Origin of the sequence: Aliisedimentitalea scapharcae (genome assembly GCF_045277565.1) — a bacterium.
GTDB lineage: Bacteria > Pseudomonadota > Alphaproteobacteria > Rhodobacterales > Rhodobacteraceae > Aliisedimentitalea > Aliisedimentitalea scapharcae.
Genome location: NZ_CP123584.1, coordinates 2700208 through 3161580 on the forward strand (window position 1 = coordinate 2700208; position 461373 = coordinate 3161580).

The window sequence follows — 461373 nt, forward strand, 5'->3', positions numbered from 1 at the left end:
AACACTGGCTAAGCTGCACTTGCGCTATACATTTACCTTCAATTAACGTGGGCCGATGAGGTTTTTTTGATGACATCTGCTTCCGGCTATATATTTGGTGTTTTTTCTTTCGAAGTCGGCGATGGGCATGTGACGGTGTTTCCCGACGCTACTGAACCTCAGAATGTACTCGACCTTACCGGTTTCTCATCGACAGACTTTACGGACCTCGGCCATGGACAAGTACTGCTTGATCCGACCTATCCGAATCATGCTACTTTCAGTTTAGGCGGTGACAGTCTGAGTATTGTCGACTTTGGCAGCTACGATCAGATACATTTTGCAGATCAGTCGTTTGACAACAACGCGGACGACACTGACGGCTCACTGAATTTTGTGACCTTCGTTGCAAGCCATGGGATCCAGACCCAAATAATTTTTGCGGGCACGACAGGCAACGACACCTTTTCTTCTAGTGCCGTTGATGAACATTTTGCACTGGCGGGGGGCACAAATGACCAGCTAGTTTTCAATGTCTCTCAAATCGGTGACGACGGTGTCAGCACACTACAAGAGATCACCACAGGATATAACATTACGATAGATTTCACCGGTATTGTTGCCGATGCGATTCTTGAACAATCCATTACCCTTTCGGTGTCGCCATTTGATCCTAATGATCTAGTGATCACAATTGTCCATGAAGACAATTCGTTGAGCGCACCAGTAGCCGGCATCGGTCGCACGGAAGAAACGATCACGCTGACGAATGGGTTGGGGCAATTCGGCGGGGTTGATACGATCAGCATCATCCGTGAATATGGCATCGATACCGTAACAACAGCAGATATCCGTCAGATTGTCTTAGACGCGCAAACCACTGCCGGTGCTGATTGCATTATCGGTTATTTTGACGAAAACAGCCTTTTCGGCGGGGCTGGGGATGACACGCTAGATGGCGGTGGTGGCAACGATACCCTAGACGGGGGCGAAGGTAATAATGTTCTTGCTGGCGGTGAAGGTGCTGACACGTTTGTTCTTCGTCTAGAGGGTGGTGGTCAAAACATAATCACCGATTTTGTGATTGGGGTCGACTTTCTCGATACCTCAAACTTGACCACTGCGGAGTTACAAAATGCCGTCTTTTCCAGAGATGTTGATGGCAATCGTACAATCACCTTTGCAGATGGGACATCGTACACACTAGAAGGCGTTCTCAACATTGCGCCAACAGGTGCTCCGGTAGTTCAGGGAGACCCAAGCATTGGGTCGACGCTTGCCATTGAAATTTCAGGTATTTCTGACCTCGACGGGCTTGGTCCGTTCACCTTTCAGTGGATCCGGGGTGAAACGCCGATTCCAGGTATGACGGGCGGTTCGTATCAAATCCAACCCGGAGACGTCGGGAGTGCCATCACGGTTCAAGTAACTTATGTTGACGGGTTTGGGACGCTTGAGCAGATCGAAAGCGCCGAAGGCGAAGCTGTGATCGTAGACGACAGTGACGTCGTTGCGCCTGTGGTGCCTCCGCCATCACCACTGGAAGACGGCCGTCACGAAGACGATACTGCGACGTTTCCTGAACACTCTGACGGTCGGGCTGGGGGTGCGGTGCCAGGTCCTGTTGTTCCTCCAAACAATAGCGGCGGAACTAACGATGTCGGCGATGATGACGCCGATGACCTGGATGCACCAGTTCTACCAGAAACTGAAAACAACGAACCTATACTGGGTGACGGACGCCTTGTGGATGCAACGCCCGGCACTCCGATTCCGCCGTCTGCCCCCGGAACCCCGCCGGATGCTGGTGAAAACGACCTTGATGATCACAATGCGGCACCAGTTGAGCCAACCGAACGCTCGGACAGCGATTTTGAGGCCGAAACTGAAGGCCGCGATATTGTTCTCCCGGCGGTTGTAGCTGTGCAGCTAGGGCCACAAGCCGGAGGCGATGATCACGATAGCGCAGTTTCTGCTGCTTCCTTCGTCACAGGCTCAAGGCTGGAGTATGATCGGGTCGTTGTGGTCAATGGTTCACAAGAAACTCTGGTTGCGCAGCGCGGTCTTGCCGATCAGTTCATTTTCAATGATCTAGGCGGTGTCGATGTTGCGATTTGGGGTTTCAGTTCCGAGGAAGGTGACAGCCTTGAAATCTCGCAGCTCTTGGTTGGTTTCGATCCGCTGACAGACACACTCGACGAATTCGTCAGCCTTACAACCTCAGGCTCAGCCCTTGTAGTCGGTATAGATGAAAACGGAGGCGGTGATGAATTTGTGCAGGTGGCGACGATGGTCGATAGTGTTTTGCCGCATGATTTAGCCCATCTTATTGATATTGGCGCGCTGGATATAGGTTGATTAGGAAAGTTAAGAGAAAGTGCATTGTGCCCCTGACTCGCCAACAGATGCGAAAACCGTCAGTGTCCCGGTGTTTTGTCCGCGACCCAGTCATTGCCGAGGTGGAAATGCTGCGCTGTGCATGAACGGCAGCAATGCGAAAGCTGCGCCGCAGCGATTGACGACATGGTAGAAGTCTGGTCTGGGCCGCAAGCAGACCTCACCGCCTTGATGGCTCTCAACTGACCAGAAGGTCCGTCCTCTGATGGGTATCGAAGGCGGTTATGCGCAGAAAGAGCGCTTTGCAGAACTCTGCCAATCACACCGGATCGCCACCCGACGCGACTAAGACTTACGCGCAACAATATAGCGGCTTGTAAACATCCCGATTTTATCCGTTTTCTCAACGATATCGAAACCTACGCCGTTCATTTTTCGCTCAAGGGTTTCCGCAGTTATAAAGTCAACAAACGGCGCCTTTCCAATGGCCTGCATAAAAGGGATCGCAACTTTACTAATCATTGCGTATTTGAAGCCGCCGTGCTCTGGGGCGCAAACGGTTTTTGAGATAAAAAGTCCACCTGGTTTTATCAGTGAAGATATGTATTCAAGAGCGCTATCGAGCGCTGGTAAAAGGTGAAGCAAATTGTGCGCTAGGACCGCATCGTAAGATACGTCGTCAGAAGAATGGTCTAAAACTTCAGCCACTTTGAATGTGACGTTTCCAACACTTTCGCGTACGAGTTTTTCATTGGCGATCTCGATCATTCCTAAAGAGAGGTCTGTAGCCGTGATGTGGGCTACATGTGGTGCGATCAGCAGTGCTGTCGAACCTGTGCCGCAGCCAATTTCCAGCACTTTATCTTCGGACTTCAAGTGGGATTTTGTGCGCTCAAGGGTCATCAGATACCCGTCCATGTCCCGGATTGGACTTGCGGCATACTTGCGAGAAATTTTGCTCCAGAACGCGACGTCTTTGGATAGTGCAGCCATTGAGAGTTTCTTTCTTATCACGCGATTTTAGTACTTGTATGATCAAACGAATTTGAAGGGAATTGCCTTTATCTGCAGAAGCATTATGCATAAACGCATGAACTGGAAAGCTATCAACTTTGACTGGAACCAGGTGCGCTCCTTCCTAGCGACGGCCGAAAAGGGGTCGTTCTCGGCAGCTGCACGTGTGCTTGAGCAAACCCAGCCGACGGTGGGCCGCCAAGTTGCGGCACTGGAGCGGTCACTTGGAATAACTCTTTTTGAGCGGGTTGGAAAATCACTGAACCTGACCAGCGCCGGAGCAGATTTGTTGGTACATGTGCAGGAGATGGCTGAAGTTGCGAACCGAATTTCACTAACCGCGACAAGCCAGTCAAATACCATTGACGGGCAAGTCAAGATTACCGCATCAGATGTTATGTCCGCCTATCAACTTCCGCCCATCCTTAAGCAAATTCGTTTGGCGGCTCCACGCTTGGAGATCGATGTCGTCGCAACGAATGATCTTCGCGACATACAAAGGCGCGAGGCTGACATTGCCATCAGACATGTGCGCCCAACTCAACCGAACCTGATAGCGAAACTGGTGGCCGAAGCGACGGCCCATTTTTACGCGACCCCTTCGTACCTCGACCAGGTCGGGCGCCCCAAAACGGAAACTGAACTCGCAAAGCTGGATTTTGTTAGTTTTGGAGACGTGGCTACGATAATTGGCTTTCTCAATCCAGCGGGCATTCCGGTCACCGCGCAGAACTTTCGGATAGGGTCAAAATCCGGGATCGTTTCATGGGAGATGGTGCGGCAAGGCTTGGGGGTGAGTGTTATGTCTGACGATGTCGCTGCGATGACCCCCGGCGTTGAAAGGGTGCTTCCCGGTCGAGAGCCGTTCAAATTTCCGATCTGGCTCGCCACGCATTCGGAGCTGCATACTGCACGAAGGATCCGGTTGGTGTTTGACCAGCTTGCAGAGCAATTGAGCGCTCCAAGTAGGGTTCCTCAACGGTAGGCTCGAAGGTCTGCTTTGACGAACTATGCAAGGTTTTCAGCGGACATAGCGATAGTCCGATTTTCGTCCGACTTGCCGAAACGTTATGTCTGCTTGGGGTTGGGAGCCGACCTCCGCTGCGTCTGTCTTGAATGACTGCTGTGGGCGGTTCGTGTAACTTTGCAAACTCCGTTATCTGCGCACAGCAGAAGCCCGCCTAGGGCGCAGTAAGCTTTCGCCCGCTGCCCAAATGCAAGCCATTCGTATCTACTATGGGCCGGGGTCACGTTTTCGCCTTTGAGTGCCGCTGAGCTAGCCTAGAAACCGGGCTGCATCGAACCGTGACGCATGTGTATATCGGGATGATCTGCGGCCCGCCCCGTGACAAGCGGTTTCGGGCCGCGCGCACCGCTTGGCGGCAATAGGAAAACCCGCACGATGCCGGTGCAGCCTGGCACGGTTTGGGTTGCGGGTGAAGACCGATCCGGTCGCAAACACAACACACGTATGGGGAATAATGGCGCACCCAGAAGGATTCGAACCTTCGACCTTCGCCTTCGGAGGGCGACACTCTATCCAGCTGAGCTATGGGTGCGCTCTTGTTATTCTAGACACTGACCGGACACTGGAAGCCGTTTAGTCAATGTATTCAGTACCTTAACCAAGCCTGAGTCCGCCTTCGGAGGGCAGCGCTCTATCCAGCTGAGCTACAGGTGCCTGTGGCAAGGGCTATAGAATAAACCCCGGTGTGCCGCAATCGGAAAAACCGAGGTTTGTCGGGAAAATTCCAGTTACCCAAACAGATCGTGTGCCAATTCCAGCGCATCGACCAGCGTGTCCACCTCTTGTTTGGTGTTATACAGACCAAAAGAGGCGCGACAGGTAGCCGTGACTCCCAGATGATCCATCAACGGGCCTGCACAATGATGCCCCGCCCGCACTGCGACACCCTTTTTGTCCAAGATGGTCGAAATGTCATGGGCATGGGCTGCGCCTTCGAGGGTAAAGGAGAAAATCGCGGCCTTACCCGCGGCAGTGCCCTGCACGTTCAACCAATTGATGCCGGTCAGACGTTCCAATGCGTAATCGCGCAAAGACGCCTCATGCGCGGCGATATTGTCCATCCCCAACGCCATCATGTACTCCAGAGCCACCCCCAGACCAATGGTCTGGACGATCCCCGGTGTACCGGCTTCGAATTTCATCGGAGGATCGTTATAGATGACCTGATCCTTGCTGACTTCCTTGATCATGTCACCCCCCCCGATAAAGGGACGCATTTCGGCCATGCGTTCAGGGCGAATATAGATCGCACCGGACCCGGACGGACCATACAGCTTGTGACCCGTGATCGCATAGAAATCACACCCGATATCCTGCACGTCGACGGGCATATGCACCGCCCCCTGCGAGCCATCAACCAATACCGGGACGCCCTTGGCATGGGCCCCTTGGGTAATGGATTTGACGTCAACGACAGTGCCTAGAACATTGGAGCATTGGGTGACCGCGACCAGTTTGGTTCTGGGGCCGATCGCGTCAAGAACCGCTTGCGGATCCAGGCTGCCATCATCAGAAACATCCACCCATTTCAACACCACCCCCTGACGTTCACGCAGGAAATGCCAGGGGACGATATTGGCGTGGTGTTCCATCACCGACAACACGATCTCATCGCCCGCCTCGAACCGAGGCATAGCCCAGCCGTACGCCACCAGATTGATGCCCTCGGTGGTGCCGGAATTGAGGACAATGTGATCCTCATCTGCTGCATTCAGGAATTTGGCAATCGTGCCACGCACCGCCTCGTATCGTTCTGTTGATAGATTAGAAAGATAGTGCAACCCACGGTGAACATTGGAATACTCTTCGCCGTAGGCCCGTGTGATTGCGTCAATCACCACCTGCGGTTTTTGGGCCGATGCACCATTGTCCAAATAGGTCAGCGGCTTGCCATGCACCTGTCGCGACAGGATGGGGAAATCGGAGCGGATCTTGTCGATGTCATACATGAGACATTCCAATCAGTAGCGCCCGGTCAGGGCGACGAGAAGAGAAAGCGCAACAGCCAGAACAACCAGTGTCATGCTCAGAACGGCAGCAGCCCGTCCCATTGATTTCAACTGATGCGCCTGATCAATGAAATGCACCAGAATGTAAAGCCCGTAGACCACCCCCGCCATATGCAGGATCACGGCCAACGGCGGCGCAAACAGTGACAATCCAACGACGATTGCCTGGGCTGCGACCTGCAGCAGTTGCAACCAGACCATCAGCGCCATGACCTGGTTCAAGGAGCCGGTGCCCCTGAACATCCCGCCGACCAGATACAGCGCGTAAATGAACAATACCTGCCCGCCGGCCACAATGGCGAAATAGACACCAGGCGAGGCAAACATGATCGGCAGATCCGCATCCGCACCAGGGTCCATGATCATCTTTTGAAAGGTCAGAAAGAAGGTGTTGACCACAGCTGCAAGAAACAGGGCTGTCCACAGCACTTCGCGACCCAGGTTCATCAACAGGATCTGTTGCGCCGCCGCCGCCGGGCTGCGCAGGGTCAAAACGATCAGGTTTCGGATGTCCTGCGGTGTCATGAGTTGGCCGTCCAATACCCTTGGATCATGCCGCTGACCCAGAACCAGAAAAAGAATGCCGCCCACAGGATGCCCACGGCCTGTTGTCCCGGTCCAGGGCCAATGAAGCCTGCGATCAGCCCATGCAACAGCGCCAAAGGGCTGGCCGCCAGCAAAGCCCAGAACAGCGCCAGGCGGGCATGGTGCGAAGCCCCCTTGCCGCCGATCAATCGCACCAGCACATGGGTGATCCATGCGAGGAAATACAGGATCAGCGGCAACATGAACACCAGGGCCAGCAAAGCGCTGCCCATCAGCATGTTCTTGTCGGTGCCCTCCAGATGGGCTTCGCGCGCCAAAGCCGGAAGGCGCGCAAAGAACAGCAGCACACAGCCGCCCATCACAAAAGCCAACAGGCGATCTTCGCGCTGTCCCATGCCCAGCAGCCGCGCCACAACCCGGCGCGGCCCGCGGTACGTCGCGGTGATATCCGATGTAACCGGCATCAGCGCCGCCTGGTCAACCAGCCTTCGAGGCGGTCCACAATATCAGCGGCCAGAGCACGGTCTTCGATCTCTTCCACAGCCTCGGCCAGGAATGCTAGGGTCAGAAGATCGGTGGCTTCCTTGTGGGGAACCCCGCGTGACCGCAGATAGAACAGCGCCGTGTCGTCAATCGCACCCGAGGTCGAGCCATGCGAACAGGCCACGTCGTCGGCATAGATTTCCAGTTCGGGTTTGGCCAGGAACTGGCTGTCATCATCCAACAGCAGTGATTGGCTGATCTGATACCCATCGGTCTTCTGTGCGCCTTCCTTGACCAGGATCTTACCCTGGAACACGCCGGTCGCACCGTTGCGCAGTACTTTCTTGAAAACCTGACGGCTTTCACAATTCACGGCATCATGGGTGATGAACACCGTGTCGTCATGCAGAAAATCACCATCTCCGACACAAGCGCCAGCAATGTGGGCAATGGCATCGTCACCGGTCAGTTCAATGACCGCTTCGTTGCGGGTCAATTGGCCGTTGACGGTCAGGGTAAAGGATTTGAACACGGATTCCCGACCCAGACGCGCAAACAGGTGCGTTGCAGCGCGACGTTCGTGGTCCCTGCCCTGTGCGCGGACCAAATGCAATTTGCCTGTATCGGCAATGTCGATTTCCATGCATTTGTTGAACCGCGATGCAGCGGGGCCATTCTCCAGAATGGTCGCTTCGGCACCGGCTTCGACCCGGATCACGTGATGCAGGATCGCGTCCGATTTTTCATCTTCGTGGACATAGATCAGGCTGATCGGTTTGGACGGAGACCCGGTCACATGGATCGCAACCCCATCCGTGGCAAAGGCCGTGTTCAAGGCCGCCAGTGGACGTTCCACCGGCGATTGGCCACGCGCTTCGAGCACACCATAGATGTCTTTTGCCCAATGGATATCCTTGCAACAGATATCTTCGAGACGGTCGATCCGCACACCTTCCAGGGCCAGATCATCGGACTGTTCCGGATCAAAGACACCATCGACAAATACGATACGCAAACGTTCTAAATCGTTGAACATTGGCGCTTCGTCATTGTCGAAAACCGCGGCCGGGATCACATCGGGCTGAACCAATGTGTCGGGACGGGTGTATTTCCAGTATTCGTCGCGACGCGACGGCAACCCCATGGTCTGCACCCGCGACAGCGCGGCCTGACGGGCGGCGTTCAGGCATCCCCCCTGGGGCAGCGCCAATGCGTTCAACCGCGCATCCGTCGCGGATTGTTTCAGTTCGGGCAAAGCCATTTACGCCACCTCGGCCAGAATGTCGGCATAGCCGTTGTTTTCAACTTCCAGAGCCAGTTCAGGACCGCCGGATTTGACAATCCGGCCATTGGCCATGATGTGCACCACATCCGGTTTAATGTGGTCCAGAAGGCGCTGATAGTGGGTGATCACCAGAAACCCGCGCCCTTCGTCACGCAACGCGTTCACACCTTCCGCTACCAGCTTCATCGCGTCCACATCCAGACCCGAGTCGGTTTCGTCCAGAATGCACATCTTTGGCTGAAGCATCGCCATCTGCAGGATTTCATTACGCTTTTTCTCGCCACCCGAGAACCCCACATTGACAGGGCGTTTCAGCATATCGGCGTCGATCTTCAAGGTCTTGGCCTTGGCGCGCACTTCCTTGAGAAAATCTGCGGCAGAAAGTTCGTCTTCGCCGCGCGCCTTGCGCTGTGCGTTTACCGCAGTGCGCAGAAACGTCATGTTGCCGACGCCGGGAATTTCCACCGGGTATTGAAACGCCAGAAACAGACCGGCCGCTGCGCGCTCTTCCGCTTCCAGTTCCAACAGGTCGACACCACTCAGCGAGGCTTCGCCTTCTGTGACCTCATAGCCGCCGCGCCCGGACAGAACATAGGACAAGGTTGATTTCCCCGATCCGTTCGGCCCCATGATGGCATGGACTTTGCCTGCCTCGACCTTCAGGTCGACACCCTTCAGGATTTGCTTGTCTTCTTCTTCAAGTTTGACGTGCAGGTTTTTGATTTCCAGCATTTTTTCCTCGTCTCTTATCTCTTGTGTCGCGCGCCGGTTCAGGTCGCGCCCGCATAGGTGGAGGTGCGCATTTGCACCGGAAAACTATTGTGAAGTGCTGCCTGCGCGCGCTTGATACCGGCCGCATAAGACAGCGGGCCGCGCGCGGGCAAGGTGTTCAGGTGGTCCGGGATTGTGTCCCAATCTATTGGTGCAATCATCGCGCGCCCGACCGAGGCCGCGTAATCGTGGTATTTCAGATGGGATTCTTCGCCCGGGTCGGCCCAGGTTGACGGGACCCCATAGGCATCTGCCGTGATCAACCCATGCAGCGAGGACGCAAAGACATGATGGCAGCGCGCGATTTGTTGGCAGACTGTCGCCGCGTCCGCGCGCACGTCGATCAAATCGACCTGATCATGGTCGTGCACCAAACGCGCAAAGATCGGATCATCCACCTGTTTGTGATGCGGCACCAATCCGATACGATCCGTCGGTTGCGGAGCCTCCCCCAAAGCCTCTGCAATCAACAGACCGGGATCGCCGAACTGATCGGTCTTCAACCCCAACAGCGCCGCCGTAATCGGGCCGCGTACCAGAGCCACATCAACATGTTCCAGAAAATCCTTGGGTGTGGGATGCAACACCCCGCTGCCCCAGATGACCGGGCGACCGGTACCGCCATTGGCGAATTTGCGGCGCACGATCTGGATGATCGACCCCACCGCAACCAGGTCGGCCCCGCCGATACCGGAATGGACAACATCGCGGCCCGATGCATGCGCCACAACAATCTGGCTCAGGGCGTCGCCAAAATTGGCCACACCTTTCCACCAGAACAGCCGTAACGGCGTGTTATGTCCAGCCACCGCATCCATGATCAGCCCAGAACCACCGCAGTTCCGCTGGCCGACACCATCAGCATCGACTGACCGACCACTTCGTAATCCAGATCTACTCCGACCACTGCATTCGCCCCCTTGGAACGGGCACGGTCCTCCAGTTCTGCCAACGCGGTTTCGCGGGCATCTTCGAGCTTGCTTTCATAGGCTCCGGACCGCCCACCAACGATATCAGTGATCGACGCAAATACGTCCCGCACCACATTGGCCCCCATAATGGCTTCGCCCACGACGATGCCTTTGTACTCGGCAATCTGATAGCCTTCGACGGATGGGGTGGTTGTAATGATCATGTCAGTTCTCCGCAAACATCCAAGGAGGTAATTTGTCCAGAAATTGGCCAGGTGCCTGGGGATCCACAACTTCGCGGTCCACCAGCGCATCAAGACAGAAAACGGTCAGATCAAAGCTTCCAAAGACACAGGCCGACGCCATGGCCAGCTGTTTGATCTGTTCGTCGCTCCAATCGTCAATGGTTTCGGGATTGCGAATGTATACGGCGTCGCCATCTATCAATTGGTTCCGGAACACGGCGTTTTTCATCCGCTTGCGCTGTGAGTTTTGAACAACAGTGGATTTGGCGAAGACCAATTTATGCAACACATAGCCTTGATCGTGCAGCTCGACATCCACAGGACCCCACAAGGGTTCTCCTTCATACATGCGATAGAACCGCACTTCGGGAATGACACTGACAGCTTGGGACATCTTTTGACGCCCGGATTGAAAAACATCCAACTCTCCGCCCTGGATATCAATTTTCAAAACATCCGGCTTGGGAAGCTCTTCATCACTGAGATCATCCAGTGCAGTTAACGCAATCTCGATGCCGTCCACATCCCCCTTGTGCCACCCGGGTTTGCCCAGAAACGAGACGGACTCTTGCCGGATCGGATACAAGGACCCCAGCCCAGATTGCGGATGCGGATAGAATGTACCCTGGCCGGTCCGCCCGATAGCCCGTTGCAGATAGTGGGTGTTGGGCACCGGATCCTGGGTCAGGGCATCAAAGGCGGATTGCTCGGGCTCAAAGCCCCAGACCTCGCAGCCCCCGAGTTTCAGCAGACCGTCATAATCTGGTGTATTGATCGGATTTGCGCCAACGTCGGCAATCCGCAGTCTCCGCTGGGGAGACATGACCGATTGCAAAAACTCCACCCGGCGTGCCAGCATCTTCTGGCTACGGGGTTGCGGCGCTTCCCGGTTCATGCGCTTGACCTCATGTTTTTGGCCATCCTGTCACCGCACTCGGCCGATCAGATTGACAACAATCCGCGACACAAGCCATCCAGCGATGGCCCCAATACCAATCCATAGAACCGGGTTATTGAACTCTTTTGGCGTCAGATTCACATAGACAACCCCCAGAACCCCACCAAGAACCGGCAGGGCAAAGGGCGCAAAAGAAACAATTTTCTGCGACAAGAGTTGTTTCGTGGTCTTGGCCATGGGACTTTCTTTTCATTCTTGGTTCGCCCGGCCAACAGGGCCGGACGCATGGGTGGTCACGTCGGGGTCAGCCCACCGACCCTTCCAGAGAAATGGCAACCAACTGCTGGGCCTCCATGGCGAACTCCATCGGCAATGCCTGCAGCACTTCCTTGCAGAACCCATTCACAACCAGCGCGACGGCTTCTTCTTCGTCCATCCCGCGTGACCGGCAGTAGAACAGCTGGTCATCATCCACCTTGGATGTGGTCGCTTCGTGTTCAACCCGGGCCGAATTGTTCCTGACTTCGATGTAGGGCACTGTGTGGGCCCCGCATTTGTCGCCGATCAACAGGCTGTCACATTGGGTATAGTTACGCCCGTTCTGCGCCTTGGGGTGCATGGATACCAGACCACGATAAGTGTTCTGGGCCTTGCCCGCGCTGATACCTTTGGAAACGATGCGCGATTTGGTGTTCTTGCCCAGATGCACCATTTTGGTGCCGGTATCGGCCTGCTGCATGTTGTTGGCGATGGCGATCGAATAGAATTCGCCCTGGCTGTCGTCGCCGCGCAGGATGCAGGACGGATATTTCCAGGTCACGGCGGATCCGGTTTCCACCTGGGTCCACATCACCTTGGACCGGTCGCCCCGGCAATCGGCGCGTTTGGTGACAAAGTTGTAAATCCCGCCCTTGCCGTTTTCATCGCCCGGATACCAGTTCTGGACAGTTGAATATTTCACCTCGGCGTCTTCTTCGATGATGATCTCGACAACAGCGGCGTGCAGCTGCGCAATGTCACGGGCGGGCGCGGTACAGCCTTCCAGATAAGAGACATAACTGCCCTTGTCCGCGATGATCAACGTGCGTTCGAATTGGCCGGTGTTTTCCGCATTGATGCGGAAATAGGTGCTCAGCTCCATCGGGCAACGCACGCCTGGCGGCACATAAACGAATGACCCGTCCGAGAACACGGCCGTGTTCAACGTGGCATAATAATTGTCGCTGACCGGTACAACGGTGCCAAGGTATTTGCGCACCAGATCCGGGTATTCGCGGATTGCCTCGGAGATCGAACAGAAGATCACACCGGCCTTTTTCAATTCGGCCTGAAATGTGGTGCCGACAGAGACGGAATCAAACACCGCATCCACCGCGACCTTGCGCCCTTCGGCAGGTGCATTTTCTGCGCCTTCGACCCCGGCCAGGATCATCTGTTCCTTCAGCGGAATACCCAGCTTTTCATAGGTCGCCAACAATTTGGGATCGACCTCGTCCAGAGACTTGGGTTTGACCTCCATGGATTTTGGGCGGGCATAGTAATACTGATCCTGGAAATCGATTTCCGGATAGTCGACCATCGCCCAGGTCGGCTCTTCTTTTTGCAGCCAGCGTTCATAGGCCGCCAGCCGCCATTCGGTCATCCATTCGGGTTCTTCGTTCTTTTCGGAAATCAGCTTGACGATATCCGGAGACAACCCCTTGGGGGCGTACTCCATCTCGATTTCGGTTTCCCAGCCGTATTTATAGGCTCCGCCAACTTCGCGCACGGCATCGACGGTATCCTGGTCAACGCCGTCTTTCACTTGTGTCTGGTCCAAAGCGGCCATGTTCGTCTCCTGCACTCACGCCACGCGGGCGCGATGTTTCTTTTCCTTGGCGCGCCACGCATCCGCAAAGCGCAGCACATCATCATTCGAAATACCCGGCCCCAGCGATACGCGGATCGCGCTTGAGGCCGTCGTCATGTCATATCCCATAGCAGTCAGCACCGTGCTGGCCCGGACCTTGCCGCTGGAACAGGCGGATCCTGCGCTGATCGCAAATCCTGCCAGATCCATCTGCATCACCTGGGTTTCGCCCTTCCATCCCGGCGTGGCAAAGCACGAGGTGTTGGGGAGCCGTGGCTGATCTTTCCCGACAAAAATAGTCTGATCAGCGCCAGCCACAAGGGCATTCTCCATATTATCGCGGATCTGCGCCACTTCTTCCCAGACACCATTGGCCAGGTCCTGGGCGGCCGCCTCGGCCGCAGCGCCAAAGCCGGCGATCCCGATCAGGTTTTCTGTGCCAGAGCGGCGCCCCATTTCCTGTCCGCCACCGCGAATCTGTGCGGCAAGATCAGTGCCCCGTTTGATGACGACCGCACCAATTCCCTTGGGCCCACCCAACTTGTGCGCAGAAATCAACGCCATCTCGGCACCCAACCAATTGAATGCCACAGGCAGCTTGCCAAAGGCTTGGGTTGCGTCCGTCACGGCCAACCCATTGGGCAGCGTCTGAATGATGCCGGTTTCCGAATTGGCCAGTTGCACCGTGGATTGGCTGGGAACAGACACCTCAACAGATCCGTTCGGTGAAACGGATAAACTTTCATCAATCCATGCTCTTACAGCGTCATGTTCAACCTGGGATCCCTGCAGATTTCGCCCAGACAAGGCCAAAGATGCGCCTTCGGTTGACCCGGACACAAACACCACATCCGCACCATCGGCCCCAAAAGCGGCCGCGATCTGCGCGCGGGCGCGTTCGATGACACCCTTGGCCTGACGCCCTTCGGCATGCACCGAAGATGGGTTGCCTACCACGTCCATGGCCGCATTCATTGCCGCGCGCGCCTCTGGGCGCAGCGGAGCCGTGGCGTTATGATCCAGGTAAACACGTTTCATGGATGCATCTTTTTCATCAGCCCAAAGTTACACGCATCAGCCAAAGTCAGTTGCGTCATTTAATCATCCACCACCGAAAACAGGGTTGGCACGGCTGGACAGGGAACCAGATCATTCTTGATCACATCCGACAGGCGGGTCTGATGCAGAAACACATATACATGCGCGCTCAACCCTTCCCACAGACGGTTGGTCAACGATTGCGCCCGGCTGCCAGACAAAGCTCCGGTCGCCCCCGCCCCCTTGTGCATCGCATCCACAGTTTCATCGACCGCCGATAGAATCTCGACAACCCGAATTTCGGATGGAGACCGCGCCAATCGGTACCCCCCACCGGGACCACGAACGGATTCAACCAATTCGGCCCGCCGAAGTTTGACAAACAACTGCTCAAGATAGGGCAGCGAAATGTCCTGCCGCCTGGAGATTTCGCCCAGTGCTACAAGATGATCCTGTGGCTGCAAGGCGATATCAGCCAGCGCCACCATGGCATAGCGACCTTTTGTCGACAGCTTCATCTTGTTTTCCTTTAGAACCCGGTATTTTGCGCGAAAACATTGACCTCACGCCCATCAGTGCGTATCTCACCCTGACGGGCCGATATCAATCGGTAACGGCTCCATTTAGAAACGTTCTAAGGTGTCTTAGGGTATTCGTCAAGAATGTCCCGCACACCTCCCGAAAAAGAGACAGGACCCACCGCCCCATGCCCGAGGTCATCTTTCCCGGACCCGAAGGCCGCCTTGAAGGCCGCTATCATCCGCAAAAAGAAAAAGACGCCCCCATTGCAATCGTGCTGCACCCGCATCCGCAGTTCGGCGGAACGATGAACAACAAGGTCGTCTACAATCTGCATTATGCGTTTTACAACATGGGCTTTACCGTGTTGCGGTTCAATTTTCGCGGCGTGGGCCGCAGCCAGGGTGAATATGACCAGGGCATTGGTGAATTGTCCGACGCAGCGTCGGCGCTGGATTACCTCCAGTCGATGAACAGCAATTCCAAACATTGCTGGGTGGCCGGGTTTTCATTCGGAGCCTGGATCGGTATGCAACTGTTGATGCGCCGCCCTGAGATCACTGGCTTTATCAGCGTGTCACCCCCGGCCAACATGTACGACTTTTCGTTCCTGGCACCCTGCCCCAGCTCGGGTCTGATCATCAATGGTGCGGCCGATCGGGTGGCCCCGCCCGCCGATACCGTGTCGCTGGTCAACAAGCTGCATGAACAAAAGGGCATCACCATCACGCACCAGGAAATCGAAGCCGCCGACCACTTCTTTCAGGGAGATCACATGGATACGATGGTGGGCAATGTGACGTCCTACGTCAAACAGCGCTTGACCGAAAACACCCGCTGATTCCATGGGCACAATCGAAACGCTGGCCGCCAAACTGGCCGAAGACACCGTCAAGGTGATGGACGCCACCGGCGAAGATCGCCTGTATGTCGAAGTCGGCGACGTTCTGGCAGCCGCGTCTCAATCGCTCGAAGAGGCCTATCTGACCGAAATTCGGGTTCGATTGGCCGAGCGCACCGCCCGGCGTTTCCTGAACAAGAAAATCGCCGCGGCCAAAGCATCCGTCGCCAACAAGGGACAGCCGTGACTGCGCGGCTGGACGCCCAGGTCGCTTTTTTGCTGGAATGCGACCGCCTGAAATCGGTGGACCGCGCCAATCTTCTGCTGGATGGATCTCGCAGGGAAAACTCGGCCGAACACAGCTGGCACCTGGCGCTTTACGCCCTGATCCTGGCCCCCTTTTCTGGCGATGCCGTTGATGCCCTGCGGGCCATGCGCATGTTGTTATTGCATGATCTGGTGGAAATCGACGTTGGGGATCACCCAATCCATCTGGACACGGATTGGAGCGCTGTTCAACAGGCAGAACAACAGGCGGCGGATCGTCTCTTTGGGCTCTTGCCATCGGAACAGGGGGCCAACCTGCGGGCCCTGTGGCAGGAATTCGAGGATGACCGGACCGACACTGCCCGATTTGCAAAGACGCTGGACCGCTGCCAGCCCATCTTTCAAACGCTCTGCGCCGACTCTCCCCCCTCAGATCATGTCGCCATTGTACGTGACAATCTGACCAGCGGGCGCGCGGCAAATCTTTGTCAGGAATTCCCGGCCGCCCATGCCCATGCGTGTCGATTGCTCGGAACACACCCCTCCGGGGCCGCGGCACCGCGCGACGAACCATTTGGCAGGCGACTGGACTTCCTCAACGAAGCGGATCAATTGAAACAGATCTACCGTGCTTCGCGGCTTGCGGATGGGTCGCGGCGTGAAAACTCGGGCGAACACAGCTGGCACATCATGATCTATGCGTGGGTTTTGCAGGAATATGCCGCCCCCAATGTAAATCACGATCGCGTACTGCAAATGCTCCTGATTCACGACATTGTCGAAATCGACGCCGGGGATAACCCGATCCACGGACAGGTCGATCACGATGCGGTTGCGGCCCTTGAACAGGCCGCAGCGGATCGTCTGCTCGGGTTGCTGCCAGACGACCAGGAACAGCAACTGCGCGCGCTCTGGGATGAATTCGAAGCAGCGCAAACGGCGGATGCACAATTCGCCAAGGCCGTTGACCGGTTTCAGGTGCCCGTATTGAACCTGAACAACGGTGGCGGTACCTGGCGCGATTACAAGGTAACGCTGACGCAAATGGAACACCGTGTTGGTGTCCCAGTCATACGCGGCGCGCCTGCGCTTTGGGAGTGGCTGTACCCGCAACTGGGTCCGGCCCTGGCCGATCTGTAACCCGACCCGGCTTCTTTCTGGTTAAAAATACCGCGGGGGAGACGCGCGTTTCGCGCGGCGGGGGCAGCGCCCCCACCTCGACCTGACGCTATCCGACACTGAAACGAAAAAGGCCGGGCGAAACACCCGGCCTTTTGCAATCTGTTCCAGAACCGGATCAGGCGCGACGGCGACGCCCACCGGCGCGTCCACCGCGACCCCGGGTTTCTTCGCCCTCTTTGGCAGGGGCCTTGTTGAATTTGATCCACTCACCCCCATGCGGGTCATTGTTGGTCAGGAAATTCGCTGCACGGATGGCTTCCATTTCCTTGCCAGCGCGCGATTTGGTGGAGCCCAGACCGAACATCTGGCAGAATGTCTCGTCGTCCATGTCCGCAGGCAGGATGATACCCGATGCTTCCACTTCGGCGCGTTTCTCAGCGATCTTCTTGGGACCGGTTGGCAAAGCGACCGGGTTCATGATCGCGGATGTCATGCCCGCGCCCATGGCCATCGGCAGGAAGGCGTTGTTGATGCCGTGACGATTCGGCAGACCGAAAGAAATGTTGGACGCACCACAGGTGGTGTTCACACCCAGTTCCTCGCGCAGGCGGCGCACCAGCGCAAACACCTGCAAACCGGCTGTCCCCATGGCACCAACCGGCATCACCAGCGGGTCGACCACGATATCATGGGCCGGGATTCCAAAATCGGCCGCACGCTGCACGATCTTCTTCGCGACTTCAAAACGGACATCGGGATCTTCCGAGATACCGGTGTCGTCGTTCGAGATTGCCACGACGGGAACATTGTACTTCTTGACCAGCGGCAGAACCAGCTCCAGGCGGTCTTCTTCGCCTGTGACCGAGTTCAACAGAGGACGACCTTCGGCAGCGGCCAGGCCAGCTTCCAGTGCGCCAGGAACCGAGCTGTCGATACACAGCGGAACGTCAACCAGCCCCTGCACCATTTCGACGATCCTGGTCATCAGCGGCGGTTCGGTTTCATTGGGGTTCGGGTTCGAGTTATACACCACACCCGCATTGATATCGAGAATGGTCGCCCCGGCAGCAACCTGGGCCAGCGCATCTTTTTCCACGGTGGAGAAGTCACCGGCTTCCAGCTCGGCAGCCAGCTTCTTACGGCCGGTCGGGTTGATCCGTTCACCGATCACACAGAACGGCTCGTCAAAGCCCAGGACCGCTGTTTTTGTTTTTGATTCTACGACTGTACGGGTCATTATTGATCCTCAGGAATTGACCGGCTTTGCCGAAGCGCCGCCATTGTTGATTGCCCAGTTGGCGTTGGTTTTGATGCCACCCAACGGGAAGAAGTGGACATTGGTGATGTTAAAGTCCGGGTTGGCGGCCTTGTGGGCTGCCAGTTCGGTCAGAACATCTGTCGGCTCATAGGGCAGGAGCAGCTTGGACACGTCCATCGCGCGCTTTTGCAGAACCTTCAGTGACGGGCCAACACCACAGGCGATGGCGAATTTGATCAGGGTCTGCAGTTTTGCCGGGCCCGCGATACCGATGTGGATCGGAATATCGACGCCTGCGGCTTTGACTGCATTGGCCCATTCAATGATTGGTCCAGCTTCAAAGGCGAACTGGGTTGCCAGTGCCATCTTGGCATCGGTGCGCTCGGAGAACTGCTGTTTCCACTGCAGTGCTTCGGCAACGTTTTTGGTCGATCCATCAGGGTCGATGTCCTTGTTGCCTTCGGGGTGTCCCGCCACATGCAGGTTTTCAAACCCTGCCTTGTCGAACAGGCCGGTTTCCAACAGCTGCATCGAGCTGTGAAACGCACCATGCGGGTTGGCAACACCGCCTGCCAGCAGCAACGCCTGCTTGACGTCGGCTTCGCCCTGATAGCGGTTGATCCAATCGGCCAGTATGGCCTGGTCCTTGATGATGCGCGCGGGGAAATGCGGCATCACCGGGTAACCCTCGGCATTCAGGCGCTTGGCCGTGTCCACCATTTCTTCGATCGGGGTGCCTTCGATATGGGCGATGTAAACCCGCGTGCCTTCGGGCAGCAGGTCACGGAAGCTGTCAACCTTGGCCGCGGTCCGGGGCATGACTTCGATCGAATACCCCTGCAAAAGGGCTTCGACCTGCGGGTTGACGGGCTGTGCGCCAGCGGCGTCACGTTTCTTGAAGTTCAACAAAGCCATTGCGGCCTCCCAAAAAGATGTCAGGCTCATGCCCATCCGTCATTCGCGATCAGCACCTTGAGGCGATCCTGATCATATTCCGTTTCCAGGCGGACAGCTTCAGCCTCTGCCACTTCGGCGGGATCTCCCTCGACCGAAACTGGCGCGGCCTTGCGCCATTCTGCCAAATAGGCATCCGCGTCCTTGGCGTTGACCTTCATCGCCGCTCGGTCGATCGCCTGTTCAAAGCGTTCTTCCAATTGACGCTTGGCTCCGCGGCGTCCCTTGCCCACGATGACCTGGGCTGGAATGTCGCGCCAATATACGATTGTGACGTCGGGCATTGCTGGAATCCGTCCTCTTTAGCTGGTGGTCCGGTTCTAATGCGGTGCGCACAGTTTCAATGGTCGAATTTCGACAACACAGTCCTTGAGAGCGACCTTTTGTATGCGGTGGTGTTTTATTCGCATCCTGAATGGATGGCCACCGGGTGCCGGGATCATTCTGTTCAACATGATGATGAGTCTGACAGCACTGTCACCCGCCCCCCTATTTTTGCCCGGTGGGGCACGGGACAGGGAATGTTGACAATCGAAATGGGACAGGAAAAACTGTCGAAAAATGAGCAGGACAAATGGTAATTTCGGTAGAAAAGTTCGGGGTGGTCTATGCGGCCGTCCCAAAGGCCGGGTGTTCGTCGGTCAAAGCGATGCTTGCGGATCTGGTTCCCGAAGCGGTTTCAGATCAAGGCGGTGCAGACAGGGAAGCCGCCCATCACGCTGCCTTTCAAACCCGACGGTGGCGGGGCGACAAACTTCTTGCGCTTCCTGACGCGTTTCGGTTCACGGTCGTACGCGACCCGGTCAAACGGCTGATGTCAGTTTACACGGATCGCGTTGTCGGCAGGAACGATCTGTACAACAGCCGTCGATTGCGCCGTCAAAGCGAATTGCCGCTGGATCCGGACCCTGACATGTTTTTTGGAAATATCCAACGGTACGCATCCTTGTCTTCGGTCATCAAGCACCACGTTTTTCCCACCTCTATGTTTACCGGCGTTGATCTGAGCCTGTATGACAAGGTCTATCGAACCAACGAGATGGCCCAAGTGGCGCTGGACCTCAGCGCCCATACCGGGATTTCGCTCTCCTCCAAACACGCCAACAAAAGCAAAGCAAAACTGGATTTCAACGACCTAAAGCCCGAGACACAAGATCAGGTGCGGGCTTTTCTGGCCGAGGATTACGATCTTCTCTCTGACTATTTCGACAATCCGTTCGCCTGAGGCCTACACAGCTTGCGGTCTGGGATTGCCGTGCCTATTGTCAAAGGTAACACGATAATCGGAGGGCGTGAATCATGGCGCCCAAGCGTCCCAAAGGTGCGGGCGCATTCCCCAGAGCGGTCGAGAGCCCCGCGCCAAAACAGCCCGACCCCGACGCGCTTTACGCGGCGTTGGATCTGGGTACGAACAGTTGCCGAATGCTGATTGCCCAACCCAAGGGCAGCGGCTTTCATGTGGTGGACAGCTTCTCCAAATCGGTGCAGCTGGGTGCCGGGTTGGAACGAACGGGCCGCTTGTCCCGTTCGTCGATGGCGCGCACCGTTCAGGCGCTGCGCATCTGTCAGCAGAAACTGAAACGCAACCGGGTGCGCCGGATGCGCCTGGTCACCACAGAAGCCTGCCGTCGGGCCCGCAATTCCCGTGAATTCATTCGCCAGGTAAAACGCGAAACCGGTTTGACGCTCGAGGTTATCCAACCCGAGGAAGAAGCCCGTCTGGCAGTGATCTCTTGTGCACCACTGGTCAGCACCAAGACCGAGCAGCTATTGGTGGTGGATATCGGTGGTGGGTCGACGGAATTGGTGTGGATCGACATTTCGTCTGTGCCGCGGCGCGACCGCCCATCAGCGATCATGCGGCTGCACGCCGGGTTTCACCCCGCCGAAAGCCCGTTTCCCGCCGCCAAGGTGGTCGATTGGATTTCGGTGCCCTTGGGGGTTGCCACCCTGCGTGATCAGTTCAATGACGTCGAAGACGATTCTGCACGCTTTGCGTTGATGAGTTGGTTCTTTGAAGAAAACCTGGCCGATTTTGCACCCTACAAGGACGAACAGGCCCGCGCCGGGTTCCAGATCGTCGGCACGTCAGGCACGGTGACAACGGTTGCGGCAACGCATCTTGGGCTGAAACGGTATGACCGAACCAAAGTGGACGGGCTGCGCATGACCAGCGATCAGATCGACAAGGTCATCCGCGGCTATCTGGATCTGGGTCCCCTGGGGCGACGCAAGGATCCGCGGATCGGCGAAGACCGGCAGGCGTTGATCATGTCTGGTTCTGCGATCCTTCAGGCGCTATTGAGGTGCTGGCCGACAGATCGTCTGTCCGTGGCAGATCGGGGACTGCGCGAGGGTTTACTCTATGCCCAAATGAGCGCAGATGGCGTTCTGGAAGACGGGCCCTTCTGAAAGCTCGCCACATTCTCTATATATGCGGGACCGATACCTCGATCTCCGGCCCAGACGACGACACAGGTGACAGACCATGGCAAAGACTCCCAGCGGCAAGAACAATTCCGGTCGCGGATTGCGTGACCTGACGGTCAAGGTCAAAACCGCCCGTGGGCGCACGCTCAGCTCGACCCGGTGGCTGCAACGACAATTGAACGACCCCTATGTCAAACGTGCCCAGGTCGAAGGGTATCGTGGTCGCGCGGCATTCAAGATTATGGAGGTGGACGACAAGTTCCGCTTTTTGGTTCCAGGTGCCCGTGTGGTCGATTTGGGTTGCGCCCCGGGCGGCTGGTGTCAGGTCGCTGTCAAACGGGTCAACACCTTGGGCGAAAAGCCCGGTAAAAAGGTAGGCACCATTTTAGGCGTCGATCTGCAAGAGGTTGAACCGCTGGCCGGTGCCGAATTCCATGTTCTGGATTTCATGGCCGATGACGCCGATTTGCAAGTCAAGGAATGGCTGGGTGGCAAGGCCGATGTGGTGATGTCCGACATGGCAGCTGCCAGCTCCGGACACAAACAGACCGACCATTTGCGGATCATCGCCCTGTGCGAGGCGGCCGCCTATTTCGCCTTTGATGTGCTCGAAGAGGGCGGCACCTTTGTTGCCAAGGTCCTGGCTGGTGGGGCCGAAGGCGAGCTGCAAAAGCTCCTGAAACAGAAATTCACCAAGGTCGGCTATATGAAACCGCCCTCGTCGCGGTCGGACAGTTCCGAAAAATTCGTTGTCGCCATGGGATATCGCGGCTGACCTGTGTTTCGTCTCGGTCTCAGGACGGTCGGGGCGGACCCCACGACTGATTGGCGCGCTCCAGGAACTGGCGGTGTGTCTGACTGACCGGACTTCTTCGACGTTTCTTGAACTTCAACCGCGATGAAATCCGGTCCGACAGGTTTTCCTGTCGGATCAGTTCGAACAATTGCGCATGACGTGGTGGCGCAGTCTCATCAAAATTGGCAGCTGGCATGACAGTCTTTCCTCGGCAGCGGCAGACAGGTTAGCCCACAGCCGTAAACAAAGACTTTGCGCCAGCCATGACGCGAAAAAGGCAATTTGTTGCCGGTCAGGCCGACTCCTGGTTCGGGTCTTCCTGTAACAACGCACCGTTGAATTCCGCCCCCAGGATCAAGATCGCCGCATTCAGGTACAGGAAAATCAATGCCGCCATCGCCCCGGCCAACCCGGCATAGGTGGCGGAATAGCTGGCGAACTGCGCGATATAATAGGCAAACCCCCAACCGGCCAGCACCCAGAGCACAACAGTGAGGATCACACCCGGAAAAATCTCCCGGATTGTATGGCTGTGACCCGGCAGCCAGCGATGACACGCCAGAACAGCCAAAATCGGCGTGATCGCAATCATGCCTCGGCTCAGGTTGTCTGATGAAAACACCTCTGTGACCTCATCAGGAAAGGCGGCATTCAGCAGGCTGGTATACAATGGCAAAGCCAGTTCCAGCACGGCAATAGCCAGAACCCCTGCCCCGCCGGCCATGACAAACCCCATGCACACCAACCGCGACCGCCAAAAGGGGCGCGTATCGTCTTCGTGATAGGCCTGTGTCATGGCAACACGAACCGCATCCACCCCGTTTGAGGCAAAATACAAAGTCAAAATCCCACCAATCGTCATCAGCTTCGACCCCGAAGCGGACAGCACCGCATTCAGTTCCGACACGATTGGTTCGGAAATCTGGTCCGGCCAGGCACCGAACACCAGATTGATCATGTCCGCGCGCTGGACGTCCGTGGACCACATTTCCGCGACCGCCCCGGACAGCGCCACGGTGAACAGGACAAAGGGAAACAAGGCCAACATCATCGACATCGCAACATGGCTGCTCATTACCCAGCCGTTCTTGCGGTTGAACCGGCCAAGCGCCGAAATCAGCGCACGCCAATAGACCGACGGGTCATTTGTGGTCATGTTCATGGTCTCCTGACCCTATGTGCATGGTCTGGCGCAGGGCCTGCCCCAAGACGGCCACCAGAAAGGCGGTGCTGATTCCAAAGGCCAACAGGCCGGTAACGGCGGAAAAGCCGCCAAAGATCCTGAGCCCCGGCCCCAGGACAACATCGCCATACCCCAATGCGGTATAAGAGATCAGCGAGAAATAGACCGCCGTATTCCAATCCGGCAAGGCTCCGCTGAAAACAAACGCCACAGCCCAGACCCAGACCTGTAATGAATGTGCCAACAGGATGAAGGCCAGAGAGGTCAGCAAAAGCACCGCGTTATGGCCGATGGTCATTATCCCCAGCAAACGCTTGCCCAGCCACTGAAGAACAGAAATGCACACCAGCAACAGGGTGCCTTCAATCAGCAAGCAGATGCACAGATATAGAGATCCCCACAACAGTTGATGGAGCAAAGTCATGTTGGGCCTCCGGATTGGCCTGAATGTGTATCGGGGTTGCGGACGTCGCGACACCATGGCGGCAATGGTCACTGGACAGAAACGCATTTGAACCTATTGATGTAAAGGACCATTTCTTTGCAGGATCCGCAAGTCGGTGAAGGAAAGCCCCAATGTTGTTGTCGGTTCGAAATGTGACCAAGACCTATTCCGGCCAGAACATGGGGCGGGCGGTTCTGAGGGATGTTTCGCTGGATCTCGCGGCCGGAGATACGCTGGCCCTGACTGGCGAAAGCGGGTCCGGGAAATCGACCCTGCTGCATCTGGTCGGAGCATTGGACACATTTGACAGCGGCGAGATTACTTTGATGGGCCAGACCTATGGCGCGTTGGGCGACACAGGGCGTGCGGCACTGCGTCGACAGAGTCTGGCGCTGGTGTTTCAACAGTTCAATCTGATCCCGTCGCTAAGCGTTCTTCAGAATGTCACCTTTCAGGCGCGGCTGGCCGGGCAGCATGATCAGGCCTGGGTCAATCAGCTGATCGACCGATTGGGGTTGTCCGACCTGACCGACCGTTTCCCCGAACAATTGTCCGGCGGCCAACAACAGCGGGTCGCCATCGGGCGGGCCTTGGCCCCCCGGCCACAGTTGCTTTTGGCTGACGAGCCAACCGGAAACCTGGATGAAACGTCCAGCCAGGCCGTGCTGGATCTGATGCTGGATCTGGTTGCTGACAGCGGTACAGCCCTGTTTCTTGTCACCCATTCACAGCAGATCGCGAACCGGCTGAACCGCAGGCTGCATCTGTCTGGCGGCCATCTACAATGATCCGGGTTACGCTCCTGGGCTGGCTGTCCTTGTGGCGCCGCCACCCCGGTCAGCTGGTGCTGCTGATTCTGGGCATGGCCCTGGCGACGTCGCTCTGGTCGGCGGTACAGGCCATCAATGGCGAGGCAAGGTCAAACTATGACCGGGCCATGTCCCAATTGGGCAGCGTGGATCTGGCGGCGCTTGTGCCCAAGGCCGGAACATTGCCCCTGTCGCAGTATGTGGCATTGCGCAGGACCGGGTGGAAACTGGCTCCGGTGCTCGAAGGGCGATGGCGGCTGAACCGGGACAGTTATAACCTGATCGGTGTGGATCTGTTGACGCACCCGCTCTTGCCGGTGCTTGCAATGGAATCATCCACCGGACCGGCCAATCCCGGCTCTGCCTTGGATATCCTTCGCCCACCCGGGCGGCTGTTTGCCGGACCCGATCTTGAACAGGAATTGTCAGGCATCCCGAATATACCTCCGGTCACATTCAGCGATCGGGTTCCAGCCGGAACCATTCTGGGTGATATCGGGCTGGTCGAAGACCTGCTTTCCAAACCTGGAGAGATCTCGCGGGTGCTGATCCTGCCGGATCAAATCCCTGGCCTGCCGTCGCTGGAGCAACTGGCCCCGGATCTGAAGCGGATCGAACCGGACCAGGTGGGAGCTGCGGCGCGGCTGACTGACAGCTTTCACCTGAATCTCAGCGCCTTTGGGCTGCTGTCGTTTGCCGTCGGGCTGTTCATCGTCCATGCCACCATCGGGTTGGTGTTTGAACAGCGGCGTGGATTGGTACGCAGCCTGCGCGCCATGGGTGTGCCTTTGCGCGGTCTTGTCCTGTGCGCTTTGGGCGAACTTCTGGTGCTGGCACTGGTCTCCGGGGGATTGGGGCTGGTCCTGGGGTATCTGATCGCAGCGGCATTGTTGCCAGATGTCGCCGCCACCCTGCGCGGATTGTATGGCGCGCCGGTTCAGGGCGGGTTGACCCTGCGCCCGTCGTGGGTGGCATCGGGATTGGCCATGGCGCTGGGGGGCACGGTGATTGCCAGCGCCCAAGCCTTGTGGAAGCTCGCCCATTTGCCGTTGTTGTCGGCTCCCGGTCAACAGGCCTGGGCGCGAGTATCTGGTGTAACGCGGCGCTGGCAGGCCAATTCAGGTGTTGCGCTGGCAGCCGCAGGAGTGGCCGTGTTCATGTTGTTTGACGGATTGATCGCCGGGTTCGCTTTGTTGGGTGGCACGATGCTGGGCACCGCGCTCCTGTTGCCGCCTGTGCTGTCTGGCGCGTTGCGTGTTGGGTCGCGCAGTGCCAAATCCGCGCTGATGGAATGGGTCTGGGCCGACACACGGGCTCAGGTACCTGCCCTGTCGTTGGCATTGATGGCGCTGTTGCTGGCGCTGGCCACCAACATTGGGGTCGGCTCTATGGTGTCCAGCTTTCGTCTGACCTTTCTCGGCTGGATGGATCAGAGATTATCAGCCGAAATTTACGTGACCGCCCGAACCGATGCCCAAGGTCATGCCCTGCACCGGTGGTTTGACGACCAACAGGTCACCGCGCTGCCAATTCGCTGGTCCGAAACGGCCGTGATGGGTGAGCTGGTGCGCATTTATGGCGTGGTCGACGACCCGAGTTACCGTGAAAATTGGCCGATCCTGACTGCAAACGACGCGGCCTGGGACAGGGTGATGGCGGACAACGGCGTTCTGGTCAACGAACAGTTGGCGCGCAAGCACGGGCTGTGGCCAGGGGCCGATCTGAAGCTGGGTCCCGACTGGATGGTACCCGTGGTCGGGGTATACTCCGATTACGGCAATCCCAATGGCCAGGTCATCGCCGCGCTGGAGCGTCTGTTGGAAGAGTCTCCGGACCTCCCGATCCGCCAGTTTGGACTGCGCCTGCCCCAATCTCAGGTGGCAGGAATGATCCAACGCATCCGATCCGAGTTTGACCTCCCGGCGGGCGCGTTGGTCGATCAGGCCCAAATAAAATCCAGGTCGCTCGCGATCTTTGACAAGACCTTTGTGGTGACGGGGGCCTTGAACGTCCTGACTTTGGGCGTGGCCTGTTTCGCAATGTTGACCAGCCTGTTGACCGTCTGGCGCCAGCGCCAGCCACAGCTGGCTCCGGTTTGGGCCATGGGCGTGACCCGCCCCGTTCTGGCCCGGATCGAAATCTTGCGCAGTGTCCTGTTGGCCGCGCTGACGTCGATCATTGCGTTGCCGTTGGGGCTGGTGCTGGCCTGGGTGTTGTTGACGATCATCAATGTACAAGCCTTTGGCTGGGCCTTGCCAATGTATCTGTTTCCCGGCGATTGGCTGCGGTTGTTCGGATTGACGATTTTGTCGGCGATCCTCGCAGCTGCGTGGCCTGCGTTAAAATTGTTGCGCATCGCACCGGTCGATCTGCTCAAGGTGTTCGCCAATGAACGTTAAGCTGATGCGCCTTCTGGTGACCTGTCTGGCGTTCCTGATGCCACTGGCGGCCCTGGCCCAAGGGTTCGCTGGTCTTGGCACACAGGCGGACGGCTTTGCCATACCGGATCGCAGCACGGTTCTGAGGTTTCCACAGGATCACGGAGCACATCCGCAATATCGCATTGAATGGTGGTATCTGACCGCGAACCTGCGGGATGATACGGGCCAGGCGTATGGCGTGCAGTGGACCCTGTTCCGGTCTGCCCTGCGCCCGGATGACACGCCGGGATGGAAGAACGGTCAGCTCTGGATGGGCCATGCCGCGCTGACCACTTCTGACCAGCACTATGTGGCAGAACGGTTGGCCCGTGGTGGCATCGGGCAGGCCGGTGTCACGGCAGTTCCGTTTTCGGCCTGGATCGACGAATGGCAGATGGCCGGAGCGACCTTGGACAACGTATCTTTGCGGGCCAGCGGGTCAGAGTTTTCCTATGATCTGTCCCTGCAGGCACGCGGGCCATTGGTATTGCACGGCACGCACGGCTATTCGGTCAAATCCGCGTCGGGACAGGCCAGCCATTACTATTCACAACCGCGCTATGAGATTACGGGCACTGTGACCACACCACGCGGGCCGGTTGCCGTGTCAGGTCAGGGGTGGTTTGACCGCGAATGGTCCAGCCAGCCATTGGATCAGGACCAAACCGGCTGGGACTGGTTTTCGCTCAGTCTGGAGGACGGCAATAAACTGATGGGGTTTCGGCTGCGCGGACAGGACTCTGTGTTCACATCGGGCACCTGGATCGGAGCAGACGGCACCACGGTTCCCCTGCTCCCCGGACAGTTTCAGGCCCGGCCATTGAACTCTGTCCAAACCGCAGGCCGGTCCCTTGCGACCTCCTGGCAGGTCACGGTGGAGACTCGAAACCTGGATCTCAGAATTGACGCTCTGAATCCTGATGCCTGGATGGACACGTCCTTTCCGTATTGGGAGGGACCGGTCCAGATCAGCGGCAGCCACAGCGGAAGCGGGTACCTGGAAATGACCGGATATGAATGAAAATCTGGCCATTCAGACAGATGTTTCCCGATTTCCTTGGACACCTCACCATCCATGGGATGCGCAGATTTTTTGAACCGGTGTGGAAAACGTCCAAAAGATGTCGCCTTTAGATGGACGCGCCTTCGTCCTTCCCCTAACCTCACGCCTCGAAGCCGTCGCAAGACAACAAATCGCAAGCCGAGGTTCGTGAATGGATTACCATACCCCAGCCAGTTTCAAGGACGCAGTCGAGCTGGCCGCCAACAGTGACGGGATCACCCGTTTTCTGGCCGGTGGCACCGACGTTCTGGTGCAATTGCGCGCCGATATCGTCACCCCTGATACCCTGATCGACGTCAAACATATCCCCGGTGTGCATGACATTACCCGTGCTGCAGATGGCGGTTGGACCATCGGTGTAGCGACCCCGGGTGCCGAAATGTCCGAACACCCGGAACTGGGACAGGATTGGCCCGGTGTGGTCGAAGGCATGGACCTGATCGGATCGACCCAGGTTCAGGGCCGTGCCACATTGGTTGGCAACCTGTGCAATGGATCGCCTGCTGCGGATTCGGTCCCGGCCCTGGTCGCCGCAGGGGCCACCGTTTCGGTGACCGGACCCAACGGTGACCGTACGGTTGCTGTCGAAGACATTCCAACAGGCCCGGGTCGCACATCGCTGGCCAAGGGTGAGCTGGTGAACGCCGTTCATCTGCCGGCCCGTGGCGACAACGGCGGTGACGCCTATCTGCGGTTCATTCCGCGCACCGAAATGGATATTGCCGTTGTGGGCTGTGGCGTGAACCTGCGCCTGGACGGGGATACCATTGTCGAAGCGCGCGTGTCGCTGGGTGCCGTCGCCCCCACCGTGCTGCTGGTGCAGGACTGCGCCGATGCGATCATTGGCACGACGCTGGATGACGCCGCATTGGACAAACTGGCCGCGGCTGCATCCGCCGCCTGCAATCCGATCACCGACAAACGCGGAACCATTGAATTCCGCACCCATGTGGCAGGTGTTCTGGCCCGCCGCACCGCCAAGATCGCCTATGATCGCGCAAAGGGAGCCGCAAAATGAGCAAGATCCACGTCAGCGCCACAGTGAATGGCGACTCCGTAGAATACCTGTGCGACCCACGTGAAACCCTGTTGGACGTGCTGCGCGACCGCCTGAACCTGACCGGAGCCAAGGAAGGCTGTGGCACCGGCGACTGCGGAGCCTGTTCGGTGACGCTGGACGGCCGTCTGGTCTGTTCCTGTCTGGTGCTGGGTGCCGAAGCCGAGGGCAAGGAGATTGCCACCGTCGAAGGAATAGCCGATGGCGACGTCCTGCACCCGTTGCAGCAGAAATTCATCGACCACGCGGCCCTCCAATGTGGCGTCTGCACACCGGGCATTCTGGTGGCGGCCAAATCGCTGCTCGAAAAGAACCCCGACCCCACCGAAACCGAGGTCCGGTACTGGCTGGCCGGCAACCTGTGTCGCTGCACCGGATACGACAAAATCATTCGTGCCGTCATGGAAACGGCAGCAGACATGCGGGAGGCTTCGTAATATGGCTTTGGACGAATACAAACCCCAAACCGGCGGTGCCGAGTTTGATGAAAATGCCAAAGACTTCAACCACGTTGGCACGACTCCCAACCGTCCCGACGGGTTGGACAAGGTCACCGGCCGCGCCCGTTTTGGTGCCGACACCCAGGCACCGGGCATGTTGTTCGCGTCAATCGTGCGGTCGCCCCATGCCCACGCGCGTATCGTCAAGATCAACACCGACAAGGCCGAAGCACTGGAAGGCGTCAAAGCCATCGTGACCCGTGCGGATTTTGCCACCGGTCTGACCGGTGAATATGGCTATGTCCTCGAAAACGTCATGGCGGGCGAAAAAGCCCTGTATGACGGGCACGCAGTTGCAGCCGTCGCCGCCACATCGGCGCTGGCAGCACGCGATGCCGCCAAATTGATCGAGGTCGAATACGAAATCCTGCCGCATGTGACCGATGTCGACGCCGCCATGCAGGATGGCGCGCCGGTGATCAATGCCGACTACGCCGATGAATCAGTGCCCGCAGGCATGCATCCCAATGTGGTCCGCACCCACGAAAGCGGCCATGGCGATGTCGATACCGGTTTTGCCGAAGCGGATCTGGTGGTCGAGGATCATTTCACAACCGAGGCCACCCACCAGGGGTATATCGAACCCCACGCCTGCCTGGCGTCGCTGGGGATGGATGGCAAGGGCGAGCTGTGGTGCTGTACCCAAGGCCATTGGTATGTGCAGAAACATTGCGCCGCGCTGCTGGGGTTGGAAACCTCGCAATTGCGGGTGACTGCGTCCGAGATCGGCGGCGGTTTTGGCGGCAAGACCACCGTGTTCATCGAACCCGTCGCTCTGGCGCTCAGCCGCAAGGCCAACCGCCCGGTGAAACTGGTGATGAACCGTTCTGAGGTGTTCCGCGCCACTGGCCCGACGTCGTCAACCTCGATGGACGTCAAGATCGGCATGAAAAAGGACGGCACCATCACGGCTGCCCAGGGCGTCTTTCGCCTACAGGGTGGCGCGTTCCCCGGTGCGCCGATGGAATTCACCGCGATGTGTGCCTTTGCACCATATGACCTGAAAAACGTCAGTCAGCTGGGCTATGACGTGGTCAGCAACCGCCCGAAACAGGCCGCTTACCGCGCGCCCGGATCACCTATGGCGGCCTTTGCCGTTGAATCCGTGATTGACGAACTGTGCAACCAATTGGGGTTGGACCCGGTCGAAACCCGCCTGAAAAACGCGGCCAAAGAGGGCACCAAAGCCTCTTACGGACCACGGTTTGATCGGATCGGCTTGGTGGAAACACTGGAAGCGGCCAAGGCCCATCCGCATTACTCCGCCCCGTTGAAACCGGGTCAGGGTCGAGGAATTTCCTGTGGGTTCTGGTTTAACCACGGCGGAGAAACCTCTGTTTCTCTTTCACTTTCCGAAGATGGCACCGCACAGGTTTCGGTTGGCACCCCCGACATCGGCGGCTCGCGCGCCTCGATGGCGTTGATGGCGGCCGAAGTTCTGGGCATCCCGTACGAAAACATCCGGGTGACCATCGCCGATACCGCCACACTGGGCTATAATGACGTCAGCCATGGCTCACGCGTGACCTATGCCAGCGGTCTTGCCACCATCAAGGCAGCCCGGGCAGCCGTTGAAAAAATGTGCCAGCGCGCTGCGCAGCATTGGGGCATCCCCGAAGATGCAGTGAAATGGGAAGACGGCTGTGCCGTTCCATCGGGTCCAAACGCAGGTGACTTCGATCCCCTGCCCCTGGCCGATATCACCGCCACCATGGGCCAGACCGGCGGTCCGATTTCGGGTCATTTCGAAGCCACGCCCGAAGGAGCTGGTGTTTCCTTTGCCACCCATATCGTGGATGCCGAGGTCGATCCGGAAACCGGAAAGACCAGCGTCAGCCGCTATACGGTGATCCAGGACGCAGGCAAGGCCATCCACCCCACCTATGTGGAAGGTCAGTATCAGGGCGGTGCCGCACAAGGTATCGGTTGGGCGCTGAACGAAGAGTACATCTATGGTGAAGATGGCCGGTTGCAGAACTCGGTGTTTCTTGACTATCGGATCCCTGTCGCTTCGGACCTGCCGATGATCGACACGGTCATTGTCGAAGTTCCAAACCCAGGCCACCCGTTCGGTGTGCGCGGTGTTGGTGAAACCTCGATCTGCCCACCACTGGCGGCCATTGCCAATGCGGTGTCGGCTGCTGCTGGTGTGCGCCTGCGGTCGCTTCCGATGTCGCCGCCAAAGATCCTGTCCGCGCTTGGCACCCATGACGCCTAAGGTTCAGGTCCATCTGTGGTCGGCTCTGCGCAGACACACAGATGGGCAGGAAATTGTGGAGGTTACGGCCTCCACCACCGGTCAGATGTTGACGGCACTGCGGTCCGAATACCCGGGGCTGGGTCCTGTCATCGATGCAGGGGTATCTGTGGCAATAGACGGTCGGATCTATGCCACCAGCCTGACCCAGACGGTTGGGCCAGAGAATGAAATCTATCTGATGCAGCGGCTAAAAGGCGGGTAGCGTCACGGGGTCTTGCCCCGGTGCCAATGGCAGCTCGGCCGGGAAATTCCCCCCGAACATTTAGGTCAGAGAACGCTGGGATCGCCTGTTCAAAAACAATTTGAGTTCGCGAAATCCGCCCCACCTTATGAACAGGCAGGGCGGATTTTTTTATGTCAGCTTTGCCGCGCCTTTAAGACGTTCGCGCACACCCTGCATCAGGGCATATAGCACTGGTACCACAATCACCCCGATCACTGTGGCAAACAGCATTCCGCCAAACACCGCAAAGCCGATGGCCTTTTGACTGGCTGCACCAGCACCAGAAGCCACCAGCAACGGGATTACCCCCAGCAGGAAGGACAACGCCGTCATCATCACGGCTCGGAAGCGTTGGAAAGCCGCTTCGATTGCGGCCTCGCGGATGGTTTTACCGGCATTATGCTGTTCAATCGCAAATTCAACGATCAGAATCGCGTTTTTCGAGGCCAGACCAATCAACATTATCATCCCGATCTGGGTGTAGAGGTTGATGTCGCTGCCGATTGCCGACACCGTGACCACCGCGCCAAACAGGGCCACGATCACCGACAACAAAATTGCGACCGGCATCGTCCAGCTTTCGTATTGCGCCACCAGGAACAGATACCCAAACAGGATTGCCATCACCAGGATCACCTGTACGAGACCCGCGCTGTCCTGTTGTTGCTGCGCCGTGCCGGTCCATTCAAAGGCATAGCCGGGCGGCAAGGATTCGGCAGCGGATTCCTCCATCACGCGGATCGCGTCACCCGTCGACAACCCCGGTGCCGGGGTGGCCGTGACAGTGGCCGAGCGGAACATATTGTGACGCTTCAGCAGAACCGGCCCCAGGATGTTTTCGACATCCACCAGGGTCGACAGTGGAACCATTTCTCCTGTGGTCGAGCGGACATAGAGATTGCCGATATCTTCGACCTTGTCCCGATACGACCCATCCGCCTGGATCATCACCCGATAGACACGGCCGTACAGGTTGAAGTCATTGACATAGTAGGACCCCAATTGGGCCTGAAGGGTTTGAAAGACTTCGGAAATGGCAACCTGCAGGGTTTTGGTCTTTTCCCTGTCCAGATCAACAAAGACCTGAGGCACATTGGCCCGAAAGGTGGTAAAGGCGCGTTCGATCTCGGGGCGTTGATTGGCCGCATATACCAGCGACCCCAAGGCCGCCGACAGATCCTGGGGCGTGCCACCCCCTGTCTGTTGCACTTGCAGTTCGACGCCCGCGCTCATCCCCAGGCCGGAAATCGGTGGCGGGTTGAAGGCAACGATACTGGCCGCCGCTTCGCTATTGGCGATTCCATAGATCTGAGCCAGGATTGCATCGGCGCTCTGCGCGTCGTCAGTCCGGTCATCCCAGGGATCCAGGGTTACGATGATCATGGCACCATTGGGCAGACCACCGTTCAACATGCTGAAACCATTGACCAGAACCGTATGTTCGACACCGGGCACCTGTTTCAGTTGATCCCGCAACCGGGCGGCGACCTGCTCGGTTCGCCCCAACGCAGCCGCATCCGGCAGTTGAACATCCACGAACAGATAGCCGTTGTCTTCGAGCGGAATGAACCCTTTGGGTGTGATGGAAAACAGGCCGCCCAGACCTGCCCCCATCCCCAATACAATAGCCAACCCGATGATCGGCAGGCGGACCAGACGACGAACGATACCGACATACCCGGTACGGACGCCACCGATCACCCCTTCGAACACAGCCAGCAGGCCACGCGGCGGGCCGGACCGCGGTTTGAGCACCAAGGCGCAAAGCGCGGGAGACAGGGTCAGTGCGTTGATGGACGAGATGATGACCGCTATCGAAATTGTCACGGCAAACTGCGAATACAACCGCCCCGTAATCCCGGGCATGAAGGTCACCGGCACGAAGACTGCCAACAACACCAGGGTCGTCGCAATCACCGGGCCTGAAATCTGCCCCATCGCCTTGCGGGTGGCATCCGGGGCACTCAACCCTTCGTCCGCAATCAACCGTTCAACATTCTCGACCACGACGATCGCATCATCCACCACGATGCCGATGGCCAGCACCAGCGCGAACAACGAGATCGTGTTCAATGTCATGCCAAAGGCCAGCAGAAAAGCAAATGTCCCGATCAGCGACACGGGAATGGCGATCATCGGGATCAACGTGGCGCGGAAATTGCCAAGAAAGACAAAGACAACCGACACAACCAGCGCAAAGGTCATCATCAACGTGCTGATCACATCCTTGAGCGATTGTTCGACGAATTTCGTCGAGTCAAAGGGGATCGCGTATTCGACATCATCAGGGAACGTCAACGACAGACGGTCCAATTCGGCGCGAACCTGTTCAGCCACCGCCAGCGCATTGGCTCCGGGAGCCTGATACACCGCCAGAATGGACGCCGGTCCGTCATCCAGAAAACCTGAATTGTTATAGGTCCGTGCCCCCAGTTCGACCCGGGCGATATCACGAACCCGCACCTGATTTCCTTCTGAACCGGAGCGGATCACAATGTCTTCGAATTCGCGGGTGGTTGCCAGACGACCACGGGATTTGATCGTGTATTGAAACGTCTGATCCCCCGGCACCGGAGGCGATCCGATCTGACCTGCGGACACTTCGAGGTTTTGTTCGCGGACCGCGTTTATGACGTCCCCGGGCGTCACGCCCAGTCCGGCCATCTTGTTGGGGTCCAGCCAGAGCCGCATGGCATATTCCAGATCGGTCAGAACATCGGCATTGCCGACCCCATTGATCCGGCTCAGTGCATCCTTGATATTGATGGACGAATAATTGGACAGGAACACATCGTCATACGTCCCGTTTGGCGAGGTCAGCGCCGTCACGAGCAACATGTTGGACGATGCCTTTTGCGTCACAACCCCGGAACTGGTGACCTCGGCTGGCAAGGATGCCATGGCCTGGGCCACGCGGTTCTGCACGTTGACCGACGCGATATCCGGGTCGGTGCCAACCTCAAAGGTGACGGACAGGCTGTAGGATCCATTGTCTGAAGAGGTGGAGGACATATAGATCATGCCATCCACACCGTTCACCTGCGCTTCGATTGGAGCGGCGACGCTGGTTTCCACGGTCTCTGCGTTGGCACCGGTGTAATTGGCGTTCACCGTGACAACCGGAGGCGTGATTTCAGGGAATTGGGCCACGGGCAACGCCATGTAGCCGATCAACCCCAAAACAGTCAGCACCAGCGAAATGACAATCGCGAATTTCGGGCGCGAGATAAAAAAGGAGGAGAACATGTGTTACTCTCCAGCCTGGCCGCTCAGGACCGCATCGACTTTGACACCGGGGCGCACACGCTGCAGCCCCTCGACAATCACGCTTTCCCCTTCGCGCAACCCGTCTTCGACGATCACCGCGGTTTCGACCTGGTCACCGCTGGTGATATAACGCTGTTCCACAGTGTTCTGCGCGCCGACGACCAGAACAAAATCACCCCGTTGATCCCTTTGAATGGCGGCTTGTGGTATCAAAACCCGTTCCACGGGCTCCAGCGCTTCGATCCCTACGCTGACAAAGGCACCGTCAATCAGAAAACCGCGCGTGTTGGCAAATCTCGCGCGCAATGTGATCGTTCCCGTTGTCGGGTCAATGCGGTTGTCGGCAAAGGCAATTTCGCCCACTTCGTCCAATCGCCGTCCATTTGGCAGATCAACATAGACCTTGGGTTTGCGGTCACTGTCCGAGAGTTCGTTTGCAGCCACGTCCAATTTTTCCAGAACGTTGACAAATTCCTTTTCGTTCAGGGCAAAGGACACAAAGATCGGTGCCTCGCGCACCAGCGTGACCAGCGCCGCCCCATCAGGTGAGACCACATCGCCCCGGGAGACCTGGACCGCCCCGATCCGACCGTCAAAGGGCGCGTCGATATTGGTGTAGCTCAGGTTCAGTTCAGCCTGGCGCACGGCTGCCTTGGCCGAGCGGACTTCGGCTTCGGCGACTTTTTCATTGGCCTTGGCCGTATCTCGTTCGGCTGCCGGCACCGAGCCGCGCTGAAACAGCTCTTCCTTGCGCGCATACTCTACGATCTTGAGTTCCAGATTGGCTTCGGCCTTGGCCAGATTGGCCTTTTGGGCATCCAAAGTGGCCTCATAGGCGCTGCGTTCAATCTTGAACAACAATTCGCCTTCGGACACTTCGGCACCATTGTTGACCAGCCGCTCTTCAAGGAACCCGTTGACGCGCGCCCGGATATCGACCTTGTCGATGGCCTGTCCCCGTCCAATAAAGGTCGCCTGATCCGAAATCATCTGCGTATAAGCGGCGGCCACTGACACCTTGGGCGCAGCCGGTGTCTGCGCCATCGTGGCACTGCCCAAACCTATCGCAATCGTCAGGGCGAGAGGTCCTAGCAGGGAACGGGGAAGTACCGACAGCATATCGTATCCTTTTTCTCGACAACCTGTTTGTTCTCCGGGGGTAACAGATCAATATGTCTCGCCCGGCTCAGGAAAATTCAGTATGAATTGGCGACTATTGTGTCGCAGGTATAAGCGTTTCTCAATACTAGCCTCTCCTTACCGTACGACAATCTGATCAGCCACCGTCGAGATTCAGAAAAAACTCTCGGAAACTGAAAATTTCGGTCTGGACGCACCCCAAAACCCAAGCTATAGAACGCGCACCGTTCCGGCGTAGCTCAGCGGTAGAGCAGTTGACTGTTAATCAATTGGTCGTAGGTTCGATCCCTACCGCCGGAGCCAATTTCACCTAACCAAACCAAAACGTTAGTCGATTTTGGCAGGTACTGCGCAGGGTCCGCTTGCCGTGTACCAGCGGTGTGAAACACCGTGTGTCGACCCACATAGGTACGTGTCACCGGCTTGACCCCACGCCCAGACCCCCGCCAGGTCGGCCATTAGTCTCTGGTCCAACACATGCGTGTGCTGTGACATACGATGCGAAGAACAAGCGGCATTGGGGCACGCGTGCAGCCTGGCGCATTCGACGAACTCATCCGACAGTGGCGGGATCGTTCCGGCCGCCCTTGGGCCGAGCCGGAATTAACGCGAATGCCGCCGTCTTTTACACTTTGCGCAAAGCGATAACCGCATTCAGACCGCCAAAGGCAAACGCGTTGCTCAATGCTACGGAAACTGAGGCGTCACGGGCTTCGTTCGGCACCACATCCAGCGCACATTCCGGATCCGGCTCCTGATACCCAATGGTCGGTGCGATCACCCCATCGCGCACGGCCATGATACAGGCCAAAAGCTCGACCGCGCCTGTGCCGCCGATCAGATGCCCATGCATGGATTTGGTTGACGAAATCATCAGATTGTCTGCGTGTGGGCCAAACACATCCGCGACTGCGGCGCATTCTGTTTTGTCGTTTGCGGCTGTGCCCGTGCCATGCGCGTTGATATATCCAACGGCATCCGCAGAGATGCCAGCATCTCTGAGCGCCCCCGAAATCGCCCGCGCTGCGCCCTGTTTTGACGGCATAACGATATCGGACGCGTCCGATGACATCGCCCAGCCCACAACTTCGCACAGGATGTCGGCACCGCGCGCACGCGCATGGTCATAGTCTTCGAAAACAAAGATCCCGGCCCCTTCGCCCTGGACCATACCGTTGCGATTGGCGCTGAAGGGTCGACAGGCATCCTTGGACATGACACGCAGACCTTCCCAGGCCTTGACCCCGCCAAAACACAGCATGGATTCAGATCCGCCCGTCACCATGGCAGGCGCCATGCCCGATCGCACCATCTGGAACGCCTGCGCCATGGCGTGATTGGACGACGCGCAGGCGGTGGACACAGTAAAAGAAGGTCCTTTGAGGTTGTACTCCATCGACACATGGCTGGCGGCGGCATTGTTCATCAGTTTGGGCACCACAAAGGGGTGCACCCTGTTTTTGCCCTCTTCATAGACCGCGCGGTAATTGTCATCCCACGTGCTGACGCCGCCCCCGGCAGTTCCCAGAACCACACCCGAGCGCGCAGAGAGGTCTCCATGAAACTCGAGCCCCGATTGGGTGATTGCTTCCTTGGCTGCCGTCAAAGTGAATTGGGTGAAACGATCATAAAGGCTGATCTGTTGGCGGTTAAATCGACCCTCTGCTTCGAATCCACGAACTTGACCGCCGATCCGAATTGCCAGTCGCTCCACGTCGCGAAATGCCAGATCACCGATCCCACAGCGACCTTCGCGCATGGCCTCCATCGTGTCGGGAACCGAATGCCCCAGCGCATTGATGGTCCCTGCCCCGGTGATCACAACGCGTTTCATCTGAATCCCTATGGCCTCCGCCCGGCTGTCCGCACCCTGATCACCCTTTTTCAGCAATCAGCTTTTCGATACCTGAAATTATTGCAGCGACATTCGAGATGTCGAAATCGCTGGCGCTAGGGTCGTTTGCATTGAACGGGATCGATATGTCGAATTCCTCTTCAATGGCGAAAATGCTCTCGACCAACCCCAGACTGTCAATCCCCAGATCCTCCAGCGTGCTGTCGGGTGTCACATCTGCAGGCTCCAAGACAGCCTGTTCAGCGATAATTGCAGTGACCTTGTCCTGAATGCTCATGTCAGACCCCTGATCCAATGTGATGGGGTTGATTTAAGACTTCGCATCCGGTTTGGAAACCGCCTTTTTCAGCGCCTCAATGTCGCGCATCACCCGGGGTAGCCGGCGCTGTGCCTTGTACATGTCGGTGTGCAGTTCCATCTTGACCGCTGGATAGCCCATCAAGACCCGCCCCGCGGGCACGTTGGACAGGATCTTGCTGCCACCGGCTGCAATGACACCGTCGCCGATAAAGATATTGTCGACTGCCCCGCATTGGCCGCCCAGCACAACATTGTTGCCAATTTCGACTGAACCGGAGATTCCGCATTGGCCGCACAACAGGCAGTCCTTGCCGATACGGGTGTTGTGGCCGATGTGCACCTGATTGTCCAATTTGGTGCCATCGCCGATTTCCGTATCGCGAATGGTTCCATTGTCGATCGTGCAATTTGTGCCGATCTCGACATCATCGCCGATCAGAACGGCGCCCAAAGAATGGATCCTGAGCCAGCTTTGCGCCTTGGCGTCGCCCTGGTCCCCCAGCGTCTTGCGCACGTTTTCGGCACCGGACACTTCGGGCGTCACAAAGGAAAACCCGTCGCCACCTATGCGCGCTCCGGGCTGTGTCCGGAAACGATCTCCAATCCGGACCCGGGCCCCGATCGAATTTGAATCGCGCATCAAGGCATCCACGCCAATCACCACATCCGCACCAATCACACAATTAGGCCCAATGATCGAATTCGCCCCGATCCGGGTTCGCGGACCGATCACGGTGAATGGCCCGACAGACACATTTTCCCCCAGCACGGCAGTGGGATCAATGGCCGACATCGGGTGACGACCTGGGCCAAAGGATTGCCCCGGATCCATCATCGACGTGACACCCGCCATAGCCATCCGTGGGCGCGACACAAAGATCGCCGCCTTCAGCCCCATTGATTGCCAATCAGCGCCATCCCAAACCAACGCCGCCCGCGCCTGACCCTGTGCCAGCGACTCGGCGTATTTGGGTGCCATCGCCAATGCCAGGTCATCCGCGCCCGCCAAAGCAGGTTCATTCGCTCCGGTTATCTCTAGCGCGACATCACCCGCGACCTCGGCACCCAGAGACTGGGCAATCTGTTGAACTGTAAAGCGCATTTTCGGGGCCTCACTAAGAATTCCGTGGCCCCTTGCTTACCCCTGAACGCTGGGCAGTGCCACCCCCACACGTTCCAGGGCGTCCCAAATCTTGGCATCCCGTCCATAGATGTCGCGACGATATTCAGTGCGCCCCTTTGGGGTCACGACGGCGGTGCGATAGATCAGGTGAACCGGTACTTTCTGTTCCAGGACAACCTTGGTCTCCTTGCCCGTGTTCAGAACCCGATGAAAGAACTCCTTGGGCGACTCTTCCTGAAGTGCCAGCAACGCATAGGCAAATTCAAACGGTTGCGCCAACCGGATACACCCATGGGAATAGGCGCGGACTTCGCGGGAGAACAGGTGTTTTTGAGGCGTGTCGTGCAGATAGATGTTGTGTTTGTTGGGGAACATGAATTTGACCAGCCCCAGCGCATTGCGTTTGGATGGGGGTTGGCGCATCGCATAGGGAAAGCTGCGCGACGAATATTTGGAAAAATCAACTGCACCACGGTTCACACGTCGCCCCCGGCTGTCGGTGATTTCCAAATGGCTGACAGCATGTGGGTTTGCCCGCAGTTTCGGAAGATATTCCTTGGTGATGATCGAACGCGGCACATACCAGCTGGGGTTGATGACCATATGCTCCATCTCATCCGAAAACTCGGGTGTCCGCCGGTCCCCGGTGTTTTTACCCACGACGGACCGGGTCACAAAGGTGACTTTGCCATCGTCGATGATCTTGGCCGTAAAATCTGTCTGGTTGACCAGAACGTGACGCGGGCCCCGGTCCCGGTTCATCCAGCGTTCGCGCTCCATCGCGACAATGATCGATTTCAGACGCTGACGCACCGGGATGTTGATCTGTTGGACGGTTTCCTTGCCAGCAACGCCATCCGCCTCGAGTCCATGTTCCAACTGGAATTGTTGAACAGCCGCCTGCATGGTCGTGTCATATTTGCGTGACGGCGTTGGCCGCATGTACCCCATTCGGATCATCCGGTTGCGCAGCGAAACAACATTGTCACCCGTTTCACCAGGTTCGATCTTGCGGTTTGGAACCTTTTCACCCCACCCACCGCTGGCCATCAGCCGTTCCAAACGCAGCTTTTCCTTCATCAAACCGCGATATTCGGGCGTATCCGGAGCCAAGGATCGCATCGCAGCGGACGGAGCGGTGGTGTTCAATTGCGTCAGATAGGCACTGCGGTCCCGTTCGGGCCGGTCGCGCACAATGCCGCTGTCCACCTTTGACGGGGTGACCTGACCGATTTGCACATCGGTGGCATAATCCACATAGGCCCGGCTCAGTGCGACTTCGACCAATCCCAAATCCCGGGTAGTGCGCACATCCGCCATCTGCGCAATCAGCGCATCAGCCTTGGCTGTCAGATCCGGCAATCCATGCAAACGTGCCATCTTCAGCGTATCCAACAGAGCCGCGCGGCGCGCCCGCGCCTGATCCGTATCCCCCGTCCAGATGGGTTCGTAATTTCCCGCGCGATAGAATTTTGCAACGGCATCATCGGCTGATGCGGCTTCAGCGATCGCCTGTTTAAAGGCCGTAACCTGCGCCTCGGCCATCCCCGACATCAGGCCAAGCGCGACACTGAACGCCCCGGCGGCAACAGTTCGGGCGAAAAAGGATCGGCAGGTCAAATACATACGGTGTACATCCTTGCTGGGAAATGGGTTGGAACATATTGCGTACCTCAAATTCTGGGAAAAACCAGCATGCAAAGTCTATTCACGATTACTTCATCCAAAAATTCCCCCTAAATCTGATGCGATTTTGACGCCCGAAACCCGAGGTTCCATCAAATCGTAACGGTTTAGTCAGAGTTTGCGCAAAAAATCGCCGAAAATTCCCACTAATTACAACTTGCAACAATCCTCACTTGGCACACGATTCGGACTATGCAATAGGTTTTGCATCTGGGGATGGATGAACACATAGCGCACGTAACATCGTGTGCAGGCAGGAATATAGCGTACGGGACGACGCAGACACCATGAGCAATAGCATCAGTTCAACGGGCATGACCCGTCGGGCCCTCCTAGGGGCATTCGCAGCAACCACTCTTGCAGCGACACCAACCTACTCCAAGGCAGCAGGATTTCTGCGCGGCGGTGGCGACATCCGACGCATCCGCATGTATTCGGGCCGTACCGGCGAACGGATCGACATGATCTATTGGATCGACGGAAAATACATCAAGGACGCGGTGAAGGAGGTCAATTACTTCATGCGCGACTGGCGGACGGACCAGACCAAATCCATGGATCTTCGCACCATTGATATCATGGCTGCGTCGCATAATCTGTTGGACGTCAATGAACCCTATATGCTGTTGTCGGGCTATCGCAGCCCTCAGACCAACGCAATGTTGCGCCGCCGGTCCCGTGGTGTCGCCAAAAATTCGCTGCACATGAAAGGTCAGGCTGCTGACCTGCGCCTCTCTTCGCGATCTGTCAGCCAAATCTCGCGGGCCGCGATTTCGTGCCGTGCTGGCGGCGTTGGAAAATATCACCGCTCGAACTTTGTGCACATGGACTGTGGCGTGGTTCGCAATTGGGGCGGTTAAACCCCAGTCAAATCTCGTTCCGTCAGGGCCCGCTGCTGTAGCATGTGGGCCTTTTTTGTGTCATGTGAACAGTCGTTCGAACCGGGTTGGTGTTCAAACCTGTTGGTGGACGCCCGCCCTCTGAGCCGCACAGCAAAAGCGAAACACCGAACAGGTCGACTTTGATTTTCGAACAAAGCCGGGCCACTGTGCGGTTTGTTTCGGCAACTCTCACAATGATGGCCCAATTGCACCGCCACGAGGAAAAGCTTTTGACTGTCGGCACAAAGCCTTAACAATTTGCTACATATCTTTTGAAACCGCCGATCACACAAACCCAATACGCGGACCATCACAACAGGAACGGTTACACGCTATGTCAGAGATACGTGAACATACGAAGGTCAAAGTCGGCTCTGACCGATCCTTTGGATTGGTGTTTGCCGGGGTGTTTACCATCATTGCCTTATTCCCCCTCTTGGGTGAAGGCAGCATCCGTTTTTGGGCGCTGGGGGCCGCGGCCGTATTTGGCGGGTTGGCGCTGATAGCACCAGAGCTGTTAAACAATGCCAACAAATTATGGTTCCGGTTTGGGATGGTGTTGGGCGCGATTGTGTCCCCCATCGTTATGGGCATTCTGTTTTTCGGGACCGTTACACCCACCGGATTGATCCGCCGCGCGTTGGGGGCGGATCCGTTGAACCGTTCGTTCGATCCCGAAGCGGATAGCTATTGGATCGAAATTCCGCCACGCTCATCCGGCGAAAGCTCGATGAAGAACCAATTCTGAGCAACACGAGACGAGAGAACGAATGGACATTTTTGTTGAACTTTGGCGTTTCATGCTGATCAGAAAGAAATTCTGGCTGGCCCCGATCATCCTGATGATGGTTCTGCTGGGCGGTCTTTTGGTGGTGACCCAGGGGTCTGCCATCGCACCATTCATCTACACGTTGTTCTGATATGGTCGCCATTCTGGGCATTTCCGCGTTTTATCACGACAGCGCAGCGGCGTTGGTGGTCGACGGTCATATCGTTGCCGCCGCCCAGGAGGAACGTTTCACGCGGATCAAACATGACGCGGGGTTTCCCCACAATGCGGTCGAATACGTGTTGGACGAGGCCGGTTTGACACTGGATCAGATCGACCACATTGCGTTCTATGACAAACCCCTCCTGAAATTTGAACGGCTTCTGGAGACCTATGTTGCCAATGCACCGCGTGGGTTCAAATCCTTTCGCACCGCAATCCCGATCTGGCTCAAGGAAAAACTGTTTCAAAAGAGCCTGTTGCAGAATGAACTAAAGGAAATTTCCCCGGGCACCAAAACCAGGGACAAATTGCTGTTCGCTGAACATCACTTCAGTCACGCGGCGAGCGCCTTTTATCCGTCCCCCTTTGAAGAGGCCGTGGTCCTGACATTGGACGGTGTAGGGGAATGGGCAACGACCACTGTGGCTATCGGGCGGGGCAGCCAGTTGGACATCGTCAAGGAGCTGCATTTCCCGCACTCTCTGGGGCTGCTGTACTCTGCCTTTACCTATTACACCGGTTTCCGGGTCAACAGCGGCGAATACAAGCTGATGGGGCTGGCCCCCTATGGCACGCCGAAATACAAGGATTTGATCCTGGACACGGTGATTGACGTCAAGGCCGACGGCACCTACCGGCTGGATCAAAGCTATTTTGATTATGCCACCGGTCTGCGCATGACCAACGACAAATTTGCGGCCGTATTTGGTCGCCCGGTGCGCCAACCCGATACTGACCAGTTGGACCAGTTCCATATGGATATCGCGGCCTCCATTCAGGCCGTAACCGAAAACGTAGTGCTGCGCATGACCCGCGCCCTGGCCGCTGAATACGACATTCCCAACCTGTGCATGGCGGGCGGTGTCGCGTTGAACTGTGTCGCCAACGGCCACATTCTGCGCGATGGTGCCTTTAAAAACCTGTGGATTCAGCCCGCTGCCGGAGACGCCGGTGGGGCATTGGGTGCCGCTCAGGCCGCTTATCACAAGGAATTGGGACATCCCAGAATTGTAGACAACACCAAACGCGATGCCATGCGAGGGGCCTATCTGGGACCAATGTTCGAACAATCCGACATCGACGCCCGCCTGACCCGATCTGGTGCGGTGTTTGAAACGTTGCAGGATGATGAGGTCGTTGAACAGACGGCTGATGCCCTGGCCCAGGGCAAGGCAGTAGGTTGGTTCAACGGACGGATGGAATTCGGACCGCGGGCTTTGGGCGGGCGCTCCATTCTGGGAGACCCAAGATCACCATCCATGCAAAAGCTGCTGAATTTAAAAGTTAAATTCAGAGAAAGCTTTCGCCCATTTGCGCCCTCGGTCCTGCGTGAGGATGTCGGGGAATGGTTCGATCTGGACGATGACAGCCCCTATATGCTGTTGGTTGATCAGGTGCGCGACGCCCGGCAACGCGAAATGAGCGAGGGTGAGAAAGCCCTGTTTGGCATCGAAAAGCTGAACGTTGTTCGTTCGGAAATCCCGGCCGTCACCCATATTGATTACTCAGCCCGGATCCAAACCGTTCATGCCGACACCAACCCGCGCTATCATCAACTGATCTCTGCCTTTAAACAGCGCACTGGCTGCCCCCTGGTGGTCAACACGTCCTTTAACGTGCGCGGCGAACCCATCGTCTGCACCCCCGAAGACGCGTTTCATTGTTTTATGGGCACCGATATCGAATGGTTGGTGGTGGGCAATGCGGTTCTGCGCAAGGAACAACAGGACCCGGCCCTGGCCGAAGATTACAAAAACAAATACGAATTGGATTGACAGGACACACCCGATGGCGCGCATTCTCCTGATCAACCTGGCGATCATGGCCGTTGTGCTGATCGGACTCGAGCTGGTCTTTGGCACCTGGTTTTCGCGCGAACACGCATTGTATCAGTTCACCCAGATCCGTGATCAGGTCATTGTCCGGGACAATCCGTTGCCGCCTGAAATTGGCGGCGGCAAACCGACGATCACCTATTCCCGCGATAGCTATGGGTTTCGTGGATTGGATGGCCCGGTGTCCGAGGTCGACATTCTGACGGTGGGCGGCAGCACCACGGACCAACGCTGGGTCGATGACAGCCAGACCTATCAGGCCATTTTGCAGGATCTATTGGCTGTGCAGGGGTATGATGTCGATGTTGTAAACGCCGGAATTGATGGGCAATCCACCTTTGGTCACATCCAGAATTTCCCGTCCTGGTTTGACAAGATCCCAGACCTAAAGGCCGATTACATTCTGTATTATGTGGGCATCAACGACATGCTCAAGATCAACCCGGAAGACATCTTTGACCGTATGGAGCAGCCCAGCACCATCGCCATGCTAAAGGGCTTCATCAAGGAACATTCGATCTTTTACCAACTCTACCGCGTTGTTCAGGGTTTGTTGGCCGACAAACCCGTGCAACACGAACTGACCCGAACAAACATCGCCGAAAACGGCCCGTTTGTGGATCAACCAGTGATCTCTGATCCCTTGCCCCCCGTCATGGCCGCCTCGCTGCAAGGGCTGCAACGCCGAATTGGCGAGCTGGACCGTTTGACACGGGATTTTGGGGCTGTGCCGATTTTTGTCACACAGCGCAGCGCCCGATGGCTGCGGGTGAATGGCAAGCCCTGGGGAATTCCCGAATATGAACCGGATTTCTTTGAAAGTGTTCGCAAACATCTCCCCCCCGAATACGCGCATTTGAACGGCGTTGATTTTTTTCGGTTCGAACAGGCAACGGCGCGGATCATCATGGACGAATGCATGGCGCGCAACGCAATCTGTTTCGATCTGATGAACGAACTTGATTTTGACAATGCAGTCGACTTTTACGACGCGATCCACACCACACCATCTGGCTCAGATCGCATAGCGGATTATTTGGCAAAGAAAATTTCAGACGAAATTTTTCTGAATTAGAATTAGTTTCAATATCTTGCGGTGCTAAGCTCAAGTTTTCTTGCCACGCTTGTACCGTCTGTTCCAGCCACCGGTGTTATCACGCTGACGGCAATGATGGAGGTCGGTGATGGCCCAGGCAAATCCCTGTGCCGCTTGTTGCAAGGATATGTCGCTTCCTTGCAAGCCTATGCTCTGATGCCTGCGCGTAAGTCGCAAGAGACCTTGCATGGTCACACTCAAGGAAAACTCATGGACCCACTTCTTACACCATTCCAGCTGCGCCACCTGACCCTGCGCAATCGCATCATCAGCACCGCACATGCGCCATCATTTCAGGAAGACGGCCATCCCAGGGACCGGTATCGGTTGTATCATGAAGAAAAGGCCAAGGGCGGCGTCGGTCTGACCATCGTTGGCGGATCTACCAACATTGCTCCAGACAGCCCATCTGTGTTTGGACAATTATACGCAGGTGATGACAGCATCATTCCCTGGTTTCAAAAACTGACATCCGGCGTACGCGCTCACGGTGCCGCGATCATGTGCCAGATCACCCACATGGGGCGGCGCACCGCATGGGACGACGGGCATTGGCTCCCTGTCATGGGGCCATCGGGCACCCGCGAACGCGCACATCGCTCCTGTGTGAAACCGATGGAACCCGAAGACATCACCCGCGTTGTCCAGGACTTTGCACAGGCCGCGAAACGGTGTCAGGAGGGCGGATTTGACGGCATAGAACTGTTGTCGCATTCGCATCTGATGGGACAATTCCTGTCCCCGCTGATCAACCGGCGCCACGATGAATATGGCGGCGCATTGGACAACCGGCTGCGCCTGACGCTGCAGGTGATTGACGCGGTGCGGGCGGCCGTCGGGCCCGACATGATCCTGGGGCTGCGACTGACGGGGGATGAATTGATCCAGGGCGGGATGGACGCGGATGACTGCGTAGAAATTGCCCGCAGGCTTGCCAACACCGGGGACGTCGATTTTTTGAATGTTCTGGCCGGTGCGCCCTATGACGATCTGGGCCTGGCCGGGTGGGTTGCGCCCATGGGGCAGCCAGCTGCACCGCATTTGAATGTTGCTGGCCGGATCCGCGAGGCGGTCGACATCCCGGTAATTCATGCGGGCGGCGTCGCAGATATTGCAACCGCACGGCACGCGTTGACCGCGGGGTGTGTGGATCTGATTGGCATGACCCGCGCCCAGATGGCGGATCCGTATCTGGTGCACAAACTGTCCCGTGACCAAGAAGACCGCATCAGACCCTGCGTCGGGTTGGGCTATTGCGTGGATCGGGTCAATCAAGGCAAACCTGCAGTCTGCGGGCACAACGCCGCCACAGGGCGCGAGGCGACGATGCCCCATGTCCTGGGCACGGCCGCCAGATCCCGCAGGGTCGTTGTGGTCGGTGGTGGTCCGGGCGGGTTGGAAGCGGCCCGTATCTGCGCCACCCGTGGACACGATGTGGTCCTGTTCGAAGCCAGCGACCGGTTGGGCGGTCAAATCAACCTGGCCGCCAGGGGGATGACGCGCCGACAGATTTGGGGGGTGGCCGATTGGCTGATAACCGAAACACGTCACTTGGGGGTGGATATTCGGCTCAACTCGCTGGCCGAGCCGGATGACATTCTCGCCGAAACGCCCGATGCTGTCATCATCGCCACCGGAGGCTGGCCCGAGCCGCTGGCGTGTGCCGGACAGCAATGGCAAGCATCGACATGGGACATAATGAATGGCGAATCCCGGGTGTCCGGCACAGTGCTTTTGGTGGACGACATGGGCGACCACCCTGCCCTTGTCTGCGCCGACGTTCTGTCCCGGTCGGGGTGCACAGTCTCTTTGGTCACGCCCGATCGCAGTGTTGCCCATGATCTGGGACCGACCAATTCGGCTGTCGTCCTCCGGGATCTGACCCGGCAAGGTGTTACATTCAGTTGTTTTCAGGATCTCGTCGAAATCACGCTGGTCGGCAATCGCAAACAGGCCACGCTGTGCAATGTCTTGACCGGTCAAACCGAAGTCAGGCTGGTGGATCATGTCGTGGTAGAGAACGGGATCGTTCCCAATGACGCCTTGTATCACGCGCTCAAAGCCGGCTCCCGTAACCTCGGCCAATTGGACCAGACAGCGATGATCGCCGGGACCTCTCCCTTTGTCGCGCACAATCCAAATGGACATTATCATCTGGCACGGATCGGGGATGCGGTGGCCGGTCGCAATATCCACGCAGCACTCTACGATGCGTTGAGGGTGTGCAAGGATCTATGACCCGTCTGGCGTTCGACCCTGGCCAGACGGCCAGGCGTCCTTCAACCTCTGCGCCAGAATTGTTGTGAACAATGGGCGGCTTTGCCCCTGAAAATGAAACCCGACGTGGCCCCCCCGTGGGGTCAGAACAACCTGCAAGGGGCCACCGGCTCTGGATAACAGTCGGTGATAGTCATCCGCCGGTATCCACGGATCATCCTTTGCATGCAGCATCGTGACCGGCGTTGAGATATCCATCAGCCTCTGGACGGGCGAACTTTGCCGGTAATAATCCATCCCGTCGGAAAATCCATGACGCGGGGCCGTGATCTCGTCGTCATACCCCCGGAGGCTATTGGGTCGCGGCAACGGTGTGTCCGGCGACAATGTCCCGTTCTTGCGCATGGCAACTTCCATCCGCATCAGGCTGTGCAACAACGATCTTTGATAGACGAAGTTACGCGGACGATGCAGCCTGTCGGCGCTTGCGACCAGATCCAGCGGAGCCGAGATCGTCATCGCACCCAGAATTCCGGGGAGCCGGATTTGGGACGCCAAAAGGTTCAACAGGATCGTTCCGCCCATCGAAAAGCCGACCAGAAAAACACCCTGATCAACCAGCTTTCCAGGCAGAAGATTAAGGACAGCCGCAACATCAGCGGTGCCCATGCAATGATAGGTGCGCGAACACCATGCCAGCGACGACCCGGCCCCGCGATGATTCAATCGCAGAACCGTCCACCCCTGTCGAACCAGATGCAGGGCGGTGTCCCACAGATAGACACTGTCTTCGCATCCCGTCACGCCGTGCATCAACACCACCAATGGCTTGCCTTGGCCAGGGTCGTGCAACGTTCCGGTCATGACATCCCCGGTGCCATCCATCATGGGGAACTTCAGACTCCGGCTGGGACCCGGGATCGGGTGTCTTCGAAAATCGATCCGATGCGCCAAAGTCTGAAGGTCACCGCCGATCCAGGGGCGCTTCTGGCGCAGGTGATAGACATCCGGCACCGATGCCCCGGCACTTGGCTGGGCTGGGGCGCGGTCTGGCCAAGCGTTTTCGAAATCCATGAAAATGCTCCCTGACCTTGAACGCAGCTCCGCGCACGCAACGGGTATTGCGTGGAACTGTGTTCAAATCTGGCAAGAAGATCACAGGGATGCAACCGGGGCGCTCAGCGCCCCGGAGGATGACATCACGTCATAGGGTCAGGCGAGCACTTCAATGCGTGCCCCTGGGAATTGGTTGACCAGGGTCTGAGCCTGTTCTGGGCCCACCAGACACAACGCAGTCGACAGCCCATCAGCCACCGCCGCAGACGGTGCCGAAACCGAAGCCAGAGAATGCGTTGCCGGCTGTCCGTTGGGATGCAAGATGTGGCTGTGATTGTGCAAAGTCATGCCCAACGGAGCAGAGGTGGCCAGTGCCCGGTCTGTCAGGCTGATCCGCTGATGGATCTGTCCGGACGGGTCGGCTATTCCGGCCTGCCACGGCGTTCCATCCACCCTGGTGCCCAAGGCCGCTACTTCGCCCATATTCACCAACACGTCCCGCATCCCATGGTGGCGCAACACCGCCGATATCCGGTCGGTGATCGCCCCCTGGGCAATCCCGTTCAGCGTCAATGCCTGTCCCGGTGTGTCACCGACAAACCGGACAATCGTCGTGTCAAACCGCACGGCGTCAAATCCAACAGCGGCGCGCGCCTGATCCAATGCCTGTCCTGTTTCGCCGCGGGCCATGGCGGCCCAGAGCGGCTGTACCGATGGGTCAAAAACGCCTCCGCTGGCCCTGTGCAGGGTCGAACACACAGACAGCACGTTCAACAGCTCTGCCGAGGGCGCTGACAATGATCCGTCGCGATTCAGACGGCTCAGTTCCGAGTCGGTGCGATACAGGCTAAAAATGGTCTCCAACCGGTTCAATTCCTGCTCAACAGCGGCAAACACTGGCGCAGCCTGTCTTTCGCTCACGCCTGCAATCTGCATCGAAGTCTGCGCTCCCAATGCCACACCGCGCCACCGGGCGGTCACATTGGCCAGGGCCCCGGTCGGGATCGCGGCCCCGGCTGCGGCAATTGTCAGGAAACGGCGACGGGAAAGGCTGCTCATGCAGGTGTCTCCAATGCGAGGTCCAGATCGACAGGGCCCAATGCCGCGTCGTCGGGGATATCGGTCAAAGGCACGGCGTTGCCGCCGTATCGGCTTATGAATTCTCCGGCCCCTTCGGCATCACCAAAGGGGACGATTTCAGGCGCACCCATGCCACCCGCGACGTTGGAACCGACGACGAATGTCGCCCCATCCGCGGCAATCCAGTTGGAAATGCCGGGGTTTTGCCAAGTCGGCGCGACGCTCATATCGCTGACATAGATAGCGGTGATGTCGGCGTCACGTTCAGGGCTTTTGACATAGGCCACCAGATCGCGCACCTGAGCAAAAAAGATCGGTGCCGGGTAGCCTTTTAGATGGATCTGCCCCTTTGGACCGCCATGTTCCGAGACGTTCATCTGGCAGAAATAGCTGAGCGCCACTTCGGTCAGGTCAACGGGATCGGGGGCCTGGACCTGCTCTTCCTTGCAGGCCGCCAGGGCCAGCGGGGTCAGCAATGCAATCAGGATCAGCGGCTTCATGGCTCAACCCTCCGAAAGGCCAAGCGGGCCAGCGTGAACCCGATCAACGGCCACAGCATCAGCGACAGCGGTGCCGCCCATTCGGGCAAGGCCTGGGCCGCGCCCGCCATGCCGGATGTCATCGCAACCCCTTCGGAGCTTGCCATATTCCAGACACGAAAAGCGTCAGCCGGGTTGGCCACCATCACCCAAGGAAAGACGGATTGGGTGAAGCTGCCGCTTTTGTCCATGACCACTGCGCCCAGCAATCCCAGGTCATAGAGAACGACAAAAATGAGCCAAAGCCCGGCTGACAAACCTGCCGCTGCCGTGGCTCCCCTCGAGACGGCAGACAGCAGATACCCAAGGGCGAGGAACACCGCGCCCAAGAGGATCGACGTAAGAATAAGGCGGATCAGCGCAACCAGACTGTCGGGGCCAGCACCACCAAACCAGGCGGCCACTGCTCCGGCGGATCCGAACCCGATGGTCATGGCGAATGCCAGCGCGGCCAGGTGGGCGGCAAATTTGCCCAGCAGGATTTCGCCGCGCCCCGCCGGATAGGTCAGCATCAAGGCCAGGCTGCCGCGATCTGCTTCGCCCGCGATGGCGTCAAACGAAATCATCAACGCCAGCAAGGGGGCCAAATAGACCGACAATGTGGTCATCGACGCGACCGAGATGGTCAGCATATCCACACCTAGAGTGCCGGTTGGGGCGCTGCCTGCGAATGTCAGGGCCAGGGCGAACAGAACCATGATCAGCGTGGCCATGAACAGCCAGCGATTGCGCCGCAGGATCAGCATTTCGGCGGTTGCGATTGCCAGAAAACGGGTCATTTAACGTCCTCCTTGGCGTAGTGGCGATACAGGTCTTCCAGACGCGGTGGTGTCATTTCCAGATCGGCAATCGCGTCGCCCATGGCGGCGATCCGTTGCAACGCCTGCATTTTCTGATCCGGGGAACACAGGATTTCAACAGAGGCCCCGTTGATCCGTGTGCCCCCCATTTCGGCGGCCAGCGCATCGGCGTTTTGGGACGCCTGCACCCGCAATTTGATCGGTAGACCCGCGCGTTCCGACAGGCTGGCCAATGTATCATCGGCCACCAGAACGCCCTTGCGCAGGATCGCAATCCGGTCGGTGCGGGCTTCGACCTCGGTCAAGGCGTGGCTGGCGATCAGCACGGCGGTGCCCTGCCCGGCCAGCTCATCAATGATGGCATAGAGATCATGGCGCGAAATCGGATCGAGCCCCGATGTGGGTTCATCCAGCAGCGCCACCTTGGGCCGTCCCAACAACACCTGGGCCAACCCCAGCCGCTGGCGCATCCCTTTGGAATAAGCGCCGATCTTGCGGTCGATGGCCTCGGACAGGCCAACACGCGCCAGAAGGCCGGGAATGTCGGCCTTTTCGCCGGACAGGCGCGCGAACAGGGTCAATTGTTCGCGTCCCGTCAAGGCGGGATGAAAGGACACGGCTTCGGGCAGGAAAGCCGTGGCACGACGCGCCGCGCCGCTGCCCGGTTTGGCAGTGCCGATATGGATCGCGCCACCTTCGATCGGGATCAACCCAAGGATGGATTTGATCAGGGTGGATTTGCCTGCGCCGTTATGGCCCAGCAGCGCCACGCGCTCGCCGGGTTGCATCGACAGGGTCACATCGTGCAGAACACGGGTCGCCCCGCGGTCCTTGTTCACGTTTTCAATGGTCAGGGCCTTATCCGTCATGAGGCACCTTTTTAATTTGTGTCAAACACCGCCAGGGATCTGGCTTCCGGTTCAACGGGTTGCATGAGAGGATGGCTGTCCATAACGCCGCCGGGGAGCAAAGCAGGGAAAGCCGATTGAGACCACCGTACCAGCTGCACCGCGGGGGAGCCGAGCAGCAGTTTGGCGGCGGGTTGGGTCCACAGCACATGGTCCATACTGTCATTTGGGCGATAGGGCGTGTCAGCAATACCATTGCCGTCCACGTCATAAGCGGCAAAATCGGACCAGTAATTGCCCCGCCCATCCTGAGACCACTCCACCCATTTGGTGGACACGTATTTCACCTGGGTCCGATTGCCGACAAAGGCATTGCCAACGATGCGGTTGCCTTCGGACCCGGCAGTAAAATGGATACCGATGCCACAGCCTTCGAACCAATTGTCGGTGAATTCGTTTTTGTTGGCATTATAGAGGAAGGTGCATTTTTCCTGTGCCCCTTTCACCACATTGCCGGAAATCACGCTGCGATTGGCATAGTTCAGCATGACGCCATGTTCGCGGTCATTGATCGACACATTGTTCAGCACCTTGACCCGGCTGGTGAACATCACCGCATAGCCCAGATCGTTGCCGATCGAGACATTGCCCGACACTTCGGAGTCATCGGCATACATGTAATGCACGGCAAAGCGCAGATCACGGAAGGTGTTGTTGATGAATTTGTTGCGTTTCGAGGAGTTCACGAAAACCCCGTCACGGCCAAATTGGACGTCGTTTCCGTCCACAACAGTACCGGGGGCATTCCAGACATAGATGCCATTGCCGCGTTCATTCATCCGGCGGTCCAGCCGCCCCTTGATCACATTGCGCGCGACCAGTGCATCCTTGGCCCCGTGAATGTCGATGCCATACAGGTTGCCTTCGACCCGGTTGTCCAGCACCTGGGCGCGATCAGCGGTTTTGGTCAGCTTGATACCACTGTCGATTTCGCCATGGTCGGACCCGGACCCGACAACAATCAATCCCTGGACGGTCACATCAGGACCGGTGACCGTAATCACGCTGCCCTGCCCCTGACCGTCCAAGGTCGCCTGACCAACCCCGTCCAGGGAGATGGGTCGGTCAAGAACGAGTGTTTCGTTATAAATTCCGGGCGCCAGGCGGAGAGTGTCCCCATCCGCCGCCTGTGCCAGCGTTTCTGCAATGGCTCCCGCCCGGTTGGGCACGTCCCAATCAGCCGCCCAGGTCGGGCTGCTCAGCAGGAGCGATATGAGCGGGAGCCAACGCATGATCTTACGCTCCGCGCGGTTCGACGAGCATCCGGCCGCGCATTTCCATGTGCAGCGCGTGGCAGAACCACTGGCAGTAGAACCAGTGCACGCCTGGACGTTCAGCGATAAAGGTGACCGAAGCGGTGGCCTGCGGGCCGACTTCCATGGCGACACCAAAGTTGGCCATGCAGAACCCGTGGGTCACGTCGTCCACGTCATCCAGGTTGGTCACAAACACGGTGACTTCGTCGCCCTGTTTGACGGTGAACTTCTCGATTGTGAAGTTCGGCGCCTGGCTGGACATATACACGCGAACCTTGTCGCCATCGCGGATGATGGTGTCCTGATAGTCGTCCAGGTCAACACCGTCGGCCTCGGCCTGTTTGCGCGCTTCTGCCCACATCGGATCCTGACGATCCCAAACGTTGACCGGGTTCACTTTGGACCGGTGCACAACAATCGAATCGTGGGGTTCAGCAAAGGTCGGACCATCGTGGACCACCTTCATCTTGTCACCCGAGATGTCGATCAGCTGTTCATTTTCAGGCTTCAGCGGACCCACGTTCAGGAAGCGGTCCTTCGAGAACTTATTCATCGAAATCAGCCACTTGCCGTCGGCTTCGGCCGTTTCACCCATCGAAGTCGAGTTGTGACCTGGCTGGTAATGCACGTCCACTTTGTCCAGGATCGGATCAACGTCGGCACCGCCATAGGCTTCGATTGCTTTTGCGATGTTCCATTTCACCACCTGGCTGTCCAGGAACAGGGTGGTATAGGCGTTGCCCTTGTTGTCGAACGCGGTGTGGAGCGGGCCAAGACCCAGCTGCGGTTCCGCCACAACGGCCGAGCGTTCGTCAGCACCGTCAAAGATGGCATCGACTTTTTCAACGTCGATCACCGAAACGGTTGGCGACAGTTTACCGTTGATGCAGATGTGTTTCTTGTCCGGAGCCGCGTTCACGCCGTGGGGCGAATTCGGGATCGGGATATAACGGGTGTAGTTCTTGTTCTGACCTTTACGGCCATCAATCACTTTGACGCCCTTCAGTTCCTGATAGTCACCCGCAGCGATCCCTGCTTCGATTTCTTTCAGGTTGAACACGACAACGTGGTCCAGTTCGCTCTCGGTCATCTCGGTCAGGTTCATACCCATTTCCGAGTTGTAGGAGGTCGAAAAGGCGTATTTGCCCTGATAGTCACAGTCGGTATTGTCGAGGTTCCCCGACACGATCACCTGCCATGCAACTTCCATCGAGTCGCCGTCGATCGCTGTGAAAATGTTCACATATTCCGAAGGTTCATCCAGGATCTTGCCGTCGTTGACCAGCGGTGCTTCGTGTTCGCCGTTCGCAAAGACATAACCGGTGCGCGGGAATTTCTGCGGGCGCAGGCCGTGGATGTCATGCGCGTTGGGGATCTCGATGATCTTGTCGCACTTCATCACGTCACAACGCACACGGGCCACACGGGTGTTGGCCTTGTCGTTCATGAACAGGAAACGACCGTCATAGGTGCCGTCGGTGAACGACATATGCGGGTGGTGAAGGTCGCCGTTGTCATAGGTAACCTTGCCGTTTGCGGCCAGGAATTCCTTGGTTTCGGGCAACAGGCCTTCGGTCAGGATTTTCAGCGATTCATTGGTCTGACCCCAGCCGGTGGCAGAGCAGCGGTTGAACACAGGCACCCGCATCAGTTCGCGCATGGACGGCATGCCCAGAATACGCAGCTCGCCCGTCTGACCCGAGGACCAGAAGCCGTAATATTCGTCCAGCTCACCGGGTTCCATGCTGACCTTGGCGGCGGCAGAGGCCTCCTTGGCGGTCATCAGGGTCGAGCCAAACCCGGCCGCAGCGGCAACCGCACCGGTTGCAGTTGCGCCCAACAGGCCACGGCGTGTCACGCTTAGGTTTTTATCGTGTTCCGACATTTTCATTCCTCCTTTAGGAAGCTTTTGATTTGGCGTTCGGATGGTTCGCCGGGGGTTCCCCGAGAGGCATCTTCAGGTCGGCGGAACCCACCTTGGCACGGCGTTTCAATTGCTTGATCACGACCGGGCATTTGCTCTCGGATTGGTAGAGAACCTGACAGTGCAGGCAGTCAACGCACTCGTTCGGGTTGATCTCACCGGTGGGGTGGATCGCCTGAACGGGGCATTCGTTGGCGCAGGTCTGACACGGAGAGCCACATTCCTTGTAGCGGCGCAGCCAGTCGAACATGCGAATTCTTGCAGGGATCGCCAGCGCCCCACCCAGCGGGCAGAGATAGCGGCAGTAAAACCGTTCCACGAACAACCCCGCGACCAGCAGCGACACTGCAAAGATCACAAACGGCCATTCACGCACGAACTTCAGAATGATCGCGGTTTTGAACGGTTCGATTTCGGCATAGGTTTCAGCCATCTGGATCGACACCATGGATAGGCCGAACAAACCCAGAAAGATCATGTATTTCAGCGGCCACAGGCGTTCATGCAGACCCCAAGGCAGCGTCCATTGTGGGATTTTCAACGCGCGGGCTGCCTTGTTCAACAGCTCCTGCAGAGCACCAAACGGGCACAGCCAACCACAATACGCTCCCCGCCCCCAGAACAGCAGAGCGGCAGCAATGGCAAACCATTGGATAAACACCAGCGGATCCAGCAGGAAGGCATCCCAAGTAAACCCGCTGCGCAAAGACCCTGCCAGCGCCATCAGGTTGACAACGGACAGCTGCGCATTGGCGTACCAGCCGAGGAACACCAGCGTAAAGCTGAGGTACCCGATGCGGAACCAATAGAACGCGCGTGCATTCATGGTCACCTGGAACTGGAAGAAAAACACGCCTGTCAGCACCAGCAGCATCACGCCCAGAATGCCGATCTCGACAGTCTTGTCCTTCCAGATCCGCTGCCACAGCGCAGATTTGGCGGCGGCTTCGCTGGTGGCGTCTTCGATCACGGTCGGGGCGGCAACAGGCAACAGGTATTTCTCGGGCAGCTTGTAGCCCAGATCAAAAGTCAGAAAGATCTTCTCAACGGCACCAACAGCACGTTGTGCCAGCAGTTGCAGACGGAAGGGTTCCGCCGGATCAAATTCGGCGTCAGCGGGGATCTTGAAGATATCAAGTTCGACGAATGACGGTGCACCATCGGCGGCTACTTCACCCAGGCGGCGTTGCTGACGATCAAAGAACCGTACGGCATTGTCTCCCTGGATCAGCTGGATCCGATCAAAGATTCCACCGCGCACATAGCCCGAGCCCTTGAAACTGTACGCCCCACGTCCCAACACCAACAGCGCCTGTTCACCTGGTTCCAGCCATTCAATCAAGTTGTTGTATTCGGCCGCGCCCAACAGTGATTTCCCGATCGATGGCACCGACACGATGGCCATATGCATGTCGATAAAGGTGTCACCGGGTTCGCCGGGTTCGGGACGTTTGATCGCCTGTTTGTTGCCGGTTTCCTCAAACGCGGCATTGATCTGACCAATGTCCAATGTCAGACGCCGCACCGATCCGTCTCCGGAGAGGGTTAGCCAGTCGGACACGTCTTCTTTGGCCATGTCGATTTCGCGTTTTGGCCCATCGGCCTGCACCGGCGACAATCCCCCCAGCCCCATGGCGCGGGAGACCTTGATCCCGGCGCGCACCAGACTGTCGTCGATGACCATGATGGTCACGGTCGCGCCCGAAATGATGTCCAGATCATGCGCATCCCCGCCCGAGGCAGCTTCGGCCTTGAGATCCAGACCGGCGTAGCCTTCGGTCAGTTTGACCATTTTCGAATTGGGAATACCGATCAGAACAATGGGTTCGGAGTGTTTGACCAGTTTCACACCAGTCAGCACCGCGTCGGCGTCAATCGCCGCAACCACATGAATGGGTTTGCCGGAATAACCGGTGGTGCCCACGAAATCCGATGTCAGAAAAGCCCAGGCAATGGTCTTGTTACCCTTGAGAACCGGGGCGACCTTGACGTCATCGCGCACAGGACCAAAGGCATCAGCGCCTGGGGCCAGCTCGGACGGGGTAATGTCGGGCAGAAATGAAGCGAGGCTGTCGGCCTTCGCAGGGGCTGTGGCCAGAGTTGCTACAATAAATGCAAGAATGGTCAGGCAGGATCTGAGGGCGCGTGTCATGTCCACCGCACACCTCCTGTATTGGAAGTTAAAGCCATGGACGCGCGCCGGGCGCGTTCGATTATGTCTTGGGGTGCGACCGGAGGCCCCCGCAATTGGGACCAGAATTGCGCCGGGTTGGACACAGAAATTTCAGCCGGGCCAACCGGGCCTAGGCCAACGGCAATCGGATCGGTTTGCACAGCCAGGGTCTGCACCATCGTTGCTGCCCCGGATACCGCGCACATCACGCAGTCGTCGCAGTCCGGGCAAGGATCGTTCTGAACCGGCGCCCCGGTGTCAGGGTCGATCTCGATCAGAACCGCGCCGACATCGGAACAGATTTCAATCCATTCACCTTCAGCGGCAAAAGAAAAAGAGGGCACCAGCAACTGAAAGATCAGCGCCAGCACCCCCAGGTATCCGGTCAAGACCTGCCCCAGCACCGACCGCCGGCAAGCAGCCGGTGTATCTGATTTAGGCAAAGGGAAACGCACGTTCATGGTTCAGACCGGTTAGGTAAGTTGTGTGTGAGTCTTAGGTGTCGCGGCCCTGTGGAAACTTGACATATGTCAGGGCATCGCCGAATTTCTCGCTTTCCTCTCCAAATTCAAGTCATTGAATTTATTGCGCAGCCATCGGAATGCGCGCGATCTGACACCGCTGCCAAAGAGCCGACAAAGCTCCGATCAGATGGGCAATGTCAGCATCCGAATGCACCGGGGATGGGGTAATTCTCAGCCGCTCTGTTCCCTTGGGAACGGTCGGATAATTGATCGGCTGGATGTAGATCCCATATTCTTCCAACAGGGTGTCCGAGATGAATTTGCATTTCACCGGATCACCCACCATCACCGGAATGATGTGGCTGGGGTTGGGGATATGCGGGATGCCTTCGGCGTCCAGCAGAGCCCGCACCTGTGCCACCCGCTCCTTTTGGGTGTCGCGTTCAGCTGCCGATTCCTTGAGATGGCGAATCGAGGCTGCCGCCCCGGCCGCAATTGCTGGTGGCAACGCAGTGGTAAAGATGAAACCGCTGGCAAAACTGCGCACAAAATCGCACAACGCCGCCGAGGCCGCGATATAGCCGCCAACCACGCCAAACGCCTTGCCCAGGGTGCCTTCGATCACGGTGAGCCGGTCCATCAGACCTTCGCGTTCCGCTATCCCGCCGCCGCGTGGACCATACAATCCCACGGCATGCACCTCGTCCAGATAGGTCATCGCGCCGTATGTGTCGGCGAGATCACAGATCTCCTTGATCGGGGCGATGTCTCCATCCATCGAATAGACCGACTCAAATGCAATCAATTTGGGCGCATCCGCCGGGGCAGCGGCCAATTTGGCCTCCAGATCCTCCAGATCATTGTGTTTCCAGATCACCTTTTGAGCCCGTGAGTGGCGCACACCTTCGATCATGGAGGCGTGGTTGAGCGCATCTGAAAACACGATGCATCCGGGAATTTTGGACGCCAATGTCCCCAGGGCGGCCCAGTTGGACACATAGCCAGAGGTAAACAACAGCGCGGCTTCCTTGCCGTGCAGGTCGGCCAATTCGGCCTCGAGCAGCACGTGGTCGTGGGTTGTACCTGAAATATTGCGGGTGCCCCCCGCACCGGCACCGCATCGGTCCAGCCCGTCATGCATGGCCGCCAGCACCGAAGGGTGCTGACCCATGCCCAGATAATCATTGGAACACCAAACAGTTACATCTCTTTGGGTGTCCGCGTCGGTCTGGGCCGCGCTGGGAAAGGAGCCGCAGCGACGTTGCAAATCGACGAACACACGATAGTTGCCCTCATCGCGCAGGTCGTCCAGTTGCTGGGTAAAGAAGCGTTCGAAATTCATCACGGTCTCCCGGGCTGATACGTTGGAAAGACCATAAAAGCCGGGCACACCGCCATACATGACAATAGTCAAGAGCCAGACCGGAAATCCAAATCGCACATGACGTGACAGGTCGGTTTCGAAAAGACGGGTGCGTTCGGATTGAAACTTCGTTAATTTGGGGAAACGACCGCAAAAGAGCGGCAACTGATGCGGGGCCAACACCGCATCTCAAAAAGGGGACAAGATTGGCTCACGAAAAGGAAAAGGCGATTGCGCGGCAGTCGATGTTGATACGGTCCTTGCCAGACCAGCACATCGAAACGCTGCTAAGCAAGGCGCATTGGCGACATTATGACAGGGGCGAGACCCTGTTTTTGCAGGACGAAGATGCCACCGCAATCCACGTGGTTCTGGACGGATGGGTAAAGCTGTTCCGAATGGCTCCGAATGGCTCCGAAGCCGTGGTCAGCGTCTTTACACGTGGCGAAAGCTTTGGCGAAGCGGTCGCGCTTCGCGCCACGCCGTATCCGGTGTCGGCCGAAGCCGTGACAGCGGCGGAAGTCATGCATATTCCGGCGACGGTCCTGACGTCGATCATGAAAGATGATCCACAAATCTGCATCACCATTCTGGCCTCGACCTTTACCCATCTGCATTCGCTGGTGGAACAATTGGAACAGCTGAAGGCCCAGACCGGAGCGCAGCGGGTCGCGGAATTCCTGTTGCATCTGTGTCACGTGCAGGAAGGCCCCTGCGAAGTGATCCTCCCCTACGACAAGGTGCTGATCGCCGGACGTCTGGGGATGAAACCCGAAAGCCTGAGCCGCGCCTTTGCCAGATTGAAACCCGCCGGGGTCAAGATCAAGAAAAACCACGCGGTGATCGACGATGTCGATACGTTACGCGACTATGCCGACAGTGATCCGGCAGAGAGTTGGAGCAGATAATGACAGATCGTTTACAGGCGACACTGGACGCGATTGACGCGACCAACAGCCATGACCCGCGACAGGACGAAGGCCAGCCAGAGGCGCTTTTGTATGGGCAACGGATGAGCCAGGAGTTGGCCCGTTTGTTTCCCGATGCCGCGCCCGAATTGCAGATTGCCGCGCGCGCCCAGCATGTGGAGCGCTGGACCTTGCCACGCGCGTCCTTCCCCGAGGGGCGGACCGGTTATCTGACCTGGCGCAAACAGCTGGCCGTGCATCACGCACAGGTCGCGGGACGGATCATGGCCGACACCGGATATGAAGACGCGCAGGTCGAAACGGTTGGGCGGATGTTGCGCAAGGAAGGGATCAAACGTCATGCGGATACGCAGCAATTGGAAGATGTTATCTGTTTCGTATTCCTGAAATGGTATTTTGCACCCTTTGCCGCCAAACATTCTCCCGAAAAGATCCAGCGCATTGTCGAGAAAACCGCCCGCAAGATTTCGGACGATGCGCGCGCGCGGGTATTGGACGAATTTGATCTGCCCGAAGAACTGGCGGCTGCATTTCGCCTTTGATCCTGATTGGCACCAGAGCACGGGGCGCTCCCGCCCGGTTTCGCTGTTTCCTGCGGAAACCTCTCAACCCGTTGGGCTAGGCCGCGCCGCCCGCTGGGCGGCCCGGCAGCCCATCCCCCAGTGGCCTCAGATCAACGACAGCCCAAACAGGATCAGCGTGAACAGAGTCACGCTGAGGCTGAAACCGCGCAGCCAGCCCGGCGCATGCGCCAGATCCAGGTACCGCGCCAGGATGATCCGCGATTTCACCAAAGCCAACAGCAGGATCGCACCGCCCACAACTCTGGGTGGCAGGGCCAATGCCGTGAGTGCCGCCGAACTGAGACTCAGAGCAATCAAAAGGCCCCAGGCCTGGGTCAGAGCGCGGGTTTCCAGCGTATTTTCAGATGGGTCGGCCATGACAGATCACCCCAGCAGATAGATCACGGGAAACAGCAAGATCCACACCAGATCCACCATGTGCCAGAATTGGGCTCCGGCCTCGATGTTGCGGGGGTTGTCGCGCCAGGCCACCAGCAGCAAAATACCGACCCCGGCCAGAACATGTGCCGCATGAAACCCGGTCAGCAAATAGTAGAACATGAAGAAGGGGTGGGTGTCGGTCCCGATCCCCTGAGCGGCCTTGCCTGCGTATTCCGCTCCTTTGATGACCAGAAACACCACCCCCAACGCCGCGGCCCCGATCAGGGCCACGCGCGCCCGCAGACGATGCCTCTGTCGGCGCCAGTTCAGCGCCAGCGCCGCCAGATAGCCCGAGGACACAAGAACAACCGTGTTCAACGCCGCGCCTGTGCGATCGAGATAGGATTGCGCCTCGGCAAATCCGACAGGGTCAGTCAAACGCACCCCCATGAACGCAATCAATCCGGCACCAAAGACCAGAAGTTCCGAAATGATCAGAACCCACATCATCAATTCGCCGGGCAATTCGTCAATCAGACTGCCCTGCTCCACGGTCTGTTCGTTCATGCCCCCACCAGTTGGCGATAGATCTGGGGCAAGGCCATGGTCAGACGCGCGGGGTCGGGAATGACGGCAAAGCCGCCCTGCCCGAACATCCGCGCGAACCAGCTTTTGGCTTGTTTGTCGATGGTCACACCAAAGACCGACTGGCCCAAACGGCGGGCCTCGCGCACGGCCATGGCGGTGTCTTCGATACCGTGGCGGCCCTCATAGTGGTCCAGGTCGTTGGGTTTGCCGTCGGTGATCACCAACAACAGGCGCCGTTTGCGCGACTGGACGGCCAGATCTGCCGAGGTATGGCGGATCGCAGCACCCAGACGGGTGTAGAAACCGGGACGCAAGGACCCGATGCGCTGTTCGATCAGGCCGCTCATGGGTTCATCAAAACCTTTGCATTTCTGCACGTATACACGCGATCGTTTCAGCGAACTGAAGGCGTGGATTGCAAAGTCGTCGCCGCAGGCATTCAGCCCCCAGGCCAACGCCGCCAGCGCTTCGCGTTCCACATCGATCACGGCCCGGTCACCCACGGCGCTTTCGGTGGATCTGGAGACATCCAGCAGAATTGATACGGCCAAATCACGGGCTTCGGGGCGCGATTGCATCCAGACCCGTTCATTGCCCTCGCCGCTTGCCTGGCGGTCCACCTGCGCACGCACGGCGGCTTCGATGTCCAACACATCCCCGTCCAGATGCCCGCGGGTCATGACACGGCCCGGTCGCAACGCTTCGAACTGGCGTTTGACGGCGCGGATACGGCGCGCTGTGGCCGGGTCTTTGGCGAATTCGGATGCGTCCTCGCGGATTTCGGCATCCGAGGTCAGAACATTGACGTGATCAGGCAGATAGGCATTGGTGCGCACATCCCATTCCGGATACAGCACCCGACCGGACAGGCGTTCGCGATCCACGTCTTCGGGGGCCAGATCCAGGTGCAGCTTTAACCGGGTCGGCGGGGCCTTGGAAATCTGACCCAGCCCGATTTCATCCTGATCATCGGCGGCCTTTTTGGCGTTGTCGGGATCGTCGTCATCAATCCGGCGGTTCAGGTTCAGGAACTCGGCCCAGCTGAGGATCGCTTCGAATTTGTGCAGGATAAAGCTGTCACTACGTTCTGCCTGATCCGATTTGCGGCGTCGGGCACGGTGGGTTTTCTCACCGCTTTCTTCGGGGGGACCATCGGTATCGCGGCTTTCGACGTCCATGTGTTCAGAGCGGGATACTTCGCGCAGATCGGGCCACAGCGGGACCGGACGAAACGGTTGATAACCGCGCGGAGCCTCAAGGTTGTCCAGCGCCTCCGTAGACATCGCCTGCCACAACGGTTGGGCCTGGGCGGGCAAATCCGCACCCAGCATATGGCGGATCACAGCTTCGACCTGGGCCTCTACGGGCGGCAGATTGGAAACCTGGCGTTGGTGCAGCACACCATCGCACAGCGCCGCATAAAGCGTGCGCATACCCGGTGCGTTGTCCAGGGTATCGTCAACCATATGTTGGGCCGCCGCCAGCGCGCGCAGGTCCGCACGCAGGGGGTCTTCTTCTTCGATCCGGGTTCCGGCAAATGCGGCCGTCGCGGCCAGCCAGACATAGAGCGCGCCATTGGCCTCGCGCGTGGGAAAGACCGCCAGCCGATCCGGCAGGCGTAGAATTTCACCATCAAAACTGGCGCGCGGCAGCAGCTCGGCTTCGGTGCCCAAGCGGCGCCGCCAGCTGAGTCGATGGTGCGAAACCTCGGGGGAAACGGGGCGCAGCTCAACAGCTGGGCTGCCCCCCAGTCCCCGAAAGAGGACTGCCAGCCGCCCCCCGACCTCACTGAGGTCGACAACGGCTCCCTCATGCGCCTCAGGCGCATCGAGACGGCTGGCAAGGGTGTGCCATAGTTTCCCGACAGTTTCTTCGGGTTCCCATGGCTCAAAGTCGATCTTTACCATCTGTCGGCCTCACCCAAAGACGGCAGTGACAAGATCGAGGAGCCCGCGCTTTATGTCTTCGTCGTCTGTCAACGGTTCGATCATCGCCGCACGGATGGCGCGATCGGTATTCATTCCTTGTGCAATCAGGGTTGCGGCATAGACCACCAGACGGGTCGAAACCCCTTCTTCCAGGTCCTGCCCCTTGAGGCCCCTCAGTTTTCCGGCCAGACGCACCAGCGCCTTGCAGCGGTCAACGTCCAATCCGCTTTCTTCGGCCACGATCTTGGTTTCCAGCTCTTGCGCAGGAAAATCGAATTCGACCGAGATGAACCGCTGACGGGTGGAGGGTTTCAGCGTCTTGAGAATATTCTGATAGCCTGGGTTATAAGAGGCCACGAGCATAAAGCCGGGTGCGGCTTCGAGTTCTTCACCGGTGCGATCAATCGGCAGGATACGCCGGTCATCGGTCAGCGGGTGCAGCACGACGGTGACGTCCTTGCGGGCTTCGACCACTTCGTCGAGATAACAGATCGCCCCTTCGCGCACCGCGCGGGTCAACGGACCATCGACCCAGACGGTTTCGCCGCCCTTCAGAAGGTAACGCCCGATCAGGTCGGCTGCGGCCAGGTCATCGTGACAGGCAACAGTATACAATGGGCGGCCCAGATTGGCGGCCATGTGGGCCACAAATCGGGTTTTGCCGCAGCCAGTCGGACCTTTGAGCAGGACCGGCAGGCCATTTTCATGCGCGGCGGTGAAGACTTCGCGTTCATCGCCCTGCGGGAGGTAGAAGGGGGCGTCAGCCGCCCCCATTCCGAGGTTCATATTTCCGTCCATATCCATTACTCAGCCGGAGTTTCGACAGCGCGTTCGATGATTTCCTTGCGCGGGACCCACATCGCATAGATGAAGAGCACAGCCCCAAGAACAACCACGATACCCGATCCAAAGCGCATCCAGTAGAAGATGGCCAATTGATCCTGCACGTCCATGAAGTAGTCGCCCAGAACTCGCTGCAGGTGGGTTTGAATGGTCCCTGCAAAGGTTAGAACAAAGGTCATGAACACCATACCGGATGTCATCATCCAGAAGGATACCATGTTGAGAACCTGGTTATAGGGATCACGTCCCCGCAGGATCGGCATGGCATAGCTGAAGATCGCCAGGTTCAGAGCCACATAGGCCCCAAAGAACGCCAGGTGACCGTGGGCTGCAGTGATCTGCGTGCCGTGGGTGTAATAGTTCACACCGTGCAGCGTGTGCAGGAAGCCCCAGATGCCAGCGCCAAAGAAGGCAAGTGTCGCACAGCCCAGGGACCACAGCAAAGCGGCCTTGTTGGGGTGATCACGACGGCCCTTCCAGACCATGACAAAGGCGAAGGACATCATCGCAAAGAACGGGATGACTTCGAGCGAGCTGAAGATGGATCCGATCCACTGCCAGTACGCAGGCGCACCGATCCAGTAGTAGTGGTGTCCGGTGCCAAGGATCCCCGAGAACAGGGCCGCGGCAACGATGACATAGAGCCATTTTTCAACGATCTCACGGTCAACACCGGTCAGTTTCAGCATCAGATAGGCCAGGATCGAGGCCATAATCAGTTCCCAGACGCCTTCCACCCACAGGTGAACGATGTACCACCAGAACATTTTGTCCAGTGCCAGGTTTTCGGGGTTGTAGAAGCTGAACAGGAACAGCAGCGCCAAACCCCAGAGCCCCAGAAGCAGGATATTGGTGATGGCGGTCTTCTTGCCCTTCAGAACGGTCATGGACACGTTGTAAAGGAACAGAAGGGCAGCAACCACAATACCGGCTTTGACCCATTTGGGTTGTTCGATGAACTCGCGGCCTTCTTTACCCAGCAGCCAGTGACCTTCGAACAGGTTGAACACATAAGTGACAACCACGCCCAGTGTACCGATGACCAGAATGGCCAGCTGCAGATAGGCGATTTTCTCTGAATGGATTTCCCGTTCCGCCTCTTCGGGGATCAGGAAATAAGCGGCTCCGAAGAAGCCGGTAATCAGCCACACAATCAATGAATTGGTGTGCAGCATGCGTACGGTGTTGAACGGAAGAAGTTCAGACAGCGTGTTTGGCGCCACATAGATCCAGCCGGCGAGCAGACCGCCCAGCACCTGGACTGCGAACAGGCCCATGGCCACTGCAAAGTAGACCAGAGCAACTCTTTGAGATTTGTATTTCATTTTCTCAAGTCTCCTTAGCCCGCATCATTCGGCGGCCAGCCCTGAGCATCGATCGTATTGGTCCAGATCAGGAAGTCGCTGAGGTTGCGGATTTCTTCGTCGCTCAGATTGAAGTTTGGCATCTGACGACGGCCTTCGATGCCGGTGGGCTGGGATTCCATCCATCCTTTGAGAGTCTCAAAGGCATCTTCAGGATCTTCAAGAACGCCCCAGCGTTCCATCACATTTGCCAGCTCAGGGGCAAAATAGGCGCCTTCCCCAAGAAGGGAGTGGCAGTTGATACAAGTTTTATCTTCCCAGACCTTTTTACCTGCGGCCACGCTGTGGGTCAGCGTCTCCACATTGGTCGAAGTGGTGACCATGTATCGTGCCGTGTGGAACGATAGAGCCAGAAAGATGATGATGAAGAACAATGACCCGCCATAGAATATATTTCGGGCCATGCTTTTGGTCATGACTTCGCGCATTGCGCTCTCCTTTGCGCCGCGTTTACGGTCTGTCGGTTATCGGCGGAGGGCCGCTTATCTGCCTTAACAAAAGTCAAGCTATTGTGAGTTGCTGATATTTGTTTGGAATATATTGGGTTTTGCGGCCCTGATGGCAGACGCAAAACGGGCGCACCCCGGCTGGGGCACGCCCAAAACTCAGGTCACCCGGTTGAAACTCAGGACATTGACCCCAGACGTGGCTGGGTCAGCGCAGGCCACATCGCCACGACATACAGCGCAAAGGCCAGAACCCAGAGAAACCCTGTGATCATCATCGACGGCAGGAACAGGCTGTCCGACAGCATCGGCCCCACCCATCGCATGGCCGCGGCAAGAGCAATGACAAAATATCCCAAGGCAATCGGCGTTGGCGCGATCAATGGCCGCCCCGAATGGCCCAGCCCTGCCCGGCTCATCACCGCGAGCGTCATGCCTCCGACACAGCCGATTCCCAGAACATGAAGTGCCGCGATTTCATCCCCGATCTGCAGCCCGGCCAGCCCCCACAGGATCAAACCCAGCGCCAGCATGGCCAACCCCATATGCAGGGCCAGAAGGATGGGTTGTTTCAGGCACCAGCCCCCGCCCCATTTGGACAGCCGGATCAGCTGGACCACCCCGAATACGATCGCGATTGCCCCGGAAAAGACCCCGGGCACCTGCGCCAGCACCAACACCGGGAGCAGGATCGCCAAAACAATTGTCGCGCGTTCGATGACCGGTACACTGCGTGGCCAGCGCGCCTCGGGAACCCCGTCACGCTTCATGGCATTGCGGGTAAAGGCCGGCGTCACCCGTCCGCCCAGAATGGCGATCAGAGAACACAAGACAATGACCCCGCCCCGCATTCCGGCATAGGCCGTGTCATCCGTGACCCCGATCCATTCCAGATGGACCATCAGGTTAGACACCCACAGCAACGCCAGGAAGATCATGAACATCATGTTTTGTGGTTTGGGCCGTTTTAGCAGCTGGCTCAGGATCTTGGCCGCCAGAATGGGCACGAATATCAGATCCAGCCCCGCCACCGCCAATGGGGGCAATGCCGCCGAATACCAAACGGCCAGGCGTCCGGCAAACCACAAGCCTGACACCACGGCGATATACCCCTGGCGTGCGCCGGGTGCGTTGGTCCAATTGGGCACTGCTGTCAGGAAAAACCCGCCGATGGCCGCTGTGGCATAGCCAAAAATCATTTCGTGCGCGTGCCACAGATGGGGTGCAAACGCCTGAGAGGGTGTGTCAATCACCCCGCCCAGCCACAGGGTCCAAACCAGACCGGTAAAGATCCCATAAATCCCAGCTGCCAAAAAGAAGACACGAAACCCTTCGCTGAAAACCCGGTTCACTGTCGCCATCATCAATTATCTCCCTGCCCGTCCGGACGGACGCCTGCGTTCGGATAGGGAATGCCCCTGCTCCGGGTCATCGGCACAACCTGGCAGCAAGCTGGGACACCGATATCCTATATGTAGGAGTAAGGAATGCGGGACGCCTCGGACTTAACAAAAATCAACTGACAGCAAATTCTCTCACGCGTGCGTGCCTATTCCTTGTGCCGACAGCGTGCGCACCTGCGACCCTTTGGACCGCCTCACGAAATCGCGAGATCCGTTGACTTTTGTCAAGGAGACCCCAGCGGCCCAGGCGCATGTTCGCACCTGCCTCACCACCCAACTGGAGAGTGATCATGTCACTTGGAATCACCTACAAGAAAACTTCTCGCGCTCTCGGCGTTGGCATTGCGATGCTGCTGGGCAGCGCCGCTGCGCCCGCGTTCGCAAATGAACCCACCCTGAGCGATGAAGCATTTGAAGCATCCAAACAGCTGTACTTTGAACAGTGTGCGGGCTGTCACGGCGTTCTGCGCAAAGGCGCAACAGGTAAAAACCTGGAACCGCATTGGAAGAAAACCGCAGCAGACGGCACCGTCACCGAAGGTGGCACGCTGAAGCTGGGCCAGGAACGTCTTGAAAAGATTATCGCCTGGGGTACCGAAGGCGGTATGAACAACTTCTCGGACATCATGACCGAGCAAGAAATCAAAGACATGTCCACATACATCATGATGGACCCACCTAAACCGCCAGAAATGTCGCTGGCCCAGATGATGGAAACCCGCAAGGTTTACGTCGAAGAAGCCGACTATCCGACCGAGCCGATGCACGGCCGCAACTGGGAAAACTTCTTTGTCGTCATCGAGCGTGACGCCGGTAAAGTGGCCGTTGTCGACGGCGACACCAAAGAAGTGCTGGTTCACATCCCCACCGGTTATGCGGTGCACGTTCTGAAAGCGTCCGAGCACCACAAGATCACCGAGCCTGAAAACCCCGGTCGCTTCTGGTACACCATGGGCCGTGACGGCAAGATGACCAAGATCGACCTGTGGCAGACACCGGACAAGATGTTGGTTTCCGAAGTCAAAATCGCCTATGACGCCCGCGACGTGGCCGTGTCCGGCGACGGCAAATACGTGATTGGTGGCGGTTACTGGCCTCCGCACTTTGCCATCGTTGATGCGCAGACCATGGAACCGGTCAAAGTCGTTTCGACCCGCGGTGTGAACGTCGACGGCGAATATGTCGAAGAAGCCCGTGTTGCTGCGATCTATACCACACCCAACGAACCCACATGGATCGTTGCCGTGAAAGAGCTGGGTCAGCTGTGGCAGGTGGATTACACCGACCTCGACAACCTGAAGATCGACAAGATCGACAGCGCCAAATTCCTGCACGACGGGTTCTTTGACCCAACAGGACGGTACTTCCAGATCGCCGCAAACGCGTCGAACAAAATGGTTGTCGTTGACACCCAGACCCACAAGCTGGAAGCCATGATCGACACCGCAGCTCTGCCGCACCCTGGCCCTGGTGCCAACTGGATCGACCCGAACTGTGGCCCTGTTGCGGGCACCACCCACCTGGGTGTCGGGACTGTGACCGTCTGGGGCAACGACCCTGCAAACAATCCCGACAATGCGTGGAAGGTTTGCTACGAAGTTGAAACCGACGGCCCCGGCCTGTTCGTGCGGACACACCCGAATTCGGATTACATTTGGGCTGACCAGACCAAACACCCGGAGCCGGAAATTCAGCAGTCCGTTCAGGTCATCTCGAAAGAGACCGGCGAGATCGTGAAAACCATCCAGGTTACCGATGTCGAAGGCAGCGCCGCTGTGCACTTTGAGTTCAACGCAGACGGCACTGAAGTTTGGGTCTCCAAATGGAACCTGTCTGACTCGCTGGAGCCAAATGGTGAAATCGTGATCTACGACGCCAAGACGCTGGAAGAAATCGGCCGCGTCAAAGGGCTTTATGCTCCGACCGGCAAATTCAACGTCTACAACCGTTCGAACCACGTCACCTGATGTGACCGGATAGTCCAAATAGAGGGGCGGGCCAGGCGCCCGCCCCTTTTTGCTACTGACATGACAAATGGCGGTGTCGGGATTGCGACGACCGGGGGACACCCGGGCAGGTCAAGAAACACCCGGAATTCACCCCCCGCTCCTTGCAATCCAACACGTAATCCAATGCGCAATCCAACACATGGCGGTCACGCAAATCACCGCCCAATAGAGAGCCAAGATGGAGCCTGGATATGACCCAGACCACCGGTGCTGAACCGAAAAAACCGATCTGGAAGCGGTATTTCCTATGGGGAATGCCGATCGCCGGAATTGCCGGGGCCTTTGTTGCCGGCATCATCTTCTGGGGCGGCTTCAACACCGCCATGGAAGCCACAAACACCAAGGACTTCTGTATCTCGTGCCATGAGATGGAGAATTTCGTCTATCAGGAATACCAGGGCACGATTCACGATGTGAACCGGTCAGGGGTCGGCGCGGTCTGTTCCGACTGCCACGTCCCCAAGGACTGGACCCACAAAATGATCCGCAAGATCAAGGCGTCCAAGGAAGTCTGGGGCAAGATCACAGGCAAGATCAACACCCCCGAGAAATTCGACAAACACCGCCTGCAACTGGCGATGAACGAATGGGAACGAATGAAGGCCACGGATTCGGTGGAATGTCGCAATTGTCACGATTTTGAATCGATGATGCCCGAATTCCAACGCCCCCGTGCCCGCGCGCAGCACATGAACGCGATGAAGACCGGTCAGACCTGTATCGACTGTCACAAGGGGATCGCGCACAAGAATGTGCGTGACCGCGCCGAGGACGAATACCTCGAAGCGTTGGAGGCCCCAGACCCGAAATTCGTGCGGGAAGTGCCACAGGAATACCTGGACAGCCTCGCCCGCGTGGAAGCCAAGGAAGCCGCCGAAGCCGAAGCCGCCAAAGTTGCGAAACAGACCGAAAATGAAGCCATTCAGGCCCGGATCGCGGCTGCCGTCGATGCCGCGCGCGAAGAAGAACGCGCATTGGCAGCAGGCGAGGCCAAGGACGATAGCGCCTCGGGCGCAGATGTTGCCCCGGGTGTGGACTGGAACGCTGTGGCGGCAACCGATCTGACCCTGTTCTACCCCGGTCAGGCGTCGTTTGAATGGGTCCAGAACGGTAAACAGCACGGTGGTGCCCGTCCGTTGACCAAAGGTGGCGATCAATGCACCACCTGTCACGCCAAGGAGCTGGAAACCATCGGCAACAAGGTTGTTGCAGGCGGCGGCGGCAAAAACGATGAAGTCGAGCCCACCCCGATTCCGGGCAAACGCGGCATCATCAATGCAACCGTTCAGGCCGCTCATGATGCAGACAACCTGTATGTGCGGATGCAATGGCCGGATGCGGGCCACTTCCCCGCCCCCTTTGTCGAAGGTGGCAAGATGGACCCGGACAACCAGGTCAAGGTCGCGATGATGATCACCGGCACAGGCATCGAATTGGGTGATCAGGTCGGCTGTTGGGCCACCTGCCACGCGGACAACACCTATATGCCGTTCGATCCGGGTGCAGAGGCGATTGCCGCCAATGGCGATGTGGCCGCTCAGCTGCAAGCCAATGACACGATCACCAAATACCTGTCCGAAAGCCGGACCAAGGTCGAAGTCAAAGGCCGCCGTGGTAAGGCCCAGGGTGGTTGGGACAAGCTGAAAACCCCCGAAGAGCTCGAGCAGCTGCTGGCTGATGGGACCTATATGGACCTGCTGCGTGTCTATGCCGATGGCAGCGCCAGCAATGGGTATCTGCTGGACCGCCGGGTGCAGAATGACGGTGAAATCGCCGCCCAGGCCAGCCTGTCGGCCGGGATCTGGACCGTGGTCTTCTCGCGTCCTCTGAACTCTGGTGCTGTGGGGGATGTGCCGCTGGAAGCAGGCAAAACCTATACTGTCGGCTTTGCCATACACGATGACTATGCTGCTGCCCGTTTCCACCATGTAACGCTGAACACCAGCTTTGCATTGGATAGCGCAGACGCCATGATAAATGTGGTCGGTCAGTAAACGCCCATAAAAAAACAGGCGGCCGGATCTTCCGGCCGCCCTTCCTATTTTATTTGGCAAGGAGATCCGCCAATGCGTCCGCCCCGTCTTCTTTCCCCCGTTCTACTGAGTGCTGCGATCTCTAGTGCGGCAGCGTTTTCCGTTTCCGCCAAAGACGTCGACAAGGCCGCCCTGTGCGCCGAGGCCGAAGAGCGCTATGTCGAGATGTTCGCGGCCCCCTCATCCGAGGCCGAAGGCGTGACAGTTGTCACCATGTACAAATACAACTTCTGCCCGGCGCAGATCACCGTTCCTGTCGGCACAACCGTGCGCTGGGTCAATGTTGACAAGCGCACCAGCCACAGCGTTTTATCTCCCGATGCAGGTATGGTGGAATCCGACCGCGCCTTTCCCGAAGAACATGTGGAATTCACGTTTCTGACCCCGGGCGATCAGAATTACCTCTGCGGCCCACACTGGGAAACGCAAAACATGATCGGCATGGTCACCGTCACCCCGTAAGGGCCGAATTTGGGGGCTCTGCCCCCGCAGCCCTTGGCTGCTCCCCCGAGGTATTTCGAACCAGAAAGAAGACAGTCCTCCCGAGTTTTCAGGGAGGTGTCACGCCACGCGGCATGAGACGCTGTTCCCCGAGCCGCGAGACCGGGTCTCTGACATCGCATAAACCCTGGGTGCCTGTCACGGCCGCGTCCTGGTTCGGAAAAGATGACCCAATTGCGCGAATTTTGACGTGCCTTGCCTTTTGTCAAGGCAGCCCGCCCCGGCCCGTCCCATTCTGCCTTCATGAAACACCCGGCCCCTATTCTGAAGATTTGCGCCCCTGCGGCGACTGCCCGCTTGGGGTCACATCTTTGGACAAAGGCGGCTGCCAGCCAGATTCAAGACGAGCGAGATTTGACATGACCGGTATAGTGTACCTCATCGGCGCAGGCCCTGGAGACCCCGAGATGCTGACCCTGCGGGCCTTGCGGATGCTCAAGGATGCGGATGTTGTCGTCTATGACCGTCTGGTCAGTGAAGACATTTTGGCAATGTCCCCCGATGGCGTGGAAATGATTGCTGTGGGCAAGGCCCCCAAATGTCATTTGGCAACCCAGGATCAAATCAACGACATCCTTGTGGAACAGGCCGGAAAAGGCCGCAAGGTTGCCCGCCTCAAAGGGGGGGATCCGATGATCTTTGGTCGTGGGTCCGAAGAGGCCGCCTATCTCGTGGCGCGCGGCATTGCAGTCGAATACGCGCCCGGGATCACGGCTGCGCAGGGTGCCAGTTGTGTCACCGGTGTGCCGTTGACGCATCGCGGTTTGGCCACCGGTGTTCAATATGTCACCGGGCATCGTCAGGCCGACAAGGTTTTGGATCTGGATTGGAAACGACTGGCCAATCCTGACACGACCCTGGTTGTCTATATGGGTGTCGCCAATATCGGTCAGATTGCCATGGGGCTGATGACTGAAAAGCTGCCGGGATCGACACCGGTCATGGCCGTGGGCCGCGCCACCACCCCCGACGAACGCCGTCTGGTGTCACGGTTGGACAGCATTGCAACAGATGTTCGCAAAGCCGAGCTTTCTGCTCCGACCCTGTTCATCATTGGCCGCGTTGTGTCGCTCTATGCCAAAGAACCCATCACGGAAATCGCGAGGGATCTGATGCAGGTCGGTGGTCATGCCTAGGATCATCGCCCCCAGTTTGGTGTCCCTGTGTCTTGGACTTGGCATCGCACAGGCCAGTGAAACGGTCGATACCGATGCGTTGACCCGGCTGGTGCATCAGGATTGTGGCTCTTGCCATGGGCTTGCGCTCAAAGGTGGGTTGGGCCCGGACCTTCGATCCGAAAACCTGACACATCACAGCCCCGAATCCCTGAAATCCGTGATCCTGGACGGGATCCCGGACACCCCGATGCCACCCTGGCGTCCTCTGATGACGGACGCAGAGGCAGACTGGGTGGCGCGCTATTTGTTGAAACCGGAGGTAGAATGAAACCCCTCACCCTCTCTCTCCTCACCGCCTTGTTTGTCGCGGCCAGCCCGCTCCAGGCCGATACGATCGCGACTGGCGATCTGGGGTTGATCATCGAGCGGGCCAAAGGGTCCGTTCTGTTGGTGGATCAATCCGAACGGGCAACATTGGCCCGCATCGAAGGGCTGGGGGATCTTTCCCATGCCTCGTTGGTTTATTCGCCGGACGAACGGTTTGCTTATGTGTTCGGCCGCGACGGTGGGTTGACCAAAGTCGATATCGTAACCCGCACCATCGCAAACCGCGTCGTACAGGCCGGCAATGCCATCGGCGGTGCCATCTCGGACGATGGCCAACTGGTGGCGGTGTCTAACTATGAACCCGGTGGCGTGCGGATTTTTGACGCTGACACGCTGAAACTGGTGGCGGACATCCCCACCGACAGCAAAACCATCGGTCTGGTTGATGCACCGGGGCGCCGGTTCGTATTCACCATGTGGGACACGGGTGAGACCTGGATCGCAGATCTGTCACAGCCCGACATGCAAATCACCAAGATCACCGACATGGGCGACCGTCCCTATGACGCGCTGATCACCGCCAATGGGCGCACTTATATCACCGGGTTGTTCGGCGAAGACGGTCTGACCGCGCTGGATTTGTGGGACGAGACCCCGGAACCGATCCGGGTGTTGCCGAATTATGGCCGCGGTCAACAGGAAATGCCCGTCTACAAGATGCCCCACCTGGAAGGTTGGGCGTTGACCGGGTCGGAATTCGTGTTGCCTGCCGTGGGCCATCACGAGGTTCTGTGGGTCGATGCCGATACCTTGCAGGAAACCGGGCGCACACAAACCTATGGCCAGCCCGTCTTTGCCATGGCACGCCCCGATGGGCGGCAGGTCTGGGTCAATTTTGCCCATCCCCTGAATGATACGATCCAGGTGATCGACAGTGTCAGCAAAGACATCATCCACGAATTCAAACCCGGCCCCGCCGTGTTGCACATGGAATTCACACCACGTGGGCATGAGGTCTGGCTGAGCGTGCGAGATGCCGGGAAAGTCATGATCTATGACACCCGAACCTTTGAGAAGCTGCGCGAAATCGACGCCGACAGCCCGTCCGGAATCTTCTTTACCGCGCGCGCGCACAGAACAGGGCTCTAAGTCATGCACCACGTAACCGACCCGATTGATCAGACGCTGTTGAATGACTGGCAGCGGGACTTTCCGCTTGTCGACCGTCCCTTTGCCACGCTGGGCCGCGCGGTGGATATCACCGAGGACGAAGTGATCACCCGCCTGTCGCGGATGCGTAAATCCGGACGCATCACCCGCGTTGGCGCCACGATCACGCCCGGAACCGTTTCGGCCAGCACTCTGGCTGCCGTGGCCACACCGCCCGAACAGATCGAAGAGATCGCGGCATTGATCGACGCGGAGCCCGGAGTGAATCACAATTACCTGCGCGAAGATCACTGGAACCTGTGGTTTGTTGCCACCGGCCCGGACACCGATCATGTCGAGGCCACGTTGGCCCGCATTGAACGACGCACCGGGTTGAAGGTCATGGACCTGCGGTTGGTCCGGCCGTTCAATGTGGATCTGGGGTTCTGTATGCGCGGCGACACCCGCGTCGTTCCCAAACCCCGCACAGCTGATACCAGCGTCATGCAACCGGGTGACAAACAAGTGTTGCAGGTGCTGACCCGGGGATTGCCGATCACGTCTGAACCTTTTGCAGAAATTGCCGCACAACTGAACCGCGACGTCACCGAAGTGATGCATCGGATCGACATCCTGACCCGGGCTGCGATCATCTCGCGTTTGGGGGTCATTGTGCGTCATCGGGCGCTGGGTTGGTCTGCCAATGCCATGGTGGTCTGGAACCTGTCGCCGGACCAGATCGACCTGGCCGGACCAGCGCTGGCCGCGCATCCTGGCGTGTCGCTGTGTTATGAACGCCGCCCGGTCGAGGGGCATTGGCCCTATCGGTTGTATTCGATGATCCACGCGCGTTCACGCTCCGAGGCTCTTGCAACTTTGCAAAATGCCACCACGCTGCCCGAACTGGCGGATGTTGAACACAAGGTTCTGTTTTCAACCCGGTGCTTCAAACAGACCGGCGCAATGATCACCCAACGAGAGGTCGCGGCATGACCCAGATCGATACCACCGACCGTTTGATCCTGAACCGGATGCAAGATGATCTCCCTTTGGTTTCAGATCCTTATGCCGTCGTTGCACAGGAACTGGGACTGACCGAAGCCGACCTGTTGTTTCGGCTCAACCGAATGAAGGAAAACCGGGTGATTACCCGGTTTGGTCCCTTCTTTGACGCCGCTGCAATGGGGGGCGCGTTTTGCCTGTGTGCCATGGCGGTCCCAGCCGATCAGTTCGAAGATGTCCTGACCAAAGTCAATGCCCACCCGGAGGTGGCGCATAACTATGAACGCACGCACCGGCTGAACATGTGGTTCGTCCTGGCAACCGAAACGCCCGAGGGGATCGGGGAAAGCGCCGATGCAATCGAACGGGAAACGGGGGTCCCAGTCCTCCGTTTCCCCAAACTTCAGGAATTTTTCATCGGGTTCAGGGTCGCAGCATGACAACGGAAATTTCAGACCGCGAGATCATCGAAGCGCTCCAGGGCGGTCTGCCATTGGTGTCCGCACCTTTTGCAGAAATTGCCGGACGGTTGGACATGCCCGAAGCCGATCTTGTCGCCCGTATCGACGCGATGAAGCAATCTGGTGTTATCCGTCGCATCGCCGCAGCACCCAATCACTACAAACTGGGCATGACGTCAAACGGCATGACCGTCTGGAATGTCGCCGACGACCAGATTGCCAAACTGGGGGCCAAGATCGGGGCCCTGCCCTTTGTCACCCATTGTTATGAACGCCCCCGCGCCCTGCCCGATTGGCCCTATAATCTGTTTGCCATGGTGCACGGTAGCTCACCTGCCGAAGTCGAAGAAAAACGGGAGCAGATCAAAGCGCTGCTGGGCGAAGCCTGTACAAGCAGCGACATTCTTTATTCCACGCGCATCCTGAAAAAGACCGGGCTGCGCCTGCGCAAGAAAGGCTGAGACCTATGTTCCGCCTCACCGAATACATGCACCAGCTGGTCGATCCGACCCCGGTACGCACCCGCCGTGGGTCCGGCCCTGTCAAACCCGTCGTCATCTGGAACCTGACCCGCCAGTGCAATCTGAAATGCCGCCATTGTTATACCGTGTCGGCAGATGTCAAATTCCCCGGCGAACTGTCCCACGACCAGGCGATGACCACGCTCGAGGATCTGGGAGACTTCAAGGTACCGGCCCTCATCCTGTCGGGTGGCGAGCCATTGGACCGCGACGATTGGCACACCATCGCCACCCGCGCACGCAAATTGGTTCGGATGCTGGCCCTGTCGACCAATGGCACCAAGATCCATGGTGAAAACGCCGACAAGATCGCCGACATCGGGTTCAATTATGTAGGTATCTCGCTGGACGGTATTGGCGAGACCAACGATTGGTTCCGCGGTGTCGATGGTGCCTTTGGCGATGCGTTGCGCGGTGTGCGCGAATGCAAAAAACGTGGTATCAAGGTGGGCTTGCGCTTTTGCCTGACCGAAGGCACCAAACATTGCCTGCCTGATCTTCTGAAACTGTGTGATGACGAAGGGGTCGACAAATTCTATCTCTCGCATCTGGTCTATGCCGGGCGCGGCGACAAGAACCGCGGTGAAGACGCCGAACACCAGATGACCCGCTGGGGTCAGGATCTGCTGCTTGAACGCGCCTGGGAGGCGGCATCGGGTGGCAAACCGTTGGACATCGTCACCGGCAATAATGACGCCGACGCCGGTTATTTTCTGCAATGGGCCGCCGAGCGGTTTGACGCAGACAAAGTCGCCCATGTGCGCGATCACCTGTCTGCCTGGGGGGGGAACTCCAGCGGACTGGGCGTGGCCAATATCGACAACTTGGGCCGGATACATCCAGATACCTATTGGTCTGATTACACCGTCGGCAACGTGAAACAGACACCATTTTCCGAACTTTGGACAGGCGACGATCCGATGCTGGCAATGCTGCGCACCCGTCCCCGCCCGCTCAAAGGGCGCTGTGGCGTCTGCAAATTGCAGGATGTGTGCGGAGGCAATACCCGCATTCGTGCCCTGCAGGTGACCGGGGATCCCTGGGCCGAGGACCCGGCCTGCTATCTCGGCGATGACGAGATCGGCGTTGAAGGCAGTGAACGCCTGATCGTGACCCCCTTTCGAGGAAAAAGCCATGACCCGGCGCATAAATTCTTTTGATACGATGGTAGATAGAGCTGCAACACCTGCGCCAGTGGCACGTGAGGGAGCCTCCGGCGGGAGTTTCTTGAGCAAGATGAAAAGAGCAGGTTCCGCTATCTCGCTCGGGCTGTTCTTTGTCGCAAACAGCGCCATGGCCGACCCATCAGCGCATTACACCGAGTTCTGCGCTGATTGCCATGGTGCCAACCGTTTGGGCGGTGTCGGGCCAGCCCTGATCCCCCAGACATTGAAACGCATGCGCGGCCCCAAGGTCGAAGCCGTGATCCGGGACGGCCGCGTGGCCACACAGATGCCGGGGTTCTCCGAAAACCTGGATGACGTGGCCGTGGCTGAACTGGCCAACTATCTTAAAACCCCACTGGCCCAGGTCCCGGCCTGGGGCGAAGCCGAGATCATGGCCAGCCGCACCCTGGACGCGGACTATGTCGCCGCGGACGCGCCAGTCTGGTCTTCGGACCCGATGAACATCACACTGGCCGTGGAAACCGGAGATCACCATGTTTCGGTTCTGGATGGCGATACGTTTGAAGTTCTGGACCGCTTCGCCACGCCATTTGCCGTGCATGGGGGCCCCAAGTTTGACCCTACCGGGCGCTATGTTTTCATCATGTCGCGCGATGGCTGGGTACAGAAATACGACATCTGGTCCCTGAAGCAGGTGGGCCGCATCCGCGCCGGCCTGAACAGCCGAAATATCGCCATGTCCAGCGATGGTAAATGGGTGGCCATCGCCAACTATCTGCCCAATACGCTCACCATCCTGTCGACCGACGACCTGTCGGTGGCGAAGGTTGTCGAGATCAAGGGAAAAAAGGGCATCCCGAGCCGCGTTTCAGCCGTCTATCAGGCCCCCCCCCGCGAAAGCTTCGTCCTCGCGCTCAAAGACGTGCCCGAGATCTGGGAGGTCTTTTATGGCAAAAACCCACCTCAGTTTGGGTTCGCACATGATTACCGCATCGAAGGCCCGATCAAGAATCCCGATCCCTTCCCGGTGCGCAAAATCACAACACCGGATTACCTCGACGATTTCTTCTTTGATCAGACCTATGAATACGTCATGGGAGCCAGCCGCGACGGCAAGGGCGGTCAGGTCATCGACTTGGTGATCGGCCACAAGATTGCCGACCTGGATCTGCCCGGCATGCCGCACCTGGGATCTGGCATCACCTGGAAATACGGCGACTCCACCGTCATGGCCACACCGCATCTGACCGATGGTGTGGTATCGGTGATCGACATGAAAACCTGGGAAACCGTCAAACGGATCGAAACCGAAGGCCCCGGTTTTTTCATGCGCAGCCACGAAAAAACCCCCTATGTCTGGGTTGATGTGTTCTTTGGCCCCAACAAGGACGCCATGCATGTGATCGACAAGCAGAGCCTTGAAATCGTCAAGACCCTGCGCCCGGCACCGGGCAAAACCGTGGCCCATGTGGAATTCACCCGCGATGGTTCATACGCTTTGGTGTCGATCTGGGAAGAAGACGGTGCGGTGATCATCTATGACGCCACAACCCTGCAAGAGGTCCGCCGCCTGCCGATGCGCAAACCATCCGGGAAATACAACGTCTGGAACAAGATCACCTTTTCCGAAGGAACCAGCCATTGACCAAAAAGGATGACACCTCAGGGCGTTGGCCGGTGTGGAAATTGTCGGTCATGATGTACCCCTTTGCCGCTGGCACCGTGGCGATCAACCTCTACTTCATCGGGTTGATCAGCCATATCAGCGGCTACGCGGCCATCGATCCGATCACAGCGCTGGTTTGGTCCATCCCGCTGGGTGTTCCCGCAGGTTGGCTGTTTGGCCGTTGGGCTCGCAAGCTGATGGATCAGGCGGACGGCCATATCGATTGAGCCCGTCTGTTTCTTTCTAGTTCCAAATACCTCAGGGGGTCCGGGGGACAGCGTCCCCCGTTGCCCCTACGGAAGGCATGGCGCACATCATTCCACAATATCGCCGCGCAGAAACGCATCTGCCTGCGGCCTGCGCGGCCCATCAAAGAAATCCCCAGCCGCGCTGAATTCATGGATCCGCCCATTCAGCACAAAAGCAACCTCGCTGGCCAGCCGCCGTGCCTGCCCCATGTTGTGCGTCGACATGATCAACCGCGTTCCTGCCGCCGCTGCGCCCAGCAAAATCTCTTCGATCTCGCGCGTCGCGCGCCCGTCCAGCGCCGCACAGGGTTCGTCCAGAAACAACACTTCCGGTGCCCGGATCAACGCCCGCGCCAGCGCCAGCTTCTGACGCTCTCCCCCTGACAGCATCAGCGCCGAACGGGCCATGGCATACTGCAGACCGACCCGTTCGGCCCACTCTTCGGCACGCGCGCGGGCCTGTTTTTTGGGGATACCGATCAATTGCAATGGATAGGCAATGTTGTCGCGCACCGAACGGCGCATCATTACCGGGGTCTGAAACACAAACGCTTGTCTCTGCTGGGCCGCGTCTGGAGGGCAATTCCATCGCACTGACCCCGCCGACAAACGGGCAATACCGTGCAGCATCCGCAACAACGTGGTCTTGCCTGCACCATTGGGCCCGATCACTGCCGTGACCCCCTCTGCTTGGAGAGTCAGATCAACGGGACCGACCAGAACCTTGCCCCGGCGACGCACCACCGCGTCCTTGGCAATCAGGGGAAACAGACCGCTCACCACCGGCCCTCCTGTTCTGTGCGCGTCAACCAATGGATCGCAAGGTTCACCGCAATGGCCATTCCGATCAGGATGAACCCCAGGGCCAGCGCCAGACCAAAATCGCCCTTGCCGGTTTCCAGCGCAATGGCCGTGGTCAGCACCCGGGTCACGTGGTCAATATTGCCGCCCACCACCATGATGGCCCCGACTTCGCCAATGGCGCGGCCAAACCCGGCAAGCGAAGCGGTCAGCAAAGCACGACGCCCATCCCACAACAGCGCCTTGATCCGTTGGAAATAGGTCGTGTGCATGGAGATCAGCAGGTCATGGTAGTCCGACCACAGCTCGCGCAGCGACTGATGGGCGATTGATGCGATCAACGGAACGATAATGATCACCTGCGCAATGATCATCGCTGTTGGCGTATACAACAACCCCAACACCCCAAACGGGCCCGAGCGGCTGAGAAAGACATAAACCACCAGCCCGACAACGACCGGCGGCAGCCCCATCAGCGCGTTCAGCACGGCAATCGTGGTGCGGCGGAACCGGAACCGGCGCACCGCCAACAATGCACCAAACGGCAAGGCAATAGCTGATGCGATGGCCAGCGCGCTCAGCGTCACCTGAAGGGAACGCAAAGTGATTTCGACCAGATCCGAATCCAGCGATATCAGCAAAAAGAAAGCCTGGGACACGCCGTCCCACAGATCCAACATCGTCTTTTTGCCCTCGCGCGCGCAAATTTGTTCCGGGTATACTCGGAAAAACCACGTCTGATGCGATCAGGGAAGCCCAAAAACCACCGGGTCGCGGCCCGTCTGCGTCACTTTGGCGGGTCTGGCGGTGTTTTTGCCCCGGAAACCGCCGCTGTCAGGTGTAATTTCGGTTACGCGACATCTTGCCAATGCCGGGGTTCATGGAATTGGTGGGGTCGATGGACTGGTAAAAGTCGGCCAGATCGGGTTTGGCGGCATAGAGATGACCGACATTATGTTCGGCCGGATACTCTGCACCGCGTTTGTCCAGCAGCTCGAGCATCGCAGCCTTGAGCGCCTTGGGATCACAGCCTTTTTTGACGATATAGTCCTGATGCAACACATGGCACATGAAATGGCCATAATACAGCCTGCCGACCAGCTGATTGGATATCTCGGTTGGCAGATCCTCGAACCAATCGCGGTCATTGCGGCGCAGCGCGATGTCCAGAGCAATGATGTCCTCGACCTGTTTTTTGTGGACAGCCATATAGCGCACCGCTGCACCGGCAGCAGCAAAACGCAACAAACCCGCCATTTTGGCCTCGCGCGCATCGCATTCAAAAAACGCCAATGCGCCCTGCCCGGCCAATTCACTCAGCAAAGTCCGGGCCTCGTCTATGCCGCCATCGCGCATCTTCAGGATCAAATGATGCGGATGCTCCTGACGATATTGGCGCATCCGGCGTGGCAGGATGTCGGGCCACAGCCGAGACACGAACTGCATGAAACGGTCCGTAAACCGGGCCATCCCCGGGATACCGGCCAGCCGCGCATCCATGGCACCCTTCATGGCAAAGAACATCGGCAGCCGGTCTGTGCCCAGCTTGTCGATCATCACCATTGTGTCCTTGCCGTAGGTATCGGAAATGTCGAACACGTCCCGATGCAGGTATTCGGCACTGACCGGCAGGGTCTGAAATCCGGACAGGATGCGACGGCGCAGCTCGCTTAGCGCGCCGGTATCCCCGGTCCCGATATAGAATGTGCGCTCGTCCTCGTTGACCGGATAGGTGTCCAGCCGAACGGCAAACACCGCCAACTTCCCCGCACAGCCCGCTGCTTCGTACAGACGCGACTTGTCGGCATTGAACCGCGCCGGGCTGGGTGCATCCACATCGCGCACCCGCTGGGCATAGTCCGACGAAGACGCCTTGCGGTTGTCGGTTTCGATGTCCTGTGGGCCATAGTCGCCCGCCTCCAGCCGAGACAGGATCTCTTCGGGGGTGGTGCCCAGGGCGATACCCAGATGGTTGACCAGTTCCAATGTGCCGTCCGTCGTGATCCTGGCGAACAGGGAAAGTTCGGTATAGGACGGCCCGCGTTCGACCAAAGACCCGCCGGAATTATTACACACGCCCCCCACGATGGACGCCCCAATACAAGAGGACCCGATCACCGAATGCGGTTGCCGCCCGATTGGGGCCAACAGCTTTTCAAGCGCAAACAGGGTCGAGCCGGGAAAACCGATCACCTGTTTGCCCTCGTTGATCAGCTGCAACTGATCCATCCGCCGTGTGTTGATCAACACCACATCCCGATCATAGCGGCCTTTGGGCGTTGATCCTTCGGTCAGGCCGGTGTTGGCCGCCTGCATGATCACAATCTTGTCCGCCGCGACACAGGCCTGCAGCACGCGCCATTGCTCCGTGAGTGTGGCAGGCTGAACAACGGCCAGCGCTTCCCCCTCGCCCGAGCGAAAACCCTTGCGAAAGCGTAGCGTCTGTTTGGCACCAGTCAGCGTGTGGCGCGACCCCACAATGCTGCGCAGCTGGCGGACAAGATCCTGATCGGTCATGGGCTCTGTCTCCTCTGGCTTAGTAAGCCACTGACGGCAGCCAGGTCGCAAGAGCAGGCCACAGGAACACAAAGGCCAGACCGGTCAGCTGCAGGATCACAAACGGGATGATGCCTTTGTAGATATCGGTCAACCTGATCTCAGGTGGACAGACGCCCTTGAGATAGAACAGCGCGAACCCCACTGGCGGCGTCAGGAACGACGTCTGTAACGTCACGGCCACCAGGATTACAAACCACACCAGCGCGGGTTCGTCGATGGCACCAAAACCGGGAATATCCAACCCCAACCCGTTCACGATCGGGCGCATCAACGGCAGCACGATCAAAGTGATTTCAATCCAGTCCAACACAAACCCCAGAAGGAAGACGATGAACAGGATCATGATCACGGTGCCCGTGGCACCAAACCCAGTGCCGCCGATCATATCTTCGATCAACGCATCCCCACCCAATTCACGCAGAACATAGGAGAACACCGTCGCCCCCAGGAAAATGGCAAAGATATAGGCCGTGGTGTTGAACGTCGCCTTGAGCACATTGACCAGTTTGGCCAGCGTCAGCTTGCGATACCCCAGCGCCAGGACCGTCGCGCCCAATGCCCCCACGCCCGAGGCTTCGGTCGGTGTGGTCACACCGGCAAAGATCGACCCCAGAACCGCCAGGATCAGACCCAGCGTCGGCAGCACCGCGATCAACACGTCCTTGACCGCGTTCCAATCCGGGCGTTTCGCACCGGCAGGCACAGGGGCCACATCGCGTTTGATCAGGGCGATAACAAAGATATAGGTCAGATACAGCGCCCCGATGATGACCCCCGGGAATACCGCAGCCATGAACAGATCACCAACGGACAGCGCCATCTGATCCGCCATGATCACCAACATGATCGACGGTGGGATCAGGATACCCAATGTGCCAGAGGCAGACACAACACCGGCGGCCAGCGATGGCGAATATTTCTGTTCCATCATCGACGGCAGCGACAGCACGCCCAACAGCACCACGGACGCGCCGATGATTCCGGTCGAGGCCGCAAGGATGATGCCGATCATGGTCACGGTGATCGCCAGACCGCCACGCACCGTACCGAACAGACGTTGCATCGACGTCATCAACCGTTCGGCCACTCCGGATTCATCCAGCATCAGCCCCATGAAAATGAACATCGGCAACGCCACCAGAACCGCATTGGACATGGTGGCATAAACCCGGTTCACCACCGCGCCCAGCGTCAGGTAATCAAGACCGGTCAGCGTCTCTTCCAACCCGGTCCAGTTCATCATGCCGTTGTCGAACAGATAGGCCAGCCCACAATAGGCGACCCCAACACCGGCCAGCGTCCAGGCCACCGGGAACCCGGTGAACAACAACGCGATGAATGTCAGGAACATCGCAATGACCAGCTTTTCCTCGGTGCTGTGCACCAGGAAGGTCAGCGCCACGGCCACCACACCAAAGCCCAGCAGCGCCCAGACGATCAGGCGCAGGCCCTTGCCCTCGCGCTCTTCGGCGAGATTGGTAAACAAGGCGTGGCCATCATGGATCAAGCGCGCCAAAGCTGCCAAAGCCAGCAAGACAAAGCTGATCGGGATCACGGCCTTGAGCGCCCAGCGGGCTGGCAGGCCGGTGGGGCTGCTGGAGCGTTCGTTCACCCGCCAGCTTTCGTAGAAATAGTCATACCCCTGATCAATCATCAGATAGATGAACGGGACAATCAGAGCCAGAATTCCGATCACTTCGATGATCCGCTGTGCGCGACGCGACAGCTGCATATGCAACAGGTCAACACGGACATGGCTGTCCGTGACCAGAGCATAGGAAATGCCGATCATCGTGACCAGCCCGTAGAAATGCCACTGGATTTCGTCCAGTTTGGGATAGTTCTGGTTCAACAGATATCGCATCGACACCTGGGACACGATGGCCGCCACCAGCAGCAAATTGGCCCACATGACGACATTGCCGATGCCTTTGACGGTTTTGTCCAGCGCGACGGCAACGGTCTGCCGGTCCTGATCGTCATGTTCAAGAATGTGTTCGTAAACTTCGATCGGATCGTCCGATGCCCGGTTCTGCGTCCGGTCAAGTCCAGCGTCGCGGGGGTGGGTATTATCGGCCATTTTCTCCTCCTCAGGGTCCTGGCAGTGCGGCTCGTGGGGGGCGAAAACGTGCCCGCGGCAAATTTGGAAAATGTCGAAAATCAGCAAATGGACAGGAGCAGCCGGGGTGGACTGGCCGCCCCTGTCCGGGGCGCAAGTGAAATTACTTGCGCGGGAGGAAGGCGTTTTCCTTCCACACGGCATACCCGTCGCGGAAGCCATTCATGTCACCCAGAACCTTGGCAAAGAATTCGTTGTTGGCGGCCTCTTCGGCGGCAACGTCGTCCCAGGTGCTGCGGAACGTGGCGAGCATTTCGTCGTTCCACTGTTTGATCTGCACACCGTTGTTTTCAACGTTGTCGATCAGGGCGGCGTGTTGGATCGCTTCGCCTTCGGCAAAGCTGTCGGTCATCGACGCCTTGCAGGCGTTTTCGATGATGGCACGGTGCTGTTCGGATGCACCGTTCCAAACGTCCTTGTTCACAAGCAGTTCAAACACGGTCGCCTGCTGGTGCCAGCCGGGGAAGTAGTTGAATTTGACCAGCTTGTGAAAGCCCAGACGCGCGTCGATTGCGGGCATCGAGAATTCGGTGGCGTCAATTGCGCCTTTTTCCAGCGCAGGGAAAATTTCACCACCAGGCAGCAGCGACGTGGCCACGCCCAGTTTCTGCATCACTTTGCCACCCAGACCAAAGAAGCGCATTTTCAGGCCCTGCAGGTCATCGGGGCTGTTGATTTCCTTGGCGAACCAACCCGACGTTTCCGGGGCAATCACGGCACAGGGCAAAACATGCACATTGTACCCGGCCTGATCATACATCTCCTGATACAGGCTCATCCCGTTGCCGTAATACAGCCACGCCATGTATTCGCCCGCCTCGGGGCCAAACGGCACGGCGGAAAACAGCGGTGCGGCCGGGATTTTGCCCGCCCAATATCCGGCAGTGGTATAGCCCGAGTTGATCTTGCCCGAAGACACAGCATCCAGGATTTCAAACGGCGGAACCAGTTTGCCCGGTTCATACACCTTCATTTTTAGTGTGCCACCCGACATCAGATCCAACTGTTCGGCCACCCGCGGAATGGGCGAACCCAGACCCGGCAGCGACGTGGAAAACGCGATCGGGGTTTTCAGCAGCATCTTGTCTGCAGCCATGGCAGCCGGTGCGGTCAACAGCGACGCGGCAACGGCCAATGTGGTCAGGGTCTTTTTCATGTCATCTCCTCCAGAGTGCGTGTCAGCCGTCCCCACGGCCGTCTTGGGCACCACATTGCGTGGCATGCTTGGTAAATATTGTTGACCACGCATTTTGGTCAACAACTTTATTTACCACCAATGTCATTCACTGGATCAAAATCTCGCATATTCTCAGAACAGAAATTTCAGGAAATATTTCCCGATTTTTGGAAGTTTTGTTTTTTAACATAAGATTAGTTCACCCCAACCTCTACGTAGTTCTGGGTATTCCCTGCTTGCAATGCAGCTATGCAGTGGTAAAATAAAAAGACGACCAAAAAAATTGTCGCGCGAACCAAAAGGCCCAAAACCGATGACCGACACCAGCCCATTCGACCCCGTCGGACACGAATCAGTGGCCATCGCGGTGGTCGATCAAATCGAATCGATGATCGTTGACGGCATCCTCAAGGAGGGGCGCAAGCTCCCCTCGGAACGGGAACTGTCCGATGCCATGGGCGTGTCGCGCCCCAAATTGCGCGAAGCCCTGCAGATCCTGGAGGAACGCGGGCTGATCCATGTGCGCCATGGCGAAGGCAGCTTTGTCGCGCAGCTGACCGGTCGGGCCATGTCCCCCGCTCTGTTGTCGCTATACGCGCGCCATGGCAATGCGTTCTACGACTATCTCGAATACCGGCGCGAACAAGAAGCCTTTGCCGCCCGCATGGCAGCCGACCGGGCCACACAATCCGACAAGGACCGGATCCGCGAAATCATTCGCGACATGCAGGTGGCCTGGGAACAGGATGATTCAGACGCGAGCCAAGAGGCCGATTTGCGCCTGCACGTCGCGGTCGTAGATGCCAGCCAGAACACCACGCTCATCCATATGATGGCTTCGATCTATGATCTGACGCGCCAGGGCGTCTTTTATAACCGTGAATTCCTGCGCACCATGGATGGCACGGGCAAGGCGCTGCTGGATCAGCATATTGAAATTGCCGATGCGATCCTGAATGGAGATCCGGACCGGGCGGAAACTGCTGCCCGCGTTCATATGGATTTTGTCGAAAACTCATTCCGCAAGGGTCAGGAACAATTGGAACGAGAGGCACGGGCTGCAAAACGGCGCAAACTGTCTTTCTGACCCAACGTCGTACACTGTGATTACAGAAGTATGGCCGCCGGATGCCGCACAGGTGACGCATCTGGGACTGTCGCCACAGGAAAATTTCCGCTACTCGGGTACAACGCCCGTCCCCTGACAGGCCCATTCAATTGTGGAGAGGCCGCCCATGCCGGTACAATACCTGTATCTTTTCATTGCTGTTGCTGCCGAAACCATTGGCACCACGGCCTTGCAGGCCAGCCAACAATTCTCTCGGCTGGGGCCATCGCTGATTGTCATCGTGGCCTATGCGTTTTCGTTCTATATGATGGGTTTGACGCTCAAACTGATGCCGGTGGGAATTGTTTATGCCATCTGGTCCGGACTGGGGATTGTCCTGATCGCAGCCATCGGTTTTGTCGTCTTCGGACAAAAGCTGGACCTGCCGGCCGTTCTGGGCATGGTCATGATCGTTCTGGGCATTCTGGTGATACACCTGTTTTCCAACAGTTCGACCCACTAGAGCCCCAAAATCCGCCATTAATGCCGCAAAGATGCATTTTCTCTGGCCTTCACCAGAGCAACGGGCTATGCGCGCGGCAACTCCCTTGAAAAGGCTTTCCACATGGACCTGCGCAATATTGCGATCATCGCTCATGTTGACCACGGAAAAACAACTCTGGTTGACGAACTGCTGAAACAATCCGGTACCTACCGCGAAAACCAGGCCACCACTGAACGGGCCATGGACAGCAACGATCTGGAACGCGAACGCGGCATTACCATTTTCGCCAAACCGACGTCGGTGGAATGGAAAGGCACCCGGATCAATATCGTTGACACCCCCGGACACGCCGATTTTGGCGGCGAAGTCGAACGTATCCTGTCGATGGTAGACGGTGTTGTTCTGCTGGTGGACGCAGCCGAAGGCCCGATGCCCCAGACCAAATTCGTGACCTCCAAGGCTCTGGCTCTGGGTCTGCGCCCCATCGTGGTCCTGAACAAGGTCGACAAACCCGACGCAGAACCCGATCGTGCGCTGGACGAATGTTTTGACCTGTTTGCCAACCTTGGTGCCAATGATGATCAGCTGGATTTCCCGCATATGTATGCGTCGGGTCGTAATGGCTGGGCTGACGCTGACCTGAATGGTCCGCGCAAGGATTTGCACGCGCTGTTCAACCTGATCGTGAACCATGTTCCCGAACCGCGCCAGATCAAGAAACAGGATGACGATTTCCGCATGCTGGCCACCACATTGGGCAGCGACCCGTTTGTGGGCCGCATCCTGACCGGCCGCGTCGAAAGCGGCAAGCTCAAGGTCGGGGCAACCGTGCAGGCCCTGTCCCGCATCGGCCAAAAGATCGAACAGTTCCGCGTGACCAAAATCCAGGCGTTCCGCGGATTGAGCACCCAGGACATCGAAGAAGCACAGGCCGGTGACATCGTATCCATTGCCGGCATGTCCAAGGCCACCGTGGCGGACACCATCTGTGCGTTGGCCGTTGACGACGCGCTGGACGCCCAGCCAATTGATCCGCCCACCATCACAGTGACCTTTGGCATCAACGACAGCCCCCTGGCCGGTCGTGACGGCAAAAAGGTTCAGTCCCGCGTCATTCGTGACCGCCTGATGAAAGAGGCCGAATCCAACGTCGCAATCAAAATCACCGACACACCCGGCGGTGACGCGTTTGAAGTTGCCGGTCGCGGCGAATTGCAGATGGGCGTTCTGATCGAAAACATGCGCCGCGAAGGGTTCGAACTGTCGATTTCGCGCCCGCAGGTTCTGTTCCGCGAAGAAAACGGCGTCCGTATGGAGCCAATCGAAGAAGCCACCATTGACGTGGATGACGAATACTCTGGTGCCGTGATCGAAAAGATCACCGGCCACCGCAAGGGCGAGCTGGTCGAAATGAAACCGGCCGGTGCTGGTAAAACCCGCATTATCGCCCACGTGCCGTCGCGCGGCCTGATTGGGTATCACGGTGAATTCCTGACCGATACCCGCGGTACTGGCGTGTTGAACCGCGTATTCCACGGCTGGGCCCCACACAAAGGGTCCATTCCGGGCCGTCGTTCGGGTGTTCTGATCTCGATGGAAAACGGCACATCCGTTGCCTTTGCATTGTGGAACCTCGAAGAGCGCGGCAAGATGATGATCGGTGCCCAGGCCGACGTTTATACCGGTATGATCATCGGCGAACATTCGCGGAACAACGATTTGGAAGTGAACCCGTTGAAAGGCAAGAAGCTGACCAACGTGCGCGCCTCTGGCACCGACGACGCGGTGCGCCTGACCACACCAATGACCCTGTCGCTGGAAGAGGCGATTGCCTATATCAACGACGACGAACTGGTCGAAGTGACGCCCAACAACGTGCGCCTGCGCAAACGCTATCTGGACCCGCATGAACGCAAGCGGATGGCCCGCGCCGACGGCTGATACCGTCTGTCCATCGACAACCCGATAGGCAACGCCCGGGCCCCTCAGGGTCCGGGCGTTTTCGTTGGGCTGTATGCAATCGAAACTTGATATGCATAATGGAGTGTTCAGCAACTTGCTTGATTGGGAACCCCGGTTGAAATCAGTCCGTCTGCGCCTGTTGATCCTTGCTCTACTGCCATTGGTGGTCCTCTTGCCACTGATGCTGTTGCTGGGTCTGACGCGCTGGACCGCGGAATACGACGACATCCTGATCGCCAATGTCGAAAGCGATCTGCGCATCGCTGAACAATATCTGGGGCAGATCCTGATGCGCACCGGCGCGGATGTCCAAGGGGTGGCGGATTCGGCGGCGTTTCTGGATCAGCTGCACGCCGACCGGGCAGAGTTCGACCAGTTCCTGAAGCAAAAGCAAAACACGCTGGAACTGGACTTTCTCTATTACCTGTCCCCCACGGCCCAACCGGATGCGATCGGCAGATGGCCCGTTGTGCAATCGGCACGAACCGGCAAACTGGCCTCGGAGATCGATCTGTTCTCGCCTCAGGATCTGTCGGCTATCTCGGCGGATCTGGCCCTGCGTGCCCGTGTTCCATTGATTGAAACAGTTGCCGCAGTGCCCACGGATCGCACCATCGAAGAACGCGGCATGGTGGTTCATACGGCCAGCCCGGTTGGTACGGCAGGCAGCCTAGGCGTTCTGATCGGAGGGATCCTGTTGAACCGGAACCTCGATTTCATCGACACCATCAACTCACTTGTCTATCTGAACGCCGCCACCGGCGGTGACCGTCAGGGCACCGCGACCCTGTTTCTGGACGATGTGCGCGTCTCCACCAATGTGCGCCTGTTTGAAGACGTCCGCGCGTTGGGAACGCGCGTGTCTGCGGTGGTGCGCGGTGCGGTTCTGGACCAGGGCCAGAAATGGTTGAATCGGGCATTTGTGGTAAATGATTGGTATATCTCGGGCTATCTGCCGATCACCGACAGCTTTGGGGATCGGGTCGGCATGTTGTATGTCGGATTTCTCGAGGCCCCTTTTGTTGCCGTCAAGCGCGAAGCCTATTGGGCGCTTCTGATTGCCGTTCTGGCCCTGTTGGCCCTGTCCGTCCCGTTTTTCCTGCGCATGGCCAAAGGCATCTTTTCGCCGCTGGAAAAGATGATCCAAACCATGTCGCGGGTTGAACGTGGCGATCTGGCGGCGCGCAATGGAGACATACAGGCCCGAGACGAGATCGGCCATGTCGCCCGCCATCTCGACACATTGCTGGATCAGGTTCAAGAACGCGACCAAGCCCTGCGCGCCTGGGCCGACGAGCTGAACGAACGCGTTGAAAACCGAACAGCAGAGCTGAAACAGGCCAATCAAAAACTGGAAGAGACATTCAAGCAACTGGTGATGTCCGAAAAATTGGCCTCGATCGGAGAAATCACGGCTGGCGTCGCCCATGAAATCAACAACCCTGTCGCCGTCATTCAAGGAAATGTGGACGTGATCCGGCTGACATTAAACGAACGCGCCCGCGACGTCGAAACCGAACTCAACCTGGTGGATCGCCAGGTCCAACGGATTTCGACCATCGTGGACAAGCTGTTGCAATTCGCCCGTCCGACGGAATTTGGCACCTACGAAGAAAGCGTCGATATCGCTTTGGTGGTGAAGGATTGCCTGGTTCTGGTTGAACATGTTCTGTCCCAGACAAATATCATCGTCGAAACCGACCTGAAAAAAGCACCACTGGTCCGGATCAACCCCGGAGAGTTGCAGCAGGTCATCGTTAACCTTCTGGTCAACGCGGCACAGGCCATGGGAAATGACGGCGTGCTGTCGGTGTCTTTGTCTCAGACAGAAGACAAGGGACAGGCCGGTGCCTGTCTCTGTATTGGCGACACCGGGCCCGGTATTCCGGACGACAATCTCGACAATCTGTTCGACCCGTTTTTCACCACAAAGCCGGCAGAGGGAACGGGGCTGGGCCTGTCGATCAGCCAAACGCTGATCCGACGCGAAGGCGGCCACATCCGCGCCCGCAACCGTAACAGCGGCGGTGCCGCGTTTTCAATCTGGCTGCCCGAAGTGCTGGTGGACTGAACCCGTTATGCGGGGCGTATCACACGTTCCAGGTCGCGCATTTCCGGTCCACAGTCTTGCGTGATACACCCAATCGGCGGGCCGCTTCTGCGCGGTTCCCATTGCATTGATCCAAAATGTGCATGATGTGTCGCTGCATGACCAGGTCCAGGGATTCAACCGCGCGACTGCCGGTGATCTGCCCATCCCCTGAAAACTTGTCCGGAAATTCCCCCAATATTACAGATCGTTCGATCAGGTTCTTCAACTCTCTGACATTTCCCGGCCATTCATATCGGGTGAATTTCATCAGGACTTCTTCGTTCAGTTCCAGTGCCGGCAACCCCAGGGTTCGCGAAAACTGTTGAATGAACAATGACGCCAATTCGACGATATCTTCGGATCTGGTTCTGAGCGGCGGCATATCGACGGTCAACACATTGATCCGATGAAAGAGATCCGCCCGGAATTCCCCCTGCGCGACCACCTTTTCCAAATTCGCGTTGGTCGCGAACAGGAATCTCAGGTTCAACGGAATATCACGTTCGGCACCAACCGGGCGGACCCGGTGATCTTCGAGCACGCGCAACAATGCGGCCTGGACTTGTTCAGGCATCTGCACGATTTCATCCAGAAACAGAGTGCCGCCTTCGGCGTGCAGGAACAGCCCATCACGGCGATTGTCCGAATTATCAATCAAACCGAACAGCTCATGCGCAATGCGATCCGGCGAAATCGTCGCGCAATTGACCGCGACAAACGGTTTGCCAGCCCGGTCCGACATCGAATGCAGGGTGCGCGCGGCCACCTCCTTGCCGGTGCCGGTGGCCCCCGTGAACAACACCGGTGTTGGATGAGGGGCGATCCGCTCCAAAAGGTCGCGCACCTCGCAGATGGCAACAGAACTGCCCAACAGGCGCCCGCGCCCCAGGCCCCCTTCCCCTTCCAGTTCATGTTTGAGCAGGTAGTTTTCGCGCCGCAGGTTCTGCCGGTCCAGCGCCCGCGCCGCAGCGTTCAGAATCTGATTGGCGCGAAATGGCTTTAGTACAAAATCGGCCACCCCGGTCTGCACCGCCTTGATTGCGGTTTCCAGGTCGGCATAGGCCGTCATCAGGATGGTTTCGGAAAACAACCCGACAAAGCGCTGTTCATGCAACCAGTCCAACCCTGTCTTGCGCGGCATGATATTGTCGAGGATCACCAGGTCAAAATAGGCCCCGTCCAGCTTGCTGGTGGCTTCGGCTGCAGATGCGGCCTGTTCAACCCGTTTGCAGCGCGGGCTCAGGATCTTGGATAGAAAATTGCGCATCCCTGGTTCGTCATCGACCACCAGAATCGAAGCATTTGCCAGGCTGTCGCCATATTCATTGATCGTTGCGGTTTGCATCTGGTTCCTTAATCCAACCTGACCGCGGTGCCCGAGTGCACATCCTGTGCAGAGAACCCGGCCCTCTCCAATCCAAAATTGGCTGCTATCGCGATTAGAACGATTGCTGCAAAGCTGGTCAACATCGCTTTCATTTGTACGGTTCCTTGCTATGGGTTCGCGCTTTCAGATAGTCGATCAGATCCTGACGGTCGCGGGATCTGGCAATCACCTGCATAGGCATCTTGGACCCCGGGACAAAATGGTCCGGGCCCTGATGGAACAGCTGATCAATTGTGGTTTCATCCCAGACGATTTTCGACCCCGACAAGGTTCTGGAATAGGAATAACCGGGCACGGTTCCGGCCTTGCGCCCCAACACGCCGAACAATGTCGGCCCCGCTTTGCGGGAATTGCTGGGCTCCAGCGCATGACAGATCGAACATTTTCGCATGAACTGACGCTCTCCATTGCTCATCTCTGCGGCGTCCCGCAGGAACGTTCGGTCCTGGCCCTGGGCCGGGGTCAGCTGGTTCATCAGCGCCACGGGCCATGCATAGATCACATCATCCAGCCCCCCGGCATAGACCAGCGCGCCATCGGGAGAAAACGCCAAGGCCCAGACCGGCCCTTGGCGGGTTGCGCGGAAATCGCCCCGGATCTTCCAGTCATCGGTGTTCACGGTCATGATGTAGCCATGCCCGTCCGCAACGGCCAACGCGGCGTTCTGCGGATCATGGGCCATGGCAAGGATCGGTTTCCGGTCCAGCGTAAAATCCGCGATGGCTTCGCCGCTGTGGGCATTCACGATCCGGGTGCCGCCATCCACCGCTCCATAGGCCAACCAATTGCCCGACGGGGACAGGATCAGCGTGTTGACGCCAAACCCGTGTCTCACCAGCGGAAATGGGGCGGATGGCTCTGACATGTCATACCGCAGGACCGCTCCCTTGGTCGTCGCCACATAGATCTGCGCCCCGTCAGGAGAGAACACCACATCATTGATGCCCGCGTCAGGTGGGTAAAGTGCCTCTGCATCCCCCCCAGTCAACGACCACAAGCCGACCGATCCATCCCAGCTGGCCGTGGCGACCAGCGACTGGTCAGGGGACACTGTGACCGCCATCACCTTGCCCTTGTGGCGCCCCAGCAGGTGGCTGGTCTTTCCGTCCCACAATCGCACGGCAAAGTCATCTCCCCCGGACACCAACCGCCCGTCGTCCAGAAACGCAACTGTGTTTACGGCCGCGTCATGTCCGTCGAGCCAGACCGGTTTTCGCCCGACCCACAGCCCCACCGAATTGTCAAAGCTGGCCGAAGCCACCTGCCCGTCCCGCGCCACGTCCAGTCCCTTGATGGGGCCACCGTGCCCCTTGAGAGTTGTAAAGTCCTGGGCCGCCAGCAGGCCTGGCGCAATCATCAAGGTGACAAGAGATATCAGACCCAGACCAAACCGCATCGGTTATTCCGCCGGAGCGGTCTCGCTGGTGTTGGTCGTGTCCTTGGCACCGGTTTCCTTCATCTCGGCCAGCCAGATCGAATGATGCTGTTCGGCCCAGGCTTCGTCCACCTCACCACTGCCCATGGCGTCATAGGCACCTTCCATCCCCACCGAACCGATATAGATATGGGCCAGAATGATGGCCATCAGCAGAAACGCCATGATGGCGTGCCATCCTTGGGCATATTGCATCTCTTCCTGCGGTGACAGTTGCGCCGGCAGCTCTCCGAGCACCGGCAAGGAGGTGACCCCCATTCCGTTCAGGGCTGAAAACGTCTTGGCAAACAGCGGCAATTCGTAGGGGAACAACAAAGAGACCCCAGAAACGGCAATAGAGCCGCCAAAAAGGATCACCGACCAGAAGATCAGCTTTTGCCCGGCATTGAACTTTTTCGCCGGAGGATGGCTGTTTCCAATGATCCCGCCGAACTGACGTAGCCATGTGATGTCTGACCGGCTGGGAATATTGTGAACCACCCACATTACAAAGATCATGACCAGCCCCAGAATAAAGGCCCAGGCCACATTGTTGTGCACCCATTTGGACGCAATCAGCAGCGTTGCGTTAAATTCCTTGCCCATTAAGGGCGCAATGAGGGTTCGGCCAAACAGGGTAAACAGCCCTGTCACCCCCAGCAGGATGAACGATCCCGCCAACAGCCAATGCCCAAACCGTTCAATGGTCTTGAACCGGGTCACAGTGCGCCCAGTCGTGTCTCCATCAATCCTGATCCGACCACGCAACAGGAAAAACAGGGCCAACGCGCCAAGCGTGCCGATCAACAGCCAGGCCCCGACCCGGCTCAGCTGACCGCTACGCCAACTCAGCCAACGCATGCCTCCATCCTGCATCAGGACAGTGGCGACCGTGCCCCCGGCGGACACATTGGTCTCTGCCGACCCATAGCGCACAGCGCGCCAGATTTCGGGATCCGAAAGACCTCCCAACGTGCCCAGTTGCGGAACCGGAGCCTGTGCCCGGGACGGATCTCCGGTATTCTCACGGCGGAAACCGTCATCAACAGTCTCGCCGCGTTGACGCGCCAAAATATCTTCAAGAGTTTGAGCGCCACCCGTGGCGCTGCGATCAGGGGTTTCCTGCGACAGTGCTGGCAGGCCAAGCAGGATCGACAGGGCGAGTGCGAGTGCCACGCGAAGCATGGGCCCACCTCCAATTCTAATTCAGATCATCAGGGGTCTGCTGGTGGCCCGAAAACCGGGCCACCGCGTGATGTACAGTGTCAGAGGCGGTCAGCCGCCCTTCTGATCATAGGCGGTGCCCCATCCCCAGGCACCCGAGCCAAAGCCACGGGCAACCACGCGTTCGCGGTAGATGGCGGACACAACGTCTCCATCCCCGGCCAACAGCGCCTTAGTCGAACACATCTCGGCACAAATCGGCAACTTGCCTTCCGCGATCCGGTTGCGTCCATATTTGGCGAACTCGGCGGTCGAATGGGTTTCTTCGGGGCCACCGGCACAGAAGGTACATTTGTCCATCTTGCCACGGCTGCCGAAATTGCCCGCCTGCGGATATTGCGGCGCGCCAAACGGGCACGCATAGAAACAATAGCCACAGCCGATACACAGGTCCTTGGAGTGCAGGACAACGCCTTCTTCGTTCTGATAGAAGCAGTCGACCGGACACACCGCCATACAGGGCGCATCGGAACAATGCATACAGGCCACCGACAGCGAACGTTCGCCCGGTTTGCCGTCGTTCAGGGTCACCACACGACGGCGGTTGATGCCCCACGGCACTTCGTGCTCGTTCTTGCAGGCCGTGACGCAGGCGTTGCATTCAATGCAGCGTTCGGCGTCACAGAGGAACTTGGATCTTGCCATTTCTCTTTCTCCTTATGCTGCTGAGATCTTGCAGAGGGTCGTCTTGGACTCCTGCATCTGGGTGACAGAGTCATAGCCATAGGTCTGGGCGGTGTTCGAAGATTCCCCCAACACATATGGATCTGCACCGGACGGGTATTTGTCCCGTAGATCCTTGCCCTGGAAATGACCGCCAAAGTGGAACGGCATAAAGGCCACGCCTTCGCCGACCCGTTCGGTCACCATCGCCATGACTTTGACCTTGCCGCCTTCGGGCCCTTCGACCCAGACCTGTGCGCCGTCCCGCAGTCCCAGATTATTGGCGTCCCGCGGATTGATTTCGACAAACATGTCCTGTTGCAGTTCGGCCAGCCACGGGTTCGAACGGCTCTCCTCGCCGCCACCCTCGTATTCGACCAGACGGCCGGAGGTGAGAATGATCGGGTAATCCTTGGAGAAATCGTTCTTCTGGATCGAGGCATACATGGTCGGCAGACGATAGAACTTGCGGTCCTCGTATGTCGGGTAATCCTCAACCAGATCACGACGCGGCGTGTACAATGGTTCGCGATGCAGCGGCACCGGATCCGGGAAGGTCCACACCACGGCCCGGGCTTTGGCATTTCCGAAGGGCGCGCATTCGTGCTGAATCGCCACCCGTTGGATGCCGCCGGACAGGTCGGTTTTCCAGTTGGTCTTGGGACCCGCCACCGCGTCGATCGACGCGCGTTCTGCGTCGGTCAGGTCGCTGTCCCACCCCAGATCCATCAGCATCTGCATGGTGAATTCGGGATAACCATCCTGAATGTCCGAATTCGCGGAATAGACGCCTTCGGCCAACAGGTTGTCCCCATCCCGTTCCACACCAAATCGGGCGCGGAAAGTCAGACCACCTTCGGACACGGGTTTGGACATGTCATAGAGGTTCGGCGTTCCGGGATGTCCCATTTCAGCCGTGCCCCAGCAAGGCCATGGCAAGCCGTAATAATCCCCATCTGCGGGACCACCAATGGCCTGCAAGGTCGTGCGATCAAAGGTATGCTGGTTCGCCATATGCAGTTTCAGCCGCTCCGGCGATTGCCCGGTATAACCGATGGTCCACAATCCTTTGTTGAATTCGCGGGTTACACTCTCAACATTGGGGGTGTTTTCATCCTCCATCTCGATATTGCGGAAGAACCGGTCCGCCCAGCCGAACTTGTTGGCGAACATCCCCATGATCTCGTGGTCGGTTTTGGATTCAAACAGCGGATCCACGACCTTGTCGCGCCACTGGAACGACCGGTTTGACGCCGTGACAGACCCCCGGGTTTCGAACTGGGTACAGGCCGGCAGCAGATAGCAGCCATCCGTGCGATCATGCAAAACGGCGGAAACGGTGGGATACGGGTCAACCACGACCAGCATGTCCAATTTTTCCATCGCGGTCTTCATCTCTGGCCCGCGCGTTTGCGAGTTCGGCGCGTGTCCCCAAAGAACCATGGCCCGCACATTGTTGGGCTGATCCATGTTGTCCTTTTCTTCCAGAACACCATCAATCCAGCGCGACACCGGGATACCGGTCAGATTCTGCAGGCTCTTGTCCTTGCCGTCCTTGTCGACAATCTTGTCGAATTGACCGGCCAGCCATTCGGGGTCTTCCTCCCAGACGCGCGCCCAATGGGCCCAGGCCCCTTTGGACAGGCCATAATACCCTGGCAGGGTGTGGGACAGAACGCCCAGGTCAGTTGCACCCTGCACATTGTCATGGCCGCGGAAGATGTTGGTACCACCACCGCTGGCACCCATGTTGCCCAGAGCAAGCTGCAGGATGCAATAAGCGCGAGTGTTGTTGTTGCCATTGGTGTGCTGGGTCCCGCCCATACACCAGATCACGGTTCCGGGTCGGTTGTTGGCCATTGTGCGGGCCACACGTTTCAGCTGGGATCCGGGTGTGCCGGTGACACGTTCGACCTCTTCGGGAGTCCATTTGCGGACCTCCTCGCGGATCTGATCCATCCCCCATACGCGCGTACGGATGAACTCTTTGTCCTCCCAGCCGTTTTCGAAGATATGGTAGAGAATCCCCCAGACCAGCGCCACATCCGAACCCGGACGGAACCGCACGTATTCGTCGGCATGGGCCGCCGTGCGGGTGAACCGAGGGTCACACACGATCAAGGGCGCGTTGTTCTGTTCCTTGGCCTTGAGCACATGCAACAGCGAAACCGGGTGCGCTTCGGCCGGGTTGCCGCCAATGATGAAAATGGCCTTGGAGTTGTGGATGTCATTGTACGAATTGGTCATCGCACCATAGCCCCAGGTGTTGGCAACACCGGCAACTGTGGTCGAATGACAGATCCGGGCCTGGTGATCCACGTTGTTCGTGCCCCAATAGGCAGCGAATTTGCGGAACAGATAGGCCTGTTCGTTGTTGTGTTTGGCCGAACCCAACCAATAGACGCTGTCAGGTCCGCTTTCGTCGCGGATCTGCATCATGCCGTCGCCGATCTCGTTGATCGCCTGTTCCCAGCTGATGCGCTTCCATTCCCCGCCTTCTTTCTTCATCGGGTATTTCAGGCGGCGTTCGCCATGGGCGTGCTCGCGTACCGAGGCCCCTTTGGCGCAATGAGCCCCCAGATTGAACGGGCTGTCCCAGCCGGGCTCTTGCCCGATCCAGACACCGTTTTGAACTTCGGCGACCACGGTACAGCCGACCGAACAATGGGTGCAGACCGATTTAATCGCTTCGACGGCCCCGGCAGCAGCGGATGCTGCGTTGGCCTGTGTCACCGTTCCACCGGTGGCGCTGATCGCGGCCAGGCCCCCAATGGCCAGTCCGCTGCCACGCAAAAACGCGCGGCGGTCGACGGATTTTTCCGCAACCTCAGACAGGATACTTGTCCGCTGGGGGCGTCTCGCAACCCCGTTGGTCTTTTTCCTAAGCATATTTTCCTCCCTCGCAGCCCAAGTGTGGGCCTGGCTAGGTTAACGAAAACCGCAGGCAGTCGGGCGTCACGCAACCAGTCGCCTTTGGTCAAATGACAATGTCCGCTTCAGAAGCGGGCGCTGTCGTAATAGGCGCGGGTATGCGCTGTATCCTGCATCTTTTCCGATGACAGGTCGGGGTCTGCGGCCTCGGCCGTCGTTCCCGTCGTCGCAACCGCGACGGCGGCAACCGGCGCTGTGGTCGCAGCCAGTTTCAGAAAATCGCGGCGGCTTTGCGCCTCCTCGTTTTTCTTTGCCATGTGAGAGTCCTCCCCTCTGGTTACAGGCGGTTTCCCGCCTCTTCATGCGGATTACTCCGCGCTCATCCGGAAGCCTTCAGTCTCGATCTCCAGGAACGCACGTCCAACGCTGCCGACGGCCGCGTAAAAGACCGAGTTCTGCGCCGCTTCCAAATCTGAAAAGAAATGCCCCGCCCAGGGCGCGACATGACGGTTAAAGAAGACCTTTTGGTCTGCCATGTCCGACACGGTACCAAACCGACCGACAATCAGCGCACCCATCATTTCCATGAGCGACGCGATATTGTCTTCGGGTTCATAGACATTCTCTGCGCGCGACATCCCGCGCACCATCATGTCACGGCGCAAGGCCGCCAGTGGTTTTTCGTTCAGGAACCCGGTGAGGTAATAGCTGGCATAGGGCAACAATTCGCCCCGTCCCAATCCAATGAACAGCTTGTTGAACTCACTGTTGACCTTTTTGGGTTTGCTCAACTGGGCGATCTTGGCCAGCGTATTTATCGCCCCCCCCAACGGGCTGTCATCCCCGCTCAGACCCGCGCTTTGGGCCAACAGCAATTCATCCGGAGGACCAGCCAGCAGCAACCCCAGGAAATTGTACAGATCCGCCCGCAGGCGATCTTCGGGTTGCACGTCGGCGGGCTGTTGCGCCGGGATCTGTTCTGCTGATGCAGACATCTGGGTCTCCTTGATCATATGTCTTGCCCGTCATCTACGAAAGAAAACCGCATACGCCGGGGCAACATTGGCGCGGCCTCTGTGTCGACGGCAGTCGCAACAGCAGGCGGGGACGCCATAACTGGGACAACAAGGGCAGCGTGCGGGTCTATCTCGGGCGCATCCCGGTCCTGGGTCTGGTCCAAGGGAAGGGTCGCCGGCCCGGCCACGGATGCGAGGTCCGATTGGATCTCTTCCTGGTTCTCATCGCCGATGTCTTCCTGGATCTCTTCGTCGCTGTCTGTGTCCTGTGCCGGTTGGTCCTGGGCGACTTCAGTCGCCTCTTCCTGTGCCTGCCGGATCAACTCATCGACGTGGGCCTTCATGCCCTTGCCAACCTGATAGGCCGTCTGGATGATCTCTGGCACCATGGCAGCGTCGGTAAAATCCTCGCCGTAATCGACCAGCCCATCAACATTGGCCAATACCGGGTTCGTCATCCACAACCGGCGCAGGGCACGTTTGCGCAGATAGCCCGGAACCTTGTCAGTCAGGAAAACCTTGAAATCATCGCCTGCACCCAGTGTGTCGGGATCCGGCAACCCCAGGTCCTGCAGAACGTCTGCTTCGGGGCGGGCGGCCAATTCGGCGTCGCGCTCGGCGGTCTCTGCTTCGATCAATGCCCGCTCCGAAGCCTGTGCTTCGGCGGCGACGGCGGCCCGGCGGCGGGACCAGAAATCATCGCGCGTCATTGCAGGCGCTCCTTCTTGGCCGATACGGGCGACCGATAGACATCTACCAGCTGCTTGATCCGGGGATCCCCCACCCCGTCCTCGACGCGGGTGACATCCTTCTTGTCACGTTTGCGTTTCTTGAAGACCTCTTCGGTGTGGTATCTGGTCACAAAATCGCGCACCCACGCTTTTACCACCTCCGGCATCACGATCTTTTCCACGACGTCCTCGCCGCTGTCGCAATAATCCTGCGCCTCATAGGGCGACGCGGTGACCAGAACCACATCAAAGGGGCGCTGGTCGTCCTCGGTCGCGCGCATCACCACATAAAGACAGGGCAATTGCGCGTGCAGCCCGTGCAGATAGGATTCGGTATCCGCCCCATGCAGCTCCATGGTGTGTGTCGCTGCATGAAATTCGCTGACATCGCCATCCTGGCGCAACAGGACCCAATCCGCCGACCCGGCCCCCGGCAGCGCTGCAACCGCCCGCCACGACCAGCGCGCCCACTGGGTCACCCCCGGGCTACGCCGTAACACGACACCGATTTGCATAGTTTCATATTTTTCAGGGTGGCGGATCACACGCAGCGGAGCCTTTGTTGTTTGCCTTAAAAAAGTGCCCCAACCCACGGCATCGACCAAGCCTGATCTCGCTCTCCAGTCAGCTAAGCCAGCTTTGCGGACAATTTGGGCAACCCAGAATACCACTGCATACCCGCAGGGACTAAATGTCTAATCCGACTAAAAGAATTGGGTAATTCCACACACCAACGATGGGCCCGAATCAGCCCGATGATTCGCCATGTCCAACACAGGTTCCGTTCCAAAAACGCGGTTTACGGCTCATCAGAATCATGCCTAGTTTGAAGTCGAACCGGGAATGATCCCGGGTCCGGAAACACAGAAATCCACGCGAGGTAATGATGTCTAAAACGTTGATTTTATGTGACTGTTGCAACTCGAACCCAATTGACCCGCAGGCCCTGTCCCAGGCAACTGGGATGGCCTGTTCCCAGGTGCATTCCGCCCTGTGCACAACCCAATCAGAACAGGCTGCCCAAGCCATTGCAGCAGGCGATGCAATTTTTTGCTGCGCTCAGGAAACCGCCTTTTTTGATGAGCTGGCAGACAGCCTGAACACCCCGTCACCCGCCTATCTGGACCTGCGCGATCGGGCAGGATGGAGCACAGACACCGGACCAAAACTGCCCAAATTGGCCGCATTGGTTGCCGAAGCCAGCCTGCAGGTTCCCGCGACCAAATCCCTGGACGTGATGTCCGAAGGCATTTGCCTGATCCTGGGGCGCGATGAAACGGCGTTGGACGTCGCTGATATGCTCAAGGATTTCCTAAGCGTGACAGTCCTGTTGCCCGACATGCAGGATACGCCAATGACCCGCGCCTATGACGTCGTGCTGGGAAACCTGAAATCGGCCACAGGATCGCTGGGTCAATTCAAGGTCAGGATCGACGCCCTGCGCCAGCTCAATCCGGCGGGCCCCGGAGCCATGACCTTTGGCTCGCCGCGCGATGGTGGGATCTCCCACTGTGATGTGATCCTGGATCTGCGGGGGACAATGCCACTGTTTCCCGCCCCGCAAAAGCGGGACGGTTACGTGCAAGCGGATCCGAACAGCCCCAAAACGGTCGCAGCCGCCGTCTTGCAGGTCTCGCATATGGTCGGCACATTCGAAAAGCCGCTATACGTGCGTACCGAGCCGCTGTTGTGCGCTCATTCGCGCGCCACTCAGACCGGGTGCACCCGCTGTCTGGACGCCTGCCCGACCGGGGCCATTTCGCCAAACGGCGACCATGTACAGGTGGATCCGATGGTCTGTGCCGGTTGCGGTGCCTGCGCATCGCTGTGCCCGTCCGGTGCGATCAACTATGATGCGCCTCCGACAGACTTTACCTTTCGCAGGATCCAGACCTTGGCCAAGGCCTGTCTGGACGCAGGTGGCAAGGCACCGGGCCTATTGGTGGTCAACGCCGAAGGGAGCGAGATAATCGGCATGGCGGCCCGCTATGGGCGCGGCCTGCCGGCAGACGTGATCCCAATGGAGGTTGAGGCGCTCAATACCATCGGACACGCAGAAATGGTGGCTGCGATGGCGGCAGGGTTCGGGAAAGTCAGCATTCTGGTAACGCCCGGCACCGACCGGGACGTCATGCACAGCGAAATCAACCTGGCCCTTGCGCTGGTCGGTGGATGTATCACCATGATCGAAACCCCAGACCCGGATCGCCTCTCGGACATCCTGTATGGCACCACGGCCTCCCTGACCGTTGAAACGCCTGTGCGCCCCATGGGCACCCGACGCCAGATCACCCGAACAGCGGTCAAGGCGCTGCACGGTGGCGACGCGATCCTGCCCCTGCCCGACGGCGCACCCTATGGCGCTGTTCTGGTCGATACGGACAGCTGTACGCTGTGCTTGTCTTGCATTTCGCTGTGCCCCTCGGGCGCATTGGGCGACAACCCGGACAGCCCTCAGCTGCTGTTTCAGGAAGATGCCTGTTTGCAGTGTGGATTATGCTCCAACGTCTGCCCTGAAAACGCGATCACCTATGCCCCCCGAATGAATCTGGGCAATGATGCGCTGTCACAGGTGGTGCTGAATGAAGAAGAACCGTTTGCCTGCGTCGAATGTGGGGCCCTGTTCGGGGTCAAATCCACCATCGAAAAAATCTCGGAGAAGCTGGCTGGACACCATGGCATGTTCCAGACCCCGGAAGCGGCCCGCATGATCCAGATGTGTAGCGATTGCAGGGTAAACGCCCAATACCATTCGGAAAACAATCCGTTCGCAGACAAGGAACGTCCGCGTCCGCGCACCACCGAAGACTATCTCAGCAAGCGTCGCGATCACTGATGTTCCAACGGTGCCCCCAAATCCGCCGGTTCCAGCGATGCCACATAGGCCAGCACGGATTCAAGGTCGCTGATCGTAATGCGGACAGGTACAATTGGCGACGGACGGTCGCTGGGAAAGGGCGGCGTCACCTCATCGACCTGAGTGAAGGCGGGATGCGGGTTGAGCGTATAGAAGGCTGCAAAACGTTCGTCCCAATCCGGCAGGCTGCGCAGGGCAAAGAACGACGGGGTCGACCCGATGGCATTCATCCGCTCGCTGGCGATGACCACATGACATCGTCCGCATTTCTGCCGCGAGATATCCTGGCCGGCGGTTGCGTCCCCATCCATCTGCACCGCGACCTCCTGAACTGTCTCGGCTTCGGGCAAGGTGAATTGCTGAACCCCATCCACGACAAAGGACGCAATGGTACGTTGACCGATTTCGGATGTGATCCAGTCCGAAAACTTTTGAACCCCCACATGATCTGGCACATGCACCAGCGCCCGCCATTTGCCCCCCGCCCCATCGAACACCGGAAAACCAACCGTTCCCAGGCTGACTTCGGCGACGGCATCGACATCAACCACGCTGATCTTGACCTGGGTTTTGAGAGAAAATCGGGGCAGCAGATGTTTCAACAGCCCGCTTTCGACAATCTCTGCTGGTACCGCAAGCCGAAATTGTCGTTCATTCGCAACAGATTGGGCGTTCGAAAACACCAGAAATATGCCGGTTAGAATGGACATGCGAAGCCAGAAAGCCATAGATGATGTTAGGAAATCGCGGCTTGTGTCGTCAATACTGGCGGCATTGCCCACACTGGTTCGGCAGGGCGGACCCCGTATCCACCCGCCCCAGTCCCCCGTGCGCCAACATATGTTGGCCAATCAAATGAGAGAGCGCATGACCCAGATCGTACTACCACCGCTGATGTCGGGCTATGCCGTTCAGGGCGACGACGACCCGTTCGTCACCGCCTGCATGAAGGCCGCCGTGGGATGTGATGCGGGGTTGGTGGTTTACAATCTGTCGACCGATGTGCTGCGTGCCGCGCTTGTATTTGCGCCAGAAGTCCCGCTGGAGGACGCGATGACCATGCTGCCGCTATGCGCTGTTGGGTTTCAAAATGCGCTGGGGGCCCTGGCCCCACCCGAGGTCGCCGTACATCTGGAATGGGCCGGAGGACTGCGGGTGAATGGTGCAAAATGCGGTCACATGCGGATTGCTGCCAACACCCAGGACCCGACACACATCCCCGACTGGCTGGTTGTCGGGTTTGATCTGCCCCTGTGGCCGACAGGCGACGATCCCGGCACAACGCCTGATGAAACTGCGCTTTTTTCCGAAGGCTGCGCCGATGTCAAAGCCCCGGATCTGCTGGAAAGCTGGGCTCGTCACACGTTGAACTGGATCAGCCGCTGGGAGGACGAAGGGGCCAAGCCGCTGCATGGTGAATGGCGCGGGCTGGCCTATGGTATGGGCGAAGACATCACCCAATCCGAACAGTCCGGGACCTTTCTGGGGGTGGACGAACGGTTTGGAATGTTGTTGCGCCAGGGCGATACGACCCGGTTGATTGCGCTAAGCACATTGTTGGAGGATCTGTCATGAAACTGGCCCGCGCCATTCATTTTGACGAAAGCGACACGCGCGTCTTCCCGGTGTCTGCACGCACCGGCGAATGGTGCATCTCCGGTGGGTTCGAATTCTCCAACTGGACCGAGGAAGATCTGACCGGCAAGGCCCGCCAGTCCTTTTCCAACGGCTGGCTCGGCATCGAAACCGCAGGGCGTGTGACATTTGTGGCTGTCACCCAGATTGAACCCGAAGAGGTTGATACGATCACCGATGCTTTGGCCCAACATTTCGTAACCCACTATGGCGCGCCAGACATATATGCGGCCCGTCCTGTCGCCTCCGAAGAAATCCAGCATATGCTGGATCTATGCGACGATCACGACGCCAACACATTGTTGACCGTGTCGCGGGAATTATCCGCGTCCGGGGTGCTCGAATCGTTTCGTGTGATCGAACCCCAGGCTGCCGGGTTGGATCAATTTGCGATCCACGGGGACATGTCCTGATAAATTTAAAGAATTCAAATTCCTACTGCCGAAACTTAATGCACTTGGTGTCCCGATATCCGGAACTCGGCGCTCCCGAAACGTGGTCCGCGATGGATGTGATGACTGGAAGCCACCCGAACCGCCATCGTCGGCCTGCCCCCTGAGCCGTTGGCCCGAGGCTTCCACCCGTTTCTCATATTGCGATCAACCGGGACACACCGCCCAACATGGGTACCGAACCGACACGCGCAGGGTCGCACACAGGTGTCGCGAAATCCCGTTGACGAATCCGACGATACTGGTCGACCCATCGGAACCAAACGCATAGCTCGCGCAGCGTTGCCCCGAAAACAGCGGCGGCACTTCCCGTGTCAAAAACTGGTGATTTGGTACCGCCTCCCTGGCTTGAACAGGGGACCTCTGGATCCACAATCCAGCGCTCTAACCTACTGAGCTAAGGCGGCACTTGGGGCTCATTTAGCCAACCAAAAGACCGAGTGCAAGAGGATTATAACAGAACTTTCCAAGTTTGTTCGACCAGATCAACGCCAAATGAATGGACTGGCCTGCTATCGACAAGCTGCCAGCCAAAGGCGGCATAAAGCGCACAGGCAGCCCGATGACTTTCATGCGTCCAGAGCGTCATTTCGCTGTATCCGGCAGTCTTGGCGTATGCCATGCACCGCTGTAGCAACTGTTTCCCAACGCCACGCCCCCGCGCTTCGGGTGTCAACAGGAACAGGCGCAGCTTGGCAATCGTGTCGGTATGGCGCACACAAAAGATACAGCCGATCCGTTGACCTTGTGTTTCCGCAATCCATCCCTGTTCACAAAGCGGGTCATGCGACCGACAGAAGTCGGCAATGATTTCCCCGACGACAGCGCCAAAGGTGTCATCGAATCCTTCATCGCGCGCATAAAGGTCTGCGTGACGGGCGACGACCCATTGCGCATCCGTGGGGACGAATCGGCGAAAGCTGATTTCCGACATACTGACAACGTAAGTCAGCTTCACTTTGCTGAACAGGGCCATCCCCCTGCGCTTGATTTTCGCCCGCAAGCGCTGTAGCCACCCTGAAATATCAGGGGAGAACTGAAATGAGCATCAATACCGAACGCGAAATCCAGGCCAACATGCAAATCGGCCCAACCGATCAGGGCATGGTACGGATCTTCATCGAAGCGGATGGTGTTGAAATTCCGATGGATTTTGATCCCGAGGAAGCCGAGGAAATTGCTGACGAAATTCGCGCCGCCGCCATGGCCGCCCGGATGGTCAACGAATGATCAGCTCTGTGTTTGCGTAACCTCGATTGTGTCGGACAAGAACACCCCATCCTTCCCCGGTCGGGGGTCCCGCAGGCTGTGCAACCGGCGCGCAGCATCAGTTGCGAATTTATGCACCAGCTTTTTGCGCCGCGCCGGGGCCAGTTTGTCTTCGCCCGGCATCCGGATCAGTTCTGCGTCATAAGCATCCGCAATGATCAGCCCGGTTTCCGGGGGCAACAGTTCGGTTGGAAATTCCAAATCCACAGCCCAGAAAAACCGGTCACACCAATCCAGATACCCCTGCCATTTTGAATCTGTCTGGAAATCGACACGACTGGATTTGCATTCGACAATCCAGATGTCGCCCTTGGGCCCCAACGCAATCACATCCACCCTCAATCCCCGTTCGGGCACAAATTCCTCGAGCGTCGCATAGCCAAGCGCCCGCATGTGGCGCGCCACGCCACGGGCCAATTTCTGTCCAGGTTGCAAGCCCTGTGGCACAGGTTGGGTCGCGATATGGGTCATGGCAGATAGGGTGAACAATTCATGAACAAATTTCAAGTGGAAATCGCTTCTTGACATGATACCTTTTGGTATCTAATTATTCATGAAACCAAACGGTATCACAAATGAGGCACCTCATGTCCGACATGGCGCAAATGGCGTTTCGAGCCCTCTCAGACCCGTCCCGGCGGGACATTCTATACATGCTGGGCGACCGGGATCTGACCGTTGCCGAAGTATCCGCGCAGTTCGACATGACCCGGGCGGCGGTAAAAAAGCACCTCGTCGTTCTCGAGGAAGGCGGGCTGATCCGCTCGTACCCCCGCGGGCGCGAACGGATCAACAGCCTGCACCCCGAAGGGTTGCGCCCGGTGCTGAACTGGCTGGTCTGGTTCGACCAGTTCTGGGACGACAAGCTGTCCGGCCTGAAAGCCACCATTGAACAAAAAGGACTTTCCGATGACTGACCCAATCCTACAGAAATCCGTTTATCTCAAGGCCGACCCGCAAACGGTCTGGGACCACCTGACCCAGGCCACATTGATGGGAAAATGGTTTCATCCTGCAACCGAGGATCTGAGCCAGGGTGCAGATTTCACGCTGACCGATGGACCCGGCGGGGACCGCATGTGCTGGGGGCGGGTCGAAGACATGCAACCGACCCACTATATGCGTTGGAGCTTTACGGTTGGCCCGTTGGATGGGGTGATGACCACGGTAGAATGGCGGCTGGAACCGGCGATTGGCGGAACCCGTCTGAGCCTGGAACATTCGGGCCTGCCCGCCGGCGCGGATGGATTCGGTTTGGTGCTTGCGCTCGACAAGGGCTGGCATGGGTTCCTGCTTCGGATGCACGAACTTTGAAATAAACCGGCACTCCCCTTGCCCCCGACGGTCTCACCCCCTAACTAAGACCAGTGACGGGTTCTGCCCTTCTTGTGGACGGGTACATTCCGGTGGCCTTAAGCAATTCCGAGGGAGCTGGCTCTGCCTGGATCCTGGTCCAGTTACCTGGCGCCCACCTGTACATACAGGTCCTCGGGGATAAACACCGCACGGTTGTCTGGTGGTCCCGTCACACTTTTCTCCCAACCACCGCAAACCTGCGCGTGTGTTGGGCTTGGGCCAGATCTGACCCGAACCCTGCCAGCCGCACAGCCCTGCCTTATTCGGTCTCAGATCAATGCCGGCGGTCAATTTCACCTTTATCGCAACAAAAAACCGCCAACACAGGGTCGGCGGTTTCGATGTGGAAAATGCCCCGTCTCAGCGACGGTTCAGGTGTCTGTCCTGCCCGGATTTATGCGCCTCGGCCTGCACAGGGATCGGTTCAAACTGATGCGCGATCGGTGTGCCGCCGCGCGGTCCGGTGCTCTTTTCGGCCAGCGACATGATGGCATAGGCGAATTGCACCCCGGCAAACACGATGCCGTTCATGAACCACAGAATGAACACGGCCAGCGCTCCCTGATCAGAGGTCGACACCAGCGACCACAGGTTCATCACATTGAACCACAACAGCATCGCCACAAACGCGGCGGCTATGGCAAAACCAATCAACACATTTCGGATATAAAGCTTGATCAACGCGGGCATTTCTTATGTCTCCAAGGATCGTTGCCAAAAGGGTAGCACTCTGCGGCCTCGCGTCCAGTGCCAACCGAGAGGAAACACTATGTTTTGCGCCATTTTCTGCCGACGGGCCCATCCTATGTGCAACGGGCAATACAGACATGCAGTCGGGGGGCTGGCGTCCTGTGACTTTCCAGCGCAGGATCGCAGCATGACACATTTTGCAGATCTCAGAACCGCCCTGGTTGCGTTGGCCCTTTTGAGTCCGACCGCCGCCGTCGCCCAAGATTATCGGACAATCGAAACCGCGGCGGATTTTGCCGCCCATGTGGTTGGGAAGACCCTGCGCTGGTCGACCGGTGAAACACGCATTCTGGCGGATGGAACCACGCGTGGAGAAATGCAGAACATCGGCCAGTATCACGGCAGCTGGACCTGGGAGGATGGATATTACTGTCGTAGCCTGATCGTGAACGAAACCAAAAGCGACCAGAAATGCCTGCTGATCGAAATCGCCGGTGACCGGTTGCGTATGAGCTATGGCAAGGGCGACGGTCGGTCGCTCGAACTGGAGATCGGTTCCGAATAGACCCCCGGCGCCATTGGGTGCCCAATTGGCGGCTGCCAGCACCGCCCTTTGCATACACCAGGGGCCACCTTGTTCCAGGGGGCGTCAGATACGACAGAGCTGGTGCAAATTACAGGCAGCCAAAAGCCGGATCAAAAGGCGTCCGGCTTGGCTTCGCGTCCCATGTGATCCAGCACGGCGTTGACAAATTTGGACTCTTTGCCATCGGGATAAAATGCGCTGGCAATATCCACGAACTCCGAAATCACCACCTTGGGCGGTGTTGCAGATTGCGTCAATTCCGCCCCCGCAGCGCGAAACAGCGCGCGCAGGGTGGAATCAATGCGCCCGATGGGCCATTTTGCCACCAGAGCCCGGTCGGTCATCTGGTCAACAACCGCCTGATAGTTCACGGCATCGCCCACCAGTTTGCGAAACAGGTCAACGTCGCCTTCCTGCATCTCGTCGTCCTCGTAAACAGCGCCAAAGCGGTGATCCAGAAACTCGACAATGACCCGGTCCATGGTCTGGCCCCCTTGTTCCATCTGGAACAAGGCCTGCACGGCATAAAGCCGCGCCGCCGATTTCATCTTGCGTTTCTGATTGCCCGAAAGGGGCGCGCTCTGGCTGCCTGAGGTGGTCATGCGGTGGTGGGTCCGTTATCTGAAGTGGCCAGTTGAATGGCCTCGCTGGGTGCCTTGAAACCAACACCCTTGGTCTGGGCGCCCCACTTACGCCCCAAAGCAATCAGATGCAAGGCCGCAGCAGCCGCGCCGCCACCTTTGTTCATCTCGCCAGGATCTGCGCGCACTTCGGCCTGAGGCCGGTTTTCCACGGTCAGGATGCCGTTGCCGATGTACAGGCCTTGCAGTCCCATCAACTGGATGGCGCGGCTGCTGTCGTTGCAAACAGTGTCATAGTGGGTGGTTTCACCGCGAATGACACAGCCAAGGGCAACAAACCCGTCGAAATTCGACGTCCGATCCGCAATCGAAATCGCGGTGGGCACTTCCAAGGCACCCGGCACTTCGACCAGTTCCCAGGTTCCGCCTGCCGCTTCGATTTCGGCCTTGGCTCCGGCGACCAGATTGTCTGCGATATCCTTGTAATACGGCGCGACAACGATCAACAGCTTGACCGGTTTGTCGAATTCCGCGCGTGGCAGCGTGTAATGGGTTTCAGATCCAGCCATGTCTTAGTCCTCCGACAGGATGGGACGCGTGCCGGAGATGGTCAGCCCAAAGGCGTCCAGTCCCAGATAGCGTGTTTCAGGGGAATCAGTCAGAAGCTCCAGCTCATGCAGGCCCATCTTGGACAGGATTTGAGCACCCAGGCCGGTCTGCTTGATGGTGCGCGGGCCTTCGTCGTCCGGCGCATACAGCGAATGGCGGGGTTCACGGAACAGACAGACCACGCCGCGTCCCTCTGCGCCGATCAACTCCATTGCCCGGGGCAATTCACGGGCCGATTTCGGGCCCAGCCCCAAGATATCGCTGGCTTCGTGCAGCGCATGGGTCCGACACAGTACCGGTTCTGGTGTGGTGATGTCGCCTTTGACCAGCACAACATGTTCAACACCGTGGGTCTGATCGGTAAAGATCCGCATTTCCCATTCGCCGCCGAATTCGGAATTGACAGAGCTGCGGCCCGTTTCCACCACCAGGTTGTCGTTGCGCGACCGATAGGTGATCAGGTCAGAGATGGTGCCGATTTTCAGGTCATGTTTGGCTGCATATTCCAGCAGATCCGGCAGACGTGCCATCGTGCCGTCTTCCTTCATGATCTCGCAAATCACCGACGACGGGTAATGCCCGGCCAAACGCGCCACATCACAGCCCGCTTCGGTGTGACCGGCCCGGACCAGAACACCGCCACGACGGGCGCGCAGCGGGAACACATGGCCCGGCGTTGCAATATCGGCGGATGTGTTTTGGGGGTTGATGGCGGTGGCAACAGTCAGAGCCCGGTCAGCGGCGGAAATCCCTGTACTGACGCCCTCGCGGGCCTCGATCGACACGGTGAATGCGGTTTCATGGCGCGATGAATTGTTCATCGCCATCATTGGCAGGCCCAGCTCTTCGATCCGTTCCGCCGGCAGGGTCAGACAGATCAGCCCACGCCCATGGGTCGCCATGAAGTTGATTGCATCCGGTGTCGCACAGCTGGACGGGATCACCAGATCGCCTTCATTCTCGCGGTCTTCGTGATCGACCAGAATGAACATCTTACCTTGGCGGGCGTCCTCGATAACCTCTTCAATGGGGCTGATCTCGGCACGCAGACCGGCTTCGACAGGACCGGGGGTTTCAAAGCTCATGAGGGCAGCCTTTCGCTGAGCGGTTGCGGGGGCAAGTTTCACCCGCCGGGATAGACCAAGCCGCACGCAAATGCCAGCCCTGCAAACGGCACCCGGGGGGCTAGACGCGGCGTTCGAGTCATGGCTCACTTGGGCGCAACACTTTACCCCTGTTCGAAAGGAACACCCATGCGCATCTCTCGCATGATTCAGGCCGTCGAGGCCCACGCCGAAGGCGAACCGGGCCGCGTCATCACTGGCGGCATGCCGCATCTGCGCGGCAACAGCGTCTTTGCAAAAATGCAGGACATGGCGCGAAATCACGACGATATCCGCCTGCAAATGCTGCGAGAGCCACGCGGCAATCCCGGGCTGTGCTGTAATGCCATCGTCCCCCCCTGCCATCCCGAGGCCGACATGGGGTTCATCATATTCGAGCAAACAGAATACCCGCCCATGTCGGGGTCCAACACGATCTGTGTTGTGACCGTGTTGCTGGAAACCGGGGTGCTGCCGATGATCGAGCCGGTGACAGACCTGACGCTCGAAGCTCCCGCCGGGCTGATCAAGGTGCGCGCCACCTGTCAGGACGGCAAGGTCACCCGCGTCGAATTTCTCAATGTCCCGGCCTTTGCCGTGCATCTGGACGCTGTGGTCGAGGTTCCTGGGCTGGGCAGCGTGACAGTCGATGTGGCCTGGGGCGGCATGTTCTTTGTCCTGACGGATGCGGATCGGATCGGCGTGTCGCTAGAGGCCAACAATGGTAGCGAAATTGTACGCATATCCGAGGCGATCCGCCATGCTGCGGCCGAACAACTGCCCGTGCGCCACCCCGACAATCCCGATATCACCGGCCCGACCATCACCAATATGTACGGCGCACCCGTGGCGACCGGCACACATGGGCGCGGTGCCATCACCATTTCAACCGGCGATTTCGACCCGGCCCGCCCACAGGAGGCCTCGGGCATTCTCGACCGGTCCCCCTGTGGGACAGGAACCTGCGCCAAGATGGCGGTGCTGCACGCGCGCGGCCAACTTGGGGTCGGTCAGGACTATGTCAACGCCGGCCCGCTGGGCACCACCTTCACCGGACGTATTGTCGAAACCACCAACGTGGGCCCCTACCCGGCCATTGTCCCCACCCTTTCCGGTCAGGGCTGGATCCATGGCACCGCAAACTGGACGCTCGACCCGACAGACCCGTTTCCCCATGGCTATACGGTTGGGGATATGTGGTGACGCCTTTGGCGTTGCCCGCGCCTCTGCGTGGGCAACGCCAAAGGCGCGCGGCCCAACGCAAAACACCGCATCTCGGATGCGGTGTTTTGGGGCGGGAGCCCCGCCGGTCCTGTCCTGACGATTGCCCGGTGTTATCCAGCTTCGGCCAGGCGCGCCACATAGCGGGCCAGCGTGTCGATTTCCAGATTGATCCGATCGCCAATCTGCACGGACCCCCAGGTGGTCACATCCTTGGTATGGGGAATGAAATTGATACCAAAATCACATCCGTCCACCTCGTTCACCGTCAACGAGGTGCCATTCAGGGCCACCGATCCCTTGGGCGCGATGAACCGCGCCAGATCGGCGGGCGCGCGCAGGGTCACTCTGGTGCTATCGCCTTCGTCACGCATGGCGACCACCTCGGCGACACCGTCCACGTGGCCCGACACGATATGACCGCCCAGCTCGTCGCCGACCTTTAACGCACGTTCCAGGTTGACCCGCTTGCCAACACTCCAGTCGTTCAGATTGGTCTTGGACACGGTTTCGGCGCTGATCTGCACATCATACCAATCCTCCCCCAATGAGATCACCGTCAGACAAACACCGTCCGACGCAATCGACGCGCCCAAATCAATGCCGTTGGTGTCATATCCGGTTTGGATCCGCGCCCGCAGATCGCCGGCCTGTTCCAGCTCAACAAGTGTACCGATATCGGTGATGATGCCCGTGAACATGGTCGCGCCCTTTCCAGTCGTAAAATCTCTTCTGCCCACAGGTATCCAGCCCCGACGCCAGCGACAAGCCCTGATCGCGTCCAGAGCCCCGCTGCCCGATCCCCCCACATCGTCCTGCGATCCTGGGCGGGTCATAGTTTTGCCCAACTGGTGAATTAATAAAATCACAAGTAAACTTGTCTCATTATGAGTGACCCTATGACCAGCCAATCGCAAACCTCCCGGGTCTTCCTGTTCCTGCAAGGCCCCCACGGACCGTATTTTCACGGTCTGGCCAAACAGTTACAGGCTGCGGGATGTCAGGTTTGGCGTGTGGGTTTCAATGCCGGGGATCGGGCCTTTTGGTTCACCCCGTCCACATATATTCCCTATCGCGGTACGCTGGAAGACTGGCCTCACACCGTGGCAGAGCTCTACAATCAACGCCATGTCACCGATATTGTTCTCTATGGCGACACCCGGCCCATCCACGCCCAGGCAATCGAGATCGCCCGCGCGCGCGGCATTCGTGTTCATGTCTTCGAAGAGGGGTACATGCGTCCCTATTGGGTGACCTACGAACGCGACGGCAGCAACGGCAACTCGCGGCTGATGGGCATGTCCGTCGATGAAATGCGCACCGCGCTTGAGCTTTCGGACATGGAAGCCCCCATGCCCCCGTCCCATTGGGGCGATATGCGCCACCACGTTTTTTATGGGGCTCTGTATCATTGGTTTGTCATGTTCCGAAACGGCGACTACAAGAATTTCCGCCCTCACCGTGCGCTGACCGTAACCAAGGAATTCAAACTGTACCTGCAACGGTTGCTGCTGATGCCCGCCCAGGCCATCGACCGCCGGCTGGCGACGTGGCGCATTCGAAATGGCGGGTTTCCCTATCATCTGGCGCTGTTGCAACTTGAACATGACAGCTCGTTTCAGATGCATTCCCCCTTTGCCTCCATGACCGATTTTCTGGCGGAAATCTTTGAAGGGTTTGCCAATGGAGCTCCCCGCCATCATCATCTGGTGGTCAAGGCACATCCGCTGGAAGATGGCCGCGTGCCGGTGCGCAGCGAAGTCAAACGCCTGGCCCGTCAGCATGGGCTGGTCGGACGGGTCCACTATGTGCGTGGCGGCAAGCTGGCAGCCCTGTTGAACGAAGCCCGCACCGCCGTCACCGTCAATTCCACAGCCGGACAACAGGTGTTGTGGCGCGGCATCCCGCTAAAAACCTTCGGCGCGGCCGTTTACAGCAAGCCCGAATTTGTCTCGGCTCAGGCCCTCCGGGACTTTTTTGCCGGTGCCAATCGCCCAGATGCACGCGCTTACAAGGATTACCGCCGCTATTTGCTCGAAACCAGCCAGGTGCCCGGCGGTTTCTATTCCCGCAGCGGGCGGCGGCAATTGTTGCGCCAGGTCGTGGACATGATGCTGTCGGATGATGACCCCTATGATGCGCTGAAATCAGGCACAGCAGCACCACGGCAACAGTTGCGCGTGATCAACTAAAGGGAACCGGCACAAAGACTGGATTTTCCCGGATATTTCAGCTAGCTTACCTGAAAAACAGGCAGAACAATAACAGGTCGAGGAGACCGAGCAGTGAATTCCGTTAGACATCGGTGGGTGCGTCCCATCGCTTTTCTGGCTGCGCTGAGCATCGCGGCCTCTTGTGGGTTGCCTCGCGTTGGCCCGAACAAACGCGAGATCTTTGCAGGATCCGTACAAAAGGAAGGCGACGCATTTGTCGTTGCCGTCAATGATCGCGTAACCCGCGCCACGGCGGTTGTCCCGGCGCTGGGGTTTTCGGACTCGTTCAAGAGCGCCAGCCGACTGGCCGCTGACCTGATCCGCCCCGGCGACATCCTGGGGCTGACAATCTGGGAAAACGTCGATGATGGGCTGTTGACCCGCGAAACTCCCAATTCGGTGTTGGAAGTTCAGGTGGACGACGCCGGGTATATCTTTGTGCCCTACGCCGGGCGTCTGCGTGCCGCGGGCAACACCCCGAACCAACTGCGCGAGATGATCACCACCAAGCTCGAAGATCAGACACCCGACCCACAGGTCGAAGTGCGTCGGTCTGCCGGTGACGGTGCGACCGTCAGCCTGACAGGTGCCATCGGAATACAAGGCAACCTGCCAATCGAACGCCCGACGCGGACCTTGGCCACGATGCTGGCTCAGGCCGGAGGCGTGACGATTGCACCCGAAATTGCACAGGTCACCGTGACCCGTGGCGACCAGCAGGGCAAGATCTGGTTCCAGGATCTCTTTGATCACCCGGAACTCGACATCGCCTTGCGCAATGGTGACCGGATTTTGGTCGAACAGGACACCCGGTCGTTCACCTCGCTGGGTGCCACAAGCACGCAGTCGGTCGTCCCGTTTGAATCCCAGGACCTGTCGGCACTGGAAGCCATCGCACAGGTTGGCGGATTGCTGTCGCTGTCGTCGGATCCGACGGGCGTGTTCATCTTTCGCAACGAAGCCGCAGAAATCGCCGGTCAGGTGTTGGGACGTGATGACCTTCAGGGGGCACAACGTCTGATCTATGTGCTGAATCTGACCGAACCCAATGGCCTGTTTCTGGCCCGTGATTTTGTGATCCGCGACGACGACACATTGTATGTGACCGAAGCGCCCTATGCACAGTGGACCAAGACGCTGTCGCTTGTCACAGGTACTCTGACGCCATTGTCCAACGTTGCAACACTCTCTGGCAGCTGATCCATGACCGACCCTATGCGTCGGCCAAATGACACACCGGGAGCCGGGCGCCACGGCTCCCGGCTTTTTGTTTATAACGGCGGTTTTTTGACCCAACGCCGGGCGCGTCGGATCCTCGCCCTGTCCGGCTACAAGATTTCTTTGGGTTTGCCCCAACAGGATGATCTGGTCGGTATCTGGGGCAACAGCCCCACTGCGCATCGCGGATTGGCCGTCGCCTCCAAACGCAACGCCTCCCTGCTCAGGGTCGAAGATGCGTTCTTGCGCTCCCTGCATCCCGGTCGCGCCGGCGAACCGCCGCTTGGCCTGTTGCTGGACACATCCGGGGTGCATTTCGACCCGGCACACCCGTCGGATCTGGAACGGCTTCTGGCCTCTCACCCGCTGGACGACGCTGTCCTGCTCAATCGCGCGCGGGCCGGAATCGAACGGATCCGCGAGGCACATCTGAGCAAGTATTCCGGCTTTGATCCCGATCTGCCTGCGCCTGAACCGGGGTATGTTCTGGTGGTTGACCAGACTTTTGGCGATGCGTCGGTGCGCGCCAGCAAGGCGGATCGCGGTCGTTTTCTGGAAATGCTGGTCTTTGCCCAGGAAGAACACCCAGGTACCCCGATCGTGATCAAAACCCACCCCGAAAGCCAACAGGGCTATCGCCACGGGTATTTTGAAACCACGGACCAAAATGACCGGGTGTTCTTCCTCAGCGATCCCATCAGCCCCTGGGCTCTAATGGACGGCGCAGTCGGGGTGTATACCGTTTCGTCACAAATGGGGTTCGAAGCCATTCTGGCCGGCCACAAGCCCCGGGTGTTCGGACAACCGTTTTATGCGGGATGGGGGCTGACCCAGGACGAGTTCCCCCTGACCAGACGCCAAAGATCGCTGACCCGCGCACAATTGTTCGCAGCCGCGATGATCCTGTATCCGCAATGGTATGACCCCCATGATGACCGGTTGGGCACCTTTGAACAGGCTCTGGGCGCATTGGAAAGCCAGGCCCGCGCATGGCGACAGGACCACAGGGGATGGACAGCCAGCGGTATGCGCCTGTGGAAGCGCAAGCCACTGCAAACGTTCTTTGGCCGCAACAAACGCATAGCGTTCACCGAAAACCCGCCTACGACCACGGACATCCCGCATATGGTCTGGGCAGGAAAGGCTGATGGTCAGCCCACCGGGACTGTCCAGGTCGAAGACGGTTTTTTGCGGTCGCGCGGTTTGGGTGCCGAACTGGTTCCCCCGTTGTCACTGGTGACAGACTCCCAGGGGATCTATTATGACCCAACCTGTCCCAGCGATCTCGAACGCTGGATCATCCGGCGCGCCACTCTGTCCGCCAGCCAACAGGCGCGGGCAGACCAGTTGATCCACATTCTGACCTCAGCACAATTGAGCAAATACAATCTGGGCGGCGACCTGCCCGATTTGCCAACCGGCCATCGCATTCTTGTCCCCGGCCAAGTCGAAGATGACGCGTCGATCAAAACCGGAACCACGGATATCTGCACCAATCTGGGGCTGCTCCAAGCCGTGCGCACAGCCAACCCGGATGCCATTCTGATCTATAAACCTCACCCAGACGTCGAAGCCGGGTTGAGAACAGGCGCAATTGATGCCCGGGACCTGGCAGATGTCGTTGCCACACACAGCGACCCGGTTTCGCTGTTGGAACAGGTCGACGAAGTGTGGACGATGACGTCGCTTATCGGGTTCGAAGCGCTGCTGCGCGGGATCAAGGTCACCACATTGGGTGTGCCATTCTATGCGGGTTGGGGATTGACGCGGGATTACAGCGAAACGCCCGACAGACGCCGCGCGCACCCAACGCTGGCCGGATTGGTACACGCTGCATTGATTGACTATCCGCGCTATTTGGATCCGGTGACCGGCCTGCCCTGTACAGTCGAAGTCGCCATCGACCGCCTGCAACAGGGCAAAATCCCCCACCCCGGTTGGATCAACCGCAGCCTGTCGAAACTTCAGGGCCTGTTCGCGACCTATGCCCACCTCTGGCGGTGACGCGCAGCCGCGCTTAGCGCAGCTTGCGTGTCCAGCGGTGCATGACGTCCCCGCCCAAATTCCGTGTCTCGACCAGATCAAACCGCGGTGCCTCGGCCAACCGCCCCAAACCCAGCGCACCGATCCCGGGCAGCCCTTCGGCACCGATGGCGACACCGGCGGTAAAACCGATCAACTCATCAACCAGATCATTGGCCAGCAGCGACGCAGCCAACGCACCACCGCCTTCGCAGAAGACACGGGTCATGCCCACCTGCCCCAATTGTTGCAACACATCCACCGGGTTCAGCTGTACGCCCCGCACACCGCAGGGCACCAGAGTCGCGCCCAAACCTTCCCAGGCCCGCAGGCGTTCGACATCGGCCCCTGCCCCATGGCACAGCCACAGGGGAACGTCCCGGGCTGTCCGGGCCAGTTGGCTCATCAGAGGCAAGTCCAGATGCCGCGAGACCACAACGCGATGCGGTTGGCGATCAACACCCATATCCCGCACGGTCAATGACGGATCATCCGCCCGCACCGTACCGGCTCCAACCATCACCGCATCATGGCGGGCCCGCATGGCGTGAACCGTGCGCCGGGCCTGTGGTCCGGTGATCCATTTGCTTTCTCCGGTTCCGGTCGCGATCCGACCATCAAAGCTGGTTGCGAGCTTGAGCGTGACCAACGGGCGGCCTTGTTCTGTCTTGAAGAAAAATCCGGCGTGATCCCGCGCGGCCTGATCCGCCATTACACCTGCATTGACCTCGATCCCATGCCTGCGCAGCATCTCGAATCCCTGACCAGCAACGCGCGGATCACTGTCTTCGATGGCGGCCACGACGCGGGCCACCCCTGCTTCAATCAAAGCCTGCACACAGGGGGGTGTCTGTCCCTGGTGCGAACAGGGTTCCAATGTGACATAGACAGTCGCCCCACGCGCTTGTTCCCCGGCCTGGGCCAGCGCCATTGGTTCGGCATGTGGGCGTCCGCCGGGTTGGGTCCAGCCCCGCCCAACAATGCAGCCATCTTTAACAATGACGCAACCAACAGCCGGATTAGGCCAACAATTGCCTTGGCCGCGCCGCCCCAAGGACAGCGCCAAAGCCATAAAACGTGTATCCAAGGAAGTTACTCTTCGGGTTGATTGGAAGGCGGACGCAATTCGTGCACAAAGTCTTCGAAATCATCTGCTTCCTGGAAGTTCTTGTAAACACTCGCAAACCGAACATAGGCAACTGTGTCGATCCGGGCCAGAGCCTCCATCACGATTTCACCAATACGGTTTGACGGTATGTCGGTGTCCCCCATACTTTCCAGTCGGCGCACAATACCAGAAATCATCTGGTCGATGCGTTCGGGATCAATGGGGCGTTTCTGCATGGATATCCGGATCGAGCGTTCCAGCTTGTCCCGGTCGAAATCTTCCCGACGGCCGTTCGTCTTGACCACGACCAGATCGCGCAACTGGACCCGTTCATACGTGGTGAAACGTCCGCCGCAGGCCGGACAGAACCGGCGCCGCCGGATCGAAACATGATCCTCTGCCGGACGAGAATCCTTGACCTGAGTGTCGATATTTCCGCAAAACGGACAGCGCATCTGCCGTCTCCCTTGTTCCTGAACCGCCGCAATTTGTGGGATCTGTCGCCCATTTATCCACAACTATAGGCTAGCCTCAACCCTTTGGGTAGAGGGGAATTGCAACCGCTAGATAAAGGTGGTCAGCCCAGATGTGCGGCAACGCGGCGGGTGTGGGGGGCTGTGCGGTGTTCAAACAGATAGATGCCCTGCCAGGTTCCCAAAACCATCCGGCCCTGCGCAACCGGTATCGACAGGCTGACCGGCATCAGTGTCGCCTTGATATGGGCGGGCATGTCATCGGGACCCTCATAGGTATGGCGCAGATAGGACATCGACGCATGGGTGCTTGGCGGGACCAGCCGGTCAAAAAATGCCCGTAAATCACTCTGGACCTCGGGGTCGGCATTCTCCTGAATGATCAGCGAACATGACGTATGCCGCACGAACAACGTCAACAGACCATCGCGCGGCCCATCCACAGCGCTCAGCCAACGCGCCACATCCTGGGTGAATTCATACAGGCCAGCGCCGGATGTGCGCAGAGAGAATTCATGGGTCATCGTACTGTCCTGCCCTGCTTCATCTACCGGTTTCAGACAAGCCCACCTCTCCCGAGGCTGGTACTCAAAAGAACCGGTCCCGCCTGTAGTTGCCAAAACAATACTGTCGGGCCATGCCGACGCTCAGGTTTTCCCCCACACGTTTTATCGACAGGGAATAGGATTGCCCCGTGTCGGCATTGGCGGGTTTGGTAAATCCGAACCGGACGGATTTGTAATTCGACCGGGTCGCGGACGGCCCCATCGGGGCGACCAGATAGACCCTATCCTTGGTCGGGACCCGGGCTTGGCGCACCGCATAATCTCCGATCGCGCACCAGAAATCCGTCGTGGCCGACCCCGCACGGGACAACACTTCGATGGTGCCGTCGCTCAGCGCAAAAACTTCGAGACCACTGCTTGCGCGCCACGCCATGGCCGGGGCCCCCATGTGAGGCAACGCCACAGTTGCTGCCAGAGCCAATTTATACATCATACGCATGGCTTCAGAACCTGTCCGGAATTGCCGAGCAATACAGATTGGCCTGCTGAACGCTCATGCTTTCACCAGGCTTTAACGAATTCAACCGAACCGAATTGTTTTCGATCGGCGTTATTCCGGCCGCCTGCGGAGACATGGTGAACTGAACCGCGGATCTGCGGTTTGTCGTGACGCTTTGGCCCCGACCCTGAACCAGATATACGCGATCGGTCCATCCGGCATTCAATGCGCGGCGGGCATATTCCGACGCGGCGCACCAGAATTGCTGGGCAGACGAGGCGGTGCTGCGCCCGATCACCTCAAAGACCACATCATTCACCTGGTTGACCCGGGCACCATCGCGGGTCGAAAATGCGCTGGCCGAGGTCGCCATGGTCATCCCGATCAGACCAACACTGAAAACACGTAAGACTTGGGCAATCATTTTTGAGGCCTCCAAATTAGGCTAAGCGGCCCGACATTCCGAACCAATTTTTCAATCAATGTAAGCTGGTCGAAATGCGTTTCCAACAGGCAGGCGCAAATATCGCGGTATCGTGCGACGGCGTGAAAAAGGCGCCCCCGGATGGGGACGCCTCAGACTGAATTTCATGTGGCTTACTGGTCCAGGAAGCTGCGCAGTTTGCGCGATCTGCTGGGGTGCTTCAGTTTGCGCAGGGCCTTGGCTTCGATCTGGCGAATCCGTTCGCGGGTCACGCTGAACTGCTGCCCCACTTCTTCCAGCGTATGATCGGTGTTCATACCAATGCCAAAACGCATCCGCAGAACCCGTTCTTCGCGCGGTGTGAGCGAAGCCAGAACCCGAGTGGTTGTTTCCTTGAGATTTTCCTGAATGGCACTGTCCAGCGGCAGCACTGCATTCTTGTCCTCGATGAAATCGCCCAACTGGCTGTCTTCTTCGTCCCCGATCGGAGTTTCGAGCGAAATTGGCTCCTTGGCGATTTTCATCACCTTGCGAACCTTTTCCAGCGGCATCTGCAGCTTTTCGGCCAATTCTTCGGGCGTCGGTTCACGGCCGATTTCGTGCAGCATCTGCCGACCGGTCCGGACCAGCTTGTTGATCGTTTCGATCATGTGCACCGGAATTCGGATGGTACGGGCCTGATCCGCGATGGACCGCGTGATCGCCTGACGGATCCACCAGGTCGCATAGGTCGAGAACTTGTAGCCCCGGCGATATTCGAATTTGTCGACCGCCTTCATCAGGCCGATGTTCCCTTCCTGAATGAGATCCAGGAACTGTAGGCCGCGGTTGGTGTATTTTTTGGCAATCGAAATCACCAGACGCAGGTTGGCTTCCACCATTTCCTTTTTGGCCTGGCGCGCTTCTTTTTCACCCTTTTGCACCTGCTGCACGATGCGGCGGAATTCGCTGATGTCCAGACCCACATAGGTACCGACCTGGGCCATGTCTGCGCGCAGTTCCTCGACCTTCTCAGAGGAGCGCTCAAAGAACATCTGCCAGCCACGACCGGGCTTTTCGCCCATGTCCGTCAACCAGTTCGGGTCCAGTTCGCGCCCACGATAGGCTTCGACAAATTCGCGACGGTTGATGCGGGCCTGGTCGGCCAGTTTCACCATCTGCCCGTCGATCTGCATGACGCGTTTGTTGATGCCGTACAGCTGGTCGATCAGCGCTTCGATCCGGTTGTTATGCAGATGCAGGCCGTTCACCAGCTCAACGATTTCGGACCGCAGGGACTGATAGGTGGCTTCGTCCTTGGCGCTGAACGTGCCGTCTTCGTTCAGAGTTGCCGAAATCCGGCTGTCCTGCATTTCCGACAACATAGCAAAGTCGGTCGAGATCCGTTCCAGTGTGGTCAGCACCTGATCTTTCAACGCGGCTTCCATTGCGGCCAGCGACATGTTGGCCTGTTCGTCCTCGTCGTCATCATCATCCGCGGCGATCGGATTGCCATCGGCGTCCAGTTCGGGACCTTTTTCTTCGGTCTTGGTCGCAGCCACAGCCGAAGTATCAACGACGGGTTCTTCTTCCTCTTCGTCATCCAGCTGGTTGCCGAACGTGGCTTCCAGATCGATAACGTCGCGCAGAAGAATGTCTTCGGACAACAGTTCGTCGTGCCAGATGGTAATCGCCTGGAAGGTCAGCGGGCTTTCGCACAGCCCCAGGATCATGGTGTTGCGACCGGCCTCGATCCGTTTGGCAATCGCGATTTCGCCTTCACGGCTCAACAGCTCGACACTGCCCATTTCGCGCAGGTACATGCGAACTGGATCGTCGGTGCGGTCCAGTTTTTCGGACGCGGCACCGGCCAGCGTCACTTCACGCGGCCCGTCGGTTGTCACCAGATCGGTCGGCCCCTTGTTCTGGGCGTCGTCGTCTTCGGCTTCTTCGTCTTCGATAATGTTGATGCCCATTTCCGAGAGCATCGACATCACGTCTTCGATCTGTTCCGAACTCACCTGATCAGGCGGCAAAACCTGGTTCAGCTGGTCATAGGTGATATAGCCCTTCTCCCGGGCTTCCGCGATCATCTTCTTGACGGCGGCCTGGCTCATGTCCAGCGAGATTTCGGCGTCCTGTTCTTCAGGCTTGCGGTCGTCGGTGTCTTTGGCGGCCATTCATTGCTCCTGCAGGTGCTGGGGGCGATTCGGTTTGGACGAATCATTAGCGGGATCTGATGATTCGTCACCCCGTTTATCGAATTTTCTTTCGGTCTTCCTTACCAAAACGACTCAACGTCGTTTCTTGGCAAAGTCGATGTTCTTGGTCAGCGCATCAAAAAGGCTGCGTTCTTCGCGGTTCAACTGAACCCCATTGTCGGCAACTTCGTATTCGGCTTTGTCCTCACTCTCGCTGCGCACAGCCTTGTTCCGCGCCTCGGCGGCCTGGCGCAACCGCCAGGTCAAAGCCTCATCCGCCAGATCCGTCAGGTCCTGTTCGGCTTCGGCAATTTCTGCATCCAGTCCTCGCAATGCGTCGAGTTTCGCGAATTCTTCGGTCAGCGTCAGACGTGCCATTTCGATATCGCCGGGTTTGCGCAAGCAGGGGCTAATAGCCACATGGCGCAGCGCATACAGGTTTTCAAGAGCTTGGGGCCCAATTCTGTATTCGATTTCTTCACCCAGCCGTTCTGGTGCGTTGATCCCACAGCTCAGAATAATGTCACGCAATTGGGCGTATTCCTGATCCGAACAGATCATCCCATCGAATTTGGTTTCAAAGTCAGCGATCACTTGGGGGGTGGCGATGGCAATGGCCAGAATGACCGCTTCGCGCATTTGCTGGCTCGCCTTGTCGCCAGCAGCCGCCAGCAGCGAACTCTTGGTTCCGGGCATCGGCACCGGTGGTGCCCCACGCGGGCGCCATTGGGATTTTCCGCCACCATAGGTGTTCGACCGCGATTGTGGGCGCCGTCCCTGACGAAACAGCTCCCAGCGCATCTCCTTGATGTCTTCGCCATAGTGGGTCCGAATCGACGGATCGCGAATCAGTTTGATCTTGTTGCGCAGCACCTTGTCGAGCGCGGCCTTGCGTTCCGGGCTGTCAAAGACCTTGCCCGCAGTTTCACGTTGCCACAACAGGCGCACCATCGGGATCGCCTGATCCAGCACCTTTTGCACCGCAGCCGGACCTTCGGCCTTGAGCAGATCATCGGGATCCTTGCCGTCCGGCATCAAAGCAAAGCGCAGGGATTTGCCCGCCTCCAACAGCGGCAGGGCCAGGTCGATCAATCGCATCGCCGCGCGCAAACCTGCGGTGTCGCCATCCAACGCGATGATCGGTTCATCCGAGATGCGCCACATCAGTTGCAATTGGTTTTCTGTGACGGCCGTGCCCAATGGCGCCACCGATGCCTCGAACCCGGCCTCGGCCAGGGCAATCACATCCATGTATCCTTCGGCCACGATCAGCGGCAGCCCCTTGCCCGCCGCGACCCGTGATGGTGCGTGGTTATACAGGCTGCGCCCCTTGTCGAACAATTCGGTCTCGGGCGAATTCAGGTATTTTGCATTGTCCGTCGGATCCATGGCCCGCCCGCCAAAGGCGATGCATCGCCCCCGCGCGTCCCGAATGGGGAACATGACCCGGTTGCGAAACGTGTCATAGGGTTTGCCGCCCTTGGTCGATGGTTTGGCCAGCCCGGCCCCCATGATCAGATCTTCGGGAACGCCTTTGCCCCGCAGATGATCCCACAAATGCTGCCATCCCTCCGGAGCAAAGCCGATCTCCCAACGCTCCTGCGCCCGCGGATCCAGACCACGCCCCAGCACGTATTCGCGCGCTGCGCGCCCTGCCCCGGTGCTCAGCTGTAGCCGGAAGAACTGGACCGCCTGTTCCATGACCTCGGCCAACAACACGCGGCGGTCCTGTTTTTGTTGTGCCTTGGGGTCACGTGCGGGCATTTCCATCCCGGCTTCCTGCGCCAGGATCTCAACCGCTTCCATGAAACCGACGTTCTCGGTCTCTTGAATAAAGCTCAGCGCGTCGCCCTTTTGATGACAGCCAAAGCAGTAATAATAGCCTTTGCGGTCATCGACATGGAAGGAGGCGGTCTTTTCGTGGTGGAATGGGCATGGGGCCCACATGTCGCCCTTGCCCTGGTTCGATTTGCGCTGATCCCACATGACTTTGCGCCCCACAACCTGAGACAGGCTGGTTCGGTTGCGCAGTTCATCAAGAAATCCGGGGGGCAAGGACATGGGGCGATTGTGTCAGAGTGGCAGGGCGACGCCAAGAGGCGCGCCAACAAAAGCAGAGAGATCCCGAATAATGGGCGCGACGCGTGGTGAGATCAAACCATGCGATCAATCCACGCAATCAGGGCTGTTTCAAACACATTTCACGCCAGATCGCGCCCAGGTCCTCGGTGCGGATGGCTTTCATCTTTTGTTCATACACCCAAGGCGCGATCAATGGCACGGCGTTGTTGAAACTCTCCGGCCAGCTCGGGTTGGTCGCCGCCACGGCTTCGGGAACCTTGCGTTCGCTGACTCGGTCCAGCCGGGCCTGCTGAACGGCGGCCACAACATCCGCCTGATACCCACAGCTTTCCTCCTTGCTCAATTGCTGAGCAAAGGCGGGGCCCGTGGCGAGAACGGTGATCAGGGTCAAGCGGGTCAACATCAGGGCAGCTCCGGAATCAGGTCAGGTCCCGGTGATCTTACCCCCGTGCGGCGACAGCTTCCATGGCTGACTTGAGATCATGTATCAAAGTCTGCGCCATGGATCGGAATACCATGATCTGAAACGCCCCATCCGACAGCCGGGTTATGGAGGCTGCCATATGCGCCAATTCGGTGCGCAGCGTCTGTCCCGGATCAAATTGGCCAGGCCGCAGATCCACCGGCACCAGGCGTGCCAGAACCTCTTCGGCCCCCACCCCAGCCAGACGCACAACCGCCCAGGCATCGCCTTGATCTGTCAAAGCCGCGAGCGTGGACAATTTTTCATCCGGTGCCGCACCCAACAAAACCGCCAGATTGCGCCCAAACCAGATCACCTGCCCGCCATCACCGAACAGTGCCTGACCTGGGTCCGGAAACCCGACCCCATGGGCCGCGCGCAAATGATCCGACACCGCCTGTCCCTTGCCGATATAGGGCGCGACGGACGTCATCACCTCAACCTGCATTTCGCTCAGCGTGATCGCCCCGATGGTTGTCGGGACCAGCCCGTCACAGGGTGTTTTTGCACTCAATTCAACCACGCAACCGCCCTCCTTCAGGGTCAAAGAACACTGGGTTCACCACTTCACACAGGGTATCTACACCGCGCAGATGATCGACCAGCCTGACCTGCTGGCCCATTCGCTCGGGTCCGTTTTTCAGGAACCCCAGCGCAATCATGTGACCCAGGGTCGGCGAATGCCCTACCGAAGTCACATATCCCTGATCATTCACCCGCTCGACCGTGTCACCGGGGGTGAACAAATGTGCTCCGGCGGTCAGCTCTCCCCCCGACTCTACAGGTTTCAGCCCGACCAACCGTTCGCGGTCGGCCTCTGACAATCCGGGGCGCTGCGCCATCGGTTTTCCCAAGCACTCTTTTTTCTTGGACACCATCCCCTGCATGCCGACGTCAAACGCGGTGGTGCGCCCGTGAATTTCGGCATGGGTGATGAATCCTTTTTCGATCCGCAGCACGTTCAGCGCCTCCATCCCGTAGGGACCGCCACCGATGGCTTCGGCCCGGGATGTCAGTTCGCGAAACAGGCTGTCACCAAACCGGGACGGCACCGCGATTTCATAGGCATGTTCGCCCGAAAACGATATTCGGAACAGCCGCGCGTTGACACCGCCAATGGCGACTGCCCCGCAGGACATGTACGGAAAGCTGTCGTTGTCGATTGTCGTATCCATCAAATCGTTCAACACATCGCGCGCCTTGGGCCCGGCAACAGCAAACTGCGCCCATTGTTCGGTGACCGACGTGAACCGCACATCCCATTCTGGTCGCAGCGCCTGGGTGATATACTCCAGGTGCTTCATGACTTCGCCCGCAGCGGCTGTGGTCGTGGTCATCACATAATGATGCTCTCCCAACCGCGCCGTGGTGCCATCGTCCATGACAAACCCGTCTTCGCGCAGCATCAGCCCATAGCGCACGCGCCCGATCTTGAGTGTACTGAACATGTTGGTATAGGCATAATCCAACAGCTTGCCCGCGTCCGGCCCCTGAATGTCGATCTTGCCCAGCGTGGACACATCACAGACCCCGACGGCGTTGCGCACCATGTTGACTTCGCGATTGCAACTCTGCTGCCAGGTGGCTTCACCGGATTGCGGAAAATAGCTGGGGCGATACCACAGCCCGGCCTCGATGAACGGCGCACCACGGGCAACGGTGGCGGCATGCGAGGTGGTGAACCGCTCTGGTTTGAACCCTTTGCCTTCGGCCCCTGCCCCCATCGCCGCGAGCGACACCGGGTTGAACGGAGGACGGAATGTGGTTGTTCCGGTTTCGGGAATGGCGCGTCCCGTGGCATCCGCCAAAACCGCCAGCGCACCCATGTTCGAAGACTTCCCCTGATCGGTGGCCATACCCAGCGTGGTATAGCGCTTCATGTGCTCGACCGAGCGAAAGTTTTCCATCGCGGCCTGTTTCACATCCTTGACCGTGACGTCGTTCTGAAAATCCAGCCACGCCCGGCCTTTGCCCGGCACCGCCCAAAGCGGGCTCATGGCATAGGGCGCGTCCTCTGCCCGGGGCAAAGTGATCTCGGGCACCGAATACCCCAGATCATCCAGGGCGGTCCGCGCCGCCGCAACGCCCTCGCCCAGACAGGCGGCGGTGCTGAAGGTGCCGTTGGCCGCACCTGCCGCGCTCAACCCCGGGATCATCCCGGGCTTGGGCACAAAGGCAGCAATGTCCGCGCGCCATATCGGGCGTCCGTTCTGGTGACAGGTCAGATGCACATTCGGGTTCCATCCGCCAGACATCGCCAGACAATCGGTGAGGATTTTTTCCGTCCCGCTGACCGTACGCACCGTGATCGATTCAACCCGTTTGCGCCCGCCCGCATCACAAACCTGCGCCCCGCGATACACCGGGAACATGTTGGACTGAGGAGCATCATGGCGGCTGTCTATCAGAGCGGCCACATGCACACCTGCAGCCACCAGATCCTGCGCTGTGCGATGGGCCTGATCATTGTTTGCAAAAACGGTGACCCGCCTGCCAGGTGCCACGCCCCATCGGTTCAAATAGGCTCGCACGGCCCCGGCGGTCATGATCCCCGGCCGGTCGTTGTTGCGAAAAGCCACCGGGCGCTCGATGGCCCCGGCGGCCAGAACGGCACGTTTTGCGACAATCCGCCAAAAGCATTCCAGAGGGGCTTTGCCGGTGCGCGCTTTGTGGTGGGTCACCTTTTCCAGCGCCGCATACGTCCCCTGATCATAAGCACCCACAACGGATGTGCGCGTCATCAGCCGTACATTGTCCATGCTGCGCAATTCGGCCAGGATACTCTCGGCCCAGTCTGAACCAGCCATGTCATCAACGGTTTCGCTCTCTGCCAACAACCGCCCGCCCATGCGCGAATCTTCGTCTGCCAGAATCACATCCGCCCCGGCCCGACCTGCGGCCAGCGCCGCCATCAACCCCGTGGGTCCCGCCCCAATCACCAGCAGATCGCAAAAGGCATAGGCTTTTTCATAGCGATCCGAATCTGCTTCCCCCGACAGCGCGCCCAGACCGGCAGCCCGCCGGATCATCGGCTCATAGATTTTCTCCCAGAATGCAGCTGGCCACATGAAGGTCTTGTAATAGAACCCCGCGCCAAAGAACGGGGCCGCAAGATCATTCACCGACATCACGTCCAGATCCAACGACGGCCAACGGTTCTGGCTCGACGCCTCCAACCCTTCAAAAATCTCCTGCACCGTGGCGCGCATGTTGGGCTCGCGATTGGTGCCCGATCCAATGGTCACCAACGCGTTGGGCTCTTCGCTCCCCGCACTCAACACACCGCGCGGGCGGTGGTATTTGAACGACCGCCCCATCAGATGCACATCATTGGCCAACAGTGCCGACGCCAGAGTGTCCCCCTCCAGGCCCATATAATCACGCCCGTCAAAGCGGAACGAAACGCTCGCCGCACCGGCGGTCAGCCCCTTGCCTGCAATTCTCATCGCGGACCTCCCAGATCGGCGTCTTGGGCCAATTGCGACCCCAGCATTTCATGGGTCGCGACATTGCGCTCCACAACAACCCAGGACCCACATCCCATCTCGTGATACCACAGCTCCGTGAGCGGGCCCGCCGGATTGTCCCGCAGATTCACATATTCATGCCATTGCTCTATCGGTGCATCCGCGGCCGGGCGCTGCAACGCAGCACCTTGATAATAGAACTCGCGGCGATCACGCTCACCGCAAACTGGACAGGTGACCCTCATGCGCCGCGCTCCTTCTTCATCTCGCCACAAAAACTCCGGGAGTGAGGCCGCATGGCCGAGGGGGCAGCGCCCCCCGCCCCGGTCGCGTCACATCGATCAATGCAGGTTATGTTGTGCACCGGTCCCCTCCTCATCCATCAGGTCATAGCCGGTCTCGAACCGGTCCAACTTGAATTTTGTGGCCGCGTCATGCGGCCGGTCCGTGGCGATCAGATGGGCAAAGCAATGGCCAGACGCCGGGGTCGCCTTGAACCCGCCATAACACCAGCCGGCGTTCAGATAGAGCCCGTCGATATGCGTTTTGTCGATGATCGGTGAGCCGTCCGGCGTCATGTCCATGATCCCACCCCAACTGCGCAGCAAACGCGCCTTGGCCACGGCCGGTACCATGGCAACACAGGTCTCCATCGTGTGCTCGACCATCGGCAAATTGCCCCGCGCCGCATAGGAGCTGTAGAAATCCAGGTAGGAACCGAACACCAACCCGCCCTTGTCCGACTGACTGATATACAGATGCCCTTCGGCAAAGGTGATCACATGGTCGATGATCGGTTTCAGCCCCTCAGACACAAACGCCTGCAACACATGGCTTTCGACAGGCAGGCGCATCCCCGCCATGGCCGCCACCTGACCGGATCGACCCGCCGCAGCCATGGCGACCTTTTTGGCCCGGATCGGCCCGCGTGAGGTCTGCACCCCGACGACTTTGCCGTTTTCAATGTCGATGCCGGTGACTTCGCAGTTCTGGATCAGGTCCACCCCACGTTGATCGGCACCACGGGCAAAACCCCAGGCCACCGCATCATGGCGCGCGGTGCCAGCCCGGCGCTGCAAAAGCGCACCCATGATCGGAAACCGGTTGTTGTCATAATTCAGGAACGGCACCATCTCCCGCAGCTGTTCGCGGCTGACCAGTTCAGCATCATCGCCTTGGTTGACGATGGCATTGCCGCGGCGCACCGCCCCGTCACGTTGGCCATCATTGTGATACAGGTTCAAAATCCCGCGCTGGGACATCATCGCGTTATAGTTCAGGTCCTGTTCCAACCCTTCCCACAGCTTCAGGGAATGGGAATAGAATTCGGAATTGCCCGGCAAAAAGTAGTTGGCCCGCACAATCGTGGTGTTGCGCCCGACGTTACCGCCCCCCAGATACCCTTTTTCCAGGACCGCGATGTTGGTCAGCCCGTGTTCCTTGGCCAGATAATATGCCGTGGCCAAACCATGGCCACCGCCACCGATGATCACTGCGTCGTATTCCGCCTTGGGCTGCGGATCACGCCAATGGGGTTTCCACCCCTTGTTGCCGGTCAACCCTTCTTTGAAAACACGCCAGCCTGAAAACCGCATGATCACTCTCCCCTTCGAACCCGAACCCCCAAGAGCGCGCGACGCGCCCGGTTCGCCCTCAACCTGTTGTCCCCCACCCATACCGGTCAGAGCAAGTAGATTTCGACGTCGACGTCACACGAACTAACCACATATGTCTAGTGCTAATTCCGTCACAGCATGTCGCAAAATAATCATGGTGACAAATTTCGGGAAACAGACGGGCCGCTGTAGTCGGATCTGGAGCAAGTTGCACATCTGGATGGATGAGGAACTGCTGGATGGTTGGGCCGGCTTCGTCACCAACAGCAGAATCGGGGATGCGCCCAGGCGACCCGATGTATTGAACCAAATCCCGCCGCCTAAGAATGCACAGACCTGGAACCCGACAGACGACGGAACCTGTGCCCGCAATGGCTCGGTCAATGCGTTGCAATATCCGGGCCGCAGCTGTGGCAACGTTGGGGCGGATGCCACCGCCACAGCCGCGTTGAACCGAAGATGCACTGTCTGAAACTCCTTGGCCAATCAAGGATGGCCAGGGGGTTTGAAAAGAAGGTCGCGGAAATCCAGATCCGCATCGCAGTCCTGAACCGCAGGTACGGATTTTGATATACCCATCACTGAGCCCGAAGGCTAAATCCGTCTGGGTTATGGGAGAGACCGAACATCACCCGAAGTGCGCAGCAAAGCCCCCGCAGCTGAACCACAAAGATCCCGCCCAAATGGTCCGTGCAAAACGCGCCCTGTGTTGCAATGGTCCCGCAGCGGGACCGGAGCCGTGGCAGCCTTGGGCATCTCCGACCTGTCGCGCCAAGAGACAATCCCGCAGGAGGCATTCAAGATGATGGAGCGACCGGTGGACCCGCGAGTTTTGGGAACCACGCGCGCATTATGGGCGGTTGGCAGCAGTGGGTAAGCGATCTGTGGATGATCTTTTAACCAGGAAAAAGATCGGGCTTGTCAGGTGGTCTTCAGGCCGAAACACCCCAGGCCGATCGCCTCCTTTTGTGGGACACTTTTCCTTTGTCCCAGCAGCGCTTGCGCGCCAGATGGCAGATTTGAGGATCACAGTGGCTGCGCGCGCCCGATCACGAAACTCTTAACTACGAAACTCTGTCAGCCACCTTTTCAAGGATCTGCAAAGAACATGGCAGAAACCCGACGAGAAAAGGCTATCCCGAAATGTGGCAGCATTGGCCGCGGCCAATCGGACGGGCCTAATCAGGATACCATGAGCACCATTGCCCAAGCCGCAGGGGCGGGCTCGTAAGAAGGTTTCAGTTTGGAAATCGAAACCGGCGCACCAGAAATCCTGCGCGCCGGTTTCCTATCGTTGTTTTCAGGCTTACAGCCCTTTGGCCCGGTAGCTCTTGGCCACCTTGTCGATGGACACCAGATAGGCGGCGGTGCGCAGGTCGGTGACATCGGCCCGGCTGTGCCAGACCTCGCGCATCGATTGATAGGCGATCCGCATCGTATCATCGAGCCCGGAGCGCACCAGCTCCAGCTCTCCTGCGCCGCGAAGGTATTTCTGTTTGAAATCCGGCGAAGGGGACCAAGCCTTGCCCATGGCATCGCTCAGGCTCTCCAGTTGATCCACCACCAACTGATGACGCGCCTCTTCCTGGCGGCGCTGCATCCGGCCAAAGCGGATATGGCTGAGGTTCTTGACCCATTCGAAATAGGACACCGTCACACCGCCGGCATTGGCGTACATGTCCGGAATGATCACAGTGCCTTTCTGGCGCAGGATATCATCCGCCCCTGCAGTCACCGGGCCATTTGCTGCTTCGATAATCAGGGGGGCCTTGATCCGGTCCGCGTTGGACAGATTGATCACCCCTTCCAGAGCCGCCGGAATCAGAATGTCGCATTCTTCCTCCAAAACGGCCGCGCCTTCGGCGGAATGGGTCGCATCCGGGAATCCTGAGACCCCGCCATGTTTGACGATCCAGTTGCGCACCCCTTCGACGTCCAGCCCATCGGGATTAAACAACGCACCATCGCGTTCGATAATGCCGGTCACCCTGCACCCATCTTCTTCGCTCAGGAATTTGGCGGCGTGATACCCCACATTGCCCAACCCCTGAACAATGACCCGCTTGCCATCCAGCGTGCCGGTCAGTCCGGCCTTTTCCATGTCGCGCGCGTCACGAAAGAACTCATGTAGGGCGTATTGCACCCCGCGCCCTGTCGCTTCGGTCCGGCCCTGGATCCCGCCGGCATTGATCGGCTTGCCCGTGACACAGGCGCGCCCGTTGATGTCCGTCGTGTTCATGCGCATGTATTGATCCGAGATCCACGCCATTTCCCGTTCCCCTGTCCCCATGTCGGGTGCAGGCACGTTTTGCGAGGGATGGATGAGATCCCGTTTGATCAGCTCATAGGCAAACCGGCGGGTGATCTGTTCCAGTTCATGTTCATCATATTGGCGCGGATCAATGCACAATCCGCCTTTGGACCCGCCAAAGGGTGCCTCGACCAGGGAACATTTATAGGTCATCAGCGCCGCCAGCGCTTCGACCTCGTCCTGGTTGACGGAGGGGGCGAAACGAATTCCGCCCTTGACCGGTTCCATATGTTCCGAATGCACGGATCGATACCCGGTAAACGTCTGGATCTGCCCCCGCAGGCGCACCCCGAACCGCACGGTATAGGTCGCATTACAAACCCGGATTTTCTCTTCCAAACCTGGTGGCAAATCCATCAGGGCAACCGCCCGATTGAACATCAAATCCACGCTCTCGCGGAAACTCGGTTCGTTGGCTCGCTGCATTCGGCAATTCTCCGTTGTTGAGGGGCAGGTCTCTTCTCAGAATGATTTTGTTCGACTCGGACCTTGTTCAGAATGTCTGTCCTACTATGACAACTTTCTTAAGAAGTGCGACCAATTTAGGCATTCCAAAAACTGAAAGTAAGACTTTGGACGCTCCCAAGACGCTGAATACCAGCGATTCGACCCTTCTGTCCCCGAACCGGAAACAGCAGACTGTCGATGTGCGGAATGTAAATTAAACACCCGGTAATTCACCACATTTCGCACAGATTTTGCCCAAATTCGGCCATGTTCCACAGGCAAAAAGTCGGAGACTAAGTGTATCTATTGCTTGCTTGCCCGATGCGGGTGGAAGAGGTCCCGATGTGTGTCCGTTACCTATTTGAAAAGGGGAATTCTGTGCGTCCACGCACCAGATTTCTCAACAAAATATCGGCTCACGGCAAACGCTTTGCGCGTGAAGAAGACGGAACTCTGCTGATTTTCGGCGTCTATGTGTTCCTGATGATTCTCATGATGGGCGGCATCGGAATTGACATGATGCGGTTCGAACGTGACCGCACCAATCTGCAATATACGCTGGACCGCGCGGTGTTGGCCGCGGCGGACCTTGATCAGACATTGGACCCGACCGATGTGGTCAACGACTATTTTGCCAAGGCGGGTTTGTCCGAATACCTATCTGGCGTGACCGTCTCAGAAGGTTTGGGATTCCGGAATGTGAACGCCACCGCCTCGGCCGACATCAAAACCCAGTTCATGCATATGGCCGGCGTCGATACGCTGTCTGCTCCTGCAACCAGCACAGCCGAAGAAAGCATCGGCAGCGTCGAAATCTCCCTGGTACTGGATGTGTCCGGGTCGATGAATTCGAACAGCCGTCTGACCAACCTCAAAAGCGCAGCGCGGGATTTCGTTGATCAGATGGTCGACAACACCGAAGACGGCAAGCTGTCGATGTCCATTGTTCCCTATGCCACCCAGGTGTCTTTGCCCGCAGAGTTCCTGGACCGGTTCAACGTCACCACCGAACACAGCTATTCCCATTGCGTGAATTTTGACGCTGTCGATTTCGACACCACCGAAATTGACGACAGCGTTGCGTTGGAACGCACCATGCATTTCGATATCTGGACACGTGGCAATTACAGCAGCCACGACCGGCGCCCCTATGGCGGCACAGTGAGTTACCCGATCTGCGAAGACTCCGGTGCCCGAGAGGCGTTGATCATGCAAAAGGATCGAAACGAGCTCAAGAATTACATCACAAACCTGTCGGCGCGTGGCAATACGTCCATCGACCTGGGGATGAAGTGGGGCACTGCCCTGCTGGATCCCAGTGTGCGCAGCGCCACCAATGCGATGATCGGTGACGGCCTTGTCCCCTCTGATTTTGCCGCCCGTCCCAGCGCCTTTAACGACTCGGATACGCTGAAGATCATCGTGTTGATGACAGATGGGCAGAATACGTCGCAATACTATGTGGATGACGATTATCGCACGGGCGGTTCCACAGTCTGGTGGAATGAAACAGCCCAAAGATATTCCGTCAGAAACCCGGCAAACGGTTTGTACTACTGGAAAAACGCAACGGACAGAGGCGACTCCGGAGATCTGGAAGCCGTTTCAAATTGGCAAGACCATCCGTATGGTAACGGCACATATACCAAATGTACTAGCTATCATTATTACTATGGATGCTATGACACCGAAGACGACCAACCCGAAAGCGGTTCATCGTATGAGTTGAGTTTTGCCGAACTCTGGGCCCGTACACCGGTCCAATTTGTCTGGAAAAGTATCATGGATCCGTGGATGGGCTATTATGACGCCCGCGACGAATGGTATTACGATGTGCGCCGCTATGTGAATTCCAGCACCAAGAATTCCCGCACCAAAGACATCTGTGATACGGCCAAGGACGCTGGGGCGATCGTGTTCACCATCGGTTTCGAAGCCCCCTATTCCGGCCAGGCCGTGCTGGCAGATTGTGCCAGCTCGGACGCCCATTACTTTGATGTGGACGGGTTGGAGATCTCCGAGGCCTTTTCGTCGATCGCATCGTCAATCCGCAAGTTGAGGTTGACCCAATGAGTATTGGTAAAAAGTTGCTGTCACGCCTCCCGCTCGGGCGGTTCGCCCGCGCCGAAGATGGCTCGGCTACCGTTGAATTTGCGATCACGTTTCCGGCGATGCTGTTTTTCCTGCTGTCGGGTGTGGAACTGGGGTTTGTCACCTTGCACCACGCCAGCCTTGAACGGGCGCTGGACATGACGGTGCGGGACATTCGCCTGGGCACCGGGTCAGCCCCCCAGCACGATGAGATCAAGGATCTGATCTGTGTTCGGGCCGGGTTCATCGAAAACTGTAGTGCGAACCTGAAGCTGGAAATGGTGTCGATGGATCCGTTCAACTGGACCGGGTTGGACACGGACGCCGATTGTACCGATGCATCCGAAGAAGTGGCTCCGGTGCGCAGTTTCGTCAACGGCCAGTCAAATGAACTGATGATTTTGCGCGCCTGCGCCAAAATTGATCCAATTTTCCCGACAACGGGTTTGGGTCAGAACATGGTCAAGGACGCCGCCGGGCAATACGCTCTGGTGTCGACCTCGGCCTTTGTTCAGGAACCGAGGTGATCTGATGTTGAAACGGCTCCTACAACGGCTCAGGGATTTTGCCCAACGCACCGACGGGAATGTGTCCGTGGAGTTCGTCCTGGCCATGCCCATGGTGTTCTGGTCCTTTATGGCCGTCTATGTCTTTTTTGACGGATACCGCCAGAGCACGGTGAATCTGAAATCCGCCTATACGATCAGCGATTTGCTGTCGCGTGAAACCAATGCGGTGGATGACGATTACATCGACAGCATGTATTCGCTGCTGCAGGTTCTGACACGGTCGCGTTCCGTGAGCAGGCTTCGCGTGACCGTCGTCCGCTGGGACGAAGATGACGCGCGCTACTATGTCGATTGGTCCGAAGCGCGTGGCTATGAAACCGTTCTGACCAATGCCACAATCAGCGGCTTTGAAGACGATCTGCCAATCATGCCAGACAACGAACGGGTCATTCTGGTCGAAACCCGCAATGTCTTTGTGCCATTGTTCAATGTCGGCATGGAAGACAAGAACCTGGATAACTTTGTCTTTTCACGCCCCAGATTTGCCCCCAAGCTGGACTTTGACGGACCATTGTCAGGCGGCGATGACCACGATGATTTGACCGGCGGGGACGTTTGACGTCACCCGAAACCGATACGACGGCGGGTCACCTTGGCAGTGGCCCGTTTTCTTTTTGATACAGTATCGCCGCGAGAATTTCGGCCATGGCCTTGCCCTGGGCACCCGGCGTCACCCCACCGACGCCGATCCGTCGCCCCATACGCCACCACAACCCGGGTTGCCAGACACGACCGTTCGATGATCGGGTCCGCACCAAAAACCCATGCGATGGTTTGAACGCAAAGAACCCGCGATCAATCCCGTCGATATCCTCAATCTCGGCAATCAGGGTTCCGTCCGAGCAGCGCAATTGCGTGTGCGTCAGCTCGATGGAATGTTCCGTCGCCTGCCACATCCGGACCGCGCTCCACAGCGCACCAACCCCGACCACCAGCAGAAACACCAGCCATTCGGGTTCAGGCGGCGAGGAAAGCGCCACATAAAGCACGGCGCTGCCCACCGACCCCAGCATCCCGACCCCCATGATCCGGCGCGGCGCAGATGCTTTCATTGTTGCCAGTATTTCGTCCGACATGTCCCTGCTCCCGGTCATATTCTGTTGTCACATACCGGGGCCATACCGCGAAACCGCCGGGACGAACAGCCCCGGCGCAGGATCCATTGGGGCAGTCCCGCAGGAATGCCCGACAGACGCGGGTGCCTATTCGGCCGCCGCACGCCGGATCTTGACCTCGTATCCCGGCTCTTCTGGTTCATCGTCAATCAGTTCCGTCGGAAACCCCGGCGCGGTAATCGACAGGCCCGTGGCCTCCTCCAGCCGTTCGATCATCCGATCGGATTGGGCGCGCTCGCCATAGCGACGTTGGCCGTCCTTCATCATCTCGATCATCACCGGAGACAATTCCAGCGGTACGTTGTTGCGATCCGCCAGGGTCTGGAACAGGCCAATGTCCTTCATCACCAGATCCATGGTGAAATTCACATCCCGCGATCCGGACAGGATCAGCTGGCTTTCGGTCTCATGCGCGAATGAATTCCCTGACGACATGGCAATCGCTTCGTAGGTCATTCCCAGATCCATGCCGCAGGCCTTCATTACCGTCAGCGCCTCGCAGACCGACAACAGGTTAATATTGGCCAGATAGTTGGTCATCACCTTGAGAATGCTGGAATTCCCAATCTCACCCACATGCAGAATCCGGCGACCCATCTTGGTCAGCAGCGGCAGGATCCGGTCAAAGGTTTCGCGTTCGCACCCGGCATAGATCGAGATATTTCCTGTATCTGCTCGGTGGCATCCCCCTGACACCGGACAGTCCACCGGATGACCGCCCCGTTCAGTGACCAACGCACCAAGACGTTTGACCTCGGCCACATCCGTGGTCGACATCTCCATCCAGATTTTGCCCGCCGTGACTTCCGGCAGCATCTCCTGCACCACTGCATCCGACGCCGCAGGCGACGGCAGGCATGTGATGACCGCATCACAGTCGCGCATCATCTGTGCCGGGCTTCCTCCGGCCTTGGCCCCCCGATCAACAAAGCTCTGCACCAGGTCCGCATCCAAATCGTGGACACATAGATCCACGCCATTGCGCAACAGCGATCCAGAGAGCTTGCCGCCTACATTGCCCAGGCCGATGAAGCCAACTTTCAGATCGGTACCCATCGCGTTCTCCTCATATCCGCGGGATTTCTTTATTACACCGGGCTAACTTGACCTTCGTTAAAAGAAAAACGAATAATAAAGCGATCTGACCCCTAAATTATTTGTGACATATGTCCGATCTTCCCAATCTTATCTGGCTGCGTGCCTTCGAAGCTTCGGCCCGGTTGCGCAGTTTTACCGCCGCAGCTGATGAGCTGGGCCTGACCCAGGCCGCCGTCAGCCACCAGATCCGCAGTCTCGAAAAGAACTTTGGCGTGACTCTTTTCATCCGGCGGGCCCGGCATCTGGAACTGACCGAAATCGGCCACGCGTATTACCCATCCATTTCCCAGGCCTTGGATGACATTGCCTATTCAACGCGCGGGCTGATTGGTCCCGGATCCGCGCCGGCCGTTACCTTGCGGGTGCCGATTTCGACGGCTGTTTTGTGTGTTGCGCCGCGATTGGGCGCTTTTCACGCGACGCATCCCAACATACGGGTCCGGCTGGTCTCGGCCGTCTGGGCCGACAGCACATCCGATACCGAGGTGGATATTGACGTGCGATTGGGACCATCCAGCTGGTTTGATCGTCGGGCGCATCTGCTGTCGACCGAAACCGTCATCCCGGTGGCCAGCCCCACCCAGGCCCCACAGCTGACTCGACTGACAGACCTGTTTTCGCAAACCCTGATTCACATACATGGCAACCAGGATCACTGGTTGCGCCTGTCCAAACACCAGAACATACCCTTGGAGGACCGGAAAACCGCGCTTTTTGTCGACACGACACTGGCCGCGATCGAGCTGGCTGCATCAGGAGCAGGCGCAGCAATGGTCATGCGGCGATACGCAGAAATGCCGTTTGCGCAAAACCGGCTGGCACAGGTCGGAGCGGCTGAGATCCCCATGGGTCAGGGGCATTATCTGATGCCCACCGTTGGCGAGAGACCAAAAACCAACGAAGTCACCCTTGTAAGGGATTGGATCACGTCGGTCTTTGAAGCATGAAATACATCTCTTGCGCCCAGTATTTTCCCCCGATACGGTCACCACATGGCATGGCCCCAGAACACTCCTCCACACCGCGATGACGATGCCCGCGCCGGGATCGACGTCACCGATGATTTCGAACGATTTTCTCAACGCAACGACGTTTTTACCCGGGCGTTCTGGGATGATCGGGTAAAATCCAAACACACCAAAAAATTCTTTTCTTCCTACCGGATGGAAGCCGCGCCACGCCGCGGTGACGGGTTCACCCAACGCGACTTTGCCCTGCGCAATGCCGCTTGGCTGATTTCAGACATTGTTTCCAATCGCAAAGCATCCGAGGGGCTGCGCGAAGGGTTTCAGGCACCGATCCAACCCGACACTCCGGTGGCCTCGGACGCGCTGGAGATCGACGATCCGGCCAAGATGTCGGTGGAAATCAAACGGATTTCCAAATTCTTTGGTGCCGACCTCTGTGGCATTACAGACTTTGATGAACGCTGGCTCTACAGCGCCCGGGTTGACGCACGCGATTTCTCCGAAGCGCCGCATGAACTGCCCCAAGGATTGAATTCCGTCATCGTGCTGGGCCACGAAATGGACAAGGATCTGGTGGCCACCTACCCATCCGCCCTGGCAGGAGCGGCAACCGGTCGGGAATACAGTCACGAAGCTGCGATCGTGATGCAGCTTGCTGCCTACATTCGAAACCTCGGCTACGAAGCGGTGCCCTCGATGAACGACACCGGCCTGGTGATTCCCTATGCGGTCAAGGCGGGTCTAGGGGAATACGCCCGCAACCAGATGGTGATAACACCCGAATTCGGACCTCGGTTGCGGTTTTCAAAAATCTTCACCAATCTGCCGCTTTCTCATGATGTTGCTCAACCGCGTGGCGTAAAGTCCTTTTGTGACATCTGCACCAAATGCGCAGACGCCTGCCCGGTCAAGGCGTTGCCCTTTGGTCCCCCAGAGGTGGGCGGGCACAATGTGTCAGCCATCAAAGGCGTCCGAAAATGGACGTCGGACGCTGAAAAGTGCTTCTCCTTTTGGGCCAAAATGGCCTCGGATTGCGCAATCTGCATGCGGGTTTGCCCTTTTAACCGGGACTATGACCGCCTGCGGGATAGATTATGGTTGAAGCTGGCCTTGTCTCCGCTGCGCAAGCTGGCGCTGCGGTTGAGCAAAGGGCATGGAGCCCGGACCAAACCGGGAGACTGGTGGGCTCCGGCCAACCGCTCCCCAAAACGCGACCAAGAGTTTTAGAAAAAACTCTTGGCAAATTTCTTAGATAAGAAATTTGCGCCTGGGACGACCGAAGGCGCGACGGATCAAACCGCATAGACAATTTCAAGCTGGCTCAGCCCCTTTAACCGATGGGCCCCACAGCTTCGTCCGGGTATCCGCAACCGGGTTCTGAACTGCGAAAACACCAGCAAAGGTTCGTCCAGGCTGCTGCAAAGCCCTGCCAATCGTGCGACCAAATTCACGTCCCGGCCAATCACCGTGTAATCCAGCCGCATTCCGGCCCCGACATTTCCAAAGGCCACCTCGCCAGCATGAAGGGCGATTCCGACGTCGAAGGTGGGTTCTCCGCTGCGCTGTCTCACTCGGGCCAATACTTCCCGGGCCGCGACCAGCGCACGTTCACAGGCATCCTCTTCGCCGTCCTGGACCCGAAAAATGGCCAGCACACCGTCCCCCATGAATTTCAAGACCTCACCGCCCGCCTCTTCGACAGGTGGCACAACACAATCAAAATAGGCGTTCAACAGATCGGTGGCCGCGCGGGCGCTCATCTCGGCCGTCAGTTCTGTAAACCTGCGCATGTCGGCCAACAGGATCACCGCACGGATGTGCATGACGTCGCCGCGATGCACGTCGCCAGACAGGATGCGCCTGTGCGGTTCCTCCCCTACATAGATCCGCAACACCTCTTGCATGGAGCGTGAGGTCGCCAGAATATCCTGACAGGCCGCCAGCGCCGGGAAAACCGCGCGCAAGAAGGCCAGATCCGTTTTTGAAAATCCCTCAGGTGCACGGGTGGCAAAACTGAAAGTGCCGTTGCGCCCCATCTTCATAAAGACAGGGGCCATCACATATTGGGTGTACCCGTCCTGTTTCAGTTCGGCCACGATCCCATATCTATCATCTGGCGTTTCCGGCAGCCACAAATCGACCCATTGGCCTGTGCGGTGCACGTCTGCGGCCGGAGAATGCGCATAGCCTTCGCCGCTATCGTCTGAGTATGGAAACAGAAAACTGCGTGTCCCCTTGCCCAGCTCCCAGAACCGGGCGCTTGCCACGGCTTCGGCATGCAGGAGCGACACAATGGACGTGGCTCGTTCCAACGGAACCCCTGCGGCGCGGATGCGTTCGGACATGGCAATCAGCACATCATCGGCATCTGCCAGGAGCAGGGCTTCGCCCAGCATGAAATCAATCAACTCCAAGGCTGCCACCAACGTGTCAGACGGCAAACTGGCCAGAATTTCCGATGAACGGGTCATGCCTCCAGGATACCCTGATGTCATCCAACCCGACAAGGGACCTGTGCAAACCTGCACACAGCCCCTGCCCGCGGGACTGTTGTTTCGGACCAACGCAGCGATACGTATAGAACAACCACAGTCACAGGAGACACCACCATGTCCATCCGCCCCGTTCTGGAAACACGCCCGGCCCACCCCACGCTCGAAGGGGCTGGCGTCAAGCTGCACCGCGCGTTCGGCTTTCAGGATCCGACCGAATTGGATCCCTTCCTGTTGTTTGACGATTTTCGCAATGACCGCCCCGAGGATTTTGCCAAAGGCTTTCCGTGGCACCCCCATCGCGGCATTGAAACGATCACATATGTGTTGTCAGGCAGCGTCACCCATGAGGATTCTCTAGGCAACACCGGAGCCCTGGGTGCAGGAGACGTTCAGTGGATGACTGCTGGTTCCGGAATCATGCACCAGGAAATGCCAACGGCCAGCGCGACCGGCCAGATGCATGGCTTTCAGCTCTGGGGCAATTTACCCGCAGCGCAAAAAATGACCGACCCGCGGTATCAGGACGTCCAGGCCAAAGAGATTCCGCATGTCATTGATGACGACGGTACATTGGTCAAAATCATCGTGGGATCCTTCTGGGGCAAGACTGGCCCGGTCGACGGAATCGCGGCCGATCCACAATATTTGGACGTGACCATCCCGGCAGGGGTGCGCAAGACGCTGCCCATCGACACCTATCGCCGCGCTTTTGCCTATGTGTTCGAAGGGGCCGGTGCCTTTGTCGATGCCGCACGCCCGACCGGTGTGTTGTTGGAAAAGGAAGTCCTGGGGCAAGAGCTCAACATCCGAGACATGTCCGGGAACCGCACATTGGTGCGATTTGGCAGCGGGGATGAGATCACTGTTCAGGCCGGACCAGAGGGGGTGCGGTTTCTGCTGATCACCGGTGCCCCGATCCAGGAACCTGTGGCCTGGCACGGCCCCATCGTGATGAACACCCGCGACGAATTGAAGACTGCCATGCAGGACTTGCGCAATGGGACTTTTATCAAGGCTGCTCACTGAACCCAGGTGCGCCCCGGACGTTCAGTTCGGGGCGACCACCTTGTGCACCATGTCCCAATAGATCGCTTCGACCTGATCCAGCGACAAACGCCCGCCCGCCCGATACCAGGTATTGACCCCGTTCAGCATCGCGATCACCGCCAAGGTGGCGATTTTTGTGTCGGGCACATGGAACACACCCTGATCGACCCCCGCCTTCAGGATCATCTCCAGCGCGTCTTCATATTGACCACGCAGGGTTTCGATTTCTGTGAAATTCTCCGGCGACAGGTTGCGCAGCTCCATATAGGCGATGAACACCGCATCGGCGCGTTCCAAATGGAACCGGATGTGAAACCCCGTGAACACGCGCAGTTGCTCCATCGCATCTACCGGCAGATCCTGACCGCGCCACGTGGCAAGAAGGTCCTGCATGTGGCCCCGCATCAGCCCAAACAACATGCTTTGTTTGTCGGGCGTGTAATTGTACAACGCGCCCGCTTGCACACCGACCTCTTTGGCGATCTGGCGCATGGATACCGCAGCATAGCCATGCTGAGCAAACAACCTGAGCGCCGCTGTCTGGATACGCGGTCCGGTGATATCGGAATGGGAACCTTGGGTACGTGCCATGGCGTCACGCTATCTGAACAGATGTTCAGAAAAAACCCCTGCTTGCGCCTTTTGTCTCAAAAGGGCATCAAGATCCCGAGAAACGAGGAAACAAACGTCATGCATTCTGGTCGCCTGCCCGCCACTTTGGTGCTTGCCTGCACTGTTGCCATGATCGGATGCACCCGCGTGCCCGAAATCGAAGAACGGGTTTCCGACGACATGAGAAATGCCGATTATCCTGAATTGGTGACACTGGACAGCGCGCTGGAAACGCTTCCGCGCCCAAATCAGGCCGGGCAGGAATTGGAACAGGCTCTAGCGGCACGCAGTGCCCGATTACAGCGACGCGCCGATCAGCTGCGCAGCACGACCCAATAAACGCCTGATGATCTCCCGTTGACTTCTTATGGCCACGGTTGCTGAAAAATCGCGGTTTCCCACCCCCTGCCCCGACCCGCGACGTTGCACCCATGCGTCGAACCCGCTAAGGCGGTTCCAAGACCCGGTTCAGGCCGAATACGGTCCCCTAATCAACTACTCATAAGGACTTTCCACCATGTCTCAGCCCCTTCGTCTTGGTATTGCAGGTTTGGGCACGGTCGGCGTCGGCGTCGTCAAGATTGTCCGCCGTCAGGCTGCCATGCTGGAGGCCCGAACTGGCCGGTCCGTTCAAATTGTGGCGGTGAGCGCCCGCGACGCCTCCAAGGACCGCGGTGTGGGTCTGGGCGGATATGCCTGGGAAACCGACCCGGTCGCACTGGCCAAACGTGATGACATCGACGTGTTCGTCGAACTGATGGGGGGCCACGAAGGCGCGGCCAAGGACGCGACCGAGGCCGCATTGGCAACTGGCAAGGATGTGGTCACCGCCAACAAGGCGTTGCTGGCCCATCATGGCCAGGCGTTGGCCGAACAGGCCGAAGCTGCTGGCCGGGTGATCCGGTTCGAAGCCGCCGTCGCCGGTGGCATCCCTGTGATCAAATCCCTGACCGAAGGGCTGGCAGGGAACGAAATAACCCGCGTCATGGGCGTGATGAATGGCACCTGCAACTATATCCTCACCCGGATGCAGGACGCGGGGCTGCCCTATGACGACGTATTCGAAGAAGCCAACCAACTGGGCTATCTCGAAGCCGATCCGACACTGGACGTTGGCGGCATTGACGCAGGGCACAAGCTGTCGCTGCTATCGTCGATCGCATTTGGTGCCAAGGTGAACTTTGACGGGGTCGAGCTGGAAGGCATCCAGAGGATTTCGATCGAAGACATCGACCAGGCTGCCAGCATGGGTTTCAAGATCAAACTGCTGGGCGTGGCGCAGTTGTCGGGCCGTGGCCTGGAACAGCGCATGTCGCCATGTCTGGTGCCCGCCGACAGCCCACTGGGTCAGCTGAAGGGCGGCACCAACATGGTGGTGATCGAAGGCGACGCAGTGGAACAGATTGTTCTACGCGGACCCGGTGCCGGCGAGGGCCCCACGGCCAGCGCCGTGATGGGTGACATCTGCGACCTTGCGCGCGGGTTTCGGGTCGCGACCTTTGGTCAGCCCGCCGAAACGCTCAAGGACATCGAAGCTGCCAGTTCGAACTCCCCTGCTCCCTATTATGTCCGTCTGCTGCTCGAAGATCGCCCCGGTGCCATGGCCAAAGTCGCCACCGCCCTGGGGGATGCAGGTGTCAGCATCGACCGGATGCGTCAGACCCAACACGACGACCAGCAGGCCCCTGTGATCATCGTCACCCACAAGACCCAACGTCGCGATCTGGACGCGGCGCTGGAAGCCATGCACGGCACCGGCGTCATGGCCGGGGACCCTGTGGCCCTGCGGATCGAAACCGTCTGACCGCGCAATATTCCCTGTGGCAGGCTGGTTTCTGCCACAGGAACCGTCATTTCACCGCGTGAACCATCAGTTTTGCGCAAACATGCTTGAGAATCCCGGCCCGCTTGCGCTAGAGGGGCTGGAACCCAATCTGCAAGGACTTTTCTATGTCTCCCCAAGCCGAATTTCATGACCGCATGCTTTCCCTTGGCCTGGCCCGTGTGGCTGAACAGGCTGCCCTGGCATCTGCCAAACTGGTGGGGCGTGGAGACGAGAAAGCCGCCGATCAGGCCGCGGTCAACGCCATGCGCGAACAGTTGAACCTGCTGGACATCGCAGGAGTCGTGGTCATCGGCGAAGGCGAACGGGACGAAGCACCGATGCTGTTCATCGGCGAAGAAGTGGGCACCGGCAACGGTCCCGGCGTCGATATCGCCCTGGACCCGTTGGAAGGCACCACGCTGACCGCCAAGGACATGCCCAATGCGCTGACCGTCATCGCCATGGGCCCACGCGGGTCGATGTTGCACGCGCCGGACACCTATATGGACAAACTGGCCATCGGCCCCGGTTATGCCGACGGCGTCGTATCCCTGGACATGACGCCCGCCGAACGGGTTCAGGCGCTGGCGGCTGCCAAGGGTTGTGACGCCTCGGACATCACCGTCTGTATTCTGGAACGCCCCCGCCACGAAGAAATGATCGCCGAAGTGCGCTCTACGGGTGCCGCAATCCGCCTGATCACCGATGGCGACGTCGCAGGCGTCATGCACTGCGCCGAAAGCGATGTGACCGGCATCGACATGTACATGGGCCAAGGCGGCGCACCTGAAGGTGTTCTGGCCGCGGCAGCGCTGAAATGCATGGGCGGGCAGATCTATTGCCGCCTGGTGTTCCGCAATGACGACGAACGCGGCCGTGCCGCCAAGGCCGGGATCACCGACCTGGACCGGATTTATTCGCGCGACGAAATGGTCACCCAAGATGTGATCTTTGCCGCGACCGGTGTCACCGGCGGTACCTTGGTGCCTGGCATCAAACGCGAACCCGGATGGGTGGAAACCACCACATTGCTGATGCGTTCAAAAACCGGATCCGTGCGTCGCATGAGCTATCGCACACCGGTTTGATCCCTGATCACGCGGGAAAGCGGCTTGCGCCGCTGCCTCTGGCAGGGATATTTTTGGCCAGATGAAGGGTCGGATCCGCGAGAGGGTCCGGCCTTTTTACGATGCGGATGGGGGAGCAGGCATGAGTTTTCTAGGTGTGGAGCAATCGCTGAGTGGACGGCGATGGGTGGGACCGGGCGTGGATGTCGAACGGGCGGCCGAAGCCATGGTACAGCAGACCACCCTGCCTCAGGCGGTGTGCCAGGTGCTGGCGCGTCGCGGCGTGCCTGCGATGGAAGCCCAGGGGTTCCTGACCCCGCAGCTCAAGGAGCTGCTGCCCGACCCACGTCGGATGAAAGACATGGACAAGGCCGCCGCGCGGTTCGTACAGGCGGTGCAGCGGCGCGAGCGCATTGCGGTCTTTGCCGATTATGACGTGGATGGCGGCAGCTCGGCAGCGTTGTTGCTGGTGTGGCTGCGCGACATGGGCCATTCCGCAACACTGTATGTGCCGGATCGGATCGACGAAGGGTACGGACCCAACGAGGTCGCAATGCAGGCTCTGGCGCGCGATCACGACCTGATCGTCTGTGTCGATTGCGGCACCTTGAGCCACGGGCCTATCGCCGCCGCCACAGGCGCGGATGTGGTGGTGTTGGACCACCACCTGGGGGGAGAAACCCTGCCCGTTTGTGTTGCGGTGGTGAACCCCAACCGTCAGGACGAAGATGGCGATCTTGGCTATTTCTGCGCTGCGGGCGTGGTGTTCCTGATGTTGGTCGAGGTTCGGCGTCAGATGCGCGAAGCAGGCTTGGGCACTGGTCCGGACCTGATGGCGCTGTTGGATCTGGTGGCGTTGGCCACGGTGGCCGATGTGGCCCCTTTGATTGGGGCCAACCGGGCGCTGGTCCGTCAGGGGCTGAAAGTGATGGCTGCCCGGCAACGACCTGGTCTGGTGGCGCTGGCGGATGTGTCGCGCATGGATTCCAGCCCCAGCCCCTATCATCTCGGGTTCCTGCTGGGCCCTCGGGTGAACGCCGGCGGGCGCATCGGCAAGGCCGATCTGGGCGCGCGATTGCTGGCCTGTGACAACCCGCATGAAGCCGCCGCCATGGCGGAACGGCTGGACCAGCTGAACACCGAACGGCGCGAGATCGAAAACGCAGTGCGCGCCGCCGCTATGGAACAGGCCGAAGAGCGCGGTCTGGACGCCCCTTTGGTCTGGGCTGCTGGCGAAGGTTGGCACCCTGGCGTTGTCGGCATCGTAGCCTCGCGGCTCAAGGAAGCCGCCAACCGCCCCGCCATCGTCATCGGTCTGGATGGGACCGAAGGCAAAGGGTCCGGACGTTCGGTCAGCGGCATCGACCTGGGGGCTGCCATCCAACGCATGGCCAACGACGGTCTGTTGCTAAAGGGAGGCGGTCACAAGATGGCCGCAGGGTTGACCGTGGCACGCGACCAATTGGAACCGGCGATGGCGCGCCTGACGGAATTGCTGGCCAAACAGGGCGCAGATACATTGGGCGCTGCTGATCTGAAGCTGGACGGGGTGATCATGCCCCGTGCTGCCACAATTGATCTGATCGAACAGATCGAACAGGCAGGCCCTTTTGGTGCCGGGGCACCTGCGCCGCGCTATGCGTTGCCTTCGTTGTCGGTGCGTTTTGCCAGGCGTGTGGGCGAAAGCCATCTCAAGCTCAGCCTCGCAGACGGGACAGGCGGCGGGATTGATGCCATTGCGTTCGGTGCCTTTGACACAGCGTTGGGTCCACGGCTCATCGACCATGGTGGTGCCCGGTTTCATTTTGCCGGGCGCATGGAAATCAACACTTGGGGGGGGCGTCAAACCGTGCAACTGCGGCTGGATGATGCGGCACCGGCCTGATGCGGACCGCTTTCAAATTATTTGGATCCAAACTCACTTTTTGCCTTGCGGCACAGACTTGGATTGCCTAAAGAACCGCACACACAGTGGCCCGTTCGTCTATCGGTTAGGACGCCAGGTTTTCAACCTGGAAAGAGGGGTTCGATTCCCCTACGGGCTGCCACTTCTCCCCTGATTGTTATAATTCTGTAGAGCTGCTCTTGGGGCGGTGCGCCATGTTTCTGGGGCCGACTGACACCTGCGCCTAAATTGGCATTTCTCGGACATTCTGCGGCTTGCAGCCCAAGCTGCGCGCGCACGATTTATCTGGTGCAGATAGCGTTGGGTGTCATCGCTGTACGACAGCCTGGGCACCACGTCCGAGATGCGACCATCCTGCCCGCCTGCCAGGCGATCTCATTGGCGCATGCGGTCGGACTCTCATGTCGGGATCTGAGAGATTTTTGAACCTCCCTGCCTCTGGCATTTGCCAGCGATGGCGACGAACTGTGAATGGGTCTGTCCGCCCGTTGGCGCAGATACCTATATGGCTGCGCCAATTGCGGGTGTTGGGACCGTTCCGGCGTGCGGCGTCGCTGTTCGCCAAACCGGCCGATTGCGCGCAACGCAGCACTGTGGGACAGCCTCATCACGTCTGTGCGAAAACATCGCGACCTGGGCTTGCCTTGATCAACGACACCTGTTCACGGAGGTTTTCGTATGACACTTGATCCAACCGACACGGGTGAAGGCCCGGTGACGCAACCAGAAGCGTCGCCTGTGCGATAGGGTCGAAATCGGCGCGAAAATGAGCCGTGCTTTTTACGACGATCAGACGTGCGTCCGATAAATCCAGCCCAAAGTGTTCGAGCAATGCGCAGTCAAGACATTGAAACCTTTGTTCGGAGACGACTACAAAAATCGCATTGGAAGGTCCGACAATTTTCAACAGCGCCGTACGTCCGATGTCGACGGCAATTCCCTTGTACATTTCACCTGTGCAAAGGATGGGAACATCACACAAACGTACAACCTCGAAGGTTGCTGTCTTGCGGGTCAGTCCCGGAATTTGAGTATTTTGACCAACAACATGGTCAAAGTGGTCTCCAACTCCAGCTGACCAAGCCTTTTGGATACAGGCCAGATCGGCAAAAATACCCATGACAGCCGGAGCAAGATCCAGTTCAATCAGCGCCTGCAACAGGCCGGTTGTGTCGCTGGTCCCGCCTGCGCCTGGGTTGTCTTGGACGTCGGCCAGCACCACCGGGCGTGCGGATGTCTGCAACAATTCGACCCCTTTCTGGATCGCCTGGCGTTCCGAAAGCAAGCTTTTGGTCAGTTGCTGCTCTGCTTCAAGAAACCGGCCCAAAAGAATGTCTGCGGCCTGCTGGGCTGCGGGTTCTTTGGTGCAATAGGCCAAAACAGATGGACCGCAGTTGGGAATGTCAGCGGCCGGAAACCCGGATGCGGCATCAGCGCTGATCAGACCGGGAACCGGCAGATCATCAAACCCGGAAAAAATATGTGCGAACGGTTCCTGACCGGTTGCCTGATCCGAGAGCGGAATAAGAAATGGCACCTGCAAGAACGCTCTTGAAAAGGGGTGGCCCAGAATCAGGCGCTGGCGCATCAGACGCGCGGCCCGAACACCAGTTTGCGCCATGTCGAGATGCGGATATTCCCGATAGATCGCAATGGCATCGCAGAGTGCGACAAAAGCAGGAGAGATATTGGCGTGAAAGTCGAGGGCCACCACCACCGGGATATCCCCGACCACCGCACGCACGCGGCGCAGGATTTCAAGTTCACCGTCAAAATGATCTTCGGTAACCATTGCACCGTGCAGATCCAGCAGCACGCCATCCAGTGGTGCGTGCTGTTTCAACCCGGCGCAGATTTCACCACAGTACGTGTCAAAAGCGTCCCTGCAAACATGTCCAGCAGGTTCAGCGGCACACCATAGAATGGGGCGGAGATCAAAATCCTGCCCCTCCTGAATGAAGCCGCCGATTCCAATATTCAGACCAGGGAATACCTCTAAAATGTCCTGCCCACGGGTTGCAGCTGGCCAGCCATCGGCGCGTTCAAACTCGGAAACTGGTGTAAGATTTGGGTTGAACGTGTTGGTTTCATGTTGAAAACCGGCAATCGCAATCTTGGCCCTGGTCATGCGCTGACTTTCTGATCGGATATTTGAGATGTCTGGAAAACCAACTGGCCACGACGGATTGTTTGAACCAATTTTGTGTCAGCCAATTGTTCCGGTGCGGTCAAAGGATTGCGGGACAGGATGGCAAAATCAGCAAGTTTACCGACCTCGATCGAACCGCGCCTGTCTTCCTGAAACACCTGCCAGGCGGCATCAATTGTCTGTGCACGCAATGCAGACAGGACCGAGACTTTCTGGTCCGCACCCAGTTGACGCCCCGACGCAGTCAGCCGATTGACCGCGCAGTGTGCCAAATGAATGGGCCGCGTGGGTGTCACCGATGCGTCATTGTGGATCGTATACCGCACCCCGTATTTTTCTGCGGACGCTGCCGGAGAAATTCGCATCGCACGCTCGGGGCCCAGAAACGTGTCATAGTGGCGGTCGCCCCAGAAATGGATATGGGCCGAAAAGAAGCTGATCGTGACCCCCAGACGGACCATGCGCTCCAATTGGTCATCGCGCGTGGTCTGGCCATGGATCACTGTATGTCGGTGATCGCTTCGTGGATTTGCCGTTTGCGCGGCCTCGACAGCATCCAGAAACAGATCCAACCCGGCGTCGCCATTGCAGTGGCAGTGTATTTGAAACCCCATGTCATGCAGTTTCTTCACCTGAGCGTGATGCTCGTCGGCATCGACATAGGTCATCCCACAGGGCGCACCCGGATTGGCGGGCTTATGGTATGGCTCGGACAAATACGCCGTTTGCAGCTGAAAGGCCCCGTCGGTGAACAGTTTGCGCGGGCCCAGGGTGAAGTGAGGATTGCCCGGCCATTGCGCCGCGCCCAGGTTCTGGCTGAACTGTGGTTCCATCTCTCCGACGGGCAGGATTTCTATGTCGATACCCGGATCGACATTTGCCGGAAGGGACGCAAAATGCGCGATCATATCGGGCGAGGACCAGGCGTTTTGTGCATAGGTGACGCCATGTTCAAGATATTCGTCACGGCATGCGTCAAACCCCTGCCAGAAACGATCCCGGTCGATCAGGAAATTGGTATCTCCCATTGCGCCCATTGCAGAGATACCTTCGATCACCCCTGTCAGCGCCCCAGTTTCTGGATCCCGGCCAAATCGCCCGCCCACCGGATCAGGCGTGTCTCGATTGACCCCATGACGTTCGAGCGCCATCGAATTGGCAGTACCATTATGGCCCGAAGCATGAAGCACCCAAATCGGATGATCTGTAGACACAGAATCCAACTCTGCGCGGGTTGGCATCCGCTGCTCCGCGATGGCCGTATTGTCAAACGACACCCCCATCACCCAATCTCCCGGCGGAGTTTCGGCCGTTTTCGCCCGCATTCGCTCCAATGCGGTGGCCATGCCTGGACAATCTCCGCGCGGCGCAGAGGCCAGATCAACCCGGAACAACCGAATGAATCCGGGATCGGGAAAATGCCCGTGCGGGTCGATAAAGGCCGGCAACATGGTCTTGCCCTGCAAATCGACCTCGGTCGCACTCGATGACAGCTGTGCGCGCAGGTCGGTTTCGGCACCTGCCGCAACGATGGTATCCGCCTCGGTCAAAACGGCTTCGACAACGTTGTTTTTATCATCCATCGTCAGGATAGGACCATTGAAATACAGTGTTTGGTTCATCTCAAATTACCCTTGTGAAACCGTATAGTCGCCGCGGACGGTTCCATGTTGCGCCCGATGCGTTCCGTTGCATCCGGTAATCTTCTAAAGCAGTGCCAATAATCGGCACCATTTTTGGTTCATGGGTCTTCAAGCTGCTGCCCCCACGATGCGGGGGGTCAAACACCGGATGCCGTGGCCATTTTCGACCTCCCATTGGGGAACCTGCGTGCAGACTTCAGAGGCCATTGGGCAGCGTTCGCGGAACTCGCATCCCGACGGCCGTTTGATCAGGCTCGGAGGCTCGCCCTTCAACGCGATACGCTCCAGTCGCGCATCCGGGTCGGGTTCGGGGTTCGCGCTGAGCAGACAATGCGTGTATGGGTGGCGCGGATCGGCGAAAACCGTCTCGGACGGGCCTTCTTCGACCAGCCTTCCAAGGTAGAGAATCCCCATCCGATCAGCCACATGGCGTACCACATTCAAGTTATGGGTGATGATCACCATCGACAGACCAAGCCGTTCACGCAGATCATTGAGCAGGTTCAAAAGCTCACCCTGCACCGACACATCCAACCCGGCTGTGGGTTCATCAGCCAGGATCAGTTTTGGCTCCAACGCCAGTGCCCGCGCAACGCCAACACGACGCGCCTGTCCCCCCGACAGCTGATAAGGATAGCGATCCGCAAAATGCGACGGCAGGTTGACCAGCTCCAGCAACCGTTTGGCTTCGGCATCCAGATCACGATCCTTCATCCCCTGAATGCGATAGGGTTCGGTGATCAGGTTGCGAATGGTCAGGCGCGGCGACAGTGATCCGACCGGATCCTGAAACATCATCGCAATATCCTTGCGCAGAGGGCGAAAAGCACGTTCCGAAATGCCGCGAATTTCCTGCCCCATGAATTTGACCGATCCGGATTGCGCCGGGGCCAGCCCGGCAATGGCCCGGATCACCGTGGTCTTGCCCGACCCGCTTTCGCCAACCATTGCATAGGTCTGACCGGCCTCGACGTTAAAGCTGACACCGGCCAGAACATTGACGGGGCCGAAATTGGTTTTCAGGTCCTTGACCTCCAGGATCGGGCTCATGCGACTGCCTCCTCATGGTTCAACCAGCAGGCCGCAAAGTGCCCCTCTTTGAGTTTGGTCAACGCAGGTACTTGTGCACAGCGTTCATTGGCCTGTTCGCAACGATCACGAAAGATGCAGCCAGTCGGCAGATTGGCCAGATCGGGCACTTCACCGGGAATGGTGGGCAACACACGGGCACGGGCTTTGATGTGTCCGGGATCACATTCGATCAAACGACGGGTGTAAGGATGCCTTGGGTGATGAAAGATCTCGCGCACATCGCCGCTTTCCACAACGGCACCCGCATACATCACCACCACCCGGTCACATAGTTCGGCAATCACACCCAGGTGGTGCGAGATGAACAGGATCGAACAGCCGAAGTCCTTTTGCAGATCTTGCAGGCGTTCAATGATTTGAACTTCCAGCGTGGCGTCCAATGCTGTGGTCGGCTCATCCGCGATCAACAGATCAGGCTCGCTCATCAACGCCATTGCAATGGCAATCCGCTGGCGCATCCCGCCGGAAAACTCGTGCGGGAATTGCTTTAGCCGCGCCTCTGGATCGGGTATGCCAACAGCCCCCAGCATTTTTGCCGCCAACGCAATTTTTTCCTGTTTCGAGATCTTTGCACGATGCTGGATATCCACCATCTGTTGCCCGATCGAGATCACGGGATTGAGGGTCTGCATCGGGTCTTGGAACACGATCGAGATGTCCGAGCCGCGCAGATCACGCATCTGACGTTCCGACTGTGTTAACAGGTCTTTCCCATGAAAGCGCACCTCGCCCTTGCGAAACCGGGTGTTCGGCGCGGTTAACCGCAGGATCGACGAAATCAGCGTGGATTTGCCACACCCACTTTCACCGACAATCCCAACAATTTCGCCTTTGCGCACATCAAAACTGATATTTCGCAGCGCCTTGAGATCCCCACGTGCGGTTTCATAATCCACACTCAGGTCGTCAATCTCCAAAAGTACGTCAGTCATCGCTGTTTCCTCAGTTTGGGATCGACCACGTCGCGCAGGCTTTCCCCCAGAAAGGTAAAACCAAGGGTCGCCAGAATGATCGGCAGGCCACCACCAATCACCAACCACGGGGTTTGCCGGATCAGCGCATAGCCATCTTTCAACAAGGCACCCCAGCTTGGCGTCGGAGGTTTCACACCAAGGCCGAGAAACGACAGCCCGGCCTCAAGCGCGATCACAGTCGGGATATCCATTGCCGCCAACACCGCCAGAACGCCAATGATATTGGGCAGCATATGCACCCCGAGAATGCGCTTCATGGTGGCCCCCATGGCCCGTTCGGCCAGTATGAATTCCGAATTGCGCAGAGTCAGAGTTTGGGTACGGGCCACCCGCCCATAGGTCGGGATCGACGTTGCCATGACCACAAACACCACGGTTTGCAGGCTTGGCCCCACCAGCGCCACAACGGCCAGGGCGAACATCACGGTTGGAAAGGACCGGATGGTGTCAAAAAACAGCATCAACAGGTTATCCAGCCATTTTGGCCCATAGCCCGCGATCATCCCCAGCGTGAGGCCAATGGCCATTGCGCCAAACACCGCGGGCAGTGCAACCTTCAATGCGACCCTGCCACCCATCACAACACGCGAAAATGTATCGCGCCCTAGCTGATCGGTGCCCAGAAAATGCGCCCAGGACGGCCCCTGCATCCGGTCCGGGATATTCATCGCAATAGGATCATAGGGCACAATCCAAGGTGCGAACAACGCGGCCAAAACAATGGCCCCAACGATGATCAACCCCATCAGACCCAGCGGCTCTCGTGCGACGCCAGTTATGATATTCATCAATTCAGAGCGTGGTTTTTGGGGTGTCGAAGTAATATAAGCCATGGTCCCCTCCCTCAGTTTTCGGTGCGGGCACGCGGATCAAGCACCGCGTTGATGATGTCCGCCAGTGCGGTTGAAACAACAAACAAACCGGTCGAGACCAACACCGCCCCCATCACGATGGGATAGTTGCGGGTGGTGATGCTATCGATGACAAGTTTGCCCAATCCCGGACGTGCAAACACGATCTCGGTGAAGACAGCGCCGCTCAGAAGGAAGCCCATGCCAACACCAATCACGGTGACAACCGGCAAGATGGCTATCCGCAGCGCGTAGGCTCCAATGATACGCCGTTCGCTCAGACCAAAGGCGCGGGCGGTTCGGATGTGGCTTTCGCCCAGAACTTCCAGCATCGAAGCCCGAACCAGACGCGCCACATAGCCGACCCAGGACAACCCCATCGCAAAAGCGGGCAATACCAGATGATAGAGAACATCCCAGAACCCTTCGCCAGCGCCAATTGCAGGAAACCAGCGAAGATAAACGGCGAACAAAAGCAACGACAACAGGGCAACAACAAAGGCAGGAGCAGCCACGAAACTGACCGATAAAGTTGCCACAACGCGATCTGCCAGTGTGTTGGGATGCGCAGCCGCATAGGCACCAATCGCAACACCCAAAATGGCCGACCAACCGATGGACAGGAAGATCAAGTGAAGTGTGTAGGGCAGCTGTTCGAAGACAATATCGGTAACGGAGCGCCCGGAAAAGACATCAACGCCCAGGTCGCCGCGCAGCAATCCACCATAGAACAGAGCCAGCTGCCGCCACATCGGTTGATCCAGAGCCAGTTCGGACGTCAATTTGGCCTGCAATTCCGGTGTGGCGCGCGGTCCCAGCATAATCTCTACAGGGTTGCCCGGCACAGCACGGATCATCAGGAACATGACAGTAACCGCCACGACCAAAATCAACGCCGCAAGCGCGAAGCGTTTGAGGGTGTAAGACAACATGTGCAGCCACCTTTGATTTGATAGTCAGTGCGGCGTGATCACCTGACTAGGGATGGTCACGCCGCGCCTGAGAGGAGATCAGGCTTTGTCAAAATACCGCAGGAGCGACAGGCCATCCGGCCGCAGCGCCGGCACCACATCGGCCGAGTGGATCACGGGCGTCGCCTCATGGGTGATGAACCGATAGGCTCCACTTTCTTCCATGATGCTCTGCGCCTGCTGGTACATTTCGTCCCGCTTGGCGGTATCGGTTTCGCGGAACGCTGCCTCGTGCAGAGCGTCATACTCGGGATTCTTGTGGCGCTCCCAGTTCCAGATACCGGCCTGCTCGGTGGTGAACCACGAGGTCGCGTAATAGGGGTCCGGGGTCATGGAATAGCGGTTGAGCACCAGCTGCAGGTTCTCATTGTCACCGCTGGCCCAAAACGCACCGGACTCCAACAGGTTGATCTCGACCGAGATACCAATCTGCGCCAGCGTGGCCTGAATGATCTGTGCAGTGGTCGCAAAGGTGGTTTTGTTCAGGACATCCAGTGTGAGCGACACATTGGTCTCTCCACTTTCGGCCAACAACGCTGCCGCCTTTTCAAAATTCGCCTCGGGCGGGATCATTCCGGTTTTTCGATTGCCAGCCAATCCCGGAGCGATTATGCCTGTCGATGGTTCGACAGCGCCAAAATACGCCGCCTGGAGGATGCTTGGAACATCAATGGCGTGTTGGATCGCCTGGCGCAGTTTCTTGTTTTGCAGTTTGGGATGATCCATGTTCATGCCCAGCCAGACATAATACAGCGATGGGTTTTCGATCAGTGTACCGCCATTGGGGACACCGCCGCGATACCGTTCAACCGAGCCCAAAGAGACACGGGTAAAGTCGATCTCACCTGCTTCAAAAGCAATCTCGGCCGTGTTTTCATCATCAATCGGCAGGATTTCGATTGTGTCCCAAGCTGGCGCAGCTCCCTTCCAGTCTGGGTTCCGCTTCAACACGGTTTTTGACTTTGGGCTCCAGCTGTCACGAAGGTATGGGCCGGATTCGGCAACCGGGTCCGTCCCAATGATACCACCTGCCGCTTCCACGGCCTTTTTCGAAACGATATTGCCGGTCTGATATGGCAACGCGATGCTCCAGAGCGGGGCAAAGGGATCTTTCAGAACAATGGTGCCTTCACGCTCGCCAGTCACCTCGACATGGCTCAGCGTGCCCATATCCGGTTTGTTGGTTGCTTCTGTCGCGGGATCAATCACCCGTTCAAACGAGAATTTCACGTCTTCGGCCGTCATCGCGCCAAACCCGTTGGTAAAACCGATGTCATCACGCAGCGCAAATTTGATGTGGGTCGGGTCGACCTGTTCAATCATGCTGGCGGCATCCAATTGCCACCCCCATTCCCTGCCCGGTTTGTACTGGATCAGCTTGTTATAAGTGGCCGCCATGACCTCTTCTTCGTTCACTGACAGGATTTTTGCAGGATCCATGGTCTGCGTGTCGCCATAAGCCCGTATGCGCAGAACACCATCTGTGCCCGCAGCCGCCCGTGATCCAAAGCCCATCGGTACCGCCGTGACCGCGCCCAAAGCCGTCGCCCCTCGCAGAAAGTTCCGCCGCCCCATAGGGGCCTTTGTCCATTCGATTTTCATGTTATCCTCCCGTGGATTGGTTCAAAGAAGTCCGCGCGGGATGGTCTTTGACCAGTCCCGTGACAGAATTTCGGTTTTGTTCGCGCCTTCGGTGGCGCAGACTTTTCTGTGCAGATAGAAATTTGCCGCATCGCACGTCATGGCGTTCTCGGTGTCGATTTCGACCTGCCAATCGCCGCGCTCAAATGTGAAATTCCACTTTTCCCAAAAGCAGGCCGTGGCCGGGTCATCAGGATGAATGGAAACCTGCAGTGAGACATCGCTGCCGACGGCCAGGCCGTGATGCGGGTCGCGGGTTTTGCCAAAGTCATCCCGGGTCTCGCGCACAACCACGCCGTCCTCTCGGATAAACCGCTCGGACGTGCTGGTTGGGGCACGAAGCTCTTGGGTCTCGAGCTGTGGAAACTCTTGTACAGGTCCGGGGTTGGCTGGGGTGATCTCTGTCGCGACCTGCCGCACAGGTAGTTTCAGCGTGGTTTTTGCCAGATCCAGCGTGATCGCGGCCTGTTTTGGCGCAGGCCAGACAAGCGGCCAATAGCTGCTGGACAAGGCAAGCCGCAGCCGCTGCCCGACCCGCAAGTGATGCGCACATTCGTTCAGCTCTATCTGCGCAGTATACGTTTTCCCCGGCACGAGCGCCTCTGGGGTCTCGAAACTCTCATGGGCACTCAGGTTCAACGGCCGATAGCTGATACGGAACGATTGCCCGTCAGGTGCAACGTCACACAACCGCACAACCAGCTGTGCAACGGGGCGATCAACAGTGAAGGAAAATTCGAATACGGCGCGGCCAAGAAGCTCAAGAGGATCTTGCAAAGGGGCTGTGTCGAAACAGACAGACAGCGCATCATCTTCTTGCTGATCACCGGCCAATTCGTTGTCATTGCGCATGCCGGGGCAGAAATAACCGCTGGCCTGGCCAATGTGCGCCAACGTAGAGACTGTCACCTGCCCCGCCTGAGGCTCCTCGACCAACGCGCCCGTGTCCAAATACATGTTGCGAACAGAAATATTCGGTGACGGCCAATTCTGTTCTGCGATCCATCGGCCTTGGCGGGGGCTGTTGTGTTCAGTCGGCGGAAAATGCTCCTGCATGAACGCACGATAATCAGGCAGATCTTCAGCGCCGTTGAGCTCGCCCTTTAGCCAGCGATCAAACCAGCCGATCACCTCGGAATGGAAATCCGCGGGTGCCAATTTGGAAATATGCGCATAGCGATGCTCCCAGGGCCCAATCATCGCCTTGGAGGCGGAATTCAGGTTCGCGACCAGAGCCGTCGGTGCATTGACATATGCGTCTGCCCAGCCCGTCATCCCCAGGACAGGTATTTTGATCGCAGACCAATCTTCGCAGACCGATCCATGTTTCCAGAACGCGTCTCGGGTCGGATGGGCCAACCAATCGGCGGCCAGAAAAGGAGACTTGTCGAGCCTTTCGATCCACTCTTCCCGCCAGTCGGGGCGCAGAAGCGGATCAAGCGGGCGTGTTTGATAGGCAAACATCTGGCTTGACCAATTGATATTGTCGCTGAGCAGACAGCCCCCCATAAAGTGAATGTCGTCCGCGTATCGATCCACAGTCGAGGCAACGCTGATCACAGCCTTCAAGGCTTCGGGCTGACGGCTTGCCAGCTGCAACCCGTTGAAACCGCCCCAGGAAATGCCAATGATGCCAACATTGCCATCGCTCCAGCCCTGATCCGCGATCCACGCTAGAACGTCTTCACCATCGCTTAGCTCTTGCTCGGAATATTCATCATCGAACACCCCATCGCTATCGCCGGTTCCGGAAATATCCACCCGAACACAAACATATCCCGCGCGGGCAAAAACCGGATGGGTGGTTTCATCCCGCGGTGCCGTGCCATCGCGTTTGCGATACGGAAGATACTCCAAAATGGAGGGGAACGGCCCGTCCCCCTTGGGCATCCAGAGTCGCGCAGCCAGCCTTCGCCCGTCTGAGAGAGGGATCCATTGGTTTTCTATTATTTCGATTTGATCAGCCATGGCGCGAACATGGACAAAGCACTTGCCCCAAACAAGTTAGCGAGTATTGTGTTCCTTTAGCTACTTTTAGCTAAGGTGCAAAAAGGTGATAACGTCCGATGTCCCGAAATGAAATTTTTTCGAAAAATCTAAAACACCTCTGCGCCGAACGGGTCTCGATTGCGCAGATTTGTCGGGACATAGGAATCAACCAGCAGCAATTCAGCCGATATCTGAATGGTGCCGGCATGCCTTCTGCGCATAATCTGCGCAAAATCTGCCTGAACTTTGGTTTGCAGGAGCAGCATCTTTTTACGGACCCGGTTGAATTCATGGCGCAACGACGCGAAGCGACCCGGAATGCTTCGCCCGTTTCCCAGGACCCTTTTGCCCACGCCTTTCCGGGGGACATCGCCCGGTTGCGAAAATATATCGGGAGCTACCACATTCATTTTTTCACGCCTTCGTGGCCGGGCAACGTCATGGTGGGGTTCACGGAACTGTACGAACAGAGTGGGCAAGTGTTGGCCAGAACTGTTGAACGCGGAAAAAACCCGGAACACGGCACCATCAACCGGACGCGATATAACGGCAAGTCGAGCTATCTGGGGGGGCGCATTTTTGTAATGGAATTTGAAAGCGATCAGGAAGGGTCAATCACCGAGACAGTGCTTTATCCGGCGCATCGCCAGCAACGCACCTATTTGCGTGGCATGACGCTGGGGCTTGCTTGGCGACCGCGCCGCTCTCCCTATGCATCCAGATCCATTTGGAAACGGATCGAGGCGTCACAGTCTCTCCGCAGCTCGCTCTCCAAATGCGGGATATATCCGATGGAACATCGTTTCATCACGCCAACTGTACGGGATTTTCTGCTCGAAAAGACACGAATGACTGGTGAGGTAAATGTTTCCTGACACCGGTTTGGCTTAGAAGTCAGCTCAAGATAGGGAATTGGGAAACTGGGCTGAACCAGGTCCCACTTGCCCCGTGACGCGCATCTTCCCAGTTGTGGCAACCGCCGCGCCCGAAGGAGTCCCCACCGATATGATGACTTTATGGAGTGTCGCATCAAACATCAAAGGTCGGTCAAACCCAGCGTGATCACAGAGGGGCACCCGCTTCTGACCAAGACCCAAGCCGCGCTGGGACGTTGGAAGGGTTCAGACCGAAGTGGAGCGCTAGGTGGTGGGCAGCCCGGCAATCTCGAGGCCCGAAGCGATACGCTGCCAATCATCGGCGCACCGCCACATCCTTTTGAACCCGCCTGCCAGCGACGCAACACTGTCCCTTTCCACGACTATGCCACGGCCAAGCAATTCCTGACGACGATGGGAAATGAACAATTTCAACGCCTCCCTGGCATCATTTTCGCGACCTGAATGGGCATAGGCAGCCACCAGAAAAGCATGGGCCAGCGAATTCAAGAGAGCTTCACCAATCAGAAACCCAACGGCCTGATCATAGTGACCCAGGTGGAAATGTATTTGTCCGAGGATCCAGTCCAGCGCTGGCGGGTGCAGCGGATCAAGGCGAACGGCTTCATCGACGACCTCCTGTGCCTTCTGAGGTTGTCCCAACAAGAGAAAGCCATACCCACACCAGGCCATGGATTCCGCTTCGTTGACGATTTGGGACAGCGTCTTTTGGAACTGCACATCGGCTTCACACCACAAACCGGCGCACAGATAGGCATAGCCAAGCTGGTCCTGAATAAAGACGTCATTGTTATCCAGTGACGCGCCCTTGCGGGCTATGGTCAATGCATGTTTGGGGGCATCATCGTCGGCCAGCCCCAACCACAAATCCACCACATATGTATCTGCCAGATACATGTAGACCCGTGCATAGTTTGGATCCAACTCCAACGCCTTTTGGAACAGAATCCGGGCCTTGGCCGTGTCGGTCGCATTCAAACCATCCCGCAGCGCCTTGCCTTGCAGGAGGAGTTCATACGCCTTCATGTTTTCGGTTGGCTTTTGGGCGATGCGATCGGCCACATCGTGTTGAACCCGCCCCGGCAGCACCGCAATAATGGCCCGGGCGACTTCGTCCTGAACTGCAAAAATATCCTCAAGTTCACGATCATAGCGATCGGCCCAGATGTGTTTCCCGGTGTCGGAATCGATCAGCTGCGCCGAGATGCGGACCCGGTTGCCGGACTTGCGCACGCTGCCTTCCAACAAATACTGAACCCCCAATTTTGATCCGATTTCGCTGGTTTCCAGGTTCTGCCCCTTGAAACTGAAGGACGAATTGCGCGCCACGATAAACAGCGTCCGAAATCTGGACAGCCCGGTAATGATATCTTCTGAAATCCCGTCACTGAAATAATCCTGCTCAGGGTCGCCGCTCATGTTGGTAAAGGGGAGAACCGCCACAGAGGGTTTGTCCCGCGTCGCGTAGACCGGGGCGCGCGCGGCCTCGGCGGGCATCCCCGCCTTCAGAAGCCCCTGTCTGATACGGTCGCGATCCGCCGATCTGCGATACGACAGACCGTTGACATACGCCTCGACAGAGAACTTGGGCTCGAATTCAAAGATCCGGGCTATCGCGTCCGCGGCATCCGCTGGTCGCCCCAATTCGCCCAGGGCCGAAACGAGATTGACATAGGGTGCGAGATATCCGCTTTCGCGCTGCAAAGACTCGCGGTAACAGCTGACCGCTTCTTCGAGCCGGCCAGCAAGCCGATAGTTGTTCCCAAGGGCGCGCAGCAACCCGGGTCTGTAAACAGGCGACAGACGCATGGCTTTGCGGACCAATTCGGCACCGCGTTCAGGGTATCCCGATTTTCGCATTACGGCCGAGGCGACCCCGCCCAGGATTTCGGCATTGTTGGGGGCCAAAGCAATCGCTGTTTCGGTCAACTCCATCGCCTTATCATGATCGCCAGCGTTCAGATGGGCCAGCGCAAGAATGGCGTGGGCTTCGGCGCAATCGCGATCCAAGGCAAGTGCCCGATGCGCACAGTCAAAGGTCAATGCCTGGGCCTCGTCGAACCTTTTCCTGTCGACAATGCCGCCCCCCACATCGGCCTCTCCGAAATAAAGCCATGCACGCATACACCAGGCAAACGCATAGTCTGGATCCAGGGTCAAAGCCCGATCTATACGTTCAATGGCCTTGGGGCGGTCCTGAACAGATCCGCTCAGAACAGCGTCTGTGGCCAAACGTGTGCATTCCCACGCCTCGAGATTGTCTGTACCCCTGGACCAGATGCGATGCTGCTCGCCTTCTCGCAACTCCACATCCATGGCCACGACAATCTCGCGGGTGATGTCGTCCTGCACGGCAAAGATGTCCTGCATTTTCCGATCATATCGTTCGGCCCACAGATGGAGCCCGCTGGTTGCATCTATGAGCTGGGCTGTGACCCGCACACGCCCTGCCGAACTGCGCACGCTGCCTTCCAACACATAGCGCACTCCCTGTTCGCGGCTGACCTGCTTCACATCGACCGCGCATCCTTTGTAAACAAAGGTCGAATTGCGCGCGACAACCAGCAATCTGCTGATCTTGGACAGCGCTGTGATTATGTCCTCTGTGATGCCGTCGGCAAAATGATCCTGTTCCGGATCGGAGCTCATGACAGTGAAAGGCAAAACCGCAATTGAGGGCAGTTCGGGAATGGTGAAATCCAATCCGATGGATTCCGCGAATGCCTTGGGTGTTTTTTGATATTGTTCGCGTTCGGACAGAATACGAAAGGCGTGAACTGGCTCAGAGATGTTTTTGACGGTCTGCTCACCTAGGTCCTCCCACACAAGCGGCAGGACATTGTGGACTTCACGATACACCCCTTCGGAAACACAGACACCACCCGGTTCGGCAAGACCTTCGAGCCGCGCGGCCATGTTTACGCCATTCCCAAAGATATCATCGTTCTGGATGATGATGTCGCCAAGATTGACGCCGATACGAAACTGAAATCCACCGCTGTGGTCAAGCAGCAGTGTCTGCCATGCCGTCGCACAGCTGACCGCATCCACAACGCTTGCGAATTCTGCCAGAATGCCGTCGCCCATCAGCTTCACGATCCGGCCATGATGCTCGGCAACCAGAGGGCGCAGCGTGGTTTCTATCAGGCTGGAGACCGCCAAAAGCGTTTTGGTCTCGTCACGTTCCATGAGCGTCGAATAGCCCACCAGATCAGCGGCAAGGATTGCTGCGAGTCTGCGTTCCAATGAGGCCCCTCCCAGCTTGTTACATAACGGTCATGCCCAAACGTACCCACAAATGGCACCGTCGTGGAACACAAAATCGAACCGCCCGCGGGTAATGTCACAGGAACGCGGCACACCCTGTGTTGATGCCATGGTCCAGTACAGCGACCACAGCCCCGGAAACCACGGGGCCTTCCGCCAAGTCAGTGCAGGAAGTCAGTGCAAGAGGTCAATGGCAAGGCCGTGCGCTCAGGCCCGGAATTCATCCATATCCACCTTGCGCCGTGCCATGGCGTGGAAGTTTTCCATGCTGAATTCCACCTGTTCGCCAGAGGTCCAGTCAAACAAAGACCGTTTGATCCGTGTCAGCGGTCCTTCATAGACATGGATCGCGCAACTTTGTTCATCCCCGTCCGCCGTTATCGCATGGATCGCCTCGGGCCCAAGACGCACGACATCCCCCGCCTGTACCAAGGTATTGCCGCCATGGCGCAGCTGACCAGGCTCGCGTTTATAGAGAACTTCGACCTCGGTGCCGCGATAAACGGCGATATGAACGCTCATACAATGTTCATGCGGCGCAAAAACGATGTCCGGTGCGTAGCGACAGGTCCAGATCGAACAGGTCTCGTCCTCGAACATCATCACTTCGTCTTCCTCCAGATCCGCGATGGCATCGGCCAGATCCTGTTTGCGGCTTTGACTGTCGGTCAAGAGTTCACGCAACGCCAAAGAACGCTCAGGGGATCCGGCGGCTTCCCGAATCTGGTGGACGAGGTCTTCCAGTTTAGCCTGTGGCATGGTCATTTATCCCAATTTCGATGTCCGTCATCTTCCGATCCAAGACCAGAATGCCGAGGCATACTTGCCGATTTGCGACCCCTGCAACATCACGGCCAGCTCAACATGATCCGTTGCCAATGTTTTTCGGTAACCAACCCATCAGTGACACCGGATGTCTCAACCCGCTGTCCTCACATGGGCCCAAAGGGCCCAAGGGGCTCAATCCGTCAATGCCTGTGCCACACGTGCAAGCCGATCGTTTGCATCGACAACCAGCCCGGCAAGCGCAGGGTCGGCATTCCCCGTCCCACCGTGCATCAACTCTGCCGCATCCGGAAGACGCACCAGCGCGCCGGACGTGGTGTTTTCGACAACCACGTTGCACGGAAGAAGAAGCCCGATCTCCGGGTTCGCCAGCAACGCCTGATGGGCCAGAACCGGGTTACAGGCCCCCAATATGGTATAGTTCCTGAATTCCACTCCCAGTTTCTCGGCCAACGTTTTATGCATGTCGATGCGGGTTATGACGCCGAACCCCTGTTCAGCCAGCGACGCTGTCACCTTGTCCAAAGCGTCTTCAAATGAACATGTCAATTTGATCTGTGCGTGCATATCCGGGTTCTCCCATGTGGCATCTGTTCAAAAAGTTCTTCTATGCAATTTGGGGCGACCGGGGGCCACCCGTGCCGGTTCTCTGTCAATTGGAACAGAGCCCCCTGCACCATACCAAAACTCAGCTGCTCTGCTCATGTGAACAATTGACGCTTGCCACACCCGTCACCCAATCGTCCCCATCAAAGATACGACAGGCAGCGTCACGCGGGTTCTGTCACGCGCCCAATGCTCAACACTTCGCCGCCCAAGGCCCGAAACGCACGCTGTCGGCAGGAAAACACAATAATCTGAAGATCTTGGGCCTGACGGGTCAAAGCATTGAACATCTGTTCGATCCGGTCATCATCCGTATAGACAATCGCATCATCCAGCACCACGGGAGCCGGGCGACCGTCAGCCGCCAGAATTTTGGCAAAGGCCAGACGCACCAGCAGAGAAATCTGCTCTTGTGTGCCGCCGGACAGAACGTCGAAATCCTCGGCGATTTCACGTCGGGTCAGGTGGGTGATCAGCCCGGTTTCGGCATCAATCACCGGATCCGCATCCGGCCAGATCATCCGCAACAGTGGCAGCAATTCCCGATGTACTGCAGCGACATAATTTTCGCGCGACCTGTCTTGGGCTGTCTTCAGCGCCTGGTCCAGCCGTTGATTGACCGCAATTTCGAACTGGACTTGGTCCAGACGGCTCTGGGCCTGGGTCAGCTGTTCGTGGGTCAGGGCCAGCTCTTCTTCGACAGCGGCCGATGACAGCACCGAAATCCGAGTGTCGAGCGCCGCCCGTTCTTCTCTCAGACGGGCAATCGTCGTAGCGGCGGCATCGGCCACGGATTGCGCCCGTTTCATCGTTGCTTCGGCCCCGGCCAGATCCGGGGCGTCCTTTTGCAACTCGGCCAACGCCGCGTGGGCCGCCGCGGTCTCTTGCACCGCCTTTGTGGCCGCTTGCTGCAAATGGGCCAGCTGTGCCTCGGGGGCGTCGATACCTGCCAGCGCTGTCTCGGCACGCAACAGCCGTTCCTGTGCCGTTTGCAGCACCCCTTCGCTGCGGTTCAGCGTCTCGCGCCGGGTTTGATCCAGGCTTCGCGCGGCTTCCAGCGCTTCGGCTGCCGTGTCGCGGGCCCGACGGGCTGCTTGCTCCTCAGCTTCGGCAGTGGCGGCATCCGGGATTTCCTGATCGGGATCGACCGGTGCAGGCAGACCGGCGATTTCGGCGCGCAACTCTGCCAGCCCCTTGGGGGCCAAGGCTTTGAGGTCGGCCTGCGCCTCGCGCAGCCCGGCCTCTGCCAAGGCCCGCGCCGCATCCGAACACCGCGCACTGTCCACCGTCTCCTGCCCCAGTTGGTTCAATGCAGCAGCCACGGCGGTTTTGGCCTGTTCAACGCCGGTATCGTTCTCGGCTTCGGCCGGGTAAATGGACAATTGCCCAACCCCTGCTATGTCCAGATGAACGCCATCGGGCACCGCGTGGCGTTCGTCACCCGAGATCGGCGTTCCATCGCGCAGAACCTTGCCAGCTCCGCCTGCGGCGTAGGTCACAGAAAATGACGCGGCGGCATTGTCGCGGCTGCGTTGCGCCAGAACCAGGTCCGCAACCAACCGATCCAGGGCCTTCATATCCGCTGACGAAACTTCAATCGCGATTTCAGCCGCAAGGCCTTCGATCCGGTGCCGCAGTGTTTCGGCACTGGCCAGCCGGGACTGCAACTCCTTGCGTCGGATTTTCGCCGCCTGTGCCTGTTCGGCCCGCAGTGCCAGCCGTGTGGTTTGGGCGCTCAGATCCGCTGTCGCAGCGGCCGATTTATGGGACTGGCTGGCCGCATCAAACGCCTGCCGGGCCTCCTCGCAAAGCGCCCGCCCCGTCTCCACATCGGCCTGAGCCGCCGCCATCGAAGATTGCGCCTGTCCCTGTTCGGCGACCGCATCCTGCAACGCATCCATCTGTGCCGCACATCTTTCGGCTTGTGCCACCAGCCGGGCGACCTGACCATTGGCCAGCTGCACTTTCTGATCATGGGCCCTGGCCAAAGCCAGCCCCGCCTCTGCATTGCGCCGCAGATCGGCCCGGTCCTGATGTGCGCCCGGAGATTCCAGTTCGCCCAGTTCGCGCCGTACCTGGCGACGCCGATCCAGGTCATCCTGCAGGCGTCGTGCCTCGTCGGCCAACCGGTCACGTTCCTGTTGCAGATGGGCGACTTCTGTCTCGATTTTACCCAACCCGCCGCCAACCCTGGTCCGCCCGGTCCCGGTCAGGTGCAGATCCAGAAACGCCCGACACGCCTGACGCGCGGTTTCCATGCGCCGTCCCCCGGTCATGGCCTCGACCTCGCCTGCGACAGAGGTCATGATATCGCGGCGGGCCTGCTGCTCTTCACCACCGCTTTGCAGTTCGGTGACCCCCTGACGCACCCACAGCAACCCCGCAGGTCCCCCGTCCGCAGGGGCCTTGAGCAACGTCGACAACAGGGCTTCGGCCTCGGCCTTTTGCGCAGTCAGAACCCCATCGCGCCACAGTTTGGCATCCTTGCGGCTGGCGCTGGAGCTCCAGCATTTGCTCAGCCGCCAATGCGTCCCGTCGATGTCGAACCCAACCGTGACTTCGGGATCACCACCGACCCGGGGCACCAGCGGTTTCACAGTCTTGTCAAACGAACGATGGCTGACAAAGAACACCGCGTGCAACGCATCAAAGAAGGTGGATTTACCATGTTCATTGGGGGCGCTCAGAACATTCAGACCGGGGCCAATTCCGGTGATCGCGACCGGGTCAACAAACCGGCGTACATTCTTCAACTGGACCGAGGTAATCTTCATCTCTTACCCCTCCCGGACCAGCGACCACAACCGGTTCAAAGCCGCCTGTGCCACCCGCATGTCGTCAGATGACCCACCCTGCCCCTGGGCCTCGAGATGCAATTCTTCGGCAGCAGCGCGCAAGGCACCACCCGTGGCGATCAGATCCAGATCCTCGGTCTCGTACTCGGTGGACAGATCGCCGTCACGCAGCCCCAAATGGGCATAATCCGGTCGGGCCTTGGCGATCTCTTCATCCAGCTGCCCCCGTTCGGCCATCCGCAAAAACCCACTGACCCGCACCTGCAACAGAATGTCCCGGCGTGCCGCGCGGTCGGCAGTCAGGATCCGCGCGCATTCTGCCGCGATGTCCATGCCCGGGCTCAGCCTCAGATCGGGTGCGCGCCATTCAAATCGCCCGACATCCAACGGGGTAACGTCAGGTACCGCACCCGGACCGTTCAATGTGACGGCCAAACAGACACCGCGCCCGTCGTGTTTGAACCTGTCCCGTTCAGGCGTACCACAATACCAGGTGCGATCCGTCACCCTGAGCTGGCCATGCCAATCCCCCATCGCCAAATAGTCCAGCCCGGCAGTCTCGGCCCGATCCGGTGCAATCACCGCCGATCCATCAAAATTCTCTCCAAAAGACACGACGCCCCCATGCGCCAACCCGATCCTCAGCGCATCCGGGGGCGTTTCGGCCCCAACCATCCAACCCGTCAGATCGCTCCCCGGAAACTGACGTGGCAACGGAGCAGGCAACAATTGCACCCCTTGGGCCATTTCCACTGGCGAGGGGTCGCGCAAAAGATGCACATTTTCACCTGTTTCCTGGTCGAACGCGCGCCACAGCTCCTCGGCGCGCAGGGAATCGTGATTGCCAGGTATGATCCACCATTGGATATCCTGCGCCGCGCTCATTGCGGTAGCAGCCTGTCTGCGCACTTCGGACGACGGCCCGATTGTGTCAAACATATCTCCTGCTACCAGCACATGCGCCGCGCGGTGCGTGCGGGCCGCATCGGCCAAACGTCCAATCACTTCGTGGCGTGCTTCGATCAACCGCCCCCGCAGCGAATCCGGCAGGGTGCCAAAGCCCTTTCCCAAGTGCAGGTCAGACGTATGAATCAAACGAAATTCAGTCATCACATTCCTCGGAAACCTGCCACCCAACAGCGTGAAATGCTGCACTCTGACTCTGTCATCTGGCAGAGTATTGCAGAAGCCTCCAGGGCACACCAGACGAGGTCGCCCCGATTTCCTGTTTTCCTGACCAGACCCAGGATCTGAGGCCGTGTTTCGCTGTCATGCACCGGCCTTGACCTTGCCTGCTTGGGTGCTCAAGAGTCCCAGAACGCGGTATTTTTGTTCCGGCGATGCAGCATCGCCGGAACAAAAGATCAAAAACACGTCGCAAAACATTGAAAAACAACAAAAGACCAGGGGGAAAGATGCGCAAAAGGATCACGAGGTTCCCGATCACCTTTAGCCTGTTTGCCGTCATTCTGGGTGTGGCCCTGGTGCTGGCAGTGCCATTGGCGATTTACTCGCATGTCACCCACAAGAATTCGACCATGATCACTGCCAGCGAGATCATGGAGCGGTCTGCCGACATTCTGCGGCTCAAGATTGACGATCTGATCAAACCGGCGGAAGCCGTGGCCCAGGTGTTGGCGATCTGGCCCAACGTCGGACACCTGCCCCACGAAGAGGGCCATTCAGCCGAGCTTTTCCTCAGCAGGCAATTGACCCGCTTGCCTTATCTGGCCTCGATCAACATCGGGTTCGATGATGGTTCCTTTTACCTGATCGGGCTTGCAGCGTCCCGCCCCCCCGAACGCCTGGTCGAATTGGCAGCGCCAGAAGGAACGGTTTTCCTGACGCAATCAATCTTTCGCAACGCATCCGGACACAGGGTCTCGGTGCGCCGGTTTCTGGACCATCAGGGCGAGTTGTTGGCTGCATCGCAAACATTGGACCCGGAATACGATCCCAGGGTGCGCCCGTGGTTCAAATCAGCAACCGACGACAAAAGCGTCAGCCGGACCAAATTGTACAAATTCACCGGCACCGGCCTGCCCGGCCTGACCATCAGTCGCCGCCATCCTGGCGGCACAGTGGGCGTTGATGTCACATTGGCTCAAATCGAAGAATTCCTGGGGTCCGAGCCTCAGGCCGAAAGCGGCCTGCTTACGATCTTTGGCTCTGACGGGACCGTCCTGGCCAGCACCGCCCACGATGCCGAAGACGAACTGGTCCAGACCGACCTGATTATGAGGATCCAGCAAGAACCGGGATTTCGTGCTGGGTTGATCGACGCCCAAGGCGATCCCTGGGTGGCCCATGTGGTCAAGGCATCCTCTCGGTTCGAAGCCGATGAAATACTCGCACTGGCCATGCCGGTGTCCACCATTGCCGCGCCGGTCAACCGGGTAACACGCAATACCTTTTTGGTTTCGGCCCTGATCCTGTTGTCCAGCATCCCGATCGTCTGGCTGGTATCGCGCGGCCTGTCACGGCCGCTGATCGGCCTGGCGACAGATGCCGACGCCATCCGCCGGTTCGATCTGGATGCCCCGCGCTCCGGCACGTCGGTTGTCGAAGAGATCTTTCAACTCCAATCGGCAATGGACCGCATGCGCACCAGCCTGGGTGTTTTTGGCCAATATGTCCCCAAGGCGCTAGTACAAAAGCTGATTCAGCAGAATGAAATCCCGCATCTGGGCGGCACCCGTCGCGAGCTAACCGTGCTGTTCATGGATATGGAAAATTTCACCGCAATGTCCGCGGACCTAGACCCTGACGACGTCATGAACCGGATGTCGCATTACTTCGAAGCCGTCACGCAAGTTCTGTTGGCGCATGGGGCAACCATCGACAAATACATCGGGGATGCGGTCATGGCCTTCTGGAACGCGCCCGAGGACACACCCGACCATGCGGCTCTTGCCTGTCAGGCCGCGCTCGCGGTCAAGGAGGCCGCTGCGCAGGTAACAAACAGCTGGCAAGACATTGAAATGCCCGTGCGCACCCGGATCGGAGTCCACACAGGCCCCGCGACCGTGGGCAATGTCGGCAGCTCGGACAGGATGAACTATACGGCATTCGGAGCCACCGTGAATCTTGCGGCGCGTTTGGAAGGGCTGAACCGGGATCTGAAAACCGACATATTGGTCAGCACCCAACTGGCCAAAGTCTGTGCCGGGCGGTTTGAGTTCCAGTCGGCAGGACACAGCAGGTTGAAAGGCTTTGCCGAGCCCGTCGAAGTATTCACCCTGACCAAAAACCAAGACACCATGACCGGCAAAGTAGAATAAAGACACACACTTTATGCACCCATCCAACTCTAGTTGCCCGCTGTACGACCGCTCATAGCACTCTCTGGCGGGTCGTCCGCGACCGTCAGATGCGGCCCTTTCAGCGCGTCAATCGCCTGACCCTCGGCCTCAAGGCAGGGACTGCCCGGTGGCCAGACCGCCCAAGCCTTCGTGCAAGGCCAGCTGCCACATCGCCAACCGTCACGCGTCGTTGAATGTCGGGTCCGCAAAGACCGTCTACGCGTCCAGGCGTTTGATCTGGGTGTGTGGCCCGGGATTTTGGTCTGTGCGTTTGGCATTGGTGATTAGATGCGCTCGCGATATCCTTGTTTTCCTATGCGTTCTCGCGTTTCTGTGCAGAGCCGAGCCAATCCTCTGGATCAATTTTCATCCCTGCGTAACACACTCGAAACCGATCAGGCGTTTTTAAACACTGATCCTTCACTTCCTCCTTGGCGTGTATTAAATATAAACCGCAGGACCAATACAAAGACTGTATTTTACAACCAATTCTTAGGGCACGAAAAACATGACCAATCAATTGCTGATCACCCAAACGCTGGACGCAACGGATGCTCCGGAGTTCTCTCCGGAAACTGAGAGCTCCCGAGCAAGCGTGCAGGAAAGCAGCATTTTGGTTATGGATGACGGCTCCATGCTGAGCCTGGATTACGCCAGCGGGATTGCAGCTGTTTTTCAGGGGTTAAGCGGATCATTTCCTTTCCCCATGTTGGAATATCAAGCCCGCCATATCGGCACCGACGGATCCTTGATCTCAGAAACGGTGCTGATGACGCATGTAGAGTCAGGCACTGACATAACCAGACCCTCCCCGTTCTTACAGTTTCAATTGGATGCGAATGGAAACCCGTACATTTACGCAAATATGGACAGACTTTTGGGTTTTCGAGTCGGTGATGACTCTTACGGTTCTGAAATAAACATATTTTCAATTTCATCCACAGGTGAAGTTAGTGATCCCGTAGACCCCAGGGCTGAATTCAGCCGAATTGGGACAGATATGCCCTTGAGTGATGGAACAAGTGTTCGGCTGGCATTTCCGCAACCGGACCTATTTTTTGACTCGTGGGATTTTGCCTTGGAGATGCAGGTTTTTGATGCTGATGGCGAGCCGATTGGGGATGCGGTCAGCCCTGCGGGGGGGCTCCCGCGGGGCAACACCCATGGTGCCAGGGTCGACGAGGACGGCAATATCGTGATTTTGCGGTCCAGCCCGTCTGCCAGATTGATCGAATATGTCGTGGATACCAGTGGGGCGCTGATATCCAACGCGCTTGTTTATGCCCCGAAAGACGATCCATCGGCACATCAAATCAGCAACAATTCAAGTCGGGTTTTCCGCCCAGATGGTGGATATGTCGCCCTCAGCGGATCCATACTGCAGAACTACACCGCAGATGGCCGCCCCGACGGATTGGCAATCGATCTTGGTTATCCGTCGGGGTCGTCCATGTCACAAATGGCCCTTGGCAAAGGTGGTGATTTTTGGGTCCGATGGAACAGCCGGACAGCTGACAGCACTGATCAGGAGTTTACCGGGGGGTATGCCGCGTTCGAGATTATCATTCCGCGCAGTTTGACGGACGAGGCAGATCTGGAATTCCTGTCATCACCCGAGGCCGTTGATGGTGGCGCGGGCAATGATGTCATCCTGGGCAGCGACGGTGTCGACAGGCTGTTGGGGTCTGACGGAGACGACGTTCTGATGGGCGGCGCAGGCGATGATCTCATGCGTGGCGATGCAGGCAACGATATGTTGATTGGCGGCGACGGTGCCGCCGATACCGCGTTTTACCAGGGAGGCTGGCAGGACTACGATGTATTGGCAGAAGATGAACTGGTCTATATTTCCGGCACCGGTGCCGCGTCTGGTGACGGAACGGACAGGCTGTCAGGGATCGAACGTATCGTTTTCTCCGACATGGACGTCGAAGTTTCAGATTTCGTGACCCAATTTGGCACAGCGTTTTCCGGGACCGACGCAGATGATACATTTCATGGGACCAGCGGGAACAACCTTCTGTCCGGGCTGGCAGGTGATGACACCCTGAATGGCCGCGATGGCGTCGATACATTGTACGGTGGCGACGGCAATGACGTTTTGACCGGCGGCAGGTCGCCTGATGATCTGCACGACGAGATTCATGGCCAGGCTGGGAATGACATTCTTCGGGGCGGCTATGGCAATGACTTGGTTCTTGGCGGGGACGGAAACGACACAATAGACGGCGGCCGAGGCGTCGATACTGTGGCGGGTGGTACCGGGAATGACGCAGACCACGCGGAGCGCGTGGATCAGGAACCGAAGCAGGTCGGCCGGACCCGGATTGGGACGGCCGAACTGCCGATCGCAGGGCGTTCCACTCTGGGAAACGCAATCCTGTCCGGCGACGCAATGAATTTTGGTACGGGCGGTGGGAATCGAACCCACACGGGCTTTCGCCCCACGGATTTTCTTACCCGCTACGGTTTTCACCGCCACCCCGGTTTGGGGCGTTTGGGGTCTGGACTATCCCTTCACCATCACCGGATACGTCCGGTTTTAGGTGCTGCCCGTCTAGTCTCTACACCTTCCCCGGTTGGGGCTTGGCTCGGGATTGCCATTTGACAGGTTTCCCCGAATTTGAGCAGTTCTACGTCCGGCGTTTCCCCCGGCGCACTCAATGATCTAAGTCCGATGCGTCTACCGTTCCGCCACGCCCGCACACTGGTTTCACGTATACGGAGCCCGCGTCTGGCTGCAAGCAGAAATCCGAATTTTCCGGGGAAAACAAACACCACTGCGACCGGGGTCCGCGACACGAACCCAATGTGGCCTGGGTCACAGATCCGTGCCCTTGGGGGCCAGTGGACCGCCTGGCGCAGCCAAGCCCCGCTCGGGGAGCCAGGGGTTCATCTCCAATGCGCGTCCCAACGCATCACGGGCTGCATCCAATTGCCCAAGCGCATAGAGCGAGAGTGCCTTGCCACTGAGCGCCGCGATGTGATCCGGCGACAATTGCAGTGCGCGATCCAAATCCACCACAGCTGTCCTGAAATCCTGTCGCAGGTAATTTACAAAGGCCCGCTGATTGTACCCTTCGGCGTATTCTGGGCAGTAATCAACGAGGATATCGAACTCCTGCAAGGCCCCAGCCAAATCAAATGCTGCCCGTTTCTGCATCCCGCGATCCAGAATGGCCTGGGCCTGTTCATTGGGTGCATCGGCCCAGAATTCCCACATCTGATTAGAGATCACGCGCGCATCGCCTTCGTTGTCGGCCGCCTGAACCTGTTCAATCAACCCCTGAACGGATTGGCTGTGATCCGGGGGCGGCGGACAGGTCTCGGCCTCCACGACGGACGCCGAAACGGCAGACAGGATGAGCGGGGCATATGCAAAACGAAACCAGGCCATACCCCGATCCTGTGCCATATGGCACAGTAATCAAATCACGTTTTCGAGCGCCCCCAGCGCCCCATCTTCCTTGACCGCCTGCATCGCCACAAATGTCGACGTTGATGCAACATGTGGCAGCGATGAAATCCGTTCGGCCAATACCGCGCGATAGGCCGCCATCGACCGGGTCCGTACCTTGAGCAGATAGTCGAAATTCGATGCAATCATATGGGCTTGCTCGATCTCTGGCACCTTGATGATCGCCGCATTGAACGCCGACAACGCGGCTTCGCGGGTGTCGTCCAGCTTGACCTCGACAAAGGCCACGTGATCCAGCCCCATTCGGATCGGATCAATCAACGCCCGATATCCCGTGATCACGCCATCAGCCTCAAGGCGGCGCAACCGGGTTTGGGTCGGGGATTTTGAAAGACCAATGCGCCGTGCCAGATCGGCAATCGAAATTCGCCCGTCCTCGGCCAGAATCTCCAGAATCGCACGATCAAAACGGTCCAGATCAGAAATGCCCATTTGGCCTCCAAATTGCAAAAACTTCGGTCGATTGTCCCGAGATTACGCTTCTTTTGGCCGATTGTCCCGAGATTTTCCCGGTATTCTTCTCAAAACACGCATCCTGCAAGGACGACCTCAGATGACCGACACATTGCGCCACCGGATTGACGCCGGAACCTATGGGGACCAAAGCACGCTGCTGGCCCAGCTGATCGCAACCGCTAATCTGTCTGACAACGACCGCGGCACAATTTGTAGCGCCGCGGCCGCGCTGGTGCGCGACATTCGCGATCACACCGCCCCGGGCATGATGGAGGTGTTCCTGGCCGAATATGGCCTGTCGACCGACGAGGGCATTGCCCTGATGTGCCTGGCCGAAGCGCTGCTGCGGGTGCCCGATGCCGATACGATCGACGCGCTGATCGAAGACAAGATCGCCCCGTCGGATTGGGGCAAACATCTGGGACATTCCTCCTCTTCGTTGGTCAATGCCTCGACCTGGGCGTTGATGCTGACCGGCAAGGTTCTGGATGAAGCAAAACCGTCACCGGTCAGCGCCCTGCGCAACGCCATCAAACGGGTGGGTGAACCTGTGATCCGTACCGCCGTCAGCCGCGCAATGAAGGAAATGGGTCGCCAGTTCGTTCTGGGGGAAACCATTACCGCAGCGATGACGCGCGCCAAGGGGATGGAGGCCAAAGGCTATACCTATTCCTACGACATGCTGGGCGAAGCCGCCCGCACCGAAGCCGACGCCGCCCGCTATCACCTGTCCTATTCCCGCGCGATTTCGTCGATTGCCGATGGCTGTGTACATAAAGATATTCGTGCAAACCCCGGTATTTCCGTAAAACTCTCGGCATTGCATCCGCGATATGAGCTGGCACAAGAGGCCCGGGTCATGGACGAACTGGTCCCGCGGTTGCGCGCGCTGGCATTGCTGGCCAAAGCGGCGGGCATGGGGTTGAACATCGATGCCGAAGAGGCAGATCGCCTGTCGCTGTCGCTGGATGTGATCAATGCCGTCATCGGAGATCCCGCGCTGAAAGGGTGGGACGGATTGGGCGTAGTGGTTCAGGCCTATGGGCCCCGCGCCGGGCTGACGATTGATGCGCTGTATGACATGGCCACACGGTTTGATCGCAAGATCATGGTGCGACTGGTCAAAGGAGCCTATTGGGACACCGAAATCAAACGCGCTCAGGTCGAAGGCATGGATGCCTTTCCCGTCTTTACCTCCAAGGCGGTAACAGACGTGTCCTATATCGCCAACGCGCGCAAGTTGCTGGACCGAACCGACCGGATTTACCCCCAATTCGCAACGCATAACGCCCACACCGTCAGCGCCATCCTGCATATGGCCAAGGACGGGCAACCCTTTGAATTCCAGCGCCTGCATGGAATGGGGGAAACGCTGCACCAGATGGTGCTGGAGCGCAACAAGACGCGCTGTCGGATCTATGCCCCTGTTGGCGCTCATCGTGACCTGCTGGCCTATCTGGTGCGTCGCCTGCTGGAAAATGGTGCCAACAGTTCGTTTGTGAACCAGATTGTCGACGAAGATGTCTCGCCCCAGATCGTCGCGGCCGATCCCTTTGTCACGGCGCTGGCCCCCGCCCCCGAGATACCGACAGGCACCGACCTGTTTGCTCCGGAACGCCCCAACTCCAAAGGCTTTGACCTTAAGCACACGCCCACGCTCGAAACGATTGACTCCGCCCGGACCCCATGGCGGACCGACATCTGGCAGGCCTCTCCACGGTTGGCCGAGGCCGCCTCGCCCGAGGCTGCGGTGGTCGTGAGCAACCCAGCTGACGGCACCCTCGTGGGCCAGGCCGCCCAGGCGAGCCTTGCCGATGTCGAAGTCGCGCTGGCGTCGGCCCAACCCTGGGACGCACCAGCGTCCGAACGCGCCGCTGCCTTGAACCGCGCGGCCGACCTCTACGAGGAGAACTTTGGCCAGATCTTTGCCCTGTTGGCGCGCGAGGCCGGAAAATCCCAGATGGACGCCGTAGCCGAGCTGCGCGAAGCGGTGGATTTTCTCCGCTACTACGCGGCCCGCATCCCGGATGCCAATCCAGCGGGCGTGTTCACCTGCATTTCCCCCTGGAATTTCCCTTTGGCAATCTTTTCGGGTCAGATCGCTGCTGCGCTGGCCACAGGCAATGCAGTGCTGGCCAAACCCGCGCCGCAAACGCCGCTGATTGCCGATTTTGCCATCTCGCTACTGCATCAGGCCGGTGTCCCGCGTGACGCCTTGCAGCTGCTGCCCGGCGGACCACAAGTGGGTGCCGCGCTGACGTCGGATTCGCGTGTGAATGGCGTTGCCTTTACCGGCTCCACTGCCACAGCAATGAAAATCCGGGCCGCCATGGCTGAAAATCTGCGCCCCGGCTCACCGCTGATTGCCGAGACTGGCGGGCTCAACGCGATGATCGTCGATTCCACGGCGCTGCCCGAACAGGCTGTGCAATCCATCGTGGAAAGCGCCTTTCAATCCGCTGGCCAGCGCTGTTCAGCGCTGCGCTGTCTCTATCTTCAGGAAGACATCGCCGAAGACGTTCTGGAAATGCTCCAGGGTGCCATGGATGCGCTGGTCATTGGCGATCCCTGGCATCTGTCGACGGATGTGGGGCCGGTGATTGATGAAGCTGCGCGCGCAGGCATCGCCGCCCATATCGATGCTGCCCGCGCCGATGGACGCCTGTTAAAGCAGATGGCCATCCCAGAGACCGGGACCTTTGTTGCACCAACCCTGATCGGAGTTCCCGGCATCACCGCGCTGGACCGTGAAATCTTTGGTCCGGTGCTGCATGTGGCCCGTTTCAAGTCGCACGAACTGGATCAGGTGATCGCCGACATCAATGCCACCGGCTATGGGCTGACCTTTGGTTTGCACACCCGGATCGATGATCGGGTCCAACATGTAACCGAGGCCGTGCATGCAGGGAACCTCTATGTGAACCGCAACCAGATTGGTGCCATTGTCGGATCTCAACCTTTTGGCGGAGAGGGGCTTTCCGGTACTGGACCAAAGGCCGGCGGACCCAATTATCTGGCCCGTTTCTGCGCCCCGGATCGGCAAAAAGCAGACGAGGATTGGGCCGGTGCCCTTGCCGAACTGCCAGGCGAAACCGGCACTCCGGCCCGGCCGCACACCCAATCGCTGCCCGGACCAACAGGCGAATCCAACCGTCTGACTGTGTCACCCCGCGCACCGCTGTTATGCCTTGGCCCTGGCCCCAAAGCTGTCAGTGCCCAGGCCCATGCGGTGCTGGGCCACGGCGGCACCGCCATTCAGGCGGCGGGGATGTTTGATCTGCACCGGTTGGAGCATATCCAGGGCATCTCTGGCGTCCTGTGGTGGGGAGACGCAGCGACAGGGCGTGAAATCGAACAGATTTTGGCCCGGCGTCCCGGGCCGATCCTTCCGATGATCCCCGGTCTACCGGACCGGGCACGTGTCCTGGCAGAACGCCATACCTGCGTCGATACCACCGCGGCCGGTGGCAATGCCGCGCTGTTGGGCGGTTTGGACTGACAGAATCGGGGCACTCCCGCCCGTCGAACCGGCTTTGAAAAAGCCCGCTCGCCCGTTGGGCCACGCCGCGCGCAGGTATACCTGCGCGCGGCGGTTGTCCTCTTGACCTCCTTCAGAAATCAGATCAGCGTCGGGGCATGTTTCCAATTCGCGATCACAACCCGTCCGGGCGAACGCCCTATGTTGTCTACACCCTGATGGCGGCCAATATTCTGGCCTTTGTCGGCTATTTTGGGCTGTCCGACGATGCCCGTCTGCTGAACCAGTTCTATTTCGACTATGCCATCATTCCTGCCCGCATCACGGATGGTGGCGGGTTCGAAACCCTCTTTACGTCGGTCTTTATCCACGGCGGGATCATGCATCTGGCAGGGAACATGCTGTTTCTGTGGATCTTTGGCGATAATATGGAAGACGAGATGGGACATGTGCCCTTTCTTGTCTTTTACCTGGTCTCCGGTCTGGGGGCCGGATTACTGCATGTCGCAGCTGCCCCATTATCGACAGTACCAACAGTCGGAGCCTCGGGCGCGATAGCCGGTGTGATGGGGGGCTATCTGTTGCTGTTCCCCAAGGCCAAAGTCGATATTCTGATCATCCTGATCGTCTTCTTTCGCATCATTCCAATCCCGGCTTGGGTCATGTTGGGGCTATGGTTGGGGATGCAGTTCATTGGCGGGCTGGGCTCGGACCCGGATACGGGTGGCGTTGCCTATTGGGCCCATGCCGGTGGATTTGCGGTCGGGCTGATCCTGACCGTTCCCCTGTGGCTGAAACGCGGCGGCCCCGCTTTTTGGAGCGAGACCCACGGGCATCCGCCCCACCCCGAACCCAACTATCGGCTCAACGCGACACGTATTCCCCGGATAGGGCGCAGATCCGAACGCAAGCCAGGTCCCTGGGGGCGATAGATGCAAGTGCAGCCATCAGGATTTGGTTGCGAGGTTCATCACCATGCAGGTGGTCGACCCGGTTGCATACAGCTTGCCATCCGACACTCCGCGGATTTCGCCATGGGCCACGCCGGTTGATCGCCCCACGTGATCGACCACACCGACACAGTCTATTTCAGTCCCAAGCGGGATCGAACGCAGGATATTAATCTTGTATTCCAATGTCGTATAGGCCGATCCTCGGGGAACACCGGTCATCACAGCACAGGCCATGGCGCTATCCAACAGCGTTCCATACCAACCGCCGTGAACCGTGCCCATCGGGTTCGTCACATCAAATTCCGGGGTGCCTCGGAACACCACCCGCCCCGCGTCAACCGCATGCAAACGATATCCCATGACCCGCGAAATCGGCGGGGCCGGCAGCCGCCCCTCCAGAATTCCCTGCATGAATTCCAACCCCGACAGTTTCAGGACATCGTCCATCTTGAGAAGGTCATCAGGTGATTTGGCGTCCAGCATAGGTCAGTCCCTTTGAGATCAATTCAAAGGGACCGTAAAAACCGCTCGGAACCGGAACAAGCCTTACGCCACGTTCTCGAGAGAAACCTGAGGCACCACACCCAGCGCATGACAGACATCGCGGGTCAGTTCGGGCCGGTTCAACGTATAAAAATGCAACTTGTCGACGCCCCCTTCGATCAGGTCACTGCACAATTCCGTGCACAACGCCGTCGCCAACAGATCTTCGCGATTGTCGCGGACCGCCTTGCCAAAGGCTTCTTCGACCCAGGACGGAATGACTGTCCCGCAGCGGATCGCAAAATTGCGCGCCCCCTTCCAGTTTTCGATCGGCAGAATGCCCGGCGTTATCGCATGATCAATCCCGGCCTTGGCACATTTGTCGCGGAACCGGAAATAGGTCTCGGCTTCGAAAAAGAACTGGGTCAAAGCCTCGGTCGCCCCAGCATCAATCTTGCGTTTCAGCCAATCGACATCCGCGCTCTGGCTGGCGGCCTCGGGGTGGCGATCCGGATACGCACCAACCTTGATATTGAAGCGTCCGGTTGCGGCCAGAGCCTCGATCAGCGCGACCGAATTGGCGAACCCCTCGGGATGCGGCTGAAAGGCCCCCTGCCCCTTGGGTGGATCACCGCGCAAAGCGACAATGTCGCTCACGCCAGCCTGAGCAAATTGATCTGCGATGGCCAAGGTTTCGGCCTTGGACGCATTCACACAGGTCAGATGTGCCGCAACATTCAACCCCGATGACTTATGCAGTGTCGCCACCGCATCACGAGTCAGATCCCGCGTGGTGCCGCCTGCCCCATACGTGACCGACACAAACCGCGGATCCATCGGCGCCAGAACCTGTACCGTGTCCCACAGGCGGAACGACGCTTCCAGGTTTTGCGGCGGAAAGAACTCGAACGAAATCTGCGGCGTACGCATCGGATGGATCTCCTGATTAGATTTCAGCCCTTGTTGCACACGCAGCATTGTGAAACAATTTCATAATATTCAAGAACAACATGAGCGAACCTAAAGGATGCATATCGAATTCCGTCACCTCCGGACGATCAAGGCCATTCACGAAGCCGGTGGTCTGGCCCGGGCGGCAGATCAGCTGAACATCACCCAAAGCGCGTTGAGCCATCAGATCAAAGGGCTGGAAGATCAGGCAGGTGTGGAATTGTTCCTGCGTCGCTCCAAACCGATGAAACTGTCACCAGCCGGGTTGCGGCTGTTGCGACTGGCAGATCAGGTGTTGCCCCAGGTCGAAGCCATGCAAGCCGAATTCACGTCGCTGCGCGATGGCAACACGGGTCGGATGCATATTGCCATCGAATGCCATGCCTGTTTCGAATGGCTGTTCCCCGTGCTCGAGGCCTTTCGCAAGAATTGGATCGATGTGGATGTGGACATCCGCCCCGGCCTGGCCTTTGACGCGCTGCCAGCGCTTCAGAAAGAGGAAGTGGATCTGGTCGTTTCCTCCGATCCAATCGACCTCCCGGGTGTTTCCTTTATTGAACTCTTTGACTATGCGCCGGTTTTTGTGGCGGCGTCACAGCACCCGCTGGCCGCCAAACCCTATGTTGATGCGGCTGACTTTGCCGGGGAAACACTGATCACTTACCCCGTGGAAAAGAGCCGGCTGGATGTCTTCAGTCAGTTGCTGACCCCGGCAGGGGTCGAGCCGGGTGCAATCCGGCAGGTGGAACTGACAGCGGTGATCCTGCTGCTGGTGGCCTCCAACCGTGGTGTGTCCGTGTTGCCGGACTGGGTGGTGCGCGAGATCAAATACAGCTCTGATTATGTCACCCGACCGCTCACCGAAACCGGGATCACCCGGCGTCTCTATGCGGCGATCAGGTCCGACGATCTGGAAAAGCCTTACATGCAAGAATTGATGCGACTGGCCAAGATCGAAGCGCGCAAACTGCAAAAAAAGTAAAGTCGGATCTCACAATGGTAGGTGCCCCCACCCCCTCTACTGCATGTGGACCGGCTCGTCCGTTTTGAAACATGCAAGGCGGGTGGTGGGTGCTTGTCCCCACCACCCAACCGGCTAGCGTTTAGACAAGCTTGACGATCTGTTTGCCGGTATTGCCACCGGTCAACATCGACATGAAGGCCGCAGGCGCATTCTCCAGGCCCTCCGCAATATCCTCCAGGAACCGAACTTCGCCCTTTGCGACCATCGGCCCGACCTCTTTCAGAAACTCCGGATAGCGGTCAAAGTGGTTCGAGATGATGAATCCGTTCACCGAGAGGTATTTCACCAGAATGTTGCGCCAAATCGCGGGGGCCGGCATCACCCCGTCGGTGGCATCGGCACCCAGCCCGCCGGCGTTATACCAGCTGATCATGCCACAAATCGGAATCCGACCAAATGGGTTCATCAGCGGCATGATCGCCTCCAGAACCTTGCCGCCAACATTTTCAAAATAGATGTCGATCCCATCCGGGCAGGCATCCTTGAGGGCAACCCGCAGATCCCGCGCCGTGTCATAGGCCCTGTGATCAAGACAGGCATCAAACCCGAATGTCTCAACCGCCAACGCACATTTTTCTGCGCCCCCGGCGATACCGACAACGCGCAATCCTGCGTGTTTCGCCAACTGCCCGACCATCGACCCAACCGGGCCCGTTGCGGCAGCGACCACCAGCGTTTCACCCGCCTTGGGTCGGCCATACGCGTTCAAGCCATGCCACCCGGTAAACCCCGGCATGCCCATAACGCCGAGCGCAGCAGTAATGGGCCCCATTTTTGGATCCAGCTTTTGCAACTGGTTGGCCGGCAGAACCCCATGAGAGGCCCAGCCGAACATACCAAAGGCAAAATCACCCGGTTCAAAGGCAGAGCTCTTTGACGCGATCACCTGGCCCACTGCCCCGCCTTCCATTGGCCCCCCGACCGGCACGGGTGCAGCATAGGATTTGGCATCATCCATCCGGCCGCGCATATAGGGATCCAGCGACATATAATGCACTTTTACCAGAACCTCGCCGTCTGCCGGTGTCGGCATCGCCACCTGTTCTAGACGAAAGTTCTCGGCCACCGGTGCCCCATCCGGGCGGCTCGCCAGAACAATGTGCTGCATCTGTTCACTCATCAGGTTCTCCATTCGCGACTTTGATCAACGGGTTCTTTTCCAACTCAATCTGAACTGTGTAGTTCAGTTGTCGCTTTGGCAAGAGCAAGGCCAGAGTGACCAAACGGCACGACCCCCGGCACAGTCTGACACAACCCCCCTTGGCAAGCGCGAGAGTGCGGCGTATATGCGCCCCTTGACCGAACAGGAGCCCCCAAATGATTGGCAGTGCGAATCTCAACATCATGATCAAGGCCGCCCGCAAAGCAGGCCGGTCCCTGGTCAAAGATTTCCGCGAAGTGGAAAATCTGCAGGTGTCGACCAAGGGGGCTGGCGACTTTGTCACAAAAGCCGATATTGCCGCGGAAAAAATCCTGCGCGACGAATTGTTGAACGCGCGCCCGACCTATGGCTGGATTGCCGAGGAAGGTGGCGAGATCGCGGGCAAGGACCCGACCCGGCGCTGGATCGTTGATCCGCTGGATGGCACCACCAATTTCCTGCACGGGCTGCCCCATTGGGCGGTGTCCATCGCGTTGGAACACAAGGGCCAGATCGTGGCCGGTGTGGTTTTTGACGCGGCCAAGGACGAAATGTATTTTGCCGAAAAGGGCGCTGGTGCCTGGATGAACGAATCCCGGATCCGGGTTTCAGGTCGCCACCGGATGATCGAGAGCATTTTTGCAACCGGTCTGCCCTTTGCCGGACGTGCCGATCTGCCGTTGACGCTCCAGGATCTGGCCCGTTTGATGCCCGCCTGTGCCGGTGTGCGTCGCTGGGGCTCTGCGGCGCTGGACATGGCTTATGTGGCGGCTGGTCGTTACGAAGGTTTCTGGGAACGCCGCCTGAATTCCTGGGATCTGGCGGCCGGGGTCATCATCGTGCGCGAAGCCGGTGGTCTGGTTCAGCCGTTGGATACCAATGGCGACATTCTCACGGATGGCGAAGTGATCTGCGCCAACGAACCGGTTTTTGAAACCTTCGCCAAGATCATTCGCGGCTGACAGCTTTTTCATCCCGAAAACTGAACAGGGCGCACCAAACGGTTGCGCCCTTTTGTTTGTCATCTGCTCAGACCTCCCACCCGGTTAAGGCTGATCGTTGGCTTGTAAGCCAGTCGATCCTGGGTGCGATTTCGCTTTGCGAAACATGTACCGGGTCGGGGGGTACCGCGGTCCCCGTCGCAGCGAACACCGACCATGACAGGGTCGTTTCAGGCACCATTTGATCTGGCAAACGGCAAGGACCAGCTTTTGCTTTCGGCCGGTTCCGGAACCGTGTCATGAAAACACTCGCTTGGTGTTGCACCAACCTTTCGCTTTTTGCGCATCAAAAAGATCTTGCCCCATCCCTGCCATGTGCCGACAGACGGTGCCTTTGGATCTACGGCATAGCGGTCCCGCCACCCCGTGGGCAACGGCAGGCCGCAGGTTTCCGCCTTGTCCAGCATCCAAACCAATGAGACGTTCGACAAGGGCCGGGCCGCTTCAAACCCGCTCAGCTGACCGCCAACATCGCCATGCGCGCCGGGGAACCACATTTGTTCAACACGCCCGACCCAACCTTCGGGGCAATCCCACAGGACCGGATCGAACACTTCGCGCGTCTCATCCAAGGCCAATGCGTGATATCCCGCCTTGATCGACGGGCCCAGCATGTGATTGTGAAAAGCGTGTCGCAGTTCGGCCCAGCGCCACAGCACCGGAAGCCGCAGGCCCAGCGCCTTGACCGTATCCCAGACCCCGATCATTTCGATCTCGATCTGGTCGTGGCAATATGCTTGCGCAAATTCACGGGCATAGTGCCCTTCGGGTGCGCATTCGTAATGGCGGTAAGCCGTGCGGATGTTGCGCACGGTTGCATGTTCCGCGCGTACCAGCCCCACCATGTCGATCACCCCAGCCAGAGATCGCACCGCATAGGCACCCCGCGAATACCCCATTAGGTAGATTCTGTCGCCGGGCCGATACCGAGATGCAAGGTAACCATAGGCGCGGCGGATCTGTCGGTTCAATCCGCGCCCCATCAACACATCCAGCGTCGAGCGCCAGTCGGTCCATTGGATCCCGGCCTCGTAAAACACTGACACCTGCGGTCCCATTTCGCACAGCAGTCGATAGGTCTGCCCGGCGTGGGTTTCATGCCCGGGCTCCAGCGTCGACATGGTCCCATCCAATATGATCACATGGGTCAGCGGCCCGCGCACTTTGACTTCGGGGGAATGTTCGGACCGCAACGGTCGCCCAAGCCATCCCAGAAAACGTTTAGCCAGCCGCGGTATCTGCATCCCTCAACAATTCCCAAACTCTGAGCGGAGTGAACGGCATATCGGCCTGCCGGACCCCGCGGGTCCAAAGAGCATCCTGAACCGCGTTGGCGACAGCAGCCAGCGCGCCAACTGTCCCGGCTTCGCCGCAGCCTTTCATGCCCATCGGATTGGTGGTCGAGGGCACCGGTTCGGATATAAAATCAATCATGGGGGCGTCGCTCGCACGCGGCAAGGCATAGTCCATGAACGATGCCGTGAGCAATTGTCCCGTCTCATCGAAGACCACATGCTCCATCATCGCCTGACCCAGCCCCTGAACAACCCCGCCGTGCACCTGCCCCTCGGCAAGCAACGGGTTGATAAGATTACCAAAATCATCAACCACAGTATACCGATCCACACGGGAATGTCCAGTTTCGGGATCAATCACAACCTCTGTGATGTGGGCACCGTTGGGATAAGAGCGCCCGGGCAGCTTGGCCCGCGCCGCATGGGACAACAGATCGCTGCGTCCCCGTGTACGGGCCAGGTCGGCGGCCTCGATCAGTGTGGGGGTCAGATTCGACCCCGGTGCCCGGAATGTTTCGCCATCAAAACGGATCTCGCTGTCCGCGACCCCCATCTCGTCAGCCAGAAACGGGGTAAAGGCGGCAATCATCACATCCACCGCCGCCAATGTCGCATGGGTCTGAACCGTGACTGACCGCGATCCACCGGTGCCGCCGCCCTGTTCAATCCGGTCACTGTCGCCCTGAACCACGTGGATCAGGTGGGCGGGGATGCCGGTCTGGTCGCTCAGGAACTGGGCATAGACTGTTTCATGCCCCTGTCCGTTGCTTTGGGTCCCAACATAGATGCTCACTGTGCCATCCTCGTGAAATTCGACGGTCGCGCCTTCCGAAGGATCGCCCAGAATACTTTCAATATAGTAACAGCTGCCAATCCCCCGCATCAGGCCACGGTCTGCATCGGCGTCCCGCCGCGCGGCAAACCCTGCCAGGTCGGCCGTGTCGGTGATCCGTGTCACCAGCCGATCAAAATCACCCACGTCATAGCTCTCTCCCGTGGCTGTGGCATAGGGGAACGCCTCGGGGCGGATGAAATTGCGCTGCCTCAGCTCCCAGGGATCAATCCCCAATTCACGCGCAGCCCGGTCCATTGCGCGTTCCAGCACATAGATCGCTTCGGGCCGCCCAGCGCCGCGATAGGCGTCCACCTGTGTGGTGTTGGTGTAGATACCGCTTACCTGCATCCATGTGGTCTGAATGTCATAGACCCCGGTCAGAACCCGGCTGAACAGCTGGGTCTGTATGGCCTGGGCAAAATGCGAATTATAGGCTCCCATATTGGCCCTTGTACTAACCCGATAGGCGGTGATCTTCAGATCCGCATCAAAGGCCAGTTCGGCCAACGACACCAGATCACGTCCACCATTGTCGCTGAGCATCGCTTCGGAGCGATCCGACATCCAGCGTACCGGCCTGCCCAGCGCGCGGGCAGCATGAGCGACACAGAAGTATTCAGGATAGGGCATCGCCTTCATGCCAAAGCCGCCCCCCACATCGGGCGTCATGACATGCAGAGCCTCGGGCTTCAGCCCCAATTTCTCGGACAGTTGCGTCTTCATTCCCCAGACGCCTTGCCCGCCATACGTAAAGTGCAGCCGGTCCCCATCCCAATCAGCAAAACAGCCGCGCGGCTCCATTGCGTTTACGATGATCCTGTTGTCCCCGACCTCCAACGCAACCCGATGCGTGGCCATATCAAAGGCAGCCTGCGTGGCCCCTTCGTCTCCCAACCCCCAGTCAAAGGCGATATTGCCGGGCGCTTCGGGATGAATGACGTCGCCGCCGCCCATCAGGTCCAGCTTGACCGGCAGATCCTCTATGTCCAGCCAGATCAGCTCGGCCGCATCCCGCGCCTGGTCCAGGGTCTCGGCGATGACCATCACGATGGGTTCCCCGACATAACGCACCCGATCCCGCGCCAGCATCGGCCGTTCCGGTGCCGCGCCCTTTGATCCATCCCGGTTCTTGACCGTTGTGCCGCTCATCCCCACGTCAATCCCCGCCGCCTCCAGATCTGCGAGGGTCAGGATCATCTGAACGCCATCGGCCTGCCGGGCATCGTCCAAATCCAGTGCGGTAATCACCCCATGTGCCACGGGGCTGCGCAGCACATGGGCATATAACGCCTTTGCCGGAGCAACATCATCCACATAGCGCCCCTGCCCAGTCAGAAACCGCGTGTCTTCGACCCGTGTGACCGGCTGGCTCTTGCCGAATTTTTCCATGCTGCGCTCCTGATTGCGGGAAACCGTCGCATGGGACGTTAGTCTTCGGTCAATGGATGTCTAGGGGGCGGCGCAATAATCCTGACACCACGCCCCGGCACAGCAAAAGGGCACCCCGCAAAGAGACGCCCTTTTTTCTTAGTGACTTGTTGTGCGCCCCGCGGGTCAGCCGCCCTGATTGCGCTGCAGGCTCTCGAGCACCTGGTCAATCGAGAAGCTCGCTGGTTTGGAGCGCGGCGGGTAGTCCTTGAAGGTTGCCAGGAACTGGGCAACAAATGCCTGCGCCGGTACCAGAAGATAGGTCCGCTCAATGCGCCACTGGCCATAGTTCATCGCCTCGTGCTGGGCCCGCTCGAACGGGTCGCTGTACAGATCCATGATCTTTGGCAGACGCAGGAACGTAAAGGGTTCCTCCCAGACATCGAACCCTTCTGCGCGCTGTTCGGCAAACACGACTTTCCAACGGCCATACCGCAAATTCAGCAAATCGCCCCCATCCGAGAAATACAGGAACTCCTTGCGCGGTCCTTCGTCGGTGTCGCCGCGGAAATAAGGCATGAAATCATACCCATCCAGATGGACCGGCTCGTTCTCCTCGCCGAACGGAGCCTCGGTCAGCATCCGCTCCTTCATGTCCGGATCGCCCAGCGCCGACATGAACGTCGGGAACCAATCCAGATGGCTGATGATCTGGTGGGACTTGCGCCCCGGTTCAATCACACCCGGCCATTTGATCATCATCGGAACGCGATAGCCGCCTTCCCAGTTGTCGTTCTTTTCGCCCTTGAACGGTGTGGTACCGCCATCAGGCCAGGTGAACACTTCGGCACCGTTATCGGTGGAATACATCACCACTGTATTGTCGGCGATGCCCAGGTCGTCCAGCTTGTCGAGCAGCTGCCCCACCATGCCATCATGTTCGACCATGCCATCGGGATACACTCCCAGCCCCGTCACCCCCTGGCTTTCGGGTTTGAGGTGCGTGTTGATATGCATCCGCGTCGAGTTGTACCACAGAAAGAATGGTTTTTCCTGCTCTACCGCACGGTCGATGAAATCAAGCGCTCCGGCAGTAACCTCTTCGTCAATGGTTTCCATACGCTTTTTGGTCAGCGGTCCGGTGTCTTCGACCTGACCATCCGACGACGATCGGATCACCCCGCGTGGGCCAAATTTCTCGCGGAATTCCGGGTTCTTGGGGTAATCGACATTCTCGGGCTCTTCTTCGGCATTGAGATGGTACAGATTGCCGAAAAATTCATCAAACCCGTGATTGGTCGGCAACATGCTGTCGAGATCACCCAGATGGTTCTTGCCGTATTGTCCCGTCATGTACCCTTTGGACTTCATGTATTCGGCAATGGTCGGATCCTTGACGTTCATGCCTTCCTTGGCACCCGGCAGCCCCACCTTTAGCAACCCGGTCCGGAAACCCGATTGCCCCATGACGAACGAGGCACGCCCGGCCGTACAGGATTGTTCGCCATAGCCATGCGTGAACAACATGCCTTCCTGGGCAATCCGGTCGATATTGGGTGTTTCATACCCCATCATGCCCTGATTATACGCACTGACGTTCCACATGCCGATGTCATCGCCCCAGATCACCAGAACGTTTGGTCGATCCTCTTGTGCTGTGGCCCCGGTCGAAAGCGCGACAGCGCTGGTTGCGGCAAAAGCCAGCACCACGCCTGCGCGCCGCAATAAGCCAAAACTCATGATCTATTTCCTCCATACAAAATATCCCAAACCGCCAATCCTGGCAGTTCCCGTGAAAATCAGCTCTTCAAGTACAAAAATCCGATCTCGCCAGACCGTGTAAGAAATTGTCTGGCACGCGCGGCCGCTGATATCCACAAATGTGGCAATGCAACCAATCTATCAAAATCCGCTTAAATTGTGCAGGGGAAGTTTGCAGACATTGAATCCCAAACCCCGCGTCGGCGAAAACTGCCCTGTCTCAACGTGCCCAACCTGCGCCTTCGCGCGACATCAGGCAAGTCGCACTGAGTTCAGGTGGGCTGCTGGGCAACCACGTCATCGCCGACAAAATCCATGACCCAGGTCCGAAACGCACGCGCCGCCGGGCGCAAGGCACCCCGATCCGGGTAAACCAGATGATACGCCTCCTGCCCCGGCACGCGAATGTCCGGCAGACAGGGCACCAACCCGGCCCGGCACATCGCCAGATCGCTGGCCGGGGCACGGGCCAAGGCAATCCCCCCCCCCTGTGCGGCCAATTCAGCCGCCAACAGCGAATTATCCGCAAAGAAATACCGCGCCTGACCATGCGGCAGCCGCAGGTGTTCAAACAGATGCGGCCAACTGGCGCGGTGGGTCGAGACCTCAATCAGCGTATAATCCAGCAGGTCCGAGACCGCCGTGATCTGTGCGGCGATTTCGGGTGTGGCCACAGGATACAGGACCTCGCCCATCAACCGGTCCCCTTCGGCCCCGAACAGCGCCGGATTGCCAAAGACAATCTGCAAATCCGTAAACTGATTGGCGAAATCCGCGACCATATTACCGGTGCTGAGCGCCAGGTTAATTTGTGGGTGTGCCGCCTGAAACGCGGGCACCCCGCGCGCCAGCAAACCATGGGCAAACAGCAGCACCGACTGCACGAACAGCCGCTGTTCCCGGCTTTTACCGAACAGTCCCGTGGTTGCCGTCTCCAATCGCAAAAGAGATTGCCGGACTGACGGCAGATAAGCGCGCCCGGCCTCGGTCAATGTCACTGCATGGGCATGTCGATGAAACAACGGAGTACCCAATTGGGTTTCCAGAGCTTTGACCTGCTGGCTGACGGCAGCCGCAGACATGTTCAGCTGGGCCGCCGCACGGGCAAAGCTCTCGGTGCGGGCCGCGGCCTCGAACACACGCAACCAATTGAGAGAGGGAAGACGGGTAACCATTCCGAAGGCTAAGCATAGCTTAGCCTATCCGGCAAGTCTTACCGTTCTGAATTCTTTTCACCCCACTGTACCTTGTCCCTTGCGAACACATCATCCGCCCCATGCGGTCCCCAATCAGATGAGAGACGAGACATGACCAGTCCCGCCCCCACCCAGTCCCCGCGCCCCAAACGCAAAATCTGGAATTTCACCCCTGAGCTGCCGATCCAGACCGCCCCCTATTGGAGATGGCCAATGCGCCCGCTGGCCGCGCTGCGTTATCTGCTGCGCAGCTGGAACCCGCTGGCGCTGCGCGCTTTGCTGCTGGGCTTTGCGATCTTCACATGGACGTTCCTTACCCCATCGCTGGAGCGGGTTGCCACATTCAGCTGGGATTGGGTGTTCGAAATCTGGGTCCGCAACCTATGCATCCTGTTGGTCGTGGCCGGTGGGTTGCATCTGGCCCTGTGGAAATTCCGCACCCAGAACGACGATTACCGCTATGACATGCGCCCCATGATGAAGGGGGCCAAGGTCTTTACATTCAAGAACCAGGTCTGGGACAACATGTTTTGGAGCTTGGGTCCCGCCCTGACCTTCTGGACCTTCTGGGAGAGCTTTATCCTGTTTGCCTATGCCAATGGCTGGGTGCGGATGATCACGCTGGACAGCAATCCAGTCTGGTTCATCGTCATGACCGTGTTCATCCCGATCTGGGCCGGGTTTCATTTCTACTGGCTGCATCGGCTGCTGCATGTGGGTCCGTTCTACACCAAAGTGCACGCCTGGCATCACCGCAACATCAACACCGGCCCCTGGTCCGGGTTGGCGATGCATCCGGTCGAAAGCTTTTTCCTGATGTTTGACACGATGATCTTCTTCCTGCTGCCGTCCCATCCAGTGCATGCCCTGTTCCTGCTGTTCCACCACGGCATCGGCGCGCCCACATCGCACGCCGGGTTCGAGCACCTGAAACTCGGGAAGTCGGGCAGATTCTTGGTCGGCGACTTCTTTCACCAACTGCATCACAGGTTCTTTGACTGCAATTATGGCACCTGGGAAACACCCTGGGACGAATGGTTCAACACCTTTCACGACGGCACCGACGAAGGCAATGAAATGGTCAAAGAACGCCGCCGCAAGATTTGGGCCGCCGAGTAAGTTCCCAGCCTCCCCCAACCCGCCGGGCCCATTGCGGCCCGGCACGCGCTTTTGCAAGGAAACGCCATGAAAAACATCTACACATTCGGCCGTCGCCCGGCCCAGCGCAACTATACCGTTCGCGACCTGCTTAACCTGAAACAGACCGGTGAACGTTTGACGATGTGCAACCCGGCCAACGAGGCGGAAATCCAGGCCTGTGTTGATGCGGGCATCGACTTGCTGACCCTATGGGACGTGCATCTGGACATGGCCCGCGAAATCGCCCCCACCCATTTCGCGGGAACCGCAATGAACTGGGGGCAATTTGCCACCAATGACGAGATCATGCGCCACGCGATCGATTGCATGGAAAATGGCGCGGATATGTATTTCACCAACCGCTCATTTGAGGTGGTGGAAATGTTGGCGCGCGAAAGTATCCCTGTGCAGGTGCATATGGGGCTCGTGCCCTCGCTCAGCCATTGGTCCGGCGGCCTGCGTGCCTTTGGCCGCAGCGCACAAGAGGCGATGCAGATCTTTGATACCTTCAAACGCTATGAGAACGCCGGTGCCTTTGCCTGTGAAATCGAATGCGTCGCCGAAGACACTCTGCGGCTGTTGAATGATCGCACATCAATCGTCACCATTTCGCTGGGGTCCGGCAATGCAGGCGACGTGATATTTCTGTTCATGGCCGATATCTGCGGCGAGGCAGATGCCCCACCACGTCATGCCCATGCCTTTGGTGATCTGGGTCGGCTGCACAGACAGATGTATTGCGAACGGGTTTCCGCGCTGCAAGCCTTCCAATCCGAAGTCCGCGCCAAAGCGTTTCCTTACCCGGATCAGTCGATATCCATGCATGACGGAGAGTTGGACAAACTGCACGAGGCGCTCGACAAGCTCTAGGCGTTTCAATGGGGGCGTTGCCCCCGCAGCCGCTGGCTGCTCCCCCAAGGTGTTTCGGACCAGAAAGAAGCAGCAGCGAAGCGCCCCTGACGCTTGGGCCGTCCATTCTCGCAAGGAACACTCCTGCGCAAACCCCAAGGGCAGCTTCTTCCTGGTGCGGTCATCGGCTCCTCAGCCTGTACCGCCTCAACAGAGTGCCGCGATTCTGGTTAACGAATCCTTTCCGCTTCTTTCTGGTTAAAAATACCTGAAACCCGCCTGTTCCGCCCGCGCAAGCGGTGGAATGGCAAGAAATCCCCATTGCCGCCTTCCCCTTGGCGTCGCCATTGGGTAATTGATCCGGCAACTGCATGAGGGATCAAGACGCATGGCGATGGAAAAGACGTTCAACGCGGCCCAGGCCGAGGCCCGTATCTACAAAGCCTGGGAAGACGCAGGCGCGTTCAAGGCCGGCGCGAACCGGTCGCGCGACGAAAGTTTTACCATCATGATCCCGCCGCCCAACGTCACCGGCGCGCTGCACGTGGGGCATGCGTTCAACAACACCCTGCAGGACATCCTGATCCGCTGGCACCGCATGCGCGGCTTTGACACCCTGTGGCAGCCCGGTCAGGACCACGCAGGTATCGCCACCCAGATGCAGGTGGAAAAGATGCTGGCCAACACGCAGCAACCTGGCCGCCGCGAGTTGGGCCGCGAGAAATTCCTGGAAAAGGTCTGGGAATGGAAGGGCGAATACGGCGGTACCATTGTTGAACAGCTGAAACGTCTGGGCAGCAGCTGTGACTGGGACCGCAACGCCTTTACCATGGCCGGTGCCGCGGGTGATCCCCGCGTGGGCCACGAAAACTCGCCCAATTTCCATGATGCGGTGATCAAGGTCTTTGTTGAGATGTACAACAAGGGCCTGATTTATCGCGGCAAGCGACTGGTGAATTGGGACCCGCATTTTGAGACCGCCATCTCCGATCTCGAGGTCGAAAACATCGAGACTCCGGGCCACATGTGGCACTTCAAATACCCGCTGGCGAATGGCGCGACCTACACCTATGTGGAAAAGGACGAGGACGGCAACGTCACTCTGACCGAAGAACGCGACTATATCTCCATCGCCACCACCCGCCCGGAAACCATGCTGGGCGACGGCGCGGTTGCGGTGCACCCCTCGGACGAACGTTATGCGCCCATTGTTGGCCAGCTGTGTGAAATCCCGGTCGGCCCCAAGGAACACCGCCGCCAGATCCCGATCATCACAGACGAATATCCGGACAAGGATTTTGGCTCGGGTGCCGTGAAGATCACCGGCGCGCATGATTTCAACGACAACATGGTGGCCAAACGCGGCGGCATCCCGATGTACCGCCTGATGGACACCCGCGGCGCGATGCGGGCCGATGGCGCGCCCTACGCCGAAGAGGCAGGCAAAGCGCAGGAATACGCGCGCGGCAAAGCCTTCACCGAAACCGAAATCGACGCCATCAACCTGATCCCTGATCACCTGCGCGGTCTGGACCGGTTCGAAGCGCGCGCCCGCGTGGTCGAAGAGATTACCGCCGACGGTCTGGCCGTGATGACCCGCGCCGATAACCCGGCTCTGGGCACCAAGCTGGGCGAAGACGATGACGCGGGTGCCCTGGTCCCGCTGGTCGAGGCCAAGCCGATCATGCAGCCTTTTGGCGACCGTTCGAAAGTGGTCATTGAACCGATGTTCACCGACCAGTGGTTTGTGGACGCCGAAAAGGTTGTTGGCCCGGCGTTGGATGCGGTCAAGGACGGCACGGTCAAGATCATCCCCGAGAGCGGCGAGAAGACCTATTACCACTGGCTGGAGAACATCGAACCCTGGTGCATCTCGCGTCAGCTGTGGTGGGGCCACCAGATCCCGGTCTGGTACGGTCTGAACCTGTCGGCGGAGGATTTCAAATCGGATGCAGACACCGGCGCGCTGGATCTGGTTGAACTGGGGCAGTTACTGAACGCAGGCGGCATGTTGCACCGGGGCGATGTGCACCATTGCGCCGCCTCGTTTGAGGACGTGCAAAACCGCTTCCTGGATGACAACGCCAATATCCCCAGCCCGCTGAGCCACGCCACCATTGTCGAGGCCGAAGACAAACACGACGCGATCCACAAATTCGCCGAAAGCCTCGCGCAATACGCCTTGGATCAGGATCCGACCAAGCTGATCTTTCCGGTGTGGCGCGACCCCGATGTGCTGGACACCTGGTTTTCCTCCGGCCTCTGGCCCATCGGCACGCTCGGCTGGCCTGCGGACACCGAGGAAATGCAGCGTTACTTCCCCACCGATGTGTTGATCACCGGTTTCGACATCCTGTTCTTCTGGGTGGCGCGGATGATGATGATGCAGCTGGCGGTGGTCGACAACATCCCCTTCCACACCGTCTATCTGCATCAGCTGGTGCGCGACGAGAAGGGCAAAAAGATGTCCAAGACCACCGGCAACGTCATTGACCCGCTGGAGATCGTGGACGAATTCGGTGCCGACGCGCTGCGGTTTACCAATGCGTCGATGGCGGCGATCGGCGGCGTGTTGAAACTGTCCAAGGACCGCATCACCGGCGCGCGCAATTTTGGCACCAAACTGTGGAACGCCTTCAGCTTTGCCGAGCATTACGAGATCCCCTATGCCAGCGGCAGCGAACGACCGACGCCGACGTTGACCCTGAACAAATGGATCATCGGCGAAACCGCCCGCGTGCGCGAAGAGGTGGACGCTGCGCTGGAAAGCTATCGGTTCAACGATGCCGCCAACGGGCTTTATGCCTTTGTCTGGGGCAAGGTCTGTGACTGGTATCTGGAATTCTCCAAACCGATCCTGCAGGGCGAAGACGAAGCCGCCAAGGCGGAAACCCAGGCCACGTTGCGCTGGGTGTTGGACCAGTGCCTGATCCTGATGCACCCGATCACGCCGTTTATCACCGAAGAGCTGTGGGGGTTGGACGACGCACGTGCCAAAATGTTGGTGCACGCCGACTGGCCGACCTATACGGCTGCTGAATTGGGTGATTCAGATGCGGATCGCGAAATGAACTGGGTGATTTCAGTGATCGAAAACACCCGCTCGGCGCGCTCGCAGATGCGGGTGCCGGCAGGGCTGTATGTGCCGATGCTGGTCAGTGAAATCGACGCCCATGGGCAAGCCGCCTGGGACCGCAACCAGGCGCTGATCAAACGTCTGGCGCGAATCGAGAGCCTGACCCAGATTGACGCTTTGCCAAAGGGCACCATTTCGATCTCTGCCCCCGGCGCGGCCTTTGGCCTGCCGCTGGCGGACATCATCGACGTGGACGCCGAAAAGGCACGTCTGGAAAAAGCCAAGGGCAAGTTGGCCAAGGAATTGGGTGGCCTGCGTGGTCGGTTGAACAATCCCAAATTCATCGCCTCGGCACCGGACGACGTGGTCGCAGAGGCCAAGGCCAATCTGGCCACCCGCGAAGAGGAAGACAGTCGGATCGACGAAGCATTGGCCCGCCTGGCCGAAATCGCCTGACCAGAACAGCCCCCGTCCGCCACGGGCGGGGGCTGTAGCGAGGCTCTGCCTCGCGCTCCGGGATATTTTTGGCCAGATGAACAAGGGAATCTCGGGTGCTTTTGCATGGGATCACGACATCCCAGCCCGAATTTCGACGGGGCGCAGTCCAATTGCTGTTGCGGTTATTGCGCCCCCGACGGAAATGAGATCCCGCGGTACGGGGCAGAGTAACTGGCTTTTTGACACCTGATCGTTTCGCTTAAGGACCAGAGGATTGGTCCGGGCGTGGCAACAGGCATTTGGATCCTGGTCCCCGGGCTGGTGACAAAATGCAGGAGGTCATGAACCAAGAGGTCGTGATCGACGAAACGCGGGCGGTTGCGCATGGCAAACTGGCGCGATTGGGCGCTTTGAACCCGCGCGAATTTGCCATGGCTCGCGCGGCGGATCTGGACATGCGCTACAATATGGCGCGGAATGCGGGCAAATCCTTCGTCCGTTAGCGCAACACCCGTGTTGTTTCCGGTTCGATTCACGCTATAGACACCTCCAAGACATCCATATTCTTCGGAGAGTGACGCATTATGGCAAAAGACGCTTCCATCCAGCAGCAGCAATTCGACCGCATCGCCAGTGGCAAAGGCTTTATCGCCGCCTTGGACCAATCCGGCGGCTCCACCCCCAAGGCGCTGGCGCTTTATGGTGTGATGGAAGACGCCTATTCCAATGATGACGAAATGTTCGGGGAAATCCAGAAGATGCGCGCCCGCATCATCACCGCGCCCGATTTCGGCAGCGACAAGATCCTGGGGGCCATCCTGTTCGAAAAAACCATGGACAACGCCATCGACGGTATCCAGGTTCCGGTCTACCTGTGGGAAAAATGCGGTGTTGTGCCGTTCCTGAAGGTCGACAAAGGTCTGGCGGATGAGGCCAACGGTGCCCAAGTGATGAAACCGATGCCCGATCTGGACGCCCTGTTGGCACGCGCCAATGAGGCCGGAATTTTTGGCACCAAAATGCGTTCGGTCGTCAAAGAGGCCAATGCCGACGGGATCAAGGCGGTTGTCGCCCAGCAGTTCGAAGTGGGCCAGCAGATCGTCAATGCCGGTCTGGTGCCGATCATCGAGCCCGAAGTTGACATCCATTCCGCCACCAAGGCCGAAGCCGAGGACATCCTGAAGGGTGAAATCCTGACCGCGCTGAACGCCCTGCCCGCCGACAGCAAGGTCGCGTTGAAGCTGACCATTCCAAACCAGGCGGGTTTGTATGGTGACCTGGCCGATCACCCCAATGTTGTGCGCGTCGTGGCCCTGTCGGGTGGCTATTCCACCGATGATGCTTGTGAGAAGTTGGCGCAGAACACCAAGATGATCGCATCGTTCTCTCGCGCGTTGACCGAAGGTCTGAATGTCGCGATGAGCGCGGATGAATACAACGCCGCTTTGGGATCAAACATCGACAAGATTTATCAAGCGTCTTTGTGAGACCACATATTCCTGTCGCTGGTAAAAACGCCAGCGACAGGAATGTGTCAGGATATACAATCTTCGCCTACCGCAGAAATTCTGCGGTAGGCGTTTCTTATTGATCAGAGGCAGCGCCTATCGCAACAGATGATGCGGGCTGCCTTACTTGATAAATGCCCGGATCGCTGCGGTGTATTCATCAGGGGCCTGAAAAGACGCAAAATGGCTGGTCTTCTCAAGGATCAGGAATTCGGCGGATGGAATGAGATCAGCAATCATTTTGGAATGATCCATCAGGATTGCTTCGTCAAATTCGCTCTGCACGACCAACGTTGGCACAGTCACTGATTTCAACGCCTCTGTCCCGCCGGGTTTTGAGGTGCCCCACATGGTCACAACACCACCCAGAAAAGCCTCAAATCCATCGGGTGTTGGCGACATCGCAGCATAATCCGCAGCCATCAACCCGACATAACCACCAAACAGTTCATTGGTTTCGACTGTTGGATCAACCCCATCCAAAGTGACGTTACCAGCATGCGCAAAATGGCTGGCGAGCCGATCCGGGTGAGTCTGTGAAATCGCGTATCCGATATTGGCACCATCGGACCATCCCACCAGATGCACCTTGTCGACGCCCAGATGATCCAAGAGCGCCAGATAATCGGCGGCCAACAACCCATAACTATAGTCGCTGCCATCATTTGTGGACCGGCCATGTCCGCGGGTGTCGGCGACGATGACCTTGTGATCTCGCATCAGATCAGCAACCTGAGCCCCCCAGATGTCACCATGGGCCAACCCTCCGTGGATCATCAGGATCGGGGTACCATCGTCCGCCCCATAAGTGGCGTGATACATCTCGATCCCATTGACCGACACGGTGCCCGAGGATGCGGCTTGGGGCATTGCCGGAGTATCTGGAATCGACATCCAACGGTCATCGGCCTGAACCGCAGTGGCCGTGAAAATCGCCGCAGCAGCGAGAATTTTTGCAAACATTTTGCTCTCCCTTTTATTGTGTGCCCTAATGGACCTGCCCCAAGTCTAGTGAGAAACCGGCCAAGACCGTTATGCAGCAAACGCAGATTTCAGCAGGAGCGTATCCTTGAAAAACAGAGCGATATCAACGCGCTGGTTTCCCGCATACGGGTTTTGCGAAGGTCAATCCGGACTATTTGACAACGTGTTCACGGATTTCGATCAGCAGGCAGAGCAGCTGGCCGGACACGATCAGAGTTACCTACAACTGACGCCGGGGGCCTTTCATGGGCGGTTTTTGTCAGCCTTTTTTGGGCCGGATGTTTCCATTCATCTGGAATACTGCAATCAGGCGCTTGAACAGGAAGTCATCGGGTCGCCCGACCATTTCACCTTTGGTGTGACCCTTGATGCGGCGACCGGGTTCACGAGCAAGGGCCGCCCCCTGTCGGAGGATCATTTCTTTCTGCTGCCGCCGTCCGGGAACCTGCATGTGATCAGCCCCAACCACGGGGTCGTGATGGCAATCGCGATCCGGAGTGACGCTTTTCTCAAACATCCCGTGCTGTCACCCGAGATCATGGAATGGGTCATGGCGCTGGAGGATGACATCGGCATCCTCCGCGCACCCAGATTTGCCTATCGAATGCGCGAAGACGCAATTTCCGCGGTCGAAGGGCTGGCACAAGACAACGGGTCGGCGTCCTCGGCATTAATCGGGCAGGCCCTGATCGCGGGCATCATGTCCAAACTGGCGTTGGAGTGGAGCACTACAGCCGGAAGGCGCGCAGATGGTGCAACCCCGGTATTCAATCGGTTCGATCATTGCCGGTTTTGGCTTCGGTCTCGTGACGCCACACGGATCACCACGGATGACATCGCTCAATTTGCCAAAAGCTCGCGGCGATCTGTGGAGCAATCGTTTTCCGACAACGTATCGATGGGGCCGTTGACATATATGCGGGTGGTCAGGCTGCATGATGTGCGACGCACGATGCTGGACCCGTCGTTTCGGGATCATTCGATCGGGGATATCGCGGCCCGGCATGGGTTCTGGGATTGGAGCCGTTTCTCAAATCAATACCGTCGCCATTTTGGTGAATTACCATCGGCAACACGCAAATCCCGGGCAAACCGGTGCTAGGGTCAGGGGGCTTTAAACCCGCGCTGCCTGTTCGATCTCCTGGGAGGATAGATCGTATTTCTGGGTAAATGTTTCGCGGGCCGACATCAGGCGTGGATCATCTGGTTTCAATCCCAGTGTACGGATAAATTCAATGCGTTGCTGATCGCGCAGGGCATCCCGCGCAATTGCGGTCCCCATTGCCCGGTCGATCACCTCGCCCCCGGGTGACACATGGAACCATTTGGAAAAATCCCGGAAATGATGCTGGTTGTGCAAGGTGGTGACATGACGTTCGACCCGTGTTTTACGTACCGGCAAATGTGCGGTCATGTGAAACCATTCGTACCCCAAAAAGGTCGAAACACCCCCAACCAGCACTACAGCGGCGGCAATCATCATCGCATCTGCAGGTAGAACAACACGCGCCGCCCCCCAAACCAGCCCAAAATTGACAACCAGCATGGGCAGGGACACCCAGATCGGGGCAAAGAACAGCTTGGGTTTGGTCGGAAAATCATGGTGCCCATAATGCGCCTGATACAAAAGGTTGAATGCCCATTGGCTGCGCGGTGGGTTCAGGTGAAACACATGCCTGTGCAATCCGTATTCATTCAGCATCTGCGCCGGGATCCCCAACAGGATCAGCGTCCACTGCCATGTCGCGCCCTGCCAGATTAGGACCCCCACCCCCAACGCAACAGCGGCAATCATCGGTGGGATAGAATTGTGGTGAAACAGCAATGGCAGTCGGTGCACGGCTTCCCTCATTGAACTGAACAGTGACCGGACAGGCACGACGGCCCCGTCGCGGTGGTTCATGTGCCTATTTAAAGACCGGTTTGCGACCTTGCATCTGCGCCGCAATCACTTCCATCTGTTCAGGCTTGCCGATCAGGTCCACCTGTTCCCGGCTTTCCTGCAATAGAACATCCGCCTGGGACGCCCCCGCTTCGGCGAACCCAATCAGACGCTTTGCCGCGCGGATGGCGTTGGGCCCCTTGTCGGCGATCTCGGCTGCCAGGTCCTGCGCAGCGCGCAGCGGATTTTCACAGACCTGGGTTACCAATCCCCAGCGTTCGGCCTGATCCGCCGTGATGGGGCGGGCAGTATAGGTTAGCTGGCGCAAAACGTCCGAGCGTACCAGCTGTGGCAACAAGGCCATGCCCCCCATGTCCGGCACGATACCCCATTTCATTTCCATAACCGCCAGCTTTGCATCCGGCCCGGCAATCCGGATATCGGCCCCCAGCGCCAGTTGCAGACCACCGCCATACACCACCCCATGCAGGGCCGCGATCACCGGAACAGGCACCCGACGCCAGACCATTGCCACTTCCTGCATTTCGTTGGCGTCTTCGTGGCTGCGCTCCATCAACCAGGCCTTGGGATCGATCTTCCCCATCTGGGCAAAGCTCATCAGATCCAGACCGGCACAGAACCCCTTGCCCTCTCCCGACAGGACGACTGCACGCGCATCCGAAGCCGCGACCTCCTGGCCTGCAGCAAGGATTGCCTTGACCATGGCATCATCCAGCGCATTCACCTTGTCGCCTCGTGTGAGGGTCACATGAGCGATATTGTCAGCATATGTCACTGATACCCGTGCCATCGCAGATCTCCTTGTCCCGGTTTCTCCAAAGATTGCCCTGATCCCGCTTGGCATGCCACTGCAACGTGGCGGAACCCTGCCCCCGAGGCACTGCCTGCGCCACAGGCAAGAATTTTAAAAAATTCTTGGCAAAATTCTTGCTAAGAATTTTCCACCGCCATCGGAGGCCTTCTCCCCTCTTGCGGCACCGGGCCGAGCCTGTTTATCTGCCCTCATGACCCATACTCGTTTCACGCCCCTCGCCGCCTCTCTGCCCTCGACCGTTCCGTTTGTCGGACCCGAAACCCAGGAAAGGGCGCGCGGGTCGGTTTTTGAGGCCCGGCTAGGTGCCAATGAGAATGTTTTTGGCCCCTCACCAAGAGCAATTGCCGCAATGCAAGCAACAGCTGGGGACGTCTGGATGTACGGCGACCCCGAAAATCATGACCTACGTCAGGCTTTGGCCGCCCATCACGGCGTGCGTGCCGACAACATCATGGTAGGTGAAGGCATCGACGGATTGCTGGGGTACCTCGCCCGATTGCTGGTGGCCCCCGGCGATAGCGTGGTCACGTCACAGGGTGCTTATCCTACGTTCAACTATCATGTGGCTGGGTTTGGTGGCCAAGTGCACACGGTCCCCTATACCAAAGACCACGAAGACCCGGCCGCTTTGTTTGCCAAGGCCGCCGAGGTCGATGCCAAGATTGTGTATTTGGCCAATCCCGACAACCCGATGGGCAGTTGGCATTCCGGGGCTGACATTGTCGCTTCGCTGTCGGATCTCCCCGACGGCACGCTGTTGTTGCTGGACGAAGCTTATGTGGAATGCGCCCCTCCGGGGACCGCGGCACCTGTCGCGGCAGATGATCCCCGTGTCATTCGAATGCGCACGTTTTCCAAGGCGTATGGCATGGCGGGGGCCCGCGTTGGGTATGCGCTGGCGCATCCGGATCTGATTCAGGCCTTTCACAAGGTGCGCAACCATTTTGGGATGAACCGCATGGCTCAGGCCGGTGCTCTTGCAGCATTGCAGGACACAGAGTGGCTGACCCATGTTCTGCGCGAAGTCGACACGGCCCGGACCCGGATCGCGGAAATCGCGGCAGAAAACGGATTGTCTGCGCTTGCCTCGGCCACCAATTTCGTGGCCATTGATTGCGGGAAAGACGGCGAATTCGCCAAATCGGTTCTGGACGGATTGATCGCGCGGGGTATCTTTGCCCGGATGCCTTTTGCTGCTCCGCAGAACCGATGCATCCGGATCAGCTGTGGACCAGAAATCATGTTGGATGCTTTTGCCGCAGCCCTGCCCGCAGCGCTGAAAGACGCCAGAGGCTGACGCTCGCAATAGATTTACCAGACATTCACCACCTGTGCGCTATACTTTTCGCTCAGGAGGTATGGCAAAATGTCGGACAGTCATGAACGACCAAGGGCCCCTGACTACACCAATGCAGCCATTACAATGCTGGGTGTGAATCTGATGTGGATCTTTTTTGTGATCTGGGTGCTGTTTGGCGTCGTCCCGGTTCTGTTGTTGGCGCTTCTGATCAACCACGGCATTGACCGGTACGCGGCGGTTCGAAACTGAACCAGCCCGGAAGTCCATCATGGATGGTCATCCCACACGTTCGGTGAGCGGGTGGCGCATTTCGCATGTGGCGGAGTACCCGTTGCCACATATACCAGCGATCATCACAGCGCGATTCGACACGTGTTCCGTCGACTTGGATGCACCAGATCGTGGATGTGCCTTCAACGTGCCCCGTTAAACCTGTCCCGGAAATTTGCGCCCCGGTATTGATGAGCCCCCTAAGGCCGAGTTTGCCCCAAGCCATTTGTCGCCCGGCGAACGCCACCAACGGGTGCGATGACCAGCCCCCAGGGGACGCCTATCCTCGTCGCTGGACTCCCTTCGTGGAACACCTGATGACGAAACATCCTCAATCAGTGGAATCGTGCTGGGCCAGAACTCTTGCAGCCGCTTCGATCGCTCCGCCCCCATGTGGAATATCCAACGCCGTTAACCCAGTTTGAACACCTCCGAGCAACCCCATGATCATCTGCCCGTTCACATGTCCCATATGCCCGAACCGGAACACGCCGTCGCCCGCGGGGTCGCCGTCCGAGGCCATTCCCAAACCGATACCCAACGTCAATCCCAGATGACGCTCCACCCAGGATCGCAACCGGGTGCCATCCGGGGAGTCCAGCTTTAACGCCGTCACCGCATGCGATCGTAGCTCTGGTCGGGAAACGTTCAGCGCAAACGACCCACCCTGCCCCCAGGCTTCGCTCGCCGCCCAGATCGCCTGTGCCAAGACCGCGTGACGCGCCCAGACGTGCTCCATGCCTTCTTCCAGGATCATGTCCAGCGCGACCCGCAGGCCATAAAGATGATGCGTCGGCGCGGTGCCGGCAAAATACTGAAAATAAGCTTCTGGATTCGCCCGTGGGGCCCAGTCCCAATACCGAGACACACGGGGCAAACTGCGCCGCCTGTCTTCGGCCTTGGGGTTGAAAAACACAAAGCCCAGACCGGGCGGAACCATCAAACCCTTTTGGCTGGCTGTAACCGCCACATCCACACCCCAGGCATCCATTTCAAACCGGTCGCACCCCATCGACGCAATGCAATCGGCCATCAACAGGGCCGGATGGTCCAGCTCATCCAGAACCGCCCGCAGTGCCCGAATGTCATTGCGGATCGAACTGGAGGTATCAACGTGAACGGCCAACACCGCTTTGATCTGATGCGCTGTATCGGCATGCAGCACATCAGCGATCCGGGCAATATCCCAACCGTTCGTGCGTCCAAAATCCAGAATTCGGGCCTGTGCCCCGATCCCCTCGGCCATTTCCGCCCACCCCATTGCAAAGCGACCAGAGGCAGGAACCAGAACCGTTTCGCCGGGTGCCACAGTGTTGGACAGCGCGGCTTCCCAGGCAGCATGTCCATTCCCGATGTAGATCGCGGCCTGATGTCTGGTGCGTGCCACTTTGCACAGATCCGGGATCAACCCATGGGTCATCTCGACGAGTTCGCCGTTGTAGATATTGGGCGACGCCCGATGCATCGCCCGCAAAACCGCATCCGGCATTACCGATGGGCCCGGGATCGCCAGATAACTGCGCCCCTGCGCGAGGGTTCTTGCCTGTTTGCCTGCCATGACAGCCTCTCCTGAACCCGAACGAACACGGTCTTGATCACACCGCGATCACCCCGCGTTCATCCGGATGAAATTCCGTAATTTTGGGCCACCTTAGCGGCGCGCCGACCAGCGTCAATCTGGGATGTTTCACAAAGCATCACGAACGCGCCTGACCCTCCCCCCCCGGGCAAAGCTTGCACCCGCCGACACAGCTGCTTAAATGGCCCGGGCATAAAACCCGAGGTCACCGCATAGTGCGGCGCTTGCCCTCTTCCCAACAGATGGAGCCATCTATATGAGCCGTAAACCTGCCTCCTCTGCCGGGTTGATGCGCTGGGTCTGGACCGGGTACCTGCATCGCCATCTGGGACTTCTGGGTGTTGCGCTCATGTTCATGCTGCTCGAAGGCAGCATGGTCGGGGCCGTCAGCTATATGATGCAGCCGATGTTTGACGAGATTTTCGTCAAGGGAAACACCGGATCTCTGGGTTGGGTCAGCCTGGCGTTTCTGATCATCTTCACCCTGCGGGGGCTGGCTGGTGGTGGTCAAAAAGTGCTTCTGGCCCGGATTTCCCAGGAAACCGCTGCCCATCTGCGCATGGATATTCTGAATCGCACGATCCGCCAGGACCCGTCGTTTCACCAGACCCACCCGCCGGGCTTTTTGATTCAACGAATCCAAAGCGATGTGTCTGCCGTGAACCAGGTCTGGCAAGTGATCATCACCGGTGCCGGTCGCGATGCTGTGTCTCTGGTCGTTCTGATGGCCGTTGCGATCAATGTGGACTGGGCCTGGACCGCGGTGATGATGGGCGGTTTGCCGTTGCTGCTGCTGCCGATTGCCGTCGCCCAGCGGTATGTACGCAAAAAGGCGGCTCAGGCCCGCGATCTGGGAGCCACGCTGGCCACCCGGTTGGACGAGATCTTTCATGGGATTGTCCCGGTCAAGCTGAACAATCTGGAAGAATATCAAGCCGGACGGTTCAACACCCACATGAATGGGTTTGTCCGCTCGGAAGTGCGGGTGATCTTTGGAGCGGCGTCTCTCACAGCGATGATTGATTTCATGGCCGGGCTCGGGTTCATGGGGGTGCTGCTGTATGGCGGCTCAGAAATCATTCAGGGCGAAAAATCAGTTGGCCAGTTCATGAGTTTTTTCACCGCCATTGGTCTGGCCTTTGATCCCATGCGTCGGCTCGCCTCGGTCAGCGGCACCTGGCAGGTCGCCGCCGCGGCGCTGGAACGGATCAAGGAGCTTATGGATGCGCCAATCACGCTGACCTCTCCGGAAAATCCCGTTGCGGCCCCGACTGGCCTGCCCGACATCCGGTTGGACAATGTGACCCTGAAATACGGTGACTCAACAGTACTGAACAATTTGAGCCTGACCGCGGAGCCGGGAAAAACGGTCGCGTTGGTTGGCGCATCCGGTGCCGGTAAATCGACGATTTTCAACCTGTTGACACGTCTTGTCGATCCACAGGAAGGCCGCGTGAGCGTTGGCGGTGTGGCCGTGGCGGACATGGATCTGGGAGAGCTGCGCAACCTCTATTCAGTGGTCACGCAGGAGGCGCTATTGTTTGACGAAACTCTGCGCGAAAATATTCTGTTGGGACGCACGGACGTCAGCGATGCGACGTTAAAAAAGGTGCTGGACGCCGCCCATGTCAGTGATTTCCTCCCCAAGCTGGCCGATGGGTTGGACACCCAAGTCGGCCCGCGCGGGTCCGCCCTTTCGGGGGGGCAACGTCAGCGGGTGGTGATTGCACGCGCGCTTTTGCGGGACACGCCGATCTTGCTGTTGGATGAAGCGACTTCGGCTTTGGACGCGCAATCTGAGAAGGTGGTGCAGGAAGCCCTGGACCGGCTGTCCGGTGGGCGCACCACATTGGTCATTGCACACCGCCTGTCGACGATCCGGTCCGCAGATCTGATCGTCGTCATGGAACGCGGTGAGGTGGTCGACCAGGGCACGCATGACGAACTGTTGGCCCGAGGTGGTATCTATGCCGACCTCTATCGGTTGCAGTTCCAGGACGGCAAGACGCTGGTGGACCCGGAAGGCGTCGCCGCCCAGATCCGCGACGATCCTGCAGAGGCCCGGCCAAGAAGCCACTGGCTGCGACGCCTGACCACGCGGATGTTCGGCATCTGACACCTGCGGCACCAAAACCGCCGGAGTGCTCCCGCCCGCTGTGCCAGCATCAAAGATGCAGACACAGCCGTTGGGCCGGGCAGTGCTGCGCACTGCCGTCCCAAACTGTCCCGTCCCGTATTATTCAGGCCGGTTCAAAGCGGGTGCGCCCCCCCCCCCCCCCCCAGGCCCGAACCAAGCTGCCCCAAGACATCCAAAAAGATTGCAAAAGCTTGGCCAGCCTGTGCGAGTCGCGTGGGCATCGACGCACCGCAGTGCGCAAAGCGCACTGCCCGGCCCAACGGGCAAGGGGCATGAAATGCACTGATGCCGGGCGGGAGCCCTGAGTCATGGTTTGCGGTAGCTGTCTGCCAACACCTGCGGGTCAGCGCCGCAGAGATACCGGATCAGGGTCCACAGGTTGCGTCCCCCCCGTTTGAACCAGCCGGCGGCCTGATACCGCTGGGCACCCGTGCAGGCGGCGAACGGGAGCATGATCGCTCGCGGCAGGTTTCGGATCAGCGCAACATCTTCCATCAATGGCTGATCCGGGTAGCCACCAGCTTTCTCGTAGACCTCGCGAGAGACCAGCAGCCCCTGGTCGCCATAGGGCAACCCGAACACTCTGGTGCGTATATTCGCCCACCCCGCGACCCAGGCTGCACCAAAACCGGTGGCGCGAAATCGCAGCCGGAAACAGGCCGGCTCACTTGCACCGCGGTTCAGATGTTCGGCAACCGAAACGGACCATCCGTCCTCCAACCGCGTATCCGCATGCAAAATCAACAGCCACGGCCGCCGGGCGCGCGCGCAGCCGCGGCGCAGTTGCCCGCCACGCGATGCTGGGCCGCCAACAATCTTGGCTCCGACCTCTTCTGCAATGGTCAATGTCGCATCCCGCGACCCGCCATCCGTTATGATCACGTCGTGGATCAACCCCGCATGCAGCCCCTCCATCAAGGCCTCGAGGCAGCCCGGCAGTTCCGCCTCGGCATTCAAGGTTGGGATGATCACCGAAATCTCAGCAGGCATGGGGGTGGTTTGTCCTGTTCTTTTGCACCTGTGTTCCTATATCACCTAGACACAGCTGACCATCGAAACCGAGGGTACTCATGACCACGCGCCGCATTCTGCGTCTGACCGGAACAGACACCAGGGACTTCCTGCAAGGGCTTGTCACCAATGACGTCACCAAGCTGAACGACGGATTGGTCTATGCGGCGTTGTTGACACCACAGGGCAAATATCTGGCGGACTTCTTTCTGGTGCCGGATGGCGATGCGGTATTGCTGGATGTGGCCACGGATCTGGCCGATGGCCTGGTCAAGCGGTTGAGCATGTACCGGCTGCGGGCCGATGTTCAGATCGAGGTGACCGACCTGGGGGTGACACGCGGCACCGGGCCGGCACCCCAATCTGCTTTTGCCGATCCGCGCCACACGGATCTGGGCTGGCGCCTGTATGGCAGTGCAACGGGGACCGATGACAGCGATTGGGACGCCATCCGGGTGGCCCATTGCATCCCTGAAACCGGCATTGAACTGACTGCGGACAGCTATATCCTGGAAGCGGGCTTTGAACGCTTGAACGGGGTTGATTTCCGCAAGGGCTGTTATGTCGGCCAAGAGGTCACCGCCCGGATGAAGCACAAAACCGAATTGCGCAAGGGCCTGCGCCAGATTCGCATTCAGGGCGACGCCGATGTTGGAACCGAAATCCTGTCAGAGGGCAAAGTCGCAGGCACATTGTTCACCCACACAGACACGGTCGGGATTGCATATCTGCGGTTTGACCGGGCCCGACCCGGCATGACGGCAGGGGATGCCCGGATCGACTTGCCGGACGCGTGACCCACGGCGATCTGCGACTGACAGTTGAAACACTGCTCGACACCAAGGTGACGGGCCTACGTCCCCTGCACGGGGGTAATCTGTCGATCGTCACCGAGGTCGAGCTGGGCGATGGCAGGCACATCGTTGCCAAAACCGGCACTCTTGTGGATCGCGAGGCCCGAATGTTGGATGCTATGGCGGCAGCCGGTGCGCGGGTGCCACAAGTGTTGAAGGTGTCACCAGGGCTGATCCTCATGGAGCGGCTGGAAGAAATTCCTGCCAATTCTTTGGGCTGGCAGGATTTGGGGCATATGCTACGTCACCTGCATACGCCTCGACAGCGCGCCTTTGGCTGGCAATACGACTATGCCTTTGGCCCCGTCACCATCGCGAATACACAAACTACGAATTGGCCCCGGTTCTGGTGTGAAAATCGCCTGCTGGCCGGGTTGGACACCCTGCCCCTGGACCTAAGCCGCCGCGTGGAACACCTGGCACACCAGCTCGTTGATCATCTGCCTGAGTCGCCGCCTGTGTCCCTGTTGCACGGGGACCTTTGGGTGGGAAACATCCTCTTTTCGACAGGACCATCTGCGTGGTTAATTGACCCGGCCTGCTATCATGGGCACGCCGAAGTCGATCTGGCCATGTTGTCGTTGTTTGCCAAACCGGACCCTGCCTTTTTTGTGGCCTATGGCCCCCTTGCTCCGGGGTATGCTAGACGTGAAGCGATCTATCAGCTGTGGCCCGCGCTGGTGCATCTGCGCCTATTCGGGTCCGGCTATCGTCCCATGGTCGAAACGCGGCTGAACCGGCTGGGTGTCTGACCCGCGCCGGAGCAATTATTGCAGCGGAAGTCCCTGACGGTTGAATTTGACGTTTTCGGTACTGAGGTCGTCATAGGTCACATGCACTTCGACCAGAGCCACCTGCCCCAACCCAAAATTGCGGTACGGCAACCCGTCGCTTTCCTTGATCGCATTTGGTGTTGGGTCATTCAGATGACAGGGGGGCAATGGCCAGGGCTGTGGGGAGTCGCCGTTCACGCCCACCTTGACCTCCAGCAATCCACAGCGCCAGGACCACAGATGGGTCACATACAACAGGTCTTCACCGTTGAATTCCCGCACCGAAATCCAGTTTGCCTTGGTCATGGACAGGATCGGTTTGACTTCTACCGCGGTGGTAAACCGCCCGCTGGGCACCTGTGGTTCGGCCTGCAAAGCTGCGGGTGCCGCACCAGATGCTGCGCCAGATGCCGTACCGGATGCTGCACTGCCCAGAAAGGCCGTGGCCGGAGCCGGTTCACCGGCAGGTGCTGCTGGCGCGCTGCCCAGAAACGATGGCGTCGCCGGCTGTTCGGCCTGGGATTGGTCGCCCGATTGCGCGGGTGCCAGGAACATGGGAGTGGCGGCAACCTCAGCTTCAGCCTGCGCCGTCACCATTGTGTCCTGATCTCCGGCAACCTGCGTGCCGGCCCCAGAATCGCCTACAGGTACCGATTGCACGATGACCGCGACGACAAACGCCAGAAATTCAAACATGATCCCAATCCTCCTGCTCCGGCCGGAGCCTTGTCCGGGGTATCCCCAAAAAATTCACATCCGGGGCTACGCGGGGTTTTGGACTGCGCACTCCCGTCTTATACTGCCTGCCAGAGCAGGGACCGCATCGCAAAACAGCGGCTGGTAATCAGTATGGCAAGAAAACAGGCTACGCGCCAATCCTTCAATATCCTGATTGTCGGGCAATCCGGGCGGCTACAATATGAAGCCATCCTGTTTGCAGCCTCGTTGCGCCAGTATTCCCCGGGCTTTCAGGGCCGGTTGTTTGTGGCTGTCCCACAACCTGGCCCCCTGTGGGACACTGACCCGTCAATCCGCAGCAAAGAGGTGTTGGGGATTTTGGAGGCTCTGGGGGCCGAGATTCTGCCGTTCAAGAACAAGGTTTTTGGCAAACCCTATCCCAATGGCAACAAGATCGAAGCGCTGATGTCGATGCCAGAACGCGAACCCTTCGTGTTCTTTGACACCGACACGCTGATCACCGGCGAGCTGAGCGACGTGCCCTTTGACTTCAAACGCCCGGGAGCCTCGCTGCGCCGCGAAGGCACCTGGCCCAAGCCGACGCTTTATGGTCCAGGATACCACGGCATCTGGCAGTCGCTGTATCAGCGTTTTGGGCTGGATTTCGAATCCAGCCTCGATCTGAGCCAACCGGATGAATATTGGCGACGGTACCTGTATTTCAATGCGGGCTATTTCTTCGGGGCCTGCCCGCGCGCGTTTGGCAAACGATTTCTGGTGTATGCCCAATCGATCCTGACCACCCCCCCGATCGAACTGGTGGGGCAAACGTTGGACCCCTGGTTGGATCAGGTGGCGCTGCCGCTGGTCATTCACTCCTTTGGTGGCGGGCGCGACGCATTGCCTGATGGGTATTTGGATGGCACCGTGAGTTGTCATTACCGGCATCTACCGCTGCTTTATGCGCGCGAGAGCGATCATGTTGTCGACGTGCTGGAAACCATTACGGCGCCCAATCGGATCAAGAAGGTGCTCAAATCCTATGACCCGATCAAACGCATGATCTTTCAGGGGCGCGGCCACAAGGTCCGGGCGATGTTCGATCAGGACAATCTGCCCCGACGGGAACAGGCCATTCGCAACAGGATCAAATCCAACGGATTCTGGATGCGATGAAATCGGGGGCTCTGCCCCCCGACACAGCCTGCGGCTGTGTCTCCCCCCGAGGTATTTCAACCAGAAAGAAGCAGATCCCCACAGCACGAAAAACGAATGTTCCCAATGCAGCTGTGATGTCAGACAAATATTCCTGTTTGCACTGATTGTGTTGTGTCCGAAAATCGGGTGTCCTACACCGAATTCACCATTTTCATAGGGAGATACTTCGCATGACCGACGGACCCACCCACGGTTTTGATACATTGCAAATTCACGCCGGGGCCCGCCCTGACCCGGCCACCGGTGCCCGCCAGACACCCATCTATCAGACCACAGCCTATGTGTTCCGGGATGCCGATCATGCGGCGGCGTTGTTCAACCTTCAGGAAGTCGGGTTCATCTATTCCCGCCTGACCAACCCGACCGTGGCGGTTTTGCAGGAACGGATTGCCACCCTGGAAGGTGGTGTTGGTGCTGTCTGCTGTTCATCAGGTCATGCGGCGCAGATCATGGCGCTGTTTCCGCTGATGCAGCCCGGCTGCAACGTCGTGGCCTCGACCCGTCTGTATGGTGGCACCGTCACGCAGCTGAGCCAGACGATCAAGCGGTTCGGCTGGTCGGCGAAATTCGTCGATACCGATGATCTGGACGCGGTGCGCGATGCCATCGATGAAAACACACGCGCTGTGTTCTGTGAATCCATCGCCAACCCGGGTGGGTATGTGACCGACATTCGCGCGGTGGCTGATGTAACGGACGCAGCAGGCATTCCGCTGATCGTCGACAACACGTCGGCCACACCCTATCTGTGCCGCCCGATCGAACAGGGCGCCACCCTGGTGGTGCATTCGACCACCAAATATCTGACCGGAAACGGCACAGTCACCGGGGGCTGTGTGGTGGATTCTGGCAACTTTGACTGGTCGGCCAACGACAAGTTCCCGTCGCTGAGCGCGCCGGAACCGGCCTATCACGGGTTGAAGTTTCACGAAACCTTTGGCGGTTTGGCGTTCACCTTTCACGGTATTGCCATCGGGTTGCGCGATCTGGGCATGACCATGAACCCCCAGGCAGCGCATTATACATTGATGGGGATTGAAACCCTGTCGTTGCGGATGCAGCGCCATTGTGAAAACGCCAAAACGGTCGCCTCCTGGTTGGAAGCCGATGACCGGGTCGACTATGTCACCTATGCCGGGCTGGACTCTTCGCCCTACGCCGAGCGTGCCAAGACCTGTTATCCCAAAGGCACCGGGGGATTGTTCACTTTTGCGGTCAAGGGCGGTTATGACGCCTGTGTCAAACTGGTCAATGCGCTGGAGATCTTTAGCCACGTGGCCAACCTGGGCGACACGCGGTCATTGATCATCCATTCGGCATCGACCACGCACCGGCAACTGACCCCGGAACAGCAGGAGGCCGCCGGCGCAGGTGCCAATGTGGTGCGGGTGTCGATCGGGATCGAAAACGCCGAAGATCTGATCGCGGATCTGGATCAGGCATTGACCCAAGCCTGCAGCTGATCTGGTCCCTGACTTGATTGAAAAGGCCGGGCTGGGTGCTGACGCATGCCGACCAGTGGAACACATCCACCATCATGCCTGCCGCGGAAACGCGGCAGGCTGTTGATTTATTATGAGATTTAGTCGCCCCCGGATTACTGCATTTGAAACAAGGGCGCGGAAATAGTTTCGTACGCATCAGGCAGCATTCAGCCCAAAGAAAAACACCCAGACCTCGCGCCGGACCAGATGGTGACCGCCGCCAAGTATCGTCCAGGTGCATACCCGCGAGGGAAGGTATGCGAGAGCGATTTCTCGCCCGTATCGCCCGCGCCTCTCGATCAGGAGGTCGAGCGGCGCGGGCGATGATGCTGGTATTCTCGGCGGCCCCGCCTGTGGTGCCTGTGGCACGCGCTTTCTTGCGGCTCCGAACGAGGTCTCGCCGAATGGCACACATCAGCGGACCCGGGACAGCAAAGGCAAGGCCACCGGGAAGAAGGCAACACCGGCACCGTCCGCGCCCTGCACACGCCTTGCAAGGGCAAGAAAGGTGCCCGATCTTCGATCTCGCTTTTACACGCCGGGCAAAAAACCACCTCGGACAACCGGCGCGCACCTTCATGCACGTGCCATGGGACCGCCTCGGCCGGGCGGTCAGAGCTGGTAGCAGAGGCACCCGGGTTGGGTTCAGGGAGCTCTGTTCAATCCCGCGATGTTGATCTCGATCCTCAACATCTTCCGGATCAACCACAACGTCTTCGAACCGAAGAGGATCTACGGTGCCATACAATGAAATCGACAACATTGGGAAAGCTGCAAAACTGATGCCGCGCTCCCTCCGCTTCCCGGGAACAGTCGAGTGTATCCAGATACCGCGTCTTGCACGACGTTCACCGCAGACCCGCACGCCCGCAAGCAAAGCGGAAATCCCATCGACGGATCAATTGGAAATCGTCGCCCCGCCCCCGGAAGTCGTCGCGATTCCCGATATATTGATCGTACCGCACAACTTGCAATCCAATCAGGAGCCGGAGCCGGGTCAAACCCGATCCCGCCAGAACTCATCTTGTTGTACGGCGCGTATTTCACATCACAAGAGTGGCTGCGATGAAACTCATCGCGGCCACTCATTGCCTGGGTGGCCTTTATGCTGTGCGTCCCACCAGCCGGAATACGCCAGCATGGTGGTCGGCCTTTTTGGTTAGATCCGGGGACAGGGTCATTCCAGATCCAGAATGTCGAACACCATATTGACGCTGACGCTGACAGACATTTCACCTGCAGCGATGGCGGTGCCAGCTTTGCGGGCTGACATGGCTGCCTGCATTGGCAGGACACGCCCGTCAAAGCCTTCGGTGATTGACGAAACCAATCCCAGCGCAACCCCAGAGGCCTCGGCCAGTTCCCGTGCCTTGACCTGTGCATCCCGCACGGCCAAAGCACGGGCCTGCGATTCCAGCGGTCCTGGGTCTTGAATTCCGAACTGCAACCCATTGAATTCATTTGCACCCGAGCCGACAACCGCATCCAGAACCGGCCCCAACCGCTCCAGATCCAGAACTCGGACAGATACCGCGTTTGAGGCGGCAAACCCGGTGATCTCGGGCGGGCTGTCAGTGTCGCGGCGTTGGTTGGACCAGATCGGGTGCAGCGTCACCCGGCTGGTCTGTATCTGACGCGGCTCAAGCCCCAGATCCTGCAGCTGTTGCAACATCTCACCCATGGCAGCCGAAACCTCAGCCATCGCCTGTCCGGCGTCCTGATGATCGTGGGTCACGCCCAGAGTAATGGTGGCCATATCCGGAGCAGCTTCGACCTGGCCCTGACCCGAAACGGTGATCACGCGGGGGCTGTCGCCTGCCATCGCTGGTGTCATTGCTGCCGCAGTCAGAGCCGCAGTCAAAGCTCCGGTCAGAGCCGTTGCCATCAATGTTTTCTGTATCACTTGGATCAATCTCCTGTTGTGCCTTCAACACATGGGGGCGGTCCCCCGCCTTCGGCAAGAGTTGCGACCGTGTTTTCCTTTTCCTCGGCAAACTCCTGCTTTATGATTGCGCAACAGGTGACACTGGTTTGCAAAAACCGATTGGATAAGCTGGTTTGGACGGTTTGGATCATAACATGAGACCGGGTTTTGCCCTGTCGCTTTCCTTTGACGGGATTTCGTTGCTGCATCGGGCGGCAGGCGGATGGCGCTTGGTTGGCGAGGTCGGGCTGGACACTGAGGATCTGGCCAACGATCTGGCGCAATTGCGCACAGATGCCGAGCGGCTGGAACCGGGGCGTATTACCTGCAAGGTCATCATCCCCAACGAGCAGATCAAATACCTGTCGGTGCCCACTGGGGATCTGGACCGGTCTGCGCGCGAAGACATGGTTTTGGCAGCGCTCGAAGGGGCAACCCCCTATGCCGTTTCCGATCTGGCGTTTGATTTGTCTCAGGATGGCGATCAGACCCATGTGGCTGCCGTCGCCCGTGAAACCCTGGACGAGGCCGAAGCTTTTGCTGTCGAGCACGGGTTCAACCCGACGTCCTTTGTTGCCGTGCCCGCAGAGAATTCGTATCTGGGCGAACCGCATTTTGGGTCGTCCCAACATGTCGGCAGCCATCAAGTCGATCCTGATGGAATTGCCGTCGTGGTTATTGGACCGGCCATCTATCCCCAGGATCCGCCGGAGAACGACGAAACCGAGCTGCCGAAAATCGACACCCAATCTGATGCCGGGTCACCTGCCCCGGTTGCAGAGTCACCAGCCCCTGCGCTGGACAGCGCTCAGACGACACCGGCACAACCGGCCACAGATGAACCCGCTTCCGCGCCTGCGGTGGGCTTTACCAGCCGTCGCAAGAAGCCGGATCAAGGCGCGGCACCATCGCTGCAAGGCGTCGCGCGCACTTCGGCGGCTCCCGCCCCCACTGTGGCGCAACCGGTTGCTCCGCCCGTTGCTCCACCCGAGAAACCGGCTCTGCGCCCTGCCCCGACACCACCACCTGTAACACCACCCAGCGTCGGAATTTCATCACCCGATCTGGATGTCCCGCCCGAAGTTGATCCCAAATCCGATGCCCCGGCACAAAATCTGTCCGGGTTCCACAGTCGGCGCAACACCCCTGTCGACATGTTGCCCGCTCAGGACAACCAACCCAAAGCCTATCCGGTCGCCGACGCCCCTCCCGGGGCCACACCGCGCCAGGAGGCAACCAGCGAAACCGAACGCATGACCCTGTTCGGGGCACGCGATCAGATCAGGGTTGGCGGCAAACCGAAATACCTTGGACTGGTCCTGACCGCTGTTCTTGTGCTGTTTCTGGCCGTAATCGCCGCATGGGCCACGTTCTTTTCCACAGGTCGCTTGGGTGAATTGTTTGAAGCCCAGCCTGATCCGGCCACACAGTCACCGCCACAGGTCACACCGGATCCCACCGAGACGGCCCCGGTTGAGCCGGCGATTGCGCCACTGGGTGAACCCACAGAGCCCGTTGCGGCACCCGCGCCAGCGCTGCCTGATATCGCCAATCTGCCGGCTCCGACCGAAGTGCCCTTGCCCGGGCTGACAGACACTGACACGGCCGTTCTGGATGCGCTGAGCGATCCGGAACAGGACGCACAGAAAGAAACACCGGACGAAACACTGGGCGAAACACTGGACGAAACTACCACCACCGAGCAACCGTTCCAGCCGTCTGCCAATGTGGCACGGTATGCAGCCACCGGCATCTGGGCCGACGCGCCGACGCAGCCCGAAACCCCTTCGGTGATTGGGTTGGATGATCTGTTCATCGCGTCCATCGACCGCACGGATCTGTCACAGGATTCGGTCGCCTTGCCTGACGCGGCCAGCCTGAATACGGATATTTCCCTGGCTTCGGTCGGATCACCGGCAGCCCAAGGAACCAGCTTCAGATTGAACGATCAAGGGTTGGTGGATCCCACGCCCGAAGGGACGCTGAGCCCGGATGGGGTTCTGGTGTTTCTGGGAACCCCGCCTGTTCGCCCACCGCAAACCCCGACCCGTTTCGAAGAGGAACCCGAAACTGATGCGAACCGGGAGCGCCTTGCCGGTTTGCGCCCCCAACTGCGTCCCGAAGACCTGACCGAACAAGCCGAACGCGCACAGCTGGGCGGGCTCAGCCGGTCCGAGCTGGCCGGTGTACGTCCTAAGCTGCGTCCCGAAAGCATTCAGCGGCAGGCTGAAGCATTGGCACAGACTCAGCCCGAACCCGAAACCCCCGCCACGCCCGAAGAAGCAACCGAAATCGTTGGCACAAAGTTGGCTGTGGCTGCGACCGTCAAGCCCAGAACACGCCCATCGAATATGGCTGCTTTGGTCAAAAAGGCCAGCCGCAACGACCAGTCACAAGCCGCCACAATTGCCCCGGCCACCGTCTCGCCCAAGATTCCATCTTCGGCCTCGGTGGCGCGCCAAGCCACCTTTCAAAACGCGCTCAACCTGAAACAGGTCAATTTGATCGGCGTCTACGGTTCCCCGTCTGATCGCCGGGCTCTGGTGCGGTTGCCCAGCGGCCGCTACAAAAAGGTCAAGGTGGGTGACAATGTGGACGGGGGCAAGGTCGTCGCCATCGGAGACAGCGAACTGCGATACCAAAAACGCGGCCGAAACCTGACATTGCGCATCCCCAACGGGTGATCTGCGCATAATCTGATCCTGTCGCCCGGCCCTCGTCCGGACAGAAAAAACCACCGCAAGATCGCGCTTGCGGTGGCTTCATTTCGTCAGCAGTCTTGCCCAGATTACGCAGCTTCGATCTCGCCGCTTTCGATCTGTTCCCGTTCGATGGATTCGAACAGCGCCTTGAAGTTGCCTTCGCCAAATCCGTCATCACCCTTGCGCTGGATGAATTCGAAAAAGATCGGGCCGATTACGGTTTTCGAAAAGATCTGCAACAGGATCCGGGTTTCTCCACCATCCACAACGCCCTCGCCATCAATCAGGATGCCGTGTTTCATCAGCTTGTCTTTGGGTTCGTCGTGACCCGACACCCGGTCATAGGACATGTCATAATAGGCCTCGTTCGGGCCGGGCATGAATTTGAGCCCTTTTTCGGCGATTGCATCGGTTGCCGAATAGATGTCATCGCTACCGACCGCGATATGCTGGATGCCTTCGCCGTTGTATTTCTTCAAATAGGCAACAATCTGGCCGGTCTCGCCGCGATCTTCGTTGATCGGAATGCGAATGCGGCCACAGGGCGACGTCAGCGCACGGCTGAACAGCCCGGTGAATTTACCCTGAATATCAAAGAAACGGATTTCCTTGAAGTTGAACAGGGACTCGTAGAAATTGAACCACTTGTCCATGTTGCCCTTGAACACATTGTGGGTCAGATGGTCGAGATAATAGAACCCGTCCCCTGCAGGCTTTGACTGGGTCAGCCATTCGAATTCTTCATTGTAGGGCGAAGTATCTGAGTATTGGTCGACGAAATACAGCAGCGAGCCGCCGATGCCCTTGATCGCTGGCACGTTCATTGTCTTGTCGGCCGCGTCATAGGGTTCCGCCCCCTTGGACACCGCATGATCATAAGCCGCCTGGGCATCCACAACACGCCACCCCATCGCAGGCGCGCAGGGGCCGTGCTCTTGGACAAATCGCGCGGCAAAGCTGTCGGTATCGGCATTCAGGATATATGTCACATCTCCCTGCTGCCACAGCTCGACATTCTTGGATTTGTGACGACCCGTCAGCGCAAACCCCATGCGGGTAAAGAGATCGCGCAATTCCTGTGGTTCCGGGTGGGCAAATTCGACGAATTCAAACCCATCCGTACCAGCCGGATTTTCGGCGGAAATGACAGATTTCGGTGCGGTATGCGGGAAAGGACCCATGGGCGCGGTCTCCTAATTGGACATTTCGATTATCTGACTCAAAAATACCCCATTCTCGATGCAGGTTTTGCGCAAAGTGACGCATGTTTCATTACCAATGTGCGGAGTTTTTGTGATATATCATCAGAAACTGCGGAGATTACGCATGCTGGACGCTACAGATACCAAACTTCTCGCAGCTTTGCAGAAAAATGCACATCTCACCGCGCACGAGCTGGGAGAGAGGCTGAACCTTTCGGCCAGTCAGGCCGGGAGACGACGGCAACGATTGGAAACCGAAGGCTATATTCAAGGGTATTCCGCCCGCTTGGATCCGTCCAAGTTGGGCTTGCATGTGCAGGGGTTTGTGCAGGTACATCTGAACAGCCATGGCCCGGAACAATCGGCCAGCTTTGCCCGACTGGTGAGCACCCGGTCAGAAATCACCAGCGCCTGGACCATGACAGGCGACGCCGATTACCTGTTGCGGGTCTATTGCGCCGATCTGCCCGGGCTGAATCGGCTGCTGCACGAAGTCCTGCTCCCCCACCCTGCGGTCGCCCGGGTGCAAAGCCAGATCGTCATGGACCAATTGAAACGCGACGCGCCGCTACCGACCTGAGCTGTCTGGGGGGAAATAATGGCAGTGGGTCGATTTCCTGCGCCAAACGGGCGTGAATTTTCACATTCCATGCATATGTAAGGACCACAATAGACCACCTGCATCACGAATCCCTACAGACGCAATAATTCCTGTATTATCGGTTGAGTTTCCGACGCATTGCATCGGATGATCAGACCGAAACTGGCGAACACCAACTGGACCCCTCATGGATGAATTCCTTTATCAGGCTTCAATTTACCTCGCTGCGGCAGTGATTGCAGTCCCGTTTGCGTCGCGATTGGGTTTGGGGTCCGTTCTGGGATATCTGGCGGCCGGGATCATCATTGGCCCGGTTCTGGGCATGGTCGGTGCCGAAACCGAAGATTTGCAGCATTTTGCCGAGTTTGGCGTGGTGATGATGTTGTTCCTGATCGGGTTGGAGCTGGAGCCGCGCGCGCTCTGGGATATGCGACACCGACTGATCGGGCTGGGCGGTTTGCAAATCCTGTTCAGTACGCTGGCTCTGATGGGGGCGGCGATGGCAACCGGGCAGCCCTGGCAGGCGTCCCTGGCGATTGGCCTGGCGCTGTCTTTGTCGTCAACCGCGATTGTGCTGCAAACCCTGTCGGAAAAGGGGTTGATGCAAACCAGCGGCGGACGATCCGCGTTTTCGGTTCTGTTGACCCAGGATATTGCGGTGATCCCGATCCTGGCCTTCTTGCCGCTGTTGGCGGTTGCCCCGGACTTGCAGTTTACCACCGATGGATCCATTCAGCGCGCAGTCGATGGCGCGGCGCAGCACGGTTCTGGCCATGGCGGCGGTCTGTCCTTGGTCGCGGGATTGCCGGGATGGGCGGTGACGCTTGTCACCATCGGCGCGGTCGCCTTTATCATTCTGGCTGGAATCTATCTGACCCGACCGCTGTTTCGATATATCCATGCGGCCAACCTGCGCGAGATGTATACCGCGCTGGCGCTGTTGATAGTTGTGGGCATCTCCTTCCTGATGACATTGGTGGGGCTATCCCCGGCCCTGGGGGCGTTTCTGGCCGGCGTGGTTCTGGCCAACAGCGAATTCCGGCACGAATTGGAAAGCGACCTCACGCCCTTCAAAGGGTTATTGCTGGGTCTGTTTTTCATCACAGTCGGGGCAGGCATCAACTACAAGGCGTTTCTGGAAGATCCAGGCGACATGATCGGATTGGCCCTGCTGATTATCGTGGCCAAAGGAACCGTGCTATATTTTGTTGGTCGTGCCTTTGGGTTGCGGCGGCGGGCCCAATGGTTGTTCACGCTCAGCCTGGCCCAGTCTGGAGAATTTGGCTTTGTTCTCCTGGCCTTCTCGGTTCAACTTAATGTACTTCCTCAAGTTCTTTCTGAAAAACTGTTGCTGATCGTAGCCCTGTCGATGCTGATCACGCCGCTGTTGTTCATCCTGTATGATCTCATGTCCAAACGGATCTCCGATCAGAAACCGGAACAGGAACCGGACGAAATCGACGAACAGGGTCCAGTGATCATTGCAGGCATTGGTCGATTTGGGCAGATCGTCAACCGCCTGGTCCGCGCCAGCGGGTTTCAAACCATTGTTTTGGACAACAATATGGAAGCCATACAATTGATGCGGCGGTTTGGTGTAAAAGGTTTTCTGGGAGATCCCACCCGCCCCGAGCTGTTGCGCGCCGCAGGTTTGAGCAAGGCCAAAGTGCTGGTCGCCGCCATGGATCAGGCGGAGGAGGTCACAAAGCTGGTCGCCTATGCGCGCCGGCAGCGTCCCGATATTCACATCATCGCCCGCGCTTTTGACCGCAATCACGTATACGAATTGTACAAGGCCGGAGCGGATGACATCGTGCGAGAGATGTTTGACAGCTCGCTGCGCGCGGGACGCTATGTGCTGGAAAATGCCGGACTAAGCGAATATGAGGCCGCCCGCGCCGAACAGACGTTTTACGCCCATGACCGCAGAACCATGCGAGAGCTTGCACAGCTTTGGCAACCCGGGGTTCATGCCCGCGACAACCCGGCCTATATTGCGCGATCCAACGAACTGGAACGGGATCTGGAAACTGCCCTGTTGCAGTTGGCCGAAGAGGAAAGCGATCGCAAATCCGCCTGACCATCTTCCTGACACGGAAACGCGTTCTGGCGACAACATGCGCCCACAACCATCTGTTTTATAATGAAAAAGGCAGGGCTAGACCGCCCTGCCTTTAACCGTATGCCCCGGAGTCACACGAATGTAGCTGCCCCGCCCGGGGAAACCCGCAGACCCAGGTTAATGGGTCAGCAGATGTGCTTCGTGTTTCTTCAGCGACCGGCGCGCAGACTGATAGGATTCCAGCCCTTCGCGGGTACGCAGCTCTGGGAACAGCTCAAAGATCTCGTTGCGCTGTGCGTTTCCCAGACCGTCCATGGTCTGATCACCCGGCTGGAAGCTTTCGGTCCAGGCCCCATCCGACAACACCACTTCGTGCTGGTCGAACATGAAGTGGATGTAGGTCACTGTCGAAACCTCGACCACATCGACCCCTTCGAGACCGGTCAGATGTTTGGCCGCGACCAGAACTTCGCGCTCTTCGAAATACAGCGTCGTCTTGTCGTTGGCCACCAGAACCCGGTGGTTGGGGCTGACCATCATGTCACGTTCCGGCAGACCATTGCCCAAGGCTCCTTCGCGGATCAGAACCGGGTTCAGGTGTTCCGCACGTGCCAGCTCTTTGCCTTGCATCGTCCGCGACCCCAACCAACGAATTGCCTGGATACCATTGTCGCGGGTGATGACGCGATCACCGATCTGAAGGTCCTCGACACGCCGTTCCCCTTTGGGGGTCGCAATCAAGGTTCCAGGTGTGAAGCAGGGAACAGGTGGTGGTGGTGGTGGTGGTGGTGGTGGGACAGGATCGAAAACATCCTCGATTTCTGTAAAGACAGTGCTCCCTGTTTCTGCGCCCGATGAGTCAAAGAAACGGACTGTCCCGGCTTCGGGATCGGTCGGGTCGTATTCAACCGTCAACGAGCCGCCCGGATTGGCTGCCTCGGCAGCACCGGTCAGGTCCAGCGTATCAATGTCCAGACCGTCGGCATCTTCGCCGCCTGCAATGACTTCGCCCTGACCGACGTTGTTGAACGTGTCGTCACCCAGTCCCCCCAGCAACAGGTCGCCGCCGTCATCGGGGTCGTCATTGCCACCCGAAATGACATCGTCACCTTCACCGCCGAACAGAATGTCGCGACCTGCACCACCATCGATGGTGTCATCGCCAGCGCCACCATCAATCGCGTCGCCGCCGCCGTCGCCATACAGCTCGTCGTTGCCTTCGCCACCAAAGATGACATCGGTATCATCGCGGCCATGCACGGTGTCGTCACCGTCACCAGCAACGATAACGTCCTGTTCATCAACCAGCGGGGGCACGGCATCGTCATTGTCGACGCGGTCCAGTTCCGGATCACCCAGATACCCCAGGTCGATATCGTCATCGCCAGATGTGCCTTCAACCACACCATCAATCGCCGTGGTCCCGGGACCACCTGGAGCGCCTGGCCCGCCCGGTGTAGTCGTCGTAGCAGTCCCGATAACCAGCGCATTTTCAATCTCGCTGAATTCGGCCGTTCCGGCGACAGTCAGATCGTCATTATAAAAGGTTACGATCCCGGATTCCGTCGATGGATCGTCATCGGTATATGCAATCGTAGCAAGCCCTTGGGCGATCATTGTGTCGAGGTCATCGCCGCCTTCGCCGCCGATGATCACATCCCCAATGCCAGCACCGATGATGTCGCGGTCATCGCCCCCGTCCAGGGTATCCGCGCCTTCGCCACCCAGCAGGGTGTCATCGCCGGTCCCGCCGTCAATGGTATCATTGCCCTGACGTCCCAGCAGCAGGTCGTCGCCTGCATCACCGTGGATTTCGTCTTCGTCGATGCCACCGTCTACGTAGTCATTGCCAGCACCACCAGACAGGACATCGTCGTCGTCCTGACCAAAGATGACGTCATCGCCGTCTCCGCCGTCAATCACGTCCATACCATTGGTTGGATCTGGATCCGCCAGCGCTCCGGGCAGGTCATCGACGATGTTCAGGGCATCCGGGAACACCGGGTCCAGACCACCATAGATGGTATCGGCACCGGTTCCGCCGTCGATGGTATCAGCCCCTTCGCCGCCAATGATGACGTCATCATCTGCACCGCCATCAATGAGGTCGTCGTCGATCCCACCATCAATCGAGTCATTGCCTGCCCCGCCGTCGATCACATCGTTATCGTCACCGGTCAGAATGGTGTCATTTCCGTCGCCACCGCTGACAGTGTCACGGTCGTCAAAAATGTCACCGTCGGCCGGGACGAACGGAATGTTCGGCGTCGTGCCGGCATAACCGGCAAATCCGCGGTCGGGCAGCGGCACTGGTTCATTGCCCCGCGTATCGATCATGTCGTCGCCGTCGCCGCCATCAACGCTGTCAGACCCGTCGCCACCGATCAGGTCATCATCACCGCCATTGCCGACAATGGTGTCATCGCCATCGCCGCCATCAATCGTGTCATCGCCGTCGACGCCGGTGCTGGGTGTTGCGACATCAAAGAATACATCGGTGACCGTGATGATCGTGGGTTCCACACCCACCTGAGCGTGGTCGATTTCGATTTTGGACACCGGCCCGGAAATTGTCACCAGCAACGAATAATCCGGCAAGCTCGCGCCAGCATATCCCCCTTGGCTGGTGCCTGTATCGTCGCCCGGCACTGCATCATCATCGCTGAGCGTGACGCGGGGGCCATTCCCCAGAACAACTGTGATCGGATCACCGGCCTCGTCAAAGGCGCGGACGCTCACCTGTCCATGCCCGTCAATGTCATTGATACGGAACGACACATTGGAAACAGACTCGGAGAATTCCAGACAATGCACGGCTTCGTCGCCGTCATTGTTCAGATAGGATGCCATCGCGCTGCCGGAATTGGCCGGGGCACCGCCGGTATCAATATTGCCAGTGGCCTGCTCTTCGGTCGTGAACGTCGCATCAGATCCCGTCGGTGCAACCGTATTGGTATAGGTCACGTTTACCGAACCGGTATCCTGTGTCAGACCACCGCCCAGGTCGTCGCCTTCGCTATAGACCGTGGCATCGCCCTGCGTTGTACCTTCGTTCCACAACAGCGCTTCGCGAACGGAACCACCGGCACCGCCACCGGGGGCACTCTGGTCTCCATACAGCGCGTCGTCGCCTTCTTCGCCGTGCAGCTCGTCACTGCCGCCGCCGCCATAAACTTCGTCATCGCCAACTCCGGCATAGACGGTGTCATCACCATCGCCTGCATCCACGATATCATCATTGGGGGCCTGCCCCGGCAGGATCGCATCATCGTTGTCGATCATGTCCCCTTCGGGGTCACCGGTATAAGCCAGATCAATTTCATCGTCGCCAGGGGTACCATCAACAATGCCATTGCCCTGCCCCAGAACCGGCTTGTCCAGAACCGCAACATAATCCACGGCACCGGCAAAATGCTGGTCAAAATCATCATCGGTCGCCTCGCGGGCACCAATGGCAAAACTCTGTTCACCGCTTTCGGTGATGTTCAGCGTCATTCCCGACTGGTCGCTCGACGCGATTTCGGTCGTACCGGTGGTATCATTGACCACCTTCATCACGACGCCATCTTCCTCCCAGGAGTAGGTGACGCGGATGGTATCATTTGTTCCGGCAAAGCCTTCGGATGTGCTCAGTTCGACAGTATTGCCATCATCTGTGTGATAGACCTGAACCGTCCCGTTTTCGGTGACGCGCACCTCAAAGTAACCGGTGTCAGAGGATCCCTCGGCTCCACCGTCGGCCCCAGCTGATTCAAACACACCGCGGCTAACGACCGTGTTGGTTCCACCACCTGCCGGAACGTAGGCGCGAAATTCGGTTTCGATGGTTCCCTCGGTGAGGTCAAAGGCCCCGTCGTTGCCATCATCGACATTCATCTGTTGGCCCGAGCCATCCAGGTTCATCCAGCCTGCGCCGAAAACGGGCCCACCGACGGATGTCCCATCTTGCGCTACGCCATCCCCTAGACCCGTATCGTTTTCTTCAAAACCATCCCGGAAGTCCCACAAACCAATGACTTTTGCCTCATACAGGTTGTCAAAGTTTCTCGCCATAACTTTCTCCTCATCGGCACTTCCAGAATGCCAAACCCGCAAACAGCGGATACAAAATGCAACCCTACAGACCGATGTCGACCGGTTCCGGCGACCGACACGGCAACAGCCAAGTAACAAGCAAGGGAGAGAAGGCAGCGCACCGTTGCAGAAACGGGCACCGTGCACAGACCAAATGATCCGTACTATTTCATGTCACCAGCAGTGCAAGACACCACCACGCGACACGCTCTCACTTGCATCGTTTTGGATGCAACAAGTGCGGTCGCCCCCGTGACCAACAGACATCGCCCCCCAGTTGGGCTGTCTTATTGATACCGGAGCGCGGGATAGCCACAAAGGAAAAAACCGGATTTTGTGATCATCCCGCCTGGCCCCCGCGCCCGCGATTTTCCGTAAACCTGCATATTCCGCGGATATATTGTTTCTGGATGGCCAGGTTTTGCGCCCGGCAAAAAGTTAAAATTTTACTAATTTCCCCTATTTATTGGGGGAATTTGCCCACCCCGCACAATCCATTGTTTCCAAACAGAGAACACTGGCAAACAGGGCGGCAAAGCGGGCCAGCCGGCACATTGAGGTCATAATCACGACAAAATTGATGAACAATCTGGAACCAATTTCGCAATTTTCGAAAGATTGTAAATCAATTGTCGCGAAATAGAGCCGTTGTTGCTTCGAATCATTCTCAAATTTGACGCGTCGGGGCCTGTCGCCACATTCCCGCCCCTTTTCAGTCAGCGCACCCGGCAGAGGCGGATGGCTTGCCTCTTGGGGCCAGCCATACCATATCAGAGTCATGCTCAGATTAACCCCCATCCTGCTGGCCGTTCTGTATGCCGTCATTATGTACCGCTTCTCGGTGTGGCGAACCCACCGCGATCTTGATACGCGCTCGACAGAACTGGTTGACCCCAAGCTCAAGCGGCTGACCGACAAATTGGCGGCCGCTTTGGATCTGCCCCGGATCAAAGTGTTCATTTACGAAATCGACCCGGTCAATGGATTGGCGGCACCGGACGGGCGCATTTTCATCACCCGTGGGTTTTACCGCAAATTTCAAACCGGCGAGGTCTCGGGCGAGGAAATTTCATCTGTCATCGCGCATGAATTGGGTCATGTGGCCCTGGGGCACGCGCGCAAGCGCATGATTGATTTTTCGGGGCAGAATGCCCTGCGTACGGTTCTCGCACTCGTGCTCAGCCGGATCATTCCGGGTGTGGGAGTGTGGATTGCCAACGGGCTGACCACGCTGTTGGCTGCCCGTCTGTCACGCAATGACGAATACGAAGCCGACGAATATGCCGCCGCATTGCTGACAAAAGCCGGAATTGGCATCGGTCCGCAAAAATCACTGTTTTTGAAACTCGAAGAGCTGACTCAGGCCCGTGCTGGCGCAGCGCCAGCCTGGTTGATGAGCCACCCCAAGACCGAAGAGCGTATCGTCGCGCTGGAAAAACTGGAAAAACGCTGGCAGAACGCCTGAGCGTTCAGGACAACGCCTTGGCCAAACGCGGCAGGCGCGCCTTTTTTAGCAGCGGCCGCATGGCCCAGCCGCCCCCGGCCAGACGGTTGGCCGTGTTCAGCACATCCTCCCCAACCTTTTGCAGACCTTTTGGATCGCGCAGCCACAGGTCATAGAGTAATCCATCCGGGTCCAAACGATTCAGCCCCTCTTCGGCCAGCAGGTGTTTTGGGAAATCCTTGCGGTTCACGGTCACAATGCCATCCGCCGAACCGGCAACCGCAGCTGCCAGAACATGCACATCGGCAGCATCCGGCAACCACAACCGCGACTCGATGCCCGGGCTGGCGGCAACCTGGGACTGGGGCCATGCGACCCCCAGCAGTGCGATTTCGGATTGCGCCTGTGCTGCGCCTTCAGGGCCCAGTTTGACCGCAGCTCTGGACCATTCCTCGAGGATGCGCGCCGACCACAGCGGCTGGAAATGTCCCAGCCGCGCCGCGCCCAACAGCATCTCCCGCATCACGGTGGGATACAGAACGCAGGTATCAAGAACCAGTTTCACCGATCCAGCGATCACAGCCGGAAGAATACGGATTTCAGATATCCGCTTTCGGCCAGTTGTGGCAGTTGTGGGTGATCTGGCCCGGCATAACCGGTGTACAGCAATTGCCCGGACCGCCCTGCCCGTCCAATCCCGCGCGCCGATGCCCCCCGGAATCGGGACAGATCCGCCGCATGGGAACAGGAACACAGCCCCAGATATCCACCAGGTTTGACCAGCGGTGCAGCCAGCCGGGCAATCCGTTCATAGGCCCGCAGGCCAGCCTCCAGTGCTGGTTTCGACGGAGCAAAGGCCGGTGGGTCACAAATCACCACGTCAAATTGGGCCCCTTCTTCGGCGAGGGCCGCCAGCACGTCAAAGGCATCGCCCTGACGGGTTTCAAACCGATCTGCCACCCCCGAGGCCGCCGCCCCCTGTTCTGCCAGCGCCAATGCGGCCGCCGACCCATCAACCGACACCGCCCGGCCCGCACCTGCTGCCAGCATCGCCAGCGAGAACCCGCCCACATGCGAAAACACGTCCAGAACTTCGGTTCCCGGAGCGGCCAGTTGCGCAGCAAAGGCATGGTTGGGACGTTGGTCATAAAACAGGCCGGTTTTCTGCCCACCGGTCAGATCCGCCATATAGGTGGCACCATTCATCGGCACCTGCACCGGGGCGTCAGGGGCGGTTCCATGCAACACCCCGCTCACATCGTCCAACCCTTCCAGGTTGCGGGTTCGACCCGATGCGTTCTTGAGCACGGTGTCAACGCCGGTGACTTCGACCAGAGCCTGGGTCAGAAGGTCCAGATGCGCCTCGGCCCAGGCGGCGTTGGGTTGCACCACGCAAATCGCACCAAAGCGATCGATCACAATTCCGGGCAGCGCGTCAGCTTCGGCATGGACCAGGCGATAGAATGGCGCATCATACAGCCGGTCCCGCAACTGCAATGCACGGGACAGGCGGTCCACAAACCATGCCTTGTCCAAAACCGCTTCGGGATTGCGATCCAACATCCGGCAAAAAATCCTGGACCCCGGATTGACCGTGACCAGGCCCATGGGCGTCAGCGCCTCGTCCTGCAACACCGCCAATGCACCTGGAGCCAGCTTTTTGGTGCGCCGGTCTGTCACTATTTCGTTGTCATAGGCCCAGGGAAAGCCATGCCGGATGGCACGGGCGTTGGCCTTGGGTTTCATGCGTACAACAGGACGATCAGTCATTTTGGGGATCCGGACAAAAGAAAAAGGGCGCTGGTTTCAGCGCCCTGATACTTGCATTCCGATCCGGGGGGAAGGCTCAGAGATTATTCATCAGCTGATAGATCCCCAATTGTGCGTTCCTATAGCCTTCCTTGTTGGTCAGCTCCTGACGAATGACCTCGGCCAGATGGTTGGTGATCCGCACCTTTTGGGTCAGACCGCGCGCTTCGGCCAGAATGGCCTGCTGGCCACCAAAGGCATCCAGATCGGCGCGAACAGTGCGGACCGGGACGATCAACTGGCCGGTTTCGGCCTGGGTGATTTTCAGATCAAAGGTGATCGAATGAACACCACCTGTGGTGTACCGGGCCTTTTCGGTCAAAGCATGGAAACGGGTCACCAGAACATCGACATTGACGTTGACCGGTCCTGCCAGAGGCGTGACACCCCGGATAATCGAATCCTGAACGATCTTTTGCACTTGTGCGTGACGGTCCCCGATTGGGTCACCGCGCCACACGATGTCGCCGCGGGGCAAATAGCTGTTGCGCTCGGACACTTTCAACGACCGCGGCACACGCACCACGACATTGGCCACCGAAACCGGCGACTGACCGGCGGTGATCAGGGGCGACTGCGACGGTTCCCCGACGACGGCCAGATCCTGATGCAGGGCCTTGGCGACTGATTCTGCGGGCGGATAGTTCATCGCCAGCGGCTGGGCCTGATATCCATCGGGGGTGTCCAGAACCGTGCTTGGCAATTGTTCAAATGGAGCGTTCCGCGTGGGGACGTCGACTGCAGCACAGGCCGAAACGCCGAGTCCCAACCCGATCAGCAGCATGGTGCGTACAATTTTCATCGTCTCTCTCCTTGGTTGCCCCTGACATCTGCCGCCAGGAGGCCTGATTTCTCAAACCAAGAGATGCCCCTGAATTGAGGCGCAATTTAGACAAAAATTGTTCGAATTCGCGGTAATTGGGTATAGTTCGCCTAAAAATTGCGACCAACCCAATCGGCCTATATTGGTACAGTAATTCAGTAGAATAGGAAGAATAATGACCAAATACGCCATTTTCCCACCGGGATCCCATCAAATTTCGAAACAAATCAAGCTTTCGCCTGGGATTGTCTCGGGAAACCACGTTTTCCTAACAGGTATGACCGGAAGTCGTCCCGACGGAACCATGCCATCAGATGCATCAGCACAGTTCCGAAGCGCGTTTGACAAAATTGGCACGGTCTTGGCTGAGGTCGGCCTGACCCATGCGTCAATTGTTGAAATGACCACCTATCACGTGGGGCTCGACACGCATTTTGATCTGTTCAACGACATTCGGGCCGACTATGTGAGCGACCCATTTCCTGCCTGGACCGCAGTTGAGGTCGCCGGGTTGCGCCGTCCGGGTGCGATGGTAGAAATCCGGGTGATTGCCAGCCTAGAGGCATAGCCAGCCCCCAAACCTAAGACCTGCGGTCAGGTCCAATCCCGTTCACGGCTGCGCCAACCACCGCGGCGTTTGGGTTTGGCCATGGTTTCCATGCCCTGACGCAGAACGGCCGTCATCGGATGGTCAGGGGCCTGCGTACCATAGCGCTCCAGATACATTTCGATGGCGTCACGGCTGTCGTGTCCGGCAGGCAGGCTGAGCGCCCAATCCAGAAAGATCGAGCGACATTGGGCATCGCTGATCCCTTCGATAGTATAGGAATCCTGCATCAACCCTTTTGGGTCCAGTGGATCACCGTATTTCATCACCCAACTCCCGTTTCAGGGCCCCGTTGATCAGAGCCGCACATTGGGCATAGCGCCCCTCCAGTTCGGCCTGCAGCGCCTCCAACGTGTGATGGCCAGTGCTGCGACACAGGAAAGCAGCCCCTCCCTCACCCAGATGCGCCGCATCAATGGCGCGCCCGGACAACAGCCGCGCTGCGGCCTGTACGGACCAGAATAGGTTGTAGCTGTCGGTCAACGCCTTGCGTTCCGCGACATTCAGCCATCCAGTAGCGACCGCTCCGGCCAGCCCCGCCGGTACATCGCGCGCGCTGAGACCTGCCAAAAGCGCACCGGTCTGCGCCACCAGCTCAACATCCATCATCCGTCCCGCCCCCGGTTTGGCGTCCCAGACCCCGGCCGGGCTTTTGGCCGCTGACAGCCTGTTGCGCATTTCTGACATCTCTTTCAGCACCAGCCCCCGCTCTCGTGGCCTGGACAGGAAATTCGATCGGAAGGTTTCGATATCAGCACACAGATCGGGGCTGCCTGCGACAACCCTGGCGCGGGTCAGCGCCAAATGTTCCCACACCCAGGCCTCGTTCTCCTGATAGTGGGTAAAGCTGGCCCAACTGGTCGCAACCGGTCCCTGTGTTCCCGATGGGCGCAACCGCATATCGACCTCATACAACCGCCCCTGCGCCATAGGAGCCGTCAAGGCCGTGACCAAAGCCTGCGTCAGGCGCGCATAATAGGGCCGCACCAAAAGCGGGCGTTTGCCGTCAGACATTTCTGCATCCAGCGGATCATAGATCACGATCAGGTCCAAATCGGATGTCGCGTTCAACCGTTCGGACCCCAACGACCCCATGCCCAGAACTGCGGCTCCGCGACCAGGCATCGGGCCGTGTTTGGCCGTGAACTGCCCAACGACATAGGGCATCAGGGCCACAATGACTGCATCGGCCAGTTCCGCATACTGGCGCCCTGCATCTTCGGCATCAATGAGCCCGCGCAAATGATGCACACCGATCCGGAAATGCCACTCCTTGCACCAGCGTCGGCAGGCATCCAGGCGCGTTTCATAGTCGGCTTCTGCCTCCAGCAAGCTTTCCAGTTCATGCCTCAGAATTTCGCGTCCCGGCCACTGCGCAAAGAAAGACCCACCGATCACAGCATCAAATACAGCCGAATTGCGCGACAGATGTTCTCCCAATGCGCGCGAAGTTCCAACCACATCGACCAACAGATCAATGAGATGGGGGTTGGCCTCGAACAGGGAAAACAACTGTACCCCTGCAGGCAGACCCGCCAGGAACCCATCCAATGCGGTCAGGGCCTGGGCCGGATTCGCCATCCGGGCGATGCGCGACAACAGCTCTGGCTTGAGACGTTCAAACACCTGCGCCCCCCGCGCCGAGCGCAAGGCGGGATAGGTGGGCCAGCGTGCCAGAATGGACGCATCCAGTTCTTGGGGCACTTCGACCTGGGGACGCGCCTGTGCATCGGGCGCAAAAAAGCCTTCGGTCAGTTCATGGACCTCGTCCAGTCGATCACGAATGTCCGACTGCATCTGCACGGTATCAACCCCCATCAAACAGGCAATCCGTTCCAACCCATCGTCGGATTTTGGCATGCGATGGGTCTGGGCGTCGTGAATCATCTGAATCCGATGTTCGACCTCGCGGTGCGCGCGATAGTGACCGGTCAGCTTTTCAGCAACTTCGGGGGGAACCCAGTTTTTGGCCGCCAGCGCCGCCAGACCATCCACAGTTCCACGCACACGCAATGCCGCATCGCGCCCACCTGCGATCAACTGTCGGGTCTGGGTAAAAAACTCGATCTCACGAATGCCACCACGGCCCAGTTTCATGTCGTGACCCGGCACCCTGATGGCACCGCCGGTGCCCTTGTTCTCGCGAATGCGCAGGCGCATGTCGTGGGCATCCTGAATAGCAGCAAAATCCAGATGCCGCCGCCAGACAAAGGGGCGCAGGGTTTTGAGAAATTTCTCGCCAGCTTGCAGATCTCCGGCGCAGGGGCGTGCCTTGATATAGGCGGCGCGTTCCCAGGTCCGCCCTAGGCTTTCGTAATAGCGTTCCGCAGCCTCCATCGCCATGGCCACCGGCGTGACCGCCGGATCGGGGCGCAGGCGCAAATCCGTCCGGAATACATAGCCGTCGGCGGTTTTCTCGCTCAGCGCGCTGCACATGTTTCGAGTGGCCCGCACCATGCCCTGACGGGCTTCGTAAAAATCATCCGGGTCAAACCTGGTTTCATCAAACAGACAAATCAGGTCGATATCCGAACTGTAGTTCAGCTCATAGGCACCCATCTTGCCCATCGCCAGGATGGTCATGCCGCCGGCTGTTTCGACGTCATCCGGGGTCAAGCCGGGCAGCTTTTTACGCCGGATCAGGGTGGCGATCTCGGCTTTGATTGCCACGTCAGCGGCCAGGGCTCCGAAATCGGTTAACGCGCCCGTCACTTTCTCCAGCGACCAGACACCGGCGATATCGGCCAAAGCCGTCAACAGAGCCAGGCGCCGTTTGGCCTGTCGCAGGCCAGGTTTGATCCGATCGGGGGGCAATGCGCGAGCTTCAGCAAACACCTGACTCAGTGCAGCATCCGGATCGTCAAAAGCAGGCGCGATCCAGGCCGCTTCGTGGGTGATCAGTTCACCCAAATAGGGGCTGCTCCCGGCCGCTCCGGCAATCAGAGCCGTCAAATCGGTCGACAGCCCCGGCACTTTGGCCGCGGCATCCGCCCCCAGATCGACATCAAATGGGCGGGGCAAGCGGGTGATTTCAAACGTGTTCGACATGGGCGCAGACTGTGCCTTGTACCCGGGGGCGTCAATGCGGCATCCCGTGTACAACAACGGATATCCCGCAAAAATTGTTGGTGCCTCGGTACAAATTGGGATTGACTGAGGCACGGATCAACACGGAACAGGTGACACCATCATGAGCAAAAGCCTGAAACGGGTGCGCGCCGCGCTGGACACCGCGGGCCTGACCCCCACGATTGTTGAAACTCGGCAATCGCGCACTGCCGTCGAGGCCGCACACTCCGTGGATTGCGAGGTGGATCAAATCGTCAAATCCATCGTGTTCAAGGGAGAAACCAGCCAGCAGGCCATCCTGTTCCTGACTGCCGGTGGCAATCAAATTGATGCGGCCAAGGCGACGGCGTTGGCCGGGGAGCCTCTGGTCAAGGCGGATGCTGCGTTGATCCGCAGTCAGACCGGGTTTGCGATTGGCGGGGTCTCACCGATCGGACATCTGAACCCGATCCGTGTCTTTATGGACCCACGGCTGAATGATTTTTCCACCATATGGGCTGCAGCAGGTACGCCGCGACATGTGTTTTCCGCCGCGCCGGACGAAATCCGGACATCAAGCGGTGCGGTCTTGGCGAATTTCGTGATGAACGGCTAAGACACACACGTCCCAAAAATGTGGCGAGCGCACCATCCTGATGCGTTTTGACACGTCCTTAGGTACGTTTCGAGGCATCAAAGGCGTTTCAACTGGGTATCAGCCACCCAGAAATTGCCAACCGGCCCGCAGGATCGGGACCCATAACAGGACACCCGCCGCCACGCCGGGCAAGATCCACCATCCATCCGTAAATTGTACCATTTCGCTGCTGCCTGACTGCGGGTTCATGGTTCCCTCTCATGTCCCGGGGTTTAGCCTAGAAAATCGAAAAAGTGTTTACAGAACCTTAACGACGCATCCCAGTGGCTGAAAATCGCCTATAACGGGTAATGTAAAAAACTTTCACATCGCCCCTTGCAGGACCGGGACCGGAACCCAATATGAGTAATGTGAAAGACATTTACATACCCAACCCGGAGAAAGCGAAATGAACACCCTGACCGACACCCACCCTGTACAGACCAACGCTGGTTGGTTTGCACGCAGCGAAGCCTGGCTGGACAGCAAGGGCAAAGGTGCCTGGATTGCCGCGATGGTTCTGGGCTTTGTGTTCTTCTGGCCGGTTGGCCTGGCCCTTCTGTTTTACATGATCTGGAGCAAACGCATGTTTTCGAAATCCTGCACCACACGGAAATCCTGGTCTCGCCATGGTATGTCCGCGATGTCCACAACCGGCAACAGCGCCTTTGACAGCTACAAGGCGGATACCCTGCAGCGTCTGGAACAGGAACAGCGCGATTTTGAAGCCTTTCTGGAACGTCTGCGCGAAGCCAAGGACAAATCCGAATTTGACGACTTTATGGACGAACGCGCCCGCGCTGCCGGTGCCGACGGCGAAAAATAAACCGATCCCTCCCGTCGCCCCCACATTGGGGGCGGCACCCTTTTCCAATTACAGGACCAGATGATGACCGCCTTGCCCGACCCACACAGCCACCCGCAGTTCTACGACTCGGTCCCTGCCAAACGCCTGTTTGCCTGGGTCGTTGATTCGTTGGTGATTTTGGCCATCTCCTTTGTGGTCGTTTTGTTCACGGCCTTTATCGGCCTCTTTATCTGGCCGTTGCTGTATCTGGTGGTCGGATTCGCCTATCGGGTCGTGACCCTGTCAAACGGGTCTGCAACCTGGGGGATGCGGGTGGCCGGTGTCGAACTGCGCGATGCGCAAGGCGACCGTCTGGACGGGTCGATGGCCCTGTTTCATACTGCGGGCTATACGATCTCGTTGGCCTTTCCGCTGATTCAGGTGGTGTCGATCATAATGATGCTGACCGGTGCCAGAGGCCAGGGCCTGACCGATGCCTTTCTGGGCACTGTCGCGCTGAACCGCAGGGCGTGACGTCAAAAAGGCCCAAATTCACGCCTCTCAAACCATGAGCTGCCAATGCCACTTGGCGGCTCAAACAGCGGTTGCTATCATCCCCTAACCCGAATGAACAACCCATGAGCCCCGTATGCGTCACACGCTGCCGATCGCGCCGCAATTCTATGTCACCGCTCCGCAGCCTTGTCCTTATCTCGAGGGCAGGATGGAGCGGAAGTTGTTCACGGCTCTTCAGGGGGACAATGCCGAACAATTGAACAACAGCTTGTCACAACAGGGATTTCGGCGCTCGCAGAATGTCCTGTATCGCCCATCCTGTGCCGAATGCAGCGCCTGTCTGTCGGCCCGTATCAATGTTGCCCAGTTCAAAATCACCCGCAGCCAGAAGCGCACGATGAAACGTAACGCGCATCTGAACCGGCGTGCCACATCCCCCTGGGCCACCGAAGATCAGTTTGCCCTGTTTCGACGCTATTTGGACACCCGTCACGCAGATGGGGGCATGGCCGACATGGACGTCTTTGAATTCGCCGCCATGATTGAAGAAACGCCGATCCGCAGCCGTGTGGTGGAATATGTGGACCGCGACACCGGCGGGCTGACCGCGGCATCGCTGACGGATGTGCTCGATGATGGGCTGAGCATGGTCTATTCCTTTTATGCCCCTGATCTGCCCCAGCAATCGTTGGGCACGCATATGATTCTGGATCACATCGACATCGCCCGCGAGGCCGGGCTGCCATATGTCTATCTGGGCTATTGGGTGCCCGGCAGTTCCAAAATGGGCTACAAGGCGGGATTCTCCGGGCTGGAGATCTATCATGGGCGCAAATGGCAACCAATGACGGACCCAGCCGCTTTTGCATCGGCGGCAAAAACGCTGACCGCCGATCCGATTGCCGAACAGGTTGCAAATATCCAATTGCCCGACCGGCGCATAACCAAGAGCTGAAGTACCCATCGTAGATACGCCAAGCGCGTCCTGCCGATTTCAGTCGGCCAGGATGGTTGCAACGTCAAATCTCTCGCCGTTAACATAATCGGCGACTGGCCGCTCTCAGGGGGAATGCATGTTGCACCAGCGGTTCATGACAACGGACATGGCCCCTGCCAAAGCACCACCATAATCTTTCGCGGCGCAGTACCAGAGTGAGCCACCCCCTCGCACGAGGGGCTGCACATGAAAAAGGGGGCCGATTGGCCCCCTTTTTTGCTTTGTCTGCGATCTCAGGATCAATTCGGGATCAAATCCGGCACGATGGTGACGATCGACGGGAACAGCCACAACAACGCCAGCCCCCCGACCTGAATCAACACAAATGGCAAAATCCCACGATAGATGTGACCTGTCGTGACTTCCTTGGGTGCCACGCCGCGCAGATAGAACAGAGCAAATCCAAAGGGCGGCGTCAGGAACGAGGTCTGCAAGTTCACAGCCACCATGATGGTCACCCATTTCGGATCAAACGACCCGCCATAGATCACCGGGCCCACAATGGGAATCACGATGTAGATGATTTCCAGGAAATCGAGCACAAAGCCCAGCACAAAGAGTACCAGCATCACGATCAAGAAGACCGTGAGTTCATTGTCGAAGCTCTTGAGGAACTGCTGGATATAGTGTTCGCCGCCAAAGGAGATCACCACCAGGTTCAGCAATTGCGACCCGATCAGAATGGTAAAGACCATCGACGTTACCTTGGCCGTTTCGCGGACCACCGGGCTCAGAACTCCGCCCGAGAACAGCACCCAGCAGCCATACAGCAAACCAAACAGCGCATAGAGATAGGCACCATAGGCACCCAGGAACGCGATCCAGCTTTCGACGCTGACGCCACCCTGGTTGATCCGCAGGTCAAAGTTCACACCGATCAGGATACAGATGATCACGGCAAATGTGGTCATGATGATCACCTGACCGGATCTGCCTTCGTCCTGAAGCTTGCGATAGGCTGCAAGCATGATGGCCCCACCAGCCCCCAGCGCCGCAGCAGGCGTCGGGTTGGTGATACCTCCCAGGATTGATCCAAGAACGGCGATGATCAGAACCAAAGGCGGGAAAACCACCCGGATCAGGTCATTCTTGGTTGCGCGCAGGGCCGCTTCCTTGCAGCCATAGATCGCCAATGCCGCCGGCAAGGCCAGCATCAAAACAGTGCCCCCCGGCGAGGTGGTCGGTGCAACCAGAAACGCATCGACCAACGCCATCAGACCCACACCGGCTGCGCCGATAATCAGCGGCTTGGGATCACCCGAAGGCGAGATCCCCCGACCCAGCATCAGGGTTAGCCCCAGCAACACCATGATCACCGAAACCCCAACACCAATCGGAGCCGCGGCAGCGATCTTGGCCGTGCGGGCCGCGACCAGTTCGTCTTCGGTCAGTTTCGCAGCCTGAGTGACACCGCCGGCGGCGTCGATTGCCTCCTGTTCGGCGATGGCTTCGTCCCATGCCAATTGGCCGTGCAACTCAATCATCGAGGCGCGGCACTCGTCCCCCACATTGGTTCGCAGGCTGGCCGATTTGGAACTGTCCGAAAAGGCCGAGACATCAATATTCTGGCTGCCAATCACGCCAATGCTGCCCATCATGAACACACCGACCAACAGCGCGGCGGGGGCAAACAGGAACCAGGTCAGACCTTCGCCACGGGTGATGGGTTCATTGTCGGTTGGTTCTGGTGGGACGGCCGGGGCCTTGTCCGGATTCAGCAACGCATAGACAAAGGCATAAACCGCATAGAGCACCGCCAGCATGATCCCCGGCAGCAGCGCCGCCTGAAACAGGGTACCAACCGAAACCACGGCCGGTTCGCCCAAATAGGTCAACGCGTCCGAACACCCGGCTTCTTGAGCGCGGTTTTCCTGGGCCGTGGAATACAGGTCCCCGGCCAGGGTCCCCAGCAAAACGATCACGATGGACGGCGGAATGATCTGCCCCAAAGTACCTGATGCCGCAATAACCCCTGTGGCCAGCTCGGGCGAATAATTGTTGCGCAGCATGGTCGGCAATGCCAGCAGACCCATGGTGACCACTGTGGCCCCCACGATGCCCGTCGATGCCGCCAGGAATGCCCCCACCACAACGATAGACACGGCCAGACCGCCGGGCAGCGGGCCAAACACGCGCGCCATGGTAGTCAGCAGATCGTTGGCAATTTTCGAACGTTCCAGGGTGATCCCCATCAGAACGAACATCAGCACCGCCAACAGGGTTTCGATTGACTGGCCCGCCAGAACCCGTTCATTCATGCGGTTGACGATGAACGACACGTTGCGATCCAGCGCGACTTCCCAGCCGCGTGGAAAAACAGGTTCGGCAATCCGTGGCAATTCCGGGTATCGAAACACCGAAATCACATCCGGTTTGATGCCGGAATTCACCAGATCCCGATAAGTTTGCGATGAAGTATCTATCGCCTGGTGGATCAGCAACCCGGCGCTGTCCAACGATGCAATGATACCAAACGAGATGATGCCCGCCCCCCCGATGGCAAACGCCACGGGAAAGCCCGACAAAATGCCTCCGAAGAGACAGAAAAACACGATCAGCAGGCCGATTTCGACGCCATCAAGACCGAATAGCATAGTCATAGTCCTCGTTCTTAATGGGTGCCTTCATAGGCTTCTTCACCTTCGCCAAGACTATCCTTGTCGAGGTATTTGTTTTCACTTCCTTCGCCTTCGACGAACTCCAGAAAGGAGCGATAGAAGAATGCGATGGCGTGCAGGAAAACCATGCCAGCAAAACAGATCAGCAGGATTTTGAACAGGAAATAGCCGTTGAACCCATTTGGACTGAACCCGATGGTTTCCACGTTCCAACGCAGCGCGCGCGATTTCATGACCAACCGTTCAATGGTGTCACTGGCCGAGGGTTTCGGCACGATCAGATGACGCCACATGAAGAACCAGCCATACATCCAGATCAGGACAGCAGCCGGCATCATGAAGAACAGCGACCCGAACATGTCGATCACTTTCTTTGTGCGGAAACTGACACCGGAATAGATCAGGTCCACCCGCACATGCCCGCCCTGCACAAAGGTGTAGGTGGCACACAGGCAGACGACCATGGCATTATACAGCTTCAGCTCTTCGGCGAACCAGCTGATGTCCATCTGCAACGGGATGCCAAAGCCGAACGACATGTCCGGCCGGGCAAAGACGCGCTGAATAAACACGATCACGATCTGCTGGATCACCATCAGCAACCCGGCCCATGCAAAAAACCGCCCGACTGTATTGGCAAACCCTTCGAGCCCGCGCACCACTGCCCACATGATCTGATGACGCATCATCCCCACGATGGTCACAATCAGAAAGGCGGTAAAGACGACAAAGAAAAACTCGACCGATCCACCATAATAGACGAACCGCATGATCGACTGTTTGTCCGACCAATCCAGCCACAGCTGAGGATTGGCGACCGCATAGCCCAAATTGTAAAAGGCAAGACCGATATTCTGGAACATCCATCCCAGCCCTTCGGTCAGGGCACCGATCGTATCGGCAAAGGAAAGACCACGTTCTTCCTGCATTCAATCCCCCGGTATGTCCTTGCAGTCATATGGTCAGCGCCCTGGCGCGCTCCGTTGCTGCAATTGGAAATGGATCCCCCACCCACCCGGTGGAGGATCCCAATGTGATGGTCTTGGACAGATCAGCCCAGAACGCGATCACGCTGTGCGCGATAAACGCCTTCGGATTTGACCAGCCAACCGGAGGACGCCGCCATGGAAGCTTCGACGCTGTTGCGGATACGCGCAAACAATTCGTCGCCCATGTTTTCGTCCAAGGTTTCCTTGGATGCCTTGCCGAATGCATCCCAGACACTGTCAGGGAATTCCATGACCTTGACGCCACCTGACTGCAGACGCTGCAGTGCTGCACCGTTGTTGTTCAGGAATTGTGCCAGGTTCCACTGGTGCGCTTCTGCCGAAGCGATTTCGATAATCTTCTGATGCGCGGGGCTCAGGCTATCAAAAACGTCCCGGTTGGTCGCAACCGACAGACCTGCACCAGGCTCGTGGAAGCCCGCAGTATAATAGGTCTTGGTGATTTCCTGGAAACCAGCCTTTTCATCCGCCCAGGGACCGATCCATTCGGTGCCGTCGATCGCACCCGACGCCAACGCCTGATACACTTCCGATCCCGGAATATTCTGAACCGAAGCGCCCAGTTTACCCAGCGCCTTGCCACCCAGACCCGGCATACGGAATTTCAGACCGTTGAAATCTTCGGGGCCATTGATTTCCTTGGAGAACCAACCGCCCGCCTGCGCGCCGGTGTTGCCGGCCAGGAACGATTTCAGGCCAAAGATCTGACCCAGTTCGTCATGCATCGCCATGCCATCGCCATGGTAATACCAGTTCACCAGTTCCTGCGCTGTCATGCCAAATGGCACAGCCGTAAAGAAGGCATAGCCCGGGTGCTGGCCAACAAAGTAGTAGTCGGCACCGTGATACATGTCCGCCTGGCCCGAAGACACAGCGTCAAACACTTCAAACGCACCCACCAGTTCCCCGGCGGCCTTGATGTCCACTGTCAGTTCGCCACCCGACATTGCGCCGATATTATCGGCAACACGCTGTGCTGCGTCGAACACACCGGCCAGGCCACGGCCCCATGTGGTTACCATGGTCAAGGTCCGCTTGCCCTGTGCATAGGCCGGCGCGGCCAGCGTGGTTGCAGCAGCGGCTGTGCCGCCCAGTGCAGAAGTCTTCAAAAAAGAACGACGATCCATCAGAGTATTTCCTCCCCTATTATTGCGTACAGCCTGAACTTTCGCCCAAGCGGATCGTTGCAAGTGGCGTTAGCCTAGCGACGGAGGAAATGTTGTGAATACCTAGTACTACGTAGAAACCGCGTTTTTTGACCTATTCAAAAGTGATGTTGCGTAATTTCGAGTTCACAGGGAGGATTGTAACAGGTCATTTTGCCCAATCTGGACCGCAGGCTTTGATTTTCGGGTCTCGATTGCGTAACGATTCGCCACATGTCCGTGTTCAACCGTGTTTTTCGCCCAACCTATGGGCAAATGATGTCTCTGCTGGCAACGCTGCCGTTGATCGTGGCGGTTGCAGCGATTGCAGTTCTGGTGGCTTATCAGTCCCGTGCTTTGGCTGAGCGCGAGATACAGGCACTGGAGCAGCAGTTGCTGGCCGCCAAAAAGGCCGAGCTGCGCAACTACGTCACCCAGGCACGCAACGGGTTTTCCCATATCTACGGTCGCGCCGCGCCTGATGATCAGTCCGCCAAAGACAAGGTCACCCAAATTCTGGCCGCGATGATCTATGGCCAGGACGGGTTCTTTTTTGTCTATGACTATGACGGCACCAATCTGGTCAGCCCGCGTCAGACCGAATTTATCAACCGCAATTGGGAAGGGTTAACCGACAGCAGCGGCACGCCGGTGGTCGATGAATTCATCAATCTGGCCCGCCAAGGTGCCGGGTGGCACTCCTTTATGTGGGAAAAGCCATCAACCGGACAGGAGGCGCAGATGGTGGCCTATGTTGTGGGGCTTCAGGATTGGCGATGGGCCGTGGGAACCGGTGTATTCATTGACGATGTGCTGGGCTCGGTTGCGGCGGCGCGGGCCGAAGTCGAAGCCCGTGTTCAACGGACATTTGTCTATATCGGTGCGATTGCGTTGGTGGCGTTGTTGGTGGTGTTCGGGTCGGGGATGTTTCTGAACCTGCGCGAACGCCGTCTGGCGGATGCCAAGCTCAAGGAACTGACACAACGGGTATTTGACGCCCAAGAGGAAGAACGCGGACGTGTGGCGCGCGAATTGCATGATGGCATCAGCCAGATCCTGGTGGGGGTACGGTATGCGCTGGACAATGCCCGGCGACGGTTGAGCCGGGGCGAACGTGACGCAGCCCAGGCCCCCCTGGATAAGGGGATCGACAACCTGGGCACCGCCATTACCGAGGTCCGCCGGATCAGCCGCGACCTGCGCCCCGGGGTGCTGGACGATCTGGGGCTGGGCCCGGCGCTCAAGGCGCTGACGGATGATTTTGCCGACCGCACCGGTATCGAAACCGAATTCAATACCGTGGTGTTCCGCAACCGGTTGGATCAGGACAGCAAGATCGCGTTGTATCGGATCGCGCAGGAGGCATTGACCAATATCGAACGCCACTCTGGTGCCACACGGGTCACCATCGACCTGCGCGGTCATGCCAAGGGCGCAACCATGCGGATCGCGGACAATGGCAGCGGGCTCAGGAAATCTGCCTCTCCGACCGGGACCGGGCTGGGTCTGCGCAACATGCAGGAGCGGATCGAACAGCTTGACGGAGACTTGCGAATTCTGGCATCACGCGGGGCACAAAGCGGCACGGTCATCGAAGTCCGGCTGCCGCTCAGCCATCTGCTGCCCCCAGGTGACGAGGCCGGTTCGAAACGGGTCTCGTGAGAGGAAAGGGAAACGGCATGTCGAGCCCGATACGTATCCTGATCGTGGATGACCACCCGATGGTCGCCGAAGGAATCCAGTCGATCCTGGAGAGCTATGACGACATCATGGTCGTTGGCACGCTGAGCGATGGACAGGCAGCGGTGGATCAGGCAGCGGCATTGGCACCGGATGTTGTATTGATGGATCTGAACATGCCGGGGTTGGGTGGTTTGAGCGCCACGGAAATCCTGCTGGAACGCCTCCCTGCGCTGCGGATCCTGATCCTGTCGATGCATGACAGCCCTGAATATATCTCGACTGCGCTCAGCCATGGGGCCATGGGCTATGTTCTGAAAGATGTTCCCACGGATGAAATCAAGCTGGCCATTGATACGGTGATGCGCGGCGAACAATACCTGTGCACCGGTGCCAAAGGGTCGCTGAAACCCAAGGCCGGAGAGACGCGCGAAGCGCTGACCGGGCGAGAACAGACCATCCTGCTGGAGCTGGCCCAAGGCAAATCCAACAAGGAAGTGGCACAGACTCTGGATATTTCGGTGCGTACTGTTGAAACCCACCGCAAGAATATCAAGCGAAAGCTGGGGATATCATCGACCGCCGGGCTGACCCGCTATGCGTTGGAACATGGGGTTCTGCAAGGTACCGGTGTCGGGTTATAGCGTCAACTTTCGGCCTGCCCCCCGCACAGCAGGGCTCCCGCCCGGCATCACAGCTTTTTTCAAAAGCGGCTCTGCCCGTTGGGCCAGGCAGCACCCGCAGCCATTGGCTGCGGGTGCTGTGGGATCGACCTCAAAGCGTTCACGGTCAGACAGCGGATCGCAGAGTGTCCAGGATTCCCTTGTTGCGACAATAGTCAGGTGTTTGTGTCGCGGTGCCGTCCTGTGCGGCGACCCAGCCTTTGCAGGCTTCAACCTGGGTGCACCGGGTACAGCGGAACACCAAGTCCCGGTACGGGAAGAACCGCAGTTCATCCCTGAGAACAGCCTTGCCCATATCCACCCCGATAGAGTTGGCCATGGATTGCATCAGTTCCGAATGCTGTTCGTATTTCTCGGCGAGCTGTTTCTGCACAGGGATCATACGGTTCTCCTCCTCGTTTGGTCTTTGGGAATGCAAAAGGCGCGCGGGGTTGCCCGCAAAATCTGAGCCAGATTTGGGTCCAGCGTCTCTTGTTGAACATGATCCAGATCAACTGAGGGTAAATATTTATCTCATAAAGAAAATCACCCTACTTGATGCGGAAGCCCATCCACAGAGTTTCAAACCCAAGATTTGCACGCCCATCCTGGATCAATCGCGCAGCGTATCGACCCGCAGCCCTGCCCGTTCCAGATGATGCGGCAACACCCTGCCGTATAGCTGCCGGGTGCGTTCCACGCTGCCGCACATGTTCGCCGTTTCAGCAAAGGAGAATATCCCGACATAGCGTTTGCGCGCACCACGAACCGGCGTCACACGATGCAAAGAATAGCGCCCCCGAAAGATCTGTAGATCTCCGGGCTGCAATTCCAACTGACGCACCTGAGCATTGTTACCTGCCAAAACCCGCGCCACCGCATCATAGTTTTCGTTGGTCGGGCTGCGCACCATTGGGGCGTATTCAAACTGCCCGCCCTCTTCGGCATTTTGAATCGCCAGGGTCACAGTGAAATTGTTGGTGTCGAAATGCCAAGGAAACCCATCGCCGGTTTCGACCATATTGATGATCACATCTGCCAAAGGGTCGTCATAGCGAAAAAACCGATCCTGGGGTTCGTCCAGAGCATCGCGGATGAACGCCATGAAATGGGGAAATTCATAGATCCGCCGCAGCGGGCTGTCGGCTCCAAAATTATCCGCGGGAATAAAGGCGTTGGACCGGTCGTAGAATTGGCGCGCCGGATGATCCAGGGGCAGATTGGGGTCTTCCGTCCCGAAATAGGCATTGGTGCGGGTAAAGGAGCGATGCCCCATCGGGGCCACTTGATCGGCTTCGGCGACCAGATGGGTGGTCCCTTGGTCATGAACGAACCCCGGCAGCACGGCACAGCCGTCCTCCTCCAGGTCGCGCCGCACATCTGCTATCATGCGCTGATATGCCGGAGATCCCGGGCGATCCATCGGATAGCGACCCAAATCGACAAGATCACAAATCTGGCTCATCCCCCACCCTCTTTCGTCGCCTATTACAGAGGTCATGGTGAGCATGATTTTCACCAGCTTCTGTGCCATTTCAGACATCGCCATGGCGGTTTTTGACCAAACTCAAAGATTTTCCCGGCTCAATTTCGCGGAAATTTCGTCGCACCCCCCTATGCACGCAAGAAAATGTCCCAAACCGCCCCAATTTCGCACCGATTGGCGGTTGACGCCTCTGCCTGTCGCCCATAATGTCCCGCCCAAGCATAAAGGAGCCTAAGGCCATGATGAGCCTAGTCGTAATCGTAGGAACAATGCGCATGGGCCGGTAACGGTACACCATAATCGAACCCATGCGCCTCCGATCAAAATCGGGGGCTTTTTTTATGCACAAGACGATGTCGCGGATGGAGCAAGCAGATGACACGTGAAATGACCGGCGCAAAGATGATCGTCCAGGCCCTCAAGGACCAGGGTGTGGACACCGTATTCGGGTATCCCGGCGGCGCCGTACTGCCGATTTATGACGAAATCTTTCTGCAAAATGACATCCGCCACATTCTGGTGCGTCACGAACAGGGCGCGGTCCACGCCGCCGAAGGGTATGCGCGTTCGACCGGCAAACCCGGTGTTGTGCTGGTGACATCCGGCCCTGGTGCGACCAATGCGGTAACCGGGTTGACCGACGCACTGCTGGATTCGATCCCATTGGTGGTTCTGACAGGTCAGGTTCCGACCTTTATGATCGGCTCGGATGCGTTCCAGGAGGCGGATACCGTGGGTATCACCCGCCCCTGCACCAAACACAATTGGCTGGTCAAAGACACCGACAAGCTGGCCAGCACGCTGCACGAAGCATTCCACGTTGCCATGTCGGGCCGTCCGGGTCCGGTTCTGGTGGACATCCCCAAGGACGTGCAATTTGCAACGGGTGATTACCAGAGCCCCAAACCGTCCGTGTCCCATTACCAGCCCCGGGTCAAAGGCGACCTGGAGGAAATCACCGAACTGGTGGCCGCAATCGAAACCGCGGAACGTCCGGTATTCTATACCGGCGGCGGCGTGATCAATTCCGGCCCGGCAGCCAGCCAACTGCTGCGCGAACTGGTCGAAGCAACTGGCATTCCGATCACCTCCACGCTGATGGGCCTGGGTGCCTATCCGGCGTCCGGCAAACATTGGCTGGGCATGTTGGGAATGCATGGTCTGTACGAGGCCAACATGGCCATGCATGACTGTGACCTGATGATCAACATCGGTGCCCGCTTTGACGACCGGATCACCGGATTGATTTCGGCATTCTCGCCGAATTCGAAAAAGGCGCATATCGACATTGACCCATCGTCGATCAACAAGGTGATCCCGGTCGATATTCCGATTGTGGGTGATGTGGGCCATGTGCTCGAAGATATGCTCAAGATCTGGAAATCGCGCGGCCGCAAAACCAACAAGGAAGCATTGGTCAAATGGCAGGCCCAGGTTGGAGAATGGCGCAAGATCAACTGCTTGGCCTACACCAACTCGGAAAGCACCATCAAACCGCAATATGCGCTGCAGCGGCTCGAAGAGCTGACCAAGGGGCATGACCGCTACATCACCACCGAAGTGGGCCAGCACCAGATGTGGGCGGCGCAGTTTCTGAATTTTGACGACCCGAACCGTTGGATGACATCCGGCGGACTGGGCACAATGGGCTATGGGTTCCCGGCGTCGATCGGTGCGCAAATGGCGCATCCGGATTCTCTGGTGATCAATGTTGCAGGCGAAGCATCCTGGCTGATGAACATGCAGGAAATGGGCACCGCTATTCAGTACCGCCTGCCCGTGAAACAGTTCATCCTGAACAACGAACGTCTTGGCATGGTGCGCCAATGGCAGGAGCTGCTCCATGGGGAGCGGTATTCGCACAGCTGGTCCGAGGCCCTGCCCGATTTCGTAAAGCTCGCCGAAGCCTTTGGTGCCAAGGGTATCCTGTGCACCGACCCCAAGGATCTGGACGACGCGATCATGGAGATGATCGAATATGATGGTCCGGTAATCTTTGATTGCCTGGTCGAAAAGCACGAAAACTGCTTTCCGATGATCCCGTCGGGCAAGGCCCATAACGAAATGCTTCTGGGCGAGGCCGAAACCCAGGGTGTCATCCAATCCAGCGGTGCGGTTATGGTTTGACGACCGCGTTTTCCTGAACAGAAAACGGCCCGAGCGTCCTGGAACATCTCGGGCCGGAAATTTCCAAATTTTCCGGCAACGGAAAACCCGTGAGGAAGGCAACGACAATGTCTGCACTACACATCAAAAAAGGCTCCACCAGCCATTCCGCCTATAACCTGCGTCCAAATTTCTCGGACGTGTCCGAACGCCATACCATTGCCCTGCTGGTCGAAAACGAACCTGGTGTTCTGGCACGGGTGATTGGACTGTTTTCCGGGCGTGGGTACAACATCGAAAGCCTGACCGTGGCCGAAGTCGATCACACAGGCCATTTGTCACGCATTACCATCGTGACCACCGGGACCCCTCAGGTCATCGAACAGATCAAAACCCAGCTGGGTCGGATTGTTCCGGTGCACGAAGTCCACGATCTGACCGTCGAAGGCCCCGCTGTCGAGCGGGAATTGGCCATCATGAAGGTTGTTGGAGATGGGGAAAAGCGGGTCGAAGCCCTGCGCCTGGCCGATATCTTTCGGGCCAATGTGGTCGACAGCACCCTGAGCAGCTTTATCTTTGAGATCACTGGCGCGCCGGAAAAAATCGACGCCTTTGCCGATCTGATGCGCCCGTTGGGTCTGGTTGAAATTGCACGTACCGGTGTCGCCGCACTGTTGCGCGGCGATTGATCACGCGTTCACCTCAGTCAGGCGAGAATTCTGGCAACGCTGCTATCGGTGGCGTTGCGTCGTTTCTGCGCAGCCGCAAACGGGATGATTTTTGCCGATCCTGTTTCCAATTCCTGCGCTGCAGGTTGAACCGGAGCAAGCTCCTGTTCGGCCCCCAGAACATCCGCCAATCCAGAGCATAACCCCTCTGACACCAGCCGTGGGTTGTGCGCATACCGCATGTGACGTTCCATCGTCAGATCGAATTGCACCCAATCTCCCGCGTCCAAAGGCAGTTCGGGTTCCTGATCATTCTGTTTGTAAAACGCGAGATCCCCATGGTCCTCGCACCAAATGACGGCCTTGCGTTCGTCAGTGTCGCTCCAAAGTACTACGCCAAACATCTTCTGTCCCGTTTTTCCCTATGTGTTAACTGTGTGATAAATTGGGGCATTCAAACATGGTAAATTGCGCGTCTTGGGCTTGCAATTTGTGTCTGAGACGGTAGCCTCCTGATCTACTTGAGCGTCAGCGTTGACGCCAACCAGTATCAGTTTGAGTAAAGCAAGCCGGGATTCCGATCAGAGATCTCTTTTCCGGCTACAGGTTCACGACAAAGGAACATCAACACTGGGGCAAAAATGTCCAAACCTACGCGCTCACCGGCCGAACTTCGCAACATGTTCGGCTCAAATCTGCGAATCCTCGCCCGAAAGTATCCGTCCATATCGGATCTATCGCGTCGGCTTGGCATCAACCGGACACAATTCAATAGATATTTGTCGGGAGAAAGCTTCCCGCGACCCGATGTGCTGGATCGAATTTGCGACTTTTTCGAAATGGATGCCCGCATCCTGCTCGAACCCGTCGATAATCTGACCGAACGTGGTCAGATCCTGACCGGGCCAATCCTGTCTGATTTTCTGGGGAGGGGCGTCAACAATTTGCCCGAAGACGTCTTTCCGTCAGGGTTCTACCGCTTCTCCCGCCGCAGCTTTGTCAGCGATGAACTGTATATCGTCGGCATCGTTTATGTGTTCCGCGACAGCGACAACGCCTATGTGCGCGGGTTCGAAGCCAAGGAAGCCATGCGCCAGCAAGGCCTGCCTGTAGACGTCAAAACCCGTGAATTCCGCGGCTATGTCACCCGGCAGGAAGATGGCGTCGCCCTGGTGATCTCTCGGCGCAACTCCATGACCTGCTCGTTCAACTATCTGGCCCAGGTTGCCTCGTTCGAAAACAACTTTTGGGTGGGGTATGTCACCCGGACTGTGCGTGAAAGCGCCAGCGGAACCCGTGCCGCCCGCATGGTCTATGAACATCTGGGGCGCGATAAGGCCGGTGTTTGGGAAGCAGCCCGCACACAGGGGTTCAAGACCGAAGACGAGCTGATGCCATTTCACCGGCGTCTTTTGCAAATCGGCGATCCATTCCGTTAACCGCTTTGCTGCACATCGGCAGACATCAAAGTTAACGCATCGACAAAAACGTGAAAAAACCGCGCCTGAGAGCGCGGTTTTTTTGTACCCCGTGATCCGCTGTTTGAAATGCGCTGTCCGTATGTCGCTGGCTGGCGATCTTCGTCGGAATCCGACAAGTATCGACACATGTGTCGAGTAAATCTTGACGCAACGAACAAGGAGCGCGCCATGACATTTGTATCCGAGGAACTCAACGCCGTACGCCAGCCGATCACCCGGGCCAATGGGTTGTCCAATGCCCATTACATCGATCCGCACGTACACGCCGAAGAGAACAAACATGTCCTGCTGAACCAATGGGCCGGTTTGGCCGTTACGGCGGATGTCCCCGATGTGGGCGATGCCAAACCGATCACCTTTTTGCAGATCCCCCTGTTGCTGGTCCGCGACCGGGCGGGAACCGTGCGGGTCTTTCAGAACACCTGTCGCCATCGTGGCATGATTCTGGTCGAAGAACCCCGCAAGATCGAAGGTGCCATCCGCTGTGCCTATCACAGCTGGTGTTACGGCACGGACGGACGCCTGGTTTCGACACCGCATGTGGGCGGCCCTGGTCAGAACACCCATGAAGACGTGGACAAGAGCCTTTTGGGTCTGATCGAAGTCAGGTCGCACATCTGGCGGGATGTCATCTGGATCAACGTCTCGGGCACGGCTCCGGACTTCACCGAAGCCATGGGGGATGTCATGGCCCGCTGGGCCGAGTTCGACCAGCCCCTGTACCACGGTGGAGAAGACAGCCGGTTCGACCTGACGGTGAATTGCAACTGGAAGCTGGCAGTCGAAAATTACTGCGAGAGCTATCACCTGCCCTGGGTCCACCCTGGCCTCAACAGCTATTCCCGCCTCGAAGACCATTACCACATCGAAGAACCCGGCAAATACTCGGGTCAGGGCACATTGGTCTATCGCCAGCTCAAAGGGGACAATGGCGACGTTTTCCCCGATTTCGACGGGCTGAACCAAAAATGGGACGAAGCCGCGGAATACATCGCCGCCTTTCCCAATGTTCTACTGGGCGTCCACCGGGACCATGCCTTTGCCATCATTCTACTCCCGCAGGCCACCGACAAGACAGTCGAACACATCCACCTGTACTATGCGAGCCCTGAAACAAGCGACCAGATGCGCGCCAAGAATACAGCCCTATGGCAGGAGGTGTTCAAGGAGGACGTTTTTGTCGTCGAAGGCATGCAGCGGGGCCGCTTTGCGCCCGGGTTTGACGGCGGTCGGTTTTCGCCTGCGATGGATGGCCCCACGCATCTGTTCCACGACTGGGTTGCGCGCAAACTGCAAGAGGGTGAGGCCGCCCTAGCCGCCGAATGAGCAACCTAGATGCACGATTGCTGGACGCCCATGCCGCAAAGGATGAATGGGCGCTGGTCCGCCTCTATTGCGAAGCGGCGGACTCTGCGACAGACGAAGATGCAGCGTGGTTCTTTCTGACCCAGGCCTATGTATTCGCGTTGGAACAGAACCACCCGGATCTCGAGCCGCTCAGGGCCCGTTTGGTGGCTGGAGGGCGCGAGAGCACATAGTCATTCTGAACAGGGCCGCGACATGCGCGGCCCTGTTCATGGAGCTACGCGGGATCCACACCTTGATGCAGGATCACCCCGTCTTCGTTCTCTTTGATCGCAACCAGTTGGTAGACATGCCAGCTGGTGTGCCCCATCAACGGCAACACCACAAACAACCCCAAGAAACCCGGAAGCAGCGCGGCAAAGGTCAGCGCCGCGATAAACACGGCCCAGGCCAGCATCGGCACCGGGTTCCCAAGCACGTATTGAAAGCTGGCAATCATCGCGGTGACAAAGTCGACTTCACGATCCAGCAACAGCGGCAATGCAATCACCGTGATCATATACAGCAGCAGCGCAAACAGCGCCCCCACGGCGGATCCGACGGCCAGCATGGTTACCCCGTTCAGGCTTAGGAACACTTCGACGGAGGACGAGATATTGGTCATGGTCGACAGGCCCAGAAACAAAGCAAAGATCATGTGCCCCAGGAAAAACCAGAACAGAAACACCACAACGATAATGGCGCAGATCGACGGCAGCTGGCGCCGCCCCTGATACAGAACCACGCCAAAAATCGCCGGCAAATCCAGCGGCTCGCCCTGGCTGAGCCTGTGCGAGACCTCGTAACATCCAACTGCTGCAAACGGGCCGATCAATGGAAACCCGATAGCAGCAAGGACCAGCCAAAAGGTGGTGCCCGTGCTGGCCGTGACCCACAGCATCAACCATCCGACCAGAATGTAAAACCCGGCAAAAATCAGACCGTACAGCGGGGCTGCGCGGAAATCGGCCATTCCCTGGCGCAGTGCCTGGCGTAGAATGGCGGGGGTCATGGGGCGAAATGCGGGCACCCCAAATGCTTTCTCCATACTCGTGTTCTCCTCCCTCTTGTTGTTCTTGTCTCAGACCGGATCGGTCGGGGGGGCCTTTTGCGGCCATTGGGTATGTGCGTGATATGCCGCACCCAATGAAAGAATCCGGCGGTCTCCTCCAAGCCTGCCGAATATCTGCACCCCCATCGGTAGCCCATCGGCACCAAATCCAGCCGGAACCGCCAGGCTGGGCAGCCCCAACAGGCTGACCGGTATGACCACTTCCATCCAGCGGTGATAGGTGTCCATTTCCTGGCCGGCGATTTGTTTGGGATAGGGCTGTTCGATCGGGAACGGCCAGACCTGCGCCGACGGCAGAATCAACGCGTCATAGGTTTCAAACAACTGCGCGCAAGCCCGAAACCACTCGGAACGGAACTCGGAGGCGATTTGGATCTGTGCCGCAGTCAGCGCCATCCCCCGTTCCATTTCCCAGACCGCCGTGTCCTTGAGCTCGGCCCCCTGCTGTTGCAGATCAAACAACTCGCCCGCGACGGCCCAGGATCGAAGGGTGACCCAGCTCTCCCATATTTTTTCCCGGGGAAAGGGCGCTGGCAGATGATCGACGTGACAGCCCATGTCCGAAAACGCACCCAGCGCACGTTCGCACAGTGCCATGATGCCGTTTTCCATCGGGAACGCCCCGCCCCAATCCCCCAGCCAACCAATGCGCATCCCCGAACATTCGGTTGCGGGCAGCGGTGCCATCTCTTCCCGAGGCAAGGCCAATGGGATCTGCGGGTGCGGCCCGGCCAGAACATCCAGCAACAAGGCAATGTCCTCGGGTGATCGGGCCATCGGGCCCAGCGTGGACAGCTGATGCAGGTACATGTCGCCGCTCGCACCGGAAGGCACCCGCCCCCAGCTGGGGCGGAAACCATAGACATTGTTCCAGGCCGCCGGGTTGCGCAGGCTGCCCATCATGTCGGATCCATCCGCCAGCGCCACCATTCCAGTCGCCAGAGCCACCGCAGCGCCGCCGGACGACCCCCCGCAACTGCGCGACATGTCATAGGGATTTGCAGTCGCGCCGTAGACGCGGTTGAACGTGTGCGACCCCAGCCCCATTTCCGGCACGTTGGTCTTGCCGATCAGGATCGCCCCGGCCGCGCGCAGCCGAGCGGCCAACAGATCATCTTCGGTGGGGACAAAGTCCTTTTTGATCAGCACCCCACCGGTTGACCGGACACCGCGCACGTTGACCAGATCCTTGACCGCCATCGGCAGCCCGTGCAGCGGTCCACGCGGGGCATTTTTATCCGCCGCCCGTGCCTCCTGCATCAATTCCTCTTCGTCCCGCAGACCCACAATGGCATTCACCGCGCCATTAACCTGTGCAATCCGGTCCAGCGTCTGGCGCATCACGTCCTCAGCGGTCAACCGACCTGCTGACAGATCCGTCAGAATTTCAGTAGCGCTTCGCATAGGCTGCGACATGTTCAAATATCCCGATGTATCTTTTGATCAGCCTAACCGGGGGAATTTTGTAAAAAAACCCACAGATGAAAAACATCTTATCCAAACCGTCAAAAAATAACGCGGGCTTGCCTGCGATGGCGCGGTCCACAAATATGACGACCGCATGGATCAGCGGACCTGGCGCGAGCACATTGAACCTGGGCATCTTTGCAGACATGAAAAAGGCCGGACAAATCCGGCCTTGCACAATCAATCCATTGGTTTGGGCACCGGTTAGTCGCCCTGCGCCTCAGAGCGGCTCTTGCCAGACACATTCAATGCCAACGTCGCCGCCATGAAACCGTCCAGATCACCATCCAGCACACCTTTGGTGTCCGAGGTTTCATGGTTGGTGCGCAGGTCCTTGACCATCTGGTAAGGTTGCAGCACGTAAGACCGGATCTGGTTGCCCCACCCCGCATCCCCGGCGTTTTCATGCGCCTCGTTGACCAGCGCAGACCGCTTGTCCAGCTCCATCTGATACAGCCGTGATTTCAGGGCCTTCATCGCGATATCCCGGTTCTGGTGCTGCGACTTTTCCGAAGAGGTCACAACGATCCCAGTGGGATGGTGGGTGATCCGCACGGCGGAGTCGGTGGTGTTGACGTGCTGACCGCCTGCCCCCGACGACCGGTAGGTGTCGATACGAATATCGGCCGGGTTCACCTCGATTTCGATATTGTCATCCACCACCGGGTACACTTTGACCGAAGTGAAAGACGTATGGCGTTTGGCCGCGCTGTCAAAGGGCGAAATCCGCACCAGCCGGTGCACACCGCTTTCCGATTTTAACCACCCATAGGCGTTGTGGCCGGAAATCTTGTAAGCGGCGGATTTGATCCCGGCTTCTTCCCCGGCACTTTCGGACTGCAATTCCACCTTATAGCCCTTTTTTTCGGCCCATCGGATGTACATCCGCGCCAGCATCGACGCCCAGTCACAGCTTTCGGTTCCACCCGCACCCGAGTTGATCTCCAGAAAGGTGTCGTTGCCGTCGGCTTCACCGTCCAGCAGCGCCTCCAGTTCCTTTTCACCGGCCTTGATCTTGAGCGTCTTGATCGCCTCTTCGGCGTCTTTGATAACCTCTTCGTCCTCTTCCATCTCACCCAGTTCAATGAGCTCGATATTGTCCGACAGATCCTGTTTGATCCCGGTGTAAGTTCCCATGGCATCAACCAGGTTCTGACGTTCGCGCATCAACTTCTGGGCCGCCTCGGGGTCATCCCACAGGTTCGGGTCTTCGACACGCGCATCAAATTCCTCGAGCCGATGCGGCGCGGTTTCCCAGTCCAACCGCTGAGCTAAAAGCTCAAGCGACTTTTCGATCTCGGCCACGATGTTCTGGGTCTCGGCGCGCATTGGAATTTCCTGACAACTGTTGCGACTTGCCTGATAGCAAGGGCTGGCGAACTTCTCAAGCTGACCGGGGCGGTTGATTGCATTGAGTTGGCGTTCGCACTGAAAAAACTGCGCCATCGCAGTTCAAATCGACCAACGGCATCTCAGGTGGCAACAGCGCCACCTGAAAGCAGATCAATACAATCCCCCCGAACTGATCGTCCCCGAACTTGCCTTGGGACCAACCACGGCGGTTTCGCCGGTCGAGGTGGTGACCTGGCGTCCGCTTTGGGACACTTCTTCAAACAGCGGAAGGTTCGACCCCAGAGCAAATCCGCCATCATAGGTCAGGCCAAAAATCGGCTCGGCTCCATCCCGGAAGTATTCGGCCACCACATATTCGCCGCTGGCATTGTCCGCCAGTCGCGCCCCGGTAAAGCGATCGATCTTGATGAAATGCCCACCGGGAGGGACTGCAAATCGACCGCCGCCGAATTTCTCGGTCGCCTTGGTCATGAATTGTTGGAACACCGGCCCGCACATGCCGCCCCCCGACGCCCCCCGCCCCAGAGGACGCGGTTGATCGTATCCGATATAGCATCCGGCCACGATGTTCGACGTAAACCCGATGAACCAGACATCCCGGGCTTCGTTCGTGGTCCCGGTCTTGCCAGCGGTCGGCACCCCCAGTTTCACACGGCCCGAGGCCGTACCGCGTTCGACGACGCCACGCATCATTGAAGTCAGCTGATAGGCCGTGATCGGGTCCATGACCTGGGCCCGACTGGTCACGATCTGCGGCGCTGCCCCGTCGCGCAGGTTCGGGATCGCGCAGTCTATGCAATCACGATCGTCATGTCGGTAGATGGTCTTCCCCTTGCGGTCCTGAATCCGATCGACCAAGGTCGGTTCGATACGCTCCCCACCGTTGGCGAACATCGCATAGGCGGTCACCATCTTGAACAACGTGGTTTCCTCGGATCCCAGAGAATTGGCCAGATACGGCCCCATATCCTCGTACACGCCAAACCGTTCCGCATAGGATGCCACCACCGGCATCCCGATCTCCTGGGCCAGACGGATCGTCATCAGGTTCCGAGACCGTTCAATCCCGGTGCGCAACGGTGTTGGCCCATAGAATTTATGCGACGCGTTCTTGGGCCGCCACAGCCCCTGCGGTGTGTTGATTTCAATCGGGGCGTCCACCACGATGGTTGCCGGGCTATACCCGCTGTCCAACGCCGCTGCATAGACAAAAGGCTTAAAGCTGGAACCCGGCTGACGCTGGGCCTGCGTTGCCCTGTTGAACACAGAATCCTGATAGGAAAATCCACCCTGCATCGCAATGACGCGACCGGTATTGACATCCATTGCAACAAAACCGCCCTGCACTTCGGGAACCTGGCGCAGCGACCATTGCCCGGCGTCTTCGCCAGCCCGAACCAGAACCACATCCCCAACGGCAAAATTATCGCTGAAGTTGCCCTTCATCCATTTGATGTCCGAACGCGGAACCGTGCCGGTCCCTTCGGTGTTTTCAATACCGACTGTCAAAGCCTTGTCTGCGATTCCCAGCACAACAGCCGGACGCCATTTGCCGCCGAAATCAACGTCACGCGACACATCCGCATTTCCCAGCGCCGCGCGCCAGTCCTCTTCGGTGGCCAGCGCTTCGGGCGGGAGTTTCACGCCGGTGCCCCGCCATCTCTGTCGAGACCGGTCATATTTTTCCAAGGCATTACGCAGCGCATTTGCCGCCTCGACCTGCATTTCCTCGTCGATGGTGGCGCGGACTGCAAAGCCCCCGGTAAAAAACTCGCCCTCGCCAAAATCGCGGCTCAACTGACGCCTGATTTCATCGGTGAAATAATCCCGGGGTGGCAGCGCTGTGCGGAAGCTGGCGAAATCGCCATTCTGAACGGACCGCAACGGCAAATCGACTTCAACGTCGTATGTCGCCTGATCGATATAGCCATTTTCCATCATTTCCTTGAGCACAAAATTACGCCGCGCCAGCAGGCGATCCTTGCGTCGTACAGGATGATAATCGGACGGTGCCTTGGGCAGCGACGCCAGGAAGGCCGCCTCATGCGGGGCCAGTTCACTCAGCGTCTTGTTGAAATAGGTCTGCGCAGCCGCCGTCACACCATATGAGTTTTGACCCAGAAAGATCTCGTTCAGGTACAGTTCGAGGATCGCTTCCTTGTCCAGCGTCTCTTCGAGCCGCGACGCCAGGATTATTTCCTTGATCTTGCGCTCGGCCTTGCGGTCCCCCGACAGCAAAAAGTTCTTCATCACCTGCTGGGTGATGGTCGATGCCCCCCGCACATTGGCCCCGCGCGACTGTACGGCCTCAAACGCGGCGGCTGCGATCCCGCGGGTGTCATACCCCTTGTGGTGATAAAAATTCTTGTCCTCGGCGCTGATGAACGCCTGTTTGATCATGTCCGGGATATCCTCGGACGGGGTGAACAATCGCCGCTCTTTGGCGAATTCGTCAATCAAAGTCCCCTTGCCGGAATAGATTCGGCTGATGGTGGGGGGTTGATACTGCGCCAAGGATTCATGGCTGGGCAGATCGCGCCCATACATCCAGAAAATACCACCGATGGTTATGGCCACCATGGCAATGCCCAGCGTCACAGTGCTGAAGATCGAGCCGAAGAAAGATAGAATGAACCTGAGCACAGTGAGGCCTCTTTTGAGCGGTAGCGTTTATATAGGGGCGCAAGCGCATGGGGTCAAAACCAGATACGGCGGATATATGCCGGATCAGAGCAGAAATTCACGGCTGTATTGCGGCACCACCGGTTTCATAGGGACAGAACTGCAAATCCTGCACCGTCACTTGGCCGGTTTCGACAGACACAACCCCCAAACCGGGTGCCTCGGCCGGTGGTGTGAAGCTATCCCAGTCCCAACGCGGCACAGGGGCTGGGGCCTGATACAGAACTGCGCGCTGGGTCCGAAACCCGATCCCGCGCACGACACCAGAAATCGGCCTGTGCACATGCCCTGCCAGGATCTGCACAACGTTGGGGAATTTTTCCAGCAAATCCAACAACTGGATGCCGTTCTTCAAATTGTCGGGATCCAGCATGTCCAGCCCCAGCGCCAGGGGCGGATGATGCATCGCAACAACCACAGGACGCCCCGCCGCCCTGTGCAATTGCGCCTCCAGCCACGCCAGACGGGCGTCACACAAAAATCCGGCCGCCTCTCCCGGGATCAGTGTGTCCAGGCAGATCAGCACTACATCTCCGACCTCAACCGCATATTGCACGAACGCGTCCATGACCTGCCCCGGCAACGCAAACGCAGCGCGCAACATTGATCGGTCATCATGATTGCCAACCATCGGACAGACCGGCATCGGCAATTCGGCCAATAGCGTCCTTAGGGCCTGGTATTCGTCTGGCTGTGCCAGCTCGACCATATCTCCGGAAATCAGGCACAGGTCGCCATCTGCCAGGTGATCACAGACAAACCTGATCGCCTGTTGAACCCGCACACGTGGGTCATGTCCCACCACCAATCCGCGGCGGGCAAAATGCAGATCCGTCATCCAGATTAATTTGGCCAAGCTTCTGCTCCTTCATCTTGCCCGAAAAACTCCGGGGAGTGCGAGGGGCTGGCCCCTCGCTCCTGACCGCGCCGCAGCCAGCAAACACTCTCTATTGGCGCACCAAAGCCCGTCGCGCCGCGTCAGCATCGCGCCACTCCTGCAATCCGCTGCGAATGGCACCCGCCATCGCTGCGCGCCACGCTGGATCGGTCAGATTCTTGAGATCCCGAGGGCTCGACAAAAATCCAAGCTCGATCAACACCGACGGAATATCGGCAGACTTCAGCACAGAAAACCCGGCCTTGCGCAGCGGGCGCCGGTTCATGGGTCCCCCCGTCTGCGCCATGGCCTCGACCAGCGCCGACGCCAGCGCATAGGTGCGCGGGCGGGTTTCCTGACGCGCCAGATCCAGCAACACATCCGTCACCTGATCATCCACCGTGCTCAGGTCCGCTCCCGCCAACAGATCCTCGCGGTCGTGGCGTTCCGCCAGTTTGGCCGACGCCACATCCGACGCTTCGTCCGACAGCATGTACACCGTCGCTCCATGGGCCAGACCTTCGGAGAGCGCATCGGCGTGCAACGAAAGAAACACATCCGCCTGCGCCTGATGCGCCAAAGCCACCCGGCGCTCCAACGACACGAAATGGTCCCCGTCACGCAGCAGCAGAACGTCAAACCCGCCCGCCCGCACCAGCACATCGCGCAATTCGCGGGCAAACCGCAGCATCAGGTGTTTTTCAATCACCTGACCGACTTCTGCCCCTGGGTCGATACCACCATGTCCCGCGTCCAGGACCACGCGCAAGGGTGCATCAGGATCGCGGTCAACACCCCCGACCAGATCCTCAGCTGCGGGCAAGTCCCAGCGGGGGTCATGTGGCGGGCCTGCCTGTGCGTCGAACACGTCCATTTCGACGGGGTGCAGGGTCAAGGTCAATTGGGCTCCGGCCGTAACGTCATCCACCTGCATGGCTGCCTGTCCAACCTGCATCGGCCCGTTCAGCTGTACAACCATCCGGGTCCATCCTGGTACATAGGTGCCAAATTTGACCTGCGCGATGCGATCAGTCCCCACCAATGTGTCCGCATCCAGCCCGGTCCAATCGACTTCCTGGAAGTCCAGGACCAGACGTTCGGGGTCTGCCAAGGTAAACAGCCGAAAAGGCACGCCCTGGCTCAGCGACAGCTGGATGGAAACCCCGTCGCGCCCGTGGTCCGTGATCCGACTGTCCTGCGGAAGAATCCGGGCCAAGGCACTAAAATCCTGAGCCCAGCCGGCAGGCACCAAAACCACCAGCCAGATCGCGGCCGCCCACACAGAAAGGAACCTGCTCATCACTCTTATCCTGTCATCCGGGTCATACCGTTTGCGCGCAGGATACGCATCAGGCGATGTGTTGCAAACCGCCCGTGCCTGATCCTGCGCGTTTTTCACGCTGGGCTCAGCTTCGGTTCGCCATGAAGGTCGCGAGCCGCGACAGACCTTCGCGAATGTCCGCCGTTGCGCGTGCATAGGAAAACCGCAAGGTCGTCGCGCCGCGGACCGGATCAAAATCCAACCCCGGCGTAACGGCGACCCCGGCCTTTTCCAGGATCTCGGCGGCAAAGGCACGGCTGTCCTGGGTCAGATCGGACACATCGGCATAGACATAAAACGCCCCATCCGGCGGCGCGATTTTGCTGAACCCGGCTTTGGGCAACCCATCAAGCATCAGTGCGCGGTTTGCCTTGTAAACATCCAGATTGGCCTGCAATTCCGCGTCACATTCCATTGCGGCCAGGGCGGCAACCTGGCTGGCATGTGGCGCACAGATAAACATGTTCTGCGCAATCCGTTCGACCACACGAACCTGATCTTCGGGAACCACCATCCAGCCAACGCGCCAACCCGTCATCGAGAAGTACTTGGAGAAGGAATTGATGACATAGCATTCGTCCGTCACCTCCAGCGCCGTGACGGCCTTGGCCTCATACTCCAGCCCATGATAAATCTCGTCGCTTATAAAGCTGGCATTTTGTGCAGCGGCTGCATCCACCAAGGACGCCATAGAATCGCGATCCAGCATCGTACCCGTTGGATTCGCAGGCGAGGCCACCATCAGCCCTGCCAGATCCAATCCCCCCAGGTCAGCCGCCACCGGTTGCAGGCGATTTTCCGCCGCTGTCTGAATGTCCACCGGCACCAGCCCCAATGCGCTCAGGATCTGACGGTACGACGGATATCCGGGTGCCCCGATGCCAACCCGGTCACCGCTGTCAAACAGGGCTGTAAAGGCCAGCAGAAACGCCCCCGAGGACCCCGGCGTGACAATCACCCGATCCGGGTTCAGGTCCACATCATACCACTCTCCATAGAGTTTCGCGATCCGTTGGCGCAATGCAGGCAACCCAAGCGCCACGGTATAGCCCAAAGCCTCGGTCTCCAGAACCTGCGACAGCGCCTGCGTCGCCTGTTTGGGTGCTCCTGTTCCAGGCTGGCCGACTTCCATATGGATAATATGACGCCCGTCCTCTTCGGCCTGGCGGGCGGCTTCCATAACATCCATCACAATAAAGGGATCGACCTGTGACCGGGTTGAGTTTCGCATGTGCTTCTCCCATGGTGCGCGCATGGCTTTTGAACGTGTATCTCGTGTGGCGTCAATCCCGGCAATGGTGCTGACGGCAGTGTTGACGGTGGTCTCTGCGCTGCCTGCCGCGGCCGTATCGCTGCTGCGCGACCCCGATATCGAACACGCGCTGCGTCAGATCGCCTCTCCGGTTCTGCGGGCCTCGGGCCTGAGCCAGTCGCGGACCCATATTCTGCTGGTGGACGACCCGGCCTTCAACGCCTTTGTTCTCGACAATCAGGCCATTTTTCTGAACTACGGGTTGATCCTCAAGGTCGATAGCGCCGGAATGTTGCAGGCGGTGATTGCCCATGAGGCTGCCCATATCACCAATGGGCATCTGGCCCGCCGGACTGCCAATCTGCAATCGGCCCGTACCGCTGCCGGATTGGGTCTGGCGCTGGCCGCGTTGGCCGCAGCAGCAGGTGGAGGCGAGGCAGCCGGCGGCATCGCCATCGGCACACAAAGCGCCGCCCAGCGGGTATTTTTGTCCCACACCCGCGCCGAAGAGGCGTCAGCGGATCGATCTGCTGCCTCCTATCTGACGTCGGCTGGCGTATCGCCACAGGCGCTTGTCGATCTGCACCAGGCCTTTGCCGGACAGGAAGTGCTGAGCGTCAGTCGTCAGGATCCCTATACCCGGTCCCACCCGCTGACCCGCGACCGGCTGCGCGCCGCCCAGGCCTATGTCGCAGCCCACGGTGGCAAGGAAACCGCCAACCCCGATACCGCCTATTGGTTCGCACGGGCGCGTGGCAAGGTTTCGGCCTTTACCCGGTCCCCAAAATGGACCCTGCGTCGGGTGGCCGAAGAGAAATACAAGGACGTGCGCCTGATGCGCGAAGCGATTGCGCATCACCGCCAAGGCAAATTCGAGAAAAGTATAAGCGCGCTGAACAAAGCATTGGCGCTGCGTCCCAGCGATCCCTTCTATCTCGAGCTCAAAGGCCAGATCTATATGGAGAACCGGCGTTGGAACGAGGCGCTGAACGCCTATGGACAGGCGGTCAGCCAGGCCCCCCAAAACGCCCAGATCCTCAGCGGTTATGGCCGGGCCCAATTGGCCGCCGGTCAGCCCAAATCCGCCATTCAAACCCTTGAAAAGGCACGATCGCGGGATTGGCGGGATGCGCGCCTGCTGCGGGATATGTCCGTCGCCTATGCCAAGACCGGGCAATCTGGTATGGCCGCCGTGGTAACCGCCGAAAGATACGCCTTGCAGGGCCGCCTGAATGACGCGGGTCTGCACGCCAAACGGGCCAGCGCGCTCTTGCCGCGTGGGTCTGCTGCCTGGCGTCGGGCACAAGACGTGCTGATAGCCTCCGAACGTTTCGCAAAAGGAAAAAAGAAACGATGATCCGACTGACACATTCCCTGCGGACCGTGCGGGCCGCAGCCGCCGCACTGACCCTTTTGGCCGCTCCGGCAACCGCCCTGGACCTCCAGGCCATGTCCGATGAAGACCGCGCTGCCTTTCGCGCCGAAATCCGTGCCTACCTGTTGGACAACCCCCAGGTGATCCTGGAAGCCGTCGAACTTCTGGAACAGCGTCAAGCCCAGGCCGAGGCCCAGGCGGATGTTGAGCTGGTTGCCGAGAACAAACAGGAGTTGGTCAACGACGGGTATTCCTGGGTGGGTGGCAACCCTGACGGAGACATCACCGTGGTCGAATTCATGGATTACCGCTGTGGCTATTGCCGCCGCGCCGTTCCCGAAATCGCACAGCTGTTGAAGCAGGATGGTAATATCCGTCTGGTGATCAAGGAATTCCCGATATTGGGCGAAGCGTCGGTTCTGTCCTCCCGCTTTGCCGTGGCCGTCAAACATGTTGCGGGCAATGACGCTTACAAGCAGGTTCATGATGCCCTGATCGAATTCAGCGGCGAACCCAACGAAGTGTCATTGCGTCGGTTGGCCGAAGGTCTGGGACTGGACGCGGATGCCGTCATGGACGGCATGAACGCCCCCGAGGTGTCTCAGGAGCTCCAACAGACCCGGGCCCTGGCACAGCGTCTCAAGATTTCGGGCACGCCGACCTTTGTCGTCGAAGATGAACTGCTGCGCGGCTTCCTGCCTGCTGACCAGATGGCCTTGGTTGTCGCCGAACAACGCGGCTGATCAGACCGTGACGCGGATGGGATAGCCACACCATCGGCCCTCATCGCTTTGTCGCTTCAAATAAACAAAGGGCGGGGAATTCCCCGCCCTTTGTCCGCTCTTAGATTACCGCATTACTTTGAAATGTCGTCGCCTTGGGCATGGGCCGCTTCCAGTTCGGCGGCCTTGCGTTCGACCTGTTCGACGATGTGGTCCACCATCTGATCATTGTCGAGCTTGTGGCTGGACTTGCCCGCCAGATAGACCATACCGGACCCTGCCCCGCCGCCGGTAAACCCGACATCGGTCATCAGCGCCTCGCCGGGGCCATTCACCACGCAGCCAATGATCGACAGGCTCATAGGGGTGTGAATATGGGCCAGACGCTCTTCCAGCTGTTCAACGGTCTTGATCACGTTGAACCCCTGGCGCGCACAGGACGGGCAAGAGATGATATTGACGCCGCGGTGGCGCAGACCCAGCGATTTCAGGATTTCAAAGCCAACTTTGACCTCTTCAACCGGATCGGCAGACAGCGACACCCGGATCGTGTCACCAATGCCCATCCACAGCAGCTGTCCCAGCCCAATCGCTGATTTGATGGTGCCGGACACAAACCCACCCGCTTCGGTGATGCCCAGGTGGATGGGCGCGTCGGTGGCTTCGGCCAGCATCTGATACGCGGCGGCCGACATGAATACATCCGACGCCTTGACGCTGATTTTATAGTCGTGAAAATCATGGTCTTGCAGAATACGGATATGTTCCAACCCGCTTTCCACCATCGCGTCCGGGCAGGGTTCGCCGTATTTCTCCAACAGGTGCTTTTCCAGCGACCCGGCATTCACCCCGATGCGCATGGAACAGCCGTGATCGCGCGCAGCGGAAATGACTTCGCGCACCCGCTCTTTGCTGCCGATGTTGCCCGGATTGATGCGCAGACAGGCGGCCCCTGCCTCGGCGGCCTCGATCCCGCGGCGGTAATGGAAATGAATGTCGGCGATGATCGGCACCGGGCTCTCGGCGACGATCTCCTTCAGCGCTTTGGCGGACGCTTCGTCCGGAACCGAAACCCGCACCAGATCGGCGCCGGCCTCGGCTGCCGCCTGAACCTGTGCAATTGTGGCGGCCACATCGGTGGTCAGCGTGTTGGTCATGGTCTGCACGGCAATCGGCGCATCCCCACCAACAGGCACATTACCCACCATGATCTGGCGGCTTTTGCGACGCGCGATATCACGCCATGGACGGATGGGATTGTGAGACATGGGATCGGGATTCCGGCTGTGGCTAAGACTATAGCGCATAGATAAGCCGGTCATGGGTCCGTGACAATGCCACCCCGCCATCGTCTACGGATTAACCGCACATCAGATTTGGGATCAGTCGGTTGTTGCGCCCGTAGTCGGCACAGCCAAGGATTTGGCCTCAACATAGCGCTTCAACTCAATGTTGCTGTCCTGCTCCAGATCGGCAACGGCGAATTGATCCGAGATCAGGTCTTTTGACATCGCAAAATTCTTGGTGACCCGTCCTCGCCCGCCAAGAGGGCCGTAGTGCTGGCCATCCATTGCAAAATATATCGCACCGGATTCGCCGGCCCGCAAAACTGGCGGCTCTTCGGTCAGCGGAATCTCGTAGGTATCGCCGGGCGCCATTGTCGCCTCGTAGATGACCGAGCCATCAGCCGCCCGCACCCTGACCCACGACGTCCGAACGGCAACCATCACCATGTTCTCGGACACCGGTTCGAGCACCTGCGGGATCGCCTGTGCGATGGCATTGTCCACTGATTGCTGCAATCCCAGCGGTCCGGTCGCTCCGGCCAATTGAACCTGTGGCAGCGACGGTGCCCTAAAGCTCCCAACACTGCGCGGATCCAAGGTCGAAATCGGCGCATCACGCGCAACCAGAACCGGCACATCCAGCGCCTGCGGGCGATAAAGCCGGTCCAGCGCGTCCGTTGTCGTGGCTTCGACACTGCGGGACGCACCGTCCAACGGGTCCAGATCCGACAGAACGGTCGGCGTCTGTTCCACCGGCGCAAACTGCACCTGCTGGACTTCCTTCAGAACCGACCAGCCGCCATAGCCAATGCCACCGATCAGGGCCAATAGAACAAAGGTTGATCCAATGGCCCGCGGTTCAATATGGCTGAAGACACTTTCGTTCACAGGCGCAAACGGCATGTTCGGCGAGGCAAATGGATCGCGCGCCCGCGGAGCCCCTGAAACGATTCCGGGGGCGTCTTTCTTTTGGCTGGAAGCCTGTTCGGACATCCCATGGGCGACGGCAAAGCCACTTTCGGAACAGAAAGTGCCATAGGCCTGATCAGGGTCCATGTTCAGATAACGGGCATAAGAGCGAACATACCCGGCAATGAAGCCAGGTGTATCAAAGACGGAGGGATCTGAGTTTTCGATGGCGGCAATGTAGCTGGCTTTGATCTTGAGCTCTCGTTGCACGTCAAGCAACGATTTCCCCATCGTGGCCCGCTCGCCCCGCATGACATCTCCAAGACGCAACTCAAAGTCGTCAAACCCTTTGGGTTCTACAACCTCTTCGGTCTTGGCCCTGCGCTGTCTGATGCGCCCAATCATTCTTGCCGTCCTACGTTCTGCCTGCCGCATTCGCCCCAAGATACCGATGAATCCCTGCAACGATTCGATGGCACCTTTTCATTAACAGAACCGTAGCATACCCGAAGAATTATTGCACGGGTATGAAGGTTAACCTGCTAATTCGGCACGATTCAGCGCACAATGGGACCAAAGAGCGTCCATTGCACGCACCAGTGCATCGATTTCAGACGGACCGTGTACCGGAGACGGGGTGAACCGCAGGCGTTCGGTGCCGCGTGGGACGGTCGGGTAATTGATCGGCTGGACATAGATGCCGTGGTCTTCCAACAGCATGTCGCTCAACTTTTTGGTGTGGACCGGGTCACCCACGATCACGGGCACGATGTGGCTGCCATGATCAATAATCGGCAGACCCAACCCCTTGAGCCGCAGTTTCAGAACCTTGGCCCGGTCATGATGCGTGTCGCGCAGGTCCTGCGCCGTTTTCAGATGCGCCACAGACGCGGCTGCACCGGCGGCAACTGCAGGCGGCAGCGACGTGGTAAAGATGAAGCCCGGCGCATAAGAGCGGATGGCATCACACATTTTTGCGCTGGCGGCGATATATCCACCCATCACGCCATAGGCCTTGGCCAGCGTGCCGTTGATGATGTCGATGCGATGGGCCAGGTTGTCACGCTCGGTGACCCCGCCACCGCGCGGACCATACATGCCCACAGCGTGGACTTCGTCGATATAGGTCAGCGCGCCGAATTCGTCGGCCAGATCGCAGAGCTCTTTGATCGGGCCAAAATCGCCGTCCATCGAATAAACCGATTCAAAGGCGATCAACTTGGGCGCAGCCGGGTCATCAGCTTCGAGCAGCTCGCGCAGATGCGCCACATCATTGTGACGGAAAATCCGTTTGGCCCCGCCATTGCGACGCACGCCTTCGATCATCGAGGCGTGGTTCAATGCATCCGAATAGATGATCAGACCTGGAAACAGTTTCGGCAGCGTGCTCAGCGTCGCGTCATTGGCGATATAGGCGCTGGTGAACAGCAGGGATGCTTCCTTGCCGTGCAGATCGGCCAGCTCGGCCTCGAGCCGTTTGTGATAGACCGTGGTACCCGAAATATTGCGGGTCCCGCCCGATCCGGCGCCGGTCGATTCAATCGCTTCCTGCATCGCGTCCAGAACAACGGGGTGCTGCCCCATGCCCAGATAATCATTGCCACACCAGACGGTGATGTCTGTTTCGCTGCCATCCGGACGGGTCCAGACCGCATGCGGGAAATGTCCCTTGCGCCGTTCGATATCGATGAAGGTCCGGTAACGCCCCTCTTCGTGTAGCTTTTCAATGGCTGCGTCGAGTTTCGCGGTATAGTCCACCGAGGTCTCCAATTCATCGTCCGACCCCGGATAGGGCCTAGTTTCGCATGACACGAGATATTCACATCCGTGAATGAATATCTGTCTCGCATCTTTCGATCAACTGCCTACATCCGGGCCTGATGTCGCAGCTTTGACATGGGTCAATAGCCTCAGCACAAAATCCGAACAAGAGGCAGAGCGGCCTGAAAGCGCGTGAAAACGGCACAGATCATCACGTTTTGGCATCCATGTTTCTGATAAAGGACGATCCGCGCGCAATGTAGCATCACTTTGATAACGCCTCTCGCCGCTGTTTTGTGGTCCGCTGACAGTGGTCCGAGAGTCGGAAACATTGTAGCAGTCGCCATATGACGCTGTCCAAACTGACCGATTTCGACACCCTCTCCTATTACCAGACAGCCGCGCCCGTATACCTGGGAAGCGGCCCAGAGGGTACCAATCGATTTTTGAAAGACTTTCTTGATCATCTGCCGCCCGGTGCCAGGATTCTGGATCTGGGGTGTGGTGGCGGACATGACAGCGGTGAAATGATCCGTCGCGGGTTTGATGTCACCGCCTGTGATGGATCCACCACCATTGCCCGCCAGGCCGAAAGCCGGATCGGACAGACTGTACAGGTGCTGCGGTTTCAGGATCTCGCATTTGACCAGACATTTGATGCCATCTGGGCCAGCGCCAGCCTGCTGCATGTCCCCCGCCCTGCGCTGACTCAGATTCTGACCCGTGTGCATCGCGCCCTGCGTCCGGGGGGATGGCATCTGGCAACCTACAAGGCCCAAGGCACAGAGGGTCGTGATTCCGCGGGGCGCTATTTCAATCATCTAACCGTGGATGACGCCCACCATCGCTATCAGACCGCCGCCGCATGGCAGGATCTGTCCGTTACCTCCTATTCAGGTGGCGGATACGAAAACGCCACATCAGGACCCTGGATCTGTGTCCGGGCCCGCGCCGCCGGTTAGCACCGCATCGGGCACAAAAGCAGTTTCCCCCCGGCGCAATGCACACTAGGCTCCGCGCCAAAGATGACCCTCGACAAAGGAACAGATGATGTCGCTTGATGACGTTCTCGCCCGAATTGACACCGACCTGCCCGCCGCGATGGAGCGGTTGATGGATCTGCTGCGAATCCAGTCGATTTCCACCGACCCCGCGTTCAAATCCGATTGTGATAAAGCCGCCGATTGGCTGGTGTCTGACCTGAACAGCATGGGGATCACGGCCGAAAAACGCCCCACGCCCGGTCACCCCATGGTGGTTGGCCATGTGGGCCAGGATCTGGGCGATGATGTGCCCCACGTTCTGTTTTATGGCCATTATGACGTCCAGCCCGTCGACCCGCTGAACCTGTGGAACACCCCACCGTTCGAGCCTCAGATCGAAGATACCCCCAATGGACAGGTAATCCGGGGCCGCGGCGCGTCGGATGACAAGGGACAGCTGATGACCTTTGTCGAAGCCTGCCGCGCCTGGAAAGAGGTCCACGGATCCCTGCCCTGCCGCATCACCTTCTTCTTTGAGGGCGAAGAGGAATCCGGCTCGCCCTCGCTGATCCCCTTCATGCAGGACAACGCGGACGAGCTGAAGGCCGATCTGGCGTTGATTTGTGACACTTCGATGGTGTCGCGCGGGGTGCCGTCGATTGCCTCGCAGCTGCGCGGCATGCTCAAGGATGAATTCACAATCACCGGCCCCCGGATCGACCTGCATTCCGGCCATTACGGTGGTCCCGGCCTGAACCCGCTGCGGGAAATGTCGAAAATCATCGCCTCTTTCCATGACGAAGACACCGGCGCGGTCACAGTGGATGGCTTCTACGAAGGCGTGCACGAAGTCTCCGCCGAACAGCTGCGCCAGTGGCAGAATTGCGGATTTGACGAAGCTGAATATTTGAACTCGGTTGGATACAGCCAACCCCACGGGGAAAAGGCCTATTCGACCCTGGAACAGCAATGGGCCCGCCCAACGTTGGAGATCAACGGATTGTGGGGCGGCTACAACGGGGCCGGGTCCAAAACCGTGATCCCGTCTGAGGCCCACTGCAAGATCACCTGCCGTTTGGTGGGGGACATGGATCCCGACGCGCTGCGCGACAAGATCCGCGCCCATGTGCAACAGCGCCTGTCCCCTGACGCCACCGTCACCTGGGACAATGACCTCGAAGGCTCGCCCGCACCGGTGATGAACATCGCACGCCCTGAATTCGAAGCCGCCCGCGGCGCGCTGTCGGACGAATGGGACCGCGAGGCCGTGTTTACCGGCATGGGCGGGTCAATCCCAATTGCCGGGTTCTTCAAATCTGTGCTGGACATGGATGCGATGCTGGTCGGCTATGCCAATGACGATGACGCGATTCACTCCCCAAATGAAAAATATGACGTGAAGAGCTTTCACAAAGGCATCCGCTCCTGGGCGCGCATCCTCGATGCCCTGACCCGCACCTGAACACCCCAAGGAGCGCACGCTCTTCGGGCTCCGCCCGTTCAACCCTGAAACGCTCCCCCGGAGCGTTTCCTGGACGGGTCTCACTCCACAAAGGCATCCGCTCCTGGGCGCGCATCCTCGATGCCCTGACCCGCACCTGAACACCCCAAGGAGCGCACGCTCTTCGGGCTCCGCCCGTTCAACCCTGAAACGCTCCCCCGGAGCGTTTCCTGGACGGGTCTCACTCCACAAAGGCATCCGCTCCTGGGCGCGCATCCTCGATGCCCTGACCCGCACCTGAACACCCCAAGGAGCGCACGCTCTTCGGGCTCCGCCCGTTCAACCCTGAAACGCTCCCCCGGAGCGTTTCCTGGACGGGTCTCACTCCACAAAGGCATCCGCTCCTGGGCGCGCATCCTCGATGCCCTGACCCGCACCTGAACACCCCAAGGAGCGCACGCTCTTCGGGCGCTGCCCGCCGGTCACGCCCAGACCACAGGCCAAACACAGGATCCTTTGCCGACCAATTGTTGTCTACAAGGTCCATAAAGATGGTCACGCTCACCTAACCGAAGCGGTACACCTTGGGAAAATCATCCGATGCATCGCCCCTGAGGCTTTTGTCAGGGTTCGGCCGCGCCCCCGCTTGGCTCTCGGGTCAACAGGCACCCGGTACGCGCTGCCGCGCCTGGCAGATCTCCCTCGTCCCATCCCAATGGCTCCGATTTGATGGCCTGCCCCTCGTCGACATCCCCCAGACCACAGGGACCGCCTGCTCCACGTGTCGGTGCGCCCTGCTTCTTTCTGGTCCGAAATACCTCGGGGTTTGGGGCAGAGCCCCAATGGTTAGGAGCGGCAGAGCCCCAATAAGCAAGAAAGTTTGCGATGAGACCCCGATGCGACGGGCGCGAACACAGCCGTTAATCCAGCCCTCCGCCCAACCGGGCGGTCAAAGCAACCCGGAGAATCGCTCAGGCAGCAAATATTGCGTGTGATACTCAGGGCGATCGAACTCGAAAAAACCGGTTTCCCCCCGCGCCCGGAATGTGCGGCGCATCTTGCGACGCAGCGGTTCCAGATTGAACTCCTCCTGCATCTCCAACCCCTCAAAGGCTTCAAAAACCGCACGGTCTTCACCGCGTGCTTCAGCAAACCAGTGACGCCCGATCGCAGCTTCCTTGATTGTGGCTCCAGTGGCTGCCGACACATGGTTGCGGCGATCCATGGTCGCGGCGTAATTGCCCAGATCACAGTATTTCAGATGAAACAGAAACAGCTCATCCGGCGCGTGCAGTTTGCCGTATTGGGTGAAATGCCCACCCCGGGCAATCTTGGTCCCGGTCGAGATAATGCAGGGCTTGGAATAATGTGGGGCCGGTCGCACATGACGCCGTGGCCCCAGGATAGGTCCGGCGATCGTCTCGTGTTCCATGTCAATCCGGTGGATCACTTCCAACCCCAGCGGCGTCAGAACCCTGTTGGCCGGGACCGTTTCCAACCATTGCCGCAGATCCATACCCGTTGCCGGATCCACCACGACCAGTTCGTCCACATCGCCGACGATGACATGGTTGTAATAACACCGCAGCGCCATGACGAAATTGTTCAGCATCCGCCATCGTTTCATGTCGAAACTCTTGTGCGGGTCTCCGGGGATGCCAATGATGTTGCAGCCCTGGGCAAGATCGGCGACCTCGGTGCCACGCCCGTGGTTGACCACATAACAGTTTTCGCGCCCCAGCATCTCGCCATAGTGGCGCAACCAGGCCTCGAGAAAGAACGCATCGTCCCGCACCATCGTCAATGCAGCAACTGTTTGCATGATCTGCCCTGCCCTCGCCTTTTTCTTTGCTCCATTCTTAGCGAACATATGCCGACAAGAGAATCATAAAATCGAGCGCCCATGCCCCCTTTTGATGCCCTTCCCACAGATTTTGCCGAAACCGGCATCGCAATCCACCTGAAACCGGCAACCACCTTAACCCGGTTTCAAGTTATCGGAGAGCGGGCCTCGGGTACCAACCTGACCAACCGGCTTTTGGGGCGAAATTCCCCGATGAAATCATCGGATGTCCTGGGCTGGAAACACGGGTTTCCCCATGCAATGGCGATCCCGGATGATCTTGTGGTTGTCGGTCTGGTCCGCGACGCGACATCCTGGGTTCGGTCATTGCACGCCAAACCCTGGCATTCGACCCCCGACATTCAGAGGCTGACCTTTTCCGAGTTTCTGCGCACGCCCTGGCACAGCGAGATCGACCGCGAGGATTACTTCAAAAACTCAGGCCCTTTGGGTGTTGTCGGACAGGCGCTGCAACATGATCGCCATCCGCTTACCGGCCGCCATTTTGAAACGGTTCTCGATATGCGCACAGCCAAGCTTCAGGCGCTGCTGAGCTATTTCGAACGCAACTGCAATTTCATCCTGATCCGGGCCGAAGTCGTGCAAGCCGATCCAATGGCTGCGACCCATGCGCTCCTGGATGCGTTGTCCTTTGCTCGTCCCGACATGTTTCGAGGCGTTCACCGGCGCGTCGGCTCAAAATTCAAAAGCCGCGTCGGTCCGCGCCCCCCCACGCCAGAAATCCTGAGCCAGCCGGATCTCGAATTCCTCAGGGCACGATTGGATTGCGCTCTGGAACGTCGTCTTGGCTATGACTACTGAAAGCCCCGGAAACGCGCCATCCATCCCGATCCCCGCCCTGTCAGAACGCAACCACAGACCGCGGCAGGTGGGAAGGGTGCCACCAGCTATCCTCACGTCGAAACGCTGAATAAGATTGATTGTTTTGAGAAAAGTGGCGCGGTTGACGGGGCTCGAACCCGCGACCCCCGGCGTGACAGGCCGGTACTCTAACCAACTGAGCTACAACCGCGCATGACCTTTTCGGCCTATGTTGCCCATCCGGGCCGGACCCATTTTCCATTTCTGGACCCCGGGTCGGGGCTGACAGCAGTGGCGCGGTTGACGGGGCTCGAACCCGCGACCCCCGGCGTGACAGGCCGGTACTCTAACCAACTGAGCTACAACCGCCCGCTGTCTGTTCAGCGTGTCTTGCTGAACGTTTGGGTGTATTATGGCCCAGCCCCGATATCGTCAAGCAGTGTTTCGCGTTTTTCTGCTGTTTGGTGGGAATTATTTTTGGTTTCCCAACTAACCCCTTGTGAGACAAGGCTTCGTCACGATCCTTCACCCGTCGGCGCATTCCCGGCGCTGCCCGCCCGACACCGGCAAGCCAGCGGACAGGCACGCCAATGTGCGATCCGCCACGCATTGGCAGATTTGAGCCCCCATCTATCACGGTTACAGGAAATCTGCCTGCTGGTTTCGCGCTCCAATATGCCCTGGAAAGTCGGAACAGACGCAGGCCTTCGTCGCCGCAAGAACGTTTCGGACCACTTCCCTCATTTCCGAGGGGCCCGAGAACACGAAACAACAGCAGATCTGAAGTCGCAGCCAAAAATGTGAAGCTGAAAGAACACCGGGCATAGTTTTCGCCCGCCCCTGGACGGCGCTGGCATCACCGACGGACGTTTCCATGAATAATCGTGCAATCTGAGCTCGTTTCGGCAATTGTTCTTTATGACTGCTCGGGAGACCTGTCTTGACTGAGAATAGAGTAGAACGTCGACTTGCAGCGATTCTCGCCGCCGACGTGGTGGGCTATTCCTCATTGATCGAGAATGATGAAACTGGCACCCGCGCGCTTTTGAACGCGGCATTCGACGAGATCATCGCCCCGGCCCTTGAACGCCATCGCGGGCGATTGTTCAAGACGATGGGTGATGGGTATTTGGCCGAATTTGCCTCCGTCGTCGAAGCTGTCGAATGCGCAGCCGCCATCCAAAAGAACCTTGCTGACCACAGCACGCTGACCTTGCGGATCGGGATAAACTTGGGTGACGTCATCGTCGAAGGCGATGATCTCCATGGAGATGGCATAAATGTTGCAGCGCGGATCGAGGCATTGGCGGACCCCGGTGGCATCGCAATCTCGCGGTCGGCGCGCGATCAGATCCGGGACAAGTTGAACGTGACTCTGCATGACCTTGGCGAAATCCAGGTCAAGAATATCGCCCGCCCAGTGCGTGTGTTCAATGTGGTCGACCCGAGTATACCTTCTGATGCGGCGACGACGTCACGGCCCCAAACGTTCGTTTGGAAATTTGGTGCGGCGGGCGTGGCGCTGCTGGTGTTGGCATTTGTTGGCATGCTGGCCTGGGACCGTTTGCGTCCCCAGGACGTGGAAGCCGCATCTCTTGCGAGGATGCAACTGGCGTTGCCAGACAAGCCCTCCGTCGCGGTGCTCCCGTTCAAGACACAGTCCGGCACCCAGGAAGAAGCACTGCTGGCAAGGGCCGTGGGCGAAGATCTCACGCGCAGCCTGGCGCGAGTCGATGGCCTGTTCGTCATTGCGAGCAGTTCGACGGAACGATACCGCGACCAGAGGGTGAGCCCCGCAAAGGTGGCAGAAGAGCTGGGCGTGGCTCATATCGTGCGAGGCACATTGCGGCGGTCTGGCGAACAAGTGCGCGTCGACACCGAGCTGATCGAAACACTGTCAGGACGCATAATTTGGAGCGACCGTATCGAACGTGCGTCCAAGGACGTGTTTGAATTGCAGGACTCGCTTGTCACCCATCTCGCGCAGCAGTTTTCCGAAGATTTGGAGCGCGTGCAGGACCGGCATCGCTTCACAGAGAACCCAGAGGCCTTTCTGCTGTGGGCGCGTGCGGACGAGGCAAGCTGGGTGAATACTCCCATCTCCTACCAGCGCGCGCGCGTACTGGCGCAAGAGGCGTTGGCGCTGGATCCCGAATTCGTGAGAGCCACGGCGTTGCTCGGATTTGTCGAAACCCAGACCGGCTATTTCCGGGTTGCGAACGATCCCAGACTTGCGCTTGAAAATGGTCTTGAAATTGCACGAGAGGTCGTGCGTCTCGAACCGGATGACTGGTATTCACGTCAGGTTCTTGCACAATCGCTTCTGAATTTGCGCGACTACGAAGGCGCGCTTGACGAGTTCAGGCGTGCAATGGAGCTCGAACCCGCCCATCCGAATCTGCTGACCCGGTCAGCATTGGCGCTGATCTTTCTTGGCCGCGGGTCTGAGGCCGAGGAATTGCTGCGCCTTTCGGTTCGGTTGAACCCATTTCACAATTGGCTCGCCGACCAGTTGCTGGGTCAGGCAATCTATCTTCAGGGTCGATATGGCGAAGCACTGGAACATCTTGAGACTGCGCGCTCAAAGAACCCGCGCTTTATTGGAAATCTGTGGTGGCGCGCTGCTGCTTATGGACAACTTGGCGACGACACCAAAGCAAGTCAGACGGTCAAAGCCATCATAGAACGTATGCCCAATGCGAGCATTTCCACAAGCTTCATCCAGATCACTGATCCTATTGGTCAGACACGTTTTAAAGAGGGGCTGCGTGCGGCTGGGCTTCCTGAGTAATCCATGCGTCAGGCTGCCTGCGGTCTCTTCATACCCAAATCCGGTGCCCAGTGGCTCCCGGCCCGCAACAGGGTCTCCCCAACACGCAGGCATTCACACGATCATTGCTCAGCGGCCACCCTGTCCCATCACCGCATTACGATTTGCCTTGTGAGTCTGATAGTCTTGGTAGGCTTGAGTGCCGGGCTCCGGCACACAAGCTGTAAGGCCCAAGGTGGCCCCAATCAGGATCAGGCATTGAATACGTGCCAGCATGTGTTCGTCCTTTGAAAACTGCGCTCAACCCAAAGAATAGACCGATTCACCCCAGAGTCACTGAGTAGCCAGGAGGCTGGCTTGAACTCGGATCTGCCTCGGCTGCAACGACATCCAGACGGTGCCATGGGCGATCATTGCACGAGGCGCTGATGCGGTGCCCCCGATCCGCCACAACGGCCGCGCCCGGCAAACAGACTGTGCAGCTGCCGTCGCGTGGAACAAAACCCTGCGGGCACCCCGGCCCCTGGGTCGGGCGCTGTGGAACAATCGGCGCTCTACCATGCTCCAAGCAGGGCCGTGATCAAGGCCGTCACCCGAACTCAAACGCGAAACGGCCAACTCACGCCAAGGAGCGCTTTGCGCAACAGCCTTGTTATCAGATCCGACAAAGAACAGGTCATCTCCGGGCGCGCCATAAATGGCATCGCTGGAGTTTGCTCCGCTAGGTGTGCCATTCCTATTTGTGTTTCTGATGCTCATGAATTCACACGATCGTTTTCGACATCTGATTCATTACACGCCCCTCGATATTACCTTGGTGAGTTTTTATCAAAACGATACATGCTGAATATTCGAGGGAAGTCTAGGTTATGAATTGTGATTGCGAATTTATGCGAGAAGATCGAATGCTTCACCGCCAATTTGAATATTAATTTCGGATTGATCTTCACCATCGACCAGCGCCCAAATGATTTGCCCCGTCGGTTTGTAGATCACAAATCCCTCCCTGATTGTATCTTCGCCGGAACGGTCCCCTGATGCATACGACGCATGGGCAAAATTGACCTGGAAATCGTCCGCCATCGCGGGGCCACCACCCCAGAGCAGAACATCGCCGTCTGCCGCCGTGTAATCCTGAATCCAGTCCGAACCATGACCTTCGGCCCCGGCATGAAAGAACCGATCCGCGCCGTATCCACCATTCAGCCGGTCATGACCAAACCCGCCGTTGATAAAATCCGCGCCAGAATTGCCAAAAATCACGTCACTCAGCGCCGAGCCGGTCAGAACATCATGGCCTTCGCCACCGATCAGCGTATCGGCACCAAACCCGCCCAGCAGAGTGTCATTGCCGGTCTGACCCCACAGCTCGTCATTGCCGAAACCGCCATCGGCATAGTCATTGCCGTATCCGGCCAGAATGCGGTCGGCCAGATCACCCTCGGACGGGCCGTCCATCAGACCACCGTAGATAACATCGTCGCCTTCGCCGCCAATCAGCGCATCAAGGCCCAACCCGCCTATCAGCGTGTCGCCTCCGGCATCGCCCGAGAGCGTGTCATTATAGCGGCTGCCGGTGATATGATCGTCACCTTCAAGCCCGTCAAAACGATTGCCAGCAGTACCTGCCGTGTCATCCAGAACGTCGTTCGCTTCGGTTCCGAACAGGTAATAATTGCCTCTATGAATGTCCCAACCAAAATCATTCTGTAGCGTGTTGACGACCTTTTGATCCGAGTAAAAAAGGCCCTCCGCCCCAAGTCTAATACCAGTTGGAATGCGAACCTCACCGGGATCAAGACGTGCCCAACCAGCCAGTGTGGCGTCGAAATTTTCCATGCTCATGCCCGAGCCGGAGAACATGTCGAAGGCCCTAGTTAAAGAGGAGATATCCCAAGCGCCCAGGTTCTGGTCAAAGGAGGCGGCATTTTGGAACATGCGCCCGAAGCTCGTGACATTGCTGGTATTCCAGGCGCTCAGGTCCTGGTCAAAGGAAACGGCATCTTGGAACATGCGCCCGAAGTTCGTGACATTGCTGGTATCCCAGGAACCCAGGTCCTGGTCAAAGGAAACGGCATTTTGGAACATGCGCCCGAAGTTCGTGACATTGCTGGTATCCCAGGAGCTCAAGTCCTGATTGAATGATGAAGCGTTGTAAAACATGCTGCTGAAGGAGGTGGAGCTGCTGGTGTCCCAGGAACTCAGGTCTTGATTGAAGGCCGAAGCACTCCGGAACATGCCTCCAAAAGTGATGACGCTGCCAGTATCCCAAGTTCCAATGTTTTGGTCAAATGCAAGTGCGTCGGAAAACATATGCGACATGTCCGTCACATTTCCGGTATCCCACCCGCCAATATCCTGATTGAACGCAGGGACGTCATAGAACATCCAGCTCATGTGCGTCACTTTTCCGGTGTCCCACGCCCCGATATCCTGATTGAACGCCGCGGCATCATAGAACATCCGGCTCATATCCGTGACATTTCCGGTATTCCAATCCCCGATATCCTGATTGAACGCCGCGGCGTTTCTGAACATCTGATGCATATTGGTGACGCTGCCGGTGTCCCACCCGCCAATGTCCTGATTGAACACGGTCGCGTTTAGGAACATGTCGCTCATGTCTGTTACGTTCTGGGTGTTCCAGTTGCCAATGTTCAGGTTCATCGGGTTTGAAAACCCAAAATAGGCACCAAACATCTCTGACATATCGGTGACAGCGCTTGTGTCCCAGTCCACAATTTCGTCAGGGACCCGACCGTTGTTGCTTATGTCTCCCAGTTGGCCATGTTCATCGACATAGAAGTAAGAGCTCAGATCAGTGCTGGGGGCCGGTATCATGTCAAATTCGTCCACTTACTTGGGCGCAATAAGCGCGATATTAAATGAGGTATCACCCTATGAACGCAACGGAACACTTTTTTCAGAACGCACTCCGTTGGTCTTGCCTATTATTCGACGCACTACACCCAAATCAGCGTCAATAAAACCCTATACGTGCATCATACTTTTTATAATACAACCTTAATGGGGAACTTGCAGAGCAGCTCGTTTCGGCAAGCTATGTGTCCTCTTGCGGGAGCCCACCTCCTGGGCAGAGTTGTCATCAGAAGCGACCTCGGCGAAGGACTGGCATCCGCCGCTCTGCGTTAACCGATCCTGCCTTCTTTGGACTGAAAGCGCCTTTTAATCACGTCAAACATGGGCTTTGCGTTACCAACGGTTATCCACGTTGTTCCCCAGACGACCAGCGCACGGCCGCCGATGCTGTCGACGTCCCGCAGATTCGAGTTGTGAGGAAAGCGAACACTTAGGATCACGGAACCAGGGGACACTTCAAAACATCGCATCTCTTATTTCAAAAGCGAATTATTTTCAAAGAGATGGATGGTGGGTGATGAGAGGCTCGAACTCCCGACATCTTCGGTGTAAACGAAGCGCTCTACCAACTGAGCTAATCACCCGCGCTGGTGGATTTAGCCAAAGCTGAGCCCACGCGCAAGAGGCTTGTTGAGCATTTTTTCCTTCTGAATGATTTTTTTTCGTCCCCGATCCACACGACTGGGTTCAAAGATCAAAGCGCCGGTGGTGTCGTATGCGATCACATCGCCATAGGGTCTGTTTGACGGCGACCGCGGACCACCCGGACTGCGACCAATGTTGGACGGACCTGAGACCCACGGCCGAAACCGTCAGCGCAAAACGGTTTCGGTTCCGTTTTCCAGCAGATAGACACAGCCCTGTTCATTCGGCAAAACAGCCATGTCCCTGCGTTCCAACCCCAGAACGAGGCCACGAATGACCTGCCCCAGCAACCCATGTGCAACCACCACCGATGGCCCGCGAAGGTGCGTCATGAAATCACTGATACGGGCAAGAAAACTGGCATACCCTTCGCCATCCGGTGCCTCACAGAATAAATCCAGAGAATTGGGATTGGCGGCAATGATCCCCGGCCATCGGGAATCGGCCTCGGGCCGGGTCAGCCCCTGAAGTGCCCCGGCATAGGCTTCGGCCAACCGTTGATCGGTCGTAAAACTGCGCCCACCCAGGGCGATCTGTGCGGTTTGCTGGGCGCGCCCCAACGGAGACACAAAACAGGCGGGATTGGCGGCGAGCACAGGAGCCATGATCCGGGCCTGAGCCTGGGCCTGCTCTTTGCCCAACGCCGTCAGGTCAGATTCCAACTGCCCCTGAATGCGCCCTTGGGCGTTCCAATGGGTTTCACCGTGCCGCAGCAGCCAGATTTTCGGAAAGCCAACCATGCTCTAACCACCCTCGTTTTGGTCGGCTCACCCTGTCGCGAAGCCTGGCCAATGTCCAGCCGCAAACCCGCCGGTGTCCAGCCCGGAATCCCCCGTGCCGATGTCCCGATTCAGCGACGGCATTCAGCTGAGCAAAACCGGCAATCAGATCGCGTACACCTCCAGATCCTCGACGATCCCCGCGGGGCCTTTGAAATGCTCGGCCAGCTCGGCGTTGGCGCTGGCATGCCCCTCTGCACTGTCCATGTGGATCCGGAAATGGGTGATCAGCAAACGCTTTACCCGCGCCGCCTGCGCCGCCTTTGCAATTTCCGCAGGGGTGGGCGAAAACTCGGCAATGGCGGGATGAACGCTGTCGATGGACAGCCGATAACACCAATGGATCAACAGGTCGGCATCGCGCTGCAACGCCGACAGTTTCGGACAGATCCCGGCATCCCCGGAATAGACGAATTTCTTGCCCCGAGATACGACCGAAAAGGCCATGCAATCAAACGCGGGCTGCGCGTGGGGCACCTCACAGCTATTGAGCACCCAGCCGTCCCCTTCCACGGTAAACCCCGGCTTGACCTCGGTGACATCCGGCGCGGGCCAGGCGCGCGGCAGTGATCCGCCACGGGCAACCCAGACCTGTTGGCTGGGGGCCAGTTCGGTGCGCGCAATCAGATCCGGCGACAGCACCCCGTCGCGGCCAAACAGAAGTTCGGTCTGACGGGCAATCGGTGCGGGCCCCCACACCTTGAGCGGTGGGGCTCCTTCGTCCCATGCCGCATGCACCAGACGGGCATAATCCATCATGTGATCCGTGTGCAGGTGGGTAAAGAACAGATGCGTGATGTCGCTGGGCAACCGCCCCGAGCGCACCAGGTTGTCAAACACCCCGCCTCCGCAATCAAACAGGATTTTGTCGTCACCGATTTCCAGCAGATAGCCGGTCGAGGCGCGTCGCGCATATGCTTCGGGCGAACCCGATCCGAGGATGGTCAATTTCATGAGTCAGTTTCCAATACTGGGGGCGGCGTCGCACCAGGAGCGCCAAGCGCCAGCGCAGCCTCTCGTCCACCATGTCGCGTGATAAGATCGGCCTGATCAGCAAAGGCCTGGGCGTCGGTCTGGTCCGGATCACAAATGGCCCGCAGGGCCTGTTCCATCATCGCCACAACCGGCGCATGACCCGGATCAGACGCCAGATCAGTGGTTTCTTCGGGGTCGGTTTCCAGATCGAACAGTTCAGGCGCGAAGCCGATGTAATGATGGTATTTCCAACGCCCCTGTCGCAGCATGAACGCGCCAGACACCGCGCCTGCAGCGTGGTATTCCGAAAAAATCGGCCGGTCAGGATCGGGAGGTTCGGCTATGACATCGGCTAGGGAACGCAGCCCTGTAGTTCCGTCTATGTCCGCCCCGAAATGTGTGCCGATCGTATGTGACAGATCAACCAGGCTGACCGGCGTGTCACAGATGCCCCGGGGCACATCCGGACCTGCCAGGATCAATGGAACTTCTACGCTTTCGCGATAAAGATTGGATTTGCCCCACAATCCACGCGCACCCAGATTGTCCCCATGGTCCGAGGTATAAACAATCGTTGTATTGTCCCCGTATCCGGCCGCGCCCAGCGCCGCCAGGATTTCCCCGACATTGTGATCCAGCCAGGAACATAATCCCAGATAGCTGGCGATCGCCACCTTGCGCTCGTCTTCGCTGGTGAATTTGGCCTCGCTGTCCATAAAGGCGTTCTGCTTTTCCACCCAGGGGTGGCGCTGGTGCCCGTCGCGCGGGTGCAGCTTGGACGGAGGCAGCCTGTCCAGCGCATAGAGATCATAGAATTCCTGTGGCACGACCAGCGGAAAATGGGGGGCCACCAACCCGACGTACAGACACCACGGCCGATCATCGCCGCTGGCCGCCCGATCCTGAAACCACTGTCGTGTGCGGGCCGTTACCGCGGCATCATACTCGGTGTATTTGCTTTGACCCGGCCCGATATGGTCGCCCAGCATTCGGCCCTTTCCGATGATGCGCTCGTCTTCCTTGCGGATCGAGGCCCAGACCATACCGACGCCATCGGCCACCATCATCGGAAGGTGTTCAACATCGAATCCGGCCGGATCCTCGGCGCTGCGATAGTGCAGTTTACCGATGCTTTCGACCGGTACCCCCTGCCCTTGCAGCGCATGTCCCCACCCCGGAATCGCCCCGTCATAGGGCATGGCATTGTCCCACAGTCGCGTCTGATGCGCATAGCGGCCCGTGGCAAAGCTGGCCCGCGCAGGCACACAGATCGGAGATGGGGTATAGGCATTGGTGAACCGGGTGCCCCGGCCAGCCAAGGCATCCAGATGCGGCGTCTGCACAAGCGGATGTCCGGCACAGCCCAACGCACGGGCCTGATGTTCGTCGGACATGAGGATCAACAGGTTCGATGTCATATGTCGTTCTCCAGGTCCTCAACTGCCGAATCCAGCTTGGCCAGAGCGTCAAACAGCGCCCCGCGTTCATCATCGGTCAATGAATTCAACAACCGCGCCTGACGATGGCGCATGTGTGGGCGGGCCTGTTGAAAGACCTCGAACCCTTTGGCGGTGAATTCCAGCACATGGGCGCGCTGATCCGATTCGCTGGGTTCGCTGGTTAGCAGGCCATCGGCCACCATGCTTTTGATCGTGCGGCTCAACTGGGATTTATCCAGGTCTGTCCGACGCACGATCTCGGCAGGTGTAATCCGGCCTTCGACCTCCAGCATGACAAACACCCGCCACTGCATCAGCGAGATCCCCGATGTTTTCTTAAGCAGCTGAGCGGCTTGCGCGCTCAACCGAGCATGGGTGCGCGAGATGCGAAAGGTCACCATCTCCTGCAAGGGGATGTCCAATACGGCGTTGTCCAACTCATCCTGTGTCACGGTTCACACTCCCTTTGGCTGACTTCAGTGTGGCGGGATAAAGTGGACAGGTCAACTTTTTTGTTGACTGGTCAACTAAATTCGTCGCAGGCTTGATAAACCGTCGCGTTCAGGGAGGACGACATGAAACGCATGATCAAATCAGGGATTGCCGCGCTCAGTGTGGCTGTGATGGCAACCGGTGCCTGGGCGGCTGACTGGACCCCACCCGGCCCCATCAAACTGATGATCGGGTTCAGGGCCGGCGGTGGCGCTGACACCCAGGCCCGGCTGATCGCAGAAGAGCTGGAAGCCAGATTGGGGTGGAAATTCATCCCCGAACAGGTCACCGGCAAGGGCGGTCTGAACCTGGCCAACACGCTAAAGAATGCGCCAAACGACGGCACCGCGATCGGGCTGGCTGTGACCGAAACCTTTGGCTACAACATGGCCGCTGCCAATGCGGGCATGACGCCGGATGATTTCACCGGCCTGACAACCACCGCCGGATTCCAGATGGGCGTGGTGGCCCAAACCGCCAAAGGCTGGACATCCTTTGACGAGATGGTCGCTGCCGCCAAGGGCGGCCAGGACATCCGCTTTGGCGTGATGAGCCCCAAGCTGGCGGATCTGGCCTATTTGCTGGGCAAGGCACAGGGCGTCGACTTCAACATCGTCAGCGTCAAGGGCGGCAAAGGTGTGATGAATGGCGTCAACGCCGGGGATCTGGACGTCGGCTTCATGGCAGGCATCCAGGCCAAGGGCGTCGACTCCGGGGATCTGGTGAACCTGGCCTCGGCCATGACGACCCCGTTGACCCAATCACCTGATGCCCCCACATTTGCTGATCTTGGGGTCGGTTTTGCCGCCGACGGCCATTTTGTCTTTGTCGGCCCTGCAGACATGCCAGATGACGCCCGCAGCGCCATTTCCCAGGCGATTGCCGATGTGGTGTCCGATGATACCACAAAGGCGGGCGGACTGATCAAAAAGGTCTTTGGCGGGGCCGCCACAATTACAGGTGACGACCTGACCGCCCTGCTGGCCAAGGATTTTTCAGAAGCTGAGGCCTTGATGGACGCAGCTTCAGACTGAACACTCCCCCCTGGCCGGGGTCTCATCCCAGATGGTGAAACCCCGGTCTCATTTGGCCTGTGTCGGGAGTCATGATGATACGCGCACCCAAAAGCAATCTGATCCTCGGGCTGGTCATGGTGATATTTGCCGCAATCCTGTTGAGCCTGTGGATCCCGCTGGACACCCAGACAGGGCTGATTGAAAAGATCCGCCGTCAGGTGGTGATCGGTGACGCGCTTGCCCCCACGGTTGCGGCGCTGTTCCTGTTGGTCGGCGGCGGGCTGCTGGTTGTTGTTGATCGCACGGCTGACGGCCAGCCCAAACCGTCCCTGCGTGGATTGGGGTTCACGGCGTCATTGATCGCCGTGATCTGTATCAGCCTGGTGGTGATGCGCCATGCCGGACCTCTGAGTGTGTGGCTCATCAATACCCTGCACGGCGATACCCTGGAATATCGCCTGCTGCGCGACAGCGCGCCCTGGAAATACATCGGGTATCTCCTGGGCGGAACCCTGATGATTTCCGGCATGATTGCCCTGGTCGAAGGACGCATTCGCATCCGCGCCGTTCTGGTGGCGTTGCTCGCCGTTCTGATCATGATCGCGCTCTATGATCTGCCATTCAAAGACCTGCTGTTGCCTCCGAATGGGGACGTATGATGGGAACGCTTGACTACATCTGGATGGGTGTTCTGGCCGTCTTTCAGGGACCCGAGCTGTTTTCGCTCTTTGGCCTGCCGGTTTCGGCGACATTGCTCATGATCCTGGCCGGGTTTCTGGTGGGGATTGCCGTCGGTGCCACACCCGGCCTTGCCGGTCCCATCGCGATGGCAATCGCCTTGCCGATTCTGATTTCCGTGTTCGGATATACCCCGGATGCCCTGTTGCCGGTCATGGGCTTTTTGATCGGCGTGATGAAAGGGGCAACCATTGGCGGAGCGGTGCCGGCGATCTTGTTCAACACACCCGGCACCCCGGATGCCTTCATGACCACGCTGGATGGCTATCCCATGACAAAACGCGGCAAAGCCCAAAAGGCGCTGCGGGTGGCTCATTTTTCCTCGGCTTCCGGGGATACGTTTTCGGACATCGTGCTGTTTGTCTGCGCCCCCTTTCTGGCAATCATGGTCGAGGCCTATCTGGATCTTCCGGAAAAAACTGCGCTGCTGATCCTGTCGCTCAGCTTTATCGCGGCCGTGATTGGGGGATCCGCTGCCAAGGGGCTGATTTCGACCGGGCTGGGGCTGCTCGCGGCCTATGTCGGCACCGGGGAGGATTTTTATCCCCGCTTGTCCCTGGACAGCCCGATGTTGGCCCAGGGGTTTCCGATCACCACCGCCGTTCTGGGCGTTCTGATCATCGGCGCGGTGCTGAAAGAGCTCGAAGACCTGTGGCGCACAAAACAGGCACGCGGCACCATCGCCCCACATCGCGATACGGGCGACCAGCGGCTGCATTGGGCCGACATCCGGCGGCTCCTTCCGGTTATCGGCCGGTCGGCGCTGATTGGAACCTGCATCGGTGCCCTGCCCGGCATCGGTTCGACGCTGGCGGCGACGTTGGGGTATTCTGTCGGCCGGGCGCACCATGCGCGTGTCAAACGTCCTGACGCACCGGAATTCGGCAAAGGCGCAGCCGAAGGCATTGCGGCGACCGAGGCCGCCAATTCTTCGGTTTCGGGTGCCAACCTGATCCCGGTGCTCAGCCTCGGTATCCCTGGCAATGCAGCCGCCGTGTTCCTGATCCTCGCTGCTGAAAGCATCGGTGGTTTCAATCCCGGCCCGTCCGTTTTCCGCTTTACCGCCGACGCGGTGAACCCCGAACTGGTCATCGCCTTTGGCCTGTTCACTGCAATGATGATTGCCAATGTGCTGAACTGGACCATTGGTGGGCTGTTCATGCGATCCATGGGGATCATGATCCACATCCCAAAGCACATTCTGCTGCCCTGCGTGCTATTGCTGACCCTGACCGCCATCTACGTTCAGGAAACCCGGATGGAGGTGATCTGGTTTGCGCTGGGGTTCGGGGTTCTGGGATACCTGATGCGCGTGGTCGCGATTTCACCGCTGCCCTTTGTCATCGCCTTCATTCTGGGGGGCAAGCTGGAAGAAACCGCCCGTCAGGCCTTTGCCGCCACGGGCAGCGATCCCTGGTTTCTGATCAATCGCCCCGTGGCCGCAGCATTCATCCTGCTTTCGGTTCTCGTCATTCTTTACTCTGCCCGCAAACCGAAAGCAAAATCATGACCGTTGCCTTTGCCGATATCGCCGTTCCCACCCGCGACGCCAAGCCCCGCACAAAGGGTCCCACCATGATGATCGACTGAGGCATTCCGCTGGCCCAGAAACGCGATACCCTCCAGGCTCAGGGGCATCTGGTGGACAAGGCCAAGATCAATGCCGCCTTCCCGGCCGAATCTCTGATCTATGAATTGCCGGTTGATATCCGGCCCGGGGAATTGCCGGTTGATATCCGGCCCGGGTTCACCGCATCGATGAAACACAAGATGGCTTTGCAGATGGTCGCGACGCTTGGCACCCATGTGAATCTGGCCAATGTGGAACACCGCGAAGTCTATCTGTTGGAATGCCTGCGGTGCGGTATCAGTGGAGAAACCAACCACCCGCATGGCGATGGCTTCAGCAGCCGGTTGCCCCTCAGCCCGGCGCGGCAAATCTGGCGCGCGTCCGGTTGGCAAAGGCCACCAGTGACAGCATCACTGGAACTTCGACCAGAACGCCGACCACAGTGGCCAGCGCCGCGCCGGAATGCAGGCCGAACAGGCTGATCGCCACCGCGACGGCCAGCTCAAAGAAGTTCGAGGTCCCGATCATGGCACAGGGTGCGGCGATCTTGTGAGGCACCTTCAGCACATACGCCGCCCCATAGGCCACAGCAAAGATGCCGTAGCTCTGGATCAGGATCGGCACAGCAATCAGCACGATCACCAGCGGTCGGGACAGGATCACCTCGCCTTGCAGGCCAAACAGAATGACAACGGTGGCAATCAATCCGATGACCGACCAGGGTTTGACCCGCGCGGTAAAGGCGTCGATGGCCTCGGGAGATCCTAGAATACGTCGGGTGAGCAATCCGGCCAGCAACGGCAGAACCACATAGAGCACTGTGGCCAGAACCAGGGTTTCCCAGGGCACCGAAATCTCGGTCACGCCCAGCAGAAAGGCAACGATCGGAGCAAAGGCCACCACCATGATCAGGTCGTTCACGGACACCTGCACCAGCGTATAGGTCGCGTCCCCCCGGGTCAGCTGTGACCAGACAAACACCATCGCTGTACAGGGCGCTGCGCCCAGCAAAATCAGACCGGCAGTATATTGCGCCGCATCCTCAGGCGCGATCCAGGGCGCAAACACATAGTCAAAGAACAGCACGGCCAGCAAAGCCATGGTAAAGGGCTTGATCAACCAGTTGACCGTCAATGTCACCAGCAGCCCCCTGGGCTGGCGCGCGACACCCGCCACAGCGCCAAAATCGACGCCCACCATCATCGGATAGACCATGGCCCAAATCAGAACGGCGACCACCAGGTTGATCGAGGCGACTTCGGCGGCGGCCACCGCATTGACCAACCCGGGTGCAAAGACACCAATTGCCACGCCCGCAATCATGGCCAGCGCCACCCAGATCGTCAGGTAGCGTTCGAAAAAGCCGATGGCGTTTTCAGGCGACGTCGAGAGGTCAGACATGGTGTTGGTCCCTTTTGGCTGTGCGCCCAGTGATAGTGCCCCGTTGTGGTGCCCCCTGTCCGACCGATCGGTACCACCGATCAGTCGGTTACAATCCAGACTTCCACACTTCGGCAATTACCGAATTGAATGCGACATACGAGAGCGCGGCAACGCTTGTCAAGATTCGTTAATTCGGCTAGCACCGAAATATGAACCAGGACACAGCCATCGATATCTTTGCCGCCCTCGCCCAGCCATCACGATTGGCGATCTACCGCATGCTGGTCAATGTGGGCCCCCAAGGGTTGACCGCCACAGCAATTTCCAAACGCCAAGAGATCGTGCCCTCGACCCTGTCCGGTCATCTGGCGGTTCTGAAACGCGCCGGGTTGTTGTCCGCCACCCGACAGTCACGCGAAATTCACTATGCCGCGAACCTGGCAACGATGAATGCATTGGTGTCTTTCATGTTGTCGGACTGTTGTGGCGGACAGGTCGAAAACTGTTCAGAGATCTTGACCCTGTTGGATCATCAGCCCGGATAGGCCCGCACGCCCCGGACGCGGAGATCAGGGCACAGGGATCAGGGCGCGGTGATCGGCGGCGGCTTGCGCCGTTTGCCCGAAATCGCATTGCCGACGATCGCCAGCAACAGAATTGCCCCCCCGATCAATGTATTGACTGTGGCGATCTCCCCCAGAAACAGCCAAACCCAAAGCGGCCCCAACAGAACTTCGGCCAGGGACAGCAGAGTCAGCTCTGCCGCCGGCAGGCTGCGCGATCCCAACGTATACAGGATCAGACCGGCTCCAACTTGAAACACGCCCATTCCCATTGCGATACTGCCGTCCCGGATCGACAGGGCCACGGGCAATCCCAAGGCCACGCAGATAGCCAATGTGATCGCGATGGCAAAGATCCCCGAAAGGAATACTGACGGCAACATTTCTCCGGACTTTCCCCACCGCAGGGCCACCGTGAACACCGCGAACCCCAACGCCGATCCCAATGCCGCAAGGCTGCCCTTTATGGCCACCGCGCCGGATTGATCACCTACCATAATGGCAATGCCGATCAGCGCCACGGTTATTGCCCCCCAGGTCGCCAGCCGCACGGGTTCGCGCAACACCATCCACCCCAGCACCGCAGCCAGGAACGGAGCCGTGGCAAACAACAGCATGGCATTGGCAACTGACGTGACCTGAATCGCGTAGATCCCACCGGAATACGCGGCGACCAATGACAGTCCGGCAATCACCGACGGAAACCCGGCACGACGCAATTGGACAAAAGCGCTCTCGCCAGATCGGAGACGGATCACGATGTACAGGAACACACTCAGGCTGATCGAACGATACAACAGAATCTGCCAGACCACCGCGTCATCTATCAGCCGAATGCCCAGGCCCACCGTCGACCACAGCACACCCGCAGCAAAGACAAACAGCACCCCATGGCCGCGCCCCTGCAAGGGGGTCGATCCTTGGATTATCTCGGTCATCAGGCCATCCGTTCGCAAAGGTTCAGCGGTCAGCCTAAGAGACTAAAAACGTCATGCTCTCCTGTTCACGACATCGCTGTCGCACCAACACTGGCACTGACACAGCCACGGGCACCAACACTGGCACCAGAACTACCCGACCCGTCCGGCTCAGGGCGCGGGAGGGCACGGCACTGCCCCAGTCAGGATGCGAAGCGCGGAGCGCAGAGTTTGACACACGCGCCGAAATTGCCTCTGAATGACGTGGATGATGCTCAGTCGCCTTCGGCCACGCCTTCGGCGCGGGCTTTCGCACGTCTGGCGCGATAGCTTGGCAAGACGATCAGAAGTGCTGCAACAACCAGAAGCGCCAGCGTCATCGGCCGCTCCCAGATGAAGCCAATACCGTCATACAGCTGCATGGACCGGGAAAAGTTGTCTTCCATCATGCCGCCCAGAATAAAGCCGATCAACAACGGTGCGAGCGGGTAGTCGGCAAATTTCAGCGCTGTGGCACAGATACCAAAGCCCACCAGCAGCAAAAGCTCGGTTGCGTTGTTCTGACCGATATAGGCCCCCATCAGTGTGAAAAACAGAATGAATGGGATCAGATAAGTGCGAGGAACCGAAAGCACTTTGGCGATATAGGGAATGAGCGGCAAGTTGAGGATCAACAGCACAAGGTTGCCGATAAACATCGACATGATGACCGCCCAAAAAATCTGGGGGTTGTCAATCATCAGGCGTGGGCCGGGGGTGACGTTGAGCGCGATCAGCGCCCCCAACAGAATAGCCGTGGTCCCGGAGCCCGGAATGCCCAATGTCAGCAGCGGAACAAAAGAGCCGGTGCAGGCCGCGTTATTGGCGGTTTCCGGTGCAGCAAGGCCTTTGATCGACCCTTTGCCAAATTCGTCCTGTTCATGTTTTGGTGCGATATTGCGTTCAACCGCATAGCCCAGAAAGCTGGCAATCGTTGCACCGGCTCCCGGCAGGACACCGATGAAAAACCCCTGAAGAGATTGCCGCCCGATCACGGGAGCAATGGCTTTTGCTTCCGCGCCGGTGATGCGTAAATCTGTGATTTCCCCATCATCGCCCTGCAGGTTTTTGGGCTTCAGCACCAGAAACAGGGCCTCGGGCAGAGCAAACATGGCCATGGCCAGGGTGATAAAGCCAAAGCCGGATTGCAGATCCATGATGCCCATGGTGAAACGTGGCAAATTGAACAGAGCACCTTCGCCCACCGTGGCCATGATCAGGCCCAGAAGGGTCATGATCATCGCCTTGGCCACCTGTCCGGTGCCGGCAAAGGCCGCGATGGCCGAGAGCCCGACAACCATCAGCGCAAAATACTCAGCCGAATGAAAGAGGAGCGCCACAGACGACAGTGCCGGCGCAAATACCATCAACAAAAGCGCCCCGATCGAGCCCCCTGCAAAACTGGAAATGGCAGCAATCGTCAGCGCTTTGCCCGCCTTGCCCTGCTGAGCCATGGGGTAACCGTCAAAACTCGACGCCACGGTGCCCGCGACGCCGGGCGCATTGAGCAGGATCGACGAGGTCGAACCGCCAAAAATTGCACCGTAATAGACCCCTGCAAGCAGGATCAGAGCAGCCGCAGGATCCCCCATCGAGATGGCGACAGGGATCATGATCGCAATAATCGACATCGGCCCCAGACCGGGCAACATACCGATGAACGTTCCGATCAGACAGCCGCCGATCACCATCAGCAGGTTTTGAAACGAAAGCGCCGTTTGCAGGCCAATAAGCAATCCTTCAAGCATGTCAGCCTCCGATAAAGCCCGGCAACGGGCGCATGTAGATGCCCAACACTTCCTGTACCAGGTACCAGACGCCAAACGTGGCACTCACGGCCACGGGCACCATGATGTGCCATTTGCGCTCACCCAAGGTGAGCGAACCAAGTATGAGAAAGGCCGAGGTGGAAAACAGAAAGCCCAATGGGCGCAGGCACAGCGCATAGGCCACCATGAGAGCAAGGAGCAACAGCGCCTGACCAAGATGATATTCATGCAAGCGCCGGTAATCGATCTCGGCGTCCTTGGGCGCAGCTTTCTCGATACCCAAAAGGATGATCAACGTTGCGAATATGCCGAGAACGGACAGAACTTTCGGGAAGGTGCTGGGCCAGATCGGATTGCGCCGCATGAAGGGGGCAAGATTGCCATCCATCGTGAACCAGGCAGCATAGCCATAGGCCAGACATATACCCAGCAACACGAGCGCGACCCAACGATCCAAAGCCATAATTTTCCCTCCCGGAAACGTCTTCAAGTGCAGCAAAGCGTTGGCTGCTTTGCTGCATGATTTGATCAGAGGAAGCCGAGCTTCTTCATCAGGTCACCAATGGCCTTTTCCTGCGCTTCCAGGAACGTCAGGAAGTCATCACCCGAATTGTGGATGTTCACCCAGCCATTGCGGCCGCGGACCTCTTCCCACTCAGCTGTGTCATACATCTTGGTGAGCGCATCCTGATATATCGCCAGCGTGTCAGCAGGCAATCCGGGAGCCCCAAAGAAACCGCGCCAATTCACAAATTCGGTGTCGATCCCCTGTTCTTTCATGGTCATGGCGTCCGGCGCGGCGTCAACCCGTTCGGCGGATGTTACACCGATGATCTTGACCTCACCTGCGTTGGACAGATCGACCGCTTCGGAAAATCCAGTGGACAGCGCGGCAATCTCGCCTGACAAAAGCGCAGCCATCGCCTTGCCGCCCGCGTCATAGGGGATGTATTTGACGCCAAGCGCATCTTTGCCTGCCGCTTCCATCACCATGGCGGCGACCAGGTGGTCCATCCCCCCCGGAACAGAACCGCCACCGATGGCCGTTTTCGATGGATCGGCATCATAGGCAGCGAGCAGATCTGCCATCGAATTGATTGGGCTGTCCTTGCCAACAACGATGGCGGCATAATCGCCAATCGTACCCGCAACCAGCGTCAGATCCCGAAAGTTGTGAGGGAAGACGCCGGTCAGCGAGCGGATCACGATCGGCGTCGAGTTGACCATCAAGGTGCCGTGATTGCTGTCTGCGTTTTCGATCATATAGCCGATGGCCTTTCCGCCACCGCCGCCGGACATGTTTTCGTAGGTGGCGTTGCCGACAAGACCCGCTTTGGTGAGCGCTTCACCCGTTCCGCGTGCGGTTCCGTCCCAACCACCGCCGGCACCGCCGGGGATCAGAAAATGGATGCTGTCAACAACCTTGTGCCCGTCAGCCAGCCCAGGACCGGCCAGACCAAGCGCTGCTACTGCCGCGATAAAGGTGCGGCGACCTATTTCAAAATTCGACATATTGTCCTCCCAATTGACAACTCTCCGCATCGCGGGTCAGTTGAAGAGACTAAAACACGCCAACCTGACACAAACCTGTCACACGCCGGAAAAGAGCCACGCAGTCGAATGAAGTTCCTGCTGATCGAAGACAACCAAGAGCTGGCCAATGCTGTCAGTTCTCGCATGCGCCTTGATGGTCATGTTGTTGATCACGCGGCGAATTTGGATGATGCGTCGGGGTTTGTTGCCGCAGGAGAATATGACCTTATCCTGCTGGATATCATGCTCCCTGATGGCGATGGGCGGGACTTTCTCAAACGCCACAGGGCAAGTGATCTTGATACGCCGGTCATCGTTTTGACTGCGCGAAGTCAGGTGTCAGACCGAATCGGGTCGCTTGATCTTGGGGCGGACGACTATGTCACCAAACCTTTCGATCATGCCGAGCTCGAGGCCCGTTGCCGTGCTGTTTTGCGCCGCAGGACCGGCAATGCAAAGACCACAATCGAGATGGGCGGGATCGTCTTTGATCCAGTTGCGGGCCGTTTGACCGTCGCAGGCATGCTGGTGAACTTGCGCAACCGCGAGCTGCGTCTGCTCGAGATATTCCTGAATGCGCCCGGACAAATTTTTTCCAAGAGCAAGCTCGCCGATCGACTGTTTTCCTATGATGACGATGTCTCTGAGAATGCGATAGAGGTTTATATCGGTCGCCTGCGCAAACTTCTGTCAGCGTCGGACATTGAGATCACGACATTGCGTGGCCTGGGGTATCGGCTGGACCATGACGGATAGCACCGCAGTTTCAGGATCGCTCAGAAACCGACTGATGCTGGCGTTGATCGGCGGGGCAGCCGCCCTCGCCCTGCTCTTGTTCTTTGCGGTGCGCAGTTATGCTGTGCAGGTCGCACAGCAAGGTCAGGACAGCATTCTGCAGGCCTCGGTCACATCGATGCTGGATGCGGCTGCCTTTCGGGATGGCAAAGTCCAGCTCGATCTACCGTATTCAGCGTTTTCGATGCTAGGGACAGCTGCGGACGACCGGGTGTTTTATGCGGTTTATCAGGATGGAAGTTTCCTGTCCGGTTACGAAGACCTCGCGTTCTCGCACACGGCTCCCTTTCAATTCGGCCAGATGCGGGGATCTCACGTGCGCATGGTCAGCGCAGCGCGCACCTTGATTGGAGAGGGCCGTCGCACGGACATCCAGATTGTCCTTGCTCAAACGCAGGACTCGCTCTCCGAAACGCTCAGCCAGATTTCGCGCAATGCGGCCATGCTGGGCCTAAGCTTTTTTGTCCTAACGGCCGCGCTGTCCTTTTGGGCGACCTCGGCCACGATCGGTCAGTTGGCCAAGTTGACAACATCCGTCACGCGTCGGGGGCCGCAGGATCTCAGCCCGTTCACCAAACCGGTCCCGCGCGAAATGGCTCCTTTGGTCACGTCGCTGAATTCCTTGATGGGAAGACTCGATCATTCATTGAGCCAGTCAGAAGACTTTATCGCCGAGGCTGCGCATCGGGTCCGCACCCCGCTTGCTACCGTTCGCTCCTATGCCGAGGCCACATTGCAGCGGGTCGACAAACCGGAAAACCGCGAGGCCATGCGTTCAATGGTCAAGGCCATCGACGAAAGTTCGCGCGCAGCAGGGCAGCTTCTGGATCATGCGATGATCACCTTCCGCGCGGATCATCTGGAGCGGGAGAACATCGACCTTGTCGATTTGGTGGGTGATTTGGTGCAGCGGATGACACCCATTGCAGAAATGAAGGATATGGTATTGGTGCTGCGCGGAGATCCAAGGGTTCCGTTTTCGGGGGATCCAATCCTGCTGCAGAATGCCGTGCGCAACCTGATAGATAACGCAATGAAATACGGTCCTGCCGAAAGTGCGATCGACATTTCTGTCTCGGCAATCCCCAGACCACAGATCATCGTCTGCGATTGCGGACCCGGTTTTCCGGAATCGGAAATGGCGTCCCTGACCACGCGGTTTCAGCGCGGCGCAAATGCGACGGATACCATCGGATCCGGGCTGGGGCTGACCATCGCGCGCGATGTTGCCTTGGCACATGGAGGCACGGTCACATTGAAGAACAAGCCGGAGGGCGGCGCGTGCGTATTTATCTCTCTTTAATCTTTGTTTTCCTGTGCCATGCCGGTTGGGCCCAGGACTGGGAAGACCAGGAAACGTTTTCCGGCACGCAAGCCACGACCACCCTAACGATCATTTCGAGCACGGATACCGACCTGTTTGCCCCTTTGGTCCGGGCCTTTATCGCGCAAAATCAGGATATTGCGATAGAGTATCTGGTCACGGGCACAGCGGATATCGACAAGCGTTTTCGCCAGACACCCAACGCCTTTGATATCGCGATTTCAAGCGCCATGGACTTGCAGTTCAAGCTGGCCAATGATGGCTATGCACGGACCCTGGACGATATTTCATACCCACGGTGGGCCCAATGGCGCCAAAGCCTGTTTGCCTTTACGTCCGAACCGGCGGCGATTGTCATCAACCGCGCCGCTTTCGAAGGTCGGCCAATCCCGCAATCACGCCAGGACCTCATCGAAGCTCTCCGCGCGCGCCCGGACTTTTTCCGCAACCGCGTCGGAACCTATGACGTGCATCAATCGGGGCTTGGCTATCTCTTTGCCACGCAGGACGCGCGGTCGTCCGAGACCTTTTGGCGGCTGATGGAAGTCATGGGAAGCCTGGGCGTTCGCCTCTATTGCTGTTCAGGTGATATGATCGACGACCTGAGCGATGGGACAATCGTGGTCGCCTACAACGTCCTTGGCAGCTATGCCAAGGCGCACGCCGACAGTCAGGACGTCCTGGAGATTGTTCTGCCATCTGACTTCCCCACGACGATGATGCGGACTGCGTTGGTGTCGCGGGCCTCTGGGGAATGGCTGGCCGCCGAGCGTTTCATCCAGTTCCTGGTCACCTATCAATCAAATCCGATCGAAGGCGTGCGAACGCTGCCCCCGCTCAACGACGGAAAAAGTGGTGTCGATCGGGCGACGATCGCGCTGGACCCTGCCCTGATGACATTTCTTGATACGCTAAAGCGAAACAAGTTTCTGTCCGAATGGGAAAGCGCCTTGATCCAGAATTGATGTCTTCAAACCTTCTTCGCCAGACGGTCTTGCACCACGCTGCATAGGCTATGGGGGGCTCACCGGTTCGCGGCGAATGGGCAATGCCGGCGAACACGCGGGAGATTCAAGAATTGGAAACCCGACGTTTGTTCTCTAAGCTTCCAACCATAATCTCTCAAACCCCATTCAAGACCTGATACTCCCCGAAACACGCGCGAGATATCATATGAACAAGTTTCGTTACCTCAACTTTGCCGCCTTGGTCATCGCGGGCCTGTCTTGCACATTGGTCCCGGCACCGCTCGCCTCACAGGAAGCACCACCGATCACCTACGGGCTCGAGGCGGGTGTGGTCTATGGCAAGGGCCTGGTAACGAAGGAAGGAAAACAGGTCTCCCGCGATCTGTGGATGGATGTCTACTCTCCGGTGGAGACGTCATCTGAGCCGCGCCCGGCGGTCATCCTCACCTTTGGCGGCGCATTTCATCGCGGCAGTCCACGCATTACCTTTCAGTCCGGGGGTGCTCAGGACACATCCATGGGCAATTACTGCCGCCGATTTGCCGCGAGAGGCTATACGTGTTTCGCAATTTAATACCGGCTAACCCCCGAAGCTCCTGTGCTGTCAGGAGAGGGCTATCAAGACGACTGGATAGACGCCAACAGCCTGTTGCCGCTCCTGCCCCAAGCCAACCATATTCGGCAGACGATGAACCTGCCGCCAATCGATTTCGACATTCCCGAACAAAGGAAGGCAATCGTTGACGGCGTGATCGCGGCCGCTGAGGATTTGCGGCTGGCTGTCCTTCATATCCGCGACTTCGCTGCGCGGTATGAAATCGACCCGGAACGCATCGTGCTTGGCGGTTTTTCGGCGGGCGCGGTAACATCTTGGAACGTTGCGCATGGCATGGGTGTTCCTGTCTCTGGTGTCTTTATTGCTGTCCGGATCCGACGCCGGTTTCGACGTCAAGAAAACTGTTACGGCCTCGTCCCAGAGACCACCGATCCTCATGTTCATGGGGCAGTATGATCTTCCCGGTGCGTTGACCACGGTGCCCTCACTATTGGCCCACTACACAGAGGTCGGCGTTGAGCACGAATTCGCATGGGTGCCAGGTTTCGGCCATTTCTATCCCGCTGGCTCTGCCAGTTTAGGGGGGATGCAGTAAGCATGTCCGTGGAAGGGCGGATTGCAGCGTTCCTTGAGCATGCGATTGGAAGTGGTCGTTGAGAGTTTGTATTTTACGAATGCGCTGAACCCCAAACACCATAGAGAAACACATCCACGCTACATTAGATTTTGACGATATTATTCCCTGTTTGAAAGGAACCGAGACATGAAAACCCCGTTGATCGGCGCTCTGGCGCCCTGAGCCTTTGTCCTGTTCACGCCTTCGCGGAGGACAAAGATCTGCCAAGAGTGGCAATGGACAACATACCTGTGCCGGCGCAGGCCCAGGTGACCAAGGGCAACTGGACAACTCCGCCATTCAACGAATGGGCCTTTCGCAACATGGGTCTTCACCCAAGTTTGATGGTGCCGCGCTCCGGCGCAATTGTCCCCATCCCCGAAGCGCTGAACCCCAGCATTGCCGAGATTGAGTTCGACTATGGCGGGCAGCGTTACACCGTCCGGGATGCCATGACCGGCGACAACACTGATGGCTACATCGTGCTTCATGGCGGCAAGGTCCTGCACGAAGAGTATTTCAACGGATTCACGCAACGCGACCATCATATGTGGGCCTCCAGCACCAAATCACTGGTCGGTCAGGCCATGGGATTGCTGGTTGAACAGGGCAAGGTGGACGTCAACGCCAAAACGGAAAGCTATATTCCAGAACTCGAGGGAACGCTTTTTGGCGCGCGTACCGTGCGCGAAGTGCTGAATATGGTGACCGCCCTGAATTATACCGAAGACTATGTGAACATGGTGCCCGGAGCGGTCAGCACCGAATATTTCCGCCGCATGGGATTCATTCCCGCCTATGATCTGATGGCGATTGATCCGACCAAGGATGATACACCGCGCGGATTGCTGGAATTTGCCCCGCTGTTTGTTCAAAACCCGGATCTCGAACCTTCGTACAAATTCGAATACCACTCCCCGAACGTGGATGTCGTTGGCTGGATCATCAATCGGGTGTCCGGAGTGCCGCTGCAAACCTTTATTGCAGATAATTTCTGGAGCAAGCTGGGTGTTGAACATGATGCCATGATGATGGCCGACATGACATTTACCCCCATCGCCACCGGTGGCTTCAACACCACATTGCGCGATTTTGCCCGAGTAGGCCTCGCTATGGTGAACAACGGCAAATACAACGGCGCGCAGGTTTTCTCTGAGGCTTGGGTCAAAGACACATTCACGCTGAGCGAGGAAGAAAAACTCCATGGCGCGCGCAGCAGCTACCGCGATGATCCCAATTCGGCGTCCTATGACGAGTGGTTTGAAGGCTATAAAAACTACCTCTGGGTCCATGACAGCGAGAAAAAGATCGCCACCTACCGCGGTGTCTTTGGACAGCATCTCTACATCAACCAAGAGCAAGATCTGGTGATCGCGACCTTCTCATCCGCGCTGAGCGCATCCAATGCGATGCGGGAAACCAATCGCCCCCGTTTGGCTGCGTTCGAAGCGATTGCTGGCCATCTGGGGAACAACTGAGGCTACAAAGTAGGTAAACCAATACTCCCAGATCAGAATGCCCGCGTCGGGCTCCAGGCTGTCTTGCACCGCATTTGATGCGACCCCCGGCAACCAGCCATGGCGAACGGCGCGGTCATTCGCACCTGACGTGTCACAAGGGCATACCGGCAGCTTCCATGGCCTCGAGCCAGCGGTCCGCAGCACCCGGGGCTGTCCACATGCCTGTGATGATCCCCCTTTCCCGCGACACGGTCCAGTTCGGGTTTTCTGCAACGAAGTCAGCCATTGACTGAACCGCCTTGTCCTGATTCCCAAGGCAATGATGAATGGCCGCAAGCGTTTTATTGGCAGCAACCGGCATCGTCGGTGCCGACTGGAATGTCGCAAGCGCCTGATCGCAGTTCTCCATCTGCCATTGGATCTTGGATTTCTCCCACTGAACGTCATGCCCATATAGCGGGTCAATGCGCTCTGATTCAGCGATCACCGCCAGGGCCTCCTCCGTTTCTCCGACATAGTTCAGTGCCTGCGCCAGCGCGTTGCGCGAAAAGAAGGCCGACGGGTTCAATTCGACTGCGCGACGGAATGCGACGGCCGCGGCCTCGACATCGCGGTTGAACATCAGGGCCCGACCCAATGCGTGATAGGCCATGAAGTTGTTTGGGTCGATTTCAACGCCCCGGCGCGCAAGATCGTACATCCTCTTTCGAGTCGCCTCTTCATCGCCTTCTATCCAACCAAAGCGTAATCCGATTCGAAGTGAGAGTGCCTGACCGAGATAGCCCCAGGCAGAGTCAGGATAATCCCTTAAAGATTGTTCCTGTTCCTCGATGTTTATCAAAAGGTTCTCGCGGTTGAAGTTCCGCACGATCCGGCTTTGTGCGGCGTTCGCGATCATCAACGCGCTGACGTCGCCTGCGGTCATCCGTGCTTCGGCCAAATCGACGACTCTGGCCCCAACCGCATTAGCGATTTTCCGGCTGATCAAACTGTTTGTCTTCAGCAACGCGTCAAGCGGAACGTCGAATTCGTCGGCCCAGATATGCGCCTCTGTGGATCCGTCAATCAATTGGGCCGTCGTTCGCAATCGCGTCCCGTCATATTGCTGGCTGCCTTCCAGAATAAAGTCAGCCCCAAGCTTGTCGGCAATTTCGGATATGCCAAGTCCGGAGTCGCGGAACTGGAAGCTTGAGCGCTGTGAAATCACCGATAGTTGCGGGTATCGAGCCAACGATGTGATGATATTCCCACTGACCGCGTCACTCAGATAGCCCTGGTGCGGTGGGGCACTAAAGTCTTCGAACGGAAGCACCGCGATCACCGGGGGCGTTGCATCGCTTGACCGGAATTGGAGCGCTAAAACAACCAAACCAATCACAATTGCCCCAGCGAGCAGCGTCCAAATTGTCATTCTTTCCAGTCGCGGTTTCCTTGATGGCGGTGTGGCTGACGCAGCAGTATCTGTGGCCAGCGACTGAGACCGTTCGTCTAGTTCCACCTTGAAAACATCCACTGGGACCGGAATATTTTTTAACTGCTGCGCCCCCATTGGCTCGAAACCCAGATCGAGCTTGCCTGTCACGTGATCAAAAACGGTTTGAGATACGCAAATTCCACCCGGTTCAGCCAGTCCTTCGATCCGCGCAGCAACATTGACGCCATCGCCATAAATGTCATCCCCATCGACCATGACATCGCCGACATTGATCCCGACGCGGAATCGAAGGCGCTCGTGTTCAGGTTCATTTTCTTGTGAAGCGGCAAGCGCGATCTGGACGTCTACAGCGAAGCTTACAGCATCAACCACACTCGCAAACTCAACAAGACTCCCGTCTCCCATTAGCTTGATGGTGCGACCATGGTGGGCTTTGATTCGCGGGTCGATCAAACTCCGACGAAGTTCTTTGAGCCTCGTCAGCGTTCCGCTCTCGTCCTTGCTCATGAGTTGGGCGTATCCAACAACATCAGCTGAAAGGATCGTCGTCAGTTTGCGTTCTTGATGGTCTTCATCCAATACACTGATCTCCGTTGCAACGAGCTTATCTCAAAGGACAGCAGCGCGTCGAGAGCGCAGGAGATCGCCCGACGGGTTGGGGTGACCTGACACAAGGGTGATGTCTGGACTGGGCTCTCAGCAAACTTTCGCCCTGCCAGAAAGGCATGGCGGCTGAATGCCCTTCACCCGCACTCCAAGTCAGGGCTTTGACCATGGAAGACGTATTGCCAGCGGCAAGCGCGGTGACGATCCAGAGTGGTTTCCCGATATAATTGGGCGTCTCAACGGGTAAGGTGTGTGAGGGGGTGTCCCGGTGACGCCCTGCCCATTTTGCAATCGGAACTGGAAAATACCCGTAGCATCTTGAACGGGAATCAGGTTTCTGAGGTTCGAATGCCCGTCATTGGACCAGGCCACGAGAGTCCCGCCGCGCCTTAGGCACGTTTTTCCCAGACCAATAGCGCAAAGCCGCCATGTGGTCGACTTCACGCAGATTCGAGCCCCGGAGAAAGGCGGCGATTGGGTTTACGGAACCAGGGGGCACTTCAAAACACCATACGGCCTTCCAGAAAAACTCATATTTTCAAAAGGAAGAAATGGTGGGTGATAAGAGATTTGAACTCCTGACATCTTCGATGTGAACGAAGCGCTCTACCACTGAGCTAATCACCCGTTGACAGGGCTAATACCGTTACTCCCCATCGTCCGCAAGGGGGCCGTTTGAAAGAATTTCTTCGGAACCCGTGCTTTGACGGACTTTGCAAATGATGACCTTGGTCTTGCCATTGTCGGCGGTGCGGTTGATCTTGACTTTGCCCAGCGGCGGCAGGTTCAATTCCCGCCCATCGGCCAATGTTTCGCCCAGGATTGCCAGTGCGGCTTCGATGGCCGGTTTGGCATCCCGTTTCTTCACGCCGGAGCGCTCGACAGCCAGGTCGACCAATTCCTTCTTTTTCATGTCCGGGTCGCTGACGATCGGATCGACCAGCTTGACAACTTTGGGTTCAATTTCTGGCGCGGCCTTGGGTACGGTACTGGCAGCTACGGCCGCCTTTGGGGCCTTTGTAGTGGCTGTTTTACGCGGTGCAGCGCGCTTTTTGCTTGTGGTCGTCATGCCTGCTCCTCAAGTTTTTTGATAGTTTCTATTTTTGAAACAGCCTACCCAAATTCCGCTCTCAAGTCCAATGGCGTTTCACAACATCCGGGTGCCAACGAAAAACGGGCGACCAGATCTGGTCGCCCGCCGTTCATATTTCAATCAGCCAAGGCAGCCGAAATATCAGTGTGCCGTTGCCCCGGCACCTTTGGTGCCACCTTCCAGAGACGCTTTGGCTGCGGCCGCTTCTTCCTCGGCCAGTTCATCCCATTCGATGGGTTCGGGCGTTTGGGTCAAAGCGTGCTTGAGAACCTCGGACACATGCGAGACAGGGATGATCTCCAGCCCTTCCTTTACATTGTCCGGGATCTCGGGGAGATCCTTTTCGTTCTCTGCCGGGATCAGAACGGTCTTGATCCCCCCCCGCAACGCGGCCAGCAGTTTTTCCTTGAGCCCGCCAATGGCGCTGGCATTGCCACGCAGGGTAACCTCGCCGGTCATGGCGATATCCTTGCGCACCGGAATGCCGGTCAGCACCGACACGATCGCCGTCACCATGGCCAAGCCAGCCGACGGCCCATCCTTGGGCGTGGCCCCATCGGGCACATGCACGTGAATGTCCAGCTTGTCGAACTTGGGCGGTTTGACCCCGATCTGGGGTGAAATCGACCGGACATAAGAGGATGCTGCCTCGATCGACTCCTTCATCACATCGCCCAGCTTGCCGGTGGTCTTCATCCGACCCTTGCCCGGCAGGCGCAGGGCTTCGATGCTCAGCAATTCGCCACCCACGCTGGTATAGGCCAGACCGGTCACAACACCGACCTGATCTTCCTTTTCGGCCAATCCATACCGGAACTTTTTGACGCCCAGGAATTCATCCAGATTGTCCGGCGTCACGGTGACCGCGTCCGTCTCTTTCTTGATGATCTTGGTCAGCGATTTACGCGCCACCTTGGCGATTTCGCGTTCCAGATTCCGCACGCCCGCCTCGCGGGTATAGGTGCGGATCATCTCGGACAGCGCCTCTTCGGTCAGTTCAAATTCCTTGGACTTCAGCCCGTGGTTTTTGACCTGTTTGGAAATCAGGTGCTGTTTGGCGATCTCGCGCTTTTCGTCCTCGGTATACCCAGCCAGCGGGATGATCTCCATCCGGTCCAGCAACGGGCCAGGCATGTTATAGCTGTTCGACGTGGTCAGGAACATCACATTGGACAGGTCATATTCGACCTCCAGATAGTGATCCATGAACGTGTTGTTCTGTTCCGGATCCAGCACCTCGAGCATGGCCGACGACGGATCGCCGCGGAAATCCTGACCCATCTTGTCAATCTCATCGAGCAGGATCAGCGGGTTCGTGGTTTTGGCCTTTTTCAGCGCCTGGATGATCTTGCCCGGCATCGACCCGATATAGGTCCGACGGTGACCGCGAATTTCGGATTCGTCACGCACTCCACCCAACGAAATGCGGATGAATTCACGCCCCGTGGCACGCGCCACGGATTTGCCCAAACTGGTCTTGCCCACACCGGGAGGGCCCACGAGACACAGGATCGGTCCCTTGAGCTTCTTCGAGCGCTGCTGAACGGCCAGATATTCGACGATGCGTTCCTTGACCTTTTCCAGACCATAGTGATCGGCATCCAGGATCTCCTGGGCCTTGTTCAGGTCCTTTTTCACGCGGGATTTGGTGCCCCATGGGATCGACAGCATCCAGTCCAGATAGTTGCGAACAACAGTGGCCTCGGCGCTCATCGGGCTCATGTTCTTGAGCTTTTTCAGCTCGCCTTCGGCCTTTTCGCGGGCCTCCTTGCTCAGCTTGGTCTCGGCAATCTTGGCTTCAAGTTCTGCAACTTCGTTGCCGCCCTCTTCGCCATCACCCAGCTCCTTCTGAATGGCCTTCATCTGCTCATTCAGGTAATATTCACGCTGGGTCTTTTCCATCTGCGTCTTGACACGGGTCTTGATCTTTTTCTCGACCTGCAGAACCGACATTTCGCCCTGCATCAGGCCATAGACCTTTTCCAGCCGTTCGCTGATGCTCAGGGTTTCCAGCAATTCCTGCTTGCGGTCGACTTCGATACCAATATGCCCTGCCACCAGATCGGCCAGCTTGGCCGGTTCTGTGGATTCCCCGACAGCGGCCAATGCCTCTTCGGGGATGTTCTTGCGCACCTTGGCATAGCGTTCGAATTCATCTGCAACCGTGCGCAGCAACGCTTCGGTCGTGGTGACATCACCCGGCATTTCGCTCAGAAATTCCGCACGTGCTTCAAAGAATCCGTCATTTTCCAGGAATTCGGTGATTTCGACCCGGGCCTGGCCTTCGACCAGAACCTTGACCGTGCCATCGGGCAGTTTCAACAGTTGCAGCACATTGGCCAAAACCCCGATCCGGTAAATCCCGTCGGCTGTGGGATCATCTTCGGAGGGGTCAATCTGGCTGGACAGCAGGATCTGCTTGTCATCGGCCATTACTTCTTCCAATGCACGCACCGATTTTTCCCGGCCCACAAAAAGCGGCACGATCATGTGCGGGAACACGACGATGTCGCGCAGCGGCAGCACGGGATAGGAGGCGTTGAGTGTCTCTTGCATACTCGGTCCTTGTCTTTGGCAGAACGATCCGGCCCCACATGTGCGGCAACCTGGTTCGTCCCCATTTTGGAACTTTTTATCTGGGGTGTTTCCGGCAGGTTTCAACCGGGCTCCCTTGGGTCGGCACCCACATTGACGTGTGATGCAGATGATCACAAGGGATGAAATCGCAACAGCACCCGTGTTTGGCACATGGGTACGGTTTCACCTTTCCCGGTTCATCCCCCCTGTCAGGCACGAAAACGTGGACAGGTCCGCCACGCCCGCACCGGGACGGGTCCCACTGGTGAACCCCACGCACCTTTGGCCCCCTGAACCTGTGGCGTTGCAGGCCTGCGGTCAGACGGCGCATGGCCCCCGGCGACCGCTCAGACAGGGTCTATATCGCCCTGCGCACGCCCCGCATGAAACTCTGCTTGCCACGCCTCAAAGGTTCCGGCCGCAATTGCATCACGCATTCCGGCCATAATATCCTGAAAATATTGCAGGTTATGCCAGGTCAACAACATACCGCTGATCATTTCATTGCTGCGGAACACATGATTCAGATAGGCGCGGGAATAGTTCTGACAGGCCGGGCAGCTACAGTTTTCGTCCAATGGGCGCGGGTCATCCATGTGGCGCGCATTCTTGATGTTGACCACACCGCGACGGGTGAACACTTGTCCTGTCCGGCCTGACCGGCTGGGCAGGACACAGTCCATCATGTCGACTCCGCGCGCAACCGCCCCCACGATGTCATCAGGCTTGCCCACGCCCATCAAATAGCGCGGCTTGTCCTGTGGCAAAAAGTCGGGGGCGTAATCCAGGCATTCAAACATGGCCTCCTGCCCTTCTCCGACCGCCAGCCCGCCAATGGCATACCCTTCGAATCCGATGTCGGTCAGCGCCTTGGCACTTTCTTCGCGCAGGTCCCGCTCCAACCCGCCCTGCATGATGCCGAACAGCGCGTGCCCCGGACGCTCCCCGAATGCCGCGCGGGACCGCTCGGCCCACCGCATCGACAGGCGCATGCTTTCGACGATGCGGTCACGATCCGCCGGCAGCGCGGGGCATTCGTCGAAACACATGACGATATCGCTGCCCAACAGTCGTTGAATTTCCATTGACCGTTCCGGCGACAGTTCGTGTTTGGATCCATCAATATGGGATTTAAAGGTGACCCCCTGTTCGGTCAGCTTGCGCAACCCGGCCAGCGACATCACCTGGAACCCGCCGCTGTCGGTCAGAATCGGGCGGTCCCAATTCATGAATTTGTGCAACCCGCCCAGACGGTCGATGCGTTCGGCCGTTGGGCGCAACATCAGATGATAGGTATTGCCCAACAGAATATCGGCCCCGGTCGACCGCACGCTCTCGGGCATCATCGCCTTGACCGTCGCTGCCGTGCCGACCGGCATGAAGGCCGGTGTGCGGATGTCGCCACGCGGTGTATGGATGACCCCGGTGCGGGCCTTGCCATCAGTGGCCTTGAGGTCAAAAGAAAAACGATTGGTCATGCTGGTGTCTCCGGAGCTTCGGACCGCGCGGGTTTGCCGCAAAGAGCCACACATTGCAAGCCATGCGACGCAAACACCGTTTCCCAGCCCCCCGACCGCACATCAGCCTTGAACATCCGGGCATTCCCCACCAAGTATATGGCATTACGTGTTTATTTTTGGAGCCCCTCATGACCGAAGAGCAGCTGATCGCGCTCGTTTCACAAAACGCCATTTACCTGCTGGGCGCAGTGTTTGTGATTGTTCTGGTTCTGGCCGGGGTGAAAATCGTCCCACAGTCCGAAAAATACGTCATTCAGCGGCTGGGACGCCTGCATTCCGTATTGGGGCCGGGGATCAATTTCATCGTGCCTTTGCTGGACAAGGCCGCGCATAAGATTTCCATTCTCGAACGACAGCTGCCCACAGCCAGCCAGGACGCCATCACCCGCGACAACGTTCTGGTTCAGGTCGATACGTCGGTATTCTATCGCATCACCGAACCTGAAAAGACCGTCTACCGAATCCGGGACGTGGATGCCGCCATCAAGACAACCGTGGCCGGGATCGTGCGGGCCGAAATCGGCAAGATGGATCTGGATGAAGTGCAGTCCAACCGCTCTCAGTTGATTTCGACCATCAAGTCCCTGGTCGAAGATGCCGTCGATGATTGGGGGATCGAAGTCACACGGGCTGAGATTCTGGACGTCAACCTGGATCAGGCCACCCGCCAGGCGATGCTGCAACAGCTGAATGCCGAACGCGCCCGACGCGCCCAGGTCACCGAAGCCGAGGGCGCAAAACGGTCGGTCGAACTGAACGCAGATGCCGAATTATATGCGGCCGAGCAAACCGCCAAAGCCCGCCGCATTCAGGCAGACGCCGAAGCCTATGCCACCCAGGTTGTTGCCAGGGCGATCAGCGAACACGGAATCGAGGCCGCCCAATATCAGGTCGCCCTGAAACAGGTCGAAGCGCTGAACACGTTGGGAGAGGGAAGCGGGTCGCAGACCATATTGGTCCCGGCCAATGCCCTGGAAGCCTTTGGTGACGCCTTTCGCATGCTGAAAGGAAACAAATGATGGATGTACCATTGTGGTCCGAATGGTGGCTGTGGGGGAGCGCTGCGCTAGTGCTGGGCATTCTCGAGATCCTCGCCCCGGGCTATATTTTTCTGGGGTTTGCGGCCGGGGCCTTGGCAGTCTGCGTGATGCTTCTGGCAGTTGGCCTTCAGGTTGGCCTGCCGATCCTGTTGCTGATCTTTGCCATTCTGTCGCTGATTGCCTGGCTGGTCATGAGACGCCTGTTTTCGCTGAAAAAGGGTCAGGTCAAATCCTTTGATCGCGACATTAACGACTGATGTCTGGACGTCCCCCAACCATTTCCCTATATAAACGCTCAGGAAACGTGAGTCCGAGGCCCGAATGACCAACTCCCCCGAACCGCTCGAAGGGACGCCGCTGATTGCGCCGTCTTCTGTGCACCACCCGCTGTATGAACAGGTGGTCGAGGCCTGCCGCACGGTGTATGACCCGGAAATCCCGGTCAACATCTTTGAGCTGGGTCTGATCTATACGATTGAGATCAATGATGAAAATGACGTCAACGTCGTGATGACCCTGACCGCGCCGGGATGTCCGGTTGCTGGGGAAATGCCGGGCTGGATTCAGGACGCGATCGAGCCTGTCGCTGGTGTGAAATCAGTGGATATCGCTTTGGTTTGGGAACCGCCCTGGGGCATGGAAATGATGTCCGACGAAGCCCGCCTGGAACTGGGATTCATGTGATCGGATGGATCGGATCCCGCACGCCAGCGTCATACCGGTGACAAACTGGTGACAAACCGGCCACGGAAATCCGTATCTGGCATGTATATTTTGCTGCGGCGCGTCACTGGGACTTGAGCCTGCCCCCTTGGGCTCCTAAATTGATCCTGAACAGGAGATCAACATGTTTGGCATTCCCGGCAAACAAGCCGTCACCATCACGCCGCGCGCGGCAGCCCAGATCTGCAAGCTGATGACCAAGGGCGGCCATGCCGGGCTGCGCATTGGTGTGAAAAAAGGCGGCTGTGCCGGCATGGAATACACCATGGAATATGTCGACCAGCCAGATCCGCACGATGAGATCGTGGAACAGGACGACGCGCGGGTCATGATTGCACCGATGGCACAAATGTTCCTGTTCGGTACAGAAATCGACTATGAAGTCTCGTTGCTGGAGGCCGGGTTCAAGTTCAACAACCCCAATGTCGCAGATGCCTGCGGATGCGGGGAATCGATCAGTTTCAAGGATGTCGCGCAGGGCTGATGCCGCTGCCCATCTCCGCTCCTGCTCCCCGCTCCATTCCCATATCCGCGCAGGCGGTACTCCCGCCCGTCGTCCAGCCTCCCAAAGGAGGCTTTCCTCCCGTTGGGCGTGGCGCTGCGCATCTTGCGCAGCGCCACGCCCACAGATGCAAGGGGCATTGGCGACAGCCAATGCATCGCAGCATCCCGGGAGCGTTTCGAACACCGCGCCTGCGACATGCAATTGCGCGTGCGCGCATCGAATGTTACCAGACATCAGGACTTCAGAAAGAGGCAGGATATGCGGCGTAAACTGGCGGCTGGAAATTGGAAGATGAATGGCGAGAGCACGGCCTTGGGCGAGCTCGAAAAACTGGCCACCGCCCACTCGGCACCAGGCGTGGATATCCTGATTTGCCCGCCCGCGACCTTGTTGCATCGTGCCGCCCAAACCGTTTCGGACAGTGCGATCGCAATTGGCGGACAGGATTGCCACCCCGCCCAGTCCGGAGCGCATACCGGTGACATCAGTGCCGATATGTTGCTGGATGCCGGTGCAACAGCTGTCATTGTCGGGCATTCGGAACGCCGCGAAAATCATGATGAAGGCGATGAACACGTACGAGCCAAAGCCCGAGCTGCGATAGACGCCGGTCTGCTCGCAATCATCTGTGTTGGTGAGAGCCTGGCCGAACGAGAGGCAGCCAATACGCTCGACATTATTGCCGGTCAATTGGCTGGATCCATCCCAGATATCGTCACGGGCGAAAACCTGGTCATTGCCTATGAACCGATCTGGGCCATTGGCACTGGCAAGGTGCCTACATTGGAACAGATCGGCGAAGTGCACGATTTCATCCGCGCCCGTCTGGAACGCCGGTTCGGTACCGGAGTTGGGCGGTCCGTGCGTCTGCTCTATGGCGGGTCGGTCAAGCCTGGAAATGCTGCCGATATATTTGCCGTTTCCAATGTGGACGGTGCCTTGGTCGGTGGCGCCAGTTTGAAGGCCGGAGATTTTTCCCCAATCATTCAGGCCCTTGAAACCATCGGTGCCTGACCCCTTCGAAGGCCAGGGGCACAAGAAAATTAGATAATTTTCTTGTCAAATTTCTTTCCAAGAAATTTGCACCACCAAAAGAAAACCGCTGCCCGGGAGACCCGGACAGCGGTTTTCTTTTTGACCTCGCCTTTGATCAATGGGTTATGATCTCAGGCCCCATCACGGCGTTGGGCAACACTGTGGATAGCCAAGGCACATAGGTCACCAGGATCAGGAAGACAAACAGCACCGCCAGGAACGGCAAAGCTGCGCGCACAACACTCATCATCGGCATCCCTGCGACCCCCGACGTCACGAACAGGTTCAAACCAACCGGCGGTGTGATCATTCCGATCTCCATGTTCACCACCATGATGATGCCCAGGTGAATGGGATCAATGCCCAATTCAATGGCGATCGGAAACACCAACGGTGCGACAATGACCAACAATCCCGACGGTTCCATGAACTGACCACCGATCAACAGGATCACATTGACAATCACCAGGAACATCACCGGACCAAAGCCCGCTGACAACATCGCATTGGCAATGGTCTGCGGCACCTGTTCATCGGTCAGAACATGCTTCAGGATCAGCGCGTTGGCGATGACAAACAACAAGGTCACCGTCAGCTTGCCCGCCTCAAACAGCGTGTGTTTGGTGTCGGGGTCAAAAAATGCAGTGATCAGCGCTTTGGGCTTCTTGATCAGCGGGATCTTGGGCTGACCTTCACCATTCGAAAGCGGCCCCATGTCCTTGTAGACGAAACACGCGATCACAAAGGAATAGACAGCCGCCACAGCCGCGGCTTCGGTCGGGGTAAAGATGCCCCCATAGATCCCGCCCAGGATGATCACGATCAGGAACAATCCCCAACCGGCTTCACGCGCCGAGGTGAAGATTTCTCCCCAGCCCAACCATTCGCCTTTCGGCAGATTCTTGACCTTGGCCATGATAAAGATGGTCACCATCAACATGACACCTGCAAGCAGACCGGGGATCACGCCTGCCAGGAACATCCGGCCCACTGACACTTCGACCGCAGCCGCGTAAACAACCATCACGATCGATGGCGGGATCAGGATGCCCAATGTGCCCGCGTTACAGATGACACCAGCGGCAAATTCCTTGGAATACCCGACCTGACGCATGCCCGCGATCACGATTGACCCGATGGCCACCACGGTTGCCGGGGACGACCCGGACAGCGCCGCGAACATCATGCAGGCAAAGACCCCTGCAATGGCCAGACCGCCGGGCAGATGCCCGACACAGGCGATGGAGAACCGGATGATCCGCCGTGCCACACCACCAGTGGTCATGAACGAAGAGGCAAGGATAAAGAACGGGATCGCCAGGAGGGTAAAGTGGCCCTCGAATGCTTCGAACAATGTTCCCGCGACCGAGGCCAACGAACTGTCCGAATAGATCAGCAGAAACAGGGTCGAACTGAGCCCCAGAGCCACAGCGATCGGCACCCCGATCAGCAGGAGGCCAATCACCATTGAAAATAGGAGGACGACATCCATCAGTTTTTCCCCTCATTCTGGGACCGGATTTCCTCCAGTTCATCTTCGACTTCGTGGCTGGCCACCATGCGATCCGTTTCGCCGCGCAGGATCTGCAGGGCCACCTGGCCAAAGCGGAACACCAACAGCAGCATCGACACCGGCAGCACCAGATACGGCACCACCTTGGGCAGCTTTTCATAGGCGTCGCCATAGTTGATCAGATCTTCGAGAAACCGCAGGAAACCAACCATGGGCACGTCCTGCACCTCGTAAAAACTCTGGCTGCGGGCCTTGAGATCCAGTCCAGTCGGGAACCAGCGCCCCGAGGTGGGCGGCAGGTCTGCAAACACCGCCCAATAGTCATAGGCCCCTTTCAGCAACAGCAGCGAAAACACCAGACAGCAGGTGACTGAAATCAACGCCAATACCCGGCGCGGTCCTGGTGTCAACATGTTCAGGATCGCATCGACCCCCAGATGGGCATGGGTCTTGACCGCATAGGATGCGCCCAAAAGCACCAGCCAGGCAAACAGGAACACGGTCAGTTCCAGGGCCCACAGAATGTTTGAATTGAAGGCGAAACGCGCCACGACATTGGCGAATGTGATAATTGTCATCAGGCCGATCAGCCCGGCGATCACCGTCTCTTCGATATGATTAATAAACCCGGACGGGCCGGTTTTTGCCCCCGACATCGCACGTGTCCCCGCTTGTTGATTGTCTGGAAAAGGTGGCACCTGTCGCAGGTGCCAAAGTGCACAGAGCGCGCCCAAGTTGCGCGCTCTGTGTCATCGGCGGGTTCAGAGGCCCGCGTTGATGGCCTGAGCGGCGTCGATATTGTCCTGGCCGACATCGCCCGAGAACTGCTCCCAGACCGGGCGCATGGTATCGACCCATTCCTGGCGCTGCTCGCCGTTCAGTTGACGGATTTCACCACCGGCTTCGACGATCGACTGTTTGGCGGCTTCGTTCACAGCAGTGGATTCGGCATTCCGCACCTGGGTGACTTCGCCCAGAATGGTCAGGAACTGGTCACGTACGGCCGGATCCAGGCTGTCGAGCCAGTCAACGCTGGTCACCACTAGGTAATCAATGATGCCGTGGTTGGTTTCGGTCACGCCGTCCTGCACTTCAAAGAACTTCTTGCCGTAGATGTTGGACCAGGTGTTTTCCTGTCCATCGACAACGCCCTGCTGCAGGGCACCATAGACTTCGGAAAACGCCATTTTCTGCGGGCTGCCCCCGATGGCTTCCATCTGTGCAACCAGCACATCAGACGATTGGACCCGGAATTTCAATCCATTGGCATCCGACGGAGACACCAGCGGCTTGTTGGCCGACATCTGTTTCATGCCATTGTGCCAATAGGCCAGACCCTGCAGGCCACGGCGCTGCATGCTGTCCAGCAGGGCCTGCCCGCTGTCCGACGCCTGAAAGGCATCGACGGCATCGACGTTCTTGAACATGAATGGCAGATCGAACAGACGGAACTGCTTGGTGAATTTCTCGAATTTCGACAGGCTGGGCGCGGCCAGTTGCACATCGCCCTGCAACATGGCTTCGAGCACCTTGTTATCATTGTACAACGTCGAGTTCGGGAACACCTCCATACAGGCGGTGCCGTTCATCTCTTCGTTGATGCGGGTCTCCAACAGCGATGCTGCGATCCCTTTGGGGTGTTTGTCTGTGTTGGTAACGTGGCTGAACTTGATCACGATCTCGCCGTCATCACAGGCGGCCTGTGCGGTGCCTGCAGTGATGGTCAATGCGGTTGCGATAGCCGTAGCAGTAAGAAATTTCATGGTTGCTCCTCCCAGAAGTGTCATGGTCGTCCCCTTGCCAGGCGGCAAAGGGCCTCGCCACCAAAATCACGATTTAGCGAGAACCGCTCAAGCTTCGATCCGCATTATCCCGAAATGGATGGAAAACCATTTATTTACAGCGATCTACCGGAATCCGAAAGAAGCGGGGCACATGCATGATACCGGGCCTGTGTGAAAATCCGCACAGGTGTTTTGCAGCTTGTGCGGATTTTCGCACAGGCCACTTCCTGCCCCCGGTCTGTCAGAATCACCACATCTCGCCTTTGGCCTGGCTGTCCTTGGCCACGGGCCGCCAGGCCCAAGGCCCATGGGGCCGCATCTGTTGATGCGGCGTCGGGGTGCCGGAGGCCCCGGCGACCTGCCGCGTCAGCGCCGATAGTCCTCGGGGCGAATGCCATACCGGGCCAGCTTGTCATAAAAGGTCTTGCGCGGCAGTTTCAGCGCCTCGGCGGCCGCAGTCGCCCGACCATTCTGGCGCCCCAGAGCCGCGATCAACAACGAGCGTTCCACCTGGGCCATCTGTTCCGACAGCCCCAGATCCTGCGCCTGTCCGACTTCCTCGGGCATCCCCAGCACAAACCGCATCGCTGCCGACATCAGCGACCGTGCATTGCCCGGCCACTCCTGCGCCATCAAAGCGACCAGATGGTCGGGTGTGACTTCTGGTGTATCAATCCCTGCCTGTTCGGCGGCCTGCGCCACATAGTGGCGAAAAATCACCGGGATATCCTCGCGCCGCTCTGCCAGCGACGGGATCCGCACCCGCATCACATCCAGCCGATAAAACAGCTCGGCATGAAAACCGCCCTGTGCAACCAGCTCGGACAGATCCGTGGTGGTACCGGCAATAACCCGGGTGCCCGCCCCCCGCTCCAGTCGCTCCAACACCGTGTATTGCGTCGCCGTTGGCATTGCCGAAACATCGTCCAGAAACACCGACCCGCCCGCGCCTTCCTCACACAGGGCGGCAAACCCCTTGTCCGTCATCCCTGCCGCAGAGCGTTTGACAAACGGCCCCTGCCCCACGGGCGACATCAGATGAACCACCTCTGCCACCTTTGAAATACCGCTGCCCGAGGGGCCGATCACCAAAACCTCTGCCCCGGTCGGGGCGACGCTGCGCACCCGCGCCCGCAGGTCATCGGCCTGTTGCGAAACCCCGAACAACAGCCGCGCCGCCGGATCCCCGCTTTCCAGCTGACGTTTCAACTGGCGGTTTTCCAACACCAGCGACCGGGTCTTGAGCGCGCGTTCCAGAACCGCCAACAGATCCGCAGACGCGCAGGGTTTTTCCAGAAAATCAAACGCCCCCTGCCCCATGGCCCGCACCGCCATCGGAATGTCGCCCTCGCCGGTCAACAGGATCACCGGCAGCTCTGCATCCTGAGCATGGGCATACTCCAGCAAATGGAACCCGTCCCGCCCCGGCATCCGGATATCGGACACGATCACCCCGTCAAACCCCGACGTGATCAAATCCTTGGCCGCCACAAACGACCCGCTGGTGATCGCTTCCAGATCGGCCAATTCCAGCGTCTGGCCCAATGCCTCGCGGATATCGGCGTCATCATCCACCACCAGAACCTTGCGCGTCATGCGGCTTTCTCCTCGGACCAGTATTCCAATTCGACGGTGAACACCGCCCCGCCTCCGGGCGCGTTTACGCCGCCAATCTTGCCGCCAAAGCTTTGCACCAACCCATAAGAGATCGACAGCCCCAAACCCATGCCTTCCGATGATCCCACCGCCCGCGTCGTATAGAACGGCTCAAAGATCTTCTCCGGATCGGCAATACCGGGACCCGTGTCGCGCACGGTCACGCTCAGCCGGTCACCCGTGTCCAGTGTCACGCTGATGCGTTTGTCCGCCCGCCCCACCATGGCGTCGGCGGCATTGTTGATCAGATTGACAAACACCTGCACCAGACGCACATCGCCGCCCCAGGCAAACACCGGGCCCATTGGCGGTGTCCACTCCAGCGTCACCGCGTCACTGCGCAGCCGCGCTTCGGTCAATTCCGTGGCTGTGGCAATCACCTGCACCAGATCCACCTTGCCCATGGGTTCGCTTTCATTTCGGGCAAAGGCACGCAGGTTTTTAATAATCCGCGCCATCCGTGCGGCCATTTCGGATATCCGCCCCAGATTTTCGCCTGCCTTGCCGGTCTTGCCCCGCTGCATGAACGCCATGCCATTGTCTGCAAACTGTTGAATTGCCATCAACGGCTGGTTCAGCTCATGGCTGATCCCGGCCGACATTTGACCCAACGCGCTCAATTTGCCCGCCTGGACCAATTCGGCCTGGGCCTGTTTCAGGGCGGCTTCGGCCTCCCTGCGTTCGCCAATCTCGCGGCGCAGCTGTTCGTTGGCCACCGACAGGGCCCGTGTGCGCTCATGCACTCTCCCCTCCAGCGCGGCATTGACCTCGGCCAATGCCCGGCGTCGCTCCGTGGTCATGTATAACATCGCACCAAAGGCCAGAAACACAGCGCCCAGCGCGGCAGCCTGCAACCAGGCGATCCGACGCGCCGGCGCAACATCGACCAGGATTTCGCCCACCATGCCGATCACCGGCAGATCGACCGCCTGATGCAACCCGGTCCGGGGCAGATAGGGTCCCCACCCGAGCTGCCAGATCTCATGCCCTCCAACACGCCAAGCGCGAAATTCCGGGGGCTCACCATCACCGGGAACCAATCCCCCTCCTGCCTGCGGGCGGTGCCAAAACAGCAATTCCGACCGGTTCGAGATGAACACTTCGTTCCGGTCATCGGTAAAAAACACGGCAGGCAACGACCCACGCCATGTCTGTTCCACGTCTTCGACATCCGCCGTCACAACCACAACGCCGCGCACCGCGCCGTCCGGTTCAAACACCGGCGACGCATAGACATAGGCGCGCCGACCCGGCGACCCAAAGATCCCGTGTTCGCTCCCCAGTGCCCCGTGCATCGCCCGTTGGAACGCAATGGATCGCGACACATCCGCCCCTGACACCTGTTGCGCGGCGACCAGAACCCGCCCCTGCGCGTTGGCAAACGCCACATCCAGCGCGCCGGTCTTGTCCGCAACTTCCACCAACAGGGCCTGCGCCGTTGCACGCCGGGCCACATCGTCTTGCAGGCCTTGCAGGCCCGGATGATCCGCCATCAAAACGGCCAGTTCCTGATACACCTGCAACTGGGTCGACAACCGGTCACTGGCCAGCGCCAGATCCGCCTCGGCCTGCAACGCCAGTTGATCCAGCGCCTGGCGATACCCATAGGACCAGACAGCGCCGGTTATGCCCGCCATGATCAGGGCGAACCCCAGAACGATCCATCGTCTATGCCATCGAAAATCAGTCATGGATCGAACCGTACCAAAGCCGCCCTTGCATTGACCAGTGCGTCCGCGCAAATGTCGCGCCATGAAAACCATACGCCAATCCCCGCTTGATCCTGAATTCGTCCAGAATCCCTATCCGTTCTATGCGGCGACACGGGCGCAGGGGGGACTGCAGTTTTGGGAAGATTACGGGATGCCGGCCGCCTTCAAACATGCCGCCGTGCATGTTTTGTTGCGGGACCGGCGGCTGGGGCGCGAAGTTCCGCCCGAACTCAGACAAGCTGCCCCCGATCACCTCAAACCGTTCTATGACGTCGAAGACCACTCGATGCTCGAACTGGAGCCTCCCAGCCACACACGATTGCGCAAACTGGTGCTGCGTGCCTTTACCTCGCGCGAAGTCGAAGCGCTGAAGCCGGGGCTCGAATCCCTGTGCCACCAGTTGATAGATCAATTTTCTGATGCCCCCTTTGATCTGCTGGATGCCTATTGCGTTCAGATCCCCGTCATCGCCGTCTGCCGCCTCTTGGGCGTGCCCGAAACCATGGCCCCGCAGGTTCTGGAGTGGTCGCACGCCATGGTGGCGATGTATCAGGCGCGCCGCTCTGAGGCGATCGAACACCAGGCCGGACAGGCGGCAGCGGCATTTTCCGGCTATTTGCGCGACTATATTGAACAGCGTCGCACAGACCCGCGCGATGACCTGATCACCCGCCTGATCGCAGCCACAGAAGACGGTGACCGGTTGTCCACGGACGAATTGATCTCGACCTGCATCCTGCTGCTGAATGCCGGGCACGAGGCGTCGGTTCATGGCTTGGGCAATGGCGTCAAAACCCTTCTGGAACATGGTCCGGACCCGGTCTGGCTGACCCCCGAAGCAATAGAGAACACGGTCGAGGAAATCCTGCGCTTTGATCCGCCCCTGCATATGTTCACCCGCTATGCCTATGAGGACGTCGACATCTTTGGCCACACGTTGAAACGCGGCGATCAGGTGGCTCTGCTGCTGGGCGCGGCCAATCGCGACCCGGCCGTCTGCGACGATCCGGATGACTTTGACCCGACCCGCCGCGCCAAAACCAATGTTGCCTTTGGTGGCGGATTGCATTTTTGTGTCGGGGCACCGCTGGCCCGTCTCGAACTGCAGGTCGCCCTGCCGATCCTGTTTGACCGCTGCCCCGGTCTGCGTCTCGCCGCCGCCCCCCGTTACAGCAACACCTATCACTTTCACGGACTGTCCCGGCTGATGGTTTCAACCACATAATTCTTGGGCGGTGCCTCGGTGCAGCTTGAACAACAGCATGCGCAAGCACACCGCTGGGTCGCGCCCGCCTCTTGGGTCTCGGGGCAGCCTCGGCAGGGTCAGGCTTCGATGGGCAGCATGGTTGTGGATTTGATTTCCTCCATCGACAACAACGCGGTGACATTATGCACCCGCACCTCGGAAATCAGCGCCTGATAGAATTTGTCATAGGCCCGCGCGTTCTGCACCCGCACCTTGAGGATATAGTCGATATCCCCCGCCAACCGGTGTGCTTCCTGGACCTCGGGTCGGTCACGCAACGCTTTGAGAAACCGCGACTGCCAATCCGCCTCATGTTCCGATGTTCGGATCAGAACAAAGAAACAGGCCTCGAATCCCAACGCCTCGGCATCCAGCACCACAGTCTGCTGTCCAATCACCCCGCCATCGCGCAATTTGCGGATTCTGTTCCACACCGGGGTCTTGGAAGACCCCACCTGTTTGGCGATTTCGTCCAGCGATTGCCCCGCATCGCGTTGCAGCTCCGCCAAAATTTTCCGATCCGTGGCGTCGATCCGTACCGTCATTCTCGTATTCCTCAGTTTTCAGGACCAACCCATCCGATTTTCCAATCACCTGGAACAATCATCCTTATTTGGATCGGCATATAGCGATTTGGTGGGAATATTTCCTATATAGTACCGCAAGTCAAACACAGGAATCGGAGCATGGCCATGACCGCCACAGGAACAGACATTTCGACAACCGCGCCGACCCGGGCCGGATTGTCCTGTCTGTGTGCCGGTCAGGTCGCGTTTGTCGGCTCTGGCCCCGGTGATCCGGATCTGCTGACCGTCAAGGCGCTGCGCGCGCTTCAGGACGCGGATGTGATCCTGTTTGATCGTCTGGTCAGCGACGAGATCCTGGCCCTGGCCGGACCGGACGCGGCGTTGGAAAATGTCGGCAAGGAGGGGTTTGGCCCCCAGATCAGCCAGGACGACATCTGTGCCCGCCTGGTGGTTCATGCCCTGGCCGGCAAAAAGGTCGTGCGTCTGAAGTCGGGCGACCCCACCATCTTTGGCCGTCTGGACGAAGAGCTCACCGCGGTCGAAGCCGCCGGGATCGGGTTCACGATCGTGCCCGGCATCACCGCCGCATCGGCTGCCGTGGCCGGGATTGGTCAAAGCCTGACCCAACGTGGGCGCAATTCATCCGTGCGGTTCCTGACCGGCCATGATGTCCAGGGCTTTGCCGATCACGATTGGGTCGCGCTGGCGCGTCCGGGCGCAGTTGCCGCCATCTACATGGGCAAGAAATCCGCCCGCTTCGTTCAGGGCCGCCTGATCATGCATGGCGGTGATCGCACCACGCCTGTGACCGTGATCGAAAACGCATCTCGCCGCGATCAGCGGGTGCTCGAGACAACCCTGGGCCATCTGGCCAACGATCTCGCCGAGGCCCGCTTTGACGGTCCGGCGCTCACTTTTCTGGGACTGGCCCCACGCGCAAGCGTCGCCGCCCTCACCGATCTCAAGATGGAGCTTGCATAATGGCCCGCGCATTCACCCCAAAAGTCGTCACCGCCAACGATCTGATCGAAGGCGATGTGATCTATATGACGGCCGATGACAGCTGGACCCGCAATCTGGCCGAGGCCGAATTGATCACTGACGAAGCCGATGCACAGATCCGTCTGCTGGACGCGCAACGTCAGGCCGTGCGCGTCGTTGGTGCCTATCTGGCCGATGCCAAACCGGGGCTGAACGGCCCGGAACCCACCCACTTCCGCGAAGATTTCCGCCGCACCGGCCCTTCGAACTACGCCCACGGCAAGCAGGAGGCGCAAGCCAATGTATAAGTACAACGACTTTGACAGCGCCTTTCTGGCCGAACGCAACGCTCAGTTCCGGGCCCAGGTCGCACGCCGCATCGACGGCTCGCTCACCGAGGACGAATTCAAACCCCTGCGCCTGATGAACGGCCTGTATCTGCAGCTGCACGCCTACATGCTGCGGGTCGCGATCCCCTATGGCACCCTGAATTCGGCCCAGATGCGCCAGCTGGCGCTGCTGGCCGAAAAATGGGACAAGGGGTATGGCCATTTCACCACCCGTCAGAACATCCAGTACAACTGGCCCAAACTGACAGATGTCCCGGACATGCTGGACGCGCTGGCCGACGTCGAACTGCACGCCATCCAGACGTCGGGCAACACGATCCGCAACACCACTGCCGATCATTTCGCCGGGGCTGCTGCCGATGAAATCGAAGACCCCCGCCCGATTGCCGAGCTGATCCGCCAGTGGTCCACCGACCACCCGGAATATCAGTTCATGGGGCGCAAGTTCAAAATCGCCGTCTCCGGTGGTGAAAAGGACCGCGCCGTGACCAAGGCGCACGACCTGGCGGTGCGCGTTGTGCGCAATGACGCCGGTGAAATCGGCTATCAGATCCTGATCGGTGGCGGGTTGGGTCGTACCCCGATGATCGGTCAGGTGCTGCGCGACTTCCTGCCGCGCGAACAGCTGCTGCCCTATATCGAAACCGTGGTTTCGGTCTGGAACCAAATCGGGCGGCGCGACAACAAATACAAGGCCCGGATCAAGATCACCGTGCACGAATTGGGTCTCGAAACCATCCGCGCCAAGGTCGAAGAACGCTTTGCGCTGATCCTGCCCACCTATAGTGGCGCGGACCAAGAGCTGTTTGCTGAAATCAGCGCGCATTTCACACCGCCGGAATTCCGCAAGGGGTCAACCGATGCCTATTCCTGGGCCTATGACGCCGATCCGGTGTTCCGGTCCTGGGCGGACACCAACCTAAGCGAGCACCGCGACGCCGATCATGCGATCGTCACCATTTCGATCAAGGCCCACGGTCAGACTCCGGGTGATGCATCCGCCGATCAGATGCGGGTGATGGCCGATCTGGCCGAACAATACGGCTATGACGAATTGCGCATCAGCCACGAACAGAACGTGATCCTGCCGCATGTGCATAAATCGGACCTGCCGGCGATTCATGCCACGCTCAAAGAACACGGGCTGGGCACGGCCAACATCGGCCTGATCAGCGACATCATCGCCTGCCCCGGCATGGACTACTGTGCCCTGGCAACCGCACGCGCCATTCCCGTGGCCCAGCAGATCGCGCTCCGGTTTGACGAATTGAAGCTCGAGCATGACATCGGGCATCTCCAGATCAAGATCTCGGGCTGCATCAACGCCTGTGGTCACCACCATGTAGGCCACATCGGCATTCTGGGGCTGGATCGCGCCGGCGTGGAAAACTACCAGATCACCCTGGGCGGCGACGCCACCGAAAACGCGGCCATTGGCACGCGCACCGGTCCCGGCTTTGCCTATGATCAGATCGTTCCGGCGATCGAACGCATCGTCTATGCCTATCTGGATCTGCGCGACAACGCCGACGAAACCTTTCTGGAAACCTATACCCGCGTTGGGATGGATCCGTTCAAGACAGCCCTCTATCCAGAAACCCAGAAGAAAGTGGCGTGAACACGATGGTATTGATCCAGGATCACATCGCAGCGCCCGATCCGCAGCGCCCGGACGATCCGGCGCTGGTCCAGAAGGTGGCCGAGCTGAACGACAGGTTCCGCCACCATTCCGCCACCTCGGTGATGCAGGGGGCGTTGGAACATGCGGGCCATGTGGCGCTGGTGTCCAGCTTTGGGGCGGAATCGGTGGTGCTGTTGCATATGGCAGCGGTCGTTGACCAGATGACCCCGGTCCTGTTCATCGACACCCAGTTGCTGTTCACCGAAACGCTGATCTACCAACAGGACGTCAGCGAACGTCTGGGGTTGCGGAACGTTCAGGTCATCACCGCCGACGATATCGCCCAAAAGGACCCTTATGGGGCATTGCGGCTCAGCGATACCGACGCCTGCTGTGCCCTGCGCAAGACCGCGCCGCTGCAAAACGCGCTGAACGGGTTTGACGGCTGGATCACCGGACGCAAACGGTTTCAGGCCGGCACCCGCGCCACGCTGGACTTCTTTGAGGTCGAAGAAGGCAACACTGGCCGGATCAAGGTCAACCCGCTGGCCCATTGGGCCCCCGAAGACGTGCGTGCCTATATGGAAGAAAACCGCCTGCCCCGTCACCCTCTGGTGGCCCAGGGGTATCCCTCGATCGGCTGTGCCCCCTGCACATCTCCGGTCAAGGAAGGCGAAGACCCCCGCGCCGGGCGTTGGCGCAACCAGAACAAGGTCGAATGCGGCATTCATTTCGTGAATGGCAAACCCGTCCGCACAGGAGCAGATCAATGACTGTACTCGTAACTGATACGGGCTTTGGCCCGGATACCTGGAAAGGTGACTTTGACGCCGCCAACGCGCTGGACCTGACCTCGGATGCAGACCCGGCCCAGGTTGTCGGCCAGCTGGATGGCGTCGATATGGTCCGAGTGGCCTTTCCGTCGTTTGCCGATGGCCGCGGTTTTACCATCGCGCGCCAGCTGCGCCTGGCTGGCTATCAGGGTCGCCTGCGTGCCCAGGGCCACGTGATTTCCGATCAATATGCCATGGCGCGCCGCTCCGGCTTTGACGAAGTCGAGATCAGCGATGATCTGGCCACCCGCCAGCCCGAAGATCAGTGGCTGGCGCGCGCCAATTGGCAGGACCACAACTATCAGGCGCGCCTGCGCGGCCGCGCCGCCAAATAGACCACCGCTCACCGGGACTTGCCCACTCCCCCCGCGCAAACCTGGTTCCCCTGCGTCAGTAGGGAACCGGGTTTGCGCAATTGGTGCTTTCCCTGACCTATGTCAAAGATTAATCTGAGGTGCCGGTTATTCAGACTGGCAGATGCAACCGATGAACGAGATTACGCCCGTGACCGAAGCCGCAACAGACGTCAAACCCGTCAAAGCCGTTCCCACCCTGCCCGATGCACAGACCGTGACAGAGGTACAGCATTACACGGACCGGCTGTTCCGGTTTCGCTGCACGCGGCCTGCGTCGCTGCGTTTTCGGTCCGGTGAATTCGTGATGATCGGCCTGATGGGCGACCCCGACCCGAAAACAGGCAAGCAAAAACCGCTGCTGCGCGCCTATTCCATCGCCTCGCCCAGCTGGGACGAGGAAATGGAGTTCTATTCGATCAAGGTCGAAGACGGCCCGCTGACCTCGAAATTGCAGCACATCAAGGTCGGCGACGAAGTCATCCTGCGCCCCAAACCTGTCGGCACCCTGGTGCATGACGCGCTGATCCCGGGCAAACGTCTGTGGTTCTTTGCCACCGGCACCGGCTTTGCCCCCTTTGCCTCGCTGCTGCGCGAACCGCAGACCTACGAGGATTACGACGAGGTCATCATCACCCACACCTGCCGCACCGTGGGCGAGCTGACCTATGGCCGCGAGCTGATCGAAGGGCTGAAGGAAGACGAGCTGCTGAACGAAGTCATCGGCGAAGGCTTCTGGAAGAAGATCAAATACTATCCCACCACCACCCGCGAAGAGAGCCCCAAGATGGGCCGGATCACCGATCTGATCAACTCGGGCGAAGCCTACAAGGATCTGGGCGTGGCCCCGCTGTGCCCCGACAATGATCGCGCCATGATCTGTGGCAACCTGGCGTTCAATCTCGAACTCAAGGCCATGCTCGAAGCTGCCGGTCTCGAAGAAGGTGCCAATTCCAAACCCGCGCAATATGTTGTGGAAAAGGCGTTTCTGGACTGATCCCGATCACATCCCACCACACCAGGCCGCGCTTTGTCCAAAGCGCGGCTTTTTGTTTTGGTTCCGGGCGCTTTGACGCTTGCCCCGCCCACTGGGATGAATTCGCGCTCCCGACACCGCTTCGGCGCGCAAATACGGGGCTTTGGGCAATATGTCTGCTTGAATTACCCAACTCGGGGCTCCATACCCGCTATATCACTTGAATCACCTGTCCGGGGGCGATACCTTCCGGGCACTTTCATGTAATGACAGAAGGATAACAGTCATAGCCCGCAGACCTCACAATGCGCCGCCGCAACGCGACACCGGCCCGCGCACGAACGAAAAAATCCGCGCCTCCGAAATCCGCCTGATTGGTGCGGACGGAGACAACGTCGGAGTTGTTCACCCCGCTAAAGCTATGCAACTGGCCGAAGAGGCCGGACTGGATCTGGTTGAAATCTCGCCCAATGCCAACCCGCCCGTGTGCAAGATCATGGACTATGGCAAGTTCAAATATGAACAACAAAAGCGCGAGAGCGAAGCACGTAAAAAGCAGAAGATCATCGAGGTCAAGGAAGTCAAATTCCGGCCCAATACCGATACGCACGACTACGAAGTCAAGATGCGCAACGTCTTCAAATTCCTTGAAGGCGGGGACAAGGTGAAGGTCACTCTGCGGTTCCGGGGGCGCGAAATGGCGCACCAGAACCTGGGTCGCGAGCTGTTGGAACGGGTTGCCGAAGACATCAAGGAAATCGGCAAGATCGAAAACATGCCCAAAATGGAAGGCCGTCAGATGATTATGATGATCGGCCCGCTGCCGGCAAAATAACCCGGTGCCCGCTTTGGGGCTGACTATTTGCGCCCCCTCCGCTTGATTGCGGTGGGGGCGTAGTTATTTTGATGCCAGTTGGTTGACGCAGGAAAGAGGGATTGGTCCTATGTGGGAAGAACGGTATTCGGCCGCGGAAGATTATGTTTTTGGAACGGCTCCTGCCCTGTTTCTCACGGATCATGCAGACTATTTGAAACCCGGCCTGTCGGCCCTGGCCGTTGCTGACGGCGAGGGGCGAAATTCGGTCTATATGGCCGAACGGGGGCTGACCGTCACCGCATTGGAATTCGCCCCGACCGCCATCGCCCGCGCCCGCACCCTGGCCGCCGAGCGCAATGTCTCTGTCGATTTTCAGCAGTCCGACATCCTGCGGCGCGATTGGGAGGCGGACGCCTATGATCTGGTGGTTGGCGTCTTTATCCAGTTCGTCGGCCCCGATGATCGCAAGACCCAGTTTGACGGCATGAAACACAGCACCAAACCCGGCGGTTTGATCCTTCTGCACGGCTATACGCCCAAACAGCTCGAATTTGGCACAGGCGGCCCCCCGTTTGGCGAAAACATGTACACCGAAGACCAACTGCGCGCAGATTTCAGCGACTGGGAGATCCTCGAATGCCGCGCCTATGAACGCGAAGTTCAGGAAGGGCGCGGCCATTCCGGCATGTCAGCCCTGATTGACCTGGTCGCCCAAAAACCGGGCTGACGCCACCAGGCTCGCCCAACTGTACCGCTGATCCTGACGGCCACGGGCCTATGGATGATCCGGGGGCGTTTGACCTGGCTTTCTGCGGGTGGTGTGGCGCAGCCGATGGTGCGCGACGCCGCCGCATTTGGCCCTGCTGTGCCCGCCTCACATGCCTGCATCACAGATGTGCCGATCACGATCCAAATAGGACGCCAATGATCTTCGGATACCCCACCCTCTGTGTCGCACAGCGTCTTTTGGCCGGTCACGCCACGACCTTGCGACATCCCTGATCCCTGACAGTGCAGGCGACCCGACCGATCTCTCGACACACACGCACAGGCCCCGACGCAGGATACTGGAACCTGTGTCGGGGCCTGTGTCGGGGCCTGTGTCTGAACCTGTGTCTGAGCCTCTCGGTGCGTAACCGGGATTACCCTGCAGCAGCGACCGCGCGTTTGGTCAGCACCGCAACCAGATGCGCGCGATACGCTTTGGACCCATGCAGATCCCCGATCATGGCATCACTGTCCACTGACAACCCATCCAAAGCATCCGCCGAGAAATTGGCGCTCAGCGCCGCTTCGGCCTCGCCCCAACGAAAGACCCCATCTTCGGATGCACCGGTGACCGCAACCCGCACACCGTCCCCATATCTGGCCACAAACACACCAACCAGCGCAAATCGGGACGCGGGCTGTTCGAACTTCTGATAATTCGCAGCCTCAGGAACCGGGAAACTGACAGACGTCACAATCTCTCCCTCTTCCAGCGCGGTTTCAAACAGACCCCGAAAATAGTCATCCGCTGCAATTTCCCGCGCATTGGTGACAATGGTTGCCCCGGATGCCAGCGCCGCCGCCGGATAACAGGCCGACGGGTCATTGTTGGCCAGCGATCCGCCAATGGTGCCACGGTTGCGCACGGCCGGATCCCCGATATTGCCCGCCAGATCGGCAAGTGCCGCATATTGCGCCCCGGCCTCGGCCGCAACGACCGCATGAGGGGTTGCTCCCCCGATGACAACCGACCCACCGCGATGGGCCACGCCTTTCATCTCGTCAATTCCGCTCAGCGACACCAGCTTTGCCGGGCTGGCCAGCCGCTGCTTCAGGGTGGGGATCAATGTCTGTCCCCCGCCCAGCGCCTGCGCGTCCTCACTGCCCAGCGCGGCCACCGCATCGGCGATAGTGGCGGGTTTCTCAAACTCGAAATTATACATTTCGTCCTTCCTTTCCTTCCGAAGAGAACGGGTCCGCCTCTTCATCTGGCCAAAAATATCCCAGGGGGTCTGGGGGACTGGTCCCCCAGCCTTGGATTGGGCGGGGCAACGCCCTGCCCCCCTCAACTCAGCCCTGCATAGCCTCCCAAACACGGCCCGGCGACATCGGCATATCGATGTGGTCCACCTTGTGACCGCCCGACTGCAAGGCATCGATCACCGCATTGACCACCGCAGGCGGCGATCCGATGGCCCCGGCCTCGCCACAGCCCTTGACGCCCAAGGGATTGTGGGTGCACGGCGTCTGGCTGGAATGATCCACCGTATAGAATGGCACATCATCGGCCCGCGGCATCGCGTAATCCATGTAGGAGGCGCTCAGCAGTTGACCGTTTTCGTCATAGACACAGTTTTCCAACAACGCCTGACCAATCCCCTGGCCAATGCCACCATGCACCTGGCCGTCGACGACCATCGGGTTGATGATATTGCCAAAATCATCCGCTGCCGCAAACCGTTCCACCGTCACCTTGCCGGTATCGGGGTCCACTTCGACCTCGCAGGCATAGGCCCCGGCGGGGAAGGTAAAGTTGGCCGGGTCATAAAACGCGGTCTCCTCCAGCCCCGGTTCGATATCTTCCAACGGGAAGTTATGCGGCACATAAGCGGTCAGGGTGACATCCCCCCAGGCCACCGATTTATCGGTGCCCGCAACGGTGAACTGACCATCCTTCAGCTCGATGTCCGCGTCGGACGCTTCCAGCAGATGCGCGGCGATCTTCTTGGCCTTGTTGATGATCTTTTCGGTTGCCCGCACCATGGCCGATCCACAGACCGCAAGCGAGCGCGATCCATAAGTGCCCATGCCAAACGGGATTTTTGACGTGTCGCCATGGACGATCTCGATCTGGCTTTCGTCAATGCCGATCATTTCGGCCACCACCTGGGGGAATGTAGTCTCATGCCCCTGCCCGTGGCTGTGGGCCCCGACCATGACGCTGATCGATCCGGTGGCGTTCACCCGCACCGTTGCCGCATCATACAGCCCCGCCCGTGCGCCCAGCATACCAACGATGTTGGACGGCGCGATACCGCAGGCTTCGATATAGCAATTGATGCCCAGGCCCCGCAGCTTGCCGTTTTTGGCGCTCGCGGCGCGACGCGCATCGAACCCGGCAAAATCGGCTGCCACTTCCAGCTTGTCCATGGTGCCATTGTAATCGCCAGTGTCATAGGTCAGCGCAACGGGCGTGTCATAGGGGAACTGGGTGACAAAATTCTGCCGCCGCAGCGCCACCGGATCCGCTCCCAGTTCGCGTGCGGCCTTGTCGATCAGCCGTTCAATCTGGAACGTCGCCTCGGGGCGTCCGGCACCACGATAGGCATCAACCGGCACCGTGGTGGTGAACACCGCCTTGACGTTCACCTGAACGCAGGGGGTTGTATAGTTCCCTGCCATCAACGTGCCATGCAGCCATGTCGGCACCGAAGACGAGAACGTCGACAGATAGGCCCCCATATTGGCCATTGTATCCGTGCGCAGCGCGGTAAAGTTGTTGTCCGCGTCCAGCGCCAGTTGGATCTTGGTCACGTGATCGCGCCCCTGCGCATCCGACATAAAGGCCTCAGAGCGCGACGCGGTCCATTTGACGGGGCGGTTGATCGCCTTGGCGGCAAAGGTCACCGCCGCTTCTTCGGCATAGTGGAAGATTTTGGTGCCAAAACCACCGCCCACATCCGGAGCCACGACACGCACCTTGTGTTCGGGCAGCCCGAGGACAAAGGCGCACATCAGCAACCGGATCACATGCGGGTTCTGGCTGGTGGTATAAAGTGTATGTTCGTCCGTGCCCCGACTGTAATCGCCAACGGCCACCCGCGGCTCCATCGGGTTGGCCACAAGGCGCTGGTTCACCAGCTCCAGCGTGGTGACATGGGCCGCATCGTCAAACGCCTTTTGCACCACGTCATTGTCGGTCTCCCCCAGCACCCAATCATAACACAGGTTCGAGGTCAGATCGTCGTGCACCTTGGTGGCACCATCGGCCAGCGCAGCGGCCATATTGACCACGGCCGGCAATTCGTCCAGATCCAGGTCGATGGCCTCGGCCGCATCGCGGGCCTGCTCCAGGCTGTCGGCAATGACCATGGCAATCGGATCGCCCACATGGCGCACCTTGCCCTGGGCCAGGATCGGATGGGCCGGTTCCTGCATGACCTCGCCATTGCGGTCGGTCACCTGCCAACCACAGGGGATGCCACCCACCCCTTCGAAATCGGCGCCGGTCAGGATCTTGACCACACCGGGCATGGCGGCGGCTGCCGCTGTATCAACCCCGTTGATCGTCGCATGCGCCACATCCGAGCGCAGGAAATACGCATAGGCCTGGCCGTTTACGTTAATGTCGTCTGTGTAATTACCTTCTCCGGTCAAAAACCGGACGTCCTCGCGCCGCTTCGGGCTGGCGCCGATGCCACTGTCCTTGGGCATGTTATTCTCCTCCCTGGGTGCGGTGCGTGCAAGCACACACCCTACAATCTACCTGAGTATTCAAATCCGGTACGCGCCACTCCCGTGCGTCACCGTAGGGTGCGTGCTGGCACGCACCATTGCAGATCACTCAGCTGCGAGCGCGCTGACATCCTGACCTGATGCGGCCATGATCGCCTTGACGATATTGTGGTAGCCGGTACAGCGACACAGATTGCCTTCCAGGTAATCCCGGATTTCCGCTTCGGACGGCTTGGGGTTATCCTTGAGCAGCGCAGCCGCGCTCATCACCATCCCCGGCGTACAGAACCCGCATTGCAGACCATGATGATCCTGAAATGCCTGCTGAATGGTGTTCAGCGTTCCATCCGCAGCGCTTTGCCCTTCGATGGTGGCCACATCCGCACCGTCGGCTTCCGCGGCCAGCATGGTACAGCTTTTCACCGCTTCGCCGTTCACATGCACCACGCAAGCACCACATTGGCTCGTGTCACAGCCCACATGCGTTCCGGTCAAACCCAGCGCGTCGCGCAGAAACGACGACAGCAACGTGCGCCCTTCAACATCTCCCTGCGCAGGCTTTCCGTTCACGGTCATTGAGACCTGAGTCATGAGATCCTCCCCTTGGGTTTCTTTATTATCAGAAGGAAGTTAAGCACGCGGTCCCAAGCTTGAGAACCGCCATAATGTGCTGCAATCGCACAGCTTTCTGCTGCAATGCGGAAACTCGATCTCAGATTTTCACATAATTCTTTGATAAAATTCAACAAAAGCCCGCCTCCCGCCATGCTGCAACCCAACAGAACATATCGGCGACGTGACGTCTGTTTCTCAGCCTTGCGCGCCCGGAAATCCAACCACAGTCCCGGGCTGGCCAGCCGTCACCGACCAAAGCCAAAGATCATCCGGTTGCATCTCGCGGCTGGGGGCGGGTCGGGATTTCCTTGAGCAATCCACCGACCCCCATCGCCGCGATATCTGCGCCCGTGACGTCGACCCCACACACCACCCGCTCCAGCACCCAATCCGCGCCATTCAGCGCAGGCGAGCGCGCACAGCCCGGCAGGCCAATCACCGGCCGGTCGCCCAGATGTCCCAGAAACAGCAAATTGCCCGGGTCCACCGGCATTCCGAACCGTGTCACGGTGCCCCCCGCCAAACGCACAGCTTGCGGCGCCACATCCAAAGGATCCGAGGTCGCCGATCCGGTAAGAATCAGGATCACCTCGCCCGGTGCTTGCTGCACGGCCTCTGCCAGCACATCTTGTGCGTGTCGCACGACGACCCGATCGCTCAGCGTCATTCCCATACGATGCAACCGTCCGGCCATGGCCTTGCGTCCCTTGTCCGACGGAGGCTCAGACGAGGTCACGGTTTCAATCAGCGTTGCGTTGGCAAAAACCGGCGCAATCACGCCAATTGCACCCTCTGCTCCGGCCTTGGCCCGCCGCAGCGCATCGCCCGGAACCGCATAGGAAATGATCTTGATTGTCGCGATCATCCCCCCCGCATCGACGCGATGGTAGTTTGGCACTGTGGCGATGGTGATCATCGGGTCCACTGCATTGACGGCCTCCAGGCGCGCCCGATCCAGCTGGACCACCCCACATCGGTCAGCAAACAGGTTGACCCGGCCCGTCCCTGCCCGCGAAATCCGGATGTTCTGTGCCGCCGGCTCCGGCACCAATGCGCGGGCCAGGATTTCGGCGGCCTGATTTTCTGCCAGATCACCGTCTTCCAACCGTGCCACCGTGATCCGTGCATGGCCATGAGCCGCCAGATCCACCACATGGGCCGCATCCAGAACCGTCCCCTTGGGTATGCGATACGCGCCTTCCTCACCGGACCGGCTGGCCTGCATCGAATGGGCCAGAACCGCTCCCACAGCTTCGCTGGTTGGAACCGCGCCAAATTTCATGTGACTTTCCCGCGCAAAACCGCTGTCATCTCGCCCAATATGGACAGGGCGATTTCCGCCGGGCCTGCGGCACCGATATCCAGACCGACAGGACCGTGTATGCGGTCAATCTGCGCCTGCGAAAACCCGGCGTCCTGCATCCGGGTGACGCGTTTGGCATGGGTGCGCTTGGACCCCAGCGCACCGATATAAAAACAGTCAGACCCCAACCCCGCCTCCAGCGCCGGATCGTCCAGCTTTGGGTCATGGGTCAGCAACACGATCGCAGTGCGGGCATCCAACCCCACCTGTGCCACGGCGTCATCCGGCCAATCCAGCAGGATGGTTTCACCCGGGAACCGATCGGAGGATCCAAACGCCTCGCGCGGGTCGATCAGTACCGGATCATAGCCCGCAATCCGCGCCATCGGCACCAATGCCTGCGCGATATGCACCGCCCCCACCACGATCAGGCGCAGCGGCGGGTTATGCACCGCGACAAATGTCTCGTCGTCGTCCTCCATGCCCGACCGGTCCATGCGCATCCGGTCCGTATGGGCCCCATGCAACAGACGCCGGGTGCCATCGCGCAGGTTCACCTCATAGGCCAACGGCGTGCGCGCCGCGCGGGCGGTTACCAGTTCTTCCAACAAATCCAACGGCATGGCGCTGCCAACCGGTTCGACCAACACCCGAATGGTGCCACCACAGGCCAACCCCACAGCAAAGGCATCTTCGTCGCTGACCCCGAATTCCAGCATCCGATGTTCACCGTCTTCCAGCGCCTCCAGCGCCTCGACCACCACCGCGCCCTCGACACATCCACCCGACACCGATCCTTCGATCCGCCCATCACCGCCCACCACCAATTGCGATCCGACCCGGCGCGGCGCGCTGCCCCAGGTCTGAACCACCGTGGCCAGCGCCGCCTTGGTTCCCGCGCGATGCCAGTCCAGCGCAATTTCAGGGGCATTTTCAAATCGGGCTTGGGTCATTGCGTGTTCTCTTTTTTCGCCAACAGAGCATCTGACAAAACTTGTCGCAATCGCGCCGGGTTTCAAGCCGCAAAGCGACCCGGCGGGAACACGAAAACGCCGGGTCGCTGCTGCATGGCCCGCACGCCCGGGCCATGACGGAGAGTTGCCGCTCTCCGATCTGATGGGATTATTCGGCCGGTTGCGCCCCGGCCTTTTGCCCTGTCAACCGCTCTGGCAAGGCAAAGGCCAGAGCCACAAACCCCAATCCCAGCACCAGTCCCAGAACATCGCCGGGCAAGGCGGTCACACCGTCAAATTTGGACCCCGGGACGGTGCCCAATGTCACCTTGCCACCCCAGATTTTGTCCAGAAGGCCGCTGGCCTTCCAGCTGGGATAGGTCACCATATAGGCTGCCGCCCCCAGCAATCCGCCGGCAATGAAAAACAGCGCGTCCTTGCGCCCGGATGCCGCAGCAACCACGCCAGTGCCCGGGCAAAATCCCGATACGGCCCAGCCCGCGCCCAACATCAAACCGCCCAGAAACACGCCGACATAGGCGGTTTTGACCGACATGTGGCCCACATCGACCAGCCCCAGCATCTGACCACCAAACATCAACACCGACCCGGTGCCAATCGCCAACAGGATGGATTTCGCCAAATTCAGGTTGGTCAGGTTCAGCATCTTGCCGATCAAGGTCGGGTTCGACGCCCCCACCCGGTCCAGCGCCGCACCAAAGGCCAACCCCAAAACGATCGCGAGAAGAATTGAACTCATGACTTACACCTCCCGTTTGAACAGAATGAGCGATACCGGCACCGCCGCGCCAAAGGCGCCCAGCGCAAAAAGATACCCCGACATCGACGTCTGCATCATCCCCGACATCATGTGACCCGAAGTGCACCCCCCGGCCAGCCGCGCGCCATACAGCACGATGAACCCGCCCAGAAACGCGGCCATATTGCGTTTGATCCGACTGTCGCCAAAATTGGCCCGCCACAGCGCGGGCATGCTCCGTTCCGCGGCGTCCAGCCCACCACGCGCCATCACCGACAGGAACCCGCCCACCGCCATGGCAACCACAAAGACAAAGCTGTAGTTCAGCGGATTGGCGACGTTCTTGGCGTATTTGCCACCCGATTTGGCCAGATAGGCATTCGAGGAGGTGTATCCGTCCTCCACCTGGGTCACCATATCCGGGTTCACGGCATCCCCCAGAATTCCATTCAAAATGACAAATTGGGTCGACACACCAATCGGTTTCACCAGCAGCACGGCCAGGAAAAAGACCAGCCCCAGCAGCAGACCCCCTGCTTTCCAGTTGAGCGGCATGAGATTTCCTTTGCAAGAGTTACATTCCTTATTCAGAATATATAACACATTCCAAATTTAGAATGATATAGATCAAACTCCAAAAATCCCGGCACCGACGCTACGTCTTGTGCTTCTTTCTGGTGAAAAATACCTCGGGGGTCCGGTGGGGGGGGCGGAGGGGTCTCTGGGGGCAGCGCCCCCGGCGATCAACCCTGGCTCAGCCCTGGCTCAGCCACGATTGCCCCCTAGGACATCATCCGCAACAGCCGCGCCTTTTCGCCCACGTCATCGGAACGCGATATCACCTCGGCCAACTCTTCGAGCGAGGCGATGGAATGACCCGCGCGAAAACTGTCCACATGTGGCAGCATGGCGCGAATGCCCTGGGCTTTGGGGGCAAACCCGTCCCAGCGCAACAGCGGATTCAGCCAGATCAGACGCCGCGCCGACAGGGTCAGACGCTGCATTTCCCGGCTCAGCGCGTCAGGGTCATCGCGGTCCAGCCCGTCGGTGATCAACAGCACAACCGCCCCCCGCCCCATCACCCGGCGCGACCAGTCGCGGTTAAAGCTGTGCAGGCATTGCCCGATCCGTGTGCCGCCTTCCCAATCCTGTGCTTCTGCTCCGGCGGCGGCCAATGCGGCATCCACATCCCTCTGACGCAGGTGGCGGGTGATATTGGTCAGCCGTGTGCCAAAGGTAAACGCATGGACCTTGGCCCAACCGGCACCTTTGGCGTTCGAAACGGCATGGAGAAAATGCAGTATCACCCGGCTATATTGGCTCATCGATCCGGAGATATCGCAAAGAACAACCAGATTGGGCCAACGTTCTCGCGGGGTGGCACGGGCCATGTCGCGCAATTCACCGCCCTGGCGCAGGGACTGGCGCAGGGTCCGGTGCCAATCCGGATGTTGCCCCAGCAGGGCCACCTGACGCCGGCGCGATTTGATCGGCTTCACCGGCAACTGCAGCTGCGCCAGCATCCGCTTGGCGCGGGCAACCTCTTCGGTGCTCATCTGTTCGAAATCGAGACTGCGCAGACGCTCTTCGGCCGAAATGGTCATCGAAGCATCCACTTCGATCTCGGTTCCGTCTTCCTCTTCCTCGCCTGCCGGGGCCTCCTCGGGGCGGATGCCATCCAACAGCGCCTCGGCGGCCCGTTTTTCGCCGGGATCAGCGGCGCGCTCTTCCTGCACCCCGCGAATGGCGGGCAACATCGCCGCCATCATATGTTCCAGATACTGCGGGTTGCGCCAATACAGCCGAAACACCTGCGCAAAGACCGTGCGATGCTCGGGTTTGGACACGAAACAGGCGTGCAGCGCCCAATAAAAATCATCCCGAGAGGTGAACCCGGCGGCGGCCACGGCCCCGATCGCGTCGATCACCCGACCCGGCCCAATGGGCAGTCCCGCCTTGCGCAGCGCGCGGGCGAAATGGGTGATATTCTGGGCCAGCTTGGGCTCATCCGGCAGGGTCAGTTCGGGGTATTCAGGCATCGGACGCCTCATGGGGGCTCTGCCCGCATCCCCCGGGGATGTTTCCGGCAAGAGCAAACATCAGACCGGTTCCAGCGACGCTTTGGCCTGATCCAGAATACGTTTGGCCTCGGACCCTTGCAGGCGGGCAATGTCATCCTGGTATTTCAGGATCGCGCCCAATGTGTCGGCGATCACCTCCGGGCTGAGCGTCACCACATCCAGCGCCAACAGGCAATTGGCCCAGTCGATGGTTTCGGCCACTCCCGGTTTCTTGAACAGGTCTTCGGTGCGCAGGGATTGGACAAAAGCCACCACCTCGCGGCTCAGCTGGTCCGAGGCCGCTGGCGCGCGGGCGTTCAGAATGTCCACTTCGCGCGCGAAATCGGGATAATCCACCCAATGATACAGACAGCGCCGTTTCAATGCGTCATGCACCTCGCGGGTGCGGTTCGAGGTTAGGATGACAATCGGCGGTTCGGCGGCCTTGATCGTGCCCAGCTCCGGGATGGTCACCTGAAAATCGCTCAGCGCTTCGAGCAGGAACGCCTCGAACGGTTCATCCGTACGATCGAGCTCGTCGATCAGCAGCACCGGCGCACGTCCCTGTTCGTCCGGCTGCATGGCCTGCAACAACGGGCGGCGCACCAGAAAATCATCGCTGAACAATTCGGCCTGCAACGCGGCCCGGTCCGCGCCGCCTGCCGCCTCGGCGGTGCGGATGGCGATCATCTGAGCCGCAAAATTCCATTCATAGACAGCCGACGACGCATCCAGCCCCTCATAGCATTGCAACCGGATCAGGCGGCGGTCCAACCCGGCGGCCAGCGCCTTGGCGATCTCGGTCTTGCCCACGCCCGCTTCGCCCTCCAGAAACAGCGGCCGCCCCAGTTTGAGCGACAGGAACACGACCGTGGCCAGCGCCCGGCCACAGACATAATTCTGTTCGTCCAGCATCTGCTGCACGGCGTCGATGGATTGTGGTAGCTGCATGTGCCCTCCGTCCCGGTTGCCGTATCAGCCCATGCACACCCCGCAACGTCAAGCCGGGTCATCACGTCACTTGCGCACATCCCGGTCAGACAGGACCCGTTGTCCCACCAGCAATGAAACAATCTGCCTAAAGATTGACGGAATCCGCCGAAAATGTAATGAATTGGGAAACAATAATCAGGTATCCACCGCTGTGAACGGGTGGGGCCACAAGGCGGAACGAGCAATGCCCAGATTGACGGCCCGCACGGGCAGGAAATGGTTTGGAGGTGCGGCATGCGCATCACCGCGGTAACATGTGTCAAGAACGAAGGGCCGTTCCTGTTGGAGTGGATCGCCTATAACCGCGTGATCGGGGTCACCGATTTCCTGTTTTATTCCAATGATTGTTCGGACGGGACAGACCGTCTGTTGGACACGCTGGCCGACCGTGGTCTGGTTCAGCATCTGCCCAACCCGGCCCAAGGGCGCAATTACCAGATGGAGGCGCTGAAGGACGCGCGCAAGCACAACGTGGTGGCGAACGCCGATTGGGTGTGGATTGCGGATGTGGATGAGTTCCTGAACATTCATGCGGGCGATCACACTATCCCGGCCCTGATCGCCGCCTGCGGGGCCGAACGCCAGGCCATTTCGGTGAATTTCCAGTTTTTTGCCAATGACGACATCGACGCGTTTGTCGATGAACCGGTGATTGCCCAATTCACCCGCTGTCACAATCCGGACTTGTGGTGTGGCGAATCCGCGGTCGAAGTCAAATCCCTGGTCCGCCAGGATTTTCCGCTGCAATATTATGGGGCGCACCGGCCGTTTTTCAAAGGCAACCTGGCCAAGAAGAAACACCCCAGCTGGTCGGATGCCTCAGGGCGCGATGTCCCGCATCGCTTTCTGGTGGCGGCCAATCCGCGCCGGATCCGCAAATTTCCCGCCCGTGGCAGTCGTGCGTTTGCGACGTTGAACCACTATGCGTTGCGCTCGCTCGACAGCTATCTGGTCAAAAACGACCGCGGCGACGTGAACCGGGAAAACCGCGCCTTTGACGACACCTATTGGCGCGAACGCAACGACCCCGCCTGGCAGGATCCGTCGATCCAGCGGATGCTGCCCGCATTGGAGGCCGAATTGGCCAGGCTGAAATCCGACCCCGAGATTGCCGCCTGCCATACAGAGGCCGTGCAGCTGCATCTGGCCAAACGGGACGAACTGATGGCACAGCCGACCTATCAGGAGATGCGCAGACAGCTGAAGCATGCCTCCAAGATGCCCCCGCAGGAAGAAGCCCTGTTACGCGATTTGGGCCTGATGGACGAGGCAGCCCCGGCATGAGCATTCAGGTGGTCAATCTGGGTTTGCCGAAATCGGGCACCACCACCTTGGCCCGCGCTCTGCGCGAGGCGGGATACGAGGTGGCCGATCATCGCTTTGGCCGCAAGGCGCTGCCGCATCCGACGCTGCGCATGGCCTTTGTCGCGGAGCGCATCTATCAGGGCTATTTCGAAACCGGCGATCCGATGGCGCGGCTGATCGGCGTCGAGGCCATTTCCGAAATGTCGATGCTGCGCGGCGACAGTTCCCTGTGGCCACAGATGGATTTCGCCCTGATCCTGGCAATCAAGGCGCATCATCCGAACGTGAAATTCCTGGCCTCGCGTCGCGATGCATTCGCAATGTCCAAATCCATGCTGGCCTGGTCCAACCTGGGCACCACGCGCCTGCCGATGGCCCAGATCCCGGGGCTGCCAGCGGGATATGGTCAGACGACCAAGGAACGGATGCAGTGGATTGACGGGCATTACACCGCGCTGGCAGCGTTTTTTGCCGGGCGAGACGACTTTTTGGAATTCGAGATTTCAGACCCCGACGCACCCCACCAGATCGGCGCGTTTCTGGGACGCGACCTGCCCTGGTGGGGCAAATTGAACGCCAATCCGATCCTGACCACAGACAGCGACCCGGCCCGTTCACAGGACAGCGCACAGGCCAGTTCACAGGCCAGTTCACAGGCCAGCTCACAAGAAGGCGTGTCATAACCCATGCGGATTTACCTTCATATCGGTCTGGAACAGGTGGGCGCGGACTGGCTGCAAAAAGTGCTGGATGACAAGCGCGAGCAATTGCGTGGCAAGGGCATTCTGTTCCCCCGCGCGCCGGGGGCCAAGAACCACACACGTCTTTATATGGCGGTCACCGACCCGGACCATGTCGATCCCCTGCGGTTCAATCGCGGCTTCATTGCCGCCGACAAACAGAAAATGTTGCGTGAAAAGCTGGCCGAAGATCTGGCGCGCGATGTGGCGCAATACAAACCCGACACGCTGATCCTGTCGACCTCGCAATTGTGCACGCTGCACCGCGAAAGCGAGCTGGAACAGCTGCACGACCTGCTGGAACCACTGTCCCCTGACATTCGCATCATTGCCCATGTCGACGAACAGGCCCGGCTGCTGGCGCGCCATTATGGCGCTCAGGTCATGGAGGGGCGCGCCGCGCCGCTGACGCGCGATCTCGCTTTGGCCGGTGATGACAATTGGTGGGAGGCCTGCCTGGACACCTGTGGTCCCATCGACCCCGCGGCGGGTCTGTTCGAAGAAACCCAGGGCGCGCCCTATTGGCTGGATTACCCGGCCTTGGTCCGCCACTGGGAGAGCGTCTTTGGCTCCGGTACGGTGACCCTGCGCCCCTATGATGCGGACCGGTTTTATGGCGCAGAGGCCACCGAAGAGCTGCGCGAGATGTTTGACATTTCCGACACCATTGGGCGCGCCGTTCCGGCCCGCCGTCCCACCGATTTCCCGGCCGCCTGGGTGGCCCGAGGGCGGCAATTGAATGACCTGCTGCTCACGGTGCTGGCCGGGCGCAAATACATTCTGCCCCGCCCTCTGTGGCGCAGCTTTCTGAACGAAATTTCGCTGGACGGTCCGGCCATCGACGCCGGCGCGCTGCGCGTGGTGAGCGATCATTTCGCTGACATCAACGCCGATCTGATCGCGGACCACCCGACGCTCGCTCCCTCTGTGTTTGCGGCTGACCCGGGCGCGGATCCCTGGACCGAATGTGATCCCGGCATGGGGTATCGGGCCTCGCAGTATCTGCTGGCGTTTCTGTTTCGCATCCAAAAGGCCACTCGCGAGGAACGCAAGACCAAGGGCGCTGATCTGGCCAGGATGCAGCCTCCCATCCGCGCTGAGAAATCGGCTCAACCGGCCCCACCCCCGCCGGAAAGACACCGCGCCCCCAACACCCTGTCGCCAGCCGCCCAAAAGATCCTGCCGCCTTTGGCCGTCAAGAATTTCGAGATGCTGCAAACTTCGTCGTTCAAACCGCACAACAAACTGGGCGCTGTGAACGAAGAAGAACTGGCCGCCGCCTATGACGCCGTGCCGATGCGCACCCTGCCCGACGGGCACAGCGGCAATGTCATTGTCGGCTGCATGAAAAACGAAGCCCCCTATATCGTCGAATGGATCGCCTATCACCGGGCCATGGGCGTCGACAATTTCCTGATCTACACCAATGACTGCACGGACGGCACCAGCGAAATTCTGGACCGCCTGCAGGACATGGGCATCCTGCAACATCGCAACAACGACAATTGGAAGGGCAATTCGCCCCAGCAATACGCGCTCAATCAGGCGCTCAAGGAACCGGTGATCAAAAACGCCGACTGGATCATCCATATCGACGTGGATGAATTCATGAACGTGCGCTGCGGCAATGGCACGCTTCAGGATTTCTTTGATGCGGTGCCCGACGCCACCAATGTGGCGATGACCTGGCGGCTGTTCGGCCACAATGGCGTCACCCGGCTGGCGGACGAATTTGTCATCGACCAATTCGACACCTGCGCCCCAAAGTTCTGCCCCAAACCGCATACAGTCTGGGGGTTCAAGACCATGTTCCGCAATATCGGTGCCTATGAAAAGATCAGCTGCCACCGCCCCAACAAGCTGGACCAAGGGTTCAAGAACAAGGTGAAATGGGTCAACGGATCCGGGCGCGACATGACCGGGGAAGCCGCAGAAAACGGCTGGCGCAGTTCCAAGAAATCCATTGGCTATGATTTGCTGCAACTGAACCACTATGCCCTGCGCAGTGCCGAAAGTTTCCTGATCAAACGCCAACGCGGTCGCGCGCTGCATGTGGATCGTTCGATCGGGATCAATTACTGGATCCGCATGGATTGGTCGGACTGGCGCGACATCACCATCAAACGCAACCTGCCGCGCCTGCGGGCCGAATATGATCGGTTGATGGCCGATGATCAGCTGCGGTATTGGCACAACAAGGGCCTGGCCTGGCACCGGAGCAAAGCCGATGAGCTGCACGGGATGGAGGAATTCCGCGAGCTGTACGAACAGGCGCTCAAAATCGACCTGACCGAAACCGAACGTGTGGCCTACGCGCTCGCGCTTGACCTGGAGAGCTGACTTTTGCCTGACACCAGCACCAAGACCCCCACTTTTCGTGACAAATCCTATATCGAATCCCGGGGCATTCGCTTTCCCAAAGACGGGGTGTTCATCACCGGCCGGATCCGCGGGTCGCTCCGGTCTGGCGAATATGAGGCCAAAGAGGCAGCCGCCGTGCTCAAGGCCGTGCAGGACGGTGATACCGTCATGGAGCTGGGGGCCGGCGTCGGCTTTATTTCGTCCCTGGTTGCCATCCACAAAAACGTCAAGGCAGTCCACGCCTTTGAGGCAAACCCGCAGCTGATCCCCTATATCAAAAGCGTCTATGCTGAAAACAACATCACCAACGCCCATATCCACAATGCCATTCTGGGGCCGGAAAAAGGCACGGCGACCTTTTTTGTGCGCCAGAACTTCCTGTCCTCCTCCCTGACGCGAGAGGACGCCGACGGCGTGATCGCCGAAGAAACCATTGAAATCCGCGAAACCCGGGCGACCTCACAGGAGATCCGCCCCGATGTGTTGATCTGCGACATCGAAGGGGCCGAACAATTTGTCATTCCGGATATGGACCTGTCCAGCGTCCGGGTCGCAATTCTGGAACTGCATCCCCAATGGATCGGGTCAAAAGGTGTGGCAGCGGTCTTTCAGACAATGATGGCGGCCGGGCTGGTGTATTTCCCGAAATGGTCACACGCCAAGGTCGTAGTATTTAGAAGAGATTGGTAAGCCCGTGAACATCCTTGCCGTTCTGACCGTACGCAACGAAGCGGCGTTCCTGCTGGAATGGCTGGCGCATCATCAGGCCGTCGGGTTCACGAATTTCCTGGTGTTTTCAAATGATTGCCAGGATGGCACCGATGTGATGCTGGACCAATTGCAAAGCCTGGGTCATCTGACCCATGTGCGCAATGACGGTCCCTATGAACAGGGCGGCATCCAGTTCACCGCGCTGAAACGGGCCTCTCGGATGAAACCGGTGAAACACGCCGACTGGATCCTGCCGCTGGACGTGGATGAATTCGTCAATATCCATACAGGTGACGGCACCGTCCAGGCGCTGCTGGCGGCCCTTCCGGATGCGGATGCGATCACGTTGACCTGGCGATTGTTCGGCAATGCGGATGTGCTGCGCTTTGTGGATCGCCCCATCACCGCGCAATTCACCAAATGCGCCCCCGAGATCCTGTATTGGCCGTGGCGGGCGGCGATGTTCAAGACGCTGTATCGCAATGATGGAACCTATGGCAAACTGGGCGTGCACCGGCCCCGATCACCGGATCAGGACCGTCTGGAAACCTGTCGCTGGTTCGACTGCGCCGGGCGCGAACTGGACCAGCAATTCCGCACCAAACGGATCTTCTCCAACTATGGCCGCCCCAATTTTGACCTCGCCCAACTGAACCACTACCCGCTGGGATCAATGGAAAGTTACGTGCTCAAGGCCGATCGCGGGCGGGCGGTGCATTCGGACCATCTGCTGGATGTGGATTATTGGGTCGAACGCAATTTCAACGGCGATACCGACACCAGCATCACCCGCTACGACGATGCCCGTCGCGCAGGTGTTGCTCAGCTGATGTCCGACCCGGAGCTGTCCCGCCTGCACACCGCAGCCGTGGCCTGGCGCCAGGCCCGGTTTCTGGCGCTGATGGAGCAGGAACCCTATCGCGCCCTGTTTGCCCGATTGATGATGACCCCCCCGTCGCGGCCCATCAATGCAGCCACGGCCCAGACCCTGACCGGTTTTGCCAACCTGGGACGGCGCAAGGCCAACAACAGCTGATCCGCGGCCGTTACCGCGCCTGATATCTCCCGCCTGATGTGTCCCACCTGATGTATCCCGCACCAAAATGCTCCTGATCGATGGGCTCCCGCCCGCCCGGCCTGCATCACAGATGCCGGCCGGGCCGTTGGGCGTGGCATCGCACAGGCCAGCCTGCGCGATGCGGGCGCATCACCAGAGGCCGGCCCGACCCCAGAGACACGCCGGGGCAGCATCTGTTCGGCGATCTTTTACAACACTCTGATCGGCGATCCATTCGGGGGCAGCAGTCCGATACGCCCCCGCCCCGGTTCCTCTATCGGTCCCTCCACCGTCCTTTCCCCTGGCCGATGTCGCTGCCCCCTCCCCTTGCCCGTGTCGCTTGCCCATGTTGCTGCCGGTAAAAGCCCGAAACCGGAACCATTTCTTTCCCATTTTGGCCTCATTCTGGATTTAGATCTGATCCCAGCAACCAGCCCGTCCAGTGGTTGGAGCCTTTGAGGATTGAAACGATGCAGGATGGATTGAACGCCTTGGATGAATCGCTTGCCGACCTGAGTGTCAGCGAGTGGAAAGCCCGTATGGCGGAGCTTGCCGAAGAACACGGCATGTTTCAATCTTTGGGCGACAAGCATTTTGCCAGCTTCATTGACCAGAACAACACGCTGCTCGTGACCTTTGAAACGGTCCAGGGAATCCGCAATCTGTCGGAGCTGGCCCAGCCATTGGGGTTTGATCTGGTCAAGACCAGAGGCTGGTCCCATCTGTGTTTCGTATCGGACGGCGATACCTGGTTTCGGGACAATCGGATCTATGGCTTTTTTGACCAGCTGATCGACGATGGCTTCTTTGAAGACTTTGACAATGTTGTGTTTTATGGAGCTGGCCCCTGTGGCTATGCTGCGGCCGCGTTTTCCGTGGCCGCCCCCGGTGCCACGGTTGTTGCCATTCAGCCCCAGGCCACGCTGGACCCGCGCATGACCGAATGGGATGACCGGTTCATCGAAATGCGCCGCACCGATTTCACCAGCCGGTTCGGCTATGCCCCCGACATGCTGGACGCGGCGGACCGGGCCTTTATCCTGTATGATCCGCGCCAGGATCTGGACGCGATGCATTCGGCCCTGTTTGACCGCCCCAACGTCGAACGCCTGCGCATGCCCAACATGGGCGCGACCCTCCAGACCCGGTTGATCGACATGCAGATCCTTTATCGGGTGTTGTCGCTTGCAGGGTCGGGGCGGCTGACCCGCACGGCCTTTTACAAATTATATCGCACCCGTCGTGACAATCTGGACTATCTGCGCGGGCTGATGTCGGTGCTGGACGGCAATGAACGCCCCTATCTGAACATGTTGCTGTGTCGCAATGTGACCTCGCGCATGCGGGCGCGCCGGTTCCGTCGTCGCCTGGTCGAGCTGACCCAACAGGCAGAGGCAGGTGATTTCACCCCACCGCCTCAAGTCAGCTGACCACAGAGAGAGACGCCATCACAGCCCTCTGGAGATCGCCGGAGAGTCTCAGCCGGTCTGGAGCAGCCTGAGACGGACATGGTGACGCCAGCGATAGATGACCCACGCCCAGGCTGCGACCAAAGGCGTCGACCACCCTGCGTCAATCTCGATCCGATCCAGCAATCGGGACCCCAAGGGATCTGGATGCACCTGGAGACTGTGAACCAGCCGGTGCACCCCAAAACCATCCTCGTCAGATGTCATGCAGCGTGTTTTGGGATCACAGGACACCACCCGCATGCGATAGGGCATCCGGGGGAAAATCCCGAATACGGAAATCGCCACGTCGATGACCTGCCCGGCCTGCACCGGCCCCGACGGCAGATGATCGAACTGAACCCAGGGTTTGGTCACCGCATCCAGCGTGTCCAGATCCGTCACCAGCGCAAACAGGCGGTCGGGATCAACCGGATATCTGTGTTCGAATGTCAGGGTCCTGGGCATGTTTTTCCTCGCCCTTGCAACCTGCCCTCTCGATCCGCCGGACGAAACCGCGCATTTTGCCTCGCCCGATGCAAAACTTGCCGTGCCGGGGGCAAAATTTTCCCGGCCGGGGGCAAAATTTGCCGGGCAGGAGACCGCCGGGGCCCGCATCCCCTCTTTTCCGGCAGCACGGTCCATGCTAGGGGCAGCGCATGACCCAGACCCTGACAATCCGCCGCCCCGACGACTGGCATCTGCACTTGCGCGATGGCGCGATGTTGCAGGCCGTTCTGCCCGAAACCGCCCGCCATTTCGGGCGCGCCATCATCATGCCGAACCTGGTGCCCCCCGTGGTCACCGGCGCGGATGCGAGCGCGTACCGTGACCGCATCCTGGCGGCGCTGCCTGACACCATGCAGTTCGAACCGCTGATGACGCTGTATCTGACCGAAAACACAGACCCGGCGGATGTGGCCGCAGCCCATGCCAGCGGGCTGATCAAGGCGGTCAAGCTGTACCCGGCCGGGGCCACCACCAATTCATCCTCGGGCGTGGCCAATTTCGACAAGGTCCGCGGCGTTCTGGAAACCATGGCCGAAATCGGTCTGCCCCTGTGCGTGCATGGCGAAGTCACCGACGCCGAGATCGATATCTTTGACCGCGAAGCCGTGTTCATCGACCGCATTCTGGATCCACTGCGCCGTGCCACCCCGGGTCTGCGCGTGGTCATGGAACATATCACCACAGCCAACGGTGTGGACTATGTGAAATCCAACGCCGCCGATCTGGGCGCGACCATCACCACGCACCACCTGATCATCAACCGCAACCACATTCTGGTTGGCGGGATCAAACCACATTACTATTGCCTGCCCGTTGCCAAACGCGAAGAACACCGCCTGGCGTTGCGCGCCGCTGCCACCTCCGGGGACGCACGGTTTTTCCTGGGCACCGACTCGGCGCCGCACACGGATCCGAACAAGGAAAGCGCCTGTGGCTGCGCCGGCTGTTTCACCGCGACCAACACCATGTCGTTGTTGGCACATGTGTTTGACGAAGACGGCGCACTGGATCAGCTCGAGGCGTTCGCATCGCTCAACGGTCCAGCCTTCTACGGCCTGCCAGTGAACCAAGGCACCCTGTCCCTGACCCGGACTGAACACCCGGTGCATGTGCCCGAAAAAATCGAAACGGGGGACGGCCCGGTCACTGTCTTTGACCCTGGCTTCCCTGTGCATTGGCACGTCACCGCCTGACGGTGGAAAATTCTTGCAAAGAATTTTACCAAGGCTTTTAGATAAAAGCCTTGGCCCCCGACACCGGTCCACGCAAAGACCCGAGCAAAGGATAGCCCCATGATCCCCTCCTCCTACCCGTCCCGCGAAGAAATCGCCCGCCTGTCCGCCCGGATGTTGCTGGAAATCGGTGCCGTGAATTTCAACACGGACACGCCCTATATTCTGGCGTCGGGCCTGCCATCGCCCAGCTATATCGACTGCCGCAAGCTGATCTCCTATCCGCGCATTCGCAGCACGCTGATGGATTTCATGACCGTCACCGTGATGCGCAATGCCGGGTTCGAGGCGTTTGACAATATCGCCGGTGGCGAAACTGCGGGCATCCCTTTTGCCGCCCTGGTTGCCGAACGCATGGCGCTGCCCATGACCTATGTGCGCAAGAAGCCCAAAGGATACGGCCGCAACGCCCGGATCGAGGGCGCAATGAGCGAAGGCGAACGGGTGCTGCTGGTCGAAGATCTGACCACCGATGGCGGATCGAAACTGTCCTTTGTCGATGCGATCCGTGAAACCGGCGCCACCTGCGGACACACGGCGGTGATTTTCTATTACGACATCTTCCCTGAAACCACCAAGACCCTGGGCGACCATGGCGTCGAACTGCATTACTTGTGCACCTGGTGGGATGTCCTGGCCGAAGCCCGCGCCCAAGCGGCATTCAGCGTTGACACGCTGGACGAGGTCGAAAAATTCCTGCGCGATCCCCGTGCCTGGCAGGACGCCAACAAACCGGCCTGACCCCAGCCGTTGACCTAACGGAAGCCTTTTCGCTCCGACCGGTCAAACCCGAACATCACAACAAGATATTGACGCCAGACACCTTTGGGCGTCAATATCATGTTGGACGGACGTTATTCACAGCCTGTCCCCAGAAAACATACAATTTGCCCGTGGCCCGTCGATTGAGCTAAGACAGCGGCCTATGCGGGATGGGTTAACGGGGGCAAAGAGAGCAGCAATGAACGAGATCACCAGTTTCGACGGCAACCAGCCACCTCTGCCCGCAGAAAGCACCGAAGCCGCGACCCTGCCCCATTCGGTCGAGGCGGAACAACAGCTGCTGGGCGCGATTCTGACCAACAATGACGTCTATGACCGCGTCGCCTCGATCATCAATTCGGGCCATTTCTATGACCCGGTTCACGCGCGGATCTATGAAATTGCCGCCGCGCGGATTTCCAAGAACGCGCTGGCCTCGCCGGTCACGCTCAAGGCGTTCATGGAAGACGACGAGGGTCTCAAGGAACTGGGTGGTCCCGCCTATCTGGCCAAACTGGCCGGTGCCTCGATAAGCGCCTTTGCGGTGCGCGACTATGCCCAGATGATCTATGATCTGGCGATCCGACGCGAATTGATCGGTCTGGGCCAGGAGATTTCCGGCAAAGCGCGCAAGGTCGACGTGGCATCCGAGCCACGCGAACAGATCGTCGAGGCCGAACAGGCGCTGTATCAGCTGGCCGAACAGGGTCAGACCGAAAGCGGGTTCAAATCGTTCCTCAAGGCCGTCACCGAAGCGGTCAATGTCACCAACGAGGCCTATCAACGTGGTGGCGGCATGGCCGGGATTTCCACCGGTCTGGCCGATCTCGACAAACAGCTGGGTGGCTTGCACCCCTCGGATCTGTTGATCCTGGCCGGCCGTCCGTCGATGGGGAAAACCTCGCTCGCCACCAACATCGCCTTTAACGTGGCCAAGGCCTATAAACGTGGGGCCAAATCCGATGGCTCCGAAGGCGCGGTGGATGGCGGCGTGGTCGGGTTCTTCTCGCTCGAGATGAGCGCCGAACAGTTGGCGGGCCGGATTCTGGCCGAAGCCTCGGAAATTTCCAGCCACAAGATCCGCCAGGGTGACATGACCGAAGGCGAATTCCGCCGCTTTGTTCAGGCCGCCAAGGATCTCGAAGCCTGTCCTTTGTTCATCGACGACACCCCCGCCATTCCGATTTCGCAACTTGCGGCGCGGGCGCGACGCCTGAAACGGACCCATGGGCTGGATCTGCTGGTGATCGACTATCTTCAGCTGTGCCGGGGCATGGCCGAAAACCGCGTCAACGAAATCGCCGAGATTTCCATGGGCATGAAAGCGATCGCCAAGGAACTGAACATCCCGGTCATCGCCCTGTCCCAGCTGTCGCGCCAGGTGGAGAACCGCGACGACAAACGCCCGCAGCTGTCGGATCTGCGGGAATCGGGGTCGATCGAACAGGACGCCGACGTCGTGATGTTCGTGTTCCGCGAAGAATATTACAAGGAACGCGAAAAACCCGGTGATCACGAGGTCGAAAAGACCGAAGAATGGATCCAGGCCATGGAACGCCTGCACGGCAAGGCCGAGGTCATCGTTGGCAAACAGCGTCACGGTCCCATCGGCACCGTCGAGCTGTCGTTCGAAGCGCAGTTCACCCGCTTTGGCAACCTTGCCAAACCCTGGCAGCAGGGCGAAGACGGCGGGTATTGATCCGCCTCGGACGGCCGGGAGGCTCCACACCGAATGTGACGCACTGTCACCCTTGATTCCAAGCTCCTCCGGGGGCTTGAATTCCTTTGAAAACGACAAAGACCGGTCACTTCAAAGGATTTCCAATGAGCATACAGGATTTCATGCAGGCCTATCAGCGGGTCTGGGAGGCGCAGGATTCCCAAGGCTTTGCTGCCCTGTTCACACCAGACGGGCAATATTGGAACACCCCGTTTCAGGTCCAGACCGGTCCCACCGAATTGGCCCGCTATTGGGACCGGATCAAACTGCAGCAGGATATTACCCTGACCCCCAGGGTGCTGGCCGAAACCGAAACGGGTGGCGTCGGTCATTGGAATGTCACCTATCAGGTCGCCAGCGAAGAGCTGTTTCAGATCTGGGCCAAATCCACGGGAACCGGCCTGCCCGACCGGCAACCCGGTGACCCTCTGCCCCGGATGGAACTGGATGGGACCTTAGTGGCGGAATTTGACGCCGACGGTCTGGCGACCTGTGTGCGGATCTGGTGGCACTCCAACGCCACAATGCCGACCTAGGGCCAATCAGATCGTGACAAAATAATAGGTGGTCAACACCACTCCAAATCCGATCATTGCCAGGCGCAACCCGCGTTGTGGCACCAGATGCGACAACGCCCCGCCGCCATAGCCGCCCACCGTCGCGCCCGCCATCATGATCAACGCCTGGGGCCAGGCCACCGCCGCGCCAAAGCCATAGATCACCACCGCCAACAGGCTGATCCAGCCGATCACGGCGTTTTTCAGCGCATTGGCGGTGTGAAACCGCTCGTATCCGCACAGGATCAATGCCGCCAACATGATCTGCCCCAACCCGGCCCCAAAATACCCGCCATAGACGGAAAACAGGAACAACAGCGGCCAGATCGCCGCCTGTGCCAGCGAAAATCGCACCATCTGCTGGCGCAACCACGGGGCAAAGGCAAACAACGCCGTCGCCGTCCCCATCAGCCAGGGCACCAGATCGGCGAACACGCCCGCCCCCATCCACAACAACAAAAGCGCCCCCAGCACGCCTCCCGCGCCGCAGACCGCCAGCAACGGGATCAACCCGCGCCCGACCGCGCGCAGCTCATCGCGAAACGCTGGCAATGCCGCGATATTGGACGGCACCAAGGCGACGAAATTTGTGGCATTGGCCACCATCGGCGGCAGCCCGGAGGCGATCAGCACCGGAAAGGTAAAGAACGTCGCCCCTCCGGCCACCGCATTCAGCGCCCCGGCCAGACAGCCCGCGCCAAACAACAGCACCACAGACGAGAGAGACAAAATATCCATCCCGGCACCCTAGCTGCTGAAATTGGGCTGGCTAGCCTCTTGACGTCACCGATTTCGTCGCCCACAGAATAACGCCATGACTTTGACCCTGACCCCTTTGGCCCCGCGGGAAATCCTGCCGCGCCACTATGGCCACCGCCGCAAGCGTTTCGCCGGATAGCGCGGGGGCGCCTGCCCCTGCTCCCCTATCCATAGTTTGCGAAACACAAAGGGTTCATCTCCATGACCGAATTTTCTGAAATCCCCGTCATCCGACTGGGGGATCGCTCTGACGCCGATCTGGCCGCAGAATTCCGCGCCGCCTATGGGCTGACCGGCTTTGGCTATATCGAAGACCACGGCATCGACCCCGCCCTGCGCGCTGCTGTTTTTGACGCCTCGGCCCGGTTCCATGCCTTGCCGCTGGAGCAAAAGCTCAAGATCCAGGTCAACACATCCCATCGCGGTTACATCCCGATCAACACCTCGACCGATGTGAACTCTACCCTGGCCGATGTGAAAAAACCCAACCAATCCGCCAGCTTCATGATGATGCGCGAAGACGACCGGGCCGACCCCGACGTCTATTTGTCCGGCGCCAATCAATGGCCCGACCTGGACGGATTCCGCGACACGCTGAACGCCTATGTCACCGCCATGTCCGATCTGGGCCGACGGCTGATGCGGGTGGCGCTGCTCGCGGCCGAAGTCACCGATACGTCGATCCTGGGAGCTTTTGACACGCCGACGATCTGGCTGCGCCTGCTGCATTACCCGCCCCAACCCGATACCAGCCCCGATGATCTGTTCGGCTCGGCTCCGCACAATGATTTCGGCTGTCTGACACTGCTGGCCCAGGACGAAGTCGGCGGCTTGCAGGTGCGCACCCCGGCGGGTCATTGGGTCGATGCCCCCTGGCGTCCCGACGCCTTGGTGGTGAATGTGGGCGACATGCTGAACCGGATGTCCAACGGGCGGCTGCTCTCGACGCCACATCGGGTGATCAACCGGTCCGGGCGTGAACGCTATTCGGTGCCGTTCTTCTTTGATCCGCATGTGAACACCGACATCGCGCCGCTTCCCGGCACCGGAGAACCGCAGTTCGAACCGCTGAAATTCGCCGATTTCCTGCGTGGCGAACTCGAAGCGGCCTATGATGCGCATAAACCTGCGCAAAGTGGGAATAATTCCGCTTGACCCACAGCGTGCCCATGTCATGAAAGCCCCATGAGCACCGCAAGATTGACAATCGACCTCGGCGCGTTGGCCCAGAACTGGCGCGCCCTGGATTCCCTGACCCGCGTTGAAACCGGCGCGGTGGTCAAGGCCAACGGATATGGGCTGGACGCTGGACAGGCGGGCCGCGCGCTTGCCATGGCGGGAGCGCGACGGTTTTTCGTCGCCGTCGCCGAAGAGGGCGTGATATTGCGCCGGGCCCTGGGCCCCGGTCCCGAAATTTCCATTTTCTCGGGCCACTGCGACGGCGACACCGCCATGATCCGCGATCACGACCTGGTTCCGATGCTGAATTCCATCGACCAGATGCTGCGCCATGTGGAATCGCTGCCTGGCCATCCCTTTGGCGTGCAATTGGACAGCGGCATGAACCGGCTGGGCATGGAGCCCGCCGAATGGGCGGCGCTGCGCGACATCGCGCTGGCGCAATCGCCGGTTCTGATCATGTCGCATCTGGCCTGCGCCGACGAAGCCGATCATCCGATGAACGCCCAGCAGTTGCGCGTTTTCAAAGAGATGACAGACGGGCTTGATGTGCCCCGATCGCTCGCGGCGACCGGGGGAACCCTGTTGGGCGCGGCCTATCATTTCGACCTGTGCCGCCCCGGTGTCGGCCTGTACGGTGGGTCCCCCTTCGAAGACGCCCAGGCGGTTGTGCATCTGGATCTGCCAGTCATTCAGATCCGCGATGTCGATGCGGGCGAAACCGTGGGCTATTCCAACACCTGGACCGCGCAACGCCCGTCGCGCATCGCCACTGTGGCCGCCGGGTATGCCGACGGATTGATCCGGGCCATGGGCGCACGTGCCGTCACCTTTGCCGGCGACGACGTCTGCCCGATCGTGGGCCGGGTGTCGATGGATCTGATCACCGTCGATGTCACTGACCTGACCGCCGACCCCACCCATCTGACCCTGCTGAACGACCGTCAGACCGTGGATGATCTGGCCGATGCCGCCGGTACCATCGGGTATGAAATCCTCACCTCTCTGGGGGGGCGGTACAAACGCCGGTACATCGGATGAACACCCATCTGAACCCTTTCGCGCTCTTGGCACGGCTGGGGCGCGCGGTTCTGTTGATGCTGGCCGCCATTGGCCGGGTGTCGCTGTTTGCGCTTGATGCCATCAGCCACATGCTGCGCCCCCCGTTTTATCCGCGTGAATTTGGCAACGCGCTGTTGCAGATCGGCTGGCTGTCGCTGCCGGTTGTCGGGCTCACCGCGATCTTTACTGGTGGCGCGCTGGCGCTCCAGATCTATGCCGGCGGCGCCCGCTTCAATGCCGAAGCCGTGGTGCCCCAGATCGTCGCCATCGGCATGGTGCGTGAATTGGGACCGGTTCTGGTCGGGTTGATGATCGCTGCGCGTGTCACCTCCTCCATCGCCGCCGAAATCGCCACGATGAAGGTCACTGAACAGATCGACGCGCTGGTGACCCTGTCCACGCACCCGATGAAATATCTGGTCGCACCCCGTGTGCTGGCCGCGCTGCTGACCGTGCCTATTCTGGTCGGGGTCGGTGATATCATCGGCATCATGGGCGGCTATACGGTCGCGGTGCAGAACCTCGGCTTCAACCCCGCTGCTTATCTTAAAAATACCGTTGATTTTCTGGAAGTTAGAGACGTTATCTCAAGCTTGGTCAAAGGCTGTGTTTTTGGTGGCATCGCCGCGATGATGGGCTGTTACTACGGCATGCAATCGGGCCGCGGTGCTCAGGGCGTGGGCCGCGCCACCAAAGGTTCGGTCGAGGCCGCCGCCGTTTTGATCCTCGCCGCCAACTTTGTCCTCACAGGGGTGTTCTTCTCGATATGATCAACATGCAGGGCGTCAAAAAATCGTTCGGAGACAACCACGTATTGCGCGGTGTTGATCTGAATATCCCCAAAGGCACATCGTTGGTGATCATTGGCGGGTCCGGGACCGGCAAATCCGTGGCGCTGAAATGTGTTTTGGGGCTGATCAAACCCGACAGCGGCACCATTCTGGTCGATGGCAAACCGGCCGACCGCGGGGACCGGGATAAATTCCTGGCCAAATTCGGCATGTTGTTTCAGGGCGGCGCCCTGTTTGACAGCCTCACCGTCTGGCAGAATGTCGCCTTTCGCCTGCTGCGCGGATCGCTGAAACGCCCGGTGGACGAGGCCCGCGAGATCGCCATCGAGAAACTGCGCCGTGTGGGCCTCAAATCCGATGTCGCCGACCGCCTGCCCGCCGAACTCTCGGGCGGCATGCAAAAACGTGTCGGCCTGGCCCGCGCCATCGCCGCCGAGCCCGAGATCATCTTTTTTGATGAACCCACCACCGGGCTCGACCCGATCATGTCCGGCGTCATCAACGATCTGATCCGCGAGATTGTCGTGGAAATGGGCGCCACCGCCATGACCATCACCCACGACATGTCCTCCGTGCGCGCCATCGCCGACAACGTCGCCATGCTGCACGACGGCGTCATCCAATGGACCGGTCCGGTGGCGGACATGGACGCATCAGGCGATCCCTATCTGGAACAGTTCATTCATGGCCGCGCCGAGGGGCCGATCGAGGCGGTTCGGTAAACTTTGGTGATGTAAACACCTCAAAATGCAGCACTTATTCAGCATTTGCAGGGCCTTGTACGTTCAGAGGCACCTGATGTACCGCTCGGCGTTCCCATTCGGATGACCACGCGCAATTCCCCGCACCCAAAACCATCAGGCCATCGCCCGTTCGCGGGCGGAAGCAAAGCGCCCGCCCATGGGGGCGGACGGGCGCTGGCCGGGCCGCAAGCGACCCGGCAGGGCGAACCCCACGCTCTATTCCCCCTTTTAATTCCGCCGCCAAAGGCACAAGTCTAGCGAAGCAACCATAATCTGAGCCGCCATGACCCTCCGCCTCCTGACCCTCTCCCTGCTGATCCTCTACCCCATCGCCTGGTTCGCGCCCTTGATGCACGCCGGGCTGTTGCCGATCTTTGGCCTCAGCGAAATCAGCGTGGTGACCGGGTTGCAGTCGCTCTGGGCCTCCGACATCGCGTTGGCGCTTCTGGTCACGGTGTTTGCGATCTTTGCGCCCTATCTGAAAACCATCGGGTTGGTGCTGGTGCAATGGCATCTGCTGGATCGGCGCGCGCTGCCGGTGCTGCATGTGCTGGGCAAACTGGCGATGGCCGACATCTTTCTGATCGCGCTCTACATCACCCTGGCCAAAGGCATTTCCTATGCCACCATCGAAACCGGCTGGGGGCTGTATTTGTTTTCCGGCTGTGTGCTGGCCGGGCTTGGTCTCGGGATTGTGACCGACCGGCAAAAGCCTGAATTCAAGGAATAATTGTCTGGATCCCCCCAGATGTGTATCGTTGTTAACATTATCGGGCAGCGACATGCATTCATTCGGGTGGGACCGGGGTGACCTGCGGCACATAAACGACGCCGGTTTTTCCGTGTTTCCGCCATTTGGTCGGAAAGGAAAATCATGTCCGTCATTCGTTCAATTATCAAGCTTTCTCAAGCACTTTTGTTACAACTCAGCCTGCTTCTCATTTGCCTGATGGCCTTGGGTTCTGTTGCCGTCACCCTGGCCTCTGCGGTCGGCTATCTGCCGTGGGTGCAGTTCGATCTGCGCTTTGGCGACACCATGGTCGAAAACGCCGGGCTGTATGTGCAGATCGGCATAACCGCGCTCTCGGTGATGCTGTTGTTCTACCTGCCGGCCCACTCCCGCATGCTGGCGCTCGAAAGCGCGCACCGCAAATTCGGCATGCAGATGGAGGACGTGGTGCGCGCCTATCAGACCGCCCATGCAGCGGATCGGGCCGGTCAATTCACCATGGCCTCGGAATTTGACGCCATCAAGGACCGGATGGAATTTCTGCGCGACCATCCCGACCTGCGAGACCTGGAACCCGAAGTTCTGGAGGTCGCGGCCCAGATGAGCCAGGTGTCGCATGAGCTGGCCGAAACCTACTCTGATGCCAAGGTTGAACGTGCCCGCACCTTTCTGACACAACGGCAACAGGAGGTCGAAACCTTCAAGTCCCGGCTCGAAGACGCCAAGATCATCCTGCACGAACTGCGCCAGTGGACGCGGGATGTCGACATCGAAGAATCCATGGCCCGCTCTCAGGTCCAACGCCTGCGGGCGGAATTCTTTGACCTGCTCCCCGAACTCTCTGCCCAACAACCCGGCGACGACGGCGGCGACAGCGTGGTGCCGATCTCCAAACCCAAACCGCGCGGCACCGAATAAAGGCGCTTGGCGAACCGCGCCCCTTCATCTCGCCAAAAAACTCCGGAGCGCGAGGCAGAGCCTCGCTCCCTCACGCGCCGCACGCGCCCCTCTTGAACAAACCGGAAACATCTGCCACTGAACACGCATGGCAAAGAAAACCTTCTCCTGCTCCGCCTGCGGAGCCAGTTTCTCAAAATGGTCCGGCCGCTGCGAAGGTTGCGGCGAATGGAACACCATCGCCCAGGACGCGGGGCTGTCCGCGGGTCCGGCCAGCAAATCGCTGGGCCAGAAACGCGGCACGCCGATCCAGTTGTCGGATCTGTCGACCGAAGAAACACCCCCTCCCCGCACCTGTTGCGGCATGGGTGAACTCGACCGGGTGCTGGGCGGCGGGCTGGTGCCTGCTTCGGCCATTCTGGTTGGCGGTGATCCCGGCATCGGCAAATCCACCCTGCTGCTTCAGGCGGCCGCGCGGTTTGCCCTGTCCGGGCTCAAAACCATCTACGTCAGCGGCGAAGAGGCCCCGGCCCAGGTGCGGATGCGGGCGCAACGGCTGGGGCTGTCGGACGCGCCGGTGAAACTGGCTGCGGAAACCAATCTGCGCGATATCCTGACCACGCTCGAATCGGAAAAGCCGCAACTGGCGATCATCGATTCGATTCAGACCATGTGGGCGGACAATGTGGACAGCGCGCCGGGATCTGTGTCCCAGGTGCGCGCCGCCGCGCACGAGCTGACCAATTTCGCCAAACGCAAGGGCATCTCGGTGATCATGGTTGGTCACGTGACCAAGGACGGTCAGATCGCCGGCCCCCGCGTGGTCGAACATATGGTCGACACGGTGCTCTATTTCGAAGGCGAACGCGGTCACCAGTTCCGCATTCTGCGCGCGGTGAAAAACCGCTTTGGCGCGGCGGATGAAATTGGTGTCTTTGAAATGACCGGCGGTGGATTGGCCGAAGTCACCAACCCATCGGCGCTGTTTCTGTCCGAACGCGGCGAACCCAGCGCCGGATCGGTGGTTTTTGCAGGCATCGAAGGCACCCGGCCCGTGCTGGTCGAACTCCAGGCGCTGGTGGCCCCCTCGCCGCACAGCCAACCCCGGCGCACGGTTGTGGGCTGGGACGGTGGGCGGCTGGCGATGATTCTCGCCGTGCTCGAGGCCCGCTGTGGCATCCCCTTTACCGGGCTCGATGTGTATCTGAACGTGGCCGGCGGCATGAAGATTTCCGAACCGGCCGCCGATCTGGCCGTGGCCGCCGCCCTGCTCAGCGCGCGCGAAGACGTGGCATTGCCTGCGGATACGGTCGTCTTTGGTGAAATTTCGCTCTCCGGGGCCCTCAGACCGGCACCTCAGACAGAAAACCGGTTGAAAGAGGCGCAAAAACTTGGTTTCACCAGCGCCATAGCTCCATCGGGCGGCAAATCCATTTCGGTCTCGGGCCTTTCCTTGCGCAAGGCCCCCGATCTCACAGGATTTGTTGGCGAATTCTTTGGGGCGGGTTAAGGTCGCGACAAAACAACAGGCGGACAGGCGAGGAACATGGAAGGTTTCACCATCATCGACGGGGCAGTTGCCCTGATCATCGTAGTGTCGGCCCTGCTGGCCTATGCACGCGGCTTTGTTCGCGAAGCCATGGCCATCGCAGGCTGGATCGCCGCGGCGATTCTGGCGTTTCTGTTTGCACCCAAGGTCGAACCGCTGATGACCGAGATCCCGGTTGTGGGCGAGTTCCTGGCCGACAGCTGTGAATTGTCGATCATTGCCGCCTTTGCTGCGGTGTTTGCGCTGGCGCTCATTCTCGTCAGCTTTTTTACCCCGCTGTTTTCCTCGCTGGTGCAGCGCTCTGCCTTGGGGGGGGTCGATCAGGGGATCGGTTTCTTCTTTGGGGTGGCGCGCGGCGTTCTGCTCGTGGCAATCGCGTTTTTCCTCTATGACGTGGTGATGACCGGACAAAGCTTTACCATGGTCGACGAAAGCCGCTCGGCCGAAGTCTTCCAACGCTTCATCGGCAAGATCGAAGACCGCGATCCGCAACAGGCCATGGGTTGGATCACCGTTCAGTATGAAAACCTGGTGGGTCACTGCGCCAAATAATCTTCGAACAATCCAAACGACCCAAGGGTGCCAGCCGGCACCCTTTTTTCATGTTCGGCACAGGCTTCCGGTCAACAGCCCCCCGCCGTTCACGGCTCTCCCCGCTCACCACCGGCCAACACATCCCAGCTGTGCGCCCTATTCAGTCTTTCGTTCTCGTGCCGATAGTTTATCGTTGGCGGCATGAATGATGATGACATCTTTAGTGCTTACAAACCCCAAAAGATCGCCATTCTGGTGGAAAGCGCCGGTGTAAGTAAGGCAAAGCTGCCGCTGTTTCAGATGTTTGTGCTCGCCGTCCTTGCAGGGGCCTTCATTGGGTTCGGCGGTGTGGCTTACACAGCCGTCATGACCGGAGTAGATCCATCCTTTGGTCCGGCAAGACTGCTTGGGGGTTTGGTGTTCTCGCTCGGTCTCATTCTGGTCATTGTCGGGGGCGCAGAATTGTTTACCGGCAATGCTTTGATGGTCATGGCGGCTGTCGACCGAAAAATTTCTGCGCGCCAATTGTTGCGAAGCTGGGCGGTTGTGTATCTTGGGAATCTTGCAGGCGCATCGGGACTTGCGTTGGCCTTTGGGTTTTCCGGCATTTTGCAGGGTCCATTGGACGTTACGGCAGCATCGATCGTGCAGGGCAAAGCCGCGCTGGCCCCATTGGACGCCTTCGTTCGCGGCGCATTGTGCAACGCGCTTGTGTGTCTCGCAATTTGGCTCAGCTTTGCGGCCCGAACCGTTTCGGGAAAAGTGCTGGCAATTCTCTGGCCAATTAGCGCGTTTGTTCTGCTTGGCCTCGAGCATTCTGTTGCGAACATTTACTTCTTTCCTCAGGGGTGGCTGGCTGGGTCCGATGTGACCGCCAAAGAGGCTTTGACCAATTTGGTCTGGGTCACCTTGGGAAACATTGTGGGCGGAGCCGGCGGTGTCGCATTGGCATACCGATATGCCTACCTTGGGGGCACCACGCGCTGACATCACGATGACCGCCCAGCCCCGCACTCTGCAATCCGACTCCTGCCCCCACCCCTTGCGGCTGGTTTCCCCCTCCCCGAATGTGATCCTTTCGTGACATGTGGCCTGCAACCCTCTATGTGAGGGCATAAGATCTGCCACGGATTCGGAATCGCCCTTTGCCGACGCTGCCCAAGCCTTGTTCCGCCCAGCCCGCGCCGCATTTGCTGCGCCTGCTCGGACAACGCGAATCGTGACCGGTTCTTTCCGCAAAACGGCCCTGACGCCTCTTTGGACGCCGCACGCAGCCCCCGATTTGGCCGCGTCCTGTTCAGCGCAAAAAAGACGCATCACAAAGTCGCTTTTTCATCTGTCTTCCTTCCCTCGGACACGTTACATGACGCCCGCTGGAACCCCGGTGCCACACCCGTCGGCATCGGCTGAACACTCACGAATTGGAGCCCTTACATGTGTGGGATTTTGGGGATCGCAAGCCGCAATCAGGACGTCTTTGCGGAAATCTATGACGGTCTGCTGATGCTCCAGCACCGGGGCCAGGATGCCTCGGGGATCGTCACCTATACCGGCGAGGTCTTTCGCGAACGCAAGGCCAACGGCCTGGTCAAGGACGTGTTCAGCGCCAGCGACAGCGAAACCCTGACCGGCAAGGTCGGCATGGGCCATGTGCGCTATCCCACCGCCGGATCGCTATCCGCGTCCGAGGCGCAGCCGTTTTTCGTCAATGCGCCCTATGGCATCTATCTGGTGCACAACGGCAATATCACCAACACCGAACAACAGCGCGAAAAGGTCACCGCCAAATACAGCCGCCACCTGCGCACCACGTCGGATTCCGAAATCCTGCTCAATGTGCTGGCCGACAAGGTCGCTGACGCCATCAAGGTCAACGGCAACGCCGACCCGATCCGCAACCTGTTTGCCGGGGTCAAGATGACCATGGAACGCATCCAGGGGGCGTATTCGGTGATCTGCCTGATCGCCGGCGTTGGCATGTTGGCCTTTCGTGACCCCCACGGCATCCGCCCCCTGTCGGTCGCCAAACGCGACGCCGACGGCGATAGCGACGGCACTGGCACTGGCGATGATTTCGCCTTTGCGTCCGAAGACGTGGCCTTTGGCATCAACGGCTTTAAGAAGCTGCGCGATGTGAAACCGGGTGAAGCGATCCTGATCGACCTGGACGGAAACATGCATGAATTCCAGGCGGTCGAAGGCAACCTGACCCCCTGTATCTTTGAATATGTCTATCTGGCACGCCCCGATTCCATGCTGGACGGGATTTCGGTCTACAAGACCCAGATGCGCATGGGCCAGACGCTGGCCAAACAGATCGAAGCCGCAGGGCTCGACATCGACCGCATCATCCCGGTCCCCGACAGCGCCCGCCCCGTGGCGCTCGAAGTGGCCAAGGCCACCGGCATTCCCTACCGCGAAGGATTGGTGAAAAACCGCTATGTGGGCCGGACCTTTATCATGCCCGGTCAGGCCGAACGGCAAAAATCCGTACGTCGCAAGCTGAACGCCATCCCGCTGGAATTCGACGGCCACAATGTCCTGCTGATCGACGATTCCATCGTGCGCGGCAACACCATCAAGAAGATCGTGCAGATGTGCCGCGAAGCCGGTGCCAAAAAGGTCTATATCGCCTCTGCCTCGCCGCCGGTGAAATTCCCCAATGTTTACGGCATCGACATGCCGACCAAACATGAACTGATCGCCAGCGAACAAAGCATCGAGGAAATCCGCGACGAATTGGGCGCAGATGCGTTGTTCTATCAGGACCTCGACGATCTGATCTGGGCCGCCAAGGAAGGCAACCCCGACATCGACCAGTTCGACTGTTCCTGCTTTGACGGCAATTATGTCACCGGGCTGAGCGACGGGTATCTGCAAAGCCTGGAAAGCAGCAGCCGGGTCAGCCAGAAGATCAAGGACATGCCGGTTCCCGGCACCTCCTGGAACGCCGCCAAACTGGCCTGAGTTCGAGACGCGACCGGATTGCACTCGCGGTCGCTGCCGGATAAGTAAGCCGCTCATTTACACGCACGCGCTGGTCATTTTCTTGGCCAGCGCTGTTTCTTTGCAAAGGACATCTGCTGGCATGGACAGGGATCTCGCACGATTGATGAATTCCCGGCGCAAATGCCGGTGTTGTGGTGCGAGTTTTGCCCAGCTGCTGAGCCTGGAGTACGACCGCCCCGATCCCTGCCCGCCGGATTTGCCCAAGCTGGACAATTCCGCATTGCTGATGGAGCGCGGAGACGTTCTGACCGAAGACTTCTGCCGGGTGGACGATTACCGGTTTCTCCGTTCGGTTCTGGTGCTGCAGCTGGGTGATGGGCCCAACGAAATGGTGCTGGGCGTCTGGTGCGCGGTCAGCATTGATCACTTTGATGCCTATGTCGATCTGTTCGACGGTCAGGAAACCACCGATCTGGGGTCGATTCCCGGTTGGCTGTCCAGCGCGGTCCCACCGGGCAGCGAAATCCCGATGTCCTGTGTGCTGCACATGCAGCCCGACGATCAGCGTCCCGAGGTGGAAATCACCGAACGCGGGAATGAGCTGAAGATGCTGCAGGAAACCGGGCTGGATCTGATGGATCTGTTGCAGATCCTGCATGACTATGGGCATGATCTGGCCTCGCTGGTGCACGACTCTTGACCCTGAGCCCCCTTCGTCTGCCCCTCGTCTATGGTGTCGGGTCCTTGGGCTCTGGTCTGTGGAGCTGTGGGTCAACCCCGGCATAACAGCCATGCAACGGGTGCATCGCTCAGGTGCGGGTTTGCGCCGACGCCTGCTCCAATCTGCGGTTTCCCGCCGTCCACGCCCTCACCGGCGCTGTCGCCTCCTGATCACAGATGCTAGGCCGCCGCTTCACGCTTGTGACCTATGACGACACTGAACACGCCTCGGCGCCCGAAAGACATCACATGACAAATACATCCTCGACCGGTCCGGTTGCCGCCCATGCAACCGAAATCTCGGTCCTGAACCGCAATGCGCTGAACCTGCTGGGTCTGTTTGGCCCCGCGCAGGACATGCGCGCCCTGGTCCGCCTGCCCGGCGGGCGCGTGATCCAGGTTGCCCGTGGAAGCCGCCTCTCCGGTGAAACCGTTGCCGCGATCGACGAAACCGGGGTGATCCTGCAAAAACGCGGCCAAACGCGACGCATTGCCATGCCCTCGGAGTGATCCGCCTCTTGACCCAGACGCCGGACAGGATCACAAGGCAGCCATGACACAGATTGCCCTGATCACCGGTGCCTCCCGCGGGCTTGGCGCAGCGCTTGCCGAAGCTCTGGCACCCACTCACCACATCGTGGCCGTGGCCCGGACCACTGGCGCGCTCGAAGAATTGGACGACCGGATCCAGGCCGCTGGCGGCAGCGCCACATTGGCACCGATGGACATCACGGACCCCAAAGCCATGGCCACCCTGTGCCGCGGTATTCACGACCGCTGGGGGCCGCTGCATCTGTGGGTGCATACCGCGATCCACGCCGCCCCGCTGAGCCCGGCGAATTTTGTCGCGGCCAAGGATTGGGACAAGTCGCTGGCCGTGAATGCCACGGCGACCTCGGTGCTGATCCCCTATGTTGCACCATTGTTGGGCCAACAGGGCCGCGCCGTGTTTTTTGACGACCCGCGCGCAGGTGCCAAGTTCTTTGGCACCTATGGGGCCACCAAGGGCGCGCAGATGGCGCTGGCCCGGTCCTGGGCTGCCGAAACCGTCAAGACAGGCCCCCAGGTCCGGGTCCTGACTCCCAAACCAATGGCCACCGCCATCCGGGCCCGGTTCTTTCCCGGCGAAGACCGCGCGGCACTCGCCACGATTCAAGAGGAAGCCGCCCGGCTTCTGCCCGAGATCCTGGCAGACTGACGGGCCTCCCGCCCCCCACCTGTCGCCGGGTGCGTGCAAGCACACACCCTACGGGGTCAGCGCTTCGGGTGTAGGGTGTGTGCTTGCACGCACCCCTGGCATCCGCGGCGGTAACGTGGCGACATCCATGTTTTCGCCCCGCCCCGCTGCCAAATGCTTGCCCCGGCTGCATCCCCACCTTATGCAAGGATTATTGCAGGCAAACGGGGCATTCACATGCGTATTCTCATCACCAACGACGACGGCATCAATGCGCCAGGGCTGATCGCCTTGCAGGACATCGCAACGGATCTTGCCGGTGCAGACGGCGAAGTCTGGACCGTTGCCCCCGCGTTCGAACAATCCGGCGTCGGCCATTGCATCAGCTACACCCATCCGATGATGTTCTCGCAACTGGGCCCGCGCCGCTACGCCGCCGAAGGCTCGCCTGCGGATTGTGTCCTGGTTGGCCTGCACGAAGTGCTCAAGGACACGCCGCCGGACCTGATCCTCTCCGGGGTGAACCGGGGCAACAACTCAGCCGAAAACGCGCTCTATTCGGGCACATTGGGTGCCGCGATGGAGGCCGCGCTGCAGGGCGTGCCCGCCATGGCCCTGTCGCAGTATTTTGGCCCTGCCAATTACAAATCCGACGCCCCCTTTGATACCGCAACCCGTCATGCGCCCGCCCTCGTGCGTAAAATCCTGGCAGCCACCCCGACCGAACAGGCCGACTACCGCCTGTTTTACAACATCAATTTCCCTCCGGTCCTGCCCGACGATGTCAAAGGCACCCGCGTCGTGACCCAAGGGTTCCGGCGTGGCAGCAATTTTTCGGTCGAGCCGCATTTTTCGCCCTCGGGCAAACGCTTTGTCTGGATCAAGGGCGGCAACCAACAGATCATGACCGAACCCGGCACCGATGCCGCCGTCAATCTGGACGGCTATATCTCGGTCACGCCCATGCGCGCGGATCTGACCGCCCATGACACGCTGGAGGCCCTGAAGGGAATCGAATGACCGGACCCGGTGCCGAAACCAAGATGCAGTTCCTGTTTGCGCTGCGCTCCAAGGGGGTCACCGACGCCCGGGTGCTGAACGCTATGGAAGAGATCGACCGCGGACCCTTTGTCCGCGGCATCTTTGCCGAACGCGCCTACGAGGACATGCCGCTGCCGATCGCCTGTGGCCAGACCATCTCGCAGCCCTCGGTCGTGGGCATCATGACCCAGGCGCTGCAGGTGGCCCCGCGCGACAAGGTGCTCGAGGTGGGGACCGGTTCCGGCTATCAGGCGGCCATCCTGTCGAAACTGGCCCGCCGGGTCTATACCGTGGACCGCCACGCCCGTCTGGTGCGCGAAGCCCGCCAGATCTTTGAGGCCGAAAACCTGGTCAATATCACCACCCTGATCGGCGATGGCAGCCATGGTTTGCCCGACCAGGCCCCGTTTGATCGCATTCTGGTGACCGCCGCCGCCGAAGACCCCCCCGGCCCGCTCTTGGCGCAGCTCAAGATCGGGGGTATCATGGTGGTGCCGGTCGGCCAGTCCGACGCCGTCCAGACCCTGATCCGGGTGCATCGCACCGAACAGGGGTTCGACTATGACGAACTGCGGGCTGTCCGGTTTGTACCCCTGCTGGAAGGTCTGGGGAAAGAAAGCTGAAACGGGCCCGTGTGCCCGACAAGATTTAAGTGTATCAGCCCCCGCACAGAAGGGGTTCCATTTGAGGCCCGTATCGAGGATTCCGTGATGAGTGTGACAGCCCGCCGCCCCCGTTTCATCCTGACTGCCCTGCCCATTGTCGGGCTGCTGGCGGCCTGTGATGCCCCTCTGGATTTCGACCTGCGCGGTCAGATTGGTGCGTTCAACACCACCGAAGCCGCCCAGGCCGCCACCGCAAAACGCCCGGCCCCGGATGCCCGCGGGCTGATCACCTACCCCAACTATCAGGTCGCCGTGGCGCGGCGCGGCGACACCGTCAACGACGTGGCAACCCGGGTCGGCCTGCCGGTCAGCGAAATCGCCAGGCTCAACGGGGTCAAACCCGACGACGCGCTGCGCGCCGACGAAGTCCTGATCCTGCCGCGCAGCGCTCCGGGGTCCAGCGCCGCACCGGGCGGCGTGGATATCGCCTCTCTGGCCGGGGATGCCATCGACAGCGCCCCGGACACCACACCTGCACCGGGCTCGGTCGCGACCTCGACGCTGGATCCGACCCCGGCCACGCCACTGGTGACCAAGGTCCAGCCCGGCCCCGAACCGGTCCGCCACAAGGTCGAACGCGGTGAAACCGCCTATACCATCTCGCGGCTCTATCAGGTTCCGGTCAAGGCCCTGGCCGAATGGAATGGCCTGGACGCAGATTTTGCCATCCGCGAAGGCCAGTTCCTGTTGATCCCGGTCAAGGACCAGCCGGTGCCGCGCAGCGCCGCCGTGGCCACGACGGACCCGGGCCAGGGCTCATCAACCCCAACCCCGCCCAGCGCCACAAAACCGCTGCCGGATGAAAAGGTCTCGACCAAGCCGGTCGAAACCCCGGACGTCAAGGTCGCGCCCCCCACCCGCACCAGCCAGGCCGAAATGGTCTATCCGGTTCAGGGCAAGATCATCCGGACCTACGCCAAGGGCAAGAATGACGGCATTGATATTGCCGCCGCGCCCGGAACAGCGGTCAAGGCCGCCAATGCCGGCACCGTGGCCGCGATCACCGCCGATGCCAATCAGGTGCCGATCATCGTGGTGCGCCACGACGCCCAGCTGCTGACCGTCTATGCCAATGTCGATCAGATCAAGGTCAAGAAGGGCGACCGCGTCACCCGCGGCCAGAAGATCGCCAGCCTGCGCGGCGGCAGCGACGCCTATTTGCATTTCGAAGTGCGCAACGGCTTTGATTCCGTCGATCCGCAGCCCTATCTGAACTGATCCGCAGATAGACGCTGACGCGTCTTGCCTCCGGCGGAGGTATTTGGACCCAGAAAGAAGCAGCGCGCGCGCCACTGCCTTAGGGTCCGATCCTCTGTCTGACACAGATCACGTCCTGGGCAACCGGGCCTGCGTATCCTTTTACACGGAGCTGTCCGCCTCCAGGACCGCGCGCAGATTGTCCTGATGCACGTCTTCATAGGCGTCATGATAGATCAGCGCGCCCGTGCGAAAGCTGTCGGCCGCAAAGGCCTGCAACGTCAGATCCGCCAGATCAGGGGCCTGACGACAGCGCAAAAGCCGAGACACATAGCTGTGTGTCGCAGGTATGAGCGATGTCGCATAGCCGCCTGCCGCAATGCGGTCGGGATCACCGTGACAGGGGAAAACAGCGTCCACATCCCAGGTCTGCAGGCGCTCCAATTCCGCCAGATGCCGTGACAGACGTTCCGGTTCGGCCACATAGGTCGCGCAATCTTCGAGCGCATCACCGGCAAACAGCAGACGGGTCTGCGGCAGATACAGCGCCGTGCCGTCAAAGCTGTGAATATCCAGCGGGCGCAATTGTGCCGTCATGGACCCGACCTGCACCGTCAGGGTGCCATCGAACACCTGGGTCGGCATCACCAGCGGAGATATCGGCGGGGTGGACCGGGCATAGCTGTCGCGTTTTTCCGCCAACGCCTGTGCAGTCTTTCGGCTGGACAGGATCGGACAATCCGCAAACACCTCTGTTCCGGCCACATGATCGCGGTGATGATGGCTCAGCGCCACCCGGATCGAGCGGGCCCCGCGATGTTCCAACTCCCTGCGGATCACCCCGGCATGGGCCAGCGATATGCTGGTGTCATAGACCAACGCTTCGCCGTCGCTGATCAGGGCATAGCTGGCAATGCCAAGCTCATAGGCCGCATCGTCCAGCCAATTCCACGACGGCGACACCAACCTGCGACCGGGCACGCGCCCATCGTAAAAGGCCAGCACCCCCTCGGCCGGTTCCAGAACTCTCAGCGTCGACGTCGAAACCCCGTGCATTGGCTCCTCCCTGTTTGACCTTGCTTGGGTGCCAGGTGGACAGCTGCCACTTGTCCCTGCCCTGACAGGGCACCCAATCCCGCGGCACCGCCTAGAGATGCACGCCGTTGCGCCCGGCCAGATCGACAAAGAACTGCCAGGCCACACGCCCCGAACGCGACCCGCGGGTCGCCTGCCATTCGATCGCCTCGGCGCGCAAGGTGTCGGAATCCACGCGGACCCCATGCGCCGCGCAATAGCCGTCGATCATGGCCAGATATTCATCCTGGGTACAGGGATGAAAGCCCAGCCACAGACCAAAGCGGTCGCTCAGCGACACCTTTTCCTCGACCGCTTCTGAGGGGTTGATGGCGCTGGAGCGTTCGTTTTCGATCATGTCCCGTGGCATCAGATGACGCCGGTTCGACGTGGCATAGAACACCACGTTTTCCGGGCGCCCTTCGATGCCGCCATCCAGCACCGCCTTGAGGCTCTTGTAATGCTGGTCATCATGGCTGAACGACAGATCGTCACAAAACAGGATAAAGCGATAGGGCGCGCTGCGCAGGTGGTTCAGCAGCCGCGCCACCGACCCCATGTCTTCGCGTTGCAGTTCGACCAGTTTCAAATCGGGAAATTCAGGATGAAGTGTTCCGTGTATCGCCTTGACCAGACTTGACTTTCCCATCCCGCGCGCGCCCCACAACAACGCGTTGTTCGCCTTAAAGGCCTGGGCAAACCGGCGGGTGTTGTCCACCAGCGTATCGCGGGACCGGTTGATCCCGACCAGCAGGTCCAGATCCACCCGGTTGACCTGGGCCACCGGCTCCAACCGGTCCGGGTCCACATGCCAGACAAAGGCCGACGCCGCGGCAAAATCCGGCGCGGCCAACGGGGCCGGTGCCATCCGTTCCAGGGCCTGCGCGATGCGGGTCAATGCGGTTTCATCCATGGTGTGCTCACCCCTTGTGCGTCCTGAATGGGTAGAAACCATGTTCTGTCCTAGACAGCAAGACATCACCAGCCCCCGGTCCACCCCAGCCGCCGGATCAGGACATGCACCAACATGACGATGGCAATACAGACCACCGACAGCCCCAACAGGGTCGCCCACTCCAACGCCTTCATCTGCGCGCCCAGATAGGCACACAGCACCGTCACCGGCAGGATTCCAACACCGGTTGTCCAGCCAAAGGTCCAGACCCGGACCCGCGTGAACCCGGCCGCATAGTTGATCAGATTAAAGGCGATCACCGGGATGAACCGGCACAACAGCAACGCCAACGCCCCCCGGTCCCGCGTCCAGCCGTCCACCCGCCCGGCCTGGCCTTCGGGCAGCCAGCTCAGCACCAGCTCCCGGCCCAGCCAGCGCGCCAGAAAGAATGCGACAAAGGCCCCGATCATGGCGCCGATCCAGATCACCGCCGTGCCCAGCAGCGTGCCAAAAACCGCCCCCGCACACAGCGCCAACAGCTCGGCGGGAAACGGGACAAAACTGTGCAGGATCATCAACCCGATCACGACCATCGGGGCCCAATATCCAAACCTGCCCAGATACAGCGCCATGTCTTCCGGGCTGGGGATCTCGGCCCTGGCCTGCCAGACGGCCACGGTGCCGGCTGCACACAGCCCGATCAGCACAAAAGCTGCGACTTTCCGCCCGGACCATCCCATGTCTGCTGTTCCTGATTGCGGTTTGCGGCACTGAAACCATGGGTCATCCTAGCGCATTGCCGCCGCAATTGCACATGTCACCCCTGCGGGAGCCGGACAGACGCGCCCTGTGGTCAGGCAAACGGGGCTGCGTACAGGGCGCTCCGCACCGGTCGCGGTCAGTGCTGCAATCCCGCAACCGCATGGTCATGCGCAGTATGGGGGCGGCGCAGATCCAGACATCGCCGCGCTTCCTCGACACAGCCCGCGCCCAACAAGGCGCTGACCAATGCGATTTCCAGAACGTCCCGCTGCGCCCGGCTGCCACCGATGCGTTCGTGTTCGCTCATCACCCCGGTCATCAGCTGCACCGCCTGCCCCGGATCCTGCGCGGCAAGCGCCCGGAAACTCTGTGCCAGAGCCGACACCACCGGGGCGGCCGGTCCCTTGGCCCCATCAATCACCGTTTCCAATCGCTCGGTCTGGCCGGACATGGCATGGGCCAGGGCCGCGTGAACATCGGCAAAGGCCAACCCCGGTTTGGGAAACATGCGCGCTGCATAATCGCTGACCTGACGCCAACGCTCAGGCGCAACCTCCACCCCCGCGGCCGCGGCCCGATACAAAAGCGCGGCGCTGTCGGTCAGCACATTCAACGGCGGGGCCGCCGAACGCTGTGGGCCGACGGACCTGTCGAACACCGACCACATCTGTGCCACCTCTCCCCGTGCCAACGCCCATAGGGCGACATGCCAGCTCATGTGACAATGCAAATAGGCCGTCTCGGGATACTCGGACCAGAACCCGTGGATATAGTCGAACCCGGCTTCGGTCTCGCCGTTTTCATAATACAGATGCGCCCGCACATGGGCACTGTGCGCGCTGTCCGGCTTCAGCGCCAATGCGCGTTCGATATTATCCGCCGCCGGGCCTGTCTGCCCGGCCTCCATCTGGGCAAAGGCGTGCTGGCACAGAAACCACCAATCCTCGCCGTACTGTGGGGCCAACACGGTGGTATAGGCCAGTTGTTCGGCCTCGCGCCCGGGTTGGCCGGAAAATCCGATCAACCCAAAGACGCTGGTACAGCTCTGCGCCAACAGGACATCTCTTGGGTGGTCTGCCACATGGGCCCGCACCCGGCCATACGCCTGTGCAACGCGCCCCTCGATCATATCGCCCAAAATATCAATCTGGGCGGCTTCGCGGGTGGTGACACCGCCCACTCGATCCCGTGCCTCGGCCAGCGCAGCGCGGGCTTCGGCCCCGCGACCGCACAGCTGGAAATACCGCGCCAATCCGATCCGGGCCATGGCAAACCCGTCGTCGGCAGCAATGGCCGCGCGAAACGCACCCTCGACATCGTCACTGGCCGCAAGCAGCCGGTCCACCCCGTCAACATAAGCATCGCGCGCGCTCTGCGATTGCGTTGTCACATCACTTCCGTATCTGTCTTTCAGCATCTCACCCTCACACCCGAACAAAAGAACCTTTGGGACAAACAAAACCCCAAATCAGGCACAAGGCAACAGTCTTAGCTCCGGCAACAATTGGTGACCCACAACCAAAAAAGGCGCACCATTGCGGGTGCGCCTTTCTCTCATGTGCCCAGATTCAGCCGTTACTTGTCGGCTTTGTCATCCTCGTCGAACTCGGCCATCAGCGGATCGTCGAAATGTTCGTCGTCCTCGTCGTCGTAATACCCTTCGGCGCGCAGTTTTGCTTCGCGTTTGGTTTCAACCCGACGCACCAGGAAGATCGAGATTTCGTACAGACCATAGACCACCACGAACAGGATCACCTGGGTGATCACATCCGGCGGGGTGACCAATGCGGCCAACACCAGGATCGCAACCACGGCATATTTGCGCACCGCGCCCAATCCTTCGGCGCTGACCAGACCGGCCTTGCCCATCAGGGTCAACAGCACCGGCAGCTGGAAACACATGCCAAACGCCACGATGAATTTGATCGTCAGGTTCAGGTATTCCTGGGCCGAGCCTTGGAACACCACGCTCAGCGGCGCGGCGGCGCCTTCGGCAACGGCTTCGCCCTCGGCCCCAAACTGCTGGAACCCCAGGAAGAAATCATAGGCCAGCGGTGTCACCACATAGAACGCAAAACTGGACCCCAGCAGGAACATGAACGGCGACGCGATCAGGAACGGCAGAAACGCGCCTTTTTCCGAATTATACAGCCCCGGCGCCACAAACCGCCACATCTGCAACCCAATATAGGGAAACGACAGGATCAACCCGCCCAGCAACGAGACCTTGATCGCAACAAAGAAGCCCTCTTGCGGCGAGATAAAGATCAGGTCGCAATCCTGGCCCCGTTCGGACAACACCTGACACAGCGGCGCGGTCAGGAAATTGAAAATCGGGGTCGCGACAGTGAAACAGATGATCATCCCGATCAGAAACGCCACCACCGAATGAATCAAACGGGACCGCAGTTCGGTCAGATGTTCGATCAACGGGGCCGATGAATCGTCGATGTTGTCTGTCTGACTCATGATTTCGCCTCATCTTGCGGCCCGTCTTGCAGCCCGTCTTGCGGCTTCAGCGCCGCTTCGGCCTCATCCGCCTTGGCCAACGCCTCTTCGGCTTCGCGGGCCTTGCGTTCCGCAGCCGCGCGGGCTGTCGATGCCTGGATCTTCTTGACATCCTCGGCGCGTTGCGCGGCCAGCTTACCGGTTTCGCTGGTGGGGTCGAACTTGGTCGGATCAATCGAGCTTGTCAGATCCTTTGTCGCCGATTTCACCCCGTCCAACGCGGTGTCCAACGGGTTGGTGGCCGCCTTGAGCCCCTTTTGCAAATCGCCCACCCCTGCTTCGTCAGCGGCGTCGTTCATGGCCTTGCTGAATTCGCGGGCCATGCCGCGCGCCTTGCCGACCCAGCGGCCGACATTGCGGAACAGGACCGGCAGGTCCTTGGGGCCCACAACGATCAGCGCCACGACGCCAATGACCAACAGTTCGGTCCATCCAAGATCGAACATGCGGGGTTATGCCTTGTCTTTGCCAGATTCGGGGTCGGTTTCCGAAGTCACGTCTTTGACCTCTTCGGTCATCTCTTCTTCCAGCTCCTTGGAGCCTTCGTTGATGCCCTTCTTGAACGATGTGATGCCTTTGCCGACTTCGCCCATGAGCGAGCTGATCTTGCCCCGTCCGAACAGGACCAGAACCACAACAGCAATCAGCAGGATGCCGGGAAGACCGATATTGTTAAGCATGTGTATTCTCCTTGATGTCATCGGCACCATCCCCGGTGCCGGTCATATGTATGTGTGGGGTTGGTTCTACGCCCCCCCCCGGTGCCGCGCAAACCCGCAGGGGATCAAAACCATGGGGATACGGGTCGGAATCCGCAGAAATTTTTGAACACGCGCATCCAACTGACAGGTTTATGTCAGTTGCCATGGAGTAAATCCACCCCATCCAAACCACCAATCACTCCAAGGAGATGGAAAAATGACCAATCACGTCGCAGAAATCGTGACTTTCAAACTGGCCCCAAATGTCAGTATCCCGGATTATGTCGCGCTCAGCCAAAAGTCTGAGGCCTTCTGCCGCCAGAATCCCGGCTTTCGTCATCGCCAGCTCAGCCGTGGCGACGATGGCACCTGGACCGACTATGTCATCTGGTCCGATATGGACACGGCCCGGGCCGTGGCCGAAACCTTTACCGAACAGGAGTTCGCCCCGGCCCTGATGGCGGCCATCGTCCCCGACAGCGTCACCATGCGCCACGAAACGGTGCATTGGGCGATCTGACCACATCTTGCCCGCCAAAGATCTGTCCCCCGTCCCCTGATCGGGGGGCAGATCGCGCCAAATTGCGCCGATTTCGCCCCTTGTCCCCGGTGCCAAACCCGGCAACAGTCGCCATCTGATATGACTGTTTTTCCGAATGTGGTTTTGAATGACGACACCGTTTGTCTCCCTCTCCAACCTGCTCGCCGACCCGCCGTCGCTGACCGACACCCCCCTGCTTCTGATCGTTGCCGCCACCCTGGGTCTGATCGTCGCCGGTGCACTACTGTGGGCGCGCAGGCGCAACCGCCCAAAATGGATTGTTCTGGATGGTTCCAACATCATGCATTGGAAGGACGGCACCCCCCAGATCCAGCCGCTGCGCCAGGTCATCCGCCATCTCGAATCCCTGGGCTATGCGCCCGGAGTGGTTTTTGACGCCAATGCCGGCTATCTGATCGCAGGGAAATACCAACACGACAGCGCTCTGGGCAAACGGCTCAAACTGCCCGTCGACCGGGTGATGGTGGTGCCCAAGGGCACCCCGGCGGACCCCTTTATCCTGACCGCCGCCCGCGACATGCAGGCCCCGATTGTGACCAACGACCGGTTTCGCGACTGGGCCCAACAATTTCCCGAAGTCCAAAAGCCGGGGTTGCTGATCCAGGGGGGATACCGGGCGGGTCAGCTGTGGTTGAAATTCGACTGACCGGGAAATGGACTGGGGCATTGCCTGGGGCACGGTGTTGGCCCAGGTCCACTTGACGCCCCCGCCGCCCTGCCCCAAACCTTGATCCCATGCGCCGCACCGACCGCCTTTTTGACATCATCCAGATCCTGCGCGACGGACAGTTGCACCGGGCCAAGGATATCGCCGCGCGGCTCGAAGTGTCAGTGCGCACCATCTATCGTGACATGGACACACTGGTCGCCTCGGGCGTGCCGGTCGAAGGCGAACGTGGTGTCGGTTATATGGTGCGCGAACAGATCACCCTGCCACCGCTGAACCTGACCCCCGAAGAGCTGGAGGCGCTGAATCTGGGCATGGCCATCGTCGCCGAGGCCGCCGATCCTGATCTCAAATCCGCCGCCCTGTCGCTCAGCGACAAGATCGACGCCGTCTTGCCGACCCAGACCATCGCCGAAGCGGATGCGTGGAAATTCGCCGTCTACCCCTTTGCCGATGCGGCGCGCGGCTTTGCCCATATGGCGACCCTGCGCGCGGCGATCAAATCCCGTCAGAAACTGCGCCTTAACTATCGCCGCATCGACGGCACCCTGACCAGCCGCACCATCCGTCCGCTGCATATGGAATATTGGGGGCGGGTCTGGACGCTGACCGCCTGGTGCGAATCCCGCAATGATTTCCGCGTCTTCCGCGTCGATCTGATCGAACAGGCCGACGCGCTGCCGGAACTGTTCGTGGATGAACCGGGCAAACGGCTCATCGACTATGAACCGGGTCACGGCTGACCCCGACGCTCAGCCCAATTCGAACGACGTCACCCCGAATATCCGGGTCACATCCAGATCCGGCGCGGCACCGCGATACATGCGCGCGGTTTCAAACACCGGCTCCAACCCCAACGAGTGTGCCAGCGCCACCGCCTGCGCATTGGGTTCCGGCACATCCAGAAACACCTCCTGCCCGGCGGGCAGATCCTGCAACAGCCGCGCCAGCACGGTTTGCGCTGCATCGTGCGATGTCGCCACCAGCGGCCCGATCTTATACCCATTCCGACAGGGGCGCTGGGTGCCAAACGCCACCGTTTCCGGCCCGCGCCGCGCCCGGATCGACAGATGCCCCGGCGCGCCCAGCCAATCCCGCCAGAACCCCTGACGGTCCGCCGGAAACACGCTGCGATCCAACGCTTCCAACGCCGCATCGGGCGCCGCCACGATCTCCAACGTCAATTCCTCCGCCCCGGCATTCAGCGCCCGTGGCACCCCACCATAGCGGATATTGCGCCACGCCAGATCAAAGCCGGAGCGCGCATAATTGTCCTGCTGATCCACGACACCGTCCAGCCCGACCACCCGACCGCCCGCATGGTCCAGCGCCGCCTGCCACAGCCGCAGGCCCAATCCGCGCCCGCGCCACTGCGGCGCAACCATGTAGAACCCGAGAAAGGCAAACCCGTCGTCATAATTGACCACCGAAATCGCGGCGACCATCTCGTCCCCGATCCAGCCGCCCCAAAACCCGGCCCGATCCACCCAGGCGAAACAGGCGGCATCCTGATGGCCCGGATTCCAGCCTTCGGCCGCCGCCCAATCCACGGCGCGCGCCACTTCGCGGATGCCCATCACCCGAATGTCGAAATTGTCTGTCATTGGTTGTGTCCTGCCCACCCAGTCATTCCTGCCCGGTCCTTTTCGACCGCACAGTCGCACACTCAGGCCGGGAAGACAAAGCAGCGATTGCGCCGCACGGTCAACCACATCACACGCCCCTCTTCGGGCAAAAACACATTGGGAACCGTCGCCTTCAGCACCGATCCGTCGTGATCCATGCGAAATTCAACCAGGCTCTCATGTCCCAGAAACCGCGCCCGTGTCACCACGCCGCGCGCCGCAACCCCATCGCTGGGCGTGGGCAGCGGGCCGCCGCCCTGGCGGTCGAAATCCAGGCGCACATGCTGGGGGCGAAACACGATGTCCACCTCGGTGCCATCCGGCACGCCGGGTGCCAGAAACTGACCAAAGGGGGTCTGCGCCAAAGCCCCTTGAACTGTCGATCGCAACACGTTGGTATCACTGAAAAAAGCCACCGCCGCGCGATCAACGGGACGGGTATAGACATTATAGGGCGCGCCCTGCTGCACGATCTTGCCGCCGCGCATCAGCGCGATTTCATCGGCCATGCGCATGGCCTCTTCGGGTTCATGCGTGACCAGCAGAACCGCGGTGTCTTCTTCCTTGAGCAGGCTCAGAGTTTCGTCGCGCACCCCGTCCCGCAGCCGGTTGTCCAGCCCCGAAAACGGTTCATCCATCAACATGATCCGCGGCCGCGGTGCCAGCGCCCGCGCCAATGCCACCCGCTGTTGTTCGCCGCCCGACAATTGGTGCGGATAGCCATCGATGAACCGGGTCAGATGCACCCGCTCCAACAGCTCCTCAACCCGGGCGCGTTTCTCCTCGCGCGGACCGTTCAGCCCAAAGGCCACATTTTCGGCCACGCTCAGATGCGGAAACAAGGCAAAATCCTGGAACATCAACCCGATCTCGCGCCGTTCGGGCGGCACCCGGAACACCGTGTCGCAGATCAGCTTGCCATCCACATAAATTTCGCCGGAATCCTGCATTTCGACGCCGGCAATCATCCGCAATGTGGTGGATTTCCCGCATCCTGACGGCCCCAGCAGACAGGTCACCTGCCCGGCCTGAATGCGCAATGACACGTCATCCACAACCGCACGCCCTTCGAAATGGCGCACCAGATTGCGGATTTCCAACCGCGGGGCCGGCACAGGCTGCGAAAGAGAATGTGGGGTCATGCGGCCTCGTTCAGGTTTCCGATCAAAATCATCGGATATAACATGCAGATAGCAACCCCGCCCAGCGGGTGCAAGTCGGCTGTTGGCCAACCGGACTCACGCAGGCCCAAGATCAAAATCCACGCCATCATGCAGCGTGCCGTTCACCATGACCTCGATGCGATGCGCCCCCGGCATCAGCTGGAATGTGGTGGCATCCGCCTTGAGCCTGTGCCGCTTTGTCAGCGCCAGCCCCCCGGCTCCCAACCGGGCCTGCTTCCATTTGAACACCTTGACCGACACCGCCCCGCTGGGGCGCAGAAAATGCATCCGATAATCGACCAGAACCGGCGTCCCCTCGGGGCCGGACAGATGGCAGGCGAATGTGACAGCCTCCCCGATCCGCGCCACCGGTGTCGTCATCTCCAACCGGGCCGTCACCGGCGCCTGCGGGTCATATCCCAACATCGCCATCGCGTCGGGATGGCCCGCCTTGATCAGCCCGCGCAACGCATGCGACGTCATCCAACGCAATTCCTCCGGCCGCTGACGCCCCTGCGCATGCCAGCGCGTCAACCGGTCGATCACCAGATCCGGGTTCTTTTTGGTTATATCGTTCAGATGGTTGGCCACAGACCGGGTGACATAGCGGGTGGGGTCGCAATGCAGCCGATCCAACAACGGCAACGGCTCCTCCAGCGCCAGGCTCACCGCCTGCCCCCAAGGCAGACGCGGCCGGGTGCCTTCGCTGACCAGACGGCGCACATGATAGCTGTCGTGATCTGCCCAGCTCTCCATCCGGGCCAGAACCTCCTGTGGCCAGCGATTCAGAAACGGGCGGATCGCCCATTCCATCGAAAACCGCTGGGTCAGCGCCGCAATCAGATCCAGCGACAGGTCGGGATGCGCCGCGACACCGCGCTGCACCACCCATTCCCCCAACGGGGCAAAGATGAAATCGCCAAAATCATCATCCGTCAGATCGGGGTCCAACGGCGGCGGCAGCGCCGCCATCAGAACAGGGGCCACCTCGGGCAGATCCCCCGGCACCACGTCGCCCATCACCTGCGCGATCCAGGTGATGCGCTCCTTTAATTCCAGATCGCTCAACCGCGACATCACACGGGCTTCAAAGGCATCGCCATCAAACCCGGCATCGGCCGCAGAAAAAAGGCCCGCAAGATAGCGGACCTTTTCAACGTTGAACAACTGGTCCTTCAGCGAAAATCCCGACGCCATGGATTACATTGTCGAATTGGTGGCGCCGCCATCCAACAGGATGTTTTGCCCGACCATGAATCCAGCAAGCTGGGAACACATGAATGCACAGGTCGCGCCAAATTCCTCGCGGGTGCCATAGCGGCCCGCCGGAATGGTGGCACAGCGGTTCACCTTGGCCTGTTCGATTGAAATCCCCTGGGCCTGTGCTGCGCCGCCATCCAGCGACACCGCCCGATCCGTGGCATGGATGCCCGGTTGCAGGTTGTTGATCGTCACGCCGGATCCGGCGACCTGGCGCGCGGTGCCCGCAACATAGCCGGTCAACCCGGCGCGGGCCGAATTGGACAGGCCCAGCACCCCGATGGGGGCCTTGACCGACACCGAAGTGATATTGACCACCCGGCCCCAGCCACGTGCCATCATGCCCGGCACCAATGCCTTGATCAACGCAATCGGGGCCAGCATGTTGGCATCCAGCGCCTGAATGAAATCGTCGCGGTCCCAATCGGTCCACATCCCCGGAGGCGGCCCGCCCGCATTGGTCACCAGAATGTCCACGTCTTTGGCGGCCTCCAGCACCCTGGCCTGCCCGTCGGGTGTGGTCACATCGGCGGCCACCGTCACCACGTCGACCCCATAGGTGTCGCGAATCTTCTGCGCCGATTCCTCCAGCGCCGCGCTGCCCCGCGCATTCATCACCAGATCCACGCCCGCATCGGCCAGCGCCTCGGCACAGCCCAGCCCCAGCCCCTTGCTGGACGCACAGACCAGCGCCCGTTTCCCGGAAATTCCCAGATCCATCAGCCCTCTCCCTTGGCTATCCTCGTTGGCAAAACGACTAACACCCGGTCGCGGGGGTTGACCAGCGCAAACACCATCCCCAATTCCACAGACAGAAAGGGCTCAAAAACTTCTGGGATTTGACCGACTATGGCCATATTCTGGGGCGACCCTGTCCACAGCCCCGGCATTGCCCCGGGATTTTGGATCAGCTCAATCAAGGCAGGTGTGTTTCGTGTTTTCTGAAAACGGTTCCGTTCAATCCTATCCCGTCTACCCGGCTGATGGCCTGCGCGTTGTTGCCGGGGCCAATCTTGGCGATGGTGTCGGGCTCATGGATGAGCTGGACCTGGACGATATCTACCAGCTCAGATCCGGCATCAGCGCCGACCGCCTGTCGCTGATGGCCCGGCTCGACAACAGCTTTGGCATCGCCGCCGACAGCGAAGCCGGCACCGCAGGCAACGCGCTGCACCTGGATTGCACCCTGTCCTTCATGTCGCCGGACGGGTCGACCACCGACATCCTGCTGCTGGTCGAAGTCGATCTGGACGGGCTGATCGTGGGCCTGCACCTGCTGCCGCTGGTGCCGCTGGTGGCCCAGACCGAATACACATTGCTGAAAACCAGCCGCGAATCGGCGCGGCGCAAATTTGCCGAACTGGCTTCGGTGTCCTTTACCCGCGGCACCCGCATCACGTTGGCCTCAGGGGCCCAGATCCCGATCGAAGAGCTGACCGTCGGCGACCGCGTGCTGACCCGCGACGATGGCGTGCAACCGATCCGCTGGATCGGCCAGAACACGGTGCGCGCGACCGGTGCCATGGCCCCGGTTCTGATCCGGGCCGGCGCGCTGAACAACGCCGGTGACCTGTTGGTCAGCCCCGACCACCGATTGTTCGTCTATCAACGCAGCGACCGCATCGGTGCGGGCCATTCCGAAATCCTGGTCACTGCCCGCCACCTGATCAACGGCGAGTCCGTTGTCCGCGTCGAAGGCGGCTTTGTCGATTATTTCCAGCTGCTGTTTGATCGTCACCACATCATCTACGCCGAAGGCATCGCCGCAGAATCCCTGCTGCTGGACCCCTCGACCAAACCCGCCGTCCCCGGCGAACTGCTGAAAAAGCTCGCCACGACCCGCCACGGCCGACGCGATGACCACGGGATCGACGTGCAAAAAAACCTGCTCGACCGCCCCGACGCCATCGACCTGCTGCGCCGCGCCTCGACGCGGTAATACTCTAACGCCCGACGCCGCGCAGCGCCCGCTGGGCCTCGGCCATCAGCCGGGGCAGCGTGTCGTCGTATTGATGGGCCTGGATATGGCCGCACATCAACGCCGTCCAATAGATCCGCAGCACCTGGTTGATCCGCGCGCCATACCCCGGTCCCAGCTTGCGGAACCAGCGCACCATGTCCGTGTCCAGCCGGATGGTCACCCGGGTTCTGTCGCGCAGCGCCCCATGTCTTGTGTCCAGCCCGTGCCATTCATCCGGCAGACTTTTGTCCAACCAATCGCTGGCCAGCCCCTGTTGCAGCGCTTCCAGCTCGTGCAGCATGTCGTTTCGGGCCTGTTTGCGGTTGACCATGGCATCACCTCTCTTGTTCATCACCGCTTAACTTTGCCCGCAATTGGTTAACGCCGCGCCACCGCACAGCCCGCTGCACGCCCGGTGCACGTGGGGTGCACGCATGTCACCCCCCGTTTTCCTTGCTCCGCCGCCAAAACTTACCTATACGCGCGCTCATGTTGGACACCGCCTCAAACCGCCCCGAATTGCCGCCCGAGATTGCGCGCCGCCGTACCTTTGCGATCATCTCGCACCCGGACGCGGGCAAGACCACATTGACCGAAAAATTCCTGCTTTACGGGGGGGCCATCCAGATGGCCGGTCAGGTGCGCGCCAAAGGCGAAGCCCGCCGCACACGCTCTGACTTCATGCAGATGGAAAAAGACCGCGGGATTTCGGTTTCCGCCTCGGCAATGTCGTTTGATTACAATGATTTGCGGTTTAACCTGGTGGACACACCCGGTCACAGCGACTTCTCCGAAGACACCTATCGCACCCTGACGGCCGTGGATGCGGCCATCATGGTGATCGACGGGGCCAAAGGTGTGGAAAGCCAGACCCAGAAGCTGTTCGAAGTCTGCCGGCTGCGCGACCTGCCGATCCTGACGTTCTGTAACAAGATGGACCGTGAAAGCCGGGACGTTTTTGAAATCATTGACGAAATTCAGGAGATGCTGGCCATCGACGTGACCCCGGCCAGCTGGCCCATCGGGGTCGGACGCGATTTTGTCGGCTGTTATGACATCCTGCGCGACCGGCTTGAGCTCATGGACCGCGCCGACCGGAACAAGGTCGCGGAATCCATCGAAATCAACGGGTTGGACGATCCCAACCTGGCCAAATACGTGCCCGAACACCTGCTGGACAAACTGGTCGAAGACCTGGAAATGGCGCGCGAACTGCTGCCAAAGCTGGACCCGCAGGCGGTGCTCGAAGGGCATATGACCCCGATCTGGTTCGGTTCGGCGATCAATTCCTTTGGTGTCAAAGAGTTGATGGACGGCATCGGCAACTACGGCCCCCTGCCCCAGGTCCAATCTGCGCAGCCCCGCAGCATCGCACCTGAAGAGAAAAAGGTCGCAGGTTTTGTGTTCAAGGTTCAGGCCAACATGGACCCCAAACACCGCGACCGGGTGGCCTTTGTCCGCCTTGCCTCGGGGCATTTCAAACGCGGCATGAAATTGAACCATGTGCGCACCAAAAAACCCATGGCGATCTCGAATCCGGTGCTGTTTCTGGCCTCGGACCGGGAACTGGCCGAAGAGGCCTGGGCCGGTGACATCATCGGCATTCCCAACCACGGCCAGCTGCGCATTGGCGATACGTTAACCGAAGGGGAACCTTTACGTGTTACTGGTATTCCCAGCTTTGCGCCCGAGCTGCTGCAAGGTGTCCGCGCCGGTGACCCGATGAAGTCCAAGCACCTGGAAAAGGCGCTGATGCAATTTGCCGAAGAAGGCGCGGCCAAAGTGTTCAAACCGTCCATCGGCTCCGGCTTTATCGTCGGGGTTGTTGGCGCGTTGCAATTCGAAGTGCTGGCCAGCCGGATCGAAATGGAATACGGCCTGCCCGTCCGTTTTGAGGCGTCACAGTTCACCAGCGCCCGTTGGGTCAGCGGCGACAAGGCGGCCGTGGACAAATTGGTCAATGCCAACAAACAGCATATCGCCAATGATCACGATGGCGACATTGTGTATCTGACCCGCCTGCAATGGGACATCGACCGGGTTGTGCGCGACTATCCGGACGTGAACTTGACAGCGACCAAGGAAATGATGGTGTGACGGGGGAAAAACTGTAATCTGTCGCCATCATGGATTTGGAACACTCGATTTATCCCGGCAGTTTCTACAGCTTACTGGGCTTTCTTGATCGCAAGGAAGTGCCCTATGAAAACGTGGCCGACCTGTTTCCGCCGCCGGATTGCGACCTTGACGCGCTGGCGGCGTCAGTGATTCAGGCCGACCCGGTGCCGGACCACGAATTCGACCGTCAGGACGCCGCTCGCAAATATCAGACGCTGCTGGTGGAATTTGACGGATGCAGCGAATTATGGGCCGTCCATGCCATGGCGATCGCCGTCCTGCGCCGTCGCAACCCGCCTGAATTCGTGCGCCAATTGTTCCTGCGGATCTGGCGGGAAAAGGGCAAGGAGCTGGCCGACGGCCTGCCCGTGCGCTGGTTGATTTCCTCGGCCACGACCTTTGCCGATCATGGGGACACATTTGAACAGCGCAGCGGTGGCATGGGGCTGTCCGTGCTGTTCGACCTGATCAAACTGCATGACAGCGAACGCCGTGTGTCCGGGCGCCCCAATGATGCGGCCTTTCCCCGGCTCAAATCCAAACCCCGCAACCACCCGCTGGCCTTTGACATGGCCGGGTATTCCCTGCCCAATGGCGATCTGGACCGGATCATGCTGGCCCGGCTGTGGCGACTGGCGGAACAGGACGCCACCCTGCGTCCCCTCGGGTTTCGCATGTTGCGCATGGTGATGACCGACAAACGCTCGGTGTTCTCCCGGGTTCAACGATACAGGCGGACCAAATCCGATGGCTGACCCCGATCTGCCCCTCTGGGGCCTGAGCGCCACCATCAAGGCCGACACGGTCGACATTCTGAATTTCGCAGCCCACCACCTCGATTTGGGCGCACACCGGCTGTACCTCTATCTGGATGCCCCTGATGACCGGGCCTTTGCCCTGCTCAAGGCCCATCCAAAGATCCGGGTCCAGCTGCGCGACGACGCGTTCTGGATCAACAAAAAAGGCAGGGTTCCCCCCAAACATCAGGCCCGCCAGAGCCTGAATGCCACTCATGCCTATCGCCGCAAGGTCGAGGTCGATTGGCTGATCCACATGGATGTGGATGAGTTCCTGTGGCCCAATGAAACCACTCTGGCACACCATCTGGCCACGCTCGGACCCGAAATCAAATGCGCCCGCGTCCGTCCCATCGAATCGCTGGCCGGGGACGGCAGCGTGTACAAAGCATTCATGCCCCCGGATGGACGTCGCAATGCCATCACACACCGGATTTACCCGAACTTTGGACGTCAGGTGAGATGCGGCTTTCTCAGCCACGTCGAAGGCAAGCTACTGGTGCGGACCGGCCTGCCGGATGTCACGGTCAAGATCCACAATATCCAACAGGACGACACCATGAACCCCGATGCGGCCGAACTGGCTCAGGTCGATCTGTGCCATCAACACGCCCGTGATTGGGACGATTGGCTGTCCCACTATAAATACCGACTGTCCAAGGGCTCTTATAGGTCCGAACTGGCTCCGGCGCGGGATCCGGAACTGGGCGGGATGACTCTCAACGCGCTGCTGAAGCTGATCGAAGACGATCAGGGAGAAGCCGGTCTGCGCGCCTTTTATGACGAGTTGTGCGCCGACACCCCCGACCTGAGAGCCCGGTTGGACGCCGAGGGATTGCTGAGGATTCGCCCCCTGCGCCTGGCTGAAAAACGACAGAAACAATTTCCCGATTTTAGTTGAATTGTTTCAAATACATCGCAAACGGCCCCTATTCCCTGCGATACAACGACAAGATTTGACGTCACACCGGTATTTTGCTATTCCCCGCCCGAGCCGACATGCGCGTGTGCGCAGGACCGCTAGGGTCTGGCTGATGATGATGCGCGGGCTGGGTCTAATGTCCGCAAGATGCGGAAACACATGACGAAATTTTCTGACCTAAACCTGAACCCCAAGGTTCTCAAAGCCATTGACGAAGCCGGGTACGAAACACCGACCCCAATTCAGGCCGGAGCGATTCCCTCCGCGCTCGAAGGCAGGGACGTGCTGGGCATTGCCCAGACCGGTACCGGCAAGACGGCCAGCTTCACGCTGCCGATGATCACGATGCTGGCCCGTGGCCGGGCTCGGGCGCGGATGCCTCGCAGCCTGGTGCTGTGCCCCACACGGGAATTGGCCGCTCAGGTCGCCGAGAACTTTGACACCTATGCCAAACACCTCAAGCTGACCAAGGCGCTGTTGATCGGTGGCGTTTCGTTCAAGGAACAGGATCTGCTGATCGACCGTGGCGTCGACGTGCTGATCGCCACACCTGGCCGTCTTCTGGACCATTTCGAACGTGGCAAACTGTTGCTCACCGGCGTGCAGATCATGGTTGTCGACGAAGCCGACCGGATGTTGGACATGGGGTTCATCCCTGACATCGAACGGATCTTTTCGCTGACCCCGTTCACCCGCCAGACGCTGTTCTTCTCGGCAACGATGGCACCGGAAATCGAACGGATCACCAACACCTTCCTGTCGGCCCCGGCCCGGGTCGAAGTCGCCCGTCAGGCCACCGCCTCCGAGACCATCGAACAGAGCGTGGTGATGTTCAAACCCAGCCGCCGCGACCGCGAAGGCAGCGAAAAGCGCAGCGTCCTGCGCGCGATCATTGATGGCGAAGGCGACAAATGCACCAATGCGATCATCTTCTGCAATCGCAAGACTGATGTCGATATCTGCGCGAAATCGCTCAAGAAATATGGGTATAACGCCTCGCCTATCCATGGCGATCTGGACCAATCGCAACGCACCAAGACGCTCGACGGGTTCCGCGATGGTACGGTCCGCCTGCTGATCGCCTCTGATGTTGCCGCGCGCGGGCTTGACGTGCCAGCCGTCAGCCATGTGATCAATTTCGATGTCCCCGGCCACCCCGAAGATTATGTGCACCGGATCGGGCGCACGGGACGCGCCGGACGGGAAGGCAAAGCCATCACCATCTGCTCGTCCCGTGATGAAAAGGCGCTGGACGCTGTGGAAAGCCTGATTCAGAAGCAAATCACCCGCATGGAAAACCCGGTGAAAAAGGCGACCCCGGATCCGCGCCCTGCCGCAACAGACAGCAAATCCGAACCCCGCCAACCCGCGTCCCGGTCCGCCGACAAGAAACCGGCCTCGACGCGCCGCGGAAAACCGGCCGCCAAACCCGCCGACCTTCCCGAGCGTCAGGAACGGCCTCAAAGCCAGAGCCAAAGCCAGAGCCAAAGCCAGAACCAAAGCCGCGGCCGGTCACGCCGGGACGACAACAAAGCCGTTGTCGGCATGGGCGATCACCTGCCCAGCTTCATCGCTCTCAGCTTTGAGGAACGCCGCGCCGGCTGATCCTCTGACTGACGCAGGTATCTGCAACACTGCAACAGATCCGGGCACTCCCCAAAACATGGGGCGTGCCCTTTTCTTTGTCTGCATCTCGCCAGCAGCTCAAACGGGATATGATGCACAGGATATGATGCATATGATGCGCGGCGGGCGGCCCTTGCGTTTTCAACATGGCGGGGTTTCATCTTTGTCCGATGACACGGCATCGCTTCAGGGACTATGTGGGCAGCAACACACTGCCTCCTCCTGACATATGCGAGCCCCTGTCATGACCGAAGTTACCTTCCACGCCCCCACTGCCGCCGAAATCCAGGCCATCCAACACGAAGCCGCGCGCCTGCGCAGCATCGCCTTTGGCAACGCCCTGCGTAAACTCTTTTCCGCCGTGAAATCTCTGGCTCCGCGTGGGTTCAGCCTGTCGCCCCGGTGCGCACGTCCGCTGCACTAGATCGACCAGGACCCGCCGCCGCGCCGCACATCATGCGGCGCCCGGCCCAACGGGCAATGCGGCATCGCCAGATGCCGTGGTTGCCGGGCGGGAGCCCCCCGCCCGGCCAATGTCAACGCATCCGGCTGATCACCACAGTGACTTCGGGCTTGCGCCCGATTTCATTCTGGGCGCTCTGGCGCACAATGCGGCGCAGCGCCTCTTCCAGCTTGTCGTCATCGCTCAGCGTCTTGGAACCGGCCCGCAACAAGAATTGATTCAGGTCCTCCTCCAGAATTTCCACCACCGCAGCCTTTGAACTTCCGGTTTCCGGCACCCCCTTGATATCACACCAAGGCTCGCCCAAAGGTTCATCCGATTCATCCAGGATCACAGTTACCAGCACATGACCGTTCAGCGCCATGCGGATCCGATCGCGCACGACCCCATCCATGGCCCCGATCTGCACGCTTCCATCCAGATAGGTGCGCCCGGTGTCGATATATTCGGCGACCACAGGGCCATCCGCTGTCAGATCCATCATCATGCCATTGACCACGACCGCGCTGGTCAGCCCCTTGGACTCGCCCAAACGCGCATGTTCACGCAGATGCCGGTGTTCGCCGTGCATCGGGATCAGCATCTCGGGCTTCACCAGCTCGTGCATCTGCTCCAGATCCGGGCGATTGGCATGGCCCGACACGTGATACAGCCCTGAACTGTCATCCACGACATCGACGCCCTTTTCGCTGAGCTGGTTCATGATCCGGATCACGCCTTTTTCGTTGCCCGGAATGGTTTTTGACGAGAACAGGAACAAATCCCCCTCCTTCATCTCCAGACCACGGTATTTGCCGCGGGCCAATTGCGCCGACGCCGCGCGACGTTCGCCCTGGCTCCCAGTCACGATCAGCATGACGTTGTTGCGCGGAATGTCCTGTGCCTCTTCGGGGCTGATCACTTTGGGGAAATCCGACAGAACCCCAGTGGCCTCTGATGCTTCGATCATCCGGCGCATTGCGCGGCCCAGCAGAACAACGGATCGCCCGGCCCGCTCGCCTGCCCGCGCCAATGTGCGCACCCGTGCCACGTTGGACGCAAATGTGGTCGCGACCACCATACCCTTGGCCTCACCCACAAGGCGGGTGATCTCGCCGGGCAATTCGGCCTCGGACCGCCCTGGCGCGCGCGAGAACACATTGGTCGAATCACAGATCAACGCCTTGACCCCGGTTTCGCCCAGGTCCGCAAACAGATCTGCATCAAACGCTTCCCCCACTCCGGGGTCGGTGTCGATCTTGAAATCACCCGAATGCAGGATCCGTCCTGCGGGCGTGTCGATCACCAGAGCCGAGCTTTCTGGGATCGAATGTGAAATCGGCACAAAGCCGACCTTGAACGGGCCCGCCTGCACGGTTTCCGGCCAGGGCGACGCCGTCACCACCGCGTCGGCGACCTGGCCTTTGTCCTCCAACTTGCGCCGGGCGATATTGGCGGTAAAGGCGCGGGCGTGCACCGGCACGTTCAACGCGCTGTACAGCAATCCCAGGGCCCCGACGTGGTCCTCATGGGCGTGGGTGATGAACACCGCGTCCAACCGGTCGGCGCGTTCCTTTAGCCACGTCATATCGGCAAAGATCAGATCCACACCGGGTGTTGTGTCCATATCCGGAAAAGCCACGCCAAGATCCACTAGGATCAGGCGTTCTTTGCCCGGTTTACCATACCCATAAACATAGGCGTTCATGCCGATCTCGCCGGCGCCGCCCAAGGGCAGATAAATCAATCGTTCGCTGCTCATACTCAGCTGTTATCCTTGTTATAGCGATGGATCACGGTCAGCCCGTGCATCGTCAGATCTTCTTCAAAGACGTCAAAAAGATTTGCCGCCTGTTCAAACAAAGGCGCCAACCCGCCGGTGGCGATCACCTGCATCGGGCGGTCATGTTCGGCCCGGATCCGCGCGCAGATTTCCCGCACCAGCCCGACATACCCCCAGAACACACCCGATTGCATGCATTCCACCGTGTTGGTCCCGATCACCTTTTGGGGTTGAGAAATATCAACATGAGGTAGCGCGGCGGCCGCCAAATGCAACGCCTCCAGACTGAGGTTTACACCCGGGGCAATCACCCCGCCGATATAGGCCCCATCATGGGCGACAACGTCAAACGTGGTTGCGGTGCCAAAATCCACCACGATCAGATCACCGCCATGGCGATCAAAGGCCCCCGCCGTATTGACCAGCCGGTCAGGGCCAACCTGTGTTCCGGCATCCACCCGGGGCAAATGCGGCAACAGGCATTCCGGCTTGCCCACAACCATCGGTCGGCAATCAAAGAACCGGTCCGCAAACACCCGCAGGTTCCACACGACACGGGGCACGGTCGACGAGATGATGACCTCGGTGATATCCGTCTTGATCCCATAATGGTTGATCAGCGTCGAAAACCAGGTGAAATAGGCATCTGCCGTGCGGGCGTGGTGGGTCGACGTGCGCAGGGTGCACAGGAATGTTTCGCCATCCCAGATCGAGAAAACGGTATTGGTGTTGCCACAGTCGATTGCCAGAAGCATCCCTTGCCCCCTCTTAAAAATACACATCCGCCGCCGGGATAGTGACCCGACCTTTGGCCGTGTTTAGGACAAGGTTGCCAGCACCGTCCACCGTCTCAAATGTCCCAACCGTTTCTGACGTGGCGGTGCGGGCCGAAATCACTTCGCCCAACTTCGCCGCACGGGCCAACCAGGCGGTCCGGATCGGGGCAAACCCATAGGTCGTGAATTGGGTTTCGTAATGGTCATAGGCGTCCGCCAGAGCGTCCAGAAAGCTTTCTGGATCGACCTGAACACCAGTCTCCGACATCAATGACACCGGCCACACCGATCCGGGTTCCAGCCAGTCGCTGGGCGGGGTCTGGACCAGATTGACGCCGATCCCGATCGCAAGATGGGTGACACCACCCCCATGGCCCGCGCTTTCCAGCAGTATACCAGCCAGCTTGCCACCATTCAGCAGCACGTCATTGGGCCATTTCAACGCCAGCCCTTCGCTGCGTCCTGTGACCGTCACACAGGCATCATACAGCGCAAGCGCCGCAACAAAGCTGCGCAGGGCCACCTGTTCGGGGGGCTCTTGGGGGCGCAGCACCAGCGTGGCGGCCAAATTTCCGGTTGGATCGTTCCAGGCCCGGCCCCGTCGGCCGCGTCCCTTGGTCTGGCGCAGCGCCAGAATCCATTCCGGTCCGGCCAGCGTGGGCGCAATGCGCGCGGCCTCATCCAACGTGCTGTCGACTTCAGTCAACACCCGTTTGCCATACCCCTGCGGCCAGCTCATTTCATGTCCCTCCTACGGCAAAAGGCCCGGTCGCCTGACCGGGCCCTTGCAGTTTGACTGATCGCTTGATCAGTTGACAAGCGTTGCCGCCGCAGAAGCCGCAGCTCCTTCGACACCAAACATGTTGACGATCCCCAACAGCATGACCGCTGCCGACCCCATCAGGAACACCCACAGCACAGGCGATGCGTTGCGATCCAGTTCGTCGCTCTCTTCGCCAAAGTACATGTAGTAGACAATGCGCAGATAATAGAACGCCCCAATCACGGAGGCCACAACACCGGCAACCGCCAGCCAGGCCAGACCCGCGTCATAGGCCGCACGCAGCACATACAATTTGCCAAAGAACCCCAGCATCGGCGGAACACCGGCCAGCGAAAACAACAGGATCAGCATCGCCAACGCCTTGCCCGGCTCACGCTTGGCATAGGAATTCAGGGCGGTGATGTCGGTGATCGGTTTGCCATCTTTTTCCAGCATCAGAATAAAGGCAAAGGTGCCGACGTTCATGGTCACATAGATCGCCATATAGACCAGCAGCGCCTGCACGCCAAAGGCGGTTCCGGCGGCCAGCCCCATCAGGGCATACCCCATATGAGCAATCGACGAAAACGCCATCAGCCGTTTGATATCACGCTGTCCGATCGCCGCGACGGCCCCCAGGAACATCGACAACAGCGACAACAGCGCGATCACCTGGCTCCAGTCGGCCACGGCCAATCCGAACGCATCATGCATGACACGGGCGAACAGACCCATGGCGGCCATTTTTGGCGCGGTGGCAAAGAAGGCCGTCACCGGAGTGGGCGAGCCTTCGTAAACGTCCGGGGTCCACATGTGGAACGGCACTGCCGACACTTTGAACGCCAGCCCCGAGATCAGGAAGACGAGGCCAAACAGCAAGCCAATGGTAACTTCGCCGTGCTGGGCAACCTGGATGATACCGGTGAACTTGGTTGTCCCGGCAAAGCCATAGACCAGCGACGCACCATACAACAGCAGACCAGAGGACAAAGCCCCCAGCACAAAGTATTTGAGCCCGGCCTCGGTCGATTTGACGCTGTCCCGGCGCAGGGCAGCGACGACATACAACGCCAGCGATTGCAGCTCCAGCCCCATGTACAGCGACATCAAATCGCCGGCCGACACCATCATCATCATGCCGACAGCAGCCAACGCCACCAGCAGCGGATATTCAAACCGCAGCAGATCGCGACGCGACATGTATTCCTGGCTCATGACCAGCACAGCAGCGGCCGACAGCAGGATGGTCACCTTGGCAAAGCGGGCGAACCCGTCATCGACGAACATGCCGCCAAAGGCCTCGTGGGTGCCATTGCCATTTGTGGCAATCCACAACGCCAGCGCGGCCATCAGGCCCCCGGTGGTCCAGACCAGCAGCGGGCCCAGTTTGTCCTTGCCGGTGTAAACGGCCGCGATCAGCGCCAGCATGGCGTAAACGGCCAGAATGACCTCTGGCAGGATTACGGAAAGATCAGCTTGGATCATTTCTTCCTGGCTCCTTAATGCGAGGCAGCAACGGCGGGCGCAGCGTGATCTGCTGCTGCTGCCAGTGATGCGTCAAAGTTCGAAATCAGCGCGGTGGTCGATGGGCTGATGATGTCGGTGACGACTGCGGGGTACACACCCAACAGGATGGTCATCACGATCAGCGGCGCAAAGATCAACCGTTCGCGGGTGCTCAGATCCAGAATGCCCTTCAGGCTTTCCTTGATCAGATCGCCAAAGACAACCCGGCGATACAGCCACAGCGCATAGCCCGCCGAGAAGATCACGCCAGTCGTTGCAACAGCAGCCACCCAGGTGTTTTTCTGGAACGTGCCCATCAGTGTCAGGAATTCACCGACGAACCCGGAGGTGCCCGGCAGACCGACGTTGCCCATGGTAAAGAACATGAACACCAGCGCATAGGCAGGCATCCGGATCACCAGACCACCATAGGCGTCGATGTCGCGGGTGTGCATCCGGTCATAGATCACCCCAACCGCCAAGAAGAGCGCGGCGGAAATGAACCCGTGGCTGAGCATCTGAAAGATGGCCCCATCGATCCCCTGCTGGTTTGCAGCAAAGATCCCCATGGTGACAAACCCCATATGCGCGACCGACGAATAGGCGATCAGCTTCTTCATGTCTTCCTGAACGATCGCGACCAAGGACGTATAGACGATGGCAATTGCCGACATCCACAGGACCAGATCGGTCATCACTTCGGCCCCGACAGGGAACATCGGCAGACTGAACCGCAGGAAGCCATACCCCCCCATCTTCAACAGGATCGCAGCCAGCACGACGGAGCCGGCAGTCGGTGCCTGCACGTGTGCGTCCGGCAACCAGGTGTGCACCGGCCACATCGGCATTTTCACCGCAAAGCTGGCAAAGAAGGCCAGGAACAGCAGCGTCTGCATGCCGCCCACGATCTGGATCCCCAGGATCGAGAAGTCATCAAAGGCAAACTGATGGGTCAGCAGGCTTTCGATGTCGGTGGTGCCCGCGTCCGAGAACATGGCAACCATCGCCACCAGCATCAGCACCGAGCCGAGGAAGGTATAGAGGAAGAATTTGAACGATGCATAGATCCGGTTTGCACCGCCCCAGATGCCGATGATCAGGAACATTGGGATCAGGCCCGCTTCAAAGAACAGGTAGAACAGCACCAGATCCAGCGCCATGAAAACGCCCAACATCAGGGTTTCCAGCAGCAGGAATGCAATCATGTATTCCTTGACGCGGCTGGTCACATTCCAGCTGGCCAGAATGGTCAGCGGCATGATGAAGGTAGTCAGCATCACGAACAGAACCGAAATCCCGTCGACGCCCATCTTGTATTTCAGGCCCAGCAGCCATTCGGTTTCTTCAACCATCTGAAAGCCGGTATTGGCCGGGTCGAACCCGGTATAGATGCCGATCGACACCAAAAAGGTGATCGTGGTGGCAAAGAGCGCGGCCCATTTGGCGTTGCGTTGTGCCGCCTCATCCTCGCCGCGCAGGAACAGGGCCAGAATGGCCGCCGCAAGCGCCGGGATGAAAGTGACAATAGAAAGGAGATTGTCCATCAGTGCGCTCCTCCGCCGATCGACATCCAGGTGACCAGGGCAGCAATACCCAGCACCATCCAGAAGGCATATGTGAAGATGAAACCCGACTGTGCGCGACCGGCGAGGCGGGTAAAGAAGGGAACGATCCCCATCGCGACCCCATTCAGGAAGCCGTCGATGGTATTGCCGTCACCGCGCTTCCACAGGAAGCGGCCAATGGCCAAAGCGGGTTTGACAAAGATCGCGTCATACAGCTCGTCAAAGTACCATTTGTTCAAAAGGAACTGATAGAGCGGCTGGAAGTTGGTGGCCAACCGATGCGGCAGCGACGGGTTCCAGATATAGAACCACATGGCCATGATCAGACCGCCCAGCATCGCAACAAACGGCGACACCTTGACCCAAGCCGGAGCCGCGTGCGCGTCGTCCAGAACATGGTTGTCGGGAGCAAAATACAGCGCACCTTCACCCGGCTTGCCCGCAAACACCATGTGATGATCACCGGCTGCTGCAACGTCACCGCCGCCGCCGTGGCCATCATCTGTTGTTGCTTCTTCGCCATGCCCGGTGTCCGTACCGTGGCCTTCGGCCCCTGCTTCGGCAACCGGAATTCCATAGAACTTGCCCACTTGGTCGGCGTGACCAAAGAACGAGCCGTACCACAGCATCCCCGAGAAGATTGCCCCCAGCGCCAGAACCCCCAGCGGGATCAACATGGTCATCGGGCTTTCATGCGCGTGATCATGCGTGTGCTTGTCGCCGCGCGGTGTGCCAAAGAAGGTCATGAAGATCAAACGCCAGCTGTAGAAGGACGTGAATGCAGCAGCTGTCACCAACAGCCAGAAGCCATAGGAGGATCCGCCCGCATAGGCGCTTTCGATAATCGCGTCCTTGGACAGGAAACCGGCAAACCCAATGGTGGTCATCGGAATACCAACGCCCGTGATGGCCAGCGTGCCGATCATCATCGCCCAATAGGTATAAGGAATTTTCGAACGCAGACCGCCATAGTTGCGCATGTCCTGTTCGTGATGCATCGCGTGGATGACCGACCCGGCCCCCAGGAACAACATCGCCTTGAAAAAGGCGTGCGTGAACAGGTGGAACATGGCCGCGCTATACATGCCGACACCGGCAGCAACGAACATATAGCCCAGCTGCGAACAGGTCGAATAGGCGATCACGCGTTTGATGTCGTTCTGCACCAGGCCGACAGTGGCGGCAAAGAATGCCGTGGTTGCGCCAAGCACAGTGATGAACGCAGTGGCCGTTTCGGCGTATTCCATCAGCGGCGACATGCGGCAGACCAGGAATACACCCGCGGTCACCATGGTCGCGGCGTGGATCAGCGCCGACACAGGCGTCGGACCTTCCATCGCGTCCGGCAACCAGGTGTGCAGGATCAGCTGAGCCGATTTACCCATCGCGCCGATGAACAGCAGGATGCAAACCAGATCAGCTGCGTTCCAGTCGGTCCACAGGAAGTTGACAACCGTCTCGTCCAGCACCGGAGCAGCGGCAAAAATGTCGCTCAGGTTGATGCTGTCAGTCAGGAAGAACAGGGCAAAGATCCCCAGCGCAAAGCCAAAGTCACCAACCCGGTTGACGATGAACGCTTTCATCGCGGCAGCGTTGGCCGTCGGCTTGCGATAGTAGAACCCGATCAGCAGATATGACGCAACGCCCACACCTTCCCAGCCAAAGAACATCTGAACCAGATTGTCCGAGGTGACCAGCATCAGCATGGCAAAGGTAAAGAACGACAGATACGCAAAGAAGCGCGGCTTATAGCTTTCGCCCGGACGCCACTGTGGATCGTCGGCCATATAGCCAAACGAATACAGGTGAACCAGCGACGATACCGTGGTGATCACGATCAGCATGATCGCCGTCAGGCGGTCCAGACGGATCGACCAGGAGGTCGACAACGACCCGCTTTCGATCCAGCGCAGGATTTCGATCGTCTGCGTGTGCCCGTCAAAGGTCAGGAACACGACCCAGCTGAGCAAAGCCGACAGGAACAGCAGACCGGTGGCGGTCCACATGGCGGCCTTTTCGCCGATGAACTTCCAGCCGAACCCGCACAGAAGCGAGCCCACCAGAGGGGCAAAGAGGAGTGTGGTTTCCATGATGTCCTTACCCCTTCATCACGTTGATGTCTTCGACCGCGATCGTTCCGCGGTTCCGGAAGAAACAGACCAGAATGGCCAGGCCAATGGCGGCCTCGGCCGCGGCCACGGTCAGAACAAAGAGCGTAAAGACCTGCCCCACCAGATCGCCCAAAAAGGACGAAAAGGCGACGAGGTTGATGTTCACTGCGAGCAGCATCAATTCGATGCTCATCAGCAGGATGATCACGTTCTTGCGGTTCAGGAAGAGACCGAAGATGCCGATGACGAACAAAGTCGCCGCGACGGTTAGATAATGTTCAAGTCCGATCATTGCCTCAAAGCCCCTGCCCCGGTTTCACGTCCTTGAGTTCCATCGCGGTCGCCGGGTCACGCATCATCTGGGCGATGATATCCTGACGTTTGATGTCGGTGCGATGGCGCAGGGTCAGCACGATGGCGCCGATCATGGCGACCAGCAGGATCAGACCCGCCAGTTGGAACAGAAGGAAATATTGGTCGTAAATGATGAGGCCAAGCGCCTCGGTGTTGTGACGGTCGACGGGAACCGGCTGGGCCAGTTGCTCGGCAGCACCATGCGCGCTCTCCCAGGCACCAAATGCCATGACGAACTGCATCAGGATCACCAGACCGATGAGCAGCGCCAATGGCATATAGCGGGCCATCTCGGCCTTCAGCTCGGCAAAGTCCACGTCCAGCATCATCACCACAAACAGGAACAGCACCGCGACCGCGCCAACGTAAACGATGACCAGCAGCATGGCGACGAATTCCGCTCCCAGCAGAACAAACAGCCCCGCCGCAGAGATAAAGCTCAGGATCAGCCACAGCACCGAATGCACAGGCTGACGGCTGATCACGGTGAACAGCCCGCCGGTGATGGCGCTGATGGCGAAGAGGTAAAAGGCAAATACGCTCATGTCTCATCGTCCCCTTTTTCGCCCATGGCCTCCTGCGCCAATTCCAGCGCCCGGGTCATGGCCGGGATGCCGGCAAACACCGACATCTGTCCGATCGCTTCCACGATCTCTTGTTTCTTGGCACCGGCCTCGACAGCGTGGCGCACGGTCTGACGCACGGCCGTGTCGGCCTGCGCGCCCTGCATGGTCAGCCCCGCCAGCGTCAGCAACAGGCGGGTCTTGGCATCCAGACCGTCCTTGTTGACGGTCTTGCCGAACATCATTTCCATGACCTCTTTGGGCATGGTCGGCCAGAGCGCCTCAAACCCCTTGAACGCGTCGGTGGGAGAGAATTTCTCCATCGCCGGGTTCATGGCTTTGGCCATCTCCTGGGCCTGGGCCATCATGGCCTCGAATGGGTTACGCGGATCTGTCATCGGTACGGCGCGTCTATTTCCAGATTGCGGGCAATCTCGGCTTCCCAGCGGTCGCCGTTGGCCAACAGCTTGTCCTTGTCGTAAAACAGCTCTTCGCGCGTTTCGGTGGCAAATTCGAAATTCGGCCCCTCGACAATCGCATCCACCGGGCAGGCTTCCTGACAGAAGCCACAGTAGATGCATTTGGTCATGTCGATGTCATAGCGCGTGGTGCGGCGGCTGCCATCATCACGGGGTTCCGCGTCGATGGTGATTGCCTGCGCCGGGCAGATCGCTTCGCACAGTTTGCAGGCAATGCAGCGTTCTTCGCCATTGGGATAGCGGCGCAGCGCGTGTTCACCGCGGAACCGGGGCGACAACGGCCCCTTTTCATGCGGATAATTCAGCGTTGCCTTGGGGGCAAAGAAGTACTTCAGCCCCAATTTCATGCCGACCCAAAAATCCTGAAGCAGGAAATATTTGGCGGCGCGGGTATAGTCGATGTTCGCCATTGATCAGCCCCCCACGGTCCAGCGGGCGAAGATGCCCCAGAACCAGTCAAATTTTGCAGCAAAGGATACGAACACGACCCAGAACAGCGAGAACGGCAGGAATACTTTCCACCCCAGACGCATCAGCTGGTCATAGCGGTACCGCGGCGTGATCGCCTTGACCATTGCGAAGAGGAAGAAGAAGAACGCCATCTTGCCCACCATCCACAGGACGCCATCAGGCAGACCCGGGATCGGCGACAGCCAACCACCAAAGAACAGCAGCGAGATCAGCGCGCACATCAGGAAGATCGCGATGTATTCACCAGCCATGAACAGCAGGAACATGGTAGCGGAATATTCCACCTGGTAGCCCGCGACCAGTTCGGATTCCGCTTCGGGAAGGTCGAACGGTGGGCGATTGGTTTCGGCCAGCGCCGAGATGAAAAACAGGAACACCATCGGGAAATGCGGGATCCAGTACCAGTTCAGCAGACCCAGGTTACCGTCCTGCGCACGCACGATGTCACCAAAGTTCATCGAGCCCGTAGAGATGATTACCCCAACAATGATCAAACCGATCGAGACCTCATACGAGATCATCTGAGCCGCAGATCGCAACGAACCAAGGAACGGATATTTCGAGTTCGACGCCCAACCGCCCATGATCACGCCGTATACCTCGAGCGAGGAAACCGCAAAAACATAGAGGATCGCAACGTTGATATCCGACAGCACCCAGCCGTCGTTGAACGGGATCACCGCCCAGGCGATCATGGCCAGCACAAAGCTGGTCAATGGCGCAAGAATGAACACAGAGCGGTCGGCACCGGCGGGAATAACCACCTCTTTGACCACATATTTCAGCGCGTCCGCCACCGATTGCAGGATGCCAAAGACCCCCACAACATTGGGGCCGCGCCGCATTTGAACAGCGGCCCAGATCTTGCGGTCGCCATAGACAAGAAACAGCAGCGAAATCATGACAAAGGCAACAACAGCAAGCACTTGCGCCAGTATCAAAATGGCGATGCCGCCTGGGGTGTTAAAGAAATCAGCCATAGGTCCTCACACCGTAGGTATTCCGTTTTCCTCGCAGTCCGCGACCACGACTTCGGCGTCGATGGTGCGCAAACCGCGCGGCAGGGAGGGCGAGATGGTGTAGACAGCATCAGCGGTCCAAACGCCACCCTCTTCATTCAAATTTGTGCGCAAATGCCGCGCAAATCCGTAACCTCGGATCAACGCGTATTGCGCGGCTGCGCATTCAGCATAGTTATCTACATCGACGGGAGAATTTATGTCCGTCATCGACACATGAAACTGTACCAGATCACCCTCCAGCAGGCTGGTTTCAACTCCCTGATAGTTGGGAGAGAACCGCGTCACCTGATCTGACGGACCTGGTTCGCAGGCCGCCAACAGCAAGGGCGATATGATCGCTGCCCGGATCATTATTCGGCAGCGATCTTTTCGTTGTTGCGGGCTTTCGCTCCGGCCGACAGCTCGGCCATCAGTTCAGAGGCCCGCGCAATCGGGTTGGTCAGATAGAAATCCCGGACCGCGTTCACAAAGTCCGCCTTGCCCAAAGGCTCCAGCTCCAGCGCGTCGCCGTCGTTGGTTGGCACCTGATCGATTTGGGCCAGATGCGGCACCGCTTCGATCAAAGCCGTGCGCAGCTGCGCCAGCGAGTCAAACGGCAGGGTCGCGCCCAGTTCGGCGCTGAGGGCGCGCAGGATCGCCCAGTTTTCCTTGGCCTCGCCCGGGGCGAACCCGGCGCGCATGGCCAATTGCGGACGTCCTTCGGTGTTGACGAACAACCCGTTTTCTTCGGTATAGGCGGCCCCCGGCAGGATCACGTCGGCACGGTGTGCCCCGCGGTCCCCATGGCTGCCCTGATAGATCACGAATGCACCATCGCCGATTTCGACTTCATCCGCGCCCAGGTTGTAAACAACCTCGGCCCCGTCGATGGCGGCCTCTACGCCGCCTTCGGTCACGGCACCGACGTCCATCGCACCGACACGGCCCGCTGCAGTGTGCAGCACCAGCAGTTTGGATTCCGTGTCAGCGGCAAATTTTTGAGCGTGTGCCAGAACCGCCAGACCGTCGGCCTCGCGCAGGGCACCCTGCCCCACAATGACCAATGTCTCTTTGCCAATCGCGCCGGAATGATCGCCGCTGTGCAGCGCCTCAAGAGCGGCACGGTCGGTGCCCAGATGCGCATAGTCATAGGTCAGGTCAACCGGCTGACCGACCAGCCCAATGTTGGCCCCATTCACCCAGGCCCGGCGAAGGCGTGAATTCAACACGGGTGCCTCGTCACGCGGGTTGGTGCCGATCAGCATGATCGCCTTGGCACTGTCGATGTCTTCGATGGACGCCGTGCCGACATAGGCGGCGCGGTTGTCCAGCGGCAGACGCGCCTTGTCAGTGCGGCATTCGACCTTGCCGTCCAGTCCTTCGACCAGTTGTTTCAGCGCATATGCGGCCTCGGTCGGGACCAGGTCCCCGATCAAACCGGCGATCTTCTTGCCCTTCATGGCGGCCGCGGCGGCGGACAGCGCTTCGCCCCAGCTCGCTGGCTTCAACTTCCCATCGACCCGCACATAGGGACGGTCCAGACGTTGGCGCCGCAGCCCATCCCAGACAAAACGGGTTTTGTCTGAAATCCACTCTTCATTCACGCCGTCATGGTTGCGCGGCAGGATGCGTTTGACTTCGCGGCCTTTGGTATCGACCCGGATGTTGGAGCCAAGCGCGTCCATCACGTCGATGGTTTCGGTCTTGGTCAATTCCCACGGGCGCGCGGTAAAGGCATAGGGTTTGGACGTCAGCGCGCCAACCGGGCACAGGTCAATGATGTTGCCCTGCATGTTGGAATTCAGCGTCTGGTTCAGATAGCTGGTGATTTCCGCGTCTTCGCCACGACCGGTCTGGCCCATCTGGTTGATCCCGGCCACTTCGGAGGTGAAGCGGACACAGCGGGTGCAGCTGATACAGCGCGTCATGGCGGTCGACACCAGCGGACCCAGGTCCAGATCGTCCACCGCGCGTTTGTGTTCCTTGAACCGGGACCCGGACAGGCCATAGGCCATTGCCTGATCCTGAAGGTCGCATTCGCCGCCCTGGTCGCAGATCGGGCAATCCAGCGGGTGGTTGATCAGCATGAATTCCATCACGCCTTCGCGGGCCTTTTTGACCATGGGCGAATTGGTTTTGACCACCGGCGCCTGACCTTCGGGACCGGGGCGCAGGTCACGCACCTGCATGGCACAGGAGGCGGCGGGTTTGGGCGGGCCGCCCACGACTTCGACCAGACACATCCGGCAGTTGCCAGCAATCGACAAACGCTCGTGATAACAGAAACGCGGAATTTCCACGCCTGCTTCTTCACACGCCTGGATCAGGGTCATTGCCCCGTCCACTTCGATCTCGGTTCCGTCAATATTGATCTTGCGGAGGTCAGACATGGTCTATTTCGCCCTCAGTAACACGCCGATCGCGCTGTTTTTTTCGATTTCCGTACGTCCGAACGCACAGAAGGTTTCCGGGTTTTCATAGGACACGCCGCTGTTGCGCAGCAGCGTCTCTCCCTTGGCCCGCATCCGGGCCTTTTCAGTATCAGATTCGATGTAGGCGCGGATTTCCGCGTCCGCATATCCCAACGCATTGGCCCGCGACCGCAGGCGACGCAGTTCGCCAATCCCCTTGAACAGGCGGGCACTGATGCTGTCACAGTGATCGGCGACCTCCTTGGCCATGGCGATGGCAAACAGGGGATCTTCGATTTCAGGCACGTCGCTGAGCGGTGGTTTTGCCGCAGCGGACATCGGGCTGACCGCCATCAGGGCCGCCATCAGGGCAATAAGACGCAACATCACACTCTCCTTGGTTCGGGAGAGCCAATCACCAGCCTCACAGCCGTTGCTATTCAATAGCAAAGCCCCGACAGGCCCGGGATATGCCGGAATTCCGCTCATGACACACAGGTTCCGCGCAGGCTCAACACGTCATTGACGATCTGCAAGTCATCCACCTGATCCAACGGATGTACCGCCCATTCAATCTTGTGCGGTCCAAAGTTCTCGATGCAGTATTTGGTGCCTTCGTGGTGCCCAGCCTTGCCAGCCCCAGTTCTGGACTGAGACGCGCGTTTCACCTCGACGGTAAAGTTTTCCAGATCTGTTTTCTTGTCGACCGGTTTGCTTTTGGCCGAGAAAATGAACCCGTCATAGCGCTGGCGACGGTTTTCGTTCTTAAAGGTGCCACAGCTGGACAGGACAAAAGTGCCAACCAGAACAGCCGCTGCCGCGCAGGCAAACCGTGTCGGGCCTCCGGTCGAATGTGTCTGTGTTGCACTCATGGTCATTTTCCGTGTTGCCGTCGTTGTTCAGATACGTCGAAACGATACGTCTTATTCCGCTGCCATTGCGCCCATGCGTCCGGTTTTCTGCGCCTTGATCCGGTCTTCTATTTCCTCGCGGAAATTGCGGATCAGGCCCTGGATCGGCCAGGCAGCCGCATCCCCCAGTGCACAGATGGTGTGGCCTTCGACCTGTTTGGTCACGTCCCACAACATGTCGATCTCTTCCAGCTCGGCCTCGCCGCGCACCAGACGGTCCATGACGCGCATCATCCAACCGGTGCCTTCACGGCACGGCGTGCACTGACCACAGCTTTCATGTTTGTAGAATTTGGACAGGCGCCAGATCGCTTTGACGATGTCGGTCTGCTTGTCCATCACGATCACAGCCGCAGTCCCCAGCCCCGAACCCAATTCGCCGCGCAGGTAATCAAAATCCATAATCGCGTCGCGCATGTTTTCACCGCGCACACAGGGCACGGACGACCCGCCCGGAATAACCGCCAGCAGGTTGTCCCAGCCACCGCGAATACCACCACAGTGCTTTTCGATCAGCTCTTCGAACGAAATCGACATGGCTTCTTCGACGACGCAGGGGTTGTTCACATGGCCCGAGATGCCGAACAATTTGGTACCCGCATTGTTGGGGCGCCCAAATCCGGCGAACCAATCGGCACCGCGGCGCAGGATGGTCGGTACGACGGCAATGGATTCCACGTTGTTCACGGTGGTCGGGCAGCCATACAGCCCCGCCCCGGCCGGGAACGGCGGTTTCATCCGCGGCATGCCCTTTTTGCCTTCGAGGCTTTCGATCAGCGCGGTTTCTTCACCACAGATATAGGCGCCGGCACCATGCGCCAGGAACAGATCGAAATCCCAACCGGAACCCGCAGCATTCTTGCCCAGCATCCCTTTGTCATAGGCTTCGTCAATCGCGGCCTGCAGGGCTTCCTTTTCGCGGATGTATTCACCACGAATGTAGATATAGCAGGCATGGGCATTCATCGCGAATGAGGCGATCAACGCCCCTTCGATCAATGTATGCGGATCATGGCGCATGATCTCGCGGTCTTTGCAGGTGCCGGGTTCGGATTCATCGGCGTTGATCACCAGATAGGCCGGACGACCGTCGCTTTCCTTGGGCATGAAGGACCATTTCAGGCCGGTGGGGAAACCCGCACCTCCGCGACCACGCAGACCACTGTCTTTCATGGTCTGAATGATCCAATCCCGGCCCTTGCCGATCAGGTCGGCGGTGCCGTCCCAATGGCCGCGCGCCTGCGCGCCTTTCAGCGTGCGGTCATGCATCCCGTAGAGGTTGGTAAAGATCCGGTCCTGGTCCTTCAGCATGTCTGCCTACCCTTGGCTATCCTGACGCATGCGCCAGAGTTGAAATATGTTGACCAGTGCATAGATCAGACCTGCAAGTGCAAGGAGATCAAACAGCAGAGCATAACGCCCCGGCAGTCCCAGCATCGGTCCGATAAAGAGCGACAAAACCAACCATGCAACCATGGTACCGGCTATCACCAATGCGATATGCCGACCTTTGGCTGCGATGGCTGTGTCTTTGTCGTTGCTCATCTGGTCTCGTGTTCATCTGACCCGCGCCCGGCCCCTGCCCGGCGCAGTATCGGTTTATTCGTCGTCGTAGATGCCGTCTTTTTTGGCACGTTTGGCAAATTCGGTCTCTTCCCCGGCCGCCAGCTGTTTGGCCTGTTCGACCCAGCCGTCACGTTCGATGCGACCTTTGAAGGACAGCAGATCATCCATGCGTTCGATGTCCTCGGGTCCCCAGGCCGCAACCTGCGCGAATGAGGTGACGCCCGCTTCGTTCAGCTTTTCTTCCAGCTTGGGTCCAACACCCTTGAGCAGCTTGAGGTCATCCTTACCTGCGGCAACAGGTGCGGCGGCCTCGGCCGTGGGGGCTTCGTATTTCCACTCACCCTTTTTCTCGGCCAGCTCAGATTGCCCGGGCAGATCCTTGGATGGCACCACTTTTGGAGCCTCTGCTTTTAGGGCCTCTGCGGCTTTTGCAGGTTTGCTCTGATGAACGGCCGGTTTCGGGGTTGGTTTTGGTGCCGGGGGCTGTTCGCCTGCGCGACTGGCCACGGTGCCATCCTTGCCCACCCAGGGGGTCAGCAATGGCACTTCGGTGCCGTCGATGCGTTTGACGGTGTCGCCGATATCCGTCGCCAGCTGTGCCGAAGCGTTATACTGCGTCTTGCCGCTTTCGTATTCGGTCAGCGACGTCAGACCGGATTTGGGTTCAGATCCGTAACGGCCGTTCTGCGGCCCGGGAACCGGAACCTGACCCGCAGCCAGTTCGTCCAAAATCTCCGAGAACCGCGCGACGGTCAGATCTTCATAGTAATCCTTGCCGATCTGGGCCATGGGCGCGTTGGTGCACGACCCCAGGCATTCCACCTCTTCCCAGGTGAATTTGCCGTCCGCCGACAAAACATGCGGCTTGTCGTTGATCTTGTCGCGGCAGATTGCCACCAGATCTTCGGCCCCGCAGATCATACAGGACGTTGTCCCGCAGATCTGGATGTGGGCAACAGAGCCGGTCGGCTGCAGTTGGAACATGAAATAGAACGAGGCCACCTCGAGCACGCGGATATAGGCCATCCCCAACATGTCGGCGACCAGTTCGATTGCCGGCTTGGTCAGCCAGCCTTCCTGCTCCTGAGCACGCCACAACAGCGGGATCACGGCCGAAGCCTCACGCCCTGCGGGGTATTTGGTGATCTGCCCTTCGGCCCAGGCCAGGTTGGCGGCGGTGAAGGCAAAGCTTGCGGGTTGTTCTGCGTGGAGACGGCGTAGCATTAGCGGTCAATCTCTCCAAAAACGACATCCATGGTACCGATGATGGCGGCAACGTCAGCCAGTTGGTGACCACCAGCAACGTGGTCCATGGCTTGCAGGTGCAGGAATCCCGGTGCCCGAATTTTCGAGCGGTAAGGTTTGTTGGATCCATCGGCCACCAGATAGACACCGAATTCGCCCTTGGGCGCCTCGACGGCGGCGTAAACTTCTCCCGCAGGCACGTGAAACCCTTCGGTGTACAGCTTGAAATGGTGGATCAGGCTTTCCATCGAGGTTTTCATTTCCCCGCGTTTCGGCGGAGACAGTTTGCCCCGGGCCATAACGTCGCCAGTGGCTTCTTTCAGCTTGGCAATGGCCTGACGGATGATCGACAGCGATTGGCGCATCTCTTCCATGCGGACAAGATAGCGATCATAACAATCGCCGTTTTTGCCAACCGGGATCTGAAAGTCGAATTCATCGTAGCATTCATAAGGCTGCGACCGACGCAAATCCCATGCCAGACCGGATCCCCGCACCATGACGCCCGAGAAGCCAAATTTCTGAATGTCTTCTTCGGTCACGACGCCAATATCGGCATTGCGCTGTTTGAAAATGCGGTTTTCGGTCAGCAGGCCATCAATGTCTGCCAGCACAGCCGGGAACGTATGCGTCCAGGCCATGATATCGTCCAACAGATCATCAGGCAGATCCTGATGCACACCACCGGGACGGAAATAGGCCGCGTGCAAACGCGCACCACAGGCGCGTTCGTAAAAGATCATCAGCTTTTCACGCTCTTCGAACCCCCACAGCGGCGGAGTCAGCGCGCCAACGTCCATCGCTTGGGTGGTGACGTTCAGCAGGTGGTTCAGAATCCGGCCAATTTCGCTGTAGAGAACGCGGATCAACGACCCACGACGCGGCACCACAGTGCCGGTCAGCTTTTCGATGGCCAGACACCAGGCATGTTCCTGGTTCATCGGAGCCACGTAATCCAGCCGGTCGAAATAGGGCAGCGATTGCAGGTAGGTGCGGCTCTCCATCAGCTTTTCCGTGCCGCGGTGCAGCAAGCCGATATGCGGGTCGCATCGTTCCACGATTTCGCCATCCAGCTCCAGAACCAGGCGCAGAACGCCGTGCGCAGCCGGGTGCTGGGGTCCAAAGTTGATGTTGAAATTGCGGATTTTCTGTTCGCCGGTCAGGGCGTCGTCAAACTTGGAGCCATCCATCAGTTTGCCCCCTCTTTTTCATCACCGGGCAGGATGTATTCTGCACCTTCCCATGGCGACATGAAGTCGAACTGGCGATATTCCTGAACCAGGCTTACAGGTTCATAGACCACGCGCTTTTGCGCCTCGTCATAGCGAACTTCGGTATAACCGGTTGTCGGGAAATCCTTGCGCAGCGGATACCCGCGAAAGCCATAGTCGGTCAGAATGCGACGCAGGTCCGGGTGACCCGAGAATAGCACGCCGAACATGTCAAAGACTTCGCGTTCGAACCAATTGGCCGACGGATGTACATCCACGATCGATGGCACCATCTCGTCCTCGCGGATCGACACCCGCAGGCGGATACGCTGGTTCTGATACATCGACAGGAAATGATACACCACGTCGAACCGTTTGGCCCGATCCGGGTAGTCAACGGCCGTGATATCCACCAGTGACGAGAACTTGCAGTTCTGATCGGTTTTCAGGAATTCGACAAATCCGACGATATTGGACGGGGTCACATCCACGTTCAGCTCGTCAAAGGACACATCCCAGCCGATCACGCAGTCGGGGCGTTTCGCTTCCAGCAAGGTGCCCAGTTCGTTCAGTGCTTCAGTCATTCGTATGTTCTCCAACCAAAGCCGATCAGCGGACCAGGGTGCCGGTGCGGCGGATCTTGCGTTGCAGCTGCATCAAACCATACAGCAGCGCTTCGGCGGTCGGGGGGCAGCCGGGAACATAGATGTCCACAGGCACCACGCGGTCACAGCCACGCACAACCGAATAGGAATAATGGTAATACCCACCGCCATTTGCGCAGGATCCCATCGAGATCACATACCGCGGCTCGGGCATCTGGTCGTACACCTTGCGCAGCGCCGGGGCCATCTTGTTGGTCAGCGTACCCGCGACGATCATCACGTCGGACTGACGCGGAGAGGCGCGCGGCGCGATCCCAAAGCGTTCCGCGTCATACCGCGGCATCGACGTGTGCATCATTTCAACCGCACAGCAGGCCAGACCAAAGGTCATCCAGTGCAGCGACCCGGTGCGGGCCCAGTTGATGATGTCTTCGGCCGAGGTCAGCAGGAACCCTTTGTCCTGCAATTCGGCATTCAACGCCTGCGTGACCATTTCCTTGTCCACACCAGCGGTATTGGCTCCGGTCATCACTCCCATTCCAGGGCCCCTTTCTTCCACTCATAGGCAAAGCCGATGGTCAGAACGCCCAGGAAAACCATCATCGACCAGAAAGCCAGATCGCTGATGTCCTTGAACCCGACGGCCCAGGGAAACAGGAAAGCAATTTCAAGGTCGAAGATGATGAACAGGATCGACACCAGATAAAACCGGACATCGAATTTCATTCGCGCATCATCAAAAGCGTTAAATCCGCATTCATATGCCGATACTTTTTCCGGATCCGGGTTACGGACCGCAAGTACTACGGCAGCAAGAATCAGGACTAGTCCGAGGCCGACAGCTACGGCCAGGAACACGAGGATAGGGAGATATTCCCTAAGCATGTCTTCCACGAGTGGCTCCTTTCAAACGCGCAACAGCGCGCAGCGGGATGGCTGCTTTATTTTGACCGGGTTTATCCGTGCACTTGGGCAGGGTCAACCAAGCGGAACCAGATAAAGACTTTGTGTCTCACTGTTCGGGGCTGTTGAGATGCAAAAAAACCACCGATTTCGCGTGATCGGGGCCTTTGATATTCCTGCGGGGAAAACACATCTTTTTTCAGGCGGATTTCTGACCCCGCAAACCCGCAGGTTCACAGCCAAATTCGCGGGTTGAGTCGCAAGCCGTTCGTATGGTGTCGGATGTCGGCGCGATGGGCGCAGTCAGCGGCCCTGTTTGTCCAATTTCTCCTCGCCGGGTGTCCAATCACACAACATCAGCCCCCCCAGGGTTTGGGACCATCCCACATGCAACCACGTTTTGCCATGATCCGGGAAATCAACCCTGACCCGCATACCGCTCCGGGCACCATCCGTTTGCGCGCCGCTCTCCTGTGCCCCGACCCGCGCCGCCGGCATCGAACCGGTTTTACTGGCATCCAGAATGTCCTGCATGGGCAGGTTCAACAGATCCTTCCCGGTCAGCCCCAGCTGCACCTGCATGCCGCGGTTGGCAAACAGAAGCTCGCCATCACGGGTGTGCACGCTCAGCGCGCAACTGTCCGATTGCGCAAGCGCGGCAATGATCCGATCCGTTTCGTCCAGACAGGAGGCCAAATCGTTTTCCTGTGCCTGAAGCAGACGCAGATCAATCCTGCTGGCCACCAGATCCGCCATCTCGACCAGATAATTCACGTCTTCATCGCTCCAGTCGCGCATTTGGGCAGAGAGCGCACAAATTGCCCCGACCACTCGCCCATCGGCCAGAACCAGCGGCGCGCCCAGATAGGCCCCAATGGAAAAGGCCCGGACGGTGGGAACGTCATTCAACCAGGGCGTCGATGCGACGTCTTCGATTTTGACAGGATGTTGCAGCACCATCGTGTGCTGACAAATTGTGTCCACAGCCAGAACACTGCGCTGCTCTGCGCCACCTTCCGAAGCAGATGAACCCAATGCGTATAACGCATCTTCATCCGGGACACTGATCAAACAATCGGCACATCCGAGCCGGGCCTGTACCGATGCCGCAAGCGAATCAAATTCCTGCAGGACTGGGGAAAGTTTCAAATGTAGCACGTGCCTCCTCAAACACCCTCAAGGGTTCACACTTCGAGAATTTTCATGCCGCCTCCAAAAGGCGGCCCGCTCAATGCGTGCCACCCTATCAGCAAATTGGCCAGAAACACCTGATAATATGATCTCGCCTTGTCAGGTTTCTTTCAGATATCTCCCCGTATTTCCTGGTGTCAGGACACCCAGCCCGGTTTGCGTTTGTCAAAGAACGCCGCGATCCCTTCTTGGGCTTCCTGTGTTTCCCAACGTTCAACCAAAGCGCGGATCGTATGATCAATCACTTCATCATCAATGCGCGGTCCCAGCGCACGCGCCAACTGTTTCGCCGAGGCCACGGCCCCAGGCGCGCAATTCAAATACGGGGCCACTTCGGCTTCGACCGCCTCCGCCAACTGATCGGCGGGCACTGCCTTGGCCAACAGACCCAGTTCCACCGCCTCGGACGCGCCAAACAGACGGGCCGACATGAACACCCGGCGGGCCATCGCCTCGCCCATACGAGACAACACATAAGGGCCGATGGTGGCCGGGATGATGCCCAGCCGGGTTTCGGTCAGGCCCATTTTCAGATGATCTACCCCAATCGCAATATCACAGACCGACGCCATGCCGACCCCACCACCAAAGGCATTGCCCTGCAGTGCGCCGATCACCGGCTTGGGCAACGTATTGAGCGCCTGCAACATCTCGGCCAGCTTGCGCGCCTCGACAAATCGGGTTTCGGAATCCGCCGCCATCTGGGCCTGCATCCAGGCCAGATCACCGCCCGCACAAAAGCTTTTGCCCGCACCGGTCAGGATCACCACGCGGATGCCGTCGTCGTCAGAAATATCCGCCGCAGCCCGTGTCAGATCTGCCAGCATCTGCGCCGACATCGCGTTGTGTTTTTCGGGACGGTTCAGCGTCAGCGTGGCAACACCGCGCGCATCCGTTTCCAGGGTCAGAGTCTCATACATCCCAGTCTCCTTATTCCTGCGCACCTGAGCGCATCGCCCGGGCCATTTCTGCGGCTTCATTCAAAACGTCCCGATCCAATCCAGTATCATATCCCAACCGGTGCAGATGGTCATACACGGCCTCGGTCGCGACATTCCCAGCCGCACCCGGCGCATAGGGGCATCCCCCCAATCCGCCCACCGCGGCATCAAACACCCGCACCCCCAGCGACAGCGATGCATCAATATTGGCCAACGCCCGCCCGGCCGTGTCATGATAATGGCCGGCCAATCGGGTCACCGGAACGCGGTCGCGCACAGCCAGAAGCATCTTGGCAATGGCCTCGGGCGTGCCCTGCCCGATGGTATCGCCCAATGACACCTCATAACACCCCATGGCAAACAACCGGTCCGCCACGGCCGCCACCTGTTCGGGTGGCGTGGGCCCATCAAACGGGCAATCGGTCACACAGGATACATAGCCCCGCACCGGCAAATCAATATGGCGCGCCGCGTCCAGAATGGGTTCGAACCGGGCAATGCTCTCTTCGACAGTGGCGTTGATATTGGCCTTGGAGAACCCCTCGGACGCCGAAGCAAACACCGCAATCTCATCGGCACGCGCGGCGCGCGCATCTTCATAGCCGCGCATATTCGGCGTCAGCGCTGCATAGCGCACCCCCGGCGCGCGGGCGATCCCGGCAAGAACCTCGGCCGATCCGGCCATTTGCGGCACCCATTTGGGCGACACGAAACTGGCCACTTCGATCCGGGAAAACCCGGCACGGCTCAGACAATCCACCAGCGCAATTTTCTCTGCCACCGGAATGGCGCGTTTTTCGTTCTGAAGCCCGTCGCGGGGCCCCATTTCGAAAATCTCGACTCGGTCTCCCATGGGGGAACCCTCCTGCTTCTTTCTGGTCAAAAATACCTCTGCACCACGGGGGCCACAGGCAATGTGTCAGCCATCTTCTTCTTCCAACCGCACCAGCGCCGCACCGGCCTCGACTTGATCGCCCGCTGCGGCGAGTACTTCGGCCACGACGCCGTCACGCGCTGCCAGCAGCGAATGCTCCATTTTCATCGCTTCCAGAATGGCCAAACGGTCGCCCTCCTGTACTGTCTGCCCGGCCTCGGCAAACACCGCCTTGACCAGCCCCGGCATCGGTGCCTCAATCACATTGGTGTCTCCCCCCGCGCTGGCATCCCTGTCCAGCGGATCTATCACGTCAAAGACCAAACCATAGGAATCAAAAACCGTAATCGTCGCTCCGGCCCGGGCCACATCCGGCATCCGCACACCGCCCAGTTGCCAGATGCCGCCGTGGCGTTCGGCCACCAGACGATCGCCGCCCAGGTTCCACAGCTGGCGATCCGGACCTTCGACCTGTACGTCGACCTCAAAAACCTCGTCCTGATGTGACAGGGTCACGGCCCGGTGCAAAGGCGCCCAAAGCGTAAAGCCACTCTCGCCCTGGCCCTCGACCAGATCCAGCGCGACCATGGCCGCGGCGACCTTGTGGTGCAGTCCGGTTGCAGGCTGCGCCACAAGATCGTCCAGATCCCGTGCGATCAGCCCGGTATCGACCTCGCCATTGCCGAACCCCTCATGCCCGGCCAGCGCCCCCAGGAACGCGAGATTGGTGACTGTGCCCCCCACCTGGGTCTCTTCCAAAGCGCGCGACAGGCGCGATAGGGCAACCCGGCGGGTGGGCCCGTGCACGATGACCTTGGAGATCATCGGGTCATACCACGGGCTGATCGTGTCCCCGGCGCGCACGCCGCTGTCGGCGCGGCATTCGGACGGAAATTGCAGATGTGTCAACGTCCCGGTGGCAGGCAGGAACCCTTTTGGCACATCCTCGGCATAAAGGCGCGCTTCGAACGCGTGGCCGGTGATGGTCAGGTCCGCCTGCGCGGCCGGCAGGCTTTCGCCAGCGGCCACCCGCAGTTGCCATTCCACCAGATCAACGCCAGTGATCAGCTCAGTCACCGGATGTTCCACCTGCAGGCGGGTGTTCATTTCCATGAACCAAAACCCGTCAACCCGCAGACCATTGGAGCCATCCACGATGAATTCCACGGTACCTGCGCCCTTGTATCCGATCGCTTCGGCGGCGCGGACCCCCGCCTGGCCCATGGCCGCGCGCACTTCGGCAGGCATATCGGGCGCGGGGGCTTCTTCGATCACCTTCTGGTGGCGGCGCTGAAGCGAACAATCGCGCTCAAACAGATGCACAGCTTGGGTGCCGTCCCCAAAGACCTGCACTTCGATGTGGCGCGGTTGCTGGATATATTTTTCGATCAAGACGTCCGGGTTGCCAAAGGCGGTCGTCGCCTCGCCCTTGGCGCTCTCCAGCGCATCCATGAAATCACCCGGTTGTTCGACCAGACGCATGCCCTTGCCCCCGCCACCGGCGACCGCCTTGATCAGGACCGGATAACCGATGGCGTCAGCAGCGCCAAACAGATGTTCGGGGTCCTGGTTGGCTCCGTGATAGCCGGGCACAACGGGCACACCCGCCTCTTCCATCAGCGCCTTGGCCGCGTCCTTGAGCCCCATTTTGCGGATCGCATCCGCCGAGGGACCGATAAAGGTCAGGCCCGCGGCTTCGACCGCATCCACAAACCCGGGGTTTTCGGACAGGAAACCATAGCCCGGATGGATCGCCTGCGCGCCGGTTTGTTGCGCCATGCGAATGATTTCTGCGCCTTTGAGATAACTGTCTGCGGGCGCCGGGCCACCGATATGCACGGCCTCATCTGCCATCGCGACATGTTTGGCGCTGGCATCCGCGTCGGAATAAACAGCAACGGTTTTCACACCCATCGCACGGGCGGTTTCCATCACGCGGCAGGCGATTTCGCCACGGTTGGCAATAAGAATTTTATCGAACATGGGGTTGGTCCTTGTGTTTAGACGTCGGACCGGGGGCGCTGCCCCCGGACCCCCGGAGTTTTTGAGCAAGATGAAGGAGCGGGCCTACATCCGGAACACGCCGAACTTCGTATCGGCAATCGGTGCATTCAACGCGGCGCTGAGGGACAAGGCCAACACGTCGCGGGATTTGCGTGGGTCGATGATGCCGTCATCCCACAGGCGGGCAGAGGCGTAGAGCGGGTGGGATTGCTCCTCGAACATCTCGATGGTGGGGCGTTTGAATTCGGCTTCGTCCTCGGCCGACCATTGCCCGCCCTGGCGTTCGATGGCATCGCGTTTCACCGTCGCCAACACACCAGCGGCCTGTTCGCCGCCCATCACCGAAATGCGGCTGTTGGGCCAGGTCCACAGGAAGCGCGGCTGATAGGCACGCCCGGCCATGCCGTAATTGCCAGCCCCGAATGAGCCACCGACCAGCATGGTCACCTTGGGCACATTGGTCGAGGCCACAGCCGTCACCATCTTGGCACCATGACGCGCGATGCCTTCGTTTTCGTATTTGCGCCCCACCATGAAGCCGGTGATGTTTTGCAGGAACACCAGCGGGATCTTGCGCTGGGAGCACAGTTCGACGAAATGCGCGCCCTTTTGCGCCGCCTCTGAGAACAGCACGCCATTGTTGGCGACAATGCCAACGGGGCACCCTTTGACATGGGCAAACCCGGTCACGAGAGTTTCGCCGAACCGGGGTTTGAATTCGTCAAAACGAGAGCCATCCACCAGCCGCGCGATCACTTCGCGGATATCATAGGGGGTGCGCAGATCACCCGGCACCACGCCCAGGATCTCTTCGGGGTCATAGGCGGGGTCTTCGGGGTTGGCCCAGTTCACGGTCAGCGGTTTGGTGATGTTCAGCGAGAGCACCGCGCGCCGCGCCAGGGCCAGCGCATGTGCGTCGTCTTCGGCCAGGTAATCTGCAACCCCGGACAGGCGGGTGTGCACGTCACCACCGCCCAAATCTTCGGCGCTGACAATCTCGCCCGTCGCCGCCTTGACCAGCGGCGGACCAGCCAAAAAGATGGTGCCCTGTTCTTTCACGATGATAGTGACATCGGACATGGCAGGCACATAGGCCCCACCGGCGGTGCAGGACCCCATCACCACAGCAATCTGCGGAATGCCCTTGGACGACATCCGCGCCTGATTATAGAAGATGCGGCCAAAGTGGTCGCGATCCGGGAACACTTCGTCCTGCTGCGGCAGATTGGCACCACCGCTGTCGACCAGATAGATACAGGGCAGATGGTTTTCCTCGGCGATCTCCTGGGCGCGCAGGTGTTTTTTCACTGTCATGGGGAAATAGGTGCCGCCCTTTACGGTCGCATCGTTGCAAACCACCATGACGTCCTGACCATGGACGCGACCGATGCCCGCAACCACGCCGGCCGCGGGGGCCGCATTGCCATACATGTCATGGGCCGCCGTGGCACCAATTTCGAGGAAAGGCGAGCCAGGATCCAGCAGGTTCGCGACCCGGCGACGCGGCAACATCTTGCCCCGGCTTTCATGACGGGCGCGGGATTTTTCACCCCCTCCCAAGCGCGCGGCCTCGGCCGCTTCGGAAATCTGGGCCAGCGCATCCAGATGCGCCGCGCGGTTGTTTTTGAAGCCTTCGGAGGAAGGCATCGCCTTGGATGTGAGTTTCATTTTTATCTCCGGCTTCGCAATATGTTGATTCGTTTACTAGTTTCCCGGCTCAGGCAGATCGAATAAGCTGTTCCCGCCGCCGAGCTTTGCCCATATTCGCTCTGTTCAAATCTGCACTCCTCTTCGCGGAATTGCCGCCAAGCAACAGAGCGCGTCATTACCAGTTCAAATGCGGAAATATCGGGTTCTCGATCCGCAGCAGCCGAACGATCCCGCACTGTGGCCCGTTGCAGCAATTCCAAAAGCTCGTCCTGATAGACATCACGCCAAATGAGAAACGCATGGTGATTGCAATTCGACTGTTTGACACGATCATCAGGTTGATCCCAATCCGACATGCAGGTGTCGAAGGAAATTCTGGTGCATGCTTCTGGATTGTTTTGGAAATCGGGACTTGCCATGCAGGCTGCAACATCCGCACGCATAGCATCATAGGGCAGAAAGATAGAGTTCCCCGTATCCGCAGTGCCCAAGCTCGCCCACGTCGTCAGGAACAAAGAGACGAATGCAAAAACGGACCTGTGCCAAACCGGTTGCGTATGACTGTCCGCCATCATTTGACCTCCCCCTGTGCCCGCGCCTTCAGCGCCTTGCGGATCACCTTGCCGGTCACAGTCATGGGCAGCGCGTCGAGAAAGTCGATTTCGCGGGGATAGGAGTAATGAGCAAGGCGGGTCTTGACCCAATTCTGCAACTCGTCCGCTGTGGCCTCGGTCCCGTCCTTCAACACCACATAGGCCTTGACGATCTCGGTCCGCAGCGCGTCGGGTTTGCCGACCACGCCAACGGTCGCCACAGATGGGTGGGTTAGCAGGCAATCCTCGATCTCGGCCGGGCCAATGCGGTAGCCAGCCGACGTGATCACATCGTCTTCACGGCCGACGAAGCGCAGATAGTCGCCCTCCCAGATACCGCGGTCACCGGTGATCAGCCAATCGCCTTGGAACTTTTCTGCCGTAGCATCCGGACGGTTCCAGTATTCCAACATCATCGAAGCCGATCCCCGGCGCACGGCGACATCACCCTCTTGTTCCGTGGGCTGGCCCTGATCGTCGATCACGGCGACTGCGTGACCCGGCACCGGTTTACCAATACAGCCGGGGCGCGCCGGAAAATCGACCGCGCAGGAGGACACGGTCACATTGCATTCGGTCTGACCGTAGAATTCGTTGATCACGAGCCCAAAGGCCTCGCGACCCCAGGCCAGCATTTCGGCCCCCAGAGGTTCACCACCGGACGCGACCGATCGCAGTCCCGGCAGGCTGTGACCGGCGGCCTTGAGCATCCGCAGCGCCGTGGGTGGAAAAAACACATTGCGCACCCCTGCCCCGCTGATCAGATCGGCACAGCCTTGGGCGCTGAATTTGTCCAGACGCGCAGCCACCACCGGCACGCCCAGCGCCAGTCCCGGCATCAACACATCGAACAATCCACCAATCCAGGCCCAATCCGCCGGGGTCCACAGGCAATCGTCCGGCTGGCCCAGATGGTCATGGCTGATCGCCACGCCCGGCAGGTGCCCGGTCAGAACCCGATGTCCATGCAGCGCACCCTTGGGGCTGCCCGTGGTGCCGGACGTATATATCAGAACCGCAGGCGTGTCGGGGGTGGTATCAGCAAATGGAACCGACTCTCCCGGTATCCCGGCCTGCGCGACCAAAACGGCCTCGGCCAGATCGCCCAGCAATGTCGCGCCTTCGGGATCGGTAAAGACAAACCGCACCCCCGCATCCCCCGCACGCGAGGCCAGCGCATCATGTTTGAACAGTTTGAACAGTGGCACGGAAATTGCGCCCACCTTCCAGATTGCCAGATGCGCAGCGGCACACCAGGGGGATTGGGACAGCAGCACACCGACCCGATCTCCCGCAGAGATTCGGGTGCGCAAATATCGCGCCAGCCCATCAACCATCTGCGCCAGTTGGCCAAACGTGATATCCCGTCGCCCCCCACCGGTCATATCAACAATCGCCACGTCATCGGGTAACCCGGACAACGCCTGGTGGGCCATGTTCAGCCTGTCGGGAAGATCCCAGGAGTGATCTGGCATCAAGCCGAAAGTTTGGGTCACAGCGGCCATCAGCCATGCCTCCGCTGCATAGCCGACATGTCGATTACTTCAATATTTTCAAAGGGAAGGCCGACGTCTTTTTGATGCAGATCATGGAATGTGTTCGCCGCGCGCGCCAATGTTTGCGCACGTTCAAGACCAAAGGTAATAAAACCATGAAACGCACACTCATAGCCTTGACGCTGACCACTGCCATCGCAACCATTGCCGGACCTGTTGCCGCGCAATCGCAGGGCGATTGGACTGTTGGTATCGGTGTCGGCAATGTTAACCCCAAATCCAACAATGGCACGCTGGCTGGCTCTGCGGCCTCGATCGGCGACGACACGCGTCCGATCTTTACCGTGGAATATTTCATCCGCGACAACCTGGGCATCGAACTGCTGGCGGCAACCCCGTTCGATCATGACATTGCTTTGGGCGGAACCAACATCGGATCGACCAAGCACCTGCCGCCCACCCTGTCGGTGAACTATCACTTCCCGACCCAAACCGCGTTCAAACCGTTTCTCGGGGTTGGCCTGAACTATACAACCTTCTTTGAAGAGACCACGCCGCTGGGCAACCTCGAACTGGACGACAGCTTTGGTGTAGCGCTGCACGCCGGGGCCGACTATCAGATCTCGGACAATGGCGCGATCCGCCTGGACGTGCGCTGGATCGACATCAGTTCGGACGCGACCCTGAACGGCGCATCCATCGGCACAGCCGATATTGATCCGGTCGTTGTTGGCCTGTCCTACGTGCACCGTTTCTGATCCTTTGTGATCTTTGGCGGGGCCCCACGGCCTCGCCAATTTCAAATGGCCCGCCTGTCCTCCCTCGGTCAGGCGGGCTGTTTTGTCTTACATCTTTGTCATCAGCTCGCGCCCGATCAGCATCCGGCGAATTTCGCTGGTACCCGCGCCGATTTCCATCAGCTTGGCATCGCGGAAAATCCGGCCCACCGGGTTGTCGCTCAGATACCCAGCACCGCCAAAGGCCTGCACCGCCTGATGCGCCTGGGTCATCGCCACTTCGGAAGCATAAAGACAACATGCAGCGGCGTCCTGGCGGGTCACGGTGCCCTTGTCACAGGATTTGGCGACTTCGTAGATATAGGCACGCGACGAATTCATTGCCGTGTACATGTCGGCAATCTTGGCCTGCATCAGCTGAAAATTCCCGATCGGTTGGCCGAACTGTTTGCGCTCTTTCATGTAGGGCATCATTTCGTCCATACAGGCCGCGATGATCCCGGAACCGATCCCTGCCAACACGACACGTTCATAGTCGAGCCCGGACATCAGTACCTTGACGCCTTTGCCCTCTTCGCCCAGCACGTTTTCAAACGGCACTTCGCAATCGTCAAAGATCAATTCACCGGTGTTCGACCCGCGCATGCCCAATTTGTCGAAATGCGGCGATGTCGAGAACCCTTTGAATTCTTTTTCAACGATAAAGGCTGTCATCCCCTTGGATCCCGCATCCGGGTCGGTTTTGGCATACACCACCAACGTGTCGGCATCGGGACCATTGGTGATCCAGTATTTGTTCCCGTTCAGGCGATAGTGATCATTGCGTTTTTCGGCGCGCAGCGACATCGAGACAACGTCCGACCCCGCACCCGCTTCGGACATGGCAAGCGCGCCCACGTTTTCGCCAGAAATCAGACCGGGGAGGTATTTCTCTTTCTGCTCCTGCGATCCATTCAGTTTGATCTGGTTCACACATAGGTTCGAATGCGCGCCATAGCTGAGCGACACAGAGGCGCTGGCTCGGGCGATCTCTTCGACTGCAACGGTGTGGGCCAGATAAGACATCCCTGCACCACCAAATTCTTCGGGCACAGTGATGCCCAACAGGCCCAGCTCCCCCATCTCTTTCCACAGCTCAGCCGGGAACTCATTGGTCTGGTCAATCTCGGCGGCCAGCGGTTTGACCCGCTCCTGCGCCCAGCGGTGCACCATGTCGCGCAGCGCGTTGACGTCATCCCCCAGGTCGAATTGCATCGTCTCGTTGAACATAGCGCCCTCCTCGTGACGGTCGTCGGCAAATTATTTGAACACTTGTTCATTTCATACGCAGCAGAATGATTCGCGTCAACTGTGGCAACTGTCACATCCCGGCGAATGCCGCAGCGTTTGCGCCACTTCGGGAGATTTTGGGTAAAAGCCGCGGATGATCGCCCAGACAAATCCGCCTTCGCGCCACATTCCGGCCACGCGCACCCGCCAAATCTGCAGGCACCATTGAACAACAAAGACTTGCCTGACTGCCATGCCCACAAATCTGATCGTCAACGGAACTTTCAACTCCGGCTCCACCGGCTGGAGCGGAACGGATCTGGAAACCAGTTATCGGGAATCCGCTTATCTGGGGAACGGGTCCTCCAACCGCGTGGCCGAAATGGATGGCCGGTCTGGCCAGGTCACGGTGATGGAACAGAGCTTTGCCGTGACAGGCAACGGAGAGGTCTCTGCCACCTTCAACATCGACAGCGCCCTGCGGACAGCGTCGTTGGGGCAGGCCGGACAAGAAGGCTTCACTGTTGAAATCCTGGACAGTTCCGGCGGGATTGTCGGGTCGATGACGATCCTGCCCACGGTAAACAGTTTCTCGACTTATTCGATGGATGTGCTCTTTCCGTCATCAGGCACGTATACCCTGCGGATGACGGAACTGGGGCCCAATAACAGCCTGGGCGCGATCATCGACAATGTGGAACTCATGGTCTGTTTCTGCAACGGTACGATGATTTCCACACCGGGCGGGCCGCGCCCGGTCGAAAGCCTGCGTGTCGGGGAAACGATTCTGACACAACAAGGACCGGACGTTCTGCGCTGGATCGGCAAACGTCACGTGAGCGCCACAGATCGGGCCAGCAACCCCAGTCTGCACCCGGTTCGGATCTCAGCAGGCGCTTTGGGTGCTGGCCTGCCTGCGCGCGATCTGCGTGTGTCGCGCCAGCATCGCATGCTGTGCAGCAACCGGATTGTTTCAACCATGTTCAATGAACCCTCGGTCCTGGTCGCCGCGATCCGTTTGGTGGGGTTGCCCGGCGTGTCGCTTGACGAAATCCCCAAAGCTGTCACCTATTACCACCTGGCTCTGCACCGCCACCAGGTCATCTATGCCGAAGGCGCGCCGACCGAAAGCTTCCGCATCACCCGGAACTCGCTGGCCAGTCTGTCTTCCGACGGCCGCAAAGAACTCTTTGCCCTGTTTCCCGACTTGCAAGGCCCCGCTTTCGCCCCCCTGCCGGACGCTGTGGTCATCCCGCCAAGAGCCCGCCAAAAAAGCCTGATTCGCCGCATGGCAAAGAACCGCAAGCCACTTCTTTCGATGGCGGTCTGACCCCCTGCCCCCTGACGCTCGAACAAAACATGGGGGCTTGCGCACCCGCAGCGCGGCTTGCCGCGCTGCCACGCCCAACGGGCGGCGACGCCCCGCTGGGCGTCAACGGCGGGCGGGAGCCCCCCGTTACCCGGCCTGAAACACCGTCGCCACTTCGGATCGGATAATCCGGGCAATTTGGGAACAATCCTCGACACTGAACGTCAGCGGCACCCGGATATCCAGAATTCCTGCCAGAACGCGGTCGCTCTTGGGCAGGCGCGGCGTCTGCGCATAGCGCCAACTGTCATAGCGCGACGTAAAGGCCACCGGATCCGGGGTGCCGAACCATTTCAGCTCCACTCCACGCCCACCACAGCGGCGCACGACCTCTCGAACCGACTCTTCGGACCAGTCCAGCAACAGGAACTGGATCGAAGACCCCACATAGGTCTCCTGCTCGGGCCGCGCGACCACGGTCAGGCCGGGGGTGTCACGCAGGCCATCTTCGATCGCGCGATACCGTTCATTCCACCGCGCAACCTGACGGTCCAGATCCCTGAGCTGCGGGCGCAGGATCGCTGCGCGCAGGTTGTCCATCCGCCCCGAGATGTTCGGGGTGACGAATTTGACCCGCTCGAACACCTCCGGTGCCGGGGCGGCCAGATGCCGCTCATACAGCATATAAGACCCCGACAGGATCGTCGCCCGGGCGGCAATCTCGGCATCATCAGTGATGAACAGCCCCCCCTCGCCCGAGTTCACATGCTTGTAGGTTTGACACGAGTAACAGCCAACCGTCCCGTGACGCCCCGACAGGACCCCATTCCAGGATGCGCCCATCGTATGGGCACAATCTTCGATCACAGTGACACCTGCCTCATCACAGATCTGCATCAGGCGGTCCATGTCACACAGATGCCCGCGCATATGGCTCAGCAACAGCACCCTGGCCTGTCCAACCTTGGCCGCCAGATCATCCAGATCAATGGTCAGACCTTCGGTCACATCCACATAGACCGGACGCGCCCCGACCGACGCAATCGACCCTGGCACCGGTGCCAGCGTAAAGGCATTGGTCAATACCGTATCACCCGGTTCGACCCCAACAGCCCGCAGGGCCGTTGCCATCGCGTATCCGCCCGAGGCCACGGCCAGACAGTATTTTGCCCCCATCTGGGCCGCGAATTCCTGCTCCAGCAGTGCGGTTTCGCTCAGCTCGCCCTCGGCGGTGTTATAACGGTGCAGGCGCCCGTGACGCAGAACCTGCAGAGCAGCCTCGATCGCCGCGTCGGGGATCGGTTCCTGCTGGGTGAAATTGCCGGTAAATATCTCGCTCATGTAGTGGTTTTGGGTCACTGCCCTGCGCAGGTCAAGACACAGAAATCTCAATTTCAAGAAATCAAATCGGGCAGTGCCCCCTGCTGAATTCATGCAAACAGGCGATCCACGATGTCTGGCAGGTCTTCGAACTGGTGCAACAGCGCCTCGGGCTCCAACGCGGCCATATCGTCGCCCGAGGGACCAAATGTCACCAGAACAGACGGCACACCGGCCGCGCGTGCGGTGTTGCGGTCTGTATCGCTGTCGCCAATCAGAACACATTTGTCCGGATGTCCTCCGGCCCGGCGCGCGGCTTCGAACAAGGGTTCGGGGTTGGGTTTGCGCACCGGCAATGTATCTGCCCCGATCATCGACGCAAAGGCATCGCGCACCCCAAGGGACTGCAGCAGCTGTTCAGCCAGGGCTTCGGGTTTGTTGGTGCAGATGCCCACGCCATAACCACGGGATTTCAACGCCTCGACCGTATCCATCGCACCGGGATACATGAACGTGTGGAGGTCTATTGCCCCGCCATACGCCTCAAGAAGCACCGGGTAATAGGCGTCAATCGTGGCCAAATCATACTGCCCGACCCGCTTCAACCCCTCTGTCAGCATCATCCGACCGCCGCGCAGCGCAATCCAGGAATCCGGTCCATGCGTCAATACATCCCCCAATCCCATTTGGCGGAAACAGGCATTTGCCGCTGCCAGCAGATCCCCGGACGTATCCGCCAATGTTCCGTCCAGATCAAAGATCACTGTTCGCATGTCTGCCTCCGTTCGGCGCATTTCCGCCCTTTGATGTTGCAGTTCGCAACCTTGTTTGATGCCGCCCTTGCTTGCGCCGCTGCGCCCAATGGATAAAAAGGCTGGGAGCAAAAGGCAAAGAGATTTGAATATGAGCACAGCACTGGTCATCCTGGCGGCAGGAAAAGGCACCCGGATGAATTCGGATCTGCCCAAGGTTCTTCACCCCATCGCCCAGGCGCCGATGCTGGCCCATGCCCTGCGGGCCGGGGCTGCGCTGGACCCCGAACGCGTGGTTGTTGTCGCGGGACATGGGGCCGACGCTGTGACGCGCATGGTGAACGATCTCGACGAGACAGTGCAGGTGGTGCTGCAGACCGAACAGCTGGGCACCGCACATGCTGTGGATCAGGCCCGCGACGCGTTGGACGGGTTTACCGGGGATATTGTGGTTCTCTATGGTGACACGCCGTTCATCAGCGCCGACACATTGGAACGTATGATCGCCGCGCGCCAAAAGGCCGAACTGGTCATTCTGGGATTCGAAGCCGCTGATCCCGCCCGCTATGGGCGTTTGGTGATGGATGGTGACAGCCTGGAACGCATTGTCGAATTCAAGGACGCATCAGACACGGAACGGGCCATTTCCTTTTGCAATTCAGGTCTGTTGGCCTGTGATGCTCAGGTTCTGTTCTCGCTGATTTCAAAGGTCGGAAATCAAAATGCGTCGGGTGAATATTATCTCACCGATGTGGTGGAACTGGCCCGGACGCAGGGACGTGCCGTCACGGCAGTCGCCTGTGACGAATCCGAAACGCTGGGTGTCAATTCACGTGCGGACCTGGCCCGCGCAGATGCAGTGTTCCAGGCGCGCGCCCGCGCCGAACTTCTGGATCTGGGTGTCACGCTGATGGCACCTGAAACCGTTTATCTGGCCTATGATACGGTGATTGGTCGCGATACGGTGATCGAACCCAATGTGGTCTTTGGTCCTGACGTGACGGTCGAGACCGGCACCACCATCCGCGCTTTTTCACATCTCGAAGGCTGTCACGTCAGCCGGGGGGCCGTGGTCGGCCCATACGCCCGACTGCGCCCGGGAACCGAACTGGCCGAGAATGCCAAGATCGGCAATTTCGTCGAAATCAAAAACGCCGAAATAGCGGCCGGTGCCAAGGTCAATCACCTCAGCTATATCGGAGATGCCAGCGTCGGTGCCGGCACCAACATCGGTGCCGGTACAATCACCTGCAACTATGATGGCGTGATGAAGCACCGCACTCAGATCGGCGCAGATACGTTTATCGGGTCCAACACTTGCCTCGTGGCCCCCGTAAAGATTGGCAACGACGCCATGACGGCCACTGGAACAGTTGTCACCAAGGATGTCGAGGACGGCGCATTGGCGTTGGCCCGCACACCACAGGTGAACAAACCGGGCAGCGCCAGGAAATTGATGCAGATTCTGAAGGCCAAGAAACTGAGATTGAAAAAGGGGCAGTAACCATGTGTGGAATTGTCGGAATTCTGAGCAACCACGAAGCTGCGCCAACGCTTGTCGAAGCTCTCAAACGGCTGGAATACCGGGGCTATGACAGCGCCGGCATCGCGACCGTCAACAAGGGAAAGCTGGGACGTCGGCGTGCCGTGGGCAAGCTGGTCAACCTCAACGACCTGTTGGTGCATGACCCGCTGCCTGGCAAATCCGGAATTGGCCATACCCGCTGGGCCACCCATGGTGCCCCGACCGTTTCCAATGCCCACCCGCACCGCGCGGGCTGTGTTGCCGTGGTTCACAATGGGATCATCGAGAATTATCGCGACTTGCGCGGCGAGTTGTCAGAGTGCGGGATCGAATTCCAGACCGAAACCGACACCGAAACCGTGGCGTTGCTGACTGAACGCTATATCACCGACGGACTGGACCCGGTCGAGGCGGCTTTCAAAGCCCTGGACCGGCTCGAGGGTGCGTTTGCGCTGGCGTTTTTGTTTGACGGTGAAGAAGACCTGATTGTCGCCGCGCGCAAGGGCTCTCCGTTGGCCATCGGCCATGGAGATGGCGAAATGTATGTGGGCAGCGATGCCATTGCGCTGGCGCCTCTGACCGACCGCATCACCTATCTGGAAGAGGGCGACCGCGCGATTGTCACCCGGAGCGGGGTCGAAATCCGGGATCAGCATGGCGCGTTGGCCAATCGTAACTTGCGCACCATCCAGATTGACACATCCCAGGTCGATAAGGGCGGGCACAAACATTACATGGCCAAAGAGATCGCGGAACAGCCCCATGTGATCGCCGAAGCCATCCGCCATTACCTGCCGGTTGGCGATGATATGGTGCACCTGCCCGGCGACGGGATCGATTTCACCAAGGTCCAACGCCTGACCATGGTGGCCTGTGGCACCGCCTATTACGCCTGTCTCACGGCCAAATACTGGTTCGAAAAAATCGCCCGCCTGCCGGTCGAAGTCGATGTCGCAAGCGAATTCCGCTATCGCGAACCTCCGATCACAGAGGGCACCCTGGCATTGTTTGTCAGCCAATCCGGGGAAACAGCGGATACGTTGGCCGCCCTGCGATTTTGTCAGGACAAGGCCGACAAGATCGTGTCGGTTGTCAATGTGCCCGAAAGCTCGATCGCGCGCGAGAGCGACCTTGCCTTGCCCATCTATGCCGGGGTGGAAATCGGCGTTGCCTCGACCAAGGCCTTTACCTGTCAGTTGGCCGTGCTCTTGATGCTGGCGCTGAAGGCGGCCAATGATCGCGGCGAAATCAGCGCCGAAGATTTGGCCGATCATGTATCCGGATTGCGCGGATTGCCGAATACACTGAATACGGCGTTGGAACAAAACGATGCGATACAGCAAGCGGCCCAACATCTGAGTGAAGCCCGGGATGTGCTGTTTCTGGGGCGTGGCGTGATGTATCCGCTCGCCCATGAAGGCGCATTGAAACTGAAAGAAATCAGCTATATACATGCCGAAGCTTATGCATCAGGTGAACTCAAGCATGGTCCCATCGCCCTGATTGATCAACACATGCCGGTGGTCGTTTTGGCCCCACGTGACGCCCTGTTCGACAAGACCGTCTCCAATATGCAGGAGGTCATGGCCCGCAAAGGAAAGGTGCTGTTGGTCTCGGACAAGGACGGGTTGGACGAAGCCAGGGACGGCACCTGGATCACCATACAGATGCCGCCGATCATGGAAAACCTGACCCCGATCCTCTATTCTATTCCGGCCCAGTTGTTGGCCTATCACACGGCGGTCGCCAAAGGCACCGATGTGGATCAACCCCGTAACCTGGCAAAATCAGTAACGGTGGAATAACCCAAAGGAACACACGGATGTCCAAACAATTCGACCGGATTCATGACGACCACCGCAGCTTCATAGAAGCTCAGCAGATGTTCTTTTCCGGCTCGGCTGCGCCGGACGGACGGGTCAACATCTCTCCCAAAGGGATGGACAGCCTGCGGGTGATGGGGACCAATCGGATCCTCTGGCTGAATCTGACCGGGTCCGGGAATGAAACTGCCGGCCATCTGCTGGAACACCCCCGGATGACGCTGATGTGGTGTTCTTTTACCACCCGCCCGCTGATCCTGCGCTGCTATGGCACGGCCAGAACGGTTCAGATCACGGACAGCGAGTGGGAGTCGCTGGCACAGAATTTTCCACCGCACCGCAGCGCCCGCCAGATCTATGACGTCAGCGTGGACCTGGTGCAGACGTCCTGCGGTTATGCGGTGCCCTTTATGGAGTATGTCTCGGAACGCGACACCATGCAGAAATGGGTGGATGGGAAATCCGATGACGACATCCGCTCCTATTGGGCGGAAAAGAACACGCGGACGCTGGATGGGAAATCAACCGGAGTCCCTGTTGCCGACTGACCGGTTACCCCAGGACACTCATTCGGATTTCACCCGCTGCCCCTGCACAGTTCCGCTGCCGAACCGCACCTCACGGTGTTTTCACGAGATGCCAGGCCAAAAGTGGGTAGCGTATTCTTGATTTAAAACCATCGACCGAAGGGATGATCCCGGCCAAATGTTATCAATCCTTGATATACAGGACATCCCCATGTCGTGGCACTTGAACATATCGATGTGACGCCAATCGAAAGCCACGGGCCTTCATATGCGCATCGATATCTTCGAACTTGGAGCCACCCTCGTACATTGGAACCCGGCTGACTTCGCATTTGCACTGGGCAAATTGTTGCAGGAGATCCCCCAGCCCGCGCAACACCGGCAATTCGTGCCCCTGCACATCCACAACCAGCATCGACCGGTTTGCCTGGTCCAGATCAATACCGTGACGCGCCAGGATGTCTGGCAGCGTGCGGGTTTTCAACGCCAAAACTTCTCCGGTTTCCTGGCTGTGCGGGAACCGTTCGCGATAAGTATCGGTCGATGCGTGAATGGATGAGCTGCTGCCATCCCCGTTGAACCGATTGAACTGCACCTCTTCGCCTGCTTCCGCCGATACCAACGCATTTTCGCACAGGTGCCGGGTGGTTCCGTTGCGGTCCGCCAAAATTCCCTGCAACTTGGAAAATGTGTCTGGGTCGGCCTCGACCCACAACACGGTTCTGGCACCACATTCCTCGTAAAACCAGGCATCTTCGGCCCAATGTGCCCCAACATGCACCACCAGATCGATCGGAGCCCGTCGACGCATCAACAGTTCGTATTTCGAGGCCCGGAAATATTTGCGCCAGCTGTCCGGCACCAATTTCTTGGCACCCCGTTCCACCCCTTTGAGAAAACGCATCTCGTACTCCAACTCGCTTTGCCATCTCTTTATCAGCCCCCTTGATCGGGGAAAACCCATGGCTATGCTGCGCGCTCTGACAGGAGCACAAAAAATGCATCATCCCTATCTGGCCGAGATCCAGGCCCATGCCGATCCCGAACGGGCCACAGGCCAGGCCGCCTATCACAAGGTCGAGCGCCCTTACCTTGGGGTCGCCAACCCGGTGTTGAACGATCTGACCAAGACCTGGCGCCAGACGTTGGATGTCGAACAGCGGATCGCCGTGGCAGATGGGCTGTGGCAGACCAACATTCACGAAGCCCGCATCGCAGCGGCCAAGCTGTTGACCCAGGCCCGCATCCGGCCCGATGACGGCGTCTGGGACCTGCTTTGCAGCTGGATGCCGGATTTTGACGGCTGGGCGATTGCCGATCATGTATGCATGGCAATGCAGAAACGGCTGACTGCTGACCCGACCCGGTTGGATCACGTCGAAGGCTGGACAACTTCAGATCAAATGTGGACCCGGCGTGCGGCTCTGGTGGCCACCCTGCCCTGGACCAAACAAAACCACCCCAAACCTGCGGAACTGGCCGCGCGCGACCGGGTTCTGGGCTGGGCTGCGGGGTATGTGCCCGACCGCGAATGGTTCATGCAAAAGGCCGTCGCCTGGTGGTTGCGGGATCTGTCCAAACATGACCCCGATCGGGTTCGGGCATTTCTGGCCATTCATGGCGAGGCCTTGAAACCCTTTGCCCGCAAGGAAGCCGGCCGATTGCTGCCAGATTGAGCCCCAAAGGGTGCGGCTCAGAACGCAGGAAAGGCCCGGATTTCAACCAGTTCTGTCAGCGGGATTCCCAACTGGCGCATCGCGTCCAGCGACAGGCGGCTTCCTGCGGTTTCGGCTCCGGCAATCGGTTTGAGCGCCACCCGCAGTTCGGCACCGGTTCCGGCAAACACCACACGCCCGGCCTGCTCATTGCCCACCAGCGGTGTTTCCATCCACAAACCCGGGATTGACGGATCGCCCAGACCGGCAATGGTCGTAACCCCCGAAGCCGGCAGGCTACTGGGCCCAGACGGGAGCGGGGTGACGTCGCCGGACTGCTCTGTCGGCAGCGCCTCTTCGGTCACGGCATCGGGCGCAGGCACCGCCGTTTGGGTTGGTTCGGCCTTGGGCGCAGGTTTTAGAAACCCGCCCAGATCACTGGCGGTGTTGCGAACATTATCGCAACCAAACATCAAAAGCGGGAGGGTAAGGATCAAGTATCGCATGACGCCAGATGTAGCCGGGCTGACGTCCTATGACCAGTAGGAACACCATATTGCCCTTGCCGCTGGCAAGGCTCCGCTTTACCTATAGGACATGAACGCTCCGCTGATAGATCCCTTCGCCCGCGCGATCACGTATTTGCGCGTTTCGGTCACTGACAGATGTGACTTCCGCTGTGTGTATTGCATGTCGGAAAACATGACGTTTCTGCCCAAGAAAGAACTACTGACGCTCGAAGAGCTGGACCGCATGTGTTCGACCTTTGTCAACCTTGGGGTTCAGAAGCTGCGGATTACCGGAGGCGAACCTCTGGTGCGTCGCGATATCATGACGTTCTTTCGGTCGATGTCGCGCCATTTGGACAGTGGAGCGCTCCAGGAACTGACCTTGACCACCAATGGATCGCAGCTGGCCCGCTTTGCCGATGATCTCTATGCGGCCGGGGTGCGACGGGTGAACATCTCTCTCGACACGTTGGATGAACAGAAATTCGCCGATGTGACCCGCTGGGGCCGCCTGCCACAGGTGCTCAAGGGTATCGACGCCGCACAAAAAGCCGGGCTTCGGGTCAAGATCAACGCCGTCGCGCTCAAAGGATTCAACGAAGAGGAGCTTCCCGCCATCACGCAATGGTGCGCCGATCGCGACATGGACCTGACGTGGATCGAAGTCATGCCCATGGGCGAAGACATGGGCGACGAAAAGCGGATCGGTCAGTATTGGTCGCTCAAGGACGTGCGGGCCACCTATGCGCAGCATTACACGATCACCGATCTGGCGGAACGCTCTGGCGGGCCCGCCCGCTATGTGCGGCTCGAAGAGACCGGGCAGAAAATCGGCTTTATCACCCCGCTCAGCCATAACTTCTGTGAAAGCTGCAATCGGGTGCGTCTGACCTGCACCGGTGATCTGTATATGTGTCTTGGCCAGGAAGATATGGCGGACCTGCGCGGGGCTCTGCGTGACAACCCGGATGATCCCACAGTTCTGGAGGCGGCAATCCGCCAGGCCATCACCCTGAAGCCCAAAGGCCATGACTTTGATTATTCGCGCCAAAAAGCGGATGGGACAATGTCCCGACACATGAGCCACACCGGCGGCTGAGCGCGCCTTGACCTGCAATGGACGGCTTGTCTTTGCGTCGGGAACAGGGTCGCGCTGCGCGCGATGCCTCCGGCGGAGGTATTTGGGACCAGAAAGAAGACAGGGGCCCACGTCCCATTGGGATCCATTGTGGACCGCGACGGCAGAACGCGCGAGCGAAGTGAGACGACCATGAGCGACGGATTGCCCGGGGCGACGCCCCTGTTGCGGATTTACAGGGGAGCGACGCGGGGATTGGCCCCGATTGCGGGTTTTCTGGCGATGCGCAAACTGGCCCGCCACGGTGTTTCTCCAACACGCCAGCGCGAGCGAATGGGCCACGCCAGCCTGCCGCGTCCCGATGGAACGCTTGTCTGGTTGCACGGTGCCTCTGTCGGGGAAAGCCTGTCTGCAGTGACCTTGGTTTCCCGGATGGCCGCGGCGCTGCCAGATGCGGAATTTCTGATCACGTCAGGAACCGCGACCTCTGCCAAGTTGGTTGAACAAAGGTTGCCATCCCGCACCCGTCATCAATTCGCCGCGCTTGATGCGCCGGGGCCCGTGCGCCGGTTTTTGAAACATTGGCGTCCAACCGCCGCGATTTTTGTCGAAAGCGAATTGTGGCCCGTGACCCTGCGGGACACCCGGAAAACCGGAGCGAAACTGGCTCTGGTCAACGCGCGTCTATCGACCAAATCCGTAGAAAGTTGGAGCAAGTATCCTGAAACGGCCCGATCCGTGATGGATTTGTTTTCCGTACTTCTGACACAGAATTCCGAAATGGCGACGCACCTGCGCAAGATGGGCGCAGCACCCGATCGAATCCGCCCAGGCAGTAATCTCAAGGCCTTTTCCGCGCCTCTCCCCATAGACGGGGCCGCGCTCGCGCAGATTCGTCAACAGTTGGCGGAACGCCCGGTCTGGGTGGCCAGCTCGACCCATCGCGGCGAAGAGGAGGTCGTGTTACAGGCTCATCGGCATCTTTTGAACCCCCGCCCTGACCTGTGCCTGGTTCTGGCTCCCCGCCATCCCGAACGCGGCGATGAGGTCAGCCGGCTGGTGCATGACGCAGGGCTGAGTATGTCGCGCCGTAGCCACAACGAAAGCTCGGAACATGGTGTTCAGGTGTATCTGGCCGATACGCTGGGCGAATTGGGCATATGGTATGCCTTGTCCCCAATCGTCTTTCTAGGCGGCTCTTTACAGCCGATCGGTGGTCACAACCCGTTCGAAGTCGCCCGTGCCAATGCCGCGGTCATCAGCGGGCCTGGCGTGCAAAATTTCGCTGAAACCTTTGATGCGCTCAAAGTGTCAGGAGGTGCCATCGAAGTGTCGGATGCTCCATCTCTGGCGGCGGCTGTTGATCGTTGGCTGACTGACGCGTCCAGCCTGGAACAGGCCCGCGCCGCCTGTTCAACGCTCGCGGCGCGCCAGGACAGCGCTCTGGATGGCGTCGTGGAGACCCTGTGTCGAGCGTTGGAGCTGAATGATGGCTGAGCTGTTCGTGACCAATTTCAATCGCAACTTCACAGGCGTATCTGCCACGGCTGCAAATGTGATCCGCCAACAGGCCAGATCAAGAGACCTGCGGTTGGTCGGGCACCCGCTCCCCGGGTGTCCTGCGCCGATTTCGGTGGCACAGGCGCGCCAGCTCAGCCGGTCGCCCCCCAGGGGAAAAGAGTTTTCCATCTGGCATGTGCGCCGCAACCCCGAAATGCGCGCGGCGCTGTGGGCGCGCGATGTATTGCGACTGCCGATCCGGATCGTATTTACCTCGGCGGCTCAACGGCGGCACTCGGCCTACCCGCGCTGGCTGATCTCGCGCATGGATGCCGTGATCGCCACAACCGAAGCGGCGGCCACCTATGTACCCAACGTCCGCGCCGTTGTTCCTCATGGTGTCGATACCGCTCTTTTTGTTCCTGCGCATGACCGTTCAGCGCTCTGGAAGAGCTTGGGATATGGTGGCAGATGCGGGATCGCAACAATTGGGCGCATTCGCCCGGAAAAAGGCACCGATCTCTTTGTCGATGCCATGATACGCCTGTTGCCATCCCTGACGGGGGCAACGGCGCTGGTCATTGGACGGGCCGCCCGCGAACACTCGTCCTTCCTGAAAGACCTGCAATCCCGCGTCCGCGCCGCTGGCCTGAGTGATCGCATCTTATTCCCTGGCGAAATCTCATCGACGGATTTGCCTGAGCTGATGCGCGGGTTGTCCCTGGTCATGCAATTGCCCCGCTATGAGGGCTATGGTATGGCACCGCTCGAAGGCATGGCCAGTGGTGTGCCATTCATTGGCAGCGACACGGGTTATTATCGCGCGTTCTCCGCACAGGGACGTGGCGGTCTTATTGTCCCGCTTGAGACCTCGCAACAGGCCGCCCAGGCCGCCCAGGCACTACTGGATGATCCCCATCGCCATGCGGCGCTCTCGCGCGCCGCGCGCGATATTGCCGAGAACAGTTTTAGCATCTCCACCGAAGCGGATGGCATCGAAGCCGTCTATGACCAACTCTGGGGTCAGTAACGCGTGCCTGCTTCTTTCTGGTGAAAAATACCTTCGGGGGGAGCCTTGCAATCCGACCCGGATTGCAAGGCGTGGGGGGCAGAAAGCCCCCCTGCCTTGATACCGGTTCAGACCATATCTCAGGCCACCGGCATCCTCTGTTCGACGATCTCGGCCCACCAGCTGCAGCCAGCCGGGATTACTTCGTCGTTAAAATTGTATTCCGGGTGGTGCACCATGGCCGTGTCGCCATTGCCAACCAGAATATAGGCACCGGGGCGCTCTTCGAGCATATAGGCAAAATCTTCGCCGCCCATGACCAGCGGAGCCTCTTCGCAAGTACCAGATACATCCGACGCCACCTTGGCGGCAAATTCGGTCTGGGCCTCAGAATTGACCATCACGGGGTAACCACGGTCATAGGTGATATCGGCAGATCCACCAAACGTTGCCGCAATCCCATTACAGATCTCGTGAATGCGTTTGTCAGCCAGCTCCCGCATTTCCTGGCTCAGGGTGCGTACTGTGCCCTTCAGCTGTACCCGCTGCGGGATCACGTTGAACGCCTTGGAGGACGTCTCGAATGAGGTCACGGAGACCACCAATTGATCAATCGGATCGGCGTTGCGCGACGCGATCGTCTGCAGCGCCAGCACCGTCTGGGCAGCCATCACTGTTGTGTCCACGGTTTCCTGTGGTTTTGCCGCGTGACCGCCACGCCCCTCCAATGTGATATCAAACGTGTCGGTCGCAGCAAAAAACGCGCCGGGACGGATGGCAAAGGACCCCACCGGACGGCCCGGCCAGTTGTGCATGCCGTACACTTCCTGAATGTTCCAGCGGTCCATCATGCCATCATCGCACATGACCTTGCCTCCGCCGCCCCCTTCTTCGGCAGGCTGAAAAATCACCACAACGGTGCCATCGAAATTACGGGTTTCCGAAAGGTATTTTGCCGCGCCCAGCAGCATCGCGGTATGGCCATCATGACCACAGGCATGCATCGCGCCGTCGGTCTTGGACGCATAGTCCAACCCCGTCGCTTCATGGATCGGCAAAGCGTCCATATCCGCACGCAGGCCAATCACCTTGCCGGCTGTATCAGTCTTGCCCTTGATCACACCGACCACACCGGTGCGGCCAATACCGGTGACGATCTCGTCACAGCCAAAGGTTTTGAGCTTTTCCGCCACCAGCGCGCTGGTGCGGTGCGTCTCGAACAGGATTTCAGGATTTTCGTGAATGTCACGACGCCATTCGGTGATTTCGGTCTGCAACTCGGCAAAGCGGTTCTTGACGGGCATTGGGGTCTTCTCCTTCAAAGCTCAACTCGTCTTGCGCCCTGAGATCGCGCAAGAAATTCAAATTTCGAACCGGGCTGCGGGTTTCTGCGAAACCCGGTCCCGGTCCGACAGGCGTCGCATGCCTGCTGCCTCAGGCAGCAGGCATGCGACGCTCGACCATTTCGGCAAACCACGAACACCCCAGCGGGATGATCTCGTCGTTGAAGTCATATTCCGGATGGTGCAGCCCTGCGCTGTCGCCGTTGCCAAGAATGATAAAGGCTCCCGGGCGCTCTTCGAGCATGAAAGAGAAATCCTCTCCCCCCATCACCATCGGAGCCTCTGCGCAGCTGCCGCCCACATCCACCGCAACCTGGCGAGCAAAAGCCGTCTGATCCGGCGCGTTCACCGTTACCGGAACTCCCCTGTCATATGTCACCTGGGCCGTTCCACCAAAGGCCAGTGCGATATCACGCACCAGCGCGCCCAGACGGGCTTGGATCAGGTCACGCATCTCGCCGGAATGGGTCCGCACGGTTCCGCGCAGTCGGGCAGATTGGGGGATCACATTGAAGGCAGTCGAGGAGGTCTCCACCGAGGTTACCGACACAACCGCCTGGAGCGTCGGGTTCACGTTGCGCGACATGATGGTCTGCAAGGCGACAATCACCTGGCTGAGCATCACTGTCGTATCAACCGTGTCCTGCGGTTTCGCCGCATGGCCTCCGCGCCCGGTCAGCCTAATGTCGAATACATCCGCCGCAGCGAGCAACGGGCCGGAGCGGATGGCAAACTGCCCGGTGTCCAGCCCCGGAACATTGTGCATGGCATAGACTTCCTGAATACCGAACCGGTCCATCAGCCCATCCTTGCACATGGCTTCGGCACCATTGCCGCCTTCTTCGGCAGGTTGAAAGATCACCACCACAGTGCCATCGAAATTCCGCGTCTCGCTCAGATACTTGGCCGCGCCCAGCACCATCGCCGTGTGTCCGTCATGCCCACAGGCATGCATGGCACCCGGCGTTTTCGACGCATGTTCCAGCCCGGTCTGTTCTTGCATCGGCAGCGCGTCCATGTCACCCCGCAGCCCGATAACGGCCCCTTTGGTGTCACTGCGCCCCCGGATCACTCCGACGACGCCGGTGCGCCCGATGCCGGTCACCACCTCGTCACAGCCGAACTCTCGCAACTTATCCGCCACCAATGCGCTGGTGCGGTGGGTGTCATACAGGATCTCTGGGTTTTCGTGGATGTCGCGTCGCCACGCGGCGATTTCACCGTGCAATTCGGCCAAACGGTTCTTGATCGGCATGAAACTTCTCCCCCCTTGTCGACCGGCCCGGATCAGGCCACCGGCATGCGCCGCTCCACCAGCTCGGCGAACCAGCTGCACCCCAATGGGATCGCCTCGTCGTCAAAAACATAGGATGGATGGTGACACATTTCGGTATCGCCATTGCCCAGGAAAATATAGGCACCCGGCCGCTCTTCCAGCATATAGGAAAAATCCTCGGACGGCATGATCGGGTCGGTGGCATCATCGACGTGCCCCGAAACGGCGCGGGCGGCATCGGCGGCAAACCCGGTTTCATCAGGCGTGTTCACCGTCACGGGATACCCCTGCGTCCAAGTGACATCCGCGCGCGCGCCAAGCGCCGAGGCGGTATCGGTCGCAATCCGACGCACCCGCTCTTCGGCCATCGTGCGATACTCAGGGTCCAGCGTCCTGACGGTCCCCCGCATCGTCGCGGTATGGGCGATCACATTTGACGCCACGCTGTCGGTTTCGAATGTCCCAACCGTCAACACAACCTGTTTGATCGGGTCCACGTTGCGCGACACGATGGTCTGCAGTGACAACAGGATCTGCGCGGCCACCAGGGTACTGTCCACCGCTTCATGCGGGGCCGCAGCATGACCACCGCGCCCTGTTACGACAATTTCAAATTCGTCAGATGACGCCAGCAATGCACCGGGCCGGATTGCAAATGAACCCACAGGCATCCCCGGCATGTTGTGCAGCCCATAAACCTCCTGGATGTTCCAGCGGTCCATCATCCCGTCCTTGCACATCTCGAGACCGCCGCCGCCGCCTTCTTCGGCAGGTTGAAAGATCAACACGACTTTGCCATCGAAATTGCGTGTCTCGGCCAAGTATTTCGCGGCCCCCAGCAGAATAGACGTGTGCCCGTCATGACCACAGGCATGCATCTTGCCCGGCACAGTTGACGCATAGTCGAGCCCCGTCGCCTCTGTGATCGGCAGTGCATCCATATCAGCGCGCAGGCCGATAACCTTGCCCGCCGTGTCGGTTTTGCCCTCGATCACCGCGACCACACCGGTTTTTCCGATCCCGGTGGTGATGTCACTGATCCCAAAGTCTTTCAACCGATCCACCACAAAAGCCGCAGTTTCATGCACGTCAAATTGCAATTCGGGATGCCGGTGCAAATGGCGGCGCCATTCTGTGATCTCGCCCTGCATTTCGGCAAATCTGTTCTTGATCGGCATGTTTCCCCCAAACGGCTGATGGTGCTTGTCTTGTGCAGGAACTGTCTGCCACCCAGTCGTGCAGCGCAAGTCACAATGTCGCAGGTTTCGCCGGTAGAGGACGCCACGTCACCCGTCGTCCGATCAGGCGTATTTGTCGCCCACCTCCTGCCGCGCCGGGTGGGTGTCGTAATAGATCCGCATATCAGTAAACAGATCCTGATCGTCAAAAGTGAAATGGTCCACCCCTTCGAACAAGATCTTGTCGCCGCCGTGCAGGGTCCAGTCATAACGGAAACGCGCCGCCGCTGTCGTCTCGCCCACCAGCACATCCAAGACCGTCAAGATGCTTTGGGCCGAAGCATTGTCCAGCTTGGCGTAAAACTCCCCGGCCTTTATCACGCCCAGGAATGGCGAATGAACCAGCCCGTCGGGGGTAAACATCGCCACAATGGCATCAATGTTGCCAGCGGTCATATGGTCGAAATAGGTTTGGACCAGGTGGCGACGATGATTGGACATGAATTCACTCCTGCAACCGCTGAACCAGGCGACGCATAAAGTCATGCCCAGCATTGAATTGTTCGATGCTGATGAATTCGTCCGGCTGATGGGCCTGCGCGATATCGCCGGGGCCGCAAATCACGGCTGAATATCCGGCCTGCTGGAATTGCCCGGCTTCGGTGCCATAGCTGACCACATGACCGGCATTGTCACCGGTGATCGCCCGCACCAATGCTTCGGCCTCCCCATCCTGTTCCGGCACCAACGCTGGCACATCAAAGCGTTTTTCCACATCAATCCGGGCCTCGGGACGGATCGCCTGCATGTCTGCCTGAACCCGTGCGACTTCGGCCAGATAAGCGTCACGCCAGACATCGGCCTGTTCGCCTGGCACCACACGGAAATCAACCATGAACCGACAGTCTTTGGCGGTGATATTATGGGCGGTCCCCCCCTCGATCATGCCCACGTGGCACGTCGTCCATGGCGGCGTGAACATCGCGGCAATGGTTCCCGGTTCGCGCGCCATGTTTTCCGCATTGCGCAGATTTGCCCAGTCAATCAGACGCGCACCTTGCATGATCGCGCTGACCCCGGTGTGCATGAGCGAGCTGTGCACCTCGAAACCGACCACATGGGTTGCGAACCCCTGCCCGCCCTTGTGGCCTGTCACCGCCTTCATCACCGACGGCTCTCCAACAATCACCGATGACCCCTTGGGCATCAGCGGCTGCATTGCCTCGATCATCGGCGGCGCGCCCGTACACCCGATTTCCTCATCAAAGCTGAGCGCCAGTTGCAGCGGGCGTTTCACGCCCGAGCGTTTTGCTTCGACCAGGGCCCAGATCGCCAGCGCATCGAAGCCTTTCATGTCGCAGGTGCCACGGCCAAAGTATTTTCCGTCCCGCTCAGTGACGGTGAATGGATCGCTGCTCCAGGGCTGGCCATCTATGGGCACCACATCCGTGTGCCCCGACAGGACAACCGCGCCTTCGACCTCGGGCCCGACATGGGCAAAGGTGGCCGCCTTGTGTGGCTGGACCGGGTCAACCCAGCGGTGGCTGTCGATGCCATGCCCGGCCAGATAGTCCTGCACCCAATCAACCAGCGGCAGGTTGGTGTCGCGGCTGACGGTGGGAAAAGAGATCAATTTGGTCATGATCTCACGTGGGGAGAGGTGTTGGGTCATTGCTGCTCCTCAGACCGCTGCGCATCCGGCGCGGTTTGGAATTCGAGTATTTTCAACGAGAAGAAACCCGGGGTGTTGCACCCCTGTTAACGGGATTTCAACCGTGATGCTGTCGTTTGTATGTGCGGTACAGGCTGGAGAGCCGATGGCCGTACGAGGAGAAGCCCCGAGACCCCGCCGGTGTTCCGTCTGACGGTCAGGCCGGGTCGAGGGGTGGACCTTCTCGAAGAAAACGCAGCCCCCTGCTTCTTCTCGTTCCAAATACTCAAATCCAGCCTTTCCCCAAGTGATACCTGAAGCGCTTGCACGCTCCCGGCGCAACTTAGTACCCACTGTCGGTGGTCAGCACGTAGTGGCCCGGTTCTACCTCGTTATATTCCGACGGGGCCGGGTCGTAGTCCAGACCATGGATCGGCGAGGGAATCGGTTTGAAGTTCAGGTCCTTTTCCGACTTGCGACGGTGTGGGTCTGCAATCGGCACCGCCTTCATCAGGGCCTGTGTATAGGGATGTTGGGGGTTTTCAAACACGCGGGCGCGCGGCCCCATTTCCACGATGCGACCCAGATACATCACCCCCACATGATGGCTGACCCGTTCGACAACGGCCATGTCGTGGCTGATGAACAAAAAGCTAAGCCCCAGTTCGGCCTGCAGCTCCATCATCAGGTTCAGAACCTGTGCCTGCACCGAAACGTCCAGCGCCGATACGGCTTCATCCGCGATGATCAGCTTCGGGTTCAGCGCCAGAGCCCGTGCAATGGCGATCCGTTGGCGTTGCCCGCCCGACAACTCGTGCGGATAGCGGCGCATGAAGCTGCGCGGCAGTTCGACCCGATCAAACAGATGCGCAACGCGGTCGCTGCGTTCCGATCCCGTTGTCAGGCCATAATTGCGCATCGGTTCGGCAACCTGTTCCTCCAGCTTCATCTTTGGATTCAACGACGCAAATGGATCCTGAAAAATCATTTGCATATCCAGCCGCGCATCGCGCAGGCCGGATTGGTCCAGCTTCATGATATCGACGCCGTCCAGATCGATTTCGCCCGCAATCGGTTCCACTAGCCGGAGAATCGAGCGCCCGGCCGAAGATTTTCCACAGCCCGATTCGCCCACCAACGACAGGGTCTGCCCCTTGTTCAGGGTAAATGAGACGTCTTCGACCGCATGGACATTGGCGATGGTTCGACGGAAAAAGCCGCCCTTGACCGGGAAACGGGTCGTCAGCCCCTTGACCTTGAGCAGCGGGGCTTCGGTTCCCGGGATCGGTAACAGTTCACCCTGATCCACCCCCAGCAGCTTCATCGGTTCGGGATATGCCTTGCCCCGCATTTCGCCCAGTTTCGGCACCGCCGCCAACAGCGCCTTGGTGTAATCATGCGTCGGATTCTCGAAGATCTCGGTGACGCTGCCCTCTTCGACCTTGTTGCCGCGGAACATGACCACCACACGGTCGGCCATCTGGGCCACCACGGCCATGTCGTGGGTGATGAACATCACCGCTGTGCCGGTTTCCCGTTTCAGTCGGTCCATCAGTGCCAGAATTTCCGCCTGAATGGTCACGTCCAGCGCCGTTGTCGGTTCGTCCGCGATCAGCAGGCGTGGCTCGCAGGCCATCGCCATGGCGATCACCACCCGCTGACGCATCCCCCCCGAAAGCTCATGCGGGAATTGCGACATGCGCCGTTCAGGTTCCGGGATACGCACCTCGCGCAGCAGTTCGATCGCGCGGGCCTCGGCCGCGGCTTTGCTCAGCCCCTTGTGAACCCGCAACCCTTCGGTCAGCTGGCGGCCAACGGTGAACACAGGGTTCAACGCCGTCATCGGCTCCTGAAAGATCATGCCAATCTCATTGCCGCGGATCTGTTTCATCAGGTCCTGATCCGCATCGGCCAGATCCATGTTCCCGCCCGAACGACGATCAAAGATCAAACGTCCGCCTGCGATCTCTCCGCCGCCGAATTCAACCAATCGCATCAGCGACAGCGACGAAACCGATTTGCCCGACCCTGATTCGCCGACGATACAAACCGTTTCGCCCGGATTGACATCGAAGGAGACATTTTCGACGCCAACCACCGGACCATCCTTGGTCTGGAACTCGACACGCAGCTCTTTGATCTGTGCAATAGGTTGATCCAGCACCAGTGTTTTCCCCGTGTCCGTGAATTGTTTCTTGGATCCAAAAGCTAGGCGCATGCCGGGATGGCGTCAAACCAAAGCTGCAAATTTCGCTACGGCAAGGCTTGCATTTTTTTGAAACTCTGTTTCGATGCGCTGAGTGACAAGTCTCGGGGGATGACAATTTGCGGCCGAAAACAGGTTGCAAATTCTGTTTTTTTTCAGCATCTTAACTCCGGGATTGTGCAACGCAGATCCACTTGGTCTGCAGACAAGAACGAGACACAAATGTGTCCAACAAGGAGTGAAAAATGAAAATAAAAGCCCTTTTGCTCGGCGCAATTGCCAGCACGGCCTTTGCCCCAATGGCTATGGCCGAACGCGGCTCGGACGGAAATGTCAGCATTATCTACTGGCAGGCCCCATCGATTCTAAACCCGTTCCTGTCAGGCGGCACCAAGGACACCGAAGCGGCGTCTCTGGTTGTTGAGCCGCTTGCCCGTTACGACCAGAACGGCAATCTTGTTGCGTGGCTGGCGAGCGAAGTTCCGACCGTGGACAACGGTGGAGTCAGCGAAGACCTGACCTCGATCACCTGGAAGATCGCACCGGGCCTGACCTGGTCGGATGGCTCAGCTTTTACAGCCAACGACGTAAAATTCACCGCTGACTATTGCATGCATCCGGAAGGTGGCTGTGCGCAGTTGTCGAAATACGAGGGCGTTACCGACGTCAGCGTCGTTGATGATCTGACCGTCAAAGTCACCTTTGGTGGTCCGACCCCGTTCCCCTATGGCCCCTTTGTCGGCAACGAAAGCCCGATCATCCAGCAGGCTCAATTCGAAAACTGCATGGGTGCCAAAGCGCCCGAATGCACTGAAGCGAACTTTAACCCGGTTGGCACAGGTCCGTTCGTGGTGGATGAATTCCGCCCCAACGACGTGATTTCCATGTCGGCCAACCAGAACTATCGCGATCCGGCCAAGCCCGCGTTTGCAACACTGACCTTCAAGGGTGGTGGCGACGCAACGGCGGCAGGTCGTGCTGTGATGGAGACCGGCGAATTTGACTATGCCTGGAATCTGCAGCTGGCACCGGAAGTGATCGCCCAGATGCAAGAAGGCGGCAAAGGCACACCGATTGCCGGCTTTGGCCCGCTGGTTGAACGCATCATGGTCAACAACACCAACCCCGATCCGGCGTTGGGTCCGGATGAACGCGCGGTTGTGCGTCCCAACCCCAAGACCGCAGACCCGGCCGTACGCAAGGCCATGTCGATGGCCATTGACCGTCCGTTGTTGGTGGAAATCGGCTATGGCCAGGCGGGCAAGCTGACCTGTAACCTGGTTCCGGCCCCGGCGATCTATGCATCGGACAACACATCCTGTCTGACTCAGGACATCGCAGGTGCCAACAAGATGCTGGATGATGCCGGTTGGGCCAAAGGAGCCGACGGTATCCGGGCCAAGGATGGCGTCCGCCTCAGCTTCACCTACCAGACTTCGACCAACGCCGTGCGTCAGGACTTCCAAGCCCTGATCAAACAGTGGTGGAGCGAAATCGGTATCGACGCCGAGCTGCGCAACCTGAACGCATCGGTCTTCTTTGGTGGGGATCCGGGTTCGCCTGACACCTTCCAGAAGTTCTATGCCGACGTTGAAATGTATGCCAACACCTTCAATGGTACAGATCCACAGTCCTATCTGGGCAACTACCTGTGTGACAAAGCACCCAGCCCTGCATCCCAGTGGCAGGGCGAGAACATCTCGCGCTTCTGTGATCCGGCCTATGATGAGCTGCACAAGAAGCTGACCCAGACTGCCGGAATCGATGCACGCGCAGAGATCGCCCGTCAGCTGAATGACATGATCATCGAAAGCGGATCGGTTATTCCGCTGGTGCACCGTGGTCGTCTGTCGGCGCATTCAAACACGCTGGGTGGTGTCATCCTGAATGTTTGGGACAGCGAAATCTGGAACGCTGCCGATTGGTACCGCAAAGACGGCGCCTGATACGATCTGAGACTTGCGCCCCGGCCCATCGGCCGGGGCCTTGCGTTTTTGCAACGCAGGGCCTTGACCCGACCCGGGACGCGGGTAAACACCCTCAGCTCAAAACTTAGAAGACTAAGCTGCAAAGGCGCCCCTGAATGCTGACCTTTACAATCCGGCGATTGGTTCTAGCCGTTCCGACGCTTTTGTTCATCAGTCTTGTGATCTTCCTGCTGCTGGAACTGGCACCAGGCGACCCCATGGCCCAGGTCCCCCTGACCGTCCCCCCCGAAGTCAAAGAGAAAATGCGCGAGGCCCTGGGTTTGGGGCAACCGATGCATATCCGGTTCTGGAAGTGGATCGTCCAGTTTTTCTGGATCGAGCCCCAGGTCCTGATCGATTCGATTTTTGGCACCGCATTCTCCGCAGGCGATCTGCGAGTCATCTCGTGGCAGACCCGTTCGCCCGTCATGGACATCGTGGTCCAGCGGATCCCGCAGACCCTGTGGGTTGTGGGCACGGCTTACCTGGTGGCCATCGTCATCGCGATTCCCATTGGTATCTATTCCGCCTATCGCCAATACAGCTGGTTCGACCAGGCCGGGACATTCGTGTCGATGGTCGGGTTTTCGGTGCCGCCGTTCTTTTCCGGCGTATTGGTCATCGTGATCTTTTCGGTGCAACTGGGCTGGTTCCCATCGATTTACGATACCACTCTGGTGGTCAACAGCTGGGACAGTTTCGTCAAACAGCTGCAACAGATGGTGATGCCGGTGATGGTGTTGGCGTTGCAGATCACCGCCCAGCTCAGCCGGTTCATGCGGGCGTCGATGCTGGACAACCTGAACCAGGATTACGTGCGCACGGCCCGGGCCAAAGGTCTGAGCGAATACACCGTTGTGATGGTCCATGTGCTGCGCAATTCGATGATCCCGGTCGTCACAGTCATCGCCCTGGGAATTCCCGCGATCTTTGGCGGTGCCATCATCACCGAACAGGTGTTCAAGGTGAACGGAATCGGCCAGCTTCTGATCGGTGCGATTCAGGCCAATGACCTGCCCATGGTGCAGACGCTGACCTTCATCTTCGCAGTGCTGATCGTTCTCTTCAACCTCGTCGCAGACGTGCTCTACGGCATTCTTGATCCGAGGATCCGCTATGACTGAGCTTTCCAATCCCGTCCCCACGGCCCCGCCGCGCAGTCAATGGCTGGACGTCTGGGACCAGTTCAAGACCCACAAGGGTGCCATGATCGGCGCGATTCTGTTCATCATGATCGTGCTTGGCGTCTATCTGGGCCCGTTCTTCTGGGATATCGACCCGACCCGGATCGACATCCGCTCTCGCAATCAGGGCATGACGTTTGCGCACCCCTTTGGCACCGACCAACTGGGTCGCGACATGCTGGCCCGGATGATGGCCGGTGGACAGACATCTGTGTCGGTCGGCATTACCGCAATGTTGCTGGCGCTGTTCCTGGGATCGTTCATCGGTGTGCTGGCCGGGTTCTTCAAGAAGCTCGACGGGCCGTTGATGCGGCTGACCGACCTGTTTCTGGCCTTGCCGCTGCTGCCGCTGTTGCTGGTCATGATGTTGCTGTTCCGCGAACGGCTGAATGCAATGTTCGGGCTGGAACAGGGAATTTTCATCCTGATCGTGGTCTCGATCGGGATCACATCATGGATGCCGACCGCACGGATCGTGCGCGGCGATGTTCTGGCGCTGAAGGAACGGGAGTTTGTTTTGGCCGCCCGATCCATCGGCACCACCAATACCAAGCTGATCACCCGGCACATCCTGCCCAATGTCCTGTCTCCGATCATGGTGTCCGCGACGCTGGGGATTGCTACCGCGATCATCACCGAAAGCGCGCTTTCGTTCCTGGGACTGGGCTTTCCGCCGGATTTCCCGACGTGGGGTCGTCTGTTGTTTGATGCGACCGACTATCTGCAACAACACCCCGAACGGGTGTTCTGGCCCGGTATGGCGATCTCGCTGACGGTGCTTAGCGTCAACTATCTGGGCGATGGTCTGCGCGACGCATTGGATCCGCGGATCCGCGGCCGCTGAGCTCCAAAAAAGAACATGAATACAGCCGCCCCACCCGGGCGGCTGTTTTTGTTTCACCCACCCCGATATTGCAGAATTGGATTTTGAAACCCGCCCCTCATCCAGAAGGATTTCCCGAACGGGAGCGATGAATCATATTCACATACCATTGATTTTGATTTCATTCCCGATCAAGTGGGAAATAATTCTGTTTCCGGCTGGAGAAAGACATGTTCGAGACATTCGGGTTTGAAGATACTACCGCACGCGAGGTCAGCGTTCTGTTTGCCTTGGGTTTGGGACTGCTGTTCGGTCTGCTGGCGCAGATCACGCGGTTCTGTTTTCGCCGCGCCATCGTCGGTGACGATCGCAAACAGGCCGCCGGTGTCTGGTTCATGGCGCTCGCACTGGCGGTTATGGGGACGCAAGCAGCGGCCCACGTCGGTTGGATTTCCTTTGACAGCCACCGCCTGATGTCATCCGACCTGCCGGTTTTGGTCATCCTTGCGGGTGGCCTGCTCTTTGGGGGTGGCATGGTCTTGACCCGGGGCTGTATTTCCCGTCTGACCGTCCTGAGCGGCGCGGGTAACCTGCGGGCGCTGACCTGCGTCGTGGTCTTTGCCATAGCGGCCCACGCAACGCTCAAGGGGGTTCTGGCCCCTCTTGCGGCCACCCTACGTCAAACAACCGTCGATCTGGGCGGCACGGTTTCACTGGCCGCCCTGCCCGGCGGCGCACTGGTCTGGAGCGCGATTCTTGTGGCACTGGCGATCTTTATCGCTGTTCGCTCAGGAGCCCGCCCGGCCCTGTTGTTGGGGGCGGGTCTGATCGGTGCGTTGGTGCCGTTGGGTTGGGTCGGGACCGGGTTCATCCTGTTTGACGAATTCGACCCGATCGCCATGGAAAGCCTGTCCTTTACCCGACCATCAGCCGATGCGTTGTTCTATACCATCGCGTCAACGTCGATCCCCGCCGGTTTTGGCAGCGCGCTGATCGGTGGCGTATTGATCGGCGGGTTGGTCGCGGCCCTGTTGACCCGTCAATTCCGCTGGCAGAGCTTTGACAGCCCGCGCCAGACCGGCCGGTATCTGGCCGGTGCGTCTTTGATGGGGGTCGGTGGGGTTCTGGCCGGTGGATGTACTGTTGGGGCCGGGCTGGCCGGCATCCCAACGCTCAGCTTTGCGGCGTTCTTGGCCCTGGCGGCGATTGCCGCCGGTGGTTGGGGCACGGCAAAGCTGCTTAATGCAGCTTTTGACGGATCCGACGGATCGCCAGCCAGACCAGACCTACAACCGGCAGAGTAATCCCGGCCGTCAACGTGCCCTTGCTGACCTCCAGCACATCCGCCAAAGGGTACACCATGTAGCTTACCAGCGAGACTGCGTAATAGCTGATCGCCACCACGGACAGACCTTCGACGGTGTGCTGCAAACGCAGGGCCGTATCTGCCCGCCTGTCCATGCTCTCCAACAGCGCCTGATTCTGGGCGCTGCGTGCCACATCCACCTGGGTCCGCAAAAGCTCTCCGGCGCGGGTTGCCCGATCCGCCAGCCGCGCGACGCGCTGTTGGGTGGACTTCACCGTGCGCATGGCCGGGTCATAGCGGCGGATCATGAATTCGGAAAACGTCTGTCGCCCCATGAAACGCTCTTCTCGCAGCAATGCAATCCGCTGGTTGACGATGGCTTCGTAGGCCCCTGTGGCCCCAAATCGAAACGCCGCCCGGGCACCGATGGTTTCCAGCTCGGTTGCGACGGACAGCAAGGGCGGCAGGGTCTCATCCGCGCGGGCCTGCCCATCTGACAGTTCGATCATCAATGCGCTCAGCCGGGTGTCCAGTTCGCCAATACGGGCTGACAGCCCCCGCACCCGCGAAAACCCAAGCATCGACATCGCCTTGTAGGTTTCGATTTCACACAGCCGCTGTACGATCCGGCCGATCCGTCGTTCGCCCGTTCCTGCGGACACAAAGACGGCGAACCGCATATGGCCTGCGCTATCAATCCGGAAATCCCCCCCCGCAATGGCGCTGTCATCCAACACAGATGAGATGGCCAGGCTTTCGGGAACGAACCAATCGTTCAGACACGCCAGGATCGTGTCGGGGTCCGGGCGTTCCTGAACCCGCATCAGGATCGACGTGATCCGCTGCCCCGGAGCGGCCTCCAGCCAATCCTGGGGAAACACCGAAAAGTCATGCGGGTCAAACGCCCGTGCGCCGACGCCATCAGAAAACACTGTATAGCTGACGAATTCGGTATGACTTTCCCATTTCAGCGTATGGCGACCGATTTGCACCGAATGATGCGTGGCACCGGGCTGCGGGTGCGCGGCCCCGTGCCGGTCCAGCAGGTCGATCAGATGTGCCAGATCCTGTTGCCGGTCCCGATGGGCCGCCTCATGGGGTTGTTTGACCGCCAGATAGGCAATCGTACAGGGGCTGGTCATGGCCGGGAATGGGCGGGCATGCAGCTCGTTGGTCAGCTGATACCGCAATGGATGGTCTGTGATCGTCTGCACGTGCGCTCTCCAAGGTTGCTCCACGTTATACCAGACCTCGATCAGGCCTCAAGAAGCGTTTTATTTCAATAGTTTAATTGAACACCATCGCATACGAACCACACAACGATGCCTGTTGACGCACTGAGGGCCAGACGCAGAGCAAACACAGGACCAATCAGCGCTCGGCTGTGACAACAGGACCGCAGAAAGAAAAACGCCTGCCGCACAGAGATGCGACAGGCGTTGTGTTTGTGGTTGAGATGGGCACCGGGGCACCCAGCCCAGAGATTACTGGATCATCGTCAACAGCTGGTCCAGCGATGCCTTGGCATCACCATAGAACATGCGGGTGTTGTCCTTGAAGAACAGCGGGTTTTCGATGCCGGAGTATCCGGTCCCTTGACCACGCTTGGACACGAACACCTGTTTCGCCTTCCAGCATTCCAGAACCGGCATACCGGCGATGGGGCTGTTGGGGTCTTCCTGGGCTGCCGGGTTCACGATGTCGTTCGACCCGATCACGATGGCCACATCTGTCGATGGGAAATCATCGTTGATCTCGTCCATTTCCATCACGATGTCATAGGGCACCTTGGCTTCGGCCAGCAGCACGTTCATGTGGCCTGGCAGACGTCCAGCGACCGGGTGGATCGCAAAACGCACCTCTTTGCCCTTGGCGCGCAGACGACGGGTCAGTTCGGCCACGTTCTGTTGTGCCTGTGCCACGGCCATGCCGTAACCGGGGATGATGATGACGCTGTCGGCCTCTTCCAAAGCGGTGGCAACACCGTCTGCGTCGATGGCGATCTGTTCGCCTTCGACTTCCATTGCCGGACCAGCAGTACCGCCAAAGCCGCCCAGGATCACGCTGATGAACGACCGGTTCATCGCCTTGCACATGATATAGGACAGGATCGCACCTGACGAACCAACCAACGCGCCGACCACGATCAGCAGATCATTGCCCAGCGAGAAGCCAATCGCCGCCGCCGCCCAGCCGGAATAGCTGTTCAGCATCGACACAACCACCGGCATGTCAGCCCCACCGATACCCATGATCAGGTGATAACCGATGAACAGCGCCGCCAGGGTCATGATCGCCAGCGGCAGGAACCCACCGGTGCTGAAGTACCAGATCAGGCAGAGCACCGAAATCGCCGCAGCACCCGCATTCAGCATATGACCGCCGGGCAGCTTGGTTGCCGCGGACGACAGTTTGCCAGCCAGCTTGCCATAGGCCACGACAGATCCGGTAAAGGTCACCGCGCCGATAAAGATACCCAGGAACAGTTCAACCCGCAGAATGCTGACCTCGACCGAGGATTTATGCGCCAGAAGCGCCGCAAACCCTTCGAGCCCTTCACGGGCGTCGTGATCCATTGCCAGCACATTGCCCAGCTCGATGTGGGCGATCAGGCCGACAAAGACAGCCGCCAGACCCACCAGAGAGTGCATGGCTGCGACCAGTTCCGGCATTTGCGTCATCTGGACACGGGTTGCCAGTTGATAGCCGATGACACCGCCCGCCGGGATCAGCAGGATCGACAGCCACCACAGACCGGCACCGGGGCCGATCAGGGTTGCAAACACCGCCAGGCCCATGCCGACAATGCCATACCACACAGCGCGCTTCGCGCTTTCCTGACCGGACAGACCGCCAAGGGACAGGATGAAGAGAACAGCCGCAACGACATAGGCGGCAGTTGTAAAGCCAAAATCCATAACCACGGCCTCCTTAAGATTTCTGGAACATGGCAAGCATGCGCCGTGTTACGAGGAACCCACCAAAGATGTTGATCCCGGCCATGAACACCGAAAGCGCCGCCAGCAGGATCACCAGGAACGACCCGGACCCGATCTGCATCAAGGCACCCAGAATGATGATCGATGAAATCGCATTGGTCACGGCCATCAGCGGCGTGTGCAGGCTGTGCGCCACCCCCCAGATCACCTGGAAGCCGATGAACACCGACAGAACGAACACGATGAAATGCTGCATAAAGCTGGCCGGAGCCACCAGGCCAACACCCAACAGCAACAGGCCACCCACCGCCAGCAGGGTCACCTGCTGTTTGGTCTGGGCCTTGAATTCGGCCACTTCGGCGGCGCGTTTTTCCTCGGGCGTCAGCTCGGGCACCACCTCTTTGGGCTTGGCCGCGATGGCTGCCACTTTTGGCGGGGGTGGTGGAAAGGTGATTTCATGGTTGAAGGTCACCGTGGCCCCACGGATCACATCGTCTTCCATGTCGTGATTGATCTGACCGTCCTTTTCGGGGGTCAGGTCCGTCATCATGTGGCGGATGTTGGTGGCATAAAGCGTCGAAGCCTGCGCCGCCATGCGGGACGGGAAATCGGTGTAACCGACGATGGTCACGCCATTGTCGGTGACGATCTTTTCGTCCATCACGGTCAGCTTGCAGTTGCCACCTTTTTCCGCCGCCAGGTCAACGATGACCGAGCCGGGCTTCATCGCTGCGACCATGTCTTCGGTCCACAGCTCGGGGGCTTCGCGGTTGGGGATCAGCGCCGTGGTGATGACGATGTCCACCTCAGGAGCCAGTTCACGGAACTTGGCCAACTGGGCCTCGCGGAACTCGGGGCTGGAAACAGAAGCGTAACCACCAGTGGCCGCACCATCCTGTTGTTCTTCTTCGAAATCCAGGTACACAAACTCGGCACCCATGGATTCGACCTGCTCGGCCACTTCGGGGCGCACGTCGAACGCGTATGTGATCGCGCCCAAGGACGTCGAAGTCCCAATCGCGGCCAGACCGGCCACGCCGGCACCGACAACCAGAACCTTGGCAGGCGGCACTTTACCAGCAGCAGTGATCTGCCCGGTAAAGAAACGGCCAAAGTTGTTGCCCGCCTCGATCACGGCGCGATAGCCGGCGATGTTGGCCATCGACGACAGCGCGTCCATTTTCTGCGCCCGCGAAATACGTGGCACCATCTCCATGGCAATGACGTTGGCACCCTTGGTCTTGGCCAGTTCCATGCCTTCTTCGTTCCCGGCCGGGTTGAAGAATGAGATCAGTGTCTTGCCCGCGGTCAACCGCTTCAGCTCGGTCGTGTCCGGCTGACGCACCTTGGCGACGATGTCGACAGATTTCCAAAGCGCAGCAGGCGTTTTGATGATCTCGACACCGGCTGCTTCGTATGTGGCGTCCGAAAATCCGGCAGCTGCACCAGCCCCGGTTTCAATCGCACATTCAAAGCCAAGCTTTTGCAATTGCTTTGCAGAATCCGGCGTCATCCCAACGCGGTTCTCACCTGCAAAGATTTCCTTTGGCGTTCCTATTTTCACCCTATGAGTCCCCCTCGATATGGTCGCATTCTGCGCTGCAGCGCACATTCTGCAAATTTTTCACCTAAACTGAGCAATTATGATGCGCAAGCAAAATGACGCATCAACGCTTCCTTATGCCGCAAATGGATCACACCCAACGTCTCACTTTTTGCTCATATCGCGCCCAATCCATCCGAAATGTCCGGCGCATCCGGTTTTCTTCGGGAATGACAAAGCGTTTTTCCAGCACCCACAACAGGATTGGCACCAGCGGCAGGCACAGAACCGCATCAAACCGCAGCACCAACCCGGCCAGGATCAGCACATCGCCCAGATAGATCGGATTGCGCGATCGGCTGAAAATCCCGGATTGCACAATGCGGCTGGGCGTTTCATGGGGCATGACTGTCGTTTTCTGACGGCGCATTTCATAGACTGCCAGCAGCATCAGCAAGACGCCGCCGCCAACCAACAGGCCGCCAACGAAATCTGCCCCGACCTCGCCAAAGCTGAGCCCAAATGAAAATCGGGTCGATTGCAGCCAGGCAACCGCGATGCCTCCGGCCAACCAGACGGGTGGCAGATCAATCCAACGCTTCACTCTTCGACCCTCTCGAAATTGCCCGGACCGATTGGGCTGCTCATTGTCATGGCCGCTTTGTAACTCCATTTTGCCGACTTTCAAAAACGTAAAACGCGGCGGACACAGGAAAGGACAGCGTCCCGCCGTCCCTTCCGAAACCCAAGGGTTCATCCCGGTATTCGGGCCCATTCTGCATAAATGTTCGCCAATGCCCACGTATACTTAGGCACACATTAATTGATCATTGCCCGGGCCAGATCCCAGAGGTCATTCCCATTCCATTTCTTCGAACACGCGTCCCGCGTTCTTGGTGGCCAGCTCTTCAAAAGTATCGAGATTGCGCCATTGTTCCTGATCCACATAATACGCTTGGGACAGGTCACCTCCTGCGTCGATGTGGGCACCGATCTTGGCCCGCAAATCGGTGAGATAGTCCAATGTATAGCGGCGCACCTGCGGGAAATTGGTCGGGTGCCCATGTCCGGGGATCACATAGGTTGGCGCAATCGGTTCCAGCTTGTCCATCCAGGTTTCGATCCAGCAGCTGGTGCAGGTGTGGGGAAAGATCGGCAACATCCGTTCATGAAAGGCAATGTCCCCGGCAATCATGATCTCCCACGCGGGGATCCAGACCTGGGTATCACCGGGATCATGCGCCGGACCCAGGTGCAACACCTTGATCTCGACCCCGCCGATGGTCACGGCATACTCATCCTCAAATCTCAGGTTGGCGGGAACCACTCGGGTTCCTTCGGCCCGATCCTTGTTATACCCCCGCATTCCGGTGATGATCGCATCGCCGTTTTCCTCGACTTCGGTGATGGCATCCACATGGGCCAACACATCCACGCCCTGATCGCGCCAATACCCGTTGCCCAGTATGGCGTGCCCCTGCCCGTTTTCGTTGACCACCAGAACCACAGGCTGATCAGTCAGGGATTTGATCTCGTCATGCAGCGCGCGGGCCAACCGATCGGAAGCACCTGCGTTGATCACCACCACGCCCGCGTCAGTAATGACAAAGGACAGGTTGTTGTTATGCCCCGCATTTTCATAGGTCGGGGGCGCGGTCGCACCGATGGCGGAAAACACATGCGGGATGACTTCGACCGGCTTTGAATACAGTTCGGACTGGGGGTATTGATCGGCAATATCCTCGCTGGCGTGAATTGCCGGAGCAGTTGAGACGGCCATCAAGCTGGCGGCGACAAAATGGAATGGCTTCATGAAATGGGTCTCCCTCGGGTTTCCATTAAATTCACAGATATGAATAAGTATGTAAATAACCTCTTTTCGGATCGGCCACATTCGTGACCCAACGGTGCGGCTTGTCACACAGCGCCACGCCGATAGGGTCATGGTCAAACAGGAGGAACACGCCATGACCGAGACCAGCCCAAACAAGACCCTGAGTGGCAAACACGCCCTGGTGACGGGCGGTGGAACCGGCATTGGGCTGGCCATTGCCCGTGCGCTCGCGGATGAAGGGGCCCAGGTCACCATCACCGGGCGGCGTCTGGACGTGCTGCAAGAGGTCGCCACCCAAGGCCTGCACCCGATGACTATGGATGTGCGCAACGAAGCCGATGTGGTGGCCCAGACCCAGGCGGCTGTCGACGCCCGCGGCCCGGTTCAGGTCTGTGTGGCCAATGCCGGGATCGCGGTGGGGAAAACTGCGCAAAAGACCACGATGGATTTTTGGCGCGACATGATGGCGACCAACCTGGACGGCGCATTTCTGACCGTGCGCGAAAGCATGAAGTCCATGCTGACCACAGATTGGGGTCGGGTGATCAATGTGGCCTCGATCGCGGGCTTGCGCGGGCTCAAGGGGGGCACCTGTTATTCAGCCTCCAAACACGGGTTGATCGGGCTGACCCGGGCGCTGAGCGAGGAATACATGGGCACGCCCTATACGGTGAACGCGCTGTGCCCGGGGTATGTGGACACGCCCATCGTGGACCGCAACATCACGTCTATCGCGGAACGCGCAGGGATCAGCACCCTGGACGCGCTCAAGGTCATGACCGAGGCCAATCGGCACAAACGTCTGATTGCTCCGGAAGAAGTCGCCGCCGCCGCATTGTGGCTGGTGCGCCCAGGATCACAAAGCATCAACGGGCAATGCATTGAAATTGCCGGCGGTCAGACCTGATCCACCTGCCGGGGGTATGTCCCGCCGCTGGTTCAACTGTGTTGCCCCGTTCTCAGGCTGACACAGGCCGGATCAACGTCGCCAGATAGTCGCGGGTTTCCTGGGTCCATTCAGCCGGGTCTTCATTATGGGCCATCTGGGCGTGCAGCTCCATGAGCCGCCAGACTTCTTCCTGGGTTTCGGCCGTGACCGAGCCCGGACAGGCCTCCATACCTTCGCAATCGCGACAGGCATAAGTGAATGCGTTGGTCATCTGTCCCTCCCCTTCACTGAGACCCGACCATATCACATCAGAGATCAGAAACCGAATCCCGGCACTGATTGGAGCTGGTGATATCCCCCGCCCAAATGGGTGCCTCACATCAAGATACTTGATTGGACACATCAATTTCTTTTCGATACGTAATGAACATCACAAAGCTTCAGGCTTGAAGCATCCATCCGACACGAGGTTCCAGATGACCGATTTTGCCGCGACCAAGGCCCTGTTCCACCTGCCCGACGGCATGATCTATCTGGATGGCAACTCCCTGGGCCCGCTGCCGTTGGCCGCACGCGATCACGTGGGCAAGATGATGCAGGATGAATGGGGCGACATGCTGATCACCGGCTGGAACAAGGCCGGTTGGATGGCAAAGCCACAGGATCTGGGCGATCGGATCGGGCGTTTGATCGGGGCCGAACCGGGCCATGTGGTGATGGGCGATACCCTGTCGATCAAGGTCTATCAGGCCGTCGCCTCGGCGCTAGAGCTGAACCCGACGCGCAAGGTGGTGTTGTCGGACAACGGCAACTTCCCCACCGACCTCTATATGGTCGAAGGATTGTTGCGCTCGCTGGGCGAAGGGTACGAATTGCGCGTGGTAGACCCCGAAGCCGTGGCCGATGCCATCACCGATGAAATTGCCGTGTTGATGCTGACCGAGGTGGACTACCGCACCGGGCGCATGCACGACATGAAGGCGCTGACAGACCTGGCCCATGCACAAGGCGTGGTCACGGTCTGGGATCTGGCCCATTCCGCGGGGGCGTTGCCGGTGGATCTGGCCGGTTGCAACGCAGATTTTGCGGTGGGCTGTTCGTATAAATACCTCAATGGCGGCCCCGGCGCGCCCGCCTTCATCTATGTGGCCCCGCGTCATGCAGAAACCGTTCGCCCCGCCCTTTCGGGATGGCTGGGGCACGAGGCCCCCTTTGCCTTTGACCTGGACTACCGCCCCGGTGCCGGCATTGAACGGATGCGTGTTGGCACCCCTCCGGTGCTCCAGCTCACGGCGCTGGAAACCGCCATGGACATCTGGGACATGGCCGATATCCACGATGTCCGCGCCAAATCCATTGAACTGTGTGACCTGTTCATTGCCGAGGTCGAAGCAAGCTGTCCCCAGCTGACGCTGGCTTCGCCCCGGATAGGCACGCAACGCGGCAGCCAGGTGTCGTTCCGGTTCGCCGAAGGATACGCCGCCATGCAGGCGGTGATTGCCCGGGGCGTCATCGGGGATTTCCGCGCCCCCGACATCATGCGCTTTGGCTTTACCCCTCTGTACGTTGACGAGGCCGATGTACGCGCCGCTGTCGCAATCCTGGCCGATGTGATGAACAACGATTTGTGGGATCGTCCAGAATACAAGATCCGCTCAAAGGTTACCTGATGCAGGCAGCAGCCGCATTCAATCTGCCGCTGTGTCGCCCGGCCGGCTGGGTCGCCCTGTGGCGGCGGCTGGCCCAATGCGCCAATCTGAATAGGGGGTCCATCCTTTTTCCCGACATGTGATACAGTTGAGACAAAGGACGACCCAATGACCAAACCTTATGACCCCGCCGACGAAGGCGCCCAGATGAGCTTTGACGGGCGAATGGCCTATGGCGACTACCTGTCGCTGGATATGCTGCTGAACGCCCAGAAAACCTGGACCGACACCCATGATGAAATGCTGTTCATCATCCAGCACCAGACCTCCGAATTGTGGATGCGGCTGGCCATTCATGAACTGACCGCCGCCCGCGCCCATCTGATCGACGGACACTCCCGACAGGCGTTCAAGATGCTGGCCCGTGTGGCGCGAATTTTTGAACAGCTGAATTCGGCCTGGGATGTGCTGCGCACCATGACACCGTCGGATTACACGGCGTTCCGCGATGCCTTGGGGCAAAGCTCGGGTTTTCAATCCCATCAATACCGCCAGATCGAATTCATGCTGGGCAACCGGAACAAAGCCATGTTGCGCCCCCATGCGCATCGGGCGGATTTGGTGGAGTTGCTGGAAAACGAACTAGCGCAGCCGTCGCTGTATGATGTGGCGATCCGTGCCCTCTCCCAAAGTTTCGCGCTGCCGGATGCCGTTGTGAACCGGGATGTCTCCGAACCCTACGCACCCAGCCCCGAAGTGCAGGCCGCCTGGACCGAAGTGTACCGCGCGCCCGAAATCCATTGGGAGCTGTACGAGCTGGCCGAAAAGCTGGTGGATTTCGAGGATTATTTCCGCAGATGGCGGTTCAATCATGTGACCACCGTGGAACGGGTCATCGGGTTCAAACGTGGCACGGGTGGCACCGGTGGAGTCAGCTACCTGCGGCGGATGCTGGATGTCGAGCTGTTCCCGGAATTGTGGCACCTGCGCACCGAACTGTGATATCTCACCAACCATCGGGTCGCGTGTCTTAAACACCTCTGGTCTGCAAAATGCAGACCGACAGCGCCCTGTTCCAACGGTGCCCCGTTCTAATGGGGTACCAGACCTGCGCCGAACATCCGAGCCAACACCTGAATCGTCTTGGCGTAGGTTGCATAATCCGGGGCCGTCATCTTCACCCCTTTCAGCGCGGCACAGAAGGCCTTCGCAACATCCTGAGGCGGCTCCTCGAGTGTGATCAGACCGGATTTCTCCATCCCGGACAGCCAATTGGCATAGACATCTCGCAGTTGCCCCTCGCCGATCTCGACAATATCGGCCGCCACGCTGACGCCTGCGTCCAACAGCTCCATTCCGTGTGGCGACGCCATCATGGCTTCGGCTGCTTCGCCGCCTTGCGCCGCAAACGCCCGGGACAGCGCCTGGTTCGGCTCTGTATTTGCTTCCAGAATTTCGGCAACCGTCTGAACCGTATCCGCATAATAGGCTTCGACCAATGCACGGAAAATCGATTCCTTGTTCTTGAAATGCAGATACAGTGCCGGGCGCGACATGGCAGCGCCCCGGGCAATATCATCCATCGAAGTCTTTCGGTACCCGTAGGTCGAAAACGCCATCCATGCCGAAGTCAAAATGGCTTTCAGCTTGGGGTCGGAATCCAGATCTTTCATGAGCGTCGTTGTGACATTTTCCTTTGGTTTTGTCAATTGACATCCTGACACTTGTTACACATATTGTCCAGATCGTAACTCAGGAGAACATCATGCGTTCCAATCTGACAATCAACGGACGACCCCATACTGTCGATCTGCCCGACGACGTGCCCCTGCTGTGGGTTTTGCGCGATGAAGTTGGATTGACCGGAACCAAATTCGGATGCGGCGTTGCCGCCTGTGGGGCCTGCACCGTGCACATAGACGGCGTTGCGGTCCGGTCCTGTCAGGTCGCCCTGGGCGATGTGGATGGCGACATCACCACCATCGAAGGGGTGGGCACCCCTGACGCGCTGGCAACGATACAGGCGTCCTGGGTCAAGCATCAGGTGGCCCAATGCGGCTATTGCCAGTCGGGGCAGATCATGCAAGCGGCCAGCCTGCTGGCGGACAACCCCACCCCGTCGGATGCCGATATCGACGATGCCATGCAGGGCAACCTGTGTCGCTGCGGCACCTATCCCCGCATCCGCGCCGCGATCCATGACGCCGCCAAACAGATTCAGGAGGCCTGATCCATGTCCCGCATTGGAAAAATCGCCCGCCGTTCCTTTCTCATTGGCTCTGTCGCTCTTGTGGGGGGCGTTGCCTTTGGGGCCTGGTATGTCGGCCGTCCAGCGCCCAACCCGCTGACCCCGAAATCGGGCGAGGCAGCCTTTAACCCCTTTGTCATGATCTCGGACAGCCAGATCACCCTGATCGCACCCCGCGCCGAGATGGGCCAAGGCGTCAGCACCAGCTGGGCTGCGCTCATCGCCGAAGAACTGGATGTGGACCTGGATCAGGTCACGGTCCTGCACGGCCCTGCGGCCAAGGCATATTACAACAGCGCCCTGATGGGCGAGATGCTGCCGGGCAAAGGGTACGACACATCGAGCTTTCAACATGGCCTGGGTGACGCGCTGGGGCATGTAGGAAAGCTGTTCGACATGCAGGTCACCGGCGGGTCATCGTCGATGAAGGACGGCTATATCCGGATGCGACACGCCGGGGCAGCGGCGCGCGAAACCCTGAAAGAAGCCGCAGCCCGGCGTCTCGGGCTGACCCGCAGCCAGTTGAACACCGCGCAGGGCAAGGTCATTGCACCGGATGGCACTGAAATCGCCTATACAGACCTGGCCGCCGAAGCCGCCGGGTTGGAGCCGATCGAAAGCGATCTGCGCCCGGCGTCAGAGTGGACCCTGCTGGGCAACAGCCAGCCCCGCATCGACATGGTGCCAAAAGTCACCGGCACAGCCGAATTCGGCATTGACGTGCGCCTGCCGGGAATGAAATTCGCATCTGCCAAGGTAAACCCGCGATTGGGCGGCGGGATGAACGGCTTTGACGCCTCAAAAGCACAGGACATGCCCGGTGTCGAAAGGATCGTTGATCTGGGCGATGGGGTCGCGGTTGTAGCCAGCAACACCTGGCTGGCAATGCAGGCGCTGGAAGAGATCGCGTTTGATTGGGGCGACGCCCCCTATCCCGCAGAGAATGCGCAACTGTTCGAGACGATCGTCACAAGCTTTGACGACGAGCCAAATTCGACCATGCGCGATGATGGGGACGTCGATGCCGTTCCTGCCGGTGCCACCACCCTGACCGCCGAATATGTGCTGCCCTATCTGGCCCATGCCACCATGGAGCCCATGAACGCCACCGCGCTCTACTCCGGCGACAGGTTGCAACTGTGGTGCGGCAACCAGGCCCCGACCTTTCTGCAACAGAAATGCGCAGAAACCGCCGGTCTGGAAACCGACGCGGTCGAGGTCAATGTCACCTATCTGGGTGGCGGTTTCGGGCGGCGCAGCGAATTCGACTATGGCGTGATTGCCACCAAAGTGGCCCTGGCGATGCAGGGCACGCCTGTTCAGGTCACCTGGTCACGCGAAGAGGACATGCGCCACGACATGTATCGCCCCGGTGCCATCGCGCGTTTCAAAGGCGCGGTTCAGGACGGCAAGGCCATCGCCTTGGATGGGCAGATCGCGGCGCAGTCGGTTATGCAATCCAGCCTGATGCGGCTGATGGGCACGCCCGGTGGCGGCCCGGACAAGGTCCACGTCGAAGGCGCGTTCAACCAACCCTATGCCATCCCCAACTATCGCACCCGGGGGTATCTGACGCAGATGGATCTGCCCGTCGGAGCCTGGCGGTCGGTCGGCAATTCGTTCAACGGCTTTTTCACCGAAAGCTTTATCGACGAAATGGCCCATGCCGCCGGACGTGATCCGCTGGAGTTCCGGTTGGAGCTGGCCCGCGCCGAATGGGAACCTGCGGCACAGGTGTTGGAGGCCGTGCGCGACATGTCAGGTTGGACCGGCAAGACACCGGATGGCGTCGGACGCGGGGTGGCGATGACCTACAGCTTTGGCACCCCCGTCGCCGAAGTGATCGAAGTCGCGCAGGAGGCCGATGGCATCCGCCTGAAGCGCGCCTGGATCGCCGCTGATCTGGGTTTGACATTGGACCCCGACAACACCCGCGCCCAGATGTTTGGGGGCATGGCCTATGGCCTGTCCGCAGCCTGCTTTGGTGAAATCACCTTTGCCGATGGCGCAGTGGAACAGGGTAATTTCCCCGAATATGACGCCGTCCGGATGCACACCATGCCCGAGACCAAGGTCGCCCTGTTGCAAAATCAGGACCATATGGGCGGCGCGGGCGAACCCGGCACCCCTCCGGCCGCTCCGGCCCTGGCCAATGCCTTGTTCGACCTGACCGGCAAGCGCCCCCGCCGCCTGCCCTTGATGCATGACTTTGACCTTTTGGTCTGACGCCTGTCGCGACCTATGACCTTGGCGGCGGCCTGTCTGTGTGCAGGCCGTCGCATTTTGAACAATCGCAGCCGTGCAACCAGGATTGTTTCAAATTGTGGCGGCCTGCCACAAAGCTTTCTCATTCCGGACAGGGGCGCTCCGCATTCAGGCCCTGCTGATCCGATACCTGTAAATCCACAAGCGTACCTGCGGCCAAAAGCAGGTTGGAAACAGAGAGCGTTTTTCTCTGTCGGGATTGAGAGCACGTTATGCCAGACGGTTATCTAGTATCACTTGGGGCGGACCAGACCCTGACAAAGGCGGACGGCATCAGCGGTTCGCTGTTCACGTTTACCGAAGACACCAATCTGGGATCAGGCGAATGGGCCTGGTCCGGGACCTTCGGTTTCACCACCTATTACAACGAACTGGAAACCGGCGACTATATTCTCGCAACCAATGGCAACGTCTATTTTGTGCCCGATCTGGGCCCTGTTGGCACGCTGACGTCCGCTGAAACCGTAACAATCCCCTTCTATTCCGAACTTAACATCGTCACCGGTACCGACGGTGATGACGTCATCAACAACGGATATGTGGACGCCAACGGCAATGGCATCAACGACACGGCATCGAACGAAGATTTTGTGCTCGGGCTGGCTGGCAATGATGACATTCGCTCTGCCTCCGGAAATGATACGGTTTACGGCGGATCCGGCGACGACATCATCCGCGGCAATTCCGGCGACGATATCCTGTATGGGGACGGCCCCGGTTCGACGACGGAATCGCTGAACTGGTTTGCCGAAGGGACCGACGGAACCGATCTGAGCGATTTTACCCAGAACACCGGCGACATCGACGTTTCGGTCACCTTTACGGATGACGGCGACAACGACCCCGAATTCGTGGTGGAAACCACGGATCAGACCTATGTCGGCTCAGGTGAGCCATTTTCCGACCACTCGTCGCTCAACCTGTCTGGTCAGGGTTCCGGACCGACATCGACAACCACGTTCAACTTTTCCGCCAGCACAGGTGCGGACGTTCAGGACGAGGTGGAGAACGTCACCTTCCGGATCAATGACATCGACTTCTTCGCAGGCAACCACCGCGATATTCTGACCATCAATGCCTATGATGCAGACGGAAACCCGGTCGCGGTGGACATTACAATCGACGAATCCGGCGGCAGCCCGGGCACAGTCGTCGGCAACACGTTGACCGCCGGTGATTTCACCGGGAGCCAGTTGGACCAATCAGGGTCGGCCTTGATTGAAATCGCCGGGCCGGTGTCCCAGATCGAAGTCATCTACGAAAACGGCCAGGGGGGAAATCAGGCAATTTGGGTCAGCGATGTTTATTTTGACACGATCCCCAATATCGACGGCAATGACACGCTGAACGGCGGGACGGGCAACGACGAATTGTTCGGCATGGGCGGAGACGACGTCCTGGTTGGCGGCCGCGGCGCGGACGAGATGTCCGGTGGGGCGGGAAATGATACCCTGAACGTCGGCGAAGGCGACGACGCCGATGGCGGTGATGGCGACGATCTGTTTGTTCTGACCAACACCAACGACCCCGGATCCGCTGACATCACCATTGTCGGTGGCGAAGGCGACGAAACCGACGGCGATACGCTCGACTTCAACGGTTTGGCCGATCTGTCGACCTTGAATCTGACCACCAACACCCCGGATGAAAAAGCCGGTACCGTCGAGATGACAGACGGGTCTCTGGTGACGTTTTCAAACATCGAAAACATCATCTGCTTTACCCCCGGCACCTTGATTGCCACGGACAAGGGGCCACGCGCGATCGAAACGCTCGCACCCGGAGATTTGCTGGCTACCCGCGACAATGGCCTGCAACCTTTGCGCTGGATCGGCAGCCGACGGGTTCAGGCCAAGGGCAAGTTTGCACCAATCGAGATATCCACTGCAATTCTGCAAGATGCCAGCGCGCCGCTTTTGGTATCGCCACAGCATAGAATCCTGTGGACTGGGGCGCGCGCGCAGCTGTTATTCGGGGACCGCGAAGTGCTGGTCGCCGCCAAACATCTTTTGGGTCACGATGGGGTCCAAAAACGCGAAAGCAGCGCCGTTACCTATCTGCATCTGATGTTGGATCAACACGAAGTGATTTATGCCAACGGGGCCGCAACCGAAAGCTTTTATCCCGGCGACAGCGCCCTGACCGCGCTACGCGATCCCTGTCGCGAAGAGATGTTCAGCCTGTTCCCCGAATTGCGCAGCCACAAAGCCTCCTTTGGAGACACCGCCCGGATTTGCCTGAAACGCCACGAGGCACAATTGCTGGCGGCCTGAATGCGCCCGAGAGCATCCCCCGAGATCAAAACGCCCAACCGATCAGGCCCCTAGGCGCTTTTTTGCAATCCTCCGGGGCGCTCGCCCCGCGCCCAGGACCGCACTGCGTCGCCAAAGGCGGAAAACAGCGGACGTGACACCGGATCATTGGCCGCGTCCCATTCCGGGTGCCATTGCACCGAGAGCGTGAACCCCGGTGCGTCCTTGACAAAAATTGCTTCAGGCGTGCCGTCTTCGGCCAGACCGTCAATCACGATCCGGCTGCCCGGCGCTTTGATCCCCTGTCCATGCAGCGTGTTTGTCATCACTTCGGGTGCCCCGAACAGACGGTGGAACACACCGCCTTCGGTCATCTTGACCACGTGACGCAGGGCAAATTTTTCTTCCAGCGTGCCATCCGGCGGCATCCGATGGTTCATCCGACCCGGCAGATCGCGGATTTCGGGGTACAGTGTCCCCCCCATGGCCACGTTCACTTCCTGAAAACCGCGGCAAATTCCCAGAAACGGCTGCCCCCGGTCCACACAGGCCCGCACCAGCGGCAGGACAATGGCATCCCGCGCCCGGTCAAATGCGCCATGCGCATCGGTTTCAACCTCGCCATATTCATGGGGATGCACATTGGGACGCCCGCCGGTCAACAGAAACCCGTCAAAAGTTTCAAGCAGTTCATCAACCGACAGAAATCTGGGATCTGACGGCACCAACAGCGGCATACATCCGGCGACTTCGGCCACGGCTTCGGAGTTCATGGTGCCACCAGCGTGGGCCGGATACTGATCGTTGATCAAATAGGAGTTGCCAATAATACCGACCTTGGGACGCGTCATGTTGCTCTCTTTATTGGTGCTGTTACCTGACTTTATCGCGGTCCTAGATGGGCTGCAATTCTGCACCTTCGCGCATGTCGCTGTTCACCCATGCTGGGGTCCCTAGGGGCAACTTGGGAATGGCGCCTCTGTGCGGGGCACATGTTGCTATGGTGAAACAGGATGTGCACCCCATTCCCGTGGCTGACTGGGCAGCGGAGCGCGGACAGATGCGGTTGTTCAATGATGGGATCATCAAGCGCATTTTGACGACCTCCTGTTCCCGCCACTCTTGCGCGCCGAAATCGCGCCGGACCCGCAGTCCTCCCAGACACAGTGGATCGCCGCGATCGTTCCGTTGGCAGCCCTCTTACGACGGCGCGCTGTGCCCCGGTGAGGCATCAACCCCGGGTCCAAAAACGGGGTGCCAGCAAACAAGGATCCGGCAAACGGGGGCCTCGCCATGGGTTGCTGACGGGGTGCCCCGTGTGCCGGTGTTCGACCCAGGTCCGTGTCAGATCTCTGCCGTCATCCCGACCGCTTCGACCCCTGTCTGGGCCGCAATCGCGTCATTGTCCGATGTGTCACCGGTGACACCGACCGCTCCGACAATGGTGCCTTTCTTGTCGCGCACCAGAACGCCACCCGGAACCGGGATCACCTGGCCACCGTAGACCCCATTGACGGCCGCCATGAAGTAAGCCTGCGCTTCGGCCCGCGCCATCTGTGCAGTCCCGGCCATCCCCAGCATCACCGCGCCATAGGCTTTGCCATGGGCAATCGCGAACCGCCCCGGTGCGGCCATATCTTCGCGCTCAAAGGCAATCACATGTCCCCCCGCATCCAGCACCACCACCGACAATGGCTTCAGCTCCAGTTCGCGCCCTTTTTCCAACGCTTTGCGAATGATGGTACGGGCCCGTTTCAAATTGATCGACATGTGATGTGTTCCACCCCTGTTTGTTTGCGGATTTCGCCTGGGTTCCCTTTCCGACCTGCATCGGTTCAGGCACCAACTGTCGCATTTCCGTCTGTTTGTTGTGGAATGTCAACGACACCGCCCGCGGGGACCGCAAAACTCGCAGGCCAGAACCGCTCCGGACACGCGAACCAACTGAACGACAGGGACCAACCAGATGACCACACCAGCCTCCGCCGGGGTGCTGCCACCAAAACCGAAACCGCGCCCGGACAGGGTGTCCTTGTGGACCTATGCGCGGATGTTTCGCCGCGATATCCTGTCCGCCCAACCGGCGCGCCTGTACCGGGCCTGGATGGCCGAATTCCGCACGCCATTTTTTCGCAGTTACCTGTGCAATGATCCCGATCTGGTCGATCTGGTGCTCAAGGAGCGGCCGCGGGATTTCCCGAAATCGGATCGGGTGCGCGCCGGACTAAAACCCCTGCTGGGCGACTCGGTGTTCATCACAAACGGGGCCCAATGGGAACGCCAACGCCGCATTATCGACCCGGCATTCGCAGGCGGACGCCTGCGGCATGTCTTCCCGGCGATGTGGGATGCAGGGGTGGCGGCCGTTGACCGGCTCCGGCCTCTGGCCGACGGATCACCGGTCGAAATCGAAGCTCAAACCAGCCACGCGGCGATGGATGTTATCTTTCGCACCCTGTTTTCGGTACCGGTTGAAAATGACACCGCCATGGCAGCTTTTGCCGCCTTTCGCGCCCATCAACAGGCCCAGCCCATTGTCAACCTGGGCGCGCTATTGCCCCTGCCGCGCTGGCTCAGGGTTCCCCATTCCCGCGCCACCAAACGCACAGCGCGGACCATTCGAACCCTTATTGCCCAGCTGACCCAAGCCCGCGCCGCCGAGATTCAGGCCGGAACCGCGCCCGATGATCTGGCAACCAAGATCATGACAACTCCGGATCCGGAAACGGGCGACACCTTTTCCACCGCCGAAATGGGAGATCAGATCGGGATCTTTTTCCTTGCCGGTCATGAAACCAGCGCCTCGGCTCTGGCCTGGGCGCTGTATCTTTTGGCCCTGTATCCGGACTGGCAGGATCGTGTCGCCTCCGAGGCCCAGCGCGAAATCAAACCCGAAACGATCTATTTCTCGACCTTGTCCCGCCTGCAAACGTCACGCGCGGTGTTTCGCGAAACCATGCGGCTGTACCCGCCGGTGCCGATGTATGTGCGCGAAGCTGCCCGATCCGAATGCCTGCGGGAACGCGACGTGCGCCCCGGTAGCCAGGTCATTCTCAGCCCCTGGCACCTGCACCGTCACGAACGGCTGTGGGATAATCCGGACGGGTTTGACCCGGATCGCTTCACCACACCCAATGGCAAATCCTGTTTGAGATCTGCCTATATTCCGTTTTCCGCCGGGCCCCGGGTTTGCCCTGGGTCCGCTTTCGCCATGGCCGAAGGACCGTTGCTGTTGTCGATGCTGGTCCGGGCCTATCGGTTCGAAATACTCCCCGAACATCCCGCAACCCCTGTTGCGCATTTGACCGTTCGGGCGCGGGATGGCATCTATTTGCGCATAACGCCCCGCGATCCCGACGCTGATGCCGAAATGGACCCCCAGCAATGACCCGATCCGATCTCCACCTTCCCGCTGCCTGGCCCTTCTGGCTGACGCTGACCTTTGTTCCTCTGGTGGCTGTGGCGGTCATGCGGGGCGATTGGACAATCTGGCTGATCCCGGCCTATGGCTGGCTTGTGATACCGGTGCTGGACCTGATTGTTGGAAAATATCGCCGCAACGCCGATCCACAGACGCCGGACAGTGATCTGTACTGGTTCCGTCTGCTCACCTGGATCTGGTTCCCCATCTCCTTTTGTCTGGTGTTTGGCACGATCTGGTATCTGGACGCCCAGGCCGACTACAGCACCGGCGTCCTTCTGGCAGTCATGTTCGGCATCGGTGTCACCACGGGTACCGTCGGCATCGTCTACGCGCATGAACTGTTTCACAAATCCGGCTTCGAACGCCATCTCGGCGATCTTCTGTTGGCGCTCGTGCTCTACAGCCATTTCCGCACGGAACATCTGCTGGTGCATCACCCCTGGGTCGGAACGCCGCGCGACACGGTTACCGCGCGCTACAACGAAGGCTTTCTGCGCTATTTTCCTCGCGTTTTGTGGCAGGGCCCCGGATCGGCCTGGCGCGCCGAACGTGCCAAACTGGCGCGCGCTGGGCTGCCGGTCTGGCACCGGCGCAACCCGTTCTGGAAATACACGGCCCTTCAGGGAGGCTTTCTGATCCTGGCCTACCTTCTGGCGGGGTGGACTGGTGTGGGGTTGTTCGTGTTTCAGGCCTTCATCGCAATCTGGCAGCTGGAACTGACAAATTACGTCGAACATTACGGGTTGACCCGCAAACATCTGGGAGATGGCAAATACGAACCCGTCAAACCACATCACAGCTGGGATTCCACCCATGCCGTGTCCAACCTGCTTCTGATCAACCTGCAACGCCACGCCGATCACCATATCCACCCGATGCGCCGCTATCCGCTGCTACAAAGCTTCGGCCCCGATGCCGCGCCGCAACTGCCCACGGGCTATCCGCCCCTGACCGCGCTGGCGATGATCCCGCCGCTATGGCGGCGCCGCTTCAACCCACGTGTGCGCGCCTGGCGCAAACAATTCTACCCGGAAATCACCGATTGGACCCCCTACAAACAGGGGACGCTGCCGCCACCAAAGGGCTCCACCTGATCCTTTTCATCTGGCCAGAAATATCCTCGGGGGAGCGCGAGGGGGCAGACAGCCCCCTCGTTCCCGAACCCACCAAAGGCGCTCAGCTTTCGGCCTTCAACTCCAACCGGCGCGCATGCAGGACCGGCTCGGTATAGCCCGAAGGCTGCACCCGCCCTTTGAACACCAGATCACAGGCCGCCTGAAAGGCGATCCCGTCATATTCGGGCGACATCGGCTGATAGGTTGGGTCATCGCCATTTTGCGCGTCCACAACCACGGCCATCTTGCGCAGCGCCGCCATCACGTCCTGCGCCGTCACCACCTCGTGGTGCAGCCAATTGGCGATATGCTGGGCGCTGATCCGACAGGTGGCGCGGTCTTCCATCAGGCCTACATTGTTGAGGTCCGGCACTTTGGAGCACCCCACCCCCTGATCGACCCAGCGCACCACATAGCCCAGAATGCCCTGCGCGTTGTTTTCCACTTCGCGCAGGATCTGCCCAGCGGTCCATTTGCGGTAATTGGCCAGCGGAATTTCCAGCACCGAATCCACATAGGCGCGACGCCCACCCGCCTTCAGCCTGTCCTGAACCGCAAACACATCGACCTTGTGGTAATGAATGGCATGCAGGGTCGCGGCCGTCGGACTGGGCACCCAGGCGCAATTGGCACCGGATTTGGGGTGTTCGATCTTTTGTTCCAGCATCGCCCCCATCAGGTCCGGCATCGCCCACATGCCCTTGCCGATCTGTGCTTTGCCCTGCAACCCGCATTCCAGCCCGATATCGACGTTCTGGTTTTCATAGGCGGTGATCCAGCCCTTGCGCTTGATGAAATCCTTGCGCGAAAACGGCCCCGCCTCCATCGAGGTGTGAATTTCATCGCCGGTGCGATCCAGAAATCCGGTGTTGATGAACGCCACCCGGTTCTGTGCCGCACGGATACATTCCTTGAGATTGACCGAGGTGCGGCGCTCTTCGTCCATGATGCCGATTTTTACGGTGTTGCGCGCCAGGCCCAGAATATCTTCGACTTTGGTAAAGATCCGATCCGTGAACGCGACCTCAACGGGGCCGTGCATCTTGGGCTTTACCACATAGACCGACCCGTGTTCGGAATTGCCCCCTGCACGATGCAGATCATGCATCGCGATCATCACCGTGATCAGCCCGTCCAACAGCCCTTCATAGGCCTCGTCACCGTTCTGATCCAACACCGCCGGATTGGTCATCAGGTGGCCCACATTGCGCACCCACAACAGCGCTCGCCCTTTCAGCGTCATCGCGGATCCATCCGGCGCGCAATACGCACGATCCGCGTTCAGGCGTCGGGTGATGCTGCGCCCGCCTTTTTCCAAGGTCGCCTCCAGATCGCCCTTCATCAGGCCCAACCAGTTGGAATAGGCCTGCACCTTGTCCTCGGCATCGACACAGGCCACCGAATCCTCGCAGTCCATAATGGCTGACATCGCGCTTTCCATTACCACATCCGCCAGCCCGGCCTGATCGCGCGCGCCGATGGGATGGGCGCGGTCAAAGACCAGCTCCACATGCAGACCATTGTTGCGCAACAAAACGGCATCTGGTGCCTTGGGGTTGCCGCGATAGCCCACGAATTTACCGGGGCTGGCCAGCGGCTGATCGTCGATCAACAGCCCCCCGTCCTGCACATGGTACCGACGCACGTCCGCATGGCTGGTGCCGACAATCGGGAACGCTTCATCCAGAAACACCCGCGCCCGCGCCACAACGCGGG

414 protein-coding genes, 8 tRNA genes and 2 pseudogenes (1 of these 424 only partly in view) are annotated in these 461373 nt (G+C 58.9%); 187 read left to right on the forward strand and 237 right to left on the reverse strand.

Annotated elements, in window-relative coordinates; all coding sequences use genetic code 11:
- Window positions 1-69 precede the first annotated feature (69 nt).
- Entirely contained in the window at window positions 70-2337 is a 2268-nt protein-coding gene (locus QEZ52_RS12675) for a type I secretion C-terminal target domain-containing protein (RefSeq protein ID WP_406644717.1), read from the forward strand.
- Between the two features lie 324 nt (window positions 2338-2661).
- On the opposite strand, the gene QEZ52_RS12680 is transcribed toward QEZ52_RS12675, so the two are convergent.
- Window positions 2662-3309: a class I SAM-dependent methyltransferase gene (locus QEZ52_RS12680; RefSeq protein ID WP_406644719.1), complete on the reverse strand. Its 648-nt coding sequence runs from the start codon at window positions 3307-3309 to the stop codon at window positions 2662-2664.
- An 85-nt stretch (window positions 3310-3394) separates the two neighbouring features.
- Here QEZ52_RS12680 and QEZ52_RS12685 point away from each other — a divergent pair, with 85 nt between their 5' ends.
- On the forward strand, window positions 3395-4315 hold the full coding sequence (locus tag QEZ52_RS12685) for a LysR family transcriptional regulator (RefSeq protein ID WP_406650458.1): 921 nt from the start codon (window positions 3395-3397) through the stop codon (window positions 4313-4315).
- Between the two features lie 497 nt (window positions 4316-4812).
- On the opposite strand, the gene QEZ52_RS12690 is transcribed toward QEZ52_RS12685, so the two are convergent.
- The 13 genes from QEZ52_RS12690 to QEZ52_RS12750 all read right to left on the reverse strand — a co-directional run bounded on the left by QEZ52_RS12690 (window position 4813) and on the right by QEZ52_RS12750 (window position 14910).
- Window positions 4813-4889: transfer RNA gene (locus tag QEZ52_RS12690), tRNA-Arg, on the reverse strand.
- Window positions 4890-5085: 196 nt separating this feature from the next.
- On the reverse strand, window positions 5086-6306 hold the full coding sequence (locus QEZ52_RS12695) for a cysteine desulfurase (RefSeq protein ID WP_406644720.1): 1221 nt from the start codon (window positions 6304-6306) through the stop codon (window positions 5086-5088).
- A 12-nt stretch (window positions 6307-6318) separates the two neighbouring features.
- A complete protein-coding gene (locus QEZ52_RS12700) occupies window positions 6319-6891 on the reverse strand; it encodes a Yip1 family protein (protein ID WP_406644721.1) in 573 nt (190 codons plus the stop codon).
- Entirely contained in the window at window positions 6888-7376 is a 489-nt protein-coding gene (locus tag QEZ52_RS12705; RefSeq protein ID WP_406644722.1) for a YIP1 family protein, read from the reverse strand. Before QEZ52_RS12705 ends, QEZ52_RS12700 begins: the two co-directional genes overlap by 4 nt.
- Window positions 7376-8656, reverse strand: coding sequence for a SufB/SufD family protein (locus QEZ52_RS12710; protein ID WP_406644723.1), 1281 nt, complete (start codon window positions 8654-8656; stop codon window positions 7376-7378). Before QEZ52_RS12710 ends, QEZ52_RS12705 begins: the two co-directional genes overlap by 1 nt.
- Window positions 8657-9412: an ABC transporter ATP-binding protein gene (gene sufC, locus QEZ52_RS12715; protein WP_406644724.1), complete on the reverse strand. Its 756-nt coding sequence runs from the start codon at window positions 9410-9412 to the stop codon at window positions 8657-8659.
- A gap of 38 nt (window positions 9413-9450) precedes the next feature.
- Entirely contained in the window at window positions 9451-10269 is an 819-nt protein-coding gene (locus QEZ52_RS12720; RefSeq protein ID WP_406644725.1) for a polysaccharide pyruvyl transferase family protein, read from the reverse strand.
- Window positions 10270-10271: 2 nt separating this feature from the next.
- The gene (locus QEZ52_RS12725; RefSeq protein ID WP_406644727.1) at window positions 10272-10586 is read right to left on the reverse strand and encodes a YbjQ family protein; all 315 of its coding nucleotides are present in this window, start codon (window positions 10584-10586) and stop codon (window positions 10272-10274) included.
- 1 nt (window position 10587) lies between these two features.
- On the reverse strand, window positions 10588-11502 hold the full coding sequence (locus QEZ52_RS12730) for an FkbM family methyltransferase (RefSeq protein WP_406644728.1): 915 nt from the start codon (window positions 11500-11502) through the stop codon (window positions 10588-10590).
- A 30-nt stretch (window positions 11503-11532) separates the two neighbouring features.
- A complete protein-coding gene (locus QEZ52_RS12735; protein WP_406644729.1) occupies window positions 11533-11742 on the reverse strand; it encodes a hypothetical protein in 210 nt (69 codons plus the stop codon).
- Between the two features lie 67 nt (window positions 11743-11809).
- A complete protein-coding gene (gene sufB, locus QEZ52_RS12740) occupies window positions 11810-13333 on the reverse strand; it encodes a Fe-S cluster assembly protein SufB (protein WP_406644730.1) in 1524 nt (507 codons plus the stop codon).
- Window positions 13334-13348: 15 nt separating this feature from the next.
- On the reverse strand, window positions 13349-14392 hold the full coding sequence (locus tag QEZ52_RS12745; RefSeq protein ID WP_406644731.1) for a cysteine desulfurase family protein: 1044 nt from the start codon (window positions 14390-14392) through the stop codon (window positions 13349-13351).
- 59 nt (window positions 14393-14451) lie between these two features.
- Entirely contained in the window at window positions 14452-14910 is a 459-nt protein-coding gene (locus tag QEZ52_RS12750; protein WP_406644732.1) for an Rrf2 family transcriptional regulator, read from the reverse strand.
- A 188-nt stretch (window positions 14911-15098) separates the two neighbouring features.
- Here QEZ52_RS12750 and QEZ52_RS12755 point away from each other — a divergent pair, with 188 nt between their 5' ends.
- From QEZ52_RS12755 to QEZ52_RS12765, 3 genes are read left to right on the forward strand one after another with little or no spacing between them, the layout of a single operon-like run.
- The gene (locus tag QEZ52_RS12755; RefSeq protein ID WP_406644733.1) at window positions 15099-15752 is read left to right on the forward strand and encodes an alpha/beta hydrolase; all 654 of its coding nucleotides are present in this window, start codon (window positions 15099-15101) and stop codon (window positions 15750-15752) included.
- Between the two features lie 4 nt (window positions 15753-15756).
- Window positions 15757-15999, forward strand: a complete 243-nt coding sequence (locus tag QEZ52_RS12760; RefSeq protein ID WP_406644734.1) for a hypothetical protein — start codon at window positions 15757-15759, stop codon at window positions 15997-15999.
- Window positions 15996-17159, forward strand: coding sequence for an HD domain-containing protein (locus tag QEZ52_RS12765; RefSeq protein ID WP_406644735.1), 1164 nt, complete (start codon window positions 15996-15998; stop codon window positions 17157-17159). Before QEZ52_RS12760 ends, QEZ52_RS12765 begins: the two co-directional genes overlap by 4 nt.
- Before the next feature lie 157 nt (window positions 17160-17316).
- On the opposite strand, the gene QEZ52_RS12770 is transcribed toward QEZ52_RS12765, so the two are convergent.
- The 3 genes from QEZ52_RS12770 to QEZ52_RS12780 are packed head-to-tail and all read right to left on the reverse strand — an operon-like array spanning window position 17317 to window position 19637.
- Window positions 17317-18378 carry a methyltetrahydrofolate cobalamin methyltransferase gene (locus QEZ52_RS12770; RefSeq protein ID WP_406644736.1) on the reverse strand — a complete coding sequence of 354 codons (1062 nt, stop codon included), beginning with the start codon at window positions 18376-18378 and terminating at the stop codon, window positions 17317-17319.
- Between the two features lie 9 nt (window positions 18379-18387).
- Window positions 18388-19314: a methylenetetrahydrofolate reductase gene (locus tag QEZ52_RS12775; protein ID WP_406650461.1), complete on the reverse strand. Its 927-nt coding sequence runs from the start codon at window positions 19312-19314 to the stop codon at window positions 18388-18390.
- Between the two features lie 26 nt (window positions 19315-19340).
- A complete protein-coding gene (locus QEZ52_RS12780) occupies window positions 19341-19637 on the reverse strand; it encodes a virulence factor (protein ID WP_406644737.1) in 297 nt (98 codons plus the stop codon).
- A 290-nt stretch (window positions 19638-19927) separates the two neighbouring features.
- Between QEZ52_RS12780 and QEZ52_RS12785 the strand changes: the two genes are divergently transcribed.
- The 3 genes from QEZ52_RS12785 to QEZ52_RS12795 all read left to right on the forward strand — a co-directional run bounded on the left by QEZ52_RS12785 (window position 19928) and on the right by QEZ52_RS12795 (window position 22558).
- Window positions 19928-20578: a sulfotransferase family 2 domain-containing protein gene (locus tag QEZ52_RS12785; RefSeq protein ID WP_406644738.1), complete on the forward strand. Its 651-nt coding sequence runs from the start codon at window positions 19928-19930 to the stop codon at window positions 20576-20578.
- Window positions 20579-20652: 74 nt separating this feature from the next.
- Window positions 20653-21765, forward strand: a complete 1113-nt coding sequence (locus QEZ52_RS12790; protein ID WP_406644739.1) for a Ppx/GppA phosphatase family protein — start codon at window positions 20653-20655, stop codon at window positions 21763-21765.
- 76 nt (window positions 21766-21841) lie between these two features.
- Window positions 21842-22558: an RlmE family RNA methyltransferase gene (locus QEZ52_RS12795; RefSeq protein ID WP_406644740.1), complete on the forward strand. Its 717-nt coding sequence runs from the start codon at window positions 21842-21844 to the stop codon at window positions 22556-22558.
- Between the two features lie 19 nt (window positions 22559-22577).
- Here the strand turns inward: QEZ52_RS12795 and QEZ52_RS12800 are convergent, their stop codons facing one another.
- The 3 genes from QEZ52_RS12800 to QEZ52_RS12810 all read right to left on the reverse strand — a co-directional run bounded on the left by QEZ52_RS12800 (window position 22578) and on the right by QEZ52_RS12810 (window position 24186).
- A complete protein-coding gene (locus QEZ52_RS12800; protein WP_406644741.1) occupies window positions 22578-22775 on the reverse strand; it encodes a hypothetical protein in 198 nt (65 codons plus the stop codon).
- A gap of 96 nt (window positions 22776-22871) precedes the next feature.
- Entirely contained in the window at window positions 22872-23735 is an 864-nt protein-coding gene (locus QEZ52_RS12805; RefSeq protein ID WP_406644742.1) for a YihY/virulence factor BrkB family protein, read from the reverse strand.
- Entirely contained in the window at window positions 23722-24186 is a 465-nt protein-coding gene (locus QEZ52_RS12810) for a potassium channel family protein (protein ID WP_406644743.1), read from the reverse strand. Before QEZ52_RS12810 ends, QEZ52_RS12805 begins: the two co-directional genes overlap by 14 nt.
- Window positions 24187-24338: 152 nt before the next feature.
- Here QEZ52_RS12810 and QEZ52_RS12815 point away from each other — a divergent pair, with 152 nt between their 5' ends.
- From QEZ52_RS12815 to QEZ52_RS12845, 7 genes are all read left to right on the forward strand, one after another.
- Window positions 24339-24995, forward strand: a complete 657-nt coding sequence (locus tag QEZ52_RS12815) for an ABC transporter ATP-binding protein (protein WP_406644745.1) — start codon at window positions 24339-24341, stop codon at window positions 24993-24995.
- Window positions 24992-27415 (forward strand): FtsX-like permease family protein, encoded by a 2424-nt coding sequence (locus tag QEZ52_RS12820; protein WP_406644746.1) that lies wholly within the window; start codon window positions 24992-24994, stop codon window positions 27413-27415. Before QEZ52_RS12815 ends, QEZ52_RS12820 begins: the two co-directional genes overlap by 4 nt.
- Window positions 27405-28457, forward strand: a complete 1053-nt coding sequence (locus QEZ52_RS12825; RefSeq protein ID WP_406644747.1) for a lipocalin-like domain-containing protein — start codon at window positions 27405-27407, stop codon at window positions 28455-28457. The genes QEZ52_RS12820 and QEZ52_RS12825 overlap by 11 nt, the downstream gene beginning before the upstream one ends.
- 193 nt (window positions 28458-28650) lie before the next feature.
- Window positions 28651-29517, forward strand: a complete 867-nt coding sequence (locus QEZ52_RS12830) for an FAD binding domain-containing protein (protein WP_406644748.1) — start codon at window positions 28651-28653, stop codon at window positions 29515-29517.
- On the forward strand, window positions 29514-29993 hold the full coding sequence (locus QEZ52_RS12835) for a (2Fe-2S)-binding protein (protein WP_406644749.1): 480 nt from the start codon (window positions 29514-29516) through the stop codon (window positions 29991-29993). Before QEZ52_RS12830 ends, QEZ52_RS12835 begins: the two co-directional genes overlap by 4 nt.
- A 1-nt stretch (window position 29994) precedes the next feature.
- Entirely contained in the window at window positions 29995-32274 is a 2280-nt protein-coding gene (locus tag QEZ52_RS12840) for a xanthine dehydrogenase family protein molybdopterin-binding subunit (protein WP_406644750.1), read from the forward strand.
- A 55-nt stretch (window positions 32275-32329) separates the two neighbouring features.
- Entirely contained in the window at window positions 32330-32518 is a 189-nt protein-coding gene (locus tag QEZ52_RS12845) for a hypothetical protein (protein ID WP_406644751.1), read from the forward strand.
- A gap of 150 nt (window positions 32519-32668) precedes the next feature.
- Here QEZ52_RS12845 and QEZ52_RS12850 read toward each other — a convergent pair whose 3' ends face one another.
- Window positions 32669-35785, reverse strand: coding sequence for an efflux RND transporter permease subunit (locus tag QEZ52_RS12850; protein WP_406644752.1), 3117 nt, complete (start codon window positions 35783-35785; stop codon window positions 32669-32671).
- 3 nt (window positions 35786-35788) lie between these two features.
- Window positions 35789-36925 (reverse strand): efflux RND transporter periplasmic adaptor subunit, encoded by a 1137-nt coding sequence (locus QEZ52_RS12855; protein ID WP_406644753.1) that lies wholly within the window; start codon window positions 36923-36925, stop codon window positions 35789-35791.
- Window positions 36926-37174: 249 nt separating this feature from the next.
- Here QEZ52_RS12855 and QEZ52_RS12860 point away from each other — a divergent pair.
- Window positions 37175-37249, forward strand: a tRNA-Asn gene (locus QEZ52_RS12860).
- A 322-nt stretch (window positions 37250-37571) separates the two neighbouring features.
- On the opposite strand, the gene QEZ52_RS12865 is transcribed toward QEZ52_RS12860, so the two are convergent.
- Genes QEZ52_RS12865 through QEZ52_RS12880 form a run of 4 tightly spaced genes read right to left on the reverse strand, consistent with a single transcriptional unit; the run spans window position 37572 to window position 41850 of the window.
- Window positions 37572-38780 carry a beta-ketoacyl synthase gene (locus QEZ52_RS12865; protein WP_406644754.1) on the reverse strand — a complete coding sequence of 403 codons (1209 nt, stop codon included), beginning with the start codon at window positions 38778-38780 and terminating at the stop codon, window positions 37572-37574.
- A gap of 40 nt (window positions 38781-38820) precedes the next feature.
- Window positions 38821-39078, reverse strand: a complete 258-nt coding sequence (locus QEZ52_RS12870) for an acyl carrier protein (RefSeq protein WP_406644755.1) — start codon at window positions 39076-39078, stop codon at window positions 38821-38823.
- Between the two features lie 33 nt (window positions 39079-39111).
- Entirely contained in the window at window positions 39112-40203 is a 1092-nt protein-coding gene (lpxD, locus tag QEZ52_RS12875; RefSeq protein WP_406644756.1) for a UDP-3-O-(3-hydroxymyristoyl)glucosamine N-acyltransferase, read from the reverse strand.
- 36 nt (window positions 40204-40239) lie between these two features.
- Window positions 40240-41850, reverse strand: a complete 1611-nt coding sequence (locus tag QEZ52_RS12880; protein WP_406644757.1) for a murein L,D-transpeptidase — start codon at window positions 41848-41850, stop codon at window positions 40240-40242.
- 347 nt (window positions 41851-42197) lie between these two features.
- Between QEZ52_RS12880 and QEZ52_RS12885 the strand changes: the two genes are divergently transcribed.
- The 6 genes from QEZ52_RS12885 to QEZ52_RS12910 all read left to right on the forward strand — a co-directional run bounded on the left by QEZ52_RS12885 (window position 42198) and on the right by QEZ52_RS12910 (window position 48951).
- Window positions 42198-42770 carry a YcbK family protein gene (locus QEZ52_RS12885; RefSeq protein WP_406644758.1) on the forward strand — a complete coding sequence of 191 codons (573 nt, stop codon included), beginning with the start codon at window positions 42198-42200 and terminating at the stop codon, window positions 42768-42770.
- 355 nt (window positions 42771-43125) lie between these two features.
- The gene (locus tag QEZ52_RS12890; protein ID WP_406644759.1) at window positions 43126-43539 is read left to right on the forward strand and encodes an SxtJ family membrane protein; all 414 of its coding nucleotides are present in this window, start codon (window positions 43126-43128) and stop codon (window positions 43537-43539) included.
- Window positions 43540-43561: 22 nt separating this feature from the next.
- Window positions 43562-43711 (forward strand): DUF5989 family protein, encoded by a 150-nt coding sequence (locus QEZ52_RS12895; RefSeq protein ID WP_406644760.1) that lies wholly within the window; start codon window positions 43562-43564, stop codon window positions 43709-43711.
- A 1-nt stretch (window position 43712) separates the two neighbouring features.
- Complete coding sequence (locus tag QEZ52_RS12900) at window positions 43713-45557, forward strand: carbamoyltransferase (protein WP_406644761.1); 1845 nt, start codon at window positions 43713-43715, stop codon at window positions 45555-45557.
- A gap of 13 nt (window positions 45558-45570) precedes the next feature.
- Complete coding sequence (locus QEZ52_RS12905; RefSeq protein ID WP_406644762.1) at window positions 45571-46692, forward strand: SGNH/GDSL hydrolase family protein; 1122 nt, start codon at window positions 45571-45573, stop codon at window positions 46690-46692.
- Between the two features lie 231 nt (window positions 46693-46923).
- Window positions 46924-48951, forward strand: a complete 2028-nt coding sequence (locus QEZ52_RS12910; RefSeq protein ID WP_406644763.1) for an FAD-dependent oxidoreductase — start codon at window positions 46924-46926, stop codon at window positions 48949-48951.
- Here QEZ52_RS12910 and QEZ52_RS12915 read toward each other — a convergent pair.
- From QEZ52_RS12915 to hemA (QEZ52_RS12960), 10 genes are all read right to left on the reverse strand, one after another.
- Window positions 48946-50004, reverse strand: a complete 1059-nt coding sequence (locus QEZ52_RS12915; RefSeq protein ID WP_406644764.1) for a YheT family hydrolase — start codon at window positions 50002-50004, stop codon at window positions 48946-48948. The genes QEZ52_RS12910 and QEZ52_RS12915 overlap by 6 nt on opposite strands.
- Before the next feature lie 138 nt (window positions 50005-50142).
- Entirely contained in the window at window positions 50143-51045 is a 903-nt protein-coding gene (locus tag QEZ52_RS12920) for an FAD:protein FMN transferase (RefSeq protein WP_406644765.1), read from the reverse strand.
- Window positions 51042-51566 (reverse strand): nitrous oxide reductase accessory protein NosL, encoded by a 525-nt coding sequence (locus QEZ52_RS12925; RefSeq protein ID WP_406644766.1) that lies wholly within the window; start codon window positions 51564-51566, stop codon window positions 51042-51044. The genes QEZ52_RS12920 and QEZ52_RS12925 overlap by 4 nt, the downstream gene beginning before the upstream one ends.
- Complete coding sequence (locus tag QEZ52_RS12930; protein WP_406644767.1) at window positions 51563-52384, reverse strand: ABC transporter permease; 822 nt, start codon at window positions 52382-52384, stop codon at window positions 51563-51565. The genes QEZ52_RS12925 and QEZ52_RS12930 overlap by 4 nt, the downstream gene beginning before the upstream one ends.
- The gene (locus tag QEZ52_RS12935) at window positions 52381-53274 is read right to left on the reverse strand and encodes an ABC transporter ATP-binding protein (RefSeq protein WP_406644768.1); all 894 of its coding nucleotides are present in this window, start codon (window positions 53272-53274) and stop codon (window positions 52381-52383) included. The genes QEZ52_RS12930 and QEZ52_RS12935 overlap by 4 nt, the downstream gene beginning before the upstream one ends.
- Window positions 53275-53285: 11 nt before the next feature.
- Complete coding sequence (locus tag QEZ52_RS12940) at window positions 53286-54545, reverse strand: nitrous oxide reductase family maturation protein NosD (RefSeq protein WP_406644769.1); 1260 nt, start codon at window positions 54543-54545, stop codon at window positions 53286-53288.
- 4 nt (window positions 54546-54549) lie between these two features.
- Window positions 54550-56454 carry a TAT-dependent nitrous-oxide reductase gene (nosZ, locus tag QEZ52_RS12945; RefSeq protein WP_406644770.1) on the reverse strand — a complete coding sequence of 635 codons (1905 nt, stop codon included), beginning with the start codon at window positions 56452-56454 and terminating at the stop codon, window positions 54550-54552.
- 13 nt (window positions 56455-56467) lie between these two features.
- Window positions 56468-58645, reverse strand: coding sequence for a 4Fe-4S binding protein (locus tag QEZ52_RS12950; RefSeq protein ID WP_406644771.1), 2178 nt, complete (start codon window positions 58643-58645; stop codon window positions 56468-56470).
- Complete coding sequence (locus tag QEZ52_RS12955; protein ID WP_406644773.1) at window positions 58642-59055, reverse strand: DUF2946 family protein; 414 nt, start codon at window positions 59053-59055, stop codon at window positions 58642-58644. The genes QEZ52_RS12950 and QEZ52_RS12955 overlap by 4 nt, the downstream gene beginning before the upstream one ends.
- Before the next feature lie 193 nt (window positions 59056-59248).
- Window positions 59249-60472: a 5-aminolevulinate synthase gene (gene hemA / locus QEZ52_RS12960; protein WP_406644774.1), complete on the reverse strand. Its 1224-nt coding sequence runs from the start codon at window positions 60470-60472 to the stop codon at window positions 59249-59251.
- A gap of 227 nt (window positions 60473-60699) precedes the next feature.
- Here hemA (QEZ52_RS12960) and QEZ52_RS12965 point away from each other — a divergent pair, with 227 nt between their 5' ends.
- Both QEZ52_RS12965 and QEZ52_RS12970 read left to right on the forward strand, forming a co-directional pair.
- Entirely contained in the window at window positions 60700-61401 is a 702-nt protein-coding gene (locus QEZ52_RS12965) for a Crp/Fnr family transcriptional regulator (protein WP_406644775.1), read from the forward strand.
- Window positions 61401-61964, forward strand: a complete 564-nt coding sequence (locus QEZ52_RS12970) for a DUF4202 domain-containing protein (protein WP_406644776.1) — start codon at window positions 61401-61403, stop codon at window positions 61962-61964. The genes QEZ52_RS12965 and QEZ52_RS12970 overlap by 1 nt, the downstream gene beginning before the upstream one ends.
- A gap of 126 nt (window positions 61965-62090) precedes the next feature.
- On the opposite strand, the gene QEZ52_RS12975 is transcribed toward QEZ52_RS12970, so the two are convergent.
- From QEZ52_RS12975 to QEZ52_RS13005, 7 genes are all read right to left on the reverse strand, one after another.
- Window positions 62091-62363 carry a cytochrome C oxidase subunit IV family protein gene (locus tag QEZ52_RS12975; protein ID WP_406644777.1) on the reverse strand — a complete coding sequence of 91 codons (273 nt, stop codon included), beginning with the start codon at window positions 62361-62363 and terminating at the stop codon, window positions 62091-62093.
- 6 nt (window positions 62364-62369) lie between these two features.
- The gene (locus QEZ52_RS12980; RefSeq protein WP_406644778.1) at window positions 62370-62933 is read right to left on the reverse strand and encodes a cytochrome c oxidase subunit 3; all 564 of its coding nucleotides are present in this window, start codon (window positions 62931-62933) and stop codon (window positions 62370-62372) included.
- Window positions 62930-64861: a nitric oxide reductase activation protein NorD gene (locus QEZ52_RS12985; protein WP_406644780.1), complete on the reverse strand. Its 1932-nt coding sequence runs from the start codon at window positions 64859-64861 to the stop codon at window positions 62930-62932. The genes QEZ52_RS12980 and QEZ52_RS12985 overlap by 4 nt, the downstream gene beginning before the upstream one ends.
- 9 nt (window positions 64862-64870) lie before the next feature.
- Window positions 64871-65680: a CbbQ/NirQ/NorQ/GpvN family protein gene (locus QEZ52_RS12990; protein ID WP_406650463.1), complete on the reverse strand. Its 810-nt coding sequence runs from the start codon at window positions 65678-65680 to the stop codon at window positions 64871-64873.
- A gap of 5 nt (window positions 65681-65685) precedes the next feature.
- Window positions 65686-67050, reverse strand: coding sequence for a cbb3-type cytochrome c oxidase subunit I (locus QEZ52_RS12995; protein ID WP_406644782.1), 1365 nt, complete (start codon window positions 67048-67050; stop codon window positions 65686-65688).
- Between the two features lie 14 nt (window positions 67051-67064).
- A complete protein-coding gene (locus QEZ52_RS13000) occupies window positions 67065-67517 on the reverse strand; it encodes a cytochrome c (RefSeq protein WP_406644783.1) in 453 nt (150 codons plus the stop codon).
- A gap of 197 nt (window positions 67518-67714) precedes the next feature.
- On the reverse strand, window positions 67715-68899 hold the full coding sequence (locus tag QEZ52_RS13005) for an NnrS family protein (protein WP_406644784.1): 1185 nt from the start codon (window positions 68897-68899) through the stop codon (window positions 67715-67717).
- A gap of 329 nt (window positions 68900-69228) precedes the next feature.
- Between QEZ52_RS13005 and QEZ52_RS13010 the strand changes: the two genes are divergently transcribed.
- From QEZ52_RS13010 to QEZ52_RS13065, 12 genes are all read left to right on the forward strand, one after another.
- On the forward strand, window positions 69229-70905 hold the full coding sequence (locus tag QEZ52_RS13010; protein ID WP_406644785.1) for a cytochrome D1 domain-containing protein: 1677 nt from the start codon (window positions 69229-69231) through the stop codon (window positions 70903-70905).
- A gap of 233 nt (window positions 70906-71138) precedes the next feature.
- Window positions 71139-72941 carry a NapC/NirT family cytochrome c gene (locus QEZ52_RS13015; RefSeq protein WP_406644786.1) on the forward strand — a complete coding sequence of 601 codons (1803 nt, stop codon included), beginning with the start codon at window positions 71139-71141 and terminating at the stop codon, window positions 72939-72941.
- A gap of 72 nt (window positions 72942-73013) precedes the next feature.
- A complete protein-coding gene (locus QEZ52_RS13020) occupies window positions 73014-73442 on the forward strand; it encodes a plastocyanin/azurin family copper-binding protein (protein WP_406644787.1) in 429 nt (142 codons plus the stop codon).
- Window positions 73443-73840: 398 nt separating this feature from the next.
- Window positions 73841-74617 carry a uroporphyrinogen-III C-methyltransferase gene (gene cobA / locus QEZ52_RS13025; RefSeq protein WP_406644788.1) on the forward strand — a complete coding sequence of 259 codons (777 nt, stop codon included), beginning with the start codon at window positions 73841-73843 and terminating at the stop codon, window positions 74615-74617.
- Entirely contained in the window at window positions 74610-74927 is a 318-nt protein-coding gene (locus QEZ52_RS13030; RefSeq protein WP_406644789.1) for a c-type cytochrome, read from the forward strand. The genes cobA (QEZ52_RS13025) and QEZ52_RS13030 overlap by 8 nt, the downstream gene beginning before the upstream one ends.
- Entirely contained in the window at window positions 74924-76075 is a 1152-nt protein-coding gene (locus QEZ52_RS13035) for a cytochrome D1 domain-containing protein (protein WP_406644790.1), read from the forward strand. The genes QEZ52_RS13030 and QEZ52_RS13035 overlap by 4 nt, the downstream gene beginning before the upstream one ends.
- A gap of 3 nt (window positions 76076-76078) precedes the next feature.
- A complete protein-coding gene (locus tag QEZ52_RS13040) occupies window positions 76079-77068 on the forward strand; it encodes an Lrp/AsnC family transcriptional regulator (RefSeq protein WP_406644791.1) in 990 nt (329 codons plus the stop codon).
- A complete protein-coding gene (locus tag QEZ52_RS13045; RefSeq protein ID WP_406644792.1) occupies window positions 77065-77517 on the forward strand; it encodes an Lrp/AsnC family transcriptional regulator in 453 nt (150 codons plus the stop codon). The genes QEZ52_RS13040 and QEZ52_RS13045 overlap by 4 nt, the downstream gene beginning before the upstream one ends.
- Window positions 77514-77999, forward strand: coding sequence for an Lrp/AsnC family transcriptional regulator (locus QEZ52_RS13050; RefSeq protein ID WP_406644793.1), 486 nt, complete (start codon window positions 77514-77516; stop codon window positions 77997-77999). The genes QEZ52_RS13045 and QEZ52_RS13050 overlap by 4 nt, the downstream gene beginning before the upstream one ends.
- Before the next feature lie 5 nt (window positions 78000-78004).
- Window positions 78005-79219 carry a heme d1 biosynthesis radical SAM protein NirJ gene (gene nirJ / locus QEZ52_RS13055; RefSeq protein ID WP_406644794.1) on the forward strand — a complete coding sequence of 405 codons (1215 nt, stop codon included), beginning with the start codon at window positions 78005-78007 and terminating at the stop codon, window positions 79217-79219.
- A 76-nt stretch (window positions 79220-79295) separates the two neighbouring features.
- Window positions 79296-80831 carry a cytochrome D1 domain-containing protein gene (locus QEZ52_RS13060; RefSeq protein WP_406644796.1) on the forward strand — a complete coding sequence of 512 codons (1536 nt, stop codon included), beginning with the start codon at window positions 79296-79298 and terminating at the stop codon, window positions 80829-80831.
- On the forward strand, window positions 80828-81079 hold the full coding sequence (locus QEZ52_RS13065; RefSeq protein WP_406644797.1) for a hypothetical protein: 252 nt from the start codon (window positions 80828-80830) through the stop codon (window positions 81077-81079). The genes QEZ52_RS13060 and QEZ52_RS13065 overlap by 4 nt, the downstream gene beginning before the upstream one ends.
- 87 nt (window positions 81080-81166) lie before the next feature.
- On the opposite strand, the gene QEZ52_RS13070 is transcribed toward QEZ52_RS13065, so the two are convergent.
- From QEZ52_RS13070 to QEZ52_RS13090, 5 genes are all read right to left on the reverse strand, one after another.
- Window positions 81167-81880, reverse strand: coding sequence for an ATP-binding cassette domain-containing protein (locus tag QEZ52_RS13070; RefSeq protein WP_406644798.1), 714 nt, complete (start codon window positions 81878-81880; stop codon window positions 81167-81169).
- Window positions 81877-82581: an ABC transporter permease gene (locus QEZ52_RS13075; RefSeq protein ID WP_406644799.1), complete on the reverse strand. Its 705-nt coding sequence runs from the start codon at window positions 82579-82581 to the stop codon at window positions 81877-81879. The genes QEZ52_RS13070 and QEZ52_RS13075 overlap by 4 nt, the downstream gene beginning before the upstream one ends.
- Before the next feature lie 154 nt (window positions 82582-82735).
- Complete coding sequence (gene dld / locus QEZ52_RS13080; protein WP_406644801.1) at window positions 82736-84418, reverse strand: D-lactate dehydrogenase; 1683 nt, start codon at window positions 84416-84418, stop codon at window positions 82736-82738.
- A gap of 19 nt (window positions 84419-84437) precedes the next feature.
- Complete coding sequence (locus QEZ52_RS13085; RefSeq protein WP_406644802.1) at window positions 84438-86540, reverse strand: TRAP transporter large permease subunit; 2103 nt, start codon at window positions 86538-86540, stop codon at window positions 84438-84440.
- Between the two features lie 142 nt (window positions 86541-86682).
- Window positions 86683-87735, reverse strand: coding sequence for a TRAP transporter substrate-binding protein (locus QEZ52_RS13090; RefSeq protein WP_406644803.1), 1053 nt, complete (start codon window positions 87733-87735; stop codon window positions 86683-86685).
- 334 nt (window positions 87736-88069) lie between these two features.
- On the opposite strand from QEZ52_RS13090, the gene QEZ52_RS13095 reads away from it, so the two are divergent.
- The 4 genes from QEZ52_RS13095 to QEZ52_RS13110 all read left to right on the forward strand — a co-directional run bounded on the left by QEZ52_RS13095 (window position 88070) and on the right by QEZ52_RS13110 (window position 93342).
- Window positions 88070-88843 carry a FadR/GntR family transcriptional regulator gene (locus tag QEZ52_RS13095; RefSeq protein WP_406644804.1) on the forward strand — a complete coding sequence of 258 codons (774 nt, stop codon included), beginning with the start codon at window positions 88070-88072 and terminating at the stop codon, window positions 88841-88843.
- A 148-nt stretch (window positions 88844-88991) separates the two neighbouring features.
- The gene (locus QEZ52_RS13100; RefSeq protein WP_406644805.1) at window positions 88992-89327 is read left to right on the forward strand and encodes a multidrug efflux SMR transporter; all 336 of its coding nucleotides are present in this window, start codon (window positions 88992-88994) and stop codon (window positions 89325-89327) included.
- A gap of 102 nt (window positions 89328-89429) precedes the next feature.
- Complete coding sequence (typA, locus tag QEZ52_RS13105) at window positions 89430-91250, forward strand: GTP-binding protein TypA (RefSeq protein ID WP_406644807.1); 1821 nt, start codon at window positions 89430-89432, stop codon at window positions 91248-91250.
- Between the two features lie 136 nt (window positions 91251-91386).
- Window positions 91387-93342, forward strand: coding sequence for a cache domain-containing protein (locus QEZ52_RS13110; protein WP_406644808.1), 1956 nt, complete (start codon window positions 91387-91389; stop codon window positions 93340-93342).
- Window positions 93343-93361: 19 nt separating this feature from the next.
- Here the strand turns inward: QEZ52_RS13110 and QEZ52_RS13115 are convergent, their stop codons facing one another.
- The 10 genes from QEZ52_RS13115 to QEZ52_RS13160 form a co-directional block, all read right to left on the reverse strand.
- Entirely contained in the window at window positions 93362-94708 is a 1347-nt protein-coding gene (locus tag QEZ52_RS13115; protein WP_406644809.1) for a sigma-54 dependent transcriptional regulator, read from the reverse strand.
- A gap of 8 nt (window positions 94709-94716) precedes the next feature.
- Complete coding sequence (locus tag QEZ52_RS13120; RefSeq protein ID WP_406644810.1) at window positions 94717-94842, reverse strand: hypothetical protein; 126 nt, start codon at window positions 94840-94842, stop codon at window positions 94717-94719.
- On the reverse strand, window positions 94839-96146 hold the full coding sequence (locus QEZ52_RS13125; protein ID WP_406644811.1) for a c-type cytochrome: 1308 nt from the start codon (window positions 96144-96146) through the stop codon (window positions 94839-94841). The genes QEZ52_RS13120 and QEZ52_RS13125 overlap by 4 nt, the downstream gene beginning before the upstream one ends.
- Before the next feature lie 3 nt (window positions 96147-96149).
- Window positions 96150-97349 (reverse strand): formate dehydrogenase subunit gamma, encoded by a 1200-nt coding sequence (locus QEZ52_RS13130; RefSeq protein WP_406644813.1) that lies wholly within the window; start codon window positions 97347-97349, stop codon window positions 96150-96152.
- 90 nt (window positions 97350-97439) lie between these two features.
- Window positions 97440-98033, reverse strand: coding sequence for a formate dehydrogenase FDH3 subunit beta (fdh3B, locus tag QEZ52_RS13135; RefSeq protein WP_025048013.1), 594 nt, complete (start codon window positions 98031-98033; stop codon window positions 97440-97442).
- A 12-nt stretch (window positions 98034-98045) separates the two neighbouring features.
- Complete coding sequence (locus QEZ52_RS13140) at window positions 98046-100940, reverse strand: formate dehydrogenase subunit alpha (RefSeq protein WP_406644814.1); 2895 nt, start codon at window positions 100938-100940, stop codon at window positions 98046-98048.
- A gap of 107 nt (window positions 100941-101047) precedes the next feature.
- Window positions 101048-101239: a twin-arginine translocation pathway signal protein gene (locus QEZ52_RS13145; RefSeq protein WP_406644815.1), complete on the reverse strand. Its 192-nt coding sequence runs from the start codon at window positions 101237-101239 to the stop codon at window positions 101048-101050.
- A gap of 51 nt (window positions 101240-101290) precedes the next feature.
- Window positions 101291-101917: a molecular chaperone gene (locus tag QEZ52_RS13150; protein ID WP_406644816.1), complete on the reverse strand. Its 627-nt coding sequence runs from the start codon at window positions 101915-101917 to the stop codon at window positions 101291-101293.
- A 14-nt stretch (window positions 101918-101931) separates the two neighbouring features.
- Window positions 101932-102648, reverse strand: a complete 717-nt coding sequence (locus QEZ52_RS13155) for a DUF3306 domain-containing protein (protein WP_406644817.1) — start codon at window positions 102646-102648, stop codon at window positions 101932-101934.
- Entirely contained in the window at window positions 102645-103184 is a 540-nt protein-coding gene (locus tag QEZ52_RS13160; protein ID WP_406644819.1) for a DUF3305 domain-containing protein, read from the reverse strand. Before QEZ52_RS13160 ends, QEZ52_RS13155 begins: the two co-directional genes overlap by 4 nt.
- 371 nt (window positions 103185-103555) lie before the next feature.
- Here QEZ52_RS13160 and QEZ52_RS13165 point away from each other — a divergent pair, with 371 nt between their 5' ends.
- Window positions 103556-105505 (forward strand): 4Fe-4S binding protein, encoded by a 1950-nt coding sequence (locus QEZ52_RS13165; RefSeq protein WP_406650465.1) that lies wholly within the window; start codon window positions 103556-103558, stop codon window positions 105503-105505.
- Here QEZ52_RS13165 and QEZ52_RS13170 read toward each other — a convergent pair.
- Complete coding sequence (locus QEZ52_RS13170; protein WP_406644821.1) at window positions 105499-106254, reverse strand: hypothetical protein; 756 nt, start codon at window positions 106252-106254, stop codon at window positions 105499-105501. The genes QEZ52_RS13165 and QEZ52_RS13170 overlap by 7 nt on opposite strands.
- 139 nt (window positions 106255-106393) lie before the next feature.
- Here QEZ52_RS13170 and QEZ52_RS13175 point away from each other — a divergent pair, with 139 nt between their 5' ends.
- On the forward strand, window positions 106394-107101 hold the full coding sequence (locus QEZ52_RS13175) for a biotin/lipoate--protein ligase family protein (RefSeq protein ID WP_406644822.1): 708 nt from the start codon (window positions 106394-106396) through the stop codon (window positions 107099-107101).
- On the forward strand, window positions 107098-107574 hold the full coding sequence (locus QEZ52_RS13180) for a DUF6505 family protein (protein WP_406644823.1): 477 nt from the start codon (window positions 107098-107100) through the stop codon (window positions 107572-107574). The genes QEZ52_RS13175 and QEZ52_RS13180 overlap by 4 nt, the downstream gene beginning before the upstream one ends.
- A 369-nt stretch (window positions 107575-107943) precedes the next feature.
- Here QEZ52_RS13180 and QEZ52_RS13185 read toward each other — a convergent pair.
- A tRNA-His gene (locus tag QEZ52_RS13185) sits at window positions 107944-108020 on the reverse strand.
- 44 nt (window positions 108021-108064) lie between these two features.
- On the reverse strand, window positions 108065-108547 hold the full coding sequence (locus QEZ52_RS13190) for a GNAT family N-acetyltransferase (protein WP_406650468.1): 483 nt from the start codon (window positions 108545-108547) through the stop codon (window positions 108065-108067).
- 107 nt (window positions 108548-108654) lie between these two features.
- On the opposite strand from QEZ52_RS13190, the gene QEZ52_RS13195 reads away from it, so the two are divergent.
- On the forward strand, window positions 108655-108843 hold the full coding sequence (locus tag QEZ52_RS13195; protein ID WP_406644824.1) for a DUF6324 family protein: 189 nt from the start codon (window positions 108655-108657) through the stop codon (window positions 108841-108843).
- Here the strand turns inward: QEZ52_RS13195 and QEZ52_RS13200 are convergent, their stop codons facing one another.
- Entirely contained in the window at window positions 108844-109353 is a 510-nt protein-coding gene (locus tag QEZ52_RS13200; protein WP_406650471.1) for an MmcB family DNA repair protein, read from the reverse strand.
- A gap of 116 nt (window positions 109354-109469) precedes the next feature.
- Here QEZ52_RS13200 and QEZ52_RS13205 point away from each other — a divergent pair, with 116 nt between their 5' ends.
- Entirely contained in the window at window positions 109470-109799 is a 330-nt protein-coding gene (locus QEZ52_RS13205; RefSeq protein WP_406644825.1) for a helix-turn-helix transcriptional regulator, read from the forward strand.
- Window positions 109792-110196 carry an SRPBCC domain-containing protein gene (locus tag QEZ52_RS13210; protein ID WP_406644826.1) on the forward strand — a complete coding sequence of 135 codons (405 nt, stop codon included), beginning with the start codon at window positions 109792-109794 and terminating at the stop codon, window positions 110194-110196. Before QEZ52_RS13205 ends, QEZ52_RS13210 begins: the two co-directional genes overlap by 8 nt.
- A 402-nt stretch (window positions 110197-110598) precedes the next feature.
- Here the strand turns inward: QEZ52_RS13210 and QEZ52_RS13215 are convergent, their stop codons facing one another.
- Window positions 110599-110928 carry a hypothetical protein gene (locus tag QEZ52_RS13215; RefSeq protein ID WP_406644827.1) on the reverse strand — a complete coding sequence of 110 codons (330 nt, stop codon included), beginning with the start codon at window positions 110926-110928 and terminating at the stop codon, window positions 110599-110601.
- 187 nt (window positions 110929-111115) lie between these two features.
- Between QEZ52_RS13215 and QEZ52_RS13220 the strand changes: the two genes are divergently transcribed.
- Window positions 111116-111493, forward strand: a complete 378-nt coding sequence (locus tag QEZ52_RS13220; RefSeq protein WP_406644829.1) for a hypothetical protein — start codon at window positions 111116-111118, stop codon at window positions 111491-111493.
- Window positions 111494-111624: 131 nt separating this feature from the next.
- Here the strand turns inward: QEZ52_RS13220 and nusB are convergent, their stop codons facing one another.
- From nusB to ribB, 3 genes are read right to left on the reverse strand one after another with little or no spacing between them, the layout of a single operon-like run.
- A complete protein-coding gene (gene nusB / locus QEZ52_RS13225; RefSeq protein ID WP_406644830.1) occupies window positions 111625-112116 on the reverse strand; it encodes a transcription antitermination protein NusB in 492 nt (163 codons plus the stop codon).
- On the reverse strand, window positions 112113-112664 hold the full coding sequence (locus QEZ52_RS13230) for a 6,7-dimethyl-8-ribityllumazine synthase (RefSeq protein WP_406644831.1): 552 nt from the start codon (window positions 112662-112664) through the stop codon (window positions 112113-112115). Before QEZ52_RS13230 ends, nusB begins: the two co-directional genes overlap by 4 nt.
- Before the next feature lie 3 nt (window positions 112665-112667).
- The gene (gene ribB / locus QEZ52_RS13235) at window positions 112668-113789 is read right to left on the reverse strand and encodes a 3,4-dihydroxy-2-butanone-4-phosphate synthase (RefSeq protein ID WP_406644832.1); all 1122 of its coding nucleotides are present in this window, start codon (window positions 113787-113789) and stop codon (window positions 112668-112670) included.
- Between the two features lie 168 nt (window positions 113790-113957).
- Here ribB and QEZ52_RS13240 point away from each other — a divergent pair, with 168 nt between their 5' ends.
- A complete protein-coding gene (locus QEZ52_RS13240) occupies window positions 113958-115010 on the forward strand; it encodes a proline racemase family protein (protein ID WP_406644833.1) in 1053 nt (350 codons plus the stop codon).
- A 131-nt stretch (window positions 115011-115141) separates the two neighbouring features.
- Here QEZ52_RS13240 and QEZ52_RS13245 read toward each other — a convergent pair whose 3' ends face one another.
- Window positions 115142-115729, reverse strand: a complete 588-nt coding sequence (locus QEZ52_RS13245; protein WP_406644834.1) for a riboflavin synthase — start codon at window positions 115727-115729, stop codon at window positions 115142-115144.
- Between the two features lie 198 nt (window positions 115730-115927).
- Here QEZ52_RS13245 and QEZ52_RS13250 point away from each other — a divergent pair, with 198 nt between their 5' ends.
- The 3 genes from QEZ52_RS13250 (at window position 115928) to QEZ52_RS13260 (ending at window position 120463) form a co-directional block, all read left to right on the forward strand.
- Window positions 115928-117220: a capsule biosynthesis protein gene (locus QEZ52_RS13250; RefSeq protein ID WP_406644836.1), complete on the forward strand. Its 1293-nt coding sequence runs from the start codon at window positions 115928-115930 to the stop codon at window positions 117218-117220.
- A 93-nt stretch (window positions 117221-117313) separates the two neighbouring features.
- Window positions 117314-118441 carry a polysaccharide biosynthesis/export family protein gene (locus QEZ52_RS13255; protein ID WP_406644837.1) on the forward strand — a complete coding sequence of 376 codons (1128 nt, stop codon included), beginning with the start codon at window positions 117314-117316 and terminating at the stop codon, window positions 118439-118441.
- A gap of 3 nt (window positions 118442-118444) precedes the next feature.
- Window positions 118445-120463, forward strand: coding sequence for a capsular polysaccharide biosynthesis protein (locus QEZ52_RS13260; RefSeq protein ID WP_406644838.1), 2019 nt, complete (start codon window positions 118445-118447; stop codon window positions 120461-120463).
- 13 nt (window positions 120464-120476) lie between these two features.
- Here the strand turns inward: QEZ52_RS13260 and ribD are convergent, their stop codons facing one another.
- From ribD to QEZ52_RS13320, 12 genes are all read right to left on the reverse strand, one after another.
- Entirely contained in the window at window positions 120477-121568 is a 1092-nt protein-coding gene (gene ribD, locus QEZ52_RS13265) for a bifunctional diaminohydroxyphosphoribosylaminopyrimidine deaminase/5-amino-6-(5-phosphoribosylamino)uracil reductase RibD (RefSeq protein ID WP_406644839.1), read from the reverse strand.
- Between the two features lie 5 nt (window positions 121569-121573).
- Window positions 121574-122044: a transcriptional regulator NrdR gene (gene nrdR, locus QEZ52_RS13270; protein WP_406644840.1), complete on the reverse strand. Its 471-nt coding sequence runs from the start codon at window positions 122042-122044 to the stop codon at window positions 121574-121576.
- 122 nt (window positions 122045-122166) lie between these two features.
- Window positions 122167-122586, reverse strand: coding sequence for a secondary thiamine-phosphate synthase enzyme YjbQ (locus QEZ52_RS13275; protein ID WP_406644841.1), 420 nt, complete (start codon window positions 122584-122586; stop codon window positions 122167-122169).
- A gap of 64 nt (window positions 122587-122650) precedes the next feature.
- Window positions 122651-123067, reverse strand: a complete 417-nt coding sequence (locus QEZ52_RS13280) for a hypothetical protein (protein ID WP_406644842.1) — start codon at window positions 123065-123067, stop codon at window positions 122651-122653.
- A gap of 4 nt (window positions 123068-123071) precedes the next feature.
- Entirely contained in the window at window positions 123072-123491 is a 420-nt protein-coding gene (locus tag QEZ52_RS13285) for a hypothetical protein (RefSeq protein WP_406644843.1), read from the reverse strand.
- A 173-nt stretch (window positions 123492-123664) separates the two neighbouring features.
- Window positions 123665-125650, reverse strand: coding sequence for a sigma-70 family RNA polymerase sigma factor (rpoD, locus tag QEZ52_RS13290; RefSeq protein ID WP_406644845.1), 1986 nt, complete (start codon window positions 125648-125650; stop codon window positions 123665-123667).
- Window positions 125651-125764: 114 nt separating this feature from the next.
- Window positions 125765-127732: a DNA primase gene (gene dnaG / locus QEZ52_RS13295; protein ID WP_406644846.1), complete on the reverse strand. Its 1968-nt coding sequence runs from the start codon at window positions 127730-127732 to the stop codon at window positions 125765-125767.
- A 118-nt stretch (window positions 127733-127850) separates the two neighbouring features.
- A complete protein-coding gene (locus QEZ52_RS13300; RefSeq protein WP_406650474.1) occupies window positions 127851-128153 on the reverse strand; it encodes a hypothetical protein in 303 nt (100 codons plus the stop codon).
- Between the two features lie 40 nt (window positions 128154-128193).
- Entirely contained in the window at window positions 128194-128739 is a 546-nt protein-coding gene (locus QEZ52_RS13305; RefSeq protein WP_406644848.1) for a sarcosine oxidase subunit gamma, read from the reverse strand.
- The gene (locus tag QEZ52_RS13310; RefSeq protein ID WP_406644849.1) at window positions 128732-131662 is read right to left on the reverse strand and encodes a sarcosine oxidase subunit alpha family protein; all 2931 of its coding nucleotides are present in this window, start codon (window positions 131660-131662) and stop codon (window positions 128732-128734) included. The genes QEZ52_RS13305 and QEZ52_RS13310 overlap by 8 nt, the downstream gene beginning before the upstream one ends.
- Entirely contained in the window at window positions 131659-131928 is a 270-nt protein-coding gene (locus QEZ52_RS13315; protein WP_406644850.1) for a sarcosine oxidase subunit delta, read from the reverse strand. Before QEZ52_RS13315 ends, QEZ52_RS13310 begins: the two co-directional genes overlap by 4 nt.
- Window positions 131929-132024: 96 nt before the next feature.
- Window positions 132025-133278, reverse strand: a complete 1254-nt coding sequence (locus tag QEZ52_RS13320; protein ID WP_406644851.1) for a sarcosine oxidase subunit beta family protein — start codon at window positions 133276-133278, stop codon at window positions 132025-132027.
- Window positions 133279-133462: 184 nt separating this feature from the next.
- Between QEZ52_RS13320 and QEZ52_RS13325 the strand changes: the two are divergent.
- Window positions 133463-133897: pseudogene (locus tag QEZ52_RS13325) on the forward strand (IS5/IS1182 family transposase); the annotation flags it as partial.
- Between the two features lie 708 nt (window positions 133898-134605).
- On the opposite strand, the gene QEZ52_RS13330 reads toward QEZ52_RS13325, so the two are convergent.
- A complete protein-coding gene (locus QEZ52_RS13330; RefSeq protein ID WP_406644852.1) occupies window positions 134606-136036 on the reverse strand; it encodes a Glu/Leu/Phe/Val family dehydrogenase in 1431 nt (476 codons plus the stop codon).
- A 399-nt stretch (window positions 136037-136435) separates the two neighbouring features.
- Here QEZ52_RS13330 and QEZ52_RS13335 point away from each other — a divergent pair, with 399 nt between their 5' ends.
- The 4 genes from QEZ52_RS13335 (at window position 136436) to QEZ52_RS13350 (ending at window position 139744) form a co-directional block, all read left to right on the forward strand.
- Window positions 136436-138130, forward strand: coding sequence for a pilus assembly protein TadG-related protein (locus QEZ52_RS13335; RefSeq protein ID WP_406644854.1), 1695 nt, complete (start codon window positions 136436-136438; stop codon window positions 138128-138130).
- Window positions 138127-138675, forward strand: a complete 549-nt coding sequence (locus QEZ52_RS13340; RefSeq protein WP_406644855.1) for a TadE/TadG family type IV pilus assembly protein — start codon at window positions 138127-138129, stop codon at window positions 138673-138675. The genes QEZ52_RS13335 and QEZ52_RS13340 overlap by 4 nt, the downstream gene beginning before the upstream one ends.
- A 4-nt stretch (window positions 138676-138679) precedes the next feature.
- Window positions 138680-139276, forward strand: coding sequence for a TadE/TadG family type IV pilus assembly protein (locus QEZ52_RS13345; protein WP_406644856.1), 597 nt, complete (start codon window positions 138680-138682; stop codon window positions 139274-139276).
- Between the two features lie 291 nt (window positions 139277-139567).
- A complete protein-coding gene (locus QEZ52_RS13350) occupies window positions 139568-139744 on the forward strand; it encodes a hypothetical protein (RefSeq protein WP_406650476.1) in 177 nt (58 codons plus the stop codon).
- A 175-nt stretch (window positions 139745-139919) separates the two neighbouring features.
- On the opposite strand, the gene QEZ52_RS13355 is transcribed toward QEZ52_RS13350, so the two are convergent.
- Window positions 139920-140876, reverse strand: coding sequence for an NAD(P)-dependent oxidoreductase (locus QEZ52_RS13355; protein ID WP_406650478.1), 957 nt, complete (start codon window positions 140874-140876; stop codon window positions 139920-139922).
- Window positions 140877-140998: 122 nt separating this feature from the next.
- Here QEZ52_RS13355 and QEZ52_RS13360 point away from each other — a divergent pair, with 122 nt between their 5' ends.
- On the forward strand, window positions 140999-141877 hold the full coding sequence (locus tag QEZ52_RS13360; protein WP_406644857.1) for a LysR family transcriptional regulator: 879 nt from the start codon (window positions 140999-141001) through the stop codon (window positions 141875-141877).
- Between the two features lie 45 nt (window positions 141878-141922).
- Entirely contained in the window at window positions 141923-143125 is a 1203-nt protein-coding gene (locus QEZ52_RS13365; RefSeq protein WP_406644859.1) for a 4Fe-4S double cluster binding domain-containing protein, read from the forward strand.
- Between the two features lie 65 nt (window positions 143126-143190).
- Here QEZ52_RS13365 and QEZ52_RS13370 read toward each other — a convergent pair whose 3' ends face one another.
- Window positions 143191-144369: an adenylate/guanylate cyclase domain-containing protein gene (locus tag QEZ52_RS13370; RefSeq protein ID WP_406644860.1), complete on the reverse strand. Its 1179-nt coding sequence runs from the start codon at window positions 144367-144369 to the stop codon at window positions 143191-143193.
- Between the two features lie 138 nt (window positions 144370-144507).
- Here QEZ52_RS13370 and QEZ52_RS13375 point away from each other — a divergent pair, with 138 nt between their 5' ends.
- Window positions 144508-145419, forward strand: coding sequence for a pirin family protein (locus tag QEZ52_RS13375; protein ID WP_406644861.1), 912 nt, complete (start codon window positions 144508-144510; stop codon window positions 145417-145419).
- Between the two features lie 21 nt (window positions 145420-145440).
- On the opposite strand, the gene QEZ52_RS13380 is transcribed toward QEZ52_RS13375, so the two are convergent.
- Complete coding sequence (locus QEZ52_RS13380) at window positions 145441-146031, reverse strand: TetR/AcrR family transcriptional regulator (RefSeq protein WP_406644862.1); 591 nt, start codon at window positions 146029-146031, stop codon at window positions 145441-145443.
- A gap of 99 nt (window positions 146032-146130) precedes the next feature.
- Between QEZ52_RS13380 and QEZ52_RS13385 the strand changes: the two genes are divergently transcribed.
- The 5 genes from QEZ52_RS13385 (at window position 146131) to QEZ52_RS13405 (ending at window position 150992) form a co-directional block, all read left to right on the forward strand.
- Window positions 146131-146391, forward strand: a complete 261-nt coding sequence (locus QEZ52_RS13385; RefSeq protein WP_406644864.1) for a hypothetical protein — start codon at window positions 146131-146133, stop codon at window positions 146389-146391.
- 178 nt (window positions 146392-146569) lie between these two features.
- Window positions 146570-147856, forward strand: coding sequence for a homoserine dehydrogenase (locus QEZ52_RS13390; RefSeq protein ID WP_406644865.1), 1287 nt, complete (start codon window positions 146570-146572; stop codon window positions 147854-147856).
- Between the two features lie 146 nt (window positions 147857-148002).
- The gene (glpX, locus tag QEZ52_RS13395) at window positions 148003-148965 is read left to right on the forward strand and encodes a fructose-bisphosphatase class II family protein (protein WP_406644866.1); all 963 of its coding nucleotides are present in this window, start codon (window positions 148003-148005) and stop codon (window positions 148963-148965) included.
- Window positions 148966-149086: 121 nt separating this feature from the next.
- Window positions 149087-150829: a single-stranded-DNA-specific exonuclease RecJ gene (gene recJ / locus QEZ52_RS13400; protein ID WP_406644867.1), complete on the forward strand. Its 1743-nt coding sequence runs from the start codon at window positions 149087-149089 to the stop codon at window positions 150827-150829.
- Between the two features lie 88 nt (window positions 150830-150917).
- A tRNA-Glu gene (locus QEZ52_RS13405) sits at window positions 150918-150992 on the forward strand.
- Between the two features lie 465 nt (window positions 150993-151457).
- Here the strand turns inward: QEZ52_RS13405 and QEZ52_RS13410 are convergent.
- The 8 genes from QEZ52_RS13410 to QEZ52_RS13445 form a co-directional block, all read right to left on the reverse strand.
- Window positions 151458-152978 carry a M81 family metallopeptidase gene (locus tag QEZ52_RS13410; protein ID WP_406644869.1) on the reverse strand — a complete coding sequence of 507 codons (1521 nt, stop codon included), beginning with the start codon at window positions 152976-152978 and terminating at the stop codon, window positions 151458-151460.
- Window positions 152975-154621: an amidohydrolase gene (locus QEZ52_RS13415; RefSeq protein WP_406644870.1), complete on the reverse strand. Its 1647-nt coding sequence runs from the start codon at window positions 154619-154621 to the stop codon at window positions 152975-152977. Before QEZ52_RS13415 ends, QEZ52_RS13410 begins: the two co-directional genes overlap by 4 nt.
- 129 nt (window positions 154622-154750) lie before the next feature.
- Window positions 154751-155692 (reverse strand): oligopeptide/dipeptide ABC transporter ATP-binding protein, encoded by a 942-nt coding sequence (locus tag QEZ52_RS13420; RefSeq protein ID WP_406644871.1) that lies wholly within the window; start codon window positions 155690-155692, stop codon window positions 154751-154753.
- Window positions 155689-156666, reverse strand: coding sequence for an ABC transporter ATP-binding protein (locus QEZ52_RS13425; RefSeq protein ID WP_406644872.1), 978 nt, complete (start codon window positions 156664-156666; stop codon window positions 155689-155691). The genes QEZ52_RS13420 and QEZ52_RS13425 overlap by 4 nt, the downstream gene beginning before the upstream one ends.
- The gene (locus QEZ52_RS13430; protein ID WP_406644873.1) at window positions 156663-157541 is read right to left on the reverse strand and encodes an ABC transporter permease; all 879 of its coding nucleotides are present in this window, start codon (window positions 157539-157541) and stop codon (window positions 156663-156665) included. The genes QEZ52_RS13425 and QEZ52_RS13430 overlap by 4 nt, the downstream gene beginning before the upstream one ends.
- An 11-nt stretch (window positions 157542-157552) precedes the next feature.
- On the reverse strand, window positions 157553-158491 hold the full coding sequence (locus tag QEZ52_RS13435; RefSeq protein ID WP_406644874.1) for an ABC transporter permease: 939 nt from the start codon (window positions 158489-158491) through the stop codon (window positions 157553-157555).
- A gap of 78 nt (window positions 158492-158569) precedes the next feature.
- Window positions 158570-160132 carry an ABC transporter substrate-binding protein gene (locus QEZ52_RS13440; RefSeq protein WP_406644875.1) on the reverse strand — a complete coding sequence of 521 codons (1563 nt, stop codon included), beginning with the start codon at window positions 160130-160132 and terminating at the stop codon, window positions 158570-158572.
- 21 nt (window positions 160133-160153) lie between these two features.
- A complete protein-coding gene (locus tag QEZ52_RS13445; RefSeq protein ID WP_406644877.1) occupies window positions 160154-162139 on the reverse strand; it encodes a CocE/NonD family hydrolase in 1986 nt (661 codons plus the stop codon).
- 98 nt (window positions 162140-162237) lie between these two features.
- Between QEZ52_RS13445 and QEZ52_RS13450 the strand changes: the two genes are divergently transcribed.
- Entirely contained in the window at window positions 162238-163035 is a 798-nt protein-coding gene (locus QEZ52_RS13450) for a helix-turn-helix domain-containing protein (protein WP_406644878.1), read from the forward strand.
- Between the two features lie 264 nt (window positions 163036-163299).
- Here the strand turns inward: QEZ52_RS13450 and QEZ52_RS13455 are convergent, their stop codons facing one another.
- From QEZ52_RS13455 to QEZ52_RS13475, 5 genes are all read right to left on the reverse strand, one after another.
- Window positions 163300-166302, reverse strand: coding sequence for a tetratricopeptide repeat protein (locus tag QEZ52_RS13455; protein ID WP_406644879.1), 3003 nt, complete (start codon window positions 166300-166302; stop codon window positions 163300-163302).
- Window positions 166303-166530: 228 nt separating this feature from the next.
- Window positions 166531-167082, reverse strand: coding sequence for a hypothetical protein (locus tag QEZ52_RS13460; RefSeq protein ID WP_406644881.1), 552 nt, complete (start codon window positions 167080-167082; stop codon window positions 166531-166533).
- Between the two features lie 201 nt (window positions 167083-167283).
- Complete coding sequence (locus tag QEZ52_RS13465) at window positions 167284-167676, reverse strand: DUF302 domain-containing protein (RefSeq protein WP_406644882.1); 393 nt, start codon at window positions 167674-167676, stop codon at window positions 167284-167286.
- Between the two features lie 203 nt (window positions 167677-167879).
- Window positions 167880-170489, reverse strand: a complete 2610-nt coding sequence (locus QEZ52_RS13470; RefSeq protein WP_406644884.1) for a hypothetical protein — start codon at window positions 170487-170489, stop codon at window positions 167880-167882.
- Between the two features lie 3 nt (window positions 170490-170492).
- Window positions 170493-171620 (reverse strand): exonuclease SbcCD subunit D, encoded by a 1128-nt coding sequence (locus QEZ52_RS13475; protein WP_406644885.1) that lies wholly within the window; start codon window positions 171618-171620, stop codon window positions 170493-170495.
- A 305-nt stretch (window positions 171621-171925) separates the two neighbouring features.
- On the opposite strand from QEZ52_RS13475, the gene QEZ52_RS13480 reads away from it, so the two are divergent.
- A complete protein-coding gene (locus QEZ52_RS13480) occupies window positions 171926-173791 on the forward strand; it encodes an adenylate/guanylate cyclase domain-containing protein (protein WP_406644886.1) in 1866 nt (621 codons plus the stop codon).
- 1105 nt (window positions 173792-174896) lie between these two features.
- Window positions 174897-176420 carry a calcium-binding protein gene (locus QEZ52_RS13485; protein WP_406650482.1) on the forward strand — a complete coding sequence of 508 codons (1524 nt, stop codon included), beginning with the start codon at window positions 174897-174899 and terminating at the stop codon, window positions 176418-176420.
- A gap of 213 nt (window positions 176421-176633) precedes the next feature.
- Here the strand turns inward: QEZ52_RS13485 and QEZ52_RS13490 are convergent, their stop codons facing one another.
- A complete protein-coding gene (locus QEZ52_RS13490) occupies window positions 176634-177209 on the reverse strand; it encodes a tetratricopeptide repeat protein (protein WP_406644887.1) in 576 nt (191 codons plus the stop codon).
- A gap of 30 nt (window positions 177210-177239) precedes the next feature.
- Entirely contained in the window at window positions 177240-177722 is a 483-nt protein-coding gene (locus QEZ52_RS13495) for an Lrp/AsnC family transcriptional regulator (RefSeq protein ID WP_406644888.1), read from the reverse strand.
- 121 nt (window positions 177723-177843) lie between these two features.
- Between QEZ52_RS13495 and putA the strand changes: the two genes are divergently transcribed.
- Both putA and QEZ52_RS13505 read left to right on the forward strand, forming a co-directional pair.
- Window positions 177844-181245 (forward strand): bifunctional proline dehydrogenase/L-glutamate gamma-semialdehyde dehydrogenase PutA, encoded by a 3402-nt coding sequence (gene putA / locus QEZ52_RS13500; RefSeq protein ID WP_406644890.1) that lies wholly within the window; start codon window positions 177844-177846, stop codon window positions 181243-181245.
- Between the two features lie 137 nt (window positions 181246-181382).
- Window positions 181383-182156, forward strand: coding sequence for a rhomboid family intramembrane serine protease (locus tag QEZ52_RS13505; protein ID WP_406644892.1), 774 nt, complete (start codon window positions 181383-181385; stop codon window positions 182154-182156).
- Between the two features lie 15 nt (window positions 182157-182171).
- On the opposite strand, the gene QEZ52_RS13510 is transcribed toward QEZ52_RS13505, so the two are convergent.
- Together QEZ52_RS13510 and metF are read right to left on the reverse strand one after the other, a co-directional pair.
- Window positions 182172-182660 carry a PaaI family thioesterase gene (locus tag QEZ52_RS13510; protein ID WP_406644894.1) on the reverse strand — a complete coding sequence of 163 codons (489 nt, stop codon included), beginning with the start codon at window positions 182658-182660 and terminating at the stop codon, window positions 182172-182174.
- 63 nt (window positions 182661-182723) lie between these two features.
- Window positions 182724-183590 (reverse strand): methylenetetrahydrofolate reductase, encoded by an 867-nt coding sequence (gene metF, locus QEZ52_RS13515; RefSeq protein WP_406644895.1) that lies wholly within the window; start codon window positions 183588-183590, stop codon window positions 182724-182726.
- A gap of 97 nt (window positions 183591-183687) precedes the next feature.
- On the opposite strand from metF, the gene QEZ52_RS13520 reads away from it, so the two are divergent.
- Window positions 183688-184593: a LysR family transcriptional regulator gene (locus QEZ52_RS13520; RefSeq protein ID WP_406644896.1), complete on the forward strand. Its 906-nt coding sequence runs from the start codon at window positions 183688-183690 to the stop codon at window positions 184591-184593.
- A 121-nt stretch (window positions 184594-184714) separates the two neighbouring features.
- Here the strand turns inward: QEZ52_RS13520 and QEZ52_RS13525 are convergent, their stop codons facing one another.
- Window positions 184715-185755, reverse strand: a complete 1041-nt coding sequence (locus QEZ52_RS13525; RefSeq protein ID WP_406644897.1) for an NADP-dependent oxidoreductase — start codon at window positions 185753-185755, stop codon at window positions 184715-184717.
- Between the two features lie 197 nt (window positions 185756-185952).
- Between QEZ52_RS13525 and QEZ52_RS13530 the strand changes: the two genes are divergently transcribed.
- Complete coding sequence (locus QEZ52_RS13530; RefSeq protein WP_406644898.1) at window positions 185953-186738, forward strand: inositol monophosphatase family protein; 786 nt, start codon at window positions 185953-185955, stop codon at window positions 186736-186738.
- Window positions 186739-186947: 209 nt separating this feature from the next.
- On the opposite strand, the gene QEZ52_RS13535 is transcribed toward QEZ52_RS13530, so the two are convergent.
- From QEZ52_RS13535 to QEZ52_RS13550, 4 genes are all read right to left on the reverse strand, one after another.
- Entirely contained in the window at window positions 186948-188021 is a 1074-nt protein-coding gene (locus tag QEZ52_RS13535) for a DUF2235 domain-containing protein (RefSeq protein ID WP_406644899.1), read from the reverse strand.
- Entirely contained in the window at window positions 187999-190296 is a 2298-nt protein-coding gene (locus QEZ52_RS13540) for a xanthine dehydrogenase family protein molybdopterin-binding subunit (RefSeq protein ID WP_406644900.1), read from the reverse strand. Before QEZ52_RS13540 ends, QEZ52_RS13535 begins: the two co-directional genes overlap by 23 nt.
- Before the next feature lie 165 nt (window positions 190297-190461).
- Window positions 190462-192015, reverse strand: a complete 1554-nt coding sequence (locus QEZ52_RS13545; RefSeq protein WP_406644901.1) for an arylsulfatase — start codon at window positions 192013-192015, stop codon at window positions 190462-190464.
- Window positions 192016-192308: 293 nt separating this feature from the next.
- Complete coding sequence (locus tag QEZ52_RS13550; protein WP_406644902.1) at window positions 192309-193211, reverse strand: LysR family transcriptional regulator; 903 nt, start codon at window positions 193209-193211, stop codon at window positions 192309-192311.
- 132 nt (window positions 193212-193343) lie between these two features.
- Here QEZ52_RS13550 and QEZ52_RS13555 point away from each other — a divergent pair, with 132 nt between their 5' ends.
- The 5 genes from QEZ52_RS13555 to QEZ52_RS13575 all read left to right on the forward strand — a co-directional run bounded on the left by QEZ52_RS13555 (window position 193344) and on the right by QEZ52_RS13575 (window position 200222).
- Window positions 193344-194351 (forward strand): sterol desaturase family protein, encoded by a 1008-nt coding sequence (locus tag QEZ52_RS13555; protein ID WP_406644903.1) that lies wholly within the window; start codon window positions 193344-193346, stop codon window positions 194349-194351.
- Between the two features lie 66 nt (window positions 194352-194417).
- Window positions 194418-195242: a 3-methyl-2-oxobutanoate hydroxymethyltransferase gene (locus QEZ52_RS13560; RefSeq protein ID WP_406644904.1), complete on the forward strand. Its 825-nt coding sequence runs from the start codon at window positions 194418-194420 to the stop codon at window positions 195240-195242.
- A gap of 367 nt (window positions 195243-195609) precedes the next feature.
- The gene (locus QEZ52_RS13565) at window positions 195610-198753 is read left to right on the forward strand and encodes a valine--tRNA ligase (RefSeq protein WP_406644905.1); all 3144 of its coding nucleotides are present in this window, start codon (window positions 195610-195612) and stop codon (window positions 198751-198753) included.
- 323 nt (window positions 198754-199076) lie between these two features.
- Entirely contained in the window at window positions 199077-199238 is a 162-nt protein-coding gene (locus tag QEZ52_RS13570) for a hypothetical protein (protein ID WP_406644906.1), read from the forward strand.
- An 81-nt stretch (window positions 199239-199319) separates the two neighbouring features.
- Window positions 199320-200222, forward strand: a complete 903-nt coding sequence (locus tag QEZ52_RS13575) for a fructose bisphosphate aldolase (protein ID WP_406644907.1) — start codon at window positions 199320-199322, stop codon at window positions 200220-200222.
- Between the two features lie 144 nt (window positions 200223-200366).
- Here QEZ52_RS13575 and QEZ52_RS13580 read toward each other — a convergent pair whose 3' ends face one another.
- Entirely contained in the window at window positions 200367-201206 is an 840-nt protein-coding gene (locus QEZ52_RS13580; protein ID WP_406644908.1) for an alpha/beta fold hydrolase, read from the reverse strand.
- 106 nt (window positions 201207-201312) lie between these two features.
- Between QEZ52_RS13580 and QEZ52_RS13585 the strand changes: the two genes are divergently transcribed.
- On the forward strand, window positions 201313-202329 hold the full coding sequence (locus QEZ52_RS13585) for a helix-turn-helix domain-containing protein (protein ID WP_406644909.1): 1017 nt from the start codon (window positions 201313-201315) through the stop codon (window positions 202327-202329).
- Window positions 202330-202341: 12 nt separating this feature from the next.
- Here QEZ52_RS13585 and QEZ52_RS13590 read toward each other — a convergent pair whose 3' ends face one another.
- Window positions 202342-203067, reverse strand: a complete 726-nt coding sequence (locus QEZ52_RS13590; protein ID WP_406644910.1) for a sterol desaturase family protein — start codon at window positions 203065-203067, stop codon at window positions 202342-202344.
- Between the two features lie 67 nt (window positions 203068-203134).
- Window positions 203135-203920: a crotonase/enoyl-CoA hydratase family protein gene (locus tag QEZ52_RS13595; protein WP_406644911.1), complete on the reverse strand. Its 786-nt coding sequence runs from the start codon at window positions 203918-203920 to the stop codon at window positions 203135-203137.
- Window positions 203921-204134: 214 nt separating this feature from the next.
- Here QEZ52_RS13595 and QEZ52_RS13600 point away from each other — a divergent pair, with 214 nt between their 5' ends.
- Both QEZ52_RS13600 and QEZ52_RS13605 read left to right on the forward strand, forming a co-directional pair.
- Window positions 204135-205241, forward strand: coding sequence for a pyridoxal phosphate-dependent aminotransferase (locus QEZ52_RS13600; protein WP_406644912.1), 1107 nt, complete (start codon window positions 204135-204137; stop codon window positions 205239-205241).
- Window positions 205242-205310: 69 nt separating this feature from the next.
- Window positions 205311-205493, forward strand: a complete 183-nt coding sequence (locus QEZ52_RS13605; protein ID WP_406644913.1) for a histidinol phosphate aminotransferase — start codon at window positions 205311-205313, stop codon at window positions 205491-205493.
- A gap of 352 nt (window positions 205494-205845) precedes the next feature.
- Here QEZ52_RS13605 and QEZ52_RS13610 read toward each other — a convergent pair whose 3' ends face one another.
- Window positions 205846-207072: a pyridoxal-phosphate-dependent aminotransferase family protein gene (locus QEZ52_RS13610; RefSeq protein ID WP_406644914.1), complete on the reverse strand. Its 1227-nt coding sequence runs from the start codon at window positions 207070-207072 to the stop codon at window positions 205846-205848.
- 277 nt (window positions 207073-207349) lie between these two features.
- Here QEZ52_RS13610 and QEZ52_RS13615 point away from each other — a divergent pair, with 277 nt between their 5' ends.
- Window positions 207350-209209, forward strand: coding sequence for an ABC transporter ATP-binding protein (locus tag QEZ52_RS13615; protein WP_406644915.1), 1860 nt, complete (start codon window positions 207350-207352; stop codon window positions 209207-209209).
- A gap of 327 nt (window positions 209210-209536) precedes the next feature.
- Here QEZ52_RS13615 and QEZ52_RS13620 read toward each other — a convergent pair whose 3' ends face one another.
- Entirely contained in the window at window positions 209537-210220 is a 684-nt protein-coding gene (locus QEZ52_RS13620; protein ID WP_406644916.1) for a TIGR04283 family arsenosugar biosynthesis glycosyltransferase, read from the reverse strand.
- A gap of 80 nt (window positions 210221-210300) precedes the next feature.
- Here QEZ52_RS13620 and QEZ52_RS13625 point away from each other — a divergent pair, with 80 nt between their 5' ends.
- Entirely contained in the window at window positions 210301-211038 is a 738-nt protein-coding gene (locus tag QEZ52_RS13625; protein ID WP_406644917.1) for a YgfZ/GcvT domain-containing protein, read from the forward strand.
- Window positions 211035-211847: a fructosamine kinase family protein gene (locus QEZ52_RS13630; protein WP_406644918.1), complete on the forward strand. Its 813-nt coding sequence runs from the start codon at window positions 211035-211037 to the stop codon at window positions 211845-211847. Before QEZ52_RS13625 ends, QEZ52_RS13630 begins: the two co-directional genes overlap by 4 nt.
- 15 nt (window positions 211848-211862) lie before the next feature.
- On the opposite strand, the gene QEZ52_RS13635 is transcribed toward QEZ52_RS13630, so the two are convergent.
- Complete coding sequence (locus tag QEZ52_RS13635) at window positions 211863-212564, reverse strand: hypothetical protein (RefSeq protein ID WP_406644919.1); 702 nt, start codon at window positions 212562-212564, stop codon at window positions 211863-211865.
- 153 nt (window positions 212565-212717) lie between these two features.
- Here QEZ52_RS13635 and QEZ52_RS13640 point away from each other — a divergent pair, with 153 nt between their 5' ends.
- Both QEZ52_RS13640 and QEZ52_RS13645 read left to right on the forward strand, forming a co-directional pair.
- Entirely contained in the window at window positions 212718-213722 is a 1005-nt protein-coding gene (locus QEZ52_RS13640) for a hypothetical protein (protein ID WP_406644920.1), read from the forward strand.
- Between the two features lie 212 nt (window positions 213723-213934).
- The gene (locus tag QEZ52_RS13645) at window positions 213935-215227 is read left to right on the forward strand and encodes an O-acetylhomoserine aminocarboxypropyltransferase/cysteine synthase family protein (protein WP_406644921.1); all 1293 of its coding nucleotides are present in this window, start codon (window positions 213935-213937) and stop codon (window positions 215225-215227) included.
- Between the two features lie 1198 nt (window positions 215228-216425).
- On the opposite strand, the gene QEZ52_RS13650 is transcribed toward QEZ52_RS13645, so the two are convergent.
- Entirely contained in the window at window positions 216426-217151 is a 726-nt protein-coding gene (locus QEZ52_RS13650; protein WP_406644922.1) for an SIMPL domain-containing protein, read from the reverse strand.
- A gap of 176 nt (window positions 217152-217327) precedes the next feature.
- Between QEZ52_RS13650 and QEZ52_RS13655 the strand changes: the two genes are divergently transcribed.
- Complete coding sequence (locus QEZ52_RS13655) at window positions 217328-219856, forward strand: hypothetical protein (RefSeq protein ID WP_406644923.1); 2529 nt, start codon at window positions 217328-217330, stop codon at window positions 219854-219856.
- Window positions 219857-219960: 104 nt separating this feature from the next.
- Here QEZ52_RS13655 and hppD read toward each other — a convergent pair whose 3' ends face one another.
- A complete protein-coding gene (gene hppD / locus QEZ52_RS13660) occupies window positions 219961-221055 on the reverse strand; it encodes a 4-hydroxyphenylpyruvate dioxygenase (RefSeq protein ID WP_406644924.1) in 1095 nt (364 codons plus the stop codon).
- Between the two features lie 145 nt (window positions 221056-221200).
- On the opposite strand from hppD, the gene QEZ52_RS13665 reads away from it, so the two are divergent.
- Window positions 221201-221656 (forward strand): Lrp/AsnC family transcriptional regulator, encoded by a 456-nt coding sequence (locus QEZ52_RS13665; protein ID WP_406644925.1) that lies wholly within the window; start codon window positions 221201-221203, stop codon window positions 221654-221656.
- Window positions 221657-221864: 208 nt separating this feature from the next.
- Window positions 221865-223757 carry a monovalent cation:proton antiporter-2 (CPA2) family protein gene (locus QEZ52_RS13670; protein ID WP_406644926.1) on the forward strand — a complete coding sequence of 631 codons (1893 nt, stop codon included), beginning with the start codon at window positions 221865-221867 and terminating at the stop codon, window positions 223755-223757.
- Between the two features lie 159 nt (window positions 223758-223916).
- On the opposite strand, the gene QEZ52_RS13675 is transcribed toward QEZ52_RS13670, so the two are convergent.
- Both QEZ52_RS13675 and QEZ52_RS13680 read right to left on the reverse strand, forming a co-directional pair.
- On the reverse strand, window positions 223917-227792 hold the full coding sequence (locus tag QEZ52_RS13675; protein ID WP_406644927.1) for a Hint domain-containing protein: 3876 nt from the start codon (window positions 227790-227792) through the stop codon (window positions 223917-223919).
- Between the two features lie 480 nt (window positions 227793-228272).
- Entirely contained in the window at window positions 228273-228593 is a 321-nt protein-coding gene (locus tag QEZ52_RS13680) for a hypothetical protein (protein WP_406644928.1), read from the reverse strand.
- Between QEZ52_RS13680 and QEZ52_RS13685 the strand changes: the two genes are divergently transcribed.
- Complete coding sequence (locus QEZ52_RS13685) at window positions 228592-229278, forward strand: M48 family metallopeptidase (RefSeq protein WP_406644929.1); 687 nt, start codon at window positions 228592-228594, stop codon at window positions 229276-229278. The genes QEZ52_RS13680 and QEZ52_RS13685 overlap by 2 nt on opposite strands.
- A 4-nt stretch (window positions 229279-229282) precedes the next feature.
- Here QEZ52_RS13685 and QEZ52_RS13690 read toward each other — a convergent pair whose 3' ends face one another.
- From QEZ52_RS13690 to QEZ52_RS13700, 3 genes are all read right to left on the reverse strand, one after another.
- Window positions 229283-229822 carry an RSP_2648 family PIN domain-containing protein gene (locus tag QEZ52_RS13690; RefSeq protein ID WP_406644930.1) on the reverse strand — a complete coding sequence of 180 codons (540 nt, stop codon included), beginning with the start codon at window positions 229820-229822 and terminating at the stop codon, window positions 229283-229285.
- An 11-nt stretch (window positions 229823-229833) separates the two neighbouring features.
- A complete protein-coding gene (locus QEZ52_RS13695) occupies window positions 229834-231027 on the reverse strand; it encodes an RSP_2647 family RNA methyltransferase (RefSeq protein ID WP_406644931.1) in 1194 nt (397 codons plus the stop codon).
- A 76-nt stretch (window positions 231028-231103) separates the two neighbouring features.
- A complete protein-coding gene (locus tag QEZ52_RS13700) occupies window positions 231104-231868 on the reverse strand; it encodes a DUF6778 family protein (protein WP_406644932.1) in 765 nt (254 codons plus the stop codon).
- 196 nt (window positions 231869-232064) lie between these two features.
- Here QEZ52_RS13700 and QEZ52_RS13705 point away from each other — a divergent pair, with 196 nt between their 5' ends.
- Window positions 232065-232457, forward strand: coding sequence for a RidA family protein (locus QEZ52_RS13705; RefSeq protein WP_406644933.1), 393 nt, complete (start codon window positions 232065-232067; stop codon window positions 232455-232457).
- Window positions 232458-232483: 26 nt separating this feature from the next.
- On the opposite strand, the gene QEZ52_RS13710 is transcribed toward QEZ52_RS13705, so the two are convergent.
- Both QEZ52_RS13710 and QEZ52_RS13715 read right to left on the reverse strand, forming a co-directional pair.
- Window positions 232484-232762, reverse strand: a complete 279-nt coding sequence (locus tag QEZ52_RS13710) for a hypothetical protein (protein WP_406644934.1) — start codon at window positions 232760-232762, stop codon at window positions 232484-232486.
- The gene (locus QEZ52_RS13715; protein ID WP_406644935.1) at window positions 232749-235544 is read right to left on the reverse strand and encodes a glutamine-synthetase adenylyltransferase; all 2796 of its coding nucleotides are present in this window, start codon (window positions 235542-235544) and stop codon (window positions 232749-232751) included. The genes QEZ52_RS13710 and QEZ52_RS13715 overlap by 14 nt, the downstream gene beginning before the upstream one ends.
- 142 nt (window positions 235545-235686) lie before the next feature.
- On the opposite strand from QEZ52_RS13715, the gene QEZ52_RS13720 reads away from it, so the two are divergent.
- Window positions 235687-236160: a YbaK/EbsC family protein gene (locus tag QEZ52_RS13720; RefSeq protein ID WP_406644937.1), complete on the forward strand. Its 474-nt coding sequence runs from the start codon at window positions 235687-235689 to the stop codon at window positions 236158-236160.
- A gap of 99 nt (window positions 236161-236259) precedes the next feature.
- Here QEZ52_RS13720 and QEZ52_RS13725 read toward each other — a convergent pair whose 3' ends face one another.
- The gene (locus QEZ52_RS13725) at window positions 236260-236391 is read right to left on the reverse strand and encodes a hypothetical protein (protein ID WP_406644939.1); all 132 of its coding nucleotides are present in this window, start codon (window positions 236389-236391) and stop codon (window positions 236260-236262) included.
- A 199-nt stretch (window positions 236392-236590) separates the two neighbouring features.
- Here QEZ52_RS13725 and QEZ52_RS13730 point away from each other — a divergent pair, with 199 nt between their 5' ends.
- From QEZ52_RS13730 to QEZ52_RS13740, 3 genes are all read left to right on the forward strand, one after another.
- Window positions 236591-237007, forward strand: coding sequence for a DUF2852 domain-containing protein (locus QEZ52_RS13730; RefSeq protein WP_406644940.1), 417 nt, complete (start codon window positions 236591-236593; stop codon window positions 237005-237007).
- Window positions 237008-237070: 63 nt separating this feature from the next.
- Window positions 237071-237502 (forward strand): RDD family protein, encoded by a 432-nt coding sequence (locus QEZ52_RS13735; protein WP_406650484.1) that lies wholly within the window; start codon window positions 237071-237073, stop codon window positions 237500-237502.
- A gap of 115 nt (window positions 237503-237617) precedes the next feature.
- Entirely contained in the window at window positions 237618-238439 is an 822-nt protein-coding gene (locus QEZ52_RS13740) for an arginyl-transferase family protein (protein WP_406644941.1), read from the forward strand.
- A 281-nt stretch (window positions 238440-238720) separates the two neighbouring features.
- On the opposite strand, the gene QEZ52_RS13745 is transcribed toward QEZ52_RS13740, so the two are convergent.
- The 3 genes from QEZ52_RS13745 to QEZ52_RS13755 all read right to left on the reverse strand — a co-directional run bounded on the left by QEZ52_RS13745 (window position 238721) and on the right by QEZ52_RS13755 (window position 243233).
- Window positions 238721-241075 carry a TRAP transporter large permease subunit gene (locus QEZ52_RS13745; protein WP_406650486.1) on the reverse strand — a complete coding sequence of 785 codons (2355 nt, stop codon included), beginning with the start codon at window positions 241073-241075 and terminating at the stop codon, window positions 238721-238723.
- 17 nt (window positions 241076-241092) lie between these two features.
- A complete protein-coding gene (locus QEZ52_RS13750) occupies window positions 241093-242028 on the reverse strand; it encodes a TRAP transporter small permease subunit (protein ID WP_406644942.1) in 936 nt (311 codons plus the stop codon).
- Window positions 242029-242150: 122 nt separating this feature from the next.
- Complete coding sequence (locus QEZ52_RS13755; RefSeq protein ID WP_406644943.1) at window positions 242151-243233, reverse strand: TRAP transporter substrate-binding protein; 1083 nt, start codon at window positions 243231-243233, stop codon at window positions 242151-242153.
- 252 nt (window positions 243234-243485) lie between these two features.
- Between QEZ52_RS13755 and QEZ52_RS13760 the strand changes: the two genes are divergently transcribed.
- Window positions 243486-244913 (forward strand): cache domain-containing protein, encoded by a 1428-nt coding sequence (locus QEZ52_RS13760; protein WP_406644944.1) that lies wholly within the window; start codon window positions 243486-243488, stop codon window positions 244911-244913.
- 17 nt (window positions 244914-244930) lie between these two features.
- Window positions 244931-245575, forward strand: coding sequence for a response regulator transcription factor (locus tag QEZ52_RS13765; protein ID WP_406644945.1), 645 nt, complete (start codon window positions 244931-244933; stop codon window positions 245573-245575).
- A gap of 145 nt (window positions 245576-245720) precedes the next feature.
- Here the strand turns inward: QEZ52_RS13765 and QEZ52_RS13770 are convergent, their stop codons facing one another.
- Both QEZ52_RS13770 and QEZ52_RS13775 read right to left on the reverse strand, forming a co-directional pair.
- Window positions 245721-245996 carry a DUF6455 family protein gene (locus QEZ52_RS13770; protein ID WP_406644946.1) on the reverse strand — a complete coding sequence of 92 codons (276 nt, stop codon included), beginning with the start codon at window positions 245994-245996 and terminating at the stop codon, window positions 245721-245723.
- A 210-nt stretch (window positions 245997-246206) separates the two neighbouring features.
- Window positions 246207-247058, reverse strand: coding sequence for a hypothetical protein (locus QEZ52_RS13775; protein ID WP_406644947.1), 852 nt, complete (start codon window positions 247056-247058; stop codon window positions 246207-246209).
- 396 nt (window positions 247059-247454) lie between these two features.
- Here QEZ52_RS13775 and QEZ52_RS13780 point away from each other — a divergent pair, with 396 nt between their 5' ends.
- Entirely contained in the window at window positions 247455-249206 is a 1752-nt protein-coding gene (locus QEZ52_RS13780) for an acetolactate synthase 3 large subunit (RefSeq protein WP_406644949.1), read from the forward strand.
- 107 nt (window positions 249207-249313) lie between these two features.
- Window positions 249314-249874, forward strand: coding sequence for an acetolactate synthase small subunit (gene ilvN / locus QEZ52_RS13785; RefSeq protein WP_406644950.1), 561 nt, complete (start codon window positions 249314-249316; stop codon window positions 249872-249874).
- 17 nt (window positions 249875-249891) lie between these two features.
- Here ilvN and QEZ52_RS13790 read toward each other — a convergent pair whose 3' ends face one another.
- Window positions 249892-250257 (reverse strand): hypothetical protein, encoded by a 366-nt coding sequence (locus QEZ52_RS13790; protein WP_406644952.1) that lies wholly within the window; start codon window positions 250255-250257, stop codon window positions 249892-249894.
- A 237-nt stretch (window positions 250258-250494) separates the two neighbouring features.
- Here QEZ52_RS13790 and QEZ52_RS13795 point away from each other — a divergent pair, with 237 nt between their 5' ends.
- The 3 genes from QEZ52_RS13795 (at window position 250495) to QEZ52_RS13805 (ending at window position 252872) form a co-directional block, all read left to right on the forward strand.
- Complete coding sequence (locus tag QEZ52_RS13795) at window positions 250495-251292, forward strand: helix-turn-helix domain-containing protein (protein ID WP_406644953.1); 798 nt, start codon at window positions 250495-250497, stop codon at window positions 251290-251292.
- Window positions 251293-251502: 210 nt separating this feature from the next.
- The gene (locus tag QEZ52_RS13800; RefSeq protein ID WP_406644955.1) at window positions 251503-252660 is read left to right on the forward strand and encodes an aromatic ring-hydroxylating dioxygenase subunit alpha; all 1158 of its coding nucleotides are present in this window, start codon (window positions 251503-251505) and stop codon (window positions 252658-252660) included.
- The gene (locus tag QEZ52_RS13805) at window positions 252657-252872 is read left to right on the forward strand and encodes a hypothetical protein (protein ID WP_406644958.1); all 216 of its coding nucleotides are present in this window, start codon (window positions 252657-252659) and stop codon (window positions 252870-252872) included. Before QEZ52_RS13800 ends, QEZ52_RS13805 begins: the two co-directional genes overlap by 4 nt.
- A gap of 44 nt (window positions 252873-252916) precedes the next feature.
- Here the strand turns inward: QEZ52_RS13805 and QEZ52_RS13810 are convergent, their stop codons facing one another.
- From QEZ52_RS13810 to QEZ52_RS13845, 8 genes are all read right to left on the reverse strand, one after another.
- Window positions 252917-253726, reverse strand: coding sequence for a DUF2189 domain-containing protein (locus QEZ52_RS13810; protein WP_406644959.1), 810 nt, complete (start codon window positions 253724-253726; stop codon window positions 252917-252919).
- A 33-nt stretch (window positions 253727-253759) separates the two neighbouring features.
- On the reverse strand, window positions 253760-255166 hold the full coding sequence (locus QEZ52_RS13815) for an amidase (protein WP_406644961.1): 1407 nt from the start codon (window positions 255164-255166) through the stop codon (window positions 253760-253762).
- On the reverse strand, window positions 255138-255365 hold the full coding sequence (locus tag QEZ52_RS13820; RefSeq protein ID WP_406644963.1) for a hypothetical protein: 228 nt from the start codon (window positions 255363-255365) through the stop codon (window positions 255138-255140). The genes QEZ52_RS13815 and QEZ52_RS13820 overlap by 29 nt, the downstream gene beginning before the upstream one ends.
- Before the next feature lie 56 nt (window positions 255366-255421).
- Window positions 255422-256546: a peptide chain release factor 2 gene (prfB, locus tag QEZ52_RS13825; RefSeq protein ID WP_406644964.1), complete on the reverse strand. Its 1125-nt coding sequence runs from the start codon at window positions 256544-256546 to the stop codon at window positions 255422-255424.
- A gap of 174 nt (window positions 256547-256720) precedes the next feature.
- Window positions 256721-259213: a penicillin-binding protein 1A gene (locus QEZ52_RS13830; RefSeq protein WP_406644965.1), complete on the reverse strand. Its 2493-nt coding sequence runs from the start codon at window positions 259211-259213 to the stop codon at window positions 256721-256723.
- A 97-nt stretch (window positions 259214-259310) separates the two neighbouring features.
- Window positions 259311-260108 (reverse strand): phosphodiesterase, encoded by a 798-nt coding sequence (locus QEZ52_RS13835; RefSeq protein ID WP_406644966.1) that lies wholly within the window; start codon window positions 260106-260108, stop codon window positions 259311-259313.
- Window positions 260109-260199: 91 nt separating this feature from the next.
- On the reverse strand, window positions 260200-261429 hold the full coding sequence (locus tag QEZ52_RS13840; protein WP_406644967.1) for an N-acetylmuramoyl-L-alanine amidase: 1230 nt from the start codon (window positions 261427-261429) through the stop codon (window positions 260200-260202).
- 106 nt (window positions 261430-261535) lie between these two features.
- The gene (locus tag QEZ52_RS13845; RefSeq protein WP_406644968.1) at window positions 261536-262681 is read right to left on the reverse strand and encodes a pyridoxal phosphate-dependent aminotransferase; all 1146 of its coding nucleotides are present in this window, start codon (window positions 262679-262681) and stop codon (window positions 261536-261538) included.
- A 22-nt stretch (window positions 262682-262703) separates the two neighbouring features.
- Here QEZ52_RS13845 and QEZ52_RS13850 point away from each other — a divergent pair, with 22 nt between their 5' ends.
- Window positions 262704-264059, forward strand: coding sequence for a M48 family metalloprotease (locus QEZ52_RS13850; RefSeq protein WP_406644969.1), 1356 nt, complete (start codon window positions 262704-262706; stop codon window positions 264057-264059).
- Complete coding sequence (locus tag QEZ52_RS13855; protein ID WP_406644970.1) at window positions 264056-264820, forward strand: DsbA family protein; 765 nt, start codon at window positions 264056-264058, stop codon at window positions 264818-264820. The genes QEZ52_RS13850 and QEZ52_RS13855 overlap by 4 nt, the downstream gene beginning before the upstream one ends.
- 113 nt (window positions 264821-264933) lie before the next feature.
- On the opposite strand, the gene ispG is transcribed toward QEZ52_RS13855, so the two are convergent.
- The 3 genes from ispG to hemA (QEZ52_RS13870) all read right to left on the reverse strand — a co-directional run bounded on the left by ispG (window position 264934) and on the right by hemA (QEZ52_RS13870) (window position 268752).
- Entirely contained in the window at window positions 264934-266067 is a 1134-nt protein-coding gene (ispG, locus tag QEZ52_RS13860) for a flavodoxin/ferredoxin-dependent (E)-4-hydroxy-3-methylbut-2-enyl-diphosphate synthase (protein WP_406644972.1), read from the reverse strand.
- Window positions 266068-266181: 114 nt separating this feature from the next.
- Entirely contained in the window at window positions 266182-267399 is a 1218-nt protein-coding gene (locus QEZ52_RS13865; protein WP_406644973.1) for a helix-turn-helix domain-containing protein, read from the reverse strand.
- A 129-nt stretch (window positions 267400-267528) separates the two neighbouring features.
- The gene (hemA, locus tag QEZ52_RS13870; protein ID WP_406644974.1) at window positions 267529-268752 is read right to left on the reverse strand and encodes a 5-aminolevulinate synthase; all 1224 of its coding nucleotides are present in this window, start codon (window positions 268750-268752) and stop codon (window positions 267529-267531) included.
- Window positions 268753-269102: 350 nt separating this feature from the next.
- Here hemA (QEZ52_RS13870) and QEZ52_RS13875 point away from each other — a divergent pair, with 350 nt between their 5' ends.
- Together QEZ52_RS13875 and QEZ52_RS13880 are read left to right on the forward strand one after the other, a co-directional pair.
- Window positions 269103-269717 (forward strand): class I SAM-dependent methyltransferase, encoded by a 615-nt coding sequence (locus tag QEZ52_RS13875; protein WP_406644975.1) that lies wholly within the window; start codon window positions 269103-269105, stop codon window positions 269715-269717.
- 88 nt (window positions 269718-269805) lie between these two features.
- Window positions 269806-271200 (forward strand): M20/M25/M40 family metallo-hydrolase, encoded by a 1395-nt coding sequence (locus QEZ52_RS13880; protein WP_406650488.1) that lies wholly within the window; start codon window positions 269806-269808, stop codon window positions 271198-271200.
- 928 nt (window positions 271201-272128) lie between these two features.
- On the opposite strand, the gene QEZ52_RS13885 is transcribed toward QEZ52_RS13880, so the two are convergent.
- On the reverse strand, window positions 272129-273001 hold the full coding sequence (locus tag QEZ52_RS13885; RefSeq protein WP_406644977.1) for a glycosyltransferase family 2 protein: 873 nt from the start codon (window positions 272999-273001) through the stop codon (window positions 272129-272131).
- 81 nt (window positions 273002-273082) lie between these two features.
- Here QEZ52_RS13885 and QEZ52_RS13890 point away from each other — a divergent pair, with 81 nt between their 5' ends.
- Window positions 273083-273844: a hypothetical protein gene (locus QEZ52_RS13890; protein ID WP_406644978.1), complete on the forward strand. Its 762-nt coding sequence runs from the start codon at window positions 273083-273085 to the stop codon at window positions 273842-273844.
- 134 nt (window positions 273845-273978) lie between these two features.
- Here the strand turns inward: QEZ52_RS13890 and QEZ52_RS13895 are convergent.
- Together QEZ52_RS13895 and QEZ52_RS13900 are read right to left on the reverse strand one after the other, a co-directional pair.
- Window positions 273979-274055 (reverse strand) — tRNA-Asp (locus tag QEZ52_RS13895).
- A gap of 81 nt (window positions 274056-274136) precedes the next feature.
- Window positions 274137-274213: transfer RNA gene (locus QEZ52_RS13900), tRNA-Asp, on the reverse strand.
- A 571-nt stretch (window positions 274214-274784) separates the two neighbouring features.
- On the opposite strand from QEZ52_RS13900, the gene QEZ52_RS13905 reads away from it, so the two are divergent.
- Window positions 274785-276635 (forward strand): adenylate/guanylate cyclase domain-containing protein, encoded by a 1851-nt coding sequence (locus QEZ52_RS13905; protein WP_406644979.1) that lies wholly within the window; start codon window positions 274785-274787, stop codon window positions 276633-276635.
- Window positions 276636-276743: 108 nt separating this feature from the next.
- On the opposite strand, the gene QEZ52_RS13910 is transcribed toward QEZ52_RS13905, so the two are convergent.
- The 7 genes from QEZ52_RS13910 to QEZ52_RS13940 form a co-directional block, all read right to left on the reverse strand.
- Entirely contained in the window at window positions 276744-276890 is a 147-nt protein-coding gene (locus QEZ52_RS13910) for a hypothetical protein (RefSeq protein ID WP_406644980.1), read from the reverse strand.
- 612 nt (window positions 276891-277502) lie between these two features.
- A complete protein-coding gene (locus tag QEZ52_RS13915) occupies window positions 277503-279455 on the reverse strand; it encodes a BspA family leucine-rich repeat surface protein (RefSeq protein WP_406644982.1) in 1953 nt (650 codons plus the stop codon).
- 547 nt (window positions 279456-280002) lie between these two features.
- Window positions 280003-280078 (reverse strand) — tRNA-Val (locus QEZ52_RS13920).
- Between the two features lie 228 nt (window positions 280079-280306).
- The gene (locus QEZ52_RS13925; protein WP_406644983.1) at window positions 280307-280879 is read right to left on the reverse strand and encodes a histidine phosphatase family protein; all 573 of its coding nucleotides are present in this window, start codon (window positions 280877-280879) and stop codon (window positions 280307-280309) included.
- 144 nt (window positions 280880-281023) lie between these two features.
- The gene (locus QEZ52_RS13930; protein WP_406644984.1) at window positions 281024-281872 is read right to left on the reverse strand and encodes an MBL fold metallo-hydrolase; all 849 of its coding nucleotides are present in this window, start codon (window positions 281870-281872) and stop codon (window positions 281024-281026) included.
- Complete coding sequence (locus QEZ52_RS13935; RefSeq protein WP_406644985.1) at window positions 281869-283311, reverse strand: sulfatase-like hydrolase/transferase; 1443 nt, start codon at window positions 283309-283311, stop codon at window positions 281869-281871. The genes QEZ52_RS13930 and QEZ52_RS13935 overlap by 4 nt, the downstream gene beginning before the upstream one ends.
- The gene (locus QEZ52_RS13940) at window positions 283308-283784 is read right to left on the reverse strand and encodes a MarR family winged helix-turn-helix transcriptional regulator (protein ID WP_406644986.1); all 477 of its coding nucleotides are present in this window, start codon (window positions 283782-283784) and stop codon (window positions 283308-283310) included. Before QEZ52_RS13940 ends, QEZ52_RS13935 begins: the two co-directional genes overlap by 4 nt.
- A 123-nt stretch (window positions 283785-283907) precedes the next feature.
- On the opposite strand from QEZ52_RS13940, the gene QEZ52_RS13945 reads away from it, so the two are divergent.
- The 4 genes and pseudogenes from QEZ52_RS13945 to QEZ52_RS13960 form a co-directional block, all read left to right on the forward strand.
- Window positions 283908-284858 carry a Bug family tripartite tricarboxylate transporter substrate binding protein gene (locus tag QEZ52_RS13945; protein ID WP_406644987.1) on the forward strand — a complete coding sequence of 317 codons (951 nt, stop codon included), beginning with the start codon at window positions 283908-283910 and terminating at the stop codon, window positions 284856-284858.
- 71 nt (window positions 284859-284929) lie between these two features.
- The gene (locus QEZ52_RS13950) at window positions 284930-285499 is read left to right on the forward strand and encodes a hypothetical protein (protein WP_406644988.1); all 570 of its coding nucleotides are present in this window, start codon (window positions 284930-284932) and stop codon (window positions 285497-285499) included.
- A complete protein-coding gene (locus QEZ52_RS13955) occupies window positions 285496-287088 on the forward strand; it encodes a tripartite tricarboxylate transporter permease (RefSeq protein WP_406644990.1) in 1593 nt (530 codons plus the stop codon). Before QEZ52_RS13950 ends, QEZ52_RS13955 begins: the two co-directional genes overlap by 4 nt.
- A 260-nt stretch (window positions 287089-287348) precedes the next feature.
- Window positions 287349-287441, forward strand: a pseudogene (locus QEZ52_RS13960) (phosphosulfolactate synthase); the annotation flags it as partial.
- Between the two features lie 58 nt (window positions 287442-287499).
- Here the strand turns inward: QEZ52_RS13960 and arsB are convergent.
- Window positions 287500-288549, reverse strand: coding sequence for an ACR3 family arsenite efflux transporter (arsB, locus tag QEZ52_RS13965; RefSeq protein WP_406644992.1), 1050 nt, complete (start codon window positions 288547-288549; stop codon window positions 287500-287502).
- A 191-nt stretch (window positions 288550-288740) separates the two neighbouring features.
- On the opposite strand from arsB, the gene QEZ52_RS13970 reads away from it, so the two are divergent.
- The gene (locus QEZ52_RS13970) at window positions 288741-289076 is read left to right on the forward strand and encodes a helix-turn-helix transcriptional regulator (RefSeq protein ID WP_406644993.1); all 336 of its coding nucleotides are present in this window, start codon (window positions 288741-288743) and stop codon (window positions 289074-289076) included.
- Window positions 289077-289114: 38 nt separating this feature from the next.
- On the opposite strand, the gene QEZ52_RS13975 is transcribed toward QEZ52_RS13970, so the two are convergent.
- The 4 genes from QEZ52_RS13975 to QEZ52_RS13990 form a co-directional block, all read right to left on the reverse strand.
- Window positions 289115-290032: a DMT family transporter gene (locus QEZ52_RS13975; protein WP_406644995.1), complete on the reverse strand. Its 918-nt coding sequence runs from the start codon at window positions 290030-290032 to the stop codon at window positions 289115-289117.
- Window positions 290033-290286: 254 nt separating this feature from the next.
- Window positions 290287-291798, reverse strand: coding sequence for a tripartite tricarboxylate transporter permease (locus tag QEZ52_RS13980; RefSeq protein WP_406644997.1), 1512 nt, complete (start codon window positions 291796-291798; stop codon window positions 290287-290289).
- Window position 291799: 1 nt separating this feature from the next.
- A complete protein-coding gene (locus QEZ52_RS13985; protein WP_406645000.1) occupies window positions 291800-292282 on the reverse strand; it encodes a tripartite tricarboxylate transporter TctB family protein in 483 nt (160 codons plus the stop codon).
- 65 nt (window positions 292283-292347) lie between these two features.
- The gene (locus tag QEZ52_RS13990) at window positions 292348-293331 is read right to left on the reverse strand and encodes a tripartite tricarboxylate transporter substrate binding protein (protein ID WP_406645001.1); all 984 of its coding nucleotides are present in this window, start codon (window positions 293329-293331) and stop codon (window positions 292348-292350) included.
- A 108-nt stretch (window positions 293332-293439) separates the two neighbouring features.
- Here QEZ52_RS13990 and QEZ52_RS13995 point away from each other — a divergent pair, with 108 nt between their 5' ends.
- From QEZ52_RS13995 to QEZ52_RS14020, 6 genes are all read left to right on the forward strand, one after another.
- Window positions 293440-294108, forward strand: coding sequence for a response regulator transcription factor (locus tag QEZ52_RS13995; RefSeq protein WP_406645002.1), 669 nt, complete (start codon window positions 293440-293442; stop codon window positions 294106-294108).
- Entirely contained in the window at window positions 294098-295450 is a 1353-nt protein-coding gene (locus QEZ52_RS14000; RefSeq protein ID WP_406645004.1) for a sensor histidine kinase N-terminal domain-containing protein, read from the forward strand. The genes QEZ52_RS13995 and QEZ52_RS14000 overlap by 11 nt, the downstream gene beginning before the upstream one ends.
- Entirely contained in the window at window positions 295429-296436 is a 1008-nt protein-coding gene (locus QEZ52_RS14005) for an ABC transporter substrate-binding protein (protein WP_406645005.1), read from the forward strand. Before QEZ52_RS14000 ends, QEZ52_RS14005 begins: the two co-directional genes overlap by 22 nt.
- A 208-nt stretch (window positions 296437-296644) precedes the next feature.
- Entirely contained in the window at window positions 296645-297013 is a 369-nt protein-coding gene (locus QEZ52_RS14010) for a hypothetical protein (RefSeq protein WP_406645006.1), read from the forward strand.
- Between the two features lie 24 nt (window positions 297014-297037).
- Window positions 297038-297451 (forward strand): alpha/beta hydrolase, encoded by a 414-nt coding sequence (locus QEZ52_RS14015; RefSeq protein WP_406645007.1) that lies wholly within the window; start codon window positions 297038-297040, stop codon window positions 297449-297451.
- Between the two features lie 396 nt (window positions 297452-297847).
- Window positions 297848-299089 (forward strand): serine hydrolase domain-containing protein, encoded by a 1242-nt coding sequence (locus QEZ52_RS14020; RefSeq protein ID WP_406645008.1) that lies wholly within the window; start codon window positions 297848-297850, stop codon window positions 299087-299089.
- A gap of 133 nt (window positions 299090-299222) precedes the next feature.
- On the opposite strand, the gene QEZ52_RS14025 is transcribed toward QEZ52_RS14020, so the two are convergent.
- From QEZ52_RS14025 to tgt, 5 genes are all read right to left on the reverse strand, one after another.
- Window positions 299223-301085 (reverse strand): adenylate/guanylate cyclase domain-containing protein, encoded by a 1863-nt coding sequence (locus QEZ52_RS14025; RefSeq protein WP_406645009.1) that lies wholly within the window; start codon window positions 301083-301085, stop codon window positions 299223-299225.
- Window positions 301086-301664: 579 nt separating this feature from the next.
- Window positions 301665-301739: transfer RNA gene (locus tag QEZ52_RS14030), tRNA-Val, on the reverse strand.
- Window positions 301740-301758: 19 nt separating this feature from the next.
- Complete coding sequence (locus QEZ52_RS14035) at window positions 301759-302181, reverse strand: HU family DNA-binding protein (protein WP_406645010.1); 423 nt, start codon at window positions 302179-302181, stop codon at window positions 301759-301761.
- 165 nt (window positions 302182-302346) lie between these two features.
- Window positions 302347-304761: an endopeptidase La gene (lon, locus tag QEZ52_RS14040; RefSeq protein ID WP_406645012.1), complete on the reverse strand. Its 2415-nt coding sequence runs from the start codon at window positions 304759-304761 to the stop codon at window positions 302347-302349.
- 368 nt (window positions 304762-305129) lie between these two features.
- The gene (tgt, locus tag QEZ52_RS14045; protein WP_406645014.1) at window positions 305130-306260 is read right to left on the reverse strand and encodes a tRNA guanosine(34) transglycosylase Tgt; all 1131 of its coding nucleotides are present in this window, start codon (window positions 306258-306260) and stop codon (window positions 305130-305132) included.
- Between the two features lie 170 nt (window positions 306261-306430).
- Here tgt and QEZ52_RS14050 point away from each other — a divergent pair, with 170 nt between their 5' ends.
- From QEZ52_RS14050 to tpiA, 5 genes are all read left to right on the forward strand, one after another.
- Complete coding sequence (locus tag QEZ52_RS14050) at window positions 306431-307321, forward strand: SPFH domain-containing protein (RefSeq protein WP_406645015.1); 891 nt, start codon at window positions 306431-306433, stop codon at window positions 307319-307321.
- On the forward strand, window positions 307318-307599 hold the full coding sequence (locus QEZ52_RS14055) for an NfeD family protein (RefSeq protein ID WP_406645018.1): 282 nt from the start codon (window positions 307318-307320) through the stop codon (window positions 307597-307599). Before QEZ52_RS14050 ends, QEZ52_RS14055 begins: the two co-directional genes overlap by 4 nt.
- A 64-nt stretch (window positions 307600-307663) precedes the next feature.
- Window positions 307664-308026: a DUF59 domain-containing protein gene (locus QEZ52_RS14060; RefSeq protein ID WP_406645020.1), complete on the forward strand. Its 363-nt coding sequence runs from the start codon at window positions 307664-307666 to the stop codon at window positions 308024-308026.
- A 163-nt stretch (window positions 308027-308189) separates the two neighbouring features.
- Window positions 308190-308549, forward strand: coding sequence for an iron-sulfur cluster assembly accessory protein (locus QEZ52_RS14065; RefSeq protein WP_406645021.1), 360 nt, complete (start codon window positions 308190-308192; stop codon window positions 308547-308549).
- Between the two features lie 279 nt (window positions 308550-308828).
- Entirely contained in the window at window positions 308829-309584 is a 756-nt protein-coding gene (gene tpiA / locus QEZ52_RS14070; RefSeq protein ID WP_406645023.1) for a triose-phosphate isomerase, read from the forward strand.
- Window positions 309585-309720: 136 nt separating this feature from the next.
- Here the strand turns inward: tpiA and QEZ52_RS14075 are convergent, their stop codons facing one another.
- From QEZ52_RS14075 to QEZ52_RS14095, 5 genes are all read right to left on the reverse strand, one after another.
- Window positions 309721-311097 (reverse strand): TRAP transporter large permease, encoded by a 1377-nt coding sequence (locus QEZ52_RS14075; protein WP_406645024.1) that lies wholly within the window; start codon window positions 311095-311097, stop codon window positions 309721-309723.
- Window positions 311097-311774, reverse strand: a complete 678-nt coding sequence (locus QEZ52_RS14080; protein WP_406645026.1) for a TRAP transporter small permease — start codon at window positions 311772-311774, stop codon at window positions 311097-311099. Before QEZ52_RS14080 ends, QEZ52_RS14075 begins: the two co-directional genes overlap by 1 nt.
- Before the next feature lie 105 nt (window positions 311775-311879).
- Window positions 311880-312881 carry a DctP family TRAP transporter solute-binding subunit gene (locus QEZ52_RS14085; protein ID WP_406645027.1) on the reverse strand — a complete coding sequence of 334 codons (1002 nt, stop codon included), beginning with the start codon at window positions 312879-312881 and terminating at the stop codon, window positions 311880-311882.
- Between the two features lie 387 nt (window positions 312882-313268).
- Complete coding sequence (locus tag QEZ52_RS14090) at window positions 313269-314498, reverse strand: sigma-54 dependent transcriptional regulator (protein WP_406645029.1); 1230 nt, start codon at window positions 314496-314498, stop codon at window positions 313269-313271.
- Window positions 314495-316249 carry an ATP-binding protein gene (locus tag QEZ52_RS14095; RefSeq protein ID WP_406645031.1) on the reverse strand — a complete coding sequence of 585 codons (1755 nt, stop codon included), beginning with the start codon at window positions 316247-316249 and terminating at the stop codon, window positions 314495-314497. Before QEZ52_RS14095 ends, QEZ52_RS14090 begins: the two co-directional genes overlap by 4 nt.
- 61 nt (window positions 316250-316310) lie before the next feature.
- On the opposite strand from QEZ52_RS14095, the gene QEZ52_RS14100 reads away from it, so the two are divergent.
- Window positions 316311-317495 carry a cytochrome P450 gene (locus tag QEZ52_RS14100; protein ID WP_406645032.1) on the forward strand — a complete coding sequence of 395 codons (1185 nt, stop codon included), beginning with the start codon at window positions 316311-316313 and terminating at the stop codon, window positions 317493-317495.
- Window positions 317496-317593: 98 nt separating this feature from the next.
- Here the strand turns inward: QEZ52_RS14100 and QEZ52_RS14105 are convergent, their stop codons facing one another.
- Complete coding sequence (locus QEZ52_RS14105) at window positions 317594-318061, reverse strand: Lrp/AsnC family transcriptional regulator (RefSeq protein ID WP_406645035.1); 468 nt, start codon at window positions 318059-318061, stop codon at window positions 317594-317596.
- A 147-nt stretch (window positions 318062-318208) separates the two neighbouring features.
- Here QEZ52_RS14105 and cobA (QEZ52_RS14110) point away from each other — a divergent pair, with 147 nt between their 5' ends.
- From cobA (QEZ52_RS14110) to QEZ52_RS14145, 8 genes are all read left to right on the forward strand, one after another.
- Window positions 318209-319024, forward strand: a complete 816-nt coding sequence (gene cobA / locus QEZ52_RS14110; RefSeq protein WP_406650491.1) for a uroporphyrinogen-III C-methyltransferase — start codon at window positions 318209-318211, stop codon at window positions 319022-319024.
- Entirely contained in the window at window positions 319024-319332 is a 309-nt protein-coding gene (locus QEZ52_RS14115) for a DUF2849 domain-containing protein (protein ID WP_406645036.1), read from the forward strand. Before cobA (QEZ52_RS14110) ends, QEZ52_RS14115 begins: the two co-directional genes overlap by 1 nt.
- Entirely contained in the window at window positions 319325-320992 is a 1668-nt protein-coding gene (locus QEZ52_RS14120; RefSeq protein WP_406645037.1) for a nitrite/sulfite reductase, read from the forward strand. Before QEZ52_RS14115 ends, QEZ52_RS14120 begins: the two co-directional genes overlap by 8 nt.
- A gap of 5 nt (window positions 320993-320997) precedes the next feature.
- Window positions 320998-321768, forward strand: a complete 771-nt coding sequence (locus QEZ52_RS14125; protein WP_406650493.1) for a phosphoadenylyl-sulfate reductase — start codon at window positions 320998-321000, stop codon at window positions 321766-321768.
- On the forward strand, window positions 321765-322163 hold the full coding sequence (locus QEZ52_RS14130) for a DUF934 domain-containing protein (protein WP_406645038.1): 399 nt from the start codon (window positions 321765-321767) through the stop codon (window positions 322161-322163). The genes QEZ52_RS14125 and QEZ52_RS14130 overlap by 4 nt, the downstream gene beginning before the upstream one ends.
- Window positions 322164-322314: 151 nt before the next feature.
- Entirely contained in the window at window positions 322315-323178 is an 864-nt protein-coding gene (locus QEZ52_RS14135; RefSeq protein WP_406645039.1) for a ferredoxin--NADP reductase, read from the forward strand.
- Between the two features lie 265 nt (window positions 323179-323443).
- Entirely contained in the window at window positions 323444-323992 is a 549-nt protein-coding gene (gene infC / locus QEZ52_RS14140) for a translation initiation factor IF-3 (RefSeq protein ID WP_406650496.1), read from the forward strand.
- Window positions 323993-324101: 109 nt separating this feature from the next.
- Window positions 324102-324701, forward strand: coding sequence for an SAM-dependent methyltransferase (locus QEZ52_RS14145; RefSeq protein ID WP_406645040.1), 600 nt, complete (start codon window positions 324102-324104; stop codon window positions 324699-324701).
- A 415-nt stretch (window positions 324702-325116) separates the two neighbouring features.
- Here QEZ52_RS14145 and QEZ52_RS14150 read toward each other — a convergent pair whose 3' ends face one another.
- From QEZ52_RS14150 to QEZ52_RS14190, 9 genes are all read right to left on the reverse strand, one after another.
- Window positions 325117-325905: a xanthine dehydrogenase family protein subunit M gene (locus QEZ52_RS14150; RefSeq protein WP_406645041.1), complete on the reverse strand. Its 789-nt coding sequence runs from the start codon at window positions 325903-325905 to the stop codon at window positions 325117-325119.
- Window positions 325906-326032: 127 nt separating this feature from the next.
- The gene (locus QEZ52_RS14155; RefSeq protein ID WP_406645043.1) at window positions 326033-328396 is read right to left on the reverse strand and encodes a xanthine dehydrogenase family protein molybdopterin-binding subunit; all 2364 of its coding nucleotides are present in this window, start codon (window positions 328394-328396) and stop codon (window positions 326033-326035) included.
- Between the two features lie 126 nt (window positions 328397-328522).
- The gene (locus QEZ52_RS14160) at window positions 328523-329008 is read right to left on the reverse strand and encodes a (2Fe-2S)-binding protein (protein ID WP_406645044.1); all 486 of its coding nucleotides are present in this window, start codon (window positions 329006-329008) and stop codon (window positions 328523-328525) included.
- Window positions 329009-329297: 289 nt separating this feature from the next.
- The gene (locus tag QEZ52_RS14165) at window positions 329298-330314 is read right to left on the reverse strand and encodes a molybdopterin-binding protein (RefSeq protein ID WP_406645045.1); all 1017 of its coding nucleotides are present in this window, start codon (window positions 330312-330314) and stop codon (window positions 329298-329300) included.
- Window positions 330311-331288 (reverse strand): XdhC family protein, encoded by a 978-nt coding sequence (locus tag QEZ52_RS14170; RefSeq protein WP_406645046.1) that lies wholly within the window; start codon window positions 331286-331288, stop codon window positions 330311-330313. The genes QEZ52_RS14165 and QEZ52_RS14170 overlap by 4 nt, the downstream gene beginning before the upstream one ends.
- Before the next feature lie 169 nt (window positions 331289-331457).
- Entirely contained in the window at window positions 331458-332048 is a 591-nt protein-coding gene (locus QEZ52_RS14175; protein ID WP_406645047.1) for a YeeE/YedE thiosulfate transporter family protein, read from the reverse strand.
- Between the two features lie 3 nt (window positions 332049-332051).
- Window positions 332052-332603: a YeeE/YedE thiosulfate transporter family protein gene (locus QEZ52_RS14180; protein ID WP_406645048.1), complete on the reverse strand. Its 552-nt coding sequence runs from the start codon at window positions 332601-332603 to the stop codon at window positions 332052-332054.
- Window positions 332604-332830: 227 nt separating this feature from the next.
- The gene (locus QEZ52_RS14185; RefSeq protein WP_406645049.1) at window positions 332831-334087 is read right to left on the reverse strand and encodes a VWA domain-containing protein; all 1257 of its coding nucleotides are present in this window, start codon (window positions 334085-334087) and stop codon (window positions 332831-332833) included.
- A gap of 60 nt (window positions 334088-334147) precedes the next feature.
- Entirely contained in the window at window positions 334148-335059 is a 912-nt protein-coding gene (locus QEZ52_RS14190) for a MoxR family ATPase (protein WP_406645050.1), read from the reverse strand.
- Between the two features lie 276 nt (window positions 335060-335335).
- On the opposite strand from QEZ52_RS14190, the gene QEZ52_RS14195 reads away from it, so the two are divergent.
- The 6 genes from QEZ52_RS14195 (at window position 335336) to QEZ52_RS14220 (ending at window position 342705) form a co-directional block, all read left to right on the forward strand.
- Window positions 335336-336385 (forward strand): glycosyltransferase family 2 protein, encoded by a 1050-nt coding sequence (locus QEZ52_RS14195; RefSeq protein WP_406645051.1) that lies wholly within the window; start codon window positions 335336-335338, stop codon window positions 336383-336385.
- Complete coding sequence (locus QEZ52_RS14200) at window positions 336382-337089, forward strand: hypothetical protein (RefSeq protein ID WP_406645052.1); 708 nt, start codon at window positions 336382-336384, stop codon at window positions 337087-337089. Before QEZ52_RS14195 ends, QEZ52_RS14200 begins: the two co-directional genes overlap by 4 nt.
- Before the next feature lie 3 nt (window positions 337090-337092).
- Window positions 337093-339486 (forward strand): glycosyltransferase family 2 protein, encoded by a 2394-nt coding sequence (locus tag QEZ52_RS14205; protein WP_406645053.1) that lies wholly within the window; start codon window positions 337093-337095, stop codon window positions 339484-339486.
- A gap of 3 nt (window positions 339487-339489) precedes the next feature.
- Window positions 339490-340197: an FkbM family methyltransferase gene (locus QEZ52_RS14210; protein ID WP_406645054.1), complete on the forward strand. Its 708-nt coding sequence runs from the start codon at window positions 339490-339492 to the stop codon at window positions 340195-340197.
- Window positions 340198-340201: 4 nt separating this feature from the next.
- A complete protein-coding gene (locus tag QEZ52_RS14215) occupies window positions 340202-341254 on the forward strand; it encodes a glycosyltransferase family 2 protein (protein ID WP_406645055.1) in 1053 nt (350 codons plus the stop codon).
- 491 nt (window positions 341255-341745) lie between these two features.
- Entirely contained in the window at window positions 341746-342705 is a 960-nt protein-coding gene (locus QEZ52_RS14220) for a phosphoadenosine phosphosulfate reductase (RefSeq protein WP_406645056.1), read from the forward strand.
- Between the two features lie 48 nt (window positions 342706-342753).
- Here the strand turns inward: QEZ52_RS14220 and QEZ52_RS14225 are convergent, their stop codons facing one another.
- Window positions 342754-343191, reverse strand: coding sequence for an SRPBCC family protein (locus tag QEZ52_RS14225; protein ID WP_406645057.1), 438 nt, complete (start codon window positions 343189-343191; stop codon window positions 342754-342756).
- A gap of 191 nt (window positions 343192-343382) precedes the next feature.
- Here QEZ52_RS14225 and pyrC point away from each other — a divergent pair, with 191 nt between their 5' ends.
- The 4 genes from pyrC (at window position 343383) to QEZ52_RS14245 (ending at window position 347483) form a co-directional block, all read left to right on the forward strand.
- A complete protein-coding gene (gene pyrC, locus QEZ52_RS14230) occupies window positions 343383-344426 on the forward strand; it encodes a dihydroorotase (protein ID WP_406645059.1) in 1044 nt (347 codons plus the stop codon).
- A gap of 99 nt (window positions 344427-344525) precedes the next feature.
- Complete coding sequence (locus QEZ52_RS14235; protein WP_406645060.1) at window positions 344526-345206, forward strand: orotate phosphoribosyltransferase; 681 nt, start codon at window positions 344526-344528, stop codon at window positions 345204-345206.
- Between the two features lie 220 nt (window positions 345207-345426).
- Window positions 345427-346926 carry a replicative DNA helicase gene (locus QEZ52_RS14240; protein WP_406645061.1) on the forward strand — a complete coding sequence of 500 codons (1500 nt, stop codon included), beginning with the start codon at window positions 345427-345429 and terminating at the stop codon, window positions 346924-346926.
- Between the two features lie 125 nt (window positions 346927-347051).
- Window positions 347052-347483 (forward strand): YybH family protein, encoded by a 432-nt coding sequence (locus QEZ52_RS14245; protein ID WP_406645063.1) that lies wholly within the window; start codon window positions 347052-347054, stop codon window positions 347481-347483.
- A gap of 6 nt (window positions 347484-347489) precedes the next feature.
- Here the strand turns inward: QEZ52_RS14245 and QEZ52_RS14250 are convergent, their stop codons facing one another.
- Complete coding sequence (locus tag QEZ52_RS14250; RefSeq protein WP_406645064.1) at window positions 347490-348242, reverse strand: sulfite exporter TauE/SafE family protein; 753 nt, start codon at window positions 348240-348242, stop codon at window positions 347490-347492.
- Between the two features lie 222 nt (window positions 348243-348464).
- Here QEZ52_RS14250 and QEZ52_RS14255 point away from each other — a divergent pair, with 222 nt between their 5' ends.
- The 16 genes from QEZ52_RS14255 to QEZ52_RS14330 all read left to right on the forward strand — a co-directional run bounded on the left by QEZ52_RS14255 (window position 348465) and on the right by QEZ52_RS14330 (window position 363518).
- Entirely contained in the window at window positions 348465-349418 is a 954-nt protein-coding gene (locus tag QEZ52_RS14255; RefSeq protein WP_406645065.1) for an isopenicillin N synthase family dioxygenase, read from the forward strand.
- A gap of 30 nt (window positions 349419-349448) precedes the next feature.
- Window positions 349449-350483, forward strand: a complete 1035-nt coding sequence (gene alr, locus QEZ52_RS14260; RefSeq protein ID WP_406645066.1) for an alanine racemase — start codon at window positions 349449-349451, stop codon at window positions 350481-350483.
- Window positions 350484-350491: 8 nt separating this feature from the next.
- The gene (locus QEZ52_RS14265; RefSeq protein WP_406650499.1) at window positions 350492-351274 is read left to right on the forward strand and encodes an ABC transporter permease; all 783 of its coding nucleotides are present in this window, start codon (window positions 350492-350494) and stop codon (window positions 351272-351274) included.
- Window positions 351271-352017 (forward strand): ABC transporter ATP-binding protein, encoded by a 747-nt coding sequence (locus QEZ52_RS14270; protein WP_406645067.1) that lies wholly within the window; start codon window positions 351271-351273, stop codon window positions 352015-352017. Before QEZ52_RS14265 ends, QEZ52_RS14270 begins: the two co-directional genes overlap by 4 nt.
- A gap of 304 nt (window positions 352018-352321) precedes the next feature.
- Window positions 352322-352768 carry a paraquat-inducible protein A gene (locus QEZ52_RS14275; protein ID WP_406645068.1) on the forward strand — a complete coding sequence of 149 codons (447 nt, stop codon included), beginning with the start codon at window positions 352322-352324 and terminating at the stop codon, window positions 352766-352768.
- Between the two features lie 144 nt (window positions 352769-352912).
- Entirely contained in the window at window positions 352913-353686 is a 774-nt protein-coding gene (locus QEZ52_RS14280; RefSeq protein WP_406645069.1) for a DNA repair protein, read from the forward strand.
- Between the two features lie 127 nt (window positions 353687-353813).
- Window positions 353814-355175 (forward strand): DNA repair protein RadA, encoded by a 1362-nt coding sequence (gene radA / locus QEZ52_RS14285; RefSeq protein ID WP_406645070.1) that lies wholly within the window; start codon window positions 353814-353816, stop codon window positions 355173-355175.
- A 36-nt stretch (window positions 355176-355211) separates the two neighbouring features.
- Window positions 355212-355766, forward strand: coding sequence for a CvpA family protein (locus QEZ52_RS14290; RefSeq protein ID WP_406645072.1), 555 nt, complete (start codon window positions 355212-355214; stop codon window positions 355764-355766).
- Window positions 355767-355949: 183 nt separating this feature from the next.
- Window positions 355950-356735, forward strand: a complete 786-nt coding sequence (locus tag QEZ52_RS14295) for a formate/nitrite transporter family protein (protein WP_406645073.1) — start codon at window positions 355950-355952, stop codon at window positions 356733-356735.
- Window positions 356736-357182: 447 nt separating this feature from the next.
- Window positions 357183-358715, forward strand: coding sequence for an amidophosphoribosyltransferase (gene purF, locus QEZ52_RS14300; RefSeq protein WP_406645074.1), 1533 nt, complete (start codon window positions 357183-357185; stop codon window positions 358713-358715).
- 121 nt (window positions 358716-358836) lie between these two features.
- The gene (locus tag QEZ52_RS14305) at window positions 358837-359397 is read left to right on the forward strand and encodes a DUF2199 domain-containing protein (RefSeq protein WP_406645075.1); all 561 of its coding nucleotides are present in this window, start codon (window positions 358837-358839) and stop codon (window positions 359395-359397) included.
- 269 nt (window positions 359398-359666) lie between these two features.
- Window positions 359667-359927, forward strand: coding sequence for a hypothetical protein (locus QEZ52_RS14310; protein ID WP_406645076.1), 261 nt, complete (start codon window positions 359667-359669; stop codon window positions 359925-359927).
- Between the two features lie 43 nt (window positions 359928-359970).
- Complete coding sequence (locus QEZ52_RS14315; RefSeq protein WP_406645078.1) at window positions 359971-360615, forward strand: SDR family oxidoreductase; 645 nt, start codon at window positions 359971-359973, stop codon at window positions 360613-360615.
- 216 nt (window positions 360616-360831) lie between these two features.
- On the forward strand, window positions 360832-361614 hold the full coding sequence (surE, locus tag QEZ52_RS14320; protein ID WP_406645079.1) for a 5'/3'-nucleotidase SurE: 783 nt from the start codon (window positions 360832-360834) through the stop codon (window positions 361612-361614).
- A complete protein-coding gene (locus QEZ52_RS14325) occupies window positions 361611-362258 on the forward strand; it encodes a protein-L-isoaspartate O-methyltransferase (RefSeq protein WP_406645081.1) in 648 nt (215 codons plus the stop codon). The genes surE and QEZ52_RS14325 overlap by 4 nt, the downstream gene beginning before the upstream one ends.
- Before the next feature lie 87 nt (window positions 362259-362345).
- A complete protein-coding gene (locus QEZ52_RS14330) occupies window positions 362346-363518 on the forward strand; it encodes a LysM peptidoglycan-binding domain-containing protein (RefSeq protein WP_406645082.1) in 1173 nt (390 codons plus the stop codon).
- A 141-nt stretch (window positions 363519-363659) separates the two neighbouring features.
- On the opposite strand, the gene QEZ52_RS14335 is transcribed toward QEZ52_RS14330, so the two are convergent.
- From QEZ52_RS14335 to QEZ52_RS14365, 7 genes are all read right to left on the reverse strand, one after another.
- The gene (locus tag QEZ52_RS14335) at window positions 363660-364553 is read right to left on the reverse strand and encodes an MBL fold metallo-hydrolase (RefSeq protein ID WP_406645084.1); all 894 of its coding nucleotides are present in this window, start codon (window positions 364551-364553) and stop codon (window positions 363660-363662) included.
- Window positions 364554-364644: 91 nt separating this feature from the next.
- The gene (locus QEZ52_RS14340) at window positions 364645-365484 is read right to left on the reverse strand and encodes an ATP-binding protein (RefSeq protein ID WP_406645085.1); all 840 of its coding nucleotides are present in this window, start codon (window positions 365482-365484) and stop codon (window positions 364645-364647) included.
- Window positions 365485-365549: 65 nt separating this feature from the next.
- Window positions 365550-366206, reverse strand: a complete 657-nt coding sequence (locus QEZ52_RS14345) for a TVP38/TMEM64 family protein (RefSeq protein WP_406645086.1) — start codon at window positions 366204-366206, stop codon at window positions 365550-365552.
- 158 nt (window positions 366207-366364) lie between these two features.
- Window positions 366365-367645 (reverse strand): tetratricopeptide repeat protein, encoded by a 1281-nt coding sequence (locus QEZ52_RS14350; protein WP_406645087.1) that lies wholly within the window; start codon window positions 367643-367645, stop codon window positions 366365-366367.
- Window positions 367646-367803: 158 nt separating this feature from the next.
- Window positions 367804-368697, reverse strand: coding sequence for a twin-arginine translocase subunit TatC (tatC, locus tag QEZ52_RS14355; protein WP_406645089.1), 894 nt, complete (start codon window positions 368695-368697; stop codon window positions 367804-367806).
- A complete protein-coding gene (gene tatB / locus QEZ52_RS14360; RefSeq protein WP_406645090.1) occupies window positions 368694-369182 on the reverse strand; it encodes a Sec-independent protein translocase protein TatB in 489 nt (162 codons plus the stop codon). The genes tatC and tatB overlap by 4 nt, the downstream gene beginning before the upstream one ends.
- A gap of 6 nt (window positions 369183-369188) precedes the next feature.
- On the reverse strand, window positions 369189-369416 hold the full coding sequence (locus tag QEZ52_RS14365) for a twin-arginine translocase TatA/TatE family subunit (RefSeq protein WP_406645092.1): 228 nt from the start codon (window positions 369414-369416) through the stop codon (window positions 369189-369191).
- A gap of 238 nt (window positions 369417-369654) precedes the next feature.
- On the opposite strand from QEZ52_RS14365, the gene QEZ52_RS14370 reads away from it, so the two are divergent.
- The 3 genes from QEZ52_RS14370 to QEZ52_RS14380 all read left to right on the forward strand — a co-directional run bounded on the left by QEZ52_RS14370 (window position 369655) and on the right by QEZ52_RS14380 (window position 371409).
- Window positions 369655-369957: a hypothetical protein gene (locus QEZ52_RS14370; RefSeq protein WP_406645093.1), complete on the forward strand. Its 303-nt coding sequence runs from the start codon at window positions 369655-369657 to the stop codon at window positions 369955-369957.
- A gap of 148 nt (window positions 369958-370105) precedes the next feature.
- A complete protein-coding gene (locus tag QEZ52_RS14375) occupies window positions 370106-370645 on the forward strand; it encodes an NYN domain-containing protein (protein WP_406645094.1) in 540 nt (179 codons plus the stop codon).
- 89 nt (window positions 370646-370734) lie between these two features.
- Window positions 370735-371409, forward strand: a complete 675-nt coding sequence (locus QEZ52_RS14380; protein ID WP_406645096.1) for a helix-turn-helix transcriptional regulator — start codon at window positions 370735-370737, stop codon at window positions 371407-371409.
- Window positions 371410-371418: 9 nt separating this feature from the next.
- Here the strand turns inward: QEZ52_RS14380 and QEZ52_RS14385 are convergent, their stop codons facing one another.
- The 4 genes from QEZ52_RS14385 to QEZ52_RS14400 form a co-directional block, all read right to left on the reverse strand.
- Window positions 371419-372270 carry a GNAT family N-acetyltransferase gene (locus QEZ52_RS14385; protein WP_406645097.1) on the reverse strand — a complete coding sequence of 284 codons (852 nt, stop codon included), beginning with the start codon at window positions 372268-372270 and terminating at the stop codon, window positions 371419-371421.
- A gap of 62 nt (window positions 372271-372332) precedes the next feature.
- Window positions 372333-373433, reverse strand: coding sequence for an ABC transporter ATP-binding protein (locus QEZ52_RS14390; RefSeq protein ID WP_406645099.1), 1101 nt, complete (start codon window positions 373431-373433; stop codon window positions 372333-372335).
- A gap of 96 nt (window positions 373434-373529) precedes the next feature.
- Entirely contained in the window at window positions 373530-374651 is a 1122-nt protein-coding gene (locus tag QEZ52_RS14395) for a hypothetical protein (RefSeq protein ID WP_406645100.1), read from the reverse strand.
- Between the two features lie 3 nt (window positions 374652-374654).
- Window positions 374655-375434, reverse strand: coding sequence for an SDR family oxidoreductase (locus tag QEZ52_RS14400; RefSeq protein WP_406645101.1), 780 nt, complete (start codon window positions 375432-375434; stop codon window positions 374655-374657).
- A gap of 214 nt (window positions 375435-375648) precedes the next feature.
- On the opposite strand from QEZ52_RS14400, the gene QEZ52_RS14405 reads away from it, so the two are divergent.
- Window positions 375649-376653, forward strand: a complete 1005-nt coding sequence (locus QEZ52_RS14405) for a Hint domain-containing protein (protein WP_406645102.1) — start codon at window positions 375649-375651, stop codon at window positions 376651-376653.
- Window positions 376654-376657: 4 nt separating this feature from the next.
- On the opposite strand, the gene QEZ52_RS14410 is transcribed toward QEZ52_RS14405, so the two are convergent.
- A complete protein-coding gene (locus QEZ52_RS14410; protein WP_406645103.1) occupies window positions 376658-377026 on the reverse strand; it encodes a BrnA antitoxin family protein in 369 nt (122 codons plus the stop codon).
- Window positions 377027-377163: 137 nt separating this feature from the next.
- Between QEZ52_RS14410 and QEZ52_RS14415 the strand changes: the two genes are divergently transcribed.
- The 5 genes from QEZ52_RS14415 to QEZ52_RS14435 all read left to right on the forward strand — a co-directional run bounded on the left by QEZ52_RS14415 (window position 377164) and on the right by QEZ52_RS14435 (window position 382561).
- On the forward strand, window positions 377164-378771 hold the full coding sequence (locus tag QEZ52_RS14415) for a peptide chain release factor 3 (protein WP_406645104.1): 1608 nt from the start codon (window positions 377164-377166) through the stop codon (window positions 378769-378771).
- Window positions 378772-378800: 29 nt separating this feature from the next.
- The gene (locus QEZ52_RS14420; RefSeq protein ID WP_406645105.1) at window positions 378801-379547 is read left to right on the forward strand and encodes a hypothetical protein; all 747 of its coding nucleotides are present in this window, start codon (window positions 378801-378803) and stop codon (window positions 379545-379547) included.
- Entirely contained in the window at window positions 379540-380490 is a 951-nt protein-coding gene (locus QEZ52_RS14425; protein ID WP_406645106.1) for a glycosyltransferase family 2 protein, read from the forward strand. Before QEZ52_RS14420 ends, QEZ52_RS14425 begins: the two co-directional genes overlap by 8 nt.
- Window positions 380491-380670: 180 nt before the next feature.
- Window positions 380671-382116, forward strand: coding sequence for a DEAD/DEAH box helicase (locus QEZ52_RS14430; protein ID WP_406645107.1), 1446 nt, complete (start codon window positions 380671-380673; stop codon window positions 382114-382116).
- A 265-nt stretch (window positions 382117-382381) separates the two neighbouring features.
- Complete coding sequence (locus QEZ52_RS14435) at window positions 382382-382561, forward strand: hypothetical protein (protein ID WP_406645108.1); 180 nt, start codon at window positions 382382-382384, stop codon at window positions 382559-382561.
- Window positions 382562-382673: 112 nt separating this feature from the next.
- Here QEZ52_RS14435 and QEZ52_RS14440 read toward each other — a convergent pair whose 3' ends face one another.
- From QEZ52_RS14440 to QEZ52_RS14580, 29 genes are all read right to left on the reverse strand, one after another.
- Entirely contained in the window at window positions 382674-384341 is a 1668-nt protein-coding gene (locus QEZ52_RS14440) for a ribonuclease J (RefSeq protein WP_406645109.1), read from the reverse strand.
- 2 nt (window positions 384342-384343) lie between these two features.
- Window positions 384344-385117: a type III pantothenate kinase gene (locus tag QEZ52_RS14445; protein ID WP_406645110.1), complete on the reverse strand. Its 774-nt coding sequence runs from the start codon at window positions 385115-385117 to the stop codon at window positions 384344-384346.
- A 13-nt stretch (window positions 385118-385130) separates the two neighbouring features.
- Window positions 385131-385877: a biotin--[acetyl-CoA-carboxylase] ligase gene (locus QEZ52_RS14450; RefSeq protein ID WP_406645111.1), complete on the reverse strand. Its 747-nt coding sequence runs from the start codon at window positions 385875-385877 to the stop codon at window positions 385131-385133.
- Window positions 385878-385946: 69 nt separating this feature from the next.
- Window positions 385947-387386, reverse strand: coding sequence for an NADH-quinone oxidoreductase subunit N (gene nuoN / locus QEZ52_RS14455; RefSeq protein WP_406645112.1), 1440 nt, complete (start codon window positions 387384-387386; stop codon window positions 385947-385949).
- 14 nt (window positions 387387-387400) lie between these two features.
- A complete protein-coding gene (locus tag QEZ52_RS14460; protein ID WP_406645113.1) occupies window positions 387401-388951 on the reverse strand; it encodes an NADH-quinone oxidoreductase subunit M in 1551 nt (516 codons plus the stop codon).
- Window positions 388951-391062 (reverse strand): NADH-quinone oxidoreductase subunit L, encoded by a 2112-nt coding sequence (gene nuoL / locus QEZ52_RS14465; protein ID WP_406645114.1) that lies wholly within the window; start codon window positions 391060-391062, stop codon window positions 388951-388953. Before nuoL ends, QEZ52_RS14460 begins: the two co-directional genes overlap by 1 nt.
- A 7-nt stretch (window positions 391063-391069) precedes the next feature.
- Entirely contained in the window at window positions 391070-391375 is a 306-nt protein-coding gene (gene nuoK / locus QEZ52_RS14470; protein WP_005624625.1) for an NADH-quinone oxidoreductase subunit NuoK, read from the reverse strand.
- A gap of 4 nt (window positions 391376-391379) precedes the next feature.
- Window positions 391380-391982, reverse strand: coding sequence for an NADH-quinone oxidoreductase subunit J (locus QEZ52_RS14475; protein WP_406645115.1), 603 nt, complete (start codon window positions 391980-391982; stop codon window positions 391380-391382).
- A complete protein-coding gene (locus QEZ52_RS14480; RefSeq protein WP_406645116.1) occupies window positions 391979-392398 on the reverse strand; it encodes a carboxymuconolactone decarboxylase family protein in 420 nt (139 codons plus the stop codon). The genes QEZ52_RS14475 and QEZ52_RS14480 overlap by 4 nt, the downstream gene beginning before the upstream one ends.
- Window positions 392395-392889: an NADH-quinone oxidoreductase subunit I gene (nuoI, locus tag QEZ52_RS14485; protein ID WP_406645117.1), complete on the reverse strand. Its 495-nt coding sequence runs from the start codon at window positions 392887-392889 to the stop codon at window positions 392395-392397. The genes QEZ52_RS14480 and nuoI overlap by 4 nt, the downstream gene beginning before the upstream one ends.
- Before the next feature lie 3 nt (window positions 392890-392892).
- Entirely contained in the window at window positions 392893-393930 is a 1038-nt protein-coding gene (gene nuoH, locus QEZ52_RS14490) for an NADH-quinone oxidoreductase subunit H (RefSeq protein WP_406645118.1), read from the reverse strand.
- Window positions 393931-393936: 6 nt separating this feature from the next.
- A complete protein-coding gene (locus QEZ52_RS14495) occupies window positions 393937-394323 on the reverse strand; it encodes a hypothetical protein (protein ID WP_406645119.1) in 387 nt (128 codons plus the stop codon).
- Window positions 394323-396341 carry an NADH-quinone oxidoreductase subunit NuoG gene (gene nuoG / locus QEZ52_RS14500; protein WP_406645120.1) on the reverse strand — a complete coding sequence of 673 codons (2019 nt, stop codon included), beginning with the start codon at window positions 396339-396341 and terminating at the stop codon, window positions 394323-394325. The genes QEZ52_RS14495 and nuoG overlap by 1 nt, the downstream gene beginning before the upstream one ends.
- Before the next feature lie 3 nt (window positions 396342-396344).
- A complete protein-coding gene (locus tag QEZ52_RS14505) occupies window positions 396345-396749 on the reverse strand; it encodes a DUF5333 domain-containing protein (RefSeq protein WP_406645121.1) in 405 nt (134 codons plus the stop codon).
- Window positions 396750-396847: 98 nt separating this feature from the next.
- Entirely contained in the window at window positions 396848-397234 is a 387-nt protein-coding gene (locus QEZ52_RS14510; protein ID WP_406645122.1) for a hypothetical protein, read from the reverse strand.
- Between the two features lie 51 nt (window positions 397235-397285).
- Window positions 397286-398584, reverse strand: coding sequence for an NADH-quinone oxidoreductase subunit NuoF (gene nuoF / locus QEZ52_RS14515; protein ID WP_406645123.1), 1299 nt, complete (start codon window positions 398582-398584; stop codon window positions 397286-397288).
- A gap of 6 nt (window positions 398585-398590) precedes the next feature.
- Window positions 398591-398818 carry a DUF5337 domain-containing protein gene (locus tag QEZ52_RS14520; RefSeq protein WP_406645124.1) on the reverse strand — a complete coding sequence of 76 codons (228 nt, stop codon included), beginning with the start codon at window positions 398816-398818 and terminating at the stop codon, window positions 398591-398593.
- 54 nt (window positions 398819-398872) lie between these two features.
- Entirely contained in the window at window positions 398873-400063 is a 1191-nt protein-coding gene (locus QEZ52_RS14525; protein WP_406645125.1) for an NADH-quinone oxidoreductase subunit E, read from the reverse strand.
- On the reverse strand, window positions 400063-401274 hold the full coding sequence (locus tag QEZ52_RS14530; protein WP_406645126.1) for an NADH-quinone oxidoreductase subunit D: 1212 nt from the start codon (window positions 401272-401274) through the stop codon (window positions 400063-400065). Before QEZ52_RS14530 ends, QEZ52_RS14525 begins: the two co-directional genes overlap by 1 nt.
- A complete protein-coding gene (locus QEZ52_RS14535; RefSeq protein ID WP_406645127.1) occupies window positions 401274-401879 on the reverse strand; it encodes an NADH-quinone oxidoreductase subunit C in 606 nt (201 codons plus the stop codon). The genes QEZ52_RS14530 and QEZ52_RS14535 overlap by 1 nt, the downstream gene beginning before the upstream one ends.
- Before the next feature lie 25 nt (window positions 401880-401904).
- Window positions 401905-402438 carry an NADH-quinone oxidoreductase subunit B family protein gene (locus QEZ52_RS14540; protein WP_406645130.1) on the reverse strand — a complete coding sequence of 178 codons (534 nt, stop codon included), beginning with the start codon at window positions 402436-402438 and terminating at the stop codon, window positions 401905-401907.
- The gene (locus QEZ52_RS14545) at window positions 402429-402794 is read right to left on the reverse strand and encodes an NADH-quinone oxidoreductase subunit A (protein ID WP_406645131.1); all 366 of its coding nucleotides are present in this window, start codon (window positions 402792-402794) and stop codon (window positions 402429-402431) included. The genes QEZ52_RS14540 and QEZ52_RS14545 overlap by 10 nt, the downstream gene beginning before the upstream one ends.
- A 312-nt stretch (window positions 402795-403106) precedes the next feature.
- Complete coding sequence (locus QEZ52_RS14550; protein WP_406645132.1) at window positions 403107-403952, reverse strand: GAF domain-containing protein; 846 nt, start codon at window positions 403950-403952, stop codon at window positions 403107-403109.
- A 179-nt stretch (window positions 403953-404131) separates the two neighbouring features.
- Window positions 404132-404914 (reverse strand): crotonase/enoyl-CoA hydratase family protein, encoded by a 783-nt coding sequence (locus tag QEZ52_RS14555; RefSeq protein WP_406645133.1) that lies wholly within the window; start codon window positions 404912-404914, stop codon window positions 404132-404134.
- Window positions 404915-404924: 10 nt separating this feature from the next.
- Entirely contained in the window at window positions 404925-405788 is an 864-nt protein-coding gene (locus tag QEZ52_RS14560) for a hydroxymethylglutaryl-CoA lyase (RefSeq protein ID WP_406645134.1), read from the reverse strand.
- Between the two features lie 66 nt (window positions 405789-405854).
- Window positions 405855-407792, reverse strand: a complete 1938-nt coding sequence (locus tag QEZ52_RS14565) for an acetyl/propionyl/methylcrotonyl-CoA carboxylase subunit alpha (protein ID WP_406645135.1) — start codon at window positions 407790-407792, stop codon at window positions 405855-405857.
- A gap of 84 nt (window positions 407793-407876) precedes the next feature.
- Window positions 407877-409481 (reverse strand): carboxyl transferase domain-containing protein, encoded by a 1605-nt coding sequence (locus QEZ52_RS14570; protein ID WP_406645136.1) that lies wholly within the window; start codon window positions 409479-409481, stop codon window positions 407877-407879.
- Between the two features lie 2 nt (window positions 409482-409483).
- The gene (locus QEZ52_RS14575; protein ID WP_406645137.1) at window positions 409484-410038 is read right to left on the reverse strand and encodes a lysozyme inhibitor LprI family protein; all 555 of its coding nucleotides are present in this window, start codon (window positions 410036-410038) and stop codon (window positions 409484-409486) included.
- Window positions 410035-411561 carry an AMP-binding protein gene (locus QEZ52_RS14580; protein WP_406645138.1) on the reverse strand — a complete coding sequence of 509 codons (1527 nt, stop codon included), beginning with the start codon at window positions 411559-411561 and terminating at the stop codon, window positions 410035-410037. Before QEZ52_RS14580 ends, QEZ52_RS14575 begins: the two co-directional genes overlap by 4 nt.
- Before the next feature lie 146 nt (window positions 411562-411707).
- Here QEZ52_RS14580 and QEZ52_RS14585 point away from each other — a divergent pair, with 146 nt between their 5' ends.
- A complete protein-coding gene (locus tag QEZ52_RS14585; RefSeq protein WP_406645139.1) occupies window positions 411708-412310 on the forward strand; it encodes an OmpW/AlkL family protein in 603 nt (200 codons plus the stop codon).
- An 87-nt stretch (window positions 412311-412397) separates the two neighbouring features.
- Here the strand turns inward: QEZ52_RS14585 and QEZ52_RS14590 are convergent, their stop codons facing one another.
- Entirely contained in the window at window positions 412398-413558 is a 1161-nt protein-coding gene (locus QEZ52_RS14590; RefSeq protein WP_406645141.1) for an isovaleryl-CoA dehydrogenase, read from the reverse strand.
- A 253-nt stretch (window positions 413559-413811) separates the two neighbouring features.
- Here QEZ52_RS14590 and QEZ52_RS14595 point away from each other — a divergent pair, with 253 nt between their 5' ends.
- Window positions 413812-414888 carry a Hint domain-containing protein gene (locus tag QEZ52_RS14595; RefSeq protein ID WP_406645142.1) on the forward strand — a complete coding sequence of 359 codons (1077 nt, stop codon included), beginning with the start codon at window positions 413812-413814 and terminating at the stop codon, window positions 414886-414888.
- A 126-nt stretch (window positions 414889-415014) separates the two neighbouring features.
- Here the strand turns inward: QEZ52_RS14595 and QEZ52_RS14600 are convergent, their stop codons facing one another.
- Entirely contained in the window at window positions 415015-416208 is a 1194-nt protein-coding gene (locus QEZ52_RS14600; RefSeq protein ID WP_406645145.1) for a DegT/DnrJ/EryC1/StrS family aminotransferase, read from the reverse strand.
- Between the two features lie 89 nt (window positions 416209-416297).
- Window positions 416298-416960 carry an HAD-IA family hydrolase gene (locus tag QEZ52_RS14605; RefSeq protein WP_406645146.1) on the reverse strand — a complete coding sequence of 221 codons (663 nt, stop codon included), beginning with the start codon at window positions 416958-416960 and terminating at the stop codon, window positions 416298-416300.
- Window positions 416961-417090: 130 nt separating this feature from the next.
- Between QEZ52_RS14605 and glmU the strand changes: the two genes are divergently transcribed.
- From glmU to QEZ52_RS14620, 3 genes are read left to right on the forward strand one after another with little or no spacing between them, the layout of a single operon-like run.
- Entirely contained in the window at window positions 417091-418443 is a 1353-nt protein-coding gene (glmU, locus tag QEZ52_RS14610) for a bifunctional UDP-N-acetylglucosamine diphosphorylase/glucosamine-1-phosphate N-acetyltransferase GlmU (RefSeq protein WP_406645147.1), read from the forward strand.
- Window positions 418444-418445: 2 nt separating this feature from the next.
- Window positions 418446-420269: a glutamine--fructose-6-phosphate transaminase (isomerizing) gene (glmS, locus tag QEZ52_RS14615; RefSeq protein ID WP_406645148.1), complete on the forward strand. Its 1824-nt coding sequence runs from the start codon at window positions 418446-418448 to the stop codon at window positions 420267-420269.
- Window positions 420270-420286: 17 nt separating this feature from the next.
- The gene (locus QEZ52_RS14620) at window positions 420287-420835 is read left to right on the forward strand and encodes a pyridoxamine 5'-phosphate oxidase family protein (RefSeq protein WP_406645149.1); all 549 of its coding nucleotides are present in this window, start codon (window positions 420287-420289) and stop codon (window positions 420833-420835) included.
- A gap of 163 nt (window positions 420836-420998) precedes the next feature.
- Here the strand turns inward: QEZ52_RS14620 and QEZ52_RS14625 are convergent, their stop codons facing one another.
- Complete coding sequence (locus QEZ52_RS14625; protein WP_406645151.1) at window positions 420999-421718, reverse strand: FkbM family methyltransferase; 720 nt, start codon at window positions 421716-421718, stop codon at window positions 420999-421001.
- A 94-nt stretch (window positions 421719-421812) separates the two neighbouring features.
- On the opposite strand from QEZ52_RS14625, the gene QEZ52_RS14630 reads away from it, so the two are divergent.
- On the forward strand, window positions 421813-422490 hold the full coding sequence (locus QEZ52_RS14630; protein WP_406645152.1) for a DNA alkylation repair protein: 678 nt from the start codon (window positions 421813-421815) through the stop codon (window positions 422488-422490).
- A gap of 17 nt (window positions 422491-422507) precedes the next feature.
- Here QEZ52_RS14630 and QEZ52_RS14635 read toward each other — a convergent pair whose 3' ends face one another.
- Window positions 422508-422966 (reverse strand): hypothetical protein, encoded by a 459-nt coding sequence (locus QEZ52_RS14635; RefSeq protein ID WP_406645153.1) that lies wholly within the window; start codon window positions 422964-422966, stop codon window positions 422508-422510.
- 100 nt (window positions 422967-423066) lie between these two features.
- On the opposite strand from QEZ52_RS14635, the gene moaA reads away from it, so the two are divergent.
- The 3 genes from moaA (at window position 423067) to QEZ52_RS14650 (ending at window position 426586) form a co-directional block, all read left to right on the forward strand.
- Entirely contained in the window at window positions 423067-424077 is a 1011-nt protein-coding gene (gene moaA / locus QEZ52_RS14640; protein WP_406645154.1) for a GTP 3',8-cyclase MoaA, read from the forward strand.
- A gap of 171 nt (window positions 424078-424248) precedes the next feature.
- Window positions 424249-425553 carry a 3-deoxy-D-manno-octulosonic acid transferase gene (locus QEZ52_RS14645; protein WP_406645155.1) on the forward strand — a complete coding sequence of 435 codons (1305 nt, stop codon included), beginning with the start codon at window positions 424249-424251 and terminating at the stop codon, window positions 425551-425553.
- Window positions 425546-426586: a glycosyltransferase family 4 protein gene (locus QEZ52_RS14650; protein WP_406650502.1), complete on the forward strand. Its 1041-nt coding sequence runs from the start codon at window positions 425546-425548 to the stop codon at window positions 426584-426586. The genes QEZ52_RS14645 and QEZ52_RS14650 overlap by 8 nt, the downstream gene beginning before the upstream one ends.
- A gap of 119 nt (window positions 426587-426705) precedes the next feature.
- Here QEZ52_RS14650 and QEZ52_RS14655 read toward each other — a convergent pair whose 3' ends face one another.
- From QEZ52_RS14655 to QEZ52_RS14680, 6 genes are all read right to left on the reverse strand, one after another.
- A complete protein-coding gene (locus tag QEZ52_RS14655; RefSeq protein ID WP_406645156.1) occupies window positions 426706-427869 on the reverse strand; it encodes a M20 aminoacylase family protein in 1164 nt (387 codons plus the stop codon).
- Between the two features lie 130 nt (window positions 427870-427999).
- Complete coding sequence (locus QEZ52_RS14660) at window positions 428000-429163, reverse strand: M20 aminoacylase family protein (protein ID WP_406645157.1); 1164 nt, start codon at window positions 429161-429163, stop codon at window positions 428000-428002.
- A gap of 32 nt (window positions 429164-429195) precedes the next feature.
- Entirely contained in the window at window positions 429196-430362 is a 1167-nt protein-coding gene (locus tag QEZ52_RS14665) for a M20 aminoacylase family protein (protein WP_406645158.1), read from the reverse strand.
- A gap of 123 nt (window positions 430363-430485) precedes the next feature.
- Window positions 430486-430863, reverse strand: a complete 378-nt coding sequence (locus tag QEZ52_RS14670) for a nuclear transport factor 2 family protein (protein WP_406645159.1) — start codon at window positions 430861-430863, stop codon at window positions 430486-430488.
- A 4-nt stretch (window positions 430864-430867) separates the two neighbouring features.
- Window positions 430868-432034: an acetylornithine deacetylase gene (gene argE / locus QEZ52_RS14675; protein ID WP_406645160.1), complete on the reverse strand. Its 1167-nt coding sequence runs from the start codon at window positions 432032-432034 to the stop codon at window positions 430868-430870.
- 322 nt (window positions 432035-432356) lie between these two features.
- Window positions 432357-434177 carry an ABC transporter ATP-binding protein gene (locus QEZ52_RS14680; protein WP_406645161.1) on the reverse strand — a complete coding sequence of 607 codons (1821 nt, stop codon included), beginning with the start codon at window positions 434175-434177 and terminating at the stop codon, window positions 432357-432359.
- A 287-nt stretch (window positions 434178-434464) separates the two neighbouring features.
- Between QEZ52_RS14680 and QEZ52_RS14685 the strand changes: the two genes are divergently transcribed.
- The 4 genes from QEZ52_RS14685 (at window position 434465) to QEZ52_RS14700 (ending at window position 439497) form a co-directional block, all read left to right on the forward strand.
- Window positions 434465-436165, forward strand: coding sequence for a peptide ABC transporter substrate-binding protein (locus QEZ52_RS14685; protein WP_406645163.1), 1701 nt, complete (start codon window positions 434465-434467; stop codon window positions 436163-436165).
- 137 nt (window positions 436166-436302) lie between these two features.
- The gene (locus tag QEZ52_RS14690; RefSeq protein ID WP_406645164.1) at window positions 436303-437310 is read left to right on the forward strand and encodes an ABC transporter permease; all 1008 of its coding nucleotides are present in this window, start codon (window positions 436303-436305) and stop codon (window positions 437308-437310) included.
- Window positions 437303-438214 carry an ABC transporter permease gene (locus tag QEZ52_RS14695; protein ID WP_406645166.1) on the forward strand — a complete coding sequence of 304 codons (912 nt, stop codon included), beginning with the start codon at window positions 437303-437305 and terminating at the stop codon, window positions 438212-438214. The genes QEZ52_RS14690 and QEZ52_RS14695 overlap by 8 nt, the downstream gene beginning before the upstream one ends.
- 209 nt (window positions 438215-438423) lie before the next feature.
- Entirely contained in the window at window positions 438424-439497 is a 1074-nt protein-coding gene (locus QEZ52_RS14700; protein WP_406645168.1) for a YeeE/YedE family protein, read from the forward strand.
- Here the strand turns inward: QEZ52_RS14700 and QEZ52_RS14705 are convergent.
- The 5 genes from QEZ52_RS14705 to QEZ52_RS14725 all read right to left on the reverse strand — a co-directional run bounded on the left by QEZ52_RS14705 (window position 439433) and on the right by QEZ52_RS14725 (window position 445794).
- Window positions 439433-440713, reverse strand: a complete 1281-nt coding sequence (locus QEZ52_RS14705; protein WP_406645169.1) for a DUF3422 family protein — start codon at window positions 440711-440713, stop codon at window positions 439433-439435. The two genes, QEZ52_RS14700 and QEZ52_RS14705, sit on opposite strands and share 65 nt — an antisense overlap.
- Window positions 440714-440983: 270 nt before the next feature.
- On the reverse strand, window positions 440984-442417 hold the full coding sequence (locus tag QEZ52_RS14710) for an NAD(P)(+) transhydrogenase (Re/Si-specific) subunit beta (protein WP_406645170.1): 1434 nt from the start codon (window positions 442415-442417) through the stop codon (window positions 440984-440986).
- Between the two features lie 13 nt (window positions 442418-442430).
- Window positions 442431-444002: an NAD(P) transhydrogenase subunit alpha gene (locus QEZ52_RS14715; protein ID WP_406645171.1), complete on the reverse strand. Its 1572-nt coding sequence runs from the start codon at window positions 444000-444002 to the stop codon at window positions 442431-442433.
- Window positions 444003-444132: 130 nt separating this feature from the next.
- Entirely contained in the window at window positions 444133-444585 is a 453-nt protein-coding gene (locus tag QEZ52_RS14720) for a methyltransferase family protein (RefSeq protein WP_406645173.1), read from the reverse strand.
- A gap of 249 nt (window positions 444586-444834) precedes the next feature.
- Complete coding sequence (locus QEZ52_RS14725) at window positions 444835-445794, reverse strand: MBL fold metallo-hydrolase (protein ID WP_406645174.1); 960 nt, start codon at window positions 445792-445794, stop codon at window positions 444835-444837.
- Window positions 445795-445948: 154 nt separating this feature from the next.
- On the opposite strand from QEZ52_RS14725, the gene QEZ52_RS14730 reads away from it, so the two are divergent.
- Window positions 445949-446722: an SDR family NAD(P)-dependent oxidoreductase gene (locus QEZ52_RS14730; protein ID WP_406645175.1), complete on the forward strand. Its 774-nt coding sequence runs from the start codon at window positions 445949-445951 to the stop codon at window positions 446720-446722.
- A gap of 52 nt (window positions 446723-446774) precedes the next feature.
- On the opposite strand, the gene QEZ52_RS14735 is transcribed toward QEZ52_RS14730, so the two are convergent.
- On the reverse strand, window positions 446775-446975 hold the full coding sequence (locus QEZ52_RS14735) for a DUF1059 domain-containing protein (protein ID WP_406645176.1): 201 nt from the start codon (window positions 446973-446975) through the stop codon (window positions 446775-446777).
- Between the two features lie 205 nt (window positions 446976-447180).
- On the opposite strand from QEZ52_RS14735, the gene kynU reads away from it, so the two are divergent.
- Both kynU and kynA read left to right on the forward strand, forming a co-directional pair.
- Window positions 447181-448374 carry a kynureninase gene (gene kynU / locus QEZ52_RS14740; RefSeq protein ID WP_406645178.1) on the forward strand — a complete coding sequence of 398 codons (1194 nt, stop codon included), beginning with the start codon at window positions 447181-447183 and terminating at the stop codon, window positions 448372-448374.
- 147 nt (window positions 448375-448521) lie between these two features.
- Window positions 448522-449355 carry a tryptophan 2,3-dioxygenase gene (kynA, locus tag QEZ52_RS14745; protein WP_406645179.1) on the forward strand — a complete coding sequence of 278 codons (834 nt, stop codon included), beginning with the start codon at window positions 448522-448524 and terminating at the stop codon, window positions 449353-449355.
- A gap of 89 nt (window positions 449356-449444) precedes the next feature.
- On the opposite strand, the gene QEZ52_RS14750 is transcribed toward kynA, so the two are convergent.
- Window positions 449445-450062 carry a TetR/AcrR family transcriptional regulator gene (locus tag QEZ52_RS14750; protein WP_406645181.1) on the reverse strand — a complete coding sequence of 206 codons (618 nt, stop codon included), beginning with the start codon at window positions 450060-450062 and terminating at the stop codon, window positions 449445-449447.
- A gap of 56 nt (window positions 450063-450118) precedes the next feature.
- On the opposite strand from QEZ52_RS14750, the gene QEZ52_RS14755 reads away from it, so the two are divergent.
- The 3 genes from QEZ52_RS14755 to QEZ52_RS14765 all read left to right on the forward strand — a co-directional run bounded on the left by QEZ52_RS14755 (window position 450119) and on the right by QEZ52_RS14765 (window position 455139).
- Window positions 450119-450583, forward strand: coding sequence for a (2Fe-2S)-binding protein (locus QEZ52_RS14755; protein WP_406645182.1), 465 nt, complete (start codon window positions 450119-450121; stop codon window positions 450581-450583).
- A gap of 3 nt (window positions 450584-450586) precedes the next feature.
- Window positions 450587-452827 (forward strand): molybdopterin cofactor-binding domain-containing protein, encoded by a 2241-nt coding sequence (locus QEZ52_RS14760; protein ID WP_406645183.1) that lies wholly within the window; start codon window positions 450587-450589, stop codon window positions 452825-452827.
- A gap of 251 nt (window positions 452828-453078) precedes the next feature.
- Window positions 453079-455139 carry a Hint domain-containing protein gene (locus tag QEZ52_RS14765; RefSeq protein WP_406645185.1) on the forward strand — a complete coding sequence of 687 codons (2061 nt, stop codon included), beginning with the start codon at window positions 453079-453081 and terminating at the stop codon, window positions 455137-455139.
- Window positions 455140-455189: 50 nt separating this feature from the next.
- Here the strand turns inward: QEZ52_RS14765 and QEZ52_RS14770 are convergent, their stop codons facing one another.
- Both QEZ52_RS14770 and QEZ52_RS14775 read right to left on the reverse strand, forming a co-directional pair.
- The gene (locus QEZ52_RS14770) at window positions 455190-455969 is read right to left on the reverse strand and encodes a gamma-glutamyl-gamma-aminobutyrate hydrolase family protein (RefSeq protein WP_406645186.1); all 780 of its coding nucleotides are present in this window, start codon (window positions 455967-455969) and stop codon (window positions 455190-455192) included.
- A 493-nt stretch (window positions 455970-456462) separates the two neighbouring features.
- Window positions 456463-456888 carry a GlcG/HbpS family heme-binding protein gene (locus QEZ52_RS14775; protein WP_406645187.1) on the reverse strand — a complete coding sequence of 142 codons (426 nt, stop codon included), beginning with the start codon at window positions 456886-456888 and terminating at the stop codon, window positions 456463-456465.
- Window positions 456889-457084: 196 nt separating this feature from the next.
- Here QEZ52_RS14775 and QEZ52_RS14780 point away from each other — a divergent pair, with 196 nt between their 5' ends.
- Together QEZ52_RS14780 and QEZ52_RS14785 are read left to right on the forward strand one after the other, a co-directional pair.
- Entirely contained in the window at window positions 457085-458506 is a 1422-nt protein-coding gene (locus QEZ52_RS14780; RefSeq protein ID WP_406645189.1) for a cytochrome P450, read from the forward strand.
- Complete coding sequence (locus tag QEZ52_RS14785) at window positions 458503-459636, forward strand: alkane 1-monooxygenase (protein WP_406645190.1); 1134 nt, start codon at window positions 458503-458505, stop codon at window positions 459634-459636. Before QEZ52_RS14780 ends, QEZ52_RS14785 begins: the two co-directional genes overlap by 4 nt.
- 82 nt (window positions 459637-459718) lie before the next feature.
- On the opposite strand, the gene QEZ52_RS14790 is transcribed toward QEZ52_RS14785, so the two are convergent.
- Window positions 459719-461373, reverse strand: the 3' portion of a protein-coding gene (locus QEZ52_RS14790) for a malate synthase G (RefSeq protein WP_406645191.1). 478 nt of this gene lie beyond the right edge of the window; only the last 1655 of its 2133 coding nucleotides appear in the window; its start codon lies beyond the right edge, outside the window — the gene reads right to left on this strand; the stop codon is at window positions 459719-459721.

Coding starts and splice junctions, on each gene's coding strand:
- QEZ52_RS12675 (WP_406644717.1), top strand. CDS start 70: ATGACATCTGCTTCCGGCTATATATTTGGTGTTTTTTCTTTCGAAGTC.
- QEZ52_RS12680 (WP_406644719.1), bottom strand. CDS start 3,309: ATGGCTGCACTATCCAAAGACGTCGCGTTCTGGAGCAAAATTTCTCGC.
- QEZ52_RS12685 (WP_406650458.1), top strand. CDS start 3,395: ATGCATAAACGCATGAACTGGAAAGCTATCAACTTTGACTGGAACCAG.
- QEZ52_RS12695 (WP_406644720.1), bottom strand. CDS start 6,306: ATGTATGACATCGACAAGATCCGCTCCGATTTCCCCATCCTGTCGCGA.
- QEZ52_RS12700 (WP_406644721.1), bottom strand. CDS start 6,891: ATGACACCGCAGGACATCCGAAACCTGATCGTTTTGACCCTGCGCAGC.
- QEZ52_RS12705 (WP_406644722.1), bottom strand. CDS start 7,376: ATGCCGGTTACATCGGATATCACCGCGACGTACCGCGGGCCGCGCCGG.
- QEZ52_RS12710 (WP_406644723.1), bottom strand. CDS start 8,656: ATGGCTTTGCCCGAACTGAAACAATCCGCGACGGATGCGCGGTTGAAC.
- sufC (WP_406644724.1), bottom strand. CDS start 9,412: ATGCTGGAAATCAAAAACCTGCACGTCAAACTTGAAGAAGAAGACAAG.
- QEZ52_RS12720 (WP_406644725.1), bottom strand. CDS start 10,269: ATGGATGCGGTGGCTGGACATAACACGCCGTTACGGCTGTTCTGGTGG.
- QEZ52_RS12725 (WP_406644727.1), bottom strand. CDS start 10,586: ATGATCATTACAACCACCCCATCCGTCGAAGGCTATCAGATTGCCGAG.
- QEZ52_RS12730 (WP_406644728.1), bottom strand. CDS start 11,502: ATGAACCGGGAAGCGCCGCAACCCCGTAGCCAGAAGATGCTGGCACGC.
- QEZ52_RS12735 (WP_406644729.1), bottom strand. CDS start 11,742: ATGGCCAAGACCACGAAACAACTCTTGTCGCAGAAAATTGTTTCTTTT.
- sufB (WP_406644730.1), bottom strand. CDS start 13,333: ATGGCCGCTTTGGACCAGACACAAGTGAAAGACGGCGTTGACCAGGAT.
- QEZ52_RS12745 (WP_406644731.1), bottom strand. CDS start 14,392: ATGAAACGTGTTTACCTGGATCATAACGCCACGGCTCCGCTGCGCCCA.
- QEZ52_RS12750 (WP_406644732.1), bottom strand. CDS start 14,910: ATGAAGCTGTCGACAAAAGGTCGCTATGCCATGGTGGCGCTGGCTGAT.
- QEZ52_RS12755 (WP_406644733.1), top strand. CDS start 15,099: ATGCCCGAGGTCATCTTTCCCGGACCCGAAGGCCGCCTTGAAGGCCGC.
- QEZ52_RS12760 (WP_406644734.1), top strand. CDS start 15,757: ATGGGCACAATCGAAACGCTGGCCGCCAAACTGGCCGAAGACACCGTC.
- QEZ52_RS12770 (WP_406644736.1), bottom strand. CDS start 18,378: ATGACCCGTACAGTCGTAGAATCAAAAACAAAAACAGCGGTCCTGGGC.
- QEZ52_RS12775 (WP_406650461.1), bottom strand. CDS start 19,314: ATGGCTTTGTTGAACTTCAAGAAACGTGACGCCGCTGGCGCACAGCCC.
- QEZ52_RS12780 (WP_406644737.1), bottom strand. CDS start 19,637: ATGCCCGACGTCACAATCGTATATTGGCGCGACATTCCAGCCCAGGTC.
- QEZ52_RS12785 (WP_406644738.1), top strand. CDS start 19,928: ATGGTAATTTCGGTAGAAAAGTTCGGGGTGGTCTATGCGGCCGTCCCA.
- QEZ52_RS12790 (WP_406644739.1), top strand. CDS start 20,653: ATGGCGCCCAAGCGTCCCAAAGGTGCGGGCGCATTCCCCAGAGCGGTC.
- QEZ52_RS12795 (WP_406644740.1), top strand. CDS start 21,842: ATGGCAAAGACTCCCAGCGGCAAGAACAATTCCGGTCGCGGATTGCGT.
- QEZ52_RS12800 (WP_406644741.1), bottom strand. CDS start 22,775: ATGCCAGCTGCCAATTTTGATGAGACTGCGCCACCACGTCATGCGCAA.
- QEZ52_RS12805 (WP_406644742.1), bottom strand. CDS start 23,735: ATGACCACAAATGACCCGTCGGTCTATTGGCGTGCGCTGATTTCGGCG.
- QEZ52_RS12810 (WP_406644743.1), bottom strand. CDS start 24,186: ATGACTTTGCTCCATCAACTGTTGTGGGGATCTCTATATCTGTGCATC.
- QEZ52_RS12815 (WP_406644745.1), top strand. CDS start 24,339: ATGTTGTTGTCGGTTCGAAATGTGACCAAGACCTATTCCGGCCAGAAC.
- QEZ52_RS12820 (WP_406644746.1), top strand. CDS start 24,992: ATGATCCGGGTTACGCTCCTGGGCTGGCTGTCCTTGTGGCGCCGCCAC.
- QEZ52_RS12825 (WP_406644747.1), top strand. CDS start 27,405: ATGAACGTTAAGCTGATGCGCCTTCTGGTGACCTGTCTGGCGTTCCTG.
- QEZ52_RS12830 (WP_406644748.1), top strand. CDS start 28,651: ATGGATTACCATACCCCAGCCAGTTTCAAGGACGCAGTCGAGCTGGCC.
- QEZ52_RS12835 (WP_406644749.1), top strand. CDS start 29,514: ATGAGCAAGATCCACGTCAGCGCCACAGTGAATGGCGACTCCGTAGAA.
- QEZ52_RS12840 (WP_406644750.1), top strand. CDS start 29,995: ATGGCTTTGGACGAATACAAACCCCAAACCGGCGGTGCCGAGTTTGAT.
- QEZ52_RS12850 (WP_406644752.1), bottom strand. CDS start 35,785: ATGTTCTCCTCCTTTTTTATCTCGCGCCCGAAATTCGCGATTGTCATT.
- QEZ52_RS12855 (WP_406644753.1), bottom strand. CDS start 36,925: ATGCTGTCGGTACTTCCCCGTTCCCTGCTAGGACCTCTCGCCCTGACG.
- QEZ52_RS12865 (WP_406644754.1), bottom strand. CDS start 38,780: ATGAAACGCGTTGTGATCACCGGGGCAGGGACCATCAATGCGCTGGGG.
- QEZ52_RS12870 (WP_406644755.1), bottom strand. CDS start 39,078: ATGAGCATTCAGGACAAGGTCACTGCAATTATCGCTGAACAGGCTGTC.
- lpxD (WP_406644756.1), bottom strand. CDS start 40,203: ATGCGCTTTACAGTTCAACAGATTGCCCAGTCTCTGGGTGCCGAGGTC.
- QEZ52_RS12880 (WP_406644757.1), bottom strand. CDS start 41,850: ATGTATTTGACCTGCCGATCCTTTTTCGCCCGAACTGTTGCCGCCGGG.
- QEZ52_RS12885 (WP_406644758.1), top strand. CDS start 42,198: ATGAGCAATAGCATCAGTTCAACGGGCATGACCCGTCGGGCCCTCCTA.
- QEZ52_RS12890 (WP_406644759.1), top strand. CDS start 43,126: ATGTCAGAGATACGTGAACATACGAAGGTCAAAGTCGGCTCTGACCGA.
- QEZ52_RS12895 (WP_406644760.1), top strand. CDS start 43,562: ATGGACATTTTTGTTGAACTTTGGCGTTTCATGCTGATCAGAAAGAAA.
- QEZ52_RS12900 (WP_406644761.1), top strand. CDS start 43,713: ATGGTCGCCATTCTGGGCATTTCCGCGTTTTATCACGACAGCGCAGCG.
- QEZ52_RS12905 (WP_406644762.1), top strand. CDS start 45,571: ATGGCGCGCATTCTCCTGATCAACCTGGCGATCATGGCCGTTGTGCTG.
- QEZ52_RS12910 (WP_406644763.1), top strand. CDS start 46,924: ATGGACCCACTTCTTACACCATTCCAGCTGCGCCACCTGACCCTGCGC.
- QEZ52_RS12915 (WP_406644764.1), bottom strand. CDS start 50,004: ATGGATTTCGAAAACGCTTGGCCAGACCGCGCCCCAGCCCAGCCAAGT.
- QEZ52_RS12920 (WP_406644765.1), bottom strand. CDS start 51,045: ATGAGCAGCCTTTCCCGTCGCCGTTTCCTGACAATTGCCGCAGCCGGG.
- QEZ52_RS12925 (WP_406644766.1), bottom strand. CDS start 51,566: ATGAAGCCGCTGATCCTGATTGCATTGCTGACCCCGCTGGCCCTGGCG.
- QEZ52_RS12930 (WP_406644767.1), bottom strand. CDS start 52,384: ATGACCCGTTTTCTGGCAATCGCAACCGCCGAAATGCTGATCCTGCGG.
- QEZ52_RS12935 (WP_406644768.1), bottom strand. CDS start 53,274: ATGACGGATAAGGCCCTGACCATTGAAAACGTGAACAAGGACCGCGGG.
- QEZ52_RS12940 (WP_406644769.1), bottom strand. CDS start 54,545: ATGCGTTGGCTCCCGCTCATATCGCTCCTGCTGAGCAGCCCGACCTGG.
- nosZ (WP_406644770.1), bottom strand. CDS start 56,454: ATGTCGGAACACGATAAAAACCTAAGCGTGACACGCCGTGGCCTGTTG.
- QEZ52_RS12950 (WP_406644771.1), bottom strand. CDS start 58,645: ATGACACGCGCCCTCAGATCCTGCCTGACCATTCTTGCATTTATTGTA.
- hemA (WP_406644774.1), bottom strand. CDS start 60,472: ATGAATTTCGAACGCTTCTTTACCCAGCAACTGGACGACCTGCGCGAT.
- QEZ52_RS12970 (WP_406644776.1), top strand. CDS start 61,401: ATGACAGATCGTTTACAGGCGACACTGGACGCGATTGACGCGACCAAC.
- QEZ52_RS12975 (WP_406644777.1), bottom strand. CDS start 62,363: ATGGCCGACCCATCTGAAAATACGCTGGAAACCCGCGCTCTGACCCAG.
- QEZ52_RS12980 (WP_406644778.1), bottom strand. CDS start 62,933: ATGAACGAACAGACCGTGGAGCAGGGCAGTCTGATTGACGAATTGCCC.
- QEZ52_RS12985 (WP_406644780.1), bottom strand. CDS start 64,861: ATGGTAAAGATCGACTTTGAGCCATGGGAACCCGAAGAAACTGTCGGG.
- QEZ52_RS12990 (WP_406650463.1), bottom strand. CDS start 65,680: ATGGACGGAAATATGAACCTCGGAATGGGGGCGGCTGACGCCCCCTTC.
- QEZ52_RS12995 (WP_406644782.1), bottom strand. CDS start 67,050: ATGAAATACAAATCTCAAAGAGTTGCTCTGGTCTACTTTGCAGTGGCC.
- QEZ52_RS13000 (WP_406644783.1), bottom strand. CDS start 67,517: ATGCGCGAAGTCATGACCAAAAGCATGGCCCGAAATATATTCTATGGC.
- QEZ52_RS13005 (WP_406644784.1), bottom strand. CDS start 68,899: ATGATGGCGACAGTGAACCGGGTTTTCAGCGAAGGGTTTCGTGTCTTC.
- QEZ52_RS13010 (WP_406644785.1), top strand. CDS start 69,229: ATGTCACTTGGAATCACCTACAAGAAAACTTCTCGCGCTCTCGGCGTT.
- QEZ52_RS13015 (WP_406644786.1), top strand. CDS start 71,139: ATGACCCAGACCACCGGTGCTGAACCGAAAAAACCGATCTGGAAGCGG.
- QEZ52_RS13020 (WP_406644787.1), top strand. CDS start 73,014: ATGCGTCCGCCCCGTCTTCTTTCCCCCGTTCTACTGAGTGCTGCGATC.
- cobA (WP_406644788.1), top strand. CDS start 73,841: ATGACCGGTATAGTGTACCTCATCGGCGCAGGCCCTGGAGACCCCGAG.
- QEZ52_RS13030 (WP_406644789.1), top strand. CDS start 74,610: ATGCCTAGGATCATCGCCCCCAGTTTGGTGTCCCTGTGTCTTGGACTT.
- QEZ52_RS13035 (WP_406644790.1), top strand. CDS start 74,924: ATGAAACCCCTCACCCTCTCTCTCCTCACCGCCTTGTTTGTCGCGGCC.
- QEZ52_RS13040 (WP_406644791.1), top strand. CDS start 76,079: ATGCACCACGTAACCGACCCGATTGATCAGACGCTGTTGAATGACTGG.
- QEZ52_RS13045 (WP_406644792.1), top strand. CDS start 77,065: ATGACCCAGATCGATACCACCGACCGTTTGATCCTGAACCGGATGCAA.
- QEZ52_RS13050 (WP_406644793.1), top strand. CDS start 77,514: ATGACAACGGAAATTTCAGACCGCGAGATCATCGAAGCGCTCCAGGGC.
- nirJ (WP_406644794.1), top strand. CDS start 78,005: ATGTTCCGCCTCACCGAATACATGCACCAGCTGGTCGATCCGACCCCG.
- QEZ52_RS13060 (WP_406644796.1), top strand. CDS start 79,296: ATGAAAAGAGCAGGTTCCGCTATCTCGCTCGGGCTGTTCTTTGTCGCA.
- QEZ52_RS13075 (WP_406644799.1), bottom strand. CDS start 82,581: ATGTTGGATCTGTGGGACGGCGTGTCCCAGGCTTTCTTTTTGCTGATA.
- dld (WP_406644801.1), bottom strand. CDS start 84,418: ATGACCGATCAGGATCTTGTCCGCCAGCTGCGCAGCATTGTGGGGTCG.
- QEZ52_RS13085 (WP_406644802.1), bottom strand. CDS start 86,540: ATGGCCGATAATACCCACCCCCGCGACGCTGGACTTGACCGGACGCAG.
- QEZ52_RS13090 (WP_406644803.1), bottom strand. CDS start 87,735: ATGAAAAAGACCCTGACCACATTGGCCGTTGCCGCGTCGCTGTTGACC.
- QEZ52_RS13095 (WP_406644804.1), top strand. CDS start 88,070: ATGACCGACACCAGCCCATTCGACCCCGTCGGACACGAATCAGTGGCC.
- QEZ52_RS13100 (WP_406644805.1), top strand. CDS start 88,992: ATGCCGGTACAATACCTGTATCTTTTCATTGCTGTTGCTGCCGAAACC.
- typA (WP_406644807.1), top strand. CDS start 89,430: ATGGACCTGCGCAATATTGCGATCATCGCTCATGTTGACCACGGAAAA.
- QEZ52_RS13115 (WP_406644809.1), bottom strand. CDS start 94,708: ATGCAAACCGCAACGATCAATGAATATGGCGACAGCCTGGCAAATGCT.
- QEZ52_RS13120 (WP_406644810.1), bottom strand. CDS start 94,842: ATGAAAGCGATGTTGACCAGCTTTGCAGCAATCGTTCTAATCGCGATA.
- QEZ52_RS13125 (WP_406644811.1), bottom strand. CDS start 96,146: ATGCGGTTTGGTCTGGGTCTGATATCTCTTGTCACCTTGATGATTGCG.
- QEZ52_RS13130 (WP_406644813.1), bottom strand. CDS start 97,349: ATGCTTCGCGTGGCACTCGCACTCGCCCTGTCGATCCTGCTTGGCCTG.
- fdh3B (WP_025048013.1), bottom strand. CDS start 98,033: ATGGCAAGATCCAAGTTCCTCTGTGACGCCGAACGCTGCATTGAATGC.
- QEZ52_RS13140 (WP_406644814.1), bottom strand. CDS start 100,940: ATGCTTAGGAAAAAGACCAACGGGGTTGCGAGACGCCCCCAGCGGACA.
- QEZ52_RS13145 (WP_406644815.1), bottom strand. CDS start 101,239: ATGGCAAAGAAAAACGAGGAGGCGCAAAGCCGCCGCGATTTTCTGAAA.
- QEZ52_RS13150 (WP_406644816.1), bottom strand. CDS start 101,917: ATGTCTGCATCAGCAGAACAGATCCCGGCGCAACAGCCCGCCGACGTG.
- QEZ52_RS13155 (WP_406644817.1), bottom strand. CDS start 102,648: ATGACGCGCGATGATTTCTGGTCCCGCCGCCGGGCCGCCGTCGCCGCC.
- QEZ52_RS13160 (WP_406644819.1), bottom strand. CDS start 103,184: ATGCAAATCGGTGTCGTGTTACGGCGTAGCCCGGGGGTGACCCAGTGG.
- QEZ52_RS13165 (WP_406650465.1), top strand. CDS start 103,556: ATGTCTAAAACGTTGATTTTATGTGACTGTTGCAACTCGAACCCAATT.
- QEZ52_RS13170 (WP_406644821.1), bottom strand. CDS start 106,254: ATGGCTTTCTGGCTTCGCATGTCCATTCTAACCGGCATATTTCTGGTG.
- QEZ52_RS13175 (WP_406644822.1), top strand. CDS start 106,394: ATGACCCAGATCGTACTACCACCGCTGATGTCGGGCTATGCCGTTCAG.
- QEZ52_RS13180 (WP_406644823.1), top strand. CDS start 107,098: ATGAAACTGGCCCGCGCCATTCATTTTGACGAAAGCGACACGCGCGTC.
- QEZ52_RS13190 (WP_406650468.1), bottom strand. CDS start 108,547: ATGTCGGAAATCAGCTTTCGCCGATTCGTCCCCACGGATGCGCAATGG.
- QEZ52_RS13195 (WP_406644824.1), top strand. CDS start 108,655: ATGAGCATCAATACCGAACGCGAAATCCAGGCCAACATGCAAATCGGC.
- QEZ52_RS13200 (WP_406650471.1), bottom strand. CDS start 109,353: ATGACCCATATCGCGACCCAACCTGTGCCACAGGGCTTGCAACCTGGA.
- QEZ52_RS13205 (WP_406644825.1), top strand. CDS start 109,470: ATGTCCGACATGGCGCAAATGGCGTTTCGAGCCCTCTCAGACCCGTCC.
- QEZ52_RS13210 (WP_406644826.1), top strand. CDS start 109,792: ATGACTGACCCAATCCTACAGAAATCCGTTTATCTCAAGGCCGACCCG.
- QEZ52_RS13215 (WP_406644827.1), bottom strand. CDS start 110,928: ATGCCCGCGTTGATCAAGCTTTATATCCGAAATGTGTTGATTGGTTTT.
- QEZ52_RS13220 (WP_406644829.1), top strand. CDS start 111,116: ATGACACATTTTGCAGATCTCAGAACCGCCCTGGTTGCGTTGGCCCTT.
- nusB (WP_406644830.1), bottom strand. CDS start 112,116: ATGACCACCTCAGGCAGCCAGAGCGCGCCCCTTTCGGGCAATCAGAAA.
- QEZ52_RS13230 (WP_406644831.1), bottom strand. CDS start 112,664: ATGGCTGGATCTGAAACCCATTACACGCTGCCACGCGCGGAATTCGAC.
- ribB (WP_406644832.1), bottom strand. CDS start 113,789: ATGAGCTTTGAAACCCCCGGTCCTGTCGAAGCCGGTCTGCGTGCCGAG.
- QEZ52_RS13240 (WP_406644833.1), top strand. CDS start 113,958: ATGCGCATCTCTCGCATGATTCAGGCCGTCGAGGCCCACGCCGAAGGC.
- QEZ52_RS13245 (WP_406644834.1), bottom strand. CDS start 115,729: ATGTTCACGGGCATCATCACCGATATCGGTACACTTGTTGAGCTGGAA.
- QEZ52_RS13250 (WP_406644836.1), top strand. CDS start 115,928: ATGACCAGCCAATCGCAAACCTCCCGGGTCTTCCTGTTCCTGCAAGGC.
- QEZ52_RS13260 (WP_406644838.1), top strand. CDS start 118,445: ATGACCGACCCTATGCGTCGGCCAAATGACACACCGGGAGCCGGGCGC.
- nrdR (WP_406644840.1), bottom strand. CDS start 122,044: ATGCGCTGTCCGTTTTGCGGAAATATCGACACTCAGGTCAAGGATTCT.
- QEZ52_RS13275 (WP_406644841.1), bottom strand. CDS start 122,586: ATGACCCATGAATTCTCTCTGCGCACATCCGGCGCTGGCCTGTATGAA.
- QEZ52_RS13280 (WP_406644842.1), bottom strand. CDS start 123,067: ATGCGTATGATGTATAAATTGGCTCTGGCAGCAACTGTGGCGTTGCCT.
- QEZ52_RS13285 (WP_406644843.1), bottom strand. CDS start 123,491: ATGATTGCCCAAGTCTTACGTGTTTTCAGTGTTGGTCTGATCGGGATG.
- rpoD (WP_406644845.1), bottom strand. CDS start 125,650: ATGGCCGCCAAAGACACCGACGACCGCAAGCCTGAAGAACAGGACGCC.
- dnaG (WP_406644846.1), bottom strand. CDS start 127,732: ATGTCCTTGCCCCCCGGATTTCTTGATGAACTGCGCAACCGAACCAGC.
- QEZ52_RS13310 (WP_406644849.1), bottom strand. CDS start 131,662: ATGAGAATTGCAGGCAAGGGGCTGACCGCCGGTGCGGCGAGCGTTTCG.
- QEZ52_RS13315 (WP_406644850.1), bottom strand. CDS start 131,928: ATGAGGGTCACCTGTCCAGTTTGCGGTGAGCGTGATCGCCGCGAGTTC.
- QEZ52_RS13320 (WP_406644851.1), bottom strand. CDS start 133,278: ATGCGGTTTTCAGGCTGGCGTGTTTTCAAAGAAGGGTTGACCGGCAAC.
- QEZ52_RS13330 (WP_406644852.1), bottom strand. CDS start 136,036: ATGCAGCGAGCCAACGAACCGAGTTTCCGCGAGAGCGTGGATTTGATG.
- QEZ52_RS13340 (WP_406644855.1), top strand. CDS start 138,127: ATGAGTATTGGTAAAAAGTTGCTGTCACGCCTCCCGCTCGGGCGGTTC.
- QEZ52_RS13345 (WP_406644856.1), top strand. CDS start 138,680: ATGTTGAAACGGCTCCTACAACGGCTCAGGGATTTTGCCCAACGCACC.
- QEZ52_RS13360 (WP_406644857.1), top strand. CDS start 140,999: ATGTCCGATCTTCCCAATCTTATCTGGCTGCGTGCCTTCGAAGCTTCG.
- QEZ52_RS13365 (WP_406644859.1), top strand. CDS start 141,923: ATGGCATGGCCCCAGAACACTCCTCCACACCGCGATGACGATGCCCGC.
- QEZ52_RS13370 (WP_406644860.1), bottom strand. CDS start 144,369: ATGACCCGTTCATCGGAAATTCTGGCCAGTTTGCCGTCTGACACGTTG.
- QEZ52_RS13375 (WP_406644861.1), top strand. CDS start 144,508: ATGTCCATCCGCCCCGTTCTGGAAACACGCCCGGCCCACCCCACGCTC.
- QEZ52_RS13380 (WP_406644862.1), bottom strand. CDS start 146,031: ATGGCACGTACCCAAGGTTCCCATTCCGATATCACCGGACCGCGTATC.
- QEZ52_RS13385 (WP_406644864.1), top strand. CDS start 146,131: ATGCATTCTGGTCGCCTGCCCGCCACTTTGGTGCTTGCCTGCACTGTT.
- QEZ52_RS13390 (WP_406644865.1), top strand. CDS start 146,570: ATGTCTCAGCCCCTTCGTCTTGGTATTGCAGGTTTGGGCACGGTCGGC.
- glpX (WP_406644866.1), top strand. CDS start 148,003: ATGTCTCCCCAAGCCGAATTTCATGACCGCATGCTTTCCCTTGGCCTG.
- recJ (WP_406644867.1), top strand. CDS start 149,087: ATGAGTTTTCTAGGTGTGGAGCAATCGCTGAGTGGACGGCGATGGGTG.
- QEZ52_RS13410 (WP_406644869.1), bottom strand. CDS start 152,978: ATGACCAGGGCCAAGATTGCGATTGCCGGTTTTCAACATGAAACCAAC.
- QEZ52_RS13415 (WP_406644870.1), bottom strand. CDS start 154,621: ATGAACCAAACACTGTATTTCAATGGTCCTATCCTGACGATGGATGAT.
- QEZ52_RS13420 (WP_406644871.1), bottom strand. CDS start 155,692: ATGAGCCCGATCCTGGAGGTCAAGGACCTGAAAACCAATTTCGGCCCC.
- QEZ52_RS13425 (WP_406644872.1), bottom strand. CDS start 156,666: ATGACTGACGTACTTTTGGAGATTGACGACCTGAGTGTGGATTATGAA.
- QEZ52_RS13430 (WP_406644873.1), bottom strand. CDS start 157,541: ATGGCTTATATTACTTCGACACCCCAAAAACCACGCTCTGAATTGATG.
- QEZ52_RS13435 (WP_406644874.1), bottom strand. CDS start 158,491: ATGTTGTCTTACACCCTCAAACGCTTCGCGCTTGCGGCGTTGATTTTG.
- QEZ52_RS13440 (WP_406644875.1), bottom strand. CDS start 160,132: ATGAAAATCGAATGGACAAAGGCCCCTATGGGGCGGCGGAACTTTCTG.
- QEZ52_RS13445 (WP_406644877.1), bottom strand. CDS start 162,139: ATGGCTGATCAAATCGAAATAATAGAAAACCAATGGATCCCTCTCTCA.
- QEZ52_RS13450 (WP_406644878.1), top strand. CDS start 162,238: ATGTCCCGAAATGAAATTTTTTCGAAAAATCTAAAACACCTCTGCGCC.
- QEZ52_RS13460 (WP_406644881.1), bottom strand. CDS start 167,082: ATGCCACAGGCTAAACTGGAAGACCTCGTCCACCAGATTCGGGAAGCC.
- QEZ52_RS13465 (WP_406644882.1), bottom strand. CDS start 167,676: ATGCACGCACAGATCAAATTGACATGTTCATTTGAAGACGCTTTGGAC.
- QEZ52_RS13470 (WP_406644884.1), bottom strand. CDS start 170,489: ATGAAGATTACCTCGGTCCAGTTGAAGAATGTACGCCGGTTTGTTGAC.
- QEZ52_RS13475 (WP_406644885.1), bottom strand. CDS start 171,620: ATGACTGAATTTCGTTTGATTCATACGTCTGACCTGCACTTGGGAAAG.
- QEZ52_RS13480 (WP_406644886.1), top strand. CDS start 171,926: ATGCGCAAAAGGATCACGAGGTTCCCGATCACCTTTAGCCTGTTTGCC.
- QEZ52_RS13485 (WP_406650482.1), top strand. CDS start 174,897: ATGCAGGTTTTTGATGCTGATGGCGAGCCGATTGGGGATGCGGTCAGC.
- QEZ52_RS13490 (WP_406644887.1), bottom strand. CDS start 177,209: ATGGCCTGGTTTCGTTTTGCATATGCCCCGCTCATCCTGTCTGCCGTT.
- QEZ52_RS13495 (WP_406644888.1), bottom strand. CDS start 177,722: ATGGGCATTTCTGATCTGGACCGTTTTGATCGTGCGATTCTGGAGATT.
- putA (WP_406644890.1), top strand. CDS start 177,844: ATGACCGACACATTGCGCCACCGGATTGACGCCGGAACCTATGGGGAC.
- QEZ52_RS13505 (WP_406644892.1), top strand. CDS start 181,383: ATGTTTCCAATTCGCGATCACAACCCGTCCGGGCGAACGCCCTATGTT.
- QEZ52_RS13510 (WP_406644894.1), bottom strand. CDS start 182,660: ATGCTGGACGCCAAATCACCTGATGACCTTCTCAAGATGGACGATGTC.
- metF (WP_406644895.1), bottom strand. CDS start 183,590: ATGCGTACGCCGCAGATTTCGTTCGAGTTCTTTCCGCCGCAAAACCTG.
- QEZ52_RS13520 (WP_406644896.1), top strand. CDS start 183,688: ATGCATATCGAATTCCGTCACCTCCGGACGATCAAGGCCATTCACGAA.
- QEZ52_RS13525 (WP_406644897.1), bottom strand. CDS start 185,755: ATGAGTGAACAGATGCAGCACATTGTTCTGGCGAGCCGCCCGGATGGG.
- QEZ52_RS13530 (WP_406644898.1), top strand. CDS start 185,953: ATGATTGGCAGTGCGAATCTCAACATCATGATCAAGGCCGCCCGCAAA.
- QEZ52_RS13535 (WP_406644899.1), bottom strand. CDS start 188,021: ATGCAGATACCGCGGCTGGCTAAACGTTTTCTGGGATGGCTTGGGCGA.
- QEZ52_RS13540 (WP_406644900.1), bottom strand. CDS start 190,296: ATGGAAAAATTCGGCAAGAGCCAGCCGGTCACACGGGTCGAAGACACG.
- QEZ52_RS13545 (WP_406644901.1), bottom strand. CDS start 192,015: ATGAGTTTTGGCTTATTGCGGCGCGCAGGCGTGGTGCTGGCTTTTGCC.
- QEZ52_RS13550 (WP_406644902.1), bottom strand. CDS start 193,211: ATGGTTACCCGTCTTCCCTCTCTCAATTGGTTGCGTGTGTTCGAGGCC.
- QEZ52_RS13555 (WP_406644903.1), top strand. CDS start 193,344: ATGACCAGTCCCGCCCCCACCCAGTCCCCGCGCCCCAAACGCAAAATC.
- QEZ52_RS13560 (WP_406644904.1), top strand. CDS start 194,418: ATGAAAAACATCTACACATTCGGCCGTCGCCCGGCCCAGCGCAACTAT.
- QEZ52_RS13565 (WP_406644905.1), top strand. CDS start 195,610: ATGGCGATGGAAAAGACGTTCAACGCGGCCCAGGCCGAGGCCCGTATC.
- QEZ52_RS13570 (WP_406644906.1), top strand. CDS start 199,077: ATGAACCAAGAGGTCGTGATCGACGAAACGCGGGCGGTTGCGCATGGC.
- QEZ52_RS13575 (WP_406644907.1), top strand. CDS start 199,320: ATGGCAAAAGACGCTTCCATCCAGCAGCAGCAATTCGACCGCATCGCC.
- QEZ52_RS13580 (WP_406644908.1), bottom strand. CDS start 201,206: ATGTTTGCAAAAATTCTCGCTGCTGCGGCGATTTTCACGGCCACTGCG.
- QEZ52_RS13595 (WP_406644911.1), bottom strand. CDS start 203,920: ATGGCACGGGTATCAGTGACATATGCTGACAATATCGCTCATGTGACC.
- QEZ52_RS13600 (WP_406644912.1), top strand. CDS start 204,135: ATGACCCATACTCGTTTCACGCCCCTCGCCGCCTCTCTGCCCTCGACC.
- QEZ52_RS13605 (WP_406644913.1), top strand. CDS start 205,311: ATGTCGGACAGTCATGAACGACCAAGGGCCCCTGACTACACCAATGCA.
- QEZ52_RS13610 (WP_406644914.1), bottom strand. CDS start 207,072: ATGGCAGGCAAACAGGCAAGAACCCTCGCGCAGGGGCGCAGTTATCTG.
- QEZ52_RS13615 (WP_406644915.1), top strand. CDS start 207,350: ATGAGCCGTAAACCTGCCTCCTCTGCCGGGTTGATGCGCTGGGTCTGG.
- QEZ52_RS13620 (WP_406644916.1), bottom strand. CDS start 210,220: ATGCCTGCTGAGATTTCGGTGATCATCCCAACCTTGAATGCCGAGGCG.
- QEZ52_RS13625 (WP_406644917.1), top strand. CDS start 210,301: ATGACCACGCGCCGCATTCTGCGTCTGACCGGAACAGACACCAGGGAC.
- QEZ52_RS13635 (WP_406644919.1), bottom strand. CDS start 212,564: ATGTTTGAATTTCTGGCGTTTGTCGTCGCGGTCATCGTGCAATCGGTA.
- QEZ52_RS13640 (WP_406644920.1), top strand. CDS start 212,718: ATGGCAAGAAAACAGGCTACGCGCCAATCCTTCAATATCCTGATTGTC.
- QEZ52_RS13645 (WP_406644921.1), top strand. CDS start 213,935: ATGACCGACGGACCCACCCACGGTTTTGATACATTGCAAATTCACGCC.
- QEZ52_RS13655 (WP_406644923.1), top strand. CDS start 217,328: ATGAGACCGGGTTTTGCCCTGTCGCTTTCCTTTGACGGGATTTCGTTG.
- hppD (WP_406644924.1), bottom strand. CDS start 221,055: ATGGGTCCTTTCCCGCATACCGCACCGAAATCTGTCATTTCCGCCGAA.
- QEZ52_RS13665 (WP_406644925.1), top strand. CDS start 221,201: ATGCTGGACGCTACAGATACCAAACTTCTCGCAGCTTTGCAGAAAAAT.
- QEZ52_RS13670 (WP_406644926.1), top strand. CDS start 221,865: ATGGATGAATTCCTTTATCAGGCTTCAATTTACCTCGCTGCGGCAGTG.
- QEZ52_RS13675 (WP_406644927.1), bottom strand. CDS start 227,792: ATGGCGAGAAACTTTGACAACCTGTATGAGGCAAAAGTCATTGGTTTG.
- QEZ52_RS13685 (WP_406644929.1), top strand. CDS start 228,592: ATGCTCAGATTAACCCCCATCCTGCTGGCCGTTCTGTATGCCGTCATT.
- QEZ52_RS13680 (WP_406644928.1), bottom strand. CDS start 228,593: ATGACTCTGATATGGTATGGCTGGCCCCAAGAGGCAAGCCATCCGCCT.
- QEZ52_RS13695 (WP_406644931.1), bottom strand. CDS start 231,027: ATGACTGATCGTCCTGTTGTACGCATGAAACCCAAGGCCAACGCCCGT.
- QEZ52_RS13700 (WP_406644932.1), bottom strand. CDS start 231,868: ATGAAAATTGTACGCACCATGCTGCTGATCGGGTTGGGACTCGGCGTT.
- QEZ52_RS13705 (WP_406644933.1), top strand. CDS start 232,065: ATGACCAAATACGCCATTTTCCCACCGGGATCCCATCAAATTTCGAAA.
- QEZ52_RS13710 (WP_406644934.1), bottom strand. CDS start 232,762: ATGAAATACGGTGATCCACTGGACCCAAAAGGGTTGATGCAGGATTCC.
- QEZ52_RS13715 (WP_406644935.1), bottom strand. CDS start 235,544: ATGTCGAACACGTTTGAAATCACCCGCTTGCCCCGCCCATTTGATGTC.
- QEZ52_RS13720 (WP_406644937.1), top strand. CDS start 235,687: ATGAGCAAAAGCCTGAAACGGGTGCGCGCCGCGCTGGACACCGCGGGC.
- QEZ52_RS13725 (WP_406644939.1), bottom strand. CDS start 236,391: ATGAACCCGCAGTCAGGCAGCAGCGAAATGGTACAATTTACGGATGGA.
- QEZ52_RS13730 (WP_406644940.1), top strand. CDS start 236,591: ATGAACACCCTGACCGACACCCACCCTGTACAGACCAACGCTGGTTGG.
- QEZ52_RS13735 (WP_406650484.1), top strand. CDS start 237,071: ATGACCGCCTTGCCCGACCCACACAGCCACCCGCAGTTCTACGACTCG.
- QEZ52_RS13740 (WP_406644941.1), top strand. CDS start 237,618: ATGCGTCACACGCTGCCGATCGCGCCGCAATTCTATGTCACCGCTCCG.
- QEZ52_RS13745 (WP_406650486.1), bottom strand. CDS start 241,075: ATGCTATTCGGTCTTGATGGCGTCGAAATCGGCCTGCTGATCGTGTTT.
- QEZ52_RS13750 (WP_406644942.1), bottom strand. CDS start 242,028: ATGCAGGAAGAACGTGGTCTTTCCTTTGCCGATACGATCGGTGCCCTG.
- QEZ52_RS13755 (WP_406644943.1), bottom strand. CDS start 243,233: ATGGATCGTCGTTCTTTTTTGAAGACTTCTGCACTGGGCGGCACAGCC.
- QEZ52_RS13760 (WP_406644944.1), top strand. CDS start 243,486: ATGTCCGTGTTCAACCGTGTTTTTCGCCCAACCTATGGGCAAATGATG.
- QEZ52_RS13765 (WP_406644945.1), top strand. CDS start 244,931: ATGTCGAGCCCGATACGTATCCTGATCGTGGATGACCACCCGATGGTC.
- QEZ52_RS13770 (WP_406644946.1), bottom strand. CDS start 245,996: ATGATCCCTGTGCAGAAACAGCTCGCCGAGAAATACGAACAGCATTCG.
- QEZ52_RS13775 (WP_406644947.1), bottom strand. CDS start 247,058: ATGAGCCAGATTTGTGATCTTGTCGATTTGGGTCGCTATCCGATGGAT.
- QEZ52_RS13780 (WP_406644949.1), top strand. CDS start 247,455: ATGACACGTGAAATGACCGGCGCAAAGATGATCGTCCAGGCCCTCAAG.
- ilvN (WP_406644950.1), top strand. CDS start 249,314: ATGTCTGCACTACACATCAAAAAAGGCTCCACCAGCCATTCCGCCTAT.
- QEZ52_RS13790 (WP_406644952.1), bottom strand. CDS start 250,257: ATGTTTGGCGTAGTACTTTGGAGCGACACTGACGAACGCAAGGCCGTC.
- QEZ52_RS13795 (WP_406644953.1), top strand. CDS start 250,495: ATGTCCAAACCTACGCGCTCACCGGCCGAACTTCGCAACATGTTCGGC.
- QEZ52_RS13800 (WP_406644955.1), top strand. CDS start 251,503: ATGACATTTGTATCCGAGGAACTCAACGCCGTACGCCAGCCGATCACC.
- QEZ52_RS13805 (WP_406644958.1), top strand. CDS start 252,657: ATGAGCAACCTAGATGCACGATTGCTGGACGCCCATGCCGCAAAGGAT.
- QEZ52_RS13810 (WP_406644959.1), bottom strand. CDS start 253,726: ATGGAGAAAGCATTTGGGGTGCCCGCATTTCGCCCCATGACCCCCGCC.
- QEZ52_RS13815 (WP_406644961.1), bottom strand. CDS start 255,166: ATGTCGCAGCCTATGCGAAGCGCTACTGAAATTCTGACGGATCTGTCA.
- QEZ52_RS13820 (WP_406644963.1), bottom strand. CDS start 255,365: ATGTCTGCAAAGATGCCCAGGTTCAATGTGCTCGCGCCAGGTCCGCTG.
- prfB (WP_406644964.1), bottom strand. CDS start 256,546: ATGCGCGCCGAGACCCAGAACATCGTGGCCGAGATCGAAAAGTCGCTT.
- QEZ52_RS13840 (WP_406644967.1), bottom strand. CDS start 261,429: ATGAGCAGGTTCCTTTCTGTGTGGGCGGCCGCGATCTGGCTGGTGGTT.
- QEZ52_RS13845 (WP_406644968.1), bottom strand. CDS start 262,681: ATGCGAAACTCAACCCGGTCACAGGTCGATCCCTTTATTGTGATGGAT.
- QEZ52_RS13850 (WP_406644969.1), top strand. CDS start 262,704: ATGGCTTTTGAACGTGTATCTCGTGTGGCGTCAATCCCGGCAATGGTG.
- QEZ52_RS13855 (WP_406644970.1), top strand. CDS start 264,056: ATGATCCGACTGACACATTCCCTGCGGACCGTGCGGGCCGCAGCCGCC.
- ispG (WP_406644972.1), bottom strand. CDS start 266,067: ATGTCTCACAATCCCATCCGTCCATGGCGTGATATCGCGCGTCGCAAA.
- QEZ52_RS13865 (WP_406644973.1), bottom strand. CDS start 267,399: ATGATTGGGCGCATCAGACAGCGCAGGGCCAAGACCGAAGAGGTTGTA.
- QEZ52_RS13875 (WP_406644975.1), top strand. CDS start 269,103: ATGACGCTGTCCAAACTGACCGATTTCGACACCCTCTCCTATTACCAG.
- QEZ52_RS13880 (WP_406650488.1), top strand. CDS start 269,806: ATGTCGCTTGATGACGTTCTCGCCCGAATTGACACCGACCTGCCCGCC.
- QEZ52_RS13885 (WP_406644977.1), bottom strand. CDS start 273,001: ATGCAAACAGTTGCTGCATTGACGATGGTGCGGGACGATGCGTTCTTT.
- QEZ52_RS13890 (WP_406644978.1), top strand. CDS start 273,083: ATGCCCCCTTTTGATGCCCTTCCCACAGATTTTGCCGAAACCGGCATC.
- QEZ52_RS13910 (WP_406644980.1), bottom strand. CDS start 276,890: ATGCTGGCACGTATTCAATGCCTGATCCTGATTGGGGCCACCTTGGGC.
- QEZ52_RS13915 (WP_406644982.1), bottom strand. CDS start 279,455: ATGATACCGGCCCCCAGCACTGATCTGAGCTCTTACTTCTATGTCGAT.
- QEZ52_RS13925 (WP_406644983.1), bottom strand. CDS start 280,879: ATGGTTGGCTTTCCGAAAATCTGGCTGCTGCGGCACGGTGAAACCCAT.
- QEZ52_RS13930 (WP_406644984.1), bottom strand. CDS start 281,872: ATGAAATTGACCATCCTCGGATCGGGTTCGCCCGAAGCATATGCGCGA.
- QEZ52_RS13935 (WP_406644985.1), bottom strand. CDS start 283,311: ATGACATCGAACCTGTTGATCCTCATGTCCGACGAACATCAGGCCCGT.
- QEZ52_RS13945 (WP_406644987.1), top strand. CDS start 283,908: ATGAAACGCATGATCAAATCAGGGATTGCCGCGCTCAGTGTGGCTGTG.
- QEZ52_RS13950 (WP_406644988.1), top strand. CDS start 284,930: ATGATGATACGCGCACCCAAAAGCAATCTGATCCTCGGGCTGGTCATG.
- QEZ52_RS13955 (WP_406644990.1), top strand. CDS start 285,496: ATGATGGGAACGCTTGACTACATCTGGATGGGTGTTCTGGCCGTCTTT.
- arsB (WP_406644992.1), bottom strand. CDS start 288,549: ATGTCTGACCTCTCGACGTCGCCTGAAAACGCCATCGGCTTTTTCGAA.
- QEZ52_RS13970 (WP_406644993.1), top strand. CDS start 288,741: ATGAACCAGGACACAGCCATCGATATCTTTGCCGCCCTCGCCCAGCCA.
- QEZ52_RS13975 (WP_406644995.1), bottom strand. CDS start 290,032: ATGACCGAGATAATCCAAGGATCGACCCCCTTGCAGGGGCGCGGCCAT.
- QEZ52_RS13980 (WP_406644997.1), bottom strand. CDS start 291,798: ATGCTTGAAGGATTGCTTATTGGCCTGCAAACGGCGCTTTCGTTTCAA.
- QEZ52_RS13985 (WP_406645000.1), bottom strand. CDS start 292,282: ATGGCTTTGGATCGTTGGGTCGCGCTCGTGTTGCTGGGTATATGTCTG.
- QEZ52_RS13990 (WP_406645001.1), bottom strand. CDS start 293,331: ATGTCGAATTTTGAAATAGGTCGCCGCACCTTTATCGCGGCAGTAGCA.
- QEZ52_RS13995 (WP_406645002.1), top strand. CDS start 293,440: ATGAAGTTCCTGCTGATCGAAGACAACCAAGAGCTGGCCAATGCTGTC.
- QEZ52_RS14000 (WP_406645004.1), top strand. CDS start 294,098: ATGACGGATAGCACCGCAGTTTCAGGATCGCTCAGAAACCGACTGATG.
- QEZ52_RS14010 (WP_406645006.1), top strand. CDS start 296,645: ATGAACAAGTTTCGTTACCTCAACTTTGCCGCCTTGGTCATCGCGGGC.
- QEZ52_RS14020 (WP_406645008.1), top strand. CDS start 297,848: ATGGACAACATACCTGTGCCGGCGCAGGCCCAGGTGACCAAGGGCAAC.
- QEZ52_RS14035 (WP_406645010.1), bottom strand. CDS start 302,181: ATGACGACCACAAGCAAAAAGCGCGCTGCACCGCGTAAAACAGCCACT.
- lon (WP_406645012.1), bottom strand. CDS start 304,761: ATGCAAGAGACACTCAACGCCTCCTATCCCGTGCTGCCGCTGCGCGAC.
- tgt (WP_406645014.1), bottom strand. CDS start 306,260: ATGACCAATCGTTTTTCTTTTGACCTCAAGGCCACTGATGGCAAGGCC.
- QEZ52_RS14050 (WP_406645015.1), top strand. CDS start 306,431: ATGACCGAAGAGCAGCTGATCGCGCTCGTTTCACAAAACGCCATTTAC.
- QEZ52_RS14055 (WP_406645018.1), top strand. CDS start 307,318: ATGATGGATGTACCATTGTGGTCCGAATGGTGGCTGTGGGGGAGCGCT.
- QEZ52_RS14060 (WP_406645020.1), top strand. CDS start 307,664: ATGACCAACTCCCCCGAACCGCTCGAAGGGACGCCGCTGATTGCGCCG.
- QEZ52_RS14065 (WP_406645021.1), top strand. CDS start 308,190: ATGTTTGGCATTCCCGGCAAACAAGCCGTCACCATCACGCCGCGCGCG.
- tpiA (WP_406645023.1), top strand. CDS start 308,829: ATGCGGCGTAAACTGGCGGCTGGAAATTGGAAGATGAATGGCGAGAGC.
- QEZ52_RS14075 (WP_406645024.1), bottom strand. CDS start 311,097: ATGGATGTCGTCCTCCTATTTTCAATGGTGATTGGCCTCCTGCTGATC.
- QEZ52_RS14080 (WP_406645026.1), bottom strand. CDS start 311,774: ATGTCGGGGGCAAAAACCGGCCCGTCCGGGTTTATTAATCATATCGAA.
- QEZ52_RS14085 (WP_406645027.1), bottom strand. CDS start 312,881: ATGAAATTTCTTACTGCTACGGCTATCGCAACCGCATTGACCATCACT.
- QEZ52_RS14090 (WP_406645029.1), bottom strand. CDS start 314,498: ATGACGCGCAAGGTTCTGGTGGTGGATGATGACGCCGATATCCGCGAG.
- QEZ52_RS14095 (WP_406645031.1), bottom strand. CDS start 316,249: ATGACTGATTTTCGATGGCATAGACGATGGATCGTTCTGGGGTTCGCC.
- QEZ52_RS14100 (WP_406645032.1), top strand. CDS start 316,311: ATGAAAACCATACGCCAATCCCCGCTTGATCCTGAATTCGTCCAGAAT.
- QEZ52_RS14105 (WP_406645035.1), bottom strand. CDS start 318,061: ATGACGGTACGGATCGACGCCACGGATCGGAAAATTTTGGCGGAGCTG.
- cobA (WP_406650491.1), top strand. CDS start 318,209: ATGACCGCCACAGGAACAGACATTTCGACAACCGCGCCGACCCGGGCC.
- QEZ52_RS14115 (WP_406645036.1), top strand. CDS start 319,024: ATGGCCCGCGCATTCACCCCAAAAGTCGTCACCGCCAACGATCTGATC.
- QEZ52_RS14120 (WP_406645037.1), top strand. CDS start 319,325: ATGTATAAGTACAACGACTTTGACAGCGCCTTTCTGGCCGAACGCAAC.
- QEZ52_RS14125 (WP_406650493.1), top strand. CDS start 320,998: ATGGTATTGATCCAGGATCACATCGCAGCGCCCGATCCGCAGCGCCCG.
- QEZ52_RS14130 (WP_406645038.1), top strand. CDS start 321,765: ATGACTGTACTCGTAACTGATACGGGCTTTGGCCCGGATACCTGGAAA.
- QEZ52_RS14135 (WP_406645039.1), top strand. CDS start 322,315: ATGAACGAGATTACGCCCGTGACCGAAGCCGCAACAGACGTCAAACCC.
- QEZ52_RS14145 (WP_406645040.1), top strand. CDS start 324,102: ATGTGGGAAGAACGGTATTCGGCCGCGGAAGATTATGTTTTTGGAACG.
- QEZ52_RS14150 (WP_406645041.1), bottom strand. CDS start 325,905: ATGTATAATTTCGAGTTTGAGAAACCCGCCACTATCGCCGATGCGGTG.
- QEZ52_RS14155 (WP_406645043.1), bottom strand. CDS start 328,396: ATGCCCAAGGACAGTGGCATCGGCGCCAGCCCGAAGCGGCGCGAGGAC.
- QEZ52_RS14160 (WP_406645044.1), bottom strand. CDS start 329,008: ATGACTCAGGTCTCAATGACCGTGAACGGAAAGCCTGCGCAGGGAGAT.
- QEZ52_RS14165 (WP_406645045.1), bottom strand. CDS start 330,314: ATGAAATTTGGCGCGGTTCCAACCAGCGAAGCTGTGGGAGCGGTTCTG.
- QEZ52_RS14170 (WP_406645046.1), bottom strand. CDS start 331,288: ATGACCCAAGCCCGATTTGAAAATGCCCCTGAAATTGCGCTGGACTGG.
- QEZ52_RS14175 (WP_406645047.1), bottom strand. CDS start 332,048: ATGAGTTCAATTCTTCTCGCGATCGTTTTGGGGTTGGCCTTTGGTGCG.
- QEZ52_RS14180 (WP_406645048.1), bottom strand. CDS start 332,603: ATGCCGCTCAACTGGAAAGCAGGGGGTCTGCTGCTGGGGCTGGTCTTT.
- QEZ52_RS14185 (WP_406645049.1), bottom strand. CDS start 334,087: ATGCCTGAATACCCCGAACTGACCCTGCCGGATGAGCCCAAGCTGGCC.
- QEZ52_RS14190 (WP_406645050.1), bottom strand. CDS start 335,059: ATGCAGCTACCACAATCCATCGACGCCGTGCAGCAGATGCTGGACGAA.
- QEZ52_RS14195 (WP_406645051.1), top strand. CDS start 335,336: ATGCGCATCACCGCGGTAACATGTGTCAAGAACGAAGGGCCGTTCCTG.
- QEZ52_RS14200 (WP_406645052.1), top strand. CDS start 336,382: ATGAGCATTCAGGTGGTCAATCTGGGTTTGCCGAAATCGGGCACCACC.
- QEZ52_RS14205 (WP_406645053.1), top strand. CDS start 337,093: ATGCGGATTTACCTTCATATCGGTCTGGAACAGGTGGGCGCGGACTGG.
- QEZ52_RS14220 (WP_406645056.1), top strand. CDS start 341,746: ATGCAGGATGGATTGAACGCCTTGGATGAATCGCTTGCCGACCTGAGT.
- QEZ52_RS14225 (WP_406645057.1), bottom strand. CDS start 343,191: ATGCCCAGGACCCTGACATTCGAACACAGATATCCGGTTGATCCCGAC.
- pyrC (WP_406645059.1), top strand. CDS start 343,383: ATGACCCAGACCCTGACAATCCGCCGCCCCGACGACTGGCATCTGCAC.
- QEZ52_RS14235 (WP_406645060.1), top strand. CDS start 344,526: ATGATCCCCTCCTCCTACCCGTCCCGCGAAGAAATCGCCCGCCTGTCC.
- QEZ52_RS14240 (WP_406645061.1), top strand. CDS start 345,427: ATGAACGAGATCACCAGTTTCGACGGCAACCAGCCACCTCTGCCCGCA.
- QEZ52_RS14245 (WP_406645063.1), top strand. CDS start 347,052: ATGAGCATACAGGATTTCATGCAGGCCTATCAGCGGGTCTGGGAGGCG.
- QEZ52_RS14250 (WP_406645064.1), bottom strand. CDS start 348,242: ATGGATATTTTGTCTCTCTCGTCTGTGGTGCTGTTGTTTGGCGCGGGC.
- QEZ52_RS14255 (WP_406645065.1), top strand. CDS start 348,465: ATGACCGAATTTTCTGAAATCCCCGTCATCCGACTGGGGGATCGCTCT.
- alr (WP_406645066.1), top strand. CDS start 349,449: ATGAGCACCGCAAGATTGACAATCGACCTCGGCGCGTTGGCCCAGAAC.
- QEZ52_RS14270 (WP_406645067.1), top strand. CDS start 351,271: ATGATCAACATGCAGGGCGTCAAAAAATCGTTCGGAGACAACCACGTA.
- QEZ52_RS14275 (WP_406645068.1), top strand. CDS start 352,322: ATGACCCTCCGCCTCCTGACCCTCTCCCTGCTGATCCTCTACCCCATC.
- QEZ52_RS14280 (WP_406645069.1), top strand. CDS start 352,913: ATGTCCGTCATTCGTTCAATTATCAAGCTTTCTCAAGCACTTTTGTTA.
- radA (WP_406645070.1), top strand. CDS start 353,814: ATGGCAAAGAAAACCTTCTCCTGCTCCGCCTGCGGAGCCAGTTTCTCA.
- QEZ52_RS14290 (WP_406645072.1), top strand. CDS start 355,212: ATGGAAGGTTTCACCATCATCGACGGGGCAGTTGCCCTGATCATCGTA.
- QEZ52_RS14295 (WP_406645073.1), top strand. CDS start 355,950: ATGAATGATGATGACATCTTTAGTGCTTACAAACCCCAAAAGATCGCC.
- purF (WP_406645074.1), top strand. CDS start 357,183: ATGTGTGGGATTTTGGGGATCGCAAGCCGCAATCAGGACGTCTTTGCG.
- QEZ52_RS14305 (WP_406645075.1), top strand. CDS start 358,837: ATGGACAGGGATCTCGCACGATTGATGAATTCCCGGCGCAAATGCCGG.
- QEZ52_RS14310 (WP_406645076.1), top strand. CDS start 359,667: ATGACAAATACATCCTCGACCGGTCCGGTTGCCGCCCATGCAACCGAA.
- QEZ52_RS14315 (WP_406645078.1), top strand. CDS start 359,971: ATGACACAGATTGCCCTGATCACCGGTGCCTCCCGCGGGCTTGGCGCA.
- surE (WP_406645079.1), top strand. CDS start 360,832: ATGCGTATTCTCATCACCAACGACGACGGCATCAATGCGCCAGGGCTG.
- QEZ52_RS14325 (WP_406645081.1), top strand. CDS start 361,611: ATGACCGGACCCGGTGCCGAAACCAAGATGCAGTTCCTGTTTGCGCTG.
- QEZ52_RS14330 (WP_406645082.1), top strand. CDS start 362,346: ATGAGTGTGACAGCCCGCCGCCCCCGTTTCATCCTGACTGCCCTGCCC.
- QEZ52_RS14335 (WP_406645084.1), bottom strand. CDS start 364,553: ATGCACGGGGTTTCGACGTCGACGCTGAGAGTTCTGGAACCGGCCGAG.
- QEZ52_RS14340 (WP_406645085.1), bottom strand. CDS start 365,484: ATGGATGAAACCGCATTGACCCGCATCGCGCAGGCCCTGGAACGGATG.
- QEZ52_RS14345 (WP_406645086.1), bottom strand. CDS start 366,206: ATGGGATGGTCCGGGCGGAAAGTCGCAGCTTTTGTGCTGATCGGGCTG.
- QEZ52_RS14350 (WP_406645087.1), bottom strand. CDS start 367,645: ATGCTGAAAGACAGATACGGAAGTGATGTGACAACGCAATCGCAGAGC.
- tatC (WP_406645089.1), bottom strand. CDS start 368,697: ATGAGTCAGACAGACAACATCGACGATTCATCGGCCCCGTTGATCGAA.
- tatB (WP_406645090.1), bottom strand. CDS start 369,182: ATGTTCGATCTTGGATGGACCGAACTGTTGGTCATTGGCGTCGTGGCG.
- QEZ52_RS14365 (WP_406645092.1), bottom strand. CDS start 369,416: ATGCTTAACAATATCGGTCTTCCCGGCATCCTGCTGATTGCTGTTGTG.
- QEZ52_RS14370 (WP_406645093.1), top strand. CDS start 369,655: ATGACCAATCACGTCGCAGAAATCGTGACTTTCAAACTGGCCCCAAAT.
- QEZ52_RS14375 (WP_406645094.1), top strand. CDS start 370,106: ATGACGACACCGTTTGTCTCCCTCTCCAACCTGCTCGCCGACCCGCCG.
- QEZ52_RS14380 (WP_406645096.1), top strand. CDS start 370,735: ATGCGCCGCACCGACCGCCTTTTTGACATCATCCAGATCCTGCGCGAC.
- QEZ52_RS14385 (WP_406645097.1), bottom strand. CDS start 372,270: ATGACAGACAATTTCGACATTCGGGTGATGGGCATCCGCGAAGTGGCG.
- QEZ52_RS14390 (WP_406645099.1), bottom strand. CDS start 373,433: ATGACCCCACATTCTCTTTCGCAGCCTGTGCCGGCCCCGCGGTTGGAA.
- QEZ52_RS14395 (WP_406645100.1), bottom strand. CDS start 374,651: ATGGCGTCGGGATTTTCGCTGAAGGACCAGTTGTTCAACGTTGAAAAG.
- QEZ52_RS14400 (WP_406645101.1), bottom strand. CDS start 375,434: ATGGATCTGGGAATTTCCGGGAAACGGGCGCTGGTCTGTGCGTCCAGC.
- QEZ52_RS14410 (WP_406645103.1), bottom strand. CDS start 377,026: ATGAACAAGAGAGGTGATGCCATGGTCAACCGCAAACAGGCCCGAAAC.
- QEZ52_RS14415 (WP_406645104.1), top strand. CDS start 377,164: ATGTTGGACACCGCCTCAAACCGCCCCGAATTGCCGCCCGAGATTGCG.
- QEZ52_RS14420 (WP_406645105.1), top strand. CDS start 378,801: ATGGATTTGGAACACTCGATTTATCCCGGCAGTTTCTACAGCTTACTG.
- QEZ52_RS14425 (WP_406645106.1), top strand. CDS start 379,540: ATGGCTGACCCCGATCTGCCCCTCTGGGGCCTGAGCGCCACCATCAAG.
- QEZ52_RS14430 (WP_406645107.1), top strand. CDS start 380,671: ATGACGAAATTTTCTGACCTAAACCTGAACCCCAAGGTTCTCAAAGCC.
- QEZ52_RS14435 (WP_406645108.1), top strand. CDS start 382,382: ATGACCGAAGTTACCTTCCACGCCCCCACTGCCGCCGAAATCCAGGCC.
- QEZ52_RS14440 (WP_406645109.1), bottom strand. CDS start 384,341: ATGAGCAGCGAACGATTGATTTATCTGCCCTTGGGCGGCGCCGGCGAG.
- QEZ52_RS14445 (WP_406645110.1), bottom strand. CDS start 385,117: ATGCTTCTGGCAATCGACTGTGGCAACACCAATACCGTTTTCTCGATC.
- QEZ52_RS14450 (WP_406645111.1), bottom strand. CDS start 385,877: ATGAGCTGGCCGCAGGGGTATGGCAAACGGGTGTTGACTGAAGTCGAC.
- nuoN (WP_406645112.1), bottom strand. CDS start 387,386: ATGATCCAAGCTGATCTTTCCGTAATCCTGCCAGAGGTCATTCTGGCC.
- QEZ52_RS14460 (WP_406645113.1), bottom strand. CDS start 388,951: ATGGACAATCTCCTTTCTATTGTCACTTTCATCCCGGCGCTTGCGGCG.
- nuoL (WP_406645114.1), bottom strand. CDS start 391,062: ATGGAAACCACACTCCTCTTTGCCCCTCTGGTGGGCTCGCTTCTGTGC.
- nuoK (WP_005624625.1), bottom strand. CDS start 391,375: ATGATCGGACTTGAACATTATCTAACCGTCGCGGCGACTTTGTTCGTC.
- QEZ52_RS14475 (WP_406645115.1), bottom strand. CDS start 391,982: ATGAGCGTATTTGCCTTTTACCTCTTCGCCATCAGCGCCATCACCGGC.
- QEZ52_RS14480 (WP_406645116.1), bottom strand. CDS start 392,398: ATGACAGATCCGCGTAACCCATTCGAGGCCATGATGGCCCAGGCCCAG.
- nuoI (WP_406645117.1), bottom strand. CDS start 392,889: ATGGCGAACATCGACTATACCCGCGCCGCCAAATATTTCCTGCTTCAG.
- nuoH (WP_406645118.1), bottom strand. CDS start 393,930: ATGGCTGATTTCTTTAACACCCCAGGCGGCATCGCCATTTTGATACTG.
- QEZ52_RS14495 (WP_406645119.1), bottom strand. CDS start 394,323: ATGATCCGGGCAGCGATCATATCGCCCTTGCTGTTGGCGGCCTGCGAA.
- nuoG (WP_406645120.1), bottom strand. CDS start 396,341: ATGTCTGACCTCCGCAAGATCAATATTGACGGAACCGAGATCGAAGTG.
- QEZ52_RS14505 (WP_406645121.1), bottom strand. CDS start 396,749: ATGTTGCGTCTTATTGCCCTGATGGCGGCCCTGATGGCGGTCAGCCCG.
- QEZ52_RS14510 (WP_406645122.1), bottom strand. CDS start 397,234: ATGAGTGCAACACAGACACATTCGACCGGAGGCCCGACACGGTTTGCC.
- nuoF (WP_406645123.1), bottom strand. CDS start 398,584: ATGCTGAAGGACCAGGACCGGATCTTTACCAACCTCTACGGGATGCAT.
- QEZ52_RS14520 (WP_406645124.1), bottom strand. CDS start 398,818: ATGAGCAACGACAAAGACACAGCCATCGCAGCCAAAGGTCGGCATATC.
- QEZ52_RS14525 (WP_406645125.1), bottom strand. CDS start 400,063: ATGCTACGCCGTCTCCACGCAGAACAACCCGCAAGCTTTGCCTTCACC.
- QEZ52_RS14530 (WP_406645126.1), bottom strand. CDS start 401,274: ATGGATGGCTCCAAGTTTGACGACGCCCTGACCGGCGAACAGAAAATC.
- QEZ52_RS14535 (WP_406645127.1), bottom strand. CDS start 401,879: ATGACTGAAGCACTGAACGAACTGGGCACCTTGCTGGAAGCGAAACGC.
- QEZ52_RS14540 (WP_406645130.1), bottom strand. CDS start 402,438: ATGGGAGTGATGACCGGAGCCAATACCGCTGGTGTGGACAAGGAAATG.
- QEZ52_RS14555 (WP_406645133.1), bottom strand. CDS start 404,914: ATGTATGAGACTCTGACCCTGGAAACGGATGCGCGCGGTGTTGCCACG.
- QEZ52_RS14560 (WP_406645134.1), bottom strand. CDS start 405,788: ATGGGAGACCGAGTCGAGATTTTCGAAATGGGGCCCCGCGACGGGCTT.
- QEZ52_RS14565 (WP_406645135.1), bottom strand. CDS start 407,792: ATGTTCGATAAAATTCTTATTGCCAACCGTGGCGAAATCGCCTGCCGC.
- QEZ52_RS14570 (WP_406645136.1), bottom strand. CDS start 409,481: ATGAAACTCACATCCAAGGCGATGCCTTCCTCCGAAGGCTTCAAAAAC.
- QEZ52_RS14575 (WP_406645137.1), bottom strand. CDS start 410,038: ATGATGGCGGACAGTCATACGCAACCGGTTTGGCACAGGTCCGTTTTT.
- QEZ52_RS14580 (WP_406645138.1), bottom strand. CDS start 411,561: ATGGCCGCTGTGACCCAAACTTTCGGCTTGATGCCAGATCACTCCTGG.
- QEZ52_RS14585 (WP_406645139.1), top strand. CDS start 411,708: ATGAAACGCACACTCATAGCCTTGACGCTGACCACTGCCATCGCAACC.
- QEZ52_RS14590 (WP_406645141.1), bottom strand. CDS start 413,558: ATGTTCAACGAGACGATGCAATTCGACCTGGGGGATGACGTCAACGCG.
- QEZ52_RS14595 (WP_406645142.1), top strand. CDS start 413,812: ATGCCCACAAATCTGATCGTCAACGGAACTTTCAACTCCGGCTCCACC.
- QEZ52_RS14600 (WP_406645145.1), bottom strand. CDS start 416,208: ATGAGCGAGATATTTACCGGCAATTTCACCCAGCAGGAACCGATCCCC.
- QEZ52_RS14605 (WP_406645146.1), bottom strand. CDS start 416,960: ATGCGAACAGTGATCTTTGATCTGGACGGAACATTGGCGGATACGTCC.
- glmU (WP_406645147.1), top strand. CDS start 417,091: ATGAGCACAGCACTGGTCATCCTGGCGGCAGGAAAAGGCACCCGGATG.
- glmS (WP_406645148.1), top strand. CDS start 418,446: ATGTGTGGAATTGTCGGAATTCTGAGCAACCACGAAGCTGCGCCAACG.
- QEZ52_RS14620 (WP_406645149.1), top strand. CDS start 420,287: ATGTCCAAACAATTCGACCGGATTCATGACGACCACCGCAGCTTCATA.
- QEZ52_RS14625 (WP_406645151.1), bottom strand. CDS start 421,718: ATGCGTTTTCTCAAAGGGGTGGAACGGGGTGCCAAGAAATTGGTGCCG.
- QEZ52_RS14630 (WP_406645152.1), top strand. CDS start 421,813: ATGCATCATCCCTATCTGGCCGAGATCCAGGCCCATGCCGATCCCGAA.
- moaA (WP_406645154.1), top strand. CDS start 423,067: ATGAACGCTCCGCTGATAGATCCCTTCGCCCGCGCGATCACGTATTTG.
- QEZ52_RS14645 (WP_406645155.1), top strand. CDS start 424,249: ATGAGCGACGGATTGCCCGGGGCGACGCCCCTGTTGCGGATTTACAGG.
- QEZ52_RS14650 (WP_406650502.1), top strand. CDS start 425,546: ATGGCTGAGCTGTTCGTGACCAATTTCAATCGCAACTTCACAGGCGTA.
- QEZ52_RS14655 (WP_406645156.1), bottom strand. CDS start 427,869: ATGCCCGTCAAGAACCGCTTTGCCGAGTTGCAGACCGAAATCACCGAA.
- QEZ52_RS14660 (WP_406645157.1), bottom strand. CDS start 429,163: ATGCCGATCAAGAACCGTTTGGCCGAATTGCACGGTGAAATCGCCGCG.
- QEZ52_RS14665 (WP_406645158.1), bottom strand. CDS start 430,362: ATGCCGATCAAGAACAGATTTGCCGAAATGCAGGGCGAGATCACAGAA.
- QEZ52_RS14670 (WP_406645159.1), bottom strand. CDS start 430,863: ATGTCCAATCATCGTCGCCACCTGGTCCAAACCTATTTCGACCATATG.
- argE (WP_406645160.1), bottom strand. CDS start 432,034: ATGACCCAACACCTCTCCCCACGTGAGATCATGACCAAATTGATCTCT.
- QEZ52_RS14685 (WP_406645163.1), top strand. CDS start 434,465: ATGAAAATAAAAGCCCTTTTGCTCGGCGCAATTGCCAGCACGGCCTTT.
- QEZ52_RS14690 (WP_406645164.1), top strand. CDS start 436,303: ATGCTGACCTTTACAATCCGGCGATTGGTTCTAGCCGTTCCGACGCTT.
- QEZ52_RS14695 (WP_406645166.1), top strand. CDS start 437,303: ATGACTGAGCTTTCCAATCCCGTCCCCACGGCCCCGCCGCGCAGTCAA.
- QEZ52_RS14700 (WP_406645168.1), top strand. CDS start 438,424: ATGTTCGAGACATTCGGGTTTGAAGATACTACCGCACGCGAGGTCAGC.
- QEZ52_RS14710 (WP_406645170.1), bottom strand. CDS start 442,417: ATGGATTTTGGCTTTACAACTGCCGCCTATGTCGTTGCGGCTGTTCTC.
- QEZ52_RS14725 (WP_406645174.1), bottom strand. CDS start 445,794: ATGAAGCCATTCCATTTTGTCGCCGCCAGCTTGATGGCCGTCTCAACT.
- QEZ52_RS14730 (WP_406645175.1), top strand. CDS start 445,949: ATGACCGAGACCAGCCCAAACAAGACCCTGAGTGGCAAACACGCCCTG.
- QEZ52_RS14735 (WP_406645176.1), bottom strand. CDS start 446,975: ATGACCAACGCATTCACTTATGCCTGTCGCGATTGCGAAGGTATGGAG.
- kynU (WP_406645178.1), top strand. CDS start 447,181: ATGACCGATTTTGCCGCGACCAAGGCCCTGTTCCACCTGCCCGACGGC.
- kynA (WP_406645179.1), top strand. CDS start 448,522: ATGACCAAACCTTATGACCCCGCCGACGAAGGCGCCCAGATGAGCTTT.
- QEZ52_RS14755 (WP_406645182.1), top strand. CDS start 450,119: ATGCGTTCCAATCTGACAATCAACGGACGACCCCATACTGTCGATCTG.
- QEZ52_RS14760 (WP_406645183.1), top strand. CDS start 450,587: ATGTCCCGCATTGGAAAAATCGCCCGCCGTTCCTTTCTCATTGGCTCT.
- QEZ52_RS14765 (WP_406645185.1), top strand. CDS start 453,079: ATGCCAGACGGTTATCTAGTATCACTTGGGGCGGACCAGACCCTGACA.
- QEZ52_RS14770 (WP_406645186.1), bottom strand. CDS start 455,969: ATGACGCGTCCCAAGGTCGGTATTATTGGCAACTCCTATTTGATCAAC.
- QEZ52_RS14775 (WP_406645187.1), bottom strand. CDS start 456,888: ATGTCGATCAATTTGAAACGGGCCCGTACCATCATTCGCAAAGCGTTG.
- QEZ52_RS14780 (WP_406645189.1), top strand. CDS start 457,085: ATGACCACACCAGCCTCCGCCGGGGTGCTGCCACCAAAACCGAAACCG.
- QEZ52_RS14785 (WP_406645190.1), top strand. CDS start 458,503: ATGACCCGATCCGATCTCCACCTTCCCGCTGCCTGGCCCTTCTGGCTG.